Here is a 461,373-nt window from a genome sequence, read left to right as displayed (position 1 = left end):
TTTCACAAAGCCTTGTTGCTGTAACTGTTCTTGATATGCCTGTTGGTGTGCTTGTTGCTGTTGCTGTATGTTATACCACTGCTGTAGATCATATGAATTTTGCCTTGGATTATTGCTCACAGCAAACATCTCCTCTACTGTCAATTCTGTCTATTTACTATATGAACAACTCTTTATTTCCGTTCCCGCATCCTCTTAAACTCCGCTTTTTCTAACATCGTGAAGATTTATCCCGATTGGTGAGGGCTGATAATTAGCGGGGGATGCCCCACACTGATTAAATTTTCACTTTATTATTCTCCCATAAAATATCCTGTAATTGTTTCAATGATCGCTGCTGCACCTGCAATGGCTAATAATGCTAGTACAGGCTCTGCAACAATAGGAATCCATTTATATAAAACTAATAAAAAAGCACTAACCCACACACCTGTACACCAATAGCAGCTTAATAATTCTCCAATCCACTTTCTTAATCCTTTCCCTTTCACCTTTGTAAAAGTCGATACACTTCCATCAGGCTCTGTAATCTCTAACTCATCAATAAACGGTCTTCGCAAAAAAGCTGTAATTTTATCATAAACAATAAGACGAGTTAACCTAAATGCAGCTAGCGCAAAAATAAAAAATAAAAGCCAGCTTGTAAATAACATAATTCCACCTTCCCTATCCTCTTTAGCCTATTTAAAAAAAAAGGTCTTAAGATTGTGACCAAATCTCCCCCACTCCAATATCTTATTAATGTAAATACAAACAAGAAGATAAGGAGTGACATTAATGAGTTGTAACGAAAATAAACACCATAGCTCTTCTCACTGCGTAGTTGACGTCGTAAAATTCATCAATGAACTACAAGATTGCTCTAGTTCAACATGCGGTTCTGGTTGTGAAATTCCATTTTTAGGAGCACACAATACTGCAGCAGTAGCAAATACACGCCCTTTTATTTTATACACAAAAGCTGGAACGCCATTTGAAGCATTTGCACCATCTTCAAGCCTTACTAGCTGCCAATCTCCAATTTTCCGTGTAGAAAGCGTAGATGACGATAGCTGTGCTGTCCTACGTGTGTTAACTGTAGTATTAGGTGATGGGTCTCCTGTACCACCTGCTGACGATCCAATTTGTACGTTTTTAGCTATACCAAATGCAAGATTAATCTCGACATCTACTTGCATTACTGTTGATTTAAGCTGCTTCTGTGCTATTCAGTGCTTACGCGACGTTTCTATAGTTAAGTAAACTAAAAAACTATTGGGGTGGTAGAAGCTTTCTACCACCTTTACATATTTAAAAGCCGGCCATATCAATCGATTTGATGTCTTCTATAGATAATCGAATATCTCTCATACTATTTGGTGGCATAATGGATACAATGCCATTACGGTAAGATATAATCGATCCTATATATGAGACGGTCGTCGTTCTTATTCTACATCTTACTTTCGGAATGTAATGAGGACGATTTAATAAAAAATGAATTTTTTCTTCATTATTCATATCCTTAAAGGATTTATTGTAAGGGACCGTTCTCACTTGCTCTTGCTCTTCCTCTACTTTTTCTTCCACCTCCACTTGAGGCTCCTCTCGTGGTTCTTGTTTCTCTTGTTCTACCACTTCTTCCACAGCACTACTTACAATACTTTCATTTCTATTACTTTGCTCTTTTTGATCCTCATCTTCGAAATTCGTTAAAATAATTCTTTTTATTTTCGGTGCAGCGAGTTCTAAATTTACTTGTGCAATATATAACAACGGTTTTCCAACTGTTGAACTTTTATTTTTATTCTTCACACTCGTCCCTCCCACTTCCATACGTAGCTGGATAAATCGTGTACTATTATAGTTATATTCATAACGTGGCTAGAACTTTCGTTAAAAATCGTTCTTTCTGGGAACAATTAAAAAGGACAGTCTCAACGTTTAGAGACTGTCCTTTTTAAACTTTAATTCCTATTATATTTATCCTAAAATATGATATCCTGAATCAACATGAATGTTTTCACCTGTTACTCCGCGTGCTAAATCACTGAATAAGAATACTGCTGTATCTCCAACTTCTTCTGGAGTCGTCGCACGACGAAGTGGTGCGCGCTCCTCAATTTCTTTTAAGATTGAGTTAAAGTCGCCTACACCTTTCGCAGATAACGTACGAATTGGTCCTGCAGAAATAGCGTTAACGCGAATACCATGTTGTCCTAAATCGTTCGCTAAATATTTCACGCTTGCTTCTAATGAAGCTTTCGCAACACCCATAACGTTATAGTTTTTCACAACGCGCTCACCGCCAAGGTATGTTAAAGTTAAAATATTTCCGCCTTCTGTCATCACTTTCTTCGCTTCTCTTGCTACAGCTGTTAAAGAGAATGCACTAATATTTTGTGCAAGTAAAAATCCATCGCGAGAAGTATCTACAAATTCGCCTTTTAAATCATCACGATTTGCAAAAGCAATACAGTGTGCAACACCGTGAATTGTACCAACTTCTTGCTTAATAGTTTCAAAGCAAGCTGTAAGTTCTTCATCATTCGTTACATCACAAGGTAATACAAGTGATTCTTGTCCTTCTAATGTTTCCGCTAGTTCACGAACATTTCTTTCTAAACGCTCTCCTGCATATGTGAATATTAATTTTGCACCTGCATTATGCAAAGAGCGAGCAATTCCCCATGCAATACTTCTTTGGTTCGCAACGCCCATAACAACAAATGTTTTCCCTTGTAATAGTTCCATGATATATCCTCCCAGAAATACTTATACTTGTTATTAGTACCTGATACTATAATTATAGTACCATAAAACCTCTTAAAGGCAAACAAAAAAGTCACTAACATAAATTTGTTAATGACTTTTTGTTTCTATAAAAAACCTTTCTAATCCTTCTTCCCAAGTAGGCATTTGTAAAAAACCATTTAATTGTAGCATTTTATGCTGAAAGATCGAATATTTCGGTCTCACTGCCGCCGATCCAAATTCCTCAGTCGACACAGGTAACACATTCACTCTTATTTTTGTATGCGAAAATATTTTTTGAGCAAATTCAAACCAAGAACATGAACCGCGATTTGATACGTGATACGTACCGTATAAGGATGTATGAATGAGCTTATTAATCACAGTAATTAAATCCGCCACGTACGTAGGAGAACCAACTTGATCAGCTACAACAGATATGTTTTCTCTCTCTTTTCCTAATCGTAGCATCGTTTTCACAAAATTATTTCCATACTTACCATACAACCACGATGTACGAACTATAAAATATTTATTATGTAACTCTTTTATGAACTGCTCTCCTGCAAATTTAGAAGCTCCATATATATTTATCGGTGCTGGATTATGAAATTCATGATAGCCATCCGGTTTGTCACCTGGAAATACATAATCGGTACTGACATACACTAACTTAGCCCCTACTAATTGTGAAGCAACCGCTACATTTCGAGCTCCAATCGCATTTATTAAGTAAGCAAGATCCTGTTCTTTCTCAGCACCATCTACCTTCGTATACGCTGCACAATGAACAATTGTATGTGGCTTTATTTCTTGTACCACTTGCTTAATTCGGGATATATTTGTTACATCTAATAACTTTTTATCAAATGGATATATGTCATATTCCTCAGAATTCAACTCTTCTTGTAGTTGCTTCCCTAGCTGACCGTTCGCTCCCGTTATGATAATCCGTTCTTTCATCTACATGCCCCTTACTTTTCTTTTAGTGGTTTCCACCATTCCACATTGTTTTTATACCATTCCACCGTTTCTTTTAATCCTTGTTCGAACGTATACTTCGGTTCCCATTCAAACTCATTCTTCATTTTTTGTGCATCAATCGCATAGCGACGGTCGTGACCTAAACGGTCTGTTACAAATTCAATATCTTTTTTCGTTTTTCCTAAAAGTTTTATAATTTGTTCCACAACATCTACATTTGTTTTTTCGTTATTTCCGCCGATATTATACACCTCTCCTACACATCCCTTATGCAAAACGGTGTCAATTGCACTACAATGATCCGTTACATGCAGCCAATCCCTTACATTCAATCCATCACCATATAATGGTAGTTTCTTTCCTTCAAGAGCATTCGTAACCATTAACGGAATTAATTTCTCAGGATATTGGTACGGTCCGTAGTTATTAGAACAACGCGTTATAATAACCGGTAATTGATACGTTTCATAATAAGATAAGGCTATCATGTCGCTACTCGCTTTACTTGAAGAATATGGGCTATTAGGAGCTAGCGGGGTTTCCTCGGTAAACTTTCCTGTTTTCCCTAAAGAACCGTATACTTCATCTGTTGATACTTGCACGAGTTTAATATGTGAATATTTTTTCACTAACTCCAACAGCGTGACTGTACCTATTACATTCGTATCATAAAAAGGAATTGGGTTTTCAATACTACGATCCACATGTGATTCAGCTGCGAAATTTACAATTACTTGCACGTCACATACCTTAACAACATGTTCCAGCAGCTCTCCATTTTGGATTTTCCCTTTTACAAATGAGTAGTTAGGATTTTCTTGAATAGACTTTACATTATTTAAATTCCCGCTATATGTTAATGCATCGTAATTAATGATTTTATATGTTTCATAGTTTTTTAACATATAGTGAATGAAATTACTTCCAATAAATCCAGCTCCACCTGTAACTAATATATTCATAAACAACTCTCCTACTTAAAAACTATCTTCATATTCCTGAAGTAATGGTAATATTCGATCCTTATCGGACAAGATAGGATTTGTTACCGGCCATGGAATTGATAATTCTTTATCTTCCCAAAGCAAACCGGAATCGTGATCAGCACTATAATACTCATCTACTTTATACATAACAATTGTATGAGGTACAAGTGTACAAAAACCATGAGCAAATCCTTTCGGCACTAATAATTGCCTATGATTATCCGCACTTAAAATATAACCTCTCCACTTTTTAAATGTAGGTGAATCTTTTCGCAAATCAACGATAACATCATATATTGCACCTTGCATAACTTGAATGAGTTTCGTTTGTGCTTTCGGATTTTTTTGAAAGTGTAGCCCTCGAATCGTCCCCGAATGCGCTGAATAAGATACGTTATCTTGCAGAAATGAATGCGTAATCCCTAACGATTCTAGCATCTTCTTATTATAACTTTCAGTAAAAAAACCTCGCTCGTCTTCAAACAATCTCGGTTCTAACAATTTCGCATCGGTAAAATTTGTTTCTACAACTTTCATATTTTCACCTATTCTCCATTAAACTGTTTCCCAAAGTTTATATCCCGCGCTAACGTATTCGCTCTTTGAAGAGAAGCATGCGTTCCCGCATCAGTCCACCAGCCGCTCATTTCATTATAAGTAAGTACTCCTCGTTTTAAATACCAATTATTTATATCTGTAATTTCAAGTTCCCCTCTTGCGGAAGGTTTTAATTCTTTTATATAAGAAAAGACTTTCGAATCATACAAATAAATTCCCGTAACAGCATAAGAACTTTTCGGCTCATTCGGCTTTTCTTCAATTCCAATTATTTTTCGGCCTTGAATATGCGCTACACCAAATCGCTCGGGATCTTCTACAGATTGAAGCAGCACTTTAGCCCCTTCTTTTTGACTTGTAAACTCTTCAACATACGGGCAAATATCATCTGAAAAGATATTATCTCCTAATATAACTACCATCCGATCATTTCCTACGAAATCTTCACAAAGTCCTAGTGCCTGCGCAATCCCACCCGCCTTATCTTGCACACGATACGTAAAGGATACACCAAACTCTTGACCACTTCCTAGAAAGCTCACAACATCTCCCATATGCTCTTTACCGGTAATAATCATAATATCTGTAATTTCACATCGCTTCAGCTTATATACCGCATGATAAATCATCGGATACCGCCCAACGGGAAGTAAATGTTTATTCGTTACTTTCGTTATTGGATATAATCTCGATCCTGTCCCGCCTGCTAAAATAATCCCTTTCATCCTTCATCTCTCCCTTATGATGGAGATAGCACCTCTTTATAATGTTCCACAAAAATTTCCCGGTATTTCTCATATGTATCCGCATCAAACTCATCTCCGTTGTAATGAATACACCATAGATTTGCTTGATTAGGGATACCAATTAAATATCCAGCCTTTTGAAATTCTAAAGACTGTGACACATCATAGAAATGAAATCCTTGAAACAAATCCTCTCGCCACGGAATATCATACTGCGTTGCCATGAGTAAACCATCGATTGCTTGCACTGACATAAAAGATCTATTTCCATAAAACCCCAGATCTAAATTTAATAATTGATAATTCTGTCTTCTGTACTCAATCACTTTCCCTACTAAATTTTTCCCTTCCCACCATATCCCGTTACTCGGTAAAAACTGAGCACCAGCTACTCCAATTAAACCAAGCTTTTCATTTTCTTTAAAAAGAGAAATGAGGGTACAAAACATATCACGATTAATAAGGTAAGTATCTTGATGTATATATACTTTATATTTCGCCGGATATGAAAGTGCTCGATTGTACGCACTTGCCATACTTTTCGCATCTCGTATCGGAAAAATTTGCACTACATAGCCAGGGGGAACAACAATGTTTCTTATTTGCCTTTCGCATTGCTCGAAAAGCTCTTCATTATTTACACAAACAACAACTAATATTGTATGATCTTTCATTTTGTAGCCCTCTATTCTTCCTTATTCACATCTGACATATAGTTCTCTACAAATACTTTTCTATACTTTTCATAGTTCGTCATATTTACATCGAAATGATAATGAATACACCAAGCATCACGCTGCACAGGGACACCGACTGTATACCCAGCTTTTTTAAATTCAAAAGATTGGGATACATCATAAAAATCAAACCCATCAAATAAGTCCTCTCGCCACGGAATATCATATTGTGTCGCCATCAATAAACCGTCAATACATTCCACAGGAATAAATGTTTTCGATTCATGAAATGGTTGCTCTAAACTTGCCATATAAAACAAATCGTTCATATAACCAATGACTTTCCCGACAATCCCACGCCCTTCGTTCCATACACCATTTGGAGGAACATATTGGGATCCAACCATCCCAATCATCCCAAGATGTTCATGCTCCTCAAATAATTGAATTAATCCGTATAGAAAGGCTCCATTTATAATAAAGACATCTTGGTGTAAATACACTTTATACTTCGCTGGATGTGAAATGGCTTGATTGTATCCGCTCGTCATACTTTTTGCATTTCGAATCGGCATAAATTGTATAGTATACCCAGGAGGTACTGCCAATTTCAATATATGTCGCGCACATTGTGCATACAATTTCCGATCATTTATACATGTAACAAATAGTATTGTTTTTTCTGCAGCACTCATAATTGTGATTTTTCTGCTTCAATAATATATTGAAATACAACTGTCTCAGCCATGAAGCCACTTCCAAGACGATACTTTTTACAAATTCCATATAACTCTTCAATAAGTGGCTCATATATTTTATGATCAACATATACACGATCTACTTTACTAATAGAATATCCTGCTTTTAAAAACATTCTTAGCATTTCATTAAAAGTAAAGAAACGAATATGCGTTTTATCTAATAATCCATATTCTGTATACGTCCAATTTCCAGCGAGTAAGGGAGCTAATACTGAAATGTGCGCAACGTTTGGTATGCTAGCTAAAATCACACCATTTTCTTTTATATATGGCTTTACTTTCTTTATAACAGCCCACGGATCAAATAAATGCTCTAATACATCCCCGAATATGACACAATCAAATTGTTCCTTCTCATAAGGAAGATCCATTGTTTCTATATCACCTAAAATAACATGATCTAGTTTTTCTTTCGCTTTTTCGGCAGCCTCTGGGAACGCCTCAATTCCTGATACACGTGCTCCATTTTCTTTTATAGCCGCTCCTAATGCACCGCTCGAGCAACCAATATCAAGAACTTCTTGCCATTCCTTTTTTATATGCTTGAATAAATTAGGGTTTATCGCATTATAATAATGTTCAGATTTTTCTTCGTATAAAGAACTTTTCTCCCGATTCATTTCACACACTCCTTATGCAAATTGAATTTGAAATATAAACAAAAGATATTCTACAAAGGATGCCATCTCTATTGGTTGCATTACCGATAATCTAATATATAGCCATTCTACTATCATTAGAATAGCGACAAGTCATTTCCTAAAAATAGAACAAATTACATTTTATATTGTTTATCATAGATGCCTCTAAAATATTTACGGTTATATTCAATCGCAGCATTATTCGGAACATAAGAAGCTGCCAATTCATTATAATAATAAGCTTTATCTTGATCTCCTAATCTGCTATAACAAATACACATTTGTAAATATGGAATCCACGTATAACTAGCCGGACTGTGAAAAGGACTATCCTCTGCTAGCGGCACTTCAGTTGCTAGCTTAAACCAAAATATCGCTTCATTATACTTTTGTTGTTCCATATATATATATCCTATTCTTGTACAATTCTCTCCTCTAGGAATACCATAACGAAACGACTTCGTACAAGTTTCAACTGCCTTCTCCCAGTCTCCTAACTTCGCATAACAATCTCCTAACTTACCACATGCATAAATTTTCTCTTCATGCCATCCTTCCTCTTGATTAAGAAATGTTTCATACAGAAGAACCGCATCGTCGTATTTTTGATTATCCATAGATTCATTACCGTAATAAAATAAATCTCTCGGGCTTAATTCTTCTCCGGCTGCTACAGCATTTTGAAAAATTTTCAAATTACGATTCGTTATTTCTTTTTCTTTCTTATGTGTAATGGCGACATTACTATTGTAAATCTCACCAGAAACAGCTAAATACTCATGCACCTTTCCAAACCATTGAAATTGTTTTTCACGCTTTACAAGTCGGTATCTTCTTGTGCAATATAAAGGTTTCCCATTAGAATCCATTACAAGATAATAAGGCATAGAAACAGCGTCAACTTTACCATCTAACTCTCGTTTTAATGTTTTCAGTGATTCTTGAGCTTCCTCTAATAACACATCATCAGCATCTAACCATAATATATATTCTTGCGTTGCTTTTGAAAACGCAAAATTTCTAGCTGCCGCAAAATCATCAACCCACGGAAAATCGTGTATGTTAGAAGTGTATTTTGCTACAATTTCCTTCGTTCGATCAGTGGATCCTGTATCAACTACAATAATTTCATCAACAATTTTTTCTACCGCGTCCAAACATCGATCTATTGTATTTTCCTCATCGCGAACAATCATACATAGACTAATTGTAATTCCTTGCTTGTTCAACATAATCACCCTCTTCCAACTCAATCATATGTTATACATACAATAAACTTTCCATTTTTTTAACTTGTTCAAGCTATTTAAGATTTCTTTTTAATAATTCAAATGTCCGTGTCATTTTCTTGCGATTTTGCATCTACTATATAATGAAAGCTTTATGGAGGTGAATTTATGTCAAATAATAATTATTCAGATGGCTTAAATCCTGATGAATTCTTATCAGCTAGTGCATTTGATCCTAATCTTGTAGGTCCAACTTTACCACCAATACCACCGTTTACACTTCCAACCGGGCCAACTGGGCCTACTGGGCCTACTGGACCGACTGGACCTACCGTACCTACTGGGCCTACTGGGCCTACTGGGCCTACTGGACCGACTGGACCTACTGGACCGACTGGACCTACTGGGCCTACTGGGCCTACTGGGCCTACTGGGCCTACTGGGCCTACTGGGCCTACTGGGCCTACTGGGCCTACTGGGCCTACTGGGCCTACTGGGCCTACTGGGCCTACTGGGCCTACTGGGCCTACTGGGCCTACTGGGCCGACTGGAGACACTGGTACAACTGGCGCGACTGGACCGACTGGAGACACTGGCGCAACTGGACCTACTGGGCCTACTGGGCCTACTGGAGACACTGGCGCAACTGGACCTACTGGGCCTACTGGAGACACTGGTGCCACTGGTGCCACTGGACCGACTGGACCGACTGGACCGACTGGGCCATCTGGATTAGGACTTCCAGCAGGATTGTACGCATTTAACTCTGCTACAATTAGCGTAGCTCTTGGAATTAATGAGCCAGTACCATTTAATACTGTTGGATCTCAGTTTGGTACAGCAATTTCTCAATTAGATGCCGATACTTTCATCATAAGTGAAACTGGATTCTACAAAATTACTGTTATCGCATATACTGCATTAGTAAGTGTATTAGGTAGCCTTGCAATTCAAGTTAACGGTGTCAATGTACCAGGTGCCGGAACAAGTTTAATCTCACTTGGAGCACCTCTCGTTATCCAAGCGATTACACAAATTACAATAACTCCATCAATGGTTGAAGCAGTTGTTACAGGACTTGGCTTATCGCTAGCTCTTGGTACTAGTGCATCAATTATTATTGAAAAAATTGCTTAATTTTTTACTTAGCAGTAAAACTGATATCAGTTTTACTGCTTTTTCAATTATGAATTCAATCATGAAACCTTCACTACCTACATAATCATATTGTTGTATGACATTTCGCAGGAGGCATCTATATGGAAAATAAATCTGCTGTCCAGCTTTATCTCGAGTTGTTAAAGAAAACAATTCTGTTTGAAATATGGCTAGAGTATGAGCCATATTTACCTGCTTCGTTACATATATCTAAGGAACTTCCATACGAACCCGTTACAGTTCCACTCCCTTTATTTATTAAACAATATGCAGAAAATCATAATTTAAAAATTATTAAACCTAACGTTTTAAAAAGCGAACGTCAAGACGGAATGGATTGGCCAAGAGCAGCACACAGTATGATCGGCCGGGAACGCATGAATCAATTACATGAAGCATTAGAAACAGTTGTCCGTGAAAATATAGAAGGTGATTTTATTGAAACAGGTGTGTGGCGCGGGGGATCGTGCATTTTTATGAATGGTTTTTTACAAGCAAACAACATTACTGATCGCAATGTATGGGTTGCCGATTCATTTGAGGGCCTCCCAACACCAAATATAGAACAATACCCGAGAGATTTCGGCGATTACTTACACAGCTTTGATTATTTACGTGTTTCTTTAGAACAAGTACAAGAAAACTTTAGAAAATACGATTTATTAAATGACCAGGTAAAGTTTTTAAAAGGTTGGTTTAAAGATACTTTACCCTCAGCACCGATAGAAAAAATTGCGATTGCTCGCCTTGACGGTGATATGTATGAATCAACGATGGATGGTCTCGTAAACTTATACGATAAAGTTTCTAAGGGCGGCTATATAATTATCGATGATTACGGACTACCACCATGCGCTGAGGCTGTGACAGACTTTAGAAATCAAAGAAACTTAAAAGCTCCTATTACTAAAATTGATGTATTCGGGGTTTATTGGCGAAAAGAATAGGGCGAAACTTTATTCAGTTAAGGTTTCTCCATCTCACACTAATTATTGGCCTTCGCCAATAGCATGATAAATAAAAACAAAGGCTCCCATTACTATTTCCAGTTGTTCTAGGGAGCTTTTTACATATCGCAACAGTTCTAATATCGTTTCCCCTCCCACTATAAAATGGTAGCTGCATATTAAAAATGTTGGTTCCCTGTTTACTACAAGGAAGGAGTGAAATTATGAGCGAGCTTGAAAAAAAAATCGCATTAATCCCACCTCCCGAACTCGTCCAATATGTAGGGGGCGACTTTCAAAAGGTTGGAAAAGAATTCATAAAGTATTTTATTCAAATTGGTAGTTTAAAATCCAATGAAACAGTGTTAGATGTAGGTTGTGGTGTCGGCCGAATGGCGGTCCCATTAATGAATTACTTAAGTGATGATGGAGCTTATTATGGATTTGACTTATTTAAAGATGGCATTACATGGTGCAAAAATAATATTTCAGCTGCCCGTAGCAATTTCCATTTTGAACACGTTGATATATATAATCAATTCTACAACCCAGAAGGAAAAGAAGATGCTTCTCAATACAAATTTCCATATGAAGACGATTCATTCGATTTTATTTTTTTAACTTCTGTATTTACCCATCTCCTTCCGAAAGAATTAGAACATTACGTATCTGAGATTGTACGTGTTCTAAAAAAAGATGGGAGATGTTTTATTACCTTCTTTCTCATTAACCCTGAATCATCCTATTACTTAAATTCTGGGCTAAGTACATTAGGTTTTTATCATCAAATTGAAAATTGTTACGTTGTGAATAAAGATATTCCTAATTTCGCAGTTGCCTATCCTGAAGAAGATATCCGCACCTTATTAAATAAACATGGCTTAGAGGTAATTAATAAACCGCATTATGGTTTATGGTGCGGCAGAAATGAGTATACAAGTTATCAAGATATCGTTCTTACAAAAAAAGTTTCTGAAAGGTAGTTTCGTATGAATAATAAAAAAAAGTCACCTCTCGTTTCCATCCTTATTCCCACTTATAATCGACCACATTATTTCAAAATTGCTCTAGAAAGTGCATTAGCACAAACTTATCCAAACATTGAAATTATTATAGGAGACGATAGTACAGATGATGAAACAGAAATCTTAATAAATGAACAGTATTTACCTAATTATAAAAACATAACATACATTCGAAATACCACTACTTTAGGACAATTTCATAACGATCTTATGCTCTTAGAGAAATCTAATGGGGAGTATATAAATTTTTTAATGGACGATGATGTGTTTTATAATCATAAAATACAAAAAATGATGGCTTATTTTGAGCAAGACACAAATAAAAATCTCGCTCTTATAACTTCTTATCGAGTACGTATTGATGATCACGGGAATTTAATTGGAGATGCTCATCCAACACAAAGATTATATAGCGAAGACATTCAATTAAACGGAATATTTTTAGGCGACTGGATGTTAAAAGGTGGACATAACATTATCGGTGAGCCTACAACTATTCTGTTTAGAAAACAGTTACTCACTGAACCTTTCGGCACGCTAAAAGGAAGGCACTATTCTTGTAGTGTCGATATGGCATCATGGATTTCCTTACTTTCTAAAGGAGACGCAGTATACATATCCGAACCTTTAAGCCAATTTCGCTACCATACTGGGCAACAAATACACAGCAAGCTCCTTGAAGGATCTGAGGATTTTACGCACCTCGTTATAACTTCAAAAGAATACGGATTTTTACAAGATAATACAGATTATAGACTAGGTCTAATTAGCGCTTATAAATGGTGTAAAAATTCCTTAGAATATTATAGCCAGCTACCAAACCTCATTCCAGATGCACATGTACGTCTTTCCCATTGTTTGGACATAATTATAAAAGAGCTACATCATTAGTCTATTCTGCGAAAATAAAATGTGTGAGCTTTACGTGAATAATGCGTATAGTTCATACATTCTTTTTAAACTATGTGATGCACCAACTAAAACCCACTAATATAGAGAGCAGTAGAAAGGAATTCATACAGTGAAAGATCCGAACACTCAATATCAAATAGACTACATATTAATATTCATTTTATTTGCCATTGGGATTGTTAGCTGCTTTGCTATCGCAAGTGCACAAGCTTCTTTACCACCATTTTTACAAAACGTAAATTTTGTATTAAAACAAATCCAATGGTATGCCATTGGATTTATCGCCATTGGTGTTATTATGGTTATTGATTTCGATCGATATAAACAAATTGCTTGGTATTTATATAGCTTTGCACTCATACTTCTAATTGGCCTAGAACTTCAAGTTCCTGGCGCCGTTACAATTAAAGGGGCTACCGCATGGTACAGACTTCCAGGCATCGGAAACTTTCAGCCTTCTGAAATCATGAAATTATTTTTGATTATCGTCGTTGGACGAATTATAGCGAATCATAATGAAAAATACCTTTTTCGGACAACTCGTGAAGATTTCATTTTACTTTTAAAAATATTTGCAGCTAGTTTACCTCCACTACTTCTAATCGCAAAAGAACCTGATTTAGGAAACACAATGGTCATTTCAGCGATGCTTGCAACAATGGTTTTAGTTTCTGGTATACGTTGGCGCTTTATCCTCGGATTAACCTCCGGTATTTTCGCCATAGGCTCTACCTTAACATATATTTATTTCACGCATACAGAGTTCTTTAAAGAGCACATTCTAAAAGAATATCAATTAAATCGCTTCTATGGTTGGCTTGCACCTTATGAATATGACGCACAAGGATATCAATTAAGACAAGCATTTTTAGCTACTGGATCAGGAGAGATGCAAGGAAAAGGATGGGAAAATAGACAAGTATATTTTCCAGAGCCACATACAGATTTTATTTTTACAAATATCGCTGAACAATTCGGTTTTTTAGGAGCAAGTGTTATTATTTCATTTTTTTTCTTACTCATTTACCGAATGATCCATATCGCTTTAGAAAGCAATGAACCTTTCGGTAGTTATATTTGCGCTGGTACAATTGGAATGTTTACGTTCCAAGTATTCCAAAATATTGGGATGACAATTGGTTTACTCCCTATTACAGGAATAACGTTACCGCTTATGAGCTACGGCGGGAGTTCACTGCTCACATATATGGTTGCTATTGGATTTATTTTAAACGTACGCTCAAGAACTAAAATCTTTATGTTTAAATGAACCATATCGAAAAACGGTATGGTTTTTTTCTATGTCCATTTTAGATATACTAATGAAAAAATGAGCTGGAGGTTTAAATATGAAATATGACATTATAGGTGATATTCACGGATGCTTCCAAGAGTTTCAAGATTTAACAACGAAACTAGGGTATAGCTGGGATAGTGGTATCCCAATTCATACCGCAAAACGAAGGCTTGCATTCGTTGGTGATATTACAGACCGAGGTCCTCATTCGTTACGGATGATTGAAATTGTATGGGAGCTCGTAATAAATAGAAAAGATGCTTATTATGCTCCAGGGAATCACTGCAATAAACTGTATCGTTTCTTCCTTGGACGTAATGTTACAATCGCTCATGGGCTCGAAACAACTGTTGCAGAATATGAAGCATTGCCTTCTAATAAGCAACAAATAATAAAAGAAAAATTCATTACTCTTTACGAACAATCACCGCTATATCACATACTGGATGAAAAAAAATTAACCGTCTGTCACGCTGGTATTCGGCAAGATTACATAGGAAGACAAGATAAAAAAGTACAAACCTTTGTATTATATGGTGATATTACAGGCGAAAAACACCCTGACGGCTCACCTGTCCGCCAAGATTGGGCGAAAGAGTATAAGGGTGAAACATGGATTGTTTATGGACATACACCTGTCAATGAACCTCGCTTTGTGAATCATACAGTCAATATTGATACTGGTGCTGTATTTGGTGGTAAACTAACTGGACTACGTTACCCTGAGTTGGAGACCGTTTCTGTCCCTTCTTCCCTACCTTTTGTCCCTGAAAAGTTCCGCCCAATTTCATAAAGTGAAACTTTAATCAGTGGGGGTTTTGTTCATCCCCCACTGATTATTAGCCCGCACCAATCGGGATAAATACCTCTACTTAATACAATTCACGATTTGCAGAGGATCATGGTGTTTTCTAGACATATTCCACACTAAAACTAGATAAAGCAATTAAAAAAAGATGCAATAAAGTGCATCTTTTTTTAATTGCACGGCATATACTGTCGCAGGAGGTGACGGAATGAAGAAAAAATCTTCTAAACAAAAAAGAAAATTCCACCCTTTATACCATCCCATGTATGGAATTAACAACTGGTGCAGTATTCGAGCGGCAGCTATAGAAGAAATAGAAGAACAAGAGTCATCAAAAAAAAGCAAACCGAGAGAAAAATATATCTCTTTAGAAAATGCTGTTATGAGGCGAATTATAGATAGCAGGAAAATAAAAGCAAAACAAAAAAAGAAGCTCGCTTCTAATAATGATGAACCTGTGCTTAATTCGGAAAAGATACAAGAAAATATAGAAGAAAACATTCCTGCAGCAATAAAGGAAAAAGTACAACCAGAAATTCCAGCTACTATTATAAATCAAGTAAAAAAAATAAAAGAAGCATTAATCTCGGGCAACGATGTACAAATAGAAAGATTCGCCCCTATTCAGGCTCCTGTACCTACACCTATAAAAAAAGAAAATAACAAAGGAGCTCGTCACGCATATAAAGAAGGACTTCAATCTAAAGCTGATGGAATCGCTTCACATGCAGAAGGGCTTCTTACACATGCAACGGGTCCCTTTTCTCATGCAGAAGGCACAAAAACAAAGGCAACTGGACATAGTTCGCATAGCGAAGGAAGTGAAACGACAGCAGGCGGCTCTTATTCTCATGCAGAAGGAAAACATGCAATTGCTTTGGGCGAAGCAGCACATGCAGAAGGAACCGCAACTATCGCTAACGGATTCTCATCTCATGCGGAAGGAAATCATACATCAACAGCTAATTTTGCAGGCAGCCATATTATGGGGAAATTTGGTACAGCAGAAGAAGCTTATTCCTGGTTTATCGCAAATGGGACAAATGACACTGATTATAATATAGGTGCCAAATGGCTTGCCCATAACGGAGAAATGTATATCGATGGTGCTTCTTACAATGCAGGTGGTACTGATTTTGCACAAATGTTTGAGGCAGCAGATCATAGCCCTATTGATATCGGCTATTTCATTACATTTAGTAGCGAAGAAAAAATTCGAAAAGCTACTTCAAATGATACATTCATATTAGGCATATCCAGCGCTACTCCTGCTCTCATAGGAAATAGCGGTGCTTTAAGTTGGCAAAAACGCTATAAAACAGATAGCTTCGGAAAACGTCAATATACGCGTACGGATACGCAAGAAATACGACCTCTTTTAAATACAGAATGGGATCCAGCTTGTAAGTATATATCAAGAAGAGACCGTACTGAGTGGCTTCCTGTCGGATTAATTGGACAAATGTTAGTACGTGATGACGGCACTTGCGAAACACACGGATATTGTCGTCCGAATGATGACGGCATTGCCACGAAAGCTGAAAGTGGCTTTTTCGTTATAAAACGTACTGGTGAAAATCAAATTTTAATATTATTTCGCTAAAAAAAGGGAACAAAATTCTTTTTATGATAAGAATTTTGTTCCCTTTTAATTGTTATGTAAAGCGTATTGCATATCCTCTGGGATACTTACGGTAAAAGTCATTCCCTTTTCTAAAATAGGATGATAAAACGTCAAAGATGTACTATGCAGCGCTTGACGTTTTATCACATCTCTTTGGCCACCGTATAGATCATCCCCAAGTAGCGGATTTCCTATATATGCCATATGTACACGAATTTGATGTGTTCTTCCTGTCTCGAGCTCAAGCGCTACATGCGTCTTATCGGAAGAACTCTCCATCACTCTAAAATGAGTAACAGCTCTTTGACCATCTTCACAGACAGTTCGCTCGATAATACTATCCGCTTTTCGTCCGATTGGCGCGTCAATCGTTCCTACTTCTTCTAAAATAGTCCCATGAACGATTGCCTCATACGTTCGTTTCACCCCTTTTTGTTGATGCTGCTTCGATAAAAGGTGGTGAACGAATCTATTTTTCGCAATTAACATAAGCCCTGAAGTATCACGGTCTAACCTCGTCACAATGTGCACCGTACTTGCAAGATTTTGTTTATCATAATGATATAAAAGAGCGTTTGCAATACTTCCTGACGGGTGCTCCCTAGACGGAATCGCCGACATATTTGCTTCTTTATTTATAACAAGAACCGCATCATCTTCATATACGATACATAAAGGGATATCTTCCACTTCCATCCCTTCACTTCTTTCCTCCACTGGAAAAAAGATTTGTAACTCTTCACCAGCTTGTAACTTGTGACGAACACTTGTGTGTTGACCGTTTACTTCAATTGCTCCCCCGCGGAACTTTATATCCGTTAAAGCAGCTTTCGAAATCCCTTTTGTTTTCAAAAATTCTCTAACTAAAGTTCCCTCTTCAGCCAGCCCTATATCCCATTTCAATGTAAATCTGTTCAAATATATAAACCCTCTCTATTTATCTGCAACAAACGAGTCACGAACACGTTTCCAGAATGGGAACGGACGGAAACGAACAAATCGTACTTTCTCGTTTGCAACGCGATACTGAATTGATTTCACATCTTGATGAACCATCGTCAAATGATCCACGGTAATTTGCATGTTCATTCCTGCAGCCGGCTTTAAAACGCATGTATGATGCTTCGGCAGTACGAGCGGCGAACCTACCGTACGAAATACACGATTGTTGATAGATGCCATTTCTGCAATTTGAATCGCTTCAATAGAAGGGTGAATAATTGCTCCGCCAAGCGCCTTATTATACGCGGTACTTCCTGAAGGAGTAGAAATACAAAGACCATCTCCGCGAAACGTTTCGAAATACTCTCCGCGTATTTCCACTTCTGTTACTAATGTACCTTCTGCACTTTTTACAGTCGCTTCATTCATCGCCAAATACTGCGACTCTTTACTACCATTCACATAGCGAATAATCACTTCTAAAAGTGGATATTCCACCACTTGGAACGGTGTTTTAGCGATTGCAATCACCAACTTCTCTACTTCCGTCGGTAACCAATCTGCATAGAAACCTAAATGCCCTGTATGTACACCAACAAATGCGGTTTCATCTAATCGATTATAGTAACGATGGAATGCATATAAAAGCGTTCCATCTCCCCCAACAGAAATTACAATATCAGGTTCCTTTTCATCCATTGTAAACCCAAAATCTAACAAGTATTCTTTCATCGTACTTGCTAGTGTATCTGATGATTGATCTCCCTTTGACATAATTGTAAATTTCATCGCCCAACACCCTTTAGTTTATGATTCAGAATCTTTCGTTTCCTGCTTTCGTGAAAAGACCTTTTGCGCTTCTTGAATTTCAAGACGAATGGAAGACATTTCTTCATCTAATAAAAATGCCGCTTCCGCTGCACGTTGTAAGCGTATTTTAATATCTTCAGGAAAACGTCCACTATATTTGTAATTTAAAGAATGCTCAATCGTTGCCCAAAAATTCATTGCTAACGTGCGAATTTGAATTTCAACTAACACTTTTTTCTCCCCCTGTATCGTTTGAACAGGATAACTAATGACAACGTGGTAAGAGCGATAGCCGCTATCTTTCTTTTGCGTTACATAATCACGTTCTTCTACAATGTCAAAATCATTTCGTTTTCGAAGATATTCTACAACAGGCTTAATCTCATCTACGAATTGACACATCATTCGAAGGCCCGCGATGTCCTGCATATCTTCTCTAATTCGGTCTAGCGGTACATTTCTCTTCTCCGCTTTATCAATAATACTTGCAACCGACTTTACCCTTCCTGTTACAAACTCAATTGGAGAATGCTCCGTTAACATTGCAAATTGAGTACGCATTCCTTTTAGTTTCACTTTCAGCTCCGCCACCGCTTGGTGATACGGTGCTAAAAATTCTTCCCAATTACGATTCATTTCAACCACCACCAAAATCAATCCATTTGCTTATAGAAACACTTTTTCTACAGCAGTTACTAGTTCTTCTCCGTAATTTGCATTACCTTCAATATTTTCAACTAAATATTCTACTTCTTCTTTTAATCCTTCTAATTCTATTTCAACATCATTCACGCGAATAAACATCGCTGTATCTTTATTCATCGCTTCATGCACTGCTTCCCAGCATGTATGCGGAATACTTACATAAATGAAAGATGATTCATTTTCTAAGATATATAAAAATGATAAATTGTCTGAGTCTACAAGTACGTGATTACGCGCACTTAACTCCTTTACCTCTATTTCAGTATTTTCCGCACAAAAAATAAGCGCATTCTCTCTCGTTTCTACGCTCTTAACTTGAATTTTATTTTGCATACTCGAACTCCTCCATCTCAACTTCCTGTCTTACTTAACAGTATTATTGTATCATAACATGGACGCAAACAAATAAAACATTGAACCAAATTTGCGAAAAAGCGATAATGTGGAAAGAATTATTTTTCAAAAGGAGCGCATACAATGACACAAGAAATTGAAATTGAATTTAAAAATATGGTTACAGAGAAAGAATTCCAAACATTATGCAAATCTTTTTCTATTGAAGCATTTACAAAACAAGTAAATCACTACTTTGAAACGCCTCACTTCTCTTTAAAAGATACGGGCTCTGCACTTCGTATTCGTCATAAAGATGGAACTTATACATTAACATTAAAACAACCTGCTGAAATTGGTTTATTAGAAACTCATCAGTCTGTAACAGAAAAAGAAGCACAACTTATGATGGAAACAAACACAATCATTCAAGGAACTGTAATGGATCAGCTACACAAATTACAAATTCCCGTTTCCTCTTTAACTTATATGGGTAGTTTAACAACAGAAAGAGCTGAAATATTATTTGAAGGCGGAACGCTTGTCTTTGATCATAGTTTCTATTACAATCACGATGATTATGAAATTGAATACGAAGTGCAAGATGAAAAGACCGGTAAAGCAGCATTTATAAGGTTATTAAAGCAACATAACGTACCAGTTCGTCATACAAACAACAAAGTAAAACGCTTTTTCCTTGCCAAACAAAACGAAGAGCGCTAAAGTAAAATTTCCATCAGTGCAGAAGTGATTTACTGGTGGCTATGTTTCACCTTTTTGAAAAGTAAAAGATTTATTAGCAACATATAGAATAAGCAAAGAATGTTATGAAGGCTGTTTAGTTGCTCTTCATAACATTCCATTGCTACAATAGACATACATTTCATGGAAAAAGGGGTTTATAAAGGATGAGCAAGCAACCGATGACACCATTTGAAGCAATCGGCGGTGAACAATGCATTGCAACATTAGTGGATACATTTTATTCCTATGTCAGTGAACACCCTGACTTATCTCCGATCTTCCCGGATGATTTAACAGAAACTGCTAGGAAGCAGAAACAATTTTTAACACAATATTTAGGTGGTCCTAATTTATACACTGAAGAACATGGGCATCCTATGCTAAGAGCACGCCATCTTCCGTTTGAGATTACTCCAAAACGCGCAGAAGCTTGGCTGTCATGTATGGAGCAAGCAATGGATGATACAGGAGTGCACGGTCATATAAGAGAGTTTGTTTTTGAACGTTTAGCATTAACTGCTCAACATATGGTCAATACTCCAAATGAAACAGGTGAAGTGTAATGGATAAGCAGGAAGCAAAGCATATAAATATGCCTTCTCCTTCCACATGCGAGCATAAATCTGTAGAAGCATATTTATTTATTGATCCACTTTGTAAAGATTGCTGGGATATCGAGCCATTTATTATTAAACTATGGCTTGAGTATGGGAAATACTTCTCTATTCGTCATATAGTAACAGGAAAAGTGGACGGGGCAAACGCTTCCTCACACAAATGGAATAAACCTGCTAATATTCGATTTGTGTGGGAAAAGACAACTAGTTTACAAGGTTTTTCATGTGATGGAAAAGTACATATGCAAGAGGCGTCGTCAACACCGTATTTAGTTTCGATGGCAATTAAGGCGGCGGAGTTGCAAGGCCGAAAAGCAGGTTCGAAGTTTTTGCGAAAACTCCAAGAATACATTTTTCTTGAAAATGTATCAAACCCTGACTGTGAATTATTGCTTACATGTGCTAAAGATAGTGGCATTGATGTAGAGGAATTTAAAAAAGACCTACACTCAGTTAGCGCAAAAAAAGCTTTCCAATGCGACCTAAAATTCACAAATGAGATGCATATTACAGAAATACCTTCCCTCCTATTTTTTCATGCAAATTCAGATGAGGAAGGTATTAAAATCACAGGGATTTATTCCTATGATGTATACGTACAGCTATTAAAAGAACTGGTAAAATGCGAAATTGAACCAGAACCATTACCTCCTTTAGAAGTATTACTAGAAGCAACACAATTTATTTCTTCAAAGGAAATCTCATTTATATATGACTGCCCTCAGCAAGAAATAGAGCGCGAACTAAAAAAATTACAACTAAAACGAAAAGTACAAATGATTGAAGTGAAGTGCGAGCGTTATTGGAAATGGATAGCAAAAGAAAAAGACCTGGTGTAAACACCAGGTCTTTTTCTTTACGGCTTATAAAAATATTAAAGGGGATGGGAGAAATTTTCACGTTCAAACAAAGGGGTATATGTTTGTATGTGAATTCGTTCACGCTTATTATATTACAAGATTCGACGCCAAATGACAACCCCTTTTGTCGAATTTCACATTTTTGTCACATTCTAAACGTTTTCATTCTTGAATAAGCTATAAAAAAAGCAATTTAGGAGGTTTCCTTATGAAAAAATCTCATATTTTTCTTATCTTTCTATGTGTTATTGTTTCTTTTTTCTTGTATATCCTCTCTCTATTACAAGCTTTCCCTAAAATTATTGCCTTTCCTCTTTTATTCGGAGTTATCGTCATCGCTGTCTCTTATTTCAACTATAGAAAACGATTTAAAGGATTTTAATTACAAAAATCAACTGTAAAACTGCCTTCTAATTTAGAAAAAGTAAGGAAACCCTCCTTATTTTATCGACAAATATCGACAAAATACATTTTCAAACAAAAAAGACGAGGATAAAACCCCTCGTCTTTTCTCATTACTTTTCTTCCAATAATAACGCTTCTAATTCATTTAATTTCTCTTCAAATACTTGAAGTGCCTCTTTCACTGGTTCAGGAGATGCCATATCAACTCCTGCTTTTTTCAACACTTCAATTGGATAATCGGAGCTTCCCGCTTTTAAGAATTCGTTAATGTAACGTTCTACTGCTGGTTGCCCTTCTTCTAAAATTTGTTTAGATAAAGCTGTCGCTGCACTAAATCCTGTTGCGTATTGATATACGTAATAGTTGTAATAGAAGTGCGGAATACGAGACCATTCTAAACCGATTTCTTTATCGATTACTAAAGCATCCCCGAAATATTTCTTATTTAAATCGTAGTAAATCTCCGTTAACATATCTGGCGTAACCGCATGTCCTTCTTGTACTTTTTTATGAATGATATGCTCGAACTCTGCAAACATTGTTTGACGGAATACAGTACCACGGAATCCTTCTAAATAATGATTTAATAAATATAGACGCTCTTTTTTATCTTCTGTCGTTTTTAATAAATAATCATTTAGAAGCGCTTCATTACAAGTTGATGCTACCTCTGCAACGAAGATTGAATAATCACCGTATACGTGTGGCTGTGTCTTTCTTGTGTAATAACTATGCACCGAATGACCAAACTCATGAGCAAGTGTATATAAATTATTTACATTATCATGCCAGTTCATTAAAATATACGGATTTGTTCCGTATGCACCAGATGAATATGCTCCGCTTCGTTTGCCTTTATTCTCGTACACATCTACCCAGCGATTTTCATATGCTTCTTTTAAAATTTCAACATATTCATCACCAAGTACGTTTAAAGATTTTAATAACAGGTCTTGCGCTTCTTCATACTTCACATTCATTTTCACTTCTTGTACAAGTGGTGTATATAAATCGTACATATGAAGCTCATCAAGTCCTAGTGCACGCTTACGAATATCAATGTAACGGTGTAATAAATGTAAGTTGTCATTTACCGTTTCAACGAGTTGATCGTATACTGCTTCAGGAATATTATTATTGCTTAATGCTGCTTGGCGAGCAGAGTCATATTTACGAATACGTGCATTGAAATTATTACGTTTCACTGCCCCGCTTAACGTACTTGCAAATGTGTTCTTAAATTTCCCATACGTTTCAAATACAGCTTTGAATGCATCTTCGCGAACACGACGATCATCACTTTCTAAAAACTGAATGTAACGGCCATGTGTTATTTCTACCTCTTCTCCATCCTCACCCTTAATAGATGGGAATTTCAAATCCGCATTATTCAACATACCGAATGTATTACTTGATGCACTCATCACTTCAGATGCTTCTGCTAATAACGCTTCCTCTGCCTCAGATAATACGTGCGGGCGTTGACGTGTAATTTCTTCTAATGCATGCTCATATACACTTAGTTCTCGATTTTCTTGTAAGAATGTTTGCAATGTATCTTCTGAAATAGATAAAATTTCAGGTACGATATACGCTGTGCTACTAGATACTTGTGAGTATAAATTTGTTGCGCGATCATTCAGTGCTTGATACACAGAGTTTGTTGTATCTTGATCGTAACGCATATGTGCATATGTATATAGCTTACCTAATCGCATTGAAATTTCATCTTCATATTGCAATGCCTCAAGCAAATTGTCTGCAGAGTCGCCAAGCTTCCCTTTAAATTCAGTTAACTTTGGCAATAGCTCTTTAATAGCTTGGAATTCTTTTTCCCATTCTGCATCTGTTTGGAAAATATCTTCTAATCGCCATGTGCTTGCTTCTTCAATCTCATTGCGATCTGGTAATGTTTTTGCTTTATTTTGTTCAGACATTCTGTAAGCCCTCCTTTAAATATCTCTACTTAAGTACAATTCTGTTTTTCTTATGTAATTCCTTCACGTTCATTCTTTATTATATCCCCTTTTTCTTCTCTCATGTTGAACTTTGTCTCAAATAGAGATAGCGCATAAGTTAGGCAAATCTCATCATATTTCCTAACTTCCTCCTCCGCCTGTAACATAACTATATTCCTCATTTTTCGGTACGTATAAGTCCCTACTTTATGCAACACGCCTACAAAACATAAAAAAGTCATATATTCAGTAACCGCTACTTTCCATATATGTCGTGAAAAGTACGGAAGTAAGCGCATTTTCGTATTTTTTTTTACATAACTACACACATATTGAAGGGAAATACAATTCCCTACCGCAAGCTCACCTATACACTTCATGTATAGAAAAGCTTGCCATGTAAATGGATTTGTTTGAAAAGCAAACGCAGATGGGAGCGGAACACCGATTTCAGAAGGAAAGCTCGCTGGGGTACATTTATATTGATATAAGAGGCGGAGTAGTGACTTATGATTATAATTCCAGATAGATAGAGCATTTTGCCGAAAATGGTTCTTTTTTCTCTTCCATTCTTGTCCTAATACCTCTTTTTGGAAAGGAACAGAGGAAAAGAGCATGTCAACAGTAGTCGTATCAGTTGGTAAATAAATAGTATGTGAGAAAGATACATTTGTAGAAAACGGAGTGATAAATGCGCATTTCATAAACGATTTTTGTTTCGGACAGAAGAAAATAAGAAATGGCTGAGGATAAGATTGTAAGGAGAAAGCCAGAAGTGAGGAAAATTTCATCCAATATGCAGATTGCTTTTTTAATTGATTTCCACCAATGATCCAGATGACCTGTATACCAGCTTGCCAATACGAGTATGTTCGTTTAGAAAGCTGTTCTATGGAGAGATTGGCGCATTGATATTCAATCGCAATTTCCCTACCTGCTCTCTCTACGAAAACATCTGGTCTTTGCTGGATTTTTGGAAGGTAATGCTCTATATCCACATGAAAATTTTGACGTTTCAGCCATCTATATAACAATTCTTTACCGTGCATATGATACATAGATTCTGCTTCATAAAAGGTAAGACATGAATCCACTTTCTTATGAGCAAAATGCCAGCTCTTTTGTGTTCCTAATTTCATTTGCACTTCTTTTCCGCAAGCTGTACAAAAGAATTTTTCTCGTTTACGCATTTCGCGTAAACGTTCTTCATCCCGGTTATATAATAGATGAATTTTCTCTCCGTTTTCTCTCCTTGCAATAAACATCCACCATCACACCCTTTCAACTTCTTGTATTCTACAATTTACTACAAATTCCTCTCAAAAAAAGAGATGTCCTAAATTAGGACATCTCTTTCTATAATAAAGGTGATAATAACCGATACGTCGATTCAACAATCCGCCTATGAAGACGTCTCTTATGAAATCGGTCAACATGAATTTCACTGGATTCTTCTAAATCGTCTTTAAAATCTTGAACGAGCTTTCGAATGCTACCTGTATCATATAAAAAGGCATTTACTTCAAAGTTTAAATGAAAACTTCTCATATCCATATTAGCTGTCCCAATTGATGCGAGATCAGAATCCACGATGACAACTTTACTATGAAGAAAACCTTTTTCATATTCATATATTTTTACTCCTGCATCTAATAACTCCGGAAAGTACGATCTTGATGCATAAAAGACAGTCCGCTTATCTGGCTTACTTGGCATTAACAAACGAACATCAATACCAGCAAGTGCAGCTACTTTTAATGCAGATAAAATATCATCATCTGGGATAAAGTATGGTGTTGCAATCCAAATCGATTTCCTAGCTGAAGCAATCATTGCAAAATATAAATGTTTAATTGTTTCCCATTTATTATCCGGTCCACCTCCAACAAGTTGGACTCCGCCCCAATGATCACCCTCAACTGCTTCCGCTTGTAAATATTCAGGTGCTAATACCGCCTCACCAGTCATATAAAACCAGTCTTGAAGGAAAATTAGCTGTAAACTTTGAACTGCTTCACCGCGTAAATATAAATGCGTGTCTCGCCAAAAACCGAAATATTTATCCTTCCCTAAATACTCATCACCAATATTTAATCCACCTACAAACCCTTCATTTCCATCTATAATAACGATTTTTCGGTGGTTTCGATAATTAATTTTATCGTTTAAAATTGGAAAGCGCACAGGGAAAAATGGAATCATTTCTACTCCTGCATCATTCAATTCTTCAATATACGAATTTGATAATTTAAAGCTTCCAACCGCGTCGTATAAAAAACGAACGACAACGCCTTCTTTTGATTTTTTTATTAAAATATCTTTAATTTCTGTACCGAGCTTGTCATCACGCACAATGTAATACTCCATATGAATGTGGTGTTTCGCTCGATTTAACCCATCTAAAATTGCCTGAAACGTTTCGTCTCCATTTGTTAATGTCCTCGTTTCAGTTTGAAATGAAATATTTAAAGCACCTAGTCGATCTGCTAAACGAAATAACAATTCTTGATGCTTATGATTTCGTAAAATCCGTTCTTCGTAATCTTCGTGTCCCTTATATTGTAAAAACGCCTGTTCATCGAGTAATGCCTTCTTTTGGAACATTCTTTTTCTACGAAAATTTTGTCCAAATAAAAGATAAGCAAAGAAACCGAACACCGGAAAAATACCTAGTACGATTAACCACGTAAGTGTTTTAGACGGATGGCGGTTTTCTAAGAAAATAACACATCCAATTAAAAATGCGGAAACCGTAAATAAAATACTAATAATACCTAAAATAGAAACATCCTTTATCCCAATGACATCCGAATAAAATGCTACATCAATAAACATGCGTAATGAAACAAATAATGCGAACAATAGTAGAAAAAAGAAAAGTAGTTTTAACGTGTTTTTCATCTCTTACCTCCTTACTAAGAAAGCCTTCCTATTCTTCATAAAAAAAGCCGATTTCATACTATAGAAATCGGCCTACATTTTAGGAGGGAAATTGTTGCGAATTGTCTCAAGCGCACGCTCTTTCACAACCTGTTTCCCATACTCACTTACACGGTGAATCGTTAAAGTAGATTCTTCTCCATATTCTAAAACAATACTTAAAATACGATCAATTTCTTCTTCATCATGTAGCACTTCATCGAATTCCACATATACATAATATCGGTCCTCAAATGAATGTAATTCATCTTTTATATCTTCAAAGATAAGACGATGACTTAATGAAATAACATCTTCAAAATCATTAAACTTAATTAAAAAGCCAAACGTACCATCTTCATTAAAGTTTGTTCCTACTTGTTCTTCTACCTCTTCCACTAATTCTTGCTGGAATAATGATTCGATACCTTCATCTAGAGGAATGTCTATAATTTTGTCTACACCTATTGGTAGCTCCAGCTTTTGTCCATCCTTTGAAAGCTCCGCTTTCGTTACAAGTACTTCAATCCCTTTATCGACTGCTTGCACTTGGATCCATAACGGCCCATCGATAAAGAAATCATCATGATCACGAGCTTCGTCCATCATCTCCCAAAAGAGCTCTTCACTTCGTTCGCGATCATACCAAATTTCTTCACGATTAAACCCTCTGTCCTCTATATCAATGTACGTAATAAAAAATTTCATCGTATGGTCATTAATTCTTTCAATATCCAAAATACAACGCTCCCTTCCTGCTTAGAATTGTTATGAAGGGATTCCCCACTCATATGACAAAACAATAGATTCTTGTACTCTCATTTTATGATAAGATTCTCCAGAAGGGAAATAAAATCGATTTATTTTACAAAAATAGTTATATACCTATCTGTATTCGACTTTTTACATAAAGTGAAACAATAATCAGTATTTTTTTCATCCTCCACTGATTATTAGCTCGCACCAATCGAAATAAATATACCATTATACCAATTCACTGTTCGCAAAAAATTTGGACATACATTCCCATATTCCCTCGTACACTGTAATAAAGTGAAACTTCTATTAGAGGTGATTATTTTGTCCCTGGGAGCGCGGGATCAAAACTAGACAAACTTTCTTCACCACATACATATATTTCGCTTATTAAAACATCATAAATGGAGGCAGACGAATGGACTTAGAGTTTTTAACATCTGTACTAATGATTGTCGGTATCGATGTTGTACTAGGTGGCGATAACGCAATTGTCATCGCACTAGCTAGCCGAAATTTACCTGAAGCAAAACGAAATAAAGCCATTTTGATTGGTACTATGTTAGCAATTGTGCTACGAATTCTCCTCACGATACTAGCTGTCTATTTACTTGATATCCCATTTTTACAACTCACCGGCGGAATTTTACTTACATTAATTGCGGTCAATTTACTCACTGATAATAACAACGATCTTTCTTCTATCAAAGGAAAAACGACTTTATTCCAAGCTGTGCGTACAATTGTATTCGCGGATCTCGTTATGGGGTTTGACAATGTTATTGCCATTGCAGGAGCAGCTCACGGAAGACTTTCACTCGTAATTATCGGTTTATTCATTTCTATCCCGATTATCATTTGGGGAAGCAAACTTATTTTAATACTCATGGAACGCTTTCCATTTCTCATTTATTGCGGAGCAGCAGTTCTCGCCTATACAGCAGGAAAAATGATTACACATGAAGACAGACTTGCAACGTTTTTTCATCATAATCCTAGTTTTGCCACAAGTATCCCTTATTTGTTCATTTTCACCATTTTATGCATAGGCTTTATCGTTCAACAAGTGCGATTACGTAATGTTAAACAGTAAAAAAAAACCTTCTACTCTATAATAGGTAGAAGGTTTTCATATTATTATAATTAATTTACAAGACGCTGTGCTTCACGTAATTGGAACGTTCTTACTGTACGTGGTAAGAAACGACGGATTTCATCTTCGTTGTAACCTACTTGAAGGCGTTTTTCGTCAATCATAATTGGACGACGTAAAATACCTGGATAGTCACGAATCATCTTATATAAATCTTGAAGTGGTAAAGACTCTAAGTTCACATTCAATTCTTGGAAAACTTTTGAACGAGTAGAAATAATCTCATCCGTTCCGCTTTCTGTCATACGTAAAATCTCTTTAATCTCATCAATCGTTAATGGATCTGAGAAAATATTACGTTCTGTATAAGGAATATGATTTTCCTCTAGCCATAATTTCGCCTTTCTACAAGACGTACAGCTTGGAGAACTATATAATGTTACCATACAAAGCTCACTCTCCTTAAAGAGTACAAATTCTGTACTAATTACAGTTTAAATTTCTAACTTCCGCAATTTTTCGCGATAACTTGTCTTATAGCAAAGTAAAAAATCGCAATTCATGTAAGCAACAATAATTACTTTTAATAAGTAACTTCTATAATCATTATACAATAGTTTTTGCAAGAAATATACAGTGAATTTACTGCTAGTTGAGAAAATTTCTCCGTGTACTCCACTGCTATGCAACATGATTATACTCAGTAAAACTGTCCTTTAACAACGGTCTTCAACCCTTTTGATACTTACTTTATACAATACTCTTCACTTGATATACAATTACAGTTTCATAATCTTCCCCATTAAAAAGAGAGCGTTTTCTTACCTTTTCCCAACAAAACAATTGAGAAATGTAAGACTCTAAAGGTTAGAAACAAAAAGGAACATTTGTTCTTATTTTAACAAATCTCTCCGCTCATGTCTATATGCTTTCTAAAGTAAATCGAATATTTTTCTGACATTTCTTTCTTTTTTACCATTTATCTCATACAATAAAAATACAGACAGACAAAGGGGGAATTTGCATATGATCGCTTTTTTTACTGATTTTATCATTGTTGCTACCCTCATCATCGGAATAACAGCATTGATTGGTGTCATTACAAATAGCATCGGTGAAAAACTCTTTGGTGGGAAAGAAAAAATGAAGTTTGTTAACAAAAGTTTAGATGTACAATCTGGCTGGAACCAAGTTGGCGGAAAAGGCATTTATAAAAAACGTACGTACTAAAAAAAGCAGGTAATTACCTGCTTTTTTTTGTTATTTTCCTACTGATGCCCATTTGAAGCTTACTTCCCCGCCGTATTTATGGTTGTACATATCTTTAATTGTTTCTCTTTGTAAATATGCTCTACCACGTTGATATACTGGAACAATCGCAGCGTCATCAAGTAACATTTTTTCTGCTTCAAGTAAGTTTTTCCAACGAGCATTTACGTCGCTTCCATCTTTCTTCGCTTTCATAATAATCTCATCGTACTTCGGATTAGAATACTTCATTTTATTTTGTGCCCCATCAGTTACGAACATATCAAGATATGTAACTGGATCTGGGAAGTCTGCACTCCATCCAGAGAATGACATTACAAAGTCGCCCGCATCTTCTAATTTTAGTTTTTGCGCGAATGGTTGTTGTTTAATTTTCACTGTTAAACCTGGCAAATTCTTTTCTAACTCACCTTTTAAATATTCACCAGTTTTCTTCGATAATTCAACGTCTTCATTTAATAGCTCTAATTCAATTTCGTTTTTACCAAGCTCTTTTTTACCAGCTTCCCAATACTTTTTCGCTTCTTTTACATTTGGTTTTACAATATCTCCATTTTCAACACGGAAATCTTTTTTATCCGGTCCTTTAATGAAATTGTCAGGAATTAATCCCGTCGCTGGCTTAGAACCGTTATTTAATAATGTATCAACGAATGGTTTACGGTCAAAACCAAGAGAAATTGCTTTACGAATATTTTTATTTGCTAAAGCTGGGTCTTTTTGATTTAAGCGAAGGAAGAATACAGATGTATCTTCTACCGTTTTGAAATCTGGTTTTCCTTTATATTTATCGATGAACTCTGCTAATAACGTCGCTCGATCGACTGCGTTTGTTTCATATAAATTAATTGGCGTAGACGTATCTTTTACAATATTAAAGTTTACTTCCTCAAGCTTCACTTCTTTATTGTCCCAATATGATGAGCTCTTTGTCATTTTGAAGCTACGTTCATGTTGCCAATCACTTAATGTAAATGGTCCGTTATAAAGTGTTGTATTTGCTTCTAAACCAAACTTCGTCCCTTGCTCTTTCACATACTTTTCATTAACAGGATAGAAGATCGGATAGACCATTAAATCAACAAGATATGGAATAGAATTATCTAATTCTACTTCTAGTGTATGATCATCAATCGCTTTTACACCTAATTGGTCTGGACTCATCTCTTTTTTATTAATTTTCTCAGCATTTTTTATATCGTACATAATGTACGCCGATTTCGCAGCTGTATCTGGATTAATTGCTCTTTGCCATGCATACACGAAATCTTTCGCCGTTACAGGTTCACCATTTGACCATTTTGCATCTTCACGTAATTTAAATGTATACTTTTTACCGTCTTCTGACTTTTGGAATTCCTTCGCTACACCTGGAACTAATTTATCGTCTTTCCCAAGGCGGTATAGGCCTTCCATCGTATTGTTCATTACTTTTGAAGAAACTGCATCAGCTGATAACGCTGGGTCCATCGTTGGAATTTCTTGTGTTTCAATTAAGTTAATAACTTGCTTCGCACCGCTTTTCCCGCTATCCCCTTTTGCGTTCGCTTGCGGTTCATCTTTTTGGTAGCCACATGCCCCTAAAATCATGCTCATTGCTACTGTTGATGCTACAAAAACTGGTATCTTTTTTTTCATACTTCCACCCTCCAAAAAAAATGTTAGCCCTTTCATTTTCAAACAGAAAGAAATATATATATGTTCTAATAATTCATATTATACACATAAATATATTCTTTGTATATTTATATTTCTATTTTATTAAAATTTTCTGTTAACACAACGTGCCTTTGTAAACGTTTCACACTGCGTTTTTATTGAACTAAAGTGTTAAAAATGATCATTTTTATACTTTTCTAAATTATCAGAGAAAAATAAATTTTATATTCTATAATATCTTACGCATAATTATTCCTCCTTTTTTGTCATAAAATGAAGGTTTATTCATATTGAAAATATGTAGGCTAAAATAAGTGCAAAGGATATGAAAGTGTGTTACGATACACTTTGCTAAAAATAGATATCGGTAAAGAGGGGACGGACATGACAGCAATTCGCTCAAAAAACGGGCCAACAGAGAAATTAAGTTTATTCTTATTAACATGGCCTATTTTTCTAGAAGTTTTTCTTTTTATGCTGATGGGGATCGCTGATACTTTCATGTTAAGTGCATTATCAGACGATGCTGTATCTGGGGTTGGTGCAGCGAATCAATACCTTCATATCGCGATTTTAGTACTAGAAGTCATAGGGAATGGTGCAGCTATCGTTGTATCCCAATACCTCGGTTCTAAACGCTTTATGGAAGCATCAAAAATATCAGCATTAGCCGTCACATTAAATTTAGTGGTCGGACTCATTATAAGCGCTGGTTTTCTTTTATTTTCAAAACATATGATGATGGCAATGAATTTACAAGGCGATGTACTAACGTATGCACAAAGCTATCTATCCATCGTCGGAGGAGCTATTTTCCTTCAAGCTATTATTAACTCATTAGCCGCAATTATCCGCGTTCACGGCTTTACAAAGCAAGCAATGTTTGTTTCGCTTGGAATGAATATTATTCATATCGCCGGAAACTACGTACTTATTTTCGGGAAATTCGGTTTCCCTGAACTTGGTGTGCAAGGAGCCGCGATTTCTTCCGCTGTGAGCCGGTTAATCGCACTTATCGTTTTCTTCTGGTTACTGTACCGCGTTATGGAATACCGTGTGAAATTACAATATTACTTCACTTTATCAAAAGAATACGTTGGCAAAATTTTAAAGATCGGCATTCCATCTGCATTCGAACAAGTCATGTATCAAGCTTGTCAAATTGTCTTCTTATATTACGCAACATACTTAGGTACGGAATCGTTAGCTGCAAGACAATACGCTACTAACATTTCCATGTTCACTTATTTATTCGCCATTGCTATTGGTATGGGAACAGCTATTATCGTTGGACGCCTAGTTGGCGGAAATGAAAAGGATGAAGCTTACACACGCGTATGGAAAAGTGTACAATGGGCGATTGGCGTAACTTTATTTATGGTCATGCTCGTTGTTACATTCCGCACACAATTAATGGGACTATTTACAGATAATCCTCATATTATCGCTCTAGGGGCAAGCGTTCTTTTACTAAGTGTACTACTTGAAACAGGACGGACGATGAACATCGTCATCATTAATTCACTTCGTGCAGCTGGCGATGCAAAATATCCTGTTTTAATCGGCGCATTCTCCATGGTGTTAATGAGCTTACCACTCGGTTACTTTTTCGCCTTCCATTTAGACATGGGGCTCGTTGGTATTTGGCTAGCGATTGCTATCGACGAATGGACGCGAGCAATTATTATGTTCTTCCGCTGGAGAAGTAGATCGTGGGAAAATTATGCACTTGTTAAACCAAATGAGCAAGATGAGAGTGTTTCTGTTCAGGCGCAGTAAAATAAAATTGTTTCTAAATGAAGAAAAAGGCGGCTGGATTTCAGTCGCCTTTTCTTCATTCTTGGAAACTCTTAATTTGCTGTCTTTAAACAGAAAAAGAACTTGGATAAAATCTCTTTATACTAAATTAAGTTTAATTAGTATAAAAAATAGAGCCATCCTTCTGTAATAGAAGAATGGCTCTACTTTATTATTGATAGATTTCTTTATATTTCTTATACTCTGCTTCAGAACATAATACAAAATGTCCTGGGCGAATTTCACGCATTGTTGGTGCTTCCTCACCATATTGATGTTGAGATGGATCGTATACGATACGTTTACGATTGCGCTCATAATCTGGATCTGGAAGTGGAATTGCAGATAGTAGTGATTTTGTATATGGATGCATTGGATTCGCATATAACTCTTCACTTGTTGTCAATTCAACGATTTGACCACGGTACATTACACCAATGCGATCACTAATGTATTTTACCATTGATAAATCATGGGCGATGAATAAGTATGTTAAACCTTTTTCTCTTTGTAACTGTTTCAGTAAGTTTACAACTTGTGCCTGAATCGATACGTCAAGTGCTGAGATTGGTTCATCAGCAATGATAAATTCAGGTTCTACAGCTAGCGCACGAGCGATACCGATACGTTGACGTTGTCCGCCTGAGAATTCATGCGGGAAACGGTTCGCGTGCTCTTTATTTAAACCAACTGTATTTAACAGCTCGTGAACACGGTCCATACGCTCTTTTTTGCCTTTTGCTAGTCCGTGAATATCAATACCTTCTGCGATAATATCCCCTACTGCCATACGAGGATTTAATGATGCATATGGATCTTGGAAAATCATTTGCATTTTACGGTTGAACTTCTTAAGTTCTGCGCGTGATTTTTTCCCATGTACATTTTCACCATCGAACAACACTTCACCGGCAGTTGCATCATATAAACGAATAATCGTTCTTCCAGTTGTCGATTTACCACAACCTGATTCTCCTACAAGACCAAATGTTTCTCCGCGGTAAATATCAAATGAAATATCATTGACCGCTTTGACAACACCACCACTCACGTCGAAGTGCTGCTTTACATTTTTTACTTCAATTAATTTCTCACGTTGTTTAGTCATGTTGTTCACCTGCTTTCATTTGAAGAATACGTTTTTCAACGACTGCCGGTGGTTTTACTTCTGGAGCTTGCTCGTGAAGTAACCAAGTTGCCGCATAATGTGTATCACTTACTTTAAATAAAGGTGGGTCCATTTCAAAATCAATTTTCAATGCCTGCGGGTTACGTGGTGCAAAAGCATCACCCTTTGGCGGTTTTAATAAGTCTGGAGGCGTTCCTGGAATCGCATATAGCTCGTCCTCTGCACCATCTAAGCTTGGCATAGATGCGATTAAGCCCCATGTGTATGGATGTTTTGGATTGTAGAAAATTTCATCAACAGTTCCAATTTCAACAACTTTACCAGCGTACATAACCGCAACTCGGTCTGCAACGTTTGCCACTACACCTAAGTCATGCGTAATGAAAATGATTGCTGCTTCTGTTTTTTGCTGAATGTCCTTCATAAGTTCTAAAATTTGCGCCTGAATTGTAACGTCTAGCGCTGTTGTCGGCTCATCGGCAATTAATAATTTCGGGTTACAAGCTAACGCCATCGCAATAACTACACGCTGTCTCATACCACCTGAGAATTGGTGAGGATATTGTTTTAAGCGCGCTTCTGGATTCGGAATACCTACAAGGTCGATTAATTCTAACGCAACTTTACGTGCATCTGCTTTACTCATCCCTTGGTGTTTAATAAGACCTTCCATAATCTGATTACCAATAGTCATCGTTGGATTTAATGATGTCATTGGATCTTGGAAAATCATCGCAATATCTTTACCGCGTACTTGCTGCATTTCTTTTTCTGTTAGTTTCGTTAAGTCACGACCTTCAAATACGATTTCACCGTTTTTAATACGTCCTGGAGGATTCGGAATTAATCCCATTAACGCTTTAGAAGTAACTGATTTACCAGAACCAGATTCTCCTACAATCGCTAATGTCTCTCCTTTTTTTAAATCAAAAGTAACACCGCGTACAGCTTGTACTTCACCTGCATGTGTATCAAAGGAGACTTGTAAATCTTTTACCTCTAACAATGTTTTCATTTTTACTTCTCCCTCCTCGTTTACTTACGCATTTTTGGATCTAACGCATCGCGTAATCCATCTGCCATTAAGTTGAATGCTAGAATTAACATACTGATGACAACCGCAGGGATGAACATCATGTGTGGATACGTTTGAATTGATTTATATCCATCATTTACAAGAGAACCAAGTGATGCGAATGGTGGCTGAATTCCTAAACCGATGAAGCTTAAGAATGCCTCACCAAACACCGCTGATGGAATTGTAAACATTGTCATTACGATAATTGGTCCCATAACGTTTGGAATTAAGTGTTTCACAATTAATTGTGTATTTGTTGCACCTAATGTACGAGACGCTAATACATACTCTTGGTTTTTTAACTTTAAGATTTGTCCACGAACAATCCGCGACATCCCTATCCAACCTGTAATCGCCATTGCGAGTGTGATTGACCAAATACCAGATCCCATAATGATTACCATTAAAATAACGATGATTAAGTATGGAATACCATTAATAATCTCCATAATACGTTGCATAATATTATCTACTCTACCGCCGTAGAATGCTGAAATACCCCCGTATGCAACCCCAATTACTAGGTCAATTGCTGCTGCTAAAAGAGCGATATATAATGATACGCGTGTACCTTCCCATGTTCTTGTCCATAAGTCACGGCCAAGATCATCTGTACCAAACCAGAAGTACTCTTTAATATCACGTTTTGCATATTGGTCAACACCATATTGATCTGTGCCGTCAAATGGTAACCAATGAATATTTTCAATCACTGGAATTTTCGGTGGCATTTTCGCACGACCTAAATCCTGCTCTTTATAAGAATGTTTACTTACCATCGGTCCAAAAATTGCTAGTAGTACAATAATGCTCAATAATACTAAACCCAACATCGCGCCTTTATGTTGGAACAAGCGTCTTCGTACATCTTGCCAAAACGTTAAGCTTGGACGGGCAATGACTTCATTATCAACATTATTTTGATTGGCTTGTTGAAATAAATCTGGAGATAATTTTTGTACATCTTTCATCATTTTTTCCCTCCCGCTAAACGAATACGAGGATCAATAATTCCGTATAAAATATCGACAATGAAAATAACTACGATGAAGATCGCACTATAGAAAATTGTAGTTCCCATAATAACTGTATAGTCATTCACTGTAATAGATTTAACGAACTGTTCCCCAAGTCCTGGTACAGCATAAATTTGCTCGATAACAAGTGTTCCTGTAATTAATGCAGCAACCATTGGTCCTAAAATTGTTACAACTGGAATTAACGCGTTACGAAGTGCGTGTTTGACAATGATAACGCCTTGACTAATTCCTTTTGCTTTCGCTGTTAAAATATAATCAGACTGCATAACTTCAATTAATTCTGCACGAGAGAAACGTGCGATTGTTGCGATAACTCCCATCGATAATGCAATTGTAGGCATTACTGTAAACTCTGGTCCTTTCCAGAACGCTACTGGGAACCAGCCAAGTTTTACCCCTACGAAATATTGTAGTAATGCGGCGAATACGAACGATGGTACCGACATCCCGAGTACCGAAATAACTGTTGCACTATAATCGACCCACGTATTATTACGAAGTGCCGCAACAATTCCTAAAAGTAAACCGATAAATGTTCCTAATATAATCGCTTGTAAACCAAGTTGTGCTGATGGTCCAATGCGATCCACAATCATGTCTGTTACTGGGCGGTTATCATATTGGAATGATACCCCTAAATCACCTTGCGCTAAGTTACCTAAGTAACGTGCATATTGAACTGGTACTGGATCATTTAATCCATATTTTTCAAGAATGATTTCTTTTTGTGCCGGTGATAGCTTCTCCTGGTTTTTAAGCGGAGAACCCGGTAGTAATTTCATCAAAAAGAAAGTCAGTGTAGTAATTAAAAATAATGTCAAAGCCATGTACACGAAACGTTTTAATACATAACGTCCCATAGTCAAGCACCTCCCCGTTTTTCTCAAAAGCAATAAGATAGTTTAAAATATTCTTACTTTTATTTTTTAAAATAAGAGCATATGCCCATCATAGGCATATACCCTTGTAAACGATGGAAAAAAGATTATTTTTGTTCAACAGATGCCCATTTGTAAGTTAATCTACCACCATAGTTAATTGGGATAATATCTTTTACGGCACCTTTTACCACATATGCTGAACCTTTTTGGAAGATCGGAGTAATAACTGCATCCTCTTTAATTAATATTTTCTCTACTTCTAAAAGGTTGTTCCAGCGAGCTTGTAAATCTTTTGTATCTGTTTTTGCTTTTAGAATTAGCTCATCATATTTCGGATTAGAATATCCTGTTTTATTTTGTGAACCATTCGTAACAAACATATCTAAATATGAGACTGGATCTGGGAAGTCTGGACCCCAAATACCAAACGCCATATCATATTCTTGAGAGTCTTCTAACTTATTTTTTTGTGCGAATGGCTGCTGTTTAATTTTGATCGTTAAACCAGGTAAGTTCTTTTCCATCTCACCTTTTAAGAATTCGCCAATTTTTTTCGCATCTTCATTATCGAAGCTTAAGAATTCTAGTTCAATTTTATCAGTGCCAAGCTCTTTCTTTGCTGTTTCCCAAAGTTTTTTCGCTTCTTTTGAATCCGTTTCAACTAGATTTCCATTTTCAGCACGGAAGTCTTTTTTATTCGGACCTTCAGCGAAATCTTTTCCAACAAATCCGTAAGCACCGATTGCGCCGTTGTTTAAAATAACTTTTGCAATGTTATCACGGTCAAAGGACATTGAAATTGCTTTTCTTAAGTTTTTATTACTCAAATACTTATTATTTTGATTAAATCTTAAGTAGGCAACTCCAGCTTCTTTTCGTGTTTGGAACTCTGGAGTTTGTCTAAATTTATCAACAAATTCCGATGTTAGAGCCGCACGATCAATCGAATTTGTCTCATATAAATTTACATCAGTCGATGTATTTTTCACAATATTGAAATTTATCTCTTCGATTTTAACCGTCTTGTTATCCCAATATGATGGGTTCTTCTTAAATTGGAAGCTTTGTTCATGTTTCCAATCACTCATAACGAATGGCCCGTTATATAATGTTGTATTTGCCTCTAAACCAAACTTATCACCTTGTGATTTCACAAAGTTCTCATTTAGTGGGTAGAACACCGGATAAACCGTTAAATCAATAAAGTAAGGAACGGGATTGTCTAATTCCACTTCTAATGTATAATCATCAATCGCCTTTACACCTAATTGGTCAGCAGGTAATTCTTTTTTATGAATTTTTTCTGCATTTTTAATATCGAACATAATGTATGAATACGTCGCTTTTGTATCTGGATTTACTGCTCTTTTCCATGAATACACAAAGTCTTTCGCTGTTACAGGTTCCCCATTCGACCATTTCGCATCTTTTCTTAACTTAAATATGTATTTCTTCCCATCATCTAGCTTTTGGACATCTTCAGCAATCCCAGGCATTCTCTTTTGATCTTTGCCAGTACGATATAAACCTTCCATCGTATTATTTAATGCTGTTGAAGATGCAGAATCTGATGCTAACGATGCATCCATTGATGGAATTTCAGATAACTCTGTTAAATTAAGAATCTGTTTTCCGTTACTACTACTAGTAGTGTTTTCTTTTCCTTTTGCTTTAGCGTCCTCTTTCTGGTAGCTACACGCGCCAAGCAACATACTTGCCGTTAAAGTTGATGCAAGTAATAACGGTATCTTTTTTCATGTTGTGTTGCCTCCCCTAATTGCACTTACTGTACCCTCACTTGTAGAAAAGTAGAATTGAAAGAATAATCTCCAAGTTTCTACAATTTTCATTATACATATAATATGACGATTGTGAATATAGTTTTTTGTTTTTTTGTTAAAATTTTTAATAAAATGTTTATATTTTAAATTTTTTGTAAAGGGATACGGTAACATTGCTACCATCATCTTGAAATTAGAACCTCAATTGCGTATAATTTTCAAAAAATTATTTATATTACTTATTATAACTTTTATAGTATAATAATTCTAGTAATATTTTGACGGAGGGGAATATTTTGAATAAAGTTTTTTTTCATACTTGTATACTATTTTTGGTTGCGATAATCGCTTCTAGTGTGGGCGCATTCCTCGTTTCATCTCATTTTTTGTTGAATTTTGTCAACATCTCATTCTATATTGCATTGTTTTTTATTCTTATAGGTGGTTTTTTATTCATATTTCAAAACGGATTTTTTAACGTAACAATTTACGCATTCCAAAGAGTATTTGGTACGAATAAAAAAATTGACTCTTTAATTGAAGAAGCAGAGGAACCTATCGATAAGAAAGAACGTATTTATAAAACATATTCATTCAAATGGACGTATCCGATTTGTATTACCGGTATCGTACTTGGGTTGTTCTCGATCCTCATTAGCTTTACTATTTTGATGTAGTTTGCAAACACTATTCCATATGATATAATAATCAGCAAAACATTTTGTTATAAAACTTTAGTCCTTTCATATAAAAGGGCTCAGTTAACAATAAATAAATTTATATGTATGCGATGATAAAGAAGAGTACATATTGGGGCAATTTCAGAGAGCTTGTGGCTGGTGTGAACAAGTAATTGTACAGTATGGAATGGGCTTTTGAGCACCAAACCGAACCGAAAGTAGTAGGCTTTGGCGTTATATCCAGACGTTATTATGGATCTTGAGAGATTTCACAGCTGTGAAATAATTAGGGTGGTACCGCGGTCCATTCGTCCCTATGTAATTTGGGATGAATGGGCTTTTTTGTATGCCTTCTCTTCCCCATCGCACATTCAATTTTAGGAGGAATTACTTATGTCAGTTATCTTTTCTGGTATTCAGCCGAGTGGAACAATTACACTTGGAAACTATTTAGGAGCTATGAAGCAATTTACAGAGCTTCAAAATGAACACGACTGTTATTTCTGTATTGTAAACCAACATGCGATTACAGTACCTCAAGATCCCGTACAACTTCGTAAAAACATTCGCAGTCTTGCTGCACTTTATGTAGCATGTGGCATCGATCCTGAAAAAGCTACTTTATTTGTACAATCAGAAGTACCAGCACACGCTCAACTAGGATGGATTATGCAATCAGTTGCTTACGTTGGAGAATTAGAGCGTATGACGCAATATAAAGATAAATCTTCTGGTAGAGATTCAGTTCCAGCTGGATTACTAACGTATCCACCATTAATGGCTGCTGATATTTTACTTTACAACACTGAAATCGTACCTGTTGGTGATGATCAAAAACAACATATGGAATTAACACGCGACCTAGCAGAGCGTTTCAACAAACGCTTCCGTGAAGTGTTCACTGTTCCTGAAATTCGTATTCCAAAAGTAGGAGCTCGCGTTATGTCATTAACAGAACCTACGAAAAAAATGAGTAAATCTGATCCGAATCCAAAAGCAATGATCAGTATGCTTGATGAACCAAAAACAATTGAAAAGAAAATTAAAAGTGCTGTAACTGATTCTGAAGGTATCGTGAAATTTGATAAAGAAAACAAACCTGGAATCTCTAACTTATTAACAATCTACTCTTCATTCTCTGGAAAAACAGTTGAAGAAATAGAAGCAATGTACGAAGGAAAAGGATACGGAGACTTCAAAGGCGACCTAGCACAAGTAGTCGTAGAAGCAATTCGTCCAATCCAAGAAAAATATAACGAACTAATCAACTCACCAGAACTAGACGAAATTCTAGACAAAGGTGCCGAAAAAGCGAACCGCGTTGCATTCAAACAACTACGTAAAGTAGAAAACGCAATGGGATTAAGTAGAAAGCGTAGGTAACTTATAAAGCGGAGGCAGCTCGTTCAGCTCTGACTGTCTAAGAACCTTTCGCATAGAAGACGCTTTTTGTCTTCTTATGCGGAAGGTTCTTAGACACGAAGAGCTTGCTGCCAGAGCTGGATTACTACAAAAAGCGGAAGCGGCTCGCTCAGAATGTGAGGGGGATGGAGCTCCTGACGTAGAGGCGCTTTTTGCCTCGCAGGAAGGCGCGAAGCCACCAAACATTCTTGCCGCTGGAGCTGGATTTCACAAAAAGCGGAAGCGGCTCGCTCAGAATGTGAGGGGGATGGAGCTCCTGACGTAGAGGCGCTTTTTGCCTCGCAGGAAGACGCGAAGCCACCGAACATTCTTGTCACCTCCATAAAAAAAACCGCCAATTGGCGGTTTTTTTAATTTACCTTCTGCTCATTTTCCATTTCCCATAACTTTTCAAAAAACGGCTGTCCTTTTACAAGGCGCTCACATAATTGCTCGTGCTTCTCAGACCATCCAGTTTTCGCTTCATCATAAAGTTTAGCCCAAACATCTTCAAACTCCATATGTTGGACCATTCCGTACGCTGATGGATCCCACTCTGTGAACCAATAGCGAATTTCAGCTGGATTTTTCGTTGTATGTAATTGATCTAATGCCATAAATAATAATTGTTTTAACTGTCTTTCTTTACGAGTTAGGCCGTTCATAATGAAAGGCGACGGTGATAAAATATGATGTTCTTTTTCAATCTCTTCCACTTGGAACTCATACTTTTCTGCTTGCACATTCTCTACCATCTCATATACCATCTGTTCTTGACGCGGTATAAGCCTACTTTTTCTAATTGGCACATTATAGCCGATTGAATCAATCGCAATAATTCCTTTTCCATCTGTAACTACAAAACAATATTCTTGTTGCAAACGTTCGTGATTTTTACGAATATAAGCCTTATGATATACGTCTTCCAATAATTTTTGCGGAAGCTCTAATAATTCGTTCTCGATGTAATGATATAATGTGGCATCTACTTTTAATAATGGCACTTGATCTAATAGCTCAATCGTATCATCTTTCCGCCATTCGTAAAAATGACAAACGTTATACCCATTCTCTTCACCTTCAAACCAATTTACCCATACATCATGTAGATATAACATTCACTACCCCTCACTTCACTACTGTTTGTACCAATCATTATGTTCAGTTTCGCTTAACTTTATTCCACTTGAGGAAATATATTCTAATTATTATTTTTTCTTCTATAATATAAAAAAAACAGGAGATAGCTCCCCTGTTTTTCATGAAACATGAAATGTATTTGCTTTATTCAATATTTCTTTCGCATCTATAGATAATAAAGAAAGTGTATTTTCTCCTTCAAATGCTACACAATCTTTCACAATATGAAATCCAAGTGCATAGCCAAGCATTTTCGGATACGAGTGCAGTCCATTTAATAAAACATCATGCTCCCTCGTACCTCTCTTTACGCCTATTCGTTCTTGTATTGAATTCCTCCAATAATAAATAGCATCTTCTTTTGAAATGTAAGTAGTCCACGGTGCACATCTTTTTTCTGTATACCTTTCATACACAGCTTGCTCAGCTAACCCTTCCATAATCATCGTATCAAGTAATGTATACTCTGTTTCTTTCGTCTCAATTTGATGTAACCTACATATATGATGGTATTCATGCGTTAATAAAGCTTTTAGTTCCTCTACTGAATTACGTCCACATACGAATAAGAAAATAACGTGACGCATAGATAAGCCAGCCTTCCCGTTATATTCCTCTTGTACAGTTCGATTGTATGAATCTGATAATAAAATAAAGATAGGGACATCTGGACCTTTTAGCCAACCTTTCAATTTTTCATACTCCATGCTAAGTTCTTTCCAAATTTCTTTCTTCTCTAACTCTTTAATTTCCTGCTCCCCCCGCATTACTGGACGATACATACCTTTAGAGATTAAAAAGCGATACAGTCTCTCTTTTGGCAATGGAATATACTTTGTAAATTTCTCACAAAGCTTCTCTGGACGTCCATAATACAGATGTAACCATTCTGCCGTTTCAACAACCCCCAACCTTCATCCCTCCTTTTCTTATGTATATGCAAAAAAGAAAGGAACGTAAAGGTGATTAAAAATAAATAAGGTGTCTTTTCGTAATACTTTACGAAAAGACACCTTATTGTACATATTATTTATATGCTTTAAATACTAATACTGCGTTATGACCACCGAATCCTAATGAATTACTTAATACAGCTCGCACTTCTTGATGCCTCGCTGTATTTGGTACGTAATCTAAATCACATTCTGGATCTGGTGTTTCATAGTTAATCGTCGGAGGAATTACTCCGTCTGTAATTGATTTAATAGAGAAGATCGCTTCAACAGCACCAGCTGCTCCTAATAAATGACCTGTCATTGATTTCGTTGAGCTAATCGCTACTTTATATGCATGCTCACCGAAAGTTTCTTTAATTGCCATCGTTTCATACTTTTCATTTGCATCTGTACTTGTACCATGTGCATTAATGTAATCAATATCTTTTGGCTCTAGACCTGCATCAGCTAAAGCTTGACGCATCGCACGAACTCCGCCTTCACCGCCAGGAGCAGGCATTGTAATATGGAACGCATCACCAGTTGCACCATAACCAGCAATTTCCGCATAAATGTGAGCACCACGTGCTAATGCGTGCTCTAATTCTTCAAGAATAAGAATTCCTGATCCTTCACCCATTACGAAACCGCTACGATTTTTATCGAATGGGCGGCAAGCCGTTGCTGGATCTTCATTGAATGTTAATGCTTTCGCTGAGCTAAACCCAGCGAATGCCATACTTGTTAATGGCGCTTCTGCTCCGCCTGTTATCATCGCATCAGCATCACCGCGCTGGATTACTTTAAACGCATCACCAATTGAGTTTGCTCCAGATGCACAAGCTGTTACAGAGCAAGTATTAATTCCTTTCGCTCCTGTAGCGATTGACACTTGACCTGCTGCCATATCTGGAATCATCATTGGTACGAAGAATGGGCTCACGCGGCGCGGACCTTTTTCAGTAAAAATCTTAAATTGTTCTTCGTATGTTTCCATACCACCAATACCAGAACCAACCCATACACCAATGCGTGGTGCATTTTCTTCTGTAATTTCAAGCTTCGCATCCGCAACTGCCATTTTCGCTGCTGCTACTGCATATTGCGTAAAGCGGTCCATACGGCGCGCTTCTTTTTTATCTATATATTTTTCGACTTCAAAGTCGTTAATTTCTGCTGCTACTTTTGCAGGAATTTGTTCTGAATCTATTCTTGTAAGTCGTCCGATTCCGGATACACCGTTTTTAATGTTTTCCCAAGCTGTTTCAACATCTGTTCCGATCGGTGTAACAGCTCCTAGCCCTGTAATTACGACCCTCTTTTTTTCCATACAAAATACACTCCTTTTTTTCTCTCAGTCCTTATTTACCCCAACGAAGAGCTACTGCTCCCCATGTTAACCCGCCGCCAAAACCGACTAGTATAATTAAATCACCATCTTGAATACGTCCATTTTGCAATTCCTCTACCATTGCAATTGGAATTGAAGAAGCCGATGTATTACCGAACTTTTCAATTGTCATACTCATTTTTTCTTTCGGTAAATTTAATCTTTCTCTTGCAGATTCCATAATACGAATATTCGCTTGATGTGGTACTAAGAAGTCCACATCCTCTTTCGTAAGTCCCGCTTTTTCTAACACGCGAAGACAGGAATCACCAAGTTGGCGAACAGCAAATTTAAAGACTTCTCTGCCGTTCATCATAACATACTCGTCTTGATAAAGATGCTTACCGCCACTTCCGTCCGCTCCTAATTCAAAGGAAAGTACACCTTTCCCTTCCGAAACAGCTCCCATTACGATAGCACCTGCTCCGTCCCCAAATAGTACGGCTGTATTTCGATCGTTCCAGTCTACAATTTTAGATAGTTTGTCACTACCAACTACTAATACATTTTTATAAGTTCCCGTTTGAATAAATTGCTGTGCTGTAATCATTCCGTACATAAAGCCAGCACATGCTGCACTTAAATCCATTGCGGCTGCGTGTTTTGCGCCAATTGCTTCTTGGATTACACAAGCTACTGCTGGGAATGCGCGATCTGGCGTTACTGTTGCCACTAAAATAAGATCGATATCCTCTCCGCTAATCCCGGCATCTTCAAGTGCTTTTTTAGAAGCCTCTACCGCCATATATGAAGTATCTATTGTATCATCGGCAATGCGTCTTTCTGCAATTCCCGTTCTCGTACGAATCCATTCATCAGATGTATCTACGATTTTCTCTAAATCGTGATTTGTGACTACTTTTTCTGGCACATATCTTCCGATCCCTAAAATGCCCACGTTCACATCGCAGCCCTCCGTTTTATATCAATTATTATGACTTGGTACTAATTTTAAAACATAAATGTACTTTTGTCTAGAATATATTTCAGCTAAAAAAATAAGACAGCGTATTACTAACTTTATTTTTCATTAAAAGAAACAGAAAAATCCCTATCCTTTCAAAAGATAAACTTCCCAATACTTTTGACCTTACTCCGCTCGAAACAAAAAAAGCCCTTACCGCTTCTATCCACAGCTCGAGCCTCTCTTCCATCAAAAAAGAAGGTTTTTTTATTCTTTATCTGCTTTCCCTTCAAAACTAAGACCTTCTCCTCATAACCTTCCCCTTTAGCCTCATCATCCCTCAGGCTTCACTCCACTCAAAACAAAAAAAGGCCCCAACCGCTTCTATCCACGGCTCGAGCCTCTCTTCCATCAAAAAAGAAGGTTTTTTTATTCTTTATCTGCTTTCCCAAGCTCATATGCTTCGCCCATTACTTTCATCAATAGCTCTAACACCGGCTGTGCTTTCTCCATATCAAGTGCAATTCCATTAGAATCTAAAATTGCCTTTGCTTCTGGTAAATGCTTCATTGCGATTTGTAAAAATTGCATACTTTTTTCGTTCATGTAATCTCTTCCTCTCCATTAAAGCTTTTCAATCAATTATCCATACAATAGTGTAACACGCATGCTACCCTTCGTATAACTCTTTATATTTTTTCATATGTGCCAATTGTTTATTTAAACCGAATTCTACTGGTGTATTTTTTTGAATAGAAATAACCTCTACAGCTTCATCTCTTACTTCCACATTTTTGTTATTTACTTTATCATCTGCATGTAAAAGACTCATACCCTTTTCCCATAACTCTTCTTTTCCACTAAGTAAATTATATATACCGAGGTGTTTTACATTCATTCCATTTTCCCATAAATATTCACATACATCTTCAACGTAAAGTAAATCACTTCCTTTTTCTCCATTTATACAACGGCACTCTTTTTCATCAAGTTCTGATAAAATAAGCTGATGATACATCATAAACGACGGTTGCCATGGCCCATATAATGTAGGAACTCGATATGCACTATATTGTAATTCGCCTTTTTTCAACCCTTCTTCCACTTTCGAAAATAGATGTTTGTTTTCGGATTCTTCAGTGCTTCCTATTTCAATAGAAGAAATTAGATTTAACTTTACTTTATTTTTTTCACACATCCTTACGATTCGTTTTAAATATTGTAATATGACCCTTTCATTCCGAAATCCACTTTGCTGATTCGGCTCATACAAGCAAAAATAAACTGTATCGAAACTCTCTTCCTCTACCGATCGCCATCCGTCTTCATCCCTTATAGAATAGTACGTAAATAACGCATTCCGCCCAATCAACAATAATTTCTCTTCATTAATTTTTGTCATACTATCAAATTCATCAAAATCAAGACCATATACTTCTACTTCTTCTGCAATCATTTTATTCACAAGGTGATAACCTACAAACGTAAGTGCACCTATAATCAGCACGCGTTTCATACCACCAACCCTTTCCCCTTGAAACAAATAGCTCCTCATTTATGTATATGGGAGCTTCACAATTCTTCTTCATATTTTTTAAAGAAATCAGTCGTTTGTCTAACCATTTTATATTTCACATCTTGCAGATGGAATAAAACAGAAGTATCGCATTGATTGAATTGCCTCATTTTCTCGTATTTACGTAACAATTGTTTTCTTCCTCTTTTTTCCTGTGTTGAGACAAAAACTTTAACAGGTACACAAGATGGCAGAAGCGCAAATGATTTCTTATTTATTTTTGATTCTAATTCTTCTTCTTTGGAATCATACGCCAAACTTAATTCCTTCACTAATCTTTTGTAAAAAAACTTATGCTCTTTCTCAAAATCCACATATTCTGGTAAATCTAAACACGGATTTAACATAACGACAGAACGTATACATTCAGGGTATTTGTTCATCATCTCCAGTGCTACAAGCGCTCCCATACCATCTGCCATAATGTGCATTTTCGCATTCAATGTCTCTTTTCTTAGAACGACATCATACAAACGTTTTGCAAGACGAACAGCTCGATCGTTCCCCCAATGCCTTCCGTATAAGTTAGATGAAAAGACCGTATAACCTTTTTCAATAAGGCCCTGTAAAAAATAAGCTCTCCCTGCATGCTGTGTCCATAAACTTGTACCATTCTCAATAAAATAGTTATAATCTCCTAGGAGCATAACAGAAAATCCATTTGGCTTTTCCGGTAAATAAATTACACATGGTTCTTTTTCTAAGTAAAAAAAACGTTCCGTAATACTCATTTTTCCCCCGCCTTATTTTCTAAACGTATAAAAGTACTCTTTTATAATGTATGAACAGAATGCAAATTTGCGTTGAAAAATCTACAAATATTTTTCTATATTCTTTTTTCAATTGTGTTACAATAAGGACAGATTGAACGAATAGAGGTGTAAAATATGCGTTTCATTTGGGCATTAATTTGGTCGTTCGCACTTGTACATATGATGAGCTATGTAATCGGCTCTATGACTGGCGGTACATACGATTTTAACCAAGCGTCTATTTTCTCAGTTGTTCTTGCGGTATTAGTATTAGCGATTGCAGCTGCGATTCCAAACGAGCCAGTAGAACAACACTAAAAAAAGAGTCCGGATTTTATCCGAACTCTTTTTTTACTTCACACGCACGACTAATTCGTTATTTTCTACATCAACCACTACGTGACTATTGTCAGTAATCGCTCCTGCAATTAATTCTCTCGCTAATTTCGTCTCAACTTGACGCTGTACGTATCGTTTTAACGGACGAGCTCCGTACATCGGATCGAATCCAGCTTCTACAACAAATTCTTTTGCAGATTCCGTCAATTCTAATGATATGTGGCGATCTGCTAAACGCCCTTGTAATTCTTGTACAATCTTATCAACAATACCTTTAATTTCATTCCTTGTAAGAGGTTTGAATAAAATAATTTCATCGACACGGTTTAAGAATTCTGGTCGGAAATGTCCTCTTAATTGTCCCATTACAAGTTCTCTTGACTCTTCTTTAATAGAACCATCTTCTTCTAGCCCTTCTAATAAGTGAGCAGATCCAATATTTGAAGTCATAATAATAACCGTATTTTTAAAGTCTACTGTACGTCCTTGTGAATCTGTAATGCGGCCATCGTCTAACATTTGTAATAAAATGTTGAATACTTCTGGATGTGCTTTTTCGATTTCATCTAACAAAATAACAGAATATGGTTTACGTCTTACTGCTTCTGTTAATTGTCCACCTTCTTCATATCCAACATATCCAGGAGGCGCTCCAATTAAGCGTGACACTGCGTGTTTCTCCATATACTCAGACATATCGATACGAATCATTTGCTCTTCACTGTCAAATAATGTTTGCGCTAACGTTTTTGCAAGCTCAGTTTTACCAACACCTGTAGGGCCTAAGAAAATAAATGAACCAATTGGACGATTCGGATCTTTAATACCAGCGCGAGCACGAAGTACTGCGTCTGATACAAGGCTTACCGCTTCCTCTTGACCGATAACACGCTCTGATAAAATTTGTTCAAGACGTAATAATTTCTCACGTTCACCTTCAACGAGTTTTGCGACAGGAATACCAGTCCACCTTGAAACAATATCTGCAATTTCTTCTTCACTTACTTCCTCGCGTAATAAGCGATTCTCTTGTTTATTATGTGCACCCATCTCTTCCGCTTCTTTTAACTCTTTTTCGATAGCTGGAATTTTCCCGTGGCGAAGTTCAGCTGCTTTATTTAAATCGTAATTTCCTTCTGCTTCTTCTAACTCACGGCGCAAGCGCTCTAAATGCTCACGTAAGTCACGCACTTTGTGAATGTCTTCTTTTTCTTTCTCCCATTTCGCTCTCATACTACTTGCAACTTCTTTTAAATCCGATAATTCACGTTGCAATGTTTTTAGGCGCTCTTGACTACCTAAGTCCTTTTCTTTCCCAAGAGCAGCTTCTTCAATTTCCAGCTGCATAATGCGGCGCGTTACTTCATCTAGTTCTGTTGGCATAGAATCAATTTCTGTTCGAATTGTTGCACAAGCTTCATCAACAAGATCAATTGCTTTATCGGGCAAGAAACGATCCGAAATATATCGATCTGATAAAACAGATGCCGCTACAATCGCGCGGTCATGAATATTTACACCGTGATAAATTTCAAACCGCTCTTTTAAACCACGTAAAATGGAAATTGTATCCTCAACAGTTGGCTCTTCTGCTAACACTTGTTGGAAACGTCTTTCTAACGCTGGATCTTTCTCAATATATTTACGGTATTCATCTAATGTCGTTGCCCCGATACAATGCAGTTCACCACGCGCTAGCATTGGTTTTAACATATTTCCCGCATCCATCGCTCCTTCTGTTTTACCAGCGCCGACGATTGTATGAAGTTCATCAATGAATAATAAAATGCGACCTTCACTCTTTTTAATTTCATTTAATACAGCTTGCAGACGTTCTTCAAACTCACCGCGGAATTTTGCTCCGGCCACAAGTGCACTCATATCTAAAGCGAAAATTGTTCTATCTTTTAATCCTTCTGGGACATCTTTTTTCACAATACGCTGCGCTAATCCTTCAACGATTGCTGTTTTACCAACACCTGGCTCTCCGATTAAAACGGGGTTATTTTTCGTTTTGCGTGAAAGAATGCGGATCACGCGGCGAATTTCACTATCTCTGCCAATTACAGGATCAATTTTCCCCGCTCTTACTTCAGCCACTAAATCACGGCCATATTTTTCTAACGCTTCATAAGTTGCTTCTGGATTTTGATTAGTCACTCTTTGATTCCCCCGAACTGTCATTAAAGACTGTAATAAGTTGTCTTTCGTAATATGAAATTTTGTAAATAATTGATTTATATCGCCTTTTTCTTCAGAAAAAGCAAGTAATACATGTTCGATTGAAATGTAGTCATCTTGCAATTTCTCCGCTTCTTTTCCTGCTCTTACAAGCAGTTGTTGCAAAGCACCTGTTACATATAATTTCCCTGCCTCTGCCCCGCTTCCAGTTACAGAAGGCTTTTTCTTAATTAAACTTTCGGCGCCTTGCTTTAACGCTTCTATATCGACATTCATTTTTTGAAAAATACGTACCGTTAATCCGTCTTGTTGCTCTAATAACGTAAGCAATAGATGAACAGTATCTACTTCTTGATGATGATGAGATACCGCTAAAGATTGAGCACTCATAATCGCTTCCTGTGTTTTCGTTGTCATTTGATTTAAGTCCATCTTTACAGCCCTCCAAATGTTTGACTTTCTTTGACCTTTGATTTGATTATACGCCAACTGACTTTTTTATACAATAATTTTGCTTATGTAGTTCAAACTTATTATTGGAAAAAGAAAAAAGTAACATTCATTTTCCTAATCAAAAAAGCCGCAATAACGATTGCGGCTTCTGTTACGGTTTTCTTTTATATGTCCACTGACGGTTATGATTTGCGTTCTCTGGAAACTTTTCACCGGCAGTTAATTGTACCATTTGCGGATTTTTCACCATACTTCCCGTTTCACCAATTTCTACGTAAATGCCATCATTTGGCGCCTTTTGCCCTGAACGAAACCTGCGATTTTGTCCCATTTCCATTCTCCTTCCATGACGTCTTGCCTCATTAGTATATCCATTTTAAAAGAAAGCTTTTCTGTCATGTTTAGGAAACAAGTACTACGGTTTACCCATGTACATATATATAATTACACAAGCTTAAGCAGGAATTATTGGCATATTTGTTGAAAAAAAAGAAACCAACCTACTTTAGGCCAGTTTCAAAGGAGAGTCAAACATATACGAGAAGATTACATGTTCATTATAAGTCGCATCATTCAAACAATGTAACCCTTTTCACAAATTGTACATAATGAAAGAAACATTGTTTGAACTTTCTAAAAAGATATTGACTTTCCCTAATTTCCAACGAGAAATAGTAGACACCACAGCGCTTCGCGACGTAAGATGGATATATAGTGAAACTTTCATCTACAGTAGTTTTACCCAGTCTAACCTCTTATTTCTGCATCTTAAAAACGGAAATACAGATAGAATCAAAAAATTTATTATAAGAGGTGAAATTATGAACAAACAACATTTAATCGCATTAGACTTAGACGGAACTTTATTAACAGACAACAAAATAATTTCCCCAAGAACGAAAAACACAATTGCAAAAGCAAAAGAACAAGGACATATTGTCGTTATTTCAACAGGACGTCCATTCCGCGCTAGTTACGATTATTATAAAGAACTTAGCCTTAACACACCAATCGTAAACTTTAATGGAGCTTACGTGCATCACCCTCTTGATTCAAGTTGGGGAACACATCACTCTCCTCTTGAACTTTCAACAGCGCAAGAAATCGTCCGAGCTTGCTTTGATTTCGGCGTGAAAAATGTCTATGCTGAAGTCATCGATGATGTGTATGTCCGTGAAATTGATGAAGATAAAAAACATATTTTTGAATTCGGTTCTCCAAGGATTTTCACAGGAGATTTATTAAATATTTTAAACGACCATCCAACTTGCTTATTAATCGATGCACATGACGAGCATTCTGCTGCAATTCGCCAACATTTAACAGATATGCATGCTGAAGTCATCGACCATAGAAAATGGGGTGCACCTTGGCCAATTATTGAAATTGTAAAAAGCGGATTAAATAAAGCTGTCGGATTACAAAAAATTTCAGGCCATTATAATATTCCTAAAGAGCGAATTATCGCTTTTGGTGATGAGGATAACGACTTTGAAATGATCGAATTTGCTGGTCATGGAATCGCAATGGGTAATGCGATTCCTGAATTAAAATCACTTGCAAATCATACGACATTAACGAATGAAGAAGATGGTATCGCTCTATATTTAGAAGAGGTTCTTGGATTGTAATCTAAAAATTCCCTGCTTATAGTTTCTCGCCAAACGCTCATACTATTATTAGACGCAAAAGTCAGCGCGTCAATTGTTTTCAGCTAAATAAAGGGGGTTTTTCGAATGGGTAAAAAGAACAAATCAAAACGTTTTATCCAGCAAGGAGCCGATGCTGTTATGAAGCATGATGCAAGATTCCCGTACAGAGGTACATTAGCTGAGGCAGAAAAAGCGAGAAGTAACTCTTCATTTGGAGGGGTTTAAATGGGGAACTTACTATTCCAACAAGCTAGAGACGCTGTTTCAAGTGCCGTTTCTTGTTCAAGTGGCGCTGAACAACAGGAACTCGTTTATAGAGCAAAAAACTCTTTGCACTCTGCTTATGCAAACTCTTCAACTGCTGAAAAAGTTCAGCTACGTGAAATGCAGGAGCAATTGCAAAACATTACGAATTCGCATTAAAAAAGGAGGACCAGCTTTGGTCCTCCTTAATCTTTTCTAAACAATCCAAACACACCGACCGTTTGCAGTATATTTGTAAATGCACCTGGGTCCACTTGTTTAATAACCCTCTCTAATTCGTACAACTCGTAACGAGTAATAACAATCATTAACATTTCTTTATTTTCATTTGTATAAGCACCTGTTGCTGGTATAGTTGTAATCCCCCTCACTAAGCGAGAGTGAATCGCTTTTCGCACATCTGCCCCGTTCTTTGTAACAATTAATGCCGTAATCTTCACATGACGGGTATGAATCGCATCAATAATTCTCGTTGATACATACAAAGTGACTAAAGTATATAATGCCTTTTCCCATCCATATACGTAGCCAGCAGCGATAATGATAAGTGCATTAAAGAAGAAAAAATACGTGCCGACAGGCTTATCTTTTATTTTTGATAAAATCATAGCAATAATATCTAGACCACCTGTAGAAGCCCCCCACTTTAAAGCAACCCCTACCCCAATCGCTGAAATAATACCACCAAAAATCGCATTCAATATAATATCGTGCGAAACCGCTCTAACTGGGATAATTTCTAAAAACAAAGTCATAAATACAACACAAAGAAAACTAAAAAATGTAAAGGCCTTCCCAACCTTTTTCCACGCTAAAATAACGACAGGAATATTAAACAAACTAAACAATACCCCCGTAGATATATGAATAGATAAAAAGTCACCTAATATTTGTGACAATAATTGAGACAATCCAGCAAAACCACTCGCATACACTTTCGCTGGTGTTAAAAATAAATTCATCCCAATCGCATTTAATAAACCCGCAATAATTACAACGACTAACTTCTTAATAAGTTCAGTATAATTCAGCTTCAAATCCATTTCTAATCCACCTTTAGTATTCATGAATGCACCGCTATACATAGTCTTTACGAAAAAGGAAATGATAAACATACAACGTTTAGAAATGGAGTTGATACATATGCCACATACTAGCGATAACGACAAAAAAGCACGCGACAATAATGCAAAGCGCACTCAAAAAAATGAACAAGAGCAAAAAAATATTCAGCAAGGAAAACGTGCATATTCTAAGAAAACCGATCACCTTTGATTACATCGTACATCAACTTTAATGTTGATGTACTTTTTTTACATTTTACAGGGGAAAAACATTAAAAATTCACTTCATGTTCACTTCTATATTCTACAATAGCGATAACATATTCGGATGAGGTGTTAGCATGAAAGGAAAAAGTACATTCATTATCACTGCACTAATAAGTATATTAATACTATCTGCTTGCGGACAAAAAAATGACTCGGCCACAATCGCTACAACAACAAACTCAACCATTACGAAGAGCGATTTCGAAAAACAATTGAAAGATCGATACGGAAAAGACACGCTATACGAAATGGTAGCACAAGATGTTATTACTAAAAAATATAAAGTATCTGATGATGCAGTAGATAAAGAAGTAGAAAAAGCAAAAGATCAATATGGAGAACAATTCAAAGCAACACTAGAAAATAATCGTTTAAAAGATGAAGAAGATTTCAAAAATCAAATTAAATTTAAACTTGCATTGAATGAAGCGATTAAACAAAGCGTTACAGAAAAAGATGTGAAAGACCACTATAAACCAGAAATTAAAGCTAGTCACATTTTAGTAAGTAACGAAAATGAAGCGAAAGAGATAAAGAAGAAATTAGATACCGGCACTTCATTTGAAGAATTAGCAAAACAAGAATCTCAAGATTTAGCATCAAAAGATAATGGCGGAGACCTCGGATACTTCGGGGCAGGAAAAATGACACCTGAATTTGAAAAAGCTGCCTACAAATTAAAGCCCGGCCAAATTAGCAATCCCGTAAAATCACCAAACGGCTATCACATTATTAAACTAACTGATAAAAAAGATTTACAACCTTACGATAAAGTGAAAGACCCTATACGTAAAGACTTAGAAGAAGAACGTCTTGCCGACCCTTCCTTCGGTCAAAAATTATTACAAGATGAATTAAAAAAGGCAGATATTAAAATAAATGATAGTGACTTAAAAGATACATTTTCTCATCTTTTTGGGAAAGAGAACTAAAATAAAGCACGATCTTATTTTTTTAAATAAGGTCGTGCTTTTTCTTCAGACTTTTATAATGCCAATTGATGTGATCTAGTTCTATCTCCATTTTAATCCGGTGCTTATACCTCTTTCTTTAAAAGATTATATGCATTTCACAATTAACCACGGATACCACAATACCTCTTCTGCCTCAATTTCCCCATTATCAATTAAATGAATAATCTGCTTTGCATCTTCATACTTATCAACAAGTGATAATTCATTTAATTTCTTACCAAAATCCTCTTGTAAATTGTTATGAATAAAAGAATAAAAATCATTGTTACTAAAGCCACATATATCAAATCCTAATATTTCATCGTTTTCAACATCAACAGGTAATGAACTTTCGAGAAAGTCATATATAGAAACTTTAAAGTCATTTTCTTCTCGCTCATTTATTAAAAAATCCGTCCGATACTCTTCTGAAAGATGCAAACTAATAATCTCTAAATTTTCTATCCCTTTTAAATAATTTCGCTTAAAGAATCTCGCATCTTCTAAATTTTTAAAAGCATTCGGCCACGAGAACTTTTCTTCTTCCATTAGTGTATCTAAAAAAGATTGTCCACTTTCATGTTCCTCTTTACTAATCTTCAACCTTCCATTTATCATCTGAGCAATAGGATCATTTTTATTTGAATTACACCAAGGGAAAAACCAATAATCCGGAAATGTAGGCCGAATCCCATTACATATCGTTAAAATCGTTTGTGATAGTCCCTCAATATTGCATTCTTTATAGATAAGTTCCCTATCGTAGGAAATTATGAGGTATCCGGAACTATAATATTTCATTTACATACCTCATTTCTTTTCAATCAAAATTAAATTCAAACTCTCTTTCATATAGATATAACTATCTATCCTTTCTATATTTTTTAAAATATTCCTCTTCCAATGATTCTCTTACTCCCTCTCTCCTTTTATGCCAAACGTAAAAAGAACTACCTCCTCCCTAATAAACTTAGAGAAAAAATAGTTCTTTTTCATTTATCTTATTTCTTAAAGTAAGTCCAACCTTCTTCTTGGTAAATCTTTTCTTCTTTCATCAGTTTACCAAGTGCACGCTTAAATGCAGCCTTACTCATATTGAAACGTTCTTTAATGTCTTCTGGGTTACTCTTATCCCAAAACGGCATTGCTCCGCCTCGTTCTTCCATATATGCATAAAGTACTGCTGCATCATCTTCCATTCCTTCTTCTTTACGAGGAAGAAGTGAAATGTTAATTGTACCGTCGTCTTTCACGTCAATAATACGACCTGTTACGCGCTCACCGATGCGGACTTGTTCTTTTCTTTCTGTATGGTGTAAGAAAGCACGGAAATGCTCGTCAGTTAGTATGAACGAACCAACTTGAAGTGAGCGATACACACGTCCATTTACGTTTTTATTACGCATAGATGGCGTTGCATCTACGATAATTTCTTGCATATCACTGTCTCTTGCCGGAAGGGCAATTAAACGATCACGATTCGTTAATTTTAACGTACAATATAATTCGTCGCCTTCCTGAGGCCATACTGGCATATAAATTGGAAACTCATCAAGTGGAATTAGTATATCTTTTGATACACCAATATCAACAAACACACCTAAACTAGGAATAACTTCTACAACCTTTACCCAATTCCAATCATGCGTTGTAATAATTGGTTCCTTCATTGTTGCTGAAATACGATTTTGGTGATCAAGGTATAAGAATACATCAATCGTATCGCCTTCTGCAATTTCTCCAGCTAATTCGTTTTTATGTAGGAAGATTTCTTCCTCTTCGTTTCCAACCATATATCCGATTTCCGTTTCGCGTAAAACAGTTACCTGTTCAATCGATCCTAATTGCAAATACATATTTTTTAATTCCCTTCTATATATATAAAGTTATCTTTTTTATCATTCCAAACAAAAGTTAATTATAACACGATTTTTCCTTTATTTGTCCAACTGCCCAAAATTCACTATAATTAAATAAAGACTGTATCTATAGGACTATATTCCCCAACGGATGATCCGTCAAAACACTTAAGTTGCAACACTCTATCTAATCGATGTATTTTCCGCTATACTTTAATATGTATATTACATAGCCTATTTAGGTGCATGAAAAGATAGAAATTTATTTGGAGGTGCTAACTATGGCAAAAGAGAGTTCTTTTGACATCGTTTCGAAAGTAGAATTACCTGAAGTAACAAACGCAATTAACATCGCATTAAAGGAAATCCAAAACCGATATGACTTTAAAGGTAGTAAAAGTGATATTAAATTAGAAAAAGAAGTACTTGTTTTAACTTCTGAGGACGAGTTCAAATTAGACCAAGTAAAAGACGTTCTAATTTCTAAACTTGTAAAACGTAACGTTCCAATTAAAAACTTGGACTACGGAAAAGTTGAAACTGCATCTGGTAATACTGTTCGCCAACGTGCAACTCTGCAACAAGGTATCGATAAAGATAACGCGAAAAAAATTAACAACATCATTAAAGAAATGAAATTAAAAGTAAAAACGCAAGTACAAGATGACCAAGTACGCGTAACAGCGAAAAGCCGTGATGACTTACAAGCAGTAATCGCAGCCGTTCGCAGCGTCGACTTACCAATCGACGTACAATTCATTAACTACCGCTAAGAAAAAAAGATCCTCTATCTATACAGAGGATCTTTTCTTTTTAACCGCAATTAAAAAAGCAATAAATAATACGTTCACACCGACTATTAAGGAGATAAACAACCAATTCACACCTGTTTCTTCGCTAACTTTATACACATTCGACTCTTCGCGCTTTAAAACAAGATAAAACTTTCCGTTTTCTTCTCTTATAATTTCGTCTTCTAACAATCCTCTTAACTCTTGTTTTTCACCAATTGCACTTACAGGTAAGGAGACCTTTTGCGTTTCTTTCGTATTATTAATCGCTACTAGTGTTACTTCATCTTTATACTTTCGTTTTAATATACTCATTCCATCTTTATCATATAGAAGTTCAAACGTACCACGTCGTAAAGATGGTCTCGCTTGTCTAAGTTCACCTAGCTTCGTTATGTGCTGCATAAACTTTTCATCAGATTTGAAATCCATTAATCGTCTATTATCTGGAGCATCTCCCCCATCTAATGCGATTTCAGTTCCGTAATAAAAATTCGGTATCCCCGGGGATGTTAACAAGTAAGTGATCGCTAGTTTTAAACGAGACGGTGGGTAATACATATTTTCTTTTGCAATACGTGCAAATCGCTTTGTTTCTTGATTATCTAAAAACGTAGCGAATTCCTCTTCTTTTCCACTCACATCATATAAAGGTTTCACAGACATATCTACTTTTGAAAATGACTCTACTATTTTTTTATAGTACTCATTATCTTCCTTTGTCATAATGTGAAAATCTTTCTTTACCTTCTGCAAATCCTTTTGCACTTCATCCCAAAAAGCACGCGGCTTTTTTTCACTATGTATCACATAACTTCCGTCTAAATCGACTTCTTTTATCCACCATTTCATCGAGTCTATTAATTGTTGTTCATTTTCTTCATACGGAAATTGAAAGACAACTTTCATTCCTTTTTTGTGAGCCTCATTTACAAGTTCTTTCACATCATTTTCTGTTCCGAAATGTTCATTTACTTTTTGAAAATTTCGAACGCTTAATCCGTCATACTTTTCACTTTCAAAAAGCGGCGAAAGCATAATAGTAGTAAATCCCATTTCTTTTATGTAGTCCAATCTTTTTATAATCCCACGTATATCTCCGCCCTGATACCCTCCTAAATTACCAACGTCTAACTGTTTGTCATTTTTCGATTCTCCGTTATTAAAGCGATCAATCATAATGGAATATATAACTTCATCTCGCCATTCCCTTTTTTCTTCCGCAAAAGTATGTACTGGTACAAACAAAATAAAAGCTAAACAAAAACAAATGAATAGTTCCTTAGTCCATATTTTTTTCACACGCATCCCCCAAACTTCCAATTGTAAGAATATTATACCAATTTTTAGAGCAAATCGCATACGTTGATTTTATCCCCCAAAAAATACATCATGTTAGTTTTTCTAACATCAACTGAAAAGTTTTCTGAATTTTTAGTTGATTTTTCTTTTTATTTCGAATATGATATGAAATATAACATATAGATGTTATTTTTTCTAACATCATAGGAGGAGAGAGAATGAATACGGGAGATACAGTTTTTATTTTTGTAACGACAGTAATGGTCATGTTGATGACACCTGGATTGGCACTTTTTTATGGGGGTATGGTTCGCAGTAAAAACGTACTCAGCACGACAATGCACAGTTATAGCGCAATGGCTATCGTTTCGATTCAATGGATTGTTATCGGTTATTCTTTATCATTCGGGTCAGATTGGCACGGACTTATCGGCAATCTCGATTGGTTCGGTCTAAACGGAGTTACCTACGCACCAAACCCAGACTACTCATCTACTATTCCTCACAATTTATTTATGATGTTCCAACTCATGTTCGCTATTTTAACTCCCGCTTTAATTTCAGGGGCATTCGCCGAAAGAATGCGATTTTCTGCCTTTCTTATTTTTATCCTTCTTTGGACAACAATCGTTTACAATCCTGTCGCTCATTGGGTATGGGGCGTTGGCGGATGGTTGAGAGAACTCGGCGCGTTAGACTTCGCTGGTGGTAATGTCGTTCATATCACATCTGGCGTTGCTGGTCTTGTATTAGCTATTTTCCTTGGAAAACGAAAAAACATTAGCGGTACCTCCCCTCATCATTTACCATTTACAATGTTAGGCGCAGGCTTACTCTGGTTCGGCTGGTTCGGTTTCAACGTCGGTAGTGCATTATCTTTAAATGACGTAGCTTTAACTGCATTTATTAATACAAATATAGCCGCCGCTGCCTCAACTCTAACTTGGATGCTTTCTGAATGGTTCTTCCAATCAAAACCGACTGCGATGGGAGCTGCTTCCGGGGTTGTTTCTGGTTTAGTCGCAATTACGCCGGCTTGTGGATTCGTTACACCTTTCTCCGCTCTTCTTATCGGAGCAATCGGCGGTATATTATGCTTCGGAGCTGTCTTCTTCTTAAAAAACAAATTCGGATACGACGATACACTCGATGCATTTGGATGCCACGGCATTGGAGGAACTTGGGGCGGTATTGCAACTGGACTATTTGCTACTACTACTATAAATAGCGATGGTGCTAACGGATTATTTTACGGAAACGCCACTCTCCTTTTCAAACAACTTGTAGCAATCGGAGCAACATATGCATTTACAATAATAATGACGTACGCCATTATTAAGGCTATTAACTTCTTCCTTCCTGTTCGCGTCGATGAGCACGAAGAACAAATGGGGCTTGATATTTCGATGCATGGAGAGAAAGCTTATGAGTATACTGAGCGAGTGAACTAAAAAAAGAGAGGCAATCTATTGGTAGTAGATTGCCTCTCTTTTTATTGCACTTCTCGACATACCCCACCTAGTATTTCTATGAATATATCAACGAATTTTTTAAATATATCGATCGTTTCTTTCAATATATCGACAAAATATGACATAACGAAAGTGAAGAATACCCCCTAACACTACAAGTAAAATAAAAAAGACGACCGTTTAACAGTCGTCTTTTCCTATTTATTTCGGAGTATTCCCTACATATTGCGTAATATCAACATTTAAAGCTTGCGCTAAGCGTATTCCATACTCTTGATCTGCACGGAAGAAATTACAAACAGCTAATAATTTCGTGCGCTCATTTACGTCTTTTAAGTCATTTGTTAAGTTTGCAATTAAGTTATCTTGCTCTTCTTTAGAGAATGAACGGTAACGCTCACCCGCTTGCTTGAAATCATTTGGTTTGTCAATTTTTTCACGAGATACGTAGCCTTCTACTTTCATAGTTGAATCGCGGTAAGTTGGGTCTTCAACTGGATTTTCAGTATGACGGCTCGGTTCGTAGTTTATTGTAGATGGGTTTTGATCCACTTGCATCGCACCATCACGTTGTTGATTACGAACAGCTGCGTATGGGCAGTTTACAGGAATTTGTAAATAGTTTGCACCAAGGCGGTAACGCTGTGTATCTGGGTAAGAGAATAAACGACCTTGCAATAATTTATCTTCAGATGGTTCAATACCATTTACAGTTGCACTTGGAGAGAACGCCACTTGTTCTACTTCCGCAAAGAAGTTTTTCGGGTTACGATTTAACGTCATCGTCCCTACTTCAATTAATGGGAAACGATCTTCTGGCCATACTTTCGTCGGATCTAATGGATCGAAATCTAAAGAATCCGTTTCTTCTAGTTGCATCACTTGTACGTGTAAATCCCACTTCGGATAATTTCCTTTTTCGATTGCATCGAATAAATCACGAGTTGCATGATTGAAGTCTTTCCCTTGCACTTGCTCGACTTCTTTTGCACTTAAGTTACGCACACCTTGCTGTGGCTTCCAATGATATTTAATGTAAACAATTTTACCTTCTGCATTAATCCATTTAAATGAATGTACGCCGAATCCTTCCATTTCACGGTAGTTTGCCGGTGTACCATAATCAGAAAATACCCACGTCATCATATGTGTAGATTCTGGAGTTAACGTCATGAAATCCCAGTAACGATTTGGTGTTTGAACATTTGTATCAGGTGCTGGCTTTAATGAATGCACCATGTCAGGGAATTTAATTGCATCACGAATGAAGAAAACTGGTAAATGGTTACCTACGATATCATAGTTTCCTTCTTCTGTATAAAATTTAACAGCGAACCCACGCGGATCACGAGCTGTCTCTGGAGAACCTTGGCCATGAATAACCGTTGAGAAACGAACGAATACAGGTGTTTCAGTTCCTTCATTTTGTAAAAACGCTGCTTTCGTATATTGCTTCATGCTGTTTTTCGTTACGAATACGCCGTGAGCACCTGCACCACGTGCATGCACAACACGCTCAGGAATACGTTCACGATCAAAGTGAGCAAGTTTTTCTACTAAATGATAGTCTTCTAACAATACTGGTCCACGGCGACCAGCTGTACGAGAATTTTGGTTATCTCCAACTGGAGCACCTTGGTTTGTTGTTAAGCGCTTATTTGGATTCATCAAGGGTGATCCTCCTCTTTCCTTCATAGTAATTATTATTTATTTAAAATTATTATAAACTAATTATTATTCAAAATTAAATCCTTGTCAACTATTTCCTTCATTTTTTGGAAACAATTTCAGCTAAACAAGCAATAAATACAGATTGTGAATTGGGCATATTTAGTCTAAAATATGCGGCATTTAATTCATCAGTTACAACTTTACATTCATAATCGGTGTCATATAAAGTGAAACTTTAATCAGTGGGGGGTGTTCATCCCACACTGATTATTAGTTGAACCAATCGGGCATTTACGGGCAGTTGATCTCCCACCTAACTTCTTTGCTCCAGCTGAATTTTGAGGTGGCAGTTTTACTGCCCGTTAATGCGGGATAAAATTCTTAAATCGAGCAATGTGTTTTAAACCTAAGTAACAAAAAAATTCATACTCTGTAAACATTTTATTCATTGAATCTGTTAATTTATGCGCCTGCTCTTTCATTATTTTCCCAAGCGGTGAAATTCCACCAATTGCTTTATACCGTCCGATTAAATTTTGGAGCGCTTCTTCAGACGGCTTACGCCCGTGACGAATACGAGTATACATCATCTAATGACTCCGGCGTTCCATACGCCATCACAAGCAAACCTATTTTCTTCGTCATCTATATAGCACCTCAATTTTGGAAATGAGAATCCTTTTCAAGAACATTTGTTTCCAATTATAACAAGCAATAATAAGTACGTCAAAATAATAATTCTAAATAAGTATTATTTCTAATATGATTTCGAATTTTATATGACAATCTATTTAAGAAAAAGAGCGGCTCACATAAATATAAGCCGCTCTTTCCCTATTCCTTAATATTCACCCCATACTCTTTAAACCAAACATGAATTTGTGCTAAATGAGCTAAAAGCTGCGGCCCAGTCATTAATTGACCGAACCACGGTTTTTGAAATGCACTGCCGCCAGACTGGATCAATCCGCTCAATTGCTCCTTATCGAACAATTCATGCAAAATTGAGCCTTTATCCGTTAATAAATCTTGGAGCCATACTGTGACTGCTTTCGTATAGTGCGGGTTATGCGTTTTCGGATACGGACTTTTCTTTCTATACAATATATCATTTGGAAGTAATCCTTCTAAAGCCTTACGCAATAGACCTTTTTCGCGGTTTTTATACATTTTCATTTCCCAAGGAATATTCCACGCATATTCGACAAGTCGGTGGTCCGCAAATGGAACGCGTACTTCTAAGCTTGCCCCCATACTCATACGGTCTTTTCTGTCTAATAATGTTGTCATAAACCATACCATGTTTAAATAAAATAATTGTCGTCTCTTCGCTTCTAATGGGCTTTCTCCCTCTAAAATAGGAACTTCTTGAATGGATTCTTCATAGCGTTGTTGTACATATTGTTGTAAATTTAATTTATTTCTCCATTCTTTCTTCAGAAGTTGTTCACGCGCTTCTGTAGAACGCATCCACGGAAATACACTTGATTGTAAATCATCTTCTCTATAAAACCACGGATAACCGCCGAATATTTCATCTGCACATTCTCCAGATAAACCGACGACAAAATCTTGTTTTATTTCACGGCAAAACCATAATAATGAAGAATCAATATCTGCCATACCAGGCAAATCGCGAACGAGTACTGCTTCTGTTAAATACTGTGCTAGTTGTTCATTAGAAATGACGCAGCGATGATGAATTGTTTGAAATGTCTCTGTCATTAAATTAATAAATGGTGCATCTGAATTCGGCTGAAACGCATTCGCTTTAAAATATTTGTCGTTATCTTCATAGTCAACAGAATACGTGTGCAATTGACCTTTCCCTGATCTTTCATACTCTTTCGCGGCAATTGCTGTGATAGCACTTGAATCTACACCTCCTGATAAAAAAGTGCATAGTGGTACGTCAGAAACTAATTGTCTCGTAATCGCATCTTGTAATAAAAAACGAGTTTTCTCTACTGTTTCTTCAAATGAATCTTCATGTTTTTTACTTTCTACATTCCAATATCTCCATATGCATAAACCGTCTTTTGAGAACGTCATTGCATGACCCGGACGCAGTTCTTGAATACCAGCATATACACCGTGACCAGGCGTTCTAGATGGTCCGAGGCCAAATATTTCTGACAACCCTTCTAACGTTACTTCCGCCTTCACATCTGGATGCGCTAGTATCGCTTTTAACTCTGAACCAAATAATAATCGTCCGCTATCATATTTATAAAAAAGCGGTTTTACACCTAATCGATCTCTGGCAATAAAGACTCGTTCATTTTTCTCATCCCATACTGCAAACGCATATATACCGTTTAAATGATCGACACATTCTTCTTTCCATTCAATATAAGATGCCAATAGTACTTCTGTATCGGAATGCCCTTTAAATGTATAACCTCTTCTTAATAACTCTTTGCGAATATCTTCTGTATTGTAGAGCTCTCCGTTATAGCAAATCGCATAACTCGTTTCGTCTTTTAAACAAGTCATGGGTTGTTTACCACCTTCAGGATCTACAACGATTAACCGTTTATGCCCAAATGCGACGTTCCCTTTAATCCAAACTTTATTATCATCTGGACCGCGTTTCGCTAGCGTTTCCGCCATCTTCGTCACGATGTCCCTTTCCCCTTCTAATGAGCGTTTATAATCCACCCATCCTGTAATCCCGCACATAAGAATCATCCTTCCTAATCTAATATCTGTTTCTGAACGTGCAGTAATCCCCACCTTATGAGTGCGGATACATAAAAACAACAAACTTGACGATAACTAACTATCCATATATGGAATAGCAGTTTCACAGTGTAAAGCGTGTTTTATTGTATGCCCATCTATCTTTAGGTGTGTCTAGTTATAAAGAACGTACGAACTGTCCATAACAAGAATAACTATTTCTATAAAAGGAGAAATGAACTATGATACAACGCAAACATATTTTGTATAACCAACCGCGCGCTCATACAGTCGGTAATGTAGAATATATAAACAAAGAATGGGTATTCTTTGATGATGAAAATGATGAGGCTTTTCTATTAGAAGATATTGCTGAAGATGGTTTTGAAATTTTATATAACAACAATTGGCTACCAGCTCGTTTTTATGAACAAGACATATTACAAATTGCAAATGAACAACATTCTCTCCAAAACGGGGAAATGATACGAATTCGAAAAAAATTACTTCTTAGCTATAATGAATGGCTTGAGGAATTACCTGACTCTGTCTTTACATTATTAACCGAATCATTGCAATCACTTAATTACTCTTTATATGATTGCATGTATTGTCATAATTATTTATCCTTCTTGCCAAAAGAGGAAGCATGCGAAGGAGTAAATATTCTTTTATTCGATAACGACGAAATGATTTGTACATTGCAGCATCATTTTGTACGCCACTCTTCCTCTAATAAAAATATTTTGCGATTTACGAAAGTAAACGGAGAAGAGTTGCATATTGATGCGACATAAAGTAAAAAAACACCTTATAATCTCCCAAACATGTGAGATTATAAGGTGGTTTTATTTTTATTTGAATACGTACCAGCCAAGCGGTAATTTTAGTCCTAAGTATAATACCGCTACTAGCGCGACAATAAATAAGCCCCAAACCGCCCCTGTTGGTTTGTTTTTGCTCATTTTCACAAGAACCATTTCCATTCCAGCGATTACTAATATACCAGCTAGCATTTTCATGCCGTACCACATGTGCATGCTACCTGTTGCCGTCTTCACAATACTCATGTACAACATGAAACCTGTCACAATAATGATAATGTACATAAGGCGAAGCCCCATATGTACACCTTTACCTTTTCTTCCTGCTGAATAAAGTGAATACGCAACGAAGAATAAAATTAATCCTAACGCCCATGCTGTAATATGCATATGTACCATCGTATCCCTGCCTCCTCTTTTTCACACTTTTTCACTCTATATGATAACATGTTCATATATTTTCAGGAAATGTTTCGCTTTTTTATATTTAAATGCTATAATATTTAGAGTATTTACAAACTTCTTGTAATAACAAAAGGGGGAACAATCATGATTCAAACTAAGGATATTATCGAACTTACAGACACATACGGGGCAAATAACTACCATCCACTTCCAATCGTTATTTCTAAAGCAGAAGGCGTTTGGGTAGAAGATCCTGAAGGAAACCGCTATATGGACTTATTAAGTGCATATTCTGCAGTAAACCAAGGTCATCGTCATCCAAAAATCATTAACGCTTTAATTGACCAAGCTAATCGAGTGACGTTAACTTCTCGTGCTTTCCATAGCGATCAATTAGGTCCTTGGTACGAAAAAGTTGCGAAACTAACAAATAAAAATATGGTACTTCCTATGAATACAGGCGCAGAGGCTGTTGAAACTGCAATTAAAACAGCTCGTCGCTGGGCTTATGATGTGAAAAAGGTAGAAGCAAACCGTGCAGAAATCATCGTTTGTGAAGATAACTTCCACGGACGTACAATGGGTGCTGTTTCTATGTCATCAAACGAAGAGTACAAGCGCGGCTTCGGTCCAATGCTTCCTGGCATTATTGTAATTCCTTATGGTGATTTAGAAGCGTTAAAAGCTGCGATTACACCAAATACAGCTGCATTCATTTTAGAGCCAATCCAAGGTGAAGCAGGAATTAACATTCCACCAGCTGGTTTCTTACAAGAAGCTTTTGAAGTATGTAAAAAAGAAAACGTTTTATTCGTAGCAGATGAAATCCAAACAGGCTTAGGCCGTACGGGTAAAGTATTTGCTTGCGACTGGGACAATGTAACTCCTGACATGTACATACTTGGTAAAGCACTTGGCGGCGGCGTATTCCCAATCTCTTGTGTTGCAGCAAACAGCGACATTTTAGGTGTATTCGAGCCAGGTTCTCACGGTTCTACATTCGGTGGTAACCCACTTGCATGTGCTGTTTCTATTGCAGCTCTTGAAGTATTAGAAGAAGAAAAATTAACAGAGCGTTCTCTTCAATTAGGAGAAAAACTAGTTGGGCAATTAAAAGAAATTGATAACCCTATGATTACTGACATTCGCGGTAAAGGTTTATTCATCGGTATCGAATTAAACGAGCCAGCTCGTCCTTACTGTGAACAACTAAAAGCAGCTGGTCTATTATGTAAAGAAACACACGAAAACGTAATTCGTATTGCACCACCTCTAGTAATCTCTGAAGAAGATTTAGAGTGGGCGTTCCAAAAAATTAAAGCTGTACTATCTTAATCATAGTGAGGTTGTCCTAAATATAGGACAACCTCTTTCTTTTTTTAGTAGTTTATCGTAAAATAAAATTGAATATTCTGTTTTTCGTTAAAAAGGGGGTAACTGTATGCTATTGAAATACGGTAAACACATTAATAATTTAGCTACAATTTTTATTTCTATGACATTCATCGGCTTCATATTATCTACAACTTTACTCAGTCATTATTCAACTCCTAATACATTCACACTACTCAAAACATCATTTTGGGCTGCTGTTTTCCTTACAATTATCGGTTTTGGCCGTGAGAGAAGCGCACTTGCAGTTATGCTAATTGGAATTTGTACTTTAGCATTAATCGGATTGTATATTTTCGCCATCATAGATTACTCCGTTAATCCACGCCCATAGAAAAGAGCTATCTTTTCACAAGATAGCTCTTTTTTCATTTCACAATATTTCTAAGCGTACCAATTCCCTCTACTGTAATAACAACTTCATCACCAGCATGTAAAAACTTCGGTGGTGTAAAACCTTTACCAACACCAGCTGGTGTCCCTGTTGCAATGATATCTCCTGGCTCTAATGTCATGCCTTTACTTATAGTTGAAATAATTTCTTCTACTGAAAAAATCATTTCTCTCGTATTTGAAGTTTGCCTTACTTCTCCATTTACCACTGTTTCAATGTGTAATGCATTCGGCGTTCTAACCATCGATTTATGAATTAAATACGGTCCCATCGGACAAAATGTATCGAAACTTTTCCCTAGGAAAAATTGTTTATGTTTTCTTTGAATATCCCGAGCAGTTACATCATTTATAACTGTATATCCAAAAACATGATCAAGAGCTTTTTCTATTTTTATTTGTTTCCCTCGCTTACCGATAACGATTGCTAGTTCACCTTCGTAATCAAGTTCATTCGTCGCGTGAGGGTGACCATTAATTTGCTCATCAATTCCAATCACTGTTGTTGGCGCCTTTGTAAAAATCATTATATTTTCAGGGATAGACTCTACTCCGCCCATTTCTACCGCATGCTCACGATAGTTCTTTCCAACACAAAGAATATTTTTTCTCGGCCTTGGAATCGGTGCTAATATTTTCACCTCTGCTAACGGATAATACGCCGATCCCGCATTTTCCTTCGCCCAATTTACAATATCGTACACTTTCTCAAGACATTCGCTTCCTCTTTCAATACACTCTAACATGGTAATTGGGATAGTAACCTTTTCCCCTTTTTGTCTTTGCGCTTCTCTTAAATGTAATACCTTTTCTTCCTCTTCATCCACAATACCTACAAATACTTTTTCTTCTTTCTTCGCCGTTACAAAACGCAACATTTCCACTCTCCATCCTAAAACTCATACCCTATAATTGTATTCGCATCCTTAAGAAAAAAACCTTCTTATACACGCTAATTTTTACAATATTCAACCATTCTTACATTTGTTCCTCATCCGTTATTTGACATAAAATGTAGAAATTATACTTTTTTTAGCGAAGATGTTTCTTTTTTATGGGATTTTTGTATAATATGTACTACATATATACATAAAATTTATTGAGAGATGGAGCCGATTTCAATGTTTGAGCAAGCTATCGAAAAAAAACGCGAAAAAATGATCTATTTTGCTGAACGCTACGGAATGACTTCTCAAAAAACAGTAGATTGTAGCCAGGAATTGGACAGGCTCTTAAATGTTGTTTGGCCTATACATACAGATTGCACACATACTCAAATGTTCGAAACACATACGCAATAACGTATGTGTTTCTTTTATTTCGAAAAAATACACATTTTATTGAAAACGCCCATACAATAGTAGAAAAGAAAATTTTAAAAACGAAAGGTGTTTTTTATGCCAGCTATGGTCGGACATATTCGTATCGTTAACATTGGATCAAGTGGTATTTTTCATATTGGAGATGTATTTGCGATTAGGCCTATTAGTTATTCACGCGCTTTTGCGGGAGCCGGTTCATTTAATGTTGGGGATAACGTCTCTGTCTACAATTATCAAAGCTCAACGACCGTCAATGATTCAGATGTAATTGATCAAGCAATAATTGGTTCGAACTAAAGGGGGCGATTGCATTGAATTTTTATGTGAACCAAAGTATCATCATTAACAGCATTAAAATCGATAGCATTACGACCTCTTCCGTTTTTCAAATTGGAACTGCAGGTAGTATTAAGGCTCTTTCTAAATTCTCAAATTCTGGCGGATTTACAGAACCGCTTCGCCCTTTACATGCGAAAGGACAAATTATTTCCATCAAACCATCAACTAGTTCTTCTTAAGGTATCCTTGTCATAAATATATAGCAGGAATATATTTCCCCTCCCTATTGAAAAGGAGGTTTCACAAATGAATCAAGATATATATACTTACCTACACCAACTTCAACAAGCTCTCCAAATACAGCAGCAAACTATTCTAAATCTTGAAGAGCAAGTTCGCCTACTACAAGAAGAGCTTACTGAGTTAAAAAGTCGTCCCTCCTCTTCTATAGGAAAAGTGGAATATAAATTCGATCAATTAAAAGTAGAAAATTTAAATGGTACTTTAAATATTGGCTTGAATCCATTTTCAACAAAAGGACAACAAATTGAAGATTTTCAAGTAGATACAGAAACATTAAAAGTAAATCCTGAAACAGAAACAAATCCAGACTTTTATCAAGGTATCCTTCAAGAAATGCATCGCTATTTAGATGAAGAAGCATATAGTCGAATTCTCCATTTTGAACAAGAAGAGAGAACACCGCTTGATGAGATGTATCGACAAATGATGGTGGATGACATAAAAAAACAGATGGAACATAGACTTCCGTATTATTTATCACAAGTTCAATCGTATGAGGGGATTTCCTCAGATCCCGATTATTTACGAGACGTCATTATTCAAGCGATGAAACAAGATATTGACAAGGCGTTCCTTTCCTTTATTCAACACATACCGGGCAATTTCCGAAAGGAGTGAGTATGCATGAATTTAAATGTTGTAAACCGCGAGTTAAAAGTAGGCCAGATTAAAATGAACGGGGTTTCTTCTTCCGCATTATTTTTAATTGGAGATGCAAACCTTCTCATCCTTTCTTCTATTCTTGATACGCCATTCGAATCTGTTACAGAGGGACCATTTGTACCATTAGTAACAGATGTCCCTCCGACTCCAGGTTGAGGAGAGGGAAAATTATGCTCCGTCATACTTCAATTGTACAAAATGTTTCTATCGTTTCTATGGGGGTTGCAGCTGTCTTCCAGGCCGGGGATTCTAATCAAATAGAATTAAAAAATAGAGCACTTATCGTTCATCGAGAAATCCCTTGTTATATAAAAGGTGAAGGTCGTTTTGATGCGTTTGAAATCTTTACAGATGAGTACATTACAATTCCAAAGCGAACAACAGATGTAAAACTAAATATTGTAAATGAGTGCCCTTTTATTGAAGTAAATGATGTTCACTTGCGAACCCTTTTAAATTCCGCGTGCTTCCAAATCGGCAATGTTGACTATGTTTTTAATAATTCTCGCACGCTACAAATCCGCCAATTTATTACTGATGAACCTTCCTCTAAATAATTCATATAGTAATTAAAAAGCTTAGCAAAGTAGGTGGATGGTATGCCTTCGGTTGTAGGAAATCTTGTCGTTCAAAACAGTAACGGCTCTTTCAACTTAGGAGATTTTTATAACGTTTCTCCGAAAGAAAATACGAAAGCTTATAATGGCTCTGGGGCTTCCAATGTCGGATTTGTCGTCAACACTTTTAGCGGCGTTAGCGCAACAAATACATTTGATTCGGACGTTGCAGACCAAGATCAAATTGGAACAGCGTAAAAAAGAAACAGCTTTAGCTCTATTTTGTGTAGAGCTAGGGCTGTTTCTTTTAATTTTAACATCTTACATATTTACGTTTGAACCCCAGTCTTCCTCTATCAAGTTCTTTATGAATACTTTCGTAAGCATTTAGAAAACTACTTTTCTTGTTATCCCGTTTTAGTTCTACTATGCCTACTTCCTTTGCGGTTTCAACTGCCTTTTCATGTAGCGGCACATATGAAATCCCCACAGTGTTTAGAAAATTATTCATAGCGGATTTCGTACGTTCTGGCGCATCATGAATTGTATTTTTTACAACTTCTAGCATATTGGCAATCTTACTTTCGGAAAATTCATGGTCTTTTCGATTCCCTAAAAGCCAGCAGTAGCAACTCCATCCCGCTGACATTCTTAGTTCGTCACCACTTGCAATCCATTTATCAGCAACGTCTTGTGCAAAATCTGACTCTGATAAAGTTACTGCTACCACATAATCGGACAGCATATAAAAGTACGCCCCATTCATCCAACGATCAAAATCCGATTCTTTCATAGTTTTTGGATCTGCAATAATGCCTGCAAAGTACATCGCATCATAGTTACCTGTAGCATAGTTACCTGTAGCATAAAGCTCTTCAGCTAAACTTTGATTGATTTTTATTTTCTTCGCGATTGGTTTCATAGCACCTGTAGCTACGCCAAAAAGTGGCTCCTTTGCACCATTGGATATGTATATTTTTTTAGTTCGTTCCTTACTGAGAGTTTCAAGCTCTTGCATTACTGTTTCAAAATCCATCGTGTTGCACTTCCTTCCTTAATATTATAATCAATCCGCTTATATTCTTGATCCATCTTTTAAATCGTTTTGTCCATCGATTTACGATTTTCAAAATGGGATTTCGTTATACGCGTTTATCTAGCTAATTAATACCGATTATAAAAACTAATCATTAATGAAGATGCTACTCCCCGCTAATGATTAGTTTTTTTATTTAAATGATAATCCCTTATCTTCTAAAGCCGCTCTCAATTTAGGTAAAGATGCTGGCCCTATACCGTGCAGTTTCAAAATTTCTTTTTCACTATACTTTGAAAGTTCTGCTTCAGTCGTTATTCCATGGTGCTCTAACGCTCGCCTTGCTGGTGCTGAAAGAAGAGAAAGAAAGCCTTCTTTTGGCTTTCTCTCTTTCTCACAGGTTGGGCAAGTTGGACAATCGCTACTTTTGTAGTACTCGTGTCCTTGATCACAAGTTCTTAACGTCGCCATAATCCATAACCCCTTTCTAAGCTCTATTCGTCAATCTTTACAACATGATTTCCATCAAAGAAATATAAACATTTCTCTTTCACAGGATGTTTTAAGCTTTTCTCGAGTGCCTTTGCATATAGTGAAAGCTGTACTTTGTATCGGTCTTCTAAAATTGGTTTCGCTTGATCAAATCCGCCTGGGAACTTTCCTTCAATCGTATCTGTTTTAAAGTCGATTAAAGTAATTCCGTCTTCCTCTTCGATCATGCAGTCGATAACCCCTTGGACAAGTATTGATTCGCCTTTCTTCCCTTGCCAATCTTGATACGCTTCTTCTGCTGAAAGCATCATCGTAAATGGTACTTCGCGCTCAACACTTTTTGCTGCTAATACCCTTTTACCTAAGTCACTGTCAAAGAATGAAATTACCTTTTCAATCGCTATTTCTTCAGCTTGTTCAAATGTTAATAGTTCTTTATTTACCATTCTTGCAATTTGTTCTTGAAGAACTTCGATCGTAATTGGTTTCTTCAAATCTACATGCTGCATAACGGCATGGACTGCTGTCCCTCGCTCTGCGTATGTTAGCCCTTTTTTCTCCATAAAGCGCGGACGTGTTTTAATTGGTGCACGAAGTTTTTTAATAAAGGCGTTATCGCTACCTTCTTCAGATTGATAATTTCTCTTTATTTCTGTAACAGACTGCTTCGCACGGTGAGATGTCGCGTCCGCATACCCGTATTCCCACATCAATCTGTCGTACACTTCTTCTTTCCGTTCACTTTCTAACGGAACAGCTTTTTTATCACGAAGCGCTTCTAATAACTCTTGTTTCTCTTCTTGAACTGGTTCTGGCGCAAGTAAATCTTTTCCTTCAACAACTTCTACTTTCCAGCTAGCACTATATTCATAAATTTCGCCTGGAATATTTCCTTGTCCTAATTCAAGAAGCCTTTCACTATCACGGTGTCTATATAAGGAAGGTGCAATCCAGTCTAAGTAGCAAGACGCTCCGGCACGAATATGGTCTGGTAATAACCATTCACTATGCTCTCTTGCATCGAGCCATTTTTCCATTTCTTTATTTGCATCTTTAACTGTTCCAATTAAAATCAACTTCTCTTTTGCACGTGTTAACGCTACGTATAGTACGCGCATTTCTTCCGCAATTAATTCCATCTTCATTTTACGCTTAATCGCTAGTTGCGATAATGTCGTATATTTAATTCGTTTACGAGGATCGATAAATTGTGAACCGAAACCGAAATCTTTATGAAGTAAGAAACGCTTCATTAAATCTTGTGTATTAAAACGGCGACCAAGTCCAGCTACAAATACGACTGGGAACTCTAGCCCTTTACTTTTATGAATCGTCATAATGCGAACAACATCTTCTTGTTCTCCGAGGGCTCTCGCCGTTCCCATATCATCTCCGCGTTCTAAAATACGCTCAATAAAGCGCAAGAAGCGGAATAATCCTCTAAACGATGTTGCTTCATATTGTCTTGCACGGTCATATAGTACGCGTAAGTTTGCCTGCCTTTGCTTTCCGGCTGGTAAACCGCCGACAAAGTCGTAATAGCCTGTCTCACCGTACACTTTCCAAATTAAATCAGAAAGAGATTGTTGACGCGCAAATTCACGCCACCCTTGCAGTAAGTTATAAAACCACTCTAATTTATCATGCAATTCTTGTTCTTCTTCAAGCGGCGCTCCCTTTAAGAATGAGCTCATCACTTCATAAAACGAGCCTTTCTTTCCATGAGCACGAAGCGTCGCAAGTTCTTCGTCATTTAGTCCAACGATCGGTGAACGAAGTACAGCTGCAAGCGGAATATCTTGCATCGGGTTATCAATGACGCGGAATACGTTCATCATAATATTTACTTCTGTCGCTTCAAAGTAACCAGTCGCAAGGTCAGCATATACCGGAATTCCTTGTAGTTTTAACTCTTCCATAATTTGCGGCGCCCATGGCATGGAGCGAAGCAAAATAACGAAATCACGATATTGCACTGGGCGCATACTATCAGTTTTACGATCATACACTGCATAGCCTGAATCGACCATTGCTTTAATACGCTGCGCCATAAGACGAGCTTCAAGCTGCGCTTTTTCTACTTCGGCACCTTCTTCACCGTCTTGCACTTCTTCCTCAGTTTGCTGAATACATAATAGCTCTGCCGCTACATCTTCACCTTCTGGATAGCTAGCACCTAGCTTTAATTCAGCGTCAGCATCATAATCGATTTCGCCGACTTCTTCGCCCATAATTTGTTTGAAAATAAAGTTCGTACCTGCTAGCACTTCATGACGGCTACGGAAGTTTTTCGCTAAGTCAATCTTCATTCCGCCGCCCGATCCTTCTTGTGTGAAACGTTTATATTTTCCTAAGAATAAACCAGGCTCTGCTAGTCGGAAACGATAGATTGACTGTTTTACGTCACCAACCATGAACAAGTTTCCTTCACTCTCAGAATCTTTCGTTACGAATTTAATAATTGATTCTTGTACGAAGTTCGTATCTTGATATTCATCAACTAGTACTTCCGCAAATTTATTACGATATTGAAGCGCTACTGCTGACGGCTTCATTTCACCGCCTTCACTTTGCTCGCTTAAAATTTGCAAACAGAAATGCTCTAAATCTGTGAAATCGACCATTCCTTTATCTCGCTTAATCGCTTGGAAACGCTCTGTAAATACTTTTACAAGCTTCACGAGTTTTTCTAATACAGGATGCATATCTTGAAAATCTCGTAAGAAACTTTCGGGTCTGCGGCTAAATAGCTCTTCTTGTAATTTCTTCACTTCATCTTTCGCTTTATTACGAAGAGAATCTACTTGTTTTACAACATCTTCGTTGTAATCACTTTTTTTAATACGCTTTAACGTTTGCCACGATACATTTTGCATCGCTTCATAAACGCTTGTCCACGATCCACTCGCTGCTGAGGATAACGTTCCAAGTAAAGCTAAATCCGCTTGTAAAGTTTCAACGCGAGGCGCTGGACCATCAGGAAGCATTGCGAGTTCAGTCGCCTTACGAATATGCTTTTCCGCTGTTTCAAGCTGAAACTTCACATCTTCTAATAAGTAAGAAGCGTACACTAAATCTTCAATCGTCTTTCCTTCAACGTCGTATGCTTCTACTAATTTATCAAGCCACTTCTCCGGGTTTGGATGCGCTCTTGATTCTGTATGAAGCGCTAAAATCATTCGTTGTAAGTCATCGTCACTACGGTCACTCGTATAACGATCAACTAGTTCAAAGAAAATACTATTATCTTCGATTCCATATTCTTCTTCTAATATGTCATCTAGCACTTCTTCTTTTAATAACTCATTTTCCGTTTGGTTCGCAATACGAAAACGAGGATCGACATCAAGCATGTAATAATATCCTCTAATAACTTGTAAACAAAATGAATGAATTGTAGAAATGGAAGCTTTATTTAATAAGCTAAGCTGCTTTCTTATATGCTGTGAACCTGGCCCATCAATTAATACTTTTTCTAACGCTTCCCCAATTCGATTTTTCATTTCTTGCGCTGCTGCATTCGTAAATGTTACAACGAGCAGGCGGTCGACATCGACTGGATTTTCCTCACTTATAATCTTTTTAATAATACGTTCAACTAATACCGCTGTTTTCCCTGATCCAGCTGCCGCTGCGACTAAAATATCACGTCCGTTCGCTACAACCGCTTTCCACTGGTCATCTGTCCATTGACTACCTTCTGGTTTCTGAGGCCAATTTTCTATCATTCTCCGCCAACCTCCTCTCTAATTTTCTCCATCGCTTCGCTATCTTTCATATCTTTTAACGTACGGAATTGGTTATCTTCAAGTGATTCATCAAATTGACAAACAGATTTGAAGTTACAGAACGTACATGCCGCTTTATTCCCCTTTTTGTAAGGAGCAATATCGATAACACCTTCTGTAATGTCTTTTCCGATATTTTCAAACGAGTGGTGTACATATTTTTGAAGTACGTTAAACTCTTGTTCACTTGCAATGCTAGAACGCGCACTAAAACTACCATCTTTTTTCAGACCAGCAGAAATAATATCAGAGCTTCCTGTTGAAAGTTTATTATCCATTAAACGCACAACGTCAGCATCTCCTAGTACGAGACCTTTCATTTTAAATTTCTTTAAAATTTCTTTCTCAATTTCTTCTTCAGATGCATCGCCTTTCATCTCAACAATCGGGTTATGAATATGGAAATACAATACACCCGCCGGTGATGCAGTACTGCCCTTTTTCATCCACGTATGTGCATTTGAAGTAACAACGTCTAAATACGTTAACATTTGAAGTGCGAGTCCGTAATACACTTCTGTTAAATCTAACGCTTTCGAACTTGATTTATAATCAATAATACGAAGGAACGTACCACTCTCATCTTCCGCCTTATCAACACGGTCAATACGGCCAACTACTTCCATCTTCACACCATTTGGCAACGCAAATTCCATCGGCGGAAGCGATCCAGTCCCGCCCATACCGAACGGTACTTCTAAATCAACTGGTACAAATCCACTCGACTTCGCATGTTCACGAAGAATAAGTGACGTACGGAAAATGATTTGTTGTAGTTTTTGCTTTAAATAGAAATGACGGTTCGAACTTAATAAAATTTGTCTTTGTAATAACGGTGCAATTTCTTCTATTACTAAAGCAGAAAGGTGTTCACACTCTTTTATTGATAAATCCGCCCAAGTCCGATTTTCACGTAATAGCTTGTCTGCAATTCTCTTCAGCGCTGCATGGAATAATTCACCGATATCTGGCGCATCAAGTTTGAAAATATCACGCTCTCTTAGCGATAAACCGTGCTGGGCAAAATGAGCGTACGCACAGCGATTAAATAGTTCCATACGAGAAACGCTTCCCTTAATTGTATCTCCATATAAATCCCTACTTACATCTGTACTTAGTTTCTGTGCACGATTTCGGTAGAATAAACTTGATAACACACGGCTACTTTTTTGCTTCCATTCATCTGAAGTAACGTAGAAGTTATATACGTCCCACCAAAAGTCTAAATTCCCTTCAAATCCGTATCGCTTCCACGTTTGCAGTTGCTGCATGACATAAGACAACGTTACTTCTGGCGTTGCTACATATGAGATTTGTTCCGAACGCGATAAGTCATTTACATCATTCGTAATAAACGATTCTTTCACATCAGGGAACATTCTTTTTATTTTTTTAATAAAACTAGAAGCAAGTAACGTCTTTCCTTCTTCATCCGCAAGTGGACAGGAAATGTATAACTTCTCAGATGCTCTCGTCACCATTTGATACATAACGAACTGTTCTTCTAATAAAGTTTGTCTCGTCGTTGGTGCTAATTCGATACCTGCAGCGGTGAGAACATTTCTTTCCTCATCAGAAAGCATACCTTCATCCATAGGCGCTGCTGGAATCACTCCTTCATTTACTCCAATAATGAACGTCGCTTTAATATCTGATAATCTAGAATGATCAATGTTAGCAACTAACACTTGATCTAGTGACGGCGGAATATTCGCAAATTGAAGTGCCTCAAGACCTGTCGACATAACCTCCGTAAACATTGAAAGGGACATCTTCTCTTCGCCAAGCATCTCAACGAACGTATCAAGAAGATTCATCACTTCTTCCCATACTTGCTCATGGTCTGTCGCAAATAAGAAATCTCCATTTTCTTCTGCACGAACACGTAATTCTTCTAGTTTTTTCGGAACGTCAAGCTCCTCTAAAAATAAATATACCGCTTCGCACATTTGCATAACTGTTCCAGCACGCTTCAGTCTTTTTTGCATACGAATAATTGGCGTTCTTACAACGTCGCGAAGTCGATTTATTCTCTCTTCCATTTCACGCTCACTGTCTGTTATCATTTCGCTCGCATCATCAAGAGAACGATAACGACGATACATCCACGGATCTTCAGAAGTCCATCTCTTCCCTTGTACACCGTACGCTAAACAGTAGTTTTCAAACTCATCCATCTCTTCGCGCATCGCTTCTTTTCTTACATCTAATGGATATAAAAGCTCTGTTTTCACGCAGCGAAATACTGCATCATAACGCCAATTCCCGCTAATAATCTCGAGTGCAGAACGAATACATTCTACTAGCGGATGATGTGACATTGGGCGTTTTTCATCGATGAAATGCGGGATATTATAATCCGTAAATAACGTTCGCATTACGTCGTAATAACTTTCTCCGTTACGAAGAAGGACTGCGATATCTCGGTAACGATAGTCTTCATCCGCCACAAGTCTTCTAATTTCACGAGCTACACCTTCTACTTCAGCTCGTAAATTAGCTGCTGTACTAATTGTTACACTCGCTTCACCATGATACTTTTCATTCGGACGCGCTTCATAATGCGTTTCTAAATGAGCTAATGCTGGAGAATGAAAACGCGGTTGTTCCATAAGTGGAATTGTTTTTTCAATTTCTATTTTCTCTTCACGCGCTACTTGTTTTATTCGTTCATACGTTAACGTCGTTTCATAAAATAAATCTAGTTCATTCACTGGCTGCGCTAACGTTTTTTCATCTATCGTTAATGTTATTGTTACTCTTGTTCCTAATTTCATTAGCCCTCTAACGATTTCTAGCTCTTGAGGAGAAAATGAATGGAATCCATCTATATAAATTTCCGCGCCTTTTACATACTCAGAGTCTGAAAGCTTCTCAATTAATAATTGTAAGTAGTCTTCTGAATCTAAATACTTTCCGATTAAAGCACGTTCAAAATCATCATATAGTAACTGTAAATCATACACTTTATTCGCTAGTAGCTTTTGCTCTGCACTACTGCTATGCGTGTCTAATTGTTGCCACATTTCATATACGTTAGACGGCGTCACATTGTAACGTTTAAACTCAGCAATCATACTACCAAGATGTTCAAAGAAACCGTTTTGCTCCGCTGCTTTTTGAAACACAGATAGTCCATCTTTACGAGATTCTACAATTTTACGAAGCAACATATGTACACCAGCTTCATCAATATGAAGACGACTCGCTCCGCCAACTTCTTGCAGCACCTTCCACGCTAATCGCGAAAAACTAAAAACTTGTGCCCGAATAGAACCTCTTACATCTTCACTCCCAATTAACGCCTGCTGCGTTTGGAATGTCATCTGTTCTGGCACAAGATATAATATTGTTTTCCCTCTTGGGCGCTGTTTTAACTCTTCTTGCACTTCGTGTAAACAAAGTGTACTTTTTCCACTTCCAGCTCTACCAATCACAAATCGAAGTGACATGAAACCCCACCTTTCACTTACATAACGAACGTTAGTTTGCTATCACAATTGTATTATAGGACGATAAAAAAGACAAACATACTCGTTTGTCTTTTCCTTATACTTCATTTTATTATATCAGCCTTTTGAGAAATTCGTTTGTACCTCTTGAATCGGCCAATATCGTAAATCAACTTTACCGACAACTGTATCAGCTTTCACAAAGCCGAAGTGCCTACTATCCCAGCTACCAAGGCGGTTGTCACCAACTACAAAAATAGAACCGGGTGGTACAAACTTTTCTTTCGTTAACTCTTCTAGTTTAAAATCGCCTGTTAATTGCCGTCCATTTGTCTCTTTCTTATACGTCTCTAAATAAGGTTCATCCACGAATTGTCCGTTTATATATAATTTATCATGCTTATATTCGATATGATCCCCAGGTAAACCGATAATTCGCTTTACATAGTCCTCTTTTTTATTCGCATGAAAAACGACGACATCAAATCGATTCAAGTCCCCTACTTGATAACTCACCTTATTTACAACGAGCATATTTCCATCTTGCAATGTCGGCATCATTGACTTCCCCTCTACAACGTACGTTGAAAAGAAAAACGTTCGAAAAAATACAGCTAATAGTACACCAATTAAAATTGTTCTTACCCACTCTAGCCCTTCTTTTTTCAAAGTTTTCTTCATTCGCTTCTCCCCTCGCCCTTTAATGATGAAGCTTGTATTTATAAAGTGAAACTTAATCGGTGGGGGTTTTGTTCATCCCCCACCGATTATTAGCCCGCACCAATCGGGCATTTACGGGCAGTTTGATCTCCCACCTAACTTCTTTACTTCAGTCGAATTTTTTGGTGGGAGTTTTACTGCCCGTTAATGCGGGACAAAGAAGACTTTTCCTAATGTAGTTCTAACTTTACTTCAATTTTTTTACCGACATACCATAAAATAAAAATAACAACGCCCACAATAACCGATTTCACCGGCTTATGAATAAATGACACTAAATCATGACCGATATACGTTAAAATAAAGATCATAACAAGCTTTCCAAATGCTAATGCTAGTCCAAACTGTTTTACACTAATGCGAGATAAACCAGCTACAACATTTATAAGCGCAGATGGTGTGAACGGAAAACAAAATATAACAAAGATTGGCGCGAACCCTTTTCTTTCAATCCATCCCATCGCTTTTCGCACTCTCTCATGCTTATTTACAAAAGAAAAGAAACGACTTCTTCCAAAGCTACGAATAATGAAAAATACAAGCATTGCACCAATTACTGACCCAATCCATGAATAAAGAAAACCGAACCAAAAACCAAATGCAACAGCATTCGCCAACACAAACACAATGAGTGGCAATGCCGGAATAAGCGCCTCTATCATCGGTAAGCCAATACCGAGAAGCGGTCCGAACGCACGATAACTTTCAACAATATGATCCATATTTTCTGGTGAAAAATACTCTTTGATCGTTTGAAAATCCATTCTACACTTTACCCCTTTACTCTAATTACTACCTCTACTGTATCATTGCTTAAATGAAAGAGGAAATGGTAGATACGACATATGGAGATGTATTTATTAAAGTTTCCATATCATTCGCTAGAATTCCTTCATTATTATGCTATGATAATCTTTCAATATTCGACAAGACATGAGAATAATTTAGACACCACGCACAGATTATAACTTAACGGTTATATATTATAAAAAAGAAGAAACTACAGAAAGTGTCAATCTGTAGTTTCAAAAAAACCCTTACTACGCGTAAGGTTATTTCTACCTGTATGGAAATGAGTAATGACAAATAATTGTTATACCTTCAAACAATTATCCTTTTCTAATGACTAGTTCTTACAAGAAACTTTTTTAGTAAGCGTATACTATCAATCACGATAAGTATTAATAAATATAAGAAAGATAGTATTAATACTGTACTTGGAATAGGTAACATTCGAAATTTGTATAAAAACTTATCAATCATATATATATCTTGCTCATTCGTTATAGTAGTAGGAGTGAATATAAGGTGCTCTTGCCAATTATCTATCCAAGTTAAATCAACTGTGGAAAATTGCATTATTCCTAACCACAAGTAAAAAAAAATCGGTATGAGAACCATATATTATAAACTATGTAATATCTTTTTTTCCTTCTTACATTCAATAATTTGAAAGACAATAAGTGTCAGTACGTACACAATCGATAGAAGAAATACTATAGTGACAATTGGTTGAATTGAAAAAGCAAATAGCAATTTATCAATTTCCCTAATTTGACTATATTCTGTTGCATTTTGAGGCGTAAAAATAAAATGTTGTTTATCAGCACCTATCATTAACTGACTGCCAACGAAACCAGTAAACATAAAGGTAAGAAATAATATAGGCAAAACAAGAATATATTGCGCCCAAAATAACATGGTCCTTTTCAACATAACAGCCCCCTTTTTTATATAATAAGGAAAGAACTATCCTGTATACCGCGAATATAAAATGATATATAATCACACTACATTAAGTATATTTAGGGAAATAACCCTTATATTGTAATTATATATCACCTTAAGTTATTAGAGAACGAAAATTCAGGAAATTAACCTTGTTTTATTTATGAATCTTACCGTGCAAATAGTATATATAACAAAATCAAAAAGGATGAGTCTCCCCATCCTTTCCCTCTTACACTTCGCCTTCCTTCACAAAATACACGTTCTCATATGCTGGTGTTAATTTAGATTCTTCATTTTTATCAATCTCTTTAAAGCAAGGATTCCCTTGTTTTTTCTTACGGTCTTCATATTCTGTCCGCAATTTCGCTGTACGATTTTGCTGATTTTCAAAGCTACTTTTTGACATTTCTAGTTTCACAGCGAAACCATTTATAAATCTAATAATAAGATTTCCATCTTTTAATTCTTTATTACCTTCAATATGAAAATGAGATAACCACGCACACTCTTTTCGAGAATAAGAATACGTAGGGAAAAAATAAAGTTGATCTGTCGGACTAATTGCGATAGGAGCTTTATGTGTAATACGAGTTAACTCCTTCGTTCCTTCTTTTCTTCCAAAGAAACTAGAACCATGTTTCCGGCAACTTCTCTCTATAATATCAAGAGGCTTTTGAAATACGAAAAAAGAATCTTCCATTTCAACAATTCGCGTAACAACTTTCTTTTCTCCTAGAACAACAGGAAGTAAGGCCATTGTATTTTTGCTTACAACATAGTTTTCGACATAACGTTCTACTTTACTTTCCATAGTCTACTATCTCCTTTTTTCCATTTATATTAGCAGCTGCATATATAATTTTAGCACCTATGAAAAGGAAATGGTTTACAGATTACGCTTTTTTACAATCTTTTATCATTTATCAAACATTTTATAAATCTCAAAATAATAATATGAAAATAAACACGTTAATGACTATATAAAAATTATTTATACTGTCTACAAATGTTTATAATCGCCCCCTCTTTTCACATCATTACAACAATCAACTTTGCTATAATTAAAATATAAAGTGAAACTTTAATCAGTGGGGGTTTTGTCCATCCCCCACTGATTATTAGCCTTCACCAATCGGGCGTTTACGGGCAGTTGATCTCCCACCTAACTTCTTTGCTCCAGCTGAATTTTGAGGTGGGAGTCTTACTGCCCGTTAATGCGGGATAAATCAAATACACGGAGGTCTCTCATGGAAGAAAAGCAAGATCATCCAACAATTCAAATGAAAAATAGTAGCATTATTATCGTAAAAAATTCTGCAAGTATTATATTCGGTCTATTTTTTATTTTACTGTTCTTCGCGAAGCCTTTTCGTAAATCTAAATGTCCAGAATGTAAGAAACGCGAAAAGAAAAAAGCTGTGAAAGAACACTAAAAGGCTTTCCTTTACGGAAAGCCTTTTTACATATCGATTATCAGTTCATTGTTCTTCATATTCAACAAAAAAAGGATGGCATAAGCCATCCTTTTTTCTATAATAAACTATAAAATTATAGTTTGATTACGTTTTTAGCTTGAGGTCCACGGTTGCCATCTTCGATTTCGAAGCTAACTTTTTGGCCTTCTTCTAAAGATTTGAAACCGTCAGTTTCGATTGCAGAGAAATGTACGAATACATCGTTTTCGCCTGGAACTTCGATGAAACCGAAGCCTTTTTCGTTGTTAAACCATTTTACTTGTCCTGTAACTGTCATAATTATTTCCTCCTACGAAAATACATTTTATTTAGTCTTCATGTATAAAAAAAGAATCCACACATTATCAAATTCGAAACATAAACTAGTTCTCACATACTTTTCCCCGTTTGTTTTCGGCATTTGATAATATATGGATTGCTTAATTTAATTATTCAACTGGTATTATCATAACACACTTAAAATAGAATGTACAATCTTTTTAAAAATAAAATTTCTAAATTTTATTATTTCTTATAAAATATAACCATACCTATTCTAATAAGGAGGCGTGTATGACAGAAATAATCCCTAAAAAAACATTAAAGAGAATTGAAAAAGATATTGAAAATAACAACCTTGGAAAAGCAAGAGATAGATTACACGGATTAATCACTACTTATCCGAATGAATTAGCACTTAGGAAAAAACTCGGTGACATTTACTTTACATTACAATACCCAGAAATGGCTGGACGGTATTGGTATCTTGAAAAAGAGAAAACAGATGTTATGCACGCGGCATGTCTACAGTTTGAAAAATCGATGGGAAACGACTCTTATCATATTGTACGTGCTTTAAAATTCAAAGGAGATCGTAACATTATTACAGGACTACACACCGAACGTCCCTTACAGCCATTGCAGAAAAAAGTGATAGAGGAACTAATTGATGATTATGAAGAAACATGGAAAGACAAACTATTTACATGGGGCTGTCTATCATTATTCGCATTCCTTCTTTTTACTGCTATCGTTGGTATATTCACTATATTGGATTGGATATTTTAAATAGAAGTGAACGTCCCACAATACGACGACAAATAAAATTACATCAACTTTCCGACAAAGTTTAACAATGTCAGCGACGTAATAATAAATAAGAAAAGTGCCCCAAAAATATTTTTTGGGGCACCTACTTATACCTTTATTTCGTAAACTGCTCTTCTTCCGTAGATCCTTTTAAAGCAGTCGTTGATGAAGTACCGCCCGTAATTACTTGTGCTACTTCATCAAAGTATCCTGTTCCTACTTCGCGTTGATGGCGCGTTGCAGAGTAACCATCTTTTTCTGCTGCGAACTCTGCTTGTTGTAATTCAGAGTACGCTGCCATGCCGCGCTCTTTATAACCACGCGCTAATTCAAACATGCCGTAATTTAATGAATGGAATCCAGCAAGCGTTACGAACTGGAATTTATAACCGTATGATGCAATTTCTTTTTGGAAGCTTGCAATTGTTTTTTCATCTAATTTTTGTTTCCAGTTAAAAGAAGGGGAACAGTTGTAAGCAAGTAGCTTCCCTGGATATTTCTTATGAATTGCGTCCGCAAAGCGTTTTGCATCTTCTAAATTTGGCTCCGACGTTTCACACCAAACGAGATCTGCATACGGCGCATACGCTAAACCACGTGCAATTGCTTGATCAAGACCTGCTTTCGTATGATAAAACCCTTCTGGCGTTCTTTCACCTGTAATAAACTCTTGATCAACTGGATCGATATCGCTCGTAATTAAATCTGCCGCATCTGCATCTGTTCTTGCGACGATAATTGTTGGTACACCCATTACATCCGCAGCAAGACGTGCCGAAATTAAATTACGCACCGCTGTTTGCGTCGGTAATAATACTTTTCCGCCTAAATGCCCGCATTTTTTCTCTGAAGATAATTGGTCTTCAAAGTGCACGCCAGATGCACCCGCTTCAATCATCCCTTTCATTAATTCAAATACGTTTAACTGTCCACCAAACCCAGCTTCAGCATCCGCCACAATTGGGACGAAATAATCCGTATCACCGTTACCTTCCATATGCTGAATTTGATCAGCACGTTGAAGTGTTTGGTTAATTCGTTTTACAACAGCTGGCACACTGTTCGCTGGGTATAAGCTTTGGTCAGGATACATATGTCCAGAAAGGTTCGCATCTGCCGCTACTTGCCAACCGCTTAAATAAATTGCTTTTAATCCAGCCTTCACTTGTTGCATCGCTTGGTTTCCTGTTAATGCCCCAAGTGCATTAATATAATCTTCTGTATGAAGTGATTTCCAAAGCTTCTCTGCACCGCAGCGCGCTAACGTATGTTCAATATCAATCGATCCGCGCAGACGAATTACATCTTCAGCTGTATATGGACGTGTTATCCCTTTCCAGCGCGTATCTAATTCCCAGCTTTCCTGCAATTTATCAATTCTTTCGTTTTTCATATGTTCCATCCCCTTTTCTTGTTTCTTATAAAATTTCATAACCCGGTAATGTTAAAAACGGCATGAACTCGTTATTACGAACAAGGTTTGTAAACAGTTTTGTAGCTTCTTCAAATCTCCCCTTATTAAATGCTTCCTTACCAATCTCTCTTTCTATTTTTGCTAGTTCTTCTTCTTTCAATTCTTCCATTAATTTAAAAGTGATATTACGGCCATCACTTAGCTTTCCACCCTCATGACGAATCCACTGCCATACTTGTGCTCTTGATATTTCTGCTGTTGCTGCATCTTCCATTAAGTTATAAATTGGAGCTGCTCCCCGCCCGCTTAACCAAGATGCAATATATTGAATACCGACGTTAATATTCGTGCGAAGACCACCTTCTGTAATCGTTCCCATCGGTACTTCTAATAAATCCTTTTCTGTTACACGTATTCCTTCACGCTTTCTAAAAATTTGATTTGGCGTTTTCATTATGTGATTAAATACTTCCATTGCAACCGGTACAAGTCCCGGGTGGGCAACCCAAGTCCCATCATGACCGTCTAAAGCTTCGCGCTCCTTATCAGCACGCACTTTCTCGAAAGCTGCCTCATTTGCTTCTGGATCATTTTTAATTGGGATTTGCGCCGCCATCCCTCCGATTGCTGGCGCATTACGACGATGACACGTTTGAATAACTTTCAAAGAATACGCGCGCATAAACGGCGCTGTCATCGTGACTTGCGCTCTATCCGGAAGTAAAAATTCATTATGATTACGGAAGCTCTTTAAGAAACTAAATATATAATCCCATCGTCCGCAGTTTAAACCAGCAGAATGATCTCTTAGTTCATACAAAATTTCATCCATTTCAAATGAAGCGTGAATCGTTTCTATTAACACAGTCGCTTTAATCGTTCCGTTCGGAATACCGATATACTTTTGAGCGAATACGAAAACGTCATTCCATAATCTTGCCTCTAAGTAACTTTCCATTTTCGGTAAGTAAAAGTACGGGCCACTTCCTTTTGCTAAAAGCGTCTTCGCATTATGGAAAAAGTACAAACCAAAATCTACTAAACTGCTAGACATGTTCTTGCCGTCAACTTGCATATGTTTTTCTTCTAAATGCCACCCTCTCGGACGCACAATTAATACAGCTGTTTTACTATTTAAACGATATTCTTTTCCGTTTTCATTTTTATGTGAGATCGTTCCCTCACTCGCATCTCGTAAGTTAATTTGACCTTCGACAGCATTTCTCCAAGTTGGTGCATTCGAATCTTCAAAGTCTGCCATAAAAAGATGTGCTCCTGAATTTAAAGCGTTAATGACCATCTTTCTATCCACCGGACCAGTAATCTCCACGCGGCGATCCTCTAAATCTTTCGGAAGCTGGGCGATTGTCCAATCCCCTTCACGTATATGCTTTGTTTCTTCTAAAAACTTAGGAAACTCCCCTGCATCAATTCTTTTTTGTTTCTCCACACGCTTTTGTAAAAGTTCCGTGCGGCGTTCATTGAAATTTTCATGCAGTTCCTTTAAAAAACTAAGCGCCTCAGGTGTCAATATTTCGTTGTACGCTGGTAACATTTCTCCGGCCAGTGTAACCCGTGAAGTTTGCGTCGACATATTAGCATCCCCTTCTTAAACTGTCTTATAACAGATTTTATTTTATGTTTTATATTATATAACAAATCTTCGGAAAAGGAAGTTTTTTTTGAAAATTTAATGATTTTTTTACAAAACTGTGTTTATCTATTATGATTTCAACAAAAAAAGAGTCAGTGTTATATAACACTGACTCTTTTTTTATTTATTCAAAAATTGTCTTAAATAAGAACTGCGCATATTGTTCACGTGTTACTTTCATGTTTGGAGCAAAGTTTCCAGTTCCATCTCCTACAGAAATACCATTTGAACCTACTGCATTAATCGCATTGTATGCCCAATGTCCTTTCGGTACATCTTTAAATCCTTGTGTTCCTTTTACTTCTAACTCATATGCTACTGTAAGCACTTGAGCCATTTCTGCACGTGTTAGTGTATCTTTCGGTCTAAAGTTTCCAGTTCCATCACCGTTAAAGATACCTACCTCTGTTAATACTAAAATTTCTTCTAAGAACATTGTTGATTTTTCATTAATATCTTTGTATGGATTCTCAAGGATATCGCCTTCCTCGAATACTTCACTGAAATCGATAGTACGATAAATCAAAGCAGCTACTTGTTCACGAGTTATGTTATGTCCAAAACCGAACACGCCATTTCCATAACCAAGCATAATTTCTTCTTGTGCTAAAGTTTGAATTGCTTCGTAAGACCAATGTCCTGCTGGTACATCTTTAAAGATAGCCTGACTTGCTTGTTGTGGCTTAGGCTTAGCAGCTACTTCAGCATTCGCTGTAGCGCCTTCAGCACTAAATGCAACTCCACCCATAATTGTTAAAGCTGTTGCTACTTTTAAAATCTTTTTCTTCATTTTGTTCTCTCCCTAAAAAAACATATTTTTTTCTAATATAAAGAATTCATGGAAAAGTAACAATACACTTATCCATATAACATTTGTCTAATTTGTGAACTGTATTTCATATACTTATCTTTATACTTAATGAACAATGAAGTTACTAAATCGCTTTTAAAAAATATAAAAAGTAACTAAAATTAGTATATTTTTCCCATTTAATACTATTCACCAAACTATGAACAGCAGAATAAATATGCAAATAAACAATTTAAAATAAGAAAAAAAGCGCGTTATCTTCGCGCTTTTTTAAAAAATATACTATATTAATATAATTTAAATTTCATGTTATTCATTTTTTAAGTGGAAATTAATAATAGCTTTATATAAAAATGTTGCATATTGCTCACGTGTTACAATTTTATGCGGTTCAAACTTTCCATTTCCTGTTCCTACTATGACATTATTAGATTGCAAGGCACTAATTGCATTTTTCGCCCAGTAATTATTTGGTACATCTTTAAATGTATGCTGTTGCTTCACTTCAAAGGAATATGTCTGTGTAAGAACTTGCGCTACTTCTGCACGTGTTATTGTTTCTCTAGGTCTAAAGTTCCCCTTCTCATCACCTTTAAAAATACCGCGTTCTGTTAATGCTAAAATTTCATTTGGAAACATTGTTGATCTTTCAGAAATATCATTATACGGATTTTTTAACGGTCCTTCATGTTTTATATTAAGTGCGCGATATAGTACTGCGGCCACTTGTTCACGTGTTACGTTATCACCTACACCAAACTTTCCATTTCCATAACCTAGCATAATTTTATTATATACCGCATCTAGAATATAATCATATGCCCAATGGTTTACTGGGACATCGTCAAATACAATCATTTCAGGATATTCTTCTGCTTTTATGTTAGGAACATTTGCACTTACCAATAATCCACCCATAATAGTCGCTGCCGCCATTATACGGAACATTTTTTTCTTCATAGTCCTCGCTCCTTCATTTCCACTTTATTAAAAGTGGAACATAATAGACTAAATTCTTTCCCCATATTACATATGCTGTATTTGCAAGCCCTATGTAATATATTGCATTTTTAACATCTATTATTTTGAAGATTACTAGGAGAGCCAATTCGCTCTCAATTCCAATTGGTATTCTGAATTGCATGCAAATCATTTGAAAAAATATTCTTATCTTTGCGCTCTAGTTTCCCTGTTTGATTTTCAAAAAGGATAAACAAAAGCTTTTGCAAAGATGCTATATATACAATATTCTACTATCTACTAATCAAGTCCTTCACTTATAAAAATTTCACTTTATAGACAAAAAAAGCGCAAATATCATATTTGCGCTTTTTTCGAGCTTCATAGATTAATCGTTTGCGTAGAATCTATGAAGTGCATTATTTAAGAACTTCGCATACTGTTCACGGGTTACAAGTTTTTAAATAAACCATTACCCGTTTCAACTATAGCTTTATTAGACTGTAAGGCGCTAATCAAATCTTTAGCCCAATGATTTTCTGATATGTCATTTCACTTTTCATACAAAAGGTACAAATATGATCTATTTGCACTTTTACTACATAATAATGTAGCTCTTATTTATTCCATTTTCCCTAGCGAATTATCGATTGCCTTTTTTAAGAATTTCGCAAATTGCCCTCGTGTTACAAACATTTCAGGTTCAAATTTCCCAGCGCCTGTTCCTGCTACAACGTTATTAGATTGCAGCGCACTAATCGCATCTCTTGCCCAATAATCCTCTGATACGTCTGTAAATGTATGATATCGTTTTGCTTTCAGATTATATGCTTTTACCAAAATTTGCGCTAGTTCCGCACGAGTTAACGTATCTTTTGGACGGAAGTTCTGATTTTCGTCTCCTTTAAAAATACCGATCTTTGTTAAGTGTAAAATTTCATAAGGAAACATTGTTGATTTCCCGTCAATATCTCCTTATGGATTTTCAATATGTACATTTCGTTTCAAATTTAGTGCGCGATACAGTACTGCTGCTGCTTGTTCACGGGTTACATTATCTTCTACACCAAATTTCCCATTTCCGTAGCCATACATAATCCGGTAATATACTAAATTCATAATTTCATTATAAGCCCAATGATCATTTGCTAAATCATCAAATTCTAGCATAATATCAGGTGGAGGTGGAGATTGGTGAATTCCATCTGTATTTGCTGAAACAATATTACCGCTAACAAATATCCCCCCTATTAAAGTTAATGATGTCGCTATCTTTAATAACTTTTTCATCTCTCTCATCCGCCTCTTCCTTTATTTTCCTACTTTTATATTGTGCAAAAAATAAGAAAATTCTCAATACGTTAGGAGGTAATTTTTCACACTTCATAATACGTATTTTCTTTTACCACCACTTTTTCATCCTTCGTTTTTCGAAAAGTAAACGCCATTCCTACAAATATAAGAATAATCCCTACAATTTGCATACTAGTCGGTCTAAAACCGGTAAAGATCGTATCTAACAAAATGGCAACAGCAGGATCTAAAAACACTAATACAGAAATAAGTCTCGTCGGTAAATCTCTTAAACTGTCAAAAAATAAGTAATATACAAACCCAGTATGTATAAGTCCTGTCGCAGTAATCATCATCCAGTTCATCTCTGTTAATCCTTGAAAATGTCCGAAATCTACGAATGGTAGCAATAAAAATATGCCTAAAAACGTTTGTAAAAAGGTCATCGCATATGCACTCGTATGCTGAATCCCCTTTCCTAGTAACGTGGTAAAAGCATAAAATAAAGCCGCAAGAAGTGCCCATACCATTCCAGATGACATTAATTTCTCAAGCGACATACTACCGTCCACTCCAGCTACTAACACTGTGCCGATAAAACAAATAACAATGGACATAACAGCAAATACTGTTAGCCTCTCTTTAAATACGATACTACCGATCATTAATACGATAATTGGAGCGAGATGATACACTGAAATCGCAATTGTAATCGACATGAGTTCAAACGCTTTAAATAAAAACACCCAGTTAAAAACGAGAAATACGCCACACGCTAATATTTGCACAATTTCTTTTTTATTCCATTTCTCATTTTTATATTGTCCTGTTGCAAACCAACATAGCGTTAAAAATAAAGTCGCACAAATACAACGAATAAATACTAATTCAAAAGATGGTAAACCCGTTTGGACAGAAAAAAATCCAATCGATCCGAAAATAGACATCGAAAGAATCATTTTTATAGCCGGCATTGATTTTGAATGAAACAATTTTCTCCTCCCCCTACAATCATCTCTTTATAAACTAAAAATTCTAAAAACATTACATATCATTATATATCACAATTGAAAAACTGTAAAAAAATAGAATGTAAAAAGTAGAGTTCACACCAAATTTTCATAATAAAAAAATCATCCTTTATTTCTTATAAAGGATGATTTTTTTGCTATTTATTCAGAGGAATTTCACTATATATAAACTTAAATATACTATTTTTGAAGAGTAAATTGTGAAACAATCTGCTTTAATCCTCCTGCTACGCTATGCAGATGCTCAATTGAAACTGAGATTTCTTGAACTGATTTTTCTTGCTGATGAATAGACTCTTTTACCCTATCAGTTCGATCAGATGATCTTTGGGAAATTTGAGCCATGTCTTCTGCAGAAGCAGAAACCTCCTCACTACTCGCTGCAATTTCATCTGTAGACATAGATACAGTTTGAATTTGATTAGATACTTGCTGCACTTTTTCAGTGATTTTTCCAAATACTTTTTCTGTATTCATCACTACTTGTGTACCTGCCTGTACCTCATTATCTACTTTCCCCATCATGTCTACCGTATGGTTCGTTGTTCCCATAACTTGAATAATAAGTTTCTCAATTTGTTTTGCAGAATCACTAGATTGTTCTGCTAATTTTCTTACTTCATCTGCCACAATTGCAAATCCTCTACCACTTTCTCCAGCACGTGCAGCCTCAATTGCTGCATTTAATGCTAATAAGTTAATCTGAGAGGTAATACCTTGCATAACATCAATGATTTTAACAATTTCTTCTGATTGTTCTTTCATAGTCTCTACTTGTTTCACACCGCTATGTACTGAATTTTGGATTGTATCCATCTGTTGAATCATTTGTTTCATTAATTTGTTACCACTCTCTGCATCTAATGCTGATTGAGCAGACAATTCATTTACAGAGGATGATGTATTCACTATGCTCTGCATTCCTTGTGTCAACTCTTCCATCGCACCCGCAGTTTGTTCCATTGCTTGCATTTGGCTCTCTGCGCCATTGGCAACTTCTTCAATATCTATAGTGATTTTCTTTGCTGCACCGCTAGATACTTCTGATGCAGATACTACTCCGTCTGCATGTTGGAATAAAAGCTGAATATTATTCTCTACTTCTTGCATATTTGTTCTTAGCCCTGCAATCATCTCGTTAAAATCACTTACTAATATACCTAATTCATCTTTAGCATTATAATCACCATGTACAGTTAAATCTCCCTCTTTTGCTCTTTCCATCATACGGCTAACCGTTTGTAAAGGAGCAACTATAAGTTTGCTAATAATATAACTTACTATACATATAATGATTGTAGTAACTACTGCAAGAATGATAAAGGTAATAACGGACCGATCTATCATTTTTTGAGAATCTTTAAATACTTGGTCAGCTAAATTTGAAACATACTCTTCTAAATCTACAGCATAAGCAGCTAACTCTACTCCCTTCGGTTTTAAGTCCTTTTGAAATTCGTTTACCATTTGAGATTCATTTGTTCCCTTTGCTTTGTCAAACAACTTCTTATATGTCTCCATATAACTTGGCAAAGATTTCTTCATCTTCTGAAACAGCTCATCCTCTTGCTTACTTAAATTAACGCCATCATCATATTCTTTTAATAAAGAATCATATTTTTTAAGATCCTTTTCAACATTACCAATAATCCCTTCTTTATTTGTCCCCTCATTTTGTGACGTTGTAATTAATTCTAGTAAGTTATATTCTAGTGAATTTTGTGTACGAAGCATTCCTTCTAATAAAACTGCAGAATTTTGATAATCATCTACTACAACCTCTGTATCGTGCTTAATCTTATTAATAGAATTAATTGCTACACAACTCATAATTGCCATGCCCAAAACTGCTAATGAGATAAGTAAGAATAATTTATGTTTCACTTTTAAATTTTGTAAAAAATACATATTTCCACCTTTATTCCTTCATATATAGATTTTTAGAATTTTATAGCTTATTATTTACAAAATCACAATAAAAAGCAATGATAAATATTCCCAATACCAAACTTATATTTCTATAAAAAAGAAGTAGCATAATCGCTACTTCTTGTTTTTTTGTTTTTCATATTGTTCAAATGTATGAATCCTTTCAAAAATTGGCGGATGTGTGTATAAGAAAAATTTCACTAACGCAGGCGGATTCACTTGGCTTAAGCTTGTTTTTGATAAATATTGAAAAGTTTTCACACCAGACTTCCCATCTTTCGTCATATTTAAAGCATATTGATCTGCCGCTCGTTCTTCTATACGTGAAACGTAGTTTGTTGCTGGTTGTGATGCAAAAGATAATAAAGAGGAAATTAAGAAAAATAAAGGTAAAATCGAGAAACATGCCATTTTTGAAATTTTCAGCGTATCTCCCCATTTTCGAATACACAAATTTAAAATTCGACTAATTACATACATACCTATAAACGATAGTAAAATATAACTCCCAACGCCCCAATATATATGTTTCATAACATAATGTCCCATTTCATGAGCCATTATAAATAAAATCTCTTTATCTTTTAATTGCTTAAGCGTTGTATCCCACATTACAATACGCGAGTTAAGGCCAATTCCTGTTACATATGCATTTAACGAATTCGTTTTTTCCGACATATTTACTTCATATACGTGTTTAGCAGGAATGTCAGCTTTGTCTGCCATCGCTAAAATTTTCGTTTCTAACTCTTTATTTTTCAACGTCGAGAAGTCGTTGTAAAGCGGATCAATAATAACAGGCTGTACGAACGTTAAAAAGATTGTAAATGGTACAGAGAGTGCCCATCCTGCTAGCCACCATCTCTTCGGGAATTTACGGATAAGCCATAACAAAACCGTAACAATGAGTAACATAGTCGCATAGTTCACCCAAAAATCGATGACATGATCTTTTATCCAGCTTTGTGTGCTTTGCGTAGATATTCCGTAATCAACGGACACTTTACGCCCGATCCATTGCATCGGTAATGCAAGAACTGTTGTTAGTAGTGATAAATAAAAGAAATAAATCGCAACTTGTAAGACATTTATTTTGGTCGTTTCCTTCGACCATTTCTCAAACTTTTTTGAAATACCGAGCACGAGTACAAATAATAAAATAATCCATTCAAGAGGCGTCGCTAAAAAGAACAGTAAATTTTTCACACGCGAATAATCTTGACTTAGCGTAAGCTCCCTCGCATTCATAAAGGTTTCTGGATCTGCACTCGTTCCTTTATACATGTCCGGAATCAGTTCATGATTCCATCCAAATAAATACCAATATATAAGTAACGCAAACCCAACGTACAAAAAAAGCGACCACCCAATAACTTTCCTCACGCTATTCCCTCCTCTATGCTGCCTGTCTATTATTATTGTAAGTTCGTACTTTCAAAATTAGAACAAGCTAATCGTGATAATTGTTCTAGCTCGTTCAATTTACATAAAAAAACTCTTCTATTACAAGAAGAGTTTCACCGGCTCATAATCTGGTATAAGAAATGTACTTACAAACCAGTGCCTTTTACATATCGTATATATTCATAGTCCTTAAAATCCTTCTTAAGGAAGTACATCTATTAACAAACTAAAATCTTGCAAAGAAAAAGAACTATATTTCATAATACCTTGTACAGTTAAAAGTAAAATAAGACCCATCACACACATATAATTAATACTTTCTTCATGCTTTTTCTCAGCAACTACTCCGCCCGTTATGCATAAAATCCCTAATAAATGGAGCGCTAAATACATAAAAAAGTAAGCTTCCTCCCAGCGAAGAACAACATTTACTGTCGTAATCAATACTAAACTCAGTACAATCAAATAAAAAAACTTATTTGACGATATTGTTTCATTCATATAATTTTATACATCCCTTTCAAATTTCGAATTAATGATGATTTAGTTTTCATAAAGTGAAACTTTAATCAGTGGGGTTTTGTTCATCCCCACTGATTATTAGTTGAACCAATCGGGCATTTATGGACAGTTAATCTCCCACCTAACTTCTTTGCTCCAGTCGAATTTTGAGGTGGGAGTTTTACTGCCCGTTAATGCGGGATAAAATAAAAGTCCCCATCACTTTCTCAAACATTTTATGAGCCCTAACATAATTCACTTCATTTTTTACATACTGTCTGAAGATGCGCTTCATCATTTCTTCTATAATAAAGCTGACTATTATTAATGTCCCTAACACGATAAAAAGAAAAATAATATTTCCTGTATCATTATTGATGGAACAGTACTTATATCTAATAGAAGTACAATAATCTATCATTTCCTTCAATATTTTCTCAAACATCTTCTCTACCTTACTTATCTCCTGCTATACTCGAAAAGCTCTTTTCCTTCTCCGCATATATAACAGGCACTTCTTTACTCCAATATTTGCGATTCACAAATAAAAAGATGAGCACTAAGTTTAATCCTGTCATAAAAATAATTAATCCTGGAAAGAATGTCGTATAGTTCGAAAAATCGGCAAAACTCATTATCTTTTCTCTACTTACTAAAAAAGAAGAACTAAGCACAAGCGCATTGTTTAACATATGAATAGCAATTGGCATGAGTAAGCTTTTCGTACGAATATATACAATTGATAGTACGATGCTAAACACAACTGCACCAAGGAAATCAACATGTAAGCACCCAAATAAAAGTGCTACAACGACCATTGCTATACTAGTACCCCATTTTGCCGCAAAACGCTGCAGTAAAAACCCTCGAAAAACAAACTCTCCGACAATAGGCGCGATAAATACAACCATAATAAATTGAAATACATATCCCCCGGTACTATCTATAATCGGTTCATGCAAGGCATTCATAATAAAATCTGGTGTAATCCATGCAAAGCTGTACATATATAAAATAAGATAGCCGTAACTAAACATACAAAGCATAATCGCGATGTACAAAACTTGCACTAGGTTAAATGTTTCGTTTCTATTAATAAATAATGAAAATGAAACACGATGCTTTCTATATCCGTAAAAAATCCATATTATTGGAAGGATATAAAATATAAGCATATTTATAAAAGATGAATTTTGTATATGAAATGTACTTTCTAGCAATTCATTACTGCTTCGTGCTATTAAAATTAATAGTGCAAATACAATTAAAAAATATCTAGCTCGCATCGTTTGAAACGGATTCACATTCATCTCCTCCCCATGTTACTTTTATCATATCATTTGAATCTTAATTTTTTGTGAAAGAAAACCTTAAAATTTCCTTAAAAATTCCATAAGTTACAAAAAGATGATATGATATTCGAGGAAATTAGGAGGGATTCATATGTATCACGCAAATATTCTACTCATTGATGATGAAACAGCAATTTTACAATTACTAACTACCATTCTTGAAAAAGAAGGTTTTTCTCATATTACAACTGCAACATCTGCGGAAATAGCCTTATCTCTCACCGAGCAAAACAATTACGATTTAATTATTTTAGATGTAATGCTTCCTGGACAATCCGGTTTTGACATTTGTCCAATCATTCGCCAAAAAACGGATTGCCCTATCTTCTTCCTAACAGCAAAAACATCTGATGTAGATAAAATTTCCGGATTTTCATACGGTGCGGATGATTACATTACGAAACCATTTAATCCACTAGAAGTAGTCGCTCGTATGAAAGCTCAACTCCGAAGACATATGAAACAAAACATACAAGAACAAAGAATATACTCCTTTTCTTTTGGGAGATTTGAAATTGATCAACATTCTGCGGAACTAACAGTAGATGGAAACGTTGTCGAATGTTCCGCTCAACTCTTTCAACTACTACTATTCTTTTGTGAGAATCCGAACTACGTATTTTCGAAGGAAGAATTATATGAAAAAGTTTGGGGAGCACCTGCCTATAATGGAGATGATAATACTGTTATGGTTCATATTCGAAAACTACGTGAAAAAATTGAACAAGATCCAAGTAAACCAGAATACATAAAAACAGTTCGTGGACTTGGCTATAAGTTCATTACAAAGTAGGTTAAAGATATGAATTTTAATAAACGACTTATAATCCAGTTTATTTTACAACACGTTTTTGTCTTAGTTACGTTACTTATCGCAGTAATTGCTTCTTTTTCTTATTTAATTTTTCTTCTTAATAGTACTTTATATGAACCTAATATTTCTGATTATGATACCTTTACAATCTCCGAATATATTTCTTCTGAAGACAATAACATTACTTTAAAATCTGAGGTAAAAGATTTAATAACAGAAAAGAGTGATTGGCTTCAAATTGTAGATGAAGATGGAAAGGTCCTTTACAACTTTAATACGCCTAACGATGTTCCGACCTCTTACACAAAGACATCCTTACTTACGTATTTACAGAATAGTAACAACAATATTTATAAATTTAACTATTGGGAAATTAAATTAGAAAAGAAACCAGTGATCGTTATTTACGGTGCCAAACTAAAAAGTAATGCATTACTAAAAACGATACAACAAGGACACCCTTCTTTATCATTAAATGAACAAGAAAAACAATTACTTTCTAAAGAAAAAGCAACACTGCAAATATTTAATAACAATGGCGAAGAAGTTTTTTCCTATCCAACTGGGAAGAAAAAAACATTTTCGGCTATAAAAACGGCTCTTAATGAAAAAGAACCGTGGAATTATAAAGAAAATACATCTAGTTTTTACGATTCAAATAGCGGTCATCTCGTCGTTGTATCCGCCCCAAACGCTCATTATTATCCAGATGATGAATTAGATGATATATTTACCAAGAAACTTCTAATCGGATGCAGCTTAATCCTCCTTATTGTGTTTGTTTATTTAGTCATTCTTTCAATTTGGTATGGAAATAAGTTTGGAAAGCCTTTATTACACACGATGCGCTGGCTTAAAAACATAGCCGGAGGAAAATATGAAGAACCTGTTAGTAAAAAAGGCAAACCTGTTCGGTTTCGGCGCTCCGGTAAAGAAAAATGGTCGTTCCGCATATTTAAAGATGTTACAAACTCACTAGAGCACCTTTCTATTACTTTGAAAAAGAACGATGCAATGAGAAAAGTACTGCAACAAACACGTGAAGAGTGGATTACCGGCCTGACGCATGATCTAAAAACGCCGCTTAGCTCTATATACGGCTATGCATTATTACTAGAATCGAAGCAATATAATTGGACGGATCAAGACATTCAACAATTTGGCCATGTAATGAAAGAAAAATCTCAATATATGACTACATTAATTGACGACTTAAGCTTAACATATCAATTAAAAAATGATACTCTTCCTGCGCAACACATAAATGTTGAAATTAATCAGTTCGTCCGAAAAGTACTATTACAATTTATTAATAACCCGACACTGCAAAATCAAAACATTGAATTCGTGCCAAGTTCAAGCAAAATCCAATATTTTATTGAAGAAAAATGGTTCCAACGTATTATCGAAAACCTACTCGCAAACGCTGTAAAACATAATAATGAAACGACAAACGTAATCGTAAAGCTTTCGCAAAATGCAAATTCATTTACACTATCTATTTCAGATAATGGAAAAGGTATGGATGATAAAACGAAAGAACTTCTATTCGAGCGATATTACAGAGGAACGAATACAGAAGAAAGCAACATCGGAACTGGACTTGGTCTCGCCATTACAAAACAGCTCGTTCATGCCCATAACGGAACGATTTTCATTGATAGTGAACTTGGAAAAGGAACGACGATTATACTTGTGTTTCCGTTTAGTTCGTAGAAAAAGGTGCTTTTATAAAGCACCGTTCTCTTTTCGGAGCAGCGCGCTAGTAAATGAAATTATATCGACTTAACTATAAAATACAACAATAGTAGCAACCTATTAATAAAAGAAGACCGTCCAAAAATACCTTTTGAACGGTCTTTCTTTCTATTATTTCTTCTTCACTGGTATCCAAAGCTCAACTTGAGCAAACTCACTCTTATCTGCATGGCAACGCTCATCGTACTGTTCAAACTCTGTAACTCCGCAATGTTCATATCCTGAATGCGGGAACCATTCTGAGAATACTGCATTCCACGTTTGGTGAATAGACGATACCATTTCTTCATGAGGAACTTTAGGCGTTGTAAATACTGCATACGTTGCGGATGGGAATGTACGCTTTGCAACTGCATTTGGTACATTTTCAAAGTCTGTAACTTCCATTCCGATAATATAAGTGAAGTCCCCTGTTTCTAAATTAAAATCAGTACATAATCCAAGTTCTACCCATTGGCTCGTATCTTTACGATTCGGAATCGTCGTTCCAAGATCTTTTTGTAAATATTCTTGCCAAAATGCTGGAATGTCTTGATGGTTTTTTCCTTCTTTACTTGTCGTCTTCAGCTCATAACCCGCCATTAAAAATTCTGGTTTATTTACAATACGATATTCCATTTGTATGCCCCCTAAATATGGATTTAATTTTCTTTGTTTTACATTCACTCTATAATACATTGGTGTTTCAATTTCTTGTTTTCGATATTCACTTGGTGTCATTTGAAATAATTTTTTAAAGGCTCTCGTGAACGTTTCGTGAGATTGAAAGCCATGCTCAAATGCGATATCAATAACTTTTTCATCCGTATGAGAAAGTTGATAAGCTGCCCGGGCTAACCTCCTCTTTCGAACATACTCCATTACTGTATCGCCTACTAACGCCTGGAATACACGATGAAAATGCGACTCAGAAAAACCTGCAACACGTGCTAAATTACGCAGCGTTTGTTTTTCCATTACATCTTCCTCAATATAATCAATTGACCTTTGAATTTGTGTTTCATAGCTTTCCATCTCTGTTCACCCGCCTTATATGTATTATGATAAAAGAGAATCCTATCCAATTCTTGACGTTTTTTACTATAATTTCGTAAAAATTGTAACTTTTTTATATGTATTTCGTTGTTATGTATGAAGGGAGGGAAATGTAGTGAAACGTAAACAATCATTAGAAGAAATTTACTCAGAGCATATGCAAGATTTATTTCGCTATCTTCTCTCCCTAACCGGAGATTCTCACTATGCTGAAGATCTCATGCAAGAAACATTTTACCGCATGCTCGTCCATATTGACTATTATAAAGGAGAAGAAATTAGGCCGTGGTTATTTACAATCGCCTACAACGCCTTTATCGATTGGTACCGAAAAGAAAAGAAGTATAAAACAACGCAAATTGAAGAATTCCATTTACCAAACGTGCCAAGTACAGAACACTCTTATTTCGTAAAACATGAGATTGCTAGTTGGTTACAAAGTATATCCTCTCTTCCGCTCGAAAGACGAAATGTGTTACTACTACGAGATTACTACGGATTCTCTTATAAGGAAATAGCAGAAATGACGGGGCTCTCGTTAGCGAAAGTGAAAATTGAATTACATCGCGGACGAAAAGAAATGAAAAGCATAAAGGAGTGATACAGATGGGATGTGCAGAGTTTAAAAAACTGTGGGAGAAATATGAAACAGGAATGCTCACACATGATGAACAAGAACAGTTAGAAAGTCATATTGAAACTTGTGAAGAATGTGAAACTCACTTAGATGAACTGTTAACAAAAACAGAGCCAATTAAGAAAAAGTTACCGCCAAAAGATCTTAAAATTCCTTTTTGGAGAATTAAGTGGAAACATCGGTTACAGATGCTTGGTTTTATACTAGTAATTTGTATCGTTATATATATAATCGGCGGGGTATTATCTGCCTTTTATTTTCAAGCTAATAATGATAAAAGGCTAGAAGAAATAAGAAGTGTGCCTTCTCTTGCACTTGAAGCAACTATCCCAAACAGCCGTGTTATGGGAGGCGGAACAAGTGTAGAAGCTTTTTTCCGTACAAACAGCCGCTTTGATTTAGTAAGAACCGTCGGTAAAAAAGAAATGCCACTCGGTACAATAGAAACAAAAAGCTTCTTATCATCTGTAGATGTCACGAAGCAAACTTGGATGAATCCGTTCTATCAACCACAACTCTTCTTTGTTCATCCCAAAACAGAGCAGGGTGATTATTTAAAGGATTCCTCAAAAAAAGTATGGGATACACTTGCAAAAGTACATGATGGAACCGTTGCAGAAGTAGCAATTTCTTTTGATAAAGCTTACACTTTAAAAGAATTAGAACCGCTTTTATATAGCATATTTGAAGCACAAGAACTCCCTCCAACTCCTGTATGGTACGCTTTAGATACAGGACAAGAAAGAAAAAATGTAGATGACTATATCTTACATGGCGGAGAAGCTATAGGATTTCCAGAACATGTAAGATTTCTAGATAGTAACGCAGACAAGTACAAAACGCCAGAAGATCAAGTAATCGAAATGATGCGCGTCCTTTCTATCCATAAAAAAACGGTAAGTAAAATAGCAGCACTTCCTGAGAAAGAACTAAACTTAGATAAACGTTATAAATATGTAAAAGATAACGGCGTAAAAGTATACGGCATTGTCATTACGGGGCCGTCGAAAGAATTATTAAAATTACAAAACTCCCCGCACGTACGTTATGCAACTCTTGGAGATATTGAGATTTGGAATTGGTTTGATCAGTGAAAATGAAAAGGTTGTGTAGAAAATAGCAGCTATTTTCTACACAACCTTTTTAATAATTTAAAACCTATATTTCACTAACAGAATCTGTGAATAAAGCGTGGAATACGTTAACTTCCCCCATACGTAAACATTCCGTTTCTATATCAGGAATTGCAGTTCTAGCAACCTCTCGTTCTACTCTTATAAACCCTTTTGTATTCATTAGTTTTTCAAATTCACAAATGGTATCCATTTCTACATCGGTTGTTTCAAAGGTCCATTCCCTTAACTCTTCATCATATGTTGTTTTTAATACGTATTGACACTCCCACCCCTAAAGGGGCCAGCTGACTAACGTCAGTGGGATTCTTGCTACCAAAGGCGAAGTCCATTTCTGGTATCGCTGACGTGCAAGATTGCGGTGTGCCATCACCACTCCCACAACAGACCATATAGGTTCGTGGGCTACGGTACTGTGACCATACCGTACAGATTGTTCGTTCTCAACTGTTTTTACGTCTTTTGCATGACGACTTAATACATTTTACGGAGTAGAAGAATTGGCTACCCCAACCTCATATGTATTCTGTTTTCAGAGAACAGTCGTTTTAGAGTCTTTTGCATGACTATGAATAAAGTATACCATGTTTCGCTATGCAAAAACGATGCTTTCATCCCACGTCTAAAGACGGACTAAAGTCCTGCGTGGGCTTTCCCGTATCGTAAATTCTGTAAGCTAACAAAAACCCCTAAATCAAGGCGCTCGCCTCTTGATTTTCGTATCCAATCAATATCATCATTTAACATCGGTTCTTTTCCATTTAGTAACACATTATATTCTAGACAATTATATAGGTTTAAATCTGTATAGTCTGACACGTGATAATCACAAAATGTTGACTCGATTAAAGACAAAATTTCCTTTTGAGAGCTTTCGTTTTTTATAAAACTCTCTTTCAAGTCTACAAACTTTTTATGCTCTTTGGACTCCTCGTACAATCCTTCTTCTTTCACAATATTTTTCGGAAAGAATTTGTAAACTGTTTCTTTTAATTCATTCATCATTTCAGGTTTTGCCGTTTTAACCATTCTGTAAATCCTCCTATGCTAAAAAGAATTCTCACCGCAATAAAGAATCATACCCTAAATATGTTATTAATTAACAAATAAATTATATTAAAATAAGCAATATGATTCAATTCTGTTTTTTAAAAATTTTTCTGTTATAATGGCTGATTCCGAACATTTTATTTATCATAATATGAAAATTACAACAAAAAACGACAAAAATCTTTAAATTCCCTTAAAAAATATAACAATCCATATACAAAGAACGAAAGATTCTAAAGCGATTATTGAAAAATATATTATTTTTGTCACATTAAAAATTAGTACTTTTTTCACAAATTATTTTTGATGGAAAACTTTATAAAAAAATTTTTTTACTATAAAAGGTATTTCTCTGGTAAAATATTATAGTCTCGTAAAAATGCAACACATTTTCATACGAACAACCCTTTTCCTATTACAAATAAACTAATTAGAAATCACTTTCACATATATTCCTCTTACCGCTTTTTCATAAGCGATATCGCTCATCTGTCTTATTTTTTCTGATACGGCCGACGACTGAATAATTTTCCCTTCACGAAGTAACGGCGGGTCAATGAGACGCACTTTATTTTTCTGATGTAGATCATACTCATTTCTATCTTCTTTTACTTCTATACTTGGATGAACTTTTCTTAATAAAGCATCTACTTCTTGATCTTTACATAGCTGCAATTTCGATATAAGCTCATGATCTTCAAGAAGAAAATCGTCTGGATGGATTATCTTTTTATGAAGAGCTAACTTTAACGTTTTAACTAACATATCGTTTCCATAAATATTAATTGGTTTCATAAAGAAATCAATTACTTCTTTGTAATACGTCTTCGTAAACCATTCTGCAATTTCAATATTTTGAAGAACCATTTTCCCATCTACTTCGATTAAATCCTCTAAAAAACTATGAACTTCTTCTAAAGAAATATATCCATATGTTAACATATCCCGTAATGTGTAATCCACTCGGTCTGCACATAATTCTGGTGCAGATTTTTCCAGTAACGTCCACTTCGAATCATCTAACAAAATATCTTCATAGTTATAACCATGTTTTGAAAGAATCGCCGGGATTTCCGAGTTTTTCACGACAGAACTAAATATTTCTTCATGATAACTTTCATTTTCGTTATCAAAAACGTAATCGATCACATGGGAAAAAGCAGTATGCGATACATCATGCAGTAAACCAGCAATCTGTTCTTCTACTGAACCACCAAGTTTTTTAATTAACAACATAGTACCAACTGAATGATCAAAACGTGTTACATTCCATTTCTCATTCATTAAGTAACTTGCTCCGGCCTGATGAACCCCTTTCAGCCTTTGCACAGGTTTACTTAAAATTAATTCTTCTAACACTTTATCTACTTTAAACTCACCGTATATGACATCTGATATGATCACTTAAAATCCCCCTTTTCAAGCAGAGTCTTCTTATAGTATCTCTTTTTTCAGAGAGTAAATAAAGAACTTCCCTCGAATATTTTGTACCTTTAAATTAAAAAATAGAGAGCACTCAGCTCTCTATTTCACAATCCTATTCAAATGTAACTTCAACCTGCACAATCTCAGATCTACTTCCCAGTCTAAGCGGTGGTCCCCAGAATCCAAATCCAGAAGAAACAATTGCGTGGAATGCACCTTTTTGTGCGTATCCCCAGTCTAGTTCGTACATTCTTCTCGTCACAATATGGTTCGGCGCCATTTGTCCGCGATGCGTGTGACCGGATAATAATAAATCAACGCCGGCGTCCGCTGCTTGTTTTAATTCAAATGGTTGGTGATCCATTGCGATAACAGGAAGCGATTTATCTACCGTACTCATTAGATTTTCAAAGCTTTGACGATCTCGCTCTGTTTTATCCCTTCTTCCAACGAGATAAAAATCATCTTCAATTGTAATGACTTCATCTAAAAGAATACGAATATCAATCTTATCCATCTCTTGTAAAAACTCAGGAACAGCTCGGCCGTAATATTCATGGTTTCCTAACACACCATATACGCCTAATGGAGCTTTCATCTGTTTCATGATTGGTCCCATATTTTTCTGAATGAACACACCTGGATGATCATCGATAATATCACCCGGCAGTAAAATAATATCGGGTTTCATTTCATTTACATGACGAACGAGTCTCTTTAAATGAGCAACTCCAGACAGTTTACCGAAATGCATATCAGAGGCCATCGCAATGCGTAAACTTTTACGCCCTTCTACTTTTTTCGGTATATGTACATCATACTTTCTTACAACCGGGCTATACGCATTAAATACCCCGTATGCGAAGATAAAGAAAAATACGAGTAAAGTGACTGCTCCTGTCCAAATAATTGCCGTCTCTTTCTCCACTGAAAACTGTAATAATAAGACGGCAATATCGGCTAACGGCAATAACATAAGCGCGTATTGTATAACCGCAAACCAAATTGAACCGACCGTTCGCAGGAAAGGAAGGAATTTAAACACTTGTACGAGAATATACGCATATGAAATGAAGCCAACTACGAAAGCGTAATATCCCCAAGATTCCCAGCCGAACACCGTACTGAGCCAAACCCATCCGTTCCAGCCGATGTAAAACATGAGTAGTGTGTATACAATTAAAATAGTGAATATATTGAAATAACGAAAATTTTTCACTGCTAGCCTCCTTATTGATTTCTTCTATTATATCTTGTTATGTACCAATAACGTAAATATTAAGCGTTCCAAATGGACCGTAATAAGCTGCTTTATCTGCTACAGCACAAAGTTATTTTTACAGGTTTTCTTTATAGTAACCTGCTATTTGTGATCCTCTTGCATTAAATCGGGCATTTTTTTGTAGCTGATATATTAAAACCACCTTTTCTTAGAATTAGTTTTTTTCGGTCTATAATCCGTATATCCTTTTTTATACACCTTATAATATCCATCTACAAAAACCGCCACGTCCGGAATCCATCCTATCCCTCCAACAGCTTTACTACCAGTGAATAGCGCTCCTTTGACCGCTGATTTCGCTATATTTTCACTTAATTATAAGGACTACTTTTCTTTTATAAAATCCCACTGGCTATACCAACACACCTACATAGAAAAACAGTCTGCAAGAACAGTAAGTGGTGAGTAGTTTACTGACGAGAAGATTCATAGTCAAATATAATACATGATAGTATTACCAAAAATACTACACCACTATATTGTATAGCAAGGGGAATACCATTTAAAACAGATGCTAATATGTCTGTAAATGTAACCATAAAAAGTAGTGTAAGTATCGTTAACATAAGTGCAGCTGAAAATAAGAAACCTTGTTTGATACATTTAAAAATCCAGCTGATTCCAATACATATTAAAATTATACGTACTGGATACTTTAAAAGTATCGAAAATAAATTATCTACACTATTAAAATTCATCATCAAATTCACCAAGATCACTTTCTGGATTTTTTATTATTTTAACGCTAGTTTTTATATGTTTGTTTATGTCCTTTGTATACTGCCTATCCAAAACATAAGCATTTTCTATTAATCTAACGCCCACAAATGCTTTGAGACCTAATTTTAACCTGCTTTTCTAGCAGCTTTATTCACATATTCCTTGTTATAGGCTGGCCTATTTTGCTGTTTATAATTATGTTTACCTGTAGAATACCAAAGATAAAACCTGCGTATAAAGACAATCCTTTCTCTTAACATTGCAATTCTCTTTAAACGTTCGCTCACATTTATCCCCTCATGTATTAAGTAACTCAACATAATACAGCGTATCATCCGTCTGAAAATACATAACAGATCCGCGGCTATAATAAGTAACAAATTGAATCGGTTCTCCTAGTTCATTACGAAGATTCATATCATGCACATGATTATTGTTTAAATCATAAACAACCAACTTTTTATCTCGAGTAATGAATACTACTTTATCTTGAACAACCGCAAAACTTTCCGACCATATTTCCATCGTTACATTTATTTCATTCCACAACACATGAAAATTTTTATCTTTCATTTGAACTAAAGGAAATTCTGAATAATAATAGAGCCAAACGTCTCCATCTATAACGTTCATTGCATAACAATCATCTATAGGAGGTACATTAAACCTTTCTACATATTGATCATAATTATTAAAAATCAAGTGACCTGTAGAGTCAAAAGCAACTATACCATTTACTCCAATTGGGCACTCTCCGAAAACCCCTTCATCACAATAACTAACCCATATATCTTCATTCACATCAACCTGACAATCTTGAATCCCTTCTCCGGCATAAAACTTACAATGTTCACTTCCGTCCGAATTATAAATAACCGCATTATCTTCTTCATAATTAAATATAAGTAACCATCTCTCTCCAATTCGTTGCATACATTGGACTGATTCAACATCGATATCTACGTTTAAATTGAAACTCTTTCTATTTACATTATTTTTATCCAAATAAATAATACAAGGTCGATTCTGCTTGTCTTGTACTAGTAACATTACATTTTGTTTATAATCCAAACTCATTTTTTTAAACTGATAGGCTTCAACAATAGACTTAAAACTTATTAACTCTTTACATATAATACCTTTCATATAGATGAAAATCCTCTCATTGATTCTAAACATAAAAATAAGCGTTAAACTTCTATACTTTTAATAAGTTTGACGCTCGCTCTCAATTATTATTTTAAATACTGCCCTTTCATTCTCCTAATCCTAATCCCAGATTGGTGCGGCAGAAAAACCTTCAAGACTCATTTCCATTGAATTTAAAAGTATTTAAAAATGAAGAAAGCTGACTTTTAATACTAAGTATATATTCATAGAATTCATATATATAACAACTTAGCGTGCTATCTCCTTCACCTGAGAAGTCAGTTATAACAATCTTGATGAAATTATCATCCTGCTCGCCTATATGAAAACATTCCATTATTTATACCTCCCTATAATACGTATAACAGCTTGGCTAATAAATAACTAATCTAAAGTATAATTGTGGAAAATTTATATTTATAAGTTCATCTAATCTCTTATTGGTAATGAAGGTGTCTGACCTTTTTTTGCTTTAGAATTATAATGATAGTATAGCGTTTATCCTTATGTTTTTATAGCCAACAAAAATTAATGTGTACAAAGAGAGAAAAATCTACATCAGCTTTTCTCTCTCTCAATCACTTCTCTATTTATTCTCCCTCTTCTAAAATCCCATATTGCTCCCAACAAAATATTCGTTTCCCTTTAACAGCATATATTGTTTGATCCCTTGAAAAAACATACTCAAATTGAATAGGATTTCCATCGCTATCTACTGTTAACAGAGTTGCTAATTTTTTATTTACAAGTGAATATGCATGTATTTGATTGTTATCTACACCAAAGATAATATTATTTTGTACTTTTAAATATAGTGATGTGTGATTCAATGTTGTTTCATACAGAATAACTTGTTCGCATCGTTCTTTATTAATCTGTGTGAATGAATACGTTCCTTGCTCGTTATAGTAAGACATTAAAATATCACCTGTCTTCTGTATATGTATTGCTGTACAATCACAGACAGATCTCTTTATTGAATTATTAAATTCATTAGTAATTAAATCGACATTCTTAGAAAAAATAGCTAATCCGCTCTTTTCAAATTTATTAATATCATATATATTTTCCCAATCTATCGAATCAAACTCTTCATCTGAAATAAACAATTCCTCTACAGAAGTAAATATACCTTCTTCACTATACCCAACCAATAAATGTTCTTCTTCATCAACTTGAAAATACTTTATTCCATTTCCTAAGTAATATGAAGCAACGATGTTTCCTTTTTTATTAAAAATTGTAGCCGTTGTATCTTCCTTTTTCTCAACGAAACTTTTAACCAAAATCCAATTTTCTCCTAAAGGTTGAATGAAGTTAAAATATTGATTATTTTCTATAGTATATTGTTTCAAAACGCCAGATTTCAACGAGTGTATAATTTTATAATAATAAATGTCTGTAACCTTTTTATCCAATACTAAAATTATAATATCTTGTTTGTTTCCCGTTGTAATGCAGAGAATTTCTCCTTCTATATATGAAAAATCCATCCGCTTATTAAATACTAGTTTTTTCATAACTAACAGACCTCCAATAAATCAATAATAATCTAATTTCTATCACTCTTGGAAACCTTCTTTTTATTTATACTTTTACAATCGATACAAGCTGCTTCCCATTACTGAATGTTACTGTTACAAACTTTATTTCTTTTCCATTCTCTACAACTTTAACAATTGTACGGTTTCTAAAATTATCATATGTGCGCAACATTTACTTCTTCCATTTTGTAATGTCGTGTTTAAAACGTTAGCGCAAATGAATTAAAATATTTTCTTATACGAATAAACATCAAACAAGGTGTACTATCTATCTTATTTACGATGAATGAATAATGGAAATACAAGAAATTAAACCCATAAAATAACTTTCCTTCATTACCTATTCCCCTTAATATACCGATCAGCAGCATCAATTTTTCCCTAAAAACCCTTATCCAAAAAACAAAAAAATGCAGCTCCTATACATACTCATATAGGGACTGCACCTTATTATTAAATAACAAAATCCTCCGGAATAAACACCTTCACTTCTCTCGGATGTACGTATACAAACTCACCTGTTTGAATGCCTAGTTGTCTAAACTGTTCTTTACTAATTTCTGCTTCTAAATACTCATCTGTTCCGTCGCGCTTCAATTCTACATATACGACAGGGCCAACTGCATGTGAGTATGTTACTTTCGCCGGGATGGCATCTATACTTTGTTTCGTACGATCGATTGATAGGTGATGTGGTCTTACATATCCCACTCCGTCTACGTTTGAAACGTGCTTATGCTCTGGTGCTTCTAGCTCCACCGATCCTACATTTAGTTTACCTTTATGAACGCGGCCGTGAAATAAATTCACGTTTCCTAAAAAGTCATATACGAACGGACTTGCTGGTTTTTCATACACTTCTTCCGGCGTTCCCATTTGTTCAATGCGTCCTTCATTCATTACAACGATGCGGTCCGCAACGTCTAGCGCTTCTTCTTGGTCATGCGTTACGAATACGCTCGTAATTTGAAATTCGTCATGTAGTTTCCGGAGCCATCTTCGCAATTCTTTCCGTACTTTTGCATCAAGTGCACCAAACGGTTCATCTAGCAATAAAATTTTCGGTTCGACTGCAAGTGCCCGGGCTAGTGCGATACGTTGGCGTTGTCCGCCAGATAATTGCGCTGGATAACGTTTTGCGAAACCATCCATTTTTACTAGTTTCAATAGTTCTGTTACTTTTTCTTTTATTACTTCAGCTGAAGGTCGTAAGTTTTTCTTTCTTACTTTTAAACCGAAAGCGACATTTTCAAATACATTCATATGTTTAAAAAGTGCATAGTGCTGGAAGACGAAACCGACTTGCCGGTTTTTCACGCGAATATCAGTTAAATCTTCTCCATCAAATGAAATGGAGCCTCCATCCGCTTCTTCTAGTCCTGCAATAATTCGTAATAATGTCGTTTTCCCAGAACCTGATGGGCCTAATAAGGCAACAAGTTCTCCTTTTGGAATATCCAAATGAATGTCTGTCAGCGCTTGAAATGTACCATATTGTTTTGATACATTTTGAATTTGAATACTCACCGCACTCACTCCTCATTGTCGTTTTTCCATTCTCCATTCAATCCAGTTTTTTATAACGAGCGTAAAAACTGCGATGAGTGACATTAAAGTCGCCACAGCGAACGCTGCTGAAAATTGATATTCATTGTACAAAATTTCAATGTGAAGCGGCATTGTATTTGTCATGCCGCGCACGTGACCAGACACAACGGAAACTGCTCCGAATTCACCAATGGCCCGGGCGTTACATAAAATCATTCCGTATAATAGACCCCATTTTATATTTGGCAATGTGACGCGCCAAAACATTTTCCATCCGCTTGCGCCAAGTGATAGAGCCGCTTCTTCTTCACTCTTTCCTTGCGCCTGCATAACCGGGATTAATTCACGCGCAACGAACGGAAACGTAACAAATATCGTCGCAATGATAATGCCAGGAACAGAGAAGATGAGCTTTATCCCGTGTTCCATTAACCATCCGCCAAGATTCGCACGAGGTGTGAAAAGTAAAACGAATACTAATCCTGCAATGACTGGTGATACAGCAAACGGCAGTTCAATAAGAGATAATAATACTTGCTTTCCTTTAAACTGAAACTTCGTAATAAGCCAAGCCGCTGCTATTCCGAATATCGTATTCAGCGGCACAACGATTAAAGCAACGAGAAGTGTTAACCTAATTGCCAAAAATGCTTCTTGATCTGTTACTGCGGCAATATATACATCAATTCCTCGTTCGAATGCTTTCATAAAAATTGTCACGAGCGGCAGTAATAGAAAGAGAGATAAAAATAAAACTGTTATCGTAATGAATAGAATGGGTACAAACTTAGATTCTTTTTTAACTGATACGCTTTTTACTATTTTCTTTTCTAATAATGTTGGTTCCATTTTCTCCCCTCCTATTCACTTTTCAGTTCATGCCTTCTGCTCCAAGTTTGAATCATATTAATAAATAGTAGGAAAAGGAGAGAAATAATAAGCATCACAGCCGCTACAGCTGTTGCGCCTGCATAATCATATTGTTCGAGTTTTGTCATAATCATAAGCGGTGCAATTTCTGTTTTCATTGGCATATTACCTGCAATGAACACGACAGATCCATATTCCCCTAACGCCCGAGCAAAGGCGAGTGAAAAACCAGCAAGCAAGGCCGGGAATATTTCTGGCAAAATGATTTTCACAAATATTTGGAAGCGTGACGCCCCTAAACTAGAAGCTGCTTCTTCTACTTCTTTATCAATACTTTGCAGCACTGGTTGCACCATTCGAACGACAAATGGTAAGCCAATAAACGTAAGTGCAACAATAATGCCGAGCTGGGTAAAAGCTACTTTTATATGAAACACACTAAATATTTTTCCAATAAAGCCATTTTCCGCATAAAGCGTCGTAAGTGTAATACCAGCTACAGCAGTCGGAAGAGCGAATGGTAAATCGATTAGTCCGTCTAATAACCGTTTCCCTGGAAATGTGTAGCGAACGAGTACCCAGGCAATTAATAAACCGAAAATGGCATTTACGATTGCCGCTGCAAGTGAAGTTGTGAAACTTACTTGATACGAATGCAACACGCGCTCACTCGTTATAACTTGTGCGAATTTCTTCCAGCCTAGCTGCGAAGTTTGAATAAATACGATAGAAAGTGGTATAAGTACGAATAAGCTCATATATAGCATTGTAAATCCAAGAGATAATCCAAACCCTGGTAAGACACGCTTCTTCCTCATATAACGTCACCTCATCCCCCCTTATTTTTTATACATTTGATCGAATACGCCGCCATCATTAAAATGCTTTTCTTGTGCTTTTTTCCATCCTCCAAATAGTTCATCAACTGTAAATAATTGAACTTTCGGAAATTGTGATGCGTACTTTTCTGCTACTTTTTCATTACGAGGGCGATAAAAGTTTTTCGCCGCAATTTCTTGCCCTTTTTCTGAATACAAATATTCAAGATATCCTTCTGCTACTTTTTTCGTTCCCTTTTTATCAACGACTTTGTCTACAACTGCTACTGGCGGCTCGGCAAGTATACTAATCGAAGGTGTTACAATTTCGAATTTATCTTTTCCAAGTTCTTTTTGTGATAATAACGCTTCATTTTCCCAAGCGATTAACACATCACCCATTCCTTTTTCAACGAAAGTTGTCGTTGCCCCGCGTGCTCCTGAATCTAGTACTTCCACGTTTTTATAAATTTGACCGACAAATTCTTTCGCCTTATCTTCACTATTGTTATATTTCTTCAGTGCATATCCCCACGCCCCTAAATAGTTCCACCGTGCTCCCCCAGATGTTTTTGGGTTTGGTGTAATGACAGACAAACCTTTTTTCGTTAAATCATCCCAATCTTTAATTCCTTTCGGGTTTCCTTTTCTAACAAGAAATACAATCGTTGATGTATACGGAGTAGAATTATCCGCAAGTCGCTTCTGCCAATCTTCTGCTAGTTGTTTCTTCTTACTAATCGCGTCAATATCATAAGCGAGCGCTAGTGTTACAACGTCTGCTTCTAAACCGTCAATAACGGAGCGTGCCTGACTTCCAGATCCCCCGTGTGATTGCTTTACATTTACTGTTTGACCATGCTTCTCTTTCCAATACTTCGCAAAGTCTTTATTGAAATCTTGATATAACTCACGCGTTGGATCATATGAAACATTTAAAAGTTCGACTGTCTTCTTATCTGCACTTCCTTCAGAATTGTTAGTGGATGTTGCCGAACCACACCCTGACAAAAGGACAAATGCTGATAATAAAACACCTGTACTTTTCATTAATGCTGTCTTACTCCACTGTTTCATATATAAAGCCCCCTTAGTTTGTACAATAGAAAAAGGCACACAATCTATTCACAAAAGTGAACGTTGTGCGCCTTCAGTTTCTCTGATGAGCTTCTATTGTATTCTGTTTGATTTCTTTTTATTTTAATTCCGTAATTCACATGTGTCAACTTGGAATTTAGAATTATTATATAAGAAACTTCATACAAGTTAAAAATCAGCGGGAATGGAATCCCACTGATTTTAGTTTCGATTTATTTCTTTAACTTATCAGTCTTCGCAATAAATTGAGCTGCTTCTGCGCGGCTTACCGCTTTATCTGGAGCCCAGCCATTATCTGTTCCAACTGAAATGTTTTCTTGGATTAAAATATTGGCATACTTCGCACCCCAATGATCTTTTAAGTCAGCAAATTCTTTTGGTAGTTTAATATTTTCATTTCTTTCTAATTTATATGCATTCACAAGCATAGAAGCCATCGATGCACGGTTAATTAGCCCGCTCGGATTAAAGTTACCCTTATCATCACCTTTTACAATGCCAGCTTTTTCAACTGCTGCGATGTAAGGTGTAGCCCAATGATTTTGAGCATCGCGGAATGATGGCTTCGCACCTTTATTAATTTCTAACCCTAAAACAGTAGCTAATATTTTTGCTGCTGAACCACGATCGATATTTTCAGCGGGTGCAAATGTACCATCTGGCTTACCGTGTACTGCCTCTTTGTCTACTAAATATTGAACTGACTCTTGTGCCCAAGTCGGTACATCTGAGAACTTAGATTTCTTTTCAATTGCACTCGCATCGATTTCAAACTGCACTTGATATTTATGATCATATTTAATTGCTGGAATTAATATGTGCATTTGCATATTATATTTTTTCGAGAACTCATCAATTTCAAATTGAACAACTTTCGTACCATTATTTGTTTTATCTTCAGAGATCACTTTCACATCATGAAATGTCCCCACTTTATTAGTATCTTCTACTTTAAGATACTGGAAATAGCTACTATCTTGAACTGTTAACGTAACGATTTTTTTATCACCTTGAATTGTTACTTTTACATTTTTTAAATACGTAGAAGCAACAGATGTTTCATTCGTTTGATCTTTATAAGTTTTTAAAATAACGTCATATGTACCATCTGCAAGTTTACTATTTGCTTTCATTTCTACTGCCGCTTCTGCTTTCGCAATCGGTGCCATAATACCACTGAATGGAACTGCTAAAGTTGCTGCTATAACGAACGCATTAACATATTTTTTCTTAATCATTATCAATACGACATCTCCTTTTATATGAATATACCCAACATAACTATCATATTGATAATGATTATCAATGTCAAATAAAATTAATAATACTATTTCCTACATAAGTACGCCTTCCGCTCATTTTTAAAAAGTAAATAATGCGCCGTGTGAACTTTTCTTTCCAAATAATCAATAGAATACGAGCTTGATGGATCAACTAAATCACCTATCGCCCCTGAAAGGTGATCAATTACCTTTTGCAATGTTTCTAAGTTCTTCTTTTCCCTCTCCATATTCATTTCATCCATAATGTCACAAATAAGATATTGCACTTTCCGTAAGCGTAATTCCTTCTGCTCCACGTATATCTCCTCCTTATTAGCAATATTACGTTTTAAATATATGGGCTTATAGCTTAACCAATTCTAAAAAATAACGCGAAACTTTAATCAGTAGGAATTTTGTCCATCCAAACTAATCCAGCTTTTTTGGGACAAAAAGATATCCATCTCTATACATGTAGTCATAGTGATGGATATCTTTATTTTTATACTTGCAATGCCTTCTCTCTCAAAGCTCTTCGTAACAACTTACCAGTTGTATTCTTCGGCAATTCTGTTAAAAACTCAATGCTCTTTGGCACTTTGTATTTCGCTAAATGCAGCGTGCAGTAATGCGTAAGCTCCTCTTCTGTTACGTTCGTTTGCTTCAGAACGACGTAAGCTCGCACTGCTTCTCCTAAGTTTTCATCAGGAACGCCAATTACGACAACTTCAGCTACCGAATCGTGAGTGTATAATACTTCCTCCACTTCACGAGGATATACGTTATAACCACCAACTAAAACAATATCTTTTTTGCGATCGACGATATAGAAGTAACCTTCTTCATCCATTTTCGCTAAGTCTCCTGTATATAGCCAGCCGTCTTTAAGTGTCGCAGCTGTATCTTCTGGCGCATTATAGTAACCCTTCATAACGTTAGGTCCGCGAACAATTAGCTCCCCAACTGCACCGACAGGTACTTCTTCCCCAAGTTCATTCACAATTTTATTTTCTACGTGCCAAATATTTGTACCAATCGAACCTGGTTTACGAGGACGATCTAACGGATTAAAACAAGTAACTGGTGATGCTTCTGATAAGCCGTATCCTTCTGAAACAATCACATCAAAACGTTTTTCAAAGTTTTGCAGAAGGGCAACAGGCATTGACGCACCACCTGAAATACAGAGACGAAGCGTCTTTACATCTTCTGCGCTTGCTTCTTCGAATAAATATAAGTAATTGTACATCGTCGGCACACCTGCAAAAATCGTTGGTTCATACGTACGACAAATACGGAATACTTCTTTCGGACTAAACCTCGGTACCATTAAAATCGTTGCCCCGTTCACAATCGGCGCATTTACTGCAACTGTTAAACAGAACACATGGAACATCGGCAATGCCGCAACGACGCGATCATCCGCAGTATATTGTAAATATGACGCAACATCGCTTGCGTTACTATATAAATTTTTATGTGTTAACATAGCGCCTTTTGGCTTTCCAGTTGTACCTGAAGTGTATAAAATAACAGCTACATCTTCTTCATCTAGTTCAGGACCTTCGTAAGTTATATCTCCAGTTCCTATAAAACTAGTAAACGTTTTCATTTTTTCCGTTTCTGTATGAGTAAAATCTGATGAGGTTTCGCATATGATGATGTTTTCAAGTGAAGGAAGTCTTGTTGTAAGAGATTGTATAACAGGTAGAAGGACGTCGAGTACAATGATTGTTTTTACATCTCCATTTTGTAATATGTAATGTATTTCGTCTGCTGTATAAATTGGATTAATCGGAATGACAGTTGCTCCGGCTTTCATCGTTCCGTATAAACCTACTAAAAAATGTGGTGAATTGCCTACAGCTAATGCGACATTGTCCCCTTTTCCAATGCCCATTTTTGCTAAATTACTAGAAAACCTAGTGACCACTTTGTTTAATTGGTCATAAGAGACCGACTGATCCATAAATATGTACGCCGGTTTATCCCCCTTCTTTTTTGCCGTTTCAGCCAAAGATTGAACGAGATTCACACAAACCCCACCTTTATAAAATTTAGAATATTTAAAAATTCTAAATTAATTATATTAAAAGAAAATTAAAGTAGCAAGTGATATTCCATTAATCGAATATACATAAACCACTTTCTTCCAGAATACTTTAGTAAGATACGAGAATTATATGTGAAAGAAACAGGTACAAACATATAGTTAAACTGTAGCTAAAATCATTGTAGGATAATATGCACTCATCTTTCCCCTAAGTTTTTCACCTTCCTCTTTATTTAAAGCCGTATACTCTCCATACAAATTGAGAGCGTCCGCTCCATTTTCATGCAAGTAGACTGTAACATATAGTCTCGGTAATCCTTTATTGTCTTCATCTATCGACAAGACAACATCTGGCGTTTTACCAACGCTACTAAACGTTTCATTTCTTTTCCATTTCTTATTTTGAAACATAGTTTGTATATCATTTATTTTTTGTTTGTTATTTGTATGCGTATAATATATGACATTATCCTTCGCTGGCTTTCCAATAGACAAAGTCGTACGGTTTGAAGAAGTTTCATCGTTACAAGCTGTCATTCCAATAACGAAGCTGATCAATAATATAAAGTGTATTATCCTTTTCATTTCGATCATCCTCCTTTAATTATATATACTTCCTTTATAATAAAAGAATGTCCTGCTAGTAGATGTTTTTAGGGACGCTTTTAACGGTAAATGAATTCATAATAAAAAAAGCCATCCCAAAAGATATTTTGGGATGGCTTCTTCTTTTAGAAGAATAAATGTAAGAAATCTTCTGTTGTAATATTACCGAAGTAGCGTGCGATATCTACGCCTTCTAAAGCTACAGTGAATGCATCTTTATCAAATTGTGCGCCTGTTAGACGCTCTTCAATGTCATGAACATCTAGTGAGCCGAAGAAGTCACCGAAAATTTTACATTCTGTTACTGTTCCTTTTTTCACTTCAAGACGAACGTCAACTTGTCCAACTGGGAAGCGGTGTGAATGTTGTAAGTTGAACTTCGGAGATTTTCCGTAGTTCCAGTCCCAATTTTGGTAGCGCTCTTCAGAAAGTTTATGGATTTCTTTCCAATCATTTTCTGTTAATTCGTACGTTGGAATTTCTGTCTCACCTTCGAAAATTGTTTCTAGAAGAAGTTGTCTAAACTCTTCTGTCGTCATTTTTTCGTTTAAGAACTCTGTAATGTTCGCAACGCGGCTACGGATTGATTTAATGCCTTTTGATTGAATCTTATCCATTTTCACTTTAAGTGCTGATACGACGTGATCGATTTCAGAGTCAAATAGTAACGTACCATGACTGAACATACGACCTTTCGTTGAGAACTGCGCGTTACCTGAAATTTTTCTACCTTCAGCTAAAATGTCGTTACGACCACTTAGTTCTGCATTTACGCCTAATTTACCAAGCGCTTTCGTTACAGGTTCTGTGAATTTTTTAAAGTTGCTGAAACTATCTCCATCATCTTTCGTAATAAAGCTGAAGTTTAAGTTTCCTAAATCATGATATACTGCGCCTCCGCCTGATAGACGACGAACGACATGAATTCCTTGTTCTTTTACGTAATCTGCATTAATTTCTTCTACTGTGTTTTGGTTTTTACCAATGATAATCGAAGGTTTGTTAATGTAGAACAGTAAATATGTTTCGTTAATATCTAAATTCTTCACACAATATTCTTCAATTGCTAAGTTTATTCTAGGATCTGTAATCCCTTTATTATCAATAAATAACATCGTATCACCTCATGAATTCCATACGTAGCCACTATGCGCTAGCGTAATATGGCCACTGAAAATTTGTTTTGCTTCTGTTACTAAATCAGATGGGTTGCCTGTATGCGGTAAGTGCGTTAATAAAAGTTCTTTTACATTTGCATCTTTCGCAATACTTGCTACTTCTGTACTATTCATATGCCCTGCTTTTGCAGCCTCTTGATGTGCATACATATTACATTCACAAATGAAAAGATCAGCATCTTTTGTGAACGGAATAAATTCAGGAATATAACTTGAATCTGCACTGTATACAACAACATCATCGCCAGCTATAATACGCATCGCAAAGCATGTAACAGGATGAACAGTTTTTAAGAATGAAATGGAGAACGGTCCAATTTGAAGTGTTTCTTCTGGATTGTACGCGATTCCTTTCGTATGCGGTTCATGCGTTAAAGAATGGAATCCATTCTCATCAAACGAATGACCGTATATTGGTAACTCCGGTAGTTGTCCTTTTGTCACACTCGTAATTAATCTTGCATATTGCAGCACCCCAATGTCTGCAACATGATCATGATGATAGTGTGACAGTACAACTGCATCTATATGAGATGGTGTTATATATTTTTGAAGCTGTGCTAGTACACCACTGCCACAGTCTACAAGTAAACGAAAACCATCGTGTTCAAACAAATACCCCGACGTTGCTTCTCCCGCTTCTGGAAAGCCGCCCCAAAAGCCGACAACAGTCATCTTCATATGTATCCATCCTTTCTAAAACCGCGTAGGAATGCCGTTTTTTCCGTACTTGAGAAAGTTTTTTACTTACATCCTACATTGTTAACTATAATCCATTTCCTAAACTTTTTCATTAATTTTCACTTTTGTTATAAAACAGTTGTTGACTTTTGTTATTTGTACTAATACAATGATAGTAAGAAATGGAAATGGAGGGATTGACATGATCGATCAACCAATGGAGTTTTTCCGAAATTTACCGACGAAAACTTGTTCTCATTGCGGAAAGGAAATTGATGAGCAGCACGAAGCATACCATAACAAATGTGACGATTGCGTTCACGAAGAATAGTAGTTTGTAAACATAAAAAAACCTAGCAGACATAGTCTACTAGGCTAATAACATCGTATCCTTCATCGTTGAACCTTTCACCAAGAGCTCCAGTTCAAACTCATACAATTCTTTTTGTCGATAATTTTTCGTATGGATTTTATCCATCATTAAGTCGACAACTTTTCGGGCCATCTCGTCGATTGGTTGTTCAATTGTCGTAATACCTGGCTCTGTAATCTGCGCTAAAATTTGATTATCAAAACCGATCACAGCGAGATCTTCTGGAATACTCCAACCATGGCGTTTCGCCTCTGAGATAATTCCAGCTGCAACCTCGTCGCCTCCTGCCAAAATCGCGGTAGGATTTTTTTTGTCCTTTAATACTTCATTGAATATTCGTTTTCCATCATCCCAAGAGAAAGCGTTTTCAAGAAAATCGATCGCTTCCACTTCTCTACTCTTTTCAGTAATAGCGCGTAAAAAGCCCATTTTTCGCTGTTGGCTCACTACTTTCGTTTCGTTGCCACGGCAAAAAATCAGATTACGATAGCCTTGTTCTAATACATGATTGGCAGCTATGTATGCACCCTGTGCATGATCGAACTTCACTGTTGGAACATTTGCTTCCTCAATATATTCATTACATAACACGATTGGACCGTGTTGCAAGTATGGCTCCACATTCTCCCATGGATTTTCTAGTGAACATAGAATAATCCCATCTACTTGTTTCGTAGATAATAATTGTAAATACTCCATCTCTTTTTCCGGTAAATATCTTGTTTGACAAATAATCAGTTTATATTTATGTTCAGAAGCAGCAATCTCGATTGCTTCAATAAATCTACTAAAAAAAGGATTTGTAATCCTTGGAACAAGCACCGCAATTGTTTCTGTTTTTTGTTTACGAAGCCTTCTCGCCGCAGAATTAGGAACGAAGCCTAAATGCTTCATTGCTAATTGAACCCTTTTCTTCTTCTCATCTGAAACATATGGATGATTATTGATCACCCTAGAAACCGTTGTCCTTGATAACCCCGCTAATTTCGCCACGTCCTCGATAGTCGACACGAAATTTCCCCCTTTGCATGAAAACGTTTTCTTATCCTGATTATATAGTATATTATTGGAAACTGCAATATAGGTTCTTATGATTTTACTATATTAATATTATACATAGGGAAAAGTCTGTTAATGGCAGGGAATTACACACTACTTTTAGAATTTCACAATAAGAATATTTATAAAATAAAGGATGATATTTCATGAATCGGACGGATCGTTTATTAGCTATATTAATTGAATTACAAAGAAAACAAACCGTTACAGCACAAAGCTTAGCTGAAAAATTTGAGACAAGTATACGCACTATTTATCGAGATATGGATGCACTTAGTGAATCTGGTGTCCCGCTTTTCGCAATGCCTGGCCACGGTTATTCATTAATGGATGGTTATTTCTTACCACCCATTCACCTTACGCCTGAAGAGGCTGTTACTCTTTTATTAGGCGGTGATTATATCGAGAAAACTTTCAATTCTTCTTTTTCTGTACATGCGCAATCAGCAAAAGAGAAACTTGAGGTAGTCCTCCCTACTGATCAACAAAAGAAAGCCCGAGAGTTACGAGGAACTTTTCGTTTTCTTTCTCCTATATTTTCAAACCAGCAAGCCGAGCAAGAAAAACTAGAGAGCCAACTTTTCTTGTTACAAGAAGCTATTCAAAGAGAGCAATCTATCTCCTTTTACTATCGTAAACCAAGAGATATTACAAAAATAAAACGGACCGTTCACCCTTACGGTTTAGTCAATATTTCAGGGATTTGGTACATCGTTGCTCATTGTCTACTTCGAAAACAAATACGTAATTTCCGTTTAGATCGTATGGATGAATTGCAACAAGAACAAGAGTTTTTTACAAAACCTAAAGACTTTTCTTTACAAGACTATCAACCTGAAAACAATCGCACTGTTACAATTCATTTATTGTTCGCATCTCATATTGCACATAAAGTTATTGAGTCACGATACTTTTTTATAGATTCCTACGAGTATAAAGATAATGATTTTCATGTCTTTTTGAAGTCCAGAAACATAGACGAAGTATTTCAATGGGTATTAAGCTGGGGGAGCCGAGTGCAAGTACTAGAGCCAAAAATTCTTTCTGAGAAAATCCGTGATGAAGCAAAAAAAATGTTACAACTTTAATTGTTGCATTTCACTACTGACATAATGTTGTCAGTAGCCCTCCTTTATAGTAAGTATCAACAAATACATTTTCATAAAAAGGAGCTAACGATATGAACAGTACTACCACTTTAGAGAAATTTGAAAGTTTAGCAACGTATTACTTAGAGGAATTAGAAAAGTACTCTCTTGAACAATTTAGGACAAAACCTTCTGCTGAAGAATGGTCTCTCGGTCAAATGTATAATCATTTACTTTCGGCTACGTATATGCAATTAGATGCAATCGAGAAATGTAAAACTGAAACATCATTTGTAGCTAACAACAAAACGGATATGGGTGAAAAAGTATATATACTGGGAGCTTTCCCTGACATACAAATAAAGGTACCTGAGCACCCTGGATACACACCTGAAAATCCAACTAACAAAGAAGAAATACAAGAGCGTTTTCTGGAATTAATTACAATCGTGAAAAACGCTGAGCCAACGCTAACTTCTATTCCTAATGATTGTAAAGTAGAGCACCCTGGACTTGGTTACTTAAATGCGGCAGAATGGTTCCAGCTCATTTCTATGCATTTTGCACATCATCTTCGTCAGAAAGAACGATTGGAACTTAAGATTTGCTAAGTGTAAACACTTCTACTAAAAAAAGACTCCCAATATGCAATATTGGGAGTCTTTTCAAAAGGAATGTATACAATGAATCCTATTTTAACAGCTGCAAAACAACTATTACATAAAGGCGAAGTTATTGTATCTACTTTAAGATGGCCACTTACTGACTATATTATTACGAATAAAGTCCCGTATCCAGGCATGTTACTTGCTACTAATAGAAGATTTCTCTTTTTTAGCCAATATAAAAACCCATCAATACGTCGTCTCCATATGATCCATCTTCGTATTTAATTTGCTTTCTTTGCCTTCCTTCTTCTACAAAGCCCATACGTTTATACACTTTAATTGCCCTATCATTAATAGAAACTACACCTAAGCAAATTTTCTCTAAACCTTTCTGCCCTTTAGCCCAACTAATAAGAAATTCAATTAGTTTCGTACCAATGCCTTGATTACAATACGCCTCCCTAATCCCCATTCCCATTGTGCCTGCATGTCGTAACCGTTCTAGTTCATATCGTTTGAAAACCAGAAAGCCAACCACCTTACTATCTACCTCGTAAACTATATAAAGGTTGCCTTTTTCACTACTTGTCTGTATCTTTTCTCTTTCTGAATCAATATCATTTGGTAATTTATTTGGAGATGATATAAAAAACTTTGTAGTAGTTTCTGATAATATAATTTCTTTTCTAATATCCATAATTGATTCCGCATCAACCTCTTTTGCTAATCGTATCATTGAATCACCTCGTACCTTTTTCTTAAAAGACTCATACTGAATCTATCAAACTAAGAACCTCTAAAACTCTCAATATGCAACATTACATATTGAGAACCTTTTCACTTTTGATACAATATCCTTACATCTATATAAAAGGAATGCATAAAATGAATCCAATTTTAACAGCTGCAAAACAACTATTACATAAAGACGAAGTTATTATATCTACTTTAAATTGTTCACTTACTGGCTATATTATTACGTATAAAGTTCCGTATCCGGGCATGCTACTTGCTACTAATAGAAGACTTCTCTTTTTTAGCCAATATAAAAATACATTAATTGCCGAATTTGAGTATAAAAAAATTGTATCTATAGAAACGAAGAGAAGAATTTTTGACAAAAAAATAATATTTTATTATGAAGATGAATATATAACGGTGGGATACATTACAAGTTCAAATATTGAAGAGTTCATAGACTTACTACAAAGAAAAATGCAAGACTAGCGCGGGCTACTAATCGGGCATTTACGGGCTGTTGATCTCCCACCTAGCTTCTTTGCTCCAGCCGCATTTTGAGGTGGGAGTTTTACTGCCCGGCAAATAGCGGGATAAAAGGTGGTTTGTCCATATCCAAACCACCTTTTTCATACAAGCTTATAATTATACTTCCCACCTATCCTTACGCTTTAGATATTTCCTGCATAAACCCAGCCATGCTCGCTAATAAACTAGTGAAAACGAAAAGTACAATAATAAGAGGGATAAGTTTGTCTTTATTTAAATTCGTTATCGTTTTTAAACCTATTCCTAATAAAACGTAATACCAAATATTAAATATATCTATTCTTTGAGCGATTGTATGCAAGATCATATTATCTGTCGCTATTGCACCTAAACCTGTATAAGATATCTCATACCCACTTAGAGAAAATGCAATTAATCCGTTTAAAATCATCCCTAATCTTAATACAAACGAAGCATAAATGATTATCGGGAATGTTTCTTTATAGTTAATATCAACTCCAAAGAAAATCATAATATTCTTATAGAATATAGGTGCAAAAAGTATAGCTATGATTCCGCTGACTGCTGAAATTCCAAATGTGGTAAAGAAAGTTATGTATTTTGGAACAGTAAATCCCGTTTTATCATGAAACATACTGAGTGCAGGATTGTTTAAAGTATTCCAAGACATTAAGGCACTTGAAATTATAATAAGCACAATTAAAAGAGCTAACGGGAAAAATATATTTCTTTGATTCTTCATCCTTTTGAATTGTAGTGTTGGTGAAGTGAATATCCCAATAATCGATGGTTTTCCCGAAATCTCTTCCTGTATAAGACTACTAGCTTGCAAGAAAATCCCCCTTCCTCATTACACTTATAACTCCTCCCACTTCGTCCACACTTCTCTCCCGTTTATATGGTACATATTATCCTCACGATCCATAAATCCATGCACTATGAATTCTCGTCTAATCGTACAAAAATCATCATGATATTGTTTTATGAATGTATTAATTTCTTTTTCCGTATATTGATTTTCAGCGTTTAATTTGCTAATCAAATGCTCTAACAATACTAACTTTTTCTTTTTTTGACCTGGAATCGATTTTAAACGATCCTCTTTATCAAAAAAATTGCGAATGGTCGTATCACGAAATTTCATTTGGCTTTCGGTCATTTTGTTGTCCTCCATCAGTTTTTATGTAATAAAACTTTATTGTTTGTCCTTACTATTTTTCTTCATTCTTTTACTTACAACATCCATAAAGTAATACCCACTAATTAGCACATAGTAAACTACAAGTATTCCTAGTGCATCTTTCATATTTATATATTTTTCTTTATGAAAAAAGATAGGTGAAAGGGCGTAAACAAGAAAGATGATTAGCGGATTTACGATAAAATAATAAGTAAGATTTCCTTTCATCGTATCAACTCCCATGTAATATACTTCTATTCAAATTGTTGCAATTCCTGTTCTTTCATTTAGCCTAAACATGAGATATGGTAAAATTAAGGAGAAGATATTCTTTGGAAAGTAAGAACAATTCTGAGTAATATTCAAAAGACCATACACCAAATATGCAATTTTACATATTTGGTGTATGGTCTTTCTTGCTATAATAATATCCATATAGATTGTATTTTAAATAAAAAAAGGATTATATGCAATGAATCAAATTTTAAAGGATGCAAAACAACTATTACATCATGAAGAAAATATTTTATCCATTTTAAGATGTTCACTTATTGGCAATATTATTACACATAATGTCCCTCGTTCCGGAGTGTTACTTGCCACTAATAGGAGGGTTATTTTTTATGGACAATCATTCAAATGTTGTAAAAATGCATTGATTGTGGAATTTGAATATAAAAAAATTCTATCCATAGAGACGAAAAGAACATTCTTTGATAAAAAACTAATATTTTACTATGAAGACGAATATATAACGGTGGGACAAATTTTAAGCTCAAATATTGAGGGTTTTTTAAATGTAATACAGAGAAAAAGAATTCAATAAAGTGAAACTTTAATCAGTGGTTGATTTTATTCATCCCCCACTGATTATTAGCCTACACCAATCGGGATTTTACGGAATAAAATACTTTTCATCTAAAAGAGAAGTACAGTTCACCTTTCTTACAACTGTATTTCTCTCTCATCCACACTTCTCTTAATTTACTTATCACCATCATTCTTATAACCTATTATTAAAATTAATAAATTCTATATGGAAAATTATGTTACAATTAACTTATACATATTTTGGAGGGAAAATAGTGAAAAAAGCTATTATAGTATTAAGCATCCTATATCTTATTTTAACCGTACATACGGGAGCTGTTCTTTTAGGAAAAGAAGATTATAGAGGTGCTATCAATACATTAAAAGAAACGAAGGAAGTCTCTTCATTTCAATCTGCACAAGACGGTGTGATTTTATTAAAAGGAACATTAACTACCGCGCAACCTATTACAGAGGAAAAACTTCAAAATAAAGAATTTGCACTTCTTGAAATTAATACATATAAACGACGAAAGGCAAATTGGAAAAACATTGATACCGAGCAGCATATTGCAAAGCAGCTCTTACTAAACAATGAGGCTCTTCCTGCATTAAAAGAAATCCGCTTCTCAATGGAACCAATTACACTGTCAGGAAAAGATATTTCCTCCGAAGACTACACACTAAAAAAAGATGATACTCAATTAACAATTAAAGGTAAAGGATACCGATACACAGGAATAGAAAACAAATCAGACACTCTTATTTTTGGTATAAAAAAAGGAGATACACTTGAAGGTTATAGTGGCTCTGAAATTCTAATAGGAAAAACAAAAGAGGACATTTCCAGCAACATGAAACTATATACTTTTGCTGAAAGATATGGTCCATTTGTTTGGATTGTAGCAACAATTATTCTTATAAGTATTGTTATATACTTGTTCCGTAAAAATAGAAAAACAAATGAACTTTCTCAACCAATAAAACAAGACCAATAAAAAAAGGCACCATTTCGGTGCCTTTTTTTATTGGTCTTATTTAAGCTTCAACCGATTGATTCTCAGCAATATTTCTAAACTGGCGCTTATGCATCCAAGTTAATGAAGCAATTGTTCCAAGTGATAATACAACGATAAAGATCATTAATATCCCTATATTTTGCCACATGAAGTTAAAATCACCGCTTGATACGACTGCTTTAAATCCTGATACAGAGTATGTCATCGGTAGCCAAGCGTTAAATGGTTGTAAAAACTTAGGAATCAATTCTAACGGGAATGTTCCAGCGCTAGTTGTAAGCTGTATAATTAATGTTAAGATCGCAATGAAACGGCCCGCATCACCGAATGCTGTTACTAAACATTGAATTAATGCGATGAATGCTAGACTTGTAACGATGCTAAAGAGTATGAAGTATGGAATGCTTTGTACTTCTACACCTAATCCAAACAGTAATATGACATCTGCTACTATTGCTTGAATAATACCGACTGATAATAAAACACCAAACTTACTAATAAACCAGCTGAATCCTGATTTCGGAACGCCGACTGTATCACGTAATGGGTATACGATAGATAATAGTAATGCCCCAACGAATAAACCGAGTGATAAGAAATACGGTGTAAATCCTGTTCCGTAGTTTGGAACTTCCGCTAGTTTCTCTGTCTTCACTTTTACAGGGCTTGCAAACATATCATACGTTTTATCCGTTCCTTTTACTTCACCCGTTTTTTCTGCCCCTTCGCCAAGTTTCTCAGCAAGTTCACCTGAACCATCATTTACTTTTACAAGACCATCTGTTACTTTTCCTGATCCATTTGCTAGTTTATTTACTCCGTCGATTAGCTGGGTTGAGCCAGTGGACATTTTATTTAGGCCACCATTTAGAGTACCTAAGCCAGTTGTTACTTGACTTGAGCCATCTGCTAATTTTGTTACTCCTACAGATAATGTGCCTAAACCGCCGGTTACTTGGCTTGAGCCGTCCGCTAATTGATTTATTCCACCTGCCATTTGGTTTGCTCCTACAGATAATGTACCTAACCCTTCTGTTACCTTTCCAGATCCATCTAATAATTGATTTACCCCATCAATTAATTGCCCTGATCCGTTTTTTAATTTATCTGCACCTACTTTAGCATTACCTAATCCTTCACCTAATCCATGAAACTTACTTACAAATTCGTTTTGCGCATTCGTTAATTTCTTAATACCACTCGTTAAATTTTCCACCTCTTCTGGATTCGGTATTTTGCTTTGCATTCCACTTGTCTTTTCACTGATTTCACCTTTTAATTGTTTTACTTCTTCATTTAATTTGCTCGTTCCGCCTGCTACTCCGGCAGCTTTCTGTTGAACTGTCGCCGTACTTTTTACCGCATTTGTTATAAATGGCTGTAACTGCTCTTGGTATTCTTTCGGTAAACTTTCAATTTGCTTTTGTAAATTCGCTACCTCTTGCGCTGCATTTTTTGCATCTCCTGCTGTTGATTGCGTAAGTTCATTTAACTGATTTACATTCTCTCCAGCTCCATCTATTTTCTCATTTACTGTATTTAATATAGAAGGAACTTTCGACTGCATTTCCCCTAATCCTGCAACAGAGTTTTGTACTTTATTATTTAACTCCTGCAAACCCTTTTGAATCTCTTGAGAACCTTTTTCTAATTGACTTTGTCCCTCAACAAGTTTTTCCATACCATTTGATAGTTCAGTTGTTCCTTTTTTTAATTCACCTGTTTTACTTTCCAATGTATTCAAACCGTTAGTTACTTTCTCAGATCCACTTCGTAATTCGCCAATTCCTTTTTGCATTTCATCCGTTTTTCCATTTAACGTATTTAAACCATTTGTTACTTTTCCAGATCCATCTGCTAATTTCCCTATACCCGTTTTGCTATTTAACGTATTTAAACCTGCTGTCACTTTTCCGGATCCATCTTGTAATTTATTAGATCCATCTGCTAATTTCTGAACTCCATCTTTCATCTCCCCAGATTTCCCTTGAAGTGTATAGAGCCCATCCGTCACTTTATTCGAGCCATCATGCAACTCACTAGCTCCATCATGTAACTTATCTGCTCCATCCGCTCCATCTGCTAATCCTTTTGAGACGTCTTTAATGGAATCAAACATTTTCTCTGCATATGTTTTCGTTAACGTGCTTGATACTTCACCTTTAATTTTTTCAATTGCTGTTCCGCCAATTTGTGAAGATAAGAAGTTTAAACTTTCATTTGGAATGTATTCTAAGTTTAATGGTTTCGGATCGTCTTTTAATAACGTTGTAGCGTTACTTGAGAAGTCATCTGGAATACGTACTAACATGTAATACTTTCTGCCTTCCATTCCCTCTTTCGCTTCTTTTTCACTTACAAATTCCCATTTAAAACTTTTATTATCTTTTAAGTTATCAACGAGCCCTTTCCCGACTTCAATCGGTTTCCCATCAAATACTGCACCTTTATCTAAATTGACTACCGCAACTGGCAAGTCATCTAGCTGTTCATACGGATCCCAAAAGGCCCATAAAAACATACCCGCATATAAAATCGGTACAAATAAAACCGCAATGATTGGGATTAATATTTTTTTACTTTTTATAATTTCAGTAAACTCTTTACGAAGTAACTGATTCCATTTCATCATTTCTCCCCCTTTATTAAAATGACCAAAATGTTCATTTGGTCATTTTTACCCAAACAAAAAGGCTATACTTATTCATACATATGCCTTATCCCCGAATTTATACTATGCAACTGTTCCTTACTATGAAGTAAATATTTCTATTATCCCTCCTAAAATTAACATATGACCACTTTGTTCAATTGGTCACTTTTTATAATAATAAAAGGATTATCTTAGTTTGACAATCCTTTTAATAAATAAAGTTCAAATAATTCTGCGATTTTTTCTTTTTCTAGCGGTTCATGATTTTTTTCCCAATCAAAAATAAGCGATACGTATAGGCGAAGCATAATAAACGCTGTAATTTCTGGATCACATTTGCTAATTTCACCTTTTTCAATTGCAATCTCTAAATAAGATTGAATGACAGAAACGATTTCCACATCTACTTGTTGCATCACTTCTTGTACTTCTTTCGTTCCCATATCGCGCTCTTCTTGAATTAATTTAATCATGAGCTGATGTTCTTTTCTAAATTCTAATATGCTATATAATGCTCTATGTACATTTTCAAAAAATGAAATATCTGAACGAATTGCATTTGCTGCAACTTGCTTCATTTCTGTAATTAAATTAGAGATAATTTCGCCAAATAGTTCTTCTTTATTTTTGAAAAAAGTATAAATTGTTCCTTTTCCTACATTCGCTAACTTCGCAACTTGATCCATCGTCGTCGCCTTATAACCAAATGCTGAAAAAGACTTTGTTGCAGCTTCAATAATAGAACGTTTTCGATCTATCGCCACATCGTCACCTCCAAAAATGACCAATTGGATAATATAGTCAATCAGTACATCTTTGATATTACCACACGCTTACATTCTATACAAGTTCTCTTTTTTAGTTATTCCCAGTTTAAAAAAATTCCAGTCAAGTTATATCATACTGTCCATAGTGTATCAAAAAGTATACTTGTATGGAAAGCAAGAATATATTCATAATAATTGCTGGCTATATCACACTAGAAATCTAATTAAATAGACAGTGTTCTTAAAACCAAAAGTTTAAGAACACTGTCTTTTATTTTGACATAGAAAGTAATATTTTCTCCATCTCTTTCTTAGTTAGCTCATCATCGATTATCTCTTCGTATATCTTTGTATCTCTTGTAAAAATATCATTCACTATAACAATTTGATACTCACTATTCTTACCTTGTGCTGGTACAAACATTTTGACACCTTTTAACTTACCCTCTCCATGAGAAGATTTATTATAGACCATTCCTTTCCCGTCTAAACTATAACTTTCTAGATTATCTTCTCCAGGCATCATGTAGTGTAGTGGATCCTTATTACCACCTACATACATCCTTGACTGATAAATTGTAAAACCATATTTCCCTTTTGTATATTCTGATTTAATAACTAATTCTACATCTCTTCCAAAATATGAGTCAGCCCATTCTCTTTTTAACTCATAACCTTCAGTTATATAAGTCGGCTGCTTAATTTGAAATGGTACATGATCTTTCGCTTCTTCCACAGTATATGTTAAAGACTTCTCCACCTTTTCCGAAAGTGGAATTAATTTCTTCTCAATAATAGCCAGTCTTTCTTGATCCGTTTTATTCAAGCGTTCACGTTTAAATTCCTTTGTATCTCCATCATAATTCTCAGGCACTTTTTTCTTAACCATTGCTTTTTTATGAATTTCTTTAGCTTCCTTAAATAATTGAATATATTGTTCAAATTCTTCTTTTGTAAAATTCTTTTCTGCCAAATACAAAAAATCTGTATCCCTTTTATATGACTTTATTGACATACCCCATTCTCTACTTGCATTCTCTGGTGTACCTAATACTGTTTCTATCGCTTTTTCAAATGCTGCTTTAGATTGCTTTTTTTCTACAACCTTTTCTTTCTGTCTTTCATCTCCCTCAGTTATCGTTGCATTCAATAAGAATCCCCCTGCTATAGCTGCTATAGCAATAATTCCAAGTAAAGAAAGACGATACGATTTTTTTTGGAATTTTTTAATCATAACGATTCTCCTTTTCAGTGTTCGTTTATTTCTACTTAAATTTGCTAGGCTTGGTGCTTGATAGGAATAATGTTCTAAAAGAGTAATAATTGTATGACCGTATGCAATTTGCTCCTCTTTATCTATAAAAGTAAGCGCATATGCATCACAGGCTAATTCTTGATCTTCTCGCATACAGAAATAGGCGTACCAAAGAATCGGATTGAACCAATTTAATAGCAGCAAACTGTACATAATCCAATTTACAGCTACGTCGTTTCTCTTAATATGAGCTAACTCATGGTAAAAGACATATTGTAATTGTTGCTCATTTAATACTTTCATATGTTTTTTTGATAGTAATACTTTCGGACGAAAGAAACTGAAAACAGTTGGGCTCGCAATCTTTCCTGCTAGACGTAATGAAACTGCCTTCTTCATTTTCATAGACTGCTTACAGCGATTAAACACTGTAATGACCTGTTCATCCGTAATATCCGCTTGTTTCTTTATGTAAGAATATAAACGTCTATTTGTAATAAACGTTATGACTGCTAATACGATTACCCCAGCTAGCCAAACATATAGAGCAAGTTTGTATAAAGAAAATGTAGTCTGTTGTTCCGCACTCGCGTTTACTTCAGGTTCACCATTTTTTGTCACAGTTTCAGAATTTGATTCCAATTCCACTGTATGATTGGTTTCTATGTTCACTATACTCTCAGTAGACGACATATTTTTTGGAATAACTTCCGATACACTAGAACTATAGGAAAGTAGCGAATAAATACTATACGAACTATCCGGTGACCATGGCAGAAGAAGTCTTATCATTAGTACGATCCACAGCATATATTGCCATCGGGGCGTTAATTTATTTCTAAATAGAACTTTTATACATAAAATAAATCCAACTAATATGCTAGCCATAAGTGACGTTTCTATAAGCCAATCAAAAAAATGAGGAAGGTATAGATTTATAATCATGTCTATCATTGTTATCTATCCTTCCTCTTATTCTCCTCGGTCTTTTCATCTAAAATGCGTTTCAGTTCGTTAATATCTTCTGAAGACAATTTTTCCTCTTTTAAGAAATTGACAAGTAATGGCTTAAACGCCGCGCCGCAAAAGCGCTTTAGTAAAGATTTCGTTTCAACTTGTAAATAATTATCTTGTGATACTAGCGGAAAATAAGCATACATGCGCCCTTTATCTTGATGGTAAGAAACGGCTTCCTTTTGTACTAACCGGTTAATTAATGTACGGATGGTTTTCGGTTTCCAGTCCATTGTATCTTCCAGTTCTTCTATAATTTTATTCGCTGTTTGTGGAGAATTCGACCACAACACTTTCATAATTTCTAATTCTGCTTCAGATATTTTAGGTAATTTATTTGTCATATTGTTTTCCACCCCTCGTATTACATTTGTAATCCACTTTTAAGATTACAAATGTAATACTTAATTGTCAACCATATTTTAGAAAAAACAACTTTTGTAAGTCTTGTATTGAAACCTTACCTGACAACACTTAAATTTCTCTTTTTCTAATAAACAAATAAAAAAACAAGAAAATCCTTACATTTAATAGTAATATAGAAAGTAGACAGATTTATAAAAATAGTGGAGGCTTTTTCAGTCATGATGCGTGCGCTTCGTTTAAATATAAGACAAGCTTTTTGTAATCGTGTTTCTTTAATTATTATGTTTAGTGGATTAGCTCTTATTTCTATTTATCATTATTATTATGTAATTCGTTATTTAGGAGACGCTGCGAATGGACCTATATCAACGGATATTAAATGGATTGGATTTCGTGGCAATGAAATGGATGTTTATTTGTTATTAATGCCAGTTATTGCGAGCCTTCCCTTTAGTACAAGTTACAACTCGGATAAATCAGATGGTTTTAAACCGTTTGTCAGTAAAGAAATTTCTATATTTCCTTATTCAGTAATGAAATATATCGTTACATTTTTTTGCGGAGGAACTCTTTATACGTTTCCATTCATCTTATCATTATTATTTTGCAAATTAACCATTCCAGACGGAGAACCGACGGCTGGTTCAGGCATTATAAATGATAACGGGATGTTCGCAAACTTATATTACGATACTCCCATCACTTACATTACTGTATATATCGGAATTAATTTTTTATTTGCAGGTTTAATGGCTCTTTTAGGACTTGCTGCATCTGCATGGTCACAAAAAGATTATATGGCGCTTCTATTTCCATTTGCAACTACCGCCATTCCTTACATCCTGCTAAATACGATATTCCCTACAATAGGCGGGGCACCTATTCATTTATATGATCCAAAGCAACCGTTACATGGCATGTCACCGTACATATTAACGATGCAATGTGCCTTCTTCTTCTTCGTTAGCCTATGTATGTATATAAAAGGCGTACAGCGTGATAGAAAACGGTACAAAAGAAGACTACAAAGAAGAGATCGATGTAGAAAAGCGTTTCAAGCATAAAAACCTAATTTCCTCATGTCTTCTTGGAAATTAGGTTTTTTTATTCATTTACGGCGTACCAGCCAATCCCCACAAAATAACAACAGCCGCAAAGTAAATTGCTTTAATAGCTACCACTAAACATAATGAAATAATTGCATATTTACTTAATTCTCTTCTTGCACCTATTAAAGTAAAAATAACCGCCAAACTAAACGTTATATAGGAAGTTGCTGTATTCATTAAGTAATACATACTATCTAGATTCTGTGTAAGCCCTGTTATATCAGCTACAAACTGAAGCATGACGATTATGCTAAAAAAAATTGCAAGCTGATTCATTAATTTCCCGTTTATTCGGGCTACCATATGTCTACACCTCCCTGTATTGAAGAATGAATATTCAATCTATTTTATCATAAAAATTCCTAATAATGTAAAAGAACGCTTAGTATATTTCTAAGCGTTCTTTCTCGACTATTTAAGAAGCCTTCTTCAAATCAATTTGAACAAGTACTGGATCGTGGTCACTTACACGTCCATGTTCTTTCATAATGTTTGAGTTTAAGTGTACAGGGTCTACAATTGTGTGCGGTGCGATGTTATTTGTTACTAAAATATGATCTAGCACTTGTGCGTTACCTTCATGAATGTACGTGTAGCGGTTCTCTTTCGGCACTGTGTTTAACATATCTTTTAATATCCTTCCCTCTAGTGCTTCTAAAGGTTTAGAGAATTCAAAGTCATTCATATCACCTAATACAACAACTGGTGCATTTGTATTCTTTTCTTGAATACCTTGTACGAAATGATTCACTTCTTGTGCTAATTGAACTCGTTTTTCTTCACTCTTTAATACGAGCGGCTGCACTTTTCCAAATGGCGTTGCATCTCCTAGTTTTGAGTTTAAGTGATTTGAAATGACAACAACGTTTTGTCCTTGGAACGTAAATTCTGCAGCTAACGGTTTACGTGTACTTTCAAATAAAGGATTTTCGTCTCCAATACGAACTACATTTTTATCTAGTAACTTCGGTACTGTCGCTAATTTCACACGAGATGGGTTATAGAAGAAACCGACGCGAATATTCGCTCCAGGTGCCCCACCGTCTTGATTGTTGTTCGGCGCAATTTCTACATACTCATACTTCGGTCCACGAATTTCTAATACAGCATCAATGATACGTTTTGCGCTTAAAGATGCATCAGTCGTACCGTCATTGATTGCTCCATTATTATCTTGCATCTCTTGTACACCGATAATATCAGGCATTTTTAAATTATATTTAATAGAATAAGCTAACGCTTTTACTTTTTCATCTGTTGTTTCTTTTTTGTTCGCTGAGAAGTTTTCAATGTTATATGTAGCAACTGTTAACTTATCAAGACGCGGCTGAATATTTGCCCCTACTTGCTTAAATCCGCCGTCCACTACAGATGGTAATTCCGTTACTGGCGAAATGCGGAACGAACCGTAGTCATATCCTACTACGCCTGTTATATCTCCAGTGAACGTATCGCCTACTTTCGCGACATAATCACGAGGTACTTTTACAGAAAGGCGCTCTGGATTTAATTGCTCTTTATCTAATAAAGGTGTACCATACTTCGTTACTATTTTATCTCCGCCATTTTTTACTGTTACATATAGGTTACCATTTTTCTGAGGAGCGATAATTTTTGGCGTTGGCATCGTAACGCGCATGCCTTCTACACTCTCATAAAAATCAATTGCATCTTCGTTCGGATCAAATAGACCAAATCCATCATTATCAATAATTTGATCTGGGATTTTCACTCCGTTTTCTCCTAATACAATCGGCGCTGGTAAAGGTTGATCTTTTGCGATTACAGCAACACGACTCGCCTTAATTTCCGTCGTCGTTAAGTCTGTTTCAAATCGCTCTGCATATCCAGGTCCAACATATTCTTCTACTTCTCCATCAACTTGGACAAGATCTCCCACTGCTAGATTCGCATCTTTTTTGTATACGTAAATACCTTCAGAAGTAGCTGGATCATTATCCGGCTGATTATCTTCTATATAAAAACCATTTTTATCAAGCGCTGTGACAACGCCTTCCACATTGTTTACTTTCTTCCCATTGTAAGGAGAAATATGTGATTTCCCTTGAATATCATGAATACGAACTGGTTCATTTGTTACGATTATAAATGAAAATGTCGAAACTGCTGAAGAAGTAAGCCCTTCTTTTTCAGCGATTGCTTTCACTACACTATTTTCATTCACTACAATTCGTCCGTTATAACGAACGCTTTTATTTGTAGGATTAGAGCCATCTAACGTATAGTAGATTGTTGCTCCTTCTGTATTCGTTGTTAATGTTACTGCTGTTCCTTTTGCGACTTCCCCACCATTTGGTGATGCCACTACATCGCTAACGCGGTTTTGTTCTTCTCCTTGAAACTTATGAGCTGTTACTGATTTTAAACCTGGGCTACCGAAATATAACTCAAGCGTCCCTGTCAACCTAACTTTCTTTCCGATATTTTCAGGATGGTCTTTCACATTTACTGCCGATCTCACATCGCCTTTTGGCAATTGAACAGGCATGATTTTGTCTGGATTCGTTTCGTTTGGCGAATCGGCAATTGCCACGTTTGTGTCGTCAAACTTAGCCGGATCTTTCGTGTATTTAGAAGGACTTTGCGTATACCCAACGATATATCCTTCCACTATCCCCTTCGTTTTCCCTTGCTGCTTAAATACTTGAATTGCTTTTTCTACTGACATAGAAGTAGTTTCTTCCGCCTGCGCTAAAGTTCCAGTAAATGAAAGCAATAACATCCATGATAAAAAGACACTTAATAATTTCTTCACAGCCATTTCCCTCTCCCTAATTCATATTTTCTCAGCATTTCTATCATATCAAATGATTCGTTATATAGAACTATATTTCGACAAGTTTTACACAAAATTTATTTAATTTACAAGTTTTCAAACTATAATACAAAATAATAATTTTACACCTTCTACGAATGCGCTCTATAATGTTAGAGAGAGAAAACAGAAAATATAGAAATTTAATTGGCATGTAAAATAGATTCATTTGAATAGGAGTGATTGGATGGAAGTGCAAATAGAAACATACCGCGCAGCTATGAATGGAACATTAGAACGTCATTTTTCAGATATGATTGCTGTTATACCAACTAAAATTACAATTGAACAGTTAAAACAGCGGCTAGAAACTATCTCTACTAAAGTTGATGAGTTGAAAATTGTTTATAGTGATGAGATAAGCCTTATTGTCGAGTTACATATGGATGAAAAAATCATACCGTATGAACTGCATATTGATGAGGCGAATGACCCAGAAGAATATAAAATGTACAATAGACAAGATTCTACAATCGTAGATCGTAATTTTGAAGATGCTGCTTATGGCACTGAAATTTTCACTCGTACGCTATTTGTAGGCGATGTGCTGGGCTGCTTTTTCCAGCAGTTACAGTTTCTATGGAACCTCGCCCCAGACTTGTTATTTGTAATCGATTCAAGTGCCGCAATGAAAGTGATATCTAGAAGCTATATTGAATATCACGTTGAAAATGAATTATTACCTGACATTCCTGACTTGTATGTTATTCATTCCGTTTATGAAGACGATAAAGAAGATGAGCCTACGCAATATTGGTTTCATACACACGGCCTTTTAAGAGCAGGCGTAACAGAAATAGAATTAATTATTCCAAATCGTATTTCTTCCTATTACGGCATTGGTGATCTCTTTCAAACATTTGCTAATAATGCCGTTGAGAATGGACAAGTCCCTATGAATGAGCCTATCGTTATCGCGCATAGTCAGCAAGGTTCTATACATACAGTAGCTATTCCATGGGAAAAAGGATTATCTTATATTGGGCATAAAACGAGTATGGATCAATTATCTTCAATCGAGGATGAAGAAGTGAAACTACAACCAATAGATGCACAAAACGTATTTCTTGGCGGGATGGATGACCGAGATGAATACCATCAATCTCCATCCGTTCTCTTATTCAAGTTTAATACTTCAGAAGAATATATTGAAAGTTTTTTCAAAGAACACGAGGAGGCTACAGGGCTCATGTTCTATAAAACAAATAGTGAAACTGATCGTATGGCTTACAATGCGAAGAATACTTTCGGGTATTTCAGCAACATTTTTCACATTGAACAATCAAATGAAGATTTTCGTTTCCTCGCTAAGTTTGGTGTCTCCTACGAAGAAGGAAAAAGTGAACATATGTGGTTTGAAATGCAAAACATTACCGAAGATTTCATTCAAGGAATACTCATTAATGAACCATATTTTATAGAAGATATGAGTGAAGGAAATAGTTATCATTTAGATTTTGATAACTTAACAGAGTGGGTTATTTATGCAGGAGATGCCGTTATAAAGCCAAATAACTTATATATGTTTATTGGCGAATAAGTATTTTATATAATAAACAAAACGCCTTCAATATAATTGAAGGCGTTTTGTTTGAAATATTTTAATGTGCGACTAATTTAGTCTCCATTACTTTCTCTAAATGAAATAACACACGTTTCGCCGCTAACTCACCTTGCTCAATACAAGCCGGAAGACCAGAACCAGCGTAAGAACTACCTGCCAAATACACACCTGGCAATTCTTCCTCCATAAATGTTGTGAGCTTTTTCATTCGCTCTTTATGGCCTACTGTATATTGAGGCATGGCTTCTTTCCAGCGGCTTACAATTGTAAACTCTGGATCCTCTGTAATATCCATTGTCTTTTGTAAGTCCTCTAATACGAGCTGTACAATTTCTTCGTCAGTTTGTTCAACAATCGCTTCATCACCTGGGCGTCCGACGTAACAGCGAAGAAGCGTTTTTCCCTCTGGCGTTGTATGTGGCCATTTTTTATGTGTCCACGTACACGCTGTAATTGTATAATCACTATTTCTTGATACGACAAATCCGGTACCATCAATATCACGCTGAATTGCAGACTTTGGGAAAGCAAGTGCCACGTTTGCAACTGATGTAGACGGAATGTTACGGAAGAAACGAAACTGCTTGTACTGCGCAAACATAGACGGCAATACTTTATGCGGCGTCGCAACTACAATCGCGTCTGCTTCCATTTCTTTTCCGTTACTAAGAGTAATCGTATAACTATCACCAAGTTTTGCAACTTTTTCAATACGAGTTCCCTTCATTACCATATCATTAGGAATCTTCACTTCAAGAGATTCTACTATAGATTCTAAACCGGTTTTCACAGTTTTAAATATTCCTTTTTTCAATTCAGCCTTCTCTTGCTTTGGAGCGAGCGTACGCATACCGAGTGAAATACTACGGTGCTCCTGTTCAATTTGATAAATTTGAGGGAATGTTGACATTAAACTCATTTCATCAATATCCCCTGCATAAATACCAGATAATAATGGCTCAATTAAATTTTCAACGACTTCATTTCCAAGACGATGCCTGAAAAACTGCCCGAGTGATTGATCAGAAACTGGTTTTGATCTAGGCATTAACAAGTCAAAACCAGCTCTTAGTTTACCAATTGGGGAGAACAATCCGGAAAATAGAAACGGCGTAATTTGCGTTGGAATTCCCATCATTGAACCGCTCGGCATTTTATGTAACCGATTGTTTACGAGAACGAACGATTGACCAGCCTTATTATTTACAAGTTCAGCATCAAGTCCTAATTCTTTCACTAATTTAGCTGCGCTCTCTTTTCTTGCTAAGAAAGAATCAGGACCGCGTTCAATTGTAAATCCATCTTTTTGAACGGTTTGAATTTTCCCGCCAAGTTTACCAGACGCTTCTATAAGCAATGCATCTATCGGCAAGTTTTTTTCACGAATTTCTTTTTGTAAGTTATACATTGTTGTTAATCCTGTGATGCCACCGCCGATGATCACAACTTTTTTCCTCAAGTAAGCTCCCCCTTTCTACTTACATTACAGATTCTTTTTTCTTTAATACTACATCTGCTAAACAGTCGATAAATGCGTCCGACGCGTTAGGCATTTCGGGACGATAATATTTCGCGCCAATTTCATCCGTTACAACTTTACACTCAAAGTCATTGTCATATAAAACTTCTAAATGTTCCGCAACAAATCCAACTGGTGCATATACGAATGAATTGTAGCCGTACTTTTCATTTAATTCTCTCGTTAAATCTTGTACATCTGGACCAATCCAAGGATCTGGTGTATTTCCGGCACTTTGCCAGCCAACTGCATAATTTGCTACTTCAGCACCACGTGCAATATAGTCAGCTGTTTCGTTTAATTGATCCGGGTATGGATCGCCGAGTGCAATAATTTTTTCTGGTAAGCTATGTGCAGATACGATTAACACTGCTTTTTCACGTTCTGCTTCTGACATACCGTTATATATACCTTTCACTGCATCGACCCAATACTGAATAAATTTCGGTTCTTTATACCAGCTATCGATGCCGTGAATTGTTAAGTTTCCAAGTTTTCCTGCTTCTTCCTGCGCTCGTCCTACATACGACTTCACGCTAAAAGTAGAATAGTGAGGGGCAAGAACGAGTGCAATTGCATCTTCTATTCCATCTTCATGCATAGCTTGTACTGCATCTTCAATGAACGGTTCAATATGTTTTAAACCAAGATACATGTGGTACTCTACTTCATCTTGTATTTCATTTAAACGCGTTTCTAACTTTTTAGCTTGCTCTAATGTAATAGTAGCTAAAGGAGAAATACCACCAATTGCACGGTAACGCTCTGTTAAATCTTCTAGCATTTCAGGACTTGGCTTTCTTCCTCTGCGAATATGTGTATAGTAACGTTCAATATCTTCTTCTTTATATGGCGTTCCGTATGCCATTACAAGCAAACCAATTTTCTTTTTCATACAGACAATCCCCTTTACTTCGCTAACTGTTCTTTAGAGTACTCATGAATAAATGTAGTTAAGCGTTTTAATGTATCTGGATTTACTTCTGGGAATACGCCGTGACCTAAGTTAAAGATATAACCTGGCTGCTTCATCCCTTGATCTAAAATACCTTTTACATGTTCTTCAATAACAGGCCAAGGTGCTAATAAGAATGAAGGATCCATATTTCCTTGTACCGCCTTGTGAACACCACGTGCGCGTGCTTCTTCAATCGGTAAACGCCAATCTAAACCTACTACATCAAGCGGTAAGTCGTGCCATTCATTCACTAAATGTGCAGCTCCTACGCCGTGCATAATCATTGGAACACCCACCTTACGAACTTCTGCAAAAATACGCTCCATCGCTGGTTTAATAAATATACGGTAATCCGCTACATTTACTGCTCCAACCCAAGAATCGAAAATTTGAACCGCTTTTGCTCCTGCATTAATTTGCGCTTTTAAATATGTAATAACCATATCTGCTAGCTTATCCATTAATACGAACCAAGCTTTCGGCTCTGCATACATAAACGCTTTCGTATTATGATAGTTACGAGAAGGACCGCCTTCAATCATATAGCTCGCTAACGTAAATGGAGCTCCTGAAAAACCGATTAACGGTACATCTAACATTTCTTTCGTTAATAAACGAATTGTATCTAGTATGTAAGGTACGTCATCTTCTGGATTGATTTCTCCTAATTTTTCTACGTCTTGTAAAGAACGGATTGGATTATCGATAACTGGACCAATGCCAGATTTAATTTCCACATCAACACCAATTGCAGGTAGTGGTGACATAATATCTTTATAAAGAATTGCTGCGTCTACGTTATATTGATCAACTGGCAACTTTGTAACGTAAGCGCACAACTCTGGATTATGTGTAATTTCAAATAAAGAATATTTCTCTTTTATCTTTCTATATTCCGGCTGTGAACGACCTGCTTGACGCATATACCATGCTGGTACATACTCTGTACGTTCCCCCCTACATGCTTTTAAAAATGTCTCATTTATAGTTCTTACCAAGACCCTAGCTCCCTTCCTTACCAATGCTTTTTCTTTAAATATGCTCTATTCCGATATTTATCTTTTTTTACTATACAGCTTGTAAAAACAAAATGCATAACATTATGTACGTTGTTCATTAAATTGACACAAACGTTCGTAAAAACGTTTACTATTTTCACAACATTCTTATTATAGCACAGAGAAAAACTACGGTTTAGCTACTTTTGACTTTTCTCCTTCACGGTTCGTTTGTGTGTTATATGGCACAACGTAAAAACTTGGTTTTGAGAATATATTAATAAACTTCTCCTCATATTTCCCCGTTCCTTTTGCCGTTCCAACGTGAGTATGAATTCCTTTTTCAACTTTATAAATCCGGTACATAATTCGCTCATCAGGAAGCGGCGTCCAGCTTAGTTTCATTGCAAATAAACCGAAAGGACTAAATGCTAGTTTTGCTTCCACGTTTTGAATCTTATCTAAACGAATTGGCAGTCCAATTGTTTCAACACCTTTTGGCCTATGAAAACTCGCTTTATCTTGTATGTTTGCTTTCGTTAAAATCTTTTTAAATAACATCGTTGCAGATGCATTTCCATCTTGTAATTGATGCTCTTTATCGGTGCGGTCATAGCCAATCCAAACTGCACCTACTAAATTCGGTGTATATCCAACGAACCACATATCACGCGCACTATTGTCATCATTCGGCAATGAAGTTGTGCCTGTTTTTCCAGCTAAAGCTCCATTATATACGCCAGCTTTCGCCGTACCTTCTTTCACAACTCCTTCAAGCATCTTTGTCATATACCATGCCGTTTGCTTCGAAAAGACTTTCGTTTCAGCTTTTGATGATTCTCCAATGACCGCCCCGTGTCTATTTAATACTTTATCGATAACGTGCGGTTCGATAATATTCCCGTTTGCTAAAAAAGATCGGTACATTTTGACAAGATCAAATGGAGACACACCATTTTTTAGCCCGCCAAGTGCTGTGCTTAAACCTGAGTCCGCAATATGAACATTCCCTTTCTCTAAATATTGCTTTCCCTCATCTACCCCTAATTCATTTAATAAAGATACAGCTGGCACATTTGCTGATTCTAATACCGCATCGTACATCGTCATCTCTTTCGTATACTCATGATTATAATTTCGAGGTTCATAACCTTCAAACGAACTTTTTTCATTCGTTAATAAAGAATATGGATTATATTTCTTCGTCTCAAGTGCAGGTCCATATACGATAAGCGGCTTTAAAACAGAACCAGGCTGCCGCTTTGCAAAAACGCGATTAAGCCCTCTCGGAACATACTCTCTTCCGCCAATCGCGGCTTTAATTCCGCCAGTCTGATTATCCATTAATAAAAATGCACCTTGCGCCCCGTTTTCTTTACCAGGGAAATTTCTCGCATCTTGAAACTGGTTATATGCTACCTTTTGAACTTTTTCATCCATCGGTACGACAAACGTATATCCTCCGCGCAGTACTTCTTGATGCGATAAACCATATAAACGCGCCGCTTCATCTATAACCATATCGATATACGGCATATATGCGAGTTCACGTTCATCTGAATTTTTATAAAGAGCGATTGTTTTCCCTTGGTAACGAACACTATCTTCCGCTGTTAAATAGCCTTGTTTATGCATAAGTGACAAAACAAGATCACGGCGCCCTTTACTCTTTTCTAGGGATAAGTACGGTGAATAGCCATTTGGCGCTTTCGGAAGCCCTGCAAGCATAGCTCCCTCTTCCACTGTTAAATCTTCTACATTTTTATTAAAATACAACTTTGCTGCCGCTTGAATACCATATGCCCCATGACCGAAATAAATATGGTTCATATACATTTCAAGAATTTGCTGCTTCGTATATTTTTGCTCTAATTGAAGAGAAATTGCGACCTCTTTCAATTTACGCGTAAATGTTTTTTCGCGAGTTAAAAAGACATTTTTAGCTAGTTGCTGCGTAATCGTACTACCGCCTTCTACCTTCTCTCCAGCTAACGCGTCTTTATAAAGCGCCCGAAATATAGAAGGGTAATCAATTCCTTGATGCTCATAAAAACGAGAATCTTCCACAGCAATAAATGCTTGCTGCACGTACTTTGGAATTTCTTCAATCGGCACGAGCTCTCTATTTTCTACATATAACTTCGTAATTTCTTTTCCTTTCTGGTCAACGATACGTGATGAAGAGTGGAAAACAAGCTGCTTTTCATCCATCATATAGCCACCAGTTAACACAATAAGTTTATAGAGTACAATCGCTACTACGAACGTTGCTACCCCGCCTAATAAAGTCCACTTTGCTTTCTTCATACATCGGCCTTCTTTCCAAATGATGGTACATTTATTATTTGAAAAAGAAGTATCTTTATGTATATAATCTTCGAAGTTTTTTAAGAGAATTGATATAATAGAGACAAACCATAAAGGGGGCATTAAAATGAAGGCTATTATTTCATACGAAACACCTCTAGAACAAGCACATTTCACTGCAAAAAATAACGAAAAAGATATGTTTTATAAAGAAAATACTGAAGAATCTGTAGAATCGACACTTCAGTATGACGTATTAGACGCTGTTGGAGAATTTAAAGGACAATCTGGCTACATCGTTTGTAACAACATTTCTGTAACAGACGAAGGTCGCCCTGTATTTGAAAACCGTTTTAAAAACCGTGCTGGTCTAATCGAAAATGAGCCTGGCTTCCAAGCAATCCGTGTTCTTCGCCCATTAAGTAATGATACATATGTCATCTTAACGATGTGGGAAACTGAGCAAAACTTTAAAGACTGGACAGAATCACGTTCATTCGAAAACGCTCATAAAAAACGCCCTGCACAAGCAGAAGGACAAGCACAAGCGCATCCACATGCAGAACATCAAAAAAGTATTTTCTCGCGCCCGTCGTTCGTGACTACTTTTGATGTGTTAGTTTAAGTTTCTGAGTTTAGAGACCTCGGTACATGAAATTATATTTGCGATTTTTCGAATATATCGACTTATCGACAAATGACGACACACAAAAAGGAAACACTATTACACGGTGTTTCCTTTTTCTTTGTACCAATTATATATGCGAAGCGCGTCTTCTTTTCGCATATGCTTCACTTCATAACCATGTCCCGCCACCGCTACAGCAGCTGTACATAACTCATCTTTCATTTGAAAATGCGACTGATTATATCCTACTACTTGAACATGCCTTCTTCGCATGATTCCTGTATATTTCGCGAGACCTCGGTGCACCATTACTAACTGATTGTCTCGTATCATATATCCACCACTTTTATATCTAGCGTATGCAAGTATTGTAAATACAATAAATAGCGGTATAAGAACGAACAACGCAGTATGTTGTTTAAAATATATACTCGCACCAGCGATTGGCACAGCGAGCACAGCACTTGTAATCCAGCCCATTACGACGTAACAGCGTAATGCAGCCTTCGGTAAATGAACGATTTCCTCTTCTATTTCATATGGCAACTGTAAATAGGCAAGTAGCTGCTGTACATCTTTTTTCTTCATAAAAGGATGTAACATCACTTCATTCCCTGCCGCTTCTATACTTTGAATGACTTCCACTTCGACAGAGCAATAACCGAAAGGCTGGCGGAGAATTCCTTCTTTCACAGTAATTGCTTGAATGCGGTGGAGCTTTAAGACAAACTCTTTCTTATCAAATAACCCTTGCACAATACGAATTTCATTTCCGTTTCGCTCTATTTTAAAGTTCGCATATTTTAGCGCATAACCAGCTGTCGAAACGACCCACGAAACCGCCATTAAAATCGCGGCCATAACGATTAATTCATATACACCGTTATCCATCACATACGCTTCCACTTTATTTATGAGCCATTCTGGAAGAAATTGATTAAACTCTGTGTAAATAAGAAGTAATCCAGAAAACACTAATCCAAATCTACCAGACGTAATGGAAGCTACTAAAATCTCTTTCATCGTTAACTGATAAATCGTCTTACTTTCTTCTGCCATGGGTACTTCTTCACTCGCAGCGCTTCTTTTTTTATTTAATAAGGCAATCAGTTCCTTCGCTTCATCTTCTTTAATACCAGCTAACATCACTTCCGGCTCACTACCGCCGCCCGCTACTTCTATATTTAATTTCGTAAGCCCAAGCATTTGATAAATGACATTAGAAGATGTACTAATGTTTTGCACACGATCTTTATTTAAATAACTTTCCTTCTTTACAAAAACACCGTGTTTTATATGTAAAATATTATTTTCAACCCAGTACACTTTGAAATACCATTTTATAGCTGAGAAAATTGCCATAATAAATAATATAGCCAAAAGAACAAGATGAAAGAAATACCAAGGTTTTACTTCACCATCTGAACGAAATAAAACAAGAAAAATAAAAGGCAACAAAGTCGCAATTCGAATACCTAACAATATCGTGATTGGATGTTGCCTCTTATACATCCTCATCACTCACTTTCGCAAGCTCTCCAATTTGTCTTTTCAACTGCTCTGCTTCTTCTTTCGTTAAGCCTGGAATACTATGCGAAGTTGCCGCTGTTGAAATATGTAATTCTGCTAAATTATACTTTCTCATAATCGGTCCTTGCTCAATCGTTACGTGCTGCACGCGGATCATCGGAATAAGTACGCGTTTTACAACGAACATTCCCTTTTGAATCTCAATCTCTTCTTCATTTAATCTGTAACTATAATAACGTTGACGTAAATTTGGAAATACAAAATAGTCGAGTGGTATGTATATAACTGCTCCTGTCACTAACAATCCAAACAACCAGCCCCACCAGTTAAAGTTAATCATAAAAAAGAAATACGCAATTACGACTGCTAGTATAACTGCCGCCCCAATTAAAGCATGAATTCTCCACACTTTCAGCATATTAGAATGAATCTCCCTCTCTAACGGCTGCATCTCATCACTCCAATTATATGAATTTATTAATTATATATTAGCAGAAAATAAGGCTTTATATACAGTTTTGTAAAATTATAGTTATCACATCGTATCGAGCATTTCTTTAAAATTCCCTTCATTAATGGAATACACTTGGAACTGAATGTAATCTATTTCATTCGTATTAGGACGAGCGTATGGCAAAATGTTAAATTTAGAAGCAGTTCTTCCTAACATATCTATAATCATTAGAGAAACGTCAATATATTCGAAGTCTACACGGAATACTACTGCTTCTCCCGTAAATTCATACTCTTTAATCGCATCATAAGACTTATTCGCACTTATAAGCGTCACTTTTAATAGTTGGTTTAAATTTTCTGGCTTGAAATTAATCATGGACACAACTCCTTTTCTTAATAAAACACTACGAAAATAGTGTAATCTTTTACTTTCATAGCCTCACAAATTCATTATATTAAAAATAAAGCTAGTTTTTTATAATTTTTTTGATATAATTACTTACGGGAAAAGGGAAGACATTTATCTTCCCTTGTGTTTTTATTTGCATCTAGTACTTTTGCTAGATGCTTTTTTTTATGCTAAACAAACTTAAAAAGGTATCCTCAAATACTTTGAGGATACCTTTTTATCGATTTAGTGTATTTCAACAATTGTACCATCTTCAAATACTTTGAATACGCCAGTAAATCCTGGTCCAGCTGCGCCTTCTATTTTATATGTCGTACGCACTCTAATTTGATAATATTTCTTTCCATTTTCTACTTGCGTATTCTCTAGTGTGTAATCATATTCTTCTTTATATTCATTTTTGATATATTCTTTAGCTTTCTCAAAAGTAAATGCATCTTGATTCTTTCCTGTCTCTACTTTTTGGTTCTTTTCTGTCTCTGTTTTTTGGTTCTTTTCTGTTACTACCTTTTGATTTTTTTCTGTCTCTGCTTTTTGATTCTTTTCTGTTACTGCCTTTTGATTTTTTTCTGTCTCTGCTTTTTGGTTCTTTTCTGTCGCTACCTTTTGACTCGTTACTGCATCATTTTTTTGTGCCTTCGCTGCTGTCGTTACACTCTTTGCAGTTTTTTCCTCTTCACCAATTTTAGTGATTAATCCTAAAGCCTTTTTATTATATTCTTCAAGGTTCTTGTTATCTTTTGTTTCTGAAACTAGCTTATTTAATATCTCTTTCGCTTCTGTATAATTTTTCTTACTTATTAACTCTTCACTTTTTGCCAGTTGCTCACTATAATTCTTTTTTTGTTCTAAGATCGCTACTAATGCTGTTCGTTCTTCCGTTGCTTGTTTTATAAGCGCATTACTTCCATTCTTCACGCTCTCTACTTTTTCAAATGACTTGATCGATTCTTCTAGCTTTGCTTCTTCTTTTAGCTTCACTGCTTCAATCATTGCTTTCGTTTGCTCTACAAACACTTTTGCATCTGAATCATCTTTTTTCTCATCTAATGCTCGTTCAAATGATGATAAAGCATTTTTATATTCTTTATTCGTTAACGCGGTCTTCCCTTCATCCATTGCTTTGTCAAAATCCCCATTACTACATCCAGCTAGCATTAAAAACGTAAGTCCAATTACCGTTAATAACTTTCTCATTTTCTCTCCCCCTATATATACCTAAAACAATAACATCATATGTATAAAAGTCTGTGTAGTAATTAGACTGAAAGTAAATATGTACTGTACATTTCATTTACTATCATTACTTAAAACTCCTAAATAGTTGGTAGTTGGTTTTCTTCTTCTTTTAAGACAGAAAGGAATTTTAATAAAGCCCTTACTCAGAATCTTTACTACACACACTCTTATACACATAGAAAAATCATTTTTCGTTTATAGTTTGCTATTTCTTCAGCTTTAAACATTCTCAGCTAATTGGAATACAAACTATAATCTGTAACATACCGAAAAGAAATAGAAAACAAACCGTAACAAAAGTCACGATTCGCAACTCTTTTGTAACACAAATGTAACATAAAGATTTTAAACATACAATAGTTTTTTTACATTATTTTCCCCCTCTACATTTTAAGATCCAATAAGATTCCAACCCTAATTTCATCTCCCACCTACTATTGGACTATCGCTCTTCAAACGCTTTAAGAACGGGACTTATTTCCTAAATCGTTAAAATTAATTACATAGATTGCTCTTTTTTCAACAAAACACTACGAAAACGTATAACCTTTTCCTTCCATACCTTTACACATCAAATATATATAATAAAACTAGTTTTTATACTTTTTTTGAAATAAGCACATTCGTGAAGCGGGAAGACATTTATCTTCCCTTGTGTTTTTTATTTGCAGCTAATTCTTTTGCTAGATGCTTTTTTTTATGCCAAATAAAGATAAAAAAGGTATCCTCAAATACTTTGAGGATACCTTTTCACTTTTATTATCTTTGCTGTTTTCTACCTAATACGAGTAATCCAAAACTCATCATTACAAGAAGTGCTCCCATATATGGTTCCACAAGCATTTTCTGCCCTGTCTTCGGTAATTCTTTTTCAGGTTTCTCTGGATTCGTTGTTCCAGGCTTCTCTGGGTTCGTTGTTCCAGGTTTCTCTGGATCTGTTGTTCCAGGCTTCTCTGGATTCGTTGTTCCAGGTTCCTCTGGATCTGTTGTTCCAGGCTTCTCTGGATTCATTGTTCCAGGTTTCTCTGGATCTGTTGTTCCAGGCTTCTCTGGATCTGTTGTTTCCGGTTTTTCTGGATCTGTTGTTCCAGGCTTCTCTGGATCTGTTGTTCCAGGCTTCTCTGGATCTGGTTTTTCCGGTTTTTCTGGATCTGGTTTTTCCGGTTTCTCTGGATCTGGTTTTTCTGGACCTGGTGGTGCTAAATGACTCAATTCGTTTAATACTTCTAATTGAACTGAATTTATCATTCCTTTTGTGATTTCAAATGGAATTGGATTAGTTAATTTTTCATATCCTTTTGGTGCTTCTACTTCTACAAGTGTGTAGTTACCTACAGATAGATCTGAGACTTTTGCTTTTCCTTCTTTATCTGTTGTTACTCTCGCTACTACTTTACCTTTTTCATCATGAACTTCAAACACAGCTCCTGATAATATATTCTTGCTTTCAGCAGCCATTTTTGTAATTTCTACTGAACCTTTATCTAACTGCTCATTCTCCACTTTCAACGATAGGACTTCTGTCATACCTTTTGTAATTTCAAATGATACTGGTTCTGTTAATTTTTTGTATCCTGGTAAGTTTTCTTTCTCTACTAATTTGTACTTTCCTACAGATAAATCTGAAATTGTTGCTTTTCCTTCTTTATCTGTCGTTACTTCAGTTACTACTTTGCCTTGCTCATCTTGCACTTCAAAAACTACGCCTGCTAATGCTTTTTGGCTCTCTTTATCTACTTTTGTAATTTCTACTGAACCTTTGTCTAATAGTTCATTCTCTACTTTCAATGATAAAACTTTCGTCATACCTTTTGTAATTTCGAATGATACTGGTTCTGTTAGTTCTTTGTAACCTGGTAAGCTTTCTTTCTCTACTAATTTGTACTTTCCTACAGATAAATCTGAAATTGTTGCTTTTCCTTCTTTATCTGTCGTTACTTCTGTTACTACTTTACCTTGCTCATCTTGCACTTCAAAAACTACGCCTGCTAATGCTTTTTGGCTCTCTTTATCTACTTTTGTAATTTCTACTGAACCTTTATCTAACTTTTCGTTCTCTACTTTCAATGATAGGACTTCTGTCATACCTTTTGTAATTTCGAACGATACTGGTTTCGCTAGTTTTTTGTATCCTGGTAAGCTTTCTACCTCTACTAGCTTATATTTCCCTACTGATAAATTTGAAACGTTTGCTTTTCCATCTTTATCTGTTGTTACTTTTGTTACTACTTTATCTTTTTCATCTTGCACTTCGAAAATTACGCCCGCTAATATTGCGCCACTTTCTTTGTCCACTTTTGTAATTTCCACTGAACCTTTATCTAACTGCTCATTCTCTACTTTCAATGATAAGACTTCCGTCATACCTTTTTTGATTTCAAATGATACTGGTTCTGTTAACTTCTTGTAACCTGGTAAGCCTGCTTTTTCTACTAATTTGTACTTTCCTGCAGATAAATCAGCAATTTTTGCTTTTCCATCTTTATCTGTCGTTACTTCTGTTACTACTTTTCCTTGCTCATCTTGTACTTCAAAGACCACGCCTGCTAATACTTTTTGGCTGTCTTTATCTACTTTTGTAATTTCTACTGAACCTTTATCTAACTTTTCGTTCTCTACTTTCAATGATAGGACTTCTGTCATACCTTTTGTAATTTCAAATGATACTGGTTCTGTTAATTTTTTGTATCCTGGTAAGTTTTCTTTCTCTACTAATTTGTACTTACCTACAGATAAATCTGAAATTGTCGCTTTTCCTTCTTTATCTGTCGTTACTTCTGTTACTACTTTTCCTTGCTCATCTTGCACTTCGAAGACTACGCCTTCTAATACTTTTTGACTGTCTTTATCTACTTTTGTAATTTCTACTGAACCTTTATCTAACTTTTCGTTCTCTACTTTCAATGATAGGACTTCTGTCATACCTTTTTTAATTTCGAACGATACTGGTTTCGCTAGTTTTTTGTATCCTGGTAAGCTTTCTACCTCTACTAGCTTATATTTCCCTACTGATAAATTTGAAACGTTTGCTTTTCCATCTTTATCTGTTGTTACTTTTGTTACTACTTTATCTTTTTCATCTTGCACTTCGAAGGTTACGCCCGCTAATATTGCGCCACTTTCTTTGTCCACTTTTTTAATTTCTACTGAACTTTTATCTAACAGTTCGTTCTCTACTTTCAATGATAAAACTTTCGTCATACCTTTTTTAATTTCGAACGATACTGGCTCTGTTAGTTTTTTGTATCCCGGTAAGCCTGCTTTTTCTACTAATTTGTACTTGCCTACAGATAAGTCTGAGACTTTTGCTTTTCCATCTTTATCTGTTGTTACTTCTGTTACTACTTTGCCTGCTTCATCTTGTACTTCAAAGACTACGCCCGCTAATGCTTTTTGGCCTTCTTTATCTACTTTTGTAATTTCTACATTACCCTTGTCTAACATTTCGTTTTCTACTGTTAAAGCAAGAGATTTTGTCATACCTTTTTCAATTTGGAAAGTAATAGGATCTACTAATTGCTTATATCCTTTTGGTGCATTTACCTCTACCAACTTGTATGTTCCAACTGATAAATTAGTAACCTGTGCGTGCCCTTTTTTATCTGTCGTTATTTTAGCGACTACTTGTCCTGCTTCGTCTTGAATCTCAAATACGGCATCAGCTAAAGCATCTTTATTTTCTTTGTCTACTTTTGTAATTTCTACATTTCCTGTATCCACTAATTCATTTTCGACAGTTAATTGTAATGCTGTAACTCTACCTTTTTCAATTTCGAATAAAATTGGTTTTTCTAGTGGTTTGTATCCGGCTGGTGTTTCTACCTCCACCAACTCATACTTTCCAATAGATAAATCTGAAGCATTTGCTTTTCCATCTTTATCCGTTGTTACTTTAGTAACTACTTTCCCGTTTGAATCACGTACTTCAAACACAACACCTTCTAATGGTGCTTTACTATCTTTGTCTATCTTTGTGATTTCTACATTCCCTGTATCTACCATTTCATTTTCTACAGTAAATGTTAAAGACTTCGTCATACCTTTTTTAATTTCAAATGATACTGGTTTTTCTAACTTTTTATAACCAGGTAAACTTTCTACCTCTACTAATTCATACTTTCCTACAGGTAAATCTGAAACATTTGCTTTTCCATCTTTATCTGTCGTTACTTTTTTCACCTCATTGCCCTTTTCATCTTGGACAACAAACGTTACTCCCGCTAACAGTGCCTTATTATCTTTATCTATCTTTGTGATTTCTACATTTCCCGTATCTACCATTTCATTTTCTATTTTTAATGATAGTACCTCGATCATGCCTTTTTTGATTTCAAATGATACTGACTCTGTTAGTTTCTTATAGCCTGGTAAACTTTCTACTTCTACTAGTTTGTACTTTCCTACTGATAGGTCTGCAATTTTTGCTTTTCCACTTTTATCTGTTGTTAATTTCTTTATTATTTTTCCAGCTTCATCTTGCACTTCGAAGACTACACCTTCTAATGCTTTTTGGCTGTCTTTATCTACTTTTATAATTTCTACTGAGCCTTTATCTAACTGCTCATTTTCTACTTTCAGTGATAAGACTTCTGTCATACCTTTTTTTATTTCGAATGATACTGGCTCTGTTAATTTTTTGTAACCTGATAAGCTTTCCGTCTCTACTAATTTGTATTTTCCTACTGATAAGTCTGAGACATTCGCTTTTCCATCTTTATTTGTCGTTACTTTTTTTACCATTTTTCCTTTTTCATCTTGCACTTCGAAGACTACGCCTGCTAATGCTTTTTGGCTGTCTTTATCTACTTTTATAATTTCTACTGAGCCTTTATCTAACTGCTCATTTTCTACTTTCAGTGATAAGACTTCTGTCATACCTTTTTTAATTTCAAATGATACTGATTCTGTTAGTTTCTTGTAACCTGGTAAGCTTTTCGTCTCTACTAATTTGTACTTTCCTACTGATAGATCTGAAACGTTTGCTTTTCCATCTTTATCTGTTACTACTTTTCTTACCACTTTATCTTTCTCATCTTGGACTTCAAATTCGACACCCGCTAATACTGCGCCGCTTTCTTTGTCCACTTTTGTAATTTCTACATTACCTTTGTCTACCATTGCATTTTCTACTGTTATTGGGAATATGCCGTCCCCTGTTACATTTACTTCGAACTCTTTTTCTTTTAATTGGTATCCTTCGGGCGCTTTCGTTTCTTTTAAAATATATTTTCCTGGTGCTAACGGTTTAGAAATTGCCTTACCGTCTTTATCTGTAATAATATGTTCAACTACTACACCGTCTTTTACTACATCAAACTCTGCATTTGCTAACGCTTTACCACCATTTTCCGAATCAATTTTCTTTAATTCAATTTGACCCTTTTGCATGGTATTTTTAATTTCAATTGTTTTTGTTTCTCCAGCTTGAAGCGTAACCTCTACCGGACTTGTTAATTTTTGATATCCCTCAGGTGCTACTTTTTCATAAACTTTATACGTCCCAGGAGCTAAAGTTTGAGGTGCTGAAAAACCTTTTTCGCCTGTTTTCAGTACTGCAACAACCTTATCCTCACTATCTCGAACTTCAAATTCGGCACCTGTTAACTCTTTATTCGGATTCTCAGCATCTATTTTATGAATAGCTACTGTACCGTCTTTTGGAGGTTCAGGCGGCGTAACCGTTACTTCATTTGATGTTAATTTCTTATCATCAAAATGTAATTCTGCTTTATTAGGAATCTTCTTATCTACGTAAGAAGATAAGTCTGCATCAGCTTTAATTTTCGCCTTAATATTCAAGTTAATTATCTGGTCCTCATATGACTTATAGTCAAAACTCTCACCGAACGTAAATATTACTTCACTTTTTTGTTTATCTATCTTTAGTGTTCCTTTAGAAGTAATATCTTGGCCATTTTGATCATACACTTTTGCCTCTAATACTTCTAATACATCTTCTAAATCATCACTAATTACCATAGATGTGTATTTAGGAGGATCGTTTGGTATATGTGTACCAACTTGATATTGAATAGGTTGATCCATTTGCGCTAACTGCTGATTCTCTACAAGCTTACCATTCTCATCAACTATATTCTTTTCAATACTAGGTGGATTATCGTCGCCTGAACCGGTTCCTCCCCCACCACTTACGAATACTTCTCCTACTTTTTCTTCAGTTTTAATATTTTTGCCTTCTAATTTCACTGTATTTTTATGAGGCTTTGCAGCGGGATTGGTAATCTTTGTTTTATATCTTAAAATATAACCTTTTGAACTGTCTGGAAATTCAATTGTAAATCCAGTCTTCGTTGCATTGATTTTAATTTTAGATAAATCTGCTGGCTTAACATTTGTTGGTGCATAACCATCTTCAAATACAGCCTCTTCTAATACTACGCTGTCTGTAATTAACTCATGCCCAGGTCCTAATGTGTCTGTTAATTTAAGATCTTGCATTTCTGTTCCAGTTGCATTTACATATACAAGCCATTCTGCAATTGAAGGGTCTTCTTGATTATAAGAACCCCATTTCAATAGATTATCTGTATTGGGCTGCGGCTGCGGTCTCTCTGTCGTATTACTTACACTTACTTCTTTATTTACGATTTGACCATCAACGTTAAATTCTAATGGGATTTTTTGGACACCATCATATGCTTCTAGACCAAAGTAAAATTCTACGAATAAAGAACCTTTAACGTTATTCTTTCCTTCTACATAATCACCCATAGTACACGTTAATAGACCCTTTTTCATCTCACATGTACCAACTGTTTTGCCTTCAGCATCTTTTAAAGGAAAACTCATATTCATAAGATCTTTTCGAAATTCTTTTGGCATATCAATTGTGAATTGATCTCCACTCTTTATCTGTTCTTTAGCTGACCACTTCACTTCTACTTTCATACCATCTGAAGCCTGATATGGTTCAGATGTTGTGCCATCAGTACGAGAAATGTTAATCTCGTCCACTGGATTTTTTATCACAGCGGCTTGAATAACTGGAGCCCATACATTCAGCACTGAAAATAATACTAGAAAAACTAATGAAACCATTGAAATGTGCCTTTTAGTACTTTTCGTTTGCATAATTTCCTCCTAATTTTTTATATTTATATAACAAAAAAAGACCGTCCGGTTGCATCAAAAATGTGCAACCAGACGATCTTAGTAACCAATATATTACCGTAGACTCTAAGCTTTGCGGCCTATCCTTTCGAATAGTGTGCTAAAAATATTTTTTTATTCTTTTTTTGTTTCATTTTCCTTTTGAACCAAATATTACTATACCGTCTGGACGGTTATAATTCAACACCCTGCAAAATTGTTCTATTATTCTAATAAAAAAATAATTCCCCACCGGATTAAATAAACCAATGGGGAATTATTTTTTATTCTATAGTTTATATATTCTATTTATAGGAAGCATTAATAAGGGTTTGAATCACTTTTTCTCTTAATTCGGGACTTAGTCTTCCGATCCCTAAACATTCCGAATACCATAATCCATCAGCTGCTAATCTAATAATTGTGGCACAAACAGAATCCATTTCATCATTTTCTATTTTAGTTTGCAATTGCTGAAATGCTTGTTGTAATGGCTCAAGTAATTCAGGTTTTAGCATTAATGCTGCCATCATACTACTACACAACTCTTCTGTTCTTTTCTCATTACTTAATCTTTCCTCCACAAAAGAACGAACCCACCTTCCTTTCTTCTCTGTGTCTTCCGTTACCTTATTATGAATAGCACCATGATACTCCTCTGTCCCTTTAAGTATCATGCCTTCTATTAAAGCTTCTTTATTTGAAAAGTGATACAATAACCCACCTTTACTTACACCTGCCTCTTTTGCTACTGCTTCTAAAGTTAACTTAGCTACTCCTTTAAATTGAACAATTTGAGAAGCGGCGGCTAAAATCTTTTGCCGTGTTATGCTCGTGTTCATTCCTTTTTAAACCCTCATTTCTACTAATTCTATCTAAATACGTATTTTATTTTTAATATTGTTCAGTACTACTAGGTATTTTTTTATTCAATATAGGCTTCATTATCTTTGAATTGTTAGTTGCTTCTTCTATTAAAAATTTCCATATCACAATATGATAACATCAAATACACAACGTTGACTATACATCTATACTTTTATGTTCATTCCTAATATATCCATTAATATGAAATAACCTTTTAACAAGTTGATTCTCCTCATACATTTAATCTATAATTTAAAAGAATTTATATTTTTAAAAAAATACCTAACTGAGGCAATCAAAATTTTATAAGGATGATTCCATTGAAAAAATTTTCTATTAGCTATTTAACATGCTTACTAGTTTTCTCTGTCATTGTAAATTTTTTACAGTATACACGAGTTCCCAATTTTGCAGATTCATGGGGACCAATTTGGGTATCAATCATTATGTATATTATTCTTGGCAGTATCCCCGCTCTTATCGGTTGTTTATTAGGTGAATTTTGTTATAAAAAAATAAAAAGAAGTCATGAATTAAAAATCGGCATTCCTTTATTTATACTGCTAGGTATTTCCTACAATCATTTATTCTTTACGTGGTTTAACGACAGAGAGTTTCTATCCTTTAATTTAAATACCTTTCTGGATACTGGCCTTCCTATTACTGTATCATCTTTATTGTTTTATCTTATAAGACGTCGTTAATTCTTTCATCATTGCATAAAAAAATGTTATTACTCTTGTTACATTGAGTAATAACATTTTTATTTAAAGCTATTTAACAAATTTTCTTCCAACTAGCATCCTTCACATCTTCACTAGTCGGCTTTCTAACTGATCCAACGAAACATTCCTCGCAAGCACCAAACGCAATGAAATTTCTCTGCGCTTGTCTTAACGAGGGCTCATTTGCTCCGCCTTCAAAGTCATGATCGTTAAACTGAACAGGATCATCTTCCCAATAACATATACTGCAAATTTCATATGTACCTGGTGGTTCTTCTTCTAATGTTTTATATCCGCAGCATGGACATGTGTATTTCATTTTGTCACTCCATTATTAATTTGTTTTTTCTCCCCTATATTCCGGCCCACAAAGAATGTAACAGCGCAAATCATAGTTATCCCCATGAAAAAAGTATTAGAATCTTCATATGTAGTTGGAATTCCTACCGTTACAAAAACAATACTAAAAGCTAAAAGTAGATATAATAATAAAGATATAATATAGCTTAGTTTAAATTGTAAAATGATACCTCTAAACAATAGCTCACCAAGAAGACATCCACCTAAAATGATAGGTACTCCGAAATACAATGTAAGGACTCCCATTTGCGCAGTAGATTGAATTACCTTTCCAAGTATGGTCGGCGAAGTCATCTCATTAGTTTTTCCCATCCTATCATATAAATCAAGTACCGTTACTGAAATAAAGAAACTTAATATAGAAAAGGAATACGGAATTAAAAATTTACTCAATCTCATTCACCTCACTTTTTCCTTCCATATATATTATTCATTATTTCCTATCATTTTTATATAAAAAAATAACCCTCTATGATAAAACATAGAGGGAATAATTTCTATATAAAAACCTATACCTTATCCTGAAGTGAACCCGAAAACAGAACACATATCAAACCACCTAAACCGTCTGTTCCCTATATTCTTTAGGGGACAAGTGGTTTAGGTGGTTTATTAGAAGGTAGTACCTTCTTTTTTATAATATTCTTTTGAAATCTCTTCATAAAATGCTGCCGATGTCGAGTAGAAATAAGGTGCTAACCATAAGAAACCGATTCCTACAGTAAGAATACTTAAAATGAACCAGCCAAGGAAACTTAAGCATAGTAAAAAGTAATCCATTTTATGTCCATTCATCATACGGCGACTTTCGGTAATTGCTTGATTCGCTGTGTATTCTGGACGATCATTCAAAATAAAATACGTCATAGAATAAGAAAATGATTTAATAATACCCGGAATAATAAGAAGTAATGTCCATAGCATCAAGTATACATACATTAGTAAATATGTTAAAAACGACTTCATAAGCTTACTTCCATCGCTAAACCATCTAAATAAATCACCAATGCGAGCACTAGTCTCACGGATTACATTTAAAACAAGATAGTAGGCGCCTATTGTTAACGGACCAATAACAAGCATTGCAATAATAGTTACTGTAAGCGACTCATTTGCTTCTTCCCAACCCCAAAACATCGAGAAAACACCTGTAATTAGAAGTTCAACAGCTCCAATAAGGATTCCAAGTAATAAGGTTGCCCCTACCGCTAATCCCCATTTTCCTTTTAATGCATCAAGTGCTTCTCTTTTCAACTGACTTATCATATATAACCTCCTAATATTATTTCTATATTAGTATACCATTTATATCAAAAATTTCACGAATTTCCCTGAAATAGAAAGGTACTACTTTTTTTCTGATACGTATTGAGAAATGTGAGCTGTATTTGCACCCATATATGAATCAAACTACTCATTTCTCCATAACAAAAAAGCCTGCCATTCATAATAGGCAAGCTTTTTTAAATTAATCCTCACATATTCTCTTCTTATACCAATCCTGCATTCTCTCCGCATCTTCTACTCTCGTATGCTCTAGTTTATAATTCGATGATGCACTAGAAAACGTATACGTACATAAATCCGCTCGGCGCTGGAAATATGATTGTGTTTTTTCAATTGATTGGACGTGTCTTCTTCTTACAAGTCCTGTATGTTTCCCAATACTACGATGTATAATCGTAATTTGTTCTCCGTTTACACCGTAACCATTTGTTTTAAATGTTGCGTATCCAAGTGTAACGATGAGGATAGCTAGCGGTAACAACGCCCACATGATGAAATACTTTTCAAAGTATATGCTTATCCCAGTAAGCGGGACTGCTAGCATTGCGAAGAAAATGAAACTATCAATTAAATAACGGCGCAAGGCTGCTTTTGGTAATGCAGTAATATTTGTATTCAGTTCATATGGCAATTGTAAATGAGCGAGTAACTCTTGCACACGATCTTTTCGAATAATCGGATGCAGCGTAACTTTGTCTTTCTCTTCTCCCAATCCCTTACTTTGAATGACTTCGACTTGCACAGCACAATAACCGAACATCTGACGGAAAATACCTTCTTTTATCGTAATCCCTTGAATGCGGTGTAACTTTAGTACAAGTTCTTTCCTTTCAAGTAATCCTTGAGAAATACGCACTTCATCGTTTTTTCGATTTACTGTGAAATTACCATGTTTTAACGCGTAACCAATTGTAGATATAATCCACGAAAGGACGAGTAAAATAGCTACCATGTAAATCCAGCCGTATATATCATGATCCATTACATACGACTCTACGCTATTTTTTATCCATTTCGGAATGTACTCATCTACTTGGTGATACACGAAAAAGATTAATGAGAATAATAATCCAAACTGACCAGATGTAACAGATGCTAATAAAATTTCTTTCAAAGTTAATTTGTACTCTGTCGCTTGCTTTTCCTCTGTCATAACTTCTTTTTCTACTACTTCTTCTGATGTTTCTTCTGCTTTTACTTCTGGAGTTGGCTCATTTAGTAAGGAAATAAGCTCCTTCGCCTCATCTTCTGTAATACCAGCTAGGCTTACTTCGGCATCATCGCCTCCGCCAGCTGTTTCGATTTGAATTTTCTTTAAACCGAGCATTTGATATAACACGTTTGAACTTGTATTAATCGTTTGAACACGTTCTTTATTTAAGTAGCTCTCCTTCTTCACAAAGAGCCCTTGTTTCACATGTAATACGTTATTTTCAACCCAGTATGTTGTGTAATACCATTTTTCAAACGCTGAAAAGACGGTGAGTAAACCGAATCCAGCGGGAATTAAATACCAAAATGGAAACTTTCCATTTAAACTAAACATGAAAATAAATAATGGTATAAAGTCTGTTATTTTTAATTCTAATAACATCGTAATGGGATGCTGCCTCTTATACATCCTCATCACTCACTTTCGCTAATTCTGCGATTCTCGTTTTTAACATTTCTGCTTCATACATCGTTAAGCCTGGAATGCTGTGAGAAGTTGCCGCTGTTGAAATATGTAATTCTGCTAATCCATATTTTCTCATAATTGGTCCTTGTTCAATTGTAACGTGCTGTACACGAATCATCGGTACTAATACGCGCTTTACAACGAAAAGACCGTGCTGAATTTCAAGTTCTTCTTCATTTAGTTGGTAGCTATAATAACGCTGACGCAGTTTCGGGAATAGGAAGTACTCAAATGGTGCTAGTGCAACTGTTAACCCGATCAGCACATACAAAATCCACGCCCACCAATCAAACTTTATCATAAGGAACAGGTAAGCTAAAATGACGAGAATACCGATCCCTTCCTCAATTACAGCACGAACTTTCCACACCTTGATCATGTCAGGATGAATTTCATTTTTCAATGGATCCATGTAACCACTCCAAATCTATTAATCTAATATATGAATTGTCTCAATCTATATTTTACATAACTTTACATAAAATTGAAAATTTATTATTTATCCTCTTTTTTCTCAGGAATAAAATACCCGAACCAAAGCAGCCAAACTAAACTAATTAACGCGAACCAACCTTTATCCGCTTGATAAGCTTCAATCATACCTGGGATTTTATAAATTCCAATTAACCCCAGAAAACCGAGCCACCAGTTTTTCTGCATTTTCATTTTTATTCCCCCTCCTTCATTACGTTTTTCACATTTCGAATCCAAATTTCTTTATACTTTAAATCGAATCCTATCAATATGTAATTACTCATATTATCAATAACGAGCGCTAACGTATGCGCGTTTTCTTCAGTTGCATGTTGTGACACAACACCAAGTTCCACACCTTGCTTTAATAAATCGTGGAATCCATTTAAGAAATCTTCTTGTATTTCAAATAAGCGTTTCTGGTACTTTTCATTTCGCGTCGCAGTTACGATGAATTCATTTATAACGCGTAATATGCCTTCTTGACCTCTATACTCCGATAACATATGTAAACCATCTGCGATTAACTTTTCTGCAAAGTTTTCTTTCGTATATTGTTCTTTATCGAAGTAACCCACGAAATAATATCCAGAAAAAATCTCTTCAAATAAAAAATCAACTAGCGCTTCTTTAGACGGAAAATGATAATAAATAGCTGGCTTTGATATGCCTACTTCTTTCGCAATCATTGAAAGACTCATCTTCTCAATGCCATGCTCTGCCATTAGTTTAAATGATGCATCTACAATGTGCTGCGATGTTTGTAAATTTTTTGTCATACTGTACCTCTTCTATTTTTACTTACCGGTCGGTAAGTAAATTGTAAAATGAAAATGAATGATTTGCAAGTTAATTAGAGTTTTAAAAGGAACTTCTTGATGAACCTAGAAAAATATAAAGTAAAAACAATGTATAACGATAAGGAGGATTTTCATATGGGATCTGGCGGTAAAGGTGGTAGCGGCGGTGAAGATGGCAAAGATGGTAAGAGCGGTAGTAGTGGGCTTTTATTAATCATTCTGCTCTTTATCGTATTCATTATAATTGGAGCTAGTTATAGTGTGTTTAGCTTCTAAGAAAAGACACAATTCAGTTAGTTATAGTAGCGTAGAAAACTGAAACAGAGATTAAAATTTTCCTTCTTAAGGTTTCTTCACGAGTAAGGGCACACAAAATAGAAAGCCCCGGTTATATTTAACAGCCAGCGCTTTCTATTTTCAGTATTCTTATAATGCTTCATCTATATTTCCAACTCGCACACGTAAATCATTATTGATCATCCACAATAATATACGCTGTTCTAATTGGCCCATGCACACCTACGACAAGGTTCATTTCAATATCCGCACTATTTGACGGACCAGAAACGAAGTTCACACAAGCCGGCAAGTTTTCTCCCTCTTTACTTTGATTATGAATCAGTTTTGTAGCTTGGGTTAACCTTGGTACGATCGTACTTTTAGGAACGATTGCAATGTATGACTCTGGAAGAAGACTCACATGTCTTCCTTTTAACCCGTCATTAAATAGTACAACGGTTCCTGATTCCGCTAGAGTCATATCACTGAACGTAATGCCAAGGTCAGCAGCTTTCGCAAATTTTATGTCCTCTTCTTTATGATCTAATCCCCATGTACGAAAATGTGTTGTTCCTTCATTGCTGAAACATGGCGTAAGACCATACTCATTAAAGCGCTCATCATTCGAACATATAACAGATTTGATATTCCAATCTTTTATAAAAGACCCCAATGTTTCAACAAGATTTTCCTTTGTTGTTCGCTTTACTTCTGTATGAATGACTTCGCAGTGCTCTATTAACTTTAATACAAGTTCATCTTGCGCCAGTCCGTCAAAAACATCCCACTGCGGGGAAAAAGACCAGTTCGGTTTTTTCACTACTTCTGGACGTTTCCTACCAAGCTTTTCTGATAACTGGAGTAAAAATTCCTCACGATTTTGGATGGCCATCATTGTTCTCCTTTTCGTGTTTTTCAAACCACTCTCGAAACGGTTGTTTTTTCGGAACTGGAAAATCTCTCGCATCCGTCCAAGCTTTTAACGGCCCAATGCCGCGCTCGATCTTATCCCCTTTTGCAAGAGGTTTTAATGCATACGGAGCGCTCTTCGCTGCAAAAGAAAATAGTCTAGGACTCTTCACCGCTTTTTCAAAACCTTTCATAGCCACGTTCCAAGCTACAGGTGATCGTTTTTCTTCTACAATGCGGCTGCGATGTTTAATTAATAAGTCATGTAACGGGATTTTCACTGGACACGCTTCTGTACAAGCACCACAAAGGCTAGATGCGTAAGGTAAATCCTTATATTCATCATATCCCCCTAAAAGCGGTGTCAACACAGCTCCAATTGGTCCTGGATAAATAGAGCCATATGCATGTCCACCAATATGCCTGTATACAGGACACACATTAATACATGCCGCGCAACGAATGCACTGAAGGACACTTTGGAATTCTGTTCCTACAATATCGGAACGGCCATTATCAACAATGACTAAATGAAATTCCTCAGGTCCATCTGTTCCGCCAGGCTCAGTTAATCCTGTAATATAACTTGTTAACTTTTGTCCTACAGAACTTCGGCATAGAAGTGTTACTAAAACATCAAGCTCTTCCCATGTCGGAACAATACGTTCCATCCCCATAACTGTAATCAACGTTTTCGGAAGTGTCGTAGTAAGTCTTGCATTTCCTTCGTTTGCTACGATAGAAATTGATCCCGAATCTGCAACAGCAAAGTTACATCCAGTCACTCCTATATCCGCTGCAAAAAAATCATCCCGTAAATACGATCTTACAAACCTCGCCATTTCCGTAGGATCAGATGTTCCAGTGTAATTTAATTTTGTTTTAAATATTTCACAAATGTGTTCTTTATCTTTGTGAAGGCATGGAACAACAATATGCGAGGGAGGATCGTGGTCATTCACTTGTAGAATAAATTCAGCAAGATCTGTTTCTAATACTTCTGCTCCAGCTTCTTCAATCGCTTCATTTAAACTAATCTCTTCTGTTACCATCGATTTTGATTTCACAATTTTTTTCGCATTTTTCTTTTTTACAATCTCTTTTACATATTCCCTTGCATCTTCTGCAGTCTTTGCAAAATAAACAAAACCACCGTTTTTTTCAATATTTTCACTCAGCTCATATAAATAATAATCAAGGTTTTCTAATGTATGTTTTCGAATTTCTTCTCCTAAAGCTCGCCATTCCTCCCAATTCCCAAGACTCTCAGTAGCTTTTAATTTCTTGATTCTAAGACCATCTTGCGCTTTCCTGACAGCCTGTCGCATAAATTGATCCCCAATGCCTGTTTTAGTACGCTTATGAAAGGGATCGTTCCAAATTTTCATTCCCATCTCTATATCCCCCCTTGTTTTCGATCTTCATTTAATACTTGAGCAATATGTTTTACATCAATTGAATAACCATTGCGTGTTAAACGTCCTTTTATATTCATTAAGCAGCTACAATCCATCCCAATTAACACTTCCGCACCGGTTTCCATAATATGCTTTACTTTTTCCTCAACCATTTGCTCAGAAATTTCTGGCATTTTCACCGAGAATGTCCCTCCAAATCCGCAACAATCATAATTATGCGGCAATGAAACAACTTCCAGTCCCTTTACACACTTTAATAGTTTTTGCGGCGGTTCCTTAATCCCCATTAATCGGCTCATATGACAAGATGTATGAACCGTTGCTTTTTTATGAAGCTCTGCACCTAAGTCTTCTTTCCCTAATACTTCCACAAGAAATTGTGTGAATTCATATGTTTTATTTCCAAGTTCAGTAGCTTTTTTCTTCCAATCCGCTTCACTTTCAGAAAACAAGCTAGAAAACTCGTGAACCATCATAGCGCAAGAGCCCGATGGTGCCACAACATATTCTGAACTGGAGAAGGCTTCAATCATATGTTTTGCAGCTGTTTTTGTTTCTTTAACATACCCGCTATTATAAGCGGGTTGTCCGCAGCAAGTTTGATTTTTAGGAAAATCAACTTCACACCCTAAATCTTCAAGAATTTCCACAACATCTTTCCCTACTTCTGGATAAAAAACATCTGCAACACAAGTAATAAATATTGATACTTTCATATTTTGCACCCCTAAATACAGTAAAGTAAGCTCAAGTAACTTTATTTGTATATTATTGGTAAAAAAATTAAAAATATGAATAAAAATAAAAAAAGCATCCTAAATGTGTAATTTAGGATGCTTTTTGTAAAACAAATTAATTTCTATTAAGCAAGCGCATACGATAACAATTCATCGTCACTTCCCCAAGCCTTTGCAACAATTGATAATTCGCATATGCGCCGACTGGGGCACCGATGATTGGAACGAGTTGAAGCATTTTTGCTAAATCGATATAGTCTCGGTATTCTGTTTGGAACTTTTCCCAGTCCATATGATTTTCTTCTTCTGTATCCCACGTTTCAATCGCTTTCCATACTTCTTTTCGGTGATTGTCACTTGAAAAAGCAAGTTGGAAAACGTGAAGAATAAAAAGACGTTCTTCTTTTTTACTCGTATCAAATCCGTACAATGTTGCTGCATCAAATAAAAATTTTATTTTAATAGTAAGTAATAACGGGAAATCGGCAAGGCCAAGGAGAATACCACCTGCTCCTGTTCCTGCCCCTTCTGCCGCTGCGACTTTTTTGTACTCATCCATTTTTTTACGTACTTCATCATCTCTTCTTTGCAGTGACCAGTTCGTTTCTTTTAGCTTCGGTTTTATGAAGTTTGATCCAGCACTAATTGTTTGTACCATCATCCGAATCGTTTCTGTTAGTACCTTTTGTACTTTCGCGGGTACTAGTTGCTGCACTTTCACCTGCACTTTTTTAGAGAACCGTGTCATCATAGAAGAATCTTTCATGAATGTAGCTTTCCACTGCTCCAATTCTTTTATAACCTTCTCTTCATATGTAATCATAGGTTCATTCCTTTCAGTTTAAACGCTCAATGCGTTTCGCACCGTATTGATAAACGAAACCAATACTAAATAATATGCTTACGACAAATAAAATGCCGGTCATTATGAAATCTTTCGTCGCAAGTGCAAATATAATTGTAAATACAACGCTACCAATGATAAGAATCGCATTTAATAAAGTAAGGAAATCTCTCTTCTTCTCGTCTCCCCCTACCGGATATAAATCCAGCCAAACTTTCATACGGTGATGTTTCCAAAGGGTTAAGAGCTGGTAGCCGATTAAGTATAAGAAAACAAGGCTTACGATAAAACGTCCATATAAAAATGGGATAAAGTAAAGAATAATTCCCCCAAGAACGAGTAAACGCATATATAATCCGAAATAGTTACCCGATCTTAAAAATGTTCTCGTATATAAGTATAAATATGTACGTTTCTCACCGATCATCGAAAGAATGAAATCAAGCCATTTCCTACGTGATACTCTCTCTTTTAACGCTGGTACATCAACGAACATATTCGCAATGCGGTACAGCAGCATCATTTTTTTACCTTCTTCAGAAATTAAATACTCCCAGTTCAGCGGCTTTCCCTTCACCTTTTGATGCATAACAGCAAGGTATAGCGCCATTAAAAAGACAATCACACCGGTAAAAATGACTGAAGTACGTTCTACAAGGACGTACACAAATAAGCCGTTTAAAATAAAACGAATAAACCAATCCGCTCTTTGTACATCTTGATCTGTTAAAAATGATTTTTCCCACGCTACGAATAAATTCCACGCTTTTACAATGACAAACGCGATTACAATCCATATGTAATTGGCACCTGTTTGTTTCATTTGCTGGAAGTATAACGGAGCAAGCGCAGCGGCTACCATTGCGATTATGTATAACTGAATCATAAACGTAAAGAGAAATGCCTTCGTAAAGTAAGGCTTTAACTTTTCTTCAACTGGAAGCAAATACACGAGATCTGCTTCTTTTAATAACGTTTGGACTGACCCAGCTGTTAATACGAGGCCAAGTAAGACTGCCATAACAATCGCTGTCGGAAACGAAGGTGTTAACGTTTGTAACCATTGCTGGTAATAATACGCTCCTGCGCCGATGATAAATACGAAAATAAACTTCAAATGATCATTAAATACGTATTTACTATATGTACGAACTTCTTTTAGAAAGTGCCGAAATCGTTCTTTCCATAACGCTGTGCTATTCATAATCTTCTTCCTTCGTTAACGCAATATAAATATCATCAAGCGTTGCACCAGGCATATTAAACCCGGATTGAAGTTCTGATAATGTTCCCATCGCTCTCACTTCACCTTGATGCAAAATAATGAATGAATCACAATAGCGCTCTGCTGTCGCTAAAATATGTGTACTCATTAAGATGCCCGCACCACTCTTTTTCATTTGATCCATCATTTGAAGAAGTGATTGAATCGCTAAAGGATCAAGCCCAACGAAAGGTTCGTCCACAATGTAAAGTGATGGTTCAACTAAAAATGCACTCATAATCATCACTTTTTGTTTCATCCCTTTTGAGAAATGAGACGGAAACCATTTTAAGCGATTTTTCATGCGAAACTCTTGTAATAGTTGTCCTACGCGTTCTTCATATTGTTTTTCATCTACACCGTACGCCATCGCTGTTAATTTCAAATGCTCTTCTAACGTTAACTCATCATATAATACTGGCGTTTCTGGAATGAAGGAGAAACTAGAACGGTACGCTGTCATATCATCACGAATTGTTTTCCCATTAATTGTGACAGTCCCTTTTTTCGGCTCCATTAAACCGATGATATGTTTAATTGTCGTACTTTTCCCAGCTCCATTTAAACCGATTAAGCCGACAAGTTCGCCTTTATTAACAGAGAACGAAACATTTTGCAGTACAGGTCGTTTCGTATATCCTCCTGTAACATTTTCTACACGCAATAACTCGCTCATACGACACCACTTTCTTCATTTATATTCATTCACTTTTGTAAGAAATGTATATATTCATCTTACCAAAAATCATGGTGCACTACATAGTATCGATGCCTTCAAAAAAAAATTTTAATTTCTTGGCATATATTTTTACGAAAGCGGACATCATAATTAGTGAAGAAGGAACACATTGAAAAAGCAACCACCAATTGATGAGTACAACAACATAGTGAAGTCATCATGAAATGGGGTGTCCAAGTTGGACAATGAAATTTACACATAACCAGATAATTTGTTTCATTTTCGAAACGGGGTGTCTCCGAAAGAGCATATACTGTTTTAAAAAATAAACAATTTCATTTTAAAAAAAGATTGCAATTCATTTCACTTGAAAATGGGGTGTCTACGGCAGAAACTTTAGCCGATTTACCGTGCATTTCTTATATAAATGAGGTGTCTGCGAACCGTAAATTATAAAAAATGCTTTTTCAATCCCTCTTCAGAAAACAGGAAGCTGAGTCAGCTTCCTGTTTTTCGTGTTTGTTCTCCTATGTAATTATGGTAAAATACGGCTAAGACTATTTGAAAGGATGAGATCGATGAATCATACAGCGGACAATTGTATTTTTTGTAAAATCATTGACGGGCAAATCCCTTGCTCAAAAGTATACGAAGATGAGCATGTACTTGCATTTTTAGATATTAGTCAAGTAACAAAAGGACATACTCTTGTTATTCCGAAAATACACAAACAAGACATTTTTGCGTTAACGCCAGAAATCGCATCACATATTTTTGCTGTCGTTCCAAAAATCGCAAATGCAATGAAAGCAGAATTTAATCCAGTTGGTTTCAACCTACTTAACAATAACGGCGAGAAAGCTGGACAAACTGTATTCCACTTCCACCTTCATTTAATTCCACGCTACGGTGAAAACGATGGTTTCGGTGCTGTTTGGAAATCACACCAAAATGAATACACAATGGAAAATTTACAAAACATCGCAAGTACAATTGCAAATAGTGTGAAATAGTGCCACTATAATAAGAAGTAATACATAATAAGCCGATTCCTCTGGCATTTATTGTATGGCTTCTTTCTTCACAAAAAATGCCGGGGGTATGATTTTTTGTGCATAGCATGTACAAGAGAGAAAAGCTCACTTTTCTTCCCCTTGTCTTAAAGGTATGCACACTTTTATACATCATGAATACGAACGAAAAATAAGGAGGTTTCCTTTTATGTCAAAAGCTAAATCCTTTATTACAGGTGTACTTTGCGGCGGAGCAGTTGCTGGACTAGCCGTTCTTTTCTCAACTCCTTCTTCTGGTAAAGCTATGCGCGGTAAGCTGAAAGAAAAAGGAACTGATATTAAAAAGACATTGGCTGATATTACAGCTGATACGAAGTTATTAAAGCGTCAAATCGTTGAAACTGCTTCAGAAGGTAAAGAAGTATTCCAAGAACTAAAAGACGATATGCATGACACGCTTTCTAACTGGAAACAAGATATTTCTCAAAACAAACGACATATTGAAAAAGAAATTTTAGACATTCAAAAGTCAATTGAGAAACTACAAGAAGCCGTTCCAGAAAAAGCGTAAACATATTCCTGCTTAGTTTTTTGCATATAACAAATATTTTTCATACAAATTGACCTTAACACGGCATATCACATAGATATGCCGTGTTTTTATGCATTTACAATATATGTTATCCCTTAACATGTAAAGACAACACATGTATTCTCGACTCATAAAACGCTTCCATAGTTATGCATGATTTGTATAGAATGTTATTTTTCCGAAAAATTTTCACAATTCTCACAAAAAGACTTTATTAATTTTTATTTTACTGGCATAATAGATAATAATGAAAAAAGAATGTTAAAGTGGGTGAGTAAATGAAAAGTGGAGAAAAAAATTACTCGGTAAAAGAAGCGATGATTTTCAGCCAACGTATTGCTCAATTATCGAAAGCGTTATGGAAATGCGTAGAGAAAGATTGGCAACAATGGATTAAACCTTACGATTTAAACATTAATGAGCATCACATTTTAACCATCGCTTATCATTTAAAAGGGGCTTCTATTTCTGAGATTGCTAAGTTTGGAGTTATGCACGTATCAACGGCGTTTAACTTCTCTAAAAAGCTTGAAGAACGCGGCTATCTTATATTCTCAAAAAAAGAAGATGATAAACGAAATACGTACATTGAAATTACAGACAAAGGGGAAGAATTACTGCTTCGCTTAATGGAGGAGTATGATCCTGAAAATAATTCTGTTTTTAATGGAGCACTTGAACTTCGTAATTTTTACGGTAAGTTCCCAGAAAATATCGAACTGATTGCAATCCTGCGTAATATTTACGGACAAGACTTCATCGATATTTTTGAGAAATCATTAGAAGATATTGAGGAGAACTTTACGGAATCTGATCAAAAGTTAGTTAAGAAATAATCTATTTATTTTTTCGCAATCATGCTTAAGAATTCATTCATAAGCGGCTTAAATAAACCTTGTTTTGCTAGCGCTTCCGCAGTTTCGTGTACTTCGAGCTGATGTGGAAGCGCTTTTTCAAATTGATCTAATAGCGCATCAAACAATAGAAGGCCTTCTGCTTTCTCCACTACATATTGTTCGTTCAGTTTTTCACAAAGTTTTAGTATACGTTCAATGTCTTTTTTACGAGCTTTTTTCTTTATGATTAAAGAATAAAATGGACACTTTTCTTCATCAATCATTTTAAATAGTAGGTCTACGTAGTATTCAGCTTGTTCTAGTCTTCTTACAACGTCCATTTTCTCCCTCGCTTCCTAACACAAAGTCTTCTATTTCTGAATTTTGTAACACGAACAAAATATCGTATGATACAATATATAAAGTATATGTATTTTAGCCAAAAGGAGGTCTCGCCTCATGACTCTTATAACCGTTGTTTTTGTTGCATTCGCACTTCTTGTTATATTTTACACGAATTTCATGACACATACACTGTGTGAGCGAAAACAAATATCTGCGAGCCGCCAGCCCGGTGTCTTTCGAGTTATTAATGTATGTATTACCATTCTATTAATTTCTAGTTATGTAGAAATTATATTTCATGGAAAGTGAGGAAGGAAGCCCCTTCCTCATTTTTTTCCTCTATAAGCAAATTATACCTACTATAACTAATAAAATAAACAGTACAAGTAATAAAATAAGTTTTGAATTCATCCCCCATCCCCTCCTCTTTTCTGTATATGCGACATCCGCCCAATATGGTACCCTTTCAAAATCTGACACAAACTGGTTAAAATTTCTTTATCAATAGGAAAACCCGTCGAAATATGATATATTAAATTTTGTACATATTGCTTATACTATGAAATAAACGACACGCATCTAAACTTTATCCTAAAGCCTCGGTAAGCCCTGTTAAGCGTGCTTTTACATATAAAAAAAGCAAAGACATCAGTGAGACTTAATCAGGTTCTTATGAACGAAAATAACCTATCATAAGGCGTTTCTTCATTCGTATGGGATAAATTAAAAATACATAATAGTAGGAGTGTTTATTGAATGAAGAAAGCTATGCTTGCCTTAGCCGCAACAAGTGTAATCGCATTATCAGCATGTGGAACACCATCATCATCAGACAAAATTGTTACATCTAAAGCTGGTGACATCACTAAAGAAGAGTTCTACAATCAAATGAAGACACAAGCTGGTAAACAAGTACTAAATAACATGGTTATGGAAAAAGTACTTATTAAAAACTACAAAGTCGATGAAAAAGAAGTAGACAAAAAGTTCGATGAAATGAAAAAGCAAGTCGGTGACCAATTCGATACACTAATGAAACAACAAGGCCTTAAAGAAGAAACAGTTAAAAATGGCGTTCGCGCTTCATTAGCTCAAGAACAAGCTATCGAGAAAACAATCACTGATAAAGAATTAAAAGATAACTACAAGCCTCAAGTTAAGGCAAGCCACATTCTTGTAAAAGATGAAGCGACTGCTAAAAAGGTTAAAGAAGAACTTGGACAAGGTAAATCTTTCGAAGAGTTAGCGAAACAATACTCTGAAGATACTGCTTCAAAAGAAAAAGGTGGCGACTTAGGATTCTTCGAACATGGTAAAATGGTTAAAGAATTCGAAGATGCTGCTTATAAACTGAAAAAAGATGAAGTAAGCGAGCCTGTAAAAACACAATTTGGTTACCATATCATTAAAGTAACAGACATTAAAGAACCAGAAAAATCATTTGAGCAATCAAAAGCTGACCTGAAAAAAGAGTTAGTTGCGAAGAAAGCACAAGACGGCGAATTCATGAACGATCTTATGATGAAAGAAATCAAAAAAGCTGACGTAAAAGTTGACGATAAAGATTTGAAAGATCTTTTCGAAGAGAAAAAAGCTGACGATAAAAAAGAAGAAAAGAAATAATGAAATAAAAAAAGCTTGGGTAGCCCCAAGCTTTTTTTATTTTCAGGCTGTGGAGAAAGCCTTCTCCACAGCCTATTTTTGTGTCTGAACCTCTTTTTATGTGTCAACACTGATAAAAAAGAGGAAAAGGAGAGATTTCTTATGATGGGTGCTTTAAAAAATCATCGCGACGAGCGTGTATCTGTTTCTGTAGAAGAATTGGTTCCACAAGATCATTTCCTTCGTGCGATTGAAGCGACAATTAGTTTTGATTTTATTGAGGAGAAGTTACGCCCTTATTATTGTGAAAACAATGGCCGTCCGTCAATCCATCCTATCGTTTTATTTAAGATGATGTTTATTGGATATTTTTATGGTATTCGTTCTGAGCGTCAATTGGAAAAGGAGATTAAAACGAACATTGCCTACCGTTGGTTTTTAGGGTTCTCTCTATCAGATACAATTCCAGATCATTCTACAATCAGTTGTAATCGCCGTACTCGTTTCGTTCATACAAATATTTTCGAAGAAATTTTTGATGAGATTGTGAGACAAGCGACGGAGCGCCGTATGGTAGGAGGACGTGCGTTGATGACAGATTCCACACACATTAAGGCCAATGCCAATAAAAATAAATTTGTACATAAATATAAAAAAGAAAAGGCAAAGTTCTATATAGATGAACTAGAAGCTGCGGTAATCGAAGATCGTGAGGCGCACGGAAAAAAGAATTAAAACCTAGAAAGGAAAGTGATACCCCTACTAAAAAAACTCGGATAAGTACAACGGATCCAGATAGTGGATTTTTAATGAGAGATGGAAAACCGAACGGTTTTCATTTTTTAGATCATCGTACGACTGATGCGAAGTACAATATTATTACAGATACCTATATAACGGCTGGAAATATGGCAGATTCCGAGCCGTATTTAGCACGTCTACAAGCTCAAGTTGATAAATTCGGATTTGAAGTGGAAGCTGTAGCTCTTGATGCAGGCTATTTTACAGGATATATCTGTAAGAAGTTATCAGAAAGAAATATATTTATGGTGATGGGGTATCGCCGATTTGGAAAGAGAAATAAAGAAGTACCGAAAAGCCAATTTAAATATGCAGAAGAAATGAATGCATTTGCTTGTCCGATGGGATGTATTTTAGAATATGCGACAACGGATCGCGAAGGATATCGTCAATATAAATCGAATCCAGAAGACTGCGCTGTTTGTCCGCTACGTGAGGTATGCTTTTCAAAGAAACAAAAACAAAAAGTTATCACCCATCATATATGGGAGAAATATAAAGATATCGCTAGAAAAAACAAACTAACAGCTACAGGGAAAAAGTTGTATAAAGTACGATGTTCAACTATAGAGCGAAGCTTTGCGGATGCAAAAGAACTACATGGCTATCGATATGCTCGGTTTCGAGGGCTGAAATCTGTCCAAATGCAGGCTTACCTCACCGCCGCTTGTCAAAACATGAAAAAAATAGCCCTCCATCTAACCAAAAAGGGGTTGGTGGAGGGCTATTTTTCTAAATTCTACTATTTTTTGTTGTTTTCTTTCGCTAAAATCAAAAAAGATTCCAGAGTGTTGGGAACCCTAAAGGGTTTCCCAACACTCTGAAAAAAAGCTTGGGTAGCCCCAAGCTTTTTTTATTTTGTAGTAGTTTTTTACCGATAAATCGATATACTCCCTCACCTTACTCCATTCAACACAAAAAAACCTTGGTTTCGTGCAACACGAAACCAAGGTTTATCTTATTATCATTGATTAAATTAAAAAACTATGGTAAATTAGTACAGAAACGCATTCACTAAAAAACAAAAGAATGTATTTATCCGTATCTTAATTGTACACCAAAACACATCTTCAGTCAACCTCTATTTTTCACTTTTAAAGGAGTGCTTACGTATGAACAAAAAACTTGATCAAGAGCAAAAACGATTGGATACCGTAATAGAAACGATTACGGAGCAAATTGATAAACTGGAAAACGAAACTGGCAGACGCCGGGCGGAAGTAATCCATATTCGTAAACACTTTTGGGATGACGTGAAAGTGAATACTGATACTTTTGATGATTATCTTGAAACAGTTATCAACTTAAGACAACAAGCTCAATCACTAGCTGTCACACAAATTACCCATAAGCACACCTTTAATCGACTTGCCGCATTAAGACGCATGCATAAAGCACCTTATTTCGGACGAATTGATTTCAAAGAAGAAGGAGAATCTGCTGCGGAGAAAATTTATATCGGCGTAGCTACACTTACTGATGCAAGCGGAGAAAACTTTCTTATATACGATTGGCGCGCACCTATTTCAAGTGTTTACTACGATTATCCACCAGGACCGGCTGAGTACAGTACACCAGGAGGCGTAATCCACGGCAATGTGGAGAAAAAATTACAATATATTATTCAGAATGGCGAGATTGATTCTATGTTCGATACGAGCCTCACAATTGGAGATGAAATTCTGCAACAAGCGCTCGGAAAAGGAACAAACAAACATATGCAAAGTATCGTTGCTACTATCCAGCGCGAACAAAATGAAATTATCCGTCACGATGAAGGGCGACTACTTATCGTGCAAGGAGCTGCTGGTAGCGGTAAAACGTCAGCTGCCCTGCAGCGAATCGCCTATTTACTATATAAATATCGCGAATGGCTAAAAGCAGATCAAATCATTCTCTTCTCCCCTAACTCCATGTTCAACAGCTACGTATCTAACGTACTGCCAGAACTCGGTGAAGAAAATATGCAGCAAGTTACATTCCAAGAATATTTAAACCATAGACTAAGTAAGTCATTTGATGTTGAGGATCCTTACGAGCAATTAGAATATATGCTAACTGAAACGAATAGCGCAAATTATAAAACTCGAAATGCGAGCATTCGATTTAAAGCATCTACTCAATTTTTCGAGATGATTAGAGCGTACAGACAATCTCTTGAATCTTCAGGCATGCTATTTAGAGGAATGAAATTTAGAGGGAAATTGATTGCCTCTGCTAAAGAAATTACAGAGCAATTTTATAATACTGATTCCTCCCTCCACTTCCATAATCGAATTGAGAAGTTAACGGATTGGCTAAACAAACAAATAGACACAATTGAAAAAACAGAACTGAAAAAGCCTTGGGTAGAAGAAGAAATTGAACTACTTAGTAAAGATGAGTATCAAAAAGCTTATAAATACTTACAGAAAAAAGGCGAGTTTGATGACAACTCCTTTAATGATTATGAGAAAGAAACGAAAGTACTTGGACGTATGATTGTCCGCAAAAAATTAAAACCGTTGCGTAAAGGCGTTCAAACATTGCGCTTCATCAATTTCACAGGAATATATAAACAACTCTTCACAGATGCATCATGGGTTACTGGAGAAAAGCCTAAAGAATGGGACAAAATTTGCTCATTAACTGTGAACATGCTTGATGAAGGAAAGCTACATTACGAGGATGCGACTCCATTTTTACTTTTAAAAGAATTAATTGAAGGCTTCCAAACGAACAGATCAATTAAACACGTACTCGTAGACGAAGCACAAGATTATTCTCCGTTTCAGTTCGAGTTTTTAAAACGTCTCTTCCCTGCCGCAAAAATGACAGTGCTCGGAGACTTTAACCAAGCAATATTTGCCCATGCGAGTGAAGCAGTGAATTTCAATACACTTACTAGCTTATACGGACCAGATGAAACGAACGGCATTAACTTAACTCGTAGCTATCGTTCAACAAAACCGATAATTGAATTTACACGGGACCTCGTACCTGAAGGAAAGAACATTAATGCATTTGAACGTGACGGTGAAAAGCCTACAGTAACTAAAGTTTCGGATTACAGTGAGCTGCATGAGCGTATCACTTCCAAAGTTGCTGAACTACAAAAACAACAGCACAATACGATCGCAATTATATGTAAATCCGCGGCTGAAAGTGCCGCTGCATACGAGGCACTCAGTCATATCGAGAATATTAAACTTGTGAAAAGTAACTCAGCCGAGTATGAGCAAGGCATCGTCGTTATCCCTGCTTATTTAGCGAAGGGTATCGAATTTGATGCTGTTATTATTTACGATGCTTCTAAAGATGTGTACAGCGATGAGAGCCTACGTAGATTGTTCTACACTGCTTGTACACGCGCAATGCATGAATTGCAGCTTTATAGCGTTGGTGAGGTTAGTCCTTTTGTAACAGGGGCTGATACGGAGAGTTTTAAATGTATAACGAAAACACCTTGATTTTTATCAAGGTGTTTTTTTATGCAAGATTTACACCTTTAAAATAGAATATATCATTTCAGAAAAAATTGTATGAATGCTAAACTATCATAAATATAATGGCAAATCCAACTTACCCAAACACTATTGGATTTTTTCCATACATAATTTAGTGCCAATCTAATTGGAATTATAGTTATTAATAACTGCATTGGCACGAAACCATAAGCTGGAATATGCCACAAAGCGAACAAGACACTACATATGATTGATGCCGTGCCAAATTTCAACCCTAATTTTTGTAATGCAATAATTACATTGGTACAAAGCAACTCTTCGCCCATTAGCATAAATGGTACACGGAATAAAATCATAGAAATACTTATTACTTCTGCAACAGAATTTTTAGTTGCTGGTTCAAAAATGTAATTAAATATAGCGCCGGAAATTACACCTACGATAACTACTAAAGGTAAACCCCAAAGTAATGTCTTAAATTTAAAATGTTTAAATTGCTCTAACGATATTTTCCCTAAAAAATAGTATCCAATAATTCCACATAATACAAGATTCCATGAAGCTTCAAGAATCATTCCTAATAAATGTGGTATAGTACCTCCCAAAACACTTCCTAATAATTGATATGCAATCCCGGTAATCATCAATAACCCCAAAGCTAAAAGAGATTTCGAATCAATTTTCTTCTCTGTTTCTAAAAGCTTTGTTTCCACAATAAGCCCTTCTTTCTTATTATTTCGTTAATTGCGAATATATTATAGCACGATTACCTACTATCAATCCGGAGACTGAATGGGAGAATTTTGAAGATATTATGAATTTTATCGCTAAGTTAGAACCGTTACATTATAGGTATAAAAAAGCTGTGCTAATTCAAGAAAAATAAAACCACCTATCCCCTAAAGAATATAGAGAACGGATGGTTTAGGTGTTTTGATATGCGCCCCGTTTTCAGGATTCACTTCAAATCATCAAATTATTTTTTCATTCTAAATGAAAGATTTTTACGCGATATATACTTAACACGATACCCATAAAGTTGAATCAAGAAAATCTAACAACCTAATTAATAGTTTCTTTCAAGTAAATAGAGCAACCCTCAGCATACCCTTTTCACTTCAAACTCCTTAATTTTCCGGGGTCTGCGAACGTTTTATAAACAAAGCTACAACGACTGCAAGTAGTGCCAAACCAAATCCAATCGTAAAAGCGTTATGCACGCCTGAAACCATCGCTTCAGTCAATTGAGCTGGGTCAGTTGGATTTAGAGATTTATCCAAATATTTCTTTTGTCCGGAAGTCATAATACTGATAAAGAAAGCAACTCCTATCGCACCCGCCACTTGCGATAAGGTATTCAAAATAGCTGTTCCGTGAGGATAAAATTTACGCGGAAGTTGGTTCAAACCATTCGTTTGCGCTGGCATCATGATCATTGAAATGGCTACCATCATACTGACATGTAATATGATGAAAGTTATCTTAGACGTATCTGTCGTCACCTGTGTAAAGAACCACATCACACCTGCTAATAATATCGTCCCAGGAATAATAAGCGCTCTTGGGCCAAATCGGTCAAAGAGCTTCCCTGAAACTGGGGAAAGCATACCATTCAATAGACTACCTGGAAGCATGATAAGACCAGTTGCATAGACGGTTAAGCCTAAAGCACCTTGAAATAGAAATGGTAGTAACGTCATTGTGGAGAACATCGTCATCATCATTATCGTCAATAAAATTGTAGTTAGAGTAAACATCGGATACTTGAATGCACTAAGATCTAGTAATGGCTCTTTCAATTTCAATTGACGCAATACGAAGAAGAAAATTGCTACGAGACCAATTAAGATTATTCCATACACCTGGAAACTATCCCATCCCTCACCTGAGCTACTAAATCCATAAACAATCCCGCCAAATCCAATTGTAGATAAAAGAATGGATAACACATCTACTTTTGGTTTAGTAGGTTCAGAGACATTCTTTAAATAGATAAACGCAAAAATGATGGAAAAAATCGCAAATGGAAGGACGATATAAAATAGCCATCTCCAGTTCAATGTTTCAAGAATAATGCCTGAAAGCGTTGGTCCAATGGCAGGAGCAAACATTATAACAAGCCCAATACTCCCCATTGCCGCTCCTCTCTTCTCTGGAGGATATAGAAGGAGAATCGTATTCATTAATACGGGCATCATTAATCCCGTACCCGCGGCTTGTAACAAGCGACCAATCAATAGTATGGAAAACCCAGGCGCAATTGCACTTACAAGTGTACCTAAAGTAAAGACTACCATAGCACCTATGAATACTTGTCTCGTTGTAAACCATTGTACTAATAAAGCAGAAGCTGGAATTAGTACAGCAACTACAAGCATGTACCCTGTTGAAAGCCATTGAAGAGTCGATGGTGTTACATTCAACTCAATCATCAATTGCGGAAAAGCAACGTTCAATAATGTTTCATTCAAAATGGTAAAAAAAGCTCCAATTATCATCGATATTAAAATTGGGAGTTTTTTCACATTGTCAAACTCCCTTGACTGCGAAGAAACAGACGCAGTTTGAGCATTCATACATAAACCTCCTTGTATTCTTTTATAAGTTTTTATTACCTTTGCTAGTCATATTTAACGTAGAAGCACCCCTACCAAATTGAAGGCGGTACAGCACAACTACAATTATGATCAAGAGTGACATGACGGCAAAAATATTACTATACATATTTGCAGCGTGATTTGCAATAAAAGGATTGAATTGCAGTGAAGTAGAACCACCGTCAAGCAATTTCCCTACTACACTCATGGCCATCGCACCAGATATAAAATTAATCATCGACAGTAATCCCATTCCAACACCTGTCTCCTCCTTTGACAGTGTTTGTGAAATAGTATTAGACATCGAAATCTGCATAAAAGTCTGTCCTACATTTCCGAAAATTAAAATCAATGCAATGACAAAAGCTGAGGTCCCAATAAAAGTAGATAATAATGAGAAAGCAAGGAATATGAATACCGAGGCAATAAAAACGAGCGCAAAGTTGCCCCGAGTGTCAGCCAACCTTCCTCCCTTTCTTCCCATAATTGCGGAAGCAATTGCAGCTGGAACTAAAACAAAGCCAATATTCGAAGGAGTCAATCCATTTACTGCCGATAGAAATTGCGGCGTCATGAATGTCATGCTAAAGCTCATTGCTGTCGTCATAAAAGCAATGAGCAACCCAATCGAAAAGTTCTTATTTTTAAACAGAGTCGGTTTAATAAAAGGTTCCGTAGCTTTTCTAATCCGAAGAATGAAGAAAGCTAACGTAACAATCCCTCCTAGGAATAGCAATACTTGCATCTGCGTAATGGCAAGTAAGAAGAACGTGACTGATACAGCTAATAGCCCTCCGCCAAGAATATCAATACTCCCCACCTTCCCTTTCGCATTGTCTAAATACTTCCTAAAGAAAGGAAGCGTTAGAAGCGGTAGTAAAGAAAGAACAAACATGAGTCTCCAGCTTCCAAAGCTTGTGATTAGTCCTGCAGCAACAGGGCCTAAAGCATTACCAAGTGCTAAACCAACTGCTGAAGTTCCAAGCGCACGCCCTCTTTTCTCTGGTGCAAAGTACCTGACTGGAATAATCATCGCTGTCGCAGGAAGAACAGAAGCTCCCGCTGCCTGAATTACACGCCCCAAAATGATAACCCAATACTCAGTAGCAAGTAGGCCAAGCAAAGAACCTAGAGCGAAAATAAGTAGTCCATACGTTAACAAATCCTTTAGCCGATATTTATCCGCCAGTTTTCCCATCACGATGGAACCAACCGCATAAACGACCATATAACTAGTCATAATCCAGCTAACCTCTGAAGGAACAAGGTTGAATTCTTTACCTATCTCAGGAAGAGCTACATTAAACATCGTACCATTCATAACCGAAAATATTAGCGTAACTACTAAAACTCCTAGCAATTTATCCGCGTTTTGTGATGATTTATCTACCATAGTGTAGACCTCCTTTTCTCTTTCACTTAAATCTATATAAATTTAAATGAGTATCAACATAATGAATATCCTCACTATTTTATTATAATGAGGATATCATTTTTATCGTACAAGCCGAGTTTCAGCCTGCAGTCATTCGAATCTACTAATCTACAATTTACTTTACAGAAGTTCTGTTATTGCTGAAGAATGAACGACCGCAAGAATTAGCGCTAAAATCATAAGCACTGCTGCCGGCATTATTTTTCCGATTGGATCTTTAACACGAATATGGGACAATACAGCTCCTAACATAATACAAGCAATCCATAATGCTGCTAAAACTAGTATTACCTCATTCCAGAAACCAAAAATCAGTCCAACCACTCCTGCTAAAGCGATCCAACCTGTCGCAACTCTGAACCATTGAGGTAAACCTAAATGAGAGAAAGCTTCTACTTGCATTTTTGCTCCTGCGATTTTACTAACACTTGAAAAGAAAAATGCGAAAATTAATAAACATTGAAGTACTAGTGCTACAATAGTCATGTACAATCCTCCGTTATATATGTTTTTAAGGGTATTGCTATTGAATAATGAAACGCTTTGAAATTCCTTACATAGATACACCTCGCTCTATTATCATTTTCTATAGAACCCAGCATCCGTTATAATAGTAATTATCCCGCTATTACACATTATGAGTATACAAGATAATGAAGTTACTCACTAATCGTTTATGATATAAAGAGGATACTCACTAATAATATACAATATATTTATGAAACGTGCAAAAATGAACTATAAAAACACTGAGGAGGTCATTCCATTCATGAAATCAAATTATCCAACTGCAATAGATGTCATCCACACCTTAATGCAATCGACCAACTATGTTCAAAGAGAATTTCAATCTCAATTGTCATCCCTTGACACACCGTATCATCTAACAGGGCCAAGGCTACGCGTTCTATCCACCGTTTCTGAAAACGGCCCCATTCGAATGAATGCATTAGCTGCTAAATTAGGGGTCAAAGCACGTACAGTTACCGATTTTGTCGATGCACTCGAACAAGACAAGCTCCTCATTCGTATACCAGATCCAACTGATCGCCGAGCTACATTAATTCAACTTACTGAACGTGCGCACTCCAATATGGAAAAGGCGCTCGCTTTCCAAGACAAGGTCGCAGACGATATTCTGAAAAACCTCACATTAGAGCAACGCGAACAGTTTTTTGAACTTCTATTACTATTAATAAAAGATAAGCAAATTCCAGATTCATGCGGAGAAGTTGAAAACGGAAAAACTTGTTAAGTGTACAAATAAAACCACCTATGCCCTAAAGAATATAGGGAACGGGTGGTTTGTTTTTTAAGCTGATTTTCTCACTAAAATATCTTTACGGCGATATACACTTAGCACAATCCCCATTATAAATGCGTGAAACAAAGTTGGTATCAAGCCGTAACTAATAAAGGGCAATGATATAGAAACGCGCGGTAATATCCCTAGGATCATGCCAACGTTATAAACGAAATGGAATACGAAAAGAGTTACTCCACCAACGAGAAGCAATTTACCGTATCGATCATTTATTCTATAAGATATAACCATTATTCTTACTACAAAAAGAGAAAGAATCAAGACAAGAACTAGCGCAAGCACATATCCATAATAGTAAGTCAAACTCGCGAATACAAAATCAGTATGGGCAGCAGGGATAGACTTTATATTTCCATATGTACCAAACCAACCTGCTGAAGACATCGCCTCTTTTAAACGTAAATCCCATTGATCATGCGCTGGGTCTAAAAACCCTAAAATTCTAGCTATCCGGTATTCTTTTACGGCAGACCATGAAAGTAAATCCCTAATAATAAAGAAACAAATTGGTAACATTGTAATGAGCCATGCCGTTTTCTTTCCTAACTTACTCCACCAAAGCATAACAAATACCATCGTAATATAAATGAAAATTGGTAAAAGAATTGATGTCGTTAAAAATAGATATAAAGAAAATACGTACAGCATGAAAAGATGTATAAATTTTAATCTACTGTTATTAAAAAATGAAGCCCAGGCTAGAAAAAAGAATGGTATCGTCATTAAACAGTCAATTTTAATGGGACCAATTTTTATGAGCGCTTCCCCATTCACGTAACCACTTGGAAAACATTTTAACGTTAACAGAATAAGTACTCCGATTGTATAAAACAGCCATCCAAGCCTCTCTAGCTTCCGGTAATCAAGTAGCATAATCCCAACAGCTGCTGCAATGCCGAGAATAACAAAAATTACTTTGTTCATTAATAAATCATTCGTATGCCCAAGAGCTATTATTGGCAAAAACCCTAACCCCATAGCAGCCACTAATAAAATAATTAAGAACCAATCAACCTTTGGCTTATGAAGTTTGTTAAGTTCCCTGCCAAGCTTGATCGGACTTCCCATTTGTTCAACAGCCTTACCTTCAGCAATTTCCTCACTTAACCCTTTATCCATCCACATATTCTTCGCCTGTTTTAAGTGAAAATCTAGTTCAGTTGCTACAAAGCTCTTTGCTTCTTTTGATTTAATATGGTTCGTAACTTCGCTTACAAAACGCTCCCCTTTTTTGTTCAATTTTTCCTCACTCCTGTACTAAGCCTTTTAATATAAATCGTGCCTTCGTAGCATTTTTTTCTGCCTTTCGCAGCATCTTGTTTCCTTTATCATTTAATTGATAATATTTAGCTCCTGAATGATCCCAACTTGATTGGATAAAACGATTCTGTTCTAGACGATGTAATACAGTATATAAAAACCCTTCATTCCCTTCGAATTTTCGAATCCCTCTCCCGCGTAGTAGCTGTGACAATTCGTATCCTGTTTTTTCATTACTGAGGAGTTGTAAAATGGCTAACGAGATGTCCTCTTCCTTTTCGTGTGATGCATTGATTTTTTCGCGCACCCGCTTTCGGTGTTGGTCAGAAAAACTCAAATGTTTAAACGTTGTATTCTCCATTGATTTTCGCAGGCCTTTTAATCGATCTTCCATTTGATTATTCCTCCAATCCTTTCTTCAAAAGCTCCTTCGCTTTTTTCAGTCTCGTTTTTATCGTGTTTTCTTTCACTTCTATTACAATAGCAATCTCTTTAATTGATAATTCTTCATAATAAAATAGATAAATGACTTCTCGATATTTTATCGGTAAATTCATTACCGCAGAAGCGAGCTCACGGTCCTCTGCATTTTGAATGACAGTTTGTTCGACACTATCATTTTGAACCCCAATATAAGCAGATTCATCCTCTGACACGATCACCTTTTTGTTATACCAACTTTTTATATAGTCCTTACATTGATTAATCGCGATTCTCCATAACCACGTTTTCACATTCGACTTCCCTTTGTATGTATGAAGAGATTTATAACATTTCACAAATATATCTTGCGTTAAATCCTCAGCGACCTCTTTATTATTCACATATGAATACACAAGTTGTAAGATCTCCTGCCCATACTTGTTCATTATTTCATCGATAAAGAGTTCCTTATCTTCTATTTCAAACGCTTCTACCGTTAATTCATCCACATCATTTCCTCCTTCCCATATATTAGACGACGCACTGTATGGAAAAGTTTTATAAATTCATAAAAAAACGGTTGGAAATGTCCATACCGTTTTTTTCATCCTCTACTATTTAATTTTTTCTAAAACAAAACTTTTAATATTCCCCGCACTTTTTATAGCTTGGGATACGTCTGTTTTATTAAGTTCTTCAAAATAAGGATATCTGACTTCAATCGCATAACTATTTAACTCTGCACAATCATCTATTAAATCATTGAACTCCATATTAAATTCAGCACATCCCTTTACTAACAGCAATAAATTATGCGTTTTAGGCGGATGAGTTCCTTTAAACGTTAAATACCCCTTTAGATATTTCTCAGCACACTGTTGACAATGATAACAGATAATTGCAAAAAGAATAGGCATTAAAGACAATAAATGATTAGAAGCTCTAAGATCTGAATCTGCAATTTCAAACCATAAATTTGCCTCACTGAAATTTTTCATACAATACCTTACCTTCTTCAGCAATCTTGTATTCCATTGTTACAGGATTACCAGAACGCTCATTAAATTCTTCAGAACCGTAAACAAGTAAATCGACCGGTGTTTTCATTACATCGAATATACTTAAATTCAATTTCTTTAAGGCTTCTCTTTTCCTCTTACCAATACCATCAACAACTACACACAAATCAAAATCACTATCCTCATTAGGCATACCGTAAGCATGAGACCCAAATAAAATAATTTTATTAACATCAGAAAGAGAGGAAGTCATTTTATCTACTAATTGATTTAACTCTTTTTGAACATTAGTATTCATTCCATTCACCTCTTTAAATTAATCCTGCTCAATAAATCCTAACTGTAGAAGCAAATTAATAAATTGATTCATTTCAACTCCAATACACTACTACAATTGTTAAGTTATTCAAACGGTATAATAATACTTATTATACCTTTCGTATTCATATCCTGTTAAGCAACAAAAATCTGCACTCAGTTAATTTCAGTACACTCTATACAAGTATAATAAAACAAAAAACCGCACGAGGGCTCTCCCTCACGCGGTTTATTTTTAAGCTAAAGCAGCTGCTTGCTCTTGTTGATCTACAGGAATTACAGCATCTCTTAACGCTTTTTCTAATTCAGCTGTGTATTTCATTTGCTCTTCTTTGCTCCAGCCTAGTTTCGCAGCCATGTAGTTGATTACTGCTTCTTTCCACTCGTATACCCAGTGGATGTTGAAGAATACAGCGCCTCTGCGGCGTACGAAGAAGTCAACTGGTTTCGCTGTCATTTCGTAATCCATTGCGTATACAAGCGGGATTAGAACGTCTAGCGGCATGTTGTATTCTTTCGCTTCGTCTTTATGTTTTTTCGCTAAGTCAAACAGTACGTCAACGTTAGAGCCGTAGAATTTCGCGAATTTTTCCGCTTGTGCTGTCGTTAAACCATATTTCGTACCTTCGCCTGCTTTTTTCGCAACAAATGCCGGGAATCCGTGTGAACCACTTACATGACCACCAGAGATTGGCATATGTTTCGTATCGCTCTTCTTATATGCGCTATGGCCTTCTTTTTGTAATAGATTCGTTACGTAGTCTACTACCATTTCAGCCATTTTGCGGTATCCTGTTAATTTACCGCCCGCGATTGTAATTAAACCAGATTCAGAAGTCCAAATTTCATCTTTACGAGAAATTTCAGATGCATTCTTACCTTCTTCATAAATTAGCGGACGTACACCAGCCCAGCTTGATTCCACATCTTTTTCTGTAATTTTCACGCTTGGGAACATGTAATTAATCGCATTAATGATATATGTGCGATCTTCTGTTGTCATGTGCGGTACAGCTGCGTCTTTATCATAGAACGTATCTGTTGTACCTACGTACGTTTTTCCTTCGCGAGGAATCGCGAACACCATACGTTTATCTGGTGTATCAAAGTAAATTGCTTGCCCTAATGGGAAACGTTTTTGGTCAATTACTAAATGCACACCTTTTGATAACTGAAGTACTTTCCCTTTTTTAGAGTTATCTTTTTCACGAAGTGTATCTACCCAAGGACCAGCTGCGTTTACAATTTTCTTACCGTAAACTTCATACACTTCTCCGTCTAGTAAATCGATTACACGTACACCGCATACTTTTCCATCTTTATATAAGAAACTGTCTACTTTTGCGTAGTTAACAGCTTTCGCACCATGTTCAATCGCTTCTTTCATTACTTCAATTGTAAGACGCGCATCGTCTGTACGATATTCTACGTAGTAACCGCCGCCTTTTAATCCTTCTTGTTTTACAAGAGGCTCTTTATTTAGCGTTTCTTCACGGTTAAACATCTTTCTGCGCTCGCTTCGTTTTACACCTGCTAAGAAGTCGTATACACGAAGACCAATTGATGTACTGAATGACCCGAACGTGCCGCCTGTATGGAACGGAAGTAACATCCACTCCGGTGTTGTTACATGGGGACCGTTCTCATATACGATCGCACGCTCTTTCCCCACCTCTGCTACCATTTTCACTTCAAGTTGTTTTAAATAACGTAAACCGCCGTGTACAAGTTTCGTTGAACGACTTGATGTACCTGCTGCAAAGTCCTGCATTTCAAACACAATCGTTGATAAACCGCGTGTTGCCCCATCTAATGCAATACCAGAACCAGTAATACCTCCACCAATTACGATCACATCTAACTCTTGTTTATTTACTCCATTTAATACGTCTTTACGTTGTTTACTTGAAAATTTCATGGTAATTCCTCCCTTTGATAACGAAAAAAGAGACCACAAGCTCCGCTATAGATTTCGCCTCTATAGCGTGTTGTGGTCTCTCCAAATCTCCTACCGAATTATTAACTTGTCATCATTATAACACTGTTTATGATTATTTGAAAGCTTTAGTTGCTTCAATTGCTTTTTTCCATCCAGCATATAGCTCTTCGCTTGTTTCCGCTTCCATCGTTGGTTCAAAGCGTTTGTCCATATGCCACTGTGCTTTAATTTCATCTTGGTTTTTCCAGTATCCAACCGCAAGACCAGCTAAGTATGCTGCACCTAAAGCTGTCGTTTCATTGATCACTGGACGCTCTACAGGCACGTCTAAAATATCACTTTGGAACTTCATTAAGAAGTTATTCTTAACTGCTCCGCCATCAACGCGTAATGTATTTAGTTCAATACCTGAATCTGCTTCCATTGCGCATAGTACATCTTTCGTTTGGTATGCTAAAGATTCTAGCGTTGCACGAATGAAATGCTCTTTCGTCGTACCGCGTGTTACACCAAACATAGCGCCGCGTACTTCACTATCCCAATACGGTGTACCTAGTCCTACGAATGCCGGTACTATGTATACACCTTCAGTTGATTCAACACGGCTAGCGTACACTTCGCTCTCGCTCGCATCTTTAAACATACGCAGTCCGTCACGTAACCACTGAATTGCAGAACCAGCTACGAAAATACTTCCTTCTAATGCGTAATTCACTTTACCATCTAAACCCCATGCAATTGTTGTTAATAGGCCATGCTCAGAAGCTACTGCTTTTTCGCCTGTGTTCATTAACATAAAGCAACCAGTTCCGTAAGTGTTCTTCGCCATACCTTCACCGAAACAAGCTTGTCCAAATAATGCTGCTTGCTGGTCACCGGCTACACCTGCGATCGGTACATTTTGACCGAAGAAGTGATAATCAATTGTTTCTCCATATATTTCAGATGATTGACGTACTTCTGGAAGCATGCTCTTTGGTACTGTTAACATGTCTAGAAGCTCATCATCCCACTGTAAGTCGTGAATGTTAAACATTAATGTGCGTGATGCATTTGAGTAATCTGTTATGTGCGCTTTACCGCCAGACAATTTCCATACAAGCCATGTATCAATTGTTCCGAATAATAACTCGCCGTTTTCTGCTTTTTCTCTTGCACCTTCAACGTTATCTAAAATCCATTTTACTTTCGTACCAGAGAAGTATGCATCAATTAAAAGACCTGTTTTTTCGCGAACCATCTCGCTATAACCTTTTTCTTTTAACTCATCACAAATTTCAACTGTTTGACGAGATTGCCATACGATTGCGTTATAAATTGGTTTTCCAGTCGTTTTATCCCATACAACCGCTGTTTCACGTTGGTTCGTAATACCGATACCAGCGATTTGTTCTGGCTTCACATCTGCTTCGCTTAAGCAAGTTGCGATAACTGCTAAAATAGATCCCCAAATTTCTTGTGCATTATGCTCAACCCAGCCTGGCTTTGGAAAATGTTGTGTAAACTCTTTTTGAGCTGAATGAACGATTTTTCCTTCTTTATTGAAAAGAATTGCGCGTGAGCTTGTTGTTCCTTGGTCTAATGAAAGAATATATTTTTTCATATCAGTTTCCCCCTATGCTACTTTTCTACTATTTGTAGTAGCTTCACTTTTTTTACTTGTCATATAAGAGATTGTTAGTACAATCACAGTTGTAATAATCACATAAATAAGTGCTGAATTTTGTTTTCCTTCAAATACAACTTGATGGAATAATCCTGCAAGTGATCCACCTAAAATTGGACCAACTACTGGGATCCATGCATACTTCCAGTTTGAACCGCCCTTTCCTGCAATCGGAAGGAAGAAGTGTGCAATACGCGGACCTAAATCACGAGCCGGGTTGATTGCGTATCCTGTTGTTCCACCTAATGATAAACCAATACTTACAATTAAGAAACCTACGATAAATGGATTTAAACCATCTGCAAATTTATTTGCTCCAATTGCTAATATACCAAATACTAAAACGAATGTTCCAATCATTTCACTTAAAAGGTTTGTAAATGTGTTCGGAATTGCTGGACCTGTTGCAAATACACCTAACTTTGTTCCTGGATCTTCTGTTTCTTTCCAGTGTGGTAAGTAATGTAAATATACAAGAACTGCCCCGATAATTGCCCCAATCATTTGTGCTGCGATATACATAGGTACATCACTCCATGGGAACGCTCCCTTAAAAGCAAGTCCTATCGTTAAAGCCGGATTCAAATGTGCCCCACTAATTGATCCAACTGCATACGCTGCCATAGCAACCGCTAGACCCCAACCCATTGTAATTACAATCCAACCAGAATCTTTCGCAAACGATTTCTTTAAACTTACACCAGCGCAAACACCGCCACCAAGTAAGATTAACAATGCAGTCCCTATTAATTCCCCTAAAAATGCTGACATAAAATCCCTCCACAATCAATTTAAATGCTTTCGAAAAGTGATAGAGGTAAAATGAATGGCCATTCGTTTTTTTCAAAAGAAAAAGATCCACAGCTTACATGCTTCTATATAATATATATAGAAACAATAAAATGTGGATCTCTTCTTTTCTCCGTCACGTTTATTAACTTGTCTATAATGTTAACCCTTAATGAAAGCGGTGTCAACAGAATTTTTTCACATTTTCGTCACTTTTTTTGGTAATGTTTCCATAGTTCTTTTTTCGATGTCGTAATTGCTGTCGCACCAGCATTTAACGCTCTTTCAACGTCTTCTACCGTTCGAATAAAACCACCTGCTAAAATTGGTACACCTGTACGCTCTTTCACCTCAGCGATGACACCCGTTAACGCACCAGGAAGCACCTCTATATAATCCGGCTTCGTCTTTTCTAGCAAATTACAGCTCTTTTCCATTGCGCTAGAATCAATTAAAAAGATGCGTTGAATGGAGACGACACCTTTTTGCTTCGCCTTCATAATTACGCTCGCCTTTGTCGATAATAACCCGTACGGTTTATATTCTTGGCATAAAAACTCCGTCGCATGCCCATCACTTTGTAATCCATGGATCAAATCCACATGTAAAAATACTTTTTTATTATGCTGCTTCGCGAGCGACACAACACTCTTCAATTGACCGACATGAATATCTAAAATAACAATATACTCATACGAACTATGTAATAGCTTCTCCAAATCTTTAATTTGCCTCACTGCCGGCAAAATCTTTTGCTCATGAAATTCCATTCTAAACGTCCCCTTCCTATCTATCCTTTATAGTACACAATTTGGGTGAAAAGAACAGCTAGTGTAGGGGATTTCTTACAAATCTTTCTCTTATCTATATATTTTCTTCAACTTATCAGAAACCGTACCACCTATAATCATTAATAGGAGCGGTAAAAAATTCATTACATATGGTGCATCTGCGACAATTGTAATGCTTGCTCCTGCAAACTTATTTAACGCCCATACAACGATTTTTGTAATAAATAAAAATACGCCCATCATAAATAGACTATCGAAAAACACCTTCCATTTCGGATACGCTAATTGCTTACTATCCTCAATTACTTTTTGCGTCAACTCTTCATCACTCCTCAATAACTCATCAATTGTAATACCGAACAGATCACTTAAATGAATAATAATTTCAATGCTCGGATAGTTCTTTCCCGTCTCCCATTTCGAAACAGACTGCCTACTTACATGAATTTTTTCAGCCAAATCATTTTGCGACCAATTTCTTTTTTCCCTTTCTTCTTTTAAACGTTCACTAAAAATCATACTGTGTTTATCACCTCTCTATGTCTAGTATGGTCAAATAAATGATGAAGAGTAAAGCTAGTTATCGTTGCGTAACCTGTGCAACTTGTGCGTTACATCTAAAAATGACGCTATGTATCATGGCGATTTCATATGTTTTTCTTCTATAATAATTTCCCGAACAATAAAAAGAAGAGAAATAAAATCCATTTCTCTTCTTCAAACTTTTTCTATTAAAGCAATACCGAATCTTTATCACTATCCTGATTCCGTTTCTCTCGCTCTTCTTCTAAACGCTTCATATATACTTCGCCTTCTTTTTCGATAAAATCATTATCCATCTCTTGCTCTTTTTTCGAAGTATATAAAACCATGTAGCCACTTAGTACAATCCCAATGATTACAAGATAAATCCACCATGGTAAAGTTTCCACTTTCGTTCATCCCTTTCCTTAGACAAGCCTTATTAGTTTCACTTTATGAGGAAAGAAGTGGATTTATGCTTAAATTTTATTGTGGATTCTTCGCGAAGAACGCTTGTACATATTCCATAAACTCGATTGGTTCCTGGCGAAACGGTGCGTGGTATCCTTTTTCAATGATATGGAACGTACTATTTGCAAATAGCTCATGATACAGTTCACCATTTTTCCAAGAAACACTCTTATCGTGTCGTCCCCATATAATTAAAGTCGGTACCTTAATTTTATCTGCTTCCATCGCAATGCGGCGCTCTCTCATTTTCGTAAGCTGATCATAATGCTCTTTATCATCGCGACTATTTTTCACTTCATTTTTATTATAATCCGTAATCTCTGTTACAGTTTGTAAGTCTGTCGATAGTGGCGGCACTTCATAACTTTCTTTTTGCTGGAAAGACTCTATTCCTGTAGAATCCGCTAAAACGAGATGCGTTACTGTATCCGGATATAAATACGCTAAATTTAGAGACATCTCTCCGCCCATCGAATGACCAAGTACTGCGAATTGATCGTATCCGAGTTTCTTCATTAACTTATAATATAAATTCACTTGCGTGGGAAACGAATACTGAAAATCAATTGGCTTAGAAGAACGCCCAAACCCTAAAATATCAACCGCAATAATCGTATGGTCCTTTACAAGTTCCGGATAAATATCACTAAACCCATCTGAAGAACCACCGAACCCGTGAAGCATAAGTAAAGGCGGTTTCTCCTCACCAATTTGCTTAAAATAAATCGTCTGCCCATCAATCTGCGCCATACTCTCTTTCGTATTCATCCTCATCATCACAGTATCTTTCACTTCTCCAACCTTCGCAATCGGCTTATCAACGAAGTTACATACGATTAACAAAACGAGCACAATACCGCTAATAAAATAAAATTTAAACCGTTTCAAAATTCCCGTCTCCTTTCTCTTGTTGCTATTTAAAGTTTTTACATTATTTGGTTGTTTTATGATTAATTTTAATTGTAACCGCGTTAGTTACAATTATGTTAAAAAAATATTACTCACTGCCATTATTAACTGTTACTTTGTAACCATTATAGTTACACATTTAAAGTAAGTCAATTCTTTTCTCTACATGTCCTAATAACAAAGAAAAGGACTTCATTTTGAAGTCCTTTTCTTTGTTATTAGAGTTGGCTTACTCCGCCGTCTCCTCTATTATCTGCAGGTGCTCCGCCTGTTTCACCAATGTTAACGTACTCTGGTCTTGCTGGTGCTCCGCCCGTGTCTCCTCTATTAAAACTAGCATAGTCTGGTTTTGCTGGTGCTCCACCTGTATCTCCTCTATTTAACGATTGCTCTTGAAATCCAGCAAAAGAATTCAATCCAATTGACAGTGTAACTACTAAACCAGTAATGAACAAACTAGTCTTTTTCATTTATTTTAACGCTCCTTTTTTAAAAATTCTTTTTTGAGCTTGACTACTAATAAAAAAGTACTTACTAGCTTTTTCATGATTTTCTTCCTGATAAAACTTATAAGCTAATATCTCCATGTATTCTTTAACACACTCTAAAAGAGAATGTTCTTCAAAATATAAAATACTTTCTAAAATTACTTTCTCTAATTGACTAGCACTGGATTTAATATTCAGCTCGTTTAAAATTATAAATCGATATTGGAATTCTTTATTTTGTAATTCATTACAAATTCTTAAGCCTAATTCTATTAACTCATTAGCAGTTTCTATCCTACCTAATTTATAATTTTCCTCTGCTTCAGTAAAAATCGCTTTAAAATTTCCAGGCATTTTTTGAGTAACTTCACTTAAATGTCTAATCGCTAAATCAGATAAATCTTGACTACCATATAGCCATCCTAAATTATTTCTAACCATTAAAGTATACTTTTCATGATTAGCTTGTTGGAAAATATTTAATGCATCATTAAAGTTTTCCTCTGCTAATTCAAATTGTCTTAAGTCTATACAACATAACCCTAAAATATTTTCACATAAAGCAAAATTAATCTCGTATCCTTGTTGCTTCGTAAAATCTTCTTTTGCTTTTTTCAAATAATCAATCGCATTGATTTGTTGATAGGAATGATAATAGAAATTCCCCATCCGATAATTAAACTCCGCATGTTCTATCGGATCTGCAATATATTTCAATAACTTCTCAGCTTGTTCGTACTGTTGTTTCGCTTCGTTATAATTTGAAATTAATGTGCAATGAAACCCTTTGAAAAAGTGATAGTAATACGCTAGAAAGCCTTCTTCCGGAATTTCGAAAGATTCCACTTTATCAAAACTATCTTCTCTAATTGAAATCCAATCAACTAATGCATCATATCTAAAATTCAATAATGTATGATAAAGCAATACATCCTGATCCACGTCCAACCCACTAATCGTACTATCAATTTCTTCTTTCATTTCCGTTGCTTTCTCTATGTTTTGCTGCAACATTACACGATACCAATTATCTAAAGAATGTTTCATTTGCTCCTTCGTTACTACATCTGTTCCCATACCTTCGCATCCCCTTTTCTCCAAATTCAAAAAATTAGAATTTTTATACAATTATCCGAATTGTATATTATCACCCCTTTTATATGTATTGAAAAATAATTGTTAGAAAATTTATAATTTAAATGAATTATACCAAATATTTCTATTTAAAAAACTTGAGAAACATTTTTCAGAAAATTTTATAGCCCAAATAAAAAAGCAAGCAATTCCAGCGATTCGCTAAAACTACTTGCTCTTCTACTTATTATTTCTATTTTTACTCTTTAATAAATTCCTTAGTACTTCTCACTGTATCAATCGGACGAACTAATTTTTCGATTTCTTCACGCTTTGGCTCTAAGAACGGAGGTAAAGATAATTTTTCCCCAAGTGTTTCGTATGGCTCATCTCCCATAAAACCAGGACCGTCTGTTGCAAATTCAAATAAAATTTGCGGTGCAACTCTTGCGTATAATGACTCGAAGAAGTGACGATTTACATATCCAGATGACGGAAGACCAACGCTACCTATTCTTTCAATCCACTCTTCTAATACAGCGCGATCCTCTACGCGGAATGCTGCATGATGCACTGTACCAAAACCTTGTTGTGCTTCAGGAAGAACCGTATTATGTTCTACGATGACTGAGGCACCATTTCCACCTTCACCTACTTCAAATAAGTAGAATTCTCCTTCTTGAGCAATCTCTTTAAATAATAGAACTTTTTCTAGTACTTCTTTGAAATAACTGAAATTCGCGATACGGATAAATACAGGTCCTAAGCCAGTAATTGCATATTCTAATGGAACTGGCCCGTCTTGCCAAGGTGTACCTGATTCCACCCCTTTATCAAATTCATCTGAGATTAATTGATAGTGTTGATCATCAAAATCAGCGAAAGAAAGAGTTTTCTTACCAAATTGCTCTTTAATTCCTGTATGTTCCACTTCCAGACGGTCAAAACGTTTCACCCAATACGCTAGTGCTGCATCAGTTGGCACTCGGAATGAAGTTTTTGAAATTTCATTTGTACCGTGTACTCCTTTTGGAACACCTGGAAAGTCAAAGAATGTCATATCTGTTCCTGCACTACCTTTATCATCTGCAAAGAATAAATGATACGTTTGAATATCATCTTGGTTTACTGTTTTTTTAACTAAACGCATTCCTAAAACGTGAGTGAAAAACTCATAGTTCTTTTCTGCACTACTTGTAATTGCTGTAACGTGGTGAATTCCTTTTAATTGGTTCATTTTATATTCCTCCAATGGTTTTAAATTTTATATTTTCTCTTCTATTATTTCTCTTCAATAGGTGCTAATTTCGCTTCAATTTCTGCTCGCTGATCTTCTAAAAACGGCGGTAAATCAAGTTTTCCTCCTAAATGTTCTACATCTCCATCAACTGTAAATCCTGGTCCATCTGTCGCAATTTCAAATAGGATTCCGTTTGATTCACGGAAGTATAAGCTTTTAAAGTAGAAACGGTCGATAATGCCTGAAGAATGGAAACCTTTTTGTATTACCTGTTCTTCCCAGTAAGCAAGCTCTGCATCGTTCTTTATACGAATTGCTAAATGATGGATGCTACCGCGGCCTGGCTTTTCAGTAGGACCATCTAAATATTTCACAACGATTTCTCCGAAGGCTTCTCCTTTAATGGACTGGAAAATCGCTTCTTCGTCGCTTCGGCTAACTTCTGTATAACCAAATATATCTGTTAATGTATTCGCCAGTTTATCAAGTCTACGCACTGTCATTTCCACTGAACCCATTCCTTGAATTTGATGTTCAGCTGGAACTTCTGATTTCTCCCACGTTTCCCAGTGCTCCACTTTTTCTCCGTTTGAAACGAGTAGCACGAGACGAAGACCTTCCGCATCCTCAAATTGCAAAGCAGGACGATTTGCATATGTTGTCATTTCACTATGTTTCACATCAAATTTCTCAAATCGTTCTTTCCAGTAATGTAAGCTTTCCTCTGAAGGAACGAGTAATCCGATTCGCGTAATTGCATTCGTACCACGGTACGTTTTTCCTACTAAAGGCATTTCAAAAAATGATAGTTCTGTACCTGGACTTCCTGTTTTATCTCCGTAAAATAAGTGATACATGGACGGATCATCTTGGTTTACCGTCATTTTCACACGACGTAAACCAAGTACATTTTTATAAAAGTGATTATTTTCATTTGCATTTTTCGTAACCATTGAAATGTGATGATGCCCTTTAATTTCATACATTGTTTATTCCTCTATTTCGTTTTACTAGTCAAGTGATAACTAAAAAAATAACATTTCCCACAAATAATATGGTTTTTAGATTTTCAATTTATGCTCATTATGTTTTTGTAAATTCATCTTAGTTTTTACTGAATAAGTTACTTTGTTTTGTAAATCGAAAGCAAGTGAGTGTATGTTTTTCATATGACTCAATCACTTTCGTTACTATCACTTTACAACTCAAGTGATTGAAAAGCAAGTTATTTATCTCAAATTCGAGATATTTTTTTATTGCATAAAATTTCGGACTAAAAACACAAGAAATTCTTGGTTTGGAGACATTATAAAATTCATAAGTTGATGGATGTAGGATATCGCCAGCATTAAAAAAACACGCTAAGAGTATGCAAGGTTTTATACAGTTTTTCAGCTAATTCAGTAACAAACAGAAATCTTAAAATCCCCTTCAGGAAAGGAATGTATAAAAAAATGTATAGATCCATAGAACGTAAAAAGGAGGTTCCCTTGTGAGAGCAGGGTTCCTCCTTGTCCTTGCTACCGATAATGTTACGTTATATTAACTGAATGCGAATACCATATACATCCGAAAATCATAACAAATCGATTCTCCGAAATGGTACAATTAGGAAAAGGGGGAAAGGATATGTACGATTACAAATTCGTGAAAGTCGAAGTTAATAACTGGAAAGGGGAACCTAAAGAAGATTATAAGCGTATTATTGCCGAACATGCTGAAGACGGTTGGAAATTTGTTCAAATCTTTGCACCATCAATCGCAGGATACGCGCAATATTTTGAGATTATCTTCGAACGAATCAAATAACCCCTTTCGAAAACAAGAGGGATTTGCTTTGAATAACATACAAAAAGAACTGAAATATTTGGGAATCTAATTGTTCTCAATTTAACTTATAAGACAAATAAGCTAATATTAATCAACTTCCAATAACGAGAATTATGTAAATAAGCTGCCCATATGGACAGCTTATTGTATTTTTTCTGAAATGCTGGCGTTACTCAACTAAAAAGTTGATATGCTCCCATTCTAGTGGCAAGATATGTTTTATTAGTTCTTCGTTACACCCATGCGTACTTCTTAACTATTTTATTTCATTTTCAATACAAAAACAGCCTCACTAAGCTCTTAACACTTAATGAGGCCATTCTATTCACAATCTTAATTATGGAAAGTTGGCTTATAGAACGAACGATTATCAAGCGCAAAGACACGTTCTGTGTATTCGCCTGGTTTTGTACGTCCTAATGCGCGGTCCATCATGTTCATTTTTGCATCTAAGTTATCAATGTAGTGCAGAATTTCTGCTTCTTTCACTAATGGTGGTTTTGGGCTACCCCATTCTGCTTTTCCGTGATGGGAAAGGACGATGTGCTGAAGGATTAATACTTCTTCTGCATCGATTTGTAGTTCGTCTGCTGCTTTACCAATTTCGTTCACCATGATAGAAATATGGCCTAGTAAATTTCCTTCTAACGTATACGTTGTAGAAATTGGGCCAGATAGTTCGAATACTTTACCAAGGTCGTGTAAAATAACGCCCGCATATAGTAAGTCTTTATCTAACGATGGGTATAGAGCTGATATAGCTTTCGCTAAATCTAACATTGATACAACATGATAAGCTAGTCCAGATACGAACTCGTGATGGTTCTTTGTCGCTGCTGGATATTCTAAAAATTCATTTTGATGCTTATTTAACAAATGTCTTGTTAGACGCTGTATGTTCGGGTTTCTCATTTCAAATATGTATTGCGTAATTTTCTCAACCATATCTTCTTTTTTTATTGGAGCTTTTTCTACAAAGTCCGAGATGTCCGTTACTTCATTCTCATTCGCAACACGAATTTGTTTCACACGTAATTGAATACGTCCTTTATAGTTTAGAATATCTCCAGCTACTTTAACGATTGTTTCCGCTACATATTGTTTCTCAACTTCTGGCGATACGTCCCATAGCTTTGCTTCAATATCTCCACTTGGATCTTGTAAGATTACTGTTAAAAATGGCTTGCCATTGCTCGCAAGACCTTTTGTCGCTGTTTTAATTAACAAGAAAACATCGACTTGTTCACCAACTTCATATTCTACAATTTTCTTTTTCATTCGAATTCCTCCACCAAATCAGTTACTTTTAGTATAGCATACTACAACTCATTTTCTTTACGCTTACGTGTTAATTTTATAATCTCATTTTCTGTAAAATACGTTAATAAATGCGCATGGCATGTAAAGAAGATAACTTGTCTATCTTTCGCAATTTCTTTTATAAGTTCAATCGTTCGATTCGTCCTTACCGCGTCAAAATGTACGAAGCTATCATCAATAATAAATGGATAGTCATGCTCAAACGTTTTCGCTAGCGCGAATCGCAATGATAAATATAACTGCTCCGCTGTCGCTTGGCTTAGTTCATGACTGTAAAAACGCATACCATCGTTACGTTCGACAATGAAAGGTTCCGCTTCTGACGGTGAGAATATTTTACTATATCTCCCGCCCGTTAAATAAACGAAATACTCTTCGGATTTTTGTAAAATACGCGGAAGATGCACTTCATGATAATATTGCTTCGTTTTCGTTAATACTGTCTTTGCGGCCGCATAAGCAGCCCACTTCTTCACTTGTTCACGCACTTGCGCTTTTTTCATTTCCCACTCATGTAGTAAATCACCATACGTACTGCCTTCTTCTAAATTCGCAATTTCTATTCGATGCTTCGCAATACGCTCTGTCAGTTCTTTCTCTTGCGCCAGACAGTTTTGCGCGGCTGTGATTTCTTGCTTTAATTTTTCATCATAACCGTCAGCCTCATAATGCTCAGCTAATGACAAACTCGTTAAGCGCTGTTCTAACAAATCAATTTGAGGTAATAAACGCCCCACTTGCTTATCCGCGTCTTCACGTTTCTCTTCCAATTTTCCTGCTTCTAAAAACATCTCTTCATCTGTAGATTCTGCGATATGCCATAACCCATCTCGCTCTACTAGTAGTTGTTTTAATTGCTCTTGCATGAACTCATATTCTTCTTGCCATTCCGCCAGCTTCTCTTTCAGCTGCTTACAAGTTTGGCGCTTCTCTTTTTCATTTTGCATACGACTTTGCGCCTCATGCAAATTACTATACTCTTTACTACCGATAACAGTTTCTAGTTTATGCTCAAAGTGCGAAATCATTTCATATAATGAAGATTTCCGCTCGCCTTGTTTATCTAGCTCACGATATAATTGCTGCATTTTTTCAATACGCTCAAACGCTGGCAACATGTGCGCATATGTAAAAAATTCAGGGAACATATAGCGCGTTTTATACGCATCTACTTGTTCTCCTATTTGGAAAGTTTCTCTCTCCCATTCTTCATAAGATGAAACGACTTTATCATAAGCACGTTCCATTTGTTGTAATTTATAAGACTCTCGCTCAAATAACTTTCGAATCTCTTCATCCTTTTCTAACTGATAACGAACGGACATCGCCTCTTCACTTTGACGCCCGCCAGCACTTTGCTGAAGAGTAAGAAGCTCTTCTTGTAATCCACCCGAAGGATCTTTATATAAAACGAGTGCTAAAACAATCCCTACAAAAACAATCACACTAATAAATAACAGCACGCGGTTATCTATAAATAGACTCGTGAATAAAACAAGCGTGTTAATAAGAAGTAACAGAAGACAAATTCTTTGCCACTGTTTTTTCTTTTGCATAGCCGCCCCTGCTTTTTCCTCATACTTGCGCTTCATTCTTTCTGCGCCCATACCTAAAAATGCAGCATCTTGAAATGATTTTTCTTTCTCAACTAACGTATTTCGTTCTTCATCAGCTAACATTTGTTTCTTGATCTGTCTTATATTTTCTTCTTGCTCTTCTAATTGCTCTTGAGCCGTTTTAAAACGTTCATCTAGTTGTGCTTTTTGCGTTTCTAACTCTCTCGCCTTTTGCACAGTTTGTGTAATTAATTCTTTCGTCGCTAAACTTATATCAAACGAAAGAACAGTCTCTTGTTCAAAAGTCGCGCCGATTTGTTGCTGTAGTTCTGCGATTTCTTCTTTTATATTCGCAATACTTCCCGTCATATCACGCATTTCTTGACGTGCATTTTCATAAGACATATGCTGCATGCGTAGTTCTTCTACATAACTTTCTTTTTGTAAAAATGCTTCATCTATTTCTGTGGAATCAATTTTTGATTGCACTGTTTCTATCTTTTTTTGAAGTGAATCTACTTGTACTTGCAGCGGCTCCATCTTTGCCTTTACCGCTTCATAGCGCGCCATCCCGTTTACAGGAAACTGCCCGTTCTCGTTTTCTAACACTTTCTCGTGCGCACTCTTTTCAATAACGAGAGGCTCAAGCGCTGCTAATATTTCATAGTCTTGCTTTCGTCTTTCGGCTGACTCTTTTTCCGCACGAACAAAAGTAAGTTTCTCTTCACTTTCTTTTAACTGCTCGACCTGTTTTTCATACGTGCCAATTTTCCCTTGCCACTCTTTCATCTTTTCCTCAATTTTCTTCATCTCTTGCAGTGACACGTTAATTTCAGGATTACGACCACTCGGCTTAAAACGCTGATTCATTTCTTTTTCTAACTTTTTATCTAACTGCAATAACGCATCACTTCCGACTGCGCTGGCCGAAAATAAATAATTGCCGATATCCGCTTCGCCGAGCTGATGAATATTTTGAAGACCATGCATATCAAATGAAAAAACAGAATCAAATAAGCTTTCATTCACACCGCTTAATATATCGTTTAAAATATCTTCGCCGCCAGTTTTCCCGCCTTCAAAATAAACGGTCACCGCGCCTACTGCCGTCTTTGGCAATCGTTCAATTTTCAAACGGCCGTACTTCTCTATTTGAACAGTCATCGCTCCGCCGTACTTCCCGCCTTCTTTCGGCTCATAACGGCGCTGTCCTCTCGTCGGAAAACCGAATAAAATACTTTTCATAAACGAGCGAATTGTCGATTTCCCCGCTTCATTTTCACCGTACAGTACCGTCAGCAATGACAGATCCATTTCCACATTTTCTAGTTTTCCATAGCCATAAATATGGAGTTTTTCAATTCTCATTTTTTATCCCTCTCTTGCTGGAATAATTGCTCTAAAATAATATTTTCCGCTTCCTTTTGAATCTCTTTCTTCTCTTCTTCCGTAAAAGCTTCAATACTATTACGTGCTACAGGAGATGTCCAAATGGTGCGCAATACTCCGTCCATATTTGTGAAAGCTTCTAACTCTTTCAGCACACTACCGACGAAATGATTTTCTTCTTTCAAACGTTCAATTTCCGCAAAAGAAACCGTCTCATTTTTCCACTTCATCGCATACACAAAGTCTTTTCGCTCTTCGCCAGCTGCTAAAATATGAAAAATCTCTTCCACGCGCTTGTCTTCACGCAAATATGGAGAAAGTGGTCCCTGTCCTGTAAATATGACAGTTAAAAGCGTACCTTCCTCTTCTCTTCTGCATTCATTCATCGCACTTGATGCGCTCGTCATAAGATCATCAACAGTTTCAAGTCCATCGATACTCACTTCTATCTCATCCCATACAACATCCGCCGTATGGAAAAACGAACATTGCGATCCTTGTTTCGTGAGTTCAATAAGATATGCACCTTTCTCGCCGGTCTCCTTACGATGACGTCCTTGTATATTACCTGGATAAATAATGCATGGCTCCTCCGATAAAATTTCACGTTTATGTATATGGCCAAGAGCCCAATAATCAAACTGCTTTTCTTTCAGCTCACGAATTTGAAACGGTGCATAGCGATTATGCTCTGCATCCCCTTCCACACTTCCGTGAAGCATTCCAATATGAAAAGGCGCATCACTCATTTTCGTATACTGCGCTGTCATATTATCCGTTACCGCTTGCTGCAAATAACTAAACCCATAAATAGAAGCTACAAGCTCACCATTTTTATAAAATGATTTTTCTTCTACATAAGGCTCCGTAAACACGTGAACATTTTCCGGAAACTCAATTGCCGCCCAGCTTCCCCCTAAATGATCGTGGTTACCGTGAATAATAAAAACAGGGATATCGTACTGCGACAGTCTCTTCATTTGCTCACGCACAAACACTTGCGCCCTCAAACTTCTCGTCTCCGCATCATACAAATCCCCGGCTAGTAATACGAAATCAACGCGCTCTTGAATCGCTTTATCAACAATACGCTCGAACGATTCAAACGTACTCTGCTTCATTCTCTCCCAAACAGACTGCGCAACATTCATCTCCATCCCTTTAAACGGACTATCCAAATGCAAATCAGCCGCATGTATAAACTTCACTTGTTTCACAAATAACGATCCTTTCTATAGTTCAAAAGTTTCATCTTATCCGCATGAACACAAACAATAAATGCTCAATTGGCGAAAACTAGTAATAAGCAGGAAATAAAAAATCCCCCACTGATTAAAGTTTCACCTTACCCCGTATTAACGGGCAGTAGGCAAAGAAGCCAATCTGAAAGTAAACTGCCCATAAATACCCGATTGGTGAAGGCTAATAACTAGTGGGGATGAAAAGACTCCCCACTAGTTAAAGTTTCACTTTATTGTAACACGCAATGTCATATATTTCTTTGCATATTCTAGTGATTTATGACAAAATAGTTATAAGATTCTGATTTTAATTATTGGAGGGAATTTTCATGGAAGTATACGTTCTAACAGTCTTTGAAAAAGATGGTTCAAAAGCATTAGACGAATCATTCGAGGCAGCAACTGAAAAAGAAGCGAAAGCAAAAGGTGAATCTATTTTACAAGAAAAAGGATTGTACGAAAAAACACATCGCTGCACATCTTCTGCAGGTAAGCTCGTTTTATTCCAGCGCTAAAAAAAGAAGCGTCATCCGCTTCTTTTTCACTCTACTATATCTTCGTCACACCACGTAAACACCACATCTAGAATGCGATTACCGATACGTACGCGTTTATTCCATTTACCTGTTTGGATCTGATGTTGCAATTCCGCTTTCATCTTTTCCGTCCAGTCGTGAATCGTGTCACTACGGTCGTACGGATATACGCCCGGAAACTCTTCCTGCAGAAGATGCAAGCTCTCTGCATCAAAATGAAAATGGAAGAAGTAGTTTGCTGTAAGCGATGGTTCTTGCAATCGTAAAAAATGATCATCAACTTGCTTTCTATTTCTATAGAAAGTAAAGATATTCACTTTACCGCTCGTAATTTGGTCAATTTGAATTTCGTGCTTCTCTATAATCACGTCTTGCCCACCTCGTTATATACTACCCTTAGTATATATGTCTTTTGCAACAAAGTTAACCATTTTCGCGCGAAATTCATTTCCTTCATTATATTACCTGTACCTCCAAGTACAATCAGGACAAATAAACAAAGTTGAAGGGGAGCGATCACATGTATTTCGGAAGCAAAGGTTGGTATGTAAAAGAACTTAAAAAATTAGGGATTCGTACTTACGAAGGTAAAAAACTAGAATCTTATCGTACACATATTTTATCTAGTTTACTTGAGAGAATGAAGAAAGCTTCGGCTTAATAGATGTAGGAAGCGACTACGGTTGCTTCCTTTTTATTTACTAAATAAAAAGGAAATCATCATACCTTAACTTTTTAACTTTACCGTTATACTTCCTTGATAGAAACCGCCCATTATCAACTGAATCTCTAGTACCAAATACTCTTCCAGATAATCATTTGTATATATTTTAAATTCTCCATACTTATTAACCGGTCCGCTTCCAACATACATATCGCCACTCGTTATGACAATTGTTGAATGAGGTTCTGCACGGCCCAATACACAATTATCACCATATTCCACAGAATCTATCGTTATTTTTTGATGCATATTATTAACTGAACCTATACAGTTCTTATTACACAAATTAACATCTCTTTCTTCAGCCCTCGATAGCGCTCGATTCCTACTAGTCTTTTCTGAAGAGAAAGCAACATTCCCCAGCCAACTAAACCTATCAAATGTAGTAATAGGTAGAAACATCTACGTTAACTCCCCCATTCTTCCAATACTTCCATCTCATTTTTTATCAACTAAGGTCTTTTAATGAACTTGCAGCAATACGTTTTATGTTGGGATAAAAGAAAACAGCTTTGATTTTCCATTCAATTTCGCACTGTTAATTTGTACAAAACACATAGAATACTGGTTTTCACCCCAGATGTAATGACAACACTACACAAAAGAAACCACGGTCCATTAAATGTAAATCCACCTTCAAATATATTAATAATAATTATGTTACCAATTATTAAGAGAATCCATGAAATGAAATACTGTTTTCCATTTGTAATATATAAAATTTCATCCTCATAACAGACTGTAATTCCCCCACCTTGCCAAACACCAATAGCGAAAGAAATAAGCGTAACTGCCAGTAACTCTGCTTGTAAATCCCTAGTCATTGGTTGCGGCGCCGTATAAGTAATAATCCCTATCATCATGAGAAAAGTTATAATATCTATCCAGTTTAATTTTCTTTGTTTGCTTTGCAGCCAAATAAAGAAAATTAATACAGGAATTAAAAGCAAAGTTTCCATTTAATTATTCTTCTTCCTTTCCTACATTAGAAACGTCTATAATTGTAATGCAATTAGATTGTTCTTAAATCTCTCATACTTTCTGAAGCATAACATGAGAAAGAAATAAAAAAATCGTACAAAAGGGCAAGCCTATAATGTACGATTGGGCATATATAATGTTTTAAAAATGAATTAACTTCCTTTCAATAGATACAGCTACTGCTTCTGACCGTGAATTAACACCTAATTTATTGTATATATTTGTTAAATATGCTTTTACCGTTCGCTCAGCTATTCCCATATCAAATGCAATTTCTTTATTCTTATATCCGCGCGCAATAGCTTTCAGCACAAACAATTCTTTAACCGTTAAGTTATTTTCTGCAACCTTATCAGCATGTACTTCTTTCCTTTTATACTTCACTATCTTTTCCATAATATTTGGTTGTAGTAAAATCTCACCTCGAATAGCCGCTTCCAATGTTCGAAACAAATTCTCACGATCCGTATCTTTTAGCAAATATCCTTTTGCCCCTAACTCAATTCCCTTTAACATTAATTCATCTTCGTTATAAGTAGTTAATATAATAATCGGCGTATGGTTTTGTTTTTCATTCAAAGCCTCAATTGTTTCTAAACCACTCATTTTAGGCATATTCAAATCCATTAAAATGACATCAGGTTTCTTCTTTTCTATGAAAGAAAGGGCTTCTTCTCCGTTTGCAGCCTCACCTATAATTTGAAATGAATCACTCGTTTCTATTATTAATTTCAGACCTTCTCTTACAACGAAATGATCATCTACAATTAATACGTTATGCTTCATGGCTATCTCCTTCTTTATTTATAGGCACTTGAATATACACTTTCGTACCTTTCATCTTTTCACTCAATATATGTATTTCTCCCTTAATCAATCGAACACGCTCATTTAGACCAATTAAACCATAATGTCCAGGATTCTTACCGATATATCTAGTGTCAAAACCAATTCCATTATCTTCAACTTCAATAGTAAGTTTTTCAAGATCATCGATATATTCAACATTTAAATTTACATCTGCTGCCTGTGAATGTTTTGCGATATTCGTTAAACATTCACTAATTACATATAAACAGTGCTCTTTTACTACGCTTGAAATATACGGTGGACTTTGAATAGTAAGTCTCACATGTATAGACGTAGCTTCAGAAAAACGTTGAACCTCTTCTTTTACTGCTCCATTAAATGAATTAGTAGTATGACGCAAATCATCAATAACCAACCTTGCATCATGTAGAGTTTGTCTCGCTCTTATCATAGTTTGTTTCATAATCTCTTGAGATCGTGCTGTATTCCCTTTTTGCATATGGGCATCTATCGCTTCCAATTGCATAATTAAGCTCGCTAAACCTTGCGCTAACGTATCATGTAAATCTCTTGCCATACGCTGCCTTTCATTAGCTAATGTCAATTCTTCCACTCTCATATATGCAGACTCTAACTCTTGAATATAGCTCTGTATACGATTACGCGCATCAAATTGCTGCTTATTAATATAAGAAAAAGGAATAATAATTGCTAACACTAAAAGAAACATAGAAATAAGAATAGCTAATTTATTCACACCATAATTGATACTAATTGCAGCACAAAATATTGCATACATAAGAGTAAAAACTGCCATTACTTTAAATATATTGTTATAAACATATAGACTTTGGGCAATTAAAATAGGGGTTAATCCAACAAAAATAGCTATTGAACCATTTGGTACAATAAATGCAGCGAGAAACACAATGAAGAGTTGTACAAAAAAGAAGTACAATAATTGCCTATTCTTTAATGAACTCGCATACCAATGAAAAATAGTATGAATAACAATGACTATTGTAAAGAAGAAACTATCCATAGAGAAAATATTATTACGAAATTCTAAAAGCATTGAAGCTATATATACGAGGGTAATCCATAAAACAATAAACCTTCTTGGAATAAATACCGCTTCCAATACATTTGTATCCAAATCTATATTTGAATTTATTTTTTTCATATCCGACCTCCACCATTACATTATACTATACAAGATGCGACTTATATTTTGATAGGTTACTGATTCCTCTTTATCCTCATTACCGAATACAAATATGAAATATTGCATATAGAAATGCATTGATGTATTTGTAAACGCTTACTATAATGAGGGCATAAAGATTCATTACATCTTACTATTAAAAAAAGGAGGCAATCATATGGAAATCGCAATGGCAGTTTTAAAATTCGTAGGTGGAGTAATTCCATTGGTTCAAGAACTTTTAAAAGCATTCATGTAAGGTTATCATTCAGCAATTATCTATAAGAATTATCATGCAAATGATCTGTATATCAAAACAAATTGATACACAGATCATTTGTGTGAGTAAACTTTAAACGAGAGCTATGTATCCTAACAGAACAATAATGATACATCTATCTCAAGTCGGAAAAAGGCGCTCACAAGGGCGTCTTTTTATTATATTACTATGTATTCAGGAAATCGATTTTACAATCCATACAATGCTACATAATTCATGTATCTTTTTGAAATTTGCACAATAAAAATCCCCTCAAAGCATAAACTCCAAGGGTCGAGCCTATTTTTCATTAAATTTTTTAAACACAGCAATACCGTTTTCTACGATTTTATCAAATGTATAAACGAAGACTGTCTGTTCCTCTTTATTTAGTGCTAATGAAATAACCAACCAAACCAAAAATGCTATAATTAACCCAATCAAACTAAGGGGGAACAACTATCTTGCACGGAAAATACATTCAATTTCATGAGTTTGGTAACCCAAAAGATGTATTACAAGTTGAATATAAAAATATAGAACCATTAAAAGATAATGAAGTTTTGGTTCGTATGTTAGTTAGACCGATTAATCCATCTGACTTAATTCCCGTAACCGGAGCGTATGCACATAGAATCCCTTTACCTAACATCCCTGGTTATGAAGGTGTTGGTATTGTAGAAGATGTAGGCGCGGGCGTTACTAGAGACCTTATCGGTAAACGCGTATTACCTTTACGCGGAGATGGTACTTGGCAAGAGTTCGTTACAACATCAGCTGACTTTGTAGTCCCTATTCCTGATTCCATCGATGATTTTACAGCGGCACAAATGTATATTAATCCCCTTACGGCGTGGGTCACATGCACAGAAACGCTAAACTTAAAACAGAATGATATTTTATTAGTAAATGCTTGTGGATCCGCTATTGGTCATCTTTTTGCTCAGTTATCACAAATTTTAAACTTCCGATTAATTGCCGTTACAAGAAATAGTAAACATACAGAGGAATTACTTCAGCTCGGTGCTGAATATGTAATAGATACTTCCACTGCCCCGCTTTATGAAACAGTTATGGAGTTAACAAACGGGCTTGGTGCAGATGCAGCGATTGATTCTATCGGAGGACCGGATGGAAATGAATTAGCGTTCTCCTTACGTCCAAACGGGCACTTTTTAACGATCGGTCTTCTATCAGGCATACAAGTGAACTGGGCAGAGATTGTCACGAAAGCAAAAGTGCACGCGAACATATTTCATTTACGACATTGGAATAAAGAATTATCACCATATAAATGGCAAGAAACGTTTCGTCACTTAATTCGCTTAGTGGAAAATGAGCAATTACGTTTCATGACAGTCCATTCTACATATGACTTAGCAGATGTGAAAAGTGCGGTTGATATTGTGCAGTCTGCTGAGAAAACGAAGGGGAAAGTATTTTTGACGATTTAGTAAATGCTATTGAAAGATCTATTTTGATTGATTTTTTCAAAATAGATTTTTTTATGTCTTATAAATCCTATTTTAGTATCCCCGCTTCAACTACCTAAAAAATAACATTGTCAACAGAACTTAAATTGGTTATCATAAAAGCGAATATAACAGGAGATGAGCAGATGAATATGAACGAAAAGAAATCTTTTTCAAAAGTTTCTCGGCGGAAATTAGTCGATGAAGTGTTGGAACGTCTACAAGAAAAAATCTTTTCTGGCGAGTATGAAGTTGGCGATCGCCTCCCTACAGAGCCGCAATTAATGGAAGAGTTAGGAGTAGGACGTTCAACGCTGCGAGAAAGCATAAAGATATTAGTACATGCTGGCATATTAGAAGTTCGACAAGGACAAGGTACTCGTATTGTCTCACTAAATACAACGCAAGATTCATTTGAAAAACGACTGCAAGCAGCTAATATTAATCATGTGTACGAAGCAAGAAATATGTTAGATAAAGAAGTAGCTATGTTAGCGGCACAGCGCCGAAGTGAAGAGGATCTTTTATACTTAAAAGGACATTTGAATAAAAGAAAACATGCCCTTCAAGAAGGAAATTATGTAGCATACATAGATGCAGACATTCAGTTTCATCTAGCAATTGCAAAGGCGAGCAAAAACGAAGTTCTACTTGATTTGTATCAATCTTTCGTACCTGCCCTTCGCCACATTTTAAGCCAATTAATATTAAATACAGTGAACTATGAAGATAACTCTGAAATTCATGAAAAATTATTCCAAGCTATTTTAAAACAAAATGCCGAAGAGGCACGAACATACGCCGTTCAAAATTTGGAGCTGAAATAAGCTCCTTATATATTACACTTAAACATCAGATGATATACTCAATAACATCTGATGTTTATAAGAGGAGAAAATCAAATTGAAACATCAAGGACGAACTTATTTGTATATACTAGCACTATTTTTTGTTTCCATTAATTTACGTATCGGAATTACATCTATTTCACCTTTATTAGAAACCATCCGACAAGACTTAAATATAAGCAATTTTTCCGTTAGTTTTTTAACAGCTATTCCTGTTTTTTGTATGGGGACATTCGCCTTACTGACTGGGAAGGTAATTAAAAAATATGGGGCAGAAAAAGCAATTATGGCTTGTCTTATTTTAATTGGCTTTGCTACATGTATGAGGGCTTTTACCTCTTCCATTTCCACATTATTCGCGAGCTCTTTATTTATCGGCATTGGAATTGCACTTGCAGGTCCGTTACTATCAGGTTTTATTAAAGAAAAATTCCCTACGAAAATCGGCTTAATGATTGGAATATATTCAGTAGGCATGGGAACTGGCGCTTCTTTAAGTGCAGGATTAACGATTCCTTTACAACATGTATTAAAAGACGATTGGAATATGGCACTCGCTTTTTGGGGTGTACTTACTATAATCGCTATTATATTTTGGTATCCGGTTATGAAACGAAAAAAGAATACGAGCACACAAGATAAAAAGAATAATAGTTTACCTTTAAGAAATAAAAAAGCATGGTTGTTCACAATCTTTTTCGGACTACAATCAGGAATCTTTTACTCCATTACAACTTGGCTTGCGCCCGCAAATCAAAATATGGGTGTCAGTAGCGAACAAGCTGGTACTCTCATAACTGTTTTTACAGTTGTTCAAATGATATGCAGCTTTTTCATTCCAACATTAGCGGATATTTATAAAAACCGAGCACTTTGGTTATTAGGGAGTATATGCTTTGTACTGGTAGGTTTATCGCTTATGATTTACCCACTAACTACACCATGGATCCCTTCTATTTTACTAGGTATCGGGCTCGGCGGCGTATTCCCACTCGCTCTCATGCTACCGCTATATGAAACAAAAACTTCAGAAGATGCGAGTGCATGGACCGCTATGATGCAGTCCGGAGGATACATTATGGGCGGATTCATTCCTGTCCTAGCTGGAATCACTCGTGACTATTTTGATGGTTATACGCAAATTTTTATTATAATGGCACTTTTAAGCCTAATTTTATTCATGTTAACTTTAGTCATGAACAAAAAGAAAAGAAATGCAGAAGATCTTGTCTCCGCTTAAATTTTAAATGTTAATATATGGTATAATTTAATTAAAAACGAAAGGAGCTTCTAACATGTGGTTCATTTCGGCAATCGCGCCTGTTGTAATAGTTGGTGGAATTGTAGTATTTGTAATTAAAAGATTGGAACATAAATATAAGAATGGAAAATTAGGTAAGAAAAAATCTCAAAAAGCTCAACTGTTATTAGATAGTTTAATACCTATGGGAATGCTTGTTGGCTGTATGATTGGTTTGATTTTCGGTATGTTTTTTCCGGATTCCTCACTACTTTCCATTAGTTTAGGATCTGGAATAGGCTATTTATTTGGTTATTTCGCCTATGAAATTTATAGCAAGACAGGTAATGAGTTTTCATAATCCAAAAGAAATAAGTGAGGACAGTACATAGTAGCCATATACAATATGTACTGTCCTTTATTTTTGCATCAACACTATCACCTTTCCTTTCATATCCTATACACCTTTTGTATTGATTTCCCTCTCCTTATCTCAAATAACAATTTTATTATTTATCATAAAGTTAACACTCTCGTTAAACATATATAAAGATTGTTGTATTTCTTACTTTTCTCCTTGAAAACAATATATACTACATTTGAAATAAGCGGGTACGTCTGCTTCTTATCTAAATTCCCGTGCAATACCCCCTCACGAAATGCTAGGAGAAATCCTAGCATTTTTTACAATAACGTTTGACGAAAAAGTTTTGGCACTTTAAACATATGTAAATTATAGTTTCTTTTCAACTTTATCACTTAAACCGTTATATCATTTGAGTGAGCTAGTACATCCGCCCTCATCTTATTTTTTCCACTTATAAAAATCCGTCCACTCTTCTTCATTTTAACTTTAATCACGAAACAAAAAAATCCCCTCAAAGCATAAGCTTCAAGGGGTGAGCCTGTATTTTTACTTACTTATATACGTACAGCTGTACCACTTACAGCAACCATTAACATTCCATCACGAACAACTTCATAATCTACGTCAATACCAACGATAGCGTTCGCACCTTTTTGTTTTGCAAGTTCTTTCATTTCATCCATTGCGATATCACGAGCTTCTTTTAGCTTGCTTTCGTAAGAACCAGCACGACCACCGACAACATCACGAACGGAAGCGAATAAGTCGCGGACAATATTTGCACCCATAATAGCTTCACCATTTACAATATCGATATACTCAATAATTTCTTTACCTTGAATTCCAGACGTTGTTGTTACAATCATGACTGACACTCTCCTAATAAGTTGTAGTTTGAATAAGCTTTCTTATGTCTTTATTATGACATGGAAAAAGTATCTAATCTATTGAATTACCTTACAAGAGTGTGACAATTTTGTAAGAATGAAACGCCTATTATTTTTAATAAAGCGCCTTTACATTCGGATACATAAACGATTCTCTATTTTCTTTCCAATCCTTTTCTACTTCTTTAAAAGTTGGTCGCCCTACTTCTTCCTTGTTTTTCTGTTTACTAAACCACTTCTTCACATACTTCTCTCCATTTTTATTTTGAACCGTACAAAGGAAACTATTACTACTATCCTTTACTATTTTTACAATCACGAAAAGACACCTCTTCCCTTTTCAATAAAGTGAAACTTTAATCAGCCCTCACCAATCGGGCTTTTACGGGCAGCCCGACCCCCACTTAACTTCTTTGCTTTCGCTGAATTTTGAGGTGGGATCTTACTGCCCACAAATAGCGGGATAACAGAATAGAACTTGATCTTTTACTATAAGCCCTTCCTCTCTTATAGTCATACGACTCCTCGGCCGCGCCAAAGTTGTAAGATCAAAAAACGATATTCACTATGTTTACATTTTGCATAATTGATATGTGAAGTAAATATTATTTAAAGAAATCAGAGTTATAGGCATTATGCTTATCAAATATTTTATAGATTTCTAACTTATCATCTAATTTTGCATCTACTAAAATTAATATATTTCCATCGTAAATGTATTCTTCATATTTCTTAGCATGTTCTTCGGGAATTCCTAATCCGATAAATGCTCCTATTAAACTTCCAGCTCCTCCGCCAATACCGGCTCCTCCAATAGCTGCTGCGATAGGTCCCGCTGCTACGATTGGACCGATTCCAGAAACGGCAAGTATACCAAGACCTGTTAATAAACCACCAAGTCCGCCTGCTACTCCTCCTGCCACAAGCCCTGTCGCTGAAAAGATATCCGCTTTATGTGCCGTTTCACTATTTACTTTTTCACCCGATTTTTCTTCCAGATGTTCAATTTCCTTTTGATCCTTCGCAATAGCTGAAATGTTACCCGCCGAGTATCCTTTATCTTTTAATTCATTAATAACGAATGCCGCATCATCAATTGTTCTAAAAATACCTACTATTTTTCTATCTACATCCATAACTATTAACCTCCTAAAGTTTTATATAATGTATCTTTATCTTTCTTCATTTCTGTATACACTAACCTTCTTATTAACATAACCATTTACGAAAAAAGCGAATAGTAACAGCATTACAAGCGAACTACTTAACAAGTAAATTAAATCAAATGTAATATCAATCATCATTTCATTCATGTATACCCGACTCCTTTTTATTTAAAGTAAAAGTATATTTTTATAGACTAGAAATCTTACAATTTATCTTCAGTCAATCTCTTTGTAGTATATGTATACCCTTCGTAACCCTTTCTAAACCTAAAAAACTATAATTATATTTTTTCTTATTTATATGTTTAACATTTTTTAAAACGGGTATGTTTATATTGTTATGCTTACTATACAGAAAGGAATATTTCGATGAATGCAATCCAATCTACTACTATTCTTTATAATGAAACACCTACAATAAAGCAGATTCATCATTTTTATGCTTTAATGACAACATTTCAAACTAATTTATTTATAAGTAAACACGGAACACTTACTTCTATTAAAAGCTTAAGCACATTAATATCCTTTTTCCTTACTGTAAAAAAGAGAGAGCTTGTATTATTTATCTTTGAAGGAATAGATGCAAAAAAAGCTTTAAGCACACTCTTTCCTTCTTAAAAGTTTTATTATCCCCCAATTCCCTCGATTGTTACTTTTCATATATGTTTTTATATTTCAAAATGATTTCCTCTATTCAAAACGAGACCCCCTAATACAATAGGGGGATTTCTAGTTTGGCCTTATGAAAACTGATATAATATATATTACGTTTTTCATTCTTTACAATAGAAAACTTTTAATAATCTTGAAGGTAGGAATTTTTAATGAAATCGAAAGCAAAATTTAGTATTCGCTACAAAATTATGGCTGGTTATTTAATTATGATTTTGTTCTTACTTATTTCTTTCATTATGCTAAACAATGAGATTTCCAATTTACAAAAATCTCGTAATTTTATTATTGATCACGATTTTAAAGTTCTTAATTTAACGAATCAAGTGGAGAAAGAATTGCTAACAATTGAAAATAAAGCGAAAGGATTTATTACTTCTAATAATGCAAATTACGTGCAATCCCTTAACACTGCGGAAAAGGATTACGAAAAACATTATCAAGATCTTTTTGCTCTATTAGAGGATAACCCCTCTCAGCAAGAAAAATTAAAACAGATTAATGAAAACATCAATAGTTGGATTAATAAAGAGATTCACCCATTAATTACAAATCACAATAGTAATAACATACAAGCAATCGACACGGCTCAAATTCAGTCATTACAATCGCAGATAACTAACTTCCGTGGTGTAGAGGAGCAACTAACGAAAAAAAGAGCTGCACAATTAGATACTGAAAATAATAAATTAGAGATTTGGTTATACAGTTTATTGTTCTTACTTTCTTGTATTTCTATTATCATTTCACTCTATATTTCGAATTCCATTACAAAAACGATTAAAAACGTAATTCAAGCTATTAAATCCATTTCTTCTAAAGAAAAAATTACTGAAAGAATTCATGTAAACACGCGGGATGAAATAAAAGATCTTGCTCATACAACGAACCACCTACTAGACGAAATATCTAAAAGAGAGTGGTTACAAACCGAGCTTGCAGAATTAATTTTAATGTATCAAGGTGTACCTTCTATTGAGATGTTAGGTAAAAAAATTCTTAGTGGAGTTATACAAAAAACGCAAACCTCTTGCGGTGCATTCTATGTACGTGAAGAAATTGAAGAAACTGTATACTATGTGAAGAAAGCTTCTTTCGCCGATCAAGGTGCTGATATTGGAAAACAATCCATTAAAATGGGTGAAGGTTTAATTGGGCAATGTGCTTTAGAAAAACAAAGCTTTATCCTTCGAGAAATACCAGAAGAATTTCGTTATGTCACTAGTGGCTTATTAGAAATACGCCCTCAAAACCTACTAGTCATCCCTATCTTATTTGAAGATGAAGTGATTGCAGTAATGGAGTTAGTAAGTGTAACTGAGATTTCAGACTTACATCAAGATTTAATTCAACAAACTGTTGATAACCTAGGTCTAACCATCCATAGTATTATGGGACGTATGCGAATTCAAACGCTTTTACATGAATCACAAGCAATGACGGAGGAGTTACAAGTTCAATCAGAAGAATTGCAAACGCAAGCTGAAGAACTACAAATGCAAGCCGAAGAATTACGAACAACGAATGAACAACTAGAGTCTAGAACTGAAGAGGCTGAACAAAAGACAACTGATTTAGAAATTACTAAATCAGAATTAGAAGAAAAAGCAAGCGAAATATTACGTAGTTCAAAATACAAATCAGAATTCCTAGCAAATATGTCACATGAATTACGCACACCGTTAAATAGTATTTTACTATTATCTGAAATGTTAAGAGAAAATCATGATAATCATTTATCCGATGATGAAATTGAATTAGCAACCGTCATTCATTCATCAGGAAAAGATTTACTTACTTTAATTAATGACATACTAGATTTATCTAAAGTAGAAGCCGGAAAACTAGACGTCATTTTTGAAGCAACGAACATAAGTGACATGGCAGCAAATATGCATCAAAACTTTTTACATATAGCTGCACAAAAAAATGTCGAATTTACTATTGAAGACAGTGATATTATTCCTGATTTATTTTATACAGATGCAAAGCGGATTGAGCAAATTATTAAAAATTTATTATCCAATGCATTTAAATTCACGGAAAAAGGATCCGTCTCTTTACATTTCGATCCGATAGAAACAACCAATTTGAGTAATGAAATGCAGTCTATAAGTAATGATTGGATTACAATTTCAGTAAAAGATACTGGTATTGGTATCGCTACAGAACAGCATCAACTCATTTTCGAAGCCTTTCAACAGGCAGATGGTGCAACGATTCGGAAATATGGTGGTACAGGCTTAGGGTTATCTATTTGTAAAGAGTTTGCTAGATTATTAGGCGGTTGGATTACGTTAGAGAGTAATTTAGGAGAAGGCAGTACTTTCACAGTATATATTCCTAACCTTCCAAATGGGTTAAATGATATACAGTTATCCAATTTAGAAGTCGCAGCAACGATAGAAGATGTTATTCCTGCTGAAGTTATTGAGGAAACTATCGTGACGCCAGAAACAAATAACGTCTTCCAAGAGAAAACTATTTTAATTGTCGATGATGATCATCGAAATATATTTGCATTACAAAACGCATTAGAAAAACAACATGCCAACATTATTACTGCACAAAACGGCATAGAGTGTTTAGAAATACTAAAAAGCAATACAAATATTGACCTTATCTTAATGGATATTATGATGCCGAATATGGACGGTTATGAAACGATGGAACATATCCGAATGAATTTAGGGTTACATGAAATACCTATTATCGCATTAACTGCTAAAGCAATGCCAAATGATAAAGAAAAATGTTTATCTGCTGGCGCTTCAGATTATATAAGTAAACCATTAAATTTACATCAACTCTATTCAGTAATGAGTGTATGGTTAATAAAATAAGTGAGGTTTAGTTTAAGTGGAAAATAAGTATTATAATTTTGATCCATCCGTAGATATGGATAAGCGTACGAACTTAGAAATTGAATTACTATTGGAAGCGGTATTTAAACTGTCAGGATTTGATTTTCGCCAATATGCTCGCACATCTATTTATAGAAGAATTTGTAATAGAATGCAGCTCTCTAATATCCCTACCATTTCAAAATTAATTGAAAAAGTAATTCATGAGGAAGGGTTTCTAGAACAGTTATTAAATGATTTCTCCATTAATGTAACTGAAATGTTCCGTAACCCTACTTTTTTTAAAGCGTTAAGAGAGCATGTTATTCCTGAATTAAAAAAGTATCCTGAAATTAGAATTTGGCATGCTGGATGCGCAACTGGTGAAGAAGTGTTATCAATGTCCATCTTACTTCACGAAGAAGGATTAAGTGAAAAAGCTGTTATTTACGCAACAGATATGAATACAAATGTATTAGAAAAAGCAAAACAAGGCATCCTTCCGTTAAATAAAATGCAAACTTATACGAAAAACTATTTACAAGCTGGAGGTACACAAGCATTTTCTAACTATTATTCAACAGATAATCGTTTTGCTTATTTTAATCCATCCCTTTTACAAAACATTATTTTTGCACAGCATAATTTAGTAACCGATCAATCTTTTAACGAATTTCATATTATACTTTGCCGTAACGTTTTAATTTACTTTACGAGTAAACTTCAAAACCAAGTACAGCAACTATTTTATGAAAGTTTAGGCCACAATGGATTCCTATGTTTAGGAAATAAAGAAACTCTTCGTTTTTCAGATATAATGCCGCATTATATCCAATTTAATCCTAACGAACAAATCTATCAAAAAATACAATAAAAAGCGTATGAAATCCTATGTTTGGATTTCATACGCTTTTTATTTCGCATTCGTTTGTATCATAATTAGACACATATCATCTGATTGTGTTTTCTTCTGTTCTTCCTTATAAAATCCTTCTATCTCTTCTTCTAAATCTCCCCATTTTCTTTCTGTAAAAGTACGCAACTTCTCTTCAGACTCAAATTCATCATTTGCAATTGATTCAAGAACACCATCTGTAAATAATACAATTTGAGCGTTCTTCTCAAAAGGTATGACTGTCTTCTCGACTTTTATTTCATCAAAAAATCCTACCGCACAACTCCCGCGATTTAGTTCCACTACATTCTCTTCATCAACTAAAACGTATCCAGAAGGATGTCCTGCATTTACATATTCAATTGTTCTCTTTTCTGTATCAACTACTAAGTATATTGCTGTAAAATAATATGGAATATTGTCATTCTCATTATGTAAAAGAGTCATATATTTATTTAAGTCTTTAATGACGAGTTCTGGATCGATTAAACATTTAATCGTTTCACGTAATACAGACGAAATAAACATACAAACTAATGAAGCAGATACACCATGTCCCATCACATCTAATAATATAATACCGTAGCGGTTTTCATCGATTTTATACCAATAATACATATCTCCAGCTAGTTTGAATGAAGGTAAGTAACTTGCTTCAATTTTTATATGATCTTCTCTTAATGGGCTACTTAATAAGTTTCTTTGTACTTGTGTAGCTAAATCTAATTCATTACGAAGATTTTCCTCTTGTTCTTTATGCCAATTTAATTCCGATTTCAAGCGTAATGCCACACGCATACGGGCTAACAATTCAACTTTATTTATAGGTTTCGTAATATAATCCATTGCACCTATATCAAGCGCTTCAGCTAATTTATTCGCATCTTCTAAAGCTGTTACAAAAATAATAGGAATATCTTTAAACTTCTCCTCGTTTTGTAATCGCCTACAAACTTCAAGTCCATCAATCTCAGGCATCATGATATCTAATAGTATTAAATCAATTTCATTATGCCTGGAAGAATCTTTTCCAAAATGGGTGTATTCGAAAAGCTCTTGTGCAGAATTAAGCGATACAAGATCCTGATATCCGGCTTGTTTTAAAATTTTTTCAATTACAAAGATGTTAACCGGATTATCATCGACAATTAAAATGGACACAAGTTATTTCCCCTTTTCTTATTTAAAATGTAAATCTATTATCATTCTCTATTTTTCTAGTATTGCATACTCAGTTATAAAATAAAAATTTCCTACTCATACGTATTTATACAGCAAAAGAACAAACCCCCTAGAAATGAGGGTTTGTTCTTTCACTCTATAAAGTGAAACTTTAATCAGTGGGGGTTTTCTTCATCCCCCACTGATTATTAGTTGAACCACTCGGACTTTTATGGGCAGCCCGACCCCCACCTAAATTCTTTGCTTTCGCTGCCTTTTGAGGTGGGGGTCTTACTGCCCATTAAAGTGGGGTAAATTTCCACTTTTAATTTAACACCATTGCTTTGTCATTTAAAAGGCGATCTAATTCTTCCATATGATTTGTTTCATCTGCGATCATATCTTCTAACTTTACAACTAACTCTGTCATATTTAATTTCGCGGCCTGTTCTTTTCTCGTTTCATAACGCTTAATTGTTTCATATTCTGATTGTCTAGCGTATTCTAACATTTCTCTAACATCTTCTACTTGTTTCACTGGTAAAGGGATCGTAGTAGGTGTACCACCTAGCGTCTTAATTTTCTCCGCTAAATATAGGGCATGTCCTTGTTCATCACTAATTTCAAATTCAAAGAAAGGTTTTAACACTTGTCTATATATACCAGAAACCGTAGCTGCATTATGGTTATACATAATAATTGCCGAGTATTCTCCTGCTAAATCTTCATTCAATCCTTCGATTAGTTCTTTCACATCGTGTGACATTTTAATATCTCCTCCTATACTTAATAACTACCCCTTTTTTCATGTTTTAAACATAATTATTTAAAATTTTTATGTATCTAAAAACGCGGCTTGCTTCAATTTACTTATCGCTTGTCTTTTAATACGAGAAACGTGCATTTGTGAAATACCTAACCGTTCTCCTGTATCCTTTTGATTTAAATTTTCTCCAAATATATAATGAATAACACTCTTTTCCGTATCATTTAATACGTTAAAAATATCATCTAAAACGAGACGTCTTTCTGTCTGTTCATATCCTTGCTCTACTTCACCTACAGATTCAATTCTCGCTACCGAACTTCCATCAGATGAATTTTCAACTACATCATCTAAGGAAGATACTTGATAATTATTTTTAGCATCCATAATTTCTAGAACTTCCTCTTCGGATAGTCCTAAATGATTCGCAATCTCTATAATCTTCGGTGAACGTTGTAGGTGATCTGTTAGCTCCTCTATCGCAAGTTTAATTTTCCCGCCTAAATCTTTAATTCGCCTTGGAACATGAACGCCCCAAGTTTTATCACGTAAATATTTCTTTATTTCCCCTACTATCGTAGGTATTGCAAACGGCTCAAAAGCATCCCCTATCGAATAATCATATCTTCTTATTGCGCCTAAGAGCCCTAACATCCCTACTTGTACAATATCTTCATGCATCGGCCCACCTTTTGAATAACGATATGCAATGGAATATACGAGATTTTTATAGTGATTAACCAACCTTTCCTGCGCTTCATCACATTGGTTTTGTTGGAATTCTGCAATTAGTTTAATAACGTCTTCTTTAGTAAGATTTGTAGGTTGAGACTGGATTTCCATCATTCTCCACCTGCTCTCTTTGTATATATTTTGTCATTAAAACTGTCATGCCCTCATCATGCATAATTTGTATATCATCCATTAACGTATTTATTAAATATAAACCTAAACCATTTTCCGGCAAATGTTCTACTGGTTTATTAATATCATACGGACCAACTTTACTTTTTAAGGTGCTAAAATCAAAGCTAACCCCATTATCCGCAACCATAATTTCTAATCGATTTTCATATAGACCAAAGACAATTGTAATTTCTCCAACGTCTTCTTTATATGCATGTTGTACAATGTTTGTACATGCTTCACTAATAGCAATCTTCATATCTTCTATATCGTCATAAGCAAAGCCCATTCGATTCGCAACACCAGCCATTGTTAAACGAATAATAGCCACATATTCTGCTTTTGCAGGAATTTTCATTTCTATCTTTTCAAATTTCTCCATCATCCCTAGTCACCTTCTTTCTACTTTTTCAAAATCTGAATTCAAATTTAATATTTCTGTTAGTCCTGTAATATCGAATAATCTTTTTAACCTTTTAGATACACCAATAAACTCTAGTTTCCCATCATTTTTCTTAATTGCTTTTAATAGCGCTATAAAAACGCCTAAACCTGTACTATCCATATAATCTACCTTATTAAAATCTACTACTATATAAACCTCTTTCTCACTTGCAATAGGCATTACCTTATTTTTCAAATCTGATGCCGTATACGCATCAATCTCACCATTAAGTTGTACTGTATAACCTAAATCATTTTGCAAAATATTTATTGCCAAATTCATCATTTCCGCCCCCTTATCTCAAACTACTACTATTTAATTACCCATAAAAATTAGTTTTAAACATATTTTTTCATTTTAATTATAAAGTGAAACTTTAATCAGTGGGGGTTTTCTTCATCCCCCACTGATTATTAGCCCTCACCAATCGGACTTTTATGGGCAGTTGATTCCCCACCTAAATTCTTTGCTTTCGCTGAATTTTGAGGTGGGGGGCTTACTGCCCATTAAAGCGGGATAAATAAATTTTCTACACCTTTCTCAGCTTAACACTAAAAAAAATACTACCAAATGTTTAAACCTTATAAATTTGTGTATGTATAATGTATAAACATTATTTTTAGGGGGATCTATCTATGGAAGAGCACAGCTTTAAAAAGGGAGATTTTGTTCAATTTTCTTATCGACACGATCATGCTACAAAATTAATTGGTTCCATTATTAACATACTAACGAATACAATTGTAGTTGATATAGGTAATAGCGAGGACTTATCTCATATAGAACCGAGGCAGGTCGTAAGAATAAATAATTGTAAAAAAGTAACGATAGCTTAATATGTAATCTCAATCAGTGGGGCCATCCTCACTGATTCCTATGTAAAATACATTAAAAAAGCATCCAAATTATTTTAATTGGATGCTTTTTTATGTATATTTATTAGTTTATTAACTTTATAGCTATATATAATAAACTTAAGATTACTATTCATTATCATACTTACGCTTTCCGTAGCATTCTAGAAAAGAATGTAACGATTAAAATAAAGACGATTGCACCTAATAAAGCTGGAAGAATAAAGATGCCTCCCCATTCAGGACCCCAGTGACCAAATAACGCACTACCTACCCAAGATCCGATTAATCCGGCAATAACATTACCAACTATACCTAAAGGAAAGTCTTTTCCCGTAATCATTCCAGCTAACATACCAATAAGTCCACCTACAATACACGTAATAATAAGTCCCACAATTAGACCTCCTATATATTTTTATAATGGATTTATCAAGCTTTGGCGTTTAACCAAAGCTTGATAAACATGTATTATTCTTTGTTATCCAATCCATCACTTATCTTTTGTTTCACTTTTCCGACTTTTTCTTTTACAGTTCCCTTCGTCTTCTCCCACTTCCCTTCATTTTTCAACTCTCTATCTTCTGTAACTTCACCAATTCCTTCTTTTACTTGCCCCTTTTTCTTTTCAACTTTACCAGTAATTTGTTCTTTTAGCCCGCTCTCACTCATATTTCCAATCTCCTTTTCGTAATAGATTTGTAGATTTAAAGAGTATGAATTTAAATAGAATACGTGCATCTTCTCTCTTGTAACCATTCACCGACTCTTTCTAAATCCTTAACGAATAACAAGATTTTCCCTTCATCCAGTTTTTCTTCATAAAAGTTAGCTTCTTCCTCATTAAGTCCTAATTCTTGCATCTTATTTCTTAACTGATCTCCTGTTTTTTGAAAAACATTAATAATACTTGTCCCAAGTCCCTCTTCTTTTATTCCAATTGTATTCACGTCTGCATTGTCTGCGATTCTATCTGTCCTTTCTTTCTCATGTGTTAATACGTAAATATCTTTTTGGTCGATTCCTTTCTTCACTAGATCATTCGCTGCATTCATGACCTCTTTCTCCGTAATAAATTCATATACAAAAGGTTTACTATACTTCGTTTCCATCTTTAACTTCCTCCTCTAAAATGAATTATTTGTTATATTATATGTAATACACCCATTTTCGAAATGTTAAACATAAAATATGAAAAAAATTATGTGAATTTTGATTTTGATAGAGAATGAACCGCATATTTTTCATATATACGCTTCATATTATTCATACGAACATCATTAAAACTAGTAAACATGTCTCCCTATGATTTACAAAATTATCTCCTTACAATAACTACCTGAAATAACAGAAAATTGTTATAATTAAACGTAAGGAGGGATACTATGAAAAAAATCATATCTATATGCGCTCTAACCGCTCTATCTTTCACTTTAATAGGTTGTACAAGCACTTCTACTACAAATAATACTCCAACAACTAAGCAAGAAAATACGAAAAATACCATTCAATTAAACTCTGCAGACATTACCAACATTGAGATGCTTAGAACAACAAGTAATACTAGTTCCAAATCTCAAACAGATAACGAGGAAATGATACAATCAATCGCTTCAGCAGTCCAAAAAGGAACACCGAAAACAATCACACTAGATCAAAAAAAGAGGGCATCTGCGCATTCTACTATAACCGTTACATATAAAGATGACTCAAAAGAAGAGTTTCTTGTGTGGGTTGATAATAAGGAACAAATTACGATTGCTAAAGATGAGAAGAAAGATAAAGTAGAAGCTGTAACGGTGAATATTAAAGGCGCTAAGATAATGAAGGATTTTTTTAAAAATGATAAAACATAAAAGGATCCCCATCAACTTAAGGATTCAAAATCAGCACAAAATTTTGTTCAGAAACACTATAAAATTTCAGCCTAATAGGTCAGTGGCGAGACCGTATATTATTAAACTTAAAATGTTTCAAATCGAAGGAAGACACCTTATAAGGTGTCTTTTCTTCATGAAAAAATCCCCGTGCTAAACAAAAAATAAAATAAGCTGCCCATATGGACAGCGCATTTACATAATTATCATTATTGGAAGTGAAAAGCCTCAATTCAAATCCAGTTATCATTGTTCTAATGTTGATTTGGTTACATTAGAACTCAATATGTTATATGGTCGTTTGTCTTTTAGCGAACTAAAATCATAATTTGATTTGGTCCTGTGCGCTTCATTACTCGATACCCTTCACTTGACGCAGTTGCGATACCTTCACTATTAGGTTTACAATATTTCTTTGGCTGACATGTTCCATCATCTCGAACCAGAAGTTTTCCAACAAGACCAACAGGTACCCATTCAGGTCTTTGCAAACGTGGGATATACTCTTGTGAGGAGTCCCATTCAGGATTTAATATAGGTTCGAGTTTTGTAAAGGAGGGGTGAATCACTTTTCCATCGTCATCTTTTTTTTCTGGTACAATAACTTCATGATATTGAGTTCTTCCCCATTCATCTTTTACGAAGAGATTATGCCAACGTAAATCACTTGAATCTGCAATCATTGCTGGAGTTGCACTCACTACCCCTAGAATATAATCATCATTTGCATTCGCTTTTCGTATTTTGTCACCATCTCCATCTAAAGTTACAAAGTATCCAACATCAATCGAGTTTCCATCAACGGTTTCAAACATTTCTGCATAATCCGCAGCAGCAGGAGATAATACAACACCGTCAAGGTAAAGATTTCCTGTTGCTCCTTCAATTACAGCGGAATTTAATGATGGTCCAATACCAACACCATTTGCTAAATGCCAAGAAAAAGGGAATCGTGTAGTTCCATCGTGTCCCATAATATGAGAACCTGGATGAATTATATTTACAATGGTATTTAGACCTTCAGCGTGGGAAAAAAGTCCATTTGCTGTTGTGCTAAATCCTTCGGCATGGGAGGTAGTTGCACTTGCTATTGTGCCACTTCCTTCGGCATGGGAGGCACTTCCGCTTGCTGTTGTGCCAACTCCTTCGGCATGGGAGAAATCTCCACTTGCTGTTGTGCCACTTCCTTCGGCATGGGAGGCAAATCCATTTGCAACAGTACTATTTCCTTCTGCCACAGAACATCCGTTATCGGGGTCAGTTCTAATACAGCTTGTTGCTGTTGGTCCTGTTGGCCCCGTTTCTCCTGTTGGTCCTGTTAATCCTGTTGGTCCCGTTTCTCCTGTTGATCCTATTGGTCCTGTTAATCCTGTTGGCCCCGTTTCTCCTATTGATCCTGTTAATCCTGTTGGCCCCGTTTCTCCTGTTGATCCTGTTGGTCCTATTGGCCCCGTTTCTCCTGTTGGTCCCGTTGCTCCTATTGGTCCTGTTAATCCTGTTGGCCCCGTTTCTCCTGTTGGTCCCGTTTCTCCTGTTGGTCCTGTTGATCCTGTTGGTCCTGTTGGCCCTGTTGGCCCTGTTGGCCCCGTTTCTCCTGTTGGCCCTGTTGGCCCTGTTGGTCCTGTTGGTCCTGTTGGCCCTGTTGGCCCTGTTGGCCCTGTTGGCCCCGTTTCTCCTGTTGGCCCTGTTGGCCCTGTTGGTCCTGTTGGTCCTGTTGGTCCTGTTGGCCCTGTTGGCCCTGTTGGCCCTGTTGGCCCCGTTTCTCCTGTTGGTCCTGTTGGAAATGTAAAAGAAGGAATTGGTGGTAATGTAGGACCAATTAAATTTGGATTTAATGCAGCACCACTCAAAAAATCATCCGGTATTAGATCTTTCCATTTTTTTCATTTAACATATTTCACCCCTAAAAAACTTTTATCATAATTAGTAAATGTATTAGGGGAAAAATGACATCAATAAAAATACGTTAAATCATTTTTATGAAGAATGATATATATAAACAATTTTTCTTTAATAAACTAATTTCATATTTTATATCGCTTTTTATACAATATAAAAAATATTTCTATTTTGGGATTTGTATACTTTATTCATATGAAGTTAACATAACGTCCCATTATCGGTAGCAAAGAAAAAGGAGATTCCCTACTCTCACAAGGAAACTCCTTTTTCTTTTTCTATTACTTTATTGATTATATATATTCCTATCCTGGCATGGTTATAAGTTTTTCATTTGTTACTGGATTAGCCGCAAAGCTGTATAAAACCTTGCATGCTCTTAGCGTGGGGGTTTTCCAAAATGCTGGCGGTACCCCATCGCCAGCAAGTTAAGGGTGCTAAGAGGATATATGAATTATCATAACAACTAAATTAAATATGGTGGATTTTTACATTTTTATATAAGAAATTTTTATTTCTGTCATTTCTCAAAATCCTGAATCTTATTATACTATGGCAAAACATCGCTATAGAGAGAATAGTTAAAAACTCTTGATTTGTAGATACCTAAATCATTGCTACACAGCTCTCATCTATAAAACAAAAAAGTGAGATGGAATTTTTTTTGGTGCACTTCAAAATATTAGATTGATGGGCATGGGATAGCAACAACAAAACGCAAATTCCGTACATTAAGCTCATTTTAGGGTACAGCCGAGATACGTGTAAAAATAGGTCATACACTTACATTTGTTACCATTTCATATAAAAAGCCCAATACCAGCGTTGTTGTAACCAGGGGGAAGTAGCAGATAATGGGGTTTGTGTAGCAATGGAACCAAATCACGCAATAAGCATTAGCGGACATTGTTTATACATAAAAATCACCTTACCAGTATTTTGCTAAAACTATATTCTAAGACGTTTTTCAAACCAAAAACCCTTGATTTTCTACTCAACGTAAATAAAACCCTTGATTTTCTACTCAACGTAAATAAATCAAGGGTTTTATTTATATTCTTTTGATTTCGCTATTTTCGTATAGATTATTGTTATCTGATCAGACTATAAAGAGACTGATATAGTCAGTTGTATAAAATTTAGTTGTTTCACAGTTTCTTTGTATTATGAAACAAACTCACATTTCAAGGTGTTTCGATTTACTATAATATATTTACCTGTTGATTTATTCATTACTTGGGACACTTCCTTGGTATGTGTTACCTCAAACCAATCATTTTGTATATCCACCAGTAATTTTACTTCCACATCACTTTCCCCATATTTTAAACCACTATAAGATAATTTTATCATCGTAAGCATCCCTTTCCTAATGAATAATATTCGTCTGATGAGACATAAGACATATTCTTCTATTTTTGCATTAAATCCAAATAAATTTTTCAGAAGTAACTAATTATTATGTCGTTTGTTAACTTCAATTGTAATGAACTTCGGCAAATAGCTGGGAGTACATCCTTTTGCTACTATTTCATCTTTGTAAAGACCCGTTTTCTCCCCAAGTTCAATACAACGTGCACGATTCTTGTCATCATAAACGCCTATCCAGCCTGCGGTGAAATTCATAGCCCATTGAACTTCCGGTTCTTCTTGCGTAATATTAGCTTCTAATGCAGATAGCAAGTATGCGGTGTTATCAGGCGGTGTTTGTCCAGTCCATCTCAATCGCGCTTGATAATACCAGAAAGCTCGCCTTTGAAGAGCAGAAGGACTATTTTCCCATGACTCCATCAATGCAATTTTCTTCTTGTCTTTGGTGAGCTGATTAGCCATTAACCAATCCATTAAGTTATTTCGCTCATCAAAAGTGTGAGTTTGCATATCCTTATCAAGCTTATTTAGCACATCTTGTGAAAGAAGTTTTTTGTCCATAATTAAGATTGCTAATAGTCTGGGCAAAAACTCTTCGGTTGACCAAAGTTCCATAGCTAGTTCGTGATTTTTTTTAATATCCTTCGCAATTTTTCGTAAGTCGCCTAGCTTAGTTTTACTATTGATCTGAGGTAGAATGTTTTCTGCTTTTGAAAATCGTTCTATTTCTGTACCTTTATTTTCATTCATTTTATACAACTCCTTTATTAAAGCACTGTTCCATAATATGTCCTTGACGGGATATATCAAGAATTTAATTTCGTTATAAGTCTTATTGCAGTGGTGTGCCTCCAAAGTTAATATTCGTATTAAAGTAGACATATAAAACGCTTTGGGGATTATGTGATTGATTTACAAAAAATCTCTCATCCAATAGAAGAAACGATACCCGTATAACCTCAATAGGTCGTGGATGGAAAAAAAGTAAGTATATGCCCTATTTTTACACGTATCTCGGCTGTAACCTTTATTGAAGTGTACCATAAAAGAAGAGCTGTATACCCCTATCTACCTGTGTGACCTACATAAAGCAACATTATCAGTAATCAATGATGCATAAAATTTTCGTTCTGGGGGTAATTAAAAATCTTAGCTTGATGGGCATGGGGTGCCGCCAACAAAACGCGATTTCGTACGCTAAGAAAAAAGCCTTGCTACATAAGTAATGTAGCAAAGCTTTTTTAAGTTGTTTAATTCTCGCTCCACTATCGGCTTTGTTAACTAACACTTTAATTATTTTAACAGCCTTTTGTTTAATTCCCACAAAGCCGTTTTGTTACTATCCCATTTTAAAAGCGTTACGGCTTCCTCAAAGCACAGCCATTTATAATTGAAGTGTTCTTTAGATAATTTAATATTTTTTGTAGGAACTTTAACTCCAAAAGAAAATTCTTTTATTACATAAACATCTTCGCCCCAAAGAAATTCACCAACTACATCCTCTACTGGTAGTGAAGACACAGAATCTAGTTTTATATATGGACTTTCTCTTGTAATACCAGCCTCTTCAAACGCTTCTCGTTTTGCTGATTCAATAGGAGTCTCACCATCTTCTCCACCACCAGCTATTCCTTGCCAATAACCATAATCACTTCGATTAAAAATGGCATATTGAATGGAATCGTCAGTTTTTATATAAGGAAATATCAATACTTGATACGGTGCTCTCATTGCTTAACATCCTTCCGAAAAAATACGAAAAATTTATTCACTAACTTGCTATTTTAGTAAATAAAGTATTTGTATTTAAACTTTATAAAACTCAAATGTATTTTTTTCTAAACGTATTGTTTCATTGGAATTTTTGATAATAATATCAAAACGTTGACTATACTGATGCATAAACACTTCATACTGAATCCGACGTTCTTCATGAGACTTCCTTAAGTAATTAATATCGGCTCCTCTTTCAATAATATCACGGCTAGACCTTCTCATTAATTCTGTTTCTCCATCTGTATAGAAGTAAATTTTCAAATCAAATAAATTTGGATTAATAAATGCGACACTCATTCCTTCTACAATCGTCACCTTATTTTTCGAAGAAATTAACTCACTTTTTATATAATGTGTATCCATTGTATAAAAATCTAAACCAGCTCTTACCATTTGAACATCTCTTTCTAACGCAGACAAATGATGGGCTGATGGATGACAAGCTGTCATTTTATCATAATGATTTTCATTCTGATATGTATAATGGATACTTGTATACTTTCGTACATTTGAACTAACAATGTATGGATCTGTATTAATATAACTCACTTTATTTTGATTTAATTGGTTTATGAGCTTATTGGCGAACGTTGTTTTTCCGGCAGCACCGTGTCCTGAAATGCCAATAACAATCTGTTCATCGGTCATACTGATCCAATTTATAATTTCTTGTAATAACTTTTTCATTATTCTCCCCCTGTTACTAATACATTCTCTTATTTATATTATTTTAATATAGAGTTATCCTACTGTAAAATCATACATGAAGCGAAAAAAATGGTATGATTATCCATAATATCATCTCTATTTTTAAAAAACTATATTAATTTTCAAAGGATTTTATTGTTATTTGGGGTAGTACCACATCGCTATCAAGCTAAGAAATTCATTGTACCCCAAAACGAAAAAAGATGAAAAGATAATAAAAAGCTTATCATTAAGTGCGAAAAGATAAGCTTCTTTGTCTATACTTATTAAATTTTATTGGATTTCTTCCATGCTAATACTGTAATAAGATATTGAACACCAAATAGGAAAGCGAAAAGTATAATGAATCTTGCTATTACTGATAACCATCCAACGAAATCTTCAGGTAAGTTATATTTGTATGTGGTAGCACCTATTGCGACAAAACAAAAAATAAAGGTATTACTCATTTTTTCTTTTAATTTTTCATTTAATTGTTCTTTATTATTAATATCTGTTTCATAAACACCAGTCAGAATAGATTTAATAAAAAAGAATATCATATAAAAAATTATAATGGCTAATGAAGCAGCCCATTCTAGAAATGGACGGTGTAGATATGCTCCTCTTATTATAAAATCAGCAAAAGCTATAAGTAAGACAACAATTCCAGATTGAGCCCAAATTTTCATTTCGATTTGTTGAATTCTTTCATCTGAATGTGTACTGAGTGAAAACCATTTTTTTAGTTTTTCCAATTTAAAGTTCCTCCCAAAATAATTTATCTAAGCTTTTAGCTAATGTTTTAGCTATGTGAATGCAAAGTTTTAAAGAAGGGTTATATTTGTTACTTTCAATAAGACTAATGGTTTGTCGTGTAACATTTACAATATTGGCTAACTCTTGTTGGGTCAGGCCTTTTTCTACTCTTGCAATTTTTATTTTACTTACAGACATTAAATACACCTCATGGGTAAAAATAAACCTTATAACATAAATCTTATATTCTATATATTATGTTGTTTCTAAAATAAATTCAACATATATTTTACATTAAGACATATATAGATTACTAATATCTTTTTTCATTTCTGTTATTTTTTGCATCTAAAACCATCCTACAAATATGAAAATACGATATCCTGTCTGTAGAATCATAGGAAAGAATATCGTATTTTTTCATTTAATGATTAACAAATAACATTAAAATTATTAATTCACTAGATTATTAAAAAAACTGGTTATCTATATAATGTTTTGGTAAAATACAGATATAATTTAAGAAGGTAAAGTTAATATAGATCAACTAAATAACGCAAAGAAAATGTTTTATTGCATAAAAAAAGCTCCATTGCTGGAGCGTTCAAAAATACAATAAGTAAATGAATTAAAACAAATAACAGACAATTTAATTATATAGATTAAACATAAATAAATCTATATATATGTAATATTACATATAAAAACTCTATTTATTGATGCTATAATAAGCTTACTCGATGATTGTTATATATTTTTATGTTTTTTAAGCAATACAATACCTTCTTAACACCAAGTGTACAAGTAAAAGAATAACACAATAAAATTAAGAAGCGGCAAGTCGGAGGAAGGCACCTTAGGGTGTCTTTTTTGTCTTTATGGATTTCTTTAGAAAATATTTGAAATATAATACAATCAATTATATTATTATGTGTGTATGACTTCTGATTTTTAATAATTCCGAAAATTAATAGGGGGAAACAATAATGAAATTAGGAAAATTAGCATTAATTGGGGCGTTAACATTTAGCGGGTTTACTGCAATAGAAATGAGTAAGCCTACCTCACAAGTTGCTGCAGCTTACTCAGATCCATTTAATGATGATTGGGGATTTAAAACCATTGTGGATCTGGAAAGTTCCGTGGAAAGTACATATCAACCTGATTGGATGATTGGGGATTTAATAACTGGTGATACATTTTACTTAACACAGCACTTTGGTAGAGAACATTTTGGTGCGCAAATGAAAATTTTTAAAGTTCACACAAATGGTACCCTAGAACGATTCCAAACAATAGAACCAGAATTTCTTCCTGGAACAGAAATTTGGCAAACCCCTATCACAGATAGCTATACAAGTGGTACTTATGTAGCTGCAATTAAATATCGTGGTGAATTCACGTATTCAAATCAATTTACAATCAATTAAGGATGTAATTAATTAGAAACATGCACTCAAAAGAGGGCTTTTATTATTTCTCAATAACCAAAACTACTTAACGTGGTAAAATAATAATTGGATTGGCATCCGATACCATATTACGATGGTTCAATCGCAGGAAGGCACCTTAGGGTGTCTTTTTTTATTTCATTTCGACAAAATACGACAATATTGTTGTAACCGTTTCTGTTATGATAGTTTCGGAAATCTTACATATTGACCAAAAACTATAAAAAAAAGGCGGATCGAATATGGAAACACTAGCAGTACTGATTTTTCTAGCTTCAATTGTTCTGTTTGTATTATTTATTATTGCTATTTTCAAAAAAAACCCTAAGGCCAAGCTAATTATTAGTTCTATTGTATGCCTTGTGTTAGCAATGATCTTAATACCATCAGAAGATAAAGAAGAAAAACCTAAGGCTAAAGAAACAACTCAACAAGCTTCTACAGCGCCGAAAGAAGAGCCTAAAAAAGAAGAAGTGAAAAAAGAACAGCCTAAAAAGAAAGAAGAACCTAAGAAAGAGGAACCAAAAAAAGAACTTTCTAAAGAAGGGGAGTCTTCTAAAGTTAAAATCGCTGTAGGTTCTGTTGAATCAATAGATTCTGTTGGTGGCGAATATTTAAAAGAAAAAGCTCAAGGTGTGTTTAAGGTAGTTGAAATTTCTATTACAAACAATCAAAAGGATGCTATTACTGTTGATGCGAATAGTTTCAAATTAATGGACAATCAAGACCGCGAATTTACATATTCTACACAAGCTCAGACAGCTTATGATATTGGAAATGGTGGTAAATCTGATTTCTTCTTAAAACAACTTAACCCTGGTTTATCTCAAACAGGTAAAATCATATTTGACGTTCCTGCTGACGCACAAGGTTTAGTATTAAAAGCTCGTGGCGGTATGACGGGTAAAGAAATTAAATTAAAAGTAGAATAAATTTTAAAGGAGAAATTAGAATGAAAAGAACAACTGAATTTGTATTAGGACTTATTGGTGGTATTTTTGGTATTATTAGTGCTTTTATCGCTTTAATGATCGGCGGTATGGGAGCAGCGTTTGAAGCGGAAGGCGCAGACAGCATCATCGGTTTAGGATGGGGAGCTGTCGGTCTATCAATCTTAGGAATTGTTGGCTGCGTAGTAGTTAAAAAGAATGCTAAAGTTGGCGGTATCATGATGACAGTTGCTGCTATTGGCGGATTCATCTGTATCTCTATCGTTTACTTATTACCAGGAGTTTTATTATTGATTGGTGGATTAATGGGTATCTTACGTAAAGATAAAGCTACTGTTTCTGCATAAAATGAGCACTCGAAAGAGTGCTTTTATTTTTTCTCAATGAACAATATAACTTAACATGGTAAAATAATATTTGGATGGGAGTCCAATACATATTATTAAAATTAAAGTGGTTCAAGTCGGAGGAAGGCACCTTAGGGTGTCTTTTTTTATGAATAAGAGATACGTGGGAAAAATAAGTCATAGGAAAGAAATACAGTCTGAAACTTCTAAACTATCTTTTTATTTACTTTCGACATAATATGACAATATAAAGATATTTAATTTGTTATTATTAACGTGGCAATCTTACATTTTACATAATTGGAGGAACAAACGTGGGAAAAATATTTAAGTTTGGATGCCTAGGCATTATAGCTTTATTTGTAATCGGAATAATTGCTATGGTTGCTGGTGGTGGAGATTCAACTGAAAAAACTTCAACAGACACTAAAGCGGTATCAAAAGAAGGTGTATCTTCTGATGTAAAAATCGCTGTAGGATCTATGGAAACAGTAGATTCTGTGGGTAATGAATACTCAAAAGAACAAGCACAAGGTGTCTTTAAGATTTTAGAAGTTACACTTACTAATAATCAAAAAGACGCTATCACTGTTGATACTAACAGCTTTAAATTGGTAGATAACAAAGGTCGTGAATTCACATCTTCAGTACAAGGTCAAACATCTTTTGACTTAGCTAACGGTGGAAAAACTGACTTCTTCTTAAAACAATTAAATCCTGGTCTAACACAGACAGGTAAAATTGTATTTGATATACCAAAAGATGCTGAAGGACTTTTCTTAAAAGCTAGTGGCGGTATGACAGGTAAAGAAATTAAATTAAAAGTAGAATAGTAAAAAGGTACTCGAAAGAGTGCCTTTTTTTCTCAATAACCGACATTACTTAATGCGGTAAAATATTATTTGGATGGGAATCCAATACATATTGTTAAAATTAAGATGGTTCAAGTCGGAGGAAGGCACCTTAGGGTGTCTTTTCTTTTGTACATTAAAAAACCTCACCATCCAACAGAAATGGCGAGATCCTTGTATATTATTTAATATCTTGTTTTCTGTAATACTTTTCTTCTTAGTTAAAAATTTATTTGCGTCATCAACAAATAACCAAAAATTATCACAGAAATTACAAGTCCCATAGCAGCACCTAATAATATTTGCCCATCAGTATCAGTCCAAAATTCTTTTAAATCTGCTTTTGCCTTTTTCCTATTTTCGCCTGTTGAAAATAGATAACGAATAGAATATATAACTAGTAAAAGAAATGACGTGATTATATCTATCATGACTTATGTACCTCCCTAATATATGTGCGCTATTAATTAACCAATAATTGCCTTATACATTATATCAACTAGGGCACATGGAAGTATAACAAATTATTTATATAACTTATTTTACTAATCGACATATTAAAAAAAGACACCAAATAATTCCTTAACGTACGAAATTCGCGTTATGTTGGAGGGACTCCATCGCTATCAAGCTAATAAAAAGAAATGCCCCCTAAAATGAGAAAATACGCTATTCTTTCTGTAGAATCATAGGAAAGGATGGCGTATTTTATGTCTGTTTCTGTGTCTAACGAATTACAACTATTTGCTCAAGAGATTCAAAGTGCCCTATCTCCAAATGCCTTACGAGATCTTGCTAGAGATGTTGGCTTTGTACAACGAACCAGTAAGTACCAAGCAAAAGATTTAGTCGCTTTATGTGTATGGGTGAGCCAAAATGTAGCTATGACTTCTTTAACTCAGTTATCTAGCTGTTTAGAAGCATCAACAGAAGTACTCATCAGCCCTGAGGGCTTGAATCAACGATTTAATAAAGCGGCTGTTCAATTTTTACAACACCTATTAGCTGAACTACTAAACCAAAAACTGACCTAATCTATGCCAATTTCTTATCCATATACTTCTGTTTTCAAGCGTATTCGTATTTTAGATTCAACTGCATTTCAACTTCCGGATATATTTTCATCAATTTATCCTGGTGCGGGAGGATGTAGCCATACAGCGGGAGTAAAGATACAGCTTGAGTATGATTTATTAAGTGGACAATTCCTTCATATTCATACAGGTCCAGGTAAACAACATGATCGAACCTATGGTTCCCTGTGTGCCCCAACTGTAACAGCGAATGATTTATGTATCCGAGATTTAGGTTATTTTCATTTGAAAGATCTTCAACATATACAAGATAAAAAGGCTTATTATATCTCACGTATCAAATCGAATACACGTATTTATCAAAAAAATCTAAACCCTGATTATTTTCAAGATGGCAGAATTAAGAAGGGTACAGAGTATATCCAAATAGATATGGAGGTTTTAATGAACTCTCTTCAGCCAGGACAAACATATGAAATATCCGACGCTTATGTAGGAATGACTGATAAAGTACCAACTCGTGTGATTGTTCATCGACTAACAAAAGAACAACAACAAAAACGATTACACGATCAAACGGTAAGAGAAAAAAAGAAAGGAATGAAGTATTCTGCTCGTAGTAAACGACTTAGCGGTATCAATGTATATATGACAAATACCCCTATAGATATTGTCCCGATGGGACAAGTACATGATTGGTATTCTTTACGTTGGCAAATCGAGATTTTATTTAAAACATGGAAATCATTCTTTCATATTCATCATTGTAAAAAGATAAAACGAGAACGATTGGAATGCCATTTGTATGGGCAACTGATTGCCATTCTACTTTGTTCTTCTACCATGTTTCAAATGCGGCAATTACTTCTTATGAAAAAGAAACGAGAACTGAGTGAATATAAGGCCATATATATGATTAAAGATTACTTTTTTCTTCTTTTCCAGTCGATACAAAAAGACACCCAAGAGCTATCAAAGGTGTTACTTCGCCTGTTCAACCTCCTACAGCAAAACGGGAGAAAATCTCATCGATATGAGAAGAAAACAGTCTTTGATATATTAGGTGTCATTTACAATTGTACCATGCTTGATAATCAAGCGGCTTAAATCAAAAAATTGAAACCCATTAGGGTTTATTTCGTATGCAAATCTTTAAATTCCCTACACGTAGTTTTTTTAAAAAAATAAACAACTTCTACTATAATTAACGTTGTATGGGCTTAGCTTGATAGCGATGGGGTAGTACCACATGCCCATCAAGCTAAGATTTTGAAGTATCCCCAAAACGAAAATTTCATCTTTTCATAGTTGTCCATATAAATTTAGTTCATTTTTTTCATTTTGGGGAAGAATGTATTTCTTAACTTGATAGCGGTGGGATACCATCAGCATTTTTCAAAATAATCTATGCTATGAAAAAATAGAATAAACTGCCCATGTGGACAGCTTATTTACTTAATTATTGTTATAGGCAGTAAATCAATCAAATAAAAAAGGATTAGCATTTTCGCTAGTCTTTTTTTATTACAAATTAATGGTAATCACATTTCTTTCAGAAAGGGGAATTATAGGTTAATTTGCGCCCCTGTTAGATATTGGAGGGCTGTTCATGTAGTCGTGGCTTCGCCACTCCTATAAAGACGTTTCATTTATGTAAAAAACGGGAAAAACAACAAACTGGAATTTGTTGTTTTTGCTAATTCAATAAGCACGAATATCATCACATTCAGTATCTATATAGTTTAACTCTACAAATTCCACATCTTTTTGGCGTTTTAACAATTCTTTTTTATTCATATTGCTCCAATCAAATACTTCTGCATGAGAAACTAAGCACTTCGCTTTCACAGTAGTTGTAATTCTCAGAAGTTGTTCTCTATCCTGCCATGTTGATATAAGACATGGCATCTCTAGCTCAATTAAAACTTTTTCTCCTACGGCAAAAAAATTCATAACACTGGGTGCATCTGATTCAAAAATTTCACATTCTGTTGTTTTTGAAATGACTTCTGCCCAATCATCTAAATAGTCAATCCCTTTTAGCATAATGGGAAGCTGCTCTATCATTTCAACTTTTTGTGTTATAACCTCCAATAATAAGGTTTCAGCTAAAATATCAATCTTTTCTTGTTCCAATATTAAATTCTCTCCTTTTAACATAACGCATTATTATCAGCAGTCAATGTATCTCTAAACCTATAAAAAAAGTCCCTTCAGAAACAGCCTGAATGGACTTTTCGTTCACAAAATTAAGTCTTATGAGATTTTGAAAAAAGACAATCGAGCGGCTGGTTGATTACTACCTGTATTACCTCCTATCGTAATTGACTGCCCACTAACATTATTAAGAGTAATTGTATCCCCAGCAACGACTTGAAGAAATCCAAAAGCAACAACTTCTTGGCCTGCTGCAGTTCCATAATTTACTCCATCCAAGCCTGGAGAAAGATTATTAAGAGATATAGTTACTCCAACAGGTCCTGCTTGATTTGCAGAAGTCATTAGTGCACCAATAAAATAATAAATACCAGGCACTTGAATTGTAAATGTGGAAATTCCATCAAATAAAACATTGTTTAATATAACAGCTCCAGTGCTAAAATTGACTAGAGCAAGATTAGCAAGAGTTTGTGATGTAATTGTTATAACACTAGCACTAGCAGTTGAGAGTGTTCCAGTTGCTCCTGTTTCCCCTGTTGCTCCTGTTGCTCCTGTTGCTCCTGTTTCCCCTGTTGTCCCAGTTGCTCCTGTTTCCCCTGTTGTCCCAGTTGCTCCTGTTGCTCCTGTTGCTCCTGTTGCTCCTATTGCTCCTATTGCTCCAGCTTCCCCAGTTGCTCCTGTTGCTCCTGTTGCTCCTGTTGTTCCTGTTGCTCCTGTTGCTCCTGTTGTTCCTGTTGCTCCTGTTTCCCCTGTTGCTCCTGTTGGTCCGGTAATTCCGGTTGGGCCTGTGATTCCAGGTCCGCCTGTTGGCCCAGTAGGTCCTGTTGTTCCCGTCGGTCCGGTTTCTCCTGTAATCCCAGTCGGACCAGTAGGTAAAGTAAATGGTGGAATAGGTGGTAATGTAGGACCCAGTAAATTTGGATCAAATGCTGCTCCACTCAAAAACTCATTTTTTTCATTCATGTACACACCTCCTTACGATGCTTGTACTTATCATAATTATTAAATGCTCAATACTAGATAAATGATCTTCATATAAGCGGAATTTCTCTTTTTTTATTTTCATTCGACAAAACATAACAAAATAGTTGTAACCACATTTGTTATGTTAGTTCAGGAAATCTAACATTTTACACACTGGGGGATACATATTATGAACAATAAACTATTAAAAACACTTATTTGTTGCGCTTTATTTATGGGATTAGCAGCATGTTCTTCTAACGAGACAAAAAGTTCATTTTTTCGTTTTGGAGTAATTCTAAATTTTTAGCTTGATGGGCATGGGGCACGCTCTATAAAGCAGATTTTTTTGAACGGCGTAACATATCAATATAATTCATACTGTATATCTTATATATTAAGCCAAAAGAATTAGTAAGTGATTATCGTGAAGGAGAAGCCGCAGTGGAAGTGTTTGTGAGGTTTTTTACTAAACTACGCATAGGTAGAAAAGTAGATATATATACTTCTCTACCTACCTTAACGTTACTTGATAAGTACTTGTTTTAATTATATATACAAGGAAATTAAACCGGATATAACAATCAATGGAAGGATTACTGCAAGTTTATTTTTTAGAGGAACACGTTTGTCTGGGACGCCTGGATGGATAACAAAAACAAGTAAAACCACGATTCCTATTAACACAGCAAAAATCTTCTTTTTGTCCATTGCTAATCCTCCAAAATGTAAAATTTCAAAAGTTATCATAACAGATGCAATTATGTTCCGTTATCACATTATGTCGAACTAAAATAATAAAAAAGCATCTGAAATAGATGCTTTTTTCATTATCAATACATAAACGTAATCGTCACCAAAGAATACCCTTCTTTCGCATTATACGGCTCAGCTTTATAAGAAACACGGTTCGCTCCTTGCGGATAACCGATTTCTCCAATTACTTTTTTCACATCTTGCAGTGAACCGTCCATTGATTGCTTATAAAGAATTTCAATCTTTGCTGACTTTGTGCTATAACGCTGCTGCATTTTATTTTTGAATTCATTATAGTTATTTGCGATATATTCATTTCCTAAATAATTTAACTTTGTATCTTTTAATATTTGCTGATATGCAGGTGTTTTCGTACCACCTGTCGCAATTTTATTTGTTAATGTACTATAATAGTTTGTTGTAGCTTGCGGATAATCCCCGCGGTTCCACTCATGATTTCTTGCGATTTGCTCATCTGATAAATTGAAATAGGAATACGTAACGCGACCTTGTTCATCTGGTACAGGATCATCGAATGTTGTATCAAGATGGTACCACTTGTTATCGATTTTCACTAAATTCCAAGCATGAGGCTGACCGTCTCCAGTTCCTACTACAAAATGATTCTCAATTCCAGCTTCTTTTAATAATTGATAGGTTAATAGTGTGTAACCTTGGCAAACGGCAGAACGATTCGCGAGTGCCTCATATGCTGTATACGCTTTATAAGACGTATCGTAAGAGACATGTTTTACTACGTAGTCATGAACCGCCTTCACTTTTTCATGATCATCCATTCCCGTTTGAATAATAGAAGAAACGATCGCTTTCGCTTGTTTCATCACATACTCTGTTTGTTCTTTCGTTTCGCGATATGTAATATTTAGCGTAAATGTATAATTTCCAGGTGATCCAGATAGTGAGTATGAAATATTCGATCTATTATAATTTGTATACTCATTTTTATTTGCGACTTCTTCATATGCGTTAAAAAGTGTATTCATAACTTCTTTTGTATTATTATTTTTCGTTTTATATGGAAGTGTAATGTTCGTTTCATACGTATTAATACGCGTTTGCACTTCATTTTTGAATGCTGCTAATAATGCCGCATCTCCTGTATCTTGCACCGCAACCTCAGGCTTTTTATATTTCAATGCATTATATAAAAACTGTGCATACTGTTCACGCGTTACCGTTTTAGCTGGTTCAAATTTCCCGTCTCCTGTACCAGATGCAATCCCGTTTGACTGCACCGCACTAATCGCATTTTCTGCCCAAAATCCATTTGGAACATCATTAAATGTATGTTTTTGTTTAACTGAAACTTGGAACGCATTTTTAATAATTTGCGCCATTTCTGCACGGCTAACAGAATCTTTCGGTCTAAAACCGCCATTTCCATCACCTTTAAAAATCCCCAATTTCGTTAACGTTAACACCTCTTCTGGAAACATTGTAGAACCTGAGCGAATATCACGATACGGATTATTTAAAGTAGACCCATCTTGTAATACATAACGAGCACCATCATTACTAAACGTACCACCTTGCTTATTCGGTACTAACACGCGATAAATTAAAGCTGCAACTTGCTCCCTCGTCGCAACATCACCAAAACCAAACATCCCATTTCCATAGCCTGAAATAATATTTTTACTCGCTAAGTCTTTAATCGCAGGATAAGACCAGTGCGATGTAGGTACATCCGAAAAAGTACCCGTTTCAGCAGCTTTCACATCACTGCCATTTGTATATAATAAAGCACCACCAATAAGTGATAATGATGTAATTGATTTTAATAGTTTTATGTACATAATGCATTCTCCCAATACGTCTTCTATTTTTGTTATTTTTTGTCGAAAAATCTAAAAGACTATGACAAGAAACATTATACAATTAAAACTTTTCGGAGGATATATTAAATTTAAAAATATGCAAAAACTCATATTTTCATTATGGTTTCCACAATAAAAAGAGAGCTGTCCATAAGTCGGTTTCACCAACTTACGGGGCAGCTCCCTCATAATTTCACCTTATTCTATCGATGAATCCAAACTGCACCTGCAGATTTGTCTTCAGCTTGACCTACTACTTCAAACTTCAATCCTAGTTTCGGCAACTTACGTCCTGCATCTGGAATAGCGCTGTTGATGTACTGCTTAGAATCATCAAATTTTGCAACGCCCGGTAATCCTTTATAGTCAAAGATACCGCGAGTTGGCGAATCTACTCTCCATGCTGGCGCTTGATCAAATGAGAATGCCGCATCGGCAATTTGATAACGCGTACTGCTCTTCACAGTCGGTTGTCCGTTTAATGTACCTACGATTGCCTCTGGATGAGAATCTACTACTCCTAAGAATCCTTCACCTGGATGAACACCTACCCAGTTATCTGTAAAGCTTTGATCCGCATACCATACAACCATTCCTGTATTAAAGACTGGACCACGCGCATGTTGTAACGCCGTGTCAGAACCAGCGTAATTTCTCCACTCTACGTAGTAGTTATTTTTTTTCTGTTCCAATCCGTTAGATACAGTAAATCCTTTTAACGTCATTGCTGGCCCGCCTTCTGCATCATCTGAGAAAACAACTTTTCCATCTACAGTTAATGCAGCATTATCTAACGCAAATCCTTTATAAGCTACTGCAATATCTGTTAAATACTCAAATTGCAGTTTTACTTTTTTCCCTTTGAATTGGCTTAAATCGTATGATTTATCAACCCACTTACCATCAGTTGTATCCACGCCGCCTTTTATATCTTTTTCGCCCATTCTATCAATACGTGTCTTCGTTCCATCTTCTGCAATCGCATATACGTCAAGGAAATCATACTTCGCTTCAAGTTCGTAAAATGCCTTATAATCGAACTTAGCATCCTTGGCATTTGTTAAGTCAAATACTGGTGTCTCAAGTGTTGTATGAATGTCATTTCCTTTTGTGCTGTAATAAAACTTCTTACCAAATGCTGACTCGATATTTTTAATATCTTTGTCTGGCAAGTTAACACGAACGATTCCTGGTCGTTTTGATTTTGTAACACTTTGATCTAAATATGTTGCAACACCGACTCCCGTGCGAAGTTTATCATAATCTACCTCAACGATATTCGCCCAGTTGCCATTCATATTCTTTTGGAAAAACTCTTTATTTTGTGGTGAGAAACTTGTTGGCTCTGTTCCTGCAATTTTTCCAGCCCAGCTGCCGCCACTCATAATAGACCATGACTCAACAGGTTCACCTTGTCCTGAGTACTTCGTATCGTATTCATCTGGTAAGCCTAAATCATGACCATACTCATGCGCAAACACACCAACTGCTCCATCTTCAGGCTCGATTGTATAATCGTATGCAGCCATCTTTCCGCCCCAATTCGAAACAGAAGATTTTGTGCCATCAATCGCATATGGTTTTGATCCAAGTTTTGAACGATGAGACCAAATCGCATCATCTTTCAATTTACCGCCGCCAGCTTCTTGACCAACGCCAGCATGTACAACCATTAAATGATCAATAATGCCATCTGGCTCGTTTTTATTTCCATCACCATTTTGATCGTATTGATCAAATTGATCATAATCTGCTAAATTAATTCCTTTTGCTACCGCTGCTTTTAATGCTTCTTTCACAAAATCACGTGGCCCTAAAGGACCCTTATTATCATGGCCAGTTCCTGCATCCGAACCGTAATCTGAAGCTTTCCCTGGAACAGTAAGCCATTCCGTTACAGTTCCATCAACTGTATAGCTGCCGCCAGATTGTTCTTCATAATATTGTTTAAATGTGTTAATCTTCGATCCATCAAATAACGTAAATGGTTCATCACCAAATAACATTTTTTGATAATGTTCACGATTGAAGTCCTTAGAATACATGTATCCTGGCTCTTGATCAATATTGTTATGCTTAAAATCGCTAAATTCTACAAGTAAAACAAGTACTTTATCTTTTCGAACAGCACCGTTGTACTCTTCTTGCTTCGCTGGTGCAGTAGGTACTTTTCCATTTAATTTACTAGAATTCAATCCTGCACCTTGTCCAGCTACTGGCCCTACTGTTGGCTGCTGCGCCTGTTCATTTTCCTTCATTTTTGCATCTTTTACTTTTTTCATAAAATCAGAAGCTTCTTGCGTAAGACTATCTCCTGTCAAGATTTCTTTACCAGGGTTTTCCCCTTTCTTTTTCTCAACATATTTCTCGACAGCCTTTGACGTCTCAGCTTGTGATGCAGATTGATCAATTACGCCCCGTTGTTTTAGCGCTTCTGCCAAACGCTCCTCCGGTATTAAATGCTCATCTATTGGTAGAGATGATGGCGAATCAGCATACGCTGCATGACTTCCAAAAGCAAAACTACTACTTAGTACTGCTGCTGTTGCTAAAACTGATAATGGTTTTAACTTCTTATTCTTTTTCAATGCATTTCCTCCCCAGTGTCTGCGAATTATCGTTTTTTTTGCCGATAGAAACATAATATTCTCTTTATAGAGAATATTCAATGTTTTTCAACAATTAAATGTTGAGAAATATTTTTTTATGCAGGGTGGGATACATAAGATAAAAAAATACAAACCTTCTACTAGTTTATGTTTTGCACATAACCATAAAGTGGGATCACTCGTTCTTTTGTTTTGATGGCGATAGAGTAGTGCTAGGAAAGGAAAAAAATACAACATAAAAACTGATACTTTTTTTGCTGGTGCAAAAACTCTAAAAACCTTGTAAGTACGCTCCTAAACTTGGACATACTGATACTATTAATTTAGCAAAGGTTTGCACCAAAACCTTATTTTTTAATCAACATTATTTAACTGACTCTACTTGTTTTTCTAATTCTATTCCAAGGAATGTAGCAAGCTCAAGCATACCAAATTGATTCGCTACAGACTCTGCGTCAGAATTATAGTTTGTGTTTGTATTAATATCATACGTATAAATTGTTCCATCCGAACTGCGAATAAATTCAATACCAGCAACGGTAATTTTATTTTCTTTCAAAAACTCTTTGTACTTTTCAATAATTGGCTCTTGGAAGTCCGATATAATTTCAAATTTTGTTGACGACTCTTTCTTACTCTCTTCTCCTACTGGGCAAAAAGCATCTTGAATAGAGCATACATCTGCCGGGCAAAGCTCAAATCCTTCTGATGTATCTACTTTAACTGCATATACAAACTGACCGCCTACAAACTCACAACGTGTAATATATGGTTCTGGCGCTTCAATATATTGCTGGATTAAAGTAATTCCATCAATAGGTTCTTCAAATGTCGGACCATCCAAATATTGTTCTAAAGCATCAATGGAATGAAACAGTTGAACACCAAGGCCTTTACCTGCACGGTTATGCTTTGTAATGAACGGTACTTCCCCTAACTCCTTTGCTGCTTTTACTATATGATCACGGCCAACAGCACCAATTGTTTTCGGCACTTGTATCCCAAATTTTCTTAATGCTGCATATTGATTCAATTTACTTACTTCAAGACGCAATGCTCGAGATCCATTAAATACTGTTCGCCCGTATCCCTCTAACCAAGCAAGAACTCCTTCAGTCAACTCAGGTGCATATCGATGCCCTCTCGTATGTGAAGAAGCACTCATGCGGCTATAAAAAACACCTTGGGGAGGTTCTTGTTCTAACGAAATTGTTCCTTCATCTAAAAACCACTCCTCATAAGGTAACTCCAGTTCTTCCAATCTTTTCACCAAATGATCCGTCCATTCCTTATTCTCATGTAATATGTAAATTTTACTCATTTGTAATCAATTCCTTTCTTTTTGCTTCAACTAATGGCATCACTTTTTCAGAAAATCGTTTCATCTCTTCAAGCTGTGGCGAAAATTGTAAAAGTAATAACGTAACACCCACTTTTTCAAAAGCAAGTATCCTTCCTGCAATTTGTTCTGGTGTTCCGATTAAATTAGGACGTAACCCGCGATTAGATACGGAATAATCATTTAGCTTCACTTGCTGTTCCAAATGCGATTTACTAATAAAATCTTGGTAACCCGCGTAACCTAAAGCATCGTCTTTCACATCCGTTATGCGTCTCCATTCCTCTAACGCCTCTTCTTCTGTATCACGACAAATGACGTAAGCCGCGAGCCCGAATGACTGCAATGGCTCCTCTGTGACTTTCTTTCTACGATTCTTCATATCTTCTATTTTCACAAATACTTCTTCCACTGTTCCGCCATGCATTACATATGCATCCGCGTGATTTACAATTACTTCTTTTCCTCGCTCACTCTCACCACCTGCATAGATCTTAATGCCTTGTTTCTGCACAGGTTTTGGACTTAAATGTGTATGATGAAGCTCATAAAAGTTCCCTTTATAAGAAAACTCTTCTTCTTTCCAAAGCTCTTTCAAAACTGTTACAAATTCCTCTGTGCGATCATACCGTTCATCATGTGCGGTAAATACCCCGCCGTACTGCCTCGCTTCTTCTTCCCACCATGCTGAAACTACATTCAATGTAAAACGACCATTACTTAATTGATCTATATTTGCTGCCATTTTCGCTGCAACTGCTGGATTGTGAAAACCAGGTCTTACAGCTGTCATAATCTCTAATCGATCCGTTACCGCAGCAAGTGCTGCCGCAGTTGTCCATGCTTCTAAACTTGGTGCTGAAACACCTTTTATATCATTTAAGTTTAATTCCGCAATAAGAGTTGTTGAAAAACCTAACTGTTCTGCCGCTTGCGCTGTTTGTTTTGCATACTCAAACGTAGGCGGCATAGATTCATCATCTACATTTCGAAGCCATCCCCCAAAAATCGGTAACCAAAAACCATACTCCACTACCTATTCCCCCTTTAACTTTTAGCCATAAAGTGAAACTTTAATCAGTGGGGGTTTTGTTCATCCCCCACTGATTATTAGTTGAACCAATCGGGCTTTTACGGGCAGTTGATCCCCCACCTAACTTCTTTGCTTCCGCTGAATTTTGAGGTGGGGGTCTTACTGCCCGTTAATGCGGGATAAAAAAAGCTACTCTTATCGAAATAAGAGTAGCCTTCTTGACTAAGTGAACTGCTCTTATCTTTCAGGTGTTTTTTTCACCTGCAGGATTTGGCACCTTTCGTCTAAAACGAGGTTGCCGAAGTTTCATAGGGCCCGTCCCTCCACTTCTCAACATAAGAATTGTTTGTTTTTTATTTATTATAATCATCAGAATAATAAAACTCAATACTTTAATACTTATTTTTCCGATAAACATTAAATGATATATGAAACATCATATTGTTATAGAGATTTATAGGGTATTATGTTGTTTTACTTGCGGATATATAAAGGGCTATGTTGTATCATGTCGAAAACATCATTTATAACCAAGTTGCTTTACTTCTATCTTAAAAACACAGAAAAATAAATATCAATCAAATGAGGTGTTAGTAACATGAAAAATAAACGATGCGCGAATTGTGGTTCTACTACATTTAAAGAAGGAAGGGTTGGATCTGCTTATCATGCATATGTTTGTGAGGATGAATCTAGTAGATTCTTTTCAGGAGGGAAACGTTCCAAACTATTAACCACATTTTGTTTAGAGTGCGGTGAGGTGCAATCATTTAGAGTTGAAAAACCGGAGATATTTAAAGAATAAAATAATACTAATTACATATTTACAGTAGGAGTGATAACAACGGACGATTTCGCTACAACTAGAGTAAATACACCAATCATATTAATAAAAAACAAGAATAAGGTGTCTAAAAGACCCCTATTTTGATCCAATAATGAGACATTATGTTAATCTTAATAGAATCTCTTTATAATATGTATAGTTGCACAAAATTGAGAAACTTAAGGAGACAGATAAATTTTATGAGGAAATTATTCATATTACTTACTTTAATTCTAGTATTAGCCAGTGTTACGGCTGCTTGTACACAAGATAAAAAAGATAGTGCCGTTGAAAATGGTCCAATAGAAGAACCAACCGCAAAAAATGAAAATGAAGAATTAATAAATTTTGAAGAAAAAGAAGATATGAGCCGCTTGGAACAAGGTATTTTATTAGTTGGTGAGAGTGTTAAGGGAGGCTATTACTCGGCCACCGTTCAAAATGCATATTTAAATGCTAACAACGATTCCGTCGTTGTTAATGTCTCTGTAAAAAATGTACGAGGTCAAATGATTGGACTATCAGAATTAAAATATAACTTAAAAGATGAAAAAGACGGAAAGGCCTATGAAGGCAAGGTGCTTGACCAAAACCCTTCTGATATACAAGTTAAACCAAATGAAACGGTAGAATTAAAAATAGCTTTTGAAGTAACAAGTACCGCAGATGAATATATGTTTTATATTGAAAGCTCTTTAGAATCTCTAGGAGCACACTGGAAAATCGATAAGCTGCAATCACAAAAAAACTAAGTCTCAAATACAATTTGATTGAAGAAATCTCTCAAATAAGCAAAAAGCACTGAAAGAAGTCTTCTACATATCAACTATATAAAAGTCCCTCCGCCTTAAGGCAGAGGGACTTTCTAATTACTATTTCAAACTACCCGCAATCTCCGTAAAGATAACCCCAAGCGCATGTGCACCTGCATCTGGATAGCCTAAGCTTCTTTCACCAACTGTACCAGCGCGGCCCATACGAGCTACGATTTCTTTCGTATACTCTGCTCCTTTAACCGCTGCTTCTGCTCCTTTTTCAAAGGCAGTTTTTATGTCTACTTCGTTTGAAGCACTGTCAATCCAAGCATCTACACATGGAGCAAGTGCATCAACAAGTGTTTTATCACCAACTACCGCTCCTCTTCCGAACGATCTTTCACCGATAGATTGTATGCCGTGAAGTGCCGCTTGCAATATTTCAGCGAACTCTTTGGCTGTTAACTCACGTTTTTCGCCTGCTGCTTTACTAGCTGCGCGGAATGCTCCGCCCCAAATTGGACCAGAAGCGCCGCCGCAATGTTCCATAATAATCATTGAACAACCGTCAAGGAATGATCCGATCGTTACATTCTCTTGATCTACAATAGAATGCCACTCACGCTTTAATTGCTTAAATCCTTTTGCAACACTCATTCCGAAGTCGCCGTCACCTGCATGTGTATCTAACTCACAGAACGGTACTTCATTTTTAATAATAATGTCACTCATTTTATCAACGAGATAAATCATGTTATTTAATGTAATGACATTATCTTTAATAACAGCGTGCTCTTCCGCTGTTTCTATTTCGAAGGAAACTTCCTTCTCTTCTACATCTTCAAGCACATTCACGTACTCTACACTTTCAACTGGTCCATCTACTTTAAACGCTGGTGTATTACACTCTTTCGATAACAACGTTTTTAGCTCGTCATCTAACTTCATCACTGTTAAAGACATACCAGCCATATCGATACTCGTCATATAATTACCGACGAATACTCTATTAATTTTAATGTTTCTATCAGCTAATTCTCTCGTAACTGCATTATTAAATAGATATAGTTCTTGCAGTGGTGTTCCGCCAAAACCATTTACTAGAAGTGCAATTTCTTCGCCGTCTTTTACTCCTAAATCTTTCATTAAATCATTTGTCATACGGTTAGCTAATTCATCTGCTGACAACATTTTTTCACGCTTAATTCCTGGTTCACCGTGAATACCTACGCCGTATTCCATTTCATCTTCCGCAAGTGTGAAAGTAGGTGATCCGCTCGCTGGAACTGTACAAGACGTTAACGCTAAACCGATTGTGCGCACGTTAGCCGCTGCTTTTTCCGCTACAGCTTTCACCGCTCCTAAATCCATACCTGCTTCCGCTGCTGCACCGGCAATTTTATGAACGAGAATAACGCCCGCAACGCCGCGGCGTCCTACTGTGTACAGGCTATCTTCTACTGCAATATCATCGTCCACTTTTACGTAATCTACTTCAATTCCATCTTCCGTCGCTAAATGCGCTCCGTTTTTGAAATTCATAATATCGCCGCTGTAATTTTTAATAATTAATAACGTACCTTTTTTACTCGCTGTCTCTTTAATTGCTTGATATACCTGAATTTGTGAAGGCGAAGCAAACACATCTCCGCACACTGCCGCATCTAACATTCCTTTTCCGACTAATCCTGCATGCGCTGGCTCATGACCACTACCACCGCCACTAATTAACGTTACTTTATTTTCATTCATTTCTTTCTTCTTAATGACTTTATATTTTTTCAAAAACTCAAGCTCTGGATGAGCCATCACCATTCCGTTGCACATTTCCATTACTAATGTTTCTGGTTTATTTATAATCTTTTTCATTGTGATTCTCCCTCAATTCCTTTAATATATTGTGATATATTTGAAATCTTCTTCTTACTACTCATGTTAAAATGAAAGCGTTTTATAGTAAACGGACAAAATGGACAATCTGTCTAAAGACACCGCTCTCATTTGTAGGTAGGATTTTCATATTACTAACATTCTAGGGATGATTAAGATGACCTCTTCTATAATTTCTAAAAAGATAATCGCGAATTCATTGAAACATTTAATGGAAACAGAGTCATTTCATAAAATATCAGTGAGCGATATTATGTTACACTGTCAAATGCGTAGGCAAACTTTTTATTATCATTTTAAAGATAAATTTGAACTATTAAGCTGGATTTATAGAGAAGAAACGAAAGAAAACATTATCGACTTTCTTGATTATGAAACATGGGAAAATATTTTTGATTTATTATTTGATTACTTTTACGAAAATCAAAAATTTTACCGAAATGCATTTAAAGTCATTGAGCAAAACTCGTTTAATCACTATTTATTTGAGCATACGAAAAACTTATATATGAAGATTATTGATGAACTATCGATGAGCTGTGGATTCAGCCTTTCGAATGAGACAAAAAATACGATTGCCTCTTTTTATAGTCACGGCTTCGTTGGGACGATAAAAGATTGGATTGAAAGTAAATGTGAAGTAGATCCGTCCATTATGTCTTCTCTCATGAAAAATATGATAAACAATCAATTACTACTATTACTGGAGCAATCAGCAAAGTAATTAAAGGGTGGCAAAAGCAATGAAAAAGATTATGAATGATGTACAAAATATCGTTCAAGATATGCTGCATGGCTTTTATTTTGAACATAACGACAAAGTGAATTACGACGAAACAAATAACATCATTTATGTAAAAGATATCGAAAAACTGAAGCAAGACGTCGCTATTATAAGCGGCGGTGGTAGCGGACACGAACCAGCTGATATTGGCTATGTAGGAAACGGAATGCTTACGGCGGCAGTAAACGGCAGTATCTTCACTCCCCTACAGTCGAACAAATTGTGGCGGCAACTCGCTTAATGCCACAAGATAAAAGTATTTTATTCATTATTAAAAACTTTAAAGATGACGTAGAAAACTTTTTAGCTGCAGAACAAATCGCCAAAGAAGAAGGAAGACAAATTGACCACATCATCGTAAATGACGACGTTTCAATTGAAGATGATGCTTCTTTTAATAAAAGAAAACGCGGCGTAGCTGGCACTGTTTTCGTTCAAAAAATACTTGGTACGGCCGCTCTTGAAGGCCGCTCTTTAGAAGAACTAACAGCACTTGGCCGTTCTGTCATCCAAAACTTACACACATTAGGAGTCGCCCTTTCACCTGCCAATGATCCCATGCAGGGAAAAGCTTCCTTCACATTAAACGACGATGAAGTCTTTTACGGCGTTGGTATTCATGGCGAAAAAGGTTACCGCAAAGAAGCACTATCCTCTTCTGAAATATTAGCGATCGAACTTATGAACAAACTAAAAAGCATTTATCGCTGGAGAAAAGGTGACAACTTCGCCATCCTCATTAACGGACTCGGTGCGACACCATTAATGGAACAATACATTTTCGCAAACGACATTCGCCGTTTATGTGAGCTGGAAGGCTTACATGTGAAGTTCGTAAAGGTTGGTACCCTTCTCACTTCTTTAGATATGAAAGGTGTTTCGCTCAGTTTGCTTAAAATAGAAGATTCGGATTGGGTGAAGTGGTTGAAGGCGGATGTTAGAGCGAGTGGTTGGTAACAATAAACTAAACCTTATGATGATTGAACGTTTAGTAATCAAAAGTACTGACTTATATGAAAAATGTATAAACCTTAGGTATCTGTAAATAAATCGAAGCATACATACTATTTGCAAGTTATCCACCAGTTTCGAAATGCGGTTATCCAGTCGGAGAAAGGCACCTTAATGTGTCTTTTTTTATTTTCAAAAGGACCTGCTCAATTATTGCGTAAAAAACATAAAGTAAATTGAATCCGTTAAAATACATGAGTGACCCCTTGTTTTCCCCTCTTATTAAAGGAGGAACTATTATGGGATTTGGTGGTAGTTGTGGCGGCTGTGGATTTTCTGGCGGCTTTGCTTTATTAGTAGTATTGTTTATTTTATTAATCATAGTTGGAGCTTCTTGCTTCTGCTAAACAAACTATCGGAAAAGACACTCTTATATGGGTGTCTTTTCTTTGTAAACTAAAAAGAATGAGAATGAAAGCCTTTGGTCGTAATTACGACTAAAGGCTTTTTCTATATAAAAAATAAAATACTTACTTAAATTGTTTTTCACTTTACAAACTATATCCAAAAAGTTGGATAGTTCCTTTTACTACTCATATTATTAATAAATAAGGCAATAACTACAATAACAACGGAACCAACTAAAACCGGCGTTACTATATAACTCCAACTATTTGCTCCTAAAATAACGACAATTGGATCAGCCCCTGCCGGAGGATGCGTTGTTCTTGTTAACATCATAATAGCAATCGACACCCCGACTGCTAAAGCAATTGTCCAATATTCATTCCCAAACAAATGATATATTGATAGACCAATGAAAGTTGAAATCAAATGTCCTCCAATAATATTACGCGGCTGAGATAGCGGTGCATTCCAAACTCCAAACGCTAATACACAACTCGCTCCAAATGGAGCCATTAGTAATTCTGTAGAAGTTATACTCGTTAAATATGTTAAGGTGAGAATTGTTAAAAATCCCCCCAGTAGTCCCGTTAAAGAATCCTTTATATTTACTTGTAATGGACTTCTCCCTTTCCCTTTCATTTTTGCAAAATATCGTACACTTATTGGTTGAGCCTCTTTCTGCTTAGCTGCTGTTATATTATCCATCGTTTTCCTCCTTTATCGCGCTATTCGCAGGGATGGACATCCCACTGACTAAAGTTTCACTTTATTTACCAATAATTATAACCCGAATTAACTAACCTGTAAATATTCATTTTAGAGGTTAGTTAAAAGATACAAAAAAAAAGAATCAACTGCTATAAGCTGATTCCTAAACCTCTTCAGATTTTCGAACCTGAAATTTTGCTGCTTTTTTCCGGTTCCCACATATTTTCATAGAACACCATTTTCGTTTTCCACTTTTATCTATAAATAATAAAACACAGTCGGGGTTTGAACACCTTTTAAGAGAAATAAGCTTATTTTCTGCTATTAACGTTAAAGCATCAAATGCAATTAACGATACAAGTACATCCTCAATTTCTCCAGCTGGGATAGGTACTAGACGCTGTTCAATGACTTTATATGTAAATGGTGCCTTCTCAATTTGTTTTTCTAAATACGCAATAAAATCATTAGAAATTTCGTGCAGATCAGCAATTGCCTCAAACTGTTTTCTCAGTACTTCTCTTACCTCTAATATGCTAGATGTAACTTGATTCACTCGCTCTTGAATTCCTATAAGTGTTTTTTCATTCCAAAAAGGAAGATTAGCCTTTATTACATGTAGCCATTCTAATACATCTTCATCTGTTATTAATAAATCATAACGTTGTCCACGCCTAACTAACTCTGTATTCACTAAATCTAATGAGAGATTTCCAGATATAAGCGGGAATTGTTTTGTTTCCTGCATGTACTCATCACCTACTCTTTAACCAATCATATTCTAAAGCAATATGACGGTGCAACTTTTTATAAATTCACATCCAGAAAAAAGCCCTCTTACTAGAACATCTCATCCACATTTAAAGGAATCTACATATACCTTCTTCCCTTAAAATCACTAAAACCCATTTACAAATCTATAAAAGTAGATATAATATCCTTATGGAACCTTTATTAATTTATAAAGCATTGTCAAATGAAACAAGATGTCAAATTTTATCATGGTTGAAAAATCCAGAAAACCATTTCGATGAAAAACCTTATCTAGAACAAGACCTTAACTTTCAAGTTGGCGTATGTGTAGGAGATATCCAGCTTAAAACTGGCTTAGCCCAATCGGTTATTTCTAGTTATTTATTAACTATGAAAAAAGCAGGATTACTAGAGTCTGACCGAATTGGAAAATGGACCTACTATCGTCGAAATGAAAAAACAATACGAGAGTTTTCTGAATACGTCCAAAACGAATTATAAAATGAAAGCTAATAATTAATCAGCATACTAATTGATTATTAGTTTTCACACATTCTGCTTTTTTACAGGTATCCAATGACTTTGTTATAAAATTGTACTGCCTATAAAAGCAAGAAACATCGAAAGGAGAAATTTTTTTAACATATCATATCTAGTTATTTAGATATCTGTTATTGTATTTCGAATTACATAATCCTGATAATATTGGCATCCAATCATACTTGTAATAATGCTTCTTTGTTAATGAATTTACTTTCAAAATACTGATACGAATGGAGAGTTTTCTAAATGAAAAAAGTAAATCCTTTACTTATTCTGACACTCGCAATAGGTGTGTTCGGAATTATTACTACCGAGATGGGTATTGTCGGCGTATTACCACAAATCACTCAAAAATTTGGAATTTCAACTACACAAGCTGGATTTTTAGTAAGTATATTTGCACTAGTTGTTGCTATTTCTGGTCCGTTTTTAATTCTGCTCGTCTCTAGTATTAATCGCAAAATAATTTTATTAACAGCAATTTTTGCATTTGTTATTTCAAATATAATCTACGCTTATACAACACAATTTGAAATCATGCTTATTTTTCGTATTTTACCGGCAGCACTTCACCCACTCTTCTTTTCAATTGCTCTTGTAACAGCTGCTAAACTTGTCCCTCCAGAAAAGAGCGGTCAAGCGGTTACAAAAGTTTTCATGGGAATTACTGTTGGCTTTGCTTTAGGTGTACCACTAACCTCTTACCTTGCAGACCAATTTTCACTCGAAATTGCTTTCTTATTCGGAGCGCTTGTTAACACTCTTGCATTCATTGGAATACTAATCCTACTTCCTTCTATGCCTGTTAAAGAAAAAATGTCTTTCGGCAAACAAATTCGTATACTCGGCAAACCAGGATTATGGTTGAATATTTTAACCGTCACATTCCTTTTTGCAGCCATGTTTTCCGTATACAGTTACTTCGCTGAGTACCTTGCCAAAGTAACTTCCATGAATGGATCTCTCATCAGTATCATGCTATTCATATTTGGCATAGTTATGATTTTAGGCAATCATTTATTTGGTAGTCTCCTGCAAAAAAGTATAGTAAATACAGTAATATTATTCCCTATCCTATATTCTATTGTTTACATATTGGTTTATTATTTAGGTTCCTACCTTGTTCCAATGATTTTTATCGTATTCATTTGGGGAATCGTACATGCTGGTGGATTAATTGTTGGTCAAACATGGTTAATAAGCGAAGCAAAAGAAGCACCTGAATTTGGTAATAGTCTATTCGTTTCGTTCTCCAATCTCGGAATTACTTTAGGAACAACTATTGGAGGCTGGTTCATTTCAAACTTAGGTATTCACCAGCTTATTTGGAGCGGATTCATTTTCACACTACTCTCATTTCTGTTAATTATAATAAAACTAAAATTTTTCAATTCTAATAGCCAAGCTTCATTATCAAGCTAGTACATTTTCAGTTTCAAATTTGATAAAAAAACATTATAAATTCTTCTCATAAGATTTTATAATGTGAAAAGTATAATGATCAAAGCCTTTAGCCATAATTACGACTAAAGGCTTTTTTGTATGAAAGAATAAACAACTATAAATCTAAAAGGAGCTAATTTTATGGAACATAATCAAAATGGAGTACTTGCTTTAATTGTTTTGTTTTTAGGATTAGTATTTTTCGTTAGTGGAATGGTTTATCATTTATGGGGTTCTTATTAATTTCAACTTTTAGAAAGATAAATAATTTAAAAACTAAAACGTATATTGTAATTATCGATATGGCATATTTCCAAAAACAACTTAACATGGTAAAATAATATTCGGACGGGAGTCCAATATTATTAAAATTAAGATGGTTCAAGTCGGAGAAAGGCACCTTAGGGTGTCTTTTCTTTTTTGTTAATTAATAGCTTGTTCTCTTCTAGGTAACTCTTTAAAATATAAATTTTAATAAAAAAGACGCTCATGCAGGATCCTTTCTATCCTCTTCATTATAATCAAGAAGACACTCTTTCATTATTTTTGTATCTCTCGGTAACCTTTTTTCAAACTTTGACCATCCTTCGAAGATCATTTTGTTTGGCAAAGGACACACAAATCCTGTAATATACTCCCAAAAAGCATCCCAGTTTTCCACGTACAAATCAGGAAACTCAAGCTTCTCTTTAAGAAGTAAATGCAATTCTTTTGCATTATAAATGTTGCTTACATCTATGACAATAATTGATTCATGTTCATTACTCAATTATATATATAAATCATACTTAGTTAAATTGGGTTGATTTTATAAGGAGTCAAAAACCTCTAAATGTTTATTTTATAATTATATAAATAATCCCAACATCTTCAAAAATTGATATAATGATACAATTATTTATAGCAATCAGGGAGATGTACAGCATGAACTATACACATATGCCAAAAGAAATAGGAATGATTAAGCGGACTCCATTCGCTTCAATACCGAAGAAATTCATCGGTATTGGTAAGATTGTTAAAAAACAAACAAAAGTGGAGCGCCCTACATTAACCCAAGACAAACAAGAAATTATTGAAAACAAGTTACTATGTTCATTTCTTTCTGAAGAGAAGGTATTGATTACTTATTATAGAGATGGTCATTTACTTACTAGATATGTGACTGTAACTGACATAAATCCGATAAAGAATTTAATAACTTGCACTGATGCATCTTATAACAGAGTTTTCCTTAAATTTATAGATGTAATTGATTTGAGATAAAAAACATACAGTTTTTCAAATATACCCAGGAATAAAAATGAAAGAATCTTGTATTCTAGGTTAAATACAGATAGAGAAAAAGTGTAAGTTCTTGTGAGAATTAGCAAGATAAAGGCTGTTTGTTTAGGTTTTGGACTGTCTGTTATGGTTATCGAATTTACAAATACAAAAGAGGAACAGAACACAATAGAGAAAACTAAAGAAGCATTTAGATAATAGTTGAAAACGCCCGATTAAGGACGGCTTCAACTATTATCTAACTTTGATATATTCATACCACCATTTACCACCTGATCAAGTATCCACCCACCAAGTAATCTTATCTAACTCTGTATTAGGTAGGGCATCGGTTTGGATATAACATAGTCCAGAAAGTGAATCAACATTAACGCTACCTTTTATTCCTCGTTCTACCATAGCTTGAATAGCTTCATCTAAGGAGTTAGTATCGAATCCACCTGACTTAACGTATTGATATCCACATTAGAACCGCCGTTTCCTTCACAATTCCCAACAGTTTGTCCCGTTAGAGCGTATAGTCATACCCCCCTCCTTATGGTAATTCCTTTTGTAAATCTTTTTATTTAAATGTATAATTGTATGAAAAGTTATAAAACTTTGAATCGAGGTGAAAAGCATGAGAAGTTTTGGCTCATTAATGATCTCTACTATCTGCTCAATAATCCTTATAATTTGGAATGCCTATTCCTTCTATGATGGATTCACGATGGGACATACGTATTACTGGGTTAATGGCATCGCAGCTGTTATCTTCTTTCTATTCTTTATCGTAGACATGCGAGAGATCTGCAAGAAAAACTATAGAACCTCAGAACAATAGGAGTTGATACATATGTGGAAAAAAATTAAGAATTATAGATTGAGCTTAAAAGATTTAAAGTTCATGTTATGGCTGTTCGGTATTACATGCTTTATATACAGCTACAATTTCATTGTAGGACTTGCTTTTGTCCACAAATTCCAAGTTTATGATTTAGGTGGTGCTATAGCGACATTCGCCGCATTTATGGATACTAGAAATAGGATTAAAAATAAAAATTATAAAGCAGCTTAATATAAAAAGGATCCTTTGCGGTTTCCTTTTTTCTATGTAAAATAAAAAAGCAGCGAATTCGCTACTTTAATTGTTTGTTGTTTGCTTCTATTTCTTCTTCATTAAATGATTTTTGTACATTTCTTTTTAAATCCAATCCTTTATAAACAAGTTCCTTGAACTCTTTCATAGATAATGGATCATTCAATACTTCCCATAATCCTATCAATTCTGTATATTTAGGTGTCTCCGTAACATACTCGTGTGATTTAACTGTTTCGAAGTGTCTATGGAATTCCCAATGACATTCTTCGCATAAATAGTAGAACCCGGAACACCTGTCATTTACACTCAAACTATTTTCTGTTCTATGGTTTCCTAGCCCCATTGTTATTCCTCGCTTTCTACTTGTAAATTTCTATTTCAATTGAATATGCAATATTTCATATTTCATTATCGTAATATTTCTTTATTAACTATCATTTTCTAGTTCATCATTAATATCCATTGATAAATCAACGTTTGTAATTTAATTCCTTATATTAAACCCCGACAAGATACTTTTAAACACTTTATTCAAATAATTATATTGGAATTTATTGTTCTACACATCTATACGTGTTTTGTGTATTATATAGCAGAAGAGTAAGGTAAGAGTTACTCTTTGCCATTTTAGAAAAGGTTCTGTTGGAGACAACAGGACCTTTTTTGTTCGAATTTCAATAAAACAATTCTTAAATTCCATCTCATTGGAAATAACTATATAATGAAACTGATTAAATATTAGGAGTGCTATTAATGTCTGATATAATCCGTCTCTTAATTATCATGATGATTGCAACCTTTTTATTTTCTTCCATAATAATGGAGTTTAAAAAACCTCAAAAAAGCATGTTTTGGTTCTCAATTGAAGTCTTGTCTCTCCTCGGAGTTTTACTGCTAATAAAGGAATTTTTTATCAATCATATAACATAGATCCCTGAATAAAATTCAATATTCCGTCAATACTGAAGACAACCGATTAAGTTACTTTCTCCTTGTTCCCCCTTGGAGAACCGAGCAGTTAGCTTTTGCTGACTGTTCTTTTGTTTGAAATTAAAATAGCGTTTTTGTTCCAAATGATGCCCTCATTAATTCGGACACATTTACCATTATTTTTACCAAAAAATTCATGATATCGTTAATTAGTCGAGTACGTCATTACTTGACGATTACCCTTAGGAGCCCCGCAGACAACCGGGATTTCTTTTATTTAAAGCCATTTTCTCTTTTAGGGTGATATAGTCCTTAAGATCTTGTTAAACCAGTGCAATTACGGTTGGAACTTCATTCTGTTTGACACATATCCCCAAGCTATCTGGACATGATAAAAGATGAGGTGACTGACATGAAGGATAAAATATTAGAATTAGTACCAGGATCGGTAAAAAAATTACTACAGAAAAAAGTTAAAGATGGAAACCGATGCATCATTGATTTGGTTGTGGATGATGCAACTGCTTATGGATTTGAACCGGAGCAAGTAATCCCCTGTATCATGGCGGGTTATTATGTTTATGAATCTACCACCTATCCCAGTGAAATGGAGGAAGAATTGAAGCTAAACTTGGTTTTTCATGCGGCCAATCGCTCGGCAATGAAGCTTCTGTCTTATGGGAAGTATAAAGCGAAACAATCTGAAAGTGGATGGATGAGATATACAAATCCATAAGGTTTACTTAACATACCCTAACTAGCTTGGTGAGCATGAGGCAACGCCACATGCCCATCGACTTGAGATTTTGAAATACCCCAAAGTATTTTGGTGAAAAAAAGCAACATTTAAGTTCCTTATGACATTTTTCTAATATAAGTTGTAACATTGCCTAAACAACAACTACCTTGTGGATTGTTTACTTCACAACCACATCGATTTTCTCTTATGTTTTCGCGAATATGCTCTACTGGATTAGGAGTAAGTCCATTTTTCACATATTGTTTGATTTTTTCTTTTGTCCAATCAAAACAATAACAAATTGGTGTAGTTACTGAGTCATCTTTTTGATTTACAGCTACCTTTATGTCAGATACAAAGTATTTTTTATTATTCGTATCAAAATAGACTACATCACAATCTTCGTTTGAACAAAAATAGTGATTTTCTTTAGCATTTAATGTTTCTAATGCCGATGGTTTAAGCAATGATTTTAGTGTAATCAACTTTACATTCTTAGCTTTATTTTTACATGATGGACAATGACCATTATTTTCAATTTTTATTCCTTTAAGGTTACTACAACAATCTTCTATTATTCTCCCACCTTTACAATTTATTATTTTTATAAATATTCTTCTACTTTCTTTTCTGAATCTATTAAAGTTTCGATAATAAGATATTGCATCTGTCTCACCTCATATAAAGTATAAACCCTGTGCCATAGTACAGGGTCAAGGAAAGTATTATTTACTATATTATCGATTTACTTTCTTAAAATAAACTGTCATTATTCAATAAGTCTTTTTCAAAAGATATACTCCGATTGCGAAATTCTAAAACTACATTTAGGGCGATTAACCTTTATCACCTCGTAACTCTTTACTACAACGTTTTATAAAAAATGCTGTTATTAAAATAATAATTCCTATACTCAAAACAAGTAATTGATCGAGTGCAATCACATCACGAAAAATCCAACGAGAAACAAAACCGAAGCTAGACATGCACACACATATAAAACCAAAATAATTTAACCATCTATGTACATTTTTCATTCTTCCCCCTCCTTAAACTTGCATTTTATCATTCCATCCTGTTTTTAGGTGTGAGTGCTGGCTAGTCGTGTGGTGATACCCCTATATAGGGCTTTTTCTTTTTTCTCAATGACCAATATTATTAAAATTAAGATGGTTCAAGTCGGAGAAAGGCACCTTAGGGTGTTTTTTCTTTATTTTCAAAAGGACCTGCTCAATTATTGCGTAAAAAACATAAAGTAAATTGAATCCGTTAAAATACATGAGTGACCCCTTGTTTTCCCCTCTTATTAAAGGAGGAACTATTATGGGATTTGGTGGTAGTTGTAGTAGTTGTGGCGGCGGCTTTGCTTTACTAGTTGTATTGTTTATTTTATTGATCATTGTTGGAGCTTCTTGCTTCTGCTAAAAAACTATTGGAAAAGACACTCTTATATGGGTGTCTTTTCTTTGTAATAAAAAGCTCTTCATCACTTTCGGTCTTTAGTGTGACATACAAATAATCCTTCCGCTACACAAAGTTGCTCAACTAACTTTAATTCCTTAGATTCAAAACTTATATAATTAAAACACCCATCACCAATTAATACACCTATTCTTAAATCAGAAAATATTAATATAAGTTTATCAACTTCTCTACTTGGTAAAAACTTTAACACATCATCATTAAATTCAATTATGTTTTTGGTGTACTTGCTATATGTTAACGATTCTACATCATCTAAAACATATATATTCTCATCATATAAATATAACTTGCTTAAAGCTAACACACTTTTGTTCAAAATATTATATTTATTGGGTATCAATACATTATCTTCGAAATCAAAATACTTCTCACTCTTTACTACCGCTGGAAAAGTATCAACAACATAAAAATCGCCTACTTCTTTAAAATAATATTCGTCAAGCATCTTTTGAAACAATCCCTTAATTTCACTCATTATTTTCTAATACCCTTTCCTTCTCATTATTTTCAGCAGGTGATAAATCTTTCAAATCTTCTTTTTCTACTGTTTCAAAATACTAACAGTTTATCAACTGCTGCTTTAATGTATTTAAAACTTTCTTTCTCTCATCATAATCTTCCTCACCGGCTTCTTCCCAAAGTTCAAGATCAGCTCCGCGTTCGATTAATGTAATCGCATTGCTGCGAACCTCATCTTGAATACAACCTTTCTCCAGTTGTATTGCCGCAAGACCGATGAACACTAAAGACATCTCCTCTAAATCTTCATCAATATCGAACTCATCTAAATACTCTTCTAAAACGAGCTTAGTTGCTTCTTCTGCACTGTTTCCTTCATCTAAGTACTCAATAAACTGATCCTTCACATCACAAGTTGTATCATCATCAAATAATCCAGTTCCCCAAGCGCCCATATTCCACAGCCCCTTCTTTGTGCTTTTCTTTTCATTTATATTTCAATTTTAAATATAGTAGAAACTCATTACAAGGCTAGTTATATATACAATTATTATAGATAATATATACCTTTCACCACATGTATCATTCTGAATAATTAAAAACAACTATTGAAAATTCCATATAGACCCATTACTGGTTAAAATGTTATAATTAAACCACCCTACATAGTTACTCATGTTCAGGATGAGAAACTAACGTCTTATTAAGTAATGCGCATAACTTAAATAAACAAGACACTGTAAAGTGTCTTGTTTATTTCAGGCTGTGGAGAAAGCCTTCTCCACAGCCTATTTTTGTGTCTGAACCTCTTTTTATGTGTCAACACTGATAAAAAAGAGGAAAAGGAGAGATTTCTTATGATGGGTGCTTTAAAAAATCATCGCGACGAGCGTGTATCTGTTTCTGTAGAAGAATTGGTTCCACAAGATCATTTCCTTCGTGCGATTGAAGCGACAATTAGTTTTGATTTTATTGAGGAGAAGTTACGCCCTTATTATTGTGAAAACAATGGCCGTCCGTCAATCCATCCTATCGTTTTATTTAAGATGATGTTTATTGGATATTTTTATGGTATTCGTTCTGAGCGTCAATTGGAAAAGGAGATTAAAACGAACATTGCCTACCGTTGGTTTTTAGGGTTCTCTCTATCAGATACAATTCCAGATCATTCTACAATCAGTTGGAATCGCCGTACTCGTTTCGTTCATACAAATATTTTCGAAGAAATTTTTGATGAGATTGTGAGACAAGCGACGGAGCGCCGTATGGTAGGAGGACGTGCGTTGATGACAGATTCCACACACATTAAGGCCAATGCCAATAAAAATAAATTTGTACATAAATATAAAAAAGAAAAGGCAAAGTTCTATATAGATGAACTAGAAGCTGCGGTAATCGAAGATCGTGAGGCGCACGGAAAAAAGAATTAAAACCTAGAAAGGAAAGTGATACCCCTACTAAAAAAACTCGGATAAGTACAACGGATCCAGATAGTGGATTTTTAATGAGAGATGGAAAACCGAACGGTTTTCATTTTTTAGATCATCGTACGACTGATGCGAAGTACAATATTATTACAGATACCTATATAACGGCTGGAAATATGGCAGATTCCGAGCCGTATTTAGCACGTCTACAAGCTCAAGTTGATAAATTCGGGTTTGAAGTGGAAGCTGTAGCTCTTGATGCAGGCTATTTTACAGGATATATCTGTAAGAAGTTATCAGAAAGAAATATATTTATGGTGATGGGGTATCGCCGATTTGGAAAGAGAAATAAAGAAGTACCGAAAAGCCAATTTAAATATGTAGAAGAAATGAATGCATTTGCTTGTCCGATGGGATGTATTTTAGAATATGCGACAACGGATCGCGAAGGATATCGTCAATATAAATCGAATCCAGAAGACTGCGCTGTTTGTCCGCTACGTGAGGTATGCTTTTCAAAGAAACAAAAACAAAAAGTTATCACCCATCATATATGGGAGAAATATAAAGATATCGCTAGAAAAAACAAACTAACAGCTACAGGGAAAAAGTTGTATAAAGTACGATGTTCAACTATAGAGCGAAGCTTTGCGGATGCAAAAGAACTACATGGCTATCGATATGCTCGGTTTCGAGGGCTGAAATCTGTCCAAATGCAGGCTTACCTCACCGCCGCTTGTCAAAACATGAAAAAAATAGCCCTCCATCTAACCAAAAAGGGGTTGGTGGAGGGCTATTTTTCTAAATTCTACTATTTTTTGTTGTTTTCTTTCGCTAAAATCAAAAAAGATTCCAGAGTGTTGGGAACCCTAAAGGGTTTCCCAACACTCTGTCTGTATTAACTACAGTAGACTGTACTTTTTCATTTGTGATTTTGTATAACTCACTATAATAGGATTCCTTAGTTCTTTTGAGAAGATGCTCTCCAATCACGAAAAGATGTTGGAAACCCAGAATGCCCACGTTGCTTTGTAACAACTGGTTTCTCTTGAAGAGTAGTTGATTTCTCTTCAGGAATAGTTGGTTTTTCTTCAAGAATACTCAAAGCTGTTTGCATTTTCTCCAGCTGTTCTTTTAAAGCTTGCTGCTCAATCTTTAAATCCGTAAGTAAACGTAATATCATCTCAGAATTAGCCATAACGATCTCCTTTCCCCCAATGCACAGAATAAAATACCATATGTAATAAGCGGAATACTCGTGACAAAAATAAGTTCGTCAACTCTTTTAAAATACCGAGTACTTTTATTTTTTCAAAAGGACCTGCTCAAGTTTATCCGTAAAAACATAAAGTGATATAAATCCATTAATATATGGACTTTATGGAAGGAGGAGTTAATATGGGCTATGGTGGTAGTTGTGGAGGCTATGGTGGTAGTTGTGGTGGAGGCTGTGGTTTTGGCGGTGGATTCGCCTTACTTGTTGTGCTCTTTATCTTATTAATCATCGTTGGAGCTAGCTGTTGGGGCGGCGGATTCGGCTGCTAATAAGAGGCACTCTTGAGAGTGTCTTTTTTTTATTTCTCAATATCGGGCTAACATATATATGTTACTATCAAAAGGCGAGATTCCCTAAGCGTAATATAGTAGTTTACCAACTATGAAAGCCACTGTCACAAGAAAACAGTAGGCTTTTATTTTGTTATTTAACAAGATTAAAACATGAATTGCCATTTCCCCTCAATAACATTTTAAAATTGACATAGCACTTCATGCACCATATACTGTTAACAACAGTATACTGTCATTAACAGTATATATTCTAATTCATTCTAGGAGGTATATTCATGAAACATACAGGAAGACATACAGGTGCATTTCTTTTGTTATTTTTAGCAGAAGGTGATAACTATGGCGGACAGCTACTTCAGAAATGCGTGGAAGAACTTCCGGTCAATCCAATTGATAGTGCCATCCTTTACCGCACGCTGAAGAAATTAGAAAACGAAGGTGCTATTGAATCTTATGTAAGTACATCAGTTCCAGATAAGCCGAGAAAGATGTACAAAATTACTACGGCCGGAAAAGAACAATTAGCGGATTTTCAAATGGATATTGAGGAAAAAATGAAAAACTTATCATTTTTCTTAGACAAATATAAAGACTTAAAGGAATCTAATCATGATTAATGGCGCTATCCTTTACACTTTGGCCATTATTCTTACGGGGATTTCTTTTATGAAGGATCGGAATAAAACGAAATTTGCCCTATTAAAATCATGGAAAATATTTCAAAACCTTCTCCCTGCCATGCTCTCCATTATGCTTTTCGTTGGACTATCACTTTCTATCTTAACGCCGTCCTTCATCTCTTCCATCATTGGAGAACAGTCTGGATTTTTAGGTATTATTTATTCAGCACTACTCGGATCTGTGGCACTTATCCCAAGCTTTATCGTGTTCCCACTTGGTAATACGTTAGTACAGCACGGCGCAGGTCTTCCTCAAGTTGCGGCACTCATGTCTACACTAATGTCAGTAGGAATTACAACCTTGCCTATGGAACAAAAGATATTCGGACGAAGCTTTGCTTACGCTCGTAATGCATCTGCATTACTCATGTCACTCCTATTCTCATATATCATTTGGGTGGTGATGGTATGAATGAACTAAAAAGATATCGCTTCTTTTTCATTTTGCTGATTGGACTTATCATTCTAACTTTTATAAACCAATCTTTAGGATGGAGCGCATTACAATTAACGGGGAATAGCATTTTAGATATGTTGTTTCTACTCCCCCCTGTCCTAATATTTGTAGGGTTACTTGATCAGTGGGTGAAGAAAGAAACGCTAATGAAATACATGGGAGAAAAGTCCGGCATATATGGAATATTATTCTCCCTATTATTAGGCGGCATTGCAGCTGGTCCCCTCTATGTTGCCTTTCCGATTGCAGCACTACTATTAAAAAAAGGCGCCAGCATTAGGTACATCGTATTTTTCTTAGGCGTTTGGACAACTGCGAAATTACCGATTATGGTGTATGAATTTTCTTCATTCGGAGCTACCTTTACGCTCATTCACATTTGCTTCGGTCTGTTGTTCTTCTACGTAATGGGCATCGTTTTTGAGAAGTTTTATGATCAACGGCAGTTGTTGCAGTATGATATTACGAAAGAAATGTAAAAAGACATCTTTATCTTGTAAAGATGTCTTTTTAATATGAACCTTAATTTTCGTTCTGTAAAACCCTCGCTGCCTTTACTTCCTTTTTCTCTTCTTTTAAGAACAACGATACGATAAAAGCAATAATGATAAAGATTAACCCTAGTGTAAATGCACCTTGGAATCCAGATGTTAAACCATTTAACTTCTCTACTGGATCCATTGGATTTGCTGAGCTTTCCATATACTTAGTTGTTCCTGAAGACATTTTCGAAATAAAGATAGCTGTACCAATTGCGCCAGCTACTTGCTGTAACGTATTAAACAGTGCTGTTCCGTGCGGATATAAATCTGGTGTTAATTGATTTAAACCGTATGTTTGTGCTGTCATTACGAACATGAGTCCAACCATTAATACGCTATGCATGACAATAATTTGTACCATTGATGTGTCAGGAGTAATGCCTTTAAATAAGAACATTGCAATACCCACTAACACAATGCCGGGAACGATAACAACTTTCGGGCTAAATTTATCAAATAGTTTACCTGCGATTGGTCCCATTATGGCGCTAATAACACTTCCCGGAAGCATGATGATTCCTGATTTAAAAGCTGTAACGAGTAAAACTGTTTGTAGGAACATCGGTAATAAAGTCATCGTTGAAAATAACGACATCATCACAATGACGATCAATCCAACTGATATTGTAAACATCGGAACTTTAAATGCTCGTAATTCTAAAATTGGATTCTCAATTTTCAATTGTCGAACGACAAAAATACATAATGAGATAAGCCCAACAATTAAAGTGCCATACACTTTCGCATCAGACCATCCTAAATCACCCGATGCACTAAAGCTATACACAAGCCCTCCAAATCCTAATGTCGATAAAAGGATAGATGGATAATCCACTTTTGGCCTTGTTAACTCTGAAACATTCTGAATGTACTTCATCCCAATCATAATTGAAATGATCACGATAGGAATGACAATATAGAATAACCAGCGCCAATTTAATGAATCAACGATTACTCCAGATAATGTAGGACCAATTGCCGGAGCGGACATCATCACAAGTGCGATTAATCCCATCGTGGCACCGCGCTTTTCAGGTGGACAAATAAGTAAAATCGTATTCATTAATAACGGTGAAATTAACCCTGTCGCTACAGCTTGGACGATACGGCCGATTAATAAAACAGAAAATGTCGGTGCAAATCCCGCAATTAATGTACCGACTAAAAACGTTACCATAGCGATCAAAAACATTTGTCTCGTTGTGAGCCATTGCTGAAGTAACGCTGTAATCGGGACTAAAACCCCAACCACCAACATGTATGCTGTAGAAAGCCATTGGATTGTTGAAGCTGTTACGTCAAATTCTTTCATTAATACAGTTAACGCATTACCAAGTAACGTTTCGTTTAATAATGCAACCATTGTCCCTAAAAGTAATGCGATTAAAATCGGGGTATGTTTCATATTAGAAGTATCAACTTTGCCACTTGTAGGGCTCTTTGTTGTCATATTCATTTACAGATTCTCCTCCTGTTTCTTACTAAAAAAATTTAAATACACCGGAACACATGTAATATAATATACATATGTAGATTAAAAAGAGAGAATCAATTTTCAGCCATTGTATATTTAATCTACAAAAAAGGAGAATTGTAGATGAATGATAATGAAAAACAACTTGATTTACGTATTAGACGTACACATAAATTACTATGGGATTCCTTATTTGAATTAATGACGCAATCAAAACAGAAATATGGTACTATCACGATTAACCAAATATGTGACCGTGCGATGGTACACCGAACAACCTTTTATAAACACTTCGAAGATAAAGATGCTTTATTAGCATTTGGATTTAAACGATACAGCAAGATGATTGCGGGAATACCGGTTTCAGATCGATTAAGTAAACCATTTCAAGTAATGGAACAATTTCTACATCATGAAGAAATCGGTAAAATATTAGAAACGCAAATGTCTGATGAACAATTTATTAACCGGACACAGTATTTAAGTCATGAAACGAGAAAACAAGAAATAGAAGCGTTAAATCAACTGTGTAAAAATCATACGATGTCCAATGATTTAATCATTGAATTTTATTCAGGGGCAATCACCTCATTAAGTGCGTGGTGGTTTAAAAATGAAAGAAGCGTTTCTGCTGCTGAAATGGACCAATATCTTCACCAACTTATTAACCGGGATATTTTTCAGTTTGAAGAAGAATAGTGTTACAAATTTCCGCTCATGTAATCAAATTGACCACAAAATAGGAATATGATATATTTTCCGTAGAATACTATATAAGTGTGACATCGAATAAAATGGCATATAATAAAAAGAAGAGATGCGCTAACATCTCTTCCCTAACTGCTACCGTATAGGGTGGTAGTTATTATAAGTTATTTCTTTTTACGAAACCCACCCTTTTGCTTCCTACGGCGCGGAGTGGGTTTTTTGTTGTCCTTATCCAGAAGTTGCTTCCGCAAAAAATACGCTGAAACTTCACGTACAGTCGCTTTCACAAACTCTTTTACAAGATCGAACAAAAACTCCATATTATCACCTCCTTTCCTTCCAAATAGAAAGAAGGGATAACCACCCACCCTCACAATATGCAGTTAAATATATTTTACCAAACGATTGTAAAGATATTATGTAAACAAAACAAATGAAATTTTACATAGAAAAAAAAACCTTCTAAACTAGGCTTTTATATAAACACTATTATTTACCAATCTTCTTCAAATCCGCACTTTCAATGATTGAACGAGAATATCCATCTTTCCCAACTCACACCATAGCTCTTCCCAACTGCTCAGAAGTTATCACACTGCCGAATCGCTTCAACAGAGGATTAAAGGGCTTCATCACATCATACATTAATTGGTACAGTTTCGTTTTTGATTTCACACCATTTGCCGGAATGATTAATCCTAGTCTAAACATATACGCAGATTTGAAAGGTAAACGTAATAACTCATTTTCCGTTCTCGCCCATATCGTACGTCCTGATTCTGTACTATCTGTGCCGCTACCGGATACGTAAATGAATGTCATGTCTGGATTTAACTTCGCTAATGTTTTTGCGGTAGATAACGTTAAGTCGTACGTAACTATAGAATAAAACGTCGATAAATTTTTGTTCCAAATATTCAGAATTAATATTAAAATAAACAATGGGGATAGGGGTATGGAATCATAAATTATACATAACGAGGGAATAGAAATGAAAATTCAATTAAAAGCTGATTTAATGCTACTACTAGTTACATTTTTTTGGGGTGCATCCATCCTACTTACAAAGCTTGGACTTGATGGCATAGAAGAATATAATTTAATCGCATTACGATTTATTATTGCCTTTCTTTTATCAGGTTTAATATTTTACAAACATTTATTCAAAGTCGATTTAAAAACTGTAAAATATGCCTTTATACTAGCTTCTGTTTTATTTATCGTTTACATTTTTGCGACATTCGGTACAAAGTATACAAGTGTATCTAATGCCGGTTTCTTACTATGTCTCACAGTCATTTTCATTCCAATATTATCAGCTATATTTTTAAAACACATTCCTGAAAAGAAAGTTATATTAGGAATCATTTTAACGATAATAGGAATCGGATTACTAACATTAACTAGTGAATTCAAGATCGGTAACGGTGATATATTTTGCATACTGTCCGCCTTATTTTATGCGATTCACGTCATCATTACTGGAAGCGTAACGAAACATGTAAATTCAATTGCACTTGGGGTCATACAACTCGGTTTCGTCGGCCTATTTAGTCTTATTTTTTCATTAGTGATGGAAACCCCAAAACTTCCCAGCACGATCGACTCATGGCTAATCATATTAGCCTTAAGCATATTTTGTACCGCAGTCGCTTTCATCGTGCAAGTTATCGCCCAGCAATACACGACGCCTACACATACAGGCCTTATCTTTTCATTAGAACCTGTCTTTTCGGCAGGATTTGCCTTCGTTTTCACAGGCGAAACGCTCACAGGAAAAGGGTATTTAGGGGCGACGCTTATATTGTTAAGTGTGTTGATTGCTGAGATGGATTTTAAGAGTTTGTTGAGGCCTAATTATAAGAAGAATATAGAATAGGTAACTACACACATCTGCGGTTCATTAGAAAAAACAAATACCCGACTATTATTTCATATAATAGTCGGGTATTTAGATTTTCAACCTATTATTTTACATAGACTAGATGAATGGCATGTAACAGTTACACGTTATTATGCAGAAACTAGCACTTTCTCTTTACGCAAAATTCCCATTAGCCCGCCAATCAACAGGAGAATAGCCGGTAAAATATAAAAGAAAGAAATACAAATTAATCCACCAACTGCAGCGATTGTCATCATCGCACCGCCAAGCTTGGCTCTATTCTTCACTACAACAGATCCACAAATTCCTAATATAGAGAGAAGAACACTTCCCCATCCTAAACCGATAAGTGTATTCGCTCCATCCGCATCCAAAGCAGAACCAAGCCCACCAATAAATAACGCAATAAATGCGCATAAAATACCGAAAATACCACCAATAAGTCCTAATACAAATTCTGTTGTACGTTTCATTTTCAATACCCGCTCCTTACTTCATTCCTATTTGTGTTTTACCTACAGCAAATTTCCGGCGACATTATCCCATATACTTGCTCCAAAGTCTCCGTTACTATTTTTATCCAACTAGCGACAATCAGTTTCATACTCCAAACGCCACAACCGTATACTCGTATGTATCCCCGCCTTTCCCTGTTACAGAATCACCTGTCTTACTATGACAGACTACTAAACTGAATACCACAGCACTCCCTCAAACAAGTGTCCTTAACTTTTTTATATTCAACTACCTTCCATTACATATAAAGTAAGATTCCCAAGCACATCTTAACAAAATTACGACTCAAATTTTGTCGCATTATGTCACACAAGAAATAAAAAAGAAGCAACACTAAACATTGCTCCCTTTTAATGGGATAAACGCTTCTCCCACTCTTTCACCTTTTCAATTGTTACATCTAATTTCTTAGCTACTTCCTCTATATTCATTCCCTTAAAGAGCATTCCAGCTGCAGAAAGAGCTTTATCTATTTCTTCTTGCTTCTCTTGCTCATATAAAGTGAAACTTTAATCAGTGGGGGTTTTGTTCATCCCCCACTGATTATTAGTTAAACCAATCGGGCGTTTACGGGCAGTTGATCTCCCACCTAACTCCTTTGCTCCAGCCGAATTTTGAGGTGGGAGTTTTACTGCCCACAAATAGCGGGATAAACGACCTACTTTTGTCAACCGTAACCACTCCTTTACCTTTTTATATGCCTTCTTCTATTTTATCATCCAATCTCCACAAACCTTCCAAACTCCTTCAAAAATCTCAGCTTAAAACTGCCCACAGGCCCATTACGATGCTTCGCCACATGGATCTCCGTCATCTCTTTCTGCATCGTTTCCTTATCATAATAATCTTCACGATACATAAGCATAATGACATCCGCATCTTGCTCAATTTGTCCCGTCTCTCTTAAATCTGATAAAAGAGGACGCTTATCTTGCCGTGACTCTACGGAACGAGACAATTGCGACAACGCTATTATACAAACATTTAAATCACGCGCTAATAACTTAAGCTTACGAGAAATCTCACTAATCTCCTGAAATCGATTGCCCTTATGCTTTGGATCGCCCGTAATAAGCTGCAAATAATCCACAATGACTAAAAGCTTTTTATCACTGTGCTTCCGCTTTAACTTACGAGTCTGCATCCAAATATCTTGCATTGTAACACCTGCTTTATCATAAATCTCAAGTGGCAACTCACCAATCTCCGCAAACACCTTACTCACCTTTTCCCAGTCCTCTATCGTAAAACGATGCTTCGGATTTTTCAGCCTACCTCCTGACACTTCGCCCGCGCAAGACGCCATCCTTTTTAACAGTTGCTTACTACTCATCTCTAATGAAAACAGCCCAACTGCCGCTCCAGACTTCGCCGCATGTAGCCCAACATTTAACGCAAACGCAGTCTTCCCCATAGAAGGACGCGCTCCAAGAACGACAAAATCACCTTCCTGCAATCCGCACGTCATCTTATTTAACGATATATAACCAGTCTCAATACCAGTATTCTCTTTCGTATCTTGATGAAGCTCTTCATACAAACCAACTAAAGCATCCTTCAAATCAAACTCACATACATAGTCCTTTTCCTCTAACTCACAAAGTTCCGTAATCGTCTCACCAATAATTTTTTCATTCTTCTCCGCAATAAGACGCTCTCCCATCTTGCGCCCAAGAACACCAGCCTGATACATTTTCCAAGCACCTCGAACAAGCCCCTCATAATAAGAGAAGTTGGCAATTGTAGGTACACCATCCATTAACCCTATAAAATACTCCATTCCCCCGATCCCCTCTAAAAACTTCGGATCTACCCTAGAAATGAACGTCACAAGATCAATCGGTTGCCCCTCTTCTTCCATTTTTCGCATTAACTGAAATATAGACTTGTGCACCGACAGAGAAAAATACTGCTCCGTCAAACGGCACTCCTTAATAAGCTCTCCATCAAGTAATAGAGAACCTAACACCGTCTTTTCCGCCTCCACATTTTGAATACTCATGGACGCTACCCGCGCTCCGCTAAAAAGCGCTGCAACTCTTCCTCTGACGGCGCATTCTTCTCCCACTCCTCACACCTCGCCAAAAACTCCTCCGTCTCCCCCGTACTAACAGACGACTCCTTCTTCCTAAAGCTCGCCGTATCCGCCTCAACCTCAGAAACTTTCGTAAAACCTTTCCTATGCCAATCTCTCAAAATGCCCTTCACATCAGCAACCGTCCGCTTATTATTCTCAAACGCAATTTGAAGAGCCTTCAGCACAAGCTCCTCTGACAAATCTTCCATCCACGCACTCAGTTCCTCTACCGTATGCGGAGACAAACTACCGAAATGCTGTTCATAAAAAGAAAACACGCGATTTCCCGTCTCTTCCTCTATAACATCTTCTTCCTCTGTCTCCTCGCAAACTGGATCAACATCATCCACAGCCAAATCACTCGGCATACCGAAATGCGCTAAAAGCATCGGAACATTCAGCTCCTCCTCCACGCACTTCTGAAGAAACATATGTACAAACTCCTTATTCTTCACACCCTTAAGCTCACGAAGCACACACTTCTCCACATTCGTATTCGTCACCGGATTATAACGAAGCCAATTTAAAATAAATAACTCCCTCGTCTCCGCATCATAAAGAATCTTTCCATAATCAATGAAGCGCTGCACTAACTTATCAACAGTCCCCCTGTTATAACCCGTTTCCATCTCAGCTAACCGCTTCGGAAACGGAAAAATCCCACACTGCGTCGTCTTCGAACAGGTCAACAAATACACATAAAAATACCGCTCCTCCGGCGTCAAATCCAAAACAAAATCATCCTGCCAAAAATTCACCTGCACAGTACGATACACCGCCATCCGAATTCCTCCCGTCTTCATTCAAAAGTAAAAATTTCTTCTTTGTACTATATATAGGAAGGAAGGTCGGGTTTTTGGCGTGTTATTTCAAAAAATTTTTTACGACTACTACGGTCTTTGTTGTTGTTTTTGTTTTGTTGTGTTTTTTCTTAGTGATTTATTACTTGGTAGGGGCTTGTAAGGGGCTCATGAGGGGCTAGTTATCGGTTAGTTTGATTAGGAACGTTCTGTTTTGGAAGGTGCCTCGTTCTTCTTTTTAGTATCTTAAAAGTATTCACTCTCTTAATAATACCTGCAACAATAAATTTATAAGTTAAGTAATCGTACAAATTACCTATTGAATATCCATTAATAAAACCCTAAAACAAGTAGGTGGTTTATTTTGAAATTTAAAAACATCCCTTTAAAACACATTAAACTAGAAGATGAATTCCGAAAGAATTTAGAAGATTTTAGTCTTGCTACAAGCATTAAACAAAATGGATTAATAGAACCACTTATTGTAGAAGAAAAAAATTCTAATTGTTTTATATTAGTCGAGGGTTATCGTCGTTTTGGGCTTTAAAACATTTAAATGTTCCATTCGTAACATGCAAAGTGGAAAAACTCACCTCAAAAGACTCTAGGGTTCTAAAACGTCTCCGTGTTTAATTAAAATCCAAGAAAAAAACAGGCTATGAGCTGGAACGAATGATTAGTTTTTTACTTGATTATGGTTACACAGAAGAAGATATAGCTAAGCAATGTAACATACAAAAAAGGACTGTAAAAAAATACATTAATGGCAAAGATGTTAACACTCACTGGAAAATTAGAGCTGAACAATCTGGAGCTGGAAGACATGGATTAACTGAGATTCACCATTTAACAAATATACATCCTGAAAATAAAGAATACGTAGCAGAGATTTATATTAAACGTAGCATAAATGCTAACAATGTAGAAAGTATAAAAAAACTTACCACGTTAGATGAATTTAATAAATCCTCAAAGGATTTACAAAGAGATTGCATTAACGATATGATCAACGATGAAAATTTAAATAACAAAAGACTTAAAGATATTGTTTTTACAAGATTATTAAAACAACAATACACCCTCTCAGTACATCAGTATGTATTTCATAAGGTTCTTTATCTATTCGATAAATTAATAGATATTTGCTGTCAGAACTTTGTTAATCACCTTACTCCCATACAAAAGAAAGATTTACAAAGAAAAATAAAAATAATTTCTAATAAAATTGGATTACCCGCCCCGCCTCAAAAAATATTTTCCACTTCTATTAAAAAGCATCAAGAACATACAATATTAGTTAACATCCGTAAACCACTTTTCATTTGGGGCTGATGATTCGAATTGACGTTCTAATCGATGAGGAGCTACGACTGGTTCAGCACCATGAATATATTTCTTTTTCTTACGACGCACTTTTGAGAGTATATGATATTATTTCATGATCCGTAATACTTTTTTATGCTTAATACACAGCCACATTTTTCCAAGGGTGGCGGTCACTCTCCGATACCCATACCGTAATTTATGCCTTAGACAGACCTTCTTTACTTTCTAGTCTTTAGGGCGTTCTGTTACCTGTAACCAACGATCAAATGTTGAACGTGGTAATTCTAATACTTTACACAATTCTTGTACGGTTAATTTTATTTTTAATTCATTCCATAGAGTAATAACAGTATGTGGTTTCAGCTCCTTTCGATTTCCAGATACTTTCCCCATACAAGTAATTTTGTTTTAAATGCTTATTTTCTAATCTTAGCTTTTCCAATTCACTTAGCTCTTTTGGCCCTTTTCCATAAGAATACTGTTTTCCTACAGGTTGTTGAAAACGATACGTTTGACCTATACGATACCATTTCATCCATGTCTTAATCTGGGAAACATTTTTAATTCCGAGAGTCTCCCTAATAATACAATTTGAATAACCATCCTTTTTCCTCTCAATTACTTTCCACTTTGTTTCTTCTGGGTAATGAACTCTTGTCTTCAAACGAAAAACACCTCCAAAAGAACTTCTTTAACACTACAGCATATAAAAAAAGATCCACACCACTGAAACGAGCCTATAAAAACCAACAAAAAAACACATTACAATCCAATAAATAAGGCCATATCAAAAATATACTCCAATGCCATTTTGATACAGCCTTATCCTATCCACTAATACTATTATCCCGTAAATCATTTTTAAGCTAGACAAGCATTAAAAATTAAATCTACCTACAAAACATTACTATCCTTTAAATAATCATAAAGCTTATTATCCACCGATTTCTCCATAATCATATTCATCGTAACAACCGGTTTTTTATCTTGCATTTCAGTTTGTTCTACACTTGCTTTGTCAGGTCTCGCTTTTCCTAAATAGTAAAAGTCGGTTCCCTCGTCATCATCTTTTTTTACAAAAATATGGACATCAATATTATTTTCTTTAGCATCAATAATTGGTTGAACTTCCTTTGACTTTAATGTTCTATTACTTCTTGTATACCATTTCAGAACATCTTGATTTAGGAATTCATCACCATAGTTCACACTCGATTCTACCTCATCGTTTTTATGATATGTGACAAATATTGGGCAAGTAGAGTATTTGGTTTTATAGCCATACATAGTTGAAGTCTCATCAACGTGCCAATTTAAAAGTTTACATGCATCTTTTCTTGAGTATTTTTTATATATAGTAAGGTTACTATCACACTCATAGTTTTTGTTCTTTTCTTTCGCACTTTTAATGATGTCCATTACCATATACTTAAAGTATTCATTCTGTTCTAAACTTTCTCGGATTAGATCATTAAACATGTACGTATTATCTTCTTGCAATGCGAGAATTGGCTTTTCACCATATTTTTTCTGGTTATTCTGTGTGAAAAACGATAACTCAAAAACCCGCTGCACAGACGTAATCGTATCATCATCTGTTAAGCAATTAGATTTTTCAAGTTGTTTTAGATATTCATCTTTATCAACTTTTTCTTGCTTTAGTAATAATTCCAACAGAGTAATTTCATTTTTACGTTTTCCATTCAATACTTCCAATGAAAACATTGTCAAAATTTTATTTTCGTACTCTGTTAATGCAGGGACATCCTCTTTCATTTTCAATAGAAACTGATAATAGTTCGAATATCCTTCCACAAGTACAACTGGATCAATAGAATGGTTTACTATAAAGTCATATAAATATGGAATTCTTCCTATTCTATTTTTCAACTCAGCAAAAGCTTCCTTCAATACTTTCATTGCTGTTAAATTACTATTATTAATCGCTTTAAAGATCTGCTTTTTCGCTATCTCTTCAAAGTTAACTGTTGAAATACCTTTAATATAACTCGTATCATTTGTATATCTACGTATATTATCTTTATTTTGTGATCTATCTCCCGAAAGAGCAATTGGAATTAAATAGTTGTTTTTATAATTTCCAATAAAATCAATGATCGTAACAAAATCTTTCGAATCGTGTTTTCGAAGTCCACGCCCCAGTTGCTGTATGAAGATAATACTTGATTGAGTTTGTCTTAACATGACAACTTGATTAACACTTGGAATATCAATTCCTTCATTAAAAATATCTACTGTTAAAATATAATCCAGTATGCCATTTTCTAATTGATTCACCCGCAGTTCTCTTTCCTCTTGGGAATGATCGCCGGTTAATGCAAATGTGCAAAAACCTCTATTATTTAAGGCATATGATAATTGTTCTGCCTCATCTTTTCGGCTGCAAAACATTAATCCTGTTACTTTCTCACCAGAAAAACCATAGTATTTTACTTTTTCAACTATATGATCCACTCGCTCTTCCGTAACAAGCTTAGATAAAACAGTAGTGTCATCTATCTTTTCACCATTATATTCAAAATCAGTAACTCCAAAATAATGAAAAGGACAAAGCATATCTTCTTCAAGTGCTTCTTGCAATCGAATTTCATAAGCAATATTGTAATCGAATAGCTCATAAATATTAAAATTGTCTGTACGTTCAGGTGTAGCGGTCATTCCCATTAAAAATTTCGGTTTAAAATAATCAATAACTCTATGATAAGAACTAGCACCAGCTTTATGAACTTCATCTATTAAAATATAATCAAATAGCCCAGGATCAAATTGATGTAAATTTTCTTCCTTTGAAATAGTCTGGATTGTCGCAAATAAATATTTAGCATTTATTTGCTTATTTGATCCTGATAAAACTCCAAATTCCTCATCGGCTCCACCAAGAACCTTTTGAAAATCTGATTTTGCTTTATTTAATATTTGCTCTCGGTGAACAATAAATAGCATCCGTTTAGGTGCAAAATTTCTTACATCAAATGCTGAAAGATATGTTTTCCCCGTTCCTGTTGCAGAAATAACTAACCCTTTTTCTTTTCCAGCGTCTCGAATAGCTTGTATTTCTTGTAACGCTGCTTGTTGCATTTTATTTGGAGTAATTTTCAAAGCTTCTTCAATTGAATTACGATATTGACCAGGTAATTCTATAACTCGATCTAGCACCTTATTTTCTGCAACTTGCTCATATATTATTTCGTAATTTCCAATCAACTCTTCAGTTAAAACTTGAGAATGCTCCCAGACTTCTTCAAATTGATTTTTAAAATGTTGAACAATCTCTCCATCTTCATGCGATGTTAACTTGACGTTCCATTCATAGTTTACCTTCAAAGCATGTGCAGTAAGATTTGAACTACCGACAATTAATGAACAATGTGTTTTATTATCAAATATGTATCCCTTTGAATGAAAACCAGATAAGTTTGTTAATCTTACTTCTACATTTTCAAGTTTCATTAATTCTCTAAACACTTTTGGTGTATTAAAATTTAAGAATGTAGATGTTAATATACGTCCTTTAACCCCTTTTTGTTTAAGATCAAGGAAATGTGATTTTAAAGTCGCTAGCCCACTTTCCGTAATAAAAGCCACTGAGAAAATAAAAGCTGTACTATTTTCAAGCTCTTCCAACAATGAGCTTAAAACATTTTCATTTTTCTTCGTATTGTTTACTAATAACTTAGGCTTATATATTCCAGGATGATTATGTTTTTGATTAATAAATCCTTTATATAAAGACCCTTCTAACTTTTGAATGAAATTCTCCATATGATCACCATTTATGACAAATTTTTATACTAATTGTATTACTCACTGATTTAAAGTGCAAATTTATTACAATAAAAAAACTATCCGCATAAAACGAATAGTTTTTAATCAAATTACTTTACAATCGATTCTTTTGATAATTTCTCAATAGTTGGGATATCCGCAGGTGCCCACTCTAAAGCTGCTAGTTCATTCGGATATAACCATTTAATTGCTACGTGCTCAGTTAGAACCGGACTTCCTTCAACAAGCTTACAATAAAAAGTTTTCAAATGAACAATACCAAAATCATACTCATAGGCTGTATAATCAATTTGCTCACCAATCTGCACGCTACAATGCATTTCTTCATCAATTTCACGCTTTAACGCCTCTTGAGGTGTTTCCCCCTCTTCTATTTTCCCACCTGGAAATTCCCACATAAGAGGTAGCGATTTAGATGGTCCTCTTTGCGCACATAAAATTTTCTCATCTTGAACAATTACTGCTCCAACAACATAAATATTTTTTTTCATGATGTCCTCCTTAAATCTCACAGAAACTCTATAATTTACGTTTCCACACCTTATAGACTGAAAAATGCCTTTTATATCTTTTAACGACTAATATATTTTTAATCAGTATGCTAGATTTTATCTATCCCTATCTAGCCCTTTTAATGTAATTAGCCTAACACTCTCATCTCTTTTATATTATATAGAAGTAACTACAAAAATAAAGCATGATTGAATACTTCCCAACTGAAATTCTCGCATTAGGCGTAGGTTTCCCGTACGCGCCATAACAGTTGCCATATTCTTCAGAACAACTGCGTTCATTATTTTATGTATAAAGAGTATCCGAATTGAGTCATTATTCTATTTCTATATAGTTGGATGTATCGCGATAAAATTTGTTACTTATTGGCGTATGGCAGAATCTTTGAAGATTGATGCGGAGTTGAGTGACGGAGATGCTTTAGAGAATGGTACTAGTTCGAAATAAAAAATTATGGGGACCCCTTAAAATAGGTGGATCTTTTCTTACTAAATACATAACTCTGCACTATTAATCACTTCATTTGTTTATATTTTTTTATTATTATTAAGATATAAACAAATATATTACAAAGAAAAGAGTGAAACCTAATGCAACAGGAAAAGAAATCTCATAAAACAATTGCCATTTTTCATACTATCTTTATTAATACAATTCAATTTATCCTTACTAAAATTGAATTGTATATACAAAAACAACAGTATCAAAATTTTTATGTACTAACTTGTATGTTTGTTTTTTTAAATATGATTTTAGTTATATTTTTACCGCACATAGTAGGATTCATACCAACCTTAATTTCCACTTTAGTTCTCTTCTATATGGTTATTAGAGCCTTAGCCAATTTATTTAGCCAATGGAAAAACACCAAGGAACTTAAATATTATAATATATTTGATGATACTCCCGATTTAAACGCTAGATTGATAATAATCCAGCAACTTCGTTCTATACTCTGTGGATGTTTATTTATAATAATGGGACTATACATATGGATTAATGTAATACTTCCAGTAAATCATTCCTTTAATAAATTCTATAACTGTACATTTTTAATATTAATACCGCTCATAATTGCTTCGACGGTATATATTTTAAGTTATAAATACACTAGTATTAGAGCAACACTTTTATTTGTTGCTGTTTTACCCATTATAAGCGTATTTCTCAGTTCGACCATCCTTCAAGAATTCATTAAGTTATTTGAACCAGTAACATCAATCGAGGTTAATATAAATTTCTTAAGAAGCAGTTTTTTTATAGGTACGAGTGCCATTGTCATTTCCGTATTAATTCAAATTATTATTGTATTCGTCCGACCACCGTATAAACTAAAAAGCACACATCTTGCATTTATCATTGTTCATATTTTTTATACTATTAGCACACTGATTATATTTATTTTCACAAACGATTTTGCAGTATATATACATGACAAAATGGTATCTGTAAACATATATAGCATACCAACCAATGTAATAGATGAGTGGTTAACAAAAACTATTAAAATCATTTTACTTCCCTATGCCTTAGGGACCGGTATTGGTATAACCTTCATAGCCATTCGACAGCATATTTTTAATAAAAGAGCTGAAAAACTATTTTTAAATATTATGGACACATTTGTACAGAATAATGAGTTACTATTATCCGATATGGAAAGACAAGAACTATTCTCAAAAATAAAGCAATGTTGTTATTTCGGTGGTTTTCAATTTAAAATGCACTTCTTAGGAAATAAAACTTTAAAGATTTTTATAGATGAGATGCATATATCAGCCGAAAAAAGTAATTTATAAATACTTTCTATATATGAAGTACTTCCCTAAATTACTTACTACTAAAAAGACATAGTATAAACTATGTCTTTTTAATTAAATCAATAAAATATTAAGGATTCTTTCTTATATCTCTACCCTAGATTGTTACATTCACATCCCTATATTAACCAACAGTAAAACTCCCACATCAAAATTTGATGTGGGAATCAGGATGCCCGTAAAAAACGATTGGTGCGGGCTAGTAATCAGTTACCCGTGATTACAGTTTTATTTTCTTCTACCACCCTCTTAACCTGCAAAATCCGACTAACCGGTACACTAGCATCATGCATAACTGTTAGTGCCTGCGAGAAGTGTTGTAAGTAGTTTGGATCGTGACTTTTTGGTGATACGATGATCATTTTTCGATTTAGTTCTTCTTCAAATAGGGTGAAGACCTTTTCTTTTCGGCTGTCGTCTAGTGCGCTGTCGTATTCGTCTAGGATGATGTAGCCTGGGGAGGCTTCGATTGTTTGTAGTAAGGCTAGTGCGAATAGTAGAGAGGAAAGGGATTCTTCTCCTCCTGATACGCCGCTTCCTACTTTTCCTCCGCGTCCTTTTGCGCTAATGTCTTCCATTTTGCCGCGATGACCTTTTTTGCGTGCTTTTATATATAAGTAGTAGCGCATATCGCCGTGTTTGTTTGTGTCCATGTTCCATTCTACTTTTCCTTCGAAGTGGAATTGTTCCATGTACTGTTCAAACTTTTTATGGATTTTGTGAGCGTTCATCTGAATCGTCGTTTCTAGACGTTCTCTCATAAGTGCTATATTTTCGCGAAGTTCGTTTAGAATTTGTTCTGCATTATGTAGTTCTGCATTACTTTTTTCATTTTCTTCTTTCATCTTAGCGTAATTTTCCGGCGCAAGTGGATCAACTGTTTCACTTAACGCACCTTCTAACGTAATTTGTGCTTCTTGTTTTTGAGAAATGGCTTTTGCTTCAGACCACTTTTCTATTTGTTTTTCCCAAGCTATTTGTTCTAGCAAGTTTCTGTACGTATCATTTGCGTCCTGGTCTTCCCTTTGTATGCCAATCAACTTTTCTTCTGCCGATATGAAATGCTCTTGAACATATTGTTTTTTCTTCTCTAAACGCTGCATAGATGCACGTAATTCTTCTAAATCTTGTTTCTGTTGTTTTACTTTTTGGTTCGCTTTATTACACTCAATTTCTAGTCTATTACAAGTATCATCAAGCTCGTCTTTTCGTTCTACTATTACCTTAAGCTCGTCCAATAACTTTCTATGAAGCTGCTCCAATTTTTGCATATGTGCAATTTTTTCTTTTTCCTTATGCAGTTCTTCATATATCATTTCATACTGTTCTAACGTTTCAAGACTTTCTCTTAAACGAGATATGCGCGTATGTAATTCTTGATTAATTGCATACAGCCTTTGTATTTCTTGTTCTAATCTTTGCTTCTCTTCTTTTTTTCGTTCTAACTGTTCTATTCTAAATGTACGTTCGGCAGCTTTTTGTAAAACTGCTTCTGCATCTCTTACTTTGTATACAATATCGTGAAGTTTTCTTTCTTTTTCTTGCAGCGTATCAATCTCATTTTTATATTGTATTAACTGCTTTTCATTTTCCTCAATCCACTTCTCTGTCTCTTCTAAGCGTTGCATAATCGCTTTTTCACTTAAAATATATTCTGCCTTTTCTTGTTCACCACGTAATCCTCTTGTATCAATTAAACTACCTTTTTGAATACACGGCTGCTCACCTGTGAAGAATTGTTTTACCCACCATAAAGCTTTCATCGCTACAGAAACGAGTTTTTCATTATCGCCTTCTTTTATTCTTAACTTATACTGTGGTAATGAAATTACACTTTCAGTTGGAACGATTAATGGCAATGGTACGTAATACAAATCATTTGGTGGTGTAAATTCTTTTGAATCTACGAAAATTGCATATTTAATTGTATTTACAATATCTTCATTACGGAATTCTGCGGCTTCTTCTAATTCAATTAAATCTCGAAGCGGATAAGCTTGTAATCCTTGCCTTCTAAAATATCGCAAACCTTCTTCTTGCCTCGGGCTTACGTAACGATTTAACTGTAGTTGCTTTTTCTCTTCATATTTTTGCTGAAGGTCTCTTTTTACCGTTTCAACAAGATCTTTCGTTTGTCTCATCAAGCCTTCTACTTCTTCATGTTTTTCTTGCATATGAAAACTAGACTCATATTGCTCTATATAACTCTTTGCGGAAACGACGGCTTCTTCATCACCATCTACTTGTACTTCTAACTTCGCAACTTCTGACCGTAGCTCATTTAAAGTATCATTCGTTTCGCTAATCCTCTGTTCCGTATATAATTTTTCCTTTTCAGCCTCTTTCAACTGCTGTTCTTTACTACTCTTTTCAGCTCTTACAACGTCTTCACTAATACCTATATTTTTCACACGATCCGTTACATCTTTTATTTCTTCTTTAATCGCGTTCCATTCTCTCTCTTTATCTTTACTTTCCTTTTTACACTGTAATTGGCGTTCTTCGGCAATTTCACGCTCTTTTTCCGCCCCTTGAAAACTTGCTTGTTTCGCGTTTAACTCTGTTTCTAATTGTGTAAAATGTTCTTCTCCTTGCAGAGCTTCTTCATACTTCTCATCAAGAATCTCATTAACATCCTCTAGCTCATCCTTATACTTCATACGTTCTGTAGAATAATGATCTTCTAGTGTACATAATGCGGTTTTATATTGTACAATCCCTTGTTTTATACGGATTTGTTGATTTTCATAACGATTTTTCGCGTCTTTCCATCTCTCAAGCTCGAACTTATACTGAATTTGATTATTACGAGCCGTTTGCAAAATAGCTTCCTTATCACGTTCTTGTTCTTTGAAAGATTCCCAAGACTTTTGAATACTTTCAATCCCTGTCATCTCACTAAAAATACGGAATCTCTCTTCCGGCTTCATAACTGCAAACTGATTTACATCTTGTTGATACCAAATTAAATAGAACGCATCTGGATCAATTTTATATTTTTGAAGAAGCATTCTTTTATACTCTCTAAAGTTAAAGTGCTTGTCCGAAGATGAGAAGCGCGTTTCTTGCTCCCACTCATCTACTTGATCACCTTCTGCAATATAATATTCTTTCTTTAATGGATGACCTGGTTCTTGCTCAAGCACAAGCATAAATCTTACATATTTCGCCGCATCTACGAATCCATCATTCTCATATATGAGCTCAATTTTTGCTCGCCATACTCTATTTTCAGGAAGATTTTTCGAACGAAGTCCTTCCACATTTACTTTCGTAGATGCCATAACAGCTCCCCAGCAAAACGTTAACGTTGATTTTCCGGCACCATTTGCACCTGATATTAAAATATGATCACGTTTTCCCATTAAAGAAATCGTTCTCGGTTTATAATCACGTATACCAGAAAAAGAAATGCGGCATGGAATCATATCGTTTCTCCACCTCCTACGTTATAACGTTTAAAGAATTTTAAAACATCGTCCATATGAAGTTGTTGTGACTGACTAAATTCTGCCGCTCTATGCAAGAACGAGTCTGAAAACATTCTACTTCCAATTGCCGTTAACGCATATGCCTCTTCTTGAGATGGAGAATCATATTTCGTAATTGCTCCAATTTTTACGAGTGGATCTAAATTGGTTTGTACTTTTCTACGTGCTTGCAACGTTTCATGTCCAAGCGCACTAAGTAATTGATTAAATAGCGTAAATTCATTTTGCAACACTTCTTGATGATAAAAAATAAACATAAGTAATCCTAAACTTTCTGAAGATAATACTTCTCTCGCCTGCTTTGCTGGCACTCTCATCATAACAATAACTTGATCACGTCGTTCATCATATACACATTGAAAATAACCACTTAGCGCACCGTTTATTCGTTTTATAAATGACTCAAATCCTTCTGTATCTTCATTATCTAACCCAAGCATTTTCATCACTTCTTTGCGGCGCAATCCAAAATTTGTCGCCCTCATACGCGCTGAAGATGAAAATAAAAGTTGCATAAACGTATGCTCTTCATCACGAGACAATATGTACCGAAGTTCCCCTAATTTCGCGAGCGGATTAATTCCTTTCTCGACTTCGAACTCGTTTTCTTTTATCATCATCACTGCCCCATTCCCATTCTTTTTCTATATTTCTTTCTTTTACATTTTGATTGTCCATAATATCGGCTTTATTATTAGCCGTTAAAGCTGACAGTGCGATTAACGCATTTACCGCATCTCCCCACGTATTAGACCCCACTTCAAGTACAAGTTCTTCCATATCGACTTCTTCTTGTTCCATAAGAAACTCTTCTAATCTTTCCGTTTGAATTTGGTCTTTCGTCATACTCCACTGCTGATTCGCAAGTAACTTCTTCACTTCTGCTTCTGACATTTCTTCTATTTCTTCATATTCTTCCTGAACAACTTCTTCTATATGATCCGTATATGGCTCGTACTCTTCCAAAAATTGAATACCACTAGAAATCGCAGCACTTGATACTGGCGCCGCGAACTGTACTGGCATCCATAGTCCATCTTGCCTCTCACCTTCTCTACGGTCTTGCTCCATAAAACTTAAAATCTCATGCGCATCTGGCAATTCCATATCTTGTTTCGTAAAACAATTTTCAATAAAACGGCGAAGTGCATCATGACGAATACTTGCTCCAACTGTAGACTGTTGAATATGTGTAAAATGTAAAATTTTCTTAATCGTTCCAAGGCTCACTTGTGACCCTTCAAACATAACACCCGTTCCTCTTTTTATAAGAGGCTCTAACACAAGACTCTCCTCAAATGTTTGAAACTTTTGAAATCGCTCTACAAAACGAGCATTTAGTTCTTTCATTAATTGATGAATAATTTGTACTTGCGGCAACGCATAACGATCCGCTAAATATTCCAACTCTCTCTTTGAGCCTTTCTACCGCTTCCTCTACATTTTTAATCATACTTGCTAACTTATTTCCGCCCGATACACCTTTATCATCATACGCTTCACTTAAATCCGCATCACGATTAGCCTGATATAAAGACCTCGTTATCTCATCTTGCATGTAATACGCTAACGAATCGTTTGCTAGCCGAATTAACACATCAATCATTCGCTTCCCAACGTCCATCATCGTAATTTTGCTTTTCCCTTTTGAAATCCACCCATATTTATCTAAAATATTAATGAAATGTTCTAAACGAATCGATGGATCACCACCATACATATTACGGTAACGAAATTTCAACGTACGCACATCTTCAATAGAAGAAGTCAACCCTAGCGCTTCTTCATTTAAAATATTTAATAGTAGTAGAAACTCATACGTTTTCAATGGATCATTAAAATACTCCCCCTGTCCAAGCTCTGAAATAACACCTGATAATTTATTTAAATCTTTCATCGCATTTCGTACTGAAATATGCGACGAATCTGTTTGTAAAATCGAAATTACTGACTGATCCATTCCATCCAAGTATCCACACCTCCTAAACTTTCTTCTTGCTCACTTTCTCTTAAGTAAGTTGATTCCTCAAACTCCTTCTTATCTAACACTCTTCCATCCGCAGAAATCCAGCGCGCATGTCTTTCATATGGTCCTACTAATTCAAATAACGCATCACTAATCACTTCTCCTGCACCATCGTAATCCGTCCAAATCATAATTTTTTTTATAGAATGAGAATGTGCAAGAACGCTTTGTATAAACTTTTTATGCCCACTGCGTAGTTGACCATCCACTCCAACTACGAGACTATCCGTACTCGCTACAAAACCACTCTCCGCTGCCATCCTCGTTAATATCGCTCTATTTTCAACAAGCCATAACACCTTCGCATCTGTTTTATACTCATGACGAAATACAACTAAATCCGTTAATGAACGAACCGTATCACACTCATAATACGTATTACCTTCCTGTAATTTCCCGCAAAAAAATATAGGCGTCACCGTACCTAAGCTAACTAAACCTAAACAATGCGGCGGAGCATCTAACATATCTTCTAACTGATCAAGAAACTCTTTCTTATGTTGATCAAACTTTTTAGAACCACCAATCACTTCATAATACGCCGCGCCAATCTCTTTCCAGTCAAACGTACGCTTCTCACAACTAATTTTATATGTAGCGAGTAGAAACTCTAAAAACAGAACCGTCTTATGAAACGACCAACGTTTTTCATCTATAGGAGGCAAAGTACTCTCGATATCGTTTTCAATGTGCTCCAAAACATTCCATAATCTTTCCGTATACTCATTTGTGTACTTTGGCATAGACTGCTTCTTCTGCATCCATTGATGTAAAATCTCTTCCTCTCTTAACTTTTCTAACTGTCGTTCCTTTTCCATATATGTAAACAAGCCATATCCCATTCGATAAAAAATGTCACGAACCGTTTTACCATCTTTCTCAAAACGAACTTCCTTAATGAAAATCCCTCGTTCTATACAATCTAGCATTTCATATATCGTTAACCACTTTAAAACATCACTTTCTCTTTTCCTTACATTAGGTGAATAAAAGTTTTTTGTAATAGTAGTAGAAACATCTGAAACTTCTTCTTCACTAAAAAGAAGTTCCGCTGTATTCATAATCTTACGTGGGGTCTGCTTTATAATGGGGAGAATTGTTATACCTTGTTCTTTACGTATATATAACTCATCAATCTTTTCAGCACTTTTCATTACATAAAATTGAACAAATTGTATAGCATTCATACTTTCACTTCCTTATTTACGAGCTACTCCCATTGTATCATACGCCCGGAAAACTCTTTCTACCAATGAATACCACACCCTAAAAAAATATATCAACGATTATCCAATTATATCGAACACAACTCCGAATATATCGACTTACCGACAAATTTCGCAAAAACCACCAAGCACCCCGACTCCTACAAAAGAAAAAAGCACTAGGTCCTGAGTGAACCCGAAAGTGGTACATGAAAAAACACCCAGTCTGTCGTTTACATCTACATACGACAGACTGGGTGTTTTATCCTTGTCTCACTTTATTGGGTCACTCCAAATTATGCAAATTCAATGGTAGCATTTTTACTCATGATGGTCGGCCTCATTATCGTTACTGGTTACACTTCCATTAACGCAATTGTAAAAGCCGAACTCTTCCCAACTGAAATTCGCGCACTTGGTGTAGGCTTACCGTATGCACTAACTGTTGCGATATTTGGCGGAACAGCCGAGTTCATCGCATTATGGCTAAAGAGTATTGGAATGGAATCACTATTCTACTTCTACGTAGCTGGATGTATCGCAATAAGCTTTATTACGTATTGGCGTATGGATGAGTCATCGAAGACTTCGCAGATTGAGGCGGAGCTTAATGGTGGAGATAAACTAGCTAATAATAAATCTAGTTAAAATTATGTATTCTATGATCTTCGTTTATCTGAAAAAGCATAATTCACTAATACGCAATTTAAAAACCTCTACTTATATGTAGAGGTTTTTGTATGACGAAAAAACACGTAGTTCCATTGTTATTTTACAAACCCCAAATTCTTCCTCATCTTAAAGTGGAACAAATTTATTACTTAGAGTGTCTAATAAGTGTATTTCTAATATTAGTTGTCCAGATTGGATACAACATATCCCGTTTGACATCTATTTTTATGTATTACAAAAAAAAAGAAAGGACTTATTATTCCCAAAAGTAAAAAATATGTATTGTAATACTACGGTTAAGTATTACAAGTTTAATACTTTCACAGGTGAACCATTACAAGTGAAAACAAAAAAGAAATAACCCAAACCGTGACTTATCAATCATATAAAGTGAAACTTTAATCAGTGGGGGTTTTGTTCATCCCCCGCTGATTATTAGCCCTCACCAATCGGGCTTTTACGGGCAGCCCGACCCCCACCTAACTTCTTTGCTTCCGCTGAATTTTGAGGTGGGGGTCTTACTGCCCACAAATAGCGGGATAAACGTTTTTGATGTCCTTTAACCTGTGAAATTTTAGCTGCAGTAGTATTGTTACCCTATGCCATCTTTAATTGCATTGGTATTTAGAATACCTAGACAAAATCCATATATTCTTGAAAGAGGTTGAAAATTTATGTTCGTTTTAAACAAGTTCTTTAACATTTTACATTACAAAAAGATTGTGCCTGTAGTATTACTTTCATGTGTATCACTTATAGGCTGTTCCAATAGTAACACTCAATCTGAACCACCTAAACAAACGAATCAAGCTAATCAAATTAAACAAGAAAATACAGGTAATCAATCTTTCGCTAAACTTGAAAAAGAATATGATGCTAAGCTTGGTATTTATGCACTGGACACAGGTACAAATCAAACTGTTGCTTATCATTCAGATGATCGTTTTGCATTTGCATCTACATCTAAATCATTAGCTGTGGGCGCTCTTTTACGCAAGAACTCATTAGAAGCTCTTGATCAAAGGATTACGTATACTCATGAAGATCTTTCTAATTATAATCCAATTACTGAAAAGCATGTTGATACGGGAATGACGTTAAAAGAACTTGCAGATGCTTCTGTTCGATATAGTGACAGCACAGCACATAATTTGATTCTTAAACAGTTAGGGGGGCCCTCTGAATTTGAAAAAATCTTGAGAGAAATGGGAGATACTGTTACTACTTCAGAACGATTTGAACCTGAATTAAATGAAGTGCATCCAGGAGAAACACATGATACCAGTACACCAGACGCGATAGCTAAGACACTTCAATCATTTACATTAGGAACTGCACTTCCAATAGAAAAACGTGAACTATTAGTAGATTGGATGAAGAGAAATACAACTGGAGATAAATTGATTCGTGCGGGCGTACCAAAAGGATGGGAAGTAGCTGATAAAACAGGCGCGGGATCTTACGGAACAAGAAATGATATCGCAATTATTTGGCCACCAAATAAAAAGCCGATTGTTCTTGCTATACTTTCTAATCATGATAAAGAAGATGCTAAATACGATGATAAACTTATTGCAGACGCAACCAAAGTCGTGTTAAATACCTTAAAAGCTACAGAATAAATGATAATAGGTTAAAAGTTTTCTATTTTAGGCGGGTGTTTTCATCAACTAAAAAGTTAATAGTGTCCCAAAAACGAAATTTGGTGCTAACTTGTAATAAAAAGCTCATTTTTATTGTTTGGGGATAAATCGTTCTTTAAGCTTAATGGCGATTTCGTGCTATCCCTAAACATCTGGACTTTAATAGCCAACTAAAAAATGCAAACAAAAAGACCTTTAATCAGTCGTTTTGTTTGCATTTCCTTTTTCTAAAACTACCGAAAAGATAAGTACTATAGTTAACACCATAATAAACCTTACTTCACTTCCATCACTTACAAAAAATGAATACAAAGTATAAATTAAAATTAATATTCCATAAATAACTTTGTGCAATGAACTCCCCCCTTTTTGCCGTATATATTTTAGTGTAAAAATTTAATTCAAGCCCTATATCAAAATGAAAATAAAAAGCACCTGTGATATACACAAAGTGCTTTTCTCTTGTCAATTTATCTATTTTCACTATATTTATCTATTTTCTTTTTATAACTCAAATTTCTTCGAATCGTACTTTTCTAGAGTTTGCTGCAATTCATTTTGTTCATATGGAATATGTTTATCTGTCTGTACATCTTCAACATTTTCTCCACCTGTTAATAATCTCCTGTACTTAAAAGAGTGCCCTGTTAATACTGTTGTAATCATTTTGTATTGCCCTCCTTTTGTTTGATTACTTGTATCATAAAACAAGTATCTGAAGTTGATATGTAGTCCATCTAGAGTGTATGTAAATTTAGAAAATCTCTAATAAAATGTTTATGTTGTAACGTTACCACCAAAACTAGTGCTTCCAACACCATGATTTGAAGAGACAGTAACCCCTATTCTAGCTTGAATTCCTCCTATAGTTCTATATTGAGTAAAACTAGTTAATCCCTACAATATAAAAAGAGCACCCCTTTTGGATGCTCTTCGTTATAACTATATATTATTTAATTTCCTTCTTTTGTTGGTACCATTTTTCCTTCTTGAGAGTCTGTGCCCTCTGTTCTTTCAACAGTTTTTGCATGTTCTGGTTTTTCAGGGGCTCCCATTTCAAATCCAGATTGAGAATCTGTACCTTCTTTTGCTGGTACCATTTTTCCTTCTTGAGAACCTGTACCTTCTGTTCTTTCAACAGTTTTTGCATGTTCTGGTTTTTCAGGGGCTCCCATTTCAAATCCAGGTTGAGAATCTGTACCTTCTTTTGTTGGCACCATTTTTCCTTCTTGAGAACCTGTACCTTCTGTTCTTTCAACAGTTTTTGCGTCTCCTTTAGGAGTTGCTGGCACTGCATCTTTAGGTAAATCAAAGTTTTGTGAGAAAGACGTTGTTCCATCTGCACTCTGTGTAATTACTTGATTTGAACTATCTTCATTTGACTTTAAATTGTCCATTTTCGCATCATCTGCACCTACTGCGCCTCCCGCTACCAATCCTGTACTTAAAAGTGCTCCTGCTAATAATGTTTTAATCATTTTTCATTACCTCCTGTTTATTTGTAATATTCATCAAAAAAGTATCTAGAGTTAATGTTTTAGTCATTATCTTTATCTACTTGCTTTTTGATTACATTTAGCATAAGACAAGAATCTATAGTTGATATGGACTGTATCTGGAGATTATGTAAAGAAAAATAGATGATCAATTGTATATCCTAATGGATGCTTAGACAAAATTGAAACTTTATATGAGCTTGAACAATTGAGTTCCCCTTTGTTTTTGGGTGTGAGGTTTTTAGCTGGAGTGAGGTGAGGGACTAACCTTTTCTAATTTGAAAGCAAACTTTTTATTATTAGTTTACTTTCATATTTTCAACTCTTTTATTTTTCTTCTCTTCTTTTTGAATTTCAGATACTGATTTTTCAGGATTTTTTATAAGTTTTCCTAATTTCCCAGAACGCGTAAATTTGTCTTCAAAGTTTTCAGTTGTACTTATACTAGCTATAAAATCTAATTCTTTATTATTATTTATATAACCTTTTATACGAGGAACTCCCATTGGACTTATCTTATTTTCTGTAAATGTAATAGATTTTACATCTTTAATATTATAGTGAATATACTTTTCTACTCGTTCTTTTTGTTCATTCCAAAACTTTTCTTCTTTTTCTTTTTGTTTTAAGTATTCCATAGTAAAATACCCTCCTGCTATGAGCATCACAACAGATACAACCAAAATCATTACTTTCTTCATTGGAAATCCCCTTATATTCAAAGCTAGTTAACATATGCTCTTTCTAAAATAGGGTACAGAAGCCAAGAGTAGTTGCAAGAACTACTCTTGGTTTTTTGCTTTCTCCTCTTTTTCAATTTCGGATACTGACTTATCAGGTTTTTTTATCATTTCATCTAATTCTCCAGAACATCCAAAATCATCTTCAAAACTTTCCGTAGTACCTATACCAGCATCAAACCATAATGCCTTATCACCATTTATATACCCTCTTATATGAGGAACACCCATTGGACTTACCTTATGTTCTCTAAATGTAATCGATTTTACATCTTTAATATTATAGTGAATATACTTTTCTACTCGTTCTTTTTGCTCGTTCCAAAACTTTTCTTCAATTTCTTTTTGTTTTAAATATTCCATAGTAAAATATCCTCCTGCTATGAGCATCACAACAGATACAACCAAAATCATTACTTTCTTCATTGGAAATTCTCCTTATAAAAAACACTTACCAATGCACTTTTCTTAGAATGGGATACAAAAAAAGAGTAGTTCAAAGACTACTCTTGTCTTTTTTCTTTCTCTTCTTTTTCAATTTCAGATACTGATTTTTCAGGTTTTTTTACAAATTCCCCTAATTTTCCAGAACGTGAAAGTTTATCTTCAAAATTCTTCGTAGTACTAATACTAGCTGAGAAATTCAATTCTTTATCATTATTTATATATCCATCCACAGAAGGAACTCCCATCGGATTTACTTCATGTTTTGTGAAAGTAATCGATTGCACATCTTTAATATTATAACGAATATACTTTTCTACTCGTGCTTCCTGTACTTTCCAAAATTGTTCTTCTTTTTCTTTTTCTTTTTGTTTTAAGTATTCCATAGTAAAATATCCTCCTGCTATGAGCATCACAGCAGATACAACTAAAATCATTACTTTCTTCATTGGAAATTCTCCTTATAAAAAACACTTACCAATGCATTTTTCTTAGAATGGGATACAAAAAAAGAGTAGTTCAAAGACTACTCTTGTCTTTTTTCTTTCTCTTCTTTTTCAATTTTGGATACAGACTTTGCTGGTTTTTTTATTAGTTTTCCAAGTTCTCCAGAACGTGTGAAATCATCTTCGAAATTTTCTGTAGTACTTATACTAGCTATAAAATCTAATTCTTTATTATGATTTATATGGCCTTCTAAATAAGGAACGCCCATTGGACTTACATCTTTTTTTGTAAACGTAATAGATTTTACATCTTCAATATTATAACGAATATACTTTTCTATTCGTGCCTCTTGTGCTTTCCAAAACTTTTCTTCTTGTTCTTTTTTCTTTAAGTATTCCATAGTGAAATATCCTCCTGCTATAATACAAATAATGGATAAAACAATTACTAATTTCTTGTTCATTTAAAATCCCCTCGTATTTAAATATAGTTAAAATATACCATGGAGTGAGTTGAGATATATGAATAAATTAAAAAAAATTCAATTGCGACAGATGAAGACTATTTCAAACTATCAGATAAAGTTTATAATCCCAAAGTTTTAAAAAAAGAAAAAGAAATAGAAGGTAGTGACGGGAAAGTATGGAAAGTCATAGAAACATTTAATGCAGATGACACAAAAGTGAAAAATGGATTACAAGCAATCGCTGTAGTACCTGCAGATAAGTATGATCCAGATAAACTAAAGTATGACGATGTAATCATTGCATTCCGTGGTACTGAATTTGATAGATTCGATGGAGATAAAACTACAGATGTAGTTCAAATTACACTTGGACAGAAAAAGAACCTTGGTGTAGCAGGCGGAAAGGTAGCGACATCATTTGATAGTGCATTAGAATTTGCAGAAAAAATTAAGAAAACATATAACCCTACTTCTATTCACACTACCGGACATAGTAAGGGAGCTGCGGAGGCTCAATATGTAGCAGCAGAAATGGATTGTTATGCAACAACATATGCTGCACCAAATATTTATAGATTACTAAGTGATAAAGCAAAAAAACGAGTAGATGAAGGCGTAATGGAAAATAAAGTAGTAGATTATACTCATAAAAAAGATGCTGTAGGAAACTTTGAGCAGTTCGGAGCACCTATGATTGGTAAACAATTTACAACGAAAAGTAATGGAACAGATAGTATCCTCGCAGCGGTATTTATGGGACAACATCCAATGTCAACTTTTCTAGAAATGTTCCACAATAATGGTAGTGTTCGACTAGAATTAGAACCAGATGATATCATTCGTCATGCAAAAGAGATACAAAAAATAAGTGATCTATTATCTGATATTGTTAGAAATATAGAAAAATTTCAACAACAAGAAGAGGAGGAAGTTGCGAAAGTAAAGAGTCAATTGAAGCATGAGACAGGCCCTGGAGGAAAATATCATCTGTTAGAAGAACATGAAGTAGATGAAGCAATTAGAGAGGTTGCGAAAACATCCCAAAACGGAAAAGATTATTTTCATGATGTACAACTAGCAGAAGAACTAATTCATCTTTTACGGAAAAAACAAAAAGAATTGATTCATTTTGGAGATGATATTGCTTATGCAGCTAATTCATTACGAGATAAAGATAATCAATTGGGGACAAATTTTGAAGGACTGGCGGTGAGATAATAAGATGGATTTTATAGGGGAAATTCAAAAAATAGAGAAAGAAATAGAGAAAGCTGCTGTAGGTGCAGTTGGAACTATTATGGATGAGTTGCAAGCTGTTAAAAAGCAATTAGAAAAAGAAATGCAACAATCATTTTTAAAAACTGATGTAGCATTCAAAACAAATAGCATAGTAACAAGTCAAAAACATGCCATTCAAAAAAATAATGAAGCCTTTCATGATGTATGCAAAAGTTTATCTGAACAAGGAATTGAATTAAACAAAAGTTTTGAAAGTAAAACAGGTAGTGCAATAAAAGAAACATTACATAAACATCTCGATCAAATTCGGAATGAAATGATTTCTAAACAATATGATTTAATTAATAGTTGTGGAAAGAAATAAAAAAATAAAGAATTGCTATTATTATTTTAATCTATATGCATACAAAAAAGTCCTCTTATGTAGGACTTTTTTGTATTTGAAAAGTAAACTTTTGAATATTAGTTTACTTTCATTACCGCTAAAGCATTGACTTCTCACTAAATAACCTGAAATCCTCAATTCACGAAACAAAAGTATACATTCAAAACACTGTAAATAAAAGAGTCTAAAATCCATGAACAAAAAAAAGAGGAGTCATCTCCTCTTAATAAATAAACACTATTTAATTTGTTCCTTATACTCATGGTTAACAAGTACATACCATTTTCCTGTATCAAATTTTTCTTTATTAATCACGTAAACTTTATTTTCTCTCTTTACATCCCCTGGCTTTAATTCCTTAGTAATAGTAGAGGTCTCGCCTTTTTCAACCCCATAACTACTAGCTGCCCACACATCACTTTGGTAAGCATTATCATTTTCATCCACTAAATCCACTGATGGTAAAGCGGCTAATTTCATCGATTCGTTTGTGATATTTTTCCCTTCTACTTCTACCACTATAAAGACATGTCCATTTTCAGGTTCTTGGAATCCTATACTTTCTTTACCAACCTTATCTCTTTCTACAACTCTTTTTACAGTTACATCAAATTTAGGTGTATGAAAATCTTTGTTTACAGCATACTCTTTTTCTTTTACTTTTGATTTCTCTTTTGTTTGTTCTGTATTTTTCTGCTTTGCATTCTCTTTCGGTTTCGCCTCATCAGTTGTTTGCACTTTCTTTTCTTCTTGTTTAGAATTGGTTTCTTTAGATTCTGAAGAAGTTTTGTCGGATGTATTGCCGCAACCAGATAAATTGAATACTAAAGCGCCCCCTAAAATACATGTAGTAAATTTTTTCAACATCTCTTTTTATCCCCCAATAACACGATATATAAATTCCTTACTTATCATAGCAAAAAATACCATCTTAAATTGTTGCATCTTGTCGAATGATTAAGAATAATCAATTGTTTTTATTGCATATAAAAAACATGATCTTGATGTAGTACCAAGATCATGTTTTACGTTGATGTTATTTATAAAATACTTTATCCACATTATACTTCGCTTGAAATTCGTTAATCATATATGTTTCGTAAATTTCTCTTTCCATCGGATCTTCTACAATACATACATCAATACAATACACTTCATCACGATGATTTTTAATTGGTGATACATTATCTTCAAAATGCTTTTTAATACGTTGTCTTACTTTACGTGCTTTCCCAACAAAAAGAAGTTCGTCATTAAAATCATAGTTAAAAAATAAGGGGAATTATATGATAGGAGATGCAAATATAGACAGTCGCTGACCATTAGTCTACAACTAATCCCACACCCCCACACAAAAGAAAAAAGCACCAGGTCCCCCCCGATGCTTTCCCCCCTAAAACAAATGACAAGCCACCTCATGTCCCTTCGCAATCTCGACCATCTTCGGTACTTCCTGCGCGCATTTTTCAGTGGCGAATTTGCAGCGCGTTCTGAATTTACAGCCGGATGGTGAGTTTAGTGGGCTTGGTACTTCCCCTTGCAGAATGATCCGTTCTTTGCCTGTGTTTGTTGGATCTGGTTCTGGCATGGATGAGAGTAGTGCTTGTGTGTATGGATGTGCCGGTCTTGTGTATAGGTCTTCGCTGTCGGCAATTTCTACTATGTTTCCTAAGTACATGACTCCGATTCTATCTGATATGTGTCTTACCATGGATAGGTCATGTGCGATGAATAAGTATGTGACTCCTGTTTCTTCTTGGATATCTTGCAGCATGTTTACGACTTGTGCTTGGACTGAGACGTCTAGTGCTGAGATTGGTTCGTCACATAGGATGAAGTCCGGTTTTACAGATAGTGCACGTGCGATGCTAATGCGCTGTCTTTGGCCTCCGCTAAATTCGTGCGGGTAGCGATATAAGTGTTCTTCTTTTAGTCCTACTTTTTTGAGAAGGTCTAGAATGATTTCTTTTCTTTCTTCGGCTGTGTAAGAGCCATGAATGTTCATCGGTTCGCTAATAATTTGGAATACGTTCATTGTCGGGTTTAATGATGCGTATGGGTCTTGGAAAATGATTTGCATTCGTTTTCTGTATTCTTTTAGTTCACTTTCCTTTAGATCCGCGATATCTTTTCCGTCAAATAGGATGTTACCTGACGTTACATCATGTAAACGAATGATACTTCTTCCTGTCGTTGATTTCCCGCAGCCTGATTCTCCTACTAGTCCGAATGTTTCACCCTTTTTAATTGTGAAGCTTAGGTCATCGACTGCTTTTAATTGCTCTGTTTTTCTGCCGAATAGTCCTTTTTTAATAGGAAAATACTTTTTTAAGTTCCGTACTTCAATTAAGTTTTCTTCATGCATGTGAATCACCTACCGCCCTATCGTTTAACCAGCACATAGAGCGTCTTCCGTTTCCGATTTCAAAATATGGCGGACGTTCTTTTTCACAAATGTCCATTTTATGTGGGCAACGCTCTGCGAATGGGCATCCTTTCGGCGGGTGTAGTAAGTTTGGCGTTACACCTTGAATTGGTGCTAGTCTTTCTTTTACTCCGTTCGATATTTTTGGCAGAGAGTTTAATAGCCCTTTCGTATATGGATGGTTCGGCGATTGGAATATATCAAGTACATGCCCTTCTTCCATAATAAGCCCGCCGTACATAACGATGACGCGTGTACAGTTTTGCGCAACAATTCCAAGATCATGCGTAATAAGAAGTAATGACATATTCGTTTCATTCTTTAAGTTTTTCATTAAATCTAGTATTTGCGCTTGTATCGTTACGTCAAGCGCTGTCGTCGGTTCGTCCGCAATGAGAAGGTCTGGATTACAAGACATTGCCATCGCGATCATAACCCGTTGTTTCATTCCGCCGCTTAGTTCATGCGGATATTGTTTTACCCTTTCTTCCGGTGAAGAAAGACCAACTTGTTTTAGCAAATTGACCGCGATATTTTGTGCTTCTTTCTTTTTCACTTTTTGATGCCGAATAATTACTTCCGTCATTTGCTTTCCAATTTTCACAACTGGATTTAGTGCAGACATTGGATCTTGGGATATGAGTGAAATTTGATTCCCTCTAATGGAACGTAATTCTTTCTCCGATTTAGAAAGCACGTTTTCATTTTGAAAAAGAATCTCTCCTGCTTTCACTTTCCCTGGCGACGTAACGAGGGCCATAACCGATTTCGCCATAACGCTCTTTCCGCTTCCCGATTCGCCAACAATCCCAACGACTTCACCCTTTTTCAAGCTAAATGAAACGCCGCGAACCGCTTCTACTTCGCCGTCTTCTATGAAAAAAGAAGTCTTTAAGTTTTTCACTTCTAATAGTTTTTCAGACACGCTTTTCACTCCCCCTCACTTAAAGCATTAGTTCTCATGATGAGCCCCTTTTGGCGCGAAAGCTTTTTTCAACGCTTCACCGATTACGTTAAAACTTAGTACTGTTAATAAAATAAGGAACCCTGGGAAGAGTGTTAAATACCAAGCTTCACCTATATATCCTTGCGCATTATTTAGCATGCTGCCCCAAGAAGAATCTGGTTCTCTAATACCTAATCCTAAGAAGCTAAGTGATGATTCCATTAAAATCGATGTCGCAATTGTTAATGTCGCTGCGATTATAATGGTCGATAAAATGTTAGGGATGATGTGTCTTACAATAATCATGAGTGATTTTTGTCCGGATACTTTTGCATATAAAACGTACTCACGCTCTTTTACAGATAACGTTTCTGCCCTTACGATACGCGCGGTATCCATCCACGTTAATAGTCCGATGATAAGAACAAGCGTTGTAATTCCTGGTTTTAAATACGCATTTAATAACAGCATTAAGAAGAATGATGGAATCGACATAAGAACTTCAACAATTCGCATTAAGAAGTTGTCTAACTTTCCGCCAAAATATCCGCTAATTGTTCCTACTGCGGTCCCGATTGTAATGGAAACAACCATCGCTAGAAAACCAACAGCAAGGGAAACTCGTCCGCCATATAACGCTCTCGTTAAGTAATCCCTTCCGTAATCATCTGTGCCGAACGGATGACTCATACTCGGTTCTTGTAAACGATCTGGAATCGACATTTTACTAGGATCGTACGGTGATACGAATGCGAAAAGAGACGCGATTGTTAAAACACCCAGTATAATAACTCCCATTACTACAAACTTATTTTTTGTAAAACTATTTTTTATCGTTTGAAATCTCCTATTGTTCATTCCAAATCACCCCCTCATTCGAATGCGCGGATCTACAACGCCATATAAAATATCAGCAATTAAATTACCGAGAATTAACATGAACGATGATAATAATGTGATTGCCATAATAATTGGATAATCAAATCTAAAAATAGCATTTACCCCGAGTGAACCAAGTCCCGGCCATGAGAATACTGTTTCCGTAATAAAAGCTCCGCCTACTAAACTCGGAATAGATAATCCGAAAATTGTAATGATCGGTATTAATACGTTTCGAAGTACGTGATTAAATAAAACTGTTTTCTGTGAAGCACCGTACGCATATTGAATTTGTACGTAATCTTCTTCTAATTGCTGAATTGTACTTGAGCGAATATATCTCATATAGACAGAGATGTTTTGGAACGCTAGCACCATGCAAGGTAAAATACCGTGCTGGACAATATCCCAGAAGGAATCTTGACCGACTGTGCGCATACCCATACTCGGAAGCATGTTCAACTTTAAAGAGAATAAGTAGATTAATAGTAACGCGAACCAAAAAACTGGCATTGAGATTCCCACATAGGAGATGAAGTTCACAATGCGGTCAAAGAACGAGTTCTTTTTCACACCTGTAAATAATCCAAGCGGGATTGCGATTACAAATGAGACGAGTAAAGATGATCCCATTAACCCGATTGTTGCGGGTAATCTTTCTGTAATAAGTTCTAAAACAGGACGATGGTTTTGAAGTGAGTATCCAAAATTCCCTGTTAAAATATTTTTTAACCATAAAAAATATTGCACGTAAATCGGCTGATCTAGTCCTAAACTTTTGCGAATACGTTCAACGTCAATCGGACTCATATTCGGCGTTACAAAGTTTCGAACGGGATCGCCCGGCGCTAGTTTTATTAATAGAAAAGAAATAATAGAAATAACAAATAAAAGCGGAATTGCATTTAAAAGCCTCTTTGCAATTACTTTATACACAAACTTCCCCCCTCAAGATAAAGTGAAACTTTAATCAGCCCTACTCCCGCCTAACTTCCTCGCATTCGCCAAGTTTTGAGGTGGGAGTCTTACTGCCCATTAAAGCGGGATAAAGAAGCTGATTTCCACCAGCTTCTTTACTGTTTCTTATTTCACTTCATAGATTTTCGATAGATCTTCAAACATTGTGACAGGAATTGCTTTTGCTTCTTTTAATCCATCAAACTTTTTATCTACTGCAATAACTGCTTTCGGATATGCGATTGGTAGATAAGGTAAGTCTTCTCTAGCTGTCTCTTGAATTTTATGGTATAGTTCTGCGCGTTTCGTTTTATCTGTTTCAACTGCAGCTTCTTCCCATAATTTATCGAAATCAGCGTTTTTATAACGTGCGTAATTGTATTCAGCATTACTTAAGAATAAGCTCTTATATGAATCTGGCTCTGGTCCCATTATGTAACCACCGAATGTAATGTCATATTCTTTATTTTCTTTATCTAAGCTCTTCTCACTTGCCGCACTAGCATCTAATGCATTCAGTTCAACTTCTAAGCCAACTTCTTGTAATTTTTGTTGTGTATAAAGCGCTAAGCTTTCCATAATTTTATTATTCGTTACATACATAACGCGTACTTTTTCTTTATCTTTCACGCCAGCTTTCGCTAATAAATCTTTCGCTTCTTTTTTATCATACTTATAATCTTTAATGTCTTTTGCATAATACATAGCGTCTGGCGTTAAGATTGAATTTGCTGGTTCTGCAAATTGACTAGAAACGAATGCTGAGTTAATCATTTCTTTCTTATCTAACGCATGCGCAATTGCTTGGCGCACTTCTTTTTTCTTCATAAGATCTGTATTTTGGTTATAAGATAAGTAGAATAATCTACCTTCAGGGAATGTCACCATTGAGAAGTTCCCAGTGCTATCTAATTTCTTAAAGTCTTGCGGCTCAATCATCTTCATGTTGATTTGACCATTTTGTAGTGAAACATTTGCTGTATTACGGTCTTTTACAACGCGGTACACGACAGAATCTAATTTCGCTTTACCAGCAAAATAATCATCGAATCGCTCTAACGCAACATATTCATCTGATTTAAACTCTTTTAACTTAAATGGACCTGATCCTACAGGTTGTAGGTTTTTCTTACTCTTCACTAAATCTACTTCACCTTCAAATACATGTTTCGGAATTGGGAAGAAATCGTTCATAACCCCTTCGAAAGATGCACTTACTTGTGGTAAAACGAATTGAGTCGTTAGCTCATCCACTTTTTTCACCTCAAGTGGCTTTCCTTTAAAAATAAAGTTTTCACGGCTTGAACTATTTTGCTTCTCATCTAGAATAGATTTGAATGTAAATACAATATCATCTGATGTAATTTTCTTACCATCATGCCATTTCAAATTATCCTTTAATTTTAAAGTCCATGTTAATTGATCCTCTGAAGGCGTAAAGCTCTCAGCAAGAACAAACTTTTTCTTACCGTCTTCCATATGATACAGCGGTGCATATAAAGCTTGCTGTATTGTTAACGACACACGATCATTCGCATAAAGCGGGTTCATCGTATCTGGATTATCACTAACACCAACTGTTAACGTTCCTCCGTCTTTCGGAGTCCCTGATTTACTAGTGTTCGCTTGCTTCGAAGAATCTTTCTCCCCTGAGCAAGCCGCTAATGCAATAAGTAATAGTAGGACAAATGGTAATGCAAACAACTTCTTCATATTTCGACCCCTCTCGACTATTTACACCTATAAGAAAACTCGGAATTAATACCGAGTTTTCTTATAGGTTTTAAATTACCACTACCCGTATGTATTGTCAAACTTTTTCGCAAAGATAGACAGTTTGAAATCTATTAATGAATTCTTGCGATAAAATATATTTATGCGGAGGGTAAAATAAAAAGACCACGAATAGGTGGCCTAGCAAAATGAGCTAGAAAACTAGCAGTCTACCAGAAATTTCCATAAAATGGTTGTTATATATGATCGAAAATGTAGAATGAGATTAAAGATAAAAACACTTTTAGGAGGTTACCATGACATTTGATGAATTGAAAAAAAACAAACCAACAACCCCATGGGTTGAGCATGATGAAGATGGGGAATTTTTCACTGAAGAAAATATAAGTGCAACAAATAAGGTTCTTGACACTTACATTAACCATCTAGAGCAATTAGGCGAGAATCCAACCGAAGTTGAAGTAATGCAAGTTGTTAAAGAGGTAGTTATTAAACTAAATATCGAACATGACCATTTTATCGAAACAATGGAAAGAGAAGATCTCTATGAATTTATCGATACAGCAGCACGAATAGCTGGCTTAGAATCCGAAGAAGATATAACAGAAGAATGGCGGGAATGGTAAAAAAGCTGCATACTTGGTGTCTAAATTGACTCCTTCATAAAACTTTGTCCCTTATTCTCCAATTGGAAAATAAGGGACAAACAAAGACAACTCCAATAGAATCCAATACTGATATTTTTCTAAGTTCTTCTTCTCTAACTAAAATTAATCTATTTTCCAAACTCATTTCTCTAATCAATTACCAAGGTGTTTTGAACATAAATATCTTATACCCTTTAACATCTGTACATTCAGATTATTAAATAAACAGAAAAATAGCCGACTATTTGTATAAAAGTCGGCTGCTTTCTTATCATTCGGGCTCTCCCTTGCGAAGGAGTTAAACAACTGCTTGTGAATGTCCTTTAACACTAGCTTTTGCATTACATTTGATATGTGTACACGCATTATAAACAAAAAGAACACCACTATCTCAACACACTTTCATATACAAAAATATTTGAATCGCCAAACAAAGTAACTTATCCCCCACCAAAAAAAGACCACCAAAAGGCAGCCTCACAACTGAATCGTAGTACCCACTCCACACTCCACCGCTTTTTCATACAAATACTTCGCAACAATTATATCTACTACTGCTAAACCTACTGATTTGAAAATAGTAATCTCTTCATCATTCTCCCTACCAGCCTTTTCCCTGCTTATAATCTGACCAAGTTCGGCGTGGATGTCGCTCGCTTCAAATAATCCTTCTTTTATAGGAACTTGAAGGTCACCTGTTTCTTCTAGTGCTGCTTCTTTTGATTCGACTACTACTTTGTCAGCGCCCGCGATGGCGTGAGATGGTAGTTCTTGCATGCTCGGTCTAAATGAACCGACGGCGTTTATGTGGACGCCTTTTTTTAGTTTTTCTGAGAAGACTGGTGTGGATGCATTCGTTGTTGTGACGATGATGTCTGCTTCGCTTATTGCTTCATTTGGATCTCTGTAGACGTACGCTGGTTTGCTGAATTTTTCTTGTATATATTGCGCAAATGCATACGCTTTTTCTTCTGTTCGGTTGTATAAATTGATTTTTTCGATGCCCCTAACAGCGAGTACAGCTTCAGCGATTCCTTTCGCCTGTTCACCGGTGCCGATGATGCATAAAGTTTTTGCGTTATGACGAGCTAAATGTTTTGTCGCTACACCTGATAAGGCGCCTGTTCGAATCATCGTTAAGTACGATCCTTCTAAAAGTGCGAGCGGTTCTCCCGTTTGAAAGTCTGATAGCATAACGATCCCGTTTATCGTCTTCTTTCCTATCTTTTTATTATGCGGAGCTACCGTTACTACTTTTAAACCGAGCGCTTCGAGTCCTTCCGCTACTGAAGGCATAATTAATGCGGTATTTTGCTCGTTCGCAAATGGTAATGAGCCACGAATTGGTGTGATCGTTCTTTCTGCTGAAAATTCTTTTAAAGCAAGCGCCGCGCATTCTGATATGATCCCCTTATAGTAGACAGGAAAAAGAAAGCACATTAACCTGTTTACTATGGAGGGGATTTTTTCATGGGAAAAATTAGAGTCACTTACGATGTAGAATTTAAGAAACAAGCTATAGATTTATACTTAATAGAAGGCATGAGCTATAAAACCATTGCGAAAGAATTAGGTATTCATCACTCGGTTGTAAGTCGTTGGGTGAAACACTTTGAAGCTGAAGGAATCAAAGGACTAGAAGAAAAACGCGGTAAAGCGAAAGGACCAGGTTTAGGTAGACCAAGGGTTAGACCCGAAGATCCTGAAGCTAAGATCAGACGATTAGAAGCGGAAAATGAAATGTTAAAAAAGCTCTTAGGGATGTAAAAGGAGGAATGAAAGTCGTATCCAAAATAAAAAAATTCGAAGTCATCCATGAAATGACAAAAACAGGTTATACAGTGACCATTCTATGCGATATTGCTGGTGTAACCAGAAGTGGGTACTACAAATGGATAAAACGGCATACGACGCCTTCAAAAAAACAATCAGAGGATATCGAAATTAAGAAAAAGATATTGAAGTGTCATAAAAAATTAAGAGGAATTTATGGATATAGAAGAATACAAGTTTGGCTGAAAGCCACATATAACCTTCATTTGAATCATAAACGCATCCAAAGATTGATGAGTGAACTAGGTATCAAAGCCGTAATTAGGAAAAAACGACCTTATTACGGAAAAAAAGAAGCTTATGTGATTTCAGAGAACCATCTAAATAGGGAGTTTCAAGCTTCAAAACCGAATGAGAAATGGGTAACCGATATTACCTATTTGATTTTCAATGGACAGCGCTTGTACTTATCCGCTATTAAGGATTTATACAATAATGAAATTGTTGCCTATGAAACCAGTCGTAGAAACGACTTAAAACTTGTGTTAGATACACTTAAAAAGGCAAAGAAAAAACGAAATGTGAAGGGAATCCTCTTACATAGTGATCAAGGGTCCCAGTATACATCTCGTCAATATAATCAATTACTTAAAAAATATCAGATGAAGGCAAGTATGTCTCGAAGAGGCAACTGTTGGGATAATGCTTGTATGGAAAACTTCTTCAGTCACTTTAAGGCAGAGTGTTTTCATTTACACTCCTTCCATAAAGCGAATGAGGTCAAACTTGCCGTGCGTAAATATATGTACTTTTATAATCATCAAAGATTTCAAAAGAAATTAAATAACCTGAGTCCATATAAATATAGAACTCAGGTTGCTTAGTTGCGCTTTTTTAATACTGTCTACTTGACAGGGGTCACTGCATTCAATGACTTCCTTCATATTTACTAAGTTTCGTTGTTCGTTCGCGCTTATGACTAGCATATCTTTCCACCTCCTCCTCTTATCCCACATTAACGAGCAGTAAGACTCCCACCTCAAAATTCAGCTTGAGCAAAGAAGTTAGGCGGGAGATCAACTGCCCGTAAACGCCCGATTGGTGTGGGCTAATAATCAGTGGGGATGGACAACCCCCCCACTGATTAAAGTTTCACTTTATCCTAACAAAAATCCCCGATTCAAATCATCTCTTGGGTCTACAACGAACTGATGAAATCCTGTAATAAATGCATTCCCCGTTACTTTTGGAACGACAGCTGCATATGTATCTACCGCTGTTACTGACAATACTTCTCCCTCAAATTGGCCGTCAGTAATGCATTCGTGGATGAACATCTCTCTTTTTTGTAAGGCATCTTTTTCAAAAAGAGTTGCGATTCTTGCGGATGTTCCTGTACCGCAAGGGGAACGGTCTACTTGCCCATCAGCAAAGATCGTTACATTTCGTAAAGTAGCGTCTTTTCCTTTCGGTTCATCTGAGAAAATAACTCCGTATATTCCTTTTAAATCTTCTTCAAGTGGATGTTTTACTTCCATTTGACTTTCAATGTAGTGTTTAATTTTACCGCCCCACGTTTGAATTGCAGCTAAATCTTTAAAATCGACTTTCAAACCAAACTCTTTACTATCCACTACAGCGTAGAATGCTCCGCCAAACGCGATATCTACTTGAAATTCATAGTCATCTATTTTGATAGGAACGTCTTTTTTGTATACGAACGAAGGAACGTTTTCAAATGATACTGACTCTACTTCGCTCCCGTTATATGTTGCATACGCAATAACTTCCCCGGCAGGGCTATCAATAATGAATTTTTGTTTTTCCCCTATCACTTCAAACATACCTGTTTCAATTCCTACTGTAATAACAGCGATAATCCCGTGACCACACATCGTACTCCAGCCTTCATTGTGCATAAATAACACGCCAAAATCAGCATGAGGACTTGCGGGCGGAGTAATGATACAACCGTACATTCCGTGATGTCCTCTCGGTTCATACATAAGAACCTCGCGAAGATGATCCAAATGTTCCATGCAGTATGCGCGTCTTTCCAGCTGCGTTTCTCCTTTTATTTCTGCTACCCCGCCCGTAATGATTCGAAGTGGTTCCCCAGCTACGTGAGCATCAATTGTTGTGTATATTTTACTAACCTTCATTTCTATCTCTCCCCTATATGTTGATACTATTTTCATTGCAAGTATCATGCCAACGCATAGAGTATAAATCTGTATACATTTTTTGAAAAATACACACTACTGTCTACTTTTTTATACAGTAGACAGTGGGCAATCATTAATCTCCAATCACCCGTACACTCACCAAACCCCAAAACTAAAAAAAATCCCCCGAAACCTCGGGGACCCATCAAACCCTAACCGCCACCACATCCGGCACTTGCTTAGCAATCTCCTCACCAATCCTTATACTTGCCGTTGCGGCCGGGGATGGTGCGTTGCAAATATGCAGAGAATTGATGCCAGAGATAATGCAGAAGTCATCAACCATATTTCCGTTTGATAATATAGCCTGTGCCCTTACACCTGCATGGGTTGGCACGATATCTTTCTCTGTAAGCTCTGGTATTAAGCGCTGCAAGCTTTTTAGGAATGATTGTTTACTGAATGAGCGCACCATTTCTTTTATGCCTTCTTTCATATTTGGCATCGCCATTTTCCAAAATCCTGTGTATGTCATTGTTTCCATGAAGTCTTTTATATCGAAGTCTGTTTTCGTATAGCCTTCGCGTTTGAAGCTTAATACTGCATTTGGTCCTGCATGTACATCCCCGTTTATCATTCTTGTGAAATGAACACCTAAAAACGGGAATTCTGGGTTTGGAACTGGATAAATTAAATGTTTGACGAGATTGCGTTTTTCTGGGACAAGTTCGTAATATTCACCGCGGAACGGAACAATTTTCATATCTGTTAATATACCTGTCTTTTTCGCAATACGATCACTATGTAATCCAGCGCAGTTAATGAGAAATTTCGTTTTAAATACACCTTGATTCGTCTCAATTGTTACAGCGTCTTTCTTCTCAGTAATACGCTCCGCCGCTGTTCCTAAATGTACTTCTCCCCCGCTTTCTTGGATCAAGCGAGCAAATGCATAACTTACGCCTTTATAATCAGCAATCCCGCAAGATGGAACACGGATTGCGCCAAGTCCCTTTACATGAGGTTCGATTTCAGCTAATTCTTCCTTACCTATTTTTTTAATATGTAAATCGTTTTGTAAGCCTCTTTCATATAAGTTATGTAAAAGAGGAAGTTCTTCCTTTTCTGTAGCGACAATTACTTTTCCGCACATGTCATAAGCGATGTCATTTTCTTTACAAAATTGAACCATAGCTGCGTTTCCTTCTTTGGCAAACTTCGCTTTATAACTCCCTGGTTTATAATAAATTCCAGAGTGAATTACTCCGCTATTATGTCCAGTTTGATGATGTGCAAGTTCCTTTTCTTTTTCAATGATCGCGATTTTCGCACGAGGGAATTTTTTCGTTAAAGCCATTCCTGTTGAAAGCCCAACAATTCCTCCGCCAATAATTATAAAGTCATACATCCTACTTCCCCCTTAATATGATGAAAGGCAGGTCTTTTTTAAGACCCCCCGTACAAACTTATTTAGAAAAACAACCACGTTGACGCATTAGTTCTCTATATAAATCTTTATTTTTCTCAAATGCAGCTCTTCCGTGCATCCAAAATAAGTTGTTTAAAAGAACTAAGTCACCAATTGGTAATTTCAATGCATGTGTTGCTGGTGAGTTTTCAACAGAATATGATAAGTATTTCAAATAGTTTGCTTGTTCAATATTATCTGGATAAGCGAACTGATCAATAAAGCAAATACATGGTGCGTTATTCACATCAAAAAACGTTTCACGATAGACGATTTCTTGCGCATTTTTACTTGGTGGTGCTTTATACGTAACCTTAACAGATGCGAGCGAATGATTTCTAAATTTATGAAGGTCTTCCCAATCGTCTAAATGTAGTAAACGGGATTCCCCCCCTACTGCATTTTGCTCTTCAATTTTCATCATAAGAAGCCAATCTGTCGGCTCATCAACGAATGTACCGTCCGTATGCAGTGTAAACAATCGGTACGCTTGACGAAGGTAAGAATCACTACTATCCGTATCTTTCACATTAAATCTAGCATAATACGTTCCTGTCATTGCATCAAAGTTTGGCTCCCCGATTAAATGTGTTAATGCTGTTGCAAATTTCACGTAGTCTGCTGCATCTGACGTTTCACCTTGCACCCCAATTGTAAACCCGCCCGTTTCACGGTCATGAACAATGCCGCGAATGTTATCCATAAATGATTGCCCAAAAATCTTTCTCATTCCATCCGCAAGATTAAACCGAGAATAAGGAATGTATTGTAATGACTGCTCTGAATGCTCTTTTACCTCTTCAAAAAATTGCTTAAGCAATTGCTGGTTTAGCGTAATATGATATAAACGTTTATGCTCTGGATGAGGAACAATCTCATACCCCTCATATTTCTTTGCAAATTTCATCTTTGCATTTTGTTCTGTAATAATCGACATTTCAATTCCTCCCTAATTTAAATATGAAGAACTTATTGACGTTTTGTACAGACAGTTATCCTTATCTTCTTATACTGAGATTCGGTCTTACTGCCCTAACATCGAAAAAGCCAGTTATACGCATCCACGACATAAAATCGTAGAAACGTACAACTGGCTCATAATTACGAGTGTTCTTTAATCTCTTAAAGTACAATAATAATAGACAGTTTGTATGAAAATATTTGTAAAACAGGAAAGCAAGATCGAATATAGAGAAGGCTAATTTCTCGTATGGATCTTATTAATTAAATAATAATTCAAAATATTCTAACTGTCAATTCGTTTTTTATTATTTTCTCTACATACTTTATATGTTTTAAAAATCCCCTTACTTTCTACGCACCCTCTTTTTTTCATCTCTTGTTTTACAACTTACACTTCATTTAACTTTTTCATAGTTCTTGCCTCCTCAATAAAATAAGCCAGTCGTATCTCTTTAAAAGAAATACAACTGGCTCTCGTTTATGGTTGTAAACTAGATAGTTTTTATGGTGTTGTTTCCTCGTACTCTCCCCTGGGCTGTTCATCATTTAAATAACTTACATATTGGCGATGTAAATCTTTCACCGCACTGACGATAGCATTTTGCGCTTTTCCTTGATAATGGTCCGTAATATCTTGAACGATTTCCTCAATACCATCTTGCAAACTATGTCCTCTCAACATTTGAGCGACGAAGTCTCTACCATGCTCTGTCGCAAGCGTACATGACGCTTCAATAATGACATGATATTTATGATCTGCCTCAATTGTAATTGTTAATGTTTCATACATACTGCGAACAGCCATACCTTTCGGAAGTCTCGAATGTCCTGCCATAAAAAAAGTCCCTTTACGCATATTTCATCCTCCATTACTATGTTAAGAGCCAGAAAAACAATGTACACATTTGCATTGAATTTTACTACCCTTATCCTTATAGCTCGTACTTCTGCTAAAGAAGCTCAAGTGGAAAGAAGTTACTCTCTTCATTTTCAAACATAAATCCGGGCTTACAGCGAGGCTAATCACTGTCATCCGATAATAAGTTAATCATAATGAAATTAAACTGAATATTCAATATTAAACTCTGCAAATTTCATGAATAAACAAGAAAATTCTCTCGCCCAGGCACATATACTGTTCAAAAGAAAGAAGGAAGTGGTCTCATGTATTACGGAACGAAAGGCTGGTACGTAGCTGAACTAAAAAAATTAGGTGTTCGCTATCATGAAGGACGAAAACTAGAAAGTTACCGCGCACACGTATTACGCAATTTATTAATCGCACAACAAGAGACAACGAAAGAAGAGTAATTCACTAACAAAACAACTCTCGAGATATATCGTCTATTCAACAAATCCCGTCAAATCTCCCATCTAAACTACCAACTAATCACACATTGATACAAACCCAAAAAAGGTGACCTACACAGGCATGCCCATCAACTTAAGAATTCAGAATCACCACAAAATGAAAAAATAAGCTTTTTTGTCACAAGTGTAGCTTTGTAAAAAAGATTGATTAAAAACATCAAACCTCTATAGATTTCTTAGAGGTTTGATGTTTTCTTGTTGGATATTTATGTTAATCTAACGATAAACATTGTGAAGAAATGTACTTCAACTAACGGGGCAGGTTAGTTGAAGATTGCTTTGACCTTTGTTCAACAATTGAGCCATTTAGTTGAAGATCTCATCAAATAAGTAATGATATTTAAAGGAATAATTCATTCTGATAAAGAACATTAAAAAACGTGATGATAAGGAGGCGATTGTATGGCAAATCATGTAGAAAATCTATATAACTATCATGTATGGGCAAATCAAAGGATTATTGATCATCTTAAGACACTTTCTCCTGAGAAATATCAAAAGGAAATGAAAAGTGTCTTTTCTTCTGTTTCAAAGGTTTTATCTCATCTCTATTTGGTGGAATATGGATGGCTTAGAAACGGAATTTCACACTTTAACATCCCGGTTTAAAACCTTTTTGAACAGACAGGAAGATATGGAAAAGAGAATAATGTTGGATAATCCATGGGCAGGATTAAGAGAAACAAGTATATCTGAAATGGTCTTACACGTTGTGAATCATGGAACCTATCATAGAGGGAATATTTCAGCTATGTTACATCAGTTGGGTGATTCTTCAGTTATGACTGATTATGCTTTTTATTGGTATTCTTGAAATGTTATTCATTAAGGCTCAGTAAAATAATCAAACTTTTTTATGAAAATCTCATACTTAGCTAAAAGGGTAACTCCATTTTGATCAATCTTTATTCAAAATGGAGTTTTTGTATTTGTTGTTAAATAAAAAAGGATAATCAGCCTCATAATGGACTAACTATCCTGTAATTTATTAATTTAATAAACGGGTGACCTTTCTTTCTTATTCACAAACAAGAATTTGTCTAGAAAATGATCCTTTTCTTGTGATACAGCGGTCTGTAATTTCAAATCCTGCTTCATGAATCATGTCGTCCATTGTTTCCATCGTAACAACGACTACCTTTTTTGCAATGCGGCGCGCACTTGAAAGAATGGAGAACTGGTCTTCTGGTGTTGCATGCGTAAATAAGTCGTAGGGCATATCGATAATTGCAACGTCGTAGTTCTCAGTAATTTCCTCGATTGGACCTTTTGTTACTGTTCCTTCAAACCCGAAATGTGCAATGTTTTTTCTCGTTCCAAGCACCACAAGTGGATTTATATCTCTACCAACGATGTTAATTCCCATAGAAAGTGCTTCTACTACTACTGTTCCAATTCCGCAGCACGGGTCAATCGCTCGTACTCCCTCTGGGTTTGGTACAGCGATATTTGCGACAGCTCTAGCAACACGTGTGCTCAGTGATGTCGAATAGCTATGCGGTTTTTTTATGTGATGATACCAAACTGGATCACTTTCTACATAGTGTCCGAAGTACCAGCGTCCTCCAAGAGGAACAATCCCGAATACACGCTCTGGATTACGAACATCCGCTTCTCCTTCAATATGCATACCGAGGTCTCGTTCAATAAGGCGTCTTTCTCCATATTCAATTTTATTTTCTTTACCAAGATCATTGATTTTAACGAAGATAACTTTGAATGTCGCTCCCGCTAAATCAATTTGTTCCACTTGTTTTAAAATGCTTTCTAAGTCGTCCCCTTCATACATAACCTCGACGCGCTCTTTAATAAACGGACTTCTACTCGGAGCAATCTTGACTTCACTTTTTAAAATATTAACGTGAGACTCCATCCCAAAGAACGAGCGCATTTCCAAGTAACATAAGGCACGCTCCTCTTCGCGAAATGCATACGTATATATACATGCAGGTGTTTTACTATGATTACTCAATCTATTATCATCCTTTATCGTTTAAAATTGTTATGATCAAAATTACTCAAATACTTTTTTCATATAAAATTAAATGATATCATATGCCCGAAATAAAGAGAAACCTTTATAATTTGTTTTATAAATAAAAAGAGACTGCCTATGGCAATCTCTTTTATTCATTAACGGAAAGAAGATACGTTGTTACCCATTGCTTCGTAGTAATCTAAAATACCTTGATAAATAGCTTCTGCTGCACTTTGTCTCTGTTCTGGTGTAGCAATTTTATCAGCATCGCTTTTATTATCTACAAATGCTAATTCTGCTAATACAGCTGGCATCGTATTTTCTCTAATTACATATAAATCGCCTTTCTTCACACCGCGATCTTTTGTTCCAAGTGCATCTACAAGACGCTCTTGAATTTTCTTTGCTAATAAACGACTTTCTGATACATTCGGGTTTGTCCCTCTTGCTGTCGCTGATTCATAGTAGAATGTTTCTGTACCTTGTCCTTGTTTACTATCCGTACCATTACCATGAATACTTACAAAAATATCACCTTTATTTGCCTGAGCAAATTCTACACGTTTTTGTAAAGACTCAGCTGCAGTGTTTCCTGGACGTGTATCATTCTCACGAGTTAACAACACAGTAAACGGTGTCTTTTTCTCAAATATTTTCTGTAATCGTAATGATACATCTAATACGGTTTTACTTTCTTTCTCATAATAACCAGGGTTCCCCGAATCAATTCCACCATGACCTGGATCAATAATAATCGCTTTACCTTCTAGGAAGTTACCTTGCTTCACTGGGTTTAATTGATTTTTATCCACCCATTGGAAACCAGCCCCCATACGGATACGAATCCAGCTATCTTTTTCTTCAATAACAGTTACTTGTTGTGCTTTATGTGTGCCTGCCACTGTAGACGTATGTGAAGCTTCTTGATATGTAGTGAATTCTTGATTAATAGACTCTGTTTTTTCTTGTAATGGTGTCCACTTCTCACCTTTACTTGTTACAACCTTTAACCAACCATCCGCTCTTTGCTCTTTCACTTCAAGCATTTGTGGCTTATGTTGAACGTCAGTAATACCAGATGATAACGATGCTTGATGATATGTAATAAAGTTTCTATTCATATACATTCTTTTCGATGTATTTGTTTTATTTTTATCTGCCATCGCGATGAACTGAGCTGCTTCAGCACGACTTACAGTACCATCAGGCTTCCAACCATTTCCTGTACCCATTGAAATCTCTAAAGCTACTAAAATATTAGCTTGTTTCTTACCCCAATGAGGTTCCAAATCTTTAAACTGCGTTGGAAGTTCTCCAATAATTTTCTTATCTAATGAATATGCTTGTACAAGCATAGATGCCATTGATGCACGGTTAATTTGGCTTGATGGATTGAATTTCCCAGTACCATCTCCACTAATTACACCTGCTTTTTCTACCGCAGCAATATATGGTGCTGCCCAATGAGTTTGCGAATCTTTAAAAGATGGTTTCGCTTTTGGATCAATTGGTAAACCAAGAACGACTGCTAATATTTTTGCAGCTGATCCTTTATCTACTGCTTCAGATGGAGAAAAAGTTCCGTCTGGTTTCCCATCAAGCGCTTTTTTCCCTACTAAATAGTCAACCGATTCCTGCGCCCATGTAGGAACATCCGAAAACTTCTTCGCTGCTGCGAAACTACTAATTGGAGACGATAATAAACTTGCGGCTAAAATACCTGCCGCGACTGCACGATACTTCATAAATAATAATACTCCTCTCGAAAACCAACGTTTAAAACGCGTAATCTTAATATATAAATTACATCAAACGACGAACAAAAAAAATTAGTGCGCCTCTATCATTCTATAATACTAGAATTCTATAGTAAACCTACTTTCTTATTATTGTAAAATAAAATACACTTAAAGTATTTTTTATACACAAAAAAGTGGTTGATTCATAGAATCAACCACCCTCTCACTATTCTACTATCATTTCTGATAACACATATGCATAAACAAGTGCTTCTGTATGTGCAATCGAGCTTTCGTGCGTACGCTCAAATGCGTGAGAAGAATCAATACCAGCTCCAATTAACGCATGTTTCACATCAAATCCGGCGCGAATCGCAGCTGATGCGTCTGATCCGTAGTATGGATAAATATCCACTTTATATTCAATAGCGTTCGCTTTCGCCAGTTCAACTAAATGCTTACGTAAAGCGTAATAGTATGGACCGCTAGAGTCTTTCGCACAAATGGATACTGTATATTCATCAGATGCTTGTCCATCACCTAACGCTCCCATATCAACTGCTAAATATTCTACCGTTTCTTCTGGAATATTTGAGTTTCCACCGTATCCAATTTCTTCATTATTAGAAATTAAGAAATGTGTTGTATATGGCAATGTTACCTTTTCATCTTGCAATCTTTTAATTAATTTTAATAGAATTGCTACACTTACTTTATCGTCTAAATGACGTGATTTTATGTATCCACTCTCTGTAATTTGAACGCGTGGATCAAATGAAACGAAGTCTCCTACTTCAATTCCTAACTCACGTACTTCATCTGCTGAAAAGACACGCTCATCAATACGCACTTCAATATTTTTCTCATCGCGCTTCGCTTCCCCTGCATCTTTGTACACATGGACAGAAGTTTGATGCATTAAAATTGTGCCTGTATATTTCTTACCGCTTGACGTTTCAATTTCGCAATATTCCCCTTCTACAGAGTTCCAGCGAAATCCACCAATCATAGATAGACGAAGACGACCGTCAGGCTTAATTTCTTTCACCATCGCACCTAACGTATCAACGTGTGCAGTTAATAAACGATGCTGCTCATCATTCTTTCCTTTAACCGTTAAAATAAGAGCGCCTTTATTATTACGCTTCGTCTCTACATTCCACTCACTTACATAATTTTCAATAAAACTAATAATTTTCGCCGTGTTTCCAGATGGACTTGGAATAGAGACAAGCTCCTTAATAAGTTCCATCGTTTCTTTCGTATGATGTGCCATTGTCGTTTCCTCCTCATTTTCTCTACTATTTAGTATAGCGAAATTACGATAAAACCTCTACTCATATAGTTTAATTTTCTAAATTATAATAAAATTCACTTTATCCTAATCTCAATGACAAAAAAGCACCGCATTATCTCCATTAACACTGTGCTTTTTCTATAAAGTGAAACTTTAATCAGCCCGCATCAATCGGGCTTTTACGGGCAGCCCGACTCCCTCGCATTCGCCGAATTTTGAGTTTGGGGTCTTACTGCCCGCAAATAGCGGGATAAAACTACTCTTCCGAAACGTCCATCAAATAAATCCCTCTTGTAAATCCGCCGCGCTCTTCTTCTTTCTGCTTACGAATAAGCTCTACATCTTCCATTGTTGCACCTTCTGCACGCGCTAATGAAATAATAATTTCAAGTGCATCTGCAAGTGAATCTAGCGCATGTTCACGCTCTTTCATCGAAGCAAATTCACGAATTTCTTCTGTACCAATTTTCGCTAACGCTTGTATGTAAGCTTGCCCTGTTAATTTTTGTGCTGTATATGTTTTTCCAGACATCAAAATTTTCTCCGGGACACGATCTCTTACTAACCTGTTATAAGTTGACATCACTTTTCCTCCCACTTTTAATAACACCCAAGCTCTGCTTTATAGAAAAACCACTCTTTTTTCACACAAGCACTTAACATATCAATTCCTGATCCGTGCGCCTTTACTACCGGAAAGAAGTAATGCTCTGGTTCTTCTTTCTTATCGCCGTATAAGGTTTGGTACTCATCAGGAATCGCCTCTTTTTTCACATCCCGTTCTTTCTTCACTTCACCAGAGAAAGCAACAGCTGGATGTCCCTCAAAGAATAATGCAGTCCGTACCGCAAGAGATGGTGTACTATGCAAAGCATAATATGTAAGTAAAATAATAACGATAACACCGATAATTTTCTTCATTTATTACTCCTAAAAAAAGTGCTAACACAATTATACTAAAATGTGTTAGCACTTTCTTCCCTTTATCTCGAATTAACGGGCAGTAAGACTAATAATCCGCGGGGGATAAACAAATCCCCACGGATTAAAGTTTCACTTTATTCCCCTTTAAATGCTGGTAAACGTTTTTCTAGAAAAGCAGCAATACCTTCTTTATGGTCCGCTGTTTGTCTCATCGCATATTGACCACGCTTTTCGAGCTGAAGCGTTTGTTCTAAATTAGAACGATTTACTTCACATAAAATTTGTTTCGTTTGAATCATTGCCTTGATTGGTTTTTGTAACCATTCATTAATTTTTTGCTTCACAGCCATTTGGAAATCCTCACCGATTACTTCGTCAATTAAACCGATATCTAACGCTTCTGTCGCTGATAATTTCTTCCCTTCCCAAATGATTTTCTTCGTCATATTTTCACCGACACGCTTTTGAAGGAAGAAATGGCCGCCACCATCTGGAATTAAAGCGATTCCAATAAAGTTCATCGCAATAACTGATGATATATCTGCCATGACATAATCAGCTGTTAATGCAATACTTAATCCAAGTCCAGCAGTCGGCCCATGAATTGCACTAATAACAAGCTTTGGCATCGTATATAACGTCACAACGATTTCAGAAATTGTATTCATGATGCCTTCAAACTTACTTTCATCATTACTTGAAAGCATTGATTTAATATCTCCACCCGCAGAAAAACCACGGCCACTTCCGCACAACACAACAACGTGAACAGAACTTTCCGCCACTTCTTTCAACTTTTGTAATAACTCTTTTAACGTTGGTTCATCTAATGCATTTAAAACCTCTGGACGATTGACCATAACCGTTGCTACGCGCCCTTCATATTTCACAACAACAGATTCTGTTTTACTTGTTACTTCCATTATATACCCCTCTTTTCAACATAAAGATTATACTTATATAATTATAGAAAGCATGTTAAAAATCCTTCTTTTTTCTTAATTTTCTGTCTAATATCCTCGTAATTTGTATATATCTCCGTATAAAACATACAATTTCGTTAAAAAATATAGAAATTAAAGTCGGTTTATCCATGCTTTTCATCTATTTACCATTACAATGAAATGGTGTATTCTTAAGTTTGATGCAAAAAAACAAATATTGAAATTCATTCGCCTTATTATGTAAATAAGGCTTTTATCCCCATCTCTTGGGTATTGAACTAAAGGAATGAAGAAATGGAGGAATATATGGTTAATAAGTTGAAACAAACGGATAACTACTTCCCGCATTTCCTATTGCTATTCATTGTGTTTCAACCAATTTTAGATTTATTAACGTCTTTTTCAATCTATGTATTACACATGAGCGCAACAGTTGGAATCGTAGTCCGTTTCGCCTTTATGCTTCTTGCATTAGGTTATCTACTTCTTCATAGAAATCAACATGGAGCGAAAAAGTACATTCTCTATTTATGCCTACTCGGTATCGTACTAGCAATTGGTCTTGCAAATAATATGATGATTAAATCCCCAATTTCATTTGGCGAAGAAGTGAAATTTATTTTAAAGAGCATATATCCAATTGTGCTACTGTTTGGATATATTATCGCCTTTAAAGAGTTAAAAAATAAAGAATATACATTTCATAAAATCATTACATATTTCTTATATGCAACTTTAATTTTAAGCATCACACTAATTGTTGCAATGCAAACTAGTACAGATTTCCCAAGCTACCCTCACTCAAAGATCGGTTCAAGAGGTTGGTTCTTTGCTGGAAATGATTTAAGTTCTATTTTTGCAATTATGTTCCCAATCATAGTGTTATATTCGATTCATAAAACAACTTCTTTCTCGAAAATCTATTACTGGATTCCAACAATACTCGCGATGTATGCAAGTATTATGGTCGGAACGAAAGTAGGATACGGTGCAATTGTTCTAACTCTTGGCGTGGCACTTTTATTCTCATTCATTGAATATATGGTTCATCGTAAAAAAGAAGGAAAAGGATTCACATATCTCGTAAATACAGTTGTTGCCGCTATTATACTAGGAGGTTTAATTGCCCTTACACCGCATACTCCTATCGCAAAAAATATGGGCATCCACATGCAAATATACGAATACAAAAAATCAGTACAAGAAGAAAAGGATAGAAAAGAAGGGAAAATAATTAAAGAAGATCCTGACGCAGAGAAAAAACATGCAAAAGGTGAACTAACAGACTCTGAGGTCAAAAGTTTAATTTACAGTGATCGCGATAAGTTTTTAAAAGTATACAAACAATACTATAAAGACGCACCACTATCACAAAAATTATTCGGAATGGGCTATGCTGGTAACTATACGGTTAAAATTAAATTAATCGAAATGGACTTCCATGACATATTCTTTGCATTCGGAATCATCGGTTCTCTTATTTACTTCATACCATTCCTTTACTTCGGTATTAAATTATTACTCAGCATCATAACAAACTTTAAGAAAATATTAACTGTGAAATATATGCTATTAGCTAGCACCGTTGTACTATCACTTGGAATCGGCTTTATGTCCGGTCACGTATTAACAGCGCCGTCCGTTAGTATTTTCTTCGTCGTTATACTCGCCTACTTAATTGTTGATTTAGAGGTGGAATAAAAGAAGCAGCATCCAAATGGATACTGCTTCTTCTTTTGAAAGTAATACATGAAATTATATTAATGATTCTACAGAAGATATCGATTTACCGACGAAGTTTGATAAAGCAGCAATCTACAAAAAAAGACTAGATCACATTATGATCTAGCTTTTCAAAATTCCCCTATTGAAAAGACGCCCGAATCTCCTCCAACACCTCATCAATATTATCCTTCGTAATAACAATACCGAAGTCTTTCGGGACGTTGCTATCTTCCTCATTTACAACTTTATGCGCAATCAACTTTCCAACTTCCGGTCTGAAATGATGCCCATCCATATAGTTGTCTAAATTCTTTGTGACGGAGTTAAGATACATGAAATGGTGCACTTCTCCAAATACATCTACAGCGTCATGAAGCCATCTTTTATAATCTTCCCATCGCCCTGATTGAATCATCGTACGGAACAGAGGCTCTGAAACAGGCGTTGTAAAAATATAAAACTTCGTGTTCGGATTATGAGCCTTTACTGTTCCTAATATTTCTTTCATATTTTGATACTCATAATTCCCGCCATAAATCTCTTTACTAAACTTATCTACTTGCGCCGCTATTTGCGCATCACGTTCTTCTTTCGTATAATCGCGCATCGATTTTATATTCTCTCGATTGTACCGATCAAGATCCGTACTATGATGAGTGGAATTTGCAATTGTATTCTTTGAATAAGTAATCCCGTCCATACTGACATACGATTTAATCGGATACAATAAACTTTGCGCCTGATTAATATACGCTTCTGGTTTATCAAAACCAATTTCCCTATTTTTGTTCGTTCCAAGGAAATCTAAACCAAGTACAATAGACTCGAGTCCACTACCTTTTTGTTCTTTTGCATATTCAATATATGCATCATACTCACGCGGATCTGTACTGCTTACCGCATAATTAAATGCGTTTAACCCGGTGAAGTCATTCTCGTTAATAAAAGTCGTTCTACTACTTCCAAGTATAACTCCATCATATGTAAACGGACGGTACGTTATATAATTTGTTTTCTGTTGTCTCTCGTTAAACCCGTACTGAACATCATTCCACTTATTTTTATGCGGGAATAACCAAAGTGAATCTATATAGCTATTAAATATCCCGACACCTGCCAGAGGAACAAAAACACATACAAAAACGAAAATAAGCCAATGTTTGTTTTTCATATTCTCCACCTAGAAATTAAAGTATAAAAACTCACTAATACTCGTTAAATGTAACACGCTATATACGAGTAATACTGCAGTAAATAAAGCAGTCCATACATTCGGACGGAATGAATCTTTTAACTGAATTGAATTTTTTAAGAAGAAACTAATACATAACGCTCCGAAAATATATGCTACCATTTTCGGATCTAATAAAGAGACATGGTACCCTTCACTAAATGAAACACCGTACTCTTTTAAAAATTGCAGCTTCTCTATTATAAATGCTGGGAATACGCTATTTGCTAATTCGATTCCATTTAGCCCGAACATTCCTTTTAACACTTTCACCGCATCATGCATAGATGTTGCCCTAAAGAATACCCACGTTATATTAATGAAGAAAAACGTAACGAACCAACCAGCAAAGGCTGGCATGCGCCCTCCTGCTTTACTCCATAGGCGATGAATAACAGAAGCCAAACCGTGCAAGAACCCCCAAAAAACAAATGTCCAACCAGCTCCGTGCCAAAGTCCACTTATTAAAAATACAATCATAATATTTACGTATGTACGCGTAATTCCTTTTCGATTTCCTCCTAGAGAAATGTACACGTACTTCGTTAAAAACTGGCTAAGCGTCATATGCCAACGATGCCAAAACTCTTGTATATTCACTGCTTTATACGGTGAATTAAAGTTTTGAGGTAATTTAATATTAAACATTAAAGCGATTCCAATTGCCATATCACTATATCCACTAAAATCAAAATACAATTGGAACGTAAACGCTAACGACGAAAGCCATGCTTCGACAAATGTTAATGATTGCTGCACATCAAACCCTTCATGTACAAGGGGTGATAATACATCTGCAATACCTACCTTTTTGAAAATACCAACTGCAAATACAAATATACCAAGAACGATATACTTCGATTGCCAGCGCTTTTTACTATTGTCAGCAAACTGCGGCATAATTTGCGCATGATGTACAATCGGTCCTGCAATAAGCTGCGGGAAAAACGTTACAAACAATGCGTAATCAAGAAAATGACATGCCTTCGTTTCACCACGATACGTATCTACTAAAAATGCAATCTTTTGAAACGTATAGAAACTAATCGCAAGCGGTAACGTTAATGATAATAATGTAAAATGAGTTCCAATTAATGCATTAACATTTTGCAAGAAAAAATCATAATACTTGAAATAACTAAGCATTCCTATATTAAATATTAACCCTACCGTTAAAAGAAGTTTACTCTTATGTTTTACGAGCCTCATTCCGATAAAGTAGTTCACAATGAGTGACACTAACATAAGCGGTAAATATTTCACATTCCAATAACTATAGAAAAATAAAGAGGCCGCAACAAGCCAAGCCTTCGCTAATGTAGCATGTCCAAATTTATTTAATAGAAAATATAAAAGAAATGCTATCGGTAAAAATAAAAAAATAAACTCAAATGAGTTAAATAACACACCATCTCTTCCCTTCCAAACAAATCACACCTTATTCATCTTATCTTATCCAAATAGTGAGTGTCAAAAGGATTCCGCTCCCCTTTTCTTCTATTATATATAATAATCATTTTAATCGAATTATTAACATGATAAAATATTAAAGGCGCTTTTATATAAAAGAATATATAATAGAAATGTCGGTTTTTTGCACGAAATGTATTTTTGAAAAAAGTGAGGAGAGTCCTTTGGTATTTAGTAGTTCTGTTTTCTTATTTATCTTTTTACCTCTCGTATTATTTTTCTATTTTATAGTGCGTGCCGAGCTACGTAATTTCGTATTACTTGCATTTAGTTTAATTTTCTATGCATGGGGAGAACCTCGATTCGTCCTCTTAATGCTCTTTTCTATTATATTAAACTACTGCTTCGGCCTACTCGTGCATCATTATGATAAACGAAAAAATATGAAAGTCACATTTTTAATTATGGCTGTGGTCGGAAATATTTTATTACTTTCTTATTTTAAATATATTTCATTTTTCACAGACATTTTAAACAACGCTTTACATTTATCTATCCAGGTGGAACCTATTCCACTACCAATTGGGATTTCATTTTATACATTCCAAGCGATGTCCTATGTCATCGACATATATCGTAAAGACGGGGATGTTCAAAAGAATCCACTTAACTTAGCACTATATATATCAATTTTCCCGCAGCTTATTGCCGGACCAATCGTTCGTTACAATATCGTTGCTGATCAAATTAAAACGCGCATCCATTCTTTTGAACGATTTACAGAAGGTATCCAAATTTTCGTTTTAGGATTAGCGAAAAAAATGTTAATCGCCAATCAAGTTGGATTTGTCGCAGATAAAATCTTTGCCTTACCACCATCTGAAATGAGCGCTGGAACGGCTTGGATTGGTATTATCGCCTATACACTTCAAATCTATTTCGATTTCTCAGGATACTCTGATATGGCAATTGGACTTGGAAAAATGTTCGGATTTGATTTCCCGAAAAACTTCAATTATCCGTACATCTCGAAATCCATTTCAGAATTTTGGAGAAGATGGCATATTACACTAGGCTCTTGGTTCCGCGACTATATATACATTCCGCTCGGCGGAAACCGTGTATCCAAACTAGCAAATTACCGTAACCTCTTCATCGTATGGGGATTAACCGGTTTATGGCACGGGGCAAGCTGGACATTTATCGCCTGGGGATTATATTACGGCTTTATTATCTCGATTGAAAAAGCTGGATTCGAGAAAATATTAAATAAGCTATGGAAGCCGCTGCAACATGCATATGTACTAATCATCGTTATGATTGGTTGGGTCTTCTTCCGAGCTGATAACTTCGCATACTCGTTCCAATATTTAAAAGCGATGTTTGGCATAGGGAGGCAATCTTTCATCGATGACAACACAATGCTCTATATACATGAATACATTGTCATATTTATCATCGCCTTTATCGCAGCGACACCAATTTTGAAACGTGTTAAAAACATATTAGAACTTGCACCACAAACGTATACATTCACGATGCAAGTTGTACGTCCTATATTATTACTAACATTATTTATGATTTCGATTATGTATTTAATTAATTCGACGTATAATCCATTTATTTACTTCAGGTTTTAACTTATCCCGCTATTTTCCGGGCAGTAAGACCCCCACCTCAAAATTCAGCGAAAGCAAAGAAATTAGGTTGGGGTCGGGCTGCCCGGAAAAGCCCGATTGGTTAAGGCTAATAATCAGTGGGGGATGAACAAAAACCCCCCACTGATTAAAGTTTCACTTTATGTAGGAAGGAAAAGTTATTATGAAAAAATTGGGGAACATCGTCCTATTTATCGGTTTTCTCACCATTATCTTTTCATTTGGCATATTATCGCTTCTCAAAACTGACCGAGCAGTTTCGTCCGTTGAAAATCGTCCGCTCGCTCAAAAACCAGCTCTTACAAAAGAAGTTGCCTTAAATGGTAGTTTCTTTAAAGACTTTGAGACATATACAAACGATCAATTAATCGGAAGAGATGATCTCATAAAAAACTATACACTTACCCAAATTAAAATGGGCAAGTCTCTCATTAACGATATTATTCTAACTGATGATAAATGGCTTCTGAAAAACCCTGCTTGGACTACAAAATATAATGAGATTGACCAAGCTATGCCAGCTGTAAACGACTTATCTCAGTTTTTAAAAGAACAAAACATTGAGTTTTACTTTGCCTTACCACCGTCCAAAACGAATGCATTATCATTTAAATTACCTTCTCATATTCACACATATGCGCAGGAAAATTTAAATTATTTTCTAAATAAACTTCCAGCGGACGTAAAGCCAATTAAACTCATGGAACATTTTAAGAAAAACTATACAAATGAAGAAATACAAAGTATGTACTTTAAAACAGACCATCACTGGAATATGGATGGTGCCTTCTTAGGCTATCAATATATAATGAACACAATCGCGCAACAATCTTCTATATATAAAGGAAAAGAAATAAAAAAAGAAGATTACACTCGTACGTGTGCTCCAAATACACATCTAGTCGGAAGCTTTAACAACCAGCTTTACCAACTGATCGATGCGACTGGAGAAAAACTATGCTACTACACACCGAAAGACGGTTTCAACTTTACGAGCGTAGCCGCAAAAGATGTAAATGGCACTGTATATCGCACATTAGATGAACTATACGGCGTAGAAAAACAAAATGATACAACATCATACGCAGGTTATTATGCAAATGACTATCCAGAAATCGTTATCGAAAACAACAATGCACCAAATGATGTACGAGCTTTAGTCCTAAAAGATTCATTCGCAAACGCAATCGTGCCTCACTTAGCACAAAGTTTCAAACACACATCCACCCTCGACCTTCGTCACTATCACGAAAAGGATGTATATCAATACATTAAAGACAACAACATTAACATGGTATTGTTCGTGTATAGTGATTCGAATTTGAGCGGGGATATGTTTAAGTTTAAACAATAACCATATAACACAGCCATAAAGCTTATACATGGCTGTGTTTTTCATTTTAGATTCTCTCTGACTATCCCCCTCAAACTAAAAAATAAAGGCATCTTATCACTAAATAGCTAGTACATTTTGTAAGTACCTCTTAAAATCTAAAAATTTAGATCTCAAATAAAAATTAATAAACCCTACAAAACTTATCTCCTTCCCCTTAAATTTTTTTACATGATTCTACTATTAACGTAAAATAAAAGCCTATGATACTCATAGACTTTCATCTATTTTCTCATAGGCTTTATTAAGCACTTACTATTTAATTATTTTAAATTAGTTTTGTGCAGGCTTTACTTCTTTGATAGAAACTGCTACTCTTACTGCTTTATCAAATTCTACCTTTTGTTCTTTACCTTCTTTTACAACTGTCAGGTTTTTCACGTAGATAGATGTTGCACCTTTTGTACCAACTTTTCCATCTTCAGCTACAACACTTGTGTCAGCAGAAACAAATTCTACTTTAGAAACTGTTGCGTTTGCTTTAGTTGCAGGTACGTTATCAACAGATAGGATCTTTACAAGCTCAGCTTTTAAATCAGCGTTTGCTACTACATCTTTTAGAGATGTGCTTGTGAATTCTACTGCTAATCCTTGAGCAGCCGGTGCTGTGTCAACAACTTTGAATGAGTGAGTTGCGATTAACTTATCATCAGCTAATTTCACAGCTACTTTGTAAGTTTCACCAGCTTTTGCACCTGCTCCAACAGTAATTACACTGTTATTGTCCACAGTTACTTGCTCAGTAGTTGCCACTACTTCTTTACCCTCTTTATTTGTTGTTGTTACTACTAACTTAGCATCTTCTGCACCTTTTAAAACTAGACCATTTGCATCAACTGGAAGAACAGAAACAGTCATAGCATTCTTTTTATTGTCTTTAGTAACATATTTATCTAACTCGTTCTCTAAGCCACGAACTTCAAATTTAGAGAATGTACCTGGAGCTTTTAATTCTAGATTTACTTTAGCTTTTACTTCTTTTTTACCAGAAGTAGCTGTTAATTCTAATACGTATTTTCCAGCTTCTTGCTCATTAGCATTTACTACTAATTCCTTATTTTCGTACTTAGCAGTTACTTTTTGATTTTTTAGCTCTTTACCGTCTTTATCAAGAACTTTTACTTCTACTTTATCAGCAGTAAAGTCTTTACCGTATTGATCTAATACTGGAGCTTTTATTTTTAAGTCTGTTACGTCTTTCGTAGAAAGTGTTAAGTTTGTTTGCTCTAACTTAATTTCTTTTAGAGATTTTTGAGCGAAAGCCTCAATTTCAACTGTTTTTGAAACAAGTACTTTACCGTTTGTATCTTTAACAGTTACTTTTACTGGTGCTTTCCCTGCAGCTAAAACAGTTACTTTACCAGTAGCTTTATCTACTACTGCTACTTCTGTATTTAATGACTCGTATTCAACTGCTCCAGTTGTTACTCCATTAAATTGGTCTTTCAATTCTACTTGAACGTAAGCATTGTCGCCTTCGTAAACTTTATTGTTTTGTTTGAAATCTTTAGAAGTAAAGTCAGCTGTACCTTGTTCTGCAACTGTCCAGTTAGAGATTGAAGCTACTGCAGCACCTTCAGCAGAAACTTTTACTGTTTTACTTTCAGCTACTACTTTACCGTCTTTTTTATAAACAGCTTTTACAGTAGTTGAAGTACCTTTTGCTAAAGTAATTTCACCATTTTTAATTGTTCCCTCAGCAGCTGGAGTTTCAAATTCAATACCAGTTGGTGAAACAACTTCAGTACCGTTTTCATCTGTAACTTTGTATTGTAATTTAGTTGCTGTATTAGCTACTACTGTTTGATCAGCCATTTCAATTGTTTTTGCTTCTAAAGAACCTACAGTTACTTCTGTTTTACCAACTTTATTTACATCTACAGTGTAAGTTTGTTTAGCTGCTAGGTTATCGTATAACTCAACTGTAGCAGATTTTTTATCTTCTGATAAAGTTACGTTTTTAACTAACGCTTTATCGTTGTTAGCTTTGTTTGTTACTTTAACGTCTTCTTTAGTTAATTTTTCAACAGCTTTGTCAAATTTAACTTCTACTTTTTGAGATGTAACTGCTTTTGCAGATTCAACTTTTGCTGCCGCACCGAAATCTTTGTCAGTCTTAGCAATGAATTGAGCTGCTTCTGCTTTAGTTACAGTTTTTGTTGGCTCCCAAGTAGTAGCTGTAGTACCTGCAGAAATTCCTAATTCAACTAGGATGTTAGCTTTCGCTTTACCCCAGCTATCTTCTAAGTCTTTGAATTTAGTTGCTGGAGTACCATTTACTTTAGTATCTAATTTGTAAGCTTCTACAAGCATAGATGCCATTGAAACGCGGTCCATTTTTCCGTTTGGATCGAATGTGCCGTTACCTTTACCTTTAACTACACCAGCTTTTTCTACAGCTGCGATGAATGGAGTAGCCCAGCCCTCTTGAGCGTCAGTATAAGATGGTTTAGCATCTTTATCGATTGGTAAGTTTAAGATTTGAGCCATCATTGTAGCTGCTTCTGCACGAGTTAATTCTTTTCCAGGCTCGAACATTCCTGTGTCAGTACCTTTAATTGCGCCTTTTTCTACTAAGTAGTTAATAGAATCTAATGCCCAGTGATCAGCTGGAACGTCTGGGAATGATTTTCCTGCTGCTGCTACTGGAGATACAACACCTGCTACCATTGCTGCTGTCATTGTGCCAGCGATTAATTTTTTGTAAGAGTTAGTCTTTGCCATTTTATATATTTCCTCCTTCAGGAATGTAATACTAGTTTCATAGCATATGAGATAAATAACAATTTCCTATGTATGATTGAAACTAGTAAGTATAAATTTGATTAAAGTATTACATTATAGAAATGCGAAACCCATTCCATAATATAGAACAATACACATATTACACCATTTTATTGAAAAATAAAATCCCTAAACGCCAAAAAAATAAAAAGATTTACAATTATCCAACTTTATTTTTCGACATCTCATAAAAATTATGTATAGGCTTCATTATCAAGTATGTATTAATTGTGTATCAACATAAGCTTCACACAATCTGTACATAACCACTTACTACTATAGCAGAAAAACGTTTGCAATTTAAATATCTAATTATGAAGATATTACGACATTAATCGACACGACGTTTTTATAACTTTCGACATTATTCTACATTTTTATATTTTTTGTCGACATTTTATTTTTTCTTCCATACGCTTCTCTTTCAAACTTTTACTTACATAGCAAAAAAGAACAGGTGATCCCTGTTCTTTCTTCTACTCAATTATTGAATAAAAAGAGGAATGGCCTCTATTCCATTCCTCTTTTTATAGACTCTTTTGCATGCAAGTCATTAATAATATATTTGGACGCTATGGAAATTTGCTCTCGCAATTCCTCTACCCTTTGTCCTAACGTTTCTTGTACATATTCTGTTTGCTCCAATTGTTTAATCGCCATACTATGTAATGTTTCTGTCGTCCAGTCTCCATCAACATTCCCAATAATCGGCTGATTTACTTGTTGTAAAAACGAATCGATCTTTGGATCATAGGAAATTCCAATCATAGGCGTGTTTGCAACTGCCGATAATATAAGAGCATGCAGTCTCATCCCTATTAAAAGAGAGCACTCTGATAAAATAGAGATTTTCTCATGAATATCCATTTTATAAGGGAGCATGTGCGCTTCTTCTCCCATCAAATTAATGATATCCCTTGATGCATTTTGATCAAATGGTCCATGCATCGGTACAAATAAAATATGGTATCCCTCTTGCTTAAGCTTTTTCAGCGTATCTGCTAACTTCTTCATATAATCTTCTTTTGCATCCCAGTACCTTACACTAACCGCAACGACCTTTCCTTGCAGCGCATGTTTTTGAAGCCAATCGGATTTCTTTTCTTCTGGCTGACAAGCTAATACTGGATCTGGAACAAGTTCGATGTCTTTCTTAATACCAATTTCTTTTAAGTACAAAAAAGAGTCTTCATCACGTACTGATATATATTCAGCCTTTGATACATGCCATTTCACTAATAAACGATTTTGCTTCTTCGTGATAGGCCCGATTCCTTGGGCGTAAATATAATACGGCTTTTTCAAAAAACGGGCAAGCCGCATAATACCCGTATAGTATAAAATACTCTTAATACTCGTCTTATCTTGTAAGAGACTTCCGCCTCCGCTAATTAAACCATTACTTCTCTTTATTTCTCGGTAAATCGCTCTTATATCCCATCGGTTTACTGCTTCTACACCGTACATTTTTCTTGTATAGTCGGGGTCATTTGAAAGTACAACAAGCTCAAGAGTAGGATCCTCTTCATGTAGCGCTTTAATAATTGATTGCAAAATTGCTTCGTCCCCAACATTATAAAAACCATAATATCCTGATAAAACTAACCGCACTCTTAATCTCCTCCAACATTTCGCAATCAACTCTTTTTGTAATTAAACAAATTGTTATCCATTCCTTGCCGAGAAAGGTTTGATAACTTCAAATTGATTTCTTTCACAAACATCTAACAAGTCATGCCCATGTATAATATTGTTCATTTTCTATAATCAACGATTTTATTTACGTAAAAATGGAATTTGTTCTTTCGATATCCAGTTTAGTTTCAATGCACATATGCCATATAACACTGAAGCTATACTTAACGCCACAGCACTATATATCATTGCTAAAATCCTGGAATCTGTCACATTGATTAATGTAGACCCAAAGTATAATGCTATACCTAAAATACTAGATACTCCAATCACAGCCAAAAATTTCCCTATAGCTATTGGATAGGAAAGATCTTTTCTAATATAAATATGATTTACGATACAAATCATTATATAAATAATTAGAGTACTATACGCTGCTCCATTTATACCGAATTGGTTTACTAGCGCTATATTTAATACAATTTTTACAAAACTTACACCGATGACAATCCATGCTGCTTGCATCGAACGATTAATCCCTTGCAAGATTCCTATTGATAATACCATAAGTGATGTGAAATACGAGCTACCAATTAAAATAGCTAACATGCCACTTCCTTTTGTATCTGTAAATAACGCAACATTAAGCGGTACTGCAAGCGCCATAAGCCATATCGTTATCGGCATTGTTAAAACGTGTGCAAACTCATTTGTACGTTTTACTGTCAGTTTAGCTAAAGCTATATCTTTTTTTGTTAAAGCCGCTGTTAATAATGGAATTAGTGGAAATACTATCGCACTTGCAAATACAACGATTAATTGCGTAAATGCAAAACCACGGCTATATATACCAAATTGTTCCTGAATCGTTGTAGAAGATTCATGTAATACATGTGGAATTGTTACAGAATCAACTAAATTTAAAACAGGCATCGATAACGCTCCGATTGCAATAGGAACTGAAACACGGAGTATACTTTTCGCATTTTTCTTAAAGTCTTGTAATGAATATGTTTCACTCTTATAGCGATACGTGCTTTTCACATATTTCATTCGCAAATATATGAGTGACGTAATAACACCAAAACAAGAACCGATCATTGCTCCGCCTGTTATGATATCACTACCTTTATTCCAATATACAAATATATAGGCTATTGTTAGCATAAAGAACACGCGAATCAACTGTTCAATTACTTGCGATACACCAGTAGGTATCATATCTCCAAACCCTTGGAAATATCCACGGTACACTGCCATATACGGTGCGATTAATAAAGCAAACGAAGTAACAATTAATGGTAGCCTCGTCTCTTGTCCACCAAGCATATTTGCAATGCTACTCGATCCAATGATAATAATTAAAAATCCGAGCACCCCAAATATAACACCGATAATAGATGCGGACGTAAACAATTTAGCTATTCCGTCACGATCATTCTTTTCATGAAGATCAGCTACTAACTGTGATATTGCTAGCGGGACTCCCGCTACTGATAAAGTTAAGGCTATCATATATACAGGAAAAACAAGACGGAAAATCCCAAGTACTTCATCCCCTGCTATATTTTGCAATGGAATTTGAAAAAAACTCCCCACTACTTTCGATATAAACGTTGTAACGGTTAAAATCGCAGCGCCTTTTACAAACTTTTTATTCATCTTCTATCTCTTTTCTTTCAATATATAATCTACATAAAATATTAAATCCATATTATTCATTCAACTTGAGAATCATCACTTTATCTCATTTAGTTATCATACCAAATTTCTTATATATTGAATACTCTCTTTCTTTTTATGTTTTAAATATAATATGTGCAAGATACGCGTATTTTTATCCAGTATTTTCTTCAATTTACTACTTCTACTTGTTCAAGATAAACATGTGCTATAATGTAGCTATTGTCAGTAAGAGGAGTGTTTACAACATGCTGAATTCGGTAAAGAAATTGTTAGGAGATTCTCAAAAGAGAAAGCTAAAAAAATATGAACAACTCGTTCAAGATATTAATGATTTGGAAAAACAAATGTCTGATTTACCTGACGAAGAATTACGTCACAAAACTGTCACATTCAAAAGTATGCTTACGGATGGTAAAACAGTTGATGACATAAAAGTAGAAGCATTCGCTGTTGTACGCGAAGCCGCAAAACGTGTGCTCGGATTACGCCATTACGATGTGCAGTTAATCGGAGGACTTGTATTACTAGAAGGTAATATTGCGGAGATGCCAACTGGTGAAGGAAAAACATTAGTTTCCTCTCTCCCAACATATGTACGTGCCCTTGAAGGAAAAGGCGTTCATGTTATTACTGTAAACGATTACTTAGCGAAGCGTGATAAAGAATTAATTGGCCAAGTCCATGAATTTCTAGGCTTACAAGTTGGATTAAATATTCCTCAAATCGATCCTTCTGAAAAGAAACTTGCGTACAAAGCTGATATTACATACGGTATTGGAACAGAGTTTGGCTTTGACTATCTTCGCGATAATATGGCTGCTTCACAAAATGATCAAGTTCAGCGCCCCTATCACTTTGCTATTATCGATGAGATTGATAGCGTTTTAATTGATGAGGCGAAAACGCCACTTATCATTGCTGGGAAGAAATCAGGTAGCTCTGATTTGCATTATTTATGTGCAAAAGTTATTAAATCATTCCAAGATACCCTTCACTATACATACGATGCAGAATCGAAATCAGCTAGTTTTACAGAAGACGGTATTACAAAAATAGAAGATTTATTTGACATCGATAACTTATATGATTTAGAGCATCAAACTCTATACCATTATATGATTCAATCATTACGTGCCAATGTCGCTTTCCAGCTTGACGTTGACTATATTGTGCATGATGAAAAAATACTACTTGTAGATATTTTCACAGGACGTGTTATGGATGGTCGCTCTTTAAGTGACGGCTTACATCAAGCACTAGAAGCAAAAGAAGGTTTAGAAATTACAGAAGAAAATCAAACACAAGCTTCTATTACAATTCAAAACTTCTTCCGTATGTATCCGGCATTATCAGGTATGACAGGTACCGCAAAAACGGAAGAAAAAGAATTCAACCGTGTATATAATATGGAAGTTATTCCAATTCCAACGAACCGTCCTATTCTTCGTGAAGATAAAAATGACGTAGTATATGTAACAGCTGATGATAAATATAAAGCTGTGCGTGAAGAAGTTCTAAAACAGAATAAGCAAGGACGCCCTATTTTAATTGGAACGATGTCTATCTTGCAATCTGAAACTGTTGCTCGTTATTTAGATGAAGCAAACATAAAGTATCAATTATTAAACGCTAAAAGTGCAGAGCAAGAAGCAGACTTAATTGCAACTGCCGGGCAAAAAGGTCAAATTACAATCGCTACAAATATGGCAGGCCGAGGTACTGATATTTTACTAGGTGAAGGTGTCCACGCCCTTGGTGGATTACATGTAATTGGAACAGAACGTCATGAATCTCGCCGCGTTGATAACCAGCTTAAAGGACGAGCTGGTCGCCAAGGTGATCCAGGAAGCTCTCAATTTTTCCTATCTTTAGAAGATGAGATGCTAAAGCGCTTCGCTCACGAAGAAGTAGAAAAGCTGGAGAAATCACTGAAACCTGACAAAACGGGGCTTATTAATACATCTAAAGTTCATGATTTCATTAACCGTACACAATTAATTTGTGAAGGTGGTCATTTCTCAATGCGTGAATATAATTTAAAATTAGATGACGTAATTAATGATCAACGTAATGTTATATACACACTACGTAACAACCTTCTAAAAGAAGAAACAAATATGATAGAACTTGTTATTCCAATGATTGAACACTCTGTGGATGCAATTGCTAAGCAGCACCTTTTCGAAGGAATGCTTCCTGAAGAATGGGATTTCACTAGTTTAACAGCATCTATTAAAGAAGTTTTAGCGGTTGAAACTTTGCCGCCATTATCTGCGAACGACGTACATTCGCCTGAGGATTTACAAATCGTTTTAAAAGATACAATTTCTAGCTATATCGAACGTGTACAAGAATTAAATGACCATGCGGATTTACAACAATCACTGCGCTACGTTGGTTTACACTTCCTAGATCAAAACTGGGTAAATCACTTAGATGCAATGACTCACTTGAAAGAAGGTATTGGCTTAAGACAATATCAACAAGAAGATCCAACTCGCCTTTACCAAAAAGAAGGTTTGGATATTTTCTTATACACTTACGGTAATTTTGAAAAAGAAATGTGCCGATATATCGCGAGACATTTAGCAGTTCCAGAAAACGTACAATCATGAGGTGAAAATTTATGTTATCATTCCTGAAAAAGGCAAAGAAAAAAGGAAAAGATACTACTGTTTCTAGTAATCAATTATTTGGACAAGAAGAAACTACTTCTCAAAACAAAACGGTAAAGCCAGTTCTTTACTTCCATCCTAGCTGGGGTGACGTAGCACAAGAACAAAAATACATTTATCAATTTTTACATAAAGAATTACCACGTTTACAAGAATATCAAATTTCTTTATCAGGAATTGAAATTGAAAAACGTGATGGCGCATACGATGTAGCTGCATTCATTCGCAGCAGTGTCCCAAAACCAATTTCTTTCGAAGAAGTTACATTACTTCTATTAAACAAAGATAAAAAGCTGTGCGCACGTAAAACATTTAACCTATCTGCACTTGGCGATATTCCTGAAAACGTGAATATGCCTTTCGTATTTACATTTGAGCAAGAAACAGTAACGGAAGCTGAACTATCTCAATCAGATTGGGAATTAGCTTTCGAACTTGAAAGTAAGCATCAACTAGATTTAGATCCATCTTGGGAATCTCAGTTACCTGAAGCAAGCAAAGATGCTTTACGTAATTTTGTAGACAATTTAACACCTCCAAATGAAGGTGAAATTAACTTCCTAGGTTTACAAGCCGCACTGAAAGAGAACGGTGATTTACATACAACACTTCTAATTCGTAACGGCTGTAAAGATAACATTCAACTAGAACAACTTCCTCTTCATATTGAAGATGCTTCTGGAGAAGTCGTTGTTAAAGGTGCTTTCACGTTACCGAATCTTGAAATTAAAGCGAATACTACAAAACCGTGGTCATTTGTTTTCCCTGCTTCATCCATCTTGAAACAAAATATGGATTTATCTAGCTGGAAAGCATTTGTACCACAAGACTAATATACAAAAAAGCCTATCCTAAAAGATGGTCATCACACCTTTAGGATAGGCTCTATTTTTTATGTAAAATCTACTTCGTTACTAATAAACGTTCAATATGATACTCAGCTTCTAGTTTACACATTTCATCTACATGCTTTACTTCGCTCTTGTTTAACAACTCTAATTGTTCTTCGCTCGGCTGCTCACTAATAAGTTCATTAATTTTTTCATTTACTTTCATCGCTAATGCTTGATGGAAATCTGGATGTCCTTTCAACTCGTCATCTACTTTATTAATCCAAGTTGATTTTGTGTATAAATATTGTTTCCACTGTTCAACAAATTGCTGCATATCAAATTTTTCTTCATTCCATTCAATTTCTTTCATATATCTCTCAAAAGAAACAACAATTGATCGTGTAATCCCGATCTTCACTCCATGTGGTAACTGTTTGTACATCAAATATTCCCTCCAGCTTAAAGCTCTTCCTTCTGAATATAAAGGAATCTCAAAATTCATATACCTTCTTATAATAGCACATTGCTAATCTAAGATGTTACTATACTGTGTAGAAAATCAATTGTCAACAGACGTATAACATTTAGATATAATGATTTTGTACATAGTAAGCTCATATACAAATAATAAGAACCTTCACACTCTATAACGCAATTCATGTGAAGGTTCTTATTGTTATATTGCCTTAACTTTTAAAAACTGCAGTTTCTCTTTTTGCTCATCATTCGCCATCATTACTATCGTCTTTTCAACATGCGGATGTACATGTTCAAGTGTCACACTCGCTCCTGCTTTATCCGATTGCTCAACAAAGTTTAATAACGCCATAGCTCCTGATACATCCATATAATGTACATCTTTCATACGCAAACTAACTGGTGACTTCACATCTTGTAAAGAAGCAAAAATACGATCTACTGATAGAAATGAAAGTGGTCCCTGAATCGTATACGTCGCTTCTTTTTCTTTTATAATAGAAGCTTTACGTTCTTTACACTTCACCATGTATATAATGAAGGAAAGAATAATGCCAAACGCAACAGCAACCATTAAATCGAATTTCACTGTCACAACCATCGTCACGAACATAACAATCACATCACCTCTTGGTGCTACATGTGCTTTCTTCATGCTTTCCCAATCAAACATCCCTATGCCAGTTAAAATTAAAATACCTGATAATACAGCAAGCGGAATATATTGTACCACTGAACCGAGTCCCATAATGAAAATAAATAATATGACACTATGCATACAAGCCGACAGTGCCGTCTTCCCCCCGCTTCTTATATTGACGATAGATCTAACAGTTGCACCTGCTCCTGCTAATCCACCGAACAAACCACTCGCAATATTGCCAATACCTTGTCCGATTAACTCTTTATTACTTTTATGACGTGTCCCCGTCACATTATCCATTACGACAGACGTTAATAACGAGTCAATTGATCCTAGTAAAGCAATACTAAGTGCCGGTAATACAAGTGCTAACATGCCATTTGCGTCTAAATTCGGTACGTGAAGAGATGGCATCGCCTCTGGAATTGCACCTATTTTTTCAATCATCTTATTTAAAGAAAGAGTTCCTACAACTGGTAAGTTTACCGTAATTCCTTGTAGCATAGAAGAAAATAACGGCAACGTTACTGTAACACCTACTAATGCTACTAAACTTGATGGAATGGCCTTAATCCATTTTCCAGAAACAATCATTACAATGATCGTTAATAACACAAGCAGAAAGCTATTTTGTACATGCTTCATTTCACCTAAAATAATAATCAGTGCAATCCCATTCATAAACCCTGAAACAACAGGATACGGAATGTAACGAACGTAAGAGCCGAGCTTACATACACCGAATAAAATTTGAAATAACCCTGCCATCATAAATGCAATAAAACTTGCTTCTAATCCGTGAGTTGCAATAACGCCTGTTGCAATTACTGTAATCGGCCCAGTAGGACCCGTTACTTGCCCCGGTGTACCGCCAAATAACGCCGCAAACAAACCTGCAAAAATCGCACCATACAATCCGACTAGCGCTCCCTCAGACGTTCCCGTTGCGGCAATACCAAATGCAATCGCTAGCGGCAAAGCAACAATCGCAACAGTAAACCCTGCTAAACATTCCTTTGCTATTTTTTGAAACATATAAATAACCACCTTCTTATAAAGTCCATGTTCCATTGTACATCTAAAACAAATCATTCGTTAGCGTATTTATAAAAAACTCTTTACAGTCTCGTGAAGTAAGCGTCTACATTTACAAATAGCCTTCCCAAGCCGAACTAAAAAACAGCAATATGACGAATCTACCTTTGGAAACAAACTTGACTATGCTATAATGAACAAATTAAATCTTTTACTATATACTTGGAGGCACTATGCTAACTTTTGAAGAAAAATTATCGATTATTGAATCTTTCCCGGAATTAGAAAGAAAGAACGTATCATTAAAACGCGTAAACTTTCACTTTGAAGAAAGTCGTTTAGATAAAAAGAACGTTGTATATCATTTACACCCAAATGGAAACGGATTTGTATATGCATACTTCATTAAAGGTTATAAAACAGATGCTAAAGGTATGATTAACATCCGTGAGTTTTCAGAAGAAGAACTACGTTCATTAATTGAAAAAGTAATTGAACGTCTATCACAGGAGCCAGAGGAAATTGTAGCACCAATGGAACCTACTGCAGAAGAAGAATGGAAGAACGAAGACGGTCATATCCTAACTCTTATTCAAGAGGATGACATGTGGAATGTTTACGCTGGCGTAAACTTAGACGGTACATTCAACTCTTATCCAGAAGCTGCGGAATACCTTGATGAAGAAGGTTTCTCACGCAAGTAATAAAAATGCCTTTCCAAATTTGGAAAGGCATTTTTTCATTATTTTTTCATACCTTTTAACGACTCTCTCAGCACAAATTTTTGCAACTTCCCACTCGCATTACGAGGAAGTTCATCTGCAAATAAGTAATGACGCGGACGTTTATAGTCGGCTAATTCATCACTTTCTTTGCAATACATTTCTAAATCAGCTTCTGAAATATTTTTATCTTTCTTTACAACGACCGCAACAACACGCTCTCCCCATAGTTCGTCTGGCTCACCAAGTACTGCAACATCTAATACACCAGGGTGACTATGAAGAAAATCTTCAATTTCGCGAGGATAAATATTTACGCCACCGCTAATTACCATATCATCAACGCGGTCTGCAACGAATAAATAGCCGTCTTTATCGAAGTATCCTAAATCACCAGAATGATACCAGCCTTTATACATCGATTTTGCATTTGCTTCTTCTCGGTTATGATAACCAGCCATCATGGTTGGACCGCGCAAAATAATTTCCCCTACTTCATAAGGAGGCAACGTATCATCTGGCTCTGCTGGTCCATCTTCGTTCGGTTTCACAATTCGAATTTCATGGCTAAAGCACGGTGTTCCTGCTGAACCAGCTTTCGTAATTTGATCCTCTTCTACGAGAAACGCAACAACTGGTCCCATTTCTGTCATTCCGTAAATTTGAACAAGATCAATATAAAGGCGCTCTTTACATTCCTTCACTAGCGCCGGTGCCATTGCAGCTCCGCCGTATACACCGATTTTCATTGAAGTTAAATCATACTTAGTTAGATCTTTTTGCAGTAACATATTCCACATCGTCGGTGCTGCAAAAAACGTCGTAATCTTCTCTTCTTGAATGGTATGTAATACTCTATCCGTATCAAAATGATGTAAAATAACATTCTTTCCGCCAACTTGAATGCGCGGTATGATTCCAGCATTTAACTCGCCGCAATGATATAAAGGTGCTACCACAAGACCGGCGCTATCCCTGTTATATTTTATGAAATACGTACAAATCATACTATGCTCAGCCATATCACGATGGCGATGTAGTACGCCTTTCGGATGACCAGTCGTCCCGCTCGTATAAAGCATAGAACAAAAATCCATTTCATCGACTACAATATCGACTTTCTCAGCTGATGCTTCATTTACTTTTTCATGGTAAGAACTAGCATAGGAAGGTGCATCGTCTTCCACGTACCAAAAAGACGAATTTGGAAAATCTCGTTCAATCATAGCAACTGTTGATTCGACTGCTTTTTCAAAGACAACTACTTTCGAGGCTGCATCTTGGAGGATATATGATAATTCTTTTGCTTTTAAGCGGAAATTAATTGGATTGAAGATCGCACCAATTTTCGCACAGGCTAAGTAAACGTTTACAAATTCACGACAGTTATATAAGTAAACAGATACAGAGTCTCCTTTTCTTACTCCTTCGTTCAATAGAGCTTGCGCCGTTTTATTTATTTGCTCATCCCACTGTTTATATGTCCAACGAATATTTTTTTCTGGTTCTACTAACGCCTCTTTATTCGGATATTTGCCAACTGCCAAATCAAAAATTCTCCCTATCGTCATGTACATGCCAACAATTTCCCCCTTTTCTCTTTCATAAATCTATCATTTCGTCTATAAGTAGACATTGTCCTCTAATAATCTGACTAATTTTTCTGATTATTATCGACATAGTTTTACATATGGACCGTTTGATGGTAAATGAAATTATATCGGCTATTTTTTGAATATATCGAACGCAACTCAATTTATATCAGCTATTTTTCGAATATATCGACTTACCGACAAAAACTGACAATATAAAAAGAGGCTGTTCCAAATCGGAACAACCCCCTTCTTCTTAAACGAATAGCTCTTCTAAAATTTTCAGTTTATCTTCTGTATATTTCACGAAGCCATCGTTATATGATTTTGGATCTTTCGGATTCGCAAAGTGTGTAATTGCTCCTGTTTGTGGGTGAACAAATTTACTTGATGCCCCGCAACCAAGTCCGATAATCGATTGTACTTCTTCCATAATAACAATATTGTAGATACTTTCTTGCGTCGGTATTGCATACCCAACGTTTTCTAAGTTACCTAAAATATTTTTTTGACGATATAAATAGTATGGCACGTAATTATGGTTCTTCGTCCACTCTTCCGCCTCATGCATCATCGCAGTAATTTCTTCGCGACCTGCTACTTTATATTTACGTTTGTTTTGCGTCATTTCAGAAGCACGTTTAAATGATAACGTATGAACTGTTAACGATTCTGGCATTAACTTTTCTGTTTCATCTAACGTATGCTTAAAGATGTCTAATCCTTCACCAGGAAGACCAATAATTAAATCCATATTAATATTGTTCATTCCCATTTCACGTGCTAAATGATACTTCTCAATCGTTTCTTCTACAGTGTGATGACGTCCAATTGCTTTTAGTGTTTCTTGGTGGTATGACTGCGGATTAATACTAATACGGTCAATGTTCCATTTATTTAACACTTCTAGCTTTGCTGGTGTGATTGTATCTGGGCGACCTGCCTCAACTGTTACTTCACGTACATCTTTCACATCAGGGAAAGCTTGGTACATTTCTTCATACAACATATCCATCTCTTCTGCTGTAATACTCGTCGGTGTACCGCCGCCGTAATAAATCGTCGTAACTGTAACACCTTTTTCTTTTAAAAACTTACCAATTTCACGAACTTCATAATGTAACCCGCCTAAGAACGAATCAACTGATCCTTGGCGTCCGTTAATTGCATAAGCCGGGAACGTACAGTACGCACATTTTGTAGGACAAAACGGAATACCGATGTAAATACTTACTTCTTCTTTCAAACGGTATAAATCCGGAACAACCGCTAATTGGCAATCAACAATACGCTGAAGAAGTTCAATTTTCTCTTCATGAATTAAATAACTTTCACGAAGTTCTTTATGCGCTTCTTCTTTTGACATACCATTTTGAAGCAGTTTGTGAAGAAGTTTCGTTGGGCGTACCCCAGTTAATATTCCCCAGCTCTGTTCAAGTCCAGTTAGCTGTTGAAGTACAGAAAGATATACGTAAGAAACAACATGTTTCACTTGCTTCATACGTTCTTTTTCTTCTGTGAAAGCAGATAAATCTTTTGCGAATGTTTCTTCATATACATTTCCGGTTGCAACATCTGTTAAACGAGCCGATGCTGTCACATTACCTTCTATCTGTATATCAACGATAAGATTTGCTTCTTCTTTCTCAAACCCTATCGTGCTCTCTTCAAAAAATAAACCGCCAATATTTTGTAGCGGACGTAAAAAACGATCATCTTGTAACGTTTTAATTGAAATTAACAACATTATCACCTTTTCATTTGCAAACTCTCTTTAGTTTACTTGAAGGGCGTTTGAAGGTCAATACAGAAGGTTTTACCTTATTTCTTCTATTAAAAACTTAAAGGCATAAGAGATAACATTTCTCTTATGCCTTTTATAAACCTATTAGCTATTTTTAATCATAAATCTTAAACGTATTCCTAATAACACCAGAATTACACCTATAAATGGAAGGTAATCCGTATTATGCCCTGTAGCTGGAAGTTTTTGATTATTAGAACCGCCTTGTTCTTTTTCTGGTAAGTTAGGCTTTTCTACTTCTTCGCCTGGGCTTTCTGTTCCTTCACCTGGCTTTTCTATTCCTTCACCTGGTGTTCCTGTTTCCCCACCTGGTTTTTCTATTCCTCCACCTGGTTTTTCTGTTCCTTCACCTGGCTTTTCTATTCCTTCACCTGGCTTTTCTGTTCCTTCACCTGGTGTTTCTGTTTCTCCACCTGGTTTTTCTGTTCCTTCACCTGGCTTTTCTGTTCCTCCACCTGGTTTTTCTGTTCCTTCACCTGGCTTTTCTGTTCCTTCACCTGGTGTTTCTGTTCCTTCACCTGGCTTTTCTGTCTCTCCACCTGGTGTTTCTGTCTCTCCACCTGGTGTTTCTGTCTCTCCACCTGGTGTTTCTGTCTCTCCACCTGGTTTCTCTGGACCTTTTCCTGTTTCTTTTTCATTGGTAATTTGAAGCTTTATAACTTCTACTTTCTCATTAGAAATCGTAAATTCAATTCCCTTATCAGATAAATTATATCCTTCTGGAGCCTGGACTTCTTTTAAAACGTAATCTCCTGGTTCCAGTTTCTTCGAAGTTGCTTTACCATTTTTATCTGATGTTAATGTGTCTATTTTTATTCCATCTTTCAGAATTTCAAACACTGCACTTTCTAATTTTTTCTCTGTATCATTAGCATCTATCTTTGTAATTTCTACTTGACCTGTGATTTTTTCTTTCACTTTTTCATTCAATACTTCTTGTTTTACTACTTCATTTGCTACAACATTTACTTCCACTTTTAATTCTACCGCTTTGTAGCCTTCCGGCGCTTTCGTTTCTTCTAACGTGTACTTACCTGGCACTAAGTTTTCGAATGTCACAACACCATCTTTATTCGTTGTTTTCGCTTCTCCAACTACTTGACCGTTTTCGTTTTTCAGTCTGAATTCTGCGCCTTCTAGAACTTTTCCACTCTCTGCATCCTTTTTGATTACTTGTAAGCTTCCTAGTTCTTTCGCATTTTCTACTTGTACTTGTACTACTTTGTTTGCTTCCACAACGACTTCAATTTCTTCTTTTAGTAATTTATATCCTTTTGGTGCTTTCGTTTCTTTTAACGTGTATTTTCCTGGTTCTAATTTTCCAGAGATGACTTTACCTGTTTTATCTGTTCGTAACATCTCTACTTTCTTACCATCTTTATACACTTCAAATTCTGCGTCTGATAAAAGCTTCGTTTTATCGTTTGCATCTACTTTTACGATTTCAAATTGACCAAGGCTCTTACTATTCGTTACTTTTACATCAACAACTTTTTCACCGTCGACTGTTACATGAATTACTTGTTTTGTTAACTCATAACCTTCTGGTGCTTTTGTTTCTTCTAACGTATACTCACCCGGTACTAGTCCTTCTACTTTAACCGTTCCAGACTTATCTGTTGTAATTTTTTCTTTTACAACATTTCCTTTAGCATCTTTCAATGTAAATACTGCGCCTGCTAAACGTTCCGCTTGATCTTTATCATCTGTTTTAATAATTTGTAGAGAGCCCAAGAGTTTTTCATTTTCTGCCTCTACTTTTACTACTTCTTTCTCATTTTGAATTGTTACTTTCCATTCTTTATTTGAAATCTTGTAACCTGCTGGTGCTTTCGTTTCTTTCACTGTGTATTCACCTAATGGTAATTTCGGTAACATCGCTTTTCCACTCTCATCAGTTTTCAACTCTGCTACCTTTTTACCATCTTTATACACAGTAAATTCTGCATCTGATAATAGCTTCGTTTTATCATTCGCATCTACTTTTACGATTTCAAATTGACCCAGAACTTTTTCGTTCATTACTTCTTGTTTTACTACTTCATTCGCTACAACATTTACTTCTACTTTTAATTCTACCGCTTTGTAGCCTTCCGGCGCTTTCGTTTCTTCTAACGTGTACTTTCCTGGCACTAAGTTTTCGAATGTAACAACACCATCTCTATTCGTTGTTTTCGCTTCTCCAACTACTTGACCAGTTTCGTTTTTCAGTCTGAATTCCGCGCCTTCTAGAACTTTTCCACTCTCTGCATCCTTTTTGATTACTTGTAAGCTTCCTAGTTCTTTCGTATTTTCTACTTGTACTTGTACTACTTTGTTTGCTTCCACAACGACTTCAATTTCTTCTTTTAACAACTTATATCCTTGTGGTGCTTTCGTTTCTTTTAATGTGTATTTTCCTGGTTCTAATTTCTTAGAGATTACTTTACCTGTTTTATCTGTTCGTAATGTATCTATTTTTTTACCATCTTTATACACTTCAAACTCTGCGTCCGATAATAGCTTCGTTTTATCATTCGCATCTACTTTTACGATTTCAAATTGACCTGTTACTTTTTCAACGATCTTTTTATTCAACACATCTACAGTAACTACTTTATTAGCCTCTACATCAACACGAACTGAGCTAGATGATAGTTCATAACCTTTTGGTGCTTCAACTTCTTTTAATGTATATGTTCCAACTGGAAGTTGTTTTGATAAAGCTGCACCTTTACCATCTGTAATAATTGTTTCAATAACATTTCCATCTTTATCTATAACATCAAATTTTGCACCTGGTAGAAGTTGACCAGATTCACTATCTTTTTTCAATAATTTAAATTGGCCATTCTCTACTTTTTTCGTATTCTTCATAACAATTTCAATTACGTTTGTACTATCAATTGTTACTTTTACTGGTGTATCAACTTTTATATATCCTTCTGGTGCACTTATTTCTTTTACAAAATAGTCACCAAGTGGTAAATCCTTGATTTCAGCAATACCCTTTTCATTCGTTGTAACAGTAGCCACAACATTATTATCTTTGTCTATAACATCAAACTTTGCGTCTTTTAAAACAATATTTTCATCATTTGCATCAACTTTTTTAATTTGTAAGTTTCCTTTTTCAACTACTGGCTTATTCCACTTTGGCCAATTAAATTTAAAGTTATGAACCTCAAATCCATCTCTTTGGTGTAATCCTCCAACATAGGCTTGTCCGTTAATAGAACCACCTTTTGTCTCTACAACAGCATTAGGCGCAAACACACTACCTACTACACCATAACCTTTAGTTGTTATCTTTGTAGCATTAGGGAACACCCAAATGACTTTACTAGCTAACTCAGTAAAAGCTGAATTAGGGTCATATGCTTGAGATGTATTAATTAAGTCTGTTGCCATCCCAGTATTTCTCGTATCGTACAAAATTGCACCGCTACCAAAATTCACTTCTTCTGCGTCTGAATAAATAACAATAAAGTCTTTGTTATTTACATTCGGAAGATAAACATCTTTTACATCAAATATTTTCTTTCCTGTTAAGCCTGAAGAAACGTAAATATTAGGGTTGTTTACATCTTCACCGATTCCAAAGCTCATATTAGGTTTTGGTTTATCAGTATGTAATTGACTCGCATCTCCAATTACACCATCAACGTCTTTTCTAAATTCTTTGAACTTGGCATCAATCTCTGCTTGCTCTTTATAAGAGATACGGTCATAAGATGATTTCATTGCACCTTCTGGGTCGCCATCTTTTGTCATCGCCACTGTTCCATCTTGGATAATTACTTGTCCTGTTCCCGCTTTCGTAAATTGACCACCTAGTAATAATGATGGATATCCTTCATCTTTCCATGTTGCTCCAGCTAAGTTGTTTGCTCCAGTTGCAGCCGCTACGACTGTATAACTTGATGCGCTCATGTTCTTTTGAACAGCCATTGCACCCTCAATATCCGCACTCGTTGCACTATGATCTCCAAAAATGATGGCGTTGTAATAAGATACATCACCTAAACCTTTTAATTCTGTTGTAGCTGCCTCTGCTTTAAATGGTAAATGGATTAAAAAATTCATACATATTAGTAATACAACTATAAAACTACTACTTACTTTTTTAAATTTTTGATTAAATGATTTCCTCAAGAAATTCATTCCCCCTTTTAAACTTCCTAAAACCACAAAAAGAAGTACATTTCGTATGTACCAAGTCTTACTCACATTAACTTAAAATAATCCATTTAAATAAAACAAAGAAACTCTACAACTCATTAATAAAATTACTACAATCCATTTTTGAGATAATACGTGAACTAAACTAACATGCGGAAGTCTTTTTTGCGTTTGGAGCTCAACAAAATTAACCTGGAGAATATTTCATATGGTGTAACTACTTTGGCAACATCATCCACTTTACAACAGTTTCCTAGAGTATTCAAGTAAATTGTATAGATTCCATACACAATTCACAATCTAAAACGTTTTCATTCATTTTAATAAGTTCAACAAAAAAACGTAGCCAAAAAGCTACGTTTTTCTTTCATCGTTTCGGTGTATGCTTATGATTCTTTAAAAAAGGAAGCGGGAATTGCTTACGAAAATGCTCTTTAATCATGTACTCTACGCCGTTCTCAGTATTAGAACGTGTAATCCAGTCCGCCGCTTGCTTTAATTCTACAGGAGCGTTCCCCATTGCTACCCCAAGCCCAACATTTTCAATTACCTCTAAGTCTTCTACGCTATCTCCAATCGCAACCATTTCACTAAGGTTAATATTTAAATGCTCCCCAAGTAATTGTAAACCACGTAGTTTTGATACATTTTGAGGGAGAATTTCTATACGTCTTTCATCACACTCAACGTACTCTACATCTTGAAATGCCTTTCTTAACGTATTCATCCCTCTTTCTTTTTCACCTTTCGTATGGAAAACAATATCAATTTTTGGTGCAGCTACTGGATGATCACGCAGTGCATCCCCTAGCGAATCTACAAATTGAACCGGATAAAATAATGGATCTGCGCTTGATAATACAGTACGCGCAATTAAGTTTGGTGTATTTCTCTCACGATTACCAATTGAATATCGTTCATGAGAAATGCGAACATTACAATCAAAATGCTCTAACACTTGCACAATATTAAAGGTTTTCTCTTCAGATAATCTCCTTTGAGCGAACGGCTTATCTAACGATGCTGAAACGAAGGCACCACCATGTGTAACTAATATAGAATCTAATTTTAACGCCTTCGCTATTTTATGAGCAGATTGAAAATTACGATTCGTAAACAATGTAACGTATACATCTTTTCTTTTCACAAAGTCAATTGTCTCCCTTAACCCTTTTGCGATTTTTCCGTTGTTGTATAGTAGTGTCCCATCTATATTAAGAGCTAGTAAGCGATAAATCATGTCGCACTCCCCCTCTTCGCTGTTGTACTCTATCCATAATTTATGAAATAAATGTAGTAAATAGAACGAGTTAGAATTACTACTGAAAATTTGGTTTACTATATACATATACAACTGGCAAAGGAGATAGTACAATGCAGGCACCTCCTTCTTTTTATGAAGGCGATACGTTAGAGGTCGCAAAGAAGTTACTCGGACATAAACTCGTTCATATTGTAGACGGCATAAAGCGGAGCGGAATTATTGTAGAAGTAGAAGCATACAAAGGTCCAGATGATAAGGCCGCTCATAGTTACGGAGGCAGACGGACTGATCGAACAGAAGTAATGTTCGGCGCACCAGGACATGCTTACGTATATTTAATTTACGGCATGTATCATTGCTTTAACGTAATTACAGCACCAATCGGCACCCCGCAAGGAGTTCTCATTCGTGCTCTTGAACCTGTAGATGGAATCGAAGACATGAAACTAGCGCGCTACAACAAAACCGACATTACGAAAGCTCAGTATAAAAACTTAACAAATGGCCCCGGAAAACTATGCCGCGCGCTCGGAATCACTTTAGAAGAGCGCGGGGTATCATTACAAAGTGATACGTTACATATTGAATTAGTTCCGGAAGAAGAACATTTATTATCCACACATAACATAATAGCTGGCCCTCGTATTAATATTGATTACGCAGAAGAAGCCGTTCACTACCCATGGCGGTTTTATTATGAAAAGCATCCGTTTGTTTCAAAATAAAGAAGCTATCCTGTAAGTAAGTGAAACCAACTTATAGGATAGCTCTTTTTTCATAATTCATCACACGTCGAAAAGCCGAAATCCGGGATCGGATTTCGGTTTTGTTTCTATAAAAGAAACCGTTGTTCCTAAAGCATTGCCAAATACAGTTCATCTCCAAAGAAAAAATCTTAAAAGCATTATTTTTTTAATGTATAATAATTATCTAAATTGAATTTCGACATAATAAAAGTTCCTGTTGGCGTTAAAAGTTGTGACATAGATTGTATGACATGCGGTAATTTCGCTGGCTCAATAGGATGTGATAACAAAATGTACTGAAATTTTTCATCTGTAAATACCTCATGTAGCTTGTCATACGCAGCAGAAGTTGTAGGAGCTATCCTATTTGCAAGAGCTGCTGCTTTTTCATTAATTTCTGCTCCAAATATGGGAACTGCCGGGTAACGCCTTTTCATTTCTAATAAAGTTGCACCACATCCAGCTCCTATATGAAGAATATTCACTTGATCAGGCGCAAATCGATCTACAATTGCTAGTAAATCATAATGAATGTATAAACTTTCACCATAAAATCCCCATTTTTCATACAATTTTATATTATTTGCATGTAAAACTACAGAAAATTTCATACTATCTTCTTTCCATGAGACACTTCCGTAGTGATGAATAAATGTATCTTTACATAAATACAGTTTATATCCTTTTTCAAACATTCTTAGTGACAAATCATCATCTTCATAATTCCCCGGTGTAAATCGTTCATCTAATAATCCAACTTCATCTAACACTGATTTTTTTATAAGCATACAGAATCCGATTAATTTCATACGTTCTTCCCATTTATTTTTATCACTTTGATTATATAAAGTTGCAAACTTCTGCATTCCTTCAATATCTTTATAAAAGGTTGGTATAGCAGTATAGTAAGCGGCATTATTAGTTATGGGCCCTACCGCTCCAGTATCCTTACTTTCATATAAACACCGAATTAAGTTGCTTAGCCAATTTTCAGTTACGACCACATCATTATTCAATAATAGAATATTGTCACCTTTTACCTCTTTAATTCCCTGATTGCATCCCTTTGGAAAACCCATATTCTCCGCATTTTCCACTAGCATAATATCCGATTGTTTTTGTAGCCATTCTACAGTACCATCTGTTGACGCGTTGTCCACAACTATTAACTCATACTCTTGTTCCACTGTATAAGTTCTAATACTTTGGATGCATTCTTTTGTATACTGTAATTGATTATGAGTCAATATAATTATACTTGTGAGCATGAATCAAACTCCTCTCAGCAGCCAAAATGATATCTAGTATTATTAAATATTATTTTTCCGATAAACTATCAAAATATTTTCTATTATATTCAATGCTCGGATTATTAGGTATGAACAGTGCAGCTTGTTCGTTATGATAAATTGCCTTTTCATATTCTTTTATTCGATCATAACAAATACATAGTTGAATATGCGGCAACCATGTATGACACTCTTCTCGGACAAACGGAGAATCCTTTGGCCTTGGCCCGTCAATTGCTGCATGGTACCAATATATTGCTTTAGAATATTCTCCTTGTTGCAAAAATACACGTCCTAAGTGGCAACAAAGTTCTCCTCTAGGCGTGTCATACGTAAATGATTGTAAACAAGACTGTATAGATTTTTTTAAGTCCCCCAATTCTAAATAACATTCGGCTCTTTTTAAACAAGCTTGAATATTATCTTCAACCCAACCCTTTTCTTCATCTAAAAACCTAGAATACCCCTTAACAGCCTTATCAAATAATCTGTGATCCTTACATTCATTTGCATAATAGTACACATCGCGGGGGCTAAACTCTTTTCCACTCTCAAGATGTTTTTCATATATTTTCAAATTACGATTAGTATATGCTTTTTCTTTTTTATGACTTACCCCTACGTCACTATTTATAAGATTTCCATACACCTCTAAATATTCATGAACAAATCCATACCATTGAAAATTTTTACTTCTGTTGACTAATCGATATCTCCTTAAAGAATGTGTTGGATTTCCTTCTATATCAAAAGTTAAATAATATTTCATAGATACTGCATCCGTACTACGATCTAACGTACTTTTTAACTGCAACAATTTCTTTATATCTTCCGTATCTATTATGTCATCTGCGTCTAGCCAAAGAATGTATTCTTTTGTAGCTTTAGAAAACGCAAAGTTTCGTGCCGCTGAAAAATCTTCAATCCATTGAAAATCATAAACTTTCGCGTCGTACTTCTTCACAATTTCTTTTGTAGCATCTGTGGAACCTGTATCTACAATAATAATTTCATCCACAACACCTTTAACCGATTCTAAGCATTTTGATATAGTTTGTTCTTCATCTTTTACAATCATGCATAAACTAATAGTAATGGAGTTTTCCATCATATCCCCCCTATCCTTTTGATGTATATGTTTGGAGAGAAATTTATATTTCTTTTGCTTCAAAATTGAGTTTTCATTTTACAAAAGAAACATAATGAGGCGGTGCAGTGAAATTGGATAGGGGAATTTCACTCGAAGATTGCAAATCAATGAAAAAAACCGAAGCCTGAACAAGACTTCGGTTCTTTATATAGAGAATATATAATTTCGATTCCTTTTTACTCCGCACCTTCCGCGGTCGCAATATCATTCTCTAAGTTTTCTCTTGATAATTCAGCTGCCATAAAATCAGCTGTTTCAGGAAGTGCTAAATGCATATGAGCTTTTTGACAAATTTGGATCGTACAGTTTTCTACAACATAGTCGAAAACATGTCCGCCACCGCTTCTTTCATCATCAATGTAATGTAAGTGGAAACCAGCTACACCAATACCTTGCGCGTAATCTGGTGTCCAAAATCCAGCTAGCGTACCTTCTGTATCTTTAAATGAAAAGATCGGTTGTGATTTCGTCACTTCAACGAGCGGCGTATACGGTTTTTCTTGTCTTGGAACAGTTCTCGTTCTAACTTCACGGAACGTACCGTCCATTCGAATACCATAAAATAAGTTTTTACTTGGCATTAACTCATGTAATAATGCTTCCACTTCTTCACGATTCATCGGACGCTCTACCGTATAACTCATTTCTTTTTCAAAAAACGTTACAGTCGCAAACGGTGTTGTTTCTTCCGGTTCTACTTTTTCCGCTGAACCGTCTGAACGTAAATGGTAAAACTCATTATCAAACGCAATCATTTCACCATCTAATTGATCAAATGTGCCGATGCCAAAATCACCACGTTCTTTCAGTTCCTCAAAGTTAATCACACCATCGTATATACCATCTAATAGCGCAAGCATTGTAGATGTTTGATATACTTCATTACTCGTTTTCGTTCTTTTTACATCAATATCAATTAATTGCGCAACAGTCATCTCACTCATGCCCCCATCAGTTTAATTGGTTTGGTAATAATTTTTCGCTTAATTTAATGTTGTCACGGTAGTCAATTGGAATATCAATAATGACAGGACCTTCTGCTTCTAACGCTTCTCTCAATACACCTTCTAATTCGTCTGGTGTATTGACACGAAGACCTACTGCACCGAAACTTTCTGCATATTTCACAAGATCAACATCGCCAAACTCTGTAGCTGACGTTCTACCGTATTTCATCATTTGTTGGAACGCAACCATATCATATGTACCATCTCTCCAAACGAGGTGGACAACAGGCGCATTTAAACGTACCGCTGTTTCTAATTCCATCGAAGAGAATAAGAAACCACCATCACCTGACACGGAAACAACTTTCTTGCCCGGTTCAACTAAAGTAGCGGCAATTGCCCAAGGAAGTGCAACACCTAACGTTTGCATACCGTTACTAAATAATAGTCTACGTGGTTCATAAGAACGGAAACATCTCGCCATCCAAATAGAATGGGAACCGATGTCACATGTAACGGTTGTATCGTCACTAATTAAAGAACGAAGTGTACGAATGACTTGAAGTGGATGTGTAACACCTTCTGAAGCACGGTTTGGAACTTCTGCTTGCTCTGATAATTTCGAGCGTAATCGTTCTAAAACTGCTTCTGATTTCGTATTTAATACAAGCTTCGGTAATTTTTCCGCAATGCTATTTACAGTTAAAGCGATATCACCAATTAATTCACGCTCTGGTTGGTAATCATGATCGATATCTGCTTGGTGATCATCAAGGTGAATAATTGTTCTATCGCCAAGTTTATTCCAGAATTTCGGATCATACTCAATTGGGTCATAGCCGATAGAAATAACAAGATCCGCTTCTTCTAGTAAAATATCACCTGGTTGGTTACGGAATAATCCAACGCGGCCGAAGAAATGATCTTCTAACTCACGTGAAATTGCACCAGCTGCTTGATATGTTTCAACAACAGGAAGTTCTGTACCAGCAATTAACTCACGAACTGCTTTCGTTACTTCATTGGTGCTTGCTCTCATACCGAGTAAAATAACTGGTAATTTTGCTGATTTTATTTTTTCTACTACGTATTCAATATGATTTGTGGGAGCGATTCCAAGCTGTGGCTTAGAAAGCGCACCGATAGATTCTACTGTCGTTTCCGCAGTCATAACGTCTTGCGGAAGACTTACAAGTGTTGCTCCTGGATTTGTAGAAGTAGCACTTCGAAATGCATTAGTAAGTGCTTCTGGTACATTATCAGGATGCTCGACTTCTACGCTATATTTAGTGATTGGTTCGAATAATGCAGCATTATCCATAGATTGATGCGTACGTTTTAATCGATCTGTACGCGGAACTGCACCAGCTAAAGCAACAACGGGATCACTCTCCGCATTCGCAGTAACAAGACCTGTCGCTAAATTTGATGTCCCTGGTCCTGAAGTTACAAGACATACGCCCGGTTTCCCTGTTAATCTACCAATAGCAGCTGCCATAAATGCTGCATTTTGTTCATGACGACAAACAATTAACTCTGGTCCTCTTTCTTGCAGTACATCAAATACAGAGTCAATCTTCGCTCCTGGAATACCGAAAACATGTGTAACACCTTGTTTAATTAAACAATCAACAACAAGATCTGCTCCTTTTGTTTTTGTTTTCACGTCGTTTGCTTTTACACCTGTACTCAAACTAATCATCCCTTTATTTCATAATGTGTGTAATAAAGATTTTAATTTTATATACTTCACCACATTAATTAACATAGTGTAATATATCTTGTTTATCATTATAGTACAAATGCATTATTTTTCCAACGATATGAATTTGACAGTTTTTTGACAACCTCTAAGGAATACGCTTACAACCCTTTGTTTATCCTAAAATAATATTTTTATATCTCCTCTAAAAATGCACGAAAAAATTACATCTAATCACAGTATTAATAAGATTATAGTACCTTGCAAAGAACATTACTAAATGATATATTTGTAAATATTAGAATACCCAATAATTGGAACGCGCTTTATAATTCGTATCCCCTTTTCAAAAGATAGGATTCTCAGCTTTAATTCATCATTTTATAAAGGAAAGTGATTGTTATGAAGAAAAATGAATTTTTGGAACAACTTAGTTCTTCCCTGCGGAATATGCCTAGTTTAGAAAAGAAAGATATTATCTCAGAGTATGAAACTCATTTTATTAGCGGTAAACAAGATGGGAAATCTGATGAAGAAATTTCTAGAAAACTAGGGAACCCTAAAACTATCGCTAAAGAGCTTAATGTTTCCTATGCAATACATAACGCTGATAATAAACGAAGCTTTAAAAATATGATAACCGCACTATTTTCTGTTATGAGTTTAAGTGCTTTAAACTTTACCTTTATCATTATCGTCTTTTTCGTACTACTCTTTTTATTACCGATTCTTCTAGCACTTATCATTGCTACTCCACTATTAATCATCTCACCTATTTTATTAATAGGGTTAGGATTTTTTAAAGGGTTTCATCAAATCAGTTATTCCGATGTTTACAATGTGTTCATCGCTTTTTGCAGCGGTTTACTCATATCCGTCATATCTTACCAAATGGTAAAACATCTATACGCAACTTTAGTAAAGTATTTGAAATGGAATATAGCTACTTTACAAAGATAATAATGAATATAAAAGGAGATTAAAATGAAGAAGTATACTTTATATCTACTCATGTTACTTACAATTTTATTTCTATCAGCTTGTTCAAACAGTGCACAACCTAAGGAAGAAAACGATGTGCAATCTATTAAAGATGTAACGATAAAAATTCCAGAAACTATATTCACTTCCTCAAAAAAGAATGAAACGATTAACGAAGACGAAATGAAACAAAATATAAAGACGTATTTAAATTATAGCGGAGAGTTAGACGAAAACATCGTTCCACTTTCATCATCTATGTCTGACGAGAATGTCACGGAATCCGACCGAGAGAAATTAAAGCAACTAGTAGATTTAGCAAAACAAAATGATGCGAATTTCCATACTTTTATTAGTAACAATACGATCCCCAATGATTACAAACAGCCTTCGAAGGAAATTCATGATTTTATTTCAGCGTCTACAGCACTTTCAGTAGAACTAGAGCAAGAATTAGACAAAATCGCGCAAGATGGTAACTTATTCAAAACTGATTTTTCTTTTACAAAACGCTTTGAGCAAGTTAATGGTAGGAAGCAAAAAGAAATTGAAAAGTTTTTGAAGGAAAAAAATATTGAAACTGAGTATTTCAACAAATAATGAAATATTCAAAAATTGTAGAATCTATCATAAGCCCATTCAAAATAGTCACTAAAAAAGACTGTTTTGAATGGGCTTTTTTTTCTGGACGGACTATCAAAATGCAATTCATCTATTTCATAAACAAAAAAGACGCCCCTATACCAGGGCGTCTTCCATCATTACGCTTGTTGTTGCGCGCTATATAATTCTTCAAGTGGCTTCATGATAATTTTGTTAACGTCAGTGATAACGATGTTTAAACGTTGCTCAGTTTCCATTAACTTTGTGATTTTAGCATCTTGTTGAATACGAGCTACAACTTCTTGTGCTTTTTGGTTATCTTCTTCAGTGATTTCTTGGCCCTGCATCATTTTTTGTTGTAAGCCAAGTTGCATCGTGCGGAACTCATCGAATAAGTTCTTTGACTCTGCATCTCCTTGTACTGCTGCGTAGCTTGCTTTTAGTGTTTGGAAATCTTCGTTTTCAGCGATTGTTTTTTGTAATTCATATGCAACATCATGAATGTTTTTTGTCATTTTATTTTTCCTCCTTTAGAAGGCTAGCGCTTTTCGCTCGCACTGCCTTTTAAGTGCATTTACATACGCACCTCTTCCTACCATATCAAACTATGCAAGAGATGGGAAGAAATTTCACTTTTATTTCTATGCACCCATCTTTATTACTTAAGGAACAAGAGTAACAAGCCTTGAATAAATCCAATTGTTCCTCCTAATAACGCCCCTAAATATGTAATCATTTTCAACTCATTTTTTGTAATGGACAATACGAGATCTTCTAGTCTCTCTGTTGAAAATGTAGATACTTCTTGCTGGACAATTTCCGCAAGCTGTAGATTTCCCAATATACTTCCCACATTTTCTGTCCCCCACTTCAAGCCTTTCTCTACTGCGCTAGGGACCACTTTTTCAACGATTGTTTCTCGAACTGGCTCACATACTTGCTGAACAGACTGATTTAAAAATCTACTCACTGTTTCCTCTACTTTAACCGCTGACAATATGGAGTTCACAATCATTTCTTTCTCTACGAACGTTTCTAATTCTTTTACGTCTCTTCCTTTTAACTTTTCCCACTCTTTTTGCAGTACATCAGTTAAAAGACGCTCTGTTCCATCTTGTCCTAAAAACTTAATTACTTCCGGCTGCACACGATCAACTAAACTTACATTCCCTAAAAACATACCAACTAAGTTAAGCAGCGTTCCCCTGGAAGCGAAAAAGTCATCAATCATTTTTGAAAGGCGTTCCTTTCCTTCTTCACTTTCCAAAAAGCTAATTCCTCTTTTTAAAATAAAAGATGCTACATTCGGAATCGCATTCTCTACTTTTTCATGAACAGAATGAGGTAACGCCTGTTCCCATGTATATGTATAGTACTCTGCTAAAAATGCATGAATTTTTTCTGTAATAACATGTTCGATTTTCCCGCTCGCCTCTTCTTCTACATGTTCTAAATTCCATTTTTCTAACATATCCCGTAACGACTGTTCATTTGTAATTACTTTATCAACTTCCACTTGTGTCCAGCGAATTAAACTGGTTTGAAACTCTTTATTTGTTAGTTTTTTTCCGATTCCTTCTGGTGTTAACAAATGGTCTACAACCATTTTACCTAATTGAACAGCAAGCTCATCGCGGCGCTTCGGAATTAACCCTGGCGTAAATGGAACCTGAAACTTCCCAATATAAATCGGACGATGAGGACGAAATAACATTTTTATCGCTAAATGATTTGTGTATCCTCCAATAATTGCCCCGAGCCCTGTCGTTATTAACATATTTAACCATATATTCATCACAATCAACCTTTCACTTCTCCAAAACTATAGCATATCATCATACGGACAAAAGTATAATGGTATAAAAACGTATTTGCAATATATAGCTTCGCCTATAATGCAAACATCTTATTACTAAAGGAGTGATTTCGTTGGTTCTTGGTCTTTTAACTTCCGGGCTCCATCACGAGCAAACGTATTACACCGAAATCGCTAAGCGAGCTCGTCTTTATCATAACGTCGTTGCCCAATTCACACCGTTTAGCATTGATTCAAAGACAGATCTTGTTTCTGGTCTTATTTACGATACAGATACAGGAAATTGGATAGATCAAACCTTTCCCATTCCTTCATATATATATGATCGTTGTCATTTCAAAGAGGATGAGGAATTCCAACAAGCAAATGCGATTATTCATTCATTACACAAACGTTCTTCCACTACTTTTTTAAACAACACACTTATTAACCCAAGCGATTTACACAATCTTTTTCTTACTAATAAACGTCTTTCCCCTTACGTACCAAAAATAATAAAAGGAACAGTACAAGGAATTTTTAAATTACTACTAGAAACAAGAGATATTATTATAAGACCAATCAATATACACTCCAATGAAAATTTATATCGGGCCACTTACAAAAATAAAACATTTCATATCGATACAATAAATGAACAACATCATACTTCTACTCAATTCAAACGAACAGATAAATTTATATCATGGTGCAAATCGAACATACACTCATTCCGTTATATGATTCATCCAATGTTACAACCTCCAAATCAACTATCATATCCGATTCATATTCGAACCATTATGCAAAAAAATAAAGAACAGAATTGGAAAGTGCTCGGTCAATTTATACAAAAATCTTCATTCCCAGCACAATTTTTACTTTCAGCAACAGAACGTTCTATGTTACATCCATTTTCTAAAATTAAATATTTACTTTCTCCAATTGGCGTTCAATTATTAAAAGATGCTTTACATGATGTTGTAAATGAAGTGTTTAAAACACTCGATCAGTCTTATTCTTCATTATTTGAACTAGAGCTTTCTACCATTATGGATCAAAAAGGTGCCATTTGGCTTATGTACGTCAATACGATGCCTTCTTACGAAGTTTATACTAGGTACAACGACGAACTGGCTGAACAAATTTTTCATGGTCCATTAAAGTTTAGCCGATTTACACCATAACGAAAGGAGGAAATCCCCGTTGAAAGAGCACATATATACATTAAGTATTTCAGATGAGCATCCAAATAGTATTACTTTACCTTACGTTTTTTCTATTACACCACCAATTACATCCTTTTTCTTTGGCTTACGTTATATTACATGTGAGAATATTAAAATTCATTATTCATTCACGCGAGAAATTATTATTGGCGAACAGATTGCAGCCGATCTTTTACTACCGCATTCAGCAACAATCCATGCCTTCTTACACAATCAAACCATTGTTTTCGGCCCATTAATCGGGATTTTCACAACTGGCTTTAACGATGATTCTAATTCTCCTTTAGGAAGTCGTTCCATCTCTCTCAGTGAGTTATTAACACCACCATTCACATTGCAGCCATTTGTATTTGTCTTTGGCATTCAACATATAAACTGGGAAGAGGAAACAATTGAAGGGTACTTCTTTCAAGAAGGAAAATGGGTAAAAAACACAGTCCCTTTACCAAATGTCATTTACGACCGATTACCAAATCGGCAAGCAGAAAATTATAAGCCTATCGTAAGAGCAAAAAAACGTTTAGAAAGCGACTATGCGATTCCGTGGTTTAATCCGGGATTTTTCAATAAATGGGAAGTGCATCAACTTTTAATGAAAGAAGATTCAATTAAACCATTCTTACCAAATACAGAAGTATTTCAACATTTTGAACAAGTAGAACGACTTCTCGGTACGCATAAGTACATTTATATGAAACCAATACACGGTAGCTTCGGAAGGAATATTCATCAAATACTCTATTCTCAAACTGATAATTGCTACTATTGTCGTTATCGTGAAAATGAACAAAACAAACTAAGAAAGTATCAATCATTAGAGGCCCTTCTTAACCATGTGTTAAAAGGACATGATTTAAAAAAGTTTATCGTACAACAAGGTATCTCACTGCTCCGATTCGAAGGGCAACCCGTCGATTTTCGTATTCATACAAATAAAAACCATTTTGGTAATTGGGTAGTCAGTGCAATCGTCGCAAAAATCGCCGGCAAAGGTAGCTTAACAACTCATGTAAATAGCGGCGGTGATACGAAATTACTTCAGGAACTATTTCCTGATTCCACAAAACAAGTTCAAATTGAAAATAAACTAAAACAAACAGCCTTACAAATCAGTTATGCACTTGATGGGCAAGTAACCGGGAACATTGGAGAAATTGGTTTTGACATTGGTTTAGACACCACGGAAAACCCGTGGCTATTTGAAGCAAATTCTAAACCGGGGCGAACTGTATTCCAAGATGAAAAGTTAAAAGAACAAAGTGAACTTACGCGTCAATTATTTTATGAATATGCCATCTATTTAACTGAACACTCTTTGCGCGACACGAAAGAAAAAATGTCACAAATAAAATCAGGTCCTTCGTCACATACCGAAAACATCCCTTCCCCTATGATTAACTTACAAATACAAAAACAAAAACTTCCACCTCCTTCATAAGGTGGAAGTTTTTTATTTAAACGAGCTTCACTACAACTTCTGTTTCCACATTACATACTCCGCAATAAAAAACATGATTGCAATACTCCTGTGAATTATTATGTGTTAAACCGTCTACTGCACTTAATAATTCTTGATCCATATATGCACTGTAATCGTCTATGTAATCTACAGTTTTCCCATAATCTTGGAGTATACCTTGGCAATTTTGACAAGAATATGTTTGTGATTCTAGCGCGTTGCAAAGCGGGCAAATTCCCATCATGATTCCTCCATACGTTATCGTTTAAAAAGTCCTTTTTTTAGATTAAAGAGAGCATCTAGCCGTGCATAGACGCGGTCAGTTCCTTTTTCTTCCCACCCTGGGTTAAAACAGAACTATGCAGTTGTTGCCGTTTAATTTTCATTTTACTAAGCTTTAATTACATTTTCGTTTAAAAGCCTCTTTTTTAGATTGAAGAGAGCATCTAGCCGTGCATAGACGCGGTCAGTTCCTTTTTCTTCCCCATCCTGGGTTAAAAAAGAACTATGTAGTTGCTCCCGATTTAATTTTCATTTTACTAAACTGGAATTTGTCTCACTTTAACAAATCATAAGTTAAGTAAGCCAAGCTGGTTATACAAAGAAAAAAACGCATATGATTTCGCTCTTAGTTTAGCCTTCTTTCTTAAAAATACAACGATTACTCTTATTTCATAATTTACAAAATAGCGATGATTTTTTTACAAAATTTACAAATTATTATTTTGTATATCTTTCTAGGTAACATCCATACTATGAGTACAAACTTAATTACCGATGGATTAGCGCCAAACGGGGCGATAATCTGGTTCAAATCCAGCTAGTCCAACCAAAAAAATTTTTATAACTCTAAGGAGGATATATTCCTATGGCAAACCAAAATTCTTCAAATCAATTAGTAGTACCAGGTGCAACAGCAGCAATCGATCAAATGAAGTACGAAATCGCTCAAGAATTTGGTGTACAATTAGGAGCAGATTCTACGGCTCGCGCTAACGGTTCTGTTGGTGGAGAAATTACAAAACGTTTAGTTGCAATGGCTGAGCAAAGCCTTGGCGGATTCCAAAAATAAATATATATGGCAAAAAGGTCTCAAGGCATATGCCTTGAGACCTTCCTTAATTTATTGCAACATTTGTAAAAACTTCTTCGTTCGTTCTTCTTTTGGATTTGTAAATACATCTTCCGGTGTACCTTGTTCGACAACGACACCGCCATCCATGAAAATAACACGGTTCGCAATTTGATGAGCAAAGCGCATTTCATGCGTTACAATGACCATCGTCATTCCTTCTTTAGCAAGTTCTTTCATAACCTTTAAAACTTCTTGAACTAGCTCAGGATCAAGTGCTGACGTTGGCTCATCAAATAGTAAAACTTCCGGCTCCATCGCAAGCGCACGAGCGATTCCAACGCGCTGTTGTTGTCCACCTGATAATTGGAACGGATATAAGTCTACTTTATCCGCAAGACCAACTTTTTCAAGGAAATAGTTTGCTTTTTTCTTCGCTTCTTCTTTCCCCATCTTTTTCACTGTAACGAGCCCTTCCATTACATTGTGAATTGCTGTTAAATGAGGAAATAGATTATGGTGTTGGAATACCATACCTGTTTGCGTACGAAGATTTACAATATCTTTCTTCGATACTTTTTGAGAGAAATCGAGCTCTTTATTGCCGATGCGAATGTTACCAGCGTTCGGCGTTTCTAACACGTTGAGACAACGTAAGAATGTCGTTTTACCAGATCCAGATGGCCCGATAATAACAACCACTTCGCCCTTCTCAACTGATAAGTCTATATGTTTTAATACGGTATTATCTCCGAAACTTTTTTGTAAATGTTGAATTGAAATCATAAAAACAAAAACTCCTTTTATGAAAGGGTTATTTTAGAGTATAACGTTCTGAACGTTTTTCTAATATTTGTTGCACGATAGATAATAAGAAGCAAATTACCCAATAAATTAGACCTGCTTCAAAATAAACAATTAAAAACTCATAGTTCATTGCCGCAATTTCCTGCGCTTTTCGGAACATTTCTGTTACTAAAATTAACGACGCTAATGACGTATCCTTCACTAAACTAATAAATGTATTCGAAAGCGGCGGAATTGATACGCGTGTTGCTTGTGGTAAAATAACACGTTTTAATGCTTGCGGGTATGTCATCCCAATTGTGTAAGCTGCTTCCCACTGTCCTTTCGGGATTGAAAGGATAGAAGCACGAATAATTTCAGATGCATATGCACCTACATTTAATGAAAATCCAATAACTGCTGCTGTATATGGCTCAACTTCAATATTAAGAGTTGGAAGACCATAGAAAATAATAAATAACTGTACAAGAAGTGGCGTTCCGCGAATGATAGATACATAGATACGAGCAATCCATTGTAAAATACGACTACCTGAAATACGTGCGAGCGCTGTTAACGTCGCAAGTATAATACCGATAATAAATGTAATAAGCGTTAACGGAATTGTCGTAAAGACAGCTTCCTTCAGCATAGGCGCGAAGGAAGTCTGCATAATATCTATCCAAGTAGACAATCGATCTGACATCAATGCGCTACTTAGATACATTTTCACCGAACCATTTTTTCGTTATTTTATCGTACGTACCATCTTTTTTCATATCTTCTAACGCTTTATTTACTTCTTGTACAAGTTTGTCGCTACCTTTACGGAATAAGAATCCACTTTGTGACGCTTCTTTTTCTGTATCTACAATTTTAATTTTTGCATCTTTTTTCGTTTCTAAATAGTTTAAAACTGATAATTTATCATTGATTGTGAAATCAACGCGGCCAGAACTTAATAATTCTGCTGCTTGGCTAAACCCTTCTACACCTGTGATTTCCGCACCATTTTTCTTAGCAATATCTGCGTAGTTACTTGTTAAAGATTGTGCTGCTTTTAATCCTTTTACGTCAGCAAATGTAGCAGGTTTATCTTTATCTTTCGCAATAACTAATGCTGCTGAAGAAGAAATATATGGACTAGAGAAGTCATATTTCTTTTGGCGATCTTCACGAATACCAACTTCGTTCGCAACCATGTCGAAACGTTTTGCATCTATTCCTGCAAGTAAGCTATCCCATTGTGTTTCTTTAAATACAGGCTTTACACCTAAACGTTTTGCAACTTCTTCTGCTAATTCAACGTCAAACCCAGTTAATTTATCGTTTGTATCGTGGAACGTAAATGGTGGATATGTACCTTCTGTACCAATTACAAGCTCACCGCTTTGTTTTATCTTCTGTAATGCATCTTGATTAGCTGTATCTTTTTTCTCTTCTTTACCGCAGCCCGCTACAATCCCAATCGCTAATGTAGTTACTGCAAGCACTGAAAATAATTTTTTCATGATAGTAGTCCTCCAAGTATTCTGATAGGAATTTAAAAACTATATTGATTGTATGCAATTTTGAACAATTTTTCAATGAAAATGTTCTTATTTAGTTTAACCTTTTTCTTCATAATCAAACAAAATGGAAAAATAGCGCTACATACAAAAAATAAGTAACATTTTTTAATATAGCATTTATAAAGAAAAAGGTAAAACAATACCTACTTATTTATAAGTTTTTCAGCCGGTGAAATATACTAACTTCTAAGCGGACAATCCGATCAAAAAAGAACTTGCGAAAATCGCAAGTTCTTCTAAAAATTAAGCACTCTGGTTTCCTTCCATTTGCGTTTTATACATATCATAATAACGCCCGCGCTTTTTCATTAATTCATCATGGGAACCTTTTTCCAAAATCGTTCCTCTATCAAGCACAATAATTTGATCAGCGCTCTTAATTGTTGAAAGACGATGAGCGATAATAAACGTCGTTCGTCCTTTTTTCACAACTTCTAGCGCTTGTTGAATCATCGCTTCTGTTTCTGTATCAATACTGGAAGTCGCTTCATCTAAAATTAAAATGGCAGGATCAAAAGCAAGTGCCCTAGCAAACGATATAAGCTGACGTTCTCCGGTTGAAAGTGTACTTCCTTTCTCCGTAATTTTTTCATCTATATTGTTCGCAAACCTTTCCGCACCAACATCACGTAACGCCTTTACGATGCGATCTTTTGAAATTTCTTCATTTTCTAAGCTTACATTGGATGCCACTGTCCCGCTAAATAAAAACGGATCTTGCAATACAATTCCCATATGTTCACGTGTGGCTTGTTTCGGCATCTCTGTTACATCGTGACCATCAATCGTAAGCTTCCCTTTTTGAAATTCATAAAACTGAAAGAGCACATTCATAATGGAACTTTTTCCTGATCCAGTATGACCGACAAGTGCCACTGTCTCCCCTTGTTTCGCTTCAAAAGAAATATTTTTTAATACTTCATCTTTTCCATTGTAAGAAAACGAAACATTATCGAATTTCACATTTCCGGTTAAGCGAGGCATACGTTCTTCTTCTACTGCCTCTCCCTTTTCCTCTAGCAATTCAAAGACGCGCTCTGATGCAACACGCGATTGCTCTAAGTTAGCAAGTTGGTTCACCATGTTCGTAATTGGCGAGAACAATCTCGTTAAATAATCAACGAAAGCATATAGTATCCCTAGAGAAAGGAGGCCAGAAGCACTTAATGAATCACCACCGAAATACCAAATTACACCTGTGAAAGCGATGTTTCTTAATACAGACACTAAATTATGCGAAGTTGCTGCATTTAAATTTAAAATTTTATTTTGATATTTAAAATAATCACCATTTAACTCTTCAAATTCCTTCTTCGTTTCATGTTCTTGACGAAATGCTTGAATAATTGGCATCCCTTGAATTGATTCATTCACTGTTCCGTTAATATCCGATAAACGCGAACGCATTTTATGATTGTATACAGACGCATACTTTCTATACATAATCGCCCAAACGATTAAAATTGGGATGATGAGTAAGCATAGTGCCGCCAGTTTTACATCAAGTAAAAATAGCGCAGCGAAAATCCCGATAATATAGATGATACTAGAGACGAATGTCGCAAGCACTGTTACATATAAATCACGAATCGCTTCTGTATCATTCGTTACACGCGAAACAATTTTCCCTGCTGGTAAATGGTCAAAATAACGAATTGGCAACGTTTGAATATGGGAAAAGACGTCTTCCCTCATAATTTGAATAATTTTGTTTGCTGCCTTCTGTAAGAAGAACTGCTTTCCGTATGCAAATAATGATACGACTACTAATAAAGCGAAATATCCACCGCCAAGTAGTAATAACCTATTTATTTCTGGTTTATAAAACGCAAATACTTCTTCTTTCGTTAAGGCTTTCGATTTATACACTTGCACTGCCTTACCACTTTGTACTGTAAGCACATCACCCTTAACAGAACGAGTTCCTTCAAGCGTTATTTTATTCGGTACAAAATAGTACTGAAAACCAACTTGAATCACTCGGACTTCTTTCCCTTTTTGCTCACCTTGTTCAAAGCGATCACTTCGCTTATAAAAGGCGCCATTATATGAAACAGCATCCTCACTCTTTTCTGTTTCATACCAGGGTCTCTCTATTCCAACGATATGCTCATCGATCATCGTTTTTGCGACGAAAGGACCCGCGAGTTCTGCAATAACGAAAACAAATAGCATCGCCATCGCTGCAAAAATCGGCCCTTTTACTTTCATCGCGTATTGAAACAATCGTTTTGAAACACTCATATTTTCACCCCACTATCCGTACTTTCACTTTCACTTTCACCTTGTTGTCTTTCGAACTGCTCTGCATACCAGCCCCCATTTCGAATGAGCGCTTCATGCGAACCTTCTTCAATAACCTCACCGTTATCCATAACGAGAATCCAATCAGCATGCTGCACTGCTGACAAACGATGCGTTGTTATAATCGTCGTCTTCCCGCTTCTTTCTGTTCGTATGTTTTCAATAATTGCCGCTTCAGTACGAGCATCAACAGCTGATAAAGAATCGTCCAAAATTAAAATTTCCGGATTTTGAATAACAGCCCTCGCAATCGAAATCCTTTGCTTTTGCCCACCTGATAAAGAAACACCTTTCTCTCCAACGAGCGTTTCTAAACCTTCCGGTAAAAACTCTAAATCCTTTTTAAACGCAGCTATTTCAATCGCTTTTTCAAGTTCTTCTTCAGTCGCTTCTCTATTTCCGAATAAAATATTTTCCTTCGCTGTTTTTGAGAACAAAATGTGTTCCTGAGGTACATACCCAATCCAGCCAAGTACGTTATCATTCGTAATTTTATCTAGCTTCACATCAGAAACCGCAATGTCCCCTTCCCCAAGTGGATATTGACGAAGAAGCTGACGAACGAGCGTCGTTTTCCCGCTTCCTGTTTTCCCAACAACTCCAAGTGTCTCTCCTTGTTTTAATGAGAACGAAACATTTTTTAAATTTGTTTCAATTGATGAAGGATATGAAAAAGTAACGTTATCAAATTGAATGTAATCTGGCTCTTGTACAACCTTTGGATCTTTCGGATTCTTTACATCCGGTTCATAAGCTAACGTTTCATTTACACGGTCGAGCGACGCATTTCCTCTTTGCATAACATTAATCAATTCACCAATTGCAAACATCGGCCAAATCATCATCCCTAAATAGACGTTAAAAGAAACGAGCTCACCAAGTGTCACCTTTGATTGGAATACGAGATATGCACCGTAAACTAAACCAATTAAATAGCTAAGACCGACGAGCATTTTTACAGTTGGCTGGAATAATGCATCGATTCTTGCTACTCTCATATTTTTCTCGTATACGTCATCTCCTAAATGATGAAACCTTTCTTGATCAGCGTTCTCCTGTACATACGCACGAATAACGCGTACACCCGCAATTGATTCAAGTACTTTATCGTTCATATCCCCGAACGCATCTTGCGCGACTGTAAATCTTTCATGCAACTTCTTTCCGTATCTATTCATCGCATATGCCATAATCGGAAGCGGTATAAGCGCAGCAAATGTTAACTGCCAACTAATTGAAAAGCCCATCATACAAACGATTGTAAGCATATATAGACTAGAATCAACGAGCGTTAATATACCAAAACCAGCTGTCATGGAGATTGCTTTTAAATCATTTGTCGCTCTCGCCATTAAATCGCCAGTACGATTTTTTTGATAAAACGTCGGTGTCATCTTAAGTAAATGCCCCATAAATTTTGAACGCATCGTTTTCTCAAGTACGAACGCACCGCCAAATAGTTGGTGCTGCCAAATGAAAGTAAGTACATACCCAACAATCGTTACCCCAAGTAAAATAAGAATATATTGCATAATCGCCTCATTCGTTAAGGCTCCCGTTTTAATATTATCAATTGTAATTCCTAACACTTTCGGTGGAATTACCTCTATCACGTTTACAATTAAAAGTACCCCAATTGCAATACTATACCTTTTCCAATGCTCTCTAAAAAACCAGCTTAACTTTAGTAATACTGAAAACAATATAACCTCTCCTTTCTCGTTCCCGTTTGATTCACATTTCTTTATCCGCTATCCAAACCCATCACATTTACATTTCGTAAGCCATACAATTTCATCACATTTTTCCACCTTCCAAATTCTGATTTTTTATAGTAACAAGGAAAATAAAGTGAAACTTTAATCAGTGGGGGTTTTGTTCATTCCCCACTGATTATTAGCCTTCACCAATCGGGCGTTTACGGGCAGCCCGACTCCCATCCCAACTTCTTTGCTCCAGCTGAATTTTGAGGCGGGAGTCTTACTGCCCGCAAATAGCGGGATAAACAAAAAAAAGCATACCGCCGCTTGACGATATGCAATAGAATGCATAAAAGCGTACGTTACGATATACGCAACATACGCTTCTCATAAGACAAAAAGGTCCTATATATCCGCACGGGTTGCGTAATGATATGAATGTTTTCCGCCATTTAACAGAGCTAAGCCCATTACATTTACGATTACAATCATTACGCACACCCCCTTCATTTATTTTCCATTTATAATCTTACAACTTTATTGAGTATTCTGTCAATTTTTTTTTTCGCTTTAGAATAAAATAATCTTTTATCACAAAAAATAAAAGTGATGCATTCTACTTATAATTCAGTTTGAAATAAGAGAATCTTCTGTAAGAAAGGGCATACAAAATAAAAAAATAGTAAGAAATCGCTTTCACAAACATTTCATTTGAAAAATATTATCAAACCACCTACAATCACCTTATACTCACTCTTACAAGTTGCTATTTTAGGAGGACTAATCATGACAACTAGCAATACGTACAAATTTTATTTAAACGGAGAATGGAGAGAAAGCTCTTCAGGTCAAACAATCGACATTCCATCTCCATACTTACACGAAGTAATTGGGCAAGTACAAGCAATTACTCAAGGAGAAGTAGATGAAGCAATTGCATCTGCAAAAGAAGCTCAAAAATCATGGGCTGAAGCTTCTCTACAAGATCGCGCAAAATATTTATATAAATGGGCTGATGAGCTCGTAAATATGCAAGATGAAATTGCCGATATCATTATGAAAGAAGTCGGTAAAGGCTATAAAGATGCGCAAAAAGAAGTCGTTCGTACAGCTGACTTAATTCGTTACACAGTTGACGAAGCACTTCACATGCACGGTGAAAGCATGATGGGTGATAGCTTCCCTGGTGGATCTAAATCTAAACTTGCGATTATTCAGCGCGCACCACTTGGTGTTGTATTAGCAATTGCACCATTTAACTACCCAGTAAACTTATCTGCTGCAAAACTTGCACCAGCACTAATTATGGGTAACGCTGTTATCTTCAAACCAGCAACTCAAGGTGCAATTAGCGGTGTTAAAATGGTTGAAGCACTTCATAAAGCTGGCCTTCCAAAAGGTCTTGTAAACGTAGCTACAGGACGCGGTTCTGTAATTGGTGACTACTTAGTAGAACATCCTGGCGTAAATATGGTATCGTTCACAGGTGGTACCAATACAGGTAAACATTTAGCGAAAAAAGCTGCGATGATTCCACTTGTATTAGAACTTGGTGGTAAAGATCCTGGTATCGTTTGTGAAGATGCAGACTTACAAGAAGCTGCAAAGCATATCGTAAGCGGTGCATTCTCTTACTCAGGTCAACGTTGTACAGCTATTAAGCGTGTACTTGTACATGAAAATGTAGCAGACGAACTAGCTGGCTTATTAAAAGAGCAAGTAGCTGAACTATCAGTTGGATCTCCAGAACAAAACAGCACAATCGTTCCATTAATCGACGACAAATCTGCTGACTTCGTTCAAGGTTTAATTGACGATGCTGCTGAAAAAGGTGCAACAATCGTTATCGGTAACAAACGTGAGCGCAACCTAATTTATCCAACATTAATCGACAACGTAACAGAAGAAATGAAAGTTGCTTGGGAAGAGCCATTTGGCCCAATTCTTCCAATCATCCGTGTTTCTTCTGACGAACAAGCGATTGAAATTGCTAACAAATCAGAGTTCGGTCTGCAAGCAAGTGTCTTCACAAAAGACATTAACAAAGCATTTGCAATTGCTAACAAAATCGACACTGGTTCTGTTCAAATTAACGGACGCACAGAGCGCGGCCCTGACCACTTCCCATTCATCGGTGTAAAAGGTTCAGGTATGGGCGCACAAGGTATTCGTAAGAGCCTTGAGTCTATGACTCGTCAAAAAGTAACTGTATTAAACTTAGTTTAATCTTATATGTAGCAGCTGATCTAATATTTAGGTCAGCTGCTTTTTAGTTAAAACCCTCCAGAACCTAATAACGAATTCTTCTCTATAATCTGATTATTACTATATCCATTGACGTATAAAAATACATTTGTTACTCTTAAACATGTTAATTTAATACATAAATCCTCATTCGTATCTCGGTGAGGTAGAGGTTGCAGTCATTAAGAGTATCATTTCAGGAGATGTAGTGGCATTGATGAAGAAATGAGAAAGGAATGATTGCCGAAGTAAGTCGTGTCCACCATGCACGCTTGCTGGGTCTGCATTTAATAAGTGCAGAACTGTCACAAACGTTTCGTTTGTGGAGAGCTATCGAGAGGTATGTCGTGGGTTTCTTATAAGATAGAAAGCATGTAGCGGCAAGTTTACGTGCTTTTTTTGTTTTGTTTGGAACTTCTCTTCCCTAATAGGAAGACATACATATCTCCTCGCTTGACTTGGTTATACTAACTTTGGAGGTATTTTCTATGCAACAAAAAAAATGGGGCTTTTGGGTACTAACAGCTTTCGTTGTCGGTAACATGGTTGGCGCTGGTATTTTCATGGTACCAAGTACGTTGGCACAAACAGCTAGCCCACTCGGTGTCACTTTAGCTTGGTTAACAACAGGGTTTGGTGTTTTAATGCTAGCTCTTGTTTTCGGTAATTTAGCAATTCGTCGTCCTGATTTAACGACAGGACCACAAAGTCATGCATATGCTTTATTCTCAACACCAAAAAGAAAGAAAATGGCTGGTTTCAGCATGGTATGGGGATATTGGGTTGCAAACTGGGCAAGTAACGTTGCCATTATTACATCTTTCGCGGGATATTTATCGCTCTTCTTCCCAATTATGAAAGATACACGACTACTATTTTCAATTGGCTCTTTCAATATAGAAGTTGGAAAACTAATTACATTTACTATTTGTTCCATCTTACTTTGGGGAACACATTTAATTTTAACAAACGGTGTAAGCGGAGCTGGGAAGCTAAACTTCTTAGCAACAACAACGAAAGTAACTGGATTCCTTCTATTCATCGTCGTTACGTTATTTGCGTTCGAAGCTTCAAAATTTGGACAATGGTACACACCAATGATCGATAAAGAAGGCGTATCACACGGTCTACTTTCACAAGTAAACTTAGCTGCTCTTACAACACTTTGGGCATTTATCGGGATTGAATCAGCCGTTCTTTTATCAAACCGAGCTACTTCTCCCAAAACGGTAAAACGTGCGACTGTTGCCGGTTTACTAATAACAGTTGCAATTTATTTAGGAATTACAATTTTAACAATGGGTGTACTTCACGTTGATAAATTACAAGCTTCTGAACGTCCATTAGCAGATGTGCTAAACGCTGCAATGGGTCACGGCGGCGGGAAACTTATGGCATTACTTGCTCTTACTTCCCTATTCGGCTCAATATTAGGCTGGATTTTATTAAGCTCAGAAGTACCTTATCAAGCAGCAAAAGAAGGTTTCTTCCCTTCCTTCTTCGCAAAAACAAATAAAAAAGGAAGTCCAATTCATTCACTACGATTAACAAACATTATGTCGCAAGTGTTCTTATTCTCAACATTATCAGGAACAATTGCGGAAGCTTATACATTCGTTATTACCGTATCAACACTGGCCTACCTCATTCCATATCTCGTTTCACCAATCTTCCAGTTAAAACTAGTCGCAACTGGTGAAACATATAAAAATGAAATGCGGGCAAGAATTATGGATGGTGTAGTTGCAGTTATCGCACTTTGCTATGCACTATGGGTTATTAAAACCGGCGCATCCGATATAAAAACATTTCTTCTCGGAATTGGTTTATTCGGAATTGGCTTTGCCTTCTATCCATTAATGAATCGTGATCAGAAAAAAAATAAAGAAAAGAAAAACGAGCAAGTTGCGTAACGCAATTTGCTCGTTTTTTACTTTATAAAACATATATAATAGAAAAAAGAGGTGAAAAACATGTCAATCGAATCACTATGGAGCTCTCGCTTTCAACAACATATTCAAAATGCCATCACATACTTTGCACGTATGATTAACGGTTTACTATATAGCTTCATCTTCGTCTCATGTGTAGGTGCATATTATTACGCTAAGTTTCTTAAAACGGATCCTTCTAAAGGAATATCTTTATTACTCATCACGATCGTACTTACACTCATTATAACGAGATGCCAAGTTCGCACATTTATTCAAAAACCGGACGCTGTCTATTTACTTGCATTAGAAGAGAAATTAACATCTTATTTTAAAAAATCTCTTCTATATAATTACATCATTCAGCTTTTCCCGCTTATATTTACGTTCCTTGTTATCGTACCGCTTGCCATGCAATCATTACAACTAACCGTACCTTTCTTATGTACAATCTTTATAATTTTAATGATTCTAAAGGGCTGGAACATATACATACATTGGATGTGGCGTGATAGTTATGAAAAAAGCATATGGTTTATCATTCGCATTGCTTGTAACGCCCTGATCATTTACATGCTGTTTTATACTGCAAATGTGATCGTGTTAGGCGGACTACTCTTACTTCTTGCTTTCCTGCTTCTATACACGAAGAAACAACCTACAAAACGAATACCGTGGGATTACATAATCGAACAAGAAGAAAAAATGGACGTTCGTTTCTATCAATTTGCTAGCATTTTCACCGATGTTCCGCAACTGAATAAGCAAGTAAATAAAAGAAAATGGCTTACAAATTGGATTGAACCTTTATTACATAAAAAACGAGCAACTTTCTTCTATTTACATACACTAGCATTTTTACGCGGTAATGATTATTTCGGTATATATATTCGCTTAGGGTTGATCGGTGCTTTCGCTCTATATTTTATTCCGAATATATATGTAAAAGGTGCTATCGCTTATATCGTCCTATATATGATTTCTATGCAGCTTCGTTCTCTGTGGAAATATTTTTCAGGAAATATTATTGTAGCATTATATCCAATTGATACTGAAGAACGAATGAGTCAATTTCTTAGCTTAATTTTCATATTGCTAAGTATTCAACTCATTTTATTTTCAAGTGTTATACTCATTGCCACAGGGCAATTTTCACATAGTCTTATCATTATGATTATCGGTTTAATCTGGATCAAATTTATTATTGTACCAAAAACGAAGCAACGCGTTTCTTCGTTTTAACGAAAAGAATTATCTTAAAAGCCAAGGAGAAAATAAATTATCTCCTTGGCTTTTTTATTTTTCTTCCTCAAACAAGAATCACTGAAACAACCGATATTTTATGATTTTTACATACAAAAACGATAATACATGTTTACGTCCTAATAAAAAGGGTAGTTATTAAATTAACAGGGCAAAGGAACTGGAGGGAATGAAAAATATGAATTAAAGTTTCACTTTATAAAAGGCGTTGCTCAAGGACGATTCTGGAACCGATTATATAATATAAGGAGCTGATTGCAATGAGTAAAAAAATTGCTATTTTAATAACGGATTATTTCGAGGACACAGAATACACAGAGCCAGTAGAAGCTTTTAATCAAAAGGGATACGAATTAACAACTATTGAAATGGAAAAAGGTAAAACGGTACACGGTAAACAAGGAAAAAGTGAAGTCGTAATTGATAAAAGTATTGATGATGTTTCTCCAGAGAACTTTGATGCCATCTTTATACCAGGCGGATTTTCCCCAGATATACTTCGTGCAGATGAACGTTTTGTTCGCTTTAGCAAAGCATTTATGGATGCGAAAAAACCTGTTTTTGCTATTTGTCACGGCCCCCAATTACTCATCACTGCACAAACACTTGAAGGACGCGATGTGACTGGATATAAATCCATTGCGGTCGATTTGAAAAATGCCGGTGGAAATTTTCATGATAAAGAAGTGGTTGTATGCCAAAATCAGCTAGTAACAAGTAGACAACCAGAGGACATCCCAGTGTTTATTGAAGAATCATTGCGTATATTAGGATAGTTATTATAGGTTAACCAAAGTAGCTAAATAGCTACTTTGGTTAACCTTTTTATTTGTAAAAAACAAAATTAACACCATATGAAACATTTCTTCATCTTTAATGATTTTTTGAGACAGCCTCTTTTCTCGTCCTAAAATTTATAATCACTTTTCATAGGCATTTCTCATATAGTGAAAATGACTATACAATTCCTATCCATACGTTAATAATGATTTCGCACATATAAATAAAAAAGATAGGAGCTCTATTATGAACAACAATCCGCCTGCAACGCCCCAAAACAACTCAGAAGAAAATAGCCGTGACATTAAATTGCAAACATTACGAGTCATCGGACTCATCGTCCTTATTAGTGGTTATATCCTCGTCGCTCTCTCAGAAGTAGGTGAGCTGAAAACCTTATTAACAAACCCTAACGCCAATCCTGATTTAGCTGAAGTTGATCCGTTTTAAAAATTATATAAAAAGCGGGTCCCAGTATAACTGGTTCGCTTTTATATAGTTTCATCCAATCTGAGAAACATTTCCTTCATTCTGATACTTCTCTTTCCCGATCGCCTTCATAAATAATAAAATACTGCTCATACCAGCGATGAAATATAGAGCGCTCATGCCCCAAGATGCAATAAACGAGCCTAGCATAACACCTAATGCACCGTTCATTTTCGCTAATTGAAAGACCATTCCATTAATCGCCATATAAGAACCTCTCGCCTCATTTGGCACCATATCCGCCATTATAGATTGACGAACCGGCACATACATCATCTCTCCTACAGTTTGGAAAAGCCCTGCGATTAATAAGATCCATAAACTATTGCTCGTTCCGAGTATTGTAAATCCAATCGTGTAAATGAATAAACCTACATATAAAATTTTCAAATCGTTGAAGCTTTTCAGCATTTTAATAAGAAGCGCCGAACATAACACAACTAAAATTGTATTCTCTGCCGATATCCAGCTAAGCATTCGAATACCTGTTAAATCGAATGTAAAACCATTCCCGAAGAAAAAGTGCACCGTTTCAAATTCCTTCTGTAAACGTATCCCTAAATAATTATTAATTTGAAACTCTAACGATAGTGTACATATACTTGCTGCACAAAAAATTAAAAACGCTCTATCTTTCATCACGACTTTATAACTATCTGCCATATCTTTTAATACATTTTTCTTCTCCACCGTTTTTCGTGCCACATACACTTCTTCCATATATACAGCCATCACATATAAAGTAATGACCGCAACAGCCGTTAATACGATAAACAATTGTAATCTATAGTTCTCAAATAATAATCCGCCAAATATTGCTCCAATCGCAATTGATAAGTTAATAGCCCAGTAGTTAATGCTGTACATCACTTTTCGATTTTCAGGTGTACTCACATCTATTAACATCGCTTCCGTCGCTGGATTCATAAGTCCAGATCCTAAACTATTCACTAACATAAACACAAATGTTAGCCACGGTGAATCTACATAATCTGAGTTTGCAATTCCCATACAAGCAATGGAAACGACTTGTATACTTTGGCCGATAATCATTACTTTTTTACGACCGAGCCGATCTCCAACATACCCACCATATAAACCGATAATTAATGCAGCTAGCACATTGATGAGTAATAAAGCACCAGCAATCGCACTACCTAATTTTATTGAAAAATAAATCGCCATAAATGGAAAAATCATTGTGGATACAGTGCGTGTTAAAAACGAAGTTATAATTCTAATTTTTATATTTCGGTGCATACTCCAAAATCCCATTGTTTCCCCCTCCTTATGCTTATTCATTTTACTTTGAAAAAGAGGAAGAAAAAGGTTAGAATATTCTAAAGAGTTTCCCCTTTTAAATAGAAGGAAGTGCATACATATGAAGATTATGGACTATTATGTTCGTTTAAGGTTACATTCACAAGATCAGCAACTTATACGAAATAGCTTACAAGAATTAGCGGATATTTTATATTGCAGTACGAAAAACGTGAAGATTTTATTAAAGAAAATGAGCGAGGAACAATTCATTAAGTGGACACCAGGGCGTGGTCGCGGAAATAAAACAGAAATTATATTTGTACATAGTTTCGTAGAAGCAATTGAATCCTATACAGATGAACTGTTAGCCCAAGAAAAATTAAAAGATATCTTTCTTCTTTTAAAAGAGCCCCTTCCTCTTGCAATTCAAAAAAAAATAGAAAATAAACTACATCATCATTTTGGATACGAACCTTCAAATGATATGTATGACATATTGAAGATCCCTATATCAAGAAAGATATTGCCATTAGATCCCGCTTTTACGGCTGTAACAACAGAGGGTCATCTTATTAACCAAATTTTTGATACATTAGTCATTTATAACGATATTACAGAAAAAATGGAACCACACATTGCACATACGTGGGAATTAAGCGAAGACGGGCTTACGTGGACGTTTCATTTACGAAAAGATATATATTTTCATAACGAAACTGTTCTAACTTCTAAAGATGTACAATTTTCATTTGAAAGATTGCAGCAAGCTCAATCTCCTTACGCATGGTTAACACAGGAAATTGTTCAAATTGAAACACCATCACCACTGCAAATACGATTTCATTTAGCAAAACCAAATTTATTTTTCTTACACTATGTGAGTTCCATGCAACTAGCAATTTTGCCACATGATGCAGCCGTTCAAAATCATCATTATATAGGTACTGGACCTTTCAGGCTTGCTCATTACTCTGAAGATAATATCGTACTCGAAGCGTTCACCCATTATTTTAAAGAGCGCGCGTTATTAGACCGTATTGAATTTTGGGGTATTCCTGATCATGTGCAAATAGATGCTGATTATGAATTACCAAATGAGAATGAAAATGAAAGACATGACATACAAATAGAAGAAATAGGCTGTATTTATGCTAGCTTCAACTTTACAAAATCTGGTCCCCACCACGACATTTACTTTCGTAAAGCTTGGAGAGAACTATATGACGTTGAAACGATACTTCGTAATATAGAGGGGCGACGAACAATTGCTGCATCAAGCTTTTTCCCTGAAAGAAGCCGCCAAGCTCAGGGAAGATCCTACTCTTTAGAAAAAGCGAAAGATTATTTGAAAAAGAGCACCTATAATGGAGAAACGATACATATTTATTTCTTCGCATTTAAAGATAGTGCAAATGATGCACATTTCCTAAAAGAACGCTGCGAACAATTAGGAGTACACGTAGAACTTCACCCATTTCTCATTTCAGATTATATGGATCGTTCTATTGATAAACATGCCGATATTATTTTTATGGGCGAAGTGTTTGCTGCTGATCATGAAATTGCATTTTTAAATGTATTTAAAAATAAAAGTTGCTTCGTAAATCGATTCATGGACCCACACTATGCAAAACAAATTAATTGTTTACTTGATACCTTTTTATTAGAAGACAATAAAGAAAAACGGTATAAGCTCATGTATGAGATCGAAGAGTTTTTACAAGCTGAAAACATCATTTTATTTAACTATCACGTTTTAAAAAGAAAAACATACCCTTCTTCTTTAAAAAATGTAACAATTGATTCATTCGGTTGGGCGAATTTTGCGAAGTTATGGATACAGCCATCCCCGCATTAAAATGTGAAGTTTTTTATAAAAGGAGAAGAACCATGAAAAGCAACCTAGAAAAAAGGCTTTCCTATCTATACACAGGTGAGTTATTTTCAGTCATTACTTTTATTTTCACAAGTTACTTACTTAATTATGCTTATCCTACGTTACATTTATATTCCTTATATTCTTTTTGGATCTCATTTCTTCTTTTAGAGTTTATCTTATTACAAGGAACACTTTACTGGTACGTAAAGTGGAAACGACTAAAAAAAGAGAAAACATCTGTTACACCCATTAGGATGATTCAATATTTAAAAATACTTAAAAAGATAAATATAGCATTACTTATCACGGGATTTATTACGTTTACTATTGATTTTGCAATTTGGTATCCCCACTTACCTTTAGGTGGGCTATCATTCACTCTATTTATTTATATTTTTGCATTACTTGAGTACATTAACTATTATCATACTCAGCTTTCATACGATAACATCTCTGATATTAAACATTTAATCAAATCAAAAAAACTAAAACAGTCCTGTATGAGTAAAGATTTTCAACGTATTTCATAAAAGGTTAAATTCCGCTTATGAAGACTTTAAGCTAAGAAAAACTAAGCAATTTTTATGAATGCAAGAGAAGGTACTACCTCCTTAGTAGTACCTTCTCTTACATGTTTAAAGATGAACCTTTTTACGCACAAAGATGCAAACTACTATTAAATTACCTCAGCCAAATGATTCTTCAAGTCCATCAAAAATTTCTCAATATCCGGATTTTTCACCACATCATAACAAGCAAAACTCTTTAACGGACTCATACCAAGAAACTTCTGCACACGATGTAAATGACTAAGCGCTGTTTCTAAACTTTCTCCTTCAAAGAACTTCGTCTTATCTCCGAATGCTTTTTCAGGTGCATTCCAAGTTGTAGAGAACATATAATGCTTCTCTTTTAATAAACCCCCTGTTCCATATTCATCTGCACCTTTAAAGAACAAACCGTATTCATACACTTCATCCATATATGTTTTAAATAATCCCGGGACACTAAACCAGTAAATAGGTGTTTGATAAATTACAACATCAGCCCATAAAAACTTTTCTTGCTCTTCCTTAATACTGTATCCATCTTGAATCGTTGTTGTTTTCACATGATGATTTTCACTTAGTAAACTTATCATGCAATCAGCTAGCGTTTTATTTAATCGACCTTCCTTTGAACCGTATTTTTCATGCCCATTTATAATGAATATATTTTTCATAACTTTTCTCTCCCTTATTTTACTCTTCAGCTATTAATCCAAGTTGCTGCTTCAGCGTAAGATTATCTTCTAAATGCCAATCTTCCGTTATCTTTCCATCCTTCACATGTAAAATATCAATTGCAAAAAAATTGATTTTCTTATCATTATGAGTTCCTGTAAAAGAAAGACGAGCTGTTACTTTATCACCAACGACTAATAAATCTTCAATTTCACAATGTATGTCTGGAACTACTTTACGAAAGTTTTGCGCTGCAAGCTTTAATCCTTCAGTGCCTTGTGGTCGACCTTTCGGCAGTGTGTTATCGAAAAAATTTTCAGTAACCGTCTGCGGAATAAGTTCCTCTTTACCTGTATCCCAAAATGCATAAAAGCGCTGGGCTGCATAAACCATTTCTGTCGCTTCTTTTTTGCCTAGTGAAGGATCGATTGTCATTGTTTTTGGCTTCGGCATTTCCTTCAATAATTGGATTTCAGTTTTTTGCTCACCACTACATGCTACAAGCACAATACAAGTGACAAAAAAACTAAGTAACATAAACAGCTTTTTCATACCCATGGAAATCACCTCCTCTTCATACAAACCCTTTGTTTTTCTTATTGCTATTGTATATGCACTAACTTCCTTTATGGAAGTAGTGATATTTTTTTCATATAGTTACCAAAAAGATAGTTTTGTGATACGATAAGGAAAATTCATTCAAAAAATTTTTATGGAGGCTATTTCCATGAGCAATATAGATCCAGTTGTATTAACGAAAGGTTTACCTGGTATACCTTGTCCTATCGCTAAAACGCTTGACGTAATTAGTACAAAATGGACGTTTTTAATCATTCGTGACCTTCTTATAGAAGGAACTTTACGCTTTAGTGATTTACAAAAATCAATGGACGGGATTAGTCCGAAAACATTATCACTTCGCCTAAAAGAATTGGAAGCACAAGGGATTATAACGAGAAAAGTATATCCAGAAGTTCCACCTCGCGTAGAGTACACGTTAACGGATAAAGGAAAGCAATTAGAGGGGATATTTATTGAATTAAAGCGGTTTGGATTAAGTTTATAAACGAAAAGCCCCTTACCATAAAAATAGTAAGAGGCTTTTCGTTATTCACTACATTACTTCGCAAAACTTTGAGCTAGCTGTTTCTCTCTCCACATAAATGTAATGCCGAGACCAACGATTAAAACAACACCTGAAAATGCATATGGATAATTAATGTTTATATCAAATAATATTCCGCCCATCGCTGGTCCTGCGATATTTCCTAAACTCGTATACGTTGAGTTCATACCAGCAACGAATCCTTGCTCTTTTCCAGCTGCTTTTGATAAAAACGTCGTTAAAGCTGGACGAAGCAAATCAAATGCTAGGAAAATAAAGCAAGTAACGAGAAGTACAATCCAATAATTAAAGACTACAGTTGAGACGAATGCTAATACTGCCCCTACAATTAAACATATTTGAATTAATACTTTCTCACCGAACATGTCAACCAATTTGCCAAACATAAATACTTGCACAACTACCCCAAAGATGGAGCTAATCGTAATAATTGCAGCAATATCTTTCGGTGTGAAACCAAATTTATGATCAGAGAACAGGCTAAACACAGTTTCATATGCTGATAATCCGAATGCGAGTACAAATACAATAATAAATGCGATTGCATACATTGGATTTAATGATTTCTTTAAATCCCCGATAAAGCTTGATTCCTTCGTATTAGCAGAAATCTCTGCAATTTGCTCTTTCGTTAACGGTTCTTTTAAAATAAAGATGGAAATCACACATGCTATAAAGGCAATCACTGCTGCCACAAAGAACGGCACACGTATACCGTATTCTGCAATAAATCCGCCGATTCCAGGCCCTATAATAAATCCAGTGCTGATAGCTGCTGAAAGATAGCCCATCGCCTTTGGACGTTCCTGAATAGATGTAATATCCGCAACATATGCCGTAACACCCGGCATAATAAATGCAGCACTAATTCCACCTAACACCCTCGCTGCATAAAGCATCCACACATCTGTACCTAATCCAAAAAGAAGCTCTGAAACACCAAAAATAAATAATCCAATGATTATCATTTTCTTCCTACCGTAAATGTCGACCCAACGACCCGTAATAGGTGAAGTAATAAGCTGCGCCATTGCAAACACTGCAACGAGATAACCCATCGTCTTTCCTGTTAAATTCATATCATTCATAAAGGACGGCATAACCGGAATGATTAATCCAATCCCTAAAAAAGCGATAAATATATTACTCAAAAGAATGATCAATACCATCTTTTGTTCTTTTATCGGTTTCTTCAATTTTTAACACCTCTTCCCGTAGTTCCTCTCAAAAATAATGCCCAAGAAGCTTTTTCTTTATCCTGCTATTTGTGGGCTCATACTGAGTAAAGATGCCCCCACTCATTAGAATTTCACTCTATCCTTCCACACATACATAAATACATAGTGAATGACTATCATTCAGTTTTCCGCAGAAATGAACCTACCTTTCTAAGATAGGTTCATCTAATTTCTCTATTCTTTTATATGTAGTGCATGTGTTAAAAAATCTAGTACTTCTGCCTTTTGTAGCTCGACTTGCTCATCATCTTTATGATCATATAAATAAACTTGTTCCGCTGCTGATTCAACAAGAGCAATAAATAACTTCGCTGTTCTCTCTGCATGAACCGAATCACGAATTTCACCAGCTTCTTTTGCTTCACTTAAAAATTCACTTAGCCACATATAAAGAGGCTCATACACAGCTTCCCATTCTTTTATATGTTCAGTAGATGCAAGACCCGCATACATTAAAGCTTGTATTTCACGATATTCGGCTATAAAGTTAAACACTGCATCTATTACCTGCTCAACCTTACTTGAAAAAGGTGCATCGTTCTGTACTTTTTCTTTCACTGCAAGTATCATCTTCTCAACCATCACTTCTGCTATTGCAGGCATAACAGATAACTTAGAAGGAAAATATAAATAGAAAGTTCCTTGTGCAATGCCAGCCAATTTCACGATATCAGAAATCTTCGTTTTTTCAACGCCCTTTTCCTGAAACACCTCAATAGCTGCATAGACAATTTTTTCTTTTTTATTCATCATCTAAACCCTTTCACACGCATATTGAATGACTGTCACTCATTTTATAAAATAACTAGCTGTACTGTCAATCATCGTGCACTTTTCATAATAAAAATCTCCCAACAAATCGTTAGGAGATTTAACTTTAATATCCTTTTCTTATGAAAGAGCCTTTAATCCCGTAACTCCACATACGATAAGAGCTACACTAATCAAACGTGCCTTACTTTTCGATTCACCAAACAGAAACATATTTAATAAAACAGCTCCTGCTGTTCCAATGCCAATCCAAACCGCATAAGCTACACTTACTTGTAAGAACAAGAAAGATGTGTATAAGAATGCAAAGGAAGTTGCAAATCCACCTATATAAATCGCTCCATTTGTTAACGTCTTATCTTTACTATACATTTTAAGGCCTATCACACCGACTATTTCACTAATTGCAGCACAAAATACGAAAATCCAACCCATTTTTAAGCAGCTCCTTTCACAATTTCTTCCGCGGTTTCTTCTTTATTATCAGCTAATTTTAAACCGATCACGCCCGCTACGACCATTACGATAAAGAATAGCTTTCCTAAACTGAAACTGCCGCCGAAAAGGAATACATCCATTAGGAAAGTACCAACCGTACCAGCTCCGGCAAACACAGCATATACAGTCCCTGTTGCAAGATGTTCGCACGCTTTCGATAGGAAGTAAAAATCAACAGCGATAACTCCTACAATAATGACCCAATGCCACCAAGTATGAGCTGTATTAAAACCAAACACCCAAAAAATTTCAAAGATACATGTTAATATGACATATAACCAAGCTTTATTCTTCATATCTCTCACCTTCTATTATTTACTGACTGACCGTCAGTCATTTTTAATTTAAAAAATATAATCTCACGCTAACTACTATTTAAAAAACCAATATCATCCTCATTTATCCTTATATTTGTTCCGTTATTAAGCTAACTACATATAAAAGTTGCTTATCTACACCCTTTCACAGAAAAAAATGACTGAATGTCATTCATAAATATTCTACATGACCAATTGATAAAGTGTCAACACCCGGATTCTATTAACCAAAAAATATTTTAAATTTCTTAAATCCACATGTATATTTCTTAATAATCTGTCAATAATGGTAGTAACATAATATTTTCTCCATTCCCCCCTTGGAGATCCCTTTGAATCGAGCAGTTGCTTTTAGCTAACTGCTCTTTTTTAATTTATCGGCACATTATAATAAAATACTCATAGATAAATTCCAAAACAAAGACCTGTACTCCCTTTTCAACATGCAACAAAGAACGAAATATTTTGTACGCTATTTACTTTTCAACGAGTCTTTGTATGCAATAATTTTATTTTCGAGCATCTTCTCTGTAACTTCTAAATTTTCTCTTTGAATCTGAATAGATTTCCTATGATCTTCTAAGAGCTGTAAACGAGCTTCGGTTGTATGCTCCCCTTCTAAATATAATCTAGCATATTCTCTTATTTTCGCTATCGGCATTTGTGTTTGTTTTAATTTCATTACAAACTGCAACCACTTTATATGTGACTCTTCATACAATCTATTCCCATTTGCATCGCGATTTGCAATTAATATGTTCTCCTTTTCATAATAACGTAATGTATGTGTGCTCACTCCTAATAATTTAGCTACCTCGCTAATTGTGTACATAACCATACTCCCTCCGCACGCCATTTACTCTCATATATTTTACTGCCTTATCCAAATTATAAAAAACATTTGACTTAGAGTATACTCTAACAAATACAATCTAACCATGATAAATTAATTTGAATTTAGGAGGCTTTTATATGAAATATACTGTTATTACTGGTGCTAGTTCAGGAATTGGCTATGAATCCGCTTTAGCCTTTGCATCTCGCGGAAAAAACTTAATACTTGTTGCTCGAAGACAAGCCGAATTAGAAGAATTAAAATTGAAAATTAACGAAATGCATCCAGAATTGGATGTTGTCATTCGAAGAACTGATTTATCAGTCACTGAAGAAGTTTATAAATTTTATGAAAGTCTACAAAGTTTTCAAATTGAAACGTGGATTAACAACGCAGGTTTTGGTAATTTCGCCTCAATTGCTGAACAAAATTTAAACAAGATAGAAACGATGTTGCATGTAAATATAGAAGCACTAACAATACTATCTTCCCTTTTCGTTCGAAATTATTCAATGACCGCAGGAACACAGCTTATTAACGTTTCATCAGGCGGTGGATACACGATTGTTGCTGATGCTGTTACGTATTGCGCTACGAAATTTTATGTAAGTGCATTTACAGAAGGACTATCTCACGAACTGAAAGAACAAGGTGCAAAACTACAAGCAAAAGTTTTAGCTCCTGCTGCAACTGAAACAGAATTCGCAAAACGTTCATTTGATATTGATGAATTCCAATACGATAATGTTGTACCGAAATTCCACACTGCAAAACAAATGGCACAATTTATGCTCGACCTTTATGATAGCGATAAAGTTGTAGGGCTTGTCGATGGTTCTACTTATAACTATGAGCTTAAAAATCCCATTTTTAATTTTGCAGTAAGACAAACGAATTCAAATTCTTAACAACATCTCATTTCTGATTAAAATATAGATACCCACTATTTCTTAAATAATAGTGGGCCTTTTTTCTCTCTAAAAATTTCACCCAACATACCGTATCATCGCCACCTCATCACAATAATTGACTTTTGGACAATGTCTACAATCAACCCATACTTTCTCTGGCAGCAATTCTTTATTTACAAAATCAAATCCACACTTTTGAAAAAATACTGTTTCATACGTTAAAGAAATCACCCTTTTTACATTTATTTTCGTCGCTTCCTCCATCACATGACTCACGAGCATACGCCCTATCCCTTTTCCTGCATATGTATGCGAAACTACTAACGATCGTACTTCTGCAAGGTCCTCTCCTAACACATGTAAACCAGCAACTCCAACGACTTCCTCTCCTTCTTTCATAACGTATAAACATTGTAAATATTGATAGAGTGACAAAAGAGAACGCGGCAAAACAACTCCTTCTTTTGCATACATTTCAATGAGATTATAAATTTCTTTCACATCACTTGTAACCGCATTAAAGATTTTCATATTATATCCCCTTGCCCCCAGTGTTAATATTTATAACATTGTATGAATTTTAATTCATAATTTCATATAATAATACATCTCTCTTTTCTCTCCGTCAATCACTTCTCTGAATTTTACATAAACAAAAACCAAGCAACTTAATCGATGCTCGGTTCCTCATTTCGTATCGGCAATACCGTTGAATATTTAATTTCACGAAGTGCTAAACTCGTCTGTATACGTGTAATACCAAGCTTATTCAGCTTTCTAATAAAATGCTCCAGTTCCTTACGATCACGATTCGCAACTTTTAATAAATAATCATACTCTCCTGTTAAACAGTGACATTCTAACACTTCAGGCATAGATTCTAATTCTCGTTCTAACACTTCAAGCTTTTCATACTGATGAATATTCGTGCTCATAAAAATGAAACATAATAAATCAAATCCAAGCTTTTCTTGATTTAAAATTGCTACTTGCTTATCAATGAATCCTTCCCCATCTAACCTTTTTATTCGTGCATGCATAGCAGCTGGAGATAAATTAACACGGCGTGCCAGCTCTGCATTACTTACTTGTGATTCTTTCTGCAATATATCTAAAATTTTCACATCCAAATCATCAAGCACTTTAATAACAGATGACTCCATCAAAATTCCCCCTTTTTTCTTACCGACGATTATTCGAAGAAACATCTCATAACTTATATAAAACTGAATGTTTTTCTGTAAATAAGATTTCTAACGAAACATTTTATTGAGTTTTTACCATTATACAAAAGAATATATTAGATAATAAAGAAAAATGCTAAAATTATTTACAGTTCATTCTTATTTCAACAAAGGGGTTTTTAGCATGCCTTATTTTTACGTCTTTTTACTATTATTAACAAGCTTATTATGGGGAGGAAATTTTGTCGTTGGGAAATCACTTGTCGATCATGCGTCTCCGATGACACTGACAAGTTTAAGATGGATGATTGCGATTGTTTGTTTATTACCACTCGTATGGTTTAAAGAGAAGAAAATTATTCCACCGCGTGCTGCTATAATCCCATTAGTAATTATGGGAATTACAGGCGTCGCTCTTTTTAACATTTTTCAATTTTTAGCATTAGAAAAAACATCCGCAACGAATGTAGGTCTTATTTCTACATTGAACGCTATTTCGATTGCATTATTTTCTGTGCTATTTCTAAAAGAAAAAGTAAATACACTTCAAATTCTTTCTATGATTCTTTCATTTTTCGGGGTTATGCTCGTCCTTTTAAAAGGAAATTTCGCTCTTTTATTTTCACTACATTTTAATAGCGGAGATTTATGGATGATTGCGGCTGTTTGTATTTGGGGAATCTATTCTGTTTGTAGTAAATGGGCTACAAAAACAACTACACCACTCATGGCAACATTATATTCTGGTATTTTCGGCGTTATTTTATTACTGCCATTTAACATAGGAAGCTTCACTGTTTCCAATATTAATTCTTCTTTCATTACATCACTTTTATATACAGGACTCATTTCAACGGTACTTTGTATGGTGTTTTGGAATATTGGTGTACAGAAATTAGGCGCTACTACATCGGGGATTTTTCTAAATTTCAATCCAATTTTCACAGCTATTTTAGCATTTATTTTCCTTGGAGAAGAACTAACATGGATTCAAATTTTCGGGACAATTATCGTCGTTACAGGGTGCTATTTATTCTCTCATTTTAAAACTGTTTCTCCTCAGACGACTAGAGCTTTAGTACGAAAGCATTCTTAATGAAAAAGCATCGCCACCAGAGTGGCGATGTTTTTATTTACCTTTCATTTCTTTCACATACTGTTTTTCTTCTTCTGGCGATAAACGTTCTGTTGCCTTTCCGGTATCACCACCTTGAATTTCCCACAAAAAGTTATGATCCTCAACCGTTTGTGAAAAGTCTCCTTTCTCCCAACGCTCCAAAGTAGAAAGTAGCTTTGCTTTATATTTAAAATTTGTACTGCCTTCTACTGCGTTCTTCGCACTACGAATTTCCTTATTTGTCATTTCGATAAATCCCCATTTATCAGATGATTTCACTTTTTGATGTACCATCCTATGCATTGTAGAAATAATTTCATCCTCACTAAATTGTGGCTTCTCTTCCTTTGCTTTCTTCCCTTGTTGATCCATTACTTTTTGTACTTTAAGGCTCTTCTCCTCCTCCTCTATATAATTAAGAAGTTTAGTAACACCGAATACAGCTCCTACCGCAATTACAATCATTGTAATTGTCCCTATTATCCATTTTTTCATATTATGTACTCCCCATTCCCCCTAATAATTACATAAACAAATGGAATCGCCTGCACATAGTCGATTCCATTTGTTTCCTTATTTTATTTTAAGCCTTCATCGCTTCTCGTACAATGTAACTGTCCACATATTGCTTAAATTTCACGATTTTTCCATTTTTAAGTTGCCATACATGAACAAATTCCGCCTCAAATGATTTTCCCGTCTCTTTATAAACTCCTGAATAAACACCTTCAGCAATAATTACATCTTTTCCGTTTACTTCATGGTACGTATTTACACTCGCTTTATAATCATCCCATTCTGATCCTAAACGACTAAATACATTTTCCATTATAGCTTCTGTACCTATATACGTTCCGCCGTACGGAAAACCTTCTGCCTCTGTCCATTCCACTTTTTCAGAAAATGCTTCTGCTAAATGTTTTGCATTCGAAGAAGCTGATCCTTCATACGTGCTTTGAATAATTTCTAAATTTGTTTTTTGCTTCATTATTTTTTCGCCCCAAAAGCGTTTGCCGCTAAAATAAGTCCAATTTCTAACGCTTTAACGCGCGGGAATCGTTCCTTTATTGCCGTTTGAATTTCTTCACTTGAAGGATTTCCTGCAAGAACTTCATCAAATGCAACTAAATATTTACGAGTATGTTTAATCGCGTCTGCTGTATTTGGTACGTCATAATCACGATGACCCGCTACAACAATTTCAGGATGAAGATTTTCAAGTTCACTTAATGTTTCTAACCATTTATGACGAGCTTCAGCATCTGTTTCTAACGTCCATACGAAAGTATTGTTATAAACGATATCGCCTGTAACAACGGCTTTTAATGATGGAATCCATACATAACTATTATTCGGTGTATCACCTTGCAAACCACCTTTAATGATTAAATCATTTCCCTCTAAAATCAATTTCTCTTCTGTTAATTCCTCTGGAACAATTGGTTGATGAGGAACATTATGCCCAATAGATGGTTTCCACTGTTCCACTTTCTTCTCAAATGTGTTACGAATATCTTCAACAGTATTCCGTAATGCAACAATCTTCGCTTCTGGAAATGCTTCATGTAATACATTTAATCCAAAATAGTGATCTGGATGGAAATGAGTCACATAAATATGAGTTAAATTCTTTCCTGTTTCAATAATTTGAGCTGCTAAACGGTGCGCATCACTTAATAAAAATTGTGCATCGATAAGAATTGCATCTTTTTCTCCGTATACAATTGTGGATGTAACTTGAAATGCTTGCTCAGATCCTGTAAAAACCTCTAAATGTAATTTTGACATGTTATTTCCTCCACTTTTTATTTACTCTTTTATATTCCTTTATTCTTTAAGCTTTATTCTAGTTGTAACTAATTTAGTTACAACTAGAATAAAAAAATATATGAATCATTTTATTACTAATCGACTTGATGTAATCATTATAGTTACACCAAGTCGTCAAGTCAACACTTAAAAAATGAAATTTACTTCGTTTTCATTACTTTCTCTTTTAAGAAACGATCTACATATCCTTCTGTTTTTACAACGAATAAATACGCACCCATTGATAATAATGCAAGATCTAATTCATATCCCGGATTCTTTCCATCTCCTAATAAGCCTGCTGCTCCATTTACCTTTACGATAGCTCCAGCCAAAATAAGAGCGAATAACAATCCTACATACCTCACGCCTAAACCGATAATCAATAATATACCACCAACTAATTCAACTGTTGCTACGCCGTATGCAAGACCACCTGGTAAACCGATGCTTGTAAACCATCCTGCTACGTTATCTATACCTGATTGAAACTTTGCTAAACCGTGTGCAAAAAAAGTAACTCCTAATACGATACGAATAATTAAATTCCCAATATATTGATTCATTCTGAACTCTCCTTTTTTGTTTTGTTATGGTGAACATTTATTCACAAGACAAAACAATACGGTATTTCTTTTCATTCGTCAAATACTTTTTTTAAAGAAAACAAAAAACATTATCCGTTTTACGAATAATGTCTTTTATAAAATAGCGCTAATTCAAGCTTTTACTCTATCGCACAGAAAAAGTTGAAACTTTTTTCCAGCACCAATATAGGGCAATAACGGCACGTCCTCTTCCACAACCATTCCAACAACATTCACTTTCCTATCTTCAGGTAAATCATTTATAACTATTTGCATTTCACCAGCATATCTACCGTACAATTCATTATCAATTGTAATACTGCCTCGTTTTCTTGAAATTGTATTCATCGGTTGTAATGCAACTTTATTTTCTTCTCTTGATTCTACAGAGCGAGTTACGTCACGAGCCGGATCAAGCCTGTTCGTATGCACTCGTTCTATCAGTTGCACTGTGTCGCTATCATTTATAAACGATTGATACCGCACCGGAATAATCCCACCACTCGCACTCGAGATTTCTTGTACACTTTCTAGGCTCCCACTTATGTCTCCAATTAACACTTTATCAATGTCACACTCTTGAACAAGTTCTAAATACGCTTCAAGTGGCCGCATATAGCGGTGCTTTTCTAAAGTTGGTAAACCCTCATATAACGGACCGCGTTTTTCACCATCTCCCGGAATAAACGCCATCGTTTTTATTCCGCACTCATGTAAATATTTATTTTGTTTTTGCAAAAACGACTTTGCTAGTCCTGTTTCTGGACGTGGATAAAAATTATGCCACGCTTCTATACGATCTACTCGTATATTTTCCGCAAGTAACTCTTTCCAAAATGATTCTGTAATCGTACTCGCATTTAAAGCTACCTTCATCTTATGAGATACACGTGCGATTTCTTTTGGCGTAATACCGTAATCCATTCGTAAACCAGTAATGCCAAAGTCTAATAACTCTTCCACATTTTCATACGTCATCCCTAAATGGTTTAACGATTTTGGAGAGACATCAACCATTAATTCCATTTCATTTTCGAGAGCTTGTTTCCCAAGTATTTGAATTAACTCCTTATACCTATTCGGATCATCTTCTGGAATGTGAAGAGATGTAAAAACAGATGAAAATCCGTTTTCTTTCGCTAGTTTTAACCATGCTTCTTGTTTCTCTACTCGCTCTTTTGAAAGATAAATTGAAACTCCTATCATATAAATCTCTCCTTCTATTAATATAAAAAAAGAGAAAGGAATCCCTTTCTCTATATGTTTTCTGCCATTTCTTCTTTAAAGCCGAAGAAGTACGTAAAGATGAATCCGAAAATATATGCAACTACTAATCCAAGGAAATATAATAAATATTTATTATCAGCAATTAACGGAATTAATGATAATCCTGATACACCTATTCCGAGTGAAGCCGTTTTCATAACAGCTTGGAATGCACCACCGACAGCCGCTCCTAAACAAGCAGTAATAAACGGTTTCCCAAGTGGCAATGTAACCCCGTATAATAGCGGTTCGCCAATTCCTAAAAATCCTACTGGTAATCCACCTTTAATCACATTACGAAGGCGTTTATTTTTTGTTTTCACATAAATCGCAATTGCTGCTCCTACTTGCCCAGCGCCAGCCATTGCGAGTACTGGTAATAAAGGCGTTACGTGCGTTTGATTAATAAATTCCATATGAATCGGTGTTAAACCGTGATGTAATCCGACCATAACGAGTGGTAAAAACGTTCCGGCTAGCACTGCTCCAGCAAATGCTCCGCCAACATTTAAAATTGCGTTAATACCGCTCGTAATACCATCAGATAAAAATCCCGCTGCTGGCTGAATCGCTAACATCGTTACTATACTTACAGCTAATACAGTAATAAGCGATGTTACAATAATATCAACTGCATTCGGCACTGCTTTTCGTACTCTTCTCTCAACTACTACCATAAGCCATGCTGCAAAAATAACTGCAAACAATCCGCCCCGCCCGGGTACCATTGCTTCACCAAATAATTTCACATTTGCCATCGCTGGATTAAAAATTAAAATACCCGCAATCGCTCCAAGAACTGGTGTCCCGCCAAATTCTTTCGCTGTATTCCAACCGACTAAAATCCCTAAAAATGTAAAGATACCGCCGCCAATAAGTAGTAACATTTGTAGCCATGTTGCATTCGGATCAGCACCTGCGTTTTTTGCGAAGTTAGCAACTCCGTTTATAATTCCTGATGCAACAAGACCAGGTATTAACGGAATAAAAATGTTACCTATTTTTCGTAAAAAGTTCTTCACTGGTGTATTATTTTTCTTCTTCATCTCTGATTTAATCTCTTGACCAATATCTTCAAGATGATGATCTGCAACCTCACCAATTCGTAATCCTGTTAAAACTTCCATTTCGGCTGCTACTTTATTTACCGTTCCTGGACCAACAACAACTTGAAGTGTTTCATCTTCAATGACGCCCATAACGCCTTCAACCTTTTTCAAAAAATCCATATTCACTTTACTTTCATCATGAAGCGTTAACCTCAGTCTCGTCATACAATGAGCAATGCCACGAATATTTTTTACTCCCCCAAGTTGCTCCGAAATTTCTTTGGCCATTCTCTCTTCTTTCTTCATAATAGAATCCCCCTCCCTATTCTTATCGTTTCACTTTATAAAGCCTTCTTCACAAAGCCTTTCGCTTCTTTTAGTTTTTCTTTTGCTTCCCCGTACTCACACTGTAGTAATGCCATAACGATAGCAACTTTCACGTTACGATTTGCTTTTTCGTAATAATCTGCCGCTACTTCATAACTAACTCCTGTTGCTTCTACAATAATTCGTTTTGATCGTTCTACTAACTTTTCATTCGTAGATTGAACATCTACCATTAAGTTTTTATATACTTTTCCTACACCAATCATTGACGCTGTTGAAATCATATTAAGCACTAATTTTTGCGCTGTACCAGCCTTCAAACGTGTTGAGCCTGTTAATATTTCTGCGCCTGTCTCCACTTCTACATTGAGTTTTGCATACTTACTTATTTCAGCATTTTTATTACAAGAAATACTCGCCGTACTAGCTCCCACACTATGTGCGTATTTCAATCCGCCAATTACGTAAGGGGTTCTACCACTTGCGGCAATACCAATCACTGTATCTTTCTCGTTTAATCCAATACTTTTCAAATCTTCTTCTGCTAACTCTTCGCGATCTTCGGCACCTTCCACCGCCTTAGTAAACGCTTTCAATCCACCTGCTATAAATCCTTGCACCATTTTATCGTCTGTGCCAAATGTCGGCGGGCATTCCACTGCGTCTAAAATACCTAAACGACCACTCGTACCAGCCCCAATATAAATTAATCGGCCCTCTGCTTCAAAAGATTTAATAACAGTCTGTACGACCTTTTCAATTTGTTCTATCTCTTTTTCAACTGCTAACGCAACAGTTCGATCTTCTTCATTCATACTTTGTAACACTTCTTTTATACTCATCTCATCTAGATTCGTCGTTTTCTCATTACGGTGTTCTGTCGATAAATTTTCTAACATATTGCCACCCTCTTTGAAATTATATTTCACACTTTTATTATAACTTCAAGAAATTAAAAATCAATATTACTTTCTTATTTTATGAAATAAAATTTCACAACATGACATATTTATGTCAAAGATAATAAAAAAGATGAGTCCCCTCATCTTTTCTTCTATTTTAACTTCCGTAACCGCACTGCTTCTTCTCGCGTCTCCATAAATTGATCCAGCACTTTATTGCCAATTCGATTGAAAGTAATCACATATAAAGCATCAATCATATTCAGTTGTGTCATTCTGGAAGCAATACTTGCAATACGATGATCTTGCTCTACATCTGGCATACAAAGGCGAATGTCTGCCGCTTTATATAACGGAGATGATTGGTCTAGCTTCGTAATCGCAATAACTGTAGCCCCTCGCTTCTTCGCATATTGCGCCATTTCGAGCACATCTTTCGTCCGCCCAGAAGTTGAAATCGCCACAAATATATCTCCCTCTTTTAAATTCGTGACGAGTGGCAACATCATATGAAAATCAGATAGCATCATCGCTGTAAATCCGAGCCTTGTAAATTTATAAGCCCCGTCCATCGCCGGAGTAGCCGATCCGCCTACTCCGTAAAATATAATTTTATCCGCATTTACAATACGATCTGCAGCTTTCTCAAGTTCCTTTTTATCTATCGCAGTAACGCTCGCCTCAATTGCAGCTTTATTCACATATGTAACTTTATTAAACAAATCGTACGGTCCATCTTCCGTATTCATCACTGAAAAATCATTAATATTATAATCAGCAATCGTTAATTCACGAACGAGCGCGATTTTAAATGATTTAAAGCTCCCAATCCCAATCGACTTACAAAAGCGAACAACACTTGCCTCACTTGCGCCTGCATTCGTTGACACTTCTTTCGTCGTTAAGTTCGGAACAATTTCTGCATTCTCCATTATGTACATGGCAACCTTCTTTTCGGCTGGTGAAAATTGATCCATATTACTTTCAATTTTAAATAGTAATGTTGAAGCTTTCACTATTTAACCTCCACTTCTTACGGTTGCGTATATTCTCTAATATCATTTGTATCATATAGATAAAAACCATCATTGCCAGGTGGATGGTGAACAATTACAGTTCGATCCCCTTTTTTATATGACGTTATTTCACCTTCAGATCGCTGTTTTTCCCATCCATGTATCCAAATTGCAAAGTCAGGTACAAAAGCAGTGTACTTATAGTCTTTCGGGTTTTCGTCTTCTACATAGGAAGAAAAAATAGAAACTGGAAAATTTTTCACTTTCGACTCTTTCCATGCAGTAAATGGTATACATAGTGCAATAAGTATGATTACACCTATAACTTTCCCCTTTGTAATCTTCACACTTCCCTCTCCTTGTCATATCACATACATAGATTTTATCATAATTACAATCCATTCATGCTACATGACCACTTCATTTTGCAATAAAAAAAGAGCTTACCTACATCAGATAAGCCCTTCCTCTCTATACAAAATACTTCTTCAAAAGCGGCGGCGTAATAATCGTCGTCAATATAACAACAATGACAATCGCTGTGAAATTTTCTTTCGCTAATAAATTTGCCGTAAGTCCATTTGCTGCGATAATAAGCGCTACTTCCCCGCGCGACACCATCCCCGCACCAATACTAATAGAAGATTGTAAGTTAAATCCTGTTAGTCTTGCTCCTAAACCTGATCCAATTAACTTTGTGAAAATTGCGATGAGCGTCATAATGATAATGAACCAAAGCTGGCTTCCGATACCTTGAAATGTAATTTCCATTCCAATACTTACGAAGAACACTGGAACAAATATTGCATAAGCAATTGGTTCAATTTTATGTTCCACTTCATGCTTATACTCTGTTTGAGAAATGGCAATTCCAGCTGCGAATGCTCCAATAATACCTGCAATCCCCATCATTTCACTGTAATACGAAAAAGAGAAACAAATAATAAGAGCTGCACTAATTAATGCTTCTGTTACGCGAAGTGGTACGAGCATTTTCATAATCCATGGAACAACTTTCCAAGAGATGAAAACAATACTTACAAAAAAGATAATTTTCTTTGCAATGACTAGCGTTACATTTACATCTTGTGTACCTAAAAAACTCATCACAAATGCTAATAAAATAACGACAATTACATCATCAAATACAGCTGCACCTAAAATCGTCGTACTTTCTCTCGTATTCATTTTCCCTAAATCTCTTAGTGTTTGAACAGAAATACTAACCGAAGTGGCACAAAGTAATAACCCTAAAAAGATCGCATGCGACTGTAACATTCCAAACGCAAGTCCTGCTAAATACCCACCAAGGAATGGGAAAATAATTCCTCCCATCGCTACTGCGAATGCAGATTTTAAATTACGATTTAACTCTTCTAAATCAGTTTCGAGTCCTGCCATAAACATAAGTAGCAAAACACCAATTTCGCTAAGCTCATCAATAAGTTCTGAACTATTAATAATACCTAGCAAAGCCGGACCGATAATAATACCAACGATTAATTTACCGAGTACAGAAGGCTGGCCAAGTCTAACGCTAATATCACCAGCTAATTTCGTACAAAGTAAAATGACGACAAGTTCAAAATAAAATAACATAACATCTTCTCCTACTATAATAAAGTAAAACTTTAATCAGTGGATTATTCTTCATCTCTACTGATTGTTAACCTGCATCTATTTCTGCACATAGTTTCTCCTTACAACCGGCTTTTTATTTGTTAAAATTTCATTTGACAAAATATTCTGAATTATAATAAGATTAACCCAGAAATTTTAAAAAACTACATACCATAACTGTATTTTCATTCACTTACATACTCTTTTCCAATGGGCTCGTACTATATTCGCAGTTATGGAAATGAAAACTAAAGGAGGAGAGTCCAAAATGAAGTCATTATTACGTAAAAAAGCGCTTAGTACTGAATCACCAAGGCAGCTAGATAGAACATTAACGGCACTCGATTTAATGTTTTTAGGAATCGGCGCCGTAATTGGGACAGGCATCTTTGTATTAACAGGTATTGTCGCAGCAAAACATTCCGGTCCTGGTATTATGCTATCATTTCTTATTGCTGCATTCACTTGTGCTTGTGTAGCCTTTTGCTATGCCGAATTCGCTTCTTCTATTCCTGTCTCAGGAAGTGTGTATACTTACGCATACATGACAGTCGGAGAGATCGTCGCCTTCATTGTTGGTTGGTGTTTAATGCTCGAATATTTACTTGCCGTGGCAGCAGTAGCTGTTGGTTGGTCTGGTTATTTACAATCTTTACTACAAGGCTTTAACATACATCTTCCCGCCATAATCGCCTCGGCACCTGGCGTAGGAAAGGGTGGTCTCATCGATTTACCTGCTGTTTGTATTTTACTTCTCATTACTGGGCTTTTAAGTTTTGGTATTCGCGAAAGCGCACGCATTAATAATATTATGGTCCTTATCAAATTAGCAGTTATTATCGCCTTTATCGTAGCAGGCGCAAAATATGTAAAGCCTGAAAATTGGACACCGTTCATTCCATTCGGGTACGACGGTATTATTACCGGAGCTGCGACTGTCTTCTTCGCCTTTTTAGGTTTTGATGCAATTGCAACTGCAGCAGAAGAAACGAAAAAACCGCAGCGTGATTTACCAATTGGCATTATCGGTTCCCTTCTTATTTGTACAGTTTTATACATGATCGTATCTTTCGTTTTAACAGGTATGGTTCCTTATACGCAATTAGATGTTTCTGATCCAGTTGCATTTGCACTACATTTCGTTGGCGAAGATACTATTGCGGGGCTACTTGCAGTAGGTGCGATGACAGGAATGACAACCGTTCTTTTAGTCGTTATGTATGGACAAGTTCGTGTTTCTTATGCAATGAGCCGAGACGGCTTACTCCCAAAAGCGTTATCACGCGTAAATAAAAAAGTAAAAATCCCTTTACTAAACACATGGATTACTGGGGTATTTGCAGCTTTATTAGCAGGACTTCTAGACCTACATTTACTAGCGAATTTAGTAAACATCGGTACGTTAACAGCCTTCACATTCGTTTGCTTTGCTGTACTTATTTTACGGAAAACGCATCCTGATTTAAAACGTGGCTTTCGTACACCACTCGTACCTGCACTACCGGTTGTCGCTATTATTTGTTGTTTATATTTAATGATTAATTTGTCCAAAACAACATGGATCAGCTTTGCAGTCTGGCTTATAGTCGGTTTATGCGTCTACTTCTTCTACTCTAGAAAACATAGTCATTTAGCTACTGAAAAAACAGGTGATGAGACGAAAAAAGCATAACAAAATAGCTCGCCGATGAAACGGCGAGCTATTTTCATTAACGATTGTAAAATGAAAAATATACCGATCAACTTTTGTATACTTCTTCTCCCTTACTTCGCCTCTTTCTTTTTCTTTCTCCACACGTTTACACTATCAAAGAAAAAGTTAATAAATAGCGTTCCTAATCCCGCTAATAAAAATGTCATTAAAAATAGAACCCATATACTTTTCTCTTTTAAGAAATAATATCCTACAAGGAGCACAACCGCGATCCATACATATTCAAGAATTCTTTTTATCTTTTTCTGTTCCAAATTATTCGCTCCTTTTTTCCATGCTATTTTTAGTATAACAAAAAAGAAGCCTATCATGATAAGCTTCTTTTCTTCTACCTTATTTGTTCATGCTTTTCTCAACAAGTGAAATCGCATGCTCTATCGTACGATTCATCTTTTCTACCTGTGCATCTTTTACTTTCACATCTTTTAATACAGCTTCTGCAACTGTAATTTTTCGACTCAATGATTTCACTGAACCCTCCGTTACGTTTGCAGATTGGGCTTTCTTCACTAAAGCTTTGGCTAATTCAATATTGATTTGTAATTTTTCTTTCGGTGTTTTCGGCTGTTCTTCTGCTACCTTTGATTGTAAAAATGTTTGGTTTGCTGTTTTTAATTCATTATACGTTTGAACAATTTGTTCTCCTGTACTTGCTATATTCTCAAACACTTTCTTTGCATTGTCATAACTTCTTTGTAATTCGTTAAAAGCTGCTTGGGAATACTGACCTGGTTTTTCACCAAATTCATAAGTACCTGCCAATACTTCTTTCACTTTTCCAATCTCTTCATATAACGTATTTACTTGCTCTAATTTTGTACGATTTGAAAACTCGTTATACGCTGCTACTACTTCTGAAGAACTTAATGCTTTACTATATAATTTTGCTAACGCAATTTGTCCATTTAACGGAATACCGCCATTTCCGTTGCTATCTGGATCTGCACCAAGTGCAAATGGCACGTTCGGATGATACACTTTCCCACTAGCTGGCTGACTATTTACTTTTTTACCATCTACATAAATTGCTACTTCACTTCCATTATACGTTCCTGTTAAATGATACGTTTTGTTTGCTTCTAATTGAACTCCAACACGTTTATAGCTTCCGCCAATATGAGCCCATAATTCTACATAACCACTTCCTGTAGACTCAAAACCAATTCCACCACTCTCTGTATTTTGCAAAATACCTTGTCCGCGAATTTCATTCATTGAAAATACAGTTTCTAACGTAAATGAATTTGCTACTTTTTCTTTTTGTGCTGCTGAAAATGGAAGATAACCAAATGTATTTGCTTTTCCATTTAATTTCATTACATTTGTTTTCAACGCTTTATCATATTCAACAGATACATTCCCTTTCACATCACCTTTTGTTCCAAACGGTGAGTTATCCTTAAATGTACCATCTAAGAAATTCACATCAAAAACGTCTGCCTTTGGCACTTTTACGTTCGGATCAATATTATCTTTTTTCGTAGTAATTTCTGTTGTTAACGGCTGCGCGCTTTCGTTGCCAAACGAATCAATCGCAACTACTTCAAGTGTATATGATTTCCCGCCATCTAATCCTGCAAGTGTAAATGTAAGTTCTTTTGGAACTGGATCACGATAAAACTCTGAGAATGCTAATAACTTATTTTTAATCTCACCTGTTTGCTTATCCTTCGCTTGTACACGATAAGAATGAACAAGAAGGTTATCCACCGCTTGCGGGAATGTTACTGTTGCTGCATTTTCCGTTACATTTGATACTGACAATTTCGCATCTTTTACAAAAGATGGCTTTTCTTTATCACGATCTTCTACATGCGTAAATGTTTCTTTCTTTGATGGCAACTGAATTTTCCATGGCTCGCCTGTCCAAGAATTCGTATGGAAATCACGGCGATTAATTGTTACTTCCTTATCATCTACCTCTACTAATAAGCCTTGGCTTAATGCACGAGATTCTGAAGGGATATTCCCTTGCACTTTACCACCTTCAACTTCCATATAACTTACAGAAGATGTACCAACAGATGTAAAGTCTTTTTGATGAATCGATCTTGGATCATCTAATGGATAATGCGAATGACCTGAGAACGTAATTACTTGTGGATATTCTGTTAATACCGCATTAATTTTTGCACTATCTTGCGTTCCCCATTCTTGGCTACCGTACACTGTATCTTTAATATGTTGATGTAAAAACACAAAAATCGGTTTTTCCGGATCATCTTTTTGTGCCTTTGCCATTTCTTCTTTTAACCAATTAATTTGCTTGTCCGAATAATACCCATGTGTCGCTCCATTCTCTGGAGACATAACAAGGAAATGATAGCCTTTTACCACTTTATGATAATAAATTGATTCCATTCCTGTCTTTTCTAAAAAACGCTTCTGCGCTCCCTCTACAGATAAACCGTTCCAATAATCATGATTACCTAGAGAATTCATTCGTACCGCATCTTTATTTGCATTGTCATTATACACTTGCATGAAACGATCATATTGCTGCAGTGACCCAGAATCAGTAAAATCACCTACAATAACAAAAGCATCTTGCTTTGGTGCGATTGAATTCAATTGCTCAATCGCTCGTTTCCAGCGGAACATATCATCCGTTTTATTATCTTTAATATGCACATCACTTACAACTGGGAAAACAATTTTCTTCTCACTTGGTGCCTTTTCTTGCTTTTTCTCTTCCGCTTTGACTGATGTACTCCACGGAAATGATACAAATGCTAATACAAAAACCATTAATACTCCAATAAGGCCTTTTACTTTTCGTAAAACAGTTCTGTCCACGTAAATCCTCCTCATAATAATTGATTAATTACAAGGGTTATTGTAACGAAAACATATTAACTCCGTTTAAATGACAAATTAATTTTATTAGTTTTTTGTAAATATACAGTGAATTGTTCATTAACTTCAACACTACTTGTACTATTGTAAACAACCACATTTTGTCTAAAAGAGTCTGATTATTCTTTTCCCACGCCTATTCACATATAATCTTTTCTATAAAACAAATGACAAGTTAAGTTCTAAGCCTATTAGACAATCTTAATTTTAAAAATTTTCTTCTTTTCTTAACACATCGGCCATGCTTCTACATTTAATAGTAGTAAAAGACAGCTTAAAAAGGAGGGGTTGTATTGAAGAACAAAAAAAATATTGGCTGTTTTGCTCCTTTATCTATCATTTGCCCAGCCCCTTGTCCATCCCCCCTCCTCCAAATCCAAGTTGCGAACGAGTAACAAATGAATTTGCAGGAAACTTCCTCATAACTAATAACACTATTCCCTCTACCAAAGATGCGTCACCATCAATGATACTGTGGCAAAGTGATGGGATACTACTTATATCAGGTACTGTCTCGGTTTACAATAGTACTAGCAGCACTGAAGCAATTACAATTCAAATCGTTGGAGCAGTAACCAATATTTTCACTGTGTTTCCTGGCAATACAATATCTTACACAGGTAAAGATTTAAAATCCGTCAGTATTATTAATATACAAAATAATCCTTCACTATATTTAGAAGGCAAGTACTGTTGCCAATTTACATGTTGCTTATAGAATACCAATTTTATTACTTCCTCAATTTAAAAAAAGCATACCATTTACGGTATGCTTTTTTTATGAAATTGGATAACGTACTGTAATACAAAACTCGCCTTGATTAACAGTTGTTCCTGTCGTAGTAATTCGGACAGTAGTAAAATATCGTACAGTGAAAGTACCACTACTTTGTGGTTGTACAGTAATTGTATCAACTACTGTAGCACCGACTAAAAAATCAACTGTAATGGGATTCGCGCCTACATCATATTTCACATAACCTGAACCATATACTTCTTGTGTAATATTATTCGTATATACAATTTGAGTACCAGCACCTGTAATAGACCAGTCTGTACATACTTGATCTTGCACAAGTGTTTTATTAGAACAACAAGACAAACCGGAACTTCTCATTCCCATTTCGATCCTCTCCAATTCTACTATGAAAGTGGATAACGTGTTGTAATACAAAATTCTCCCTGATACGTTCCACCAGGTGTTGCAGGTAACACAACTTGTATACTAGCAAAGCGGCGATACGTAAAAGCGATACTCGTTCCTGGGTTTAATGTTTGTGTATCAATTGTAGCCCCAGCAGAATCAAGCGCTTCTACAGTAATTGGACCTGGACCAACATCATATTTAACAAAACCAGTACCAACTACATTTTGGTTAATATTATTTGTATAAAGAACATTATCAATTGCTGTTGCAACTACAGTAGCAGACCACGGACTACACACTTTATCTTGCACATAATTTTTATCTGGACAGCAAGTTAATGCTGACCCTGAGCACTCACAAGACATAGTTGTTTCCCCTCTCTCTTTTATATTCCCTATATGTGTATGTCCCTCAGAGTCTTTTGCCTGTACTATTCATCTATTTTCAAAAAATATGCAAATTCCATTACCAATGACTAGATAGATTCCGATTTGTTTCGTTTTTTCATAAATTTATAGATTAAAATACCACCTACAATAATAAGAACGACGGCTAATATCGGTAGCATATATTGTCCAACAACACCCGCTGCTTTTTCCCAATGCGGACCTAATTTCATTCCAAAATAAATATACAAAGTCGTTAATGGGAACATTGCTACAAATGTATATATGCTAAATTTCCATATGTTCATTTTCGCCATACCACATGGAACGGAAATAAGCGTTCGAACTCCCGGGATGAAGCGTCCTAAAAATGCTACAACCGGTCCATATTTTCCAAAGAAATCATCTGCTTTTTGAATTTGTTCTTCTTTAATGAAGAAGTATTTCCCGTATTTTATTAATAGAGGACGACCACCGTAATACCCGAGCGCATATAACGTTAAAGGTCCTGTCGTTCCGCCAAGCGTTCCAGCTAATACAGCTAGCCAAAAATTCATATCTCCCTCATATACCCAATACCCAACCATGGGCAAAACTACTTCTGCTGGAATAAATTCAAACGTTAATGCTAACACAACTCCAAAATAAGAAAACTGCTTTAAAAACTCGATTATATCTAAAATAATTTGCTCCATATTTTCAACTCCTATCCTACGTTTACGTTATGCTTTTCTTGTAATTGAACTGGCGCCATCTTTACAATTCGATTCAAAATAAATAACACAATTCCAATATCATCTAAAATACCAATGAACGGTAGGAAGTCTGGAATTAAATCGAGCGGCATCGCTACATAACCAACTAAAAAAGCAATAGATAAAATTTTCTTCTTTATTGAAACCTCTTTTGAAGTAAAAAAGTCAAATAGGAATGGAACAAAACGGCGGACATGAAATACAACTCTTAATCTACTAAAAAGTTTTTTCATTTTCTAGCTCCTCTCTTTGTATACAAAAAGGACCCTACCAAATATGGTAAGGGTCCTAAAAAAGACAAGAAGGGGCCTTTACCATTGCTGGTAAAGGTCTCACTAACAACGAAACGTTGCCAATAAAGCCGAGGGTTTCTCCCTGTAATGACGACTTTACTGTAATAAGTTACTCCCCTTTATATACACAGTTTTATACAATCACATTAAAATATTTAACTAAGCTTGTCAATATTTTTTTCATTCACCATTCAGATTATTACATTGTAAAAGACTCTCTTCCATGTTCTCTATTGAAATAAATTGGAGTGTATAACCATCTGGATCATGAAATATTATTCTAACTTCTTCACCGTGGCGCTTTTCTACAAATGATATTTGATAAAACGCTAACTTTTTCTTTAAACGCTCGATATTTGTAGCTTTTAACAATAGTTCCTTCACTGATGATATAACAGTCTCTCTATGCTCTCCCAGTCCCCTGTTTACAACAAAACAAATTCTCGTTGAACCGATATCATACCACACACCTGTTACACGTATTTGTGGCCTCTCCTTGCTCGGTTTAAACCCTAGAATTCCTTCATAAAAATATAATGTTTCCTTTAAGTTTTTGGATTCTAAGACAATACATGTTGTAACACTTTCCATCCACACTCCCCCTGCCCCTTTTAGTTTTCTATATGAGTCATAATTTGCAATTATGTACGAATACAATACATAGTGATGAATATTTCATTTATAAAGGAGGCGTGTAACATGGATAAATTCATGAAATCTTACATACCTTATCACGGTCCAAATGATCCTTGTCCCCCAATTGAAAAAAAATATTACTCAACTCCCCCGCACTTATATATGGGTTTTCAACCAACTAATTTACCCCAATTCACACCAAAAGAAGCTTTAAGAAAAGGGACTTTATGGCCTGCTTTTTATGATTATTATGAAAATCCTTACAAAAAAGGACGGTGAATAAAAACGTGACACAAACATTACCTGATGAATATTACAAATGGATTGAAGAACTGCAAGAATTAGACTTTGTATTAGTTGAACTTACTCTCTATTTAGATACGCATCCCGACGATACTACAGCTATAAATCAATTCAACGATTTTTCTTATAAACGAAGAGTATTAAAACAAAAAATTGAAGAAAAATACGGGCCACTTCAGCAGTTCGGAAATAGTTATTCTAACGCTCCATGGCAATGGAGCCAAGGACCGTGGCCATGGCAAATATAAAATGAAACTTTAATCAAGTGGAGTTTACGGGCAGCAAATAGCGGGATAAAGGAGAGAAACTATGTGGATTTATGAAAAAAAATTACAATATCCAGTTAAAGTGAGTACTTGTAATCCAGCACTCGCCAAATTATTAGTTGAACAGTACGGTGGTGCGGACGGCGAACTGGCTGCTGCTCTTCGCTACTTAAATCAACGTTATACAATTCCTGATAAAGTCGTTGGCTTACTAACCGATATTGGTACAGAAGAGTTCGCACATTTAGAAATGATTGCTACAATGATTTATAAATTAACAAAAGATGCAACACCTGAACAAATGAAAGCTGCCGGATTAGACGCGCATTATGCGAATCATGATAGCGCCTTGTTTTACCATAATGCAGGTGGTGTTCCTTTTACTGCCACTTACATTCAAGCGAAAGGAGATCCTATCGCAGATTTATACGAGGATATTGCAGCTGAAGAAAAAGCACGAGCGACTTATCAATGGCTAATTGATTTATCAGACGATCCCGATATAAATGATAGCTTACGCTTTTTACGCGAACGAGAAATTGTCCATTCTCAACGTTTCCGAGAGGCTGTAGAAATTTTAAAAGAAGAACGTGATAAAAAGATTTTCTTTTAACACACATATCGTAACGATATGTGTTTTTTTATATTTAAAGTTAAATCCTTCCTAATTAACATATAAATAGTATATTTATTCAATTTTACGCATTATTTTAAAATATTTTTAAAATTCCCTCTTGCTTTCTAGTCATCAGACCTTTAAAATAATAACAGTTAATCGACAAATTATTTGAATTTTCGACAAAAAAACGCTCATTAGGAGGCTTTTCTTTATATGCGTACAACTTTAAAACCAGCGCAAATACTTTCGATTAGTTTATTACTATTCGCAGTTTTCTTCGGTGCTGGTAATATGATTTTCCCGCCTCTTCTCGGTCTTTCTTCCGGAGAAAATATGTGGGTTTCCATTACAGGATTTATTATTACAGATGTCGGTTTATCTTTACTAGCTATCGTCGCTGTTGCCCTTGCTGGTGGTAGTTTTAATACTTTAGCGAGCCGTGTTCACCCAAAATTCGCAGCAGTATTCGCTATCATTATTTATCTTTCAATCGGCCCACTATTTGTTATTCCACGAACTGGAACTGTGTCTTACGAAATTGGAATCGCACCACTCTTCCCGGACCAATGGTATTCTATGTTAGTCTTTAGTGCTATTTTCTTTACAGTCGTCTACTTTTTATCATTAAATCCATCCAAATTAGTAGATCATATCGGAAAAATATTAACGCCAATTTTACTTGGAATTATTGCAATTATGGCAACAAAAGCAATTCTTTCACCAGGATCATTCGCAGAACCTATCGGTGACTATAAAGAAATTCCATTTTTCAAAGGATTTCTCGAAGGCTTTTTAACATTAGATGCAATCGGAGCTCTCGTATTATCAACAATTGTTGTAAATGCAATTCGTCAAAACGGTATACAAGATAAGAAATCCATTGCAAAATATACAATTATTTGCGGAAGCATTGCTGCCCTTTTCTTAACAATTGTTTATTTCTTACTCGGTTATATTGGCGCTTCAAACGGAAACTTAGGACAATTCGAAAATGGCGGTCAGCTATTAGCAACTGTTATGTATCAATTCTTTGGGACAAGCGGTAATGTTTTATTAAGTATCGCAATTATCTTTGCTTGTTTAACGACTGCAATCGGTGTTGTAAGTGCATTCGCCAACTATTTCACAACAGTACTAACAAATGTTTCATATAAGAAGCTTGTACTATACGTTTGTATCTTTAGCTTCGTTATTTCAAACTTAGGATTAAGTTTATTAATCAAAATTACATTACCCGTATTAATTATTTTATATCCAATTACAATCATTTTAATTTTCGTATCATTTATCGATAAATATACGAAACGTAAACCTTCTGTCTATATCGGAGCAATGATTGCAGCATTCATTATTAGCTGTATTCATGCACTTGATAATGTGGGAATGATACCAAGTTTTATCGCTAATATCGTACACACAATTCCTTTTTATGAACTAGGTATTGGCTGGATTGTTCCAGCAATAATTGGTGGTATAGTCGGATACTTTATTCCGCAAACAGAAGCTGAAGGTGAAGTTTCTACAAAATAAAGAAAAGAAGCAAGCATTGATTATGCTTGCTTCTTCTTTATTTTCAAATCGTATGCTTAAACGTAAACAGCTCTTCTTTTGACTGCACAGCAGGTTGTTCCTTTTCTACATCTGTCTTCTTTCTCACTCCGCCTAACCTTACTTTCATCATCGCCTCTTCTATACTTTTTACAATCATATTTCCTGAAAAGATAGTAAGTCCAAAAAATGTAATTGGAACGAGAGGAATCCACGGATTAACTGTTAATGATCTAAAATAAACTCCAATTAAACCTGACCATTCATGCGTATAAGATTCCACTTCTTCCACCGGCCCCATAAAGTTAACTGTTCCACCAAAGAATACTTCCAGTAACCCTAAGTGCAGTAAAATAGTAAGGATGCGGCCCTAACATATCGAGTAATGAAGCAGTTTCTGGCTTATGAGCTAAAAACATATAATTGCCACCCGTTTTATAATTAACAAATGAAACGATTGGAATTACTATGTTTAAAAATATCATCGTACGCTTAATCGATTGCAAAGTAGGTCTATATCCTTCTACCCACGTCATAAAGAGCGGTGCCCAAATGAGTAATACATGTGCAATGAAGAATTCTATAAAGCGAAAATGCGGAAAAGCGTATTGCACGTTCGGCGTTAAAATGGCTTGCGATGCACCGATAATTCCTGTAAAAAACACAATCTCATATATTCGATAGCTTTTCGTTACAATCATAATCGATGCTAACAATAAACTAATCGTACATAACTCAAATGGTAATGAAGTGCCTAGCTCAAAAATACCGGCTTTCCATTCCCACATATGAAGTCCAATCTCACTTCCTATAAATAGAAATGCAATCGCATATCGAACCGTTATATTCCACTCACTTTGACGCAATAAATCTTGGTATTGATACAGAAAAAATATCCCCACCAACATAATAAATAATATAATGACATGTTGCCTCGAGTACGGAATAAATGGTTTTAATGGATGCGCACTAAAATAAGCTTCCATCTTCCTTCATACAATATTATTGTTAGAAAGAAACAACGAGTCAATTCATTTGCTTAAACTAGGACAACCTCCACCTTACATTTACATATTTATACCTTACAAAACTGTAAGGTTATTGTAAGCTAAAACGATTTGTCATATTCTTCACCTCTTCTATACTTAATGTAGATACTAAAACGAACGAAAAGGTGATAAATAGATGAAGAAGAAAAATAAAGTGTTAATTACTAGTGTAGTAGCAATCGGAATTGCAGCTGGATCATATTTTGCTTTTGCTGGCGGAAGTTCAGAAGTAGCAATGGCATATAGCGGTTATAAAATTACGGAAAAACAAATTGAAAATGCACAAAAATTTGGCGGCGAAGTTATTCCAAATGGTATTGAATCAATTTCATTCGATCCAACAAAAGGTACGTATGAATTAGCTGTTAAAAAAGGTGATGAAGTGAAAAAAGGTCAGCTTCTATTTAAATATAATGACCCTACTGCTAAACAAGGTGTAACAGAAGCAGAAATGCAAAAGAAAATCGCACAAAAAGAAGTAACATTGTTCCAAAAACAAATTGATGCAGCGAAACAAAAATTACAAAAAGATAAAAATGCAGGCCTTCCTCAGGAAGCATTAAAAGCATCGGAAATTGAAGTTGGGCAATTAGAATCACAACTTGAAATGAAGAAGTTTGAAGTAGAAAAAGCTGATGAAATGATTAAAGCAGCAAAAGAGAAAGTAAACACACTTTCTGTAACGAGTCCAGCCGACGGTGTAATTGATGATATCGTAAAAACTGCTGATGAAAAAACAGGTATGAGCGGCATTACACTTCGTCACGCTGGTCAATTTAAAGTAAAAGGTCAACTTTCTGAATATGAACTTGCTAGTATGAAAGTTGGGCAAGAAGTAACTGTTTCATCAAAAACTGTCGCTGGTAAGACTTGGACAGGAAAAGTAACAGAAATCGGTTCTACACCATTAAAGAGCATGGACGAAAATAAAACTGTTTCTAATTATCAATTCACTGTCACATTAGATAATAGTGAAGAATTACAAAACGGCTTCCATGTTTACGTAACAAGTAAATCTGGCGAAGCAACTGGTACGATTGTTCCGAAAAGCAGCATTGTGAAAAAAGGTGACAAAAATGTTGTCTTCGTTGTAAAAGACGGTAAAGCGAAAGAACAAGCAGTTACTGTTGAATTCGAGACAGATAGCGAAGCAAAAGTTTCTGGAGTGAAAAAAGGAGAGGAAATTATCTCTAAACCTGAAAAAGACTTAAAAGACGGTATGGAGGTTGTCACTCAATGATTAACTTAAAAGGCATCACGAAATCTTTCCAAAATGGTGCAGAGTCCGTTCAAATATTACACGGAATTGATGTAACACTAAACCAAGGAGAATTCACTTCTATTATGGGACCATCTGGTTCTGGTAAATCAACATTAATGAACATTATCGGTTGCTTAGATAAGCCAACGACAGGTGCGTACGAACTAGCTGGTCAAAACATTTCAAACATGTCTGAAACAGAACTTGCACATGTTCGTAATAAAGAGATCGGATTCATATTCCAAAACTTTATGTTATTACCGAGACTTACAGCACTTCAAAATGTAGAACTACCTCTTATTTACGCTGGAGTCGATAAAAAAGAAAGACGTGAGCGCTCATTAGCAGCTTTAACAAAAGTCAGTTTAGCTGATCGTGCTACTCACTTACCAAATGAATTGTCAGGTGGACAAAAGCAGCGTGTCGCAGTCGCACGTGCAATCGTAAATAACCCGAAATTTCTCTTAGCAGATGAACCGACGGGTGCACTTGATACGAAAACAAGTACACAAATTATGGATCTCTTTTACGAATTAAACAAACAAGGCTCAACAATCATTATGATTACCCACGATCGTGAAATTGGGGAAGCGGCAGCACGTCAAATTGTAATTCGTGACGGAAATATCGTCCAAGATTGGAGAGGTTAATTTTGAACACGAGTGAAAATATACGCATGGCCCTTTCCTCTATCTTTGCTCATAAAATGCGTTCTATCTTAACAATGCTAGGTATTATTATCGGTATTAGCGCCATTATTACTATCATTTCAATGGGTGATGGTACAAATGCAAAGTTTAAAAAAGAGTTAGGCCAAGGAAAAGATACTGAAGTAACGATTTACTACAACAACCCTGATTATGGAACTGATAGTGCCAAAATCACACCTGATATGCTAAAACGTCTTCAAACTGTACCAAGCGTTAAAGATGTTTATCCAGATGTAAGTATGAAAGTAAAAGCATCTTCTGGTTCAAAAGATGTCTCTCTTGATTTAAAAGGTGGAACAGGTGCCTTCATGACAGATGCGAAAATAAAGTTAGTTCACGGTCGTGAATTAAATGATAGTGAATTAAGGCAAGCAATTCCTGCTGTTATTTTAAATGAAGAAGCTTTCAACAAATTGTTTAATGGTTGGGAATCAAATTTATATACTGACATAAAAGGAAAGCCATATAAAGTAGTCGGTGTGTATGAAGCAAAAAATGATTTCGGAATGGCTATGTCAGAAGGTTATACATCACTTGAAAACGCTCCTGTAATCTCAGGAGTAACTGAGTATGACTCTGTAAGATTAATATTAACTTCGCCAGCAGAACGTAAAAGTGTAGAAAAACAAGCTGCTTCTGTTTTAAACGAAATGAAAGCTCCTAAATTTGAGCATAAATTTGAAGCTCAAGATATGGGTGAGTTTACGAAGCAATTAGACGAATCCATCAGTATGATGAAAATGGTATTCGGTGGCATTGCCGCTATCTCCTTACTTGTTGGTGGTATCGGTGTAATGAACATCATGCTTGTATCTGTAACAGAACGTACACGTGAGATCGGTATTCGTAAAGCACTTGGTGCAACGCGCGGTAAAGTATTAACACAATTCTTAATTGAATCTTGTATTTTAACAGGACTCGGTGGTTTCATCGGATTCATGCTTGGTATTTTCTTCGCTTGGATCGTCTCAATCTTTGCCGGATGGCCACTCGTTATCTCAAAAGAACTTGGACTTCTTTCAGTAGGTATCTCAATGCTAATCGGTATTGCATTCGGTCTACTTCCAGCTAACAAAGCTGCTAAACTTGATCCAATTGAATGTTTACGATATGAGTAAAATAAAAAACGTAGGAGTGTAAACTCCTACGTTTTTTATTTTGTTGAAGGCAAATGTAATTTCATCGACGTTTTGACAAAAATAAGAACCTCTAACTTCTATTATATAAAGTGAAACTATAATCAGTGGGGGTTTTGTTCATCCCCCACTGATTATTAGCCTTCACCAATCGGGCTTTTACGGGCAGTTAATCTCCCACCTAACTTCTTTGCTTCAGCCGAATTTTGAGGTGGGGGTTTTACTGCCCACAAATAGCGGGATAATTCTACTGCAATTCGCGAACCACTTCATAACGATATCATCCCTTTAAATCATGTTTCTTCTATTATATATGTTTCATGTTGCGATTATCTTTTTATCATTTAAACTTTCATTTCTCACGAAAGCTATCAAGCAATCCTATTATTGCAAAAATAATATGTAAAAGAACAAATTCAAGGCGTAATTTTTTCCATACTACAACTTATTTTGTAACAATTATATCTCTATTTCATTAAAATCACCCCTATATATACGACTTCACACACAAGAATATTATATTTTCATAACTACATTACGATTCAAATAGTTAAATACCCCTTTTTTGTAACGTTACAGAAATATTCAAGTAACATCACCGATACATTATTAATCTATTAGTAATTAAAAAAGTGTTGATTTTATGAATCGTATGTACTAATCCCCTAAAAAACGCAAAGAAAACGCTATCAGGATATTAATGGAATTATTACAGAATATTAATGCCTCGTTACGAATGCTTTGTAGTTTTGTGTTTTCCGCAAATAAGAAAATAATGGTTGCTATAATGAGGTCAACGAAAACAAATGCAATGGAGGCTATTATGAAAAAATTTATGGGTATAGCAACAGCAGCGGTTTTTGGTCTTGGGATTTTCACAACATCTGCTAAAGCAGAAACAATCGTAACGACTGATGTACTAAATGTACGAGAAAACCCAACTACTGAATCACAAGTTGTCGGAAAGTTATTAGATGGATATAAAGTTAACGTTTTACATACAGAAAACGGATGGTCAAAAGTTAAATTAAATAGTGGTAAAGAGGCTTTCATAAGCGCTGACTACACAAAAGATACTTACTACGTAACAGCAAACGTATTAAACGTACGTGCTGGTGCAAATACAGACTCAGAAATTCTTGGTAAGTTGAAACAAGATGATGTAATCGAAACAACACACGAAGTGCAAAATGACTGGATTCAATTTGAATATAACGGAAAAACAGCTTATGTTCATGTTCCTTACTTAACAGGTAAAGCACCAGTTAAAGTTCAACCAGCAGTTAAAGTTGAAAAAGCAATTAAAGTTCAAGACACAGCTAAAGTTCGTGAAGCAGTTAAAGCTGGAGAAGTAGCTGAAACTCAAGCAAAAGCTAAAGCTCAAGAAGCAACTAAAGCTCGTGAAGCAGCTGAAGCTCAAGCAGAAGTTAAAGCTCAGGAAGCAGCTAAAGCTCGTGAAGCAGCTAAGGCTCAAGCAGAAGTTAAAGCTCAGGCAGATGCTGAAGCTCAAGCAGAAGCTAAAGCTCAAGAAGCAGCTAAAGCTCGTGAAGCAGCTAAAGCTCAGGAAGCAGCTGAAGCTCAAGCAGCGGCTAAAGCTCAAGAAGCAGCTAAAGCTCGTGAAGCGGCTAAAGCTCAGGCAGATGCTGAAGCTCGTGAAGCATCTAAAGCTCAAGAGGCAGCTAAGGCTCAAGAGGCAGCTAAAGCTCGTGAAGCGGCTAAAGCTCAAAAACCAGCTACACAACAACCTGTTGCAAAAGAAACTGAAACAAGTGCACCATCTTCTTCTCGTGAATTAAGAGTTCAAGCAACAGCCTACACAGCGGATCCACTTGAAAATGGTTACAAAGCAGGAGACCAAGTAAAATCAGCTATGGGTCATAACTTAACAGCTAATCCAAACATGAAACTAATTGCAGTTGATCCAAGTGTCATTCCATTAGGTTCAAAAGTATGGGTTGAAGGTTACGGAGTAGCAATCGCTGGTGATACTGGTGGAGCTATTAAAGGAAATAAAATTGACGTTTTAATGCCAGATAAAGGTACATCAAGTAACTGGGGACGTAAAACAGTTACAGTGAAAGTTTTAAACTAATTACTATATAAAAAAGAGTCAGTCTCAACGTTGAGACTGACTCTTTTTTTATGATTCTTACATTCTTTCTCCTTCTCCCCCGTCCAAGTTAAATCTATCTCTTTGCATTCTATATACGATAGATTACTATTTCAACAGAAAAAAGAGGATGCCATAGCATCCCCTCCTATCTTCCCTATTCCACACAAGTAAACTGTGTCCAAGCTCCTACATAATCTAGTAAGAATAACTCTTCTTCTGCAATTGTACCGACAATATTTTTCCGTTCATCTATTGGCATTTCTTTCAGAATGATTTGTAGTTCACCTTTATACTTTCCGAATAGGTTATTACCAATTACAACTTGCCCTCTTTCCTGGCGTACACTTTCGCGCACTGGGAAGTCATAGTCTTTGTACTTTTTACGTACTTCTGTAGAACGTACCATATACTCTGTTATGTCACCGCGTCTTACGTGTAATTCTTGCAGTGTCGCTCTCTTCTCTACTTCAGTCGCTTCGTCTACAAATTGTACCTTTAGCTGTAACATGTAACGATTTAAGTTTCCTAGTTTCTCTAACTCTTCTTCACTCGCATAAGCATTTCCGATAATAACATCATCAATAAGCCCTGTTGCCCATAAATGTTTCGCTTGTACTTCAATTGGTAAGTTACGATGTTGTTCTAACGTACATAATCCGTCATTAATATCCCATGGACCGATGTCAGCTGCATGCGATGTAATAAAGGCTGCACTGCGAATACCATGCTTTTTGAAGCGTTCACTACAGCGCATGAAATAATCATACGGAAGACCAGTAAATTTTTGCGGATAAAAATTGTGGCAACCAATTAAAGCTGATTTATTCGCTTGATGCGAAAGGATATTTTCTAAATAGGCAATATCATTACTTACATTCAGCTCAATTTTTAAGCCATATGGATTATTCGTCATTTTCGCTTCTGTCAACCCGTCAAACCCTACATCTAAACGAATTCCATCTGCACCTAACTCTGCAAAGAATGCTAGATCACTATAACTAATACCAAGTTGATCGAATACAGCTGGAGCTACATCTAAAATAACTTCCATATTGTTATCTTTTGCATGATTAATAATTTCTTTAAATTCAGCTACAATTTCTTCTTTCGGACGATTCACAGATAATAGACATGTAAATATTCTTGAAAAACCGTGGCGTGCCGCTGCCGAAATGTATGCCATATCTTGTTCTTTCGTTGAATGCTCTGGATAAAGTGAAATTCCTAATTTACGCTCCATGCTTTTGCATCTCCTTCACACGTTGTATTAATGCCATGCTCGTAAATCTATATTTTGCAGATAAACATGTTGCACATAAAATCGTTGGTACGATGATAAAGTACGGTGATTCTAAACTAAATGCCACATAAGCTCCCATTGAACATCCAATAAATAATATCGACACAAGTAGTAAAACTAATAGCGATTTACTTTGTACCCACTTTGAATAATGTGCAATACACTGCCCCGCCACGAATGTAATTAAGATGATAATTGCTCCGAGCATTCTGTTTTCTCCTCTCCTGCTAATTGTTGCTTCTCATACATTTTGAAGAATGGATAGTAAATAACGAATGAGATAACAAAGTTAACAAGTACAAGTACACCAGCCATAATTGTCCAGTCCGTACTAATAATCGCTGCAATTGGCGCTAACATCGTAAATGGCAGCTTCGCCATCATGAGCGGAATCACACCTGAAACAACTGCGAAATATGATACTGTCGTTGTAACTAACGGTGTAATAACGAACGGAATAATTAAAATCGGATTCATTACAATTGGTGCCCCAAAAATAATTGGCTCGTTAATATTGAATAAACCTGGTACGAATGATAATCTACCTAACTCTTTTAAGAACTTAGATTTAGAGAACATAAACATGATTACTAAAGCTAACGTTGAGCCTGATCCACCAATCCATACGAACCATTGAATAAATTGCTCTGTAAATAAGTTTGGTAATTGATGTGCATTTCCTGTAGCCGTGAATACTTCCATATTTTCAAGAATTGCTGAATCCCACATTGGACGAATGATTGGTCCTAAAATCGCTGGACCATGTATACCGAACGACCAGAAGAATACGATTAGGAATACTGTTAATAAACCACCGAATAAATTATTTCCTACTAATACTGATTTTAATGGTGCGATTAAATATGTGATTGTTGTGTTTACATCAAATTTTAAACCGTAACGAATACCCCAGAATAAAAGAATAACTACTAAAGTTGGAATTAATGCTGCAAACGAGTTTGCAACTGCTGGTGGTACACTATCTGGTAATTTAATCGAAATATTATGCTTAATCATAAAGTGATAAATTTCTACTGCAATTAATGCTGTCACAATAGCTCCGAATAAAGAAGTTGCACTTAATGTCCCTACTGAAATATATCTTCCTGCATCAATAACACCTGGTACAGCTTTTGTTATTTGAATTGGTTCAACTGATGCTAGTAAAAAGGCGAGTACAGATAATAATCCTGCACTTAATTGATTGAGCTGATAAAAGTTCGCGAGTGAGGCCCCTACCCCAAATGCTGCGTATAAAGCCATTAAGCCTACTGTAAATCGGAATGGAATATCTAAAATATGACGAAACGGTGCAATCCACTCCATATATGCATCAATTGGTAAGTTTAAAAAGATAACGAAAAATGACCCGACAATCGTTAACGGTAATGTAGAAATAACTCCATTTCGAATTGCTAATAAATGTCTTTGCCCCGCAATCTTTTGCGTTGTTGGCATAATCTTCTGTTCCATAAAACTCATAAAACCATTCATCGATAACCCTCCCTATGTTCAATCTGACAAAAGCAAAAGTTATAACATTATAATGTTTATATTTAAAAAAATATAATTACGCTAAAACTAATTGTTCAGCTTGCTTAAGTACTTTCAAACCATCACACATACCATAATCTCGCTGCTCTATAATTGCAACTGGTATATCGTATGACTTTGCAAGAAACTCTACCGCTGGAAACAAATACTTCACCTGTGGTCCAATTAAAACAACATCAGCATTTTTCATTTCCAGTTTCACAAGTTCCGAATCAACTGCTTTAATTTTATAATCCTTCCCTTGTTTCTTTGCCTCTTCTTGCATTTTTCTTACAACCATACTCGTTGACATGCCTGCTGCACAACATAATAAAATGTACATATTATACTGTCACTTTCTCTTCCACTCGTTTATGAAGAGTAATAAATTCCTCAGCAAGTTCTTTCACTGTAATGGCATTCATTAAATGATCTTGTGCATGCACTAATAATAAACTTATTTCTGCATGATTGCCTCTTGCTTCTTCTTGAATTAAGTCTGTTTGAATGCGATGAGCGGATGATATTTCTTCACTAGCAAGTGTCATCTTTTCACTCGCATTCTCAAAATCTCCTTGTCTTGCAAAAGCGATTGCTTCAAGTGCCGCGCTTCTCGCGTTGCCGCCATGTAAAATTAACGCAAATGGAGTTTGCATATCAGTCATTTTAAATTCCTCCAAGCTATGTTTTTTCTATATTTTCATCTTATTATGAAAACGCATACAATTAAACATAAAAAACTTCCGTTATGTAACGGAAGTTTTAATATACTTTTTCATAATGATAGTAAGATTTCTTGAAAATCATCAACAGCTTGAGCCTGATGCAATTTTTCTATTATAGTTTGATTAGACATAATATCATATAAAAAATCATAAAGCTTTTGTAAATCTTCATTATTATTGCGCTTCACACTAAATAAAATAATAACTTGTACTTTTTTATCTCCCCAGTCAATCGCCTTATCGAGTGTACAAAACATCAAAAATGTCGTATCGCTTAATAATTGCATCGGATGCGGAATTGCCACTAAGTTTCCAACCGCTGTAGGAGATGTGTTCTCTCTCTCCATAACAGAAGCATAAAAGTTTGCGGGTACATAGTTTTTCTCAGCAGCTTTCTCACATAAAAACTGAATAACCTCTTCTTTCGTAGAAGCACTACGATTTAAGAAGATCAAATCTTCCTTAATATATTGCTGCATACTATCATTCACATGTGTAAATAACTGCTTACCAATTGATTTAATCTCTTTATCATCAAATATTGAGTTTACCTTTATAACCGGAACAGGCAAACCACTCGGTATATGAATCGTACTAATAATACAATCTATTTTATCTTTATAAAGATCTTCCACTTTCAATTGATAGTACCCTGTAATACCTACAATCTCTAGTTTATCTCGGAAATGTGATAGAATTTTATATTTCAGTAGTTGTGCACTCCCTTGACCAGTTGCACAAACTAATAAACATCTTTTCTTTTGATTATTTTCCTGCAAGCGGCTCATCGCCCCACCAAAGTGAATGGCAATATAACCAATCTCACTCTCTGGAATGGATTCACCCGTATATTCACCAATTATATCTCCAACGAGAACTGCAATTTCAAAAGCATATGGATAATTTTTTTTCACTTCTGCCAAAAGAGGATTTCTCGTATTTAACTTATATCTCAAACGATTTAATAACGTTTTTAAATGAACACCAAAACCAAATAATAATTCTTCATCGTAATAAAAAGTAAGATTCCGTTCTTCCGCTACTTTGAAAAGAATATGCTGCATGAATGCATATACGTCTTTCCCTAATAGCTCTTCTACATTTTCATAGCGATCTCTCGCTGTAACAGCAGTACTTAATAAATGCATCGTCACATATAAAATTTCTTCTTCTGGAAATTGAAGTTTTAGCTCTTCCCCTAAATTCCCTAAAATCTGTTTCGCAATTTTATATTCTTTCTTTATTATAAGTTCAGATTCCTCTACATGCAGTGCTTGAATGTAATGATCATCCCTGCATCTCTTTAAAGCAATCGCAATATGAATTGATAAATTATCAATTTCTATATCTGATAAATATATCGTTCCTCCCTCGATATACTTTAATATAACTGAGCGGATGAGAGAAATATGGGGTAACGATAAATATGTGTCCGTCTGCTCATAGTTCTCATGAAACGGAGTATGGTCATAACGCGGCAAACCATATTGTGATAAACAAGAACGAATATTAAATTCTTCTCCTACAATACGTATACCATAATATGGTCTTTTTTCAATTTGTAACTCATAGCGACTACAAATATCCGTAACATCTTTCATAATTAAGTTTACAGTAGATTTACTCACATAAATCTCTTCCGCTAGCTGTGAAAGTTTCACATACCCATCTGTCGTTAAAATACGGTGTAAAATATACGCTACTCTTTCTTCATAAGAAGTTGGAATCTTTTCTGTCTGTTTTTGAAATACATTTACACAAAAATCTTCAAACTTCTTAGTTTGTATAATTTCTAGCTCGTACCCATTCCCTCTTTGTGATTCAATTTTCGCTCCGTGTTCTTCCAATATATCATTTAATAATTTTATATCCTTTTGAATCGTCTTCGTTGATACGTGTAAACGGCTCGCTAAAAAAGCTCGATTTAACATCGATTTCTCTTCTAAAAACTCCTCTAAAATGGAAATTAATCGCTGATGCACTTTTGTCATAGCTCTTCCTCTCGCTCTTTATATAAAAGGGAAAAAGCCACTGAAATCAGTAGTTTTTTCCCTTTTATCCCGCGTTCATTATTTCTTTAGCGTAAATCCAAACTTATCCCAAGCTTGTAAATAATCTAATAAGAAGATTTCTTCCTCTATAATTCGGCCAACTACATTTGTTTTTCCTGTATTCACCATATCTTTTAAAGCAATTTGCAATTCACCTTTATATTGGCCATATTGCTCATTATCAATTAAAAGATCGCCACGCTTAATTTCACGCGTATTATGCGGTTTAAACTCTTCTTTTTTATATTTCACACGACTTTGTGTAGAACGAATCATATATTCAGATACATCCCCGCGATAAAAATGAGGTTCTTCTAATACGATAATTCTTTCTAAATCTGTTGTTGTATCATATAGTTCTATATCAAATGTTTGTTTCTCTTTATTTAACGCACCTAGTGCTTGTAATTCTTCTTCTGAAGCATAAGCATTCGCAATAATAACATCATCAATTAATTCTGTTGCAAACAAATGCTTCGCCTGTGTTGTCATCGGTAATTCGCGATGCTGCTCTAACGTACATAACCCTTCTGTTACTGGCCAAGGTCCGTATGTTGCATCAAATGATGAAATAAAAGCAGCCGTTCTCATACCGTAATCTTTAAATTGTTTCGAGCATTTAATGAAATGATCGTATGATAATCCTGAATAACGATGCGGATAGAAATTATGACAGCCAATTAAATTTTCACGATTTGGTCTATGACTCATAATGTTATCTACATACTTCGTACCGTTACTCATATTAATCTCAATTTTTAAACCGTATGGATTGTACGTCATAATCGATTCTTCTAATCCTGAGAAACCAACATCTAAACGAATACCGTAAGCACCTAGTTCATGGAAAAACGATAAATCATTATAAGAAATACCTAGTTGCTCAAAAACAGACGGACTAATATCAACTAATACTTGGAACCCTAATGCATTTGCATGAGAGATCGTTTCTTTAAACTCTTCTATAATTTTCTCTTTTTCGCCATCTACAGATAGTAAACATGTGAATACACGTGTAAATCCGTATTTACTCGCTAATGTTACATACTCTTTATCTTTCTCTACTGTCGAATGTTCTGGATAAATAGAAATACCTAATCGTCTCATATGTACACGCCTCTTTCTTCATCATATTGTAAACCTTTTCAAATATATTTAGCGAAAAAGTATGTATCTCCTTTTCTTCCACTACAATTTGAATCCGCTTTCTTTAAAGAAAAAATAATTTCTATCATTCATAACAACTACTAGTCTATACATCTATACTTTACATCTTTTTTTCATAGTTGTGTAGCTTTTACACAAATTTGTCAGTTTTTTCGCCTCGAAAATTGTTATACGTTTTCAAGGCACCTTCCTTGACTGTTACGTTGACCAATACATATACTCGAAAGAATAGAGAAAACTTTTATATAGGGGATGAATATATGGGAGAGGCAGTACTCGTAAAACGAGAACCGTTATGGACAAAAGAGTTTATTGCGCTAATTCTAGCAAACTTATGTATGTTTTTAGGATTTCAAATGTTAATTCCAACTTTACCTGTTTATGTGAAAGAAATTGGGGGCACAAGTTCAAATATCGGATTCGTTGTCGGCATGTTTACCGTTGCAGCACTTTTTATTAGGCCGCTAACTGGAAATGCCTTGCAGAAATTCAACAAAAAAATCATTTTAATGATCGGTACCGCTATTTGTTTACTCGCTATGGGCAGTTATCTTTTCGCTTCAACCGTTTTCCTATTGCTTGCCGTTCGAATTTTACACGGAGCTGGTTTTGGTATTACAACGACTACATACGGAACTGTCGTTTCAGATTTAATTCCGCAAGCTCGCCGCGGAGAAGGCATGGGATACTTCGGTCTTTCTGGAACTATTGCCATGGCGCTCGGTCCGCTTATTGGACTTTGGCTTATGCAAGCATATAACTTCACGATTCTTTTTTTATGTGCACTTTCATGCACAATAGTTTCATTAATATTAACGAAACTACTTCAAATCAAAAAATCGCCGCAACCACCACAGCAAACATCTGGTACCTTTCTCGATGGGTTTATTGAGCGTAAAGCTTTACTTCCTTCACTATTAATATTATGTATTACATTAATGTACGGGGGAATTGGGAGCTTTATTACATTATTTGCTACAGAAGTCGGGATTGCTGATATTAGCCTCTTCTTTTTATTTAATGCACTTGCAATCGCTGTAACTCGTCCGTTTTCTGGAAGATTATATGATACGAAAGGCCATACATTCGTCATCATTCCAGGAGTTATTATTACGTTTACAGGTATTATTTTGCTGTCGTATACAACTACAATTCCGAGCTTAATTATTGCCGCAGCGTGCTACGGAAGTGGTTTCGGAGCAATTCAACCGGCACTACAAGCATGGATGATTGACCGAGTAGCACCGCACCGGAGAGGAGTAGCAACAGCAACATTCTTCTCAGCATTTGATCTTGGAATTGGTGCTGGAGCGATTATTTTTGGATTCATTGCACACTTTACCAACTATGCAACTGTATATCGATATTCCTCTCTATTACTTATCGCTTTTCTTTTCATTTACATCACAAGCTTACGGAAGCAAAAACAGGGGGATAAAACAAAAGAAAAAGCCGTTGGGTAATGCTAATTGGTTCTTTTTCGAAGTACTTGGACCAAAAAATCATGTATACACATTTGTAAAAGCAGTGGATTCCTAAAAAAATCACATTGCTTTTTCATTTTCACTTAATACATTCATTTCAAACCTCCCCCGTTTCCCTACATATTTTTCTAACTTTAATCAAAAAATATGCAAAGAACCATCATCATAACAAAATAAAATTCCAATCCGCATATCCAGTTGGGTAGTTTCCCTTCACCTATTTTTACTATCCGAAAATAGTGTGATAAATGTGACTTCTTTACAAACCGATCAGATATATCATCTGAAAAACCAATTAAATCCAGGTGTTTCTTTAAAGATTTGTAAACTTTTTATCACTTTGTAAATTTAGTGTAAATTTTACTGATAAACCGTTTACAGTGTCTCAAGGTTTAGTTAATAATTACATCGTACATGAAATTTAAGGAGTGGAATGCGTGGAATACAATATTCAAGATATGATCTTCCAGTTCATTGGTGGATTAGGTATTTTCTTATTCGGGATTAAATACATGGGCGATGGACTGCAACAAGCAGCTGGAGATCGTCTTCGCGATATTCTAGATCGTTTTACAACAAACCCTCTTATGGGTGTACTAGCAGGTATGTTAGTTACAGTATTAATTCAATCAAGTTCAGGAACAACCGCTTTAACAGTCGGACTTGTAAGTGCTGGATTTATGACATTAAGACAAGCAATCGGTGTTATTATGGGTGCGAACATCGGAACGACAGTTACTGCATTTATTATCGGGATTAAAATCGGAGAATACGCTCTCCCAGTTATGGCAGTTGGAGCTATCTTACTATTCTTCTTTAAAAATAAAAAAGTACATTCTGTAGGTCAAGTCGTATTTGGGTTTGGTATGTTATTCTTCGGTTTAGAATTAATGAGCGCAGGTATGAAGCCTCTTCGTTCTTTAGAGTCATTCCAAGAATTAATGGTTAGCATGAGTGATAATCCAATTTTAGGAATTGTTGTTGGTACAGTCTTCACTTTAATTGTACAAAGTTCAAGTGCGACAATCGGTATTTTACAAGAACTATTCGGCCAGGGTGCTATTGATTTACAAGCTGCTCTTCCTGTATTGTTCGGTGATAACATCGGTACGACAATTACAGCCGTATTAGCAGCAATCGGTACTTCAATTGCAGCAAGACGTGCAGCATTAGTTCACGTTATCTTTAATATAATCGGTACCATTATCTTTACGATTATATTAATACCATTTACAAGTTTAATTCAATATTTCCAAACGTCATTAAACTTAAATCCAGAAATGACAATTGCATTTGCACACGGGACGTTTAACGTAACGAATACAATCATTCAGTTCCCATTCATTGCAGTATTAGCATGGATTGTAACAAAACTTATTCGTGGTGAAGATGCATCTATTAACTTCAAACCACAGCATTTAAATCCAATCTTTATTGAGCAATCTCCAGCGATTGCTTTAACAGAAGCTCAAAAAGAAATTATTCGTATGGCTGAGTTTTCATTAGATGGACTAAAAGAAGCTAATCAATTTTTAAATACACAAGACAAAAAACACGCTAACATGGCTACTCAATTAGAAGGAGCTATTAACAATTTAGATAAAAAAATTATCGAGTATTTAGTTTTACTATCAGAAAAACCACTTTCACCTACAGACTCTGAAAAACATTCAGTTTTAGCAGGTGTTGTTGGAGATATTGAACGTGTCGGTGATCATGTAGAAAACCTTGTAGAACTTGTAGATTTCCAAATTTCAAACCGTGTTTCACTATCAGATGAAGCACTAGCTGAATTAAATGAAATGCTTGAATTAACAATTTCAACATTACAAGATGCAATCAATGCTTTAACAAACTTTGACACTGAACTAGCTCAAACCGTTATTGCAAAAGAACGTAAAATTGACCAAATGGAACGTGTTTTACGTAAACGCCATGTGTTACGTCTGAACGAACGTAGCTGTTCAGGTGATGCAAGCATCATCTACGTTGATATGGTAAGTAACTTAGAGCGTATCGGTGATCACGCTGTAAATATCGCTGATGGTGTTTTAGGTGAACAAGGAAAAGTAAATATAAAACAATCATTATAATAGGAAAGAGACGCTAATTTAAGCGTCTCTTTTTCAGAGTGTTGGGAAACCCTTTAGGGTTCCCAACACTCTGGAATCTTTTTTGATTTTAGCGAAAGAAAACAACAAAAAATAGTAGAATTTAGAAAAATAGCCCTCCACCAACCCCTTTTTGGTTAGATGGAGGGCTATTTTTTTCATGTTTTGACAAGCGGCGGTGAGGTAAGCCTGCATTTGGACAGATTTCAGCCCTCGAAACCGAGCATATCGATAGCCATGTAGTTCTTTTGCATCCGCAAAGCTTCGCTCTATAGTTGAACATCGTACTTTATACAACTTTTTCCCTGTAGCTGTTAGTTTGTTTTTTCTAGCGATATCTTTATATTTCTCCCATATATGATGGGTGATAACTTTTTGTTTTTGTTTCTTTGAAAAGCATACCTCACGTAGCGGACAAACAGCGCAGTCTTCTGGATTCGATTTATATTGACGATATCCTTCGCGATCCGTTGTCGCATATTCTAAAATACATCCCATCGGACAAGCAAATGCATTCATTTCTTCTACATATTTAAATTGGCTTTTCGGTACTTCTTTATTTCTCTTTCCAAATCGGCGATACCCCATCACCATAAATATATTTCTTTCTGATAACTTCTTACAGATATATCCTGTAAAATAGCCTGCATCAAGAGCTACAGCTTCCACTTCAAACCCGAATTTATCAACTTGAGCTTGTAGACGTGCTAAATACGGCTCGGAATCTGCCATATTTCCAGCCGTTATATAGGTATCTGTAATAATATTGTACTTCGCATCAGTCGTACGATGATCTAAAAAATGAAAACCGTTCGGTTTTCCATCTCTCATTAAAAATCCACTATCTGGATCCGTTGTACTTATCCGAGTTTTTTAGTAGGGGTATCACTTTCCTTTCTAGGTTTTAATTCTTTTTTCCGTGCGCCTCACGATCTTCGATTACCGCAGCTTCTAGTTCATCTATATAGAACTTTGCCTTTTCTTTTTTATATTTATGTACAAATTTATTTTTATTGGCATTGGCCTTAATGTGTGTGGAATCTGTCATCAACGCACGTCCTCCTACCATACGGCGCTCCGTCGCTTGTCTCACAATCTCATCAAAAATTTCTTCGAAAATATTTGTATGAACGAAACGAGTACGGCGATTCCAACTGATTGTAGAATGATCTGGAATTGTATCTGATAGAGAGAACCCTAAAAACCAACGGTAGGCAATGTTCGTTTTAATCTCCTTTTCCAATTGACGCTCAGAACGAATACCATAAAAATATCCAATAAACATCATCTTAAATAAAACGATAGGATGGATTGACGGACGGCCATTGTTTTCACAATAATAAGGGCGTAACTTCTCCTCAATAAAATCAAAACTAATTGTCGCTTCAATCGCACGAAGGAAATGATCTTGTGGAACCAATTCTTCTACAGAAACAGATACACGCTCGTCGCGATGATTTTTTAAAGCACCCATCATAAGAAATCTCTCCTTTTCCTCTTTTTTATCAGTGTTGACACATAAAAAGAGGTTCAGACACAAAAATAGGCTGTGGAGAAGGCTTTCTCCACAGCCTGGGAAAGAGACGCTAATTTAAGCGTCTCTTTTTTCATTTCATCTTTACAACCGTTCTTCCTTTTAACTTTCCTTGCAGTATAAGTACAAACTTCTCATCTAATTCTTTTAATGTACATTCTTCTGTATAAGATAATAGCTCTGAATTTTTCCACTCACCTGCTAGCAATGCCCACACTTCTCTTCTCACATCTACTGGACATTGAACTGAATCTATTCCTAAAAGGCTAATCCGATACGATAAACTTAACTAAATCTATACAATTCAATCAAATTTACACAAGTTAGTGCTTCATCGTGTTCTCGCAACCCCGAAGGGACGAGGGGTATAACACTCCACACGAGGCAGTATCGTTACCTCCTATTATCAAGCATTTATTTTACCCATCTTGATAAATTTATCGAAGCATTTACATCCCTATCGTGATGGCTATTGCACCCAACACAACACCACTCACGTATTTTTAAACTCCACTGTCCTTCTGGTTGAACTGAATGGTCGTATTTTACTCCGCAACATGAGCAAATCTTGCTTGAGGCGAACCATTTATCAGCTTTTACATACTCGATGCCATATTTCTCACACTTGTATGACAAACATTGAAAGAAGAAGTTTAATTTTTGAAATGAAAATGCTTTCGATAGTTTTTTGTTTTTTAACAGGTTTGAGATAGGTAAGTCTTCCACAACAATTTTCATTGGTTTGGTTTTCACCAATTTTGCTGTTGCTTGATGGATATGGTTATTTCGGATATTCGTAATTTTCCTAGATAACCGCAGGTGCTCCGCTTTAGCTTTTTCATATCCGGCAGATTGAATTTTTACACCTTTTTTAAATCTCCTAGACATATCTCTTTGCGCTGACTTTTTCCTTTTCAAAAGTTTTTTAACCTTAGCATCTTTATTTATATTTCGTTCTTTCATACCATTAGAAGCCACAAACAGCTCTTTTAAACCAACATCCACACCAATCGACTCATTGGTTAGCTCTTGTAATTCAAAGTCTTCTTGGAACCCTACACTAATCCACCAGTGACGACCATCAAATGTAACTCTTGGATTGGATGGCTTTTTGTTTCTTGGTAGTTGTTGGCTTGTTTTCACTTCTCCAATAGACTGAATATGAACTACTTTCTTTCCTATAATCAGTCTTTCATAATTGGCATAAAATCCTTGGATTAAATCTTTTTTGGATTTATAAGAAGTGTGATAACCATTTTGGTACTTTTCGAACGAATTTTTTCGCGCCTTGTCAAAATCTTTTGAAGCCTGTTTGGGAACTTGTGCGTTGATATTTTTTAACCACTCATATTGCTTTCGCTTCTTGATCTTTGTAAATCGTTTCTGTAAAGCTAACTGTGAAACAGATTTTCCAAATAGCTTATAGTATCTATCACTCATTCTTTTACAATAGTTATAAGCAAATCTTGCAGCTCCAGCATGGTTTCTAAGCACTTTTTCTTGTTCAGGCGTTGGAATCAGTCTGACTTTCTTCGCCAATATCATCAGAATTTAACTCCTTTAATGAAAGATTTGTTCTTCTGAATAGTAGCGTGTTCCACCAGCATTCTCCTTAGACTACTCGGATGCAAACCTGTTAATTCTGATACTTGACTAACTCGTGAAAATTTCATTATGATTCTCACCTCATTGAACCAAAAATAGCACATACGTTCTATATTTTCAATGAAGTTTGATAGATTCAATAAAATTTATCTTGTTCAACTAAGGGCGCAATTCCTTAGCCAGTTCTCTTATGAACTTCTCATGTTTTCACATGAGCGCAGACTATATGTTTATCTACTTAGAGATAGAGGATTTTTCCACCACCATAGGCTTGTGATGTACTCTCGTCAGTTATACGAGATAGTCGTTGAACGTTCATCTTATCCATTTTGACTTAGATGATTCGAGGCGGAAGACCCATTGTTCTAGTGTTTAGGATTTAACCTTGCACGATCTGATTGATTTTTTCTGCTTTCGCGACATTCGCGCTCGCTATTTCTAGCCACGCTGTAGTTCAATCAGCTTTAGGGATTGCCCGCAGTTACCCCTCACTACTAGCCAATCACTTGACTAGCAGGGCTTACTGATATATTTAATTAACTTTAGTTATAATTGGTTAAATAAATCGTAACAGTTAGTTACCCTCGTAATATGAATGGGTATACAGTTGTATTTAATTCATGCCCTGCTACGTTACCACACGTTGTTACACAGCCTCCATACTTAACTACCTTTAAAGAACTTTCTAACATGCTTCCGCCTACGGTATCGACAACCCCAGCGTATATTCCTTTAAGCATCGGTCTTCCTGATTCATCACTCAACTCCGCACGATGAATCATCTTTTTTGCACCTAAACGTAGCAGCATCTCTTTCTCTTCCTTTTTCCCAGTTGATCCTACTACGTCATATCCTAGCTTCGCTAAAATGCTAACTGCTGCACTGCCTACTCCGCCCGTAGCACCCGTTACTAAAACATCTCCCATACTAGGCGTAATTCCCGCTCTAATGAGCTTATATACCGATAAGGCAGCTGTAAAACCGGCTGTCCCGTACATCATACTTTCCTTCAAAGACATTTCTTTCGGTAAAGGAACAACCCAAGATGATGGCACGCGAATATATTCTCCGAAACCACCAGAAGTATTCATACCTAAATCATATCCAGTTACCATAACTTGATCGCCTTCCTGAAAGGCGTTATTTTCACTACTAACTACCTCTCCCGCTGCATCGATACCTGGTGTATGAGGATATGTTCTCGTTACACCTTTATTACCCGTAGCTGAAAGGGCATCTTTATAATTTAATGAAGAATAATAAACAAGTATTAATACGTCTCCTTCAGGTAAACTATTGACTTCTCTCTCAACAAGCTTTCTTTCAAATTGATTATTTTCTTTTTCGTTCACGACAATTGCTCGGAATGATGTATGATTCATTATGCTCTCTCCTTCATCCGTAAAATCTTTCTTTATTATATAAGAAATACACATACAGCTAATCACATCTTATTGGCTATATTTCAACAAATCTTACTTCTCTATCACTTTCTCACAATACATATTTTCATTTCTACTAAAACACATTATACTTGTTCTATATCTTAAAAATAAAATATAGAAAATCTGACTTTTTATAAATAAATTGAATTTTTACGAAATGTAAATGATTTGTAATGTTTTTTTTCGCTAAATTTCATTATAATAAGTGGATATGAGTGTCGTATTTCAATTCAAATGAAGGAGTACAAGAAATGGAGCAAAACCCATCTTTGCAAGAAAATACACGAACTAAACCGAAAAAAAGTAAGAAAAAAACAAAAATTATTATAAGCGTTATTCTATTAGTTTTAATAATAGGTGGCGGTTATACTTGGTTTTTAGTAAATAAAGCATCTTCTGCTGTTCGAAATGCCGCTCACGATTTAGCGCGCGGTGATAAATCTGATTTACGTGATAAAGCTGTAAAACCTATTACAAATAACGTCTCTGTCTTAATAATGGGTGTTGATGAAAGCGATGTCCGTGGGAAAGAATATGGTGAAGCTATAAGAACGGATGCACTATTACTTGCAACGTTTAATAAAGATAGCAAAACTGTAAAACTATTAAGTATTCCACGAGACACGTATACTTATATTCCAGTAGAAAAGAAAAAAGATAAAATTACACACGCTCATGCATTCGGTGCTACCAAAAACGGAAAAGATGGTGGACCACAAGCAAGTATTGATGCAGTTGAAAAATTAATGAATGTTCCTGTCGATTACTTTGTAAAATTTAACTTTAAATCATTCATGAAAATCGTTGATGATTTAGGTGGCATTGAAGTTGATGTACCAGTTGAATTTACTGAACAAGATAGTAATGATAACGCCGATGCAATTCACCTGAAAAAAGGTGTTCAAAAGTTAAATAGTGAAGAAGCTCTTGCTCTTGCTAGAACACGACACGTTGATAGTGATGCGATGCGTGGTCAACGTCAGCAACTCGTTATCGAAGCCATTTTAAAGAAACTAACAAGCATTGGATCCGTAACAAAAGTTGGTAACATCATTGATGATATTAACGGACAATTCGTTACAAACTTAACATTCGACGATATGCTTTCATTCTATAAATATGGAGCAGATTCTTCAATTGAGAAATTACAAATTGAAGGTGAAGATTGTTACATGGCAAAAGGTGATGATACATGTAGTAAGTCAGCTGGTGGTGGTCGAACTTACTACTACAATCCAGATAAAAAAGAATTAGCTAATGTTACAAACGAACTTCGTAGTCACCTTGGACTACCTGCCTATACAAAATCTGATTCTGATTCGAAAAAAACAAGCTCAGAGAAAACAAAAGAATCTACGTCTAAAAATACGAGTGAACGCGAATCAAGTAACGATGAAACTCAAAATAAGAATAACAGTGAAGATACAGAAACATCGTCTAATAACAATGAATAAAGTGAAGCAGTGCTCTATGGAGGTAGAGCACTGCTTCTTTTTAATGCTTCCAAAACAAAAAATCAGAACTTTCCAACTATCTTTTTTAATATTTTTAAATTATAATAAATAATAGTAATCTATTCCAATTACCAGGGGGCTCACACATATGAAAGCTGCAGTAAAACATAACATTTCAGATTTTAAAGAGTACTTAAAATCAAACGATATATACATGGAAGAAAATATAGATGAAAATGATGGTTCGGTACATTTTTCAGTAGGATTAGAAACAGAAGCTGGCGCAAAAATTCAGCTTATCGCTGCTTTCCAAAGCGAACATCCTGCTGTGGATATATACTGCTTCAATGTTGCTCTTGTACCTGATTCAACATCAACAAATGATATTTTACATGTCATCAATGAATTAAACACATCTTATCGATTTGCAAAATTCACGCTAAACAAACAAAATGCAATTGATATTTCAACATCTCTTGCATTCTCAGAACCAAACTTTAATCCCGCACTTGTCTTTGAACATACGAGAATGCTATATAAACTGGCAAACGATGAATATAAGAACTTAATGAAAGTTATTTGGGCGTAAATAAAAAGATGGTGCTACAAGAGCACCATCTTTTTATTTCGATATCATATCAACCCACATCTTTATCGCAGTTCCTACAATTAAAGTAGACAATACGTATTGCAAAACTTTTTGATTCACTCTCTTCCCTACTCTCACCCCAAGCGGAGCGGCAAATAAACTTGCTATCGCAACGATAAGAGCCGGAATAACAACTATTTGTCCAGTAATCACTTTCCCAGTAGTAATTCCTATCGAGGAAATAAAAGTAATAGCGATAGATGTGGCTATTGTCGTACGTATCGGTAGTTTTAAAACAACTAGCATAATCGGGACTAAAAGAAACGCACCACCAGCCCCAATAATGCCGGAAACACTTCCTACAATAAACGCTAGCAAACTAGCGAGCCACTTATTGTACGTAATTCCTTCTGTCCCCTTACGATTGCTTCGCTTCGGTATAAACATCATAATAGCCGCAATAGTAGCTAGTAATGTGTAAACAACGTTTACAGCATGCTCATTTAATAGATTCGCACTAAAGCTACCTACAAAGCTTCCTATTAATATACTAGCTCCCATATACACAACTAAAGTTTTATCCATATCGTTACTTTTCCTATACGCCCACGCGCCTGCAAAAGTTGCAAAGAATACTTGAATCGCTGTAATACCACTTACTTCATGTGATGTATATCCAGCAAATCCTAGCAATACTGGAATGTATAAGATCATCGGATAATTAATAATTGCACCGCCAATACCAACCATTCCTGAAATAAATGATCCTATAAAACCAATAATAAAAAGTAGTACTGTTAAACTCATATTGTATCCCCTGCCTTCTAAAAAGAAGGTGATTTAAATAAATAAATTCACATTCCCATCCGAAGCATCTGCTAAATATGCACCTACTCCTGCAAACTCTACCCCTTCCATAATCTCTTCCTCTTTTAACCCTAATAAATCTACTGTCATTTGACAAGCTACAAGTTTAACTCCCTGTTCTTTCGCCATATCAATTAAATCTGGCAAAGGCATCGCATTATGCTTCTTCATAATGCCTTTAATCATCTTTGGCCCCATACCAGCAAAATTCATTTTTGATAATCCCATCTTATCAGCGCCGCGCGGCATCATTTTTCCAAACACTTTCTCTATAAACGTTTTCTTTACTTTCACATGCTCATCTTTCCTAAGGGCATTTAAACCCCAGAAAGTATGAAAAATAGTCACCTCATGATCGTACGCCGCTGCACCATTTGCAATAATATAAGCTGCCATCGCCTTATCATAATCTCCACTAAATAAAACAATCGTCGTTTTCTTCTGTTGTTCCATGTTGTTATCCTCCTAATTACCTATGGGGGTATTTTAAAAATTGTGAAATGGCTCAAATTATCTAGCTACACCTGATACTACTTTCCCCTTACAAAGCGTTCATACCGCCTGAAACATTTATAATGCGCTGAAACCCTAATTTTTTTAATACTTTTGCTGCTTGCTTACTTCTCATCCCGCTCTGACAAATAACAATCACTTCCTTATTTTTATCTAACTGATTTACTTTACTAGCTAACTCATTTAGTGGGATATTCTGAAATCCCTTCATATGATTTCCTCTATATTCACCTACTGTACGAACATCGACAAATTGTTTTCCCTGTTTTCCCACTATACTCTTTAATTCTTTTCCATTTATATTTTGAACACCTTTCACCGGTAAAAAACGCGAAATAACAAACCATGCAGCAAGTACAATGAAAGGCGTACTTAATATTGTATTCATATAACCAACCTCTCCGCCTTTACAAAACTAGTTCTTCACTACGCCTTCTTAATCCAAAACTTCAGTACATCGTCCTCTATATTATGCTTTACTATTTCATGACCGCCTGTTTTTGACCATGCTGGAATATCTTTTACTGATCCTTTATCTGTTACATGTACTTCTAATACTTCTCCAGTTTGTAAAGCATCCATCGCTCTCTTCGTTCTTACAATCGGCATTGGACATGCTAAACCTTTGGCATCTAATACTTGTTTTACATTCATCATCTATTCCTCCAGTTTGTTATTTTATAATGAATCATGAACTGCACAACGATTTGGGCCAATCTCCATTTCACGCTCTTCTTCCACACTCGGATAAATCTTACCCATATTCGTTTGACGAATTTCTTCATAAGCATTCGGCTGAGGCGGTAAGTTCTCTGTCACAGTTTTACGAAACTCTCCCTCATCAACAATATTTAACCCTACATTCTCCTTAAATAAATCTTGTAAATGCGCATTCACAATGCCTCTGTCGTCCATTTCACTTATTTTTGAATAATGAGCCGGTAAAACAATTAAATCTTGAGACAGTTCCTTATAAAGTTTATATAACGTATTTCGTAAATCACTCACCCAATCTTCAGCCTTCCCAGCAAGATCTGGACGGCCAATTGAATCTACAAATAAAATATCACCTGATAATAAATAGGAATCATCTACAATAAATGATGTACTTCCAATCGTATGCCCCGGTGAGTATAATGCATCAATTTCAATTTTGGTACCCCCCACCGTAATAACAGATCCTTCAACAAGCGGTTTATATGAGAAAACGACTTCCTCCGCATCTTTTGGAGGTAACCAATACGTACCACCTACTTTTTCAGCTAACCTACATCCTCCAGAAATATGGTCTGCATGTAAATGTGTATCCATGACATTCGTAATAGTAACGCCATGCTCTTCCGCAAAATATTCATATGCTTCAACCGTTCTGACTGCATCAATAACTGCTGCTTCACCGTTTGAGACGATCATATAAGATAAACAGCCTTTTCCAAGACGGTTAAATTGATATACACTTCCTCCGCCCTGTACATCTCCTACTTTTAACGGCTTTACATATTCACTCCAAACTTTCATACCACCAGCTAAATAATAAACATCATTGAATCCGGCATGTAACAATTGCTCTGCGACAAACTGCGAAGAACCTTCTTTCGCACATACGACTAAAATTTCTTTCTCCCTCGGCAATTCATCTACAATATGATCTACACCATCTAATAAGTCAAAATACGGTTTATTTATAGAAGAAACTTGTTTCCCTTCAATTTTCCAATCTTCATAGTCCGTTTCATTACGAACATCTAAAATAAACAATTCTCCGAATAAAACTTTCTCTGCGACATCTTTTGCTTGTAACAGTTTAACACTCATTCAATTACCCCCTGGGGTATATTTATATTTAAAAAATTTTATTTTTCTATATTTCCTTGCCACTCTAACATACCTGGAATAACATTTTTCACGTTTGAAAAACCTCTCTCTTTCAACACTTGGCAAGCTACATCACTACGGTTACCAGTTCGGCAAACAACATAAATTGGTTTCGCACTGTCTAACATAGCACTATCTAATTCACCTAACGGCACCGAAATTGCGGATGGAATATGACCAAAGACGAATTCCGCTTCTTCACGAACATCTAATACAGTGCACTCTTCACCACTTAATAATTTATTTTGCAATTCCCCATTCGTAATTGTATGAGGATACTTCACAACTTCATTTACTTCATGTTCATGGGCTTTTCGTACATAATGCTTTAATATATCTCCCTCTTGTTTCGTTCCAATATATTGATGCCCTACTTTATTTGACCAACTTTGTATATCTAACGTCGATCCTTTATCCGTCGCCTCTATTTCAATAACTTGTCCTGATGCCAATCCTTCCATCGCCTTTTTTGTCTTCACAATTGGCATCGGACAAGCCAAGCCTTTACAGTCTAAATTCATATCAACTTTTATACTCATAATCATTTCCTCCCTAATCAGAATACATATACCTGTAGGGGTATAATAAAATGTTTTTGAAAATCTGTCAACACATATGTTTGACAGATTATCGGCTTTTTACAAGTAATTGAACGGCTTCTTTAATTAACTCTTCATTTGAACCATTACCTGTTTCAAACTGCTCGCGCAAACATTGCTCTAAATTTGTTCCAACAACGAGTCCAATTGTACGATCAAGTGCAGAACGGGATGCAGTTAACTGTGTAATAACATCTCGGCAATCTTTTCCCTCTTCCATCATGCGAAGCACACCACGCACTTGACCTTCAATACGTTTCAATCTATTTTTCATATCTTGATTATATTCCACTGTAGATCACCTCCGTAATTATAACTATATTATACATTACTTTGTAACTTTGTATAATATCATATACCCTTAAGGGTATATTGTAAAGTTGTTTGTTTTTTTGAAACCTCTTAGAGTATAATAAAAATGCAAAAGCCACTAACTTTATTGGCTTTTGCATTGCTCAACTACACTGCTGGATAGTCCAATTAATTCATTCCATTTACGAACGAACGAAAGAATCAACCGTTTTATTATCATACTTCCTATAATCTCTTTGTAAAACTATAATCCATTTCTCCACCTAACGCTTCAGGTGTATCACCAGTTTCTCTAAAATCATGTGTATAAATTTGTTCAAATGAACCGAAATCTACTTGCTTATAAAATTCGAAACAAGGGAATCCATCATGTTCTCCTTGAATATCGATACTACTATCCTTGTTCACACATACAGTTAATAAATAGTCCACAGGAGGGGCATACACATTTAACGGATTACTAGCGCTTGCACTCATTTTAAATTGCACACCATCAGAATTCCATGAAATATCCGTACACACAATATTTTCAGTACTCGCTTTTCCTGTTCTTTTATTCACAGAACCATCTGGATTTGTAATCTTCTCTGTCGTAATACCCGTGTTTGCATATGAAAACACTTCTTCTTTATAAAAGTCCACTACTACCTCTTGCTCAACTCTAGAGCGCATAGTATTTACCGCATGTGGTGTAAATTCACGTGAATCACCTTCGAATTGGATTACTCTTCCTGTTTGTACATCCTTACTCGGTTCCGTCCAAGACACTGGAATAAATACACTGGCTCTAATTTTAACGATATTAGTCATAAGAAACACCTCTATAATTTTATTTTAGATACTGCATAATATTGAGTAAAACAGACCACAATTTCGCTCCCATAATCAATAGCGTTCTCTTTTGCATTAGCTACTTCCTTCTTAAAAATAGCGCTATATTTATATCTAGATTGTCGTTTTAAAGCTATATTCCATTTCTCCAGCTAGTGCTGCTGGGGTATCACCGGTTTCTCTGAAATCATTTGTATATATTAATTCAAATGAACCAAAGTCGATTTGTTTATAAAATTCATAGCAAGGAAAACCATCATGTAAACCTTCAACATGCACAGTACCACTTTCATTAACTCGTATAGTCAAAAAATAATCAGCTGCAGGTGCTGCCGCGTTTAACGGATTACTTGCACTTGCTCTCATTTCAAATGAAACTTCATCTTCACTCCATACAATATTTGTACATGCAATGTTTTCTGTACTTGTTTCTCCTTTTTGATACTCAATTGAGCCATCTGGATTTGTAATTTTCACAGTGACGATACAAGCATCTGCATATGTGAAAATCTCTCTTTTATAAAAATCAATATTCACTTCTTGTTCTAATCTTGAACGCTTTGTGTTCACAGCGCACGGTGTAAACTCCCGTGCATCTCCGGCATATTCAAACACTCTTCCCGTCGCAGGATCCTGAATAGGTTTCAGCGAAGCATACGGTGCAAATACACTCCCTCTAATTTTAACGATATTAACCATGTGAAACCTCCATAATTCATTGATTTTATTTAGATAAATCATTATTTGTTCTATCACTATTATATAGTCAATTTGATTGACTATAAGTAAGGAGGTTATATACATGGAGCATCAAACATTTAACGAATTAGATCTCACTTCACTTTTATCATTATCCTTCAGCACATTAATTACTGAACTACATGACAAATTAAGTGAATTGGGATTTGAAGATATTAGGCCAGCGCATGGTTTTATGTTCAAACGCATCCTTCCTAATGGAGCAACCGGTATAGAACTAGCTGAATATTTAGGGGTTTCAAAACAAGCCATAAGTAAAATGGTAGATTCTCTTGAGAACAGTGGTTATGTCACGCGCCAAACGCATCCTACTGATAAAAGAGGTAAAATTATTGTTTTAACCGAGCGTGGTTTAGCAGTAATGAAAGCAAAAGAAGAAATAGTAGCTGAAATAGAACAACGATGGATTGCAAACATAGGTGCAGAACGAATGCAAATGCTTAAAGAGGATTTAACAACATTCGTTACTAAAGAAAATACAGGAAAATTATCATCGAGCATACGACCTGTTTGGTAAACAAAAACTCCATATAATAAAAAAGAACGGACATAGCATTTTGATATGATCCCCTTATAGTAGACAGGAAAAAGAAAGCACATTAACCTGTTTACTATGGAGGGGATTTTTTCATGGGAAAAATTAGAGTCACTTACGATGTAGAATTTAAGAAACAAGCTATAGATTTATACTTAATAGAAGGCATGAGCTATAAAACCATTGCGAAAGAATTAGGTATTCATCACTCGGTTGTAAGTCGTTGGGTGAAACACTTTGAAGCTGAAGGAATCAAAGGACTAGAAGAAAAACGCGGTAAAGCGAAAGGACCAGGTTTAGGTAGACCAAGGGTTAGACCCGAAGATCCTGAAGCTAAGATCAGACGATTAGAAGCGGAAAATGAAATGTTAAAAAAGCTCTTAGGGATGTAAAAGGAGGAATGAAAGTCGTATCCAAAATAAAAAAATTCGAAGTCATCCATGAAATGACAAAAACAGGTTATACAGTGACCATTCTATGCGATATTGCTGGTGTAACCAGAAGTGGGTACTACAAATGGATAAAACGGCATACGACGCCTTCAAAAAAACAATCAGAGGATATCGAAATTAAGAAAAAGATATTGAAGTGTCATAAAAAATTAAGAGGAATTTATGGATATAGAAGAATACAAGTTTGGCTGAAAGCCACATATAACCTTCATTTGAATCATAAACGCATCCAAAGATTGATGAGTGAACTAGGTATCAAAGCCGTAATTAGGAAAAAACGACCTTATTACGGAAAAAAAGAAGCTTATGTGATTTCAGAGAACCATCTAAATAGGGAGTTTCAAGCTTCAAAACCGAATGAGAAATGGGTAACCGATATTACCTATTTGATTTTCAATGGACAGCGCTTGTACTTATCCGCTATTAAGGATTTATACAATAATGAAATTGTTGCCTATGAAACCAGTCGTAGAAACGACTTAAAACTTGTGTTAGATACACTTAAAAAGGCAAAGAAAAAACGAAATGTGAAGGGAATCCTCTTACATAGTGATCAAGGGTCCCAGTATACATCTCGTCAATATAATCAATTACTTAAAAAATATCAGATGAAGGCAAGTATGTCTCGAAGAGGCAACTGTTGGGATAATGCTTGTATGGAAAACTTCTTCAGTCACTTTAAGGCAGAGTGTTTTCATTTACACTCCTTCCATAAAGCGAATGAGGTCAAACTTGCCGTGCGTAAATATATGTACTTTTATAATCATCAAAGATTTCAAAAGAAATTAAATAACCTGAGTCCATATAAATATAGAACTCAGGTTGCTTAGTTGCGCTTTTTTAATACTGTCTACTTGACAGGGGTCACTGCATTTCTATGTCCGTTCTTTTCATCACACATACTTCCGATGCACCATTTTCCCATCATAAGAAAACACAACGCCCTTACTCTCCACAATCGATTCCATATGCACTGTTCTTCCCCATAGCTGATGAAGATACGGTAATACTTTTTCTAAGTATTTTAAATCTAACTCAATTCCTTCATAGCTATGTTTAATGTACAATTCCCCATTCTTTAAGTAGTCTCCATCTTCTACTACTAAGTACGGGAAACCTCCATTTGTACGCATATTTACGAGTTGATCGCGTACATGCTCCCATTCTTTATCAATTACTTTATATTCTTTTCCTTGGCGCTGGAATAAGTACATATCTTCTCTCATTACAAGTTTTTTATTTAAATAGTTTCTTAGGAACGATACATCCCATTCAATTTCCCTTACTTCAAAGATTTTGTCACGACCAGAACCAGGTTTCACACCGCGTCGTTTCATTTCTTCTGTCGGGTTGTTATAGCGCTCTTCAATATCTTCGAACATTTTAATACCGAGGTAGTATGGATTAATACTTGTTTTTGATGGCTGTACGACACCTGCATTTAATTTCGCAAATTCAATTGCTTCACCAGATGTTAAGTCCATTTCACGAAGTATGCGTTGATGCCAGAAGGAAGCCCAACCTTCATTCATAATCTTCGTTTCAAGCTGTGGCCAGAAGTATAACATTTCTTCACGCATCATCGTTAATATGTCGCGCTGCCACTCTTCTAGCTCACGGCTATATTCTTCAATAAAGAGGAGTAAATCTTTTTCTGGCTGCGGTGGGATTTTCTTCTTTTTATGCATATTAGGTCGTTCTCTCTTTTTGTTTCGATCATCTAAATTCCATAAATCATCGTACTGTGATATCTTTTTCTTTTCTACATCCTCTTCTAAATCTTCAATACTCCATGCAAGTTTCGGACGCATAAGCGATGGATCAATATGTTCTTGAATGGCAAGTACGGCATCTAAAAATGTTTCTACCTCTTCTCTTCCATACTTATGTTCATACGCCTTCACACGATCTGCTGTCGCTGCCATACTCTCAACCATATCGCGTTTCGTATTAGAAAAACGAATATTATTTTTGAAGAAATCACAATGTGCTAAAACGTGCGCCACGATTAATTTATTTTGAATTAAAGAATTCGTATCTAATAAAAAGGCGTAACATGGATTAGAGTTAATAACGAGTTCATAAATTTTACTAAGTCCTAAATCGTATTGTAATTTCATTCTGAAAAATTGCTTTCCAAAACTCCAATGCGAAAACCTCGTCGGCATCCCATATGCACCAAATGTATAGATAATTTCCGCTGGACATACTTCATAGCGCATCGGATAAAAATCAAGACCAAATCCAGTCGCAATTTCCGTAATTTCAGCAATCGCATATTGTAGTGCTTTATCATCACTTGCTCTCATTATTTTCCCTCCTTACACTTTCCCTTAAGAAAGTGTATGATGAGGAACAAGCTTTCATGAGGATTGATTGCATAATAAAAAGACACCCTCTTAAAAAACGAGAATGCCTCTTTCTAATTAACCTTCAATGATCTCCATCTTCTCCGTAATCGGTGTACGAGCTTTTCCTTCTGGTGCTTTATCGAAATAGCCGATATGAAGAATTCCAATGATGCGTTGACCTCTTGTTAAACCAATTCCTTCTATAAATAGTGGATTGTAGTTTAATCCACCTGATTTCCAAACGCAGCCTAATCCGCGTTCCCAGGCAAGTAATTGGAAGTTTTGCATAAATGCACATGTTGCAGCGTAATCTTCGTCACGTTGAATTTGACGCGGATCTTCATTAATGTAAACAACGATTTGTGCAGGTGTGCTTAAGAAACGATCAGATAAAGTTTTGCCGCGTTTTGCTCTTTCTTCTTCTGTGAAAGAGTTTAGTACTGCGTCTACTAATTTCTGACGGCCTTCTCCAATGTATAATTTACAATTCCATGGTTCACGGTGTTTATGATTCGGTGCCCATGTTGCGTCGTTCAATAGTTCAATTAATAGCTCTTTTTCTACTGCTTTATTTGTAAATGTACGAACAGAACGTCTTTCTTTAATAACGTTTGCGATGGAAGTATATGTAGTCATATTTTTCTCTCCCTTATTTTTATCTATATGTATAAATCCGTCATTGATATTGATTTTCAATTTCGATTATAACCTAGTTTTTCACTATTAATCAATGTTTTATGTTGGAAAACCATGAAAAACTTCTTTTTATACTGTGAATAAAAAAACTTAACTTGTTCACAAGTTTTTCACATTTTATGGAAATGATATGTGTAAGTTTTCCACATTACCCATCTAGGAGGAGTTTATATGTACAAGAAAATCGCAGTAAGTATGACTATGGCAGCATTATTGTGCGGGATATCTGTCTTTCCTGCTTCCGCTGCCACGCCAAAAGAAGTAACAATGCACCATCATAAGCCTATTTCAGAAGAAGAAATGCAGTCGCTCGAAAAACTCGGCTATAATAAACATGAAATTTGGAAAGCTGCCCACATTGCAAGAATAAGTAAAAAAGAAATTAAGGACGTTTTAGCTTACTATAAGCAAAATAAATCTTGGGAGAAAACAGCCGAGCATTTCGGTGTAGACCCAAGTAAATTGAAAAAGCATCATATGAATAAAGAAACGAAAAAAGCACTACTGCAAAAATTAGCAAATATGCAAAAGTCCACACCAGATGGACTGAAACAAAAAATGAAAGAATATAACATCGGCTTACGCCAACTTACCGTGTTAACAATCATCTCTCAAAAAAGTAATACCCCTCTTGACGATGTACTAAAAATGAAAAAAGATGGGATGGATATTAAACAAATTGCGGAAAAATTAAATGTTAAAAAAGAAGATATACGGGCAGAAATGATTAAATTAGTGAAGTCTATTAAAGAAAAGAAAACAAATTAGCCTGTCAAAAAGGAAGAGATATTCAATACTCTTCCTTTTCTTTATGAACTTTCAATTTTCAAGTATAAATTCCCGTCTTTCCCAAAAACTAACATAAGAAAATGATGTAGTAAGGGGTGAGAAAATGTTTCGTTTATCGTCTAAAAAGAAGAAAAAAACAATCTGTTCCATTCCAGAGTTTATCCATACTATGAAAGAATCGAGTGATTTCGTTTCTTATAACATCGTAGAAGATGGGACATTATGTTTGTTTTACTATAAATCTACGGCTGAATCACTCCTCATTAATCGATTCATTTTAACACCTATAAAAAGAGAATTAGATCACATTGAAAATATAAGTGATATAGCAAATATCGTCACACTTGAGGAGATTATCACTGGCCCTACTATTGATGACATTCGTGAAAAATTATTAAGTGGGTATGTACTTATACAACTAAAAAATGATTCTCAAATCGCAGAATATGCACTTATTCGTGCTGAAAGTTCCGTTTTAGGTACACGGCTATATAACGATACTGAAAATGAATATAGTGTCATCGGTCCAAAAGTCGGATTTGTTGAGAATATCGATACAAATATACACTTACTTCGGCGAAATATCGTCACAGAACAATTAGTTTTCAAAGAAGTTATAGTTGGTTCTATATCAAAAACAAAAGTCGTAGTTGCTTACATCGAAGATATTACGAATGAGCAGCACGTTAATACTGCGATGCAGCGCCTACAAGACATTGACTTTGATGTTCCTTTCGATGCAACTATGATTGAACAGTTTATTAGTGATAACAGCAACTCTCCCTTCCCTGTTTTACTTCCTACAGAGCGTTTAGATCGCTCCGTTTATGCATTATTGAATGGAGGAGTCGTCATTTTAACAGACGGTTCACCTTACGCATTAGCTGGACCAGCGACATTACTCGATTTCTTCGTCTCTCCAGAAGATTATTATTTACCATGGATAGCAGGCTCATTTCTTCGAATGGTTCGCTTTTTCGGAGCAGCATTCTCGCTATTTTCATCAGCTATTTATACAGCTGTATTAACGTATCACTATCAAATGATTCCTGCGGATTTACTAGGTCCGATTATTTTTTCAAGAGCTAATGTACCCTTTCCGCCCATTTTAGAAGCACTTTTTTTAGAAATCACAATCGAATTGCTCCGTGAAGCTGGAGCACGATTACCTACAAAAGTTGGACAAACAATCGGCATCGTTGGCGGGATTGTAATTGGCCAAGCATCTGTTCAGGCTGCTTTAACGAGTACCATTTTATTAATTGCAGTTGCTTTATCAGCACTCGCTTCTTTTACAACACCAACTGTAAAAATGTCTTCTACTATCCGGATACTACGATTTCCACTTATTCTTTTAGCTGGTGCATTTGGGGGCTTAGGTCTCATTGTAGGATTCGTACTCATATTAGCTCATTTAATTCGCTTAAAATCACTTGGATCACCTTATTTATTACCTCTATATCCATTTCGCGGTTTAGGAACGGCAGAAGGTCTCTTTCGCTTGCCATTTAGTCAAACTGCAGGACGTGCCTCTTTTCTAAGACCAAAAAAGAAATGGCGCTATGATCCAAACAAAGCGAAAGAAAAACATGATGGTGAAGAGAAATGAAAAATACTTTATTATGCTTTTCCATTATCATTTTAATTTTCCAATCCGGCTGTACACAACCGAATATAGTAGACACACAGCGAATGATTCATATAGGTGGATTTGATATAACGAAAGATAAAAAATTTCGCGGGACAATCTTATATCCCGATTACACAAAAGGCGTTCAATCAAAACCAGAAACTCAGTCAACTACCGCAGATACAATTGAAACAATTTCTTCACTTCTAAACGCCAAATCACCACATACGATCGCTGTAGGTCAAATGCGTGTTGTCCTATTTGGAAAATCATTTGGTGAACGTGGAATTGGGGATGTTATTAACAACTTACAACGTGATCCTAATATTGGCCGAGATGTGCAACTAGCGCTTGTAGATGGTTCAACAGAAGAATTACTTAAACATGTCAAAACGAATGGATCGCTATATCTATCTGATTTACTGGAGCAAAATATAGAAACCGAGACAATCCCTCGGACAGCTTTAAATATTTTTTTATATAACTTTTATTCATCTGGATGCGATCCATTTCTTCCTTATATTAAAGTTGATGAAGACAAGTCTGCTTCCATTAAAGGAATTGCTTTTTTAAAAAAGGATAAAGTGGTTATGTACACAGATAAAAAAGGATCTTTTTTATTAAAACTACTCATTAATCCAACTAAAAATGGTCGTTACGAAGTTCCGATACGTCAAGGTAAGCATAAAGGATTGATCGCTACTCAAAACTTATCCGGGAAAAGTTTTTGTTCTCTTTCCCAAAACGGTGACATTCCGAAAGTTAACATCCACTTAAAGTTAAACGGACTTATAAAAAATGCTCCCGACTGGCTCGATTTAGCAAAGCACGAAAATATAACTTACGTAAAAAAACATGTAGAAAAAACGCTTGAGAAGCATTTAAACGAATTAATAAAACAATTCCAAGAAAAAGAAATCGATCCGATAGGTATACAAGAAGAAATTCGTAGTCATTCAAGAAAATGGACTATAAAACAAATTCAAGAAATGTACCCTAATGTAGACGTTGCTGTTCATGTGCAAATCAATGTCGTGCAATCTGGTATCGGAGAATAGTGAGGTGCTGTAATGGCTGGACAAGATAAAACACATACTGTTTCCCCTTATTTCACATTTCTTCTATTACACTCCCTTCAAATTGGAGTAGGTGTGTTAGGATACCAAAGGATTATTGCGCAATATGCCGGTTATGATTCTTGGATTTCTCTTATTGTTGCGGGCATTGCAACTCATATCGTGCTATTTTGCATGCTTAAAATGTTAGAAAAAGATAATGATTTAATGAATATTCATACGACATGTTTCGGAAAGTGGATTGGAACATTTTTGTCCGTATGCTTTGCTGCATACCTTCTATTATTTTGCCTTACTGTCCTTCGTACATATATTGAAGTCATTCAAGTTTGGGTCTTCCCTACAATTAAACCGTGGAAATTAACTTTATTATTTTTACTTGTGACTTACTACGTAATTAAAGGTGGTTTTCGCTCTGTAACAGGAATATGTTTTTGGGGCGTCGTAATACCGATTTTCGTCCTATTTTTCTTAGTTTTCCCAATGAAATACGCGCATGTCCGTAACATTCTCCCAATTCTAACTCATTCACCTTTAGAAATTCTAACTGCAGCGAAATCATCTGCATTAGAATTTCTTGGATTTGAAGCAATTCTTGTTTTTTATCCATTTATAAAAAAAGAAAAATCATTAAATAAATGGGCGCACGGTGGTATTGCTTTTACAACAATTCTATACGTAATACTAGCCATCGTTTCCCTTATGTACTATAGCCAAGGACAACTGCATCATACAATTTGGCCAACACTAACAATGCTAAAAATCATAAAGATTCCTTTTATCCAAAGGTTTGAGTACATCATTATTTTCATGTGGTATCTTATTATTTTACCTAATCTTTGTTTAACAATTTGGTCTTCTTGTTGCATTAGTAAAAGGTCTTTTCACGTACCATTTAAAATTACACTTCCATTTTTTATTGCAGCTATATTTATTTCATCCTTATTTTTCACAAACCGTGAAAGTATCAATACATTAAATACAGTACTGTCTCAAGCTGGTTTATATATTGTATACGCTTATATACCAATTTTATTTCTATTCCATTCACTACGATGGCGCTTCAAAAATCAGTCGAAAAAATCTTCACCCGACACACCATGATATTTGATACAATTTGGTTAATACATTTGTAAAGGGGACAAGCGAATGAAAAAGTATGTATTTTCTTTACTTGCAGTACTGAGCCTAATTCTTGTTGGATGCGGGAGTACTAGTACAAATGACAAAAAATCTTCTGAATCAAAAGAAGAGCATGACCACGCATCACATACTCAGCAAGCTGATATTCAAGAAAAGACAAAAGGAGTCGACACACTCCCTACCTTCCTAGACAAGCTTGATCCGCAAATGAAAGATATCTACACTGTCGCTGGACAAAATGCAGAGCTATTAGATTGGATTCCATGTTACTGCGGTTGCGGTGAGACTGTAGGACATAAAAACAATAAAAACTGCTTTATTCGTGAAATTAAAAAGAATGGTGAAGTTGTTTGGGATTCCCACGCAACAACTTGTGTCAACTGCCTAGAAATCGCGGTTGAATCGGCTTCCATGAAACAAAAAGGAAAATCAACGCTCGAAATTCGTAACTATATCGACAATAAATACAAAGAAGGGTATGGCAAGCCAACGCCTACGCCAATGCCAAAAGCATAAAAACGAGGAAATCCCTCGTTTTTCTCTTTTCATTCACCTTTTTTCTTAACAAATTCTTTCAAGTGTATTTCTCCTTACTTGTCACACACTATATATAACTCCTCGGTAAGGAGGGTACACAGTGCAAACATATAACGACTATGATAAAGCTCTCTATTACACGTATTGCTGTAATTGGGATAAATTACTCGTTCTCATGGTTCAAACGAACGATCAATTATTTTCTAAGCGTATTGAGCATTTTTTACACGCTTATCAATACAGTAAAGAACTACCAGAAGTTGATAAACAATTGCAGCTCCTATTTCAATATATTGACCACGCATCCCAAAAGTCACATGTAGAAGAAGTAGAGCAAATTCAAATGTAAAATATAGCGCTATTCTCTTTATGAGAATAGCGCTTTTTTAAAATGTTTATATCAATAAAAGTTTCTCCTTATAAAACTTTTATTGATAAACATATTTTTTCTTTCTTTTCCCTACTACTTCATACTATAATTTAGTATGTAACTATTATAAGTGAGGTATAAAATATGGGACGAGAAAAAAAGCAAGAGTATGCTTTATTTGCTGCATGGGGAGCTTCGTTTATTGCTACATTAGGAAGTCTATACTTTTCCGAAATTATGAAATTTGAGCCTTGTGTCCTTTGTTGGTATCAACGTATTTTTATGTATCCATTTGTTTTATGGCTCGGTATCGCTGTAGTAAAGAAAGACTATCGCATTGCAAGTTATTCTTTACCAATCGCAAGTATTGGTGCTTGTATTTCTTTATATCACTATGCAATTCAAAAAATCGCAGCATTTTCAGCTGCTGGGGCAGCTTGCGGCCGCGTACCTTGTACGGGAGAATACATAAACTGGTTCGGCTTTGTGACAATCCCGTTTTTAGCACTTATCGGCTTTATCACAATCGCTGTTTGTAGCTTCATCGTAATTAAAAACAAATAAGGAGATGAAAGAATGAAAAAAATGCTTATATTTGGCGGTATTATTATCGCCTTGTTTGCAGCAATTTTCGCTGTAACACAAATGGAAGAAAAAAATGCTTCAACAAGCCAAAAAATTGATAATGCTACTAGTCAAACAGATGGTTCTGACTACTACACAAATAAAATCTCTCTTTCAGATCTCCAAAAGAATTTAAAAGAGAAAAAAGAAGAAACAGTATACTTTTATCAAACATCTTGCGTTCATTGCCAAAAATTATCTCCTATCGTAGTACCAATGGCTAAAGACTTGAATGTTGATATGAAAGTTATGGATATTGAAAAATTAGATGCTCCTTGGGATGAATATAAAATTAAAGGAACTCCAACAATCATTCATTTTAAAGACGGTAAAGAAGTGAGCCGTATTAGCGGCGAACAACCGGAAGACAAATTAAAAGAGTGGCTTGAGCAAACGAAAAAATAATAAGAAAAGGAAACTCCTTCTATACATGAAATGGGCGTAAAATCCCACACTAATGTATGAGGAGGGGGTTTTATGCCAGAAGTGAAATGCTCTGTTTCCAATTGCTCATTTTGGGGACAAGGTAACCTTTGTCAAGCAAGTGCAATCGTTGTTCAACCTGATGCACAAGAAGCAGGTCAAATTGAAAAAAGTTCATATACAAACGCTACTTTAACAAACGAGACGCTTGAAAGTTCTGTAACAACGAGTGTAGAAACGTGTTGTCATACATTTAAACCGAAATATTAAACGTAAAAGCATACGATTAGTCGTATGCTTTTTTACATTCCTCTCCAAACATCATGCATCATAAAAAAGTACAAAATAACGAGAAGGACCGTCCCGCATAAAGTAATGCGCCGATATACACTCTTCTCCCCTTCCCTCGCTTTAACAAATGCCCAAATAAATCCAACGAACAATATTAAATCAATATATGGAACATAAAAGGAGAAGACGAGTAACGCATATAAATACACGATAAATAAACAAGTCGTGATTAAGAAAATTTTAAATGCAAATTCACTTTTCATAATGTGACCGCCCCCCAGTCTGTACTGTATTATATTCAGCAAAACATAATAGTTGCTGTTTCAATTTTTTTATCTCACTATTTACAGGCGCGCGATTGGTATGAAATCATTAAAACCAACTAAACTTCATCACAAATAAGCTACCGCCTATACACGGTAGCTATTATGGAACATTATATTTCCTTTTATATATGTTACTTAAAATCGAATAAGGTAATTGCTCATAACGAATTTTTTCTCCCGTTACATCTACAATATACAAATTGTTTCCTATATAATAGGTTCCATCTTTTCGTTTTGAATACACTGTATATTTTTCATTTGGCAATACCGTTTTTACTTTCGTCAATTGTCCATTTGGTTCTTGCCAATATATATTTACACGATCTACTAACGTAAGCATTCCAATTTGTTCTTCTTCTACTTTACGACCATTCCAACTCACAACCCGATAACCAAGCTTATACGCTTCATATTCGGGACCCGTATGAAAACGAGAAATAATTACTTTCGTCTGTAATTGTACCCGGTCGTATAACCATTGTATGTCCCGATCGTGCATGCGAATACAACCATTCGACTCCCTGCTTCCAATCGTCCATTCCCGATTTGTTCCATGAATTGCATATTCCTTTTTATCTAGACCTAACCACCTCGTACCGAGAGGGTTATTCGGAGCACCCCCAGCTATTTTTTTACGATGGTATTCTTTATTTTTATATTTAGTTATAATACAAAAATTACCCTCAGGCGTCGGGGTCCTGTCTTTTCCTGTCGTTATCGGAAATGTTTTAGTATAGTTTCCATCTTCAAAAAAAGACAGCTGATTCGTCGTAAGGTTAACTAATATTAAATGATCTGTATTAGCAAAAACGCTAGCTGGCAGGCAGAAAAATAGGATTACGATAAACCATACTTTCTTCATCTAAATCCTCCCTAGCACTAACATCATAATAAAGTGAAACTTTACTCGTCGTGGGATTTTGTCCATCCCCACTGAGGATTAGCCTTCACCAATCGAGCATTTACGGACATTTATCTCCCACCTAACTTCCTTGTATTCACCGAATTGTTAGGTAGGGGTCTTACTGCCCGCAAATAGCGGGATAAAGTGAAATTTTAATCAGTGGGGGTTTTGTTCATCCCCCACTGATTATTAGCCTTCACCAATCGGGCATTTACGGGCAGTTAATCTCCCACCTAACTTCTGTGCTCCACCTGAATTTTGAGGTGGAATTTTACTGCCCGTTAATGCGGGATAAATACAATTAACTTTACTTTGCTCTTATAAATGAAAACTATCCATTCACAATTACTCCACCATTTACATGCATCATCTGTCCCGTTACATATGCCGAATCACTAGACGCTAAATATACATATGCAGGCGCTAATTCATACGGCTGACCAGGCCTTTGCATAGGAACATTGCTCCCAAACTGTGATACTTTTTTCTCATCAAAACTAGATGGAATAAGCGGAGTCCAAATTGGGCCTGGTGCAACACCATTTACACGAATTCCTTTTTGTACTAACGACTGAGATAGCGATCTTGTAAAAGCGACAATTGCTCCTTTCGTTGCAGAATAATCAATCAACGTTTCATTTCCTTCATACGCAACGATAGATGCCGTGTTTATAATTACATCCCCTTGCTTTAAATGAGAGAGGGCTGCTTTTGTAACATGAAAATAAGAAAAAATATTAATACGGAACGTTTTTTCTAGCTGTTCCGCTGTAATATACTCTAGTCCTTGCTGCGGATATTGCTGTGCGACGTTATTCACAAGAACATTTAGCCCCCCTAGCTGCTGGGCGGTCTCTTCTACAATCTCTTTACAATGTTGTTCATTACTCAAATCTCCCGGCAATAATACACAATTCACGCCTTCTTTTTCCACAAGTTGTTTCGTCTCAGTTGCATCTTCGTCCTCATCTAAATAAGCAATCGCAATATTTGCTCCCTCTTTTGCAAAAGCGATAGAAACAGCTCTTCCAATCCCGCTATCTCCTCCTGTAATTAATACATTCTTTCCTTTTAACTTTTCACTTCCTTTATAATTTGGATCTTCAAACTTTGGAAGAGGATTCATTAACGATTCAATACCAGGTTGTTTATTTTGATGTTGTGCTGGCATTGTTAAAAAGTTTTTTTGCTGCGGCATAACTTCCTTCAACTCCTTTCCCCTTATAATGCGCACAATAAAAAAAACTACTTACACATTAAAGAACCGCAATGCACACACAGTTTTACGATTAATATTCGAATTTACGACATAAAATATGAGTTGTTCTAAAGTTTTTATGCAAAACTATTGCAAAATAGTTAAAAAACGAATATTATATATAACTGTTGTGAAAATTATTCGTAAAAAGAAAGGATGTTTATATGTTTAACCTTTCAAAACATAAAACTTCTATTAAAACTGAAATTATGGCAGGTATTATTACCTTTTTAACAATGGCATATATCATTGTCGTAAACCCTGTCATCCTTGGGGATGCAGGTGTTCCGTTTGAACAAGCATTTACAGCTACAATTATCGCTGCTGTTGTCGGAACATTATTTATGGCGATCTTTACTAATTTACCAATCGCAATTGCACCAGGTATGGGATTAAATGCTTACTTCTCTTATTCTGTTGTAAAAGCCCATGAAGGCATGACTTTCGCAATTGCATTCTCTGCTGTATTCGTAGCAGGTATGATTTTAATTTTGTTATCATTCACATCTTTCCGTACAAAATTAATGGAAGTAATTCCTGAAAACTTAAAACATGCACTTACTGCTGGTATCGGTCTTTTTATTGCTTTTATCGGTTTGCGCTTAACGGGAATTGTTACAAAAAATGATGCAAACTTAGTTGGGCTTGGCGATCTTCACTCTGCTCCAGTTCTACTAGCATTAGCTGGCCTTGGAATTACAATTATCCTTATGTCTTTAAATATAAACGGGGCACTATTTATCGGAATGTTATTAACTGGTATTATCGCTTACTTCACAGGTCAATTAACATTCTCAAGCGGCGTTACATCAATGCCTGGATTACCAGAAGGAATTATCGTTTCAAATCCAATTACTGCTGTATCTGATGTAATTAACTACGGATTATACGGCGTTGTGTTCTCATTCTTCCTTGTTACACTATTTGATACAACTGGAACATTACTTGGTGTAGCACAACAAGGTGGATTTATGAAAGATGGAAAGCTTCCAAAAGCAGGACGAGCTCTTCTATCTGACTCATTCTCAGCAACAATTGGAGCTATGTTCGGAACAACACCATCAACAGCTTACATTGAATCATCTGCTGGTGTTGCAGCTGGTGGTCGTACTGGTTTAACAACTGTTACAGTAGCTGTTCTATTTGCATTAGCAGCATTCTTCGGACCGTTAGTGAGCGCTGTTTCTGGCGTTTCAGCTATTACAGCACCATCACTAATTATCGTTGGTAGTCTTATGATGGGCTCAGTTCGCCACATCGATTGGGATACATTCGATGAAGCATTCCCAGCATTTTTAGTAATCTTAAGCATGCCACTTACATCAAGTATCTCAACAGGTATTGCACTTGGATTTATTTCATACCCACTTATGAAAGTGGCAAAAGGACAATTCCGTGCTGTTCACCCACTTGTGTATTTATTCGGGATCTTGTTCGCTTATCAATTAGTTTTCTTACCACATTAAAATCCCTCGTAAAGAGGGATTTTTTATTTACAAAAAAACATTTGACAACAGCATACACTTATGGAATAATTCGAAATAGTTAAATATTCGATGTCTTATCAAGAGCAGGTGGAGGGATGAGCCCTACGAAGCCCGGCAACCGACCCATTTATGGGCACGGTGCTAATTCTTACAACACATTGTGTTGAAAGATAAGAGTAATATGATAAGACGTCTTTTCTATATGAAAAGACGTTTTTATTTTCACTCCCTCCTCTCTTTTCTTAATTTAGGAGGGATTTTTTCATGAAAAAATTATGTTCCACCGTACTCATTATTCTCTTACTCGCATTAACAGCTTGCACAAATGAACAAGATGCCATCTCTTCACAAAAGCAACAAACGGTGAAGAAAGAAGCTACTACAGCAGCAAATCATTTACAAACAGAAATTCCAAGCCAAGTAAAAAATCCATTAAAAATCGCATTAATTATGCAAATGTCCATCGGAACTTTTTCCTCTCAATATATTGAGGGTGTCAAAAAACAAGTCGAGCTATTCGGCGGCAGTGTGCAAGTCTACAATTCTGATAATGATTTAGCAAAAATGGTAGCAAATCTAGATACTGCTATTAATTCAAAAGTTGATGGTATTTTAATTGATCACGGTCGCTCTGAAGCACTAAAACCCGGAGTAGAAAAAGCATTACAAGCGAATATTCCTGTAGTTGCATTTGATAACGACCTACGCTTACCAGGCGTAACGATTATTGATCAAGATGACTATAGTCTTGCATGGAAATCATTAAAAACGTTAGCGGAAGATCTGAATGGACAAGGGAATATCGCCGTCGTATGGGTTGGCGGATTTGCTCCAATGGAACGTCGCAATGTTATCATTGATGCTTTTTATAAACGTTATCCAAATATAAAAGAAGTTGCACGCTTTGGTACCGCTAGTAATAACACACCACTTGATACGCAAACACAAGTAGAGGCTTTACTAAAAAAATATCCGAAAAAAGGTGATTTACAAGCTATTTTCGCTTCGTGGGATGAGTTTGCTAAGGGGGCCGTCAAAGCACTCGAACAAGCTGGTCGTACAGATATAAAAGTATACAGCATTGACTTAAGTAATGAAGATTTACAACTCATGCAAAAAGAAAATTCACCTTGGACTGCTACGGCTGCAACCGATCCAGCTGAAGTCGGTAAAGTTCAAGTGCGTTTCTTATACAAGAAAATCGCTGGTGAACAAACGCCAGATATTTATTCACTAGAACCTTATTTAGTAAAGAAAAATAGTTTGCCACAAGAAAATATAACGATGGATCAATTATCAAAACATATAAACGGTTGGGGAGACTCGAAAGATGCATATTCACCTTGGATGAAAAAATTAGAGAAGGAGAAAAAATGATGACATTCTCTCTTCAAAACATTACACATTCTTATCACATCTCTACCCCTGTACTAGAAAATGTTTCTATTAACATACAAAAAGGAAAAGTTCACGCTTTACTAGGAATGAATGGTGCAGGAAAAAGTACTTTACTAAAAATAGCAACTGGTGAAATTCAACCAGTTGCTGGGAATATAAAAATTGATAATCAGTCTATTTCCTTTACTTCACCACGCGATGCAAAAAAGCATGGTATTTCCTTCGTAACACAAGAAGTGGATCACGGACTTATTCCTGGATTATCTGTATTAGAAAATGTACTAATCGATCATTTAGCAATGCAAAATAAAGTACTATTTTCAAAGTCAAAATTAGTCTCACTCGCTAAACAACATTTGCAAACTGTACAGGCTGATTTAAATGTTTCGGAAGATGTTTCAAACTGCTCATTACATGAAAAACAATTACTTCTTATCGCAAGAGCTTTATCCAACAATACAAATTATCTTTTATTAGATGAGCCTACTTCTTCTCTTGGACCGAAAGAAGTAGAAACCTTCGGGCAACTATTAAAAGATTTAACATTGAAAGGAATTGGCATCATCTTAATTTCTCATCGTTTATCAGAGATTCGAAATTTCGCAGATGATGTAACCGTATTACATAACGGTAAAGTTGCAATTTCTGAAGCGATTACAAAGGTTACAGATCAACAAATTGTGGAAGCGATGACTGGAAAACAACTTACACTTCCTATTAATACAGCGCCAAAACGAGGGAACGAAGAATTATTTAAAGTACAAGAACTTCCATTACACAAAGACCATTCTCCTCTTTCTCTCACCGTACGGAAAGGTGAAACTGTTGTGATATACGGATTAATTGGCAGTGGCAAAACAACACTTGCTGAAACGTTATTTGGTACTCGTCATACTTATCACGCAGAAATAGATGGTCAAACAATAACAATTAAAACACCGCGAGATGCGATTAAAGCAAAGATCGCACTTGTACCAGAGGAAAGAAGAAAACAAGGCGTATTTCTTTCGGAAGATATTATAAGCCACACTAATTTACACCAATCAGGTTGGAGACGAAAGCAAACCGAAGTAAATAATGCTACTACAGCAATTTCTTCTTTCAGCATTTCACCCAATGACCCAAAAGCATTTATTCATTCACTTAGCGGTGGAAACCAGCAAAAAGTCTCCATTGCAAAGTGGCATGGATTCAAACCGAATCTATTTCTTTTGGACGAGCCAACTAAAGGTGTAGACATAGCTGCAAAACAAGACATTTTTCAATTCATTCGTAACATTACCGAAAACGGAAGTTCCGTAATTTACTTCACAGGAGAACAAGATGAAGCACTACATATCGCTGATCGCATTCTTATACTCGCAAACGGAGAATTTGTAGGTGAATACTTACCAGACGAACTATCTCCTGAACAGCTTTTACATTTATCTGAAGGGAGTTATTCCATTGAATCTCGTTCATAAAACAAAAACTAAGAAACTATATTTACCTACTCATCTTTTTTATCAATTTAGTACGATTGCTATCATTATAGGTGTTACAATTTTCTTCTCTATCGTCAACGATTCTTTTTTAACATACAACAATATTAGTGATATTTTACGTTCCATTTCTATCGTAACGTTACTTGCAATTGGTGTTACCTTTACATTAATTGTAGATGGATTTGATTTATCAGTCGGCTCTACCGCTAGTTTAGCAACCATTGCCGCTGCTTCCTGTCTCATTTTATATCGACAAGAACTATTAGTCACACTCCTTGTTCCTATTCTTTGTGGGCTATTAGTTGGATTATTAAATGCACTACTCGTTATCCGAATTAAACTACCAGATTTACTAGCTACATTAAGTATCATGTATATCGTGAATGGACTACATTTAACATTTTCAAAAGGATCTTCTATTTATGAAGGAATGTCTGGTGCCAAAGGACATTTTATTCCATCCTTTTTATTTATCGGTCAAGGTTCTGTGTTAGGAATTCCAGTCCCTGTCATTATCATGCTTATCGTCGTTTTAATTGCATATGTATTTTTAGAAAAAACAACGTACGGTCGTTTCTTTTATATGACAGGTGGGAATCGAGAAGCTGCTAGACTAGCTGGTATTCCTACTGATCGTTACCGTGTATATGCTTATATGATTAGCGGTTTACTTGCCTCTATTGGCGGTATTATTCTATGTAGCCGCGTTGGAACAGGACAAGTTTCAGCTGGCGCCCCATTATTAATGGATGCAGTTGCAGCTGCCTATATCGGTTATGCAATGTTCGGTGCTAAGAAACCAAATGTCATCGGAACATTTCTTGGTTCCGTATTAATTGGAATCATATTAAACGGCCTTACAATGATGAACGTTCCTTATTATGCGCAAGATATCATTAAAGGCAGTATTTTAATTGCAGCTTTAGCCTTTTCATTTATTAAAAAGAAGCGTAAATAAAAAAGTAGCGCATCGAATTCCGATGCGCTACTTTCCTTTTGCAACAATCACACGAACTACTTTCAACGCAAAAAGCAAAAGACCGTTCGCTATTGCTGTAACACCTAAGAAGATTGCTATCATAAGCTCTCCCATTCCGTTATTAAATATAAAAATAATAGAAGAAATGAAAGCCAAAATAAACAATATGAACGCTGGTATATATTTAATAAAAGGCTTCTCAAATGATCTTTTAGAAAGAAGAAATGTAATTAACAATGTCATAATAAAAACAAAATATATCGCAAATAAAAAAGTCATATGAAAGCCTCCTCTACGACCAAATTACTTAAAAGAGGTTAGAAACCTTTAATATTTCTCATTTACCTGCAATTCTTTACTATACTTTTGAATGAACACTGATGAAATAACCATTACCATTCCTATACTAAAACCAATAAGCTGATCTAATAACATTTCATCATGAATGAACCAGCGCAATAGAAATACGCCACCAAAAATAAGCAACATTGTAAATCCAGTATGTCTAAGCCCTTTATATACATTTTCCATATGTATCACCTCTCCACATACTTTTATCCATATTATACCATAATCCCAAAATGTATATAACCAACATTCGGTATTGAAACCAATAATAAAAAAGGCTGCAGAGAACTCCTTCTCCACAGCCTAATTATTATTTTTGCAAAAACGTCTGCAAATCTGCAAATTGTCTCTTTGCATCTTCATAGCCTTGCTCATATAAACTTTGTAATTTAGCCGTATCCTTTTCCATACGATCTACTTGAAGCGGCACTTCTGGACGAATAACAAATAAATTACCTGCTTGCTCTTCTTTTTCAATGTAGTGAAGTGTTTCATTATACACTTCATAACGATTCAGCATCGTATTTACAAGGTTTGGATACTTCTTATAAGCCTTTGCTGCAATCCAACCAAATTTTGATTTTTTCTTCGCGTAACCATGATTTCTCGTCAAAATAACGACTGATTTTTTAAATCCATCTTCCTGTGCTTTACGAACTGGAATCGGATCTGAAATCCCGCCATCTAACAATTGCTTACCTCGGTAGTTTACTGCCGGTGCAATGAAAGGTAATGAACTAGATGCTTGCAATAAATTTAGTGCATCATCATTCGTTCCCTCTTTTTCAAAATAAACAGACTGTCCTGTTTCACAATCAGTTGTTCCTACAAGGAAACGCTCTGGACTATTAAAGTATGTTTCAAAATCAAACGGTACATGCTTTTCTGGAATTTCATGAAAAATGAATTCCATATCAAATAGCTGACGTTTTTTCCACAAGTTTTTATACGATAAATACTGCGGATGTGATGCATAATCAATATTTACTGTTTTATTTCTATTTCTTTGTCTGGAAAGATACGACGCTGCATGACAAGCACCAGCTGATACACCAATTACATATGGAAAATATAAATCTTGTTCCATAAAATATTCTAATATCCCGCCCGTATATACACCACGCATACCGCCGCCTTCTAATACTAACCCCGTATTTTCAAGCATGTTATTCTCTCCTCTTTATATATATTGACTCTTTAATTATTCACTATGTTAAGTATCTTTTTCTATTATATATGAGTTCTTTCAGAAATTATATTGAAAAGGCTTGAAATGGAGGGGTTTTTTCTTCCAATTATATTTCCAAATGACCAGAGACATCCTTTATAAACCTTTGAATAAAATCTTGCTCTTCTTTCGTATATCCATCTAAAAGTAACAGCCACTTTTCTTCAGCTTGTTTATGCAATTTTTCATGAGCTTTATATATTTCATTTCCTCTTTCCGTTAAGCGGAAGAAAATTTCTTTTTGATTATCTAACATTTGCATTTTCTCAACGAATTGCTTTTGAAACAACTTTGTACAAATTTTAGAGATTGCGCCTTTCGTCATTCCCATTTCTGTTGCAATAGCAGTTACATTCATCAGACCATTTTTTCCGATACACTCGATAACATGTAACTCAGATAAAGACATACCACTTACACCTGTCTCACGAAGAAACTTCTCATTATTTTCTTTCAAATGCTCTTCTTTTTTATGAAAAAGTGTACGAATATCCGAAAGTATTTCCATTTGTTTCGCTGTACGTTCCAATCCATTCGCCTCCTAAGTTTCCAAAGAAACAATTTAACTATATACCATTTTAAAATCATTTTTTCATCTTTACAAGTGAGAAAATCATGTTAAAATTAATTTAGTTTCCAAGGAAACCAAATGACAAGGAGGTTAACATTATGGAAAAAACCAAACTGAATTTCATTTTATATGTTGTCTGTATGAGTGCCTTACTCGGTTCCTTCGCTCAAAATATTTATACACCTATCTTGCCGATGATTCAAAATTCGTTTCATACTTCTCTTTATCTTGTAAATTTAACCGTTTCACTTTTCACATTCGTTCTTGCGGTTATGCAGCTCATATACGGACCTTTAATTGATACAAAGGGAAGAAAATCTGTCCTTATCCCTAGTTTAATCATTAGTACAATCTGCTCAATTGGTTGTGCTTTCTCACCAAACATTTACTTATTTCTATTTTTTAGAGCTGTTCAAGCTATAGGAATAGCGGCTATACCTGTAGTTGCAGCAACGATTATCGGTGATTTATTTGAAGGAAAAGAACGCGGAGAAGCGATGAGCCTTTATCAAATGTTACTTGCTCTCGCACCTGCAATCGGTCCTCTCATAGGTGGCTATCTCGGCAGTATAAATGGCCACTTATCTGTATTTCTTTTTTTATCTACAATTGGCATCATCTTATTAATTATAAACATTTCACTACTTCCAGAAACAAAACCAAATGTAATTGAGACACCTAAAGCAAAAAAGAATTACTGGCTTATCTTAAAAAATAAAACTGGATTTTCCATTACACTTATTGGCTTTATTCAATTTTGTATATATTTCTGTTTCCTCGTTTTTTTACCTAGCATATTAACAAATATATTTCATCTAAGCGCAAGAGAAATTGGTCTTATGTTTGTACCGATGTCCCTTTCTCTTATGTTAGGAAGCTATTGCTACAAATTTTTGCAAAAACATTTCACAACAAGGCAGGCTTTATTCATCACTAGTTTCTTCAACATTATATGTGTCACTTTATTCTCTTTTACATATAGCATCAATATCCCATCCGTAATTATCGTTACCTCTTTATACGGTTTTAGTATGGGAATTTCTATGCCGACTCACACTACTTTATTAACGGAGGAATTCGTACAAGAACGCGCAACTGCCATCGGTATGTACAACTTCATTCGCTATCTTGGTATGGGTACAGGGCCTATTGTAGGTGGGTTTCTTTTATTTAATCAAAATTACTTTTGGATTTTCTTCCTAGGGGCAATTATATTTCTACTTATAGTTTTACACGCAATGAAAATGCTACATTCCCATGCTGCACAAAGAGCTTAAGAGACCTATAGATGGTCTCTTAAGCTCTTTGATCAGCAACGATATGAATATCAATATACTTCGTTTGTCTCATAATTTCATTTACAATAGAACCTTTTCGTATTTCTTCCCACCGTGTTCTCGCCGATTGCCCAAGTAAAACTTGTGTCACCTGTAGTCTTTTTGCAACTTCAATAATAACATCAGCGGGCTTTCTTCCCTTTGCTTCTTCTAATACAAAGCTCGCATCAAATTGATTCGTTAGCGATTTCCATTCTTCAATCGTTTGCTTTTTGCCTGCTGAAATAGAATCTATATTTTCTCTTTCAACGTTTAACACATACAATTCAGCATTTAGCCGATCAGCCATGCGCCAACCTCTCCGTATTAATTTCTCTGCTGTTGAACTGTATTGTACACAAACGAGAATTTTTTCTTTCACACCGATCGGTTCTATTACTGTTTGGCTAATTTTCTCATCCATATCATCTGCAACTTCTCGAAGTGATAACTCTCTTAATGCCCCTAAATTATTTATCGTAAAGAAGTTTTGTAAGCTTTGTTGAATTTTTTCTTCCTTATATATCTTTCCATCTATTAATCTCTTCCGGAGTACCTCAGGTGTCGCATCAACAAGCTGAATTTCATTTGCTTTTTGTAAAATAAAGTCTGGAATACGCTCTCGTACTTTGACATTCGTAATTTGAGCTACAATATCATGAACGCTTTCTAAATGTTGAATATTAAACGCTGATAATACAGATATACCGGCATCTAACAATTCCTGCACATCCATGTAACGTTTCTTATTTTTCGATCCGGGAATATTACTATGAGCAAGTTCATCCACAACAACAATTTGTGGTGCCCGCTTTATAATTTCTTCTACATCAAGTTCATAAAATACTTTCCCTTTATAATCTATTTCTTTTAAAGGAACTTTTTCTAAATCAGCAATTGCTTCTTCCGTCTCTTTTCTACCGTGTGTTTCAATTAAACCAACTACAATATCAATACCGTCTTTTTTCATCTCTCTTGCATCAAATAGCATTTTATAACTTTTCCCAACTCCAGGTGCAGCCCCTACGTATAGCTTTAACTTTCCGCGATTTTGCTGCCGAATATATTCTAAATACTCTTCTGGCGTTCGCCTTTGAAACGTCGGTTTATAGTCATCCGCATACAAAACACTCACAACCTTTCTTTCGAAACAGCGCTACCTCAATCCGTTAGATTGAGGTAGCACTGTTACTATTTCATTAATTTCTGCAATTCTAAATTTAGCTTTAAGACGTTTACACGATCCTCTCCAAATAAACCGAGTGCAGCTCCTTCTGTTTGATCCTTAATCAATTGATCTAGCTTTTCTTTCGGAATATTCGTTAATTTCGAGATGCGATCTACCTGTACAGAAGCCGCCTTCGGACTAATGTCAGGATCAAGCCCTGAACCTGAATTCGTCACTAAATCTATTGGTACTTCTGTAACTGGAATGGCCCGGTTTTGTTTCTTCCAGTCATCAATACTTTTCTCAACTCGTTTTGCTAAATCTGGATTAGACGGTGCATAGTTATTTGAACCAGATGCTTCTGCTTTATATTCTATACTAGAGACACGTCCATGAAAATAACGTGGATCTGTGAAATTTTGACCGATTAATTTTGAACCAACTACTTCATCTTTATCATTATATATAAGACTTCCATCCGCATTATCCTTCATTACCGCTTGCGCAATACCAGTTACAATAAGCGGGTATACGAGGCCGCACAAAACTAGAAATGTAAAAGTAATACGAATAATTGGTGAAAGTATACTTTGTTTTTTCGCCATCTTTTTTCCCCTCTTCCTTATATGAACAAGCCGACAATCACATCAATTACTTTAATTCCAATGAATGGAACGATAACTCCACCAAGCCCATAAATGAGTAAGTTTCGGCTAAGCAATGCATTAGAACTCATCGGTTTATACGCAATACCTTTCATCGCTAACGGAATTAGTAGTGGAATAATAACTGCATTAAATATTAATGCTGATAAAATCGCTGAAAGTGGCGATGTTAATTTCATAATGTTCAATGCTTCCATTTGCGGAATTGCTAATGTAAACATCGCTGGAATGATTGCAAAGTATTTTGCTATATCGTTTGCAATACTAAACGTTGTTAACGCACCACGCGTCATTAACAATTGCTTACCAATTCCTACAACCTCAATGATTTTTGTTGGATTCGAATCTAGATCAATCATATTCGCTGCTTCTTTCGCAGCTGTCGTACCACTATTCATCGCTAATCCAACATCCGCCTGCGCTAATGCCGGGGCATCATTTGTACCATCACCTGTCATCGCTACAAGTTTCCCTTTGTCTTGCTCTGCTTTAATAACTGCAATTTTATCTTCTGGTTTACACTCAGCAACGAATTCATCTACTCCTGCTTCCTTTGCAATTGTTGCTGCTGTTAACGGATTATCACCTGTACACATAACCGTTTTAATCCCCATTTGGCGCAATTGTTCAAAACGTTCACGCATACCAGGTTTCACTGTATCCTTTAAATATATTAAACCGTAAATACGATTGTCTACTGCAACTACAAGTGGTGTTCCGCCTTCTTTTGAAATCAAATCTGCTTTTTGATTCACATCTTTTGGAATCATCCCGCCTTGCGATTGAACCCATTCAATCACGGCACCAACAGCACCTTTTCTCACTTTCGTTCCATCCTGTAAATCAACACCGCTCATTCTCGTTTCTGCTTTAAATGGAACAAATTCACCTTGTTCTGCAATTTCTCTATTATATGATATAGATTTCGTTTGTACATATTCTATAACAGATCGACCTTCTGGTGTTTCATCTAAAACTGAGCTAATCGCAGCCCATTTTCCTACTTGCTCAATCGTTTCATTTCCTACTGGTAGCAGTGTATGTGCCATCCGGTTCCCGAAAGTAATCGTACCTGTTTTATCTAAAATAATCGTATTAATATCGCCCGCAGCTTCTACTGCTTTCCCTGACATCGCTAATACATTAAACTTTGTTACGCGGTCCATCCCAGCAATACCAATCGCTGATAATAACCCACCAATTGTCGTTGGAATTAAACAAACTAACAATGCTACAAGTACAGCTGTATCAATTTGAAACCCTAAATAGTTTGTAAAAACCGGCAACGTCACAACGACGATTAAGAAAATTAGAGTTAAACTCGTTAATACTGTGTTTAAGGCAATTTCATTCGGCGTTTTTTGACGCGCAGCTCCTTCTACTAAAGAAATCATTTTATCAATAAATGATTCGCCAGGGTTACTCGTAATTACAATCGTAATCTCATCACTTACGACCATCGTACCGCCTGTTACTGAACAAAAATCGCCACCCGCCTCTTTTATTACAGGAGCTGATTCCCCTGTAATTGCAGATTCATCGACAGACGCTAAACCTTTAATTACTTCACCATCATTTGGAATCATTTCTCCTTGTTTTACAATAACAATGTCACCTTTTCTCAGATCAGTTGCTGAAACTTGAACAATATCTCCATTTTCTTTTACAACATTTGCAAACACATCTTTCTTCGATTGTTTTAAAGAATCGGCTTGCGCTTTACCACGCCCTTCAGCTAAAGCTTCTGCAAAGTTAGCAAATAAAACTGTAAATAATAGAATGAGAGAAACTGTTATATTAAACCACCCTGGTACACTACTAGAACTACTTGGAAAAAAGGATAAAATTAACGTAATGATAAATCCAATTTCCACAACGAACATAATCGGATTCTTTATCATTACTTTCGGATTCAATTTCGCAAAGGATTGTTTCATCGCATGTGTCACGATATCACGATCCATCGTTTTTGCTTGTCTAACCTCATCTTCTACAGCATGTATTTGTGACTCATTTACTCTTTTTTCTTTTACTACTACCGGTCTCATCATTTACCCTCCATTACTTCAATGTAAGAAATTCTGCAATTGGGCCAAGTACTAACATCGGGAAGAATGTTAACGCACCAACAATTACAATTGTTCCAATAAAGATCCCTCCAAATAAACCATTATCCGTACGGAATGTCCCGACTGTTTCTGGTACTACCGTCTTCTCTTTCAGTGAAGCTGCAACAGCTAGCATCGTAATTAAACTGAAATAGCGTCCTAAAAACATAACTAAACCAGTCGTAATATTCCAAAACGGTGTATTATCCCCCAATCCTTCAAATCCAGATCCGTTATTCGCAGCTGACGATGTGTATTCATATACAACTTGCGTTAAACCGTGGAAACCTGAATGAGAAATTGCATCCGTTCCTAAGCTTGTTGAAAGAGCTAATGCTGAAAACCCTAAAATAAGCAATGGATGAAATAAAATCGTTACCGCAATCAATTTCATTTCCTTACCTTCAATTTTCTTACCTAAAAACTCCGGTGTCCGTCCAACCATTAACCCAGATATAAAGACTGCAATAATTGCATACATAATAATGTTCACAAAACCTGCTCCAACACCGCCGTATACTGTATTTAACATCATATTTACGAGTGGTACTAAACCACCAATTGGTGTTAACGTATCATGCATCGTATTCACGGCCCCTGTTTCAGCAGCTGTCGTCACTGTTGCGTATAGGGAAGAAAATACTGTTCCAAATCGGACTTCTTTTCCTTCTGTACTTCCTTGTACATGTTCGATACCCATTCCATTTAACACTGGATTTCCATGTAATTCAGATGTCGTAATCGTTATAAATCCTAGTAAAAACACCATAAATAGTGAAACGAAAAGGATGCGACCTTGTTTTTTATTTCCTACCATTCTTCCATACGTAAATGGAAGTGCTGTTGGCAATAACATCATAAGCATCATTTGCAAAATATTACTCATTTGCCCTGGATTTTCAAAAGGATGTGTAGAGTTTGCCCCGAAAAATCCACCGCCGTTATTTCCAAGTTCCTTAATTGAAACGAATGATGCAACTGGACCACGTAAAATACTTTGCTTTGCACCATCAATTGTTTGTGCCGTAACCGCTCCATCTAACGTTTGTGGTACACCAAGTGCGACAAAGACCAACGCCGCAATAAATGCGATAGGAAGAAAAACTCTCGTTAATGCTCTCGTAAAATCGACGAAAAAGTTACCGAGTTCTTTTCCAGCGAGTCCTCTTATAAAAGCCATAACGAGCGCTAACGTCGTTGCTGGTGCCGCAAACATTAAAAATGTAATCCCGATTAATTGTGATAAATAAGATAAGCCATTTTCACCGCTATAATGCTGTAAGTTTGTATCAGCCATAAAACTAATCGCTGTATTAAAAGCGAGCGTAGGCTCCATCCCTTCAATATGCGCTGGATTTAATGGCAATACGCCTTGTAATCTGAAAATGAAATATACGACAACAATCATAAATCCATTGAGTAGAACTAATGATAATGCATACTGTTTCCACGTTTGATTGTATCCTTTTACACCTGTAATTTTAAAAATAAGTTTCTCAAAAGGCCCGAATACTTTATCTAGCTTCTTGCTACCTTGAAAGGCTTTCTCTAAATAAATCCCCATTGGCTTTGCTACTAAAATAAACAAGAGCATTGTAATAATGACTGCAACCCAAATCATAATGAATGATTCCCCCTAATTAAAACTTTTCTGGATTTAATAATGCGTATACTAAGTACACCGTAATCGCTGCAACAATAACCGATAAGGCAATCATCATGATTGCTTCCCTTCCTTCACAACTTTATCTGACCAACTTGCAAGACTTGCCATCGATGCGACTAACCCAACAAAAATACCGATCATTACAACATCTAACATAACTACCCCTCACTTTTGTTAAATTTTACCATCCGGTTATCAAAAAAAGAACACTAAGCTCTACTTAGTGTTCGAAACGAACAACACAAAGTAAACCTCCTCTCTAAACGCTTACGAGGTTAGCTGTCGGATTCGGGCCTAAAGAGTAGCCCTACTTTCAAAATTGAAAGATTCACCCCAAGTGACAATGCACAAAATTGGTTCCCCCGCTCCATTTCTGGAACTCAGCGATTTTAGGTTTTTTTTGGAAATTTTATTAATGATTTATGAGAGTAAATATACTCCTCTAAATTTAACTTGTAAAGGGGTAAATTACTGAAAATAAGAAAATATCCATCTATTTAAGCGTTTACATTAGTTGTTATTAATATTTTTTCATCTGTTTTCTCGTCTTTCCTTTCTTTTTCACAGAAATGATCTTTTAAATACGAAATAAAAAGAGCGAATTACATGAAGTGCATAGCTTGTTGCACTCAGCATTCGCTCTTTTTTCATTCAACCTTTATTCTCCACGCAAAAAAGCACGCAAATTTCTCCCTCGAATATAAACTTGTGATAATTCCGCATGTAACTGCTCATATTCGGTAATATCCGCCTCTAAATACAAAACATCTTTTGATGGTAATATAATATATGGCCCTGGAAAAAGAGGATCGAGCACTACCAATTCGTGAACTCTCTCTACCGATATCGCCCAACGATTCGCTATATCTCCTAGTAACAACACTTTCATCTTCATTTCCCCCACCTTATTCAAAAAATAAAAAAGAAATATTATCACAGTTCGTAAACACTACAAATTTAGCTCCAATTGTTTCATAGAGCCTGGCCGGATAGCGTTTATTCTTTGTAACAACAGTAATAGGCGCTTGAAAAGAAAAACGAATGTGTTCTGTGAAGAAACTAACTATCGGAAGCTCATCCCCTAGTAAAATCACCTTCTTAATACGTGTGCAAATACTAGTAAAACCCTTCTCCTGATTACAGCTATAAGCTGATTCAAACCCATACTCTCTAACTTCATCCGCTATCTCTTCATTGGCTGTAAAAATAATTAACTCATGCTGAAATGCTACTAGCTCTCTTAAACTCTTTACCTTGTTTTTTTCTCCAACACAAATAAGTGTTAGTTCCATGT

At 35.7% G+C, this 461,373-nt stretch carries 456 protein-coding genes, 22 pseudogenes, 5 riboswitches and 1 other annotated feature (1 of these 484 running past the window's edge); of the genes and pseudogenes, 162 read left to right on the top strand and 316 right to left on the bottom strand.

Going from position 1 to position 461,373, the window contains the following annotated elements:
* Together JFU23_RS21805 and JFU23_RS21800 are read right to left on the bottom strand one after the other, a co-directional pair.
* Positions 1–129: the 5' portion of a hypothetical protein gene (locus JFU23_RS21805; protein ID WP_033708144.1), read on the bottom strand. It extends 57 nt beyond the left edge of the window; 129 of the gene's 186 nt are visible here — the first part of the coding sequence; it begins with the start codon at positions 127–129; its stop codon lies beyond the left edge, outside the window.
* Positions 130–293: 164 nt separating this feature from the next.
* Entirely contained in the window at positions 294–653 is a 360-nt protein-coding gene (locus JFU23_RS21800) for a DUF1360 domain-containing protein (RefSeq protein WP_000899658.1), read from the bottom strand.
* A 124-nt stretch (positions 654–777) separates the two neighbouring features.
* On the opposite strand from JFU23_RS21800, the gene exsY reads away from it, so the two are divergent.
* Positions 778–1,242 carry an exosporium assembly protein ExsY gene (exsY, locus tag JFU23_RS21795; protein ID WP_201032691.1) on the top strand — a complete coding sequence of 155 codons (465 nt, stop codon included), beginning with the start codon at positions 778–780 and terminating at the stop codon, positions 1,240–1,242.
* Between the two features lie 48 nt (positions 1,243–1,290).
* Here exsY and JFU23_RS21790 read toward each other — a convergent pair whose 3' ends face one another.
* From JFU23_RS21790 to JFU23_RS21745, 10 genes are all read right to left on the bottom strand, one after another.
* Positions 1,291–1,815: a CotO family spore coat protein gene (locus JFU23_RS21790; RefSeq protein WP_201032690.1), complete on the bottom strand. Its 525-nt coding sequence runs from the start codon at positions 1,813–1,815 to the stop codon at positions 1,291–1,293.
* 147 nt (positions 1,816–1,962) lie between these two features.
* Positions 1,963–2,733: an enoyl-ACP reductase FabI gene (gene fabI, locus JFU23_RS21785; protein ID WP_002011384.1), complete on the bottom strand. Its 771-nt coding sequence runs from the start codon at positions 2,731–2,733 to the stop codon at positions 1,963–1,965.
* 108 nt (positions 2,734–2,841) lie between these two features.
* Positions 2,842–3,696 (bottom strand): dTDP-4-dehydrorhamnose reductase, encoded by an 855-nt coding sequence (rfbD, locus tag JFU23_RS21780; RefSeq protein ID WP_201032689.1) that lies wholly within the window; start codon positions 3,694–3,696, stop codon positions 2,842–2,844.
* A gap of 11 nt (positions 3,697–3,707) precedes the next feature.
* Complete coding sequence (gene rfbB, locus JFU23_RS21775; RefSeq protein ID WP_201032688.1) at positions 3,708–4,679, bottom strand: dTDP-glucose 4,6-dehydratase; 972 nt, start codon at positions 4,677–4,679, stop codon at positions 3,708–3,710.
* A 15-nt stretch (positions 4,680–4,694) separates the two neighbouring features.
* On the bottom strand, positions 4,695–5,240 hold the full coding sequence (rfbC, locus tag JFU23_RS21770; protein ID WP_002011381.1) for a dTDP-4-dehydrorhamnose 3,5-epimerase: 546 nt from the start codon (positions 5,238–5,240) through the stop codon (positions 4,695–4,697).
* A gap of 8 nt (positions 5,241–5,248) precedes the next feature.
* Positions 5,249–5,986, bottom strand: a complete 738-nt coding sequence (locus tag JFU23_RS21765) for a sugar phosphate nucleotidyltransferase (RefSeq protein ID WP_002030415.1) — start codon at positions 5,984–5,986, stop codon at positions 5,249–5,251.
* A 14-nt stretch (positions 5,987–6,000) separates the two neighbouring features.
* A complete protein-coding gene (locus JFU23_RS21760) occupies positions 6,001–6,681 on the bottom strand; it encodes a glycosyltransferase family protein (RefSeq protein WP_003187995.1) in 681 nt (226 codons plus the stop codon).
* 11 nt (positions 6,682–6,692) lie between these two features.
* Complete coding sequence (locus JFU23_RS21755) at positions 6,693–7,379, bottom strand: glycosyltransferase family protein (protein ID WP_002140852.1); 687 nt, start codon at positions 7,377–7,379, stop codon at positions 6,693–6,695.
* Positions 7,376–8,065 (bottom strand): class I SAM-dependent methyltransferase, encoded by a 690-nt coding sequence (locus JFU23_RS21750; RefSeq protein ID WP_002125965.1) that lies wholly within the window; start codon positions 8,063–8,065, stop codon positions 7,376–7,378. Before JFU23_RS21750 ends, JFU23_RS21755 begins: the two co-directional genes overlap by 4 nt.
* A gap of 155 nt (positions 8,066–8,220) precedes the next feature.
* Positions 8,221–9,318 carry a tetratricopeptide repeat-containing glycosyltransferase family 2 protein gene (locus JFU23_RS21745; RefSeq protein ID WP_002125963.1) on the bottom strand — a complete coding sequence of 366 codons (1,098 nt, stop codon included), beginning with the start codon at positions 9,316–9,318 and terminating at the stop codon, positions 8,221–8,223.
* Between the two features lie 165 nt (positions 9,319–9,483).
* On the opposite strand from JFU23_RS21745, the gene JFU23_RS21740 reads away from it, so the two are divergent.
* The 7 genes from JFU23_RS21740 (at position 9,484) to JFU23_RS21710 (ending at position 17,065) form a co-directional block, all read left to right on the top strand.
* Positions 9,484–10,452: a BclA C-terminal domain-containing protein gene (locus tag JFU23_RS21740; RefSeq protein WP_201032687.1), complete on the top strand. Its 969-nt coding sequence runs from the start codon at positions 9,484–9,486 to the stop codon at positions 10,450–10,452.
* 122 nt (positions 10,453–10,574) lie between these two features.
* Positions 10,575–11,420, top strand: coding sequence for a TylF/MycF family methyltransferase (locus tag JFU23_RS21735; RefSeq protein WP_002064272.1), 846 nt, complete (start codon positions 10,575–10,577; stop codon positions 11,418–11,420).
* Positions 11,421–11,644: 224 nt separating this feature from the next.
* Positions 11,645–12,403, top strand: a complete 759-nt coding sequence (locus tag JFU23_RS21730; protein WP_201032686.1) for a class I SAM-dependent methyltransferase — start codon at positions 11,645–11,647, stop codon at positions 12,401–12,403.
* A gap of 6 nt (positions 12,404–12,409) precedes the next feature.
* Positions 12,410–13,336, top strand: coding sequence for a glycosyltransferase family 2 protein (locus JFU23_RS21725; RefSeq protein ID WP_201032685.1), 927 nt, complete (start codon positions 12,410–12,412; stop codon positions 13,334–13,336).
* Positions 13,337–13,466: 130 nt separating this feature from the next.
* Positions 13,467–14,627, top strand: coding sequence for an FtsW/RodA/SpoVE family cell cycle protein (locus JFU23_RS21720; protein WP_002030401.1), 1,161 nt, complete (start codon positions 13,467–13,469; stop codon positions 14,625–14,627).
* A gap of 79 nt (positions 14,628–14,706) precedes the next feature.
* Positions 14,707–15,447: a bis(5'-nucleosyl)-tetraphosphatase PrpE gene (gene prpE / locus JFU23_RS21715; protein ID WP_078178313.1), complete on the top strand. Its 741-nt coding sequence runs from the start codon at positions 14,707–14,709 to the stop codon at positions 15,445–15,447.
* A gap of 223 nt (positions 15,448–15,670) precedes the next feature.
* Complete coding sequence (locus tag JFU23_RS21710) at positions 15,671–17,065, top strand: peptidase G2 autoproteolytic cleavage domain-containing protein (protein ID WP_201032684.1); 1,395 nt, start codon at positions 15,671–15,673, stop codon at positions 17,063–17,065.
* 45 nt (positions 17,066–17,110) lie between these two features.
* On the opposite strand, the gene JFU23_RS21705 is transcribed toward JFU23_RS21710, so the two are convergent.
* The 4 genes from JFU23_RS21705 to JFU23_RS21690 are packed head-to-tail and all read right to left on the bottom strand — an operon-like array spanning position 17,111 to position 19,876.
* Positions 17,111–18,004, bottom strand: a complete 894-nt coding sequence (locus JFU23_RS21705; protein WP_087995517.1) for an RluA family pseudouridine synthase — start codon at positions 18,002–18,004, stop codon at positions 17,111–17,113.
* A 15-nt stretch (positions 18,005–18,019) separates the two neighbouring features.
* A complete protein-coding gene (locus tag JFU23_RS21700) occupies positions 18,020–18,817 on the bottom strand; it encodes an NAD kinase (RefSeq protein WP_002011365.1) in 798 nt (265 codons plus the stop codon).
* A gap of 18 nt (positions 18,818–18,835) precedes the next feature.
* Entirely contained in the window at positions 18,836–19,474 is a 639-nt protein-coding gene (yjbM, locus tag JFU23_RS21695; protein ID WP_002125951.1) for a GTP diphosphokinase, read from the bottom strand.
* 30 nt (positions 19,475–19,504) lie between these two features.
* A complete protein-coding gene (locus JFU23_RS21690; RefSeq protein WP_002030390.1) occupies positions 19,505–19,876 on the bottom strand; it encodes a UPF0738 family protein in 372 nt (123 codons plus the stop codon).
* A gap of 144 nt (positions 19,877–20,020) precedes the next feature.
* Here JFU23_RS21690 and JFU23_RS21685 point away from each other — a divergent pair, with 144 nt between their 5' ends.
* From JFU23_RS21685 to JFU23_RS21670, 4 genes are all read left to right on the top strand, one after another.
* Positions 20,021–20,599, top strand: coding sequence for a CYTH domain-containing protein (locus tag JFU23_RS21685; protein ID WP_201032683.1), 579 nt, complete (start codon positions 20,021–20,023; stop codon positions 20,597–20,599).
* 185 nt (positions 20,600–20,784) lie between these two features.
* Positions 20,785–21,183 (top strand): globin domain-containing protein, encoded by a 399-nt coding sequence (locus JFU23_RS21680; RefSeq protein WP_000043388.1) that lies wholly within the window; start codon positions 20,785–20,787, stop codon positions 21,181–21,183.
* Positions 21,183–22,076, top strand: a complete 894-nt coding sequence (locus JFU23_RS21675) for a ClpXP adapter SpxH family protein (RefSeq protein ID WP_002011359.1) — start codon at positions 21,183–21,185, stop codon at positions 22,074–22,076. Before JFU23_RS21680 ends, JFU23_RS21675 begins: the two co-directional genes overlap by 1 nt.
* A 229-nt stretch (positions 22,077–22,305) precedes the next feature.
* Entirely contained in the window at positions 22,306–22,479 is a 174-nt protein-coding gene (locus JFU23_RS21670; protein ID WP_000748141.1) for a hypothetical protein, read from the top strand.
* Positions 22,480–22,612: 133 nt separating this feature from the next.
* Here the strand turns inward: JFU23_RS21670 and pepF are convergent, their stop codons facing one another.
* From pepF to mecA, 4 genes are all read right to left on the bottom strand, one after another.
* On the bottom strand, positions 22,613–24,439 hold the full coding sequence (gene pepF, locus JFU23_RS21665) for an oligoendopeptidase F (RefSeq protein ID WP_201032682.1): 1,827 nt from the start codon (positions 24,437–24,439) through the stop codon (positions 22,613–22,615).
* 50 nt (positions 24,440–24,489) lie between these two features.
* Positions 24,490–25,725 carry a competence protein CoiA gene (locus tag JFU23_RS21660; RefSeq protein ID WP_201032681.1) on the bottom strand — a complete coding sequence of 412 codons (1,236 nt, stop codon included), beginning with the start codon at positions 25,723–25,725 and terminating at the stop codon, positions 24,490–24,492.
* Between the two features lie 91 nt (positions 25,726–25,816).
* Positions 25,817–27,361 carry a cardiolipin synthase gene (locus JFU23_RS21655; RefSeq protein ID WP_002064255.1) on the bottom strand — a complete coding sequence of 515 codons (1,545 nt, stop codon included), beginning with the start codon at positions 27,359–27,361 and terminating at the stop codon, positions 25,817–25,819.
* Between the two features lie 72 nt (positions 27,362–27,433).
* Positions 27,434–28,117, bottom strand: coding sequence for an adaptor protein MecA (mecA, locus tag JFU23_RS21650; protein WP_002011351.1), 684 nt, complete (start codon positions 28,115–28,117; stop codon positions 27,434–27,436).
* 436 nt (positions 28,118–28,553) lie between these two features.
* On the opposite strand from mecA, the gene JFU23_RS21645 reads away from it, so the two are divergent.
* A complete protein-coding gene (locus JFU23_RS21645; RefSeq protein ID WP_002011349.1) occupies positions 28,554–29,228 on the top strand; it encodes a TerC family protein in 675 nt (224 codons plus the stop codon).
* Positions 29,229–29,278: 50 nt separating this feature from the next.
* On the opposite strand, the gene spx is transcribed toward JFU23_RS21645, so the two are convergent.
* The gene (gene spx / locus JFU23_RS21640) at positions 29,279–29,674 is read right to left on the bottom strand and encodes a transcriptional regulator Spx (RefSeq protein ID WP_002011348.1); all 396 of its coding nucleotides are present in this window, start codon (positions 29,672–29,674) and stop codon (positions 29,279–29,281) included.
* A 580-nt stretch (positions 29,675–30,254) separates the two neighbouring features.
* Here spx and JFU23_RS21635 point away from each other — a divergent pair.
* Entirely contained in the window at positions 30,255–30,458 is a 204-nt protein-coding gene (locus tag JFU23_RS21635) for a hypothetical protein (RefSeq protein WP_000559981.1), read from the top strand.
* 30 nt (positions 30,459–30,488) lie between these two features.
* Here the strand turns inward: JFU23_RS21635 and JFU23_RS21630 are convergent, their stop codons facing one another.
* On the bottom strand, positions 30,489–32,135 hold the full coding sequence (locus JFU23_RS21630; protein WP_002140829.1) for a peptide ABC transporter substrate-binding protein: 1,647 nt from the start codon (positions 32,133–32,135) through the stop codon (positions 30,489–30,491).
* A gap of 354 nt (positions 32,136–32,489) precedes the next feature.
* On the opposite strand from JFU23_RS21630, the gene JFU23_RS21625 reads away from it, so the two are divergent.
* Positions 32,490–33,935: an MATE family efflux transporter gene (locus JFU23_RS21625; RefSeq protein WP_002166144.1), complete on the top strand. Its 1,446-nt coding sequence runs from the start codon at positions 32,490–32,492 to the stop codon at positions 33,933–33,935.
* A gap of 190 nt (positions 33,936–34,125) precedes the next feature.
* Here JFU23_RS21625 and JFU23_RS21620 read toward each other — a convergent pair whose 3' ends face one another.
* From JFU23_RS21620 to JFU23_RS21600, 5 genes are all read right to left on the bottom strand, one after another.
* Positions 34,126–35,061, bottom strand: a complete 936-nt coding sequence (locus JFU23_RS21620) for an ABC transporter ATP-binding protein (RefSeq protein WP_201032680.1) — start codon at positions 35,059–35,061, stop codon at positions 34,126–34,128.
* Complete coding sequence (locus tag JFU23_RS21615) at positions 35,054–36,097, bottom strand: ABC transporter ATP-binding protein (RefSeq protein ID WP_002011337.1); 1,044 nt, start codon at positions 36,095–36,097, stop codon at positions 35,054–35,056. Before JFU23_RS21615 ends, JFU23_RS21620 begins: the two co-directional genes overlap by 8 nt.
* A gap of 20 nt (positions 36,098–36,117) precedes the next feature.
* Positions 36,118–37,134, bottom strand: a complete 1,017-nt coding sequence (gene opp3C, locus JFU23_RS21610) for an oligopeptide ABC transporter permease (RefSeq protein WP_000974104.1) — start codon at positions 37,132–37,134, stop codon at positions 36,118–36,120.
* Complete coding sequence (opp3b, locus tag JFU23_RS21605) at positions 37,131–38,060, bottom strand: oligopeptide ABC transporter permease (protein ID WP_063226144.1); 930 nt, start codon at positions 38,058–38,060, stop codon at positions 37,131–37,133. The genes opp3C and opp3b overlap by 4 nt, the downstream gene beginning before the upstream one ends.
* Positions 38,061–38,185: 125 nt before the next feature.
* Positions 38,186–39,793: a peptide ABC transporter substrate-binding protein gene (locus JFU23_RS21600; protein WP_201032679.1), complete on the bottom strand. Its 1,608-nt coding sequence runs from the start codon at positions 39,791–39,793 to the stop codon at positions 38,186–38,188.
* 365 nt (positions 39,794–40,158) lie between these two features.
* On the opposite strand from JFU23_RS21600, the gene JFU23_RS21595 reads away from it, so the two are divergent.
* Together JFU23_RS21595 and trpS are read left to right on the top strand one after the other, a co-directional pair.
* On the top strand, positions 40,159–40,539 hold the full coding sequence (locus tag JFU23_RS21595; protein ID WP_002125921.1) for a DUF3899 domain-containing protein: 381 nt from the start codon (positions 40,159–40,161) through the stop codon (positions 40,537–40,539).
* 104 nt (positions 40,540–40,643) lie between these two features.
* Positions 40,644–40,861: a binding site (T-box leader), on the top strand.
* 74 nt (positions 40,862–40,935) lie between these two features.
* On the top strand, positions 40,936–41,925 hold the full coding sequence (gene trpS, locus JFU23_RS21590) for a tryptophan--tRNA ligase (RefSeq protein WP_088044783.1): 990 nt from the start codon (positions 40,936–40,938) through the stop codon (positions 41,923–41,925).
* 389 nt (positions 41,926–42,314) lie between these two features.
* Here trpS and JFU23_RS21585 read toward each other — a convergent pair whose 3' ends face one another.
* The 7 genes from JFU23_RS21585 to JFU23_RS21555 form a co-directional block, all read right to left on the bottom strand.
* Positions 42,315–43,061, bottom strand: coding sequence for a YjbA family protein (locus JFU23_RS21585; RefSeq protein ID WP_002030367.1), 747 nt, complete (start codon positions 43,059–43,061; stop codon positions 42,315–42,317).
* A 141-nt stretch (positions 43,062–43,202) separates the two neighbouring features.
* Positions 43,203–43,994, bottom strand: a complete 792-nt coding sequence (locus tag JFU23_RS21580) for a DUF2268 domain-containing putative Zn-dependent protease (RefSeq protein WP_002030365.1) — start codon at positions 43,992–43,994, stop codon at positions 43,203–43,205.
* Between the two features lie 115 nt (positions 43,995–44,109).
* Positions 44,110–45,348, bottom strand: coding sequence for a beta-ketoacyl-ACP synthase II (gene fabF / locus JFU23_RS21575; RefSeq protein ID WP_002030364.1), 1,239 nt, complete (start codon positions 45,346–45,348; stop codon positions 44,110–44,112).
* 31 nt (positions 45,349–45,379) lie between these two features.
* Positions 45,380–46,312: a beta-ketoacyl-ACP synthase III gene (gene fabH, locus JFU23_RS21570; protein WP_001100550.1), complete on the bottom strand. Its 933-nt coding sequence runs from the start codon at positions 46,310–46,312 to the stop codon at positions 45,380–45,382.
* 429 nt (positions 46,313–46,741) lie between these two features.
* Positions 46,742–46,918, bottom strand: a complete 177-nt coding sequence (locus tag JFU23_RS21565) for a ComZ family protein (RefSeq protein WP_002011319.1) — start codon at positions 46,916–46,918, stop codon at positions 46,742–46,744.
* Positions 46,919–46,982: 64 nt separating this feature from the next.
* Positions 46,983–47,855, bottom strand: coding sequence for an NAD-dependent epimerase/dehydratase family protein (locus tag JFU23_RS21560; protein WP_002086991.1), 873 nt, complete (start codon positions 47,853–47,855; stop codon positions 46,983–46,985).
* Positions 47,856–47,884: 29 nt separating this feature from the next.
* Positions 47,885–48,619, bottom strand: a complete 735-nt coding sequence (locus JFU23_RS21555; protein ID WP_002030268.1) for a lipase family protein — start codon at positions 48,617–48,619, stop codon at positions 47,885–47,887.
* A gap of 156 nt (positions 48,620–48,775) precedes the next feature.
* On the opposite strand from JFU23_RS21555, the gene JFU23_RS21550 reads away from it, so the two are divergent.
* Positions 48,776–48,958 carry a YjzD family protein gene (locus tag JFU23_RS21550; protein WP_001211111.1) on the top strand — a complete coding sequence of 61 codons (183 nt, stop codon included), beginning with the start codon at positions 48,776–48,778 and terminating at the stop codon, positions 48,956–48,958.
* Positions 48,959–48,991: 33 nt separating this feature from the next.
* On the opposite strand, the gene clpB is transcribed toward JFU23_RS21550, so the two are convergent.
* Together clpB and JFU23_RS21540 are read right to left on the bottom strand one after the other, a co-directional pair.
* Positions 48,992–51,592 (bottom strand): ATP-dependent chaperone ClpB, encoded by a 2,601-nt coding sequence (gene clpB, locus JFU23_RS21545; protein ID WP_201032678.1) that lies wholly within the window; start codon positions 51,590–51,592, stop codon positions 48,992–48,994.
* 172 nt (positions 51,593–51,764) lie between these two features.
* On the bottom strand, positions 51,765–51,944 hold the full coding sequence (locus tag JFU23_RS21540; RefSeq protein ID WP_002086997.1) for a YjzC family protein: 180 nt from the start codon (positions 51,942–51,944) through the stop codon (positions 51,765–51,767).
* 490 nt (positions 51,945–52,434) lie between these two features.
* On the opposite strand from JFU23_RS21540, the gene JFU23_RS21535 reads away from it, so the two are divergent.
* The 3 genes from JFU23_RS21535 (at position 52,435) to JFU23_RS21525 (ending at position 53,688) form a co-directional block, all read left to right on the top strand.
* Complete coding sequence (locus tag JFU23_RS21535; RefSeq protein WP_002011310.1) at positions 52,435–53,244, top strand: Cof-type HAD-IIB family hydrolase; 810 nt, start codon at positions 52,435–52,437, stop codon at positions 53,242–53,244.
* A gap of 105 nt (positions 53,245–53,349) precedes the next feature.
* A complete protein-coding gene (locus JFU23_RS21530) occupies positions 53,350–53,490 on the top strand; it encodes a hypothetical protein (RefSeq protein ID WP_000516816.1) in 141 nt (46 codons plus the stop codon).
* A complete protein-coding gene (locus tag JFU23_RS21525; protein ID WP_002011309.1) occupies positions 53,491–53,688 on the top strand; it encodes a DUF3813 domain-containing protein in 198 nt (65 codons plus the stop codon).
* Between the two features lie 26 nt (positions 53,689–53,714).
* Here the strand turns inward: JFU23_RS21525 and JFU23_RS21520 are convergent, their stop codons facing one another.
* Positions 53,715–54,572 (bottom strand): YitT family protein, encoded by an 858-nt coding sequence (locus JFU23_RS21520; protein ID WP_002125914.1) that lies wholly within the window; start codon positions 54,570–54,572, stop codon positions 53,715–53,717.
* A gap of 100 nt (positions 54,573–54,672) precedes the next feature.
* Here JFU23_RS21520 and JFU23_RS21515 point away from each other — a divergent pair, with 100 nt between their 5' ends.
* Together JFU23_RS21515 and prsA (JFU23_RS21510) are read left to right on the top strand one after the other, a co-directional pair.
* Positions 54,673–54,804: a DUF3941 domain-containing protein gene (locus JFU23_RS21515; RefSeq protein WP_001120851.1), complete on the top strand. Its 132-nt coding sequence runs from the start codon at positions 54,673–54,675 to the stop codon at positions 54,802–54,804.
* Positions 54,805–54,934: 130 nt separating this feature from the next.
* On the top strand, positions 54,935–55,792 hold the full coding sequence (gene prsA / locus JFU23_RS21510; protein ID WP_201032677.1) for a peptidylprolyl isomerase PrsA: 858 nt from the start codon (positions 54,935–54,937) through the stop codon (positions 55,790–55,792).
* 126 nt (positions 55,793–55,918) lie between these two features.
* Here the strand turns inward: prsA (JFU23_RS21510) and JFU23_RS21505 are convergent, their stop codons facing one another.
* On the bottom strand, positions 55,919–56,614 hold the full coding sequence (locus JFU23_RS21505; RefSeq protein WP_201032676.1) for a hypothetical protein: 696 nt from the start codon (positions 56,612–56,614) through the stop codon (positions 55,919–55,921).
* 200 nt (positions 56,615–56,814) lie between these two features.
* Positions 56,815–57,669: a CvfB family protein gene (locus JFU23_RS21500; protein WP_002011240.1), complete on the bottom strand. Its 855-nt coding sequence runs from the start codon at positions 57,667–57,669 to the stop codon at positions 56,815–56,817.
* Positions 57,670–57,953: 284 nt separating this feature from the next.
* On the opposite strand from JFU23_RS21500, the gene JFU23_RS21495 reads away from it, so the two are divergent.
* Positions 57,954–58,445: a YajQ family cyclic di-GMP-binding protein gene (locus JFU23_RS21495; RefSeq protein ID WP_002011241.1), complete on the top strand. Its 492-nt coding sequence runs from the start codon at positions 57,954–57,956 to the stop codon at positions 58,443–58,445.
* An 18-nt stretch (positions 58,446–58,463) separates the two neighbouring features.
* On the opposite strand, the gene JFU23_RS21490 is transcribed toward JFU23_RS21495, so the two are convergent.
* A complete protein-coding gene (locus tag JFU23_RS21490; RefSeq protein ID WP_201032675.1) occupies positions 58,464–59,825 on the bottom strand; it encodes an alpha-amylase family glycosyl hydrolase in 1,362 nt (453 codons plus the stop codon).
* A gap of 158 nt (positions 59,826–59,983) precedes the next feature.
* Between JFU23_RS21490 and JFU23_RS21485 the strand changes: the two genes are divergently transcribed.
* Entirely contained in the window at positions 59,984–61,216 is a 1,233-nt protein-coding gene (locus JFU23_RS21485) for an ammonium transporter (RefSeq protein ID WP_201032674.1), read from the top strand.
* Between the two features lie 222 nt (positions 61,217–61,438).
* On the opposite strand, the gene katB is transcribed toward JFU23_RS21485, so the two are convergent.
* From katB to asnB, 3 genes and pseudogenes are all read right to left on the bottom strand, one after another.
* Positions 61,439–62,905: a catalase KatB gene (gene katB / locus JFU23_RS21480; RefSeq protein WP_201032673.1), complete on the bottom strand. Its 1,467-nt coding sequence runs from the start codon at positions 62,903–62,905 to the stop codon at positions 61,439–61,441.
* Positions 62,906–62,964: 59 nt separating this feature from the next.
* Positions 62,965–63,553: pseudogene (locus tag JFU23_RS31240) on the bottom strand (hypothetical protein).
* A 189-nt stretch (positions 63,554–63,742) separates the two neighbouring features.
* Positions 63,743–65,590, bottom strand: coding sequence for an asparagine synthase (glutamine-hydrolyzing) (asnB, locus tag JFU23_RS21465; protein ID WP_201032672.1), 1,848 nt, complete (start codon positions 65,588–65,590; stop codon positions 63,743–63,745).
* Between the two features lie 242 nt (positions 65,591–65,832).
* Between asnB and JFU23_RS21460 the strand changes: the two genes are divergently transcribed.
* On the top strand, positions 65,833–66,387 hold the full coding sequence (locus JFU23_RS21460; protein WP_002140810.1) for a DUF2777 domain-containing protein: 555 nt from the start codon (positions 65,833–65,835) through the stop codon (positions 66,385–66,387).
* Positions 66,388–66,444: 57 nt separating this feature from the next.
* On the opposite strand, the gene JFU23_RS21455 is transcribed toward JFU23_RS21460, so the two are convergent.
* Positions 66,445–66,813, bottom strand: a complete 369-nt coding sequence (locus JFU23_RS21455; RefSeq protein WP_002011256.1) for a YisL family protein — start codon at positions 66,811–66,813, stop codon at positions 66,445–66,447.
* 150 nt (positions 66,814–66,963) lie between these two features.
* Between JFU23_RS21455 and rocD the strand changes: the two genes are divergently transcribed.
* The gene (gene rocD / locus JFU23_RS21450) at positions 66,964–68,154 is read left to right on the top strand and encodes an ornithine aminotransferase (protein ID WP_000616665.1); all 1,191 of its coding nucleotides are present in this window, start codon (positions 66,964–66,966) and stop codon (positions 68,152–68,154) included.
* Between the two features lie 106 nt (positions 68,155–68,260).
* Positions 68,261–68,545, top strand: coding sequence for a hypothetical protein (locus tag JFU23_RS21445; protein ID WP_000925332.1), 285 nt, complete (start codon positions 68,261–68,263; stop codon positions 68,543–68,545).
* 34 nt (positions 68,546–68,579) lie between these two features.
* Here JFU23_RS21445 and JFU23_RS21440 read toward each other — a convergent pair whose 3' ends face one another.
* On the bottom strand, positions 68,580–69,482 hold the full coding sequence (locus tag JFU23_RS21440) for a fumarylacetoacetate hydrolase family protein (RefSeq protein ID WP_002125896.1): 903 nt from the start codon (positions 69,480–69,482) through the stop codon (positions 68,580–68,582).
* Between the two features lie 243 nt (positions 69,483–69,725).
* Here JFU23_RS21440 and JFU23_RS21435 point away from each other — a divergent pair, with 243 nt between their 5' ends.
* The 7 genes from JFU23_RS21435 (at position 69,726) to gerPF (ending at position 71,986) form a co-directional block, all read left to right on the top strand.
* Positions 69,726–69,905 (top strand): aspartyl-phosphate phosphatase Spo0E family protein, encoded by a 180-nt coding sequence (locus tag JFU23_RS21435; protein ID WP_002087032.1) that lies wholly within the window; start codon positions 69,726–69,728, stop codon positions 69,903–69,905.
* Between the two features lie 96 nt (positions 69,906–70,001).
* The gene (gene gerPA, locus JFU23_RS21430) at positions 70,002–70,223 is read left to right on the top strand and encodes a spore germination protein GerPA (RefSeq protein ID WP_001111190.1); all 222 of its coding nucleotides are present in this window, start codon (positions 70,002–70,004) and stop codon (positions 70,221–70,223) included.
* Positions 70,224–70,237: 14 nt separating this feature from the next.
* Positions 70,238–70,444 (top strand): spore germination protein GerPB, encoded by a 207-nt coding sequence (gerPB, locus tag JFU23_RS21425; protein WP_001012505.1) that lies wholly within the window; start codon positions 70,238–70,240, stop codon positions 70,442–70,444.
* A gap of 67 nt (positions 70,445–70,511) precedes the next feature.
* Positions 70,512–71,126 (top strand): spore germination protein GerPC, encoded by a 615-nt coding sequence (gene gerPC / locus JFU23_RS21420; RefSeq protein ID WP_085309710.1) that lies wholly within the window; start codon positions 70,512–70,514, stop codon positions 71,124–71,126.
* Between the two features lie 6 nt (positions 71,127–71,132).
* Complete coding sequence (gene gerPD / locus JFU23_RS21415; RefSeq protein ID WP_001052805.1) at positions 71,133–71,327, top strand: spore germination protein GerPD; 195 nt, start codon at positions 71,133–71,135, stop codon at positions 71,325–71,327.
* A gap of 14 nt (positions 71,328–71,341) precedes the next feature.
* Positions 71,342–71,728, top strand: a complete 387-nt coding sequence (locus JFU23_RS21410; RefSeq protein WP_002125894.1) for a spore germination protein GerPE — start codon at positions 71,342–71,344, stop codon at positions 71,726–71,728.
* Between the two features lie 42 nt (positions 71,729–71,770).
* Positions 71,771–71,986 (top strand): spore germination protein GerPF, encoded by a 216-nt coding sequence (gerPF, locus tag JFU23_RS21405; protein ID WP_001141570.1) that lies wholly within the window; start codon positions 71,771–71,773, stop codon positions 71,984–71,986.
* Between the two features lie 55 nt (positions 71,987–72,041).
* On the opposite strand, the gene JFU23_RS21400 is transcribed toward gerPF, so the two are convergent.
* From JFU23_RS21400 to JFU23_RS21365, 8 genes and pseudogenes are all read right to left on the bottom strand, one after another.
* A complete protein-coding gene (locus JFU23_RS21400) occupies positions 72,042–72,764 on the bottom strand; it encodes a DNA alkylation repair protein (RefSeq protein WP_201032671.1) in 723 nt (240 codons plus the stop codon).
* Positions 72,765–72,956: 192 nt separating this feature from the next.
* The gene (locus tag JFU23_RS21395; protein WP_002011271.1) at positions 72,957–73,235 is read right to left on the bottom strand and encodes an RNA polymerase alpha subunit C-terminal domain-containing protein; all 279 of its coding nucleotides are present in this window, start codon (positions 73,233–73,235) and stop codon (positions 72,957–72,959) included.
* 23 nt (positions 73,236–73,258) lie between these two features.
* Positions 73,259–76,984: a helicase-exonuclease AddAB subunit AddA gene (gene addA / locus JFU23_RS21390; RefSeq protein WP_201032670.1), complete on the bottom strand. Its 3,726-nt coding sequence runs from the start codon at positions 76,982–76,984 to the stop codon at positions 73,259–73,261.
* A complete protein-coding gene (addB, locus tag JFU23_RS21385) occupies positions 76,981–80,496 on the bottom strand; it encodes a helicase-exonuclease AddAB subunit AddB (RefSeq protein ID WP_201032669.1) in 3,516 nt (1,171 codons plus the stop codon). The genes addA and addB overlap by 4 nt, the downstream gene beginning before the upstream one ends.
* A 117-nt stretch (positions 80,497–80,613) precedes the next feature.
* Complete coding sequence (gene lepB / locus JFU23_RS21380; protein WP_002011277.1) at positions 80,614–81,177, bottom strand: signal peptidase I; 564 nt, start codon at positions 81,175–81,177, stop codon at positions 80,614–80,616.
* Between the two features lie 209 nt (positions 81,178–81,386).
* Complete coding sequence (locus JFU23_RS21375) at positions 81,387–81,980, bottom strand: TVP38/TMEM64 family protein (RefSeq protein ID WP_002011278.1); 594 nt, start codon at positions 81,978–81,980, stop codon at positions 81,387–81,389.
* Between the two features lie 355 nt (positions 81,981–82,335).
* Positions 82,336–82,932, bottom strand: a pseudogene (locus JFU23_RS21370) (DUF4306 domain-containing protein).
* Between the two features lie 244 nt (positions 82,933–83,176).
* Positions 83,177–83,758: a competence protein ComK gene (locus tag JFU23_RS21365; protein ID WP_002064195.1), complete on the bottom strand. Its 582-nt coding sequence runs from the start codon at positions 83,756–83,758 to the stop codon at positions 83,177–83,179.
* A 436-nt stretch (positions 83,759–84,194) separates the two neighbouring features.
* Here JFU23_RS21365 and JFU23_RS21360 point away from each other — a divergent pair, with 436 nt between their 5' ends.
* Positions 84,195–84,380, top strand: coding sequence for a hypothetical protein (locus JFU23_RS21360; RefSeq protein ID WP_085309698.1), 186 nt, complete (start codon positions 84,195–84,197; stop codon positions 84,378–84,380).
* A gap of 115 nt (positions 84,381–84,495) precedes the next feature.
* Here JFU23_RS21360 and cspA read toward each other — a convergent pair whose 3' ends face one another.
* On the bottom strand, positions 84,496–84,699 hold the full coding sequence (gene cspA / locus JFU23_RS21355; RefSeq protein ID WP_002011282.1) for an RNA chaperone/antiterminator CspA: 204 nt from the start codon (positions 84,697–84,699) through the stop codon (positions 84,496–84,498).
* A 275-nt stretch (positions 84,700–84,974) separates the two neighbouring features.
* On the opposite strand from cspA, the gene JFU23_RS21350 reads away from it, so the two are divergent.
* Complete coding sequence (locus JFU23_RS21350) at positions 84,975–85,469, top strand: DUF6584 family protein (protein ID WP_002011284.1); 495 nt, start codon at positions 84,975–84,977, stop codon at positions 85,467–85,469.
* A gap of 136 nt (positions 85,470–85,605) precedes the next feature.
* Here the strand turns inward: JFU23_RS21350 and aceA are convergent, their stop codons facing one another.
* The 12 genes and pseudogenes from aceA to JFU23_RS21300 form a co-directional block, all read right to left on the bottom strand.
* The gene (gene aceA, locus JFU23_RS21345; protein WP_033708881.1) at positions 85,606–86,883 is read right to left on the bottom strand and encodes an isocitrate lyase; all 1,278 of its coding nucleotides are present in this window, start codon (positions 86,881–86,883) and stop codon (positions 85,606–85,608) included.
* A gap of 25 nt (positions 86,884–86,908) precedes the next feature.
* On the bottom strand, positions 86,909–88,498 hold the full coding sequence (aceB, locus tag JFU23_RS21340; RefSeq protein WP_201032668.1) for a malate synthase A: 1,590 nt from the start codon (positions 88,496–88,498) through the stop codon (positions 86,909–86,911).
* Between the two features lie 184 nt (positions 88,499–88,682).
* The gene (locus JFU23_RS21335; protein ID WP_000727132.1) at positions 88,683–89,348 is read right to left on the bottom strand and encodes an S-layer homology domain-containing protein; all 666 of its coding nucleotides are present in this window, start codon (positions 89,346–89,348) and stop codon (positions 88,683–88,685) included.
* 330 nt (positions 89,349–89,678) lie between these two features.
* On the bottom strand, positions 89,679–90,329 hold the full coding sequence (locus JFU23_RS21330) for an S-layer homology domain-containing protein (RefSeq protein ID WP_201032667.1): 651 nt from the start codon (positions 90,327–90,329) through the stop codon (positions 89,679–89,681).
* Between the two features lie 621 nt (positions 90,330–90,950).
* Positions 90,951–91,628: pseudogene (locus JFU23_RS21325) on the bottom strand (S-layer homology domain-containing protein).
* A gap of 77 nt (positions 91,629–91,705) precedes the next feature.
* Positions 91,706–92,614 (bottom strand): DMT family transporter, encoded by a 909-nt coding sequence (locus tag JFU23_RS21320; RefSeq protein ID WP_002166166.1) that lies wholly within the window; start codon positions 92,612–92,614, stop codon positions 91,706–91,708.
* 219 nt (positions 92,615–92,833) lie between these two features.
* A complete protein-coding gene (locus tag JFU23_RS31365) occupies positions 92,834–93,625 on the bottom strand; it encodes a methyl-accepting chemotaxis protein (protein ID WP_483862044.1) in 792 nt (263 codons plus the stop codon).
* Between the two features lie 156 nt (positions 93,626–93,781).
* A pseudogene (locus tag JFU23_RS31360) lies at positions 93,782–94,561 on the bottom strand (MCP four helix bundle domain-containing protein); the annotation flags it as partial.
* A gap of 135 nt (positions 94,562–94,696) precedes the next feature.
* Positions 94,697–95,965, bottom strand: coding sequence for a M48 family metallopeptidase (locus tag JFU23_RS21310; protein WP_201032665.1), 1,269 nt, complete (start codon positions 95,963–95,965; stop codon positions 94,697–94,699).
* 222 nt (positions 95,966–96,187) lie between these two features.
* Positions 96,188–96,487 carry a hypothetical protein gene (locus JFU23_RS21305; RefSeq protein ID WP_001006056.1) on the bottom strand — a complete coding sequence of 100 codons (300 nt, stop codon included), beginning with the start codon at positions 96,485–96,487 and terminating at the stop codon, positions 96,188–96,190.
* Between the two features lie 181 nt (positions 96,488–96,668).
* Positions 96,669–96,932, bottom strand: a complete 264-nt coding sequence (locus tag JFU23_RS30270; protein ID WP_207200014.1) for a malate synthase — start codon at positions 96,930–96,932, stop codon at positions 96,669–96,671.
* Between the two features lie 10 nt (positions 96,933–96,942).
* Complete coding sequence (locus tag JFU23_RS21300) at positions 96,943–97,791, bottom strand: CPBP family intramembrane glutamic endopeptidase (RefSeq protein ID WP_201032664.1); 849 nt, start codon at positions 97,789–97,791, stop codon at positions 96,943–96,945.
* Positions 97,792–97,930: 139 nt separating this feature from the next.
* Here JFU23_RS21300 and JFU23_RS21295 point away from each other — a divergent pair, with 139 nt between their 5' ends.
* The gene (locus JFU23_RS21295) at positions 97,931–98,632 is read left to right on the top strand and encodes a response regulator transcription factor (RefSeq protein WP_002064182.1); all 702 of its coding nucleotides are present in this window, start codon (positions 97,931–97,933) and stop codon (positions 98,630–98,632) included.
* A 9-nt stretch (positions 98,633–98,641) separates the two neighbouring features.
* Positions 98,642–100,369: an ATP-binding response regulator gene (locus tag JFU23_RS21290; RefSeq protein ID WP_201032663.1), complete on the top strand. Its 1,728-nt coding sequence runs from the start codon at positions 98,642–98,644 to the stop codon at positions 100,367–100,369.
* Between the two features lie 153 nt (positions 100,370–100,522).
* Here the strand turns inward: JFU23_RS21290 and JFU23_RS21285 are convergent, their stop codons facing one another.
* Entirely contained in the window at positions 100,523–101,425 is a 903-nt protein-coding gene (locus tag JFU23_RS21285) for an AraC family transcriptional regulator (RefSeq protein ID WP_002064180.1), read from the bottom strand.
* A gap of 136 nt (positions 101,426–101,561) precedes the next feature.
* Between JFU23_RS21285 and JFU23_RS21280 the strand changes: the two genes are divergently transcribed.
* Entirely contained in the window at positions 101,562–102,047 is a 486-nt protein-coding gene (locus tag JFU23_RS21280) for an RNA polymerase sigma factor (RefSeq protein ID WP_201032662.1), read from the top strand.
* A 5-nt stretch (positions 102,048–102,052) separates the two neighbouring features.
* Positions 102,053–103,177 carry an anti-sigma factor gene (locus tag JFU23_RS21275; RefSeq protein WP_201032661.1) on the top strand — a complete coding sequence of 375 codons (1,125 nt, stop codon included), beginning with the start codon at positions 102,053–102,055 and terminating at the stop codon, positions 103,175–103,177.
* A gap of 64 nt (positions 103,178–103,241) precedes the next feature.
* On the opposite strand, the pseudogene JFU23_RS21270 reads toward JFU23_RS21275, so the two are convergent.
* The 19 genes and pseudogenes from JFU23_RS21270 to JFU23_RS21185 all read right to left on the bottom strand — a co-directional run.
* A pseudogene (locus JFU23_RS21270) lies at positions 103,242–103,475 on the bottom strand (hypothetical protein); the annotation flags it as partial.
* A gap of 398 nt (positions 103,476–103,873) precedes the next feature.
* A pseudogene (locus tag JFU23_RS21265) lies at positions 103,874–104,245 on the bottom strand (hypothetical protein); the annotation flags it as partial.
* Between the two features lie 447 nt (positions 104,246–104,692).
* Positions 104,693–105,670: an HD domain-containing protein gene (locus tag JFU23_RS21260; protein ID WP_201032660.1), complete on the bottom strand. Its 978-nt coding sequence runs from the start codon at positions 105,668–105,670 to the stop codon at positions 104,693–104,695.
* A 133-nt stretch (positions 105,671–105,803) separates the two neighbouring features.
* Positions 105,804–106,910: a metallophosphoesterase gene (locus JFU23_RS21255; protein WP_201032659.1), complete on the bottom strand. Its 1,107-nt coding sequence runs from the start codon at positions 106,908–106,910 to the stop codon at positions 105,804–105,806.
* 750 nt (positions 106,911–107,660) lie between these two features.
* Positions 107,661–107,798: a hypothetical protein gene (locus tag JFU23_RS30640; protein ID WP_198285154.1), complete on the bottom strand. Its 138-nt coding sequence runs from the start codon at positions 107,796–107,798 to the stop codon at positions 107,661–107,663.
* 20 nt (positions 107,799–107,818) lie between these two features.
* Positions 107,819–107,980 (bottom strand): hypothetical protein, encoded by a 162-nt coding sequence (locus JFU23_RS30635; RefSeq protein WP_242483531.1) that lies wholly within the window; start codon positions 107,978–107,980, stop codon positions 107,819–107,821.
* 10 nt (positions 107,981–107,990) lie between these two features.
* Entirely contained in the window at positions 107,991–108,839 is an 849-nt protein-coding gene (locus JFU23_RS21245) for a hypothetical protein (protein ID WP_201032658.1), read from the bottom strand.
* A gap of 593 nt (positions 108,840–109,432) precedes the next feature.
* Positions 109,433–110,362 carry a hypothetical protein gene (locus JFU23_RS21240; protein ID WP_201032657.1) on the bottom strand — a complete coding sequence of 310 codons (930 nt, stop codon included), beginning with the start codon at positions 110,360–110,362 and terminating at the stop codon, positions 109,433–109,435.
* 67 nt (positions 110,363–110,429) lie between these two features.
* Positions 110,430–110,558 carry a hypothetical protein gene (locus tag JFU23_RS30960; protein WP_274606754.1) on the bottom strand — a complete coding sequence of 43 codons (129 nt, stop codon included), beginning with the start codon at positions 110,556–110,558 and terminating at the stop codon, positions 110,430–110,432.
* A 281-nt stretch (positions 110,559–110,839) separates the two neighbouring features.
* Positions 110,840–111,913, bottom strand: coding sequence for a sulfate/molybdate ABC transporter ATP-binding protein (locus JFU23_RS21230; RefSeq protein WP_201032656.1), 1,074 nt, complete (start codon positions 111,911–111,913; stop codon positions 110,840–110,842).
* A gap of 12 nt (positions 111,914–111,925) precedes the next feature.
* Positions 111,926–112,783 (bottom strand): sulfate ABC transporter permease subunit CysW, encoded by an 858-nt coding sequence (cysW, locus tag JFU23_RS21225; RefSeq protein WP_201032655.1) that lies wholly within the window; start codon positions 112,781–112,783, stop codon positions 111,926–111,928.
* Positions 112,784–112,794: 11 nt separating this feature from the next.
* The gene (cysT, locus tag JFU23_RS21220) at positions 112,795–113,622 is read right to left on the bottom strand and encodes a sulfate ABC transporter permease subunit CysT (protein ID WP_002168928.1); all 828 of its coding nucleotides are present in this window, start codon (positions 113,620–113,622) and stop codon (positions 112,795–112,797) included.
* Between the two features lie 21 nt (positions 113,623–113,643).
* Positions 113,644–114,699: a sulfate ABC transporter substrate-binding protein gene (locus JFU23_RS21215; protein ID WP_201032654.1), complete on the bottom strand. Its 1,056-nt coding sequence runs from the start codon at positions 114,697–114,699 to the stop codon at positions 113,644–113,646.
* 233 nt (positions 114,700–114,932) lie between these two features.
* A complete protein-coding gene (locus tag JFU23_RS21210; RefSeq protein WP_201032653.1) occupies positions 114,933–115,958 on the bottom strand; it encodes an S-layer homology domain-containing protein in 1,026 nt (341 codons plus the stop codon).
* An 89-nt stretch (positions 115,959–116,047) separates the two neighbouring features.
* Positions 116,048–116,299 carry a hypothetical protein gene (locus tag JFU23_RS21205; RefSeq protein WP_002030353.1) on the bottom strand — a complete coding sequence of 84 codons (252 nt, stop codon included), beginning with the start codon at positions 116,297–116,299 and terminating at the stop codon, positions 116,048–116,050.
* 185 nt (positions 116,300–116,484) lie between these two features.
* Positions 116,485–118,017, bottom strand: coding sequence for a fatty acid--CoA ligase family protein (locus JFU23_RS21200; RefSeq protein ID WP_201032652.1), 1,533 nt, complete (start codon positions 118,015–118,017; stop codon positions 116,485–116,487).
* A gap of 177 nt (positions 118,018–118,194) precedes the next feature.
* Positions 118,195–118,620 carry a hypothetical protein gene (locus JFU23_RS21195; RefSeq protein WP_201032651.1) on the bottom strand — a complete coding sequence of 142 codons (426 nt, stop codon included), beginning with the start codon at positions 118,618–118,620 and terminating at the stop codon, positions 118,195–118,197.
* 146 nt (positions 118,621–118,766) lie between these two features.
* A complete protein-coding gene (gene lplA / locus JFU23_RS21190; protein ID WP_201032650.1) occupies positions 118,767–119,756 on the bottom strand; it encodes a lipoate--protein ligase in 990 nt (329 codons plus the stop codon).
* A 9-nt stretch (positions 119,757–119,765) separates the two neighbouring features.
* Positions 119,766–120,500: an MBL fold metallo-hydrolase gene (locus JFU23_RS21185; RefSeq protein WP_002140760.1), complete on the bottom strand. Its 735-nt coding sequence runs from the start codon at positions 120,498–120,500 to the stop codon at positions 119,766–119,768.
* 202 nt (positions 120,501–120,702) lie between these two features.
* On the opposite strand from JFU23_RS21185, the gene yhfH reads away from it, so the two are divergent.
* Positions 120,703–120,831 (top strand): protein YhfH, encoded by a 129-nt coding sequence (gene yhfH, locus JFU23_RS21180; RefSeq protein ID WP_078184059.1) that lies wholly within the window; start codon positions 120,703–120,705, stop codon positions 120,829–120,831.
* A 39-nt stretch (positions 120,832–120,870) separates the two neighbouring features.
* Here the strand turns inward: yhfH and JFU23_RS21175 are convergent, their stop codons facing one another.
* On the bottom strand, positions 120,871–121,884 hold the full coding sequence (locus JFU23_RS21175; RefSeq protein ID WP_002087115.1) for a LacI family DNA-binding transcriptional regulator: 1,014 nt from the start codon (positions 121,882–121,884) through the stop codon (positions 120,871–120,873).
* A 194-nt stretch (positions 121,885–122,078) separates the two neighbouring features.
* Here JFU23_RS21175 and JFU23_RS21170 point away from each other — a divergent pair, with 194 nt between their 5' ends.
* From JFU23_RS21170 to JFU23_RS21160, 3 genes and pseudogenes are all read left to right on the top strand, one after another.
* Positions 122,079–123,020, top strand: coding sequence for a helix-turn-helix transcriptional regulator (locus tag JFU23_RS21170; protein WP_201032649.1), 942 nt, complete (start codon positions 122,079–122,081; stop codon positions 123,018–123,020).
* 92 nt (positions 123,021–123,112) lie between these two features.
* The gene (locus tag JFU23_RS21165) at positions 123,113–123,631 is read left to right on the top strand and encodes a DinB family protein (RefSeq protein WP_016093119.1); all 519 of its coding nucleotides are present in this window, start codon (positions 123,113–123,115) and stop codon (positions 123,629–123,631) included.
* Positions 123,632–123,694: 63 nt separating this feature from the next.
* Positions 123,695–123,880, top strand: a pseudogene (locus tag JFU23_RS21160) (PlcR-regulated protein PRP2); the annotation flags it as partial.
* Here JFU23_RS21160 and JFU23_RS21155 read toward each other — a convergent pair.
* Complete coding sequence (locus JFU23_RS21155) at positions 123,855–124,364, bottom strand: GNAT family N-acetyltransferase (protein WP_201032648.1); 510 nt, start codon at positions 124,362–124,364, stop codon at positions 123,855–123,857. The pseudogene JFU23_RS21160 and the gene JFU23_RS21155 overlap by 26 nt on opposite strands.
* Positions 124,365–124,513: 149 nt before the next feature.
* Here JFU23_RS21155 and JFU23_RS21150 point away from each other — a divergent pair, with 149 nt between their 5' ends.
* Positions 124,514–124,855 carry a PH domain-containing protein gene (locus JFU23_RS21150; protein WP_201032647.1) on the top strand — a complete coding sequence of 114 codons (342 nt, stop codon included), beginning with the start codon at positions 124,514–124,516 and terminating at the stop codon, positions 124,853–124,855.
* A 175-nt stretch (positions 124,856–125,030) separates the two neighbouring features.
* On the opposite strand, the gene yknW is transcribed toward JFU23_RS21150, so the two are convergent.
* The 3 genes from yknW to JFU23_RS21135 are packed head-to-tail and all read right to left on the bottom strand — an operon-like array spanning position 125,031 to position 126,284.
* Complete coding sequence (gene yknW / locus JFU23_RS21145; protein ID WP_016094582.1) at positions 125,031–125,708, bottom strand: YknW family membrane protein; 678 nt, start codon at positions 125,706–125,708, stop codon at positions 125,031–125,033.
* A 24-nt stretch (positions 125,709–125,732) separates the two neighbouring features.
* Entirely contained in the window at positions 125,733–126,035 is a 303-nt protein-coding gene (locus tag JFU23_RS21140) for a DUF2087 domain-containing protein (protein ID WP_201032646.1), read from the bottom strand.
* A gap of 36 nt (positions 126,036–126,071) precedes the next feature.
* On the bottom strand, positions 126,072–126,284 hold the full coding sequence (locus JFU23_RS21135; RefSeq protein ID WP_002134854.1) for a hypothetical protein: 213 nt from the start codon (positions 126,282–126,284) through the stop codon (positions 126,072–126,074).
* A gap of 244 nt (positions 126,285–126,528) precedes the next feature.
* Between JFU23_RS21135 and JFU23_RS21130 the strand changes: the two genes are divergently transcribed.
* Both JFU23_RS21130 and JFU23_RS21125 read left to right on the top strand, forming a co-directional pair.
* Positions 126,529–126,882 (top strand): PH domain-containing protein, encoded by a 354-nt coding sequence (locus tag JFU23_RS21130; protein ID WP_201032645.1) that lies wholly within the window; start codon positions 126,529–126,531, stop codon positions 126,880–126,882.
* Between the two features lie 220 nt (positions 126,883–127,102).
* Positions 127,103–127,864, top strand: a complete 762-nt coding sequence (locus JFU23_RS21125) for a hypothetical protein (RefSeq protein WP_016093125.1) — start codon at positions 127,103–127,105, stop codon at positions 127,862–127,864.
* A 40-nt stretch (positions 127,865–127,904) separates the two neighbouring features.
* Here the strand turns inward: JFU23_RS21125 and JFU23_RS21120 are convergent, their stop codons facing one another.
* The 4 genes from JFU23_RS21120 to JFU23_RS21105 all read right to left on the bottom strand — a co-directional run bounded on the left by JFU23_RS21120 (position 127,905) and on the right by JFU23_RS21105 (position 133,918).
* On the bottom strand, positions 127,905–130,514 hold the full coding sequence (locus JFU23_RS21120; RefSeq protein WP_201032644.1) for a YhgE/Pip domain-containing protein: 2,610 nt from the start codon (positions 130,512–130,514) through the stop codon (positions 127,905–127,907).
* Positions 130,515–130,729: 215 nt separating this feature from the next.
* Complete coding sequence (locus JFU23_RS21115) at positions 130,730–131,302, bottom strand: TetR/AcrR family transcriptional regulator (RefSeq protein WP_002134846.1); 573 nt, start codon at positions 131,300–131,302, stop codon at positions 130,730–130,732.
* 274 nt (positions 131,303–131,576) lie between these two features.
* Positions 131,577–133,514, bottom strand: a complete 1,938-nt coding sequence (locus JFU23_RS21110) for a M56 family metallopeptidase (RefSeq protein WP_201032643.1) — start codon at positions 133,512–133,514, stop codon at positions 131,577–131,579.
* Positions 133,515–133,516: 2 nt separating this feature from the next.
* Positions 133,517–133,918 (bottom strand): BlaI/MecI/CopY family transcriptional regulator, encoded by a 402-nt coding sequence (locus tag JFU23_RS21105; RefSeq protein ID WP_002134844.1) that lies wholly within the window; start codon positions 133,916–133,918, stop codon positions 133,517–133,519.
* 240 nt (positions 133,919–134,158) lie between these two features.
* Here JFU23_RS21105 and JFU23_RS21100 point away from each other — a divergent pair, with 240 nt between their 5' ends.
* The gene (locus JFU23_RS21100) at positions 134,159–135,004 is read left to right on the top strand and encodes a hypothetical protein (RefSeq protein WP_002134843.1); all 846 of its coding nucleotides are present in this window, start codon (positions 134,159–134,161) and stop codon (positions 135,002–135,004) included.
* 48 nt (positions 135,005–135,052) lie between these two features.
* Here JFU23_RS21100 and JFU23_RS21095 read toward each other — a convergent pair whose 3' ends face one another.
* Together JFU23_RS21095 and JFU23_RS21090 are read right to left on the bottom strand one after the other, a co-directional pair.
* On the bottom strand, positions 135,053–135,352 hold the full coding sequence (locus JFU23_RS21095; protein WP_201032642.1) for a hypothetical protein: 300 nt from the start codon (positions 135,350–135,352) through the stop codon (positions 135,053–135,055).
* A gap of 112 nt (positions 135,353–135,464) precedes the next feature.
* Positions 135,465–137,831: a DUF6359 domain-containing protein gene (locus tag JFU23_RS21090; RefSeq protein ID WP_201032641.1), complete on the bottom strand. Its 2,367-nt coding sequence runs from the start codon at positions 137,829–137,831 to the stop codon at positions 135,465–135,467.
* A gap of 241 nt (positions 137,832–138,072) precedes the next feature.
* Here JFU23_RS21090 and JFU23_RS21085 point away from each other — a divergent pair, with 241 nt between their 5' ends.
* On the top strand, positions 138,073–139,425 hold the full coding sequence (locus tag JFU23_RS21085; RefSeq protein WP_201032640.1) for a DUF4026 domain-containing protein: 1,353 nt from the start codon (positions 138,073–138,075) through the stop codon (positions 139,423–139,425).
* 61 nt (positions 139,426–139,486) lie between these two features.
* On the opposite strand, the gene hemY is transcribed toward JFU23_RS21085, so the two are convergent.
* From hemY to JFU23_RS21065, 4 genes are all read right to left on the bottom strand, one after another.
* Positions 139,487–140,908 carry a protoporphyrinogen oxidase gene (hemY, locus tag JFU23_RS21080; RefSeq protein WP_201032639.1) on the bottom strand — a complete coding sequence of 474 codons (1,422 nt, stop codon included), beginning with the start codon at positions 140,906–140,908 and terminating at the stop codon, positions 139,487–139,489.
* A gap of 19 nt (positions 140,909–140,927) precedes the next feature.
* Positions 140,928–141,863 (bottom strand): ferrochelatase, encoded by a 936-nt coding sequence (gene hemH, locus JFU23_RS21075; protein WP_201032638.1) that lies wholly within the window; start codon positions 141,861–141,863, stop codon positions 140,928–140,930.
* 14 nt (positions 141,864–141,877) lie between these two features.
* Entirely contained in the window at positions 141,878–142,924 is a 1,047-nt protein-coding gene (hemE, locus tag JFU23_RS21070; RefSeq protein WP_201032637.1) for a uroporphyrinogen decarboxylase, read from the bottom strand.
* Between the two features lie 189 nt (positions 142,925–143,113).
* Positions 143,114–145,231: a transglycosylase domain-containing protein gene (locus JFU23_RS21065; RefSeq protein ID WP_201032636.1), complete on the bottom strand. Its 2,118-nt coding sequence runs from the start codon at positions 145,229–145,231 to the stop codon at positions 143,114–143,116.
* Positions 145,232–145,358: 127 nt separating this feature from the next.
* On the opposite strand from JFU23_RS21065, the gene hmoB reads away from it, so the two are divergent.
* Positions 145,359–145,856 (top strand): heme-degrading monooxygenase HmoB, encoded by a 498-nt coding sequence (gene hmoB, locus JFU23_RS21060; protein ID WP_201032635.1) that lies wholly within the window; start codon positions 145,359–145,361, stop codon positions 145,854–145,856.
* A 99-nt stretch (positions 145,857–145,955) separates the two neighbouring features.
* Here the strand turns inward: hmoB and JFU23_RS21055 are convergent, their stop codons facing one another.
* The 6 genes from JFU23_RS21055 to JFU23_RS21030 all read right to left on the bottom strand — a co-directional run bounded on the left by JFU23_RS21055 (position 145,956) and on the right by JFU23_RS21030 (position 157,445).
* On the bottom strand, positions 145,956–147,371 hold the full coding sequence (locus tag JFU23_RS21055) for a PH domain-containing protein (RefSeq protein ID WP_201032634.1): 1,416 nt from the start codon (positions 147,369–147,371) through the stop codon (positions 145,956–145,958).
* Positions 147,364–147,840 (bottom strand): PH domain-containing protein, encoded by a 477-nt coding sequence (locus tag JFU23_RS21050; protein ID WP_085309614.1) that lies wholly within the window; start codon positions 147,838–147,840, stop codon positions 147,364–147,366. The genes JFU23_RS21055 and JFU23_RS21050 overlap by 8 nt, the downstream gene beginning before the upstream one ends.
* A gap of 84 nt (positions 147,841–147,924) precedes the next feature.
* On the bottom strand, positions 147,925–148,221 hold the full coding sequence (locus JFU23_RS21045; protein WP_003187801.1) for a hypothetical protein: 297 nt from the start codon (positions 148,219–148,221) through the stop codon (positions 147,925–147,927).
* Positions 148,222–148,479: 258 nt separating this feature from the next.
* The gene (locus JFU23_RS21040; protein ID WP_201032633.1) at positions 148,480–149,451 is read right to left on the bottom strand and encodes a hypothetical protein; all 972 of its coding nucleotides are present in this window, start codon (positions 149,449–149,451) and stop codon (positions 148,480–148,482) included.
* Positions 149,452–150,252: 801 nt separating this feature from the next.
* A complete protein-coding gene (locus tag JFU23_RS21035; protein ID WP_201032632.1) occupies positions 150,253–156,585 on the bottom strand; it encodes a SpaA isopeptide-forming pilin-related protein in 6,333 nt (2,110 codons plus the stop codon).
* 60 nt (positions 156,586–156,645) lie between these two features.
* Positions 156,646–156,736: riboswitch (cyclic di-GMP riboswitch) on the bottom strand.
* Between the two features lie 172 nt (positions 156,737–156,908).
* Positions 156,909–157,445, bottom strand: coding sequence for a TetR/AcrR family transcriptional regulator (locus JFU23_RS21030; protein WP_085309607.1), 537 nt, complete (start codon positions 157,443–157,445; stop codon positions 156,909–156,911).
* 345 nt (positions 157,446–157,790) lie between these two features.
* Here JFU23_RS21030 and JFU23_RS21025 point away from each other — a divergent pair, with 345 nt between their 5' ends.
* The gene (locus JFU23_RS21025; RefSeq protein WP_201032631.1) at positions 157,791–158,174 is read left to right on the top strand and encodes a hypothetical protein; all 384 of its coding nucleotides are present in this window, start codon (positions 157,791–157,793) and stop codon (positions 158,172–158,174) included.
* Between the two features lie 73 nt (positions 158,175–158,247).
* Here JFU23_RS21025 and JFU23_RS21020 read toward each other — a convergent pair whose 3' ends face one another.
* The 7 genes from JFU23_RS21020 to JFU23_RS20990 form a co-directional block, all read right to left on the bottom strand.
* Positions 158,248–158,514 carry a CPCC family cysteine-rich protein gene (locus JFU23_RS21020; protein WP_201032630.1) on the bottom strand — a complete coding sequence of 89 codons (267 nt, stop codon included), beginning with the start codon at positions 158,512–158,514 and terminating at the stop codon, positions 158,248–158,250.
* A complete protein-coding gene (locus JFU23_RS21015; protein ID WP_085309601.1) occupies positions 158,511–158,948 on the bottom strand; it encodes a hypothetical protein in 438 nt (145 codons plus the stop codon). Before JFU23_RS21015 ends, JFU23_RS21020 begins: the two co-directional genes overlap by 4 nt.
* A gap of 219 nt (positions 158,949–159,167) precedes the next feature.
* Positions 159,168–159,821, bottom strand: a complete 654-nt coding sequence (locus JFU23_RS21010) for a DUF975 family protein (protein WP_085309599.1) — start codon at positions 159,819–159,821, stop codon at positions 159,168–159,170.
* Positions 159,822–160,023: 202 nt separating this feature from the next.
* Positions 160,024–161,463, bottom strand: coding sequence for a PH domain-containing protein (locus JFU23_RS21005; protein WP_201032629.1), 1,440 nt, complete (start codon positions 161,461–161,463; stop codon positions 160,024–160,026).
* Entirely contained in the window at positions 161,456–161,932 is a 477-nt protein-coding gene (locus JFU23_RS21000; RefSeq protein WP_085309595.1) for a PH domain-containing protein, read from the bottom strand. The genes JFU23_RS21005 and JFU23_RS21000 overlap by 8 nt, the downstream gene beginning before the upstream one ends.
* A gap of 83 nt (positions 161,933–162,015) precedes the next feature.
* On the bottom strand, positions 162,016–162,186 hold the full coding sequence (locus JFU23_RS20995; RefSeq protein ID WP_172805404.1) for a hypothetical protein: 171 nt from the start codon (positions 162,184–162,186) through the stop codon (positions 162,016–162,018).
* A gap of 2 nt (positions 162,187–162,188) precedes the next feature.
* On the bottom strand, positions 162,189–162,773 hold the full coding sequence (locus tag JFU23_RS20990; RefSeq protein WP_085309593.1) for a TetR/AcrR family transcriptional regulator: 585 nt from the start codon (positions 162,771–162,773) through the stop codon (positions 162,189–162,191).
* 156 nt (positions 162,774–162,929) lie between these two features.
* Here JFU23_RS20990 and JFU23_RS20985 point away from each other — a divergent pair, with 156 nt between their 5' ends.
* Positions 162,930–163,070 carry a sporulation protein YjcZ gene (locus JFU23_RS20985; protein WP_113936597.1) on the top strand — a complete coding sequence of 47 codons (141 nt, stop codon included), beginning with the start codon at positions 162,930–162,932 and terminating at the stop codon, positions 163,068–163,070.
* A gap of 193 nt (positions 163,071–163,263) precedes the next feature.
* Here the strand turns inward: JFU23_RS20985 and JFU23_RS20980 are convergent, their stop codons facing one another.
* The 6 genes from JFU23_RS20980 to ecsA form a co-directional block, all read right to left on the bottom strand.
* Positions 163,264–163,965: a LutC/YkgG family protein gene (locus JFU23_RS20980; protein ID WP_201032628.1), complete on the bottom strand. Its 702-nt coding sequence runs from the start codon at positions 163,963–163,965 to the stop codon at positions 163,264–163,266.
* Positions 163,946–165,376 (bottom strand): LutB/LldF family L-lactate oxidation iron-sulfur protein, encoded by a 1,431-nt coding sequence (locus tag JFU23_RS20975; protein WP_201032627.1) that lies wholly within the window; start codon positions 165,374–165,376, stop codon positions 163,946–163,948. Before JFU23_RS20975 ends, JFU23_RS20980 begins: the two co-directional genes overlap by 20 nt.
* A 2-nt stretch (positions 165,377–165,378) precedes the next feature.
* Positions 165,379–166,116, bottom strand: a complete 738-nt coding sequence (locus tag JFU23_RS20970) for a (Fe-S)-binding protein (RefSeq protein WP_201032626.1) — start codon at positions 166,114–166,116, stop codon at positions 165,379–165,381.
* Between the two features lie 136 nt (positions 166,117–166,252).
* Positions 166,253–166,960 carry an ecs operon protein EcsC gene (gene ecsC / locus JFU23_RS20965; RefSeq protein WP_201032625.1) on the bottom strand — a complete coding sequence of 236 codons (708 nt, stop codon included), beginning with the start codon at positions 166,958–166,960 and terminating at the stop codon, positions 166,253–166,255.
* A gap of 13 nt (positions 166,961–166,973) precedes the next feature.
* Complete coding sequence (locus JFU23_RS20960) at positions 166,974–168,185, bottom strand: ABC transporter permease (protein WP_201032624.1); 1,212 nt, start codon at positions 168,183–168,185, stop codon at positions 166,974–166,976.
* Complete coding sequence (gene ecsA, locus JFU23_RS20955) at positions 168,178–168,921, bottom strand: ABC transporter ATP-binding protein EcsA (protein WP_001292616.1); 744 nt, start codon at positions 168,919–168,921, stop codon at positions 168,178–168,180. The genes JFU23_RS20960 and ecsA overlap by 8 nt, the downstream gene beginning before the upstream one ends.
* A 581-nt stretch (positions 168,922–169,502) precedes the next feature.
* On the opposite strand from ecsA, the gene JFU23_RS20950 reads away from it, so the two are divergent.
* From JFU23_RS20950 to JFU23_RS20940, 3 genes are all read left to right on the top strand, one after another.
* A complete protein-coding gene (locus tag JFU23_RS20950) occupies positions 169,503–169,937 on the top strand; it encodes an HIT family protein (RefSeq protein ID WP_097871395.1) in 435 nt (144 codons plus the stop codon).
* Between the two features lie 208 nt (positions 169,938–170,145).
* Positions 170,146–170,508, top strand: coding sequence for a YtxH domain-containing protein (locus tag JFU23_RS20945; protein ID WP_002011120.1), 363 nt, complete (start codon positions 170,146–170,148; stop codon positions 170,506–170,508).
* A 299-nt stretch (positions 170,509–170,807) separates the two neighbouring features.
* Positions 170,808–171,365 carry an HTH-type transcriptional regulator Hpr gene (locus tag JFU23_RS20940; protein WP_002134805.1) on the top strand — a complete coding sequence of 186 codons (558 nt, stop codon included), beginning with the start codon at positions 170,808–170,810 and terminating at the stop codon, positions 171,363–171,365.
* A gap of 5 nt (positions 171,366–171,370) precedes the next feature.
* On the opposite strand, the gene JFU23_RS20935 is transcribed toward JFU23_RS20940, so the two are convergent.
* The gene (locus JFU23_RS20935) at positions 171,371–171,706 is read right to left on the bottom strand and encodes a DUF1878 family protein (RefSeq protein WP_002134804.1); all 336 of its coding nucleotides are present in this window, start codon (positions 171,704–171,706) and stop codon (positions 171,371–171,373) included.
* 118 nt (positions 171,707–171,824) lie between these two features.
* Here JFU23_RS20935 and JFU23_RS20930 point away from each other — a divergent pair, with 118 nt between their 5' ends.
* From JFU23_RS20930 to helD, 4 genes are all read left to right on the top strand, one after another.
* The gene (locus JFU23_RS20930) at positions 171,825–172,019 is read left to right on the top strand and encodes a hypothetical protein (protein WP_000172693.1); all 195 of its coding nucleotides are present in this window, start codon (positions 171,825–171,827) and stop codon (positions 172,017–172,019) included.
* A 447-nt stretch (positions 172,020–172,466) separates the two neighbouring features.
* Complete coding sequence (prsA, locus tag JFU23_RS20925) at positions 172,467–173,333, top strand: peptidylprolyl isomerase PrsA (protein ID WP_201032623.1); 867 nt, start codon at positions 172,467–172,469, stop codon at positions 173,331–173,333.
* 141 nt (positions 173,334–173,474) lie between these two features.
* Positions 173,475–174,937, top strand: a protein-coding gene (locus JFU23_RS20920; protein ID WP_374191746.1) for an IS1182 family transposase whose coding sequence is annotated in 2 segments (ribosomal slippage) — positions 173,475–174,036 and positions 174,036–174,937 — 1,464 coding nt in all. Because the reading frame shifts where the segments join, the coding sequence is not laid out codon by codon here.
* A gap of 288 nt (positions 174,938–175,225) precedes the next feature.
* Positions 175,226–177,562, top strand: coding sequence for an RNA polymerase recycling motor HelD (helD, locus tag JFU23_RS20915; RefSeq protein WP_201032622.1), 2,337 nt, complete (start codon positions 175,226–175,228; stop codon positions 177,560–177,562).
* A gap of 53 nt (positions 177,563–177,615) precedes the next feature.
* Here helD and JFU23_RS20910 read toward each other — a convergent pair whose 3' ends face one another.
* The 4 genes from JFU23_RS20910 to JFU23_RS20895 all read right to left on the bottom strand — a co-directional run bounded on the left by JFU23_RS20910 (position 177,616) and on the right by JFU23_RS20895 (position 182,077).
* Entirely contained in the window at positions 177,616–178,272 is a 657-nt protein-coding gene (locus JFU23_RS20910) for a CPBP family intramembrane glutamic endopeptidase (protein ID WP_201032621.1), read from the bottom strand.
* Positions 178,273–178,686: 414 nt separating this feature from the next.
* Entirely contained in the window at positions 178,687–180,135 is a 1,449-nt protein-coding gene (locus JFU23_RS20905; protein WP_201032620.1) for an MDR family MFS transporter, read from the bottom strand.
* Between the two features lie 22 nt (positions 180,136–180,157).
* Positions 180,158–181,549, bottom strand: a complete 1,392-nt coding sequence (locus tag JFU23_RS20900; RefSeq protein WP_201032619.1) for an MFS transporter — start codon at positions 181,547–181,549, stop codon at positions 180,158–180,160.
* 162 nt (positions 181,550–181,711) lie between these two features.
* The gene (locus JFU23_RS20895) at positions 181,712–182,077 is read right to left on the bottom strand and encodes a DoxX family protein (protein WP_201032618.1); all 366 of its coding nucleotides are present in this window, start codon (positions 182,075–182,077) and stop codon (positions 181,712–181,714) included.
* Positions 182,078–182,360: 283 nt separating this feature from the next.
* On the opposite strand from JFU23_RS20895, the gene JFU23_RS20890 reads away from it, so the two are divergent.
* Positions 182,361–182,846 carry a MarR family winged helix-turn-helix transcriptional regulator gene (locus tag JFU23_RS20890; RefSeq protein WP_201032617.1) on the top strand — a complete coding sequence of 162 codons (486 nt, stop codon included), beginning with the start codon at positions 182,361–182,363 and terminating at the stop codon, positions 182,844–182,846.
* A gap of 57 nt (positions 182,847–182,903) precedes the next feature.
* On the opposite strand, the gene JFU23_RS20885 is transcribed toward JFU23_RS20890, so the two are convergent.
* The 16 genes from JFU23_RS20885 to JFU23_RS20810 form a co-directional block, all read right to left on the bottom strand.
* A complete protein-coding gene (locus tag JFU23_RS20885; protein WP_201032616.1) occupies positions 182,904–184,154 on the bottom strand; it encodes an FtsW/RodA/SpoVE family cell cycle protein in 1,251 nt (416 codons plus the stop codon).
* A 7-nt stretch (positions 184,155–184,161) separates the two neighbouring features.
* Positions 184,162–184,569: a PadR family transcriptional regulator gene (locus tag JFU23_RS20880; RefSeq protein ID WP_085309581.1), complete on the bottom strand. Its 408-nt coding sequence runs from the start codon at positions 184,567–184,569 to the stop codon at positions 184,162–184,164.
* A gap of 4 nt (positions 184,570–184,573) precedes the next feature.
* Positions 184,574–185,107, bottom strand: coding sequence for a sigma-70 family RNA polymerase sigma factor (locus JFU23_RS20875; RefSeq protein WP_201032615.1), 534 nt, complete (start codon positions 185,105–185,107; stop codon positions 184,574–184,576).
* A 105-nt stretch (positions 185,108–185,212) separates the two neighbouring features.
* Positions 185,213–185,596, bottom strand: coding sequence for a HEPN domain-containing protein (locus JFU23_RS20870; protein WP_201032614.1), 384 nt, complete (start codon positions 185,594–185,596; stop codon positions 185,213–185,215).
* Entirely contained in the window at positions 185,580–185,915 is a 336-nt protein-coding gene (locus JFU23_RS20865; protein WP_002087180.1) for a nucleotidyltransferase domain-containing protein, read from the bottom strand. Before JFU23_RS20865 ends, JFU23_RS20870 begins: the two co-directional genes overlap by 17 nt.
* Positions 185,916–186,170: 255 nt before the next feature.
* Positions 186,171–187,853 (bottom strand): aerobic glycerol-3-phosphate dehydrogenase, encoded by a 1,683-nt coding sequence (glpD, locus tag JFU23_RS20860; RefSeq protein ID WP_002030199.1) that lies wholly within the window; start codon positions 187,851–187,853, stop codon positions 186,171–186,173.
* A 133-nt stretch (positions 187,854–187,986) separates the two neighbouring features.
* Positions 187,987–189,477, bottom strand: coding sequence for a glycerol kinase GlpK (gene glpK, locus JFU23_RS20855; RefSeq protein WP_002011107.1), 1,491 nt, complete (start codon positions 189,475–189,477; stop codon positions 187,987–187,989).
* 12 nt (positions 189,478–189,489) lie between these two features.
* On the bottom strand, positions 189,490–190,311 hold the full coding sequence (glpF, locus tag JFU23_RS20850; protein ID WP_002188616.1) for a glycerol uptake facilitator protein GlpF: 822 nt from the start codon (positions 190,309–190,311) through the stop codon (positions 189,490–189,492).
* 227 nt (positions 190,312–190,538) lie between these two features.
* On the bottom strand, positions 190,539–191,099 hold the full coding sequence (glpP, locus tag JFU23_RS20845; RefSeq protein ID WP_000394293.1) for a glycerol uptake operon antiterminator GlpP: 561 nt from the start codon (positions 191,097–191,099) through the stop codon (positions 190,539–190,541).
* A gap of 90 nt (positions 191,100–191,189) precedes the next feature.
* Positions 191,190–191,639: a helix-turn-helix domain-containing protein gene (locus JFU23_RS20840; protein WP_002087188.1), complete on the bottom strand. Its 450-nt coding sequence runs from the start codon at positions 191,637–191,639 to the stop codon at positions 191,190–191,192.
* A gap of 212 nt (positions 191,640–191,851) precedes the next feature.
* Positions 191,852–192,052, bottom strand: a complete 201-nt coding sequence (locus JFU23_RS20835; RefSeq protein WP_002087191.1) for a sporulation YhaL family protein — start codon at positions 192,050–192,052, stop codon at positions 191,852–191,854.
* Positions 192,053–192,128: 76 nt separating this feature from the next.
* Entirely contained in the window at positions 192,129–193,001 is an 873-nt protein-coding gene (locus tag JFU23_RS20830) for an alpha/beta fold hydrolase (RefSeq protein ID WP_201032613.1), read from the bottom strand.
* 239 nt (positions 193,002–193,240) lie between these two features.
* Positions 193,241–193,492, bottom strand: coding sequence for a hypothetical protein (locus JFU23_RS20825; RefSeq protein ID WP_201032612.1), 252 nt, complete (start codon positions 193,490–193,492; stop codon positions 193,241–193,243).
* Positions 193,493–194,587, bottom strand: coding sequence for a response regulator aspartate phosphatase (locus JFU23_RS20820; RefSeq protein WP_201032611.1), 1,095 nt, complete (start codon positions 194,585–194,587; stop codon positions 193,493–193,495). It abuts the gene before it with no gap.
* 256 nt (positions 194,588–194,843) lie between these two features.
* A complete protein-coding gene (locus JFU23_RS20815) occupies positions 194,844–195,821 on the bottom strand; it encodes a ring-cleaving dioxygenase (protein ID WP_201032610.1) in 978 nt (325 codons plus the stop codon).
* 44 nt (positions 195,822–195,865) lie between these two features.
* Entirely contained in the window at positions 195,866–196,810 is a 945-nt protein-coding gene (locus tag JFU23_RS20810; RefSeq protein ID WP_201032609.1) for a ring-cleaving dioxygenase, read from the bottom strand.
* 643 nt (positions 196,811–197,453) lie between these two features.
* Between JFU23_RS20810 and JFU23_RS20805 the strand changes: the two genes are divergently transcribed.
* Entirely contained in the window at positions 197,454–197,633 is a 180-nt protein-coding gene (locus JFU23_RS20805) for a DUF4177 domain-containing protein (protein WP_000272495.1), read from the top strand.
* A 354-nt stretch (positions 197,634–197,987) separates the two neighbouring features.
* On the opposite strand, the gene yhaM is transcribed toward JFU23_RS20805, so the two are convergent.
* The 3 genes from yhaM to JFU23_RS20790 are packed head-to-tail and all read right to left on the bottom strand — an operon-like array spanning position 197,988 to position 203,136.
* Entirely contained in the window at positions 197,988–198,932 is a 945-nt protein-coding gene (gene yhaM / locus JFU23_RS20800) for a 3'-5' exoribonuclease YhaM (RefSeq protein WP_002011096.1), read from the bottom strand.
* Positions 198,933–198,973: 41 nt separating this feature from the next.
* Positions 198,974–201,898, bottom strand: coding sequence for an ATP-binding protein (locus JFU23_RS20795; protein WP_201032608.1), 2,925 nt, complete (start codon positions 201,896–201,898; stop codon positions 198,974–198,976).
* Entirely contained in the window at positions 201,895–203,136 is a 1,242-nt protein-coding gene (locus JFU23_RS20790) for a metallophosphoesterase family protein (protein ID WP_201032607.1), read from the bottom strand. The genes JFU23_RS20795 and JFU23_RS20790 overlap by 4 nt, the downstream gene beginning before the upstream one ends.
* 353 nt (positions 203,137–203,489) lie before the next feature.
* Between JFU23_RS20790 and JFU23_RS20785 the strand changes: the two genes are divergently transcribed.
* Entirely contained in the window at positions 203,490–203,675 is a 186-nt protein-coding gene (locus JFU23_RS20785) for a YhzD family protein (RefSeq protein WP_201032606.1), read from the top strand.
* A 26-nt stretch (positions 203,676–203,701) separates the two neighbouring features.
* On the opposite strand, the gene JFU23_RS20780 is transcribed toward JFU23_RS20785, so the two are convergent.
* The gene (locus JFU23_RS20780) at positions 203,702–204,064 is read right to left on the bottom strand and encodes a hypothetical protein (RefSeq protein WP_002064091.1); all 363 of its coding nucleotides are present in this window, start codon (positions 204,062–204,064) and stop codon (positions 203,702–203,704) included.
* 152 nt (positions 204,065–204,216) lie between these two features.
* On the opposite strand from JFU23_RS20780, the gene JFU23_RS20775 reads away from it, so the two are divergent.
* The gene (locus tag JFU23_RS20775; RefSeq protein ID WP_000273535.1) at positions 204,217–204,357 is read left to right on the top strand and encodes a YflJ family protein; all 141 of its coding nucleotides are present in this window, start codon (positions 204,217–204,219) and stop codon (positions 204,355–204,357) included.
* A 66-nt stretch (positions 204,358–204,423) separates the two neighbouring features.
* Here the strand turns inward: JFU23_RS20775 and JFU23_RS20770 are convergent, their stop codons facing one another.
* The 4 genes from JFU23_RS20770 to JFU23_RS20755 all read right to left on the bottom strand — a co-directional run bounded on the left by JFU23_RS20770 (position 204,424) and on the right by JFU23_RS20755 (position 207,394).
* Positions 204,424–204,822: a hypothetical protein gene (locus JFU23_RS20770; protein ID WP_201032605.1), complete on the bottom strand. Its 399-nt coding sequence runs from the start codon at positions 204,820–204,822 to the stop codon at positions 204,424–204,426.
* A 122-nt stretch (positions 204,823–204,944) separates the two neighbouring features.
* Positions 204,945–205,379: a hypothetical protein gene (locus tag JFU23_RS20765; protein ID WP_085309553.1), complete on the bottom strand. Its 435-nt coding sequence runs from the start codon at positions 205,377–205,379 to the stop codon at positions 204,945–204,947.
* A gap of 163 nt (positions 205,380–205,542) precedes the next feature.
* Positions 205,543–206,187: a response regulator gene (locus tag JFU23_RS20760; RefSeq protein WP_002087211.1), complete on the bottom strand. Its 645-nt coding sequence runs from the start codon at positions 206,185–206,187 to the stop codon at positions 205,543–205,545.
* A complete protein-coding gene (locus tag JFU23_RS20755; protein ID WP_085309552.1) occupies positions 206,177–207,394 on the bottom strand; it encodes a sensor histidine kinase in 1,218 nt (405 codons plus the stop codon). Before JFU23_RS20755 ends, JFU23_RS20760 begins: the two co-directional genes overlap by 11 nt.
* Positions 207,395–208,138: 744 nt before the next feature.
* On the opposite strand from JFU23_RS20755, the gene JFU23_RS20750 reads away from it, so the two are divergent.
* The 4 genes from JFU23_RS20750 (at position 208,139) to JFU23_RS20735 (ending at position 211,595) form a co-directional block, all read left to right on the top strand.
* A complete protein-coding gene (locus tag JFU23_RS20750) occupies positions 208,139–209,128 on the top strand; it encodes a zinc-dependent alcohol dehydrogenase family protein (RefSeq protein ID WP_201032604.1) in 990 nt (329 codons plus the stop codon).
* A gap of 164 nt (positions 209,129–209,292) precedes the next feature.
* Positions 209,293–209,973 carry a FadR/GntR family transcriptional regulator gene (locus JFU23_RS20745; RefSeq protein WP_016133825.1) on the top strand — a complete coding sequence of 227 codons (681 nt, stop codon included), beginning with the start codon at positions 209,293–209,295 and terminating at the stop codon, positions 209,971–209,973.
* A gap of 76 nt (positions 209,974–210,049) precedes the next feature.
* Complete coding sequence (locus tag JFU23_RS20740; RefSeq protein ID WP_201032603.1) at positions 210,050–211,234, top strand: MFS transporter; 1,185 nt, start codon at positions 210,050–210,052, stop codon at positions 211,232–211,234.
* A 55-nt stretch (positions 211,235–211,289) separates the two neighbouring features.
* Entirely contained in the window at positions 211,290–211,595 is a 306-nt protein-coding gene (locus tag JFU23_RS20735; protein ID WP_002140688.1) for a hypothetical protein, read from the top strand.
* 560 nt (positions 211,596–212,155) lie between these two features.
* Here the strand turns inward: JFU23_RS20735 and JFU23_RS20730 are convergent.
* The 4 genes from JFU23_RS20730 to JFU23_RS20715 all read right to left on the bottom strand — a co-directional run bounded on the left by JFU23_RS20730 (position 212,156) and on the right by JFU23_RS20715 (position 213,801).
* On the bottom strand, positions 212,156–212,467 hold the full coding sequence (locus JFU23_RS20730; RefSeq protein WP_000637510.1) for a YbjQ family protein: 312 nt from the start codon (positions 212,465–212,467) through the stop codon (positions 212,156–212,158).
* Positions 212,468–212,603: 136 nt separating this feature from the next.
* A complete protein-coding gene (locus JFU23_RS20725; protein WP_012260481.1) occupies positions 212,604–212,807 on the bottom strand; it encodes a DUF4028 family protein in 204 nt (67 codons plus the stop codon).
* A gap of 286 nt (positions 212,808–213,093) precedes the next feature.
* Positions 213,094–213,624, bottom strand: coding sequence for a general stress protein (locus tag JFU23_RS20720; protein ID WP_085309546.1), 531 nt, complete (start codon positions 213,622–213,624; stop codon positions 213,094–213,096).
* 36 nt (positions 213,625–213,660) lie between these two features.
* Complete coding sequence (locus tag JFU23_RS20715) at positions 213,661–213,801, bottom strand: hypothetical protein (protein ID WP_002011076.1); 141 nt, start codon at positions 213,799–213,801, stop codon at positions 213,661–213,663.
* Between the two features lie 222 nt (positions 213,802–214,023).
* Here JFU23_RS20715 and JFU23_RS20710 point away from each other — a divergent pair, with 222 nt between their 5' ends.
* From JFU23_RS20710 to JFU23_RS20700, 3 genes are all read left to right on the top strand, one after another.
* Complete coding sequence (locus JFU23_RS20710) at positions 214,024–214,275, top strand: hypothetical protein (protein WP_002140683.1); 252 nt, start codon at positions 214,024–214,026, stop codon at positions 214,273–214,275.
* Between the two features lie 206 nt (positions 214,276–214,481).
* A complete protein-coding gene (locus JFU23_RS20705; RefSeq protein ID WP_201032602.1) occupies positions 214,482–217,172 on the top strand; it encodes a response regulator in 2,691 nt (896 codons plus the stop codon).
* 16 nt (positions 217,173–217,188) lie between these two features.
* A complete protein-coding gene (locus JFU23_RS20700; protein ID WP_002168988.1) occupies positions 217,189–218,046 on the top strand; it encodes a CheR family methyltransferase in 858 nt (285 codons plus the stop codon).
* Between the two features lie 39 nt (positions 218,047–218,085).
* Here the strand turns inward: JFU23_RS20700 and JFU23_RS20695 are convergent, their stop codons facing one another.
* From JFU23_RS20695 to rsbV, 5 genes are all read right to left on the bottom strand, one after another.
* A complete protein-coding gene (locus JFU23_RS20695) occupies positions 218,086–219,228 on the bottom strand; it encodes a fused response regulator/phosphatase (protein ID WP_201032601.1) in 1,143 nt (380 codons plus the stop codon).
* A 325-nt stretch (positions 219,229–219,553) separates the two neighbouring features.
* A complete protein-coding gene (locus JFU23_RS20690) occupies positions 219,554–219,994 on the bottom strand; it encodes a ferritin-like domain-containing protein (RefSeq protein ID WP_201032600.1) in 441 nt (146 codons plus the stop codon).
* 69 nt (positions 219,995–220,063) lie between these two features.
* Entirely contained in the window at positions 220,064–220,840 is a 777-nt protein-coding gene (gene sigB / locus JFU23_RS20685) for an RNA polymerase sigma factor SigB (RefSeq protein ID WP_201032599.1), read from the bottom strand.
* Positions 220,803–221,285: an anti-sigma B factor RsbW gene (rsbW, locus tag JFU23_RS20680; protein WP_201032598.1), complete on the bottom strand. Its 483-nt coding sequence runs from the start codon at positions 221,283–221,285 to the stop codon at positions 220,803–220,805. Before rsbW ends, sigB begins: the two co-directional genes overlap by 38 nt.
* Before the next feature lie 6 nt (positions 221,286–221,291).
* Positions 221,292–221,630 carry an anti sigma b factor antagonist RsbV gene (gene rsbV / locus JFU23_RS20675; RefSeq protein ID WP_002011067.1) on the bottom strand — a complete coding sequence of 113 codons (339 nt, stop codon included), beginning with the start codon at positions 221,628–221,630 and terminating at the stop codon, positions 221,292–221,294.
* Positions 221,631–221,980: 350 nt separating this feature from the next.
* Here rsbV and JFU23_RS20670 point away from each other — a divergent pair, with 350 nt between their 5' ends.
* Positions 221,981–222,181: a methyltransferase gene (locus JFU23_RS20670; RefSeq protein ID WP_002140674.1), complete on the top strand. Its 201-nt coding sequence runs from the start codon at positions 221,981–221,983 to the stop codon at positions 222,179–222,181.
* Positions 222,182–222,344: 163 nt separating this feature from the next.
* Here JFU23_RS20670 and JFU23_RS20665 read toward each other — a convergent pair whose 3' ends face one another.
* From JFU23_RS20665 to JFU23_RS20655, 3 genes are all read right to left on the bottom strand, one after another.
* A complete protein-coding gene (locus JFU23_RS20665) occupies positions 222,345–222,596 on the bottom strand; it encodes a GlsB/YeaQ/YmgE family stress response membrane protein (RefSeq protein ID WP_000522906.1) in 252 nt (83 codons plus the stop codon).
* A 74-nt stretch (positions 222,597–222,670) separates the two neighbouring features.
* Positions 222,671–222,871: a CsbD family protein gene (locus tag JFU23_RS20660; protein ID WP_000004264.1), complete on the bottom strand. Its 201-nt coding sequence runs from the start codon at positions 222,869–222,871 to the stop codon at positions 222,671–222,673.
* Between the two features lie 50 nt (positions 222,872–222,921).
* Positions 222,922–223,311: a YflT domain-containing protein gene (locus tag JFU23_RS20655; protein WP_000448809.1), complete on the bottom strand. Its 390-nt coding sequence runs from the start codon at positions 223,309–223,311 to the stop codon at positions 222,922–222,924.
* A 273-nt stretch (positions 223,312–223,584) separates the two neighbouring features.
* On the opposite strand from JFU23_RS20655, the gene JFU23_RS20650 reads away from it, so the two are divergent.
* Positions 223,585–224,055: a hypothetical protein gene (locus JFU23_RS20650; protein ID WP_201032597.1), complete on the top strand. Its 471-nt coding sequence runs from the start codon at positions 223,585–223,587 to the stop codon at positions 224,053–224,055.
* Positions 224,056–224,384: 329 nt separating this feature from the next.
* Here the strand turns inward: JFU23_RS20650 and JFU23_RS20645 are convergent, their stop codons facing one another.
* The 7 genes from JFU23_RS20645 to JFU23_RS30630 form a co-directional block, all read right to left on the bottom strand.
* The gene (locus tag JFU23_RS20645; protein WP_207193014.1) at positions 224,385–225,926 is read right to left on the bottom strand and encodes a peptidase G2 autoproteolytic cleavage domain-containing protein; all 1,542 of its coding nucleotides are present in this window, start codon (positions 225,924–225,926) and stop codon (positions 224,385–224,387) included.
* 1,213 nt (positions 225,927–227,139) lie between these two features.
* A complete protein-coding gene (locus tag JFU23_RS20640) occupies positions 227,140–227,328 on the bottom strand; it encodes a hypothetical protein (RefSeq protein WP_193663887.1) in 189 nt (62 codons plus the stop codon).
* Positions 227,329–227,427: 99 nt separating this feature from the next.
* Positions 227,428–228,096 carry a DNA alkylation repair protein gene (locus JFU23_RS20635; RefSeq protein WP_201032596.1) on the bottom strand — a complete coding sequence of 223 codons (669 nt, stop codon included), beginning with the start codon at positions 228,094–228,096 and terminating at the stop codon, positions 227,428–227,430.
* Between the two features lie 543 nt (positions 228,097–228,639).
* Complete coding sequence (locus JFU23_RS20630) at positions 228,640–229,077, bottom strand: NUDIX hydrolase (RefSeq protein ID WP_001202613.1); 438 nt, start codon at positions 229,075–229,077, stop codon at positions 228,640–228,642.
* Between the two features lie 75 nt (positions 229,078–229,152).
* Positions 229,153–229,809 (bottom strand): uridine kinase family protein, encoded by a 657-nt coding sequence (locus tag JFU23_RS20625; RefSeq protein ID WP_201032595.1) that lies wholly within the window; start codon positions 229,807–229,809, stop codon positions 229,153–229,155.
* Positions 229,810–230,096: 287 nt separating this feature from the next.
* Complete coding sequence (locus JFU23_RS20620) at positions 230,097–230,567, bottom strand: DUF6773 family protein (protein WP_002035224.1); 471 nt, start codon at positions 230,565–230,567, stop codon at positions 230,097–230,099.
* A 1-nt stretch (position 230,568) separates the two neighbouring features.
* Complete coding sequence (locus JFU23_RS30630) at positions 230,569–230,766, bottom strand: helix-turn-helix transcriptional regulator (protein WP_242483530.1); 198 nt, start codon at positions 230,764–230,766, stop codon at positions 230,569–230,571.
* A gap of 788 nt (positions 230,767–231,554) precedes the next feature.
* On the opposite strand from JFU23_RS30630, the gene JFU23_RS20615 reads away from it, so the two are divergent.
* From JFU23_RS20615 to JFU23_RS20600, 4 genes are all read left to right on the top strand, one after another.
* A complete protein-coding gene (locus JFU23_RS20615) occupies positions 231,555–231,998 on the top strand; it encodes a DUF5065 family protein (protein WP_201032594.1) in 444 nt (147 codons plus the stop codon).
* A 263-nt stretch (positions 231,999–232,261) separates the two neighbouring features.
* A complete protein-coding gene (locus JFU23_RS20610; protein ID WP_201032593.1) occupies positions 232,262–232,951 on the top strand; it encodes a DUF4352 domain-containing protein in 690 nt (229 codons plus the stop codon).
* A 20-nt stretch (positions 232,952–232,971) separates the two neighbouring features.
* Positions 232,972–233,316 (top strand): DUF4064 domain-containing protein, encoded by a 345-nt coding sequence (locus JFU23_RS20605; RefSeq protein WP_201032592.1) that lies wholly within the window; start codon positions 232,972–232,974, stop codon positions 233,314–233,316.
* 314 nt (positions 233,317–233,630) lie between these two features.
* Positions 233,631–234,149, top strand: a complete 519-nt coding sequence (locus JFU23_RS20600; RefSeq protein WP_078178403.1) for a DUF4352 domain-containing protein — start codon at positions 233,631–233,633, stop codon at positions 234,147–234,149.
* Positions 234,150–234,388: 239 nt separating this feature from the next.
* On the opposite strand, the gene JFU23_RS20595 is transcribed toward JFU23_RS20600, so the two are convergent.
* Positions 234,389–234,598: a hypothetical protein gene (locus tag JFU23_RS20595; RefSeq protein WP_201032591.1), complete on the bottom strand. Its 210-nt coding sequence runs from the start codon at positions 234,596–234,598 to the stop codon at positions 234,389–234,391.
* Between the two features lie 279 nt (positions 234,599–234,877).
* On the opposite strand from JFU23_RS20595, the pseudogene JFU23_RS20590 reads away from it, so the two are divergent.
* Positions 234,878–236,308 (top strand): annotated as a pseudogene (locus JFU23_RS20590) (IS4 family transposase).
* 594 nt (positions 236,309–236,902) lie between these two features.
* Here the strand turns inward: JFU23_RS20590 and JFU23_RS20585 are convergent.
* From JFU23_RS20585 to JFU23_RS20555, 7 genes are all read right to left on the bottom strand, one after another.
* Positions 236,903–237,337 (bottom strand): hypothetical protein, encoded by a 435-nt coding sequence (locus JFU23_RS20585; RefSeq protein ID WP_098169168.1) that lies wholly within the window; start codon positions 237,335–237,337, stop codon positions 236,903–236,905.
* 120 nt (positions 237,338–237,457) lie between these two features.
* Positions 237,458–238,324 (bottom strand): exosporium leader peptide-containing protein, encoded by an 867-nt coding sequence (locus tag JFU23_RS20580; RefSeq protein WP_201032590.1) that lies wholly within the window; start codon positions 238,322–238,324, stop codon positions 237,458–237,460.
* Between the two features lie 549 nt (positions 238,325–238,873).
* Entirely contained in the window at positions 238,874–239,035 is a 162-nt protein-coding gene (locus tag JFU23_RS20575; protein WP_172805403.1) for a hypothetical protein, read from the bottom strand.
* Positions 239,036–239,157: 122 nt separating this feature from the next.
* The gene (locus JFU23_RS20570; protein WP_201032589.1) at positions 239,158–240,897 is read right to left on the bottom strand and encodes an S-layer homology domain-containing protein; all 1,740 of its coding nucleotides are present in this window, start codon (positions 240,895–240,897) and stop codon (positions 239,158–239,160) included.
* Positions 240,898–241,121: 224 nt separating this feature from the next.
* The gene (locus tag JFU23_RS20565) at positions 241,122–243,506 is read right to left on the bottom strand and encodes an immune inhibitor A domain-containing protein (RefSeq protein WP_201032588.1); all 2,385 of its coding nucleotides are present in this window, start codon (positions 243,504–243,506) and stop codon (positions 241,122–241,124) included.
* A gap of 385 nt (positions 243,507–243,891) precedes the next feature.
* Complete coding sequence (locus JFU23_RS20560; RefSeq protein ID WP_201032587.1) at positions 243,892–244,848, bottom strand: ATP-grasp domain-containing protein; 957 nt, start codon at positions 244,846–244,848, stop codon at positions 243,892–243,894.
* Positions 244,841–245,899, bottom strand: coding sequence for an LLM class flavin-dependent oxidoreductase (locus JFU23_RS20555; protein WP_201032586.1), 1,059 nt, complete (start codon positions 245,897–245,899; stop codon positions 244,841–244,843). Before JFU23_RS20555 ends, JFU23_RS20560 begins: the two co-directional genes overlap by 8 nt.
* A 234-nt stretch (positions 245,900–246,133) precedes the next feature.
* Positions 246,134–246,241, bottom strand: a riboswitch (SAM riboswitch).
* A gap of 256 nt (positions 246,242–246,497) precedes the next feature.
* Between JFU23_RS20555 and JFU23_RS20550 the strand changes: the two genes are divergently transcribed.
* A complete protein-coding gene (locus tag JFU23_RS20550; protein WP_201032585.1) occupies positions 246,498–246,704 on the top strand; it encodes a hypothetical protein in 207 nt (68 codons plus the stop codon).
* Between the two features lie 221 nt (positions 246,705–246,925).
* Positions 246,926–247,477 carry a DUF4352 domain-containing protein gene (locus JFU23_RS20545; protein ID WP_201032584.1) on the top strand — a complete coding sequence of 184 codons (552 nt, stop codon included), beginning with the start codon at positions 246,926–246,928 and terminating at the stop codon, positions 247,475–247,477.
* 120 nt (positions 247,478–247,597) lie between these two features.
* Here the strand turns inward: JFU23_RS20545 and dhaK are convergent, their stop codons facing one another.
* Positions 247,598–249,349 (bottom strand): dihydroxyacetone kinase subunit DhaK, encoded by a 1,752-nt coding sequence (gene dhaK, locus JFU23_RS20540; protein ID WP_201032583.1) that lies wholly within the window; start codon positions 249,347–249,349, stop codon positions 247,598–247,600.
* 178 nt (positions 249,350–249,527) lie between these two features.
* On the opposite strand from dhaK, the gene dhaS reads away from it, so the two are divergent.
* The 3 genes and pseudogenes from dhaS to JFU23_RS20525 all read left to right on the top strand — a co-directional run bounded on the left by dhaS (position 249,528) and on the right by JFU23_RS20525 (position 251,512).
* On the top strand, positions 249,528–250,094 hold the full coding sequence (dhaS, locus tag JFU23_RS20535; protein WP_088265675.1) for a dihydroxyacetone kinase transcriptional activator DhaS: 567 nt from the start codon (positions 249,528–249,530) through the stop codon (positions 250,092–250,094).
* A 19-nt stretch (positions 250,095–250,113) separates the two neighbouring features.
* Positions 250,114–251,111 (top strand): annotated as a pseudogene (gene dhaQ / locus JFU23_RS20530) (DhaKLM operon coactivator DhaQ).
* A gap of 293 nt (positions 251,112–251,404) precedes the next feature.
* Entirely contained in the window at positions 251,405–251,512 is a 108-nt protein-coding gene (locus JFU23_RS20525) for a YjcZ family sporulation protein (RefSeq protein WP_000505673.1), read from the top strand.
* Positions 251,513–251,663: 151 nt separating this feature from the next.
* Here the strand turns inward: JFU23_RS20525 and JFU23_RS20520 are convergent, their stop codons facing one another.
* Together JFU23_RS20520 and JFU23_RS20515 are read right to left on the bottom strand one after the other, a co-directional pair.
* Positions 251,664–252,218 carry an HPP family protein gene (locus JFU23_RS20520; RefSeq protein ID WP_201032582.1) on the bottom strand — a complete coding sequence of 185 codons (555 nt, stop codon included), beginning with the start codon at positions 252,216–252,218 and terminating at the stop codon, positions 251,664–251,666.
* A 166-nt stretch (positions 252,219–252,384) separates the two neighbouring features.
* On the bottom strand, positions 252,385–252,969 hold the full coding sequence (locus tag JFU23_RS20515; protein ID WP_201032581.1) for a CGNR zinc finger domain-containing protein: 585 nt from the start codon (positions 252,967–252,969) through the stop codon (positions 252,385–252,387).
* A gap of 194 nt (positions 252,970–253,163) precedes the next feature.
* Between JFU23_RS20515 and JFU23_RS20510 the strand changes: the two genes are divergently transcribed.
* Positions 253,164–253,475 (top strand): ArsR/SmtB family transcription factor, encoded by a 312-nt coding sequence (locus JFU23_RS20510; protein ID WP_000433539.1) that lies wholly within the window; start codon positions 253,164–253,166, stop codon positions 253,473–253,475.
* Between the two features lie 288 nt (positions 253,476–253,763).
* Positions 253,764–254,939 carry an MFS transporter gene (locus JFU23_RS20505; protein WP_002140622.1) on the top strand — a complete coding sequence of 392 codons (1,176 nt, stop codon included), beginning with the start codon at positions 253,764–253,766 and terminating at the stop codon, positions 254,937–254,939.
* 508 nt (positions 254,940–255,447) lie between these two features.
* Here the strand turns inward: JFU23_RS20505 and JFU23_RS20500 are convergent.
* The gene (locus tag JFU23_RS20500; RefSeq protein WP_201032580.1) at positions 255,448–255,729 is read right to left on the bottom strand and encodes a barstar family protein; all 282 of its coding nucleotides are present in this window, start codon (positions 255,727–255,729) and stop codon (positions 255,448–255,450) included.
* A gap of 155 nt (positions 255,730–255,884) precedes the next feature.
* Here JFU23_RS20500 and JFU23_RS20495 point away from each other — a divergent pair, with 155 nt between their 5' ends.
* Entirely contained in the window at positions 255,885–256,226 is a 342-nt protein-coding gene (locus tag JFU23_RS20495) for a YolD-like family protein (protein ID WP_002035052.1), read from the top strand.
* Between the two features lie 294 nt (positions 256,227–256,520).
* Here JFU23_RS20495 and JFU23_RS30265 read toward each other — a convergent pair.
* Positions 256,521–256,765 (bottom strand): annotated as a pseudogene (locus tag JFU23_RS30265) (N-acetylmuramoyl-L-alanine amidase C-terminal domain-containing protein); the annotation flags it as partial.
* A gap of 98 nt (positions 256,766–256,863) precedes the next feature.
* Between JFU23_RS30265 and JFU23_RS30625 the strand changes: the two are divergent.
* Together JFU23_RS30625 and JFU23_RS20485 are read left to right on the top strand one after the other, a co-directional pair.
* Entirely contained in the window at positions 256,864–257,067 is a 204-nt protein-coding gene (locus JFU23_RS30625; protein WP_078179223.1) for a hypothetical protein, read from the top strand.
* 12 nt (positions 257,068–257,079) lie between these two features.
* Complete coding sequence (locus JFU23_RS20485; protein ID WP_002125677.1) at positions 257,080–257,301, top strand: hypothetical protein; 222 nt, start codon at positions 257,080–257,082, stop codon at positions 257,299–257,301.
* 61 nt (positions 257,302–257,362) lie between these two features.
* Here the strand turns inward: JFU23_RS20485 and JFU23_RS20480 are convergent, their stop codons facing one another.
* Entirely contained in the window at positions 257,363–257,668 is a 306-nt protein-coding gene (locus tag JFU23_RS20480) for a hypothetical protein (RefSeq protein ID WP_033706480.1), read from the bottom strand.
* A 999-nt stretch (positions 257,669–258,667) separates the two neighbouring features.
* On the opposite strand from JFU23_RS20480, the gene JFU23_RS20475 reads away from it, so the two are divergent.
* Complete coding sequence (locus tag JFU23_RS20475; protein WP_002064068.1) at positions 258,668–258,991, top strand: hypothetical protein; 324 nt, start codon at positions 258,668–258,670, stop codon at positions 258,989–258,991.
* A gap of 119 nt (positions 258,992–259,110) precedes the next feature.
* Here the strand turns inward: JFU23_RS20475 and JFU23_RS20470 are convergent, their stop codons facing one another.
* Both JFU23_RS20470 and JFU23_RS20465 read right to left on the bottom strand, forming a co-directional pair.
* Complete coding sequence (locus JFU23_RS20470) at positions 259,111–259,569, bottom strand: putative iron-sulfur cluster-binding metallochaperone (protein ID WP_201033301.1); 459 nt, start codon at positions 259,567–259,569, stop codon at positions 259,111–259,113.
* A gap of 261 nt (positions 259,570–259,830) precedes the next feature.
* Complete coding sequence (locus tag JFU23_RS20465) at positions 259,831–260,031, bottom strand: hypothetical protein (protein ID WP_098635074.1); 201 nt, start codon at positions 260,029–260,031, stop codon at positions 259,831–259,833.
* A 286-nt stretch (positions 260,032–260,317) separates the two neighbouring features.
* Here JFU23_RS20465 and JFU23_RS20460 point away from each other — a divergent pair, with 286 nt between their 5' ends.
* Positions 260,318–260,419 carry a YjcZ family sporulation protein gene (locus JFU23_RS20460; protein ID WP_000505688.1) on the top strand — a complete coding sequence of 34 codons (102 nt, stop codon included), beginning with the start codon at positions 260,318–260,320 and terminating at the stop codon, positions 260,417–260,419.
* Positions 260,420–260,480: 61 nt separating this feature from the next.
* Here JFU23_RS20460 and JFU23_RS20455 read toward each other — a convergent pair whose 3' ends face one another.
* Positions 260,481–260,954: a hypothetical protein gene (locus tag JFU23_RS20455; RefSeq protein WP_002011002.1), complete on the bottom strand. Its 474-nt coding sequence runs from the start codon at positions 260,952–260,954 to the stop codon at positions 260,481–260,483.
* Between the two features lie 82 nt (positions 260,955–261,036).
* A complete protein-coding gene (locus tag JFU23_RS20450) occupies positions 261,037–261,393 on the bottom strand; it encodes a MarR family transcriptional regulator (protein ID WP_201032579.1) in 357 nt (118 codons plus the stop codon).
* A 402-nt stretch (positions 261,394–261,795) separates the two neighbouring features.
* Between JFU23_RS20450 and JFU23_RS20445 the strand changes: the two genes are divergently transcribed.
* Positions 261,796–263,267 (top strand): IS1182 family transposase gene (locus tag JFU23_RS20445; RefSeq protein ID WP_374191756.1). Its coding sequence is split into 2 segments (ribosomal slippage): positions 261,796–262,357 and positions 262,357–263,267, totalling 1,473 coding nucleotides; the frame shifts between segments, so codons are not numbered across the junction.
* Between the two features lie 59 nt (positions 263,268–263,326).
* Here the strand turns inward: JFU23_RS20445 and JFU23_RS20440 are convergent.
* Positions 263,327–263,563: a hypothetical protein gene (locus JFU23_RS20440; RefSeq protein WP_002140614.1), complete on the bottom strand. Its 237-nt coding sequence runs from the start codon at positions 263,561–263,563 to the stop codon at positions 263,327–263,329.
* Positions 263,564–263,763: 200 nt separating this feature from the next.
* Between JFU23_RS20440 and JFU23_RS20435 the strand changes: the two genes are divergently transcribed.
* From JFU23_RS20435 to JFU23_RS20420, 4 genes are all read left to right on the top strand, one after another.
* Complete coding sequence (locus JFU23_RS20435; protein WP_000540380.1) at positions 263,764–263,910, top strand: YjcZ family sporulation protein; 147 nt, start codon at positions 263,764–263,766, stop codon at positions 263,908–263,910.
* A 299-nt stretch (positions 263,911–264,209) separates the two neighbouring features.
* On the top strand, positions 264,210–264,551 hold the full coding sequence (locus tag JFU23_RS20430; RefSeq protein WP_201032578.1) for a PadR family transcriptional regulator: 342 nt from the start codon (positions 264,210–264,212) through the stop codon (positions 264,549–264,551).
* Positions 264,544–265,026, top strand: a complete 483-nt coding sequence (locus tag JFU23_RS20425; RefSeq protein WP_050000899.1) for a hypothetical protein — start codon at positions 264,544–264,546, stop codon at positions 265,024–265,026. Before JFU23_RS20430 ends, JFU23_RS20425 begins: the two co-directional genes overlap by 8 nt.
* Positions 265,023–265,550 (top strand): permease, encoded by a 528-nt coding sequence (locus tag JFU23_RS20420; protein ID WP_061689512.1) that lies wholly within the window; start codon positions 265,023–265,025, stop codon positions 265,548–265,550. Before JFU23_RS20425 ends, JFU23_RS20420 begins: the two co-directional genes overlap by 4 nt.
* A 43-nt stretch (positions 265,551–265,593) precedes the next feature.
* Here JFU23_RS20420 and JFU23_RS20415 read toward each other — a convergent pair whose 3' ends face one another.
* Positions 265,594–267,069, bottom strand: a complete 1,476-nt coding sequence (locus JFU23_RS20415) for an MDR family MFS transporter (protein ID WP_201032577.1) — start codon at positions 267,067–267,069, stop codon at positions 265,594–265,596.
* A 141-nt stretch (positions 267,070–267,210) separates the two neighbouring features.
* On the opposite strand from JFU23_RS20415, the gene JFU23_RS20410 reads away from it, so the two are divergent.
* Entirely contained in the window at positions 267,211–267,786 is a 576-nt protein-coding gene (locus JFU23_RS20410) for a TetR/AcrR family transcriptional regulator (protein ID WP_201032576.1), read from the top strand.
* A 173-nt stretch (positions 267,787–267,959) separates the two neighbouring features.
* Here the strand turns inward: JFU23_RS20410 and JFU23_RS20405 are convergent, their stop codons facing one another.
* Both JFU23_RS20405 and JFU23_RS20400 read right to left on the bottom strand, forming a co-directional pair.
* Entirely contained in the window at positions 267,960–268,115 is a 156-nt protein-coding gene (locus JFU23_RS20405; protein WP_016128825.1) for a hypothetical protein, read from the bottom strand.
* 235 nt (positions 268,116–268,350) lie between these two features.
* Complete coding sequence (locus JFU23_RS20400) at positions 268,351–268,737, bottom strand: hypothetical protein (RefSeq protein ID WP_242483529.1); 387 nt, start codon at positions 268,735–268,737, stop codon at positions 268,351–268,353.
* Positions 268,738–268,786: 49 nt separating this feature from the next.
* On the opposite strand from JFU23_RS20400, the gene JFU23_RS20395 reads away from it, so the two are divergent.
* Positions 268,787–269,674 (top strand): DMT family transporter, encoded by an 888-nt coding sequence (locus JFU23_RS20395; RefSeq protein ID WP_201032575.1) that lies wholly within the window; start codon positions 268,787–268,789, stop codon positions 269,672–269,674.
* A gap of 134 nt (positions 269,675–269,808) precedes the next feature.
* On the opposite strand, the gene JFU23_RS20390 is transcribed toward JFU23_RS20395, so the two are convergent.
* The 4 genes from JFU23_RS20390 to JFU23_RS20375 all read right to left on the bottom strand — a co-directional run bounded on the left by JFU23_RS20390 (position 269,809) and on the right by JFU23_RS20375 (position 273,055).
* Complete coding sequence (locus JFU23_RS20390; RefSeq protein WP_088292405.1) at positions 269,809–270,153, bottom strand: DUF4064 domain-containing protein; 345 nt, start codon at positions 270,151–270,153, stop codon at positions 269,809–269,811.
* Positions 270,154–270,705: 552 nt separating this feature from the next.
* Entirely contained in the window at positions 270,706–270,867 is a 162-nt protein-coding gene (locus JFU23_RS20385) for a hypothetical protein (RefSeq protein ID WP_201032574.1), read from the bottom strand.
* Positions 270,868–270,911: 44 nt separating this feature from the next.
* Positions 270,912–272,198: a replicative DNA helicase gene (gene dnaB, locus JFU23_RS20380; protein ID WP_201033300.1), complete on the bottom strand. Its 1,287-nt coding sequence runs from the start codon at positions 272,196–272,198 to the stop codon at positions 270,912–270,914.
* A gap of 5 nt (positions 272,199–272,203) precedes the next feature.
* The gene (locus JFU23_RS20375; RefSeq protein WP_201032573.1) at positions 272,204–273,055 is read right to left on the bottom strand and encodes a DnaD domain-containing protein; all 852 of its coding nucleotides are present in this window, start codon (positions 273,053–273,055) and stop codon (positions 272,204–272,206) included.
* Positions 273,056–273,437: 382 nt separating this feature from the next.
* Here JFU23_RS20375 and JFU23_RS20370 point away from each other — a divergent pair.
* A pseudogene (locus JFU23_RS20370) lies at positions 273,438–274,405 on the top strand (ParB/RepB/Spo0J family partition protein).
* On the opposite strand, the pseudogene JFU23_RS20365 reads toward JFU23_RS20370, so the two are convergent.
* The 3 genes and pseudogenes from JFU23_RS20365 to JFU23_RS20355 form a co-directional block, all read right to left on the bottom strand.
* Positions 274,373–275,063, bottom strand: a pseudogene (locus JFU23_RS20365) (IS3 family transposase); the annotation flags it as partial. The pseudogenes JFU23_RS20370 and JFU23_RS20365 overlap by 33 nt on opposite strands.
* Before the next feature lie 230 nt (positions 275,064–275,293).
* Positions 275,294–278,182, bottom strand: coding sequence for a DEAD/DEAH box helicase (locus JFU23_RS20360; RefSeq protein ID WP_201032572.1), 2,889 nt, complete (start codon positions 278,180–278,182; stop codon positions 275,294–275,296).
* Positions 278,183–278,295: 113 nt separating this feature from the next.
* On the bottom strand, positions 278,296–278,697 hold the full coding sequence (locus JFU23_RS20355; RefSeq protein ID WP_000739608.1) for a (deoxy)nucleoside triphosphate pyrophosphohydrolase: 402 nt from the start codon (positions 278,695–278,697) through the stop codon (positions 278,296–278,298).
* 212 nt (positions 278,698–278,909) lie between these two features.
* Here JFU23_RS20355 and JFU23_RS30615 point away from each other — a divergent pair.
* Together JFU23_RS30615 and JFU23_RS20350 are read left to right on the top strand one after the other, a co-directional pair.
* Positions 278,910–279,166: pseudogene (locus tag JFU23_RS30615) on the top strand (alpha-ketoglutarate transporter); the annotation flags it as partial.
* 143 nt (positions 279,167–279,309) lie between these two features.
* Positions 279,310–280,518: a hypothetical protein gene (locus JFU23_RS20350; protein ID WP_201032571.1), complete on the top strand. Its 1,209-nt coding sequence runs from the start codon at positions 279,310–279,312 to the stop codon at positions 280,516–280,518.
* Positions 280,519–280,745: 227 nt separating this feature from the next.
* On the opposite strand, the gene JFU23_RS20345 is transcribed toward JFU23_RS20350, so the two are convergent.
* Genes JFU23_RS20345 through JFU23_RS20330 form a run of 5 tightly spaced genes read right to left on the bottom strand, consistent with a single transcriptional unit; the run spans position 280,746 to position 287,243 of the window.
* Positions 280,746–283,967, bottom strand: a complete 3,222-nt coding sequence (locus JFU23_RS20345) for a hypothetical protein (protein WP_201032570.1) — start codon at positions 283,965–283,967, stop codon at positions 280,746–280,748.
* Positions 283,964–284,647 (bottom strand): hypothetical protein, encoded by a 684-nt coding sequence (locus JFU23_RS20340; protein WP_201032569.1) that lies wholly within the window; start codon positions 284,645–284,647, stop codon positions 283,964–283,966. The genes JFU23_RS20345 and JFU23_RS20340 overlap by 4 nt, the downstream gene beginning before the upstream one ends.
* On the bottom strand, positions 284,607–285,437 hold the full coding sequence (locus JFU23_RS30610; protein WP_242483526.1) for a hypothetical protein: 831 nt from the start codon (positions 285,435–285,437) through the stop codon (positions 284,607–284,609). The genes JFU23_RS20340 and JFU23_RS30610 overlap by 41 nt, the downstream gene beginning before the upstream one ends.
* Positions 285,325–285,999: a hypothetical protein gene (locus tag JFU23_RS30605; protein WP_242483525.1), complete on the bottom strand. Its 675-nt coding sequence runs from the start codon at positions 285,997–285,999 to the stop codon at positions 285,325–285,327. The genes JFU23_RS30610 and JFU23_RS30605 overlap by 113 nt, the downstream gene beginning before the upstream one ends.
* Positions 285,975–287,243, bottom strand: coding sequence for a toprim domain-containing protein (locus tag JFU23_RS20330; protein WP_201032568.1), 1,269 nt, complete (start codon positions 287,241–287,243; stop codon positions 285,975–285,977). The genes JFU23_RS30605 and JFU23_RS20330 overlap by 25 nt, the downstream gene beginning before the upstream one ends.
* A gap of 327 nt (positions 287,244–287,570) precedes the next feature.
* On the opposite strand from JFU23_RS20330, the pseudogene JFU23_RS20325 reads away from it, so the two are divergent.
* Together JFU23_RS20325 and blaIII are read left to right on the top strand one after the other, a co-directional pair.
* Positions 287,571–287,909, top strand: a pseudogene (locus JFU23_RS20325) (alpha-ketoglutarate transporter); the annotation flags it as partial.
* Between the two features lie 698 nt (positions 287,910–288,607).
* The gene (gene blaIII, locus JFU23_RS20320) at positions 288,608–289,555 is read left to right on the top strand and encodes a class A beta-lactamase BlaIII (protein WP_201032567.1); all 948 of its coding nucleotides are present in this window, start codon (positions 288,608–288,610) and stop codon (positions 289,553–289,555) included.
* A gap of 216 nt (positions 289,556–289,771) precedes the next feature.
* Here blaIII and JFU23_RS20315 read toward each other — a convergent pair whose 3' ends face one another.
* From JFU23_RS20315 to JFU23_RS20285, 7 genes are all read right to left on the bottom strand, one after another.
* Entirely contained in the window at positions 289,772–289,930 is a 159-nt protein-coding gene (locus JFU23_RS20315) for a hypothetical protein (RefSeq protein WP_002087303.1), read from the bottom strand.
* Between the two features lie 150 nt (positions 289,931–290,080).
* Positions 290,081–290,242 carry a hypothetical protein gene (locus JFU23_RS20310; protein ID WP_002150223.1) on the bottom strand — a complete coding sequence of 54 codons (162 nt, stop codon included), beginning with the start codon at positions 290,240–290,242 and terminating at the stop codon, positions 290,081–290,083.
* Between the two features lie 287 nt (positions 290,243–290,529).
* Positions 290,530–291,054, bottom strand: coding sequence for a hypothetical protein (locus tag JFU23_RS20305; RefSeq protein ID WP_078203467.1), 525 nt, complete (start codon positions 291,052–291,054; stop codon positions 290,530–290,532).
* A 317-nt stretch (positions 291,055–291,371) separates the two neighbouring features.
* Positions 291,372–291,773 carry a DUF1433 domain-containing protein gene (locus JFU23_RS20300; protein WP_088004582.1) on the bottom strand — a complete coding sequence of 134 codons (402 nt, stop codon included), beginning with the start codon at positions 291,771–291,773 and terminating at the stop codon, positions 291,372–291,374.
* Positions 291,774–291,854: 81 nt separating this feature from the next.
* Positions 291,855–292,238, bottom strand: a complete 384-nt coding sequence (locus JFU23_RS20295; protein WP_088004581.1) for a DUF1433 domain-containing protein — start codon at positions 292,236–292,238, stop codon at positions 291,855–291,857.
* Between the two features lie 77 nt (positions 292,239–292,315).
* A complete protein-coding gene (locus JFU23_RS20290) occupies positions 292,316–292,705 on the bottom strand; it encodes a DUF1433 domain-containing protein (protein ID WP_088004580.1) in 390 nt (129 codons plus the stop codon).
* A 77-nt stretch (positions 292,706–292,782) separates the two neighbouring features.
* On the bottom strand, positions 292,783–293,166 hold the full coding sequence (locus JFU23_RS20285; RefSeq protein WP_001035740.1) for a DUF1433 domain-containing protein: 384 nt from the start codon (positions 293,164–293,166) through the stop codon (positions 292,783–292,785).
* A 66-nt stretch (positions 293,167–293,232) separates the two neighbouring features.
* On the opposite strand from JFU23_RS20285, the gene JFU23_RS20280 reads away from it, so the two are divergent.
* Both JFU23_RS20280 and JFU23_RS20275 read left to right on the top strand, forming a co-directional pair.
* The gene (locus JFU23_RS20280; protein WP_201033299.1) at positions 293,233–294,387 is read left to right on the top strand and encodes an alpha/beta hydrolase family protein; all 1,155 of its coding nucleotides are present in this window, start codon (positions 293,233–293,235) and stop codon (positions 294,385–294,387) included.
* A 4-nt stretch (positions 294,388–294,391) separates the two neighbouring features.
* Positions 294,392–294,772: a hypothetical protein gene (locus JFU23_RS20275; protein WP_201032566.1), complete on the top strand. Its 381-nt coding sequence runs from the start codon at positions 294,392–294,394 to the stop codon at positions 294,770–294,772.
* Positions 294,773–295,030: 258 nt separating this feature from the next.
* Here JFU23_RS20275 and JFU23_RS20270 read toward each other — a convergent pair whose 3' ends face one another.
* The 7 genes and pseudogenes from JFU23_RS20270 to JFU23_RS20240 all read right to left on the bottom strand — a co-directional run bounded on the left by JFU23_RS20270 (position 295,031) and on the right by JFU23_RS20240 (position 301,713).
* Positions 295,031–295,660, bottom strand: coding sequence for a DUF4352 domain-containing protein (locus JFU23_RS20270; protein ID WP_088038631.1), 630 nt, complete (start codon positions 295,658–295,660; stop codon positions 295,031–295,033).
* Between the two features lie 169 nt (positions 295,661–295,829).
* Positions 295,830–296,051 (bottom strand): annotated as a pseudogene (locus JFU23_RS20265) (nucleotide excision repair endonuclease); the annotation flags it as partial.
* A gap of 135 nt (positions 296,052–296,186) precedes the next feature.
* The gene (locus tag JFU23_RS20260) at positions 296,187–297,158 is read right to left on the bottom strand and encodes an ABC transporter ATP-binding protein (RefSeq protein ID WP_142274088.1); all 972 of its coding nucleotides are present in this window, start codon (positions 297,156–297,158) and stop codon (positions 296,187–296,189) included.
* Positions 297,151–298,143 carry an ABC transporter ATP-binding protein gene (locus tag JFU23_RS20255; protein ID WP_103458276.1) on the bottom strand — a complete coding sequence of 331 codons (993 nt, stop codon included), beginning with the start codon at positions 298,141–298,143 and terminating at the stop codon, positions 297,151–297,153. The genes JFU23_RS20260 and JFU23_RS20255 overlap by 8 nt, the downstream gene beginning before the upstream one ends.
* 27 nt (positions 298,144–298,170) lie before the next feature.
* Positions 298,171–299,022: an ABC transporter permease gene (locus JFU23_RS20250; protein WP_002035185.1), complete on the bottom strand. Its 852-nt coding sequence runs from the start codon at positions 299,020–299,022 to the stop codon at positions 298,171–298,173.
* A gap of 6 nt (positions 299,023–299,028) precedes the next feature.
* Entirely contained in the window at positions 299,029–299,979 is a 951-nt protein-coding gene (locus tag JFU23_RS20245; RefSeq protein ID WP_002035186.1) for an ABC transporter permease, read from the bottom strand.
* A 147-nt stretch (positions 299,980–300,126) separates the two neighbouring features.
* The gene (locus JFU23_RS20240) at positions 300,127–301,713 is read right to left on the bottom strand and encodes an ABC transporter substrate-binding protein (protein ID WP_201032565.1); all 1,587 of its coding nucleotides are present in this window, start codon (positions 301,711–301,713) and stop codon (positions 300,127–300,129) included.
* Between the two features lie 317 nt (positions 301,714–302,030).
* Between JFU23_RS20240 and JFU23_RS20235 the strand changes: the two genes are divergently transcribed.
* Positions 302,031–302,360 (top strand): hypothetical protein, encoded by a 330-nt coding sequence (locus tag JFU23_RS20235; protein ID WP_201032564.1) that lies wholly within the window; start codon positions 302,031–302,033, stop codon positions 302,358–302,360.
* A 498-nt stretch (positions 302,361–302,858) separates the two neighbouring features.
* Here the strand turns inward: JFU23_RS20235 and JFU23_RS20230 are convergent, their stop codons facing one another.
* Positions 302,859–303,821 carry an ornithine cyclodeaminase family protein gene (locus JFU23_RS20230; RefSeq protein WP_201032563.1) on the bottom strand — a complete coding sequence of 321 codons (963 nt, stop codon included), beginning with the start codon at positions 303,819–303,821 and terminating at the stop codon, positions 302,859–302,861.
* A 30-nt stretch (positions 303,822–303,851) separates the two neighbouring features.
* Between JFU23_RS20230 and JFU23_RS20225 the strand changes: the two genes are divergently transcribed.
* Together JFU23_RS20225 and JFU23_RS20220 are read left to right on the top strand one after the other, a co-directional pair.
* Positions 303,852–304,148 (top strand): transposase, encoded by a 297-nt coding sequence (locus JFU23_RS20225; protein WP_201031948.1) that lies wholly within the window; start codon positions 303,852–303,854, stop codon positions 304,146–304,148.
* A gap of 8 nt (positions 304,149–304,156) precedes the next feature.
* Entirely contained in the window at positions 304,157–305,038 is an 882-nt protein-coding gene (locus tag JFU23_RS20220) for an IS3 family transposase (protein WP_201031949.1), read from the top strand.
* A gap of 273 nt (positions 305,039–305,311) precedes the next feature.
* Here the strand turns inward: JFU23_RS20220 and JFU23_RS20215 are convergent, their stop codons facing one another.
* From JFU23_RS20215 to JFU23_RS20200, 4 genes are all read right to left on the bottom strand, one after another.
* Positions 305,312–306,364 (bottom strand): proline racemase family protein, encoded by a 1,053-nt coding sequence (locus JFU23_RS20215; RefSeq protein WP_201032562.1) that lies wholly within the window; start codon positions 306,362–306,364, stop codon positions 305,312–305,314.
* A gap of 160 nt (positions 306,365–306,524) precedes the next feature.
* Complete coding sequence (gene lhgO, locus JFU23_RS20210; RefSeq protein ID WP_201032561.1) at positions 306,525–307,727, bottom strand: L-2-hydroxyglutarate oxidase; 1,203 nt, start codon at positions 307,725–307,727, stop codon at positions 306,525–306,527.
* A 58-nt stretch (positions 307,728–307,785) separates the two neighbouring features.
* A complete protein-coding gene (gene glaH, locus JFU23_RS20205) occupies positions 307,786–308,724 on the bottom strand; it encodes a glutarate dioxygenase GlaH (protein WP_201032560.1) in 939 nt (312 codons plus the stop codon).
* Between the two features lie 528 nt (positions 308,725–309,252).
* A complete protein-coding gene (locus JFU23_RS20200; protein ID WP_001225455.1) occupies positions 309,253–309,606 on the bottom strand; it encodes a DUF3870 domain-containing protein in 354 nt (117 codons plus the stop codon).
* 308 nt (positions 309,607–309,914) lie between these two features.
* On the opposite strand from JFU23_RS20200, the gene JFU23_RS20195 reads away from it, so the two are divergent.
* Both JFU23_RS20195 and JFU23_RS20190 read left to right on the top strand, forming a co-directional pair.
* The gene (locus JFU23_RS20195; protein ID WP_002010895.1) at positions 309,915–310,061 is read left to right on the top strand and encodes a YflJ family protein; all 147 of its coding nucleotides are present in this window, start codon (positions 309,915–309,917) and stop codon (positions 310,059–310,061) included.
* A gap of 462 nt (positions 310,062–310,523) precedes the next feature.
* Positions 310,524–310,935 (top strand): annotated as a pseudogene (locus JFU23_RS20190) (DinB family protein).
* 204 nt (positions 310,936–311,139) lie between these two features.
* Here the strand turns inward: JFU23_RS20190 and JFU23_RS20185 are convergent.
* The 6 genes from JFU23_RS20185 to JFU23_RS20160 all read right to left on the bottom strand — a co-directional run bounded on the left by JFU23_RS20185 (position 311,140) and on the right by JFU23_RS20160 (position 316,982).
* Positions 311,140–312,093 (bottom strand): TRM11 family SAM-dependent methyltransferase, encoded by a 954-nt coding sequence (locus tag JFU23_RS20185; RefSeq protein WP_002188490.1) that lies wholly within the window; start codon positions 312,091–312,093, stop codon positions 311,140–311,142.
* Between the two features lie 161 nt (positions 312,094–312,254).
* Positions 312,255–313,844 (bottom strand): N-acetylmuramoyl-L-alanine amidase, encoded by a 1,590-nt coding sequence (locus tag JFU23_RS20180; protein WP_201032559.1) that lies wholly within the window; start codon positions 313,842–313,844, stop codon positions 312,255–312,257.
* A 220-nt stretch (positions 313,845–314,064) separates the two neighbouring features.
* Positions 314,065–315,114, bottom strand: coding sequence for a M42 family metallopeptidase (locus JFU23_RS20175; protein WP_085309440.1), 1,050 nt, complete (start codon positions 315,112–315,114; stop codon positions 314,065–314,067).
* A gap of 277 nt (positions 315,115–315,391) precedes the next feature.
* Positions 315,392–315,718, bottom strand: coding sequence for a nucleoside triphosphate pyrophosphohydrolase (locus JFU23_RS20170; RefSeq protein WP_002125566.1), 327 nt, complete (start codon positions 315,716–315,718; stop codon positions 315,392–315,394).
* 17 nt (positions 315,719–315,735) lie between these two features.
* On the bottom strand, positions 315,736–316,056 hold the full coding sequence (locus JFU23_RS20165) for a hypothetical protein (RefSeq protein ID WP_002134648.1): 321 nt from the start codon (positions 316,054–316,056) through the stop codon (positions 315,736–315,738).
* 137 nt (positions 316,057–316,193) lie between these two features.
* Positions 316,194–316,982 (bottom strand): enoyl-CoA hydratase, encoded by a 789-nt coding sequence (locus JFU23_RS20160; RefSeq protein ID WP_085309438.1) that lies wholly within the window; start codon positions 316,980–316,982, stop codon positions 316,194–316,196.
* Between the two features lie 327 nt (positions 316,983–317,309).
* On the opposite strand from JFU23_RS20160, the gene JFU23_RS20155 reads away from it, so the two are divergent.
* Positions 317,310–318,704 (top strand): O-antigen ligase family protein, encoded by a 1,395-nt coding sequence (locus JFU23_RS20155; RefSeq protein WP_085309436.1) that lies wholly within the window; start codon positions 317,310–317,312, stop codon positions 318,702–318,704.
* Between the two features lie 163 nt (positions 318,705–318,867).
* Here JFU23_RS20155 and JFU23_RS20150 read toward each other — a convergent pair whose 3' ends face one another.
* Together JFU23_RS20150 and JFU23_RS20145 are read right to left on the bottom strand one after the other, a co-directional pair.
* Positions 318,868–319,899 (bottom strand): hypothetical protein, encoded by a 1,032-nt coding sequence (locus JFU23_RS20150; protein WP_085309434.1) that lies wholly within the window; start codon positions 319,897–319,899, stop codon positions 318,868–318,870.
* A gap of 9 nt (positions 319,900–319,908) precedes the next feature.
* Positions 319,909–321,366 (bottom strand): MBOAT family O-acyltransferase, encoded by a 1,458-nt coding sequence (locus tag JFU23_RS20145; RefSeq protein WP_201032558.1) that lies wholly within the window; start codon positions 321,364–321,366, stop codon positions 319,909–319,911.
* 227 nt (positions 321,367–321,593) lie between these two features.
* Between JFU23_RS20145 and JFU23_RS20140 the strand changes: the two genes are divergently transcribed.
* Together JFU23_RS20140 and patB1 are read left to right on the top strand one after the other, a co-directional pair.
* Positions 321,594–323,009 carry an MBOAT family O-acyltransferase gene (locus JFU23_RS20140; RefSeq protein ID WP_201032557.1) on the top strand — a complete coding sequence of 472 codons (1,416 nt, stop codon included), beginning with the start codon at positions 321,594–321,596 and terminating at the stop codon, positions 323,007–323,009.
* A gap of 181 nt (positions 323,010–323,190) precedes the next feature.
* On the top strand, positions 323,191–324,381 hold the full coding sequence (patB1, locus tag JFU23_RS20135; RefSeq protein ID WP_201032556.1) for a secondary cell wall polysaccharide O-acetyltransferase PatB1: 1,191 nt from the start codon (positions 323,191–323,193) through the stop codon (positions 324,379–324,381).
* Positions 324,382–324,693: 312 nt separating this feature from the next.
* Here the strand turns inward: patB1 and sap are convergent, their stop codons facing one another.
* The 3 genes from sap to JFU23_RS20120 form a co-directional block, all read right to left on the bottom strand.
* The gene (gene sap / locus JFU23_RS20130) at positions 324,694–327,144 is read right to left on the bottom strand and encodes an S-layer protein Sap (protein WP_201032555.1); all 2,451 of its coding nucleotides are present in this window, start codon (positions 327,142–327,144) and stop codon (positions 324,694–324,696) included.
* Positions 327,145–327,714: 570 nt separating this feature from the next.
* Positions 327,715–328,815 (bottom strand): polysaccharide pyruvyl transferase CsaB, encoded by a 1,101-nt coding sequence (gene csaB, locus JFU23_RS20125; protein WP_002125544.1) that lies wholly within the window; start codon positions 328,813–328,815, stop codon positions 327,715–327,717.
* Between the two features lie 165 nt (positions 328,816–328,980).
* Entirely contained in the window at positions 328,981–330,501 is a 1,521-nt protein-coding gene (locus JFU23_RS20120; protein WP_201032554.1) for a putative polysaccharide biosynthesis protein, read from the bottom strand.
* 269 nt (positions 330,502–330,770) lie between these two features.
* Between JFU23_RS20120 and secA2 the strand changes: the two genes are divergently transcribed.
* Both secA2 and JFU23_RS20110 read left to right on the top strand, forming a co-directional pair.
* The gene (gene secA2, locus JFU23_RS20115; protein ID WP_098636376.1) at positions 330,771–333,140 is read left to right on the top strand and encodes an accessory Sec system translocase SecA2; all 2,370 of its coding nucleotides are present in this window, start codon (positions 330,771–330,773) and stop codon (positions 333,138–333,140) included.
* An 11-nt stretch (positions 333,141–333,151) separates the two neighbouring features.
* Complete coding sequence (locus JFU23_RS20110) at positions 333,152–334,033, top strand: accessory Sec system S-layer assembly protein (RefSeq protein WP_201032553.1); 882 nt, start codon at positions 333,152–333,154, stop codon at positions 334,031–334,033.
* A gap of 70 nt (positions 334,034–334,103) precedes the next feature.
* Here JFU23_RS20110 and JFU23_RS20105 read toward each other — a convergent pair whose 3' ends face one another.
* Positions 334,104–334,475 (bottom strand): hypothetical protein, encoded by a 372-nt coding sequence (locus JFU23_RS20105; RefSeq protein ID WP_002125538.1) that lies wholly within the window; start codon positions 334,473–334,475, stop codon positions 334,104–334,106.
* A gap of 234 nt (positions 334,476–334,709) precedes the next feature.
* Entirely contained in the window at positions 334,710–336,188 is a 1,479-nt protein-coding gene (locus JFU23_RS20100; protein WP_033708836.1) for a SulP family inorganic anion transporter, read from the bottom strand.
* A 233-nt stretch (positions 336,189–336,421) separates the two neighbouring features.
* Between JFU23_RS20100 and JFU23_RS20095 the strand changes: the two genes are divergently transcribed.
* Entirely contained in the window at positions 336,422–336,892 is a 471-nt protein-coding gene (locus JFU23_RS20095; protein ID WP_201032552.1) for a hypothetical protein, read from the top strand.
* A 38-nt stretch (positions 336,893–336,930) separates the two neighbouring features.
* On the opposite strand, the gene JFU23_RS20090 is transcribed toward JFU23_RS20095, so the two are convergent.
* The 4 genes from JFU23_RS20090 to JFU23_RS20075 all read right to left on the bottom strand — a co-directional run bounded on the left by JFU23_RS20090 (position 336,931) and on the right by JFU23_RS20075 (position 345,707).
* The gene (locus JFU23_RS20090) at positions 336,931–338,487 is read right to left on the bottom strand and encodes a fatty acid--CoA ligase (protein ID WP_085309417.1); all 1,557 of its coding nucleotides are present in this window, start codon (positions 338,485–338,487) and stop codon (positions 336,931–336,933) included.
* Positions 338,488–338,758: 271 nt separating this feature from the next.
* Positions 338,759–340,249, bottom strand: a complete 1,491-nt coding sequence (locus tag JFU23_RS20085; protein ID WP_002010930.1) for a coproporphyrinogen III oxidase — start codon at positions 340,247–340,249, stop codon at positions 338,759–338,761.
* 141 nt (positions 340,250–340,390) lie between these two features.
* The gene (locus JFU23_RS20080; protein WP_242483524.1) at positions 340,391–344,449 is read right to left on the bottom strand and encodes a SpaA isopeptide-forming pilin-related protein; all 4,059 of its coding nucleotides are present in this window, start codon (positions 344,447–344,449) and stop codon (positions 340,391–340,393) included.
* Between the two features lie 385 nt (positions 344,450–344,834).
* The gene (locus JFU23_RS20075; RefSeq protein ID WP_063218437.1) at positions 344,835–345,707 is read right to left on the bottom strand and encodes a Cof-type HAD-IIB family hydrolase; all 873 of its coding nucleotides are present in this window, start codon (positions 345,705–345,707) and stop codon (positions 344,835–344,837) included.
* Positions 345,708–345,841: 134 nt separating this feature from the next.
* Here JFU23_RS20075 and JFU23_RS20070 point away from each other — a divergent pair, with 134 nt between their 5' ends.
* Positions 345,842–346,456, top strand: a complete 615-nt coding sequence (locus tag JFU23_RS20070) for a DNA-3-methyladenine glycosylase (RefSeq protein WP_063218436.1) — start codon at positions 345,842–345,844, stop codon at positions 346,454–346,456.
* Positions 346,457–346,635: 179 nt separating this feature from the next.
* Here the strand turns inward: JFU23_RS20070 and JFU23_RS20065 are convergent, their stop codons facing one another.
* The 4 genes from JFU23_RS20065 to alsS all read right to left on the bottom strand — a co-directional run bounded on the left by JFU23_RS20065 (position 346,636) and on the right by alsS (position 351,556).
* Positions 346,636–347,745, bottom strand: coding sequence for a glycosyltransferase (locus tag JFU23_RS20065; protein ID WP_201032550.1), 1,110 nt, complete (start codon positions 347,743–347,745; stop codon positions 346,636–346,638).
* A gap of 49 nt (positions 347,746–347,794) precedes the next feature.
* A complete protein-coding gene (locus JFU23_RS20060) occupies positions 347,795–348,874 on the bottom strand; it encodes a glycosyltransferase (protein WP_201032549.1) in 1,080 nt (359 codons plus the stop codon).
* Between the two features lie 218 nt (positions 348,875–349,092).
* Entirely contained in the window at positions 349,093–349,851 is a 759-nt protein-coding gene (gene alsD / locus JFU23_RS20055) for an alpha-acetolactate decarboxylase (protein ID WP_201032548.1), read from the bottom strand.
* 16 nt (positions 349,852–349,867) lie between these two features.
* Entirely contained in the window at positions 349,868–351,556 is a 1,689-nt protein-coding gene (gene alsS, locus JFU23_RS20050; protein ID WP_201032547.1) for an acetolactate synthase AlsS, read from the bottom strand.
* 411 nt (positions 351,557–351,967) lie between these two features.
* On the opposite strand from alsS, the gene JFU23_RS20045 reads away from it, so the two are divergent.
* Positions 351,968–352,525 carry an HAAS signaling domain-containing protein gene (locus JFU23_RS20045; RefSeq protein WP_201032546.1) on the top strand — a complete coding sequence of 186 codons (558 nt, stop codon included), beginning with the start codon at positions 351,968–351,970 and terminating at the stop codon, positions 352,523–352,525.
* 24 nt (positions 352,526–352,549) lie between these two features.
* Complete coding sequence (locus JFU23_RS20040) at positions 352,550–353,146, top strand: NDxxF motif lipoprotein (RefSeq protein WP_201032545.1); 597 nt, start codon at positions 352,550–352,552, stop codon at positions 353,144–353,146.
* A 161-nt stretch (positions 353,147–353,307) separates the two neighbouring features.
* Here JFU23_RS20040 and JFU23_RS20035 read toward each other — a convergent pair whose 3' ends face one another.
* Together JFU23_RS20035 and JFU23_RS20030 are read right to left on the bottom strand one after the other, a co-directional pair.
* A complete protein-coding gene (locus JFU23_RS20035) occupies positions 353,308–353,664 on the bottom strand; it encodes a YlbF/YmcA family competence regulator (RefSeq protein WP_098778272.1) in 357 nt (118 codons plus the stop codon).
* Positions 353,665–353,807: 143 nt separating this feature from the next.
* The gene (locus tag JFU23_RS20030) at positions 353,808–354,953 is read right to left on the bottom strand and encodes a DUF445 domain-containing protein (RefSeq protein ID WP_201032544.1); all 1,146 of its coding nucleotides are present in this window, start codon (positions 354,951–354,953) and stop codon (positions 353,808–353,810) included.
* Positions 354,954–355,078: 125 nt separating this feature from the next.
* On the opposite strand from JFU23_RS20030, the gene JFU23_RS20025 reads away from it, so the two are divergent.
* Both JFU23_RS20025 and JFU23_RS20020 read left to right on the top strand, forming a co-directional pair.
* Positions 355,079–356,131 (top strand): YheC/YheD family protein, encoded by a 1,053-nt coding sequence (locus tag JFU23_RS20025; protein ID WP_201032543.1) that lies wholly within the window; start codon positions 355,079–355,081, stop codon positions 356,129–356,131.
* A 19-nt stretch (positions 356,132–356,150) separates the two neighbouring features.
* Positions 356,151–357,611, top strand: coding sequence for a YheC/YheD family endospore coat-associated protein (locus tag JFU23_RS20020; protein ID WP_201032542.1), 1,461 nt, complete (start codon positions 356,151–356,153; stop codon positions 357,609–357,611).
* Between the two features lie 16 nt (positions 357,612–357,627).
* On the opposite strand, the gene JFU23_RS20015 is transcribed toward JFU23_RS20020, so the two are convergent.
* The gene (locus JFU23_RS20015) at positions 357,628–357,873 is read right to left on the bottom strand and encodes a hypothetical protein (RefSeq protein ID WP_002087367.1); all 246 of its coding nucleotides are present in this window, start codon (positions 357,871–357,873) and stop codon (positions 357,628–357,630) included.
* Between the two features lie 627 nt (positions 357,874–358,500).
* On the opposite strand from JFU23_RS20015, the gene sasP reads away from it, so the two are divergent.
* The gene (gene sasP / locus JFU23_RS20010; RefSeq protein WP_000013339.1) at positions 358,501–358,704 is read left to right on the top strand and encodes a small acid-soluble spore protein, SasP family; all 204 of its coding nucleotides are present in this window, start codon (positions 358,501–358,503) and stop codon (positions 358,702–358,704) included.
* 51 nt (positions 358,705–358,755) lie between these two features.
* Here sasP and JFU23_RS20005 read toward each other — a convergent pair whose 3' ends face one another.
* The 5 genes from JFU23_RS20005 to JFU23_RS19985 all read right to left on the bottom strand — a co-directional run bounded on the left by JFU23_RS20005 (position 358,756) and on the right by JFU23_RS19985 (position 365,068).
* Complete coding sequence (locus tag JFU23_RS20005) at positions 358,756–359,490, bottom strand: amino acid ABC transporter ATP-binding protein (protein ID WP_002010843.1); 735 nt, start codon at positions 359,488–359,490, stop codon at positions 358,756–358,758.
* Positions 359,491–359,518: 28 nt separating this feature from the next.
* On the bottom strand, positions 359,519–360,217 hold the full coding sequence (locus JFU23_RS20000; protein ID WP_033706449.1) for an amino acid ABC transporter permease: 699 nt from the start codon (positions 360,215–360,217) through the stop codon (positions 359,519–359,521).
* Complete coding sequence (locus JFU23_RS19995) at positions 360,204–361,001, bottom strand: amino acid ABC transporter substrate-binding protein (protein ID WP_002030008.1); 798 nt, start codon at positions 360,999–361,001, stop codon at positions 360,204–360,206. Before JFU23_RS19995 ends, JFU23_RS20000 begins: the two co-directional genes overlap by 14 nt.
* Before the next feature lie 303 nt (positions 361,002–361,304).
* Positions 361,305–363,305 carry an ABC transporter ATP-binding protein gene (locus JFU23_RS19990; RefSeq protein WP_201032541.1) on the bottom strand — a complete coding sequence of 667 codons (2,001 nt, stop codon included), beginning with the start codon at positions 363,303–363,305 and terminating at the stop codon, positions 361,305–361,307.
* Positions 363,302–365,068, bottom strand: a complete 1,767-nt coding sequence (locus tag JFU23_RS19985) for an ABC transporter ATP-binding protein (protein WP_201032540.1) — start codon at positions 365,066–365,068, stop codon at positions 363,302–363,304. Before JFU23_RS19985 ends, JFU23_RS19990 begins: the two co-directional genes overlap by 4 nt.
* A 783-nt stretch (positions 365,069–365,851) precedes the next feature.
* Here JFU23_RS19985 and gapN point away from each other — a divergent pair.
* From gapN to JFU23_RS19960, 5 genes are all read left to right on the top strand, one after another.
* Complete coding sequence (gene gapN, locus JFU23_RS19980; RefSeq protein ID WP_002010835.1) at positions 365,852–367,291, top strand: NADP-dependent glyceraldehyde-3-phosphate dehydrogenase; 1,440 nt, start codon at positions 365,852–365,854, stop codon at positions 367,289–367,291.
* A 177-nt stretch (positions 367,292–367,468) separates the two neighbouring features.
* Positions 367,469–367,650: riboswitch (Lysine riboswitch) on the top strand.
* A gap of 147 nt (positions 367,651–367,797) precedes the next feature.
* Positions 367,798–369,222 (top strand): amino acid permease, encoded by a 1,425-nt coding sequence (locus JFU23_RS19975; RefSeq protein ID WP_201032539.1) that lies wholly within the window; start codon positions 367,798–367,800, stop codon positions 369,220–369,222.
* 60 nt (positions 369,223–369,282) lie between these two features.
* Entirely contained in the window at positions 369,283–370,482 is a 1,200-nt protein-coding gene (locus JFU23_RS19970) for an ABC transporter permease (RefSeq protein WP_201032538.1), read from the top strand.
* Positions 370,483–370,763: 281 nt separating this feature from the next.
* Positions 370,764–371,279 carry a type 1 glutamine amidotransferase domain-containing protein gene (locus JFU23_RS19965; protein WP_201032537.1) on the top strand — a complete coding sequence of 172 codons (516 nt, stop codon included), beginning with the start codon at positions 370,764–370,766 and terminating at the stop codon, positions 371,277–371,279.
* 250 nt (positions 371,280–371,529) lie between these two features.
* Complete coding sequence (locus tag JFU23_RS19960; protein ID WP_002010828.1) at positions 371,530–371,733, top strand: hypothetical protein; 204 nt, start codon at positions 371,530–371,532, stop codon at positions 371,731–371,733.
* Between the two features lie 51 nt (positions 371,734–371,784).
* Here JFU23_RS19960 and JFU23_RS19955 read toward each other — a convergent pair whose 3' ends face one another.
* Positions 371,785–373,047, bottom strand: a complete 1,263-nt coding sequence (locus JFU23_RS19955) for an MDR family MFS transporter (RefSeq protein ID WP_201032536.1) — start codon at positions 373,045–373,047, stop codon at positions 371,785–371,787.
* Positions 373,048–373,153: 106 nt separating this feature from the next.
* Between JFU23_RS19955 and JFU23_RS19950 the strand changes: the two genes are divergently transcribed.
* Positions 373,154–374,893, top strand: a complete 1,740-nt coding sequence (locus tag JFU23_RS19950; RefSeq protein WP_201032535.1) for an SgrR family transcriptional regulator — start codon at positions 373,154–373,156, stop codon at positions 374,891–374,893.
* A gap of 32 nt (positions 374,894–374,925) precedes the next feature.
* The gene (locus JFU23_RS19945; RefSeq protein WP_137058413.1) at positions 374,926–375,444 is read left to right on the top strand and encodes a general stress protein; all 519 of its coding nucleotides are present in this window, start codon (positions 374,926–374,928) and stop codon (positions 375,442–375,444) included.
* 146 nt (positions 375,445–375,590) lie between these two features.
* Here JFU23_RS19945 and JFU23_RS19940 read toward each other — a convergent pair whose 3' ends face one another.
* Both JFU23_RS19940 and JFU23_RS19935 read right to left on the bottom strand, forming a co-directional pair.
* Positions 375,591–376,136 (bottom strand): NAD(P)H-dependent oxidoreductase, encoded by a 546-nt coding sequence (locus JFU23_RS19940; protein WP_201032534.1) that lies wholly within the window; start codon positions 376,134–376,136, stop codon positions 375,591–375,593.
* A 19-nt stretch (positions 376,137–376,155) separates the two neighbouring features.
* The gene (locus JFU23_RS19935) at positions 376,156–376,695 is read right to left on the bottom strand and encodes an ester cyclase (RefSeq protein WP_201032533.1); all 540 of its coding nucleotides are present in this window, start codon (positions 376,693–376,695) and stop codon (positions 376,156–376,158) included.
* Positions 376,696–376,864: 169 nt separating this feature from the next.
* Between JFU23_RS19935 and JFU23_RS19930 the strand changes: the two genes are divergently transcribed.
* Entirely contained in the window at positions 376,865–377,203 is a 339-nt protein-coding gene (locus tag JFU23_RS19930) for a winged helix-turn-helix transcriptional regulator (RefSeq protein WP_002166316.1), read from the top strand.
* A gap of 53 nt (positions 377,204–377,256) precedes the next feature.
* Here JFU23_RS19930 and JFU23_RS19925 read toward each other — a convergent pair whose 3' ends face one another.
* The 5 genes from JFU23_RS19925 to JFU23_RS19905 all read right to left on the bottom strand — a co-directional run bounded on the left by JFU23_RS19925 (position 377,257) and on the right by JFU23_RS19905 (position 380,919).
* Positions 377,257–378,459: an MFS transporter gene (locus JFU23_RS19925; RefSeq protein ID WP_201032532.1), complete on the bottom strand. Its 1,203-nt coding sequence runs from the start codon at positions 378,457–378,459 to the stop codon at positions 377,257–377,259.
* Between the two features lie 216 nt (positions 378,460–378,675).
* On the bottom strand, positions 378,676–379,254 hold the full coding sequence (locus JFU23_RS19920; protein WP_098778294.1) for a TetR/AcrR family transcriptional regulator: 579 nt from the start codon (positions 379,252–379,254) through the stop codon (positions 378,676–378,678).
* Between the two features lie 138 nt (positions 379,255–379,392).
* On the bottom strand, positions 379,393–379,707 hold the full coding sequence (locus tag JFU23_RS19915; RefSeq protein WP_000539704.1) for a DMT family transporter: 315 nt from the start codon (positions 379,705–379,707) through the stop codon (positions 379,393–379,395).
* 2 nt (positions 379,708–379,709) lie between these two features.
* Entirely contained in the window at positions 379,710–380,066 is a 357-nt protein-coding gene (locus tag JFU23_RS19910; RefSeq protein WP_002125474.1) for a DMT family transporter, read from the bottom strand.
* Positions 380,067–380,559: 493 nt separating this feature from the next.
* On the bottom strand, positions 380,560–380,919 hold the full coding sequence (locus JFU23_RS19905; RefSeq protein WP_002188427.1) for a MerR family transcriptional regulator: 360 nt from the start codon (positions 380,917–380,919) through the stop codon (positions 380,560–380,562).
* 140 nt (positions 380,920–381,059) lie between these two features.
* Between JFU23_RS19905 and JFU23_RS19900 the strand changes: the two genes are divergently transcribed.
* The gene (locus tag JFU23_RS19900; protein WP_201032531.1) at positions 381,060–381,830 is read left to right on the top strand and encodes an SDR family NAD(P)-dependent oxidoreductase; all 771 of its coding nucleotides are present in this window, start codon (positions 381,060–381,062) and stop codon (positions 381,828–381,830) included.
* Positions 381,831–381,908: 78 nt separating this feature from the next.
* On the opposite strand, the gene JFU23_RS19895 is transcribed toward JFU23_RS19900, so the two are convergent.
* Positions 381,909–382,364 carry an N-acetyltransferase gene (locus JFU23_RS19895; RefSeq protein WP_002166324.1) on the bottom strand — a complete coding sequence of 152 codons (456 nt, stop codon included), beginning with the start codon at positions 382,362–382,364 and terminating at the stop codon, positions 381,909–381,911.
* A gap of 137 nt (positions 382,365–382,501) precedes the next feature.
* Positions 382,502–382,996, bottom strand: coding sequence for an Lrp/AsnC family transcriptional regulator (locus JFU23_RS19890; protein WP_063219320.1), 495 nt, complete (start codon positions 382,994–382,996; stop codon positions 382,502–382,504).
* 205 nt (positions 382,997–383,201) lie between these two features.
* Here JFU23_RS19890 and JFU23_RS19885 point away from each other — a divergent pair, with 205 nt between their 5' ends.
* A complete protein-coding gene (locus JFU23_RS19885; RefSeq protein WP_061689692.1) occupies positions 383,202–384,113 on the top strand; it encodes a DMT family transporter in 912 nt (303 codons plus the stop codon).
* Positions 384,114–384,146: 33 nt separating this feature from the next.
* On the opposite strand, the gene JFU23_RS19880 is transcribed toward JFU23_RS19885, so the two are convergent.
* The 10 genes from JFU23_RS19880 to JFU23_RS19835 form a co-directional block, all read right to left on the bottom strand.
* On the bottom strand, positions 384,147–384,629 hold the full coding sequence (locus JFU23_RS19880; RefSeq protein WP_201032530.1) for a PRK06770 family protein: 483 nt from the start codon (positions 384,627–384,629) through the stop codon (positions 384,147–384,149).
* 88 nt (positions 384,630–384,717) lie between these two features.
* Entirely contained in the window at positions 384,718–385,122 is a 405-nt protein-coding gene (locus JFU23_RS19875) for a nuclear transport factor 2 family protein (protein WP_201032529.1), read from the bottom strand.
* Positions 385,122–385,922 (bottom strand): MBL fold metallo-hydrolase, encoded by an 801-nt coding sequence (locus tag JFU23_RS19870; RefSeq protein WP_201032528.1) that lies wholly within the window; start codon positions 385,920–385,922, stop codon positions 385,122–385,124. Before JFU23_RS19870 ends, JFU23_RS19875 begins: the two co-directional genes overlap by 1 nt.
* Positions 385,923–386,104: 182 nt before the next feature.
* Positions 386,105–386,509 (bottom strand): DoxX family protein, encoded by a 405-nt coding sequence (locus JFU23_RS19865; RefSeq protein WP_201032527.1) that lies wholly within the window; start codon positions 386,507–386,509, stop codon positions 386,105–386,107.
* A gap of 153 nt (positions 386,510–386,662) precedes the next feature.
* Positions 386,663–387,736 carry a DUF871 domain-containing protein gene (locus tag JFU23_RS19860; protein ID WP_201032526.1) on the bottom strand — a complete coding sequence of 358 codons (1,074 nt, stop codon included), beginning with the start codon at positions 387,734–387,736 and terminating at the stop codon, positions 386,663–386,665.
* Between the two features lie 50 nt (positions 387,737–387,786).
* Positions 387,787–389,151 (bottom strand): PTS transporter subunit EIIC, encoded by a 1,365-nt coding sequence (locus tag JFU23_RS19855; protein WP_201032525.1) that lies wholly within the window; start codon positions 389,149–389,151, stop codon positions 387,787–387,789.
* 35 nt (positions 389,152–389,186) lie between these two features.
* The gene (gene murQ / locus JFU23_RS19850) at positions 389,187–390,071 is read right to left on the bottom strand and encodes an N-acetylmuramic acid 6-phosphate etherase (protein WP_085309362.1); all 885 of its coding nucleotides are present in this window, start codon (positions 390,069–390,071) and stop codon (positions 389,187–389,189) included.
* Positions 390,072–390,226: 155 nt separating this feature from the next.
* The gene (locus tag JFU23_RS19845; RefSeq protein WP_085309360.1) at positions 390,227–391,090 is read right to left on the bottom strand and encodes a MurR/RpiR family transcriptional regulator; all 864 of its coding nucleotides are present in this window, start codon (positions 391,088–391,090) and stop codon (positions 390,227–390,229) included.
* 17 nt (positions 391,091–391,107) lie between these two features.
* On the bottom strand, positions 391,108–391,437 hold the full coding sequence (locus JFU23_RS19840; RefSeq protein ID WP_000704964.1) for a hypothetical protein: 330 nt from the start codon (positions 391,435–391,437) through the stop codon (positions 391,108–391,110).
* A 124-nt stretch (positions 391,438–391,561) separates the two neighbouring features.
* Positions 391,562–392,689: a cation:proton antiporter gene (locus JFU23_RS19835; protein WP_078422166.1), complete on the bottom strand. Its 1,128-nt coding sequence runs from the start codon at positions 392,687–392,689 to the stop codon at positions 391,562–391,564.
* A 289-nt stretch (positions 392,690–392,978) separates the two neighbouring features.
* Here JFU23_RS19835 and bcaP point away from each other — a divergent pair, with 289 nt between their 5' ends.
* Entirely contained in the window at positions 392,979–394,382 is a 1,404-nt protein-coding gene (gene bcaP / locus JFU23_RS19830; protein WP_085309358.1) for a branched-chain amino acid transporter BcaP, read from the top strand.
* A gap of 92 nt (positions 394,383–394,474) precedes the next feature.
* Here the strand turns inward: bcaP and JFU23_RS19825 are convergent, their stop codons facing one another.
* Both JFU23_RS19825 and JFU23_RS19820 read right to left on the bottom strand, forming a co-directional pair.
* On the bottom strand, positions 394,475–394,678 hold the full coding sequence (locus JFU23_RS19825; protein ID WP_085312937.1) for a hypothetical protein: 204 nt from the start codon (positions 394,676–394,678) through the stop codon (positions 394,475–394,477).
* Positions 394,679–394,757: 79 nt separating this feature from the next.
* The gene (locus tag JFU23_RS19820) at positions 394,758–397,220 is read right to left on the bottom strand and encodes a LamG-like jellyroll fold domain-containing protein (protein WP_201032524.1); all 2,463 of its coding nucleotides are present in this window, start codon (positions 397,218–397,220) and stop codon (positions 394,758–394,760) included.
* Positions 397,221–397,573: 353 nt separating this feature from the next.
* Here JFU23_RS19820 and JFU23_RS19815 point away from each other — a divergent pair.
* Positions 397,574–397,998: pseudogene (locus tag JFU23_RS19815) on the top strand (S-Ena type endospore appendage).
* Between the two features lie 60 nt (positions 397,999–398,058).
* Here the strand turns inward: JFU23_RS19815 and JFU23_RS19810 are convergent.
* The 5 genes from JFU23_RS19810 to JFU23_RS19790 form a co-directional block, all read right to left on the bottom strand.
* Entirely contained in the window at positions 398,059–398,403 is a 345-nt protein-coding gene (locus JFU23_RS19810) for a DUF3992 domain-containing protein (RefSeq protein WP_000525803.1), read from the bottom strand.
* A 20-nt stretch (positions 398,404–398,423) separates the two neighbouring features.
* Entirely contained in the window at positions 398,424–398,792 is a 369-nt protein-coding gene (locus tag JFU23_RS19805) for a DUF3992 domain-containing protein (protein WP_002087413.1), read from the bottom strand.
* A 110-nt stretch (positions 398,793–398,902) separates the two neighbouring features.
* Positions 398,903–399,508: a DedA family protein gene (locus tag JFU23_RS19800; RefSeq protein ID WP_201032523.1), complete on the bottom strand. Its 606-nt coding sequence runs from the start codon at positions 399,506–399,508 to the stop codon at positions 398,903–398,905.
* Positions 399,509–399,519: 11 nt separating this feature from the next.
* Positions 399,520–399,801: a YkvA family protein gene (locus tag JFU23_RS19795; protein WP_002125440.1), complete on the bottom strand. Its 282-nt coding sequence runs from the start codon at positions 399,799–399,801 to the stop codon at positions 399,520–399,522.
* Positions 399,802–400,041: 240 nt separating this feature from the next.
* Positions 400,042–400,452 (bottom strand): VOC family protein, encoded by a 411-nt coding sequence (locus tag JFU23_RS19790; protein WP_201032522.1) that lies wholly within the window; start codon positions 400,450–400,452, stop codon positions 400,042–400,044.
* A gap of 108 nt (positions 400,453–400,560) precedes the next feature.
* Here JFU23_RS19790 and JFU23_RS19785 point away from each other — a divergent pair, with 108 nt between their 5' ends.
* From JFU23_RS19785 to brnQ2, 4 genes are all read left to right on the top strand, one after another.
* Positions 400,561–400,776: a spore coat associated protein CotJA gene (locus JFU23_RS19785; RefSeq protein ID WP_085309350.1), complete on the top strand. Its 216-nt coding sequence runs from the start codon at positions 400,561–400,563 to the stop codon at positions 400,774–400,776.
* An 8-nt stretch (positions 400,777–400,784) separates the two neighbouring features.
* Positions 400,785–401,048 carry a spore coat protein CotJB gene (locus JFU23_RS19780; RefSeq protein ID WP_085309348.1) on the top strand — a complete coding sequence of 88 codons (264 nt, stop codon included), beginning with the start codon at positions 400,785–400,787 and terminating at the stop codon, positions 401,046–401,048.
* 61 nt (positions 401,049–401,109) lie between these two features.
* The gene (gene cotJC / locus JFU23_RS19775; RefSeq protein ID WP_000265281.1) at positions 401,110–401,679 is read left to right on the top strand and encodes a spore coat protein CotJC; all 570 of its coding nucleotides are present in this window, start codon (positions 401,110–401,112) and stop codon (positions 401,677–401,679) included.
* A gap of 219 nt (positions 401,680–401,898) precedes the next feature.
* The gene (brnQ2, locus tag JFU23_RS19770) at positions 401,899–403,215 is read left to right on the top strand and encodes a branched-chain amino acid transport system II carrier protein BrnQ2 (protein WP_201032521.1); all 1,317 of its coding nucleotides are present in this window, start codon (positions 401,899–401,901) and stop codon (positions 403,213–403,215) included.
* A 43-nt stretch (positions 403,216–403,258) separates the two neighbouring features.
* Here the strand turns inward: brnQ2 and JFU23_RS19765 are convergent.
* Both JFU23_RS19765 and JFU23_RS19760 read right to left on the bottom strand, forming a co-directional pair.
* Positions 403,259–403,594: pseudogene (locus JFU23_RS19765) on the bottom strand (peptide ABC transporter permease); the annotation flags it as partial.
* Positions 403,569–404,219, bottom strand: a pseudogene (locus JFU23_RS19760) (YwaF family protein); the annotation flags it as partial. The pseudogenes JFU23_RS19760 and JFU23_RS19765, both read right to left, overlap by 26 nt.
* 199 nt (positions 404,220–404,418) lie before the next feature.
* Here JFU23_RS19760 and JFU23_RS19755 point away from each other — a divergent pair.
* From JFU23_RS19755 to entC, 4 genes are all read left to right on the top strand, one after another.
* Positions 404,419–405,522 (top strand): efflux RND transporter periplasmic adaptor subunit, encoded by a 1,104-nt coding sequence (locus JFU23_RS19755; RefSeq protein ID WP_201032519.1) that lies wholly within the window; start codon positions 404,419–404,421, stop codon positions 405,520–405,522.
* Positions 405,519–406,193 (top strand): ABC transporter ATP-binding protein, encoded by a 675-nt coding sequence (locus tag JFU23_RS19750; protein WP_002087431.1) that lies wholly within the window; start codon positions 405,519–405,521, stop codon positions 406,191–406,193. The genes JFU23_RS19755 and JFU23_RS19750 overlap by 4 nt, the downstream gene beginning before the upstream one ends.
* A 26-nt stretch (positions 406,194–406,219) precedes the next feature.
* The gene (locus tag JFU23_RS19745) at positions 406,220–407,371 is read left to right on the top strand and encodes an ABC transporter permease (RefSeq protein WP_445816286.1); all 1,152 of its coding nucleotides are present in this window, start codon (positions 406,220–406,222) and stop codon (positions 407,369–407,371) included.
* A 718-nt stretch (positions 407,372–408,089) separates the two neighbouring features.
* Positions 408,090–409,481: a cell wall-binding protein EntC gene (gene entC / locus JFU23_RS19740; protein WP_201032517.1), complete on the top strand. Its 1,392-nt coding sequence runs from the start codon at positions 408,090–408,092 to the stop codon at positions 409,479–409,481.
* 175 nt (positions 409,482–409,656) lie between these two features.
* Here the strand turns inward: entC and JFU23_RS19735 are convergent, their stop codons facing one another.
* From JFU23_RS19735 to JFU23_RS19705, 7 genes are all read right to left on the bottom strand, one after another.
* Entirely contained in the window at positions 409,657–410,742 is a 1,086-nt protein-coding gene (locus JFU23_RS19735) for a DUF871 domain-containing protein (RefSeq protein ID WP_201032516.1), read from the bottom strand.
* A complete protein-coding gene (locus tag JFU23_RS19730; protein ID WP_002087437.1) occupies positions 410,732–411,010 on the bottom strand; it encodes a hypothetical protein in 279 nt (92 codons plus the stop codon). Before JFU23_RS19730 ends, JFU23_RS19735 begins: the two co-directional genes overlap by 11 nt.
* Complete coding sequence (locus JFU23_RS19725) at positions 410,986–412,296, bottom strand: PTS sugar transporter subunit IIC (RefSeq protein WP_002140468.1); 1,311 nt, start codon at positions 412,294–412,296, stop codon at positions 410,986–410,988. The genes JFU23_RS19730 and JFU23_RS19725 overlap by 25 nt, the downstream gene beginning before the upstream one ends.
* A 76-nt stretch (positions 412,297–412,372) precedes the next feature.
* Entirely contained in the window at positions 412,373–412,678 is a 306-nt protein-coding gene (locus JFU23_RS19720; RefSeq protein ID WP_002134545.1) for a PTS sugar transporter subunit IIB, read from the bottom strand.
* A 1-nt stretch (position 412,679) separates the two neighbouring features.
* Positions 412,680–413,000, bottom strand: a complete 321-nt coding sequence (locus JFU23_RS19715; RefSeq protein WP_002087442.1) for a PTS lactose/cellobiose transporter subunit IIA — start codon at positions 412,998–413,000, stop codon at positions 412,680–412,682.
* Positions 413,001–413,110: 110 nt separating this feature from the next.
* Positions 413,111–415,051, bottom strand: coding sequence for a BglG family transcription antiterminator (locus tag JFU23_RS19710; RefSeq protein ID WP_088035188.1), 1,941 nt, complete (start codon positions 415,049–415,051; stop codon positions 413,111–413,113).
* Between the two features lie 78 nt (positions 415,052–415,129).
* Positions 415,130–416,218, bottom strand: coding sequence for a DUF871 domain-containing protein (locus tag JFU23_RS19705; RefSeq protein ID WP_201032515.1), 1,089 nt, complete (start codon positions 416,216–416,218; stop codon positions 415,130–415,132).
* Positions 416,219–416,538: 320 nt separating this feature from the next.
* Between JFU23_RS19705 and JFU23_RS19700 the strand changes: the two genes are divergently transcribed.
* The gene (locus JFU23_RS19700) at positions 416,539–417,741 is read left to right on the top strand and encodes an MFS transporter (protein WP_002029919.1); all 1,203 of its coding nucleotides are present in this window, start codon (positions 416,539–416,541) and stop codon (positions 417,739–417,741) included.
* A gap of 458 nt (positions 417,742–418,199) precedes the next feature.
* The gene (locus JFU23_RS19695; protein ID WP_085309332.1) at positions 418,200–419,855 is read left to right on the top strand and encodes a Na/Pi cotransporter family protein; all 1,656 of its coding nucleotides are present in this window, start codon (positions 418,200–418,202) and stop codon (positions 419,853–419,855) included.
* Between the two features lie 33 nt (positions 419,856–419,888).
* Here the strand turns inward: JFU23_RS19695 and JFU23_RS19690 are convergent.
* The 4 genes and pseudogenes from JFU23_RS19690 to JFU23_RS19675 form a co-directional block, all read right to left on the bottom strand.
* A pseudogene (locus tag JFU23_RS19690) lies at positions 419,889–421,350 on the bottom strand (IS1182 family transposase).
* A 130-nt stretch (positions 421,351–421,480) separates the two neighbouring features.
* A pseudogene (locus tag JFU23_RS19685) lies at positions 421,481–421,678 on the bottom strand (oxidoreductase); the annotation flags it as partial.
* A 143-nt stretch (positions 421,679–421,821) separates the two neighbouring features.
* Positions 421,822–422,952, bottom strand: a complete 1,131-nt coding sequence (locus JFU23_RS19680) for an RNA-guided endonuclease InsQ/TnpB family protein (RefSeq protein WP_201032514.1) — start codon at positions 422,950–422,952, stop codon at positions 421,822–421,824.
* A gap of 641 nt (positions 422,953–423,593) precedes the next feature.
* A pseudogene (locus JFU23_RS19675) lies at positions 423,594–424,394 on the bottom strand (YhdH/YhfP family quinone oxidoreductase); the annotation flags it as partial.
* Between the two features lie 314 nt (positions 424,395–424,708).
* On the opposite strand from JFU23_RS19675, the gene JFU23_RS19670 reads away from it, so the two are divergent.
* Together JFU23_RS19670 and JFU23_RS19665 are read left to right on the top strand one after the other, a co-directional pair.
* Positions 424,709–425,911 (top strand): LCP family protein, encoded by a 1,203-nt coding sequence (locus tag JFU23_RS19670; protein WP_201032513.1) that lies wholly within the window; start codon positions 424,709–424,711, stop codon positions 425,909–425,911.
* 148 nt (positions 425,912–426,059) lie between these two features.
* Positions 426,060–426,500, top strand: coding sequence for a hypothetical protein (locus tag JFU23_RS19665; protein ID WP_002029912.1), 441 nt, complete (start codon positions 426,060–426,062; stop codon positions 426,498–426,500).
* Positions 426,501–426,533: 33 nt separating this feature from the next.
* On the opposite strand, the gene JFU23_RS19660 is transcribed toward JFU23_RS19665, so the two are convergent.
* The 9 genes from JFU23_RS19660 to JFU23_RS19620 all read right to left on the bottom strand — a co-directional run bounded on the left by JFU23_RS19660 (position 426,534) and on the right by JFU23_RS19620 (position 432,196).
* The gene (locus tag JFU23_RS19660) at positions 426,534–427,307 is read right to left on the bottom strand and encodes a sulfite exporter TauE/SafE family protein (RefSeq protein WP_002029911.1); all 774 of its coding nucleotides are present in this window, start codon (positions 427,305–427,307) and stop codon (positions 426,534–426,536) included.
* A gap of 33 nt (positions 427,308–427,340) precedes the next feature.
* Complete coding sequence (locus JFU23_RS19655) at positions 427,341–427,820, bottom strand: DsrE/DsrF/DrsH-like family protein (protein WP_016093281.1); 480 nt, start codon at positions 427,818–427,820, stop codon at positions 427,341–427,343.
* An 88-nt stretch (positions 427,821–427,908) separates the two neighbouring features.
* Entirely contained in the window at positions 427,909–428,268 is a 360-nt protein-coding gene (locus JFU23_RS19650) for a rhodanese-like domain-containing protein (RefSeq protein WP_201032512.1), read from the bottom strand.
* A 38-nt stretch (positions 428,269–428,306) separates the two neighbouring features.
* Positions 428,307–428,537 carry a sulfurtransferase TusA family protein gene (locus JFU23_RS19645; RefSeq protein WP_002125390.1) on the bottom strand — a complete coding sequence of 77 codons (231 nt, stop codon included), beginning with the start codon at positions 428,535–428,537 and terminating at the stop codon, positions 428,307–428,309.
* Positions 428,538–428,558: 21 nt separating this feature from the next.
* The gene (locus JFU23_RS19640; RefSeq protein WP_201032511.1) at positions 428,559–429,695 is read right to left on the bottom strand and encodes an MBL fold metallo-hydrolase; all 1,137 of its coding nucleotides are present in this window, start codon (positions 429,693–429,695) and stop codon (positions 428,559–428,561) included.
* 38 nt (positions 429,696–429,733) lie between these two features.
* Entirely contained in the window at positions 429,734–430,294 is a 561-nt protein-coding gene (locus JFU23_RS19635; protein ID WP_201032510.1) for a sulfurtransferase TusA family protein, read from the bottom strand.
* A gap of 88 nt (positions 430,295–430,382) precedes the next feature.
* Positions 430,383–430,646 (bottom strand): metal-sensitive transcriptional regulator, encoded by a 264-nt coding sequence (locus tag JFU23_RS19630; protein WP_000456201.1) that lies wholly within the window; start codon positions 430,644–430,646, stop codon positions 430,383–430,385.
* Positions 430,647–430,891: 245 nt separating this feature from the next.
* Positions 430,892–431,476, bottom strand: a complete 585-nt coding sequence (locus JFU23_RS19625) for a DUF3238 domain-containing protein (RefSeq protein WP_201032509.1) — start codon at positions 431,474–431,476, stop codon at positions 430,892–430,894.
* 135 nt (positions 431,477–431,611) lie between these two features.
* The gene (locus tag JFU23_RS19620; protein ID WP_201032508.1) at positions 431,612–432,196 is read right to left on the bottom strand and encodes a DUF3238 domain-containing protein; all 585 of its coding nucleotides are present in this window, start codon (positions 432,194–432,196) and stop codon (positions 431,612–431,614) included.
* Between the two features lie 103 nt (positions 432,197–432,299).
* Between JFU23_RS19620 and JFU23_RS19615 the strand changes: the two genes are divergently transcribed.
* The 3 genes from JFU23_RS19615 (at position 432,300) to JFU23_RS19605 (ending at position 434,073) form a co-directional block, all read left to right on the top strand.
* Positions 432,300–432,773 (top strand): MarR family winged helix-turn-helix transcriptional regulator, encoded by a 474-nt coding sequence (locus tag JFU23_RS19615; protein ID WP_201032507.1) that lies wholly within the window; start codon positions 432,300–432,302, stop codon positions 432,771–432,773.
* 113 nt (positions 432,774–432,886) lie between these two features.
* Complete coding sequence (locus JFU23_RS19610) at positions 432,887–433,183, top strand: transposase (protein ID WP_201031948.1); 297 nt, start codon at positions 432,887–432,889, stop codon at positions 433,181–433,183.
* Between the two features lie 8 nt (positions 433,184–433,191).
* Positions 433,192–434,073 carry an IS3 family transposase gene (locus JFU23_RS19605; protein ID WP_201031949.1) on the top strand — a complete coding sequence of 294 codons (882 nt, stop codon included), beginning with the start codon at positions 433,192–433,194 and terminating at the stop codon, positions 434,071–434,073.
* Between the two features lie 63 nt (positions 434,074–434,136).
* On the opposite strand, the gene spoVR is transcribed toward JFU23_RS19605, so the two are convergent.
* The gene (spoVR, locus tag JFU23_RS19600) at positions 434,137–435,552 is read right to left on the bottom strand and encodes a stage V sporulation protein SpoVR (RefSeq protein WP_002029894.1); all 1,416 of its coding nucleotides are present in this window, start codon (positions 435,550–435,552) and stop codon (positions 434,137–434,139) included.
* A 117-nt stretch (positions 435,553–435,669) separates the two neighbouring features.
* The gene (locus tag JFU23_RS19595; RefSeq protein ID WP_002125380.1) at positions 435,670–436,230 is read right to left on the bottom strand and encodes a nitroreductase family protein; all 561 of its coding nucleotides are present in this window, start codon (positions 436,228–436,230) and stop codon (positions 435,670–435,672) included.
* A gap of 231 nt (positions 436,231–436,461) precedes the next feature.
* Here JFU23_RS19595 and JFU23_RS19590 point away from each other — a divergent pair, with 231 nt between their 5' ends.
* The 9 genes from JFU23_RS19590 (at position 436,462) to JFU23_RS19550 (ending at position 443,152) form a co-directional block, all read left to right on the top strand.
* Positions 436,462–437,058 (top strand): hypothetical protein, encoded by a 597-nt coding sequence (locus JFU23_RS19590; protein ID WP_002087481.1) that lies wholly within the window; start codon positions 436,462–436,464, stop codon positions 437,056–437,058.
* Between the two features lie 124 nt (positions 437,059–437,182).
* Positions 437,183–438,688 (top strand): spore germination protein, encoded by a 1,506-nt coding sequence (locus JFU23_RS19585; protein ID WP_033729732.1) that lies wholly within the window; start codon positions 437,183–437,185, stop codon positions 438,686–438,688.
* Positions 438,685–439,767, top strand: coding sequence for a spore germination protein GerYC (gene gerYC, locus JFU23_RS19580; protein ID WP_002140451.1), 1,083 nt, complete (start codon positions 438,685–438,687; stop codon positions 439,765–439,767). Before JFU23_RS19585 ends, gerYC begins: the two co-directional genes overlap by 4 nt.
* Before the next feature lie 12 nt (positions 439,768–439,779).
* Positions 439,780–440,889 carry a GerAB/ArcD/ProY family transporter gene (locus JFU23_RS19575; RefSeq protein ID WP_002029888.1) on the top strand — a complete coding sequence of 370 codons (1,110 nt, stop codon included), beginning with the start codon at positions 439,780–439,782 and terminating at the stop codon, positions 440,887–440,889.
* A 45-nt stretch (positions 440,890–440,934) separates the two neighbouring features.
* Entirely contained in the window at positions 440,935–441,444 is a 510-nt protein-coding gene (locus tag JFU23_RS19570) for a PCYCGC domain-containing protein (RefSeq protein ID WP_201032506.1), read from the top strand.
* A gap of 121 nt (positions 441,445–441,565) precedes the next feature.
* Positions 441,566–441,814, top strand: coding sequence for a YhdB family protein (locus JFU23_RS19565; protein ID WP_001195459.1), 249 nt, complete (start codon positions 441,566–441,568; stop codon positions 441,812–441,814).
* 165 nt (positions 441,815–441,979) lie between these two features.
* Complete coding sequence (locus tag JFU23_RS19560) at positions 441,980–442,399, top strand: disulfide formation protein C (protein ID WP_002125372.1); 420 nt, start codon at positions 441,980–441,982, stop codon at positions 442,397–442,399.
* Between the two features lie 12 nt (positions 442,400–442,411).
* A complete protein-coding gene (locus JFU23_RS19555; RefSeq protein WP_002029885.1) occupies positions 442,412–442,864 on the top strand; it encodes a thioredoxin family protein in 453 nt (150 codons plus the stop codon).
* A 72-nt stretch (positions 442,865–442,936) separates the two neighbouring features.
* The gene (locus JFU23_RS19550) at positions 442,937–443,152 is read left to right on the top strand and encodes a DUF1540 domain-containing protein (protein ID WP_201032505.1); all 216 of its coding nucleotides are present in this window, start codon (positions 442,937–442,939) and stop codon (positions 443,150–443,152) included.
* Between the two features lie 32 nt (positions 443,153–443,184).
* Here JFU23_RS19550 and JFU23_RS19545 read toward each other — a convergent pair whose 3' ends face one another.
* The 3 genes from JFU23_RS19545 to JFU23_RS19535 all read right to left on the bottom strand — a co-directional run bounded on the left by JFU23_RS19545 (position 443,185) and on the right by JFU23_RS19535 (position 445,601).
* Positions 443,185–443,436 carry a hypothetical protein gene (locus JFU23_RS19545; RefSeq protein WP_002029881.1) on the bottom strand — a complete coding sequence of 84 codons (252 nt, stop codon included), beginning with the start codon at positions 443,434–443,436 and terminating at the stop codon, positions 443,185–443,187.
* A 163-nt stretch (positions 443,437–443,599) separates the two neighbouring features.
* Positions 443,600–444,361, bottom strand: a complete 762-nt coding sequence (locus JFU23_RS19540) for a L,D-transpeptidase (protein ID WP_078205452.1) — start codon at positions 444,359–444,361, stop codon at positions 443,600–443,602.
* Positions 444,362–444,734: 373 nt separating this feature from the next.
* Positions 444,735–445,601 (bottom strand): SDR family oxidoreductase, encoded by an 867-nt coding sequence (locus JFU23_RS19535; RefSeq protein ID WP_002087502.1) that lies wholly within the window; start codon positions 445,599–445,601, stop codon positions 444,735–444,737.
* A 224-nt stretch (positions 445,602–445,825) separates the two neighbouring features.
* Here JFU23_RS19535 and JFU23_RS19530 point away from each other — a divergent pair, with 224 nt between their 5' ends.
* From JFU23_RS19530 to JFU23_RS19515, 4 genes are all read left to right on the top strand, one after another.
* Entirely contained in the window at positions 445,826–447,127 is a 1,302-nt protein-coding gene (locus JFU23_RS19530) for an NCS2 family permease (RefSeq protein WP_002029878.1), read from the top strand.
* 92 nt (positions 447,128–447,219) lie between these two features.
* A riboswitch (SAM riboswitch) is annotated at positions 447,220–447,325 on the top strand.
* An 87-nt stretch (positions 447,326–447,412) separates the two neighbouring features.
* Positions 447,413–448,525, top strand: a complete 1,113-nt coding sequence (locus JFU23_RS19525; protein WP_201032504.1) for a sugar ABC transporter substrate-binding protein — start codon at positions 447,413–447,415, stop codon at positions 448,523–448,525.
* Complete coding sequence (locus tag JFU23_RS19520; protein ID WP_016101770.1) at positions 448,522–450,009, top strand: sugar ABC transporter ATP-binding protein; 1,488 nt, start codon at positions 448,522–448,524, stop codon at positions 450,007–450,009. Before JFU23_RS19525 ends, JFU23_RS19520 begins: the two co-directional genes overlap by 4 nt.
* A complete protein-coding gene (locus JFU23_RS19515; protein WP_001054974.1) occupies positions 449,993–450,988 on the top strand; it encodes an ABC transporter permease in 996 nt (331 codons plus the stop codon). The genes JFU23_RS19520 and JFU23_RS19515 overlap by 17 nt, the downstream gene beginning before the upstream one ends.
* A 27-nt stretch (positions 450,989–451,015) precedes the next feature.
* Here JFU23_RS19515 and JFU23_RS19510 read toward each other — a convergent pair whose 3' ends face one another.
* From JFU23_RS19510 to JFU23_RS19495, 4 genes are all read right to left on the bottom strand, one after another.
* Complete coding sequence (locus tag JFU23_RS19510; RefSeq protein WP_016101771.1) at positions 451,016–451,288, bottom strand: hypothetical protein; 273 nt, start codon at positions 451,286–451,288, stop codon at positions 451,016–451,018.
* Positions 451,289–451,336: 48 nt separating this feature from the next.
* Entirely contained in the window at positions 451,337–451,540 is a 204-nt protein-coding gene (locus JFU23_RS19505; protein ID WP_000432819.1) for a hypothetical protein, read from the bottom strand.
* A gap of 127 nt (positions 451,541–451,667) precedes the next feature.
* Positions 451,668–452,522, bottom strand: a complete 855-nt coding sequence (locus JFU23_RS19500; RefSeq protein ID WP_002029877.1) for a patatin-like phospholipase family protein — start codon at positions 452,520–452,522, stop codon at positions 451,668–451,670.
* Positions 452,523–452,652: 130 nt separating this feature from the next.
* The gene (locus JFU23_RS19495; RefSeq protein WP_002125351.1) at positions 452,653–453,114 is read right to left on the bottom strand and encodes a MarR family transcriptional regulator; all 462 of its coding nucleotides are present in this window, start codon (positions 453,112–453,114) and stop codon (positions 452,653–452,655) included.
* Positions 453,115–453,254: 140 nt separating this feature from the next.
* Here JFU23_RS19495 and JFU23_RS19490 point away from each other — a divergent pair, with 140 nt between their 5' ends.
* Positions 453,255–454,433: an MFS transporter gene (locus JFU23_RS19490; RefSeq protein WP_201032503.1), complete on the top strand. Its 1,179-nt coding sequence runs from the start codon at positions 453,255–453,257 to the stop codon at positions 454,431–454,433.
* Positions 454,434–454,452: 19 nt separating this feature from the next.
* Here JFU23_RS19490 and kdpDN read toward each other — a convergent pair whose 3' ends face one another.
* The 8 genes from kdpDN to JFU23_RS19450 form a co-directional block, all read right to left on the bottom strand.
* Positions 454,453–455,607, bottom strand: coding sequence for a KdpD-like non-kinase potassium sensor (gene kdpDN / locus JFU23_RS19485; RefSeq protein ID WP_087946251.1), 1,155 nt, complete (start codon positions 455,605–455,607; stop codon positions 454,453–454,455).
* A gap of 56 nt (positions 455,608–455,663) precedes the next feature.
* A complete protein-coding gene (gene kdpC, locus JFU23_RS19480) occupies positions 455,664–456,245 on the bottom strand; it encodes a K(+)-transporting ATPase subunit C (RefSeq protein WP_002125346.1) in 582 nt (193 codons plus the stop codon).
* Between the two features lie 17 nt (positions 456,246–456,262).
* On the bottom strand, positions 456,263–458,353 hold the full coding sequence (kdpB, locus tag JFU23_RS19475) for a potassium-transporting ATPase subunit KdpB (protein WP_201032502.1): 2,091 nt from the start codon (positions 458,351–458,353) through the stop codon (positions 456,263–456,265).
* Positions 458,354–458,366: 13 nt separating this feature from the next.
* Positions 458,367–460,034 (bottom strand): potassium-transporting ATPase subunit KdpA, encoded by a 1,668-nt coding sequence (gene kdpA, locus JFU23_RS19470; protein ID WP_201032501.1) that lies wholly within the window; start codon positions 460,032–460,034, stop codon positions 458,367–458,369.
* Between the two features lie 19 nt (positions 460,035–460,053).
* Positions 460,054–460,134: a K(+)-transporting ATPase subunit F gene (kdpF, locus tag JFU23_RS19465; protein WP_000972378.1), complete on the bottom strand. Its 81-nt coding sequence runs from the start codon at positions 460,132–460,134 to the stop codon at positions 460,054–460,056.
* Entirely contained in the window at positions 460,131–460,235 is a 105-nt protein-coding gene (locus JFU23_RS19460; RefSeq protein WP_000887888.1) for a SipW-dependent-type signal peptide-containing protein, read from the bottom strand. The genes kdpF and JFU23_RS19460 overlap by 4 nt, the downstream gene beginning before the upstream one ends.
* A gap of 94 nt (positions 460,236–460,329) precedes the next feature.
* A riboswitch (cyclic di-AMP (ydaO/yuaA leader) is annotated at positions 460,330–460,475 on the bottom strand.
* A 262-nt stretch (positions 460,476–460,737) separates the two neighbouring features.
* On the bottom strand, positions 460,738–460,968 hold the full coding sequence (locus JFU23_RS19455) for a hypothetical protein (protein ID WP_016101779.1): 231 nt from the start codon (positions 460,966–460,968) through the stop codon (positions 460,738–460,740).
* 16 nt (positions 460,969–460,984) lie between these two features.
* Positions 460,985–461,371 (bottom strand): hypothetical protein, encoded by a 387-nt coding sequence (locus JFU23_RS19450; RefSeq protein ID WP_201032500.1) that lies wholly within the window; start codon positions 461,369–461,371, stop codon positions 460,985–460,987.
* Between the last annotated feature and the right edge of the window lie 2 nt (positions 461,372–461,373).

The organism is Bacillus sp. TH50 (assembly GCF_016650565.1).
GTDB lineage: Bacteria > Bacillota > Bacilli > Bacillales > Bacillaceae_G > Bacillus_A > Bacillus_A mycoides.
This window is presented reverse-complemented; position numbering and strand designations above follow the sequence as displayed.

Excerpts from the sequence above, each read along its gene's own strand:
- JFU23_RS21530 (WP_000516816.1), top strand. The coding sequence starts at position 53,350 with ATGGGTAAAAAGAACAAATCAAAACGTTTTATCCAGCAAGGAGCCGAT.
- ecsC (WP_201032625.1), bottom strand. The coding sequence starts at position 166,960 with ATGATTACATATGAAGAGAAGGTTATAAAAGAATTGGAGCAGTGGAAA.
- alsD (WP_201032548.1), bottom strand. The coding sequence starts at position 349,851 with ATGACTGTTGCGCAATTAATTGATATTGATGTAAAAAGAACGAAAACG.
- JFU23_RS19455 (WP_016101779.1), bottom strand. The coding sequence starts at position 460,968 with ATGAAAGTGTTGTTACTAGGAGATATAGCGAATCGTTGGGCGATATCG.
- JFU23_RS20330 (WP_201032568.1), bottom strand. The coding sequence starts at position 287,243 with ATGAATGCTATACAATTTGTTCAATTTTATGTAATGAAAAGTGCTGAA.
- JFU23_RS20180 (WP_201032559.1), bottom strand. The coding sequence starts at position 313,844 with ATGAAGTATCGTGCAGTCGCGGCAGGTATTTTAGCCGCAAGTTTATTA.
- JFU23_RS20405 (WP_016128825.1), bottom strand. The coding sequence starts at position 268,115 with ATGGAGTTTTTGTTCGATCTTGTAAAAGAGTTTGTGAAAGCGACTGTA.
- JFU23_RS21455 (WP_002011256.1), bottom strand. The coding sequence starts at position 66,813 with ATGGTACATATGCATATTACAGCATGGGCGTTAGGATTAATTTTATTC.
- gapN (WP_002010835.1), top strand. The coding sequence starts at position 365,852 with ATGACAACTAGCAATACGTACAAATTTTATTTAAACGGAGAATGGAGA.
- JFU23_RS21670 (WP_000748141.1), top strand. The coding sequence starts at position 22,306 with ATGAAAAAATCTCATATTTTTCTTATCTTTCTATGTGTTATTGTTTCT.
- JFU23_RS21055 (WP_201032634.1), bottom strand. The coding sequence starts at position 147,371 with ATGTATAAGAGGCAACATCCAATCACGATATTGTTAGGTATTCGAATT.
- JFU23_RS19990 (WP_201032541.1), bottom strand. The coding sequence starts at position 363,305 with ATGAGTGTTTCAAAACGATTGTTTCAATACGCGATGAAAGTAAAAGGG.
- lepB (WP_002011277.1), bottom strand. The coding sequence starts at position 81,177 with ATGAAGAAAACTTTGAAAAAAGAAGGGCTAGAGTGGGTAAGAACAATT.
- JFU23_RS21350 (WP_002011284.1), top strand. The coding sequence starts at position 84,975 with ATGACAGAAATAATCCCTAAAAAAACATTAAAGAGAATTGAAAAAGAT.
- JFU23_RS20065 (WP_201032550.1), bottom strand. The coding sequence starts at position 347,745 with ATGCTCACAAGTATAATTATATTGACTCATAATCAATTACAGTATACA.
- JFU23_RS20345 (WP_201032570.1), bottom strand. The coding sequence starts at position 283,967 with ATGATTCCATGCCGCATTTCTTTTTCTGGTATACGTGATTATAAACCG.
- JFU23_RS19615 (WP_201032507.1), top strand. The coding sequence starts at position 432,300 with ATGGAGCATCAAACATTTAACGAATTAGATCTCACTTCACTTTTATCA.
- JFU23_RS20930 (WP_000172693.1), top strand. The coding sequence starts at position 171,825 with ATGACTCTTATAACCGTTGTTTTTGTTGCATTCGCACTTCTTGTTATA.
- glpD (WP_002030199.1), bottom strand. The coding sequence starts at position 187,853 with ATGAAATTTTCAAGTAAACAACGTAAAGACGTATTAAATGGAGTAAAT.
- gerPA (WP_001111190.1), top strand. The coding sequence starts at position 70,002 with ATGCCAGCTATGGTCGGACATATTCGTATCGTTAACATTGGATCAAGT.
- JFU23_RS21125 (WP_016093125.1), top strand. The coding sequence starts at position 127,103 with ATGTTACAATTAACTTATACATATTTTGGAGGGAAAATAGTGAAAAAA.
- JFU23_RS20275 (WP_201032566.1), top strand. The coding sequence starts at position 294,392 with ATGGATTTTATAGGGGAAATTCAAAAAATAGAGAAAGAAATAGAGAAA.
- JFU23_RS20560 (WP_201032587.1), bottom strand. The coding sequence starts at position 244,848 with ATGAGTAAAATTTACATATTACATGAGAATAAGGAATGGACGGATCAT.
- asnB (WP_201032672.1), bottom strand. The coding sequence starts at position 65,590 with ATGTGCGGGATTACAGGATGGGTGGATTATAAACGCTCATTAGAAGGG.
- JFU23_RS19790 (WP_201032522.1), bottom strand. The coding sequence starts at position 400,452 with ATGGAAAGTGTTACAACATGTATTGTCTTAGAATCCAAAAACTTAAAG.
- JFU23_RS19905 (WP_002188427.1), bottom strand. The coding sequence starts at position 380,919 with ATGTACACAATTAGCGAGGTAGCTAAATTATTAGGAGTGAGCACACAT.
- JFU23_RS20035 (WP_098778272.1), bottom strand. The coding sequence starts at position 353,664 with ATGACAAAAAACATTCATGATGTTGCATATGAATTACAAAAAACAATC.
- JFU23_RS20300 (WP_088004582.1), bottom strand. The coding sequence starts at position 291,773 with ATGAAGAAAGTAATGATTTTGGTTGTATCTGTTGTGATGCTCATAGCA.
- JFU23_RS20995 (WP_172805404.1), bottom strand. The coding sequence starts at position 162,186 with ATGAAAATGCAGAAAAACTGGTGGCTCGGTTTTCTGGGGTTAATTGGA.
- JFU23_RS20085 (WP_002010930.1), bottom strand. The coding sequence starts at position 340,249 with ATGTTGTTAATTTCAATTAAAACGTTACAAGATGATCGTTTTTTACGT.
- JFU23_RS20605 (WP_201032592.1), top strand. The coding sequence starts at position 232,972 with ATGAAAAGAACAACTGAATTTGTATTAGGACTTATTGGTGGTATTTTT.
- JFU23_RS20755 (WP_085309552.1), bottom strand. The coding sequence starts at position 207,394 with ATGAAAAAAATAAATTCAAATATAGATTTGGATACAAATGTATTGGAA.
- JFU23_RS20545 (WP_201032584.1), top strand. The coding sequence starts at position 246,926 with ATGAGGAAATTATTCATATTACTTACTTTAATTCTAGTATTAGCCAGT.
- JFU23_RS21285 (WP_002064180.1), bottom strand. The coding sequence starts at position 101,425 with ATGGAAAGCTATGAAACACAAATTCAAAGGTCAATTGATTATATTGAG.
- JFU23_RS20260 (WP_142274088.1), bottom strand. The coding sequence starts at position 297,158 with ATGCATGAAGAAAACTTAATTGAAGTACGGAACTTAAAAAAGTATTTT.
- JFU23_RS19865 (WP_201032527.1), bottom strand. The coding sequence starts at position 386,509 with ATGAATCAATATATTGGGAATTTAATTATTCGTATCGTATTAGGAGTT.
- JFU23_RS20390 (WP_088292405.1), bottom strand. The coding sequence starts at position 270,153 with ATGAAACGTACAACAGAATTTGTATTAGGACTTATTGGTGGTATTTTC.
- JFU23_RS19750 (WP_002087431.1), top strand. The coding sequence starts at position 405,519 with ATGATTAACTTAAAAGGCATCACGAAATCTTTCCAAAATGGTGCAGAG.
- JFU23_RS20105 (WP_002125538.1), bottom strand. The coding sequence starts at position 334,475 with ATGTACAAACAGTTACCACATGGAGTGAAGATCGGGATTACACGATCA.
- JFU23_RS20015 (WP_002087367.1), bottom strand. The coding sequence starts at position 357,873 with ATGGGAATTTGCCCGCTTTGCAACGCGCTAGAATCACAAACATATTCT.
- cysT (WP_002168928.1), bottom strand. The coding sequence starts at position 113,622 with ATGAGGAAGAAGCGTGTCTTACCAGGGTTTGGATTATCTCTTGGATTT.
- JFU23_RS20650 (WP_201032597.1), top strand. The coding sequence starts at position 223,585 with ATGAAAAAAATCATATCTATATGCGCTCTAACCGCTCTATCTTTCACT.
- JFU23_RS20225 (WP_201031948.1), top strand. The coding sequence starts at position 303,852 with ATGGGAAAAATTAGAGTCACTTACGATGTAGAATTTAAGAAACAAGCT.
- JFU23_RS21105 (WP_002134844.1), bottom strand. The coding sequence starts at position 133,918 with ATGACAAATAAATTACCTAAAATATCTGAAGCAGAATTAGAAATTATG.
- JFU23_RS19550 (WP_201032505.1), top strand. The coding sequence starts at position 442,937 with ATGCCAGAAGTGAAATGCTCTGTTTCCAATTGCTCATTTTGGGGACAA.
- JFU23_RS21090 (WP_201032641.1), bottom strand. The coding sequence starts at position 137,831 with ATGGCTGTGAAGAAATTATTAAGTGTCTTTTTATCATGGATGTTATTG.
- JFU23_RS21675 (WP_002011359.1), top strand. The coding sequence starts at position 21,183 with ATGGATAAGCAGGAAGCAAAGCATATAAATATGCCTTCTCCTTCCACA.
- JFU23_RS19735 (WP_201032516.1), bottom strand. The coding sequence starts at position 410,742 with ATGGAGCGTAAATTAGGAATTTCACTTTATCCAGAGCATTCAACGAAA.
- JFU23_RS19560 (WP_002125372.1), top strand. The coding sequence starts at position 441,980 with ATGGGACGAGAAAAAAAGCAAGAGTATGCTTTATTTGCTGCATGGGGA.
- JFU23_RS21360 (WP_085309698.1), top strand. The coding sequence starts at position 84,195 with ATGGAAGAAAAGCAAGATCATCCAACAATTCAAATGAAAAATAGTAGC.
- JFU23_RS20360 (WP_201032572.1), bottom strand. The coding sequence starts at position 278,182 with ATGGAGAATTTCATTCAAAAGTTAGAAGGGTCTTTATATAAAGGATTT.
- JFU23_RS21165 (WP_016093119.1), top strand. The coding sequence starts at position 123,113 with ATGAACAGTACTACCACTTTAGAGAAATTTGAAAGTTTAGCAACGTAT.
- JFU23_RS20090 (WP_085309417.1), bottom strand. The coding sequence starts at position 338,487 with ATGTACATGACGATAGGGAGAATTTTTGATTTGGCAGTTGGCAAATAT.
- JFU23_RS19605 (WP_201031949.1), top strand. The coding sequence starts at position 433,192 with ATGAAAGTCGTATCCAAAATAAAAAAATTCGAAGTCATCCATGAAATG.
- exsY (WP_201032691.1), top strand. The coding sequence starts at position 778 with ATGAGTTGTAACGAAAATAAACACCATAGCTCTTCTCACTGCGTAGTT.
- JFU23_RS20900 (WP_201032619.1), bottom strand. The coding sequence starts at position 181,549 with ATGGTAGATAAATCATCACAAAACGCGGATAAATTGCTAGGAGTTTTA.
- JFU23_RS20060 (WP_201032549.1), bottom strand. The coding sequence starts at position 348,874 with ATGGAAAACTCCATTACTATTAGTTTATGCATGATTGTAAAAGATGAA.
- JFU23_RS20570 (WP_201032589.1), bottom strand. The coding sequence starts at position 240,897 with ATGTACATAAAACTATTAAAATCAATTACATCATTATCACTTATTGGT.
- JFU23_RS21195 (WP_201032651.1), bottom strand. The coding sequence starts at position 118,620 with ATGAAAAGGATAATACACTTTATATTATTGATCAGCTTCGTTATTGGA.
- JFU23_RS21150 (WP_201032647.1), top strand. The coding sequence starts at position 124,514 with ATGAATCCAATTTTAACAGCTGCAAAACAACTATTACATAAAGACGAA.
- cspA (WP_002011282.1), bottom strand. The coding sequence starts at position 84,699 with ATGACAGTTACAGGACAAGTAAAATGGTTTAACAACGAAAAAGGCTTC.
- fabF (WP_002030364.1), bottom strand. The coding sequence starts at position 45,348 with ATGGAAAAAAAGAGGGTCGTAATTACAGGGCTAGGAGCTGTTACACCG.
- JFU23_RS19640 (WP_201032511.1), bottom strand. The coding sequence starts at position 429,695 with ATGAGTGTTAAACTGTTACAAGCAAAAGATGTCGCAGAGAAAGTTTTA.
- kdpA (WP_201032501.1), bottom strand. The coding sequence starts at position 460,034 with ATGATTTGGGTTGCAGTCATTATTACAATGCTCTTGTTTATTTTAGTA.
- blaIII (WP_201032567.1), top strand. The coding sequence starts at position 288,608 with ATGTTCGTTTTAAACAAGTTCTTTAACATTTTACATTACAAAAAGATT.
- JFU23_RS20840 (WP_002087188.1), bottom strand. The coding sequence starts at position 191,639 with ATGATTTTTAGTGAACGTTTAAAAGAAGAAAGGGAAAAAAGAAATTGG.
- JFU23_RS20220 (WP_201031949.1), top strand. The coding sequence starts at position 304,157 with ATGAAAGTCGTATCCAAAATAAAAAAATTCGAAGTCATCCATGAAATG.
- JFU23_RS21085 (WP_201032640.1), top strand. The coding sequence starts at position 138,073 with ATGGAAGTGCAAATAGAAACATACCGCGCAGCTATGAATGGAACATTA.
- JFU23_RS20355 (WP_000739608.1), bottom strand. The coding sequence starts at position 278,697 with ATGAAAAAAAATATTTATGTTGTTGGAGCAGTAATTGTTCAAGATGAG.
- JFU23_RS20870 (WP_201032614.1), bottom strand. The coding sequence starts at position 185,596 with ATGAAAAATTTCAGTGAGGCAAATTTATGGTTTGAAATTGCAGATTCA.
- JFU23_RS21040 (WP_201032633.1), bottom strand. The coding sequence starts at position 149,451 with ATGAGAAAGTTATTAACGGTAATTGGACTTACGTTTTTAATGCTAGCT.
- JFU23_RS19955 (WP_201032536.1), bottom strand. The coding sequence starts at position 373,047 with ATGGGATTTTGGAGTATGCACCGAAATATAAAAATTAGAATTATAACT.
- JFU23_RS21210 (WP_201032653.1), bottom strand. The coding sequence starts at position 115,958 with ATGATTAAGAAAAAATATGTTAATGCGTTCGTTATAGCAGCAACTTTA.
- JFU23_RS20075 (WP_063218437.1), bottom strand. The coding sequence starts at position 345,707 with ATGATTTATCGCTTACTAGCTCTTAATATAGATGGGACACTACTATAC.
- JFU23_RS20610 (WP_201032593.1), top strand. The coding sequence starts at position 232,262 with ATGGAAACACTAGCAGTACTGATTTTTCTAGCTTCAATTGTTCTGTTT.
- JFU23_RS21730 (WP_201032686.1), top strand. The coding sequence starts at position 11,645 with ATGAGCGAGCTTGAAAAAAAAATCGCATTAATCCCACCTCCCGAACTC.
- JFU23_RS21790 (WP_201032690.1), bottom strand. The coding sequence starts at position 1,815 with ATGGAAGTGGGAGGGACGAGTGTGAAGAATAAAAATAAAAGTTCAACA.
- JFU23_RS19510 (WP_016101771.1), bottom strand. The coding sequence starts at position 451,288 with ATGACTTTTTTATTTGCGATATATTTTGTTTTTATTATGACATTGTTA.
- JFU23_RS21010 (WP_085309599.1), bottom strand. The coding sequence starts at position 159,821 with ATGATAAGTCAGTTGAAAAGAGAAGCACTTGATGCATTAAAAGGAAAA.
- JFU23_RS19545 (WP_002029881.1), bottom strand. The coding sequence starts at position 443,436 with ATGAAAAGTGAATTTGCATTTAAAATTTTCTTAATCACGACTTGTTTA.
- opp3b (WP_063226144.1), bottom strand. The coding sequence starts at position 38,060 with ATGGGACGTTATGTATTAAAACGTTTCGTGTACATGGCTTTGACATTA.
- JFU23_RS19650 (WP_201032512.1), bottom strand. The coding sequence starts at position 428,268 with ATGAATACAATATTAAGTACGCCTTTCATTGTACTTGCTGCATGGTTT.
- JFU23_RS19490 (WP_201032503.1), top strand. The coding sequence starts at position 453,255 with ATGGAAAAAACCAAACTGAATTTCATTTTATATGTTGTCTGTATGAGT.
- JFU23_RS19530 (WP_002029878.1), top strand. The coding sequence starts at position 445,826 with ATGTTTAACCTTTCAAAACATAAAACTTCTATTAAAACTGAAATTATG.
- JFU23_RS20895 (WP_201032618.1), bottom strand. The coding sequence starts at position 182,077 with ATGACTATTGTAGCACTAGTACTTCAATGTTTATTAATTTTCGCATTT.
- JFU23_RS20110 (WP_201032553.1), top strand. The coding sequence starts at position 333,152 with ATGTTATCATTCCTGAAAAAGGCAAAGAAAAAAGGAAAAGATACTACT.
- JFU23_RS20375 (WP_201032573.1), bottom strand. The coding sequence starts at position 273,055 with ATGGCGGTGTATCGTACTGTGCAGGTGAATTTTTGGCAGGATGATTTT.
- trpS (WP_088044783.1), top strand. The coding sequence starts at position 40,936 with ATGTCAGTTATCTTTTCTGGTATTCAGCCGAGTGGAACAATTACACTT.
- JFU23_RS21035 (WP_201032632.1), bottom strand. The coding sequence starts at position 156,585 with ATGCAAACGAAAAGTACTAAAAGGCACATTTCAATGGTTTCATTAGTT.
- JFU23_RS21800 (WP_000899658.1), bottom strand. The coding sequence starts at position 653 with ATGTTATTTACAAGCTGGCTTTTATTTTTTATTTTTGCGCTAGCTGCA.
- lhgO (WP_201032561.1), bottom strand. The coding sequence starts at position 307,727 with ATGTATGACTTTATAATTATTGGCGGAGGAATTGTTGGGCTTTCAACA.
- JFU23_RS21505 (WP_201032676.1), bottom strand. The coding sequence starts at position 56,614 with ATGAAATATTATAGTTCCGGATACCTCATAATTTCCTACGATAGGGAA.
- JFU23_RS19960 (WP_002010828.1), top strand. The coding sequence starts at position 371,530 with ATGAACAACAATCCGCCTGCAACGCCCCAAAACAACTCAGAAGAAAAT.
- JFU23_RS21435 (WP_002087032.1), top strand. The coding sequence starts at position 69,726 with ATGTTTGAGCAAGCTATCGAAAAAAAACGCGAAAAAATGATCTATTTT.
- JFU23_RS20195 (WP_002010895.1), top strand. The coding sequence starts at position 309,915 with ATGTATTACGGAACGAAAGGCTGGTACGTAGCTGAACTAAAAAAATTA.
- JFU23_RS21750 (WP_002125965.1), bottom strand. The coding sequence starts at position 8,065 with ATGAATCGGGAGAAAAGTTCTTTATACGAAGAAAAATCTGAACATTAT.
- spx (WP_002011348.1), bottom strand. The coding sequence starts at position 29,674 with ATGGTAACATTATATAGTTCTCCAAGCTGTACGTCTTGTAGAAAGGCG.
- JFU23_RS19890 (WP_063219320.1), bottom strand. The coding sequence starts at position 382,996 with ATGGAGTCATCTGTTATTAAAGTGCTTGATGATTTGGATGTGAAAATT.
- JFU23_RS21460 (WP_002140810.1), top strand. The coding sequence starts at position 65,833 with ATGATACAACGCAAACATATTTTGTATAACCAACCGCGCGCTCATACA.
- JFU23_RS20810 (WP_201032609.1), bottom strand. The coding sequence starts at position 196,810 with ATGTATGAAATTAAAGGGCATCATCACATTTCAATGGTTACGAAAAAT.
- JFU23_RS20865 (WP_002087180.1), bottom strand. The coding sequence starts at position 185,915 with ATGAATACTAATGTTCAAAAAGAGTTAAATCAATTAGTAGATAAAATG.
- glaH (WP_201032560.1), bottom strand. The coding sequence starts at position 308,724 with ATGTCGATTATTACAGAACAAAATGCAAAGATGAAATTTGCAAAGAAA.
- JFU23_RS19910 (WP_002125474.1), bottom strand. The coding sequence starts at position 380,066 with ATGAAGAATAAAGCTTGGTTATATGTCATATTAACATGTATCTTTGAA.
- rfbC (WP_002011381.1), bottom strand. The coding sequence starts at position 5,240 with ATGAAAGTTGTAGAAACAAATTTTACCGATGCGAAATTGTTAGAACCG.
- addB (WP_201032669.1), bottom strand. The coding sequence starts at position 80,496 with ATGTCACTTCGATTTGTGATTGGTAGAGCTGGAAGTGGAAAAAGTACA.
- JFU23_RS19595 (WP_002125380.1), bottom strand. The coding sequence starts at position 436,230 with ATGACTACATATACTTCCATCGCAAACGTTATTAAAGAAAGACGTTCT.
- JFU23_RS21295 (WP_002064182.1), top strand. The coding sequence starts at position 97,931 with ATGTATCACGCAAATATTCTACTCATTGATGATGAAACAGCAATTTTA.
- JFU23_RS21240 (WP_201032657.1), bottom strand. The coding sequence starts at position 110,362 with ATGAAAAAACTAGTATTTAATAAGCGGATGGATTTTTCATATATAGAA.
- JFU23_RS20630 (WP_001202613.1), bottom strand. The coding sequence starts at position 229,077 with ATGAGAGCACCGTATCAAGTATTGATATTTCCTTATATAAAAACTGAC.
- JFU23_RS20940 (WP_002134805.1), top strand. The coding sequence starts at position 170,808 with ATGAAAAGTGGAGAAAAAAATTACTCGGTAAAAGAAGCGATGATTTTC.
- JFU23_RS19885 (WP_061689692.1), top strand. The coding sequence starts at position 383,202 with ATGCCTTATTTTTACGTCTTTTTACTATTATTAACAAGCTTATTATGG.
- JFU23_RS20430 (WP_201032578.1), top strand. The coding sequence starts at position 264,210 with ATGAAACATACAGGAAGACATACAGGTGCATTTCTTTTGTTATTTTTA.
- JFU23_RS21485 (WP_201032674.1), top strand. The coding sequence starts at position 59,984 with ATGAATACGGGAGATACAGTTTTTATTTTTGTAACGACAGTAATGGTC.
- JFU23_RS21100 (WP_002134843.1), top strand. The coding sequence starts at position 134,159 with ATGATGCGTGCGCTTCGTTTAAATATAAGACAAGCTTTTTGTAATCGT.
- JFU23_RS19835 (WP_078422166.1), bottom strand. The coding sequence starts at position 392,689 with ATGTTATTTTATTTTGAACTTGTCGTCATTTTACTTTGTACGAAATTA.
- JFU23_RS20715 (WP_002011076.1), bottom strand. The coding sequence starts at position 213,801 with ATGAATGAAATGATGATTGATATTACATTTGATTTAATTTACTTGTTA.
- JFU23_RS20970 (WP_201032626.1), bottom strand. The coding sequence starts at position 166,116 with ATGAAAGTATCAATATTTATTACTTGTGTTGCAGATGTTTTTTATCCA.
- JFU23_RS19800 (WP_201032523.1), bottom strand. The coding sequence starts at position 399,508 with ATGGAGCAAATTATTTTAGATATAATCGAGTTTTTAAAGCAGTTTTCT.
- JFU23_RS19785 (WP_085309350.1), top strand. The coding sequence starts at position 400,561 with ATGGATAAATTCATGAAATCTTACATACCTTATCACGGTCCAAATGAT.
- JFU23_RS19680 (WP_201032514.1), bottom strand. The coding sequence starts at position 422,952 with ATGATATTGGCGAAGAAAGTCAGACTGATTCCAACGCCTGAACAAGAA.
- JFU23_RS20310 (WP_002150223.1), bottom strand. The coding sequence starts at position 290,242 with ATGATTACAACAGTATTAACAGGGCACTCTTTTAAGTACAGGAGATTA.
- JFU23_RS20595 (WP_201032591.1), bottom strand. The coding sequence starts at position 234,598 with ATGATAGATATAATCACGTCATTTCTTTTACTAGTTATATATTCTATT.
- yjbM (WP_002125951.1), bottom strand. The coding sequence starts at position 19,474 with ATGAATCGTAATTGGGAAGAATTTTTAGCACCGTATCACCAAGCGGTG.
- JFU23_RS20440 (WP_002140614.1), bottom strand. The coding sequence starts at position 263,563 with ATGGCTAATTCTGAGATGATATTACGTTTACTTACGGATTTAAAGATT.
- JFU23_RS20475 (WP_002064068.1), top strand. The coding sequence starts at position 258,668 with ATGAAGGATAAAATATTAGAATTAGTACCAGGATCGGTAAAAAAATTA.
- JFU23_RS21410 (WP_002125894.1), top strand. The coding sequence starts at position 71,342 with ATGCTCCGTCATACTTCAATTGTACAAAATGTTTCTATCGTTTCTATG.
- JFU23_RS20495 (WP_002035052.1), top strand. The coding sequence starts at position 255,885 with ATGAACTATACACATATGCCAAAAGAAATAGGAATGATTAAGCGGACT.
- JFU23_RS20660 (WP_000004264.1), bottom strand. The coding sequence starts at position 222,871 with ATGAGTGAGAGCGGGCTAAAAGAACAAATTACTGGTAAAGTTGAAAAG.
- JFU23_RS20765 (WP_085309553.1), bottom strand. The coding sequence starts at position 205,379 with ATGGAAACTTTGCTTTTAATTCCTGTATTAATTTTCTTTATTTGGCTG.
- JFU23_RS21020 (WP_201032630.1), bottom strand. The coding sequence starts at position 158,514 with ATGAAATACACATGTCCATGCTGCGGATATAAAACATTAGAAGAAGAA.
- addA (WP_201032670.1), bottom strand. The coding sequence starts at position 76,984 with ATGATAGAAAATTGGCCTCAGAAACCAGAAGGTAGTCAATGGACAGAT.
- JFU23_RS20120 (WP_201032554.1), bottom strand. The coding sequence starts at position 330,501 with ATGAATAAAAAGTTTGTAAAAGGCGCTGCGATTTTAACCGTTACAACG.
- JFU23_RS21130 (WP_201032645.1), top strand. The coding sequence starts at position 126,529 with ATGAATCAAATTTTAAAGGATGCAAAACAACTATTACATCATGAAGAA.
- JFU23_RS21535 (WP_002011310.1), top strand. The coding sequence starts at position 52,435 with ATGAACAAACAACATTTAATCGCATTAGACTTAGACGGAACTTTATTA.
- JFU23_RS21735 (WP_002064272.1), top strand. The coding sequence starts at position 10,575 with ATGGAAAATAAATCTGCTGTCCAGCTTTATCTCGAGTTGTTAAAGAAA.
- JFU23_RS20170 (WP_002125566.1), bottom strand. The coding sequence starts at position 315,718 with ATGTCAACTTATAACAGGTTAGTAAGAGATCGTGTCCCGGAGAAAATT.
- lplA (WP_201032650.1), bottom strand. The coding sequence starts at position 119,756 with ATGTTATTTATTGATAATAAAGGGATTACAGATCCTAGAATAAACTTA.
- JFU23_RS20150 (WP_085309434.1), bottom strand. The coding sequence starts at position 319,899 with ATGAAAAACAAACATTGGCTTATTTTCGTTTTTGTATGTGTTTTTGTT.
- JFU23_RS21550 (WP_001211111.1), top strand. The coding sequence starts at position 48,776 with ATGCGTTTCATTTGGGCATTAATTTGGTCGTTCGCACTTGTACATATG.
- JFU23_RS30630 (WP_242483530.1), bottom strand. The coding sequence starts at position 230,766 with ATGTCTGTAAGTAAAATAAAAATTGCAAGAGTAGAAAAAGGCCTGACC.
- JFU23_RS20760 (WP_002087211.1), bottom strand. The coding sequence starts at position 206,187 with ATGAAGCATAACGTATTAATTGTAGATGATCATTTCGTTGTAAGAGAA.
- JFU23_RS31365 (WP_483862044.1), bottom strand. The coding sequence starts at position 93,625 with ATGCAAGCAATGGAACAAACTGCGGGTGCGATGGAAGAGTTGACACAA.
- JFU23_RS21690 (WP_002030390.1), bottom strand. The coding sequence starts at position 19,876 with ATGCAAAATAAAATTCAAGTTAAGAGCGTAGAAACGAGAGAGAATGCG.
- opp3C (WP_000974104.1), bottom strand. The coding sequence starts at position 37,134 with ATGATGAAAGATGTACAAAAATTATCTCCAGATTTATTTCAACAAGCC.
- JFU23_RS19900 (WP_201032531.1), top strand. The coding sequence starts at position 381,060 with ATGAAATATACTGTTATTACTGGTGCTAGTTCAGGAATTGGCTATGAA.
- JFU23_RS20230 (WP_201032563.1), bottom strand. The coding sequence starts at position 303,821 with ATGTGCTTTCTTTTTCCTGTCTACTATAAGGGGATCATATCAGAATGC.
- JFU23_RS19570 (WP_201032506.1), top strand. The coding sequence starts at position 440,935 with ATGAAAAAGTATGTATTTTCTTTACTTGCAGTACTGAGCCTAATTCTT.
- JFU23_RS20215 (WP_201032562.1), bottom strand. The coding sequence starts at position 306,364 with ATGATACTTGCAATGAAAATAGTATCAACATATAGGGGAGAGATAGAA.
- yhfH (WP_078184059.1), top strand. The coding sequence starts at position 120,703 with ATGATCGATCAACCAATGGAGTTTTTCCGAAATTTACCGACGAAAACT.
- JFU23_RS20880 (WP_085309581.1), bottom strand. The coding sequence starts at position 184,569 with ATGGAAGATCGATTAAAAGGCCTGCGAAAATCAATGGAGAATACAACG.
- gerPD (WP_001052805.1), top strand. The coding sequence starts at position 71,133 with ATGAATTTAAATGTTGTAAACCGCGAGTTAAAAGTAGGCCAGATTAAA.
- JFU23_RS21600 (WP_201032679.1), bottom strand. The coding sequence starts at position 39,793 with ATGTTGCTTGGCGCGTGTAGCTACCAGAAAGAGGACGCTAAAGCAAAA.
- JFU23_RS21680 (WP_000043388.1), top strand. The coding sequence starts at position 20,785 with ATGAGCAAGCAACCGATGACACCATTTGAAGCAATCGGCGGTGAACAA.
- pepF (WP_201032682.1), bottom strand. The coding sequence starts at position 24,439 with ATGTCTGAACAAAATAAAGCAAAAACATTACCAGATCGCAATGAGATT.
- JFU23_RS20520 (WP_201032582.1), bottom strand. The coding sequence starts at position 252,218 with ATGGATAATATAACAGCAGCTAAGCAGAAAGAGGCTCAACCAATAAGT.
- JFU23_RS20005 (WP_002010843.1), bottom strand. The coding sequence starts at position 359,490 with ATGATTTCAATTCAACATTTACAAAAAAGTTTCGGAGATAATACCGTA.
- JFU23_RS20155 (WP_085309436.1), top strand. The coding sequence starts at position 317,310 with ATGGTTAATAAGTTGAAACAAACGGATAACTACTTCCCGCATTTCCTA.
- JFU23_RS20575 (WP_172805403.1), bottom strand. The coding sequence starts at position 239,035 with ATGGACAAAAAGAAGATTTTTGCTGTGTTAATAGGAATCGTGGTTTTA.
- glpF (WP_002188616.1), bottom strand. The coding sequence starts at position 190,311 with ATGTCAGCATTTTTAGGGGAATTAATAGGGACTGCATTGTTAATCTTA.
- JFU23_RS20235 (WP_201032564.1), top strand. The coding sequence starts at position 302,031 with ATGACATTTGATGAATTGAAAAAAAACAAACCAACAACCCCATGGGTT.
- JFU23_RS30960 (WP_274606754.1), bottom strand. The coding sequence starts at position 110,558 with ATGTTGCGCACATATGATAATTTTAGAAACCGTACAATTGTTAAAGTT.
- rfbB (WP_201032688.1), bottom strand. The coding sequence starts at position 4,679 with ATGAATATATTAGTTACAGGTGGAGCTGGATTTATTGGAAGTAATTTC.
- rocD (WP_000616665.1), top strand. The coding sequence starts at position 66,964 with ATGATTCAAACTAAGGATATTATCGAACTTACAGACACATACGGGGCA.
- JFU23_RS21585 (WP_002030367.1), bottom strand. The coding sequence starts at position 43,061 with ATGTTATATCTACATGATGTATGGGTAAATTGGTTTGAAGGTGAAGAG.
- JFU23_RS19860 (WP_201032526.1), bottom strand. The coding sequence starts at position 387,736 with ATGATAGGAGTTTCAATTTATCTTTCAAAAGAGCGAGTAGAGAAACAA.
- JFU23_RS20990 (WP_085309593.1), bottom strand. The coding sequence starts at position 162,773 with ATGACAAAAAATTTACAAACATCGCAGCACATTGTAGATGCATCATTT.
- JFU23_RS20515 (WP_201032581.1), bottom strand. The coding sequence starts at position 252,969 with ATGCAGGAAACAAAACAATTCCCGCTTATATCTGGAAATCTCTCATTA.
- JFU23_RS20410 (WP_201032576.1), top strand. The coding sequence starts at position 267,211 with ATGAATGATAATGAAAAACAACTTGATTTACGTATTAGACGTACACAT.
- JFU23_RS19975 (WP_201032539.1), top strand. The coding sequence starts at position 367,798 with ATGCAACAAAAAAAATGGGGCTTTTGGGTACTAACAGCTTTCGTTGTC.
- JFU23_RS20350 (WP_201032571.1), top strand. The coding sequence starts at position 279,310 with ATGCAACAGGAAAAGAAATCTCATAAAACAATTGCCATTTTTCATACT.
- JFU23_RS20690 (WP_201032600.1), bottom strand. The coding sequence starts at position 219,994 with ATGTCACACGATGTGAAAGAACTAATCGAAGGATTGAATGAAGATTTA.
- JFU23_RS20720 (WP_085309546.1), bottom strand. The coding sequence starts at position 213,624 with ATGGATGTAGATAGAAAAATAGTAGGTATTTTTAGAACAATTGATGAT.
- JFU23_RS21655 (WP_002064255.1), bottom strand. The coding sequence starts at position 27,361 with ATGAAAAACACGTTAAAACTACTTTTCTTTTTTCTACTATTGTTCGCA.
- JFU23_RS19700 (WP_002029919.1), top strand. The coding sequence starts at position 416,539 with ATGGGAGAGGCAGTACTCGTAAAACGAGAACCGTTATGGACAAAAGAG.
- JFU23_RS21170 (WP_201032649.1), top strand. The coding sequence starts at position 122,079 with ATGAATCGGACGGATCGTTTATTAGCTATATTAATTGAATTACAAAGA.
- JFU23_RS21765 (WP_002030415.1), bottom strand. The coding sequence starts at position 5,986 with ATGAAAGGGATTATTTTAGCAGGCGGGACAGGATCGAGATTATATCCA.
- JFU23_RS19610 (WP_201031948.1), top strand. The coding sequence starts at position 432,887 with ATGGGAAAAATTAGAGTCACTTACGATGTAGAATTTAAGAAACAAGCT.
- JFU23_RS20550 (WP_201032585.1), top strand. The coding sequence starts at position 246,498 with ATGAAAAATAAACGATGCGCGAATTGTGGTTCTACTACATTTAAAGAA.
- JFU23_RS20905 (WP_201032620.1), bottom strand. The coding sequence starts at position 180,135 with ATGAATGCTCAAACTGCGTCTGTTTCTTCGCAGTCAAGGGAGTTTGAC.
- JFU23_RS19795 (WP_002125440.1), bottom strand. The coding sequence starts at position 399,801 with ATGAAAAAACTTTTTAGTAGATTAAGAGTTGTATTTCATGTCCGCCGT.
- JFU23_RS20250 (WP_002035185.1), bottom strand. The coding sequence starts at position 299,022 with ATGAACAATAGGAGATTTCAAACGATAAAAAATAGTTTTACAAAAAAT.
- JFU23_RS21140 (WP_201032646.1), bottom strand. The coding sequence starts at position 126,035 with ATGACCGAAAGCCAAATGAAATTTCGTGATACGACCATTCGCAATTTT.
- rsbW (WP_201032598.1), bottom strand. The coding sequence starts at position 221,285 with ATGATGGAGAAATTTGAAAAGATAGAAATGAAAATTCCTGCAAAAGCA.
- JFU23_RS19755 (WP_201032519.1), top strand. The coding sequence starts at position 404,419 with ATGAAGAAGAAAAATAAAGTGTTAATTACTAGTGTAGTAGCAATCGGA.
- JFU23_RS21305 (WP_001006056.1), bottom strand. The coding sequence starts at position 96,487 with ATGAATGAAACAATATCGTCAAATAAGTTTTTTTATTTGATTGTACTG.
- JFU23_RS21120 (WP_201032644.1), bottom strand. The coding sequence starts at position 130,514 with ATGAAATGGAATCAGTTACTTCGTAAAGAGTTTACTGAAATTATAAAA.
- dnaB (WP_201033300.1), bottom strand. The coding sequence starts at position 272,198 with ATGAGTATTCAAAATGTGGAGGCGGAAAAGACGGTGTTAGGTTCTCTA.
- JFU23_RS21335 (WP_000727132.1), bottom strand. The coding sequence starts at position 89,348 with ATGAAGAAAAAGATTTTAAAAGTAGCAACAGCTTTAACAATTATGGGT.
- hmoB (WP_201032635.1), top strand. The coding sequence starts at position 145,359 with ATGAAGGCTATTATTTCATACGAAACACCTCTAGAACAAGCACATTTC.
- JFU23_RS20580 (WP_201032590.1), bottom strand. The coding sequence starts at position 238,324 with ATGAATGAAAAAAATGAGTTTTTGAGTGGAGCAGCATTTGATCCAAAT.
- JFU23_RS21000 (WP_085309595.1), bottom strand. The coding sequence starts at position 161,932 with ATGGATCCATTGAAAAATGAAATTCATCCTGACATGATCAAGGTGTGG.
- JFU23_RS19635 (WP_201032510.1), bottom strand. The coding sequence starts at position 430,294 with ATGAGTATAAAAGTTGATATGAATTTAGACTGTAAAGGCTTGGCTTGT.
- JFU23_RS19915 (WP_000539704.1), bottom strand. The coding sequence starts at position 379,707 with ATGGGTTGGATTTTCGTATTTTGTGCTGCAATTAGTGAAATAGTCGGT.
- JFU23_RS19880 (WP_201032530.1), bottom strand. The coding sequence starts at position 384,629 with ATGAAAAAATGGATAATAGGGACAATTACAATGATTGTAATTGCGGTA.
- prsA (WP_201032623.1), top strand. The coding sequence starts at position 172,467 with ATGAAGAAAGCTATGCTTGCCTTAGCCGCAACAAGTGTAATCGCATTA.
- JFU23_RS21635 (WP_000559981.1), top strand. The coding sequence starts at position 30,255 with ATGATCGCTTTTTTTACTGATTTTATCATTGTTGCTACCCTCATCATC.
- JFU23_RS20160 (WP_085309438.1), bottom strand. The coding sequence starts at position 316,982 with ATGGAAGTAACAAGTAAAACAGAATCTGTTGTTGTGAAATATGAAGGG.
- JFU23_RS19875 (WP_201032529.1), bottom strand. The coding sequence starts at position 385,122 with ATGAAGCAAAAAACAAATTTAGAAATTATTCAAAGCACGTATGAAGGA.
- glpK (WP_002011107.1), bottom strand. The coding sequence starts at position 189,477 with ATGAAAAAATATATTCTTTCATTAGACCAAGGAACAACAAGCTCACGC.
- JFU23_RS19655 (WP_016093281.1), bottom strand. The coding sequence starts at position 427,820 with ATGGAACAACAGAAGAAAACGACGATTGTTTTATTTAGTGGAGATTAT.
- JFU23_RS20805 (WP_000272495.1), top strand. The coding sequence starts at position 197,454 with ATGTACGATTACAAATTCGTGAAAGTCGAAGTTAATAACTGGAAAGGG.
- JFU23_RS19620 (WP_201032508.1), bottom strand. The coding sequence starts at position 432,196 with ATGGTTAATATCGTTAAAATTAGAGGGAGTGTATTTGCACCGTATGCT.
- JFU23_RS21330 (WP_201032667.1), bottom strand. The coding sequence starts at position 90,329 with ATGAAGAAAAAAATGTTCCGTATAATGGCGGCAGCGACTATTATGGGT.
- ecsA (WP_001292616.1), bottom strand. The coding sequence starts at position 168,921 with ATGAGCGAGTTATTGCGTGTAGAAAATGTTACAGGAGGATATACGAAA.
- hemH (WP_201032638.1), bottom strand. The coding sequence starts at position 141,863 with ATGAAAAAGAAAATTGGTTTGCTTGTAATGGCATACGGAACGCCATAT.
- JFU23_RS19715 (WP_002087442.1), bottom strand. The coding sequence starts at position 413,000 with ATGACTGATATGCAAACTCCATTTGCGTTAATTTTACATGGCGGCAAC.
- JFU23_RS21400 (WP_201032671.1), bottom strand. The coding sequence starts at position 72,764 with ATGGATTTTGAAACAGTAATGCAAGAGCTTGAAACTCTCAGTAAGGAA.
- kdpB (WP_201032502.1), bottom strand. The coding sequence starts at position 458,353 with ATGAGACCGGTAGTAGTAAAAGAAAAAAGAGTAAATGAGTCACAAATA.
- JFU23_RS20200 (WP_001225455.1), bottom strand. The coding sequence starts at position 309,606 with ATGCGTAAAGGGACTTTTTTTATGGCAGGACATTCGAGACTTCCGAAA.
- JFU23_RS21495 (WP_002011241.1), top strand. The coding sequence starts at position 57,954 with ATGGCAAAAGAGAGTTCTTTTGACATCGTTTCGAAAGTAGAATTACCT.
- JFU23_RS20000 (WP_033706449.1), bottom strand. The coding sequence starts at position 360,217 with ATGTATCTAAGTAGCGCATTGATGTCAGATCGATTGTCTACTTGGATA.
- JFU23_RS21565 (WP_002011319.1), bottom strand. The coding sequence starts at position 46,918 with ATGAACGAAAAAAGTATGCAATTTTTACAAATCGCAATGAAGCATTTA.
- JFU23_RS20975 (WP_201032627.1), bottom strand. The coding sequence starts at position 165,376 with ATGGGAATGAAAATTTGGAACGATCCCTTTCATAAGCGTACTAAAACA.
- JFU23_RS21275 (WP_201032661.1), top strand. The coding sequence starts at position 102,053 with ATGGGATGTGCAGAGTTTAAAAAACTGTGGGAGAAATATGAAACAGGA.
- rfbD (WP_201032689.1), bottom strand. The coding sequence starts at position 3,696 with ATGAAAGAACGGATTATCATAACGGGAGCGAACGGTCAGCTAGGGAAG.
- JFU23_RS20985 (WP_113936597.1), top strand. The coding sequence starts at position 162,930 with ATGGGATCTGGCGGTAAAGGTGGTAGCGGCGGTGAAGATGGCAAAGAT.
- JFU23_RS21135 (WP_002134854.1), bottom strand. The coding sequence starts at position 126,284 with ATGAAAGGAAATCTTACTTATTATTTTATCGTAAATCCGCTAATCATC.
- sigB (WP_201032599.1), bottom strand. The coding sequence starts at position 220,840 with ATGATGGAAATCCAGTCTCAACCTACAAATCTTACTAAAGAAGACGTT.
- kdpF (WP_000972378.1), bottom strand. The coding sequence starts at position 460,134 with ATGATGATTGCCTTATCGGTTATTGTTGCAGCGATTACGGTGTACTTA.
- gerPC (WP_085309710.1), top strand. The coding sequence starts at position 70,512 with ATGAATCAAGATATATATACTTACCTACACCAACTTCAACAAGCTCTC.
- brnQ2 (WP_201032521.1), top strand. The coding sequence starts at position 401,899 with ATGCGTACAACTTTAAAACCAGCGCAAATACTTTCGATTAGTTTATTA.
- JFU23_RS20460 (WP_000505688.1), top strand. The coding sequence starts at position 260,318 with ATGGGATTTGGTGGTAGTTGTAGTAGTTGTGGCGGCGGCTTTGCTTTA.
- JFU23_RS21030 (WP_085309607.1), bottom strand. The coding sequence starts at position 157,445 with ATGAACACGAGCATAACACGGCAAAAGATTTTAGCCGCCGCTTCTCAA.
- yhaM (WP_002011096.1), bottom strand. The coding sequence starts at position 198,932 with ATGAAAAAGAAAATTGTAGAATATGAAGTTGGTGAACAAGTCGATGTT.
- JFU23_RS19505 (WP_000432819.1), bottom strand. The coding sequence starts at position 451,540 with ATGGAAAATGTATATAAAGGGCTTAGACATACTGGATTTACAATGTTG.
- JFU23_RS19575 (WP_002029888.1), top strand. The coding sequence starts at position 439,780 with ATGGCTGGACAAGATAAAACACATACTGTTTCCCCTTATTTCACATTT.
- JFU23_RS19555 (WP_002029885.1), top strand. The coding sequence starts at position 442,412 with ATGAAAAAAATGCTTATATTTGGCGGTATTATTATCGCCTTGTTTGCA.
- JFU23_RS21215 (WP_201032654.1), bottom strand. The coding sequence starts at position 114,699 with ATGAAACAGTGGAGTAAGACAGCATTAATGAAAAGTACAGGTGTTTTA.
- JFU23_RS21490 (WP_201032675.1), bottom strand. The coding sequence starts at position 59,825 with ATGCGATTTGCTCTAAAAATTGGTATAATATTCTTACAATTGGAAGTT.
- JFU23_RS20615 (WP_201032594.1), top strand. The coding sequence starts at position 231,555 with ATGAAATTAGGAAAATTAGCATTAATTGGGGCGTTAACATTTAGCGGG.
- JFU23_RS20415 (WP_201032577.1), bottom strand. The coding sequence starts at position 267,069 with ATGAATATGACAACAAAGAGCCCTACAAGTGGCAAAGTTGATACTTCT.
- JFU23_RS19625 (WP_201032509.1), bottom strand. The coding sequence starts at position 431,476 with ATGACTAATATCGTTAAAATTAGAGCCAGTGTATTTATTCCAGTGTCT.
- JFU23_RS19720 (WP_002134545.1), bottom strand. The coding sequence starts at position 412,678 with ATGTACATTTTATTATGTTGTGCAGCAGGCATGTCAACGAGTATGGTT.
- JFU23_RS21050 (WP_085309614.1), bottom strand. The coding sequence starts at position 147,840 with ATGCAGCCGTTAGAGAGGGAGATTCATTCTAATATGCTGAAAGTGTGG.
- JFU23_RS20950 (WP_097871395.1), top strand. The coding sequence starts at position 169,503 with ATGAATCATACAGCGGACAATTGTATTTTTTGTAAAATCATTGACGGG.
- JFU23_RS20040 (WP_201032545.1), top strand. The coding sequence starts at position 352,550 with ATGAAGAAGTATACTTTATATCTACTCATGTTACTTACAATTTTATTT.
- JFU23_RS19535 (WP_002087502.1), bottom strand. The coding sequence starts at position 445,601 with ATGCCGCAGCAAAAAAACTTTTTAACAATGCCAGCACAACATCAAAAT.
- JFU23_RS20270 (WP_088038631.1), bottom strand. The coding sequence starts at position 295,660 with ATGTTGAAAAAATTTACTACATGTATTTTAGGGGGCGCTTTAGTATTC.
- JFU23_RS21065 (WP_201032636.1), bottom strand. The coding sequence starts at position 145,231 with ATGAAGAAAGCAAAGTGGACTTTATTAGGCGGGGTAGCAACGTTCGTA.
- JFU23_RS21725 (WP_201032685.1), top strand. The coding sequence starts at position 12,410 with ATGAATAATAAAAAAAAGTCACCTCTCGTTTCCATCCTTATTCCCACT.
- JFU23_RS20100 (WP_033708836.1), bottom strand. The coding sequence starts at position 336,188 with ATGTTTCAAAAAATAGCAAAGGAATGTTTAGCAGGGTTTACTGTTGCG.
- JFU23_RS21685 (WP_201032683.1), top strand. The coding sequence starts at position 20,021 with ATGACACAAGAAATTGAAATTGAATTTAAAAATATGGTTACAGAGAAA.
- JFU23_RS20480 (WP_033706480.1), bottom strand. The coding sequence starts at position 257,668 with ATGGGGCTAGGAAACCATAGAACAGAAAATAGTTTGAGTGTAAATGAC.
- JFU23_RS20625 (WP_201032595.1), bottom strand. The coding sequence starts at position 229,809 with ATGAAAAAGTTATTACAAGAAATTATAAATTGGATCAGTATGACCGAT.
- JFU23_RS19725 (WP_002140468.1), bottom strand. The coding sequence starts at position 412,296 with ATGAATGGTTTTATGAGTTTTATGGAACAGAAGATTATGCCAACAACG.
- JFU23_RS19710 (WP_088035188.1), bottom strand. The coding sequence starts at position 415,051 with ATGACAAAAGTGCATCAGCGATTAATTTCCATTTTAGAGGAGTTTTTA.
- JFU23_RS21645 (WP_002011349.1), top strand. The coding sequence starts at position 28,554 with ATGGACTTAGAGTTTTTAACATCTGTACTAATGATTGTCGGTATCGAT.
- aceB (WP_201032668.1), bottom strand. The coding sequence starts at position 88,498 with ATGTCGACGCAAACTTCACGGGTTACACTGGCCGGAGAAATGTTACCA.
- katB (WP_201032673.1), bottom strand. The coding sequence starts at position 62,905 with ATGAATCCAAATAAGCGCTTAACAACAAACCAAGGTGCTCCAGTTGGA.
- JFU23_RS19810 (WP_000525803.1), bottom strand. The coding sequence starts at position 398,403 with ATGGGAATGAGAAGTTCCGGTTTGTCTTGTTGTTCTAATAAAACACTT.
- JFU23_RS20340 (WP_201032569.1), bottom strand. The coding sequence starts at position 284,647 with ATGATAAAAGAAAACGAGTTCGAAGTCGAGAAAGGAATTAATCCGCTC.
- gerPF (WP_001141570.1), top strand. The coding sequence starts at position 71,771 with ATGCCTTCGGTTGTAGGAAATCTTGTCGTTCAAAACAGTAACGGCTCT.
- JFU23_RS20240 (WP_201032565.1), bottom strand. The coding sequence starts at position 301,713 with ATGAAGAAGTTGTTTGCATTACCATTTGTCCTACTATTACTTATTGCA.
- JFU23_RS21760 (WP_003187995.1), bottom strand. The coding sequence starts at position 6,681 with ATGAAAGATCATACAATATTAGTTGTTGTTTGTGTAAATAATGAAGAG.
- JFU23_RS20980 (WP_201032628.1), bottom strand. The coding sequence starts at position 163,965 with ATGGCCATCCAAAATCGTGAGGAATTTTTACTCCAGTTATCAGAAAAG.
- gerYC (WP_002140451.1), top strand. The coding sequence starts at position 438,685 with ATGAAAAATACTTTATTATGCTTTTCCATTATCATTTTAATTTTCCAA.
- JFU23_RS21615 (WP_002011337.1), bottom strand. The coding sequence starts at position 36,097 with ATGAAAACATTGTTAGAGGTAAAAGATTTACAAGTCTCCTTTGATACA.
- JFU23_RS20825 (WP_201032612.1), bottom strand. The coding sequence starts at position 193,492 with ATGAAAAAGACTAGTTTGTTCATTACTGGTTTAGTAGTTACACTGTCA.
- JFU23_RS20435 (WP_000540380.1), top strand. The coding sequence starts at position 263,764 with ATGGGCTATGGTGGTAGTTGTGGAGGCTATGGTGGTAGTTGTGGTGGA.
- JFU23_RS21555 (WP_002030268.1), bottom strand. The coding sequence starts at position 48,619 with ATGAGTATTACGGAACGTTTTTTTTACTTAGAAAAAGAACCATGTGTA.
- secA2 (WP_098636376.1), top strand. The coding sequence starts at position 330,771 with ATGCTGAATTCGGTAAAGAAATTGTTAGGAGATTCTCAAAAGAGAAAG.
- JFU23_RS19995 (WP_002030008.1), bottom strand. The coding sequence starts at position 361,001 with ATGAAAAAATTATTTTCAGTGCTTGCAGTAACTACATTAGCGATTGGG.
- murQ (WP_085309362.1), bottom strand. The coding sequence starts at position 390,071 with ATGTTAGAAAATTTATCGACAGAACACCGTAATGAGAAAACGACGAAT.
- JFU23_RS19670 (WP_201032513.1), top strand. The coding sequence starts at position 424,709 with ATGGAGCAAAACCCATCTTTGCAAGAAAATACACGAACTAAACCGAAA.
- JFU23_RS19950 (WP_201032535.1), top strand. The coding sequence starts at position 373,154 with ATGAAGATTATGGACTATTATGTTCGTTTAAGGTTACATTCACAAGAT.
- JFU23_RS19590 (WP_002087481.1), top strand. The coding sequence starts at position 436,462 with ATGTACAAGAAAATCGCAGTAAGTATGACTATGGCAGCATTATTGTGC.
- JFU23_RS21095 (WP_201032642.1), bottom strand. The coding sequence starts at position 135,352 with ATGGTAGCCCGAATAAACGGGAAATTAATGAATCAGCTTGCAATTTTT.
- clpB (WP_201032678.1), bottom strand. The coding sequence starts at position 51,592 with ATGGACTTAAATCAAATGACAACGAAAACACAGGAAGCGATTATGAGT.
- prsA (WP_201032677.1), top strand. The coding sequence starts at position 54,935 with ATGAAAGGAAAAAGTACATTCATTATCACTGCACTAATAAGTATATTA.
- JFU23_RS21525 (WP_002011309.1), top strand. The coding sequence starts at position 53,491 with ATGGGGAACTTACTATTCCAACAAGCTAGAGACGCTGTTTCAAGTGCC.
- bcaP (WP_085309358.1), top strand. The coding sequence starts at position 392,979 with ATGAAGTCATTATTACGTAAAAAAGCGCTTAGTACTGAATCACCAAGG.
- JFU23_RS19870 (WP_201032528.1), bottom strand. The coding sequence starts at position 385,922 with ATGTCAAAATTACATTTAGAGGTTTTTACAGGATCTGAGCAAGCATTT.
- JFU23_RS21500 (WP_002011240.1), bottom strand. The coding sequence starts at position 57,669 with ATGTATTTGCAATTAGGATCGATTGAACAGGTAACTGTTTTACGCGAA.
- JFU23_RS20795 (WP_201032608.1), bottom strand. The coding sequence starts at position 201,898 with ATGAGAATTGAAAAACTCCATATTTATGGCTATGGAAAACTAGAAAAT.
- dhaS (WP_088265675.1), top strand. The coding sequence starts at position 249,528 with ATGACCTCTTCTATAATTTCTAAAAAGATAATCGCGAATTCATTGAAA.
- JFU23_RS21740 (WP_201032687.1), top strand. The coding sequence starts at position 9,484 with ATGTCAAATAATAATTATTCAGATGGCTTAAATCCTGATGAATTCTTA.
- JFU23_RS19705 (WP_201032515.1), bottom strand. The coding sequence starts at position 416,218 with ATGAGACGATTAGGTATTTCTATTTATCCAGAACATTCGACAGTAGAG.
- JFU23_RS20290 (WP_088004580.1), bottom strand. The coding sequence starts at position 292,705 with ATGAAGAAAGTAATGATTTTAGTTGTATCTGCTGTGATGCTCATAGCA.
- prpE (WP_078178313.1), top strand. The coding sequence starts at position 14,707 with ATGAAATATGACATTATAGGTGATATTCACGGATGCTTCCAAGAGTTT.
- JFU23_RS19450 (WP_201032500.1), bottom strand. The coding sequence starts at position 461,371 with ATGGAACTAACACTTATTTGTGTTGGAGAAAAAAACAAGGTAAAGAGT.
- JFU23_RS20045 (WP_201032546.1), top strand. The coding sequence starts at position 351,968 with ATGAAGAAAAATGAATTTTTGGAACAACTTAGTTCTTCCCTGCGGAAT.
- cysW (WP_201032655.1), bottom strand. The coding sequence starts at position 112,783 with ATGGAACCAACATTATTAGAAAAGAAAATAGTAAAAAGCGTATCAGTT.
- JFU23_RS20285 (WP_001035740.1), bottom strand. The coding sequence starts at position 293,166 with ATGAACAAGAAATTAGTAATTGTTTTATCCATTATTTGTATTATAGCA.
- JFU23_RS20080 (WP_242483524.1), bottom strand. The coding sequence starts at position 344,449 with ATGAATTTCTTGAGGAAATCATTTAATCAAAAATTTAAAAAAGTAAGT.
- JFU23_RS19645 (WP_002125390.1), bottom strand. The coding sequence starts at position 428,537 with ATGATGAATGTAAAACAAGTATTAGATGCCAAAGGTTTAGCATGTCCA.
- JFU23_RS21440 (WP_002125896.1), bottom strand. The coding sequence starts at position 69,482 with ATGTTGCGTTTTGTAACGGCGAAGAAAGAAGAAAAAGTATTTGTAGGT.
- JFU23_RS19920 (WP_098778294.1), bottom strand. The coding sequence starts at position 379,254 with ATGATGAATAAAAAAGAAAAAATTGTCTATGCAGCTATTGAGGTGTTT.
- helD (WP_201032622.1), top strand. The coding sequence starts at position 175,226 with ATGAACAAAAAACTTGATCAAGAGCAAAAACGATTGGATACCGTAATA.
- JFU23_RS21660 (WP_201032681.1), bottom strand. The coding sequence starts at position 25,725 with ATGTTTATTGCAAGGAGAGAAAACGGAGAGAAAATTCATCTATTATAT.
- JFU23_RS20945 (WP_002011120.1), top strand. The coding sequence starts at position 170,146 with ATGTCAAAAGCTAAATCCTTTATTACAGGTGTACTTTGCGGCGGAGCA.
- JFU23_RS21755 (WP_002140852.1), bottom strand. The coding sequence starts at position 7,379 with ATGAGTGCTGCAGAAAAAACAATACTATTTGTTACATGTATAAATGAT.
- JFU23_RS20165 (WP_002134648.1), bottom strand. The coding sequence starts at position 316,056 with ATGAAGAAAATTATCGGTGTTATCGTTATTATTTTACTTACATATTAT.
- JFU23_RS21630 (WP_002140829.1), bottom strand. The coding sequence starts at position 32,135 with ATGAAAAAAAAGATACCAGTTTTTGTAGCATCAACAGTAGCAATGAGC.
- JFU23_RS20510 (WP_000433539.1), top strand. The coding sequence starts at position 253,164 with ATGGAACCTTTATTAATTTATAAAGCATTGTCAAATGAAACAAGATGT.
- JFU23_RS19855 (WP_201032525.1), bottom strand. The coding sequence starts at position 389,151 with ATGAAGAAAGAAGAGAGAATGGCCAAAGAAATTTCGGAGCAACTTGGG.
- JFU23_RS19540 (WP_078205452.1), bottom strand. The coding sequence starts at position 444,361 with ATGAAGAAAGTATGGTTTATCGTAATCCTATTTTTCTGCCTGCCAGCT.
- JFU23_RS20890 (WP_201032617.1), top strand. The coding sequence starts at position 182,361 with ATGAAATCAAATTATCCAACTGCAATAGATGTCATCCACACCTTAATG.
- JFU23_RS21700 (WP_002011365.1), bottom strand. The coding sequence starts at position 18,817 with ATGAAATTTACAATTATGTCAAAGGGAGATCAATCATCAGATACACTA.
- JFU23_RS20785 (WP_201032606.1), top strand. The coding sequence starts at position 203,490 with ATGGAAGTATACGTTCTAACAGTCTTTGAAAAAGATGGTTCAAAAGCA.
- JFU23_RS21395 (WP_002011271.1), bottom strand. The coding sequence starts at position 73,235 with ATGGCGACGTTAAGAACTTGTGATCAAGGACACGAGTACTACAAAAGT.
- JFU23_RS20820 (WP_201032611.1), bottom strand. The coding sequence starts at position 194,587 with ATGGGAACAGATGTAGTAACGAAGGAGCAAATGAAACATTCTTTAGAT.
- JFU23_RS21365 (WP_002064195.1), bottom strand. The coding sequence starts at position 83,758 with ATGGAAAGTAAAGTAGAACGTTATGTCGAAAACTATGTTGTAAGCAAA.
- JFU23_RS19895 (WP_002166324.1), bottom strand. The coding sequence starts at position 382,364 with ATGAAAATCTTTAATGCGGTTACAAGTGATGTGAAAGAAATTTATAAT.
- JFU23_RS20425 (WP_050000899.1), top strand. The coding sequence starts at position 264,544 with ATGATTAATGGCGCTATCCTTTACACTTTGGCCATTATTCTTACGGGG.
- entC (WP_201032517.1), top strand. The coding sequence starts at position 408,090 with ATGGAATTATTACAGAATATTAATGCCTCGTTACGAATGCTTTGTAGT.
- JFU23_RS21710 (WP_201032684.1), top strand. The coding sequence starts at position 15,671 with ATGAAGAAAAAATCTTCTAAACAAAAAAGAAAATTCCACCCTTTATAC.
- JFU23_RS20705 (WP_201032602.1), top strand. The coding sequence starts at position 214,482 with ATGAAATCGAAAGCAAAATTTAGTATTCGCTACAAAATTATGGCTGGT.
- patB1 (WP_201032556.1), top strand. The coding sequence starts at position 323,191 with ATGAAAAAATTGGGGAACATCGTCCTATTTATCGGTTTTCTCACCATT.
- JFU23_RS20295 (WP_088004581.1), bottom strand. The coding sequence starts at position 292,238 with ATGAAGAAAGTAATGATTTTGGTTGTATCTGTTGTGATGCTCATAGCA.
- JFU23_RS20465 (WP_098635074.1), bottom strand. The coding sequence starts at position 260,031 with ATGAAAAATGTACATAGATGGTTAAATTATTTTGGTTTTATATGTGTG.
- spoVR (WP_002029894.1), bottom strand. The coding sequence starts at position 435,552 with ATGAGAGCAAGTGATGATAAAGCACTACAATATGCGATTGCTGAAATT.
- JFU23_RS19730 (WP_002087437.1), bottom strand. The coding sequence starts at position 411,010 with ATGCTCGGAGCAATTATCATCTTAATTACATTCGTGGCGGGGCAGTGT.
- JFU23_RS20070 (WP_063218436.1), top strand. The coding sequence starts at position 345,842 with ATGCAGGCACCTCCTTCTTTTTATGAAGGCGATACGTTAGAGGTCGCA.
- JFU23_RS19970 (WP_201032538.1), top strand. The coding sequence starts at position 369,283 with ATGTCAATCGAATCACTATGGAGCTCTCGCTTTCAACAACATATTCAA.
- JFU23_RS20710 (WP_002140683.1), top strand. The coding sequence starts at position 214,024 with ATGAATGCAATCCAATCTACTACTATTCTTTATAATGAAACACCTACA.
- JFU23_RS19945 (WP_137058413.1), top strand. The coding sequence starts at position 374,926 with ATGAAAAGCAACCTAGAAAAAAGGCTTTCCTATCTATACACAGGTGAG.
- JFU23_RS30270 (WP_207200014.1), bottom strand. The coding sequence starts at position 96,932 with ATGTTTGAGAAAATATTGAAGGAAATGATAGATTATTGTACTTCTATT.
- JFU23_RS20640 (WP_193663887.1), bottom strand. The coding sequence starts at position 227,328 with ATGATAAAATTATCTTATAGTGGTTTAAAATATGGGGAAAGTGATGTG.
- JFU23_RS21155 (WP_201032648.1), bottom strand. The coding sequence starts at position 124,364 with ATGATACGATTAGCAAAAGAGGTTGATGCGGAATCAATTATGGATATT.
- JFU23_RS21520 (WP_002125914.1), bottom strand. The coding sequence starts at position 54,572 with ATGGATTTGAAGCTGAATTATACTGAACTTATTAAGAAGTTAGTCGTT.
- JFU23_RS19930 (WP_002166316.1), top strand. The coding sequence starts at position 376,865 with ATGAGCAATATAGATCCAGTTGTATTAACGAAAGGTTTACCTGGTATA.
- JFU23_RS20815 (WP_201032610.1), bottom strand. The coding sequence starts at position 195,821 with ATGAACCAATTAAAAGGAATTCACCACGTTACAGCAATTACAAGTAGT.
- JFU23_RS20305 (WP_078203467.1), bottom strand. The coding sequence starts at position 291,054 with ATGATTAAAACATTATTAGCAGGAGCACTTTTAAGTACAGGATTGGTA.
- JFU23_RS20770 (WP_201032605.1), bottom strand. The coding sequence starts at position 204,822 with ATGTTTCTACCTATTACTACATTTGATAGGTTTAGTTGGCTGGGGAAT.
- JFU23_RS21745 (WP_002125963.1), bottom strand. The coding sequence starts at position 9,318 with ATGTTGAACAAGCAAGGAATTACAATTAGTCTATGTATGATTGTTCGC.
- JFU23_RS19500 (WP_002029877.1), bottom strand. The coding sequence starts at position 452,522 with ATGCTTGAAAATACGGGGTTAGTATTAGAAGGCGGCGGTATGCGTGGT.
- JFU23_RS21005 (WP_201032629.1), bottom strand. The coding sequence starts at position 161,463 with ATGTATAAGAGGCAGCATCCCATTACGATGTTATTAGAATTAAAAATA.
- JFU23_RS20775 (WP_000273535.1), top strand. The coding sequence starts at position 204,217 with ATGTATTTCGGAAGCAAAGGTTGGTATGTAAAAGAACTTAAAAAATTA.
- JFU23_RS21045 (WP_003187801.1), bottom strand. The coding sequence starts at position 148,221 with ATGATTAATTTCAAGCCAGAAAATTTAAACCAACTATTAAAAGTGACG.
- JFU23_RS20635 (WP_201032596.1), bottom strand. The coding sequence starts at position 228,096 with ATGAATGAAAATAAAGGTACAGAAATAGAACGATTTTCAAAAGCAGAA.
- rsbV (WP_002011067.1), bottom strand. The coding sequence starts at position 221,630 with ATGATGAATTTGGCAATAAATATTTTGCAAAATGATTTAGGTTATACA.
- JFU23_RS20395 (WP_201032575.1), top strand. The coding sequence starts at position 268,787 with ATGAAAATTCAATTAAAAGCTGATTTAATGCTACTACTAGTTACATTT.
- JFU23_RS20505 (WP_002140622.1), top strand. The coding sequence starts at position 253,764 with ATGAAAAAAGTAAATCCTTTACTTATTCTGACACTCGCAATAGGTGTG.
- kdpC (WP_002125346.1), bottom strand. The coding sequence starts at position 456,245 with ATGGCGAAAAAACAAAGTATACTTTCACCAATTATTCGTATTACTTTT.
- JFU23_RS20735 (WP_002140688.1), top strand. The coding sequence starts at position 211,290 with ATGTGGTTCATTTCGGCAATCGCGCCTGTTGTAATAGTTGGTGGAATT.
- JFU23_RS20745 (WP_016133825.1), top strand. The coding sequence starts at position 209,293 with ATGAATATGAACGAAAAGAAATCTTTTTCAAAAGTTTCTCGGCGGAAA.
- JFU23_RS19520 (WP_016101770.1), top strand. The coding sequence starts at position 448,522 with ATGATGACATTCTCTCTTCAAAACATTACACATTCTTATCACATCTCT.
- glpP (WP_000394293.1), bottom strand. The coding sequence starts at position 191,099 with ATGGAATTTCATGAGCAAAAGATTTTGCCGGCAGTGAGGCAAATTAAA.
- JFU23_RS21245 (WP_201032658.1), bottom strand. The coding sequence starts at position 108,839 with ATGAAAGGTATTATATGTAAAGAGTTAATAAGTTTTAAGTCTATTGTT.
- JFU23_RS21620 (WP_201032680.1), bottom strand. The coding sequence starts at position 35,061 with ATGACTAAACAACGTGAGAAATTAATTGAAGTAAAAAATGTAAAGCAG.
- JFU23_RS21290 (WP_201032663.1), top strand. The coding sequence starts at position 98,642 with ATGAATTTTAATAAACGACTTATAATCCAGTTTATTTTACAACACGTT.
- JFU23_RS21540 (WP_002086997.1), bottom strand. The coding sequence starts at position 51,944 with ATGGGACAAAATCGCAGGTTTCGTTCAGGGCAAAAGGCGCCAAATGAT.
- JFU23_RS20455 (WP_002011002.1), bottom strand. The coding sequence starts at position 260,954 with ATGAGTGAAATTAAGGGATTGTTTCAAAAGATGCTTGACGAATATTAT.
- JFU23_RS20095 (WP_201032552.1), top strand. The coding sequence starts at position 336,422 with ATGCTAACTTTTGAAGAAAAATTATCGATTATTGAATCTTTCCCGGAA.
- JFU23_RS20655 (WP_000448809.1), bottom strand. The coding sequence starts at position 223,311 with ATGGAAACGAAGTATAGTAAACCTTTTGTATATGAATTTATTACGGAG.
- JFU23_RS20525 (WP_000505673.1), top strand. The coding sequence starts at position 251,405 with ATGGGATTTGGTGGTAGTTGTGGCGGCTGTGGATTTTCTGGCGGCTTT.
- JFU23_RS21110 (WP_201032643.1), bottom strand. The coding sequence starts at position 133,514 with ATGATAGACATGATTATAAATCTATACCTTCCTCATTTTTTTGATTGG.
- JFU23_RS20935 (WP_002134804.1), bottom strand. The coding sequence starts at position 171,706 with ATGGACGTTGTAAGAAGACTAGAACAAGCTGAATACTACGTAGACCTA.
- JFU23_RS21185 (WP_002140760.1), bottom strand. The coding sequence starts at position 120,500 with ATGAAGATGACTGTTGTCGGCTTTTGGGGCGGCTTTCCAGAAGCGGGA.
- JFU23_RS20730 (WP_000637510.1), bottom strand. The coding sequence starts at position 212,467 with ATGATTGTAACAACAACGTCTGGAATTCAAGGTAAAGAAATTATTGAG.
- JFU23_RS19460 (WP_000887888.1), bottom strand. The coding sequence starts at position 460,235 with ATGTTAGATGTTGTAATGATCGGTATTTTTGTTGGGTTAGTCGCATCG.
- JFU23_RS30625 (WP_078179223.1), top strand. The coding sequence starts at position 256,864 with ATGAGAAGTTTTGGCTCATTAATGATCTCTACTATCTGCTCAATAATC.
- JFU23_RS19965 (WP_201032537.1), top strand. The coding sequence starts at position 370,764 with ATGAGTAAAAAAATTGCTATTTTAATAACGGATTATTTCGAGGACACA.
- JFU23_RS21445 (WP_000925332.1), top strand. The coding sequence starts at position 68,261 with ATGCTATTGAAATACGGTAAACACATTAATAATTTAGCTACAATTTTT.
- JFU23_RS19940 (WP_201032534.1), bottom strand. The coding sequence starts at position 376,136 with ATGAAAAATATATTCATTATAAATGGGCATGAAAAATACGGTTCAAAG.
- JFU23_RS20485 (WP_002125677.1), top strand. The coding sequence starts at position 257,080 with ATGTGGAAAAAAATTAAGAATTATAGATTGAGCTTAAAAGATTTAAAG.
- JFU23_RS21375 (WP_002011278.1), bottom strand. The coding sequence starts at position 81,980 with ATGGATTTTCAAACGATCAAAGAGTATTTTTCACCAGAAAATATGGAT.
- JFU23_RS19935 (WP_201032533.1), bottom strand. The coding sequence starts at position 376,695 with ATGGGTATGAAAAAGCTGTTTATGTTACTTAGTTTTTTTGTCACTTGT.
- JFU23_RS19660 (WP_002029911.1), bottom strand. The coding sequence starts at position 427,307 with ATGAGTTTAACAGTACTACTTTTTATTATTGGTTTTATAGGATCATTT.
- fabI (WP_002011384.1), bottom strand. The coding sequence starts at position 2,733 with ATGGAACTATTACAAGGGAAAACATTTGTTGTTATGGGCGTTGCGAAC.
- cotJC (WP_000265281.1), top strand. The coding sequence starts at position 401,110 with ATGTGGATTTATGAAAAAAAATTACAATATCCAGTTAAAGTGAGTACT.
- JFU23_RS19745 (WP_445816286.1), top strand. The coding sequence starts at position 406,220 with ATGGCCCTTTCCTCTATCTTTGCTCATAAAATGCGTTCTATCTTAACA.
- JFU23_RS20175 (WP_085309440.1), bottom strand. The coding sequence starts at position 315,114 with ATGGCACATCATACGAAAGAAACGATGGAACTTATTAAGGAGCTTGTC.
- JFU23_RS19805 (WP_002087413.1), bottom strand. The coding sequence starts at position 398,792 with ATGTCTTGTGAGTGCTCAGGGTCAGCATTAACTTGCTGTCCAGATAAA.
- JFU23_RS20670 (WP_002140674.1), top strand. The coding sequence starts at position 221,981 with ATGGAAGAGCACAGCTTTAAAAAGGGAGATTTTGTTCAATTTTCTTAT.
- JFU23_RS21515 (WP_001120851.1), top strand. The coding sequence starts at position 54,673 with ATGCCACATACTAGCGATAACGACAAAAAAGCACGCGACAATAATGCA.
- JFU23_RS20450 (WP_201032579.1), bottom strand. The coding sequence starts at position 261,393 with ATGGGCGCTTGGGGAACTGGATTATTTGATGATGATACAACTTGTGAT.
- aceA (WP_033708881.1), bottom strand. The coding sequence starts at position 86,883 with ATGAAAAACGAAAGAATTGATAAATTGCAGGAAAGCTGGGAATTAGAT.
- JFU23_RS20960 (WP_201032624.1), bottom strand. The coding sequence starts at position 168,185 with ATGAATAGCACAGCGTTATGGAAAGAACGATTTCGGCACTTTCTAAAA.
- sasP (WP_000013339.1), top strand. The coding sequence starts at position 358,501 with ATGGCAAACCAAAATTCTTCAAATCAATTAGTAGTACCAGGTGCAACA.
- JFU23_RS19585 (WP_033729732.1), top strand. The coding sequence starts at position 437,183 with ATGTTTCGTTTATCGTCTAAAAAGAAGAAAAAAACAATCTGTTCCATT.
- sap (WP_201032555.1), bottom strand. The coding sequence starts at position 327,144 with ATGGCAAAGACTAACTCTTACAAAAAATTAATCGCTGGCACAATGACA.
- dhaK (WP_201032583.1), bottom strand. The coding sequence starts at position 249,349 with ATGAAAAAGATTATAAATAAACCAGAAACATTAGTAATGGAAATGTGC.
- JFU23_RS19525 (WP_201032504.1), top strand. The coding sequence starts at position 447,413 with ATGAAAAAATTATGTTCCACCGTACTCATTATTCTCTTACTCGCATTA.
- JFU23_RS19665 (WP_002029912.1), top strand. The coding sequence starts at position 426,060 with ATGAAAGCTGCAGTAAAACATAACATTTCAGATTTTAAAGAGTACTTA.
- JFU23_RS20420 (WP_061689512.1), top strand. The coding sequence starts at position 265,023 with ATGAATGAACTAAAAAGATATCGCTTCTTTTTCATTTTGCTGATTGGA.